General features: G+C 66.9%; 272 protein-coding genes, 7 tRNA genes, 1 other RNA gene and 4 pseudogenes. 123 read left to right on the top strand and 161 right to left on the bottom strand.

Annotated elements, in window-relative coordinates; genetic code table 11:
- The 3 genes from G7B67_RS03155 to G7B67_RS03145 form a co-directional block, all read right to left on the bottom strand.
- The coding region (locus G7B67_RS03155; RefSeq protein WP_166207664.1) for a pseudouridine synthase at positions 1-1,606 on the bottom strand (1,606 nt) is incomplete at its 3' end.
- A complete protein-coding gene (scpB, locus tag G7B67_RS03150) occupies positions 1,603-2,487 on the bottom strand; it encodes an SMC-Scp complex subunit ScpB (RefSeq protein ID WP_166207661.1) in 885 nt (294 codons plus the stop codon). The genes scpB and G7B67_RS03155, both read right to left, overlap by 4 nt.
- Before the next feature lie 201 nt (positions 2,488-2,688).
- Positions 2,689-3,618, bottom strand: a complete 930-nt coding sequence (locus G7B67_RS03145; RefSeq protein ID WP_166207658.1) for a segregation and condensation protein A — start codon at positions 3,616-3,618, stop codon at positions 2,689-2,691.
- Between the two features lie 405 nt (positions 3,619-4,023).
- Here G7B67_RS03145 and G7B67_RS03140 point away from each other — a divergent pair, with 405 nt between their 5' ends.
- Both G7B67_RS03140 and G7B67_RS03135 read left to right on the top strand, forming a co-directional pair.
- The gene (locus G7B67_RS03140; RefSeq protein ID WP_166207724.1) at positions 4,024-4,323 is read left to right on the top strand and encodes a YciI family protein; all 300 of its coding nucleotides are present in this window, start codon (positions 4,024-4,026) and stop codon (positions 4,321-4,323) included.
- A 49-nt stretch (positions 4,324-4,372) separates the two neighbouring features.
- Entirely contained in the window at positions 4,373-4,630 is a 258-nt protein-coding gene (locus tag G7B67_RS03135) for a BolA family protein (RefSeq protein ID WP_243412224.1), read from the top strand.
- A gap of 7 nt (positions 4,631-4,637) precedes the next feature.
- Here G7B67_RS03135 and pgl read toward each other — a convergent pair whose 3' ends face one another.
- Positions 4,638-5,366, bottom strand: a complete 729-nt coding sequence (pgl, locus tag G7B67_RS03130; RefSeq protein ID WP_166207652.1) for a 6-phosphogluconolactonase — start codon at positions 5,364-5,366, stop codon at positions 4,638-4,640.
- Entirely contained in the window at positions 5,363-6,370 is a 1,008-nt protein-coding gene (gene glk / locus G7B67_RS03125) for a glucokinase (RefSeq protein WP_243412220.1), read from the bottom strand. The genes pgl and glk overlap by 4 nt, the downstream gene beginning before the upstream one ends.
- Positions 6,371-6,780: 410 nt before the next feature.
- Between glk and smc the strand changes: the two genes are divergently transcribed.
- The 7 genes from smc (at position 6,781) to gyrA (ending at position 18,942) form a co-directional block, all read left to right on the top strand.
- Entirely contained in the window at positions 6,781-10,284 is a 3,504-nt protein-coding gene (gene smc, locus G7B67_RS03120) for a chromosome segregation protein SMC (RefSeq protein ID WP_166207646.1), read from the top strand.
- Between the two features lie 24 nt (positions 10,285-10,308).
- Positions 10,309-11,046, top strand: a complete 738-nt coding sequence (gene zipA, locus G7B67_RS03115) for a cell division protein ZipA (protein ID WP_166207643.1) — start codon at positions 10,309-10,311, stop codon at positions 11,044-11,046.
- A gap of 36 nt (positions 11,047-11,082) precedes the next feature.
- The gene (locus tag G7B67_RS03110; protein ID WP_166207640.1) at positions 11,083-11,829 is read left to right on the top strand and encodes an SDR family NAD(P)-dependent oxidoreductase; all 747 of its coding nucleotides are present in this window, start codon (positions 11,083-11,085) and stop codon (positions 11,827-11,829) included.
- Positions 11,830-11,871: 42 nt separating this feature from the next.
- Positions 11,872-14,001, top strand: coding sequence for an NAD-dependent DNA ligase LigA (gene ligA, locus G7B67_RS03105; RefSeq protein WP_166207637.1), 2,130 nt, complete (start codon positions 11,872-11,874; stop codon positions 13,999-14,001).
- Between the two features lie 105 nt (positions 14,002-14,106).
- On the top strand, positions 14,107-15,078 hold the full coding sequence (epmA, locus tag G7B67_RS03100) for an EF-P lysine aminoacylase EpmA (protein WP_166207634.1): 972 nt from the start codon (positions 14,107-14,109) through the stop codon (positions 15,076-15,078).
- 34 nt (positions 15,079-15,112) lie between these two features.
- Positions 15,113-16,171, top strand: a complete 1,059-nt coding sequence (gene mtnA / locus G7B67_RS03095) for an S-methyl-5-thioribose-1-phosphate isomerase (protein ID WP_166207631.1) — start codon at positions 15,113-15,115, stop codon at positions 16,169-16,171.
- 185 nt (positions 16,172-16,356) lie between these two features.
- Positions 16,357-18,942 (top strand): DNA gyrase subunit A, encoded by a 2,586-nt coding sequence (gyrA, locus tag G7B67_RS03090; RefSeq protein WP_166207628.1) that lies wholly within the window; start codon positions 16,357-16,359, stop codon positions 18,940-18,942.
- 178 nt (positions 18,943-19,120) lie between these two features.
- On the opposite strand, the gene G7B67_RS03085 is transcribed toward gyrA, so the two are convergent.
- From G7B67_RS03085 to G7B67_RS03075, 3 genes are all read right to left on the bottom strand, one after another.
- Positions 19,121-19,504 (bottom strand): DUF302 domain-containing protein, encoded by a 384-nt coding sequence (locus tag G7B67_RS03085; RefSeq protein ID WP_166207625.1) that lies wholly within the window; start codon positions 19,502-19,504, stop codon positions 19,121-19,123.
- 101 nt (positions 19,505-19,605) lie between these two features.
- The gene (locus G7B67_RS03080; protein WP_166207622.1) at positions 19,606-20,232 is read right to left on the bottom strand and encodes a ferritin-like domain-containing protein; all 627 of its coding nucleotides are present in this window, start codon (positions 20,230-20,232) and stop codon (positions 19,606-19,608) included.
- Positions 20,233-20,355: 123 nt separating this feature from the next.
- Positions 20,356-20,835 (bottom strand): peroxiredoxin, encoded by a 480-nt coding sequence (locus G7B67_RS03075; protein WP_166207619.1) that lies wholly within the window; start codon positions 20,833-20,835, stop codon positions 20,356-20,358.
- A 161-nt stretch (positions 20,836-20,996) separates the two neighbouring features.
- On the opposite strand from G7B67_RS03075, the pseudogene G7B67_RS03070 reads away from it, so the two are divergent.
- Positions 20,997-21,473 (top strand): annotated as a pseudogene (locus tag G7B67_RS03070) (Hsp20/alpha crystallin family protein); the annotation flags it as partial.
- A 173-nt stretch (positions 21,474-21,646) separates the two neighbouring features.
- Complete coding sequence (locus G7B67_RS03065) at positions 21,647-22,558, top strand: DnaJ C-terminal domain-containing protein (RefSeq protein WP_166207614.1); 912 nt, start codon at positions 21,647-21,649, stop codon at positions 22,556-22,558.
- A gap of 226 nt (positions 22,559-22,784) precedes the next feature.
- Here G7B67_RS03065 and G7B67_RS03060 read toward each other — a convergent pair whose 3' ends face one another.
- The 11 genes from G7B67_RS03060 to purB all read right to left on the bottom strand — a co-directional run bounded on the left by G7B67_RS03060 (position 22,785) and on the right by purB (position 35,316).
- On the bottom strand, positions 22,785-23,156 hold the full coding sequence (locus G7B67_RS03060) for a response regulator (RefSeq protein ID WP_166207610.1): 372 nt from the start codon (positions 23,154-23,156) through the stop codon (positions 22,785-22,787).
- 73 nt (positions 23,157-23,229) lie between these two features.
- Positions 23,230-24,222, bottom strand: a complete 993-nt coding sequence (locus G7B67_RS03055) for a YhdH/YhfP family quinone oxidoreductase (RefSeq protein WP_166207607.1) — start codon at positions 24,220-24,222, stop codon at positions 23,230-23,232.
- An 84-nt stretch (positions 24,223-24,306) separates the two neighbouring features.
- Positions 24,307-24,897, bottom strand: coding sequence for an LOG family protein (locus G7B67_RS03050; RefSeq protein ID WP_166207604.1), 591 nt, complete (start codon positions 24,895-24,897; stop codon positions 24,307-24,309).
- On the bottom strand, positions 24,894-25,241 hold the full coding sequence (locus G7B67_RS03045; RefSeq protein ID WP_166207601.1) for a DUF3147 family protein: 348 nt from the start codon (positions 25,239-25,241) through the stop codon (positions 24,894-24,896). Before G7B67_RS03045 ends, G7B67_RS03050 begins: the two co-directional genes overlap by 4 nt.
- Positions 25,238-26,104, bottom strand: a complete 867-nt coding sequence (locus G7B67_RS03040) for a class I SAM-dependent methyltransferase (protein ID WP_166207598.1) — start codon at positions 26,102-26,104, stop codon at positions 25,238-25,240. Before G7B67_RS03040 ends, G7B67_RS03045 begins: the two co-directional genes overlap by 4 nt.
- A gap of 302 nt (positions 26,105-26,406) precedes the next feature.
- The gene (gene lpdA / locus G7B67_RS03035) at positions 26,407-27,837 is read right to left on the bottom strand and encodes a dihydrolipoyl dehydrogenase (RefSeq protein WP_166207593.1); all 1,431 of its coding nucleotides are present in this window, start codon (positions 27,835-27,837) and stop codon (positions 26,407-26,409) included.
- A 160-nt stretch (positions 27,838-27,997) separates the two neighbouring features.
- Positions 27,998-29,188 (bottom strand): dihydrolipoyllysine-residue succinyltransferase, encoded by a 1,191-nt coding sequence (gene sucB, locus G7B67_RS03030; protein ID WP_166207590.1) that lies wholly within the window; start codon positions 29,186-29,188, stop codon positions 27,998-28,000.
- A gap of 46 nt (positions 29,189-29,234) precedes the next feature.
- The gene (locus G7B67_RS03025; protein WP_166207587.1) at positions 29,235-32,066 is read right to left on the bottom strand and encodes a 2-oxoglutarate dehydrogenase E1 component; all 2,832 of its coding nucleotides are present in this window, start codon (positions 32,064-32,066) and stop codon (positions 29,235-29,237) included.
- 186 nt (positions 32,067-32,252) lie between these two features.
- Positions 32,253-32,741, bottom strand: a complete 489-nt coding sequence (locus G7B67_RS03020) for a DUF7931 domain-containing protein (protein WP_166207584.1) — start codon at positions 32,739-32,741, stop codon at positions 32,253-32,255.
- On the bottom strand, positions 32,738-33,946 hold the full coding sequence (locus tag G7B67_RS03015) for a ribosomal protein uL16 3-hydroxylase (RefSeq protein ID WP_341480457.1): 1,209 nt from the start codon (positions 33,944-33,946) through the stop codon (positions 32,738-32,740). The genes G7B67_RS03020 and G7B67_RS03015 overlap by 4 nt, the downstream gene beginning before the upstream one ends.
- 2 nt (positions 33,947-33,948) lie before the next feature.
- A complete protein-coding gene (purB, locus tag G7B67_RS03010; protein WP_166207581.1) occupies positions 33,949-35,316 on the bottom strand; it encodes an adenylosuccinate lyase in 1,368 nt (455 codons plus the stop codon).
- Positions 35,317-35,494: 178 nt separating this feature from the next.
- Here purB and G7B67_RS03005 point away from each other — a divergent pair, with 178 nt between their 5' ends.
- Positions 35,495-36,904 carry a class II fumarate hydratase gene (locus G7B67_RS03005; protein WP_166207577.1) on the top strand — a complete coding sequence of 470 codons (1,410 nt, stop codon included), beginning with the start codon at positions 35,495-35,497 and terminating at the stop codon, positions 36,902-36,904.
- 35 nt (positions 36,905-36,939) lie between these two features.
- Here the strand turns inward: G7B67_RS03005 and G7B67_RS03000 are convergent, their stop codons facing one another.
- The 5 genes from G7B67_RS03000 to G7B67_RS02980 form a co-directional block, all read right to left on the bottom strand.
- Positions 36,940-37,758 (bottom strand): YggN family protein, encoded by an 819-nt coding sequence (locus G7B67_RS03000; RefSeq protein ID WP_166207573.1) that lies wholly within the window; start codon positions 37,756-37,758, stop codon positions 36,940-36,942.
- An 86-nt stretch (positions 37,759-37,844) separates the two neighbouring features.
- Entirely contained in the window at positions 37,845-38,822 is a 978-nt protein-coding gene (locus tag G7B67_RS02995) for an ABC-2 transporter permease (RefSeq protein WP_166207718.1), read from the bottom strand.
- A gap of 77 nt (positions 38,823-38,899) precedes the next feature.
- Positions 38,900-39,781, bottom strand: coding sequence for an ABC transporter ATP-binding protein (locus tag G7B67_RS02990; protein ID WP_166207570.1), 882 nt, complete (start codon positions 39,779-39,781; stop codon positions 38,900-38,902).
- Complete coding sequence (locus tag G7B67_RS02985; protein ID WP_166207567.1) at positions 39,778-40,140, bottom strand: GntR family transcriptional regulator; 363 nt, start codon at positions 40,138-40,140, stop codon at positions 39,778-39,780. The genes G7B67_RS02990 and G7B67_RS02985 overlap by 4 nt, the downstream gene beginning before the upstream one ends.
- 3 nt (positions 40,141-40,143) lie before the next feature.
- Positions 40,144-40,413 carry a hypothetical protein gene (locus G7B67_RS02980; protein ID WP_166207564.1) on the bottom strand — a complete coding sequence of 90 codons (270 nt, stop codon included), beginning with the start codon at positions 40,411-40,413 and terminating at the stop codon, positions 40,144-40,146.
- Positions 40,414-40,644: 231 nt separating this feature from the next.
- Here G7B67_RS02980 and G7B67_RS02975 point away from each other — a divergent pair, with 231 nt between their 5' ends.
- From G7B67_RS02975 to G7B67_RS02955, 5 genes are all read left to right on the top strand, one after another.
- Positions 40,645-41,586 (top strand): FKBP-type peptidyl-prolyl cis-trans isomerase, encoded by a 942-nt coding sequence (locus G7B67_RS02975; RefSeq protein ID WP_166207562.1) that lies wholly within the window; start codon positions 40,645-40,647, stop codon positions 41,584-41,586.
- 79 nt (positions 41,587-41,665) lie between these two features.
- On the top strand, positions 41,666-42,451 hold the full coding sequence (locus G7B67_RS02970; protein ID WP_207780856.1) for an FKBP-type peptidyl-prolyl cis-trans isomerase: 786 nt from the start codon (positions 41,666-41,668) through the stop codon (positions 42,449-42,451).
- Between the two features lie 73 nt (positions 42,452-42,524).
- Positions 42,525-43,877 carry a UDP-glucose dehydrogenase family protein gene (locus G7B67_RS02965; protein ID WP_166207559.1) on the top strand — a complete coding sequence of 451 codons (1,353 nt, stop codon included), beginning with the start codon at positions 42,525-42,527 and terminating at the stop codon, positions 43,875-43,877.
- Complete coding sequence (locus tag G7B67_RS02960; protein ID WP_166207556.1) at positions 43,877-44,107, top strand: SlyX family protein; 231 nt, start codon at positions 43,877-43,879, stop codon at positions 44,105-44,107. The genes G7B67_RS02965 and G7B67_RS02960 overlap by 1 nt, the downstream gene beginning before the upstream one ends.
- Positions 44,108-44,141: 34 nt before the next feature.
- Positions 44,142-44,816, top strand: a complete 675-nt coding sequence (locus G7B67_RS02955; RefSeq protein ID WP_166207553.1) for a DUF2058 family protein — start codon at positions 44,142-44,144, stop codon at positions 44,814-44,816.
- A 99-nt stretch (positions 44,817-44,915) separates the two neighbouring features.
- Here G7B67_RS02955 and metH read toward each other — a convergent pair whose 3' ends face one another.
- The 3 genes from metH to G7B67_RS02940 are packed head-to-tail and all read right to left on the bottom strand — an operon-like array spanning position 44,916 to position 49,691.
- A complete protein-coding gene (metH, locus tag G7B67_RS02950; RefSeq protein ID WP_166207550.1) occupies positions 44,916-47,624 on the bottom strand; it encodes a methionine synthase in 2,709 nt (902 codons plus the stop codon).
- Between the two features lie 10 nt (positions 47,625-47,634).
- Positions 47,635-48,765, bottom strand: coding sequence for a homocysteine S-methyltransferase family protein (locus tag G7B67_RS02945; RefSeq protein ID WP_166207547.1), 1,131 nt, complete (start codon positions 48,763-48,765; stop codon positions 47,635-47,637).
- Positions 48,762-49,691 carry an ArsR/SmtB family transcription factor gene (locus G7B67_RS02940; RefSeq protein ID WP_166207544.1) on the bottom strand — a complete coding sequence of 310 codons (930 nt, stop codon included), beginning with the start codon at positions 49,689-49,691 and terminating at the stop codon, positions 48,762-48,764. Before G7B67_RS02940 ends, G7B67_RS02945 begins: the two co-directional genes overlap by 4 nt.
- Before the next feature lie 339 nt (positions 49,692-50,030).
- Between G7B67_RS02940 and G7B67_RS02935 the strand changes: the two genes are divergently transcribed.
- From G7B67_RS02935 to G7B67_RS02910, 8 genes and pseudogenes are all read left to right on the top strand, one after another.
- Positions 50,031-51,200, top strand: coding sequence for an acyl-CoA dehydrogenase family protein (locus G7B67_RS02935; protein ID WP_425482404.1), 1,170 nt, complete (start codon positions 50,031-50,033; stop codon positions 51,198-51,200).
- Between the two features lie 66 nt (positions 51,201-51,266).
- On the top strand, positions 51,267-56,219 hold the full coding sequence (locus tag G7B67_RS02930; RefSeq protein WP_166207538.1) for an NAD-glutamate dehydrogenase: 4,953 nt from the start codon (positions 51,267-51,269) through the stop codon (positions 56,217-56,219).
- 153 nt (positions 56,220-56,372) lie between these two features.
- Entirely contained in the window at positions 56,373-57,176 is an 804-nt protein-coding gene (locus G7B67_RS02925) for an NAD kinase (protein WP_166207535.1), read from the top strand.
- A pseudogene (locus tag G7B67_RS13405) lies at positions 57,176-58,576 on the top strand (GAF domain-containing protein); the annotation flags it as partial. The gene G7B67_RS02925 and the pseudogene G7B67_RS13405, both read left to right, overlap by 1 nt.
- Positions 58,556-58,975 (top strand): annotated as a pseudogene (locus G7B67_RS13400) (PAS domain-containing protein); the annotation flags it as partial. The pseudogenes G7B67_RS13405 and G7B67_RS13400, both read left to right, overlap by 21 nt.
- A gap of 9 nt (positions 58,976-58,984) precedes the next feature.
- Positions 58,985-60,520, top strand: coding sequence for a sensor histidine kinase (locus G7B67_RS13395; RefSeq protein WP_279303947.1), 1,536 nt, complete (start codon positions 58,985-58,987; stop codon positions 60,518-60,520).
- Between the two features lie 82 nt (positions 60,521-60,602).
- Positions 60,603-61,547: a 5'-nucleotidase gene (locus G7B67_RS02915; protein ID WP_166207711.1), complete on the top strand. Its 945-nt coding sequence runs from the start codon at positions 60,603-60,605 to the stop codon at positions 61,545-61,547.
- A gap of 129 nt (positions 61,548-61,676) precedes the next feature.
- Complete coding sequence (locus G7B67_RS02910; protein ID WP_166207529.1) at positions 61,677-61,961, top strand: hypothetical protein; 285 nt, start codon at positions 61,677-61,679, stop codon at positions 61,959-61,961.
- Positions 61,962-62,027: 66 nt separating this feature from the next.
- On the opposite strand, the gene G7B67_RS02905 is transcribed toward G7B67_RS02910, so the two are convergent.
- The 7 genes from G7B67_RS02905 to G7B67_RS02875 all read right to left on the bottom strand — a co-directional run bounded on the left by G7B67_RS02905 (position 62,028) and on the right by G7B67_RS02875 (position 71,414).
- Positions 62,028-64,148, bottom strand: a complete 2,121-nt coding sequence (locus G7B67_RS02905) for an amylo-alpha-1,6-glucosidase (RefSeq protein WP_166207708.1) — start codon at positions 64,146-64,148, stop codon at positions 62,028-62,030.
- Between the two features lie 15 nt (positions 64,149-64,163).
- Positions 64,164-65,222 carry a glycosyltransferase family 4 protein gene (locus G7B67_RS02900; RefSeq protein WP_166207526.1) on the bottom strand — a complete coding sequence of 353 codons (1,059 nt, stop codon included), beginning with the start codon at positions 65,220-65,222 and terminating at the stop codon, positions 64,164-64,166.
- 88 nt (positions 65,223-65,310) lie between these two features.
- Positions 65,311-65,997 (bottom strand): DUF2461 domain-containing protein, encoded by a 687-nt coding sequence (locus tag G7B67_RS02895; protein WP_166207522.1) that lies wholly within the window; start codon positions 65,995-65,997, stop codon positions 65,311-65,313.
- Complete coding sequence (gene sbcB / locus G7B67_RS02890; protein WP_166207519.1) at positions 65,994-67,448, bottom strand: exodeoxyribonuclease I; 1,455 nt, start codon at positions 67,446-67,448, stop codon at positions 65,994-65,996. The genes G7B67_RS02895 and sbcB overlap by 4 nt, the downstream gene beginning before the upstream one ends.
- Before the next feature lie 232 nt (positions 67,449-67,680).
- Positions 67,681-69,054 carry an FAD-dependent oxidoreductase gene (locus G7B67_RS02885; RefSeq protein ID WP_166207516.1) on the bottom strand — a complete coding sequence of 458 codons (1,374 nt, stop codon included), beginning with the start codon at positions 69,052-69,054 and terminating at the stop codon, positions 67,681-67,683.
- Between the two features lie 72 nt (positions 69,055-69,126).
- Positions 69,127-70,407, bottom strand: a complete 1,281-nt coding sequence (kynU, locus tag G7B67_RS02880) for a kynureninase (protein WP_166207512.1) — start codon at positions 70,405-70,407, stop codon at positions 69,127-69,129.
- Entirely contained in the window at positions 70,404-71,414 is a 1,011-nt protein-coding gene (locus G7B67_RS02875) for an amidohydrolase family protein (protein ID WP_166207509.1), read from the bottom strand. The genes kynU and G7B67_RS02875 overlap by 4 nt, the downstream gene beginning before the upstream one ends.
- A 256-nt stretch (positions 71,415-71,670) precedes the next feature.
- On the opposite strand from G7B67_RS02875, the gene G7B67_RS02870 reads away from it, so the two are divergent.
- Positions 71,671-72,012: a hypothetical protein gene (locus G7B67_RS02870; protein ID WP_166207506.1), complete on the top strand. Its 342-nt coding sequence runs from the start codon at positions 71,671-71,673 to the stop codon at positions 72,010-72,012.
- Between the two features lie 7 nt (positions 72,013-72,019).
- On the opposite strand, the gene G7B67_RS02865 is transcribed toward G7B67_RS02870, so the two are convergent.
- The 10 genes from G7B67_RS02865 to asnS all read right to left on the bottom strand — a co-directional run bounded on the left by G7B67_RS02865 (position 72,020) and on the right by asnS (position 80,936).
- Positions 72,020-74,146, bottom strand: a complete 2,127-nt coding sequence (locus G7B67_RS02865) for an FUSC family protein (protein WP_166207503.1) — start codon at positions 74,144-74,146, stop codon at positions 72,020-72,022.
- 12 nt (positions 74,147-74,158) lie between these two features.
- The gene (locus G7B67_RS02860; RefSeq protein ID WP_166207500.1) at positions 74,159-74,689 is read right to left on the bottom strand and encodes a 3-hydroxyanthranilate 3,4-dioxygenase; all 531 of its coding nucleotides are present in this window, start codon (positions 74,687-74,689) and stop codon (positions 74,159-74,161) included.
- Position 74,690: 1 nt separating this feature from the next.
- Positions 74,691-75,398 (bottom strand): hypothetical protein, encoded by a 708-nt coding sequence (locus tag G7B67_RS02855; protein WP_166207497.1) that lies wholly within the window; start codon positions 75,396-75,398, stop codon positions 74,691-74,693.
- Positions 75,395-75,826 carry a RidA family protein gene (locus G7B67_RS02850; protein WP_166207494.1) on the bottom strand — a complete coding sequence of 144 codons (432 nt, stop codon included), beginning with the start codon at positions 75,824-75,826 and terminating at the stop codon, positions 75,395-75,397. The genes G7B67_RS02855 and G7B67_RS02850 overlap by 4 nt, the downstream gene beginning before the upstream one ends.
- Positions 75,823-76,482 carry a carbonate dehydratase gene (can, locus tag G7B67_RS02845; protein WP_166207491.1) on the bottom strand — a complete coding sequence of 220 codons (660 nt, stop codon included), beginning with the start codon at positions 76,480-76,482 and terminating at the stop codon, positions 75,823-75,825. The genes G7B67_RS02850 and can overlap by 4 nt, the downstream gene beginning before the upstream one ends.
- Before the next feature lie 34 nt (positions 76,483-76,516).
- Entirely contained in the window at positions 76,517-77,947 is a 1,431-nt protein-coding gene (locus G7B67_RS02840) for an aldehyde dehydrogenase (protein ID WP_166207482.1), read from the bottom strand.
- A gap of 46 nt (positions 77,948-77,993) precedes the next feature.
- Entirely contained in the window at positions 77,994-78,779 is a 786-nt protein-coding gene (locus G7B67_RS02835; protein WP_166207479.1) for an SDR family oxidoreductase, read from the bottom strand.
- Positions 78,779-79,120 (bottom strand): hypothetical protein, encoded by a 342-nt coding sequence (locus G7B67_RS02830; protein WP_166207476.1) that lies wholly within the window; start codon positions 79,118-79,120, stop codon positions 78,779-78,781. The genes G7B67_RS02835 and G7B67_RS02830 overlap by 1 nt, the downstream gene beginning before the upstream one ends.
- Positions 79,121-79,211: 91 nt before the next feature.
- Complete coding sequence (locus G7B67_RS02825; RefSeq protein ID WP_166207473.1) at positions 79,212-79,532, bottom strand: hypothetical protein; 321 nt, start codon at positions 79,530-79,532, stop codon at positions 79,212-79,214.
- A 3-nt stretch (positions 79,533-79,535) separates the two neighbouring features.
- Positions 79,536-80,936, bottom strand: a complete 1,401-nt coding sequence (asnS, locus tag G7B67_RS02820) for an asparagine--tRNA ligase (RefSeq protein WP_166207470.1) — start codon at positions 80,934-80,936, stop codon at positions 79,536-79,538.
- A gap of 183 nt (positions 80,937-81,119) precedes the next feature.
- Here asnS and G7B67_RS02815 point away from each other — a divergent pair, with 183 nt between their 5' ends.
- From G7B67_RS02815 to G7B67_RS02790, 6 genes are all read left to right on the top strand, one after another.
- A complete protein-coding gene (locus G7B67_RS02815; RefSeq protein ID WP_166207467.1) occupies positions 81,120-81,458 on the top strand; it encodes a HesB/IscA family protein in 339 nt (112 codons plus the stop codon).
- Between the two features lie 258 nt (positions 81,459-81,716).
- The gene (locus G7B67_RS02810; RefSeq protein WP_166207464.1) at positions 81,717-83,486 is read left to right on the top strand and encodes a DUF885 domain-containing protein; all 1,770 of its coding nucleotides are present in this window, start codon (positions 81,717-81,719) and stop codon (positions 83,484-83,486) included.
- A 326-nt stretch (positions 83,487-83,812) separates the two neighbouring features.
- Positions 83,813-84,238 carry a 30S ribosomal protein S6 gene (rpsF, locus tag G7B67_RS02805; RefSeq protein WP_166207461.1) on the top strand — a complete coding sequence of 142 codons (426 nt, stop codon included), beginning with the start codon at positions 83,813-83,815 and terminating at the stop codon, positions 84,236-84,238.
- 28 nt (positions 84,239-84,266) lie between these two features.
- The gene (rpsR, locus tag G7B67_RS02800; protein ID WP_166207458.1) at positions 84,267-84,497 is read left to right on the top strand and encodes a 30S ribosomal protein S18; all 231 of its coding nucleotides are present in this window, start codon (positions 84,267-84,269) and stop codon (positions 84,495-84,497) included.
- Positions 84,498-84,639: 142 nt separating this feature from the next.
- Positions 84,640-85,092 (top strand): 50S ribosomal protein L9, encoded by a 453-nt coding sequence (gene rplI / locus G7B67_RS02795; protein ID WP_166207455.1) that lies wholly within the window; start codon positions 84,640-84,642, stop codon positions 85,090-85,092.
- A gap of 229 nt (positions 85,093-85,321) precedes the next feature.
- A complete protein-coding gene (locus G7B67_RS02790) occupies positions 85,322-86,734 on the top strand; it encodes a replicative DNA helicase (RefSeq protein ID WP_166207705.1) in 1,413 nt (470 codons plus the stop codon).
- Between the two features lie 62 nt (positions 86,735-86,796).
- Here the strand turns inward: G7B67_RS02790 and G7B67_RS02785 are convergent, their stop codons facing one another.
- Positions 86,797-88,389, bottom strand: a complete 1,593-nt coding sequence (locus G7B67_RS02785; protein ID WP_166207452.1) for a T6SS phospholipase effector Tle1-like catalytic domain-containing protein — start codon at positions 88,387-88,389, stop codon at positions 86,797-86,799.
- Positions 88,390-88,406: 17 nt separating this feature from the next.
- Positions 88,407-88,889, bottom strand: coding sequence for a hypothetical protein (locus G7B67_RS02780; RefSeq protein WP_243412219.1), 483 nt, complete (start codon positions 88,887-88,889; stop codon positions 88,407-88,409).
- 375 nt (positions 88,890-89,264) lie between these two features.
- Here G7B67_RS02780 and alr point away from each other — a divergent pair, with 375 nt between their 5' ends.
- The 9 genes from alr (at position 89,265) to G7B67_RS02735 (ending at position 101,695) form a co-directional block, all read left to right on the top strand.
- Positions 89,265-90,356, top strand: a complete 1,092-nt coding sequence (gene alr, locus G7B67_RS02775; protein WP_166207450.1) for an alanine racemase — start codon at positions 89,265-89,267, stop codon at positions 90,354-90,356.
- An 82-nt stretch (positions 90,357-90,438) separates the two neighbouring features.
- Positions 90,439-93,459, top strand: coding sequence for a bifunctional diguanylate cyclase/phosphodiesterase (locus G7B67_RS02770; protein ID WP_166207447.1), 3,021 nt, complete (start codon positions 90,439-90,441; stop codon positions 93,457-93,459).
- 100 nt (positions 93,460-93,559) lie between these two features.
- Positions 93,560-94,237 (top strand): YiaD family glycine zipper/OmpA-like lipoprotein, encoded by a 678-nt coding sequence (locus tag G7B67_RS02765; RefSeq protein WP_166207444.1) that lies wholly within the window; start codon positions 93,560-93,562, stop codon positions 94,235-94,237.
- Positions 94,238-94,443: 206 nt separating this feature from the next.
- A complete protein-coding gene (zwf, locus tag G7B67_RS02760; RefSeq protein WP_166207442.1) occupies positions 94,444-95,841 on the top strand; it encodes a glucose-6-phosphate dehydrogenase in 1,398 nt (465 codons plus the stop codon).
- A complete protein-coding gene (locus G7B67_RS02755; protein ID WP_166207439.1) occupies positions 95,835-96,539 on the top strand; it encodes an HAD family hydrolase in 705 nt (234 codons plus the stop codon). Before zwf ends, G7B67_RS02755 begins: the two co-directional genes overlap by 7 nt.
- A gap of 50 nt (positions 96,540-96,589) precedes the next feature.
- Positions 96,590-97,696 carry a transaldolase gene (gene tal / locus G7B67_RS02750; RefSeq protein WP_166207436.1) on the top strand — a complete coding sequence of 369 codons (1,107 nt, stop codon included), beginning with the start codon at positions 96,590-96,592 and terminating at the stop codon, positions 97,694-97,696.
- The gene (gene pgi, locus G7B67_RS02745) at positions 97,696-99,360 is read left to right on the top strand and encodes a glucose-6-phosphate isomerase (RefSeq protein ID WP_166207433.1); all 1,665 of its coding nucleotides are present in this window, start codon (positions 97,696-97,698) and stop codon (positions 99,358-99,360) included. The genes tal and pgi overlap by 1 nt, the downstream gene beginning before the upstream one ends.
- A 44-nt stretch (positions 99,361-99,404) precedes the next feature.
- Entirely contained in the window at positions 99,405-101,471 is a 2,067-nt protein-coding gene (gene tkt / locus G7B67_RS02740) for a transketolase (protein WP_166207430.1), read from the top strand.
- The gene (locus G7B67_RS02735; RefSeq protein WP_166207427.1) at positions 101,468-101,695 is read left to right on the top strand and encodes a hypervirulence associated TUDOR domain-containing protein; all 228 of its coding nucleotides are present in this window, start codon (positions 101,468-101,470) and stop codon (positions 101,693-101,695) included. Before tkt ends, G7B67_RS02735 begins: the two co-directional genes overlap by 4 nt.
- 84 nt (positions 101,696-101,779) lie before the next feature.
- Here the strand turns inward: G7B67_RS02735 and G7B67_RS02730 are convergent, their stop codons facing one another.
- From G7B67_RS02730 to G7B67_RS02700, 7 genes are all read right to left on the bottom strand, one after another.
- Positions 101,780-103,045 (bottom strand): SLC13 family permease, encoded by a 1,266-nt coding sequence (locus G7B67_RS02730; RefSeq protein WP_166207424.1) that lies wholly within the window; start codon positions 103,043-103,045, stop codon positions 101,780-101,782.
- A 211-nt stretch (positions 103,046-103,256) separates the two neighbouring features.
- Entirely contained in the window at positions 103,257-104,162 is a 906-nt protein-coding gene (gene gnd, locus G7B67_RS02725) for a phosphogluconate dehydrogenase (NAD(+)-dependent, decarboxylating) (RefSeq protein ID WP_166207421.1), read from the bottom strand.
- A 134-nt stretch (positions 104,163-104,296) separates the two neighbouring features.
- The gene (locus G7B67_RS02720; RefSeq protein ID WP_166207418.1) at positions 104,297-104,482 is read right to left on the bottom strand and encodes a hypothetical protein; all 186 of its coding nucleotides are present in this window, start codon (positions 104,480-104,482) and stop codon (positions 104,297-104,299) included.
- Positions 104,479-105,036 (bottom strand): hypothetical protein, encoded by a 558-nt coding sequence (locus tag G7B67_RS02715; protein ID WP_166207415.1) that lies wholly within the window; start codon positions 105,034-105,036, stop codon positions 104,479-104,481. The genes G7B67_RS02720 and G7B67_RS02715 overlap by 4 nt, the downstream gene beginning before the upstream one ends.
- Positions 105,037-105,061: 25 nt before the next feature.
- A complete protein-coding gene (locus tag G7B67_RS02710) occupies positions 105,062-106,087 on the bottom strand; it encodes a cation diffusion facilitator family transporter (RefSeq protein ID WP_166207412.1) in 1,026 nt (341 codons plus the stop codon).
- Positions 106,015-106,230, bottom strand: coding sequence for a hypothetical protein (locus tag G7B67_RS02705; protein ID WP_166206912.1), 216 nt, complete (start codon positions 106,228-106,230; stop codon positions 106,015-106,017). Before G7B67_RS02705 ends, G7B67_RS02710 begins: the two co-directional genes overlap by 73 nt.
- Positions 106,227-106,580 carry a thioredoxin family protein gene (locus G7B67_RS02700; protein ID WP_166207409.1) on the bottom strand — a complete coding sequence of 118 codons (354 nt, stop codon included), beginning with the start codon at positions 106,578-106,580 and terminating at the stop codon, positions 106,227-106,229. The genes G7B67_RS02705 and G7B67_RS02700 overlap by 4 nt, the downstream gene beginning before the upstream one ends.
- A gap of 461 nt (positions 106,581-107,041) precedes the next feature.
- On the opposite strand from G7B67_RS02700, the gene G7B67_RS02695 reads away from it, so the two are divergent.
- The 6 genes from G7B67_RS02695 (at position 107,042) to G7B67_RS02670 (ending at position 119,689) form a co-directional block, all read left to right on the top strand.
- Complete coding sequence (locus tag G7B67_RS02695; protein ID WP_166207406.1) at positions 107,042-109,045, top strand: TOL_0244 family TonB-dependent receptor; 2,004 nt, start codon at positions 107,042-107,044, stop codon at positions 109,043-109,045.
- A 38-nt stretch (positions 109,046-109,083) separates the two neighbouring features.
- Positions 109,084-109,629, top strand: coding sequence for a TOL_0243 family YfiR-like periplasmic protein (locus G7B67_RS02690; RefSeq protein WP_166207403.1), 546 nt, complete (start codon positions 109,084-109,086; stop codon positions 109,627-109,629).
- A complete protein-coding gene (locus G7B67_RS02685) occupies positions 109,626-112,433 on the top strand; it encodes a sensor histidine kinase, YfiR-like protein-associated (RefSeq protein ID WP_166207400.1) in 2,808 nt (935 codons plus the stop codon). Before G7B67_RS02690 ends, G7B67_RS02685 begins: the two co-directional genes overlap by 4 nt.
- Complete coding sequence (locus G7B67_RS02680) at positions 112,420-113,637, top strand: EAL domain-containing response regulator (protein WP_166207397.1); 1,218 nt, start codon at positions 112,420-112,422, stop codon at positions 113,635-113,637. The genes G7B67_RS02685 and G7B67_RS02680 overlap by 14 nt, the downstream gene beginning before the upstream one ends.
- A 1,501-nt stretch (positions 113,638-115,138) precedes the next feature.
- Positions 115,139-115,663 carry a hypothetical protein gene (locus G7B67_RS02675; protein ID WP_166207394.1) on the top strand — a complete coding sequence of 175 codons (525 nt, stop codon included), beginning with the start codon at positions 115,139-115,141 and terminating at the stop codon, positions 115,661-115,663.
- Positions 115,664-116,083: 420 nt separating this feature from the next.
- Positions 116,084-119,689 carry an SIR2 family NAD-dependent protein deacylase gene (locus G7B67_RS02670; RefSeq protein WP_166207392.1) on the top strand — a complete coding sequence of 1,202 codons (3,606 nt, stop codon included), beginning with the start codon at positions 116,084-116,086 and terminating at the stop codon, positions 119,687-119,689.
- Between the two features lie 311 nt (positions 119,690-120,000).
- On the opposite strand, the gene G7B67_RS02665 is transcribed toward G7B67_RS02670, so the two are convergent.
- Both G7B67_RS02665 and G7B67_RS02660 read right to left on the bottom strand, forming a co-directional pair.
- Positions 120,001-125,199: an ATP-binding protein gene (locus tag G7B67_RS02665; RefSeq protein WP_166207389.1), complete on the bottom strand. Its 5,199-nt coding sequence runs from the start codon at positions 125,197-125,199 to the stop codon at positions 120,001-120,003.
- A 29-nt stretch (positions 125,200-125,228) separates the two neighbouring features.
- Complete coding sequence (locus G7B67_RS02660) at positions 125,229-126,044, bottom strand: hypothetical protein (RefSeq protein ID WP_166207387.1); 816 nt, start codon at positions 126,042-126,044, stop codon at positions 125,229-125,231.
- 489 nt (positions 126,045-126,533) lie between these two features.
- Here G7B67_RS02660 and G7B67_RS13600 point away from each other — a divergent pair.
- A pseudogene (locus G7B67_RS13600) lies at positions 126,534-126,749 on the top strand (transposase); the annotation flags it as partial.
- A 320-nt stretch (positions 126,750-127,069) separates the two neighbouring features.
- Here the strand turns inward: G7B67_RS13600 and G7B67_RS02650 are convergent.
- Positions 127,070-132,415, bottom strand: a complete 5,346-nt coding sequence (locus G7B67_RS02650; protein ID WP_166207381.1) for an RHS repeat-associated core domain-containing protein — start codon at positions 132,413-132,415, stop codon at positions 127,070-127,072.
- Between the two features lie 219 nt (positions 132,416-132,634).
- On the opposite strand from G7B67_RS02650, the gene G7B67_RS13495 reads away from it, so the two are divergent.
- Both G7B67_RS13495 and G7B67_RS02640 read left to right on the top strand, forming a co-directional pair.
- Entirely contained in the window at positions 132,635-132,985 is a 351-nt protein-coding gene (locus G7B67_RS13495) for a helix-turn-helix domain-containing protein (protein ID WP_279303946.1), read from the top strand.
- A 112-nt stretch (positions 132,986-133,097) separates the two neighbouring features.
- Positions 133,098-133,556, top strand: coding sequence for a hypothetical protein (locus G7B67_RS02640; protein WP_166207375.1), 459 nt, complete (start codon positions 133,098-133,100; stop codon positions 133,554-133,556).
- 207 nt (positions 133,557-133,763) lie between these two features.
- On the opposite strand, the gene G7B67_RS02635 is transcribed toward G7B67_RS02640, so the two are convergent.
- Positions 133,764-134,051, bottom strand: coding sequence for a helix-turn-helix domain-containing protein (locus G7B67_RS02635; RefSeq protein ID WP_166207372.1), 288 nt, complete (start codon positions 134,049-134,051; stop codon positions 133,764-133,766).
- 66 nt (positions 134,052-134,117) lie between these two features.
- Here G7B67_RS02635 and G7B67_RS02630 point away from each other — a divergent pair, with 66 nt between their 5' ends.
- Together G7B67_RS02630 and G7B67_RS02625 are read left to right on the top strand one after the other, a co-directional pair.
- Entirely contained in the window at positions 134,118-134,834 is a 717-nt protein-coding gene (locus tag G7B67_RS02630; RefSeq protein ID WP_166207369.1) for a hypothetical protein, read from the top strand.
- A 1,135-nt stretch (positions 134,835-135,969) separates the two neighbouring features.
- Positions 135,970-136,137 (top strand): hypothetical protein, encoded by a 168-nt coding sequence (locus G7B67_RS02625; protein ID WP_166207366.1) that lies wholly within the window; start codon positions 135,970-135,972, stop codon positions 136,135-136,137.
- A 403-nt stretch (positions 136,138-136,540) separates the two neighbouring features.
- On the opposite strand, the gene G7B67_RS02620 is transcribed toward G7B67_RS02625, so the two are convergent.
- From G7B67_RS02620 to ssrA, 3 genes are all read right to left on the bottom strand, one after another.
- Complete coding sequence (locus G7B67_RS02620; RefSeq protein WP_166207363.1) at positions 136,541-137,149, bottom strand: hypothetical protein; 609 nt, start codon at positions 137,147-137,149, stop codon at positions 136,541-136,543.
- Complete coding sequence (locus G7B67_RS02615; RefSeq protein ID WP_166207360.1) at positions 137,146-138,447, bottom strand: tyrosine-type recombinase/integrase; 1,302 nt, start codon at positions 138,445-138,447, stop codon at positions 137,146-137,148. Before G7B67_RS02615 ends, G7B67_RS02620 begins: the two co-directional genes overlap by 4 nt.
- 185 nt (positions 138,448-138,632) lie before the next feature.
- Positions 138,633-138,988: a transfer-messenger RNA gene (gene ssrA, locus G7B67_RS02610) on the bottom strand.
- Between the two features lie 116 nt (positions 138,989-139,104).
- Between ssrA and G7B67_RS02605 the strand changes: the two genes are divergently transcribed.
- Entirely contained in the window at positions 139,105-141,267 is a 2,163-nt protein-coding gene (locus G7B67_RS02605; protein WP_166207357.1) for a CHASE domain-containing protein, read from the top strand.
- Positions 141,268-141,387: 120 nt separating this feature from the next.
- Here G7B67_RS02605 and smpB read toward each other — a convergent pair whose 3' ends face one another.
- Positions 141,388-141,885 (bottom strand): SsrA-binding protein SmpB, encoded by a 498-nt coding sequence (smpB, locus tag G7B67_RS02600; RefSeq protein WP_166207354.1) that lies wholly within the window; start codon positions 141,883-141,885, stop codon positions 141,388-141,390.
- 53 nt (positions 141,886-141,938) lie between these two features.
- Between smpB and G7B67_RS02595 the strand changes: the two genes are divergently transcribed.
- The gene (locus G7B67_RS02595) at positions 141,939-142,379 is read left to right on the top strand and encodes a type II toxin-antitoxin system RatA family toxin (protein ID WP_166207351.1); all 441 of its coding nucleotides are present in this window, start codon (positions 141,939-141,941) and stop codon (positions 142,377-142,379) included.
- The gene (locus G7B67_RS02590) at positions 142,379-142,633 is read left to right on the top strand and encodes an RnfH family protein (RefSeq protein ID WP_166207348.1); all 255 of its coding nucleotides are present in this window, start codon (positions 142,379-142,381) and stop codon (positions 142,631-142,633) included. Before G7B67_RS02595 ends, G7B67_RS02590 begins: the two co-directional genes overlap by 1 nt.
- A 55-nt stretch (positions 142,634-142,688) precedes the next feature.
- Here the strand turns inward: G7B67_RS02590 and G7B67_RS02585 are convergent, their stop codons facing one another.
- On the bottom strand, positions 142,689-143,075 hold the full coding sequence (locus G7B67_RS02585; RefSeq protein ID WP_166207345.1) for an outer membrane protein assembly factor BamE: 387 nt from the start codon (positions 143,073-143,075) through the stop codon (positions 142,689-142,691).
- Between the two features lie 108 nt (positions 143,076-143,183).
- Here G7B67_RS02585 and fur point away from each other — a divergent pair, with 108 nt between their 5' ends.
- Positions 143,184-143,585 carry a ferric iron uptake transcriptional regulator gene (gene fur, locus G7B67_RS02580; RefSeq protein WP_166207342.1) on the top strand — a complete coding sequence of 134 codons (402 nt, stop codon included), beginning with the start codon at positions 143,184-143,186 and terminating at the stop codon, positions 143,583-143,585.
- Positions 143,586-143,687: 102 nt separating this feature from the next.
- On the opposite strand, the gene recN is transcribed toward fur, so the two are convergent.
- Positions 143,688-145,355: a DNA repair protein RecN gene (recN, locus tag G7B67_RS02575; RefSeq protein WP_166207339.1), complete on the bottom strand. Its 1,668-nt coding sequence runs from the start codon at positions 145,353-145,355 to the stop codon at positions 143,688-143,690.
- 174 nt (positions 145,356-145,529) lie between these two features.
- Between recN and hrcA the strand changes: the two genes are divergently transcribed.
- From hrcA to dnaJ, 5 genes are all read left to right on the top strand, one after another.
- The gene (hrcA, locus tag G7B67_RS02570; protein WP_166207336.1) at positions 145,530-146,600 is read left to right on the top strand and encodes a heat-inducible transcriptional repressor HrcA; all 1,071 of its coding nucleotides are present in this window, start codon (positions 145,530-145,532) and stop codon (positions 146,598-146,600) included.
- Positions 146,601-146,716: 116 nt separating this feature from the next.
- Positions 146,717-147,223 (top strand): nucleotide exchange factor GrpE, encoded by a 507-nt coding sequence (gene grpE, locus G7B67_RS02565; protein ID WP_166207333.1) that lies wholly within the window; start codon positions 146,717-146,719, stop codon positions 147,221-147,223.
- Positions 147,224-147,379: 156 nt separating this feature from the next.
- Positions 147,380-149,311 (top strand): molecular chaperone DnaK, encoded by a 1,932-nt coding sequence (gene dnaK, locus G7B67_RS02560; protein WP_166207331.1) that lies wholly within the window; start codon positions 147,380-147,382, stop codon positions 149,309-149,311.
- Positions 149,312-149,377: 66 nt separating this feature from the next.
- Positions 149,378-149,995 (top strand): TMEM175 family protein, encoded by a 618-nt coding sequence (locus G7B67_RS02555; RefSeq protein WP_166207328.1) that lies wholly within the window; start codon positions 149,378-149,380, stop codon positions 149,993-149,995.
- Entirely contained in the window at positions 149,992-151,125 is a 1,134-nt protein-coding gene (gene dnaJ, locus G7B67_RS02550; protein WP_166207325.1) for a molecular chaperone DnaJ, read from the top strand. The genes G7B67_RS02555 and dnaJ overlap by 4 nt, the downstream gene beginning before the upstream one ends.
- A gap of 128 nt (positions 151,126-151,253) precedes the next feature.
- Here dnaJ and G7B67_RS02545 read toward each other — a convergent pair whose 3' ends face one another.
- Both G7B67_RS02545 and G7B67_RS02540 read right to left on the bottom strand, forming a co-directional pair.
- Entirely contained in the window at positions 151,254-152,711 is a 1,458-nt protein-coding gene (locus G7B67_RS02545; RefSeq protein ID WP_166207322.1) for a tyrosinase family protein, read from the bottom strand.
- A 330-nt stretch (positions 152,712-153,041) separates the two neighbouring features.
- Entirely contained in the window at positions 153,042-154,547 is a 1,506-nt protein-coding gene (locus G7B67_RS02540; protein ID WP_166207319.1) for a tyrosinase family protein, read from the bottom strand.
- A 381-nt stretch (positions 154,548-154,928) separates the two neighbouring features.
- On the opposite strand from G7B67_RS02540, the gene dapB reads away from it, so the two are divergent.
- From dapB to G7B67_RS02485, 11 genes are all read left to right on the top strand, one after another.
- Positions 154,929-155,657, top strand: coding sequence for a 4-hydroxy-tetrahydrodipicolinate reductase (gene dapB, locus G7B67_RS02535; protein ID WP_166207316.1), 729 nt, complete (start codon positions 154,929-154,931; stop codon positions 155,655-155,657).
- Between the two features lie 206 nt (positions 155,658-155,863).
- The gene (gene carA / locus G7B67_RS02530; RefSeq protein WP_166207313.1) at positions 155,864-156,988 is read left to right on the top strand and encodes a glutamine-hydrolyzing carbamoyl-phosphate synthase small subunit; all 1,125 of its coding nucleotides are present in this window, start codon (positions 155,864-155,866) and stop codon (positions 156,986-156,988) included.
- Between the two features lie 46 nt (positions 156,989-157,034).
- A complete protein-coding gene (locus tag G7B67_RS02525) occupies positions 157,035-158,909 on the top strand; it encodes a S9 family peptidase (RefSeq protein WP_166207310.1) in 1,875 nt (624 codons plus the stop codon).
- A 37-nt stretch (positions 158,910-158,946) separates the two neighbouring features.
- The gene (gene carB, locus G7B67_RS02520) at positions 158,947-162,189 is read left to right on the top strand and encodes a carbamoyl-phosphate synthase large subunit (protein WP_166207307.1); all 3,243 of its coding nucleotides are present in this window, start codon (positions 158,947-158,949) and stop codon (positions 162,187-162,189) included.
- 8 nt (positions 162,190-162,197) lie between these two features.
- Positions 162,198-162,662, top strand: coding sequence for a transcription elongation factor GreA (gene greA / locus G7B67_RS02515; protein ID WP_484482025.1), 465 nt, complete (start codon positions 162,198-162,200; stop codon positions 162,660-162,662).
- Positions 162,663-162,671: 9 nt separating this feature from the next.
- A complete protein-coding gene (locus tag G7B67_RS02510; RefSeq protein ID WP_166207301.1) occupies positions 162,672-163,637 on the top strand; it encodes a phosphoglycerate mutase in 966 nt (321 codons plus the stop codon).
- Positions 163,634-165,352: a single-stranded-DNA-specific exonuclease RecJ gene (gene recJ / locus G7B67_RS02505; RefSeq protein WP_166207298.1), complete on the top strand. Its 1,719-nt coding sequence runs from the start codon at positions 163,634-163,636 to the stop codon at positions 165,350-165,352. Before G7B67_RS02510 ends, recJ begins: the two co-directional genes overlap by 4 nt.
- A gap of 161 nt (positions 165,353-165,513) precedes the next feature.
- A protein-coding gene (gene prfB, locus G7B67_RS02500; protein WP_166207295.1) for a peptide chain release factor 2 occupies positions 165,514-166,642 on the top strand; the annotation gives its coding sequence in 2 pieces (ribosomal slippage) (positions 165,514-165,588 and positions 165,590-166,642; 1,128 coding nt in all).
- A 112-nt stretch (positions 166,643-166,754) separates the two neighbouring features.
- A complete protein-coding gene (gene lysS, locus G7B67_RS02495; RefSeq protein ID WP_166207292.1) occupies positions 166,755-168,272 on the top strand; it encodes a lysine--tRNA ligase in 1,518 nt (505 codons plus the stop codon).
- A gap of 153 nt (positions 168,273-168,425) precedes the next feature.
- A complete protein-coding gene (locus G7B67_RS02490; protein WP_166207289.1) occupies positions 168,426-169,529 on the top strand; it encodes a response regulator in 1,104 nt (367 codons plus the stop codon).
- A 3-nt stretch (positions 169,530-169,532) separates the two neighbouring features.
- The gene (locus G7B67_RS02485; protein ID WP_166207286.1) at positions 169,533-171,722 is read left to right on the top strand and encodes an ATP-binding protein; all 2,190 of its coding nucleotides are present in this window, start codon (positions 169,533-169,535) and stop codon (positions 171,720-171,722) included.
- A gap of 6 nt (positions 171,723-171,728) precedes the next feature.
- On the opposite strand, the gene G7B67_RS02480 is transcribed toward G7B67_RS02485, so the two are convergent.
- Both G7B67_RS02480 and G7B67_RS02475 read right to left on the bottom strand, forming a co-directional pair.
- A complete protein-coding gene (locus tag G7B67_RS02480) occupies positions 171,729-172,598 on the bottom strand; it encodes a crotonase/enoyl-CoA hydratase family protein (protein ID WP_166207283.1) in 870 nt (289 codons plus the stop codon).
- Between the two features lie 175 nt (positions 172,599-172,773).
- Entirely contained in the window at positions 172,774-174,450 is a 1,677-nt protein-coding gene (locus G7B67_RS02475) for a long-chain fatty acid--CoA ligase (RefSeq protein WP_166207280.1), read from the bottom strand.
- 147 nt (positions 174,451-174,597) lie between these two features.
- On the opposite strand from G7B67_RS02475, the gene G7B67_RS02470 reads away from it, so the two are divergent.
- Positions 174,598-175,050 carry a nuclear transport factor 2 family protein gene (locus tag G7B67_RS02470; RefSeq protein ID WP_166207277.1) on the top strand — a complete coding sequence of 151 codons (453 nt, stop codon included), beginning with the start codon at positions 174,598-174,600 and terminating at the stop codon, positions 175,048-175,050.
- A gap of 194 nt (positions 175,051-175,244) precedes the next feature.
- On the opposite strand, the gene acnA is transcribed toward G7B67_RS02470, so the two are convergent.
- The 4 genes from acnA to G7B67_RS02450 form a co-directional block, all read right to left on the bottom strand.
- The gene (gene acnA / locus G7B67_RS02465; protein ID WP_166207274.1) at positions 175,245-178,007 is read right to left on the bottom strand and encodes an aconitate hydratase AcnA; all 2,763 of its coding nucleotides are present in this window, start codon (positions 178,005-178,007) and stop codon (positions 175,245-175,247) included.
- Positions 178,008-178,473: 466 nt separating this feature from the next.
- Complete coding sequence (locus G7B67_RS02460) at positions 178,474-179,109, bottom strand: lysogenization protein HflD (RefSeq protein WP_166207271.1); 636 nt, start codon at positions 179,107-179,109, stop codon at positions 178,474-178,476.
- Positions 179,106-180,224, bottom strand: a complete 1,119-nt coding sequence (gene mnmA / locus G7B67_RS02455; RefSeq protein ID WP_166207268.1) for a tRNA 2-thiouridine(34) synthase MnmA — start codon at positions 180,222-180,224, stop codon at positions 179,106-179,108. Before mnmA ends, G7B67_RS02460 begins: the two co-directional genes overlap by 4 nt.
- Complete coding sequence (locus G7B67_RS02450; protein ID WP_166207265.1) at positions 180,221-180,700, bottom strand: NUDIX hydrolase; 480 nt, start codon at positions 180,698-180,700, stop codon at positions 180,221-180,223. Before G7B67_RS02450 ends, mnmA begins: the two co-directional genes overlap by 4 nt.
- 82 nt (positions 180,701-180,782) lie before the next feature.
- Here G7B67_RS02450 and clpS point away from each other — a divergent pair, with 82 nt between their 5' ends.
- Together clpS and clpA are read left to right on the top strand one after the other, a co-directional pair.
- Entirely contained in the window at positions 180,783-181,103 is a 321-nt protein-coding gene (clpS, locus tag G7B67_RS02445) for an ATP-dependent Clp protease adapter ClpS (protein ID WP_166207262.1), read from the top strand.
- A gap of 93 nt (positions 181,104-181,196) precedes the next feature.
- Positions 181,197-183,473 carry an ATP-dependent Clp protease ATP-binding subunit ClpA gene (gene clpA, locus G7B67_RS02440; RefSeq protein ID WP_166207259.1) on the top strand — a complete coding sequence of 759 codons (2,277 nt, stop codon included), beginning with the start codon at positions 181,197-181,199 and terminating at the stop codon, positions 183,471-183,473.
- A gap of 104 nt (positions 183,474-183,577) precedes the next feature.
- Here the strand turns inward: clpA and infA are convergent, their stop codons facing one another.
- The 4 genes from infA to trxB form a co-directional block, all read right to left on the bottom strand.
- Positions 183,578-183,796, bottom strand: coding sequence for a translation initiation factor IF-1 (gene infA, locus G7B67_RS02435; RefSeq protein ID WP_159015819.1), 219 nt, complete (start codon positions 183,794-183,796; stop codon positions 183,578-183,580).
- A gap of 114 nt (positions 183,797-183,910) precedes the next feature.
- The gene (gene aat, locus G7B67_RS02430; RefSeq protein WP_166207256.1) at positions 183,911-184,645 is read right to left on the bottom strand and encodes a leucyl/phenylalanyl-tRNA--protein transferase; all 735 of its coding nucleotides are present in this window, start codon (positions 184,643-184,645) and stop codon (positions 183,911-183,913) included.
- A gap of 77 nt (positions 184,646-184,722) precedes the next feature.
- Positions 184,723-185,847: a GNAT family N-acetyltransferase gene (locus G7B67_RS02425; RefSeq protein WP_166207253.1), complete on the bottom strand. Its 1,125-nt coding sequence runs from the start codon at positions 185,845-185,847 to the stop codon at positions 184,723-184,725.
- 12 nt (positions 185,848-185,859) lie between these two features.
- On the bottom strand, positions 185,860-186,813 hold the full coding sequence (gene trxB, locus G7B67_RS02420; RefSeq protein ID WP_166207250.1) for a thioredoxin-disulfide reductase: 954 nt from the start codon (positions 186,811-186,813) through the stop codon (positions 185,860-185,862).
- Between the two features lie 235 nt (positions 186,814-187,048).
- On the opposite strand from trxB, the gene ald reads away from it, so the two are divergent.
- From ald to G7B67_RS02380, 8 genes are all read left to right on the top strand, one after another.
- On the top strand, positions 187,049-188,116 hold the full coding sequence (gene ald / locus G7B67_RS02415; protein WP_166207247.1) for an alanine dehydrogenase: 1,068 nt from the start codon (positions 187,049-187,051) through the stop codon (positions 188,114-188,116).
- 160 nt (positions 188,117-188,276) lie between these two features.
- On the top strand, positions 188,277-190,571 hold the full coding sequence (locus tag G7B67_RS02410; protein WP_425482399.1) for a DNA translocase FtsK: 2,295 nt from the start codon (positions 188,277-188,279) through the stop codon (positions 190,569-190,571).
- A gap of 72 nt (positions 190,572-190,643) precedes the next feature.
- Positions 190,644-191,270 (top strand): outer membrane lipoprotein periplasmic chaperone LolA, encoded by a 627-nt coding sequence (gene lolA, locus G7B67_RS02405; protein ID WP_166207241.1) that lies wholly within the window; start codon positions 190,644-190,646, stop codon positions 191,268-191,270.
- 168 nt (positions 191,271-191,438) lie between these two features.
- Positions 191,439-192,143, top strand: coding sequence for a hypothetical protein (locus G7B67_RS02400; protein WP_166207238.1), 705 nt, complete (start codon positions 191,439-191,441; stop codon positions 192,141-192,143).
- 109 nt (positions 192,144-192,252) lie between these two features.
- On the top strand, positions 192,253-193,608 hold the full coding sequence (locus G7B67_RS02395) for a replication-associated recombination protein A (protein ID WP_425482403.1): 1,356 nt from the start codon (positions 192,253-192,255) through the stop codon (positions 193,606-193,608).
- Positions 193,609-193,772: 164 nt separating this feature from the next.
- On the top strand, positions 193,773-194,156 hold the full coding sequence (crcB, locus tag G7B67_RS02390; RefSeq protein WP_166207232.1) for a fluoride efflux transporter CrcB: 384 nt from the start codon (positions 193,773-193,775) through the stop codon (positions 194,154-194,156).
- Between the two features lie 2 nt (positions 194,157-194,158).
- Positions 194,159-194,482, top strand: a complete 324-nt coding sequence (locus G7B67_RS02385) for a DUF190 domain-containing protein (RefSeq protein ID WP_166207229.1) — start codon at positions 194,159-194,161, stop codon at positions 194,480-194,482.
- Positions 194,483-194,586: 104 nt separating this feature from the next.
- On the top strand, positions 194,587-195,060 hold the full coding sequence (locus G7B67_RS02380) for a hypothetical protein (protein WP_166207226.1): 474 nt from the start codon (positions 194,587-194,589) through the stop codon (positions 195,058-195,060).
- 227 nt (positions 195,061-195,287) lie between these two features.
- Here the strand turns inward: G7B67_RS02380 and G7B67_RS02375 are convergent, their stop codons facing one another.
- Positions 195,288-197,231 (bottom strand): LTA synthase family protein, encoded by a 1,944-nt coding sequence (locus G7B67_RS02375; protein WP_166207223.1) that lies wholly within the window; start codon positions 197,229-197,231, stop codon positions 195,288-195,290.
- 200 nt (positions 197,232-197,431) lie between these two features.
- On the opposite strand from G7B67_RS02375, the gene G7B67_RS02370 reads away from it, so the two are divergent.
- A tRNA-Ala gene (locus G7B67_RS02370) sits at positions 197,432-197,507 on the top strand.
- Between the two features lie 31 nt (positions 197,508-197,538).
- A tRNA-Glu gene (locus G7B67_RS02365) sits at positions 197,539-197,614 on the top strand.
- 260 nt (positions 197,615-197,874) lie between these two features.
- Here the strand turns inward: G7B67_RS02365 and G7B67_RS02360 are convergent.
- From G7B67_RS02360 to ppsR, 12 genes are all read right to left on the bottom strand, one after another.
- The gene (locus G7B67_RS02360) at positions 197,875-198,600 is read right to left on the bottom strand and encodes a DUF3800 domain-containing protein (protein WP_166207220.1); all 726 of its coding nucleotides are present in this window, start codon (positions 198,598-198,600) and stop codon (positions 197,875-197,877) included.
- Between the two features lie 130 nt (positions 198,601-198,730).
- Positions 198,731-198,901 (bottom strand): carbon storage regulator, encoded by a 171-nt coding sequence (locus tag G7B67_RS02355; protein WP_166207217.1) that lies wholly within the window; start codon positions 198,899-198,901, stop codon positions 198,731-198,733.
- A gap of 29 nt (positions 198,902-198,930) precedes the next feature.
- Complete coding sequence (locus tag G7B67_RS02350) at positions 198,931-199,176, bottom strand: hypothetical protein (protein WP_166207214.1); 246 nt, start codon at positions 199,174-199,176, stop codon at positions 198,931-198,933.
- 52 nt (positions 199,177-199,228) lie between these two features.
- Positions 199,229-201,772: a phage tail tape measure protein gene (locus G7B67_RS02345; RefSeq protein ID WP_166207211.1), complete on the bottom strand. Its 2,544-nt coding sequence runs from the start codon at positions 201,770-201,772 to the stop codon at positions 199,229-199,231.
- A gap of 190 nt (positions 201,773-201,962) precedes the next feature.
- On the bottom strand, positions 201,963-203,354 hold the full coding sequence (locus G7B67_RS02340) for a phage major capsid protein (protein ID WP_166207208.1): 1,392 nt from the start codon (positions 203,352-203,354) through the stop codon (positions 201,963-201,965).
- A 475-nt stretch (positions 203,355-203,829) separates the two neighbouring features.
- Positions 203,830-204,531, bottom strand: coding sequence for a helix-turn-helix domain-containing protein (locus G7B67_RS02335; protein ID WP_166207205.1), 702 nt, complete (start codon positions 204,529-204,531; stop codon positions 203,830-203,832).
- Positions 204,532-204,753: 222 nt separating this feature from the next.
- Positions 204,754-204,954 carry a helix-turn-helix domain-containing protein gene (locus tag G7B67_RS02330; RefSeq protein ID WP_166207202.1) on the bottom strand — a complete coding sequence of 67 codons (201 nt, stop codon included), beginning with the start codon at positions 204,952-204,954 and terminating at the stop codon, positions 204,754-204,756.
- 97 nt (positions 204,955-205,051) lie between these two features.
- Positions 205,052-205,747: a hypothetical protein gene (locus G7B67_RS02325; protein WP_166207199.1), complete on the bottom strand. Its 696-nt coding sequence runs from the start codon at positions 205,745-205,747 to the stop codon at positions 205,052-205,054.
- Positions 205,748-206,077: 330 nt separating this feature from the next.
- The gene (locus tag G7B67_RS02320) at positions 206,078-206,329 is read right to left on the bottom strand and encodes a hypothetical protein (RefSeq protein ID WP_166207196.1); all 252 of its coding nucleotides are present in this window, start codon (positions 206,327-206,329) and stop codon (positions 206,078-206,080) included.
- Between the two features lie 48 nt (positions 206,330-206,377).
- Positions 206,378-207,505, bottom strand: a complete 1,128-nt coding sequence (locus G7B67_RS02315) for a tyrosine-type recombinase/integrase (RefSeq protein WP_166207193.1) — start codon at positions 207,503-207,505, stop codon at positions 206,378-206,380.
- A gap of 415 nt (positions 207,506-207,920) precedes the next feature.
- The gene (locus G7B67_RS02310) at positions 207,921-208,397 is read right to left on the bottom strand and encodes a DUF1249 domain-containing protein (RefSeq protein WP_166207190.1); all 477 of its coding nucleotides are present in this window, start codon (positions 208,395-208,397) and stop codon (positions 207,921-207,923) included.
- Between the two features lie 187 nt (positions 208,398-208,584).
- On the bottom strand, positions 208,585-209,406 hold the full coding sequence (gene ppsR / locus G7B67_RS02305; RefSeq protein ID WP_166207187.1) for a posphoenolpyruvate synthetase regulatory kinase/phosphorylase PpsR: 822 nt from the start codon (positions 209,404-209,406) through the stop codon (positions 208,585-208,587).
- Positions 209,407-209,523: 117 nt separating this feature from the next.
- Between ppsR and ppsA the strand changes: the two genes are divergently transcribed.
- Positions 209,524-211,896, top strand: coding sequence for a phosphoenolpyruvate synthase (gene ppsA, locus G7B67_RS02300; protein ID WP_166207184.1), 2,373 nt, complete (start codon positions 209,524-209,526; stop codon positions 211,894-211,896).
- A gap of 89 nt (positions 211,897-211,985) precedes the next feature.
- Here the strand turns inward: ppsA and orn are convergent, their stop codons facing one another.
- The 5 genes from orn to folD all read right to left on the bottom strand — a co-directional run bounded on the left by orn (position 211,986) and on the right by folD (position 217,319).
- Positions 211,986-212,546, bottom strand: coding sequence for an oligoribonuclease (gene orn, locus G7B67_RS02295; protein ID WP_166207181.1), 561 nt, complete (start codon positions 212,544-212,546; stop codon positions 211,986-211,988).
- Positions 212,547-212,599: 53 nt separating this feature from the next.
- The gene (tadA, locus tag G7B67_RS02290) at positions 212,600-213,088 is read right to left on the bottom strand and encodes a tRNA adenosine(34) deaminase TadA (RefSeq protein WP_166207178.1); all 489 of its coding nucleotides are present in this window, start codon (positions 213,086-213,088) and stop codon (positions 212,600-212,602) included.
- Entirely contained in the window at positions 213,085-214,668 is a 1,584-nt protein-coding gene (gene guaA, locus G7B67_RS02285) for a glutamine-hydrolyzing GMP synthase (RefSeq protein WP_166207175.1), read from the bottom strand. The genes tadA and guaA overlap by 4 nt, the downstream gene beginning before the upstream one ends.
- A gap of 166 nt (positions 214,669-214,834) precedes the next feature.
- Entirely contained in the window at positions 214,835-216,295 is a 1,461-nt protein-coding gene (gene guaB / locus G7B67_RS02280; RefSeq protein ID WP_166207172.1) for an IMP dehydrogenase, read from the bottom strand.
- Between the two features lie 133 nt (positions 216,296-216,428).
- Positions 216,429-217,319: a bifunctional methylenetetrahydrofolate dehydrogenase/methenyltetrahydrofolate cyclohydrolase FolD gene (gene folD / locus G7B67_RS02275; protein ID WP_166207169.1), complete on the bottom strand. Its 891-nt coding sequence runs from the start codon at positions 217,317-217,319 to the stop codon at positions 216,429-216,431.
- A 67-nt stretch (positions 217,320-217,386) separates the two neighbouring features.
- Between folD and G7B67_RS02270 the strand changes: the two genes are divergently transcribed.
- Positions 217,387-217,701, top strand: a complete 315-nt coding sequence (locus G7B67_RS02270) for a DUF1244 domain-containing protein (RefSeq protein WP_166207166.1) — start codon at positions 217,387-217,389, stop codon at positions 217,699-217,701.
- Positions 217,702-217,707: 6 nt separating this feature from the next.
- Here G7B67_RS02270 and moeB read toward each other — a convergent pair whose 3' ends face one another.
- From moeB to ndk, 10 genes are all read right to left on the bottom strand, one after another.
- Complete coding sequence (gene moeB, locus G7B67_RS02265) at positions 217,708-218,835, bottom strand: molybdopterin-synthase adenylyltransferase MoeB (RefSeq protein ID WP_166207163.1); 1,128 nt, start codon at positions 218,833-218,835, stop codon at positions 217,708-217,710.
- A gap of 89 nt (positions 218,836-218,924) precedes the next feature.
- Complete coding sequence (locus G7B67_RS02260) at positions 218,925-220,160, bottom strand: molybdopterin molybdotransferase MoeA (RefSeq protein WP_166207160.1); 1,236 nt, start codon at positions 220,158-220,160, stop codon at positions 218,925-218,927.
- A complete protein-coding gene (mobA, locus tag G7B67_RS02255) occupies positions 220,157-220,744 on the bottom strand; it encodes a molybdenum cofactor guanylyltransferase (RefSeq protein WP_166207157.1) in 588 nt (195 codons plus the stop codon). The genes G7B67_RS02260 and mobA overlap by 4 nt, the downstream gene beginning before the upstream one ends.
- A gap of 133 nt (positions 220,745-220,877) precedes the next feature.
- Positions 220,878-222,278 (bottom strand): ribosome biogenesis GTPase Der, encoded by a 1,401-nt coding sequence (der, locus tag G7B67_RS02250; protein WP_166207154.1) that lies wholly within the window; start codon positions 222,276-222,278, stop codon positions 220,878-220,880.
- A 117-nt stretch (positions 222,279-222,395) separates the two neighbouring features.
- Complete coding sequence (bamB, locus tag G7B67_RS02245) at positions 222,396-223,592, bottom strand: outer membrane protein assembly factor BamB (protein ID WP_166207151.1); 1,197 nt, start codon at positions 223,590-223,592, stop codon at positions 222,396-222,398.
- Complete coding sequence (locus G7B67_RS02240; protein WP_166207148.1) at positions 223,592-224,227, bottom strand: YfgM family protein; 636 nt, start codon at positions 224,225-224,227, stop codon at positions 223,592-223,594. Before G7B67_RS02240 ends, bamB begins: the two co-directional genes overlap by 1 nt.
- Positions 224,228-224,304: 77 nt before the next feature.
- Positions 224,305-225,144 (bottom strand): helix-turn-helix domain-containing protein, encoded by an 840-nt coding sequence (locus G7B67_RS02235; RefSeq protein WP_166207145.1) that lies wholly within the window; start codon positions 225,142-225,144, stop codon positions 224,305-224,307.
- A complete protein-coding gene (gene pilW / locus G7B67_RS02230; protein WP_166207142.1) occupies positions 225,145-225,963 on the bottom strand; it encodes a type IV pilus biogenesis/stability protein PilW in 819 nt (272 codons plus the stop codon).
- Positions 225,950-227,188 (bottom strand): dual-specificity RNA methyltransferase RlmN, encoded by a 1,239-nt coding sequence (gene rlmN / locus G7B67_RS02225; RefSeq protein ID WP_166207139.1) that lies wholly within the window; start codon positions 227,186-227,188, stop codon positions 225,950-225,952. The genes pilW and rlmN overlap by 14 nt, the downstream gene beginning before the upstream one ends.
- Positions 227,189-227,194: 6 nt before the next feature.
- A complete protein-coding gene (gene ndk, locus G7B67_RS02220) occupies positions 227,195-227,620 on the bottom strand; it encodes a nucleoside-diphosphate kinase (RefSeq protein ID WP_166207136.1) in 426 nt (141 codons plus the stop codon).
- 223 nt (positions 227,621-227,843) lie between these two features.
- On the opposite strand from ndk, the gene G7B67_RS02215 reads away from it, so the two are divergent.
- From G7B67_RS02215 to G7B67_RS02205, 3 genes are all read left to right on the top strand, one after another.
- The gene (locus G7B67_RS02215; protein ID WP_166207134.1) at positions 227,844-228,461 is read left to right on the top strand and encodes a TetR/AcrR family transcriptional regulator; all 618 of its coding nucleotides are present in this window, start codon (positions 227,844-227,846) and stop codon (positions 228,459-228,461) included.
- A gap of 19 nt (positions 228,462-228,480) precedes the next feature.
- The gene (locus G7B67_RS02210) at positions 228,481-230,865 is read left to right on the top strand and encodes a 3-hydroxyacyl-CoA dehydrogenase/enoyl-CoA hydratase family protein (protein WP_166207131.1); all 2,385 of its coding nucleotides are present in this window, start codon (positions 228,481-228,483) and stop codon (positions 230,863-230,865) included.
- 149 nt (positions 230,866-231,014) lie between these two features.
- A complete protein-coding gene (locus G7B67_RS02205) occupies positions 231,015-232,220 on the top strand; it encodes an acetyl-CoA C-acyltransferase (RefSeq protein ID WP_166207128.1) in 1,206 nt (401 codons plus the stop codon).
- A 43-nt stretch (positions 232,221-232,263) separates the two neighbouring features.
- Here G7B67_RS02205 and galU read toward each other — a convergent pair whose 3' ends face one another.
- The 8 genes from galU to cmk form a co-directional block, all read right to left on the bottom strand.
- Positions 232,264-233,196, bottom strand: coding sequence for a UTP--glucose-1-phosphate uridylyltransferase GalU (gene galU / locus G7B67_RS02200; RefSeq protein WP_166207125.1), 933 nt, complete (start codon positions 233,194-233,196; stop codon positions 232,264-232,266).
- Positions 233,196-235,100 carry a polysaccharide biosynthesis protein gene (locus G7B67_RS02195; protein ID WP_166207122.1) on the bottom strand — a complete coding sequence of 635 codons (1,905 nt, stop codon included), beginning with the start codon at positions 235,098-235,100 and terminating at the stop codon, positions 233,196-233,198. The genes galU and G7B67_RS02195 overlap by 1 nt, the downstream gene beginning before the upstream one ends.
- Complete coding sequence (locus G7B67_RS02190) at positions 235,097-236,113, bottom strand: MraY family glycosyltransferase (protein WP_166207119.1); 1,017 nt, start codon at positions 236,111-236,113, stop codon at positions 235,097-235,099. Before G7B67_RS02190 ends, G7B67_RS02195 begins: the two co-directional genes overlap by 4 nt.
- On the bottom strand, positions 236,110-237,288 hold the full coding sequence (gene lapB, locus G7B67_RS02185; RefSeq protein WP_166207699.1) for a lipopolysaccharide assembly protein LapB: 1,179 nt from the start codon (positions 237,286-237,288) through the stop codon (positions 236,110-236,112). Before lapB ends, G7B67_RS02190 begins: the two co-directional genes overlap by 4 nt.
- Positions 237,288-237,551: a lipopolysaccharide assembly protein LapA domain-containing protein gene (locus tag G7B67_RS02180; protein WP_166207116.1), complete on the bottom strand. Its 264-nt coding sequence runs from the start codon at positions 237,549-237,551 to the stop codon at positions 237,288-237,290. The genes lapB and G7B67_RS02180 overlap by 1 nt, the downstream gene beginning before the upstream one ends.
- 183 nt (positions 237,552-237,734) lie before the next feature.
- Entirely contained in the window at positions 237,735-238,037 is a 303-nt protein-coding gene (locus tag G7B67_RS02175) for an integration host factor subunit beta (RefSeq protein WP_166207113.1), read from the bottom strand.
- Between the two features lie 76 nt (positions 238,038-238,113).
- Entirely contained in the window at positions 238,114-239,802 is a 1,689-nt protein-coding gene (gene rpsA, locus G7B67_RS02170) for a 30S ribosomal protein S1 (RefSeq protein WP_166207110.1), read from the bottom strand.
- A 166-nt stretch (positions 239,803-239,968) separates the two neighbouring features.
- Entirely contained in the window at positions 239,969-240,646 is a 678-nt protein-coding gene (gene cmk / locus G7B67_RS02165) for a (d)CMP kinase (RefSeq protein ID WP_166207696.1), read from the bottom strand.
- Between the two features lie 156 nt (positions 240,647-240,802).
- On the opposite strand from cmk, the gene ykgO reads away from it, so the two are divergent.
- The 5 genes from ykgO (at position 240,803) to G7B67_RS02140 (ending at position 245,015) form a co-directional block, all read left to right on the top strand.
- Entirely contained in the window at positions 240,803-240,928 is a 126-nt protein-coding gene (gene ykgO, locus G7B67_RS02160) for a type B 50S ribosomal protein L36 (RefSeq protein ID WP_166207107.1), read from the top strand.
- Between the two features lie 211 nt (positions 240,929-241,139).
- The gene (locus tag G7B67_RS02155) at positions 241,140-241,469 is read left to right on the top strand and encodes a hypothetical protein (protein WP_166207104.1); all 330 of its coding nucleotides are present in this window, start codon (positions 241,140-241,142) and stop codon (positions 241,467-241,469) included.
- Positions 241,470-241,485: 16 nt separating this feature from the next.
- Positions 241,486-242,523, top strand: coding sequence for an agmatine deiminase family protein (locus G7B67_RS02150; RefSeq protein WP_166207101.1), 1,038 nt, complete (start codon positions 241,486-241,488; stop codon positions 242,521-242,523).
- A gap of 192 nt (positions 242,524-242,715) precedes the next feature.
- Entirely contained in the window at positions 242,716-243,600 is an 885-nt protein-coding gene (locus tag G7B67_RS02145; RefSeq protein WP_166207098.1) for a carbon-nitrogen hydrolase, read from the top strand.
- A 191-nt stretch (positions 243,601-243,791) separates the two neighbouring features.
- Positions 243,792-245,015: a TraB/GumN family protein gene (locus G7B67_RS02140; RefSeq protein ID WP_166207095.1), complete on the top strand. Its 1,224-nt coding sequence runs from the start codon at positions 243,792-243,794 to the stop codon at positions 245,013-245,015.
- 84 nt (positions 245,016-245,099) lie between these two features.
- On the opposite strand, the gene G7B67_RS02135 is transcribed toward G7B67_RS02140, so the two are convergent.
- The 3 genes from G7B67_RS02135 to G7B67_RS02125 all read right to left on the bottom strand — a co-directional run bounded on the left by G7B67_RS02135 (position 245,100) and on the right by G7B67_RS02125 (position 252,919).
- Positions 245,100-248,210 (bottom strand): efflux RND transporter permease subunit, encoded by a 3,111-nt coding sequence (locus tag G7B67_RS02135; protein ID WP_166207092.1) that lies wholly within the window; start codon positions 248,208-248,210, stop codon positions 245,100-245,102.
- A 31-nt stretch (positions 248,211-248,241) separates the two neighbouring features.
- Positions 248,242-251,667: an efflux RND transporter permease subunit gene (locus G7B67_RS02130; RefSeq protein WP_166207693.1), complete on the bottom strand. Its 3,426-nt coding sequence runs from the start codon at positions 251,665-251,667 to the stop codon at positions 248,242-248,244.
- Positions 251,668-251,752: 85 nt separating this feature from the next.
- Entirely contained in the window at positions 251,753-252,919 is a 1,167-nt protein-coding gene (locus G7B67_RS02125; RefSeq protein WP_166207089.1) for an efflux RND transporter periplasmic adaptor subunit, read from the bottom strand.
- Between the two features lie 297 nt (positions 252,920-253,216).
- Here G7B67_RS02125 and G7B67_RS02120 point away from each other — a divergent pair, with 297 nt between their 5' ends.
- The 3 genes from G7B67_RS02120 (at position 253,217) to G7B67_RS02110 (ending at position 254,636) form a co-directional block, all read left to right on the top strand.
- Entirely contained in the window at positions 253,217-253,597 is a 381-nt protein-coding gene (locus G7B67_RS02120; protein ID WP_425482402.1) for a c-type cytochrome, read from the top strand.
- Positions 253,598-253,608: 11 nt separating this feature from the next.
- Complete coding sequence (locus tag G7B67_RS02115; RefSeq protein WP_166207083.1) at positions 253,609-254,049, top strand: c-type cytochrome; 441 nt, start codon at positions 253,609-253,611, stop codon at positions 254,047-254,049.
- A gap of 140 nt (positions 254,050-254,189) precedes the next feature.
- Positions 254,190-254,636, top strand: a complete 447-nt coding sequence (locus tag G7B67_RS02110; protein WP_166207080.1) for a hypothetical protein — start codon at positions 254,190-254,192, stop codon at positions 254,634-254,636.
- A 57-nt stretch (positions 254,637-254,693) separates the two neighbouring features.
- On the opposite strand, the gene G7B67_RS02105 is transcribed toward G7B67_RS02110, so the two are convergent.
- Together G7B67_RS02105 and G7B67_RS02100 are read right to left on the bottom strand one after the other, a co-directional pair.
- Positions 254,694-256,379, bottom strand: coding sequence for a hypothetical protein (locus tag G7B67_RS02105; protein WP_166207077.1), 1,686 nt, complete (start codon positions 256,377-256,379; stop codon positions 254,694-254,696).
- Positions 256,380-256,407: 28 nt separating this feature from the next.
- Positions 256,408-257,001: an NfuA family Fe-S biogenesis protein gene (locus G7B67_RS02100; RefSeq protein WP_166207074.1), complete on the bottom strand. Its 594-nt coding sequence runs from the start codon at positions 256,999-257,001 to the stop codon at positions 256,408-256,410.
- A gap of 101 nt (positions 257,002-257,102) precedes the next feature.
- Between G7B67_RS02100 and G7B67_RS02095 the strand changes: the two genes are divergently transcribed.
- On the top strand, positions 257,103-257,444 hold the full coding sequence (locus G7B67_RS02095; RefSeq protein WP_166207071.1) for a 4a-hydroxytetrahydrobiopterin dehydratase: 342 nt from the start codon (positions 257,103-257,105) through the stop codon (positions 257,442-257,444).
- Positions 257,445-257,704: 260 nt separating this feature from the next.
- Complete coding sequence (locus G7B67_RS02090; protein WP_166207068.1) at positions 257,705-262,108, top strand: bifunctional diguanylate cyclase/phosphodiesterase; 4,404 nt, start codon at positions 257,705-257,707, stop codon at positions 262,106-262,108.
- A gap of 83 nt (positions 262,109-262,191) precedes the next feature.
- Here the strand turns inward: G7B67_RS02090 and G7B67_RS02085 are convergent, their stop codons facing one another.
- Positions 262,192-263,133 (bottom strand): RluA family pseudouridine synthase, encoded by a 942-nt coding sequence (locus G7B67_RS02085; protein WP_166207065.1) that lies wholly within the window; start codon positions 263,131-263,133, stop codon positions 262,192-262,194.
- Between the two features lie 523 nt (positions 263,134-263,656).
- Between G7B67_RS02085 and G7B67_RS02080 the strand changes: the two genes are divergently transcribed.
- Positions 263,657-266,944 carry an Rne/Rng family ribonuclease gene (locus tag G7B67_RS02080; RefSeq protein ID WP_207780855.1) on the top strand — a complete coding sequence of 1,096 codons (3,288 nt, stop codon included), beginning with the start codon at positions 263,657-263,659 and terminating at the stop codon, positions 266,942-266,944.
- A 217-nt stretch (positions 266,945-267,161) separates the two neighbouring features.
- Here G7B67_RS02080 and G7B67_RS02075 read toward each other — a convergent pair whose 3' ends face one another.
- Positions 267,162-267,809 carry a response regulator gene (locus G7B67_RS02075; protein ID WP_166207062.1) on the bottom strand — a complete coding sequence of 216 codons (648 nt, stop codon included), beginning with the start codon at positions 267,807-267,809 and terminating at the stop codon, positions 267,162-267,164.
- Positions 267,810-267,911: 102 nt separating this feature from the next.
- Between G7B67_RS02075 and G7B67_RS02070 the strand changes: the two genes are divergently transcribed.
- From G7B67_RS02070 to G7B67_RS02055, 4 genes are all read left to right on the top strand, one after another.
- Positions 267,912-268,001: transfer RNA gene (locus G7B67_RS02070), tRNA-Ser, on the top strand.
- 211 nt (positions 268,002-268,212) lie between these two features.
- Positions 268,213-269,364 (top strand): DUF819 family protein, encoded by a 1,152-nt coding sequence (locus G7B67_RS02065; protein ID WP_166207059.1) that lies wholly within the window; start codon positions 268,213-268,215, stop codon positions 269,362-269,364.
- Positions 269,365-269,390: 26 nt separating this feature from the next.
- Positions 269,391-270,812, top strand: a complete 1,422-nt coding sequence (locus tag G7B67_RS02060) for a C40 family peptidase (RefSeq protein ID WP_166207687.1) — start codon at positions 269,391-269,393, stop codon at positions 270,810-270,812.
- Positions 270,809-271,600: a L,D-transpeptidase family protein gene (locus G7B67_RS02055; RefSeq protein WP_166207056.1), complete on the top strand. Its 792-nt coding sequence runs from the start codon at positions 270,809-270,811 to the stop codon at positions 271,598-271,600. Before G7B67_RS02060 ends, G7B67_RS02055 begins: the two co-directional genes overlap by 4 nt.
- 9 nt (positions 271,601-271,609) lie before the next feature.
- Here G7B67_RS02055 and G7B67_RS02050 read toward each other — a convergent pair whose 3' ends face one another.
- Genes G7B67_RS02050 through G7B67_RS02040 form a run of 3 tightly spaced genes read right to left on the bottom strand, consistent with a single transcriptional unit; the run spans position 271,610 to position 274,343 of the window.
- On the bottom strand, positions 271,610-272,422 hold the full coding sequence (locus G7B67_RS02050; RefSeq protein ID WP_166207053.1) for a metallophosphoesterase family protein: 813 nt from the start codon (positions 272,420-272,422) through the stop codon (positions 271,610-271,612).
- The gene (locus G7B67_RS02045) at positions 272,422-273,357 is read right to left on the bottom strand and encodes a diacylglycerol/lipid kinase family protein (protein ID WP_166207050.1); all 936 of its coding nucleotides are present in this window, start codon (positions 273,355-273,357) and stop codon (positions 272,422-272,424) included. The genes G7B67_RS02050 and G7B67_RS02045 overlap by 1 nt, the downstream gene beginning before the upstream one ends.
- Positions 273,357-274,343 (bottom strand): LysR substrate-binding domain-containing protein, encoded by a 987-nt coding sequence (locus G7B67_RS02040; RefSeq protein ID WP_166207047.1) that lies wholly within the window; start codon positions 274,341-274,343, stop codon positions 273,357-273,359. The genes G7B67_RS02045 and G7B67_RS02040 overlap by 1 nt, the downstream gene beginning before the upstream one ends.
- 125 nt (positions 274,344-274,468) lie before the next feature.
- Here G7B67_RS02040 and G7B67_RS02035 point away from each other — a divergent pair, with 125 nt between their 5' ends.
- Entirely contained in the window at positions 274,469-275,047 is a 579-nt protein-coding gene (locus G7B67_RS02035; RefSeq protein ID WP_166207044.1) for an FMN-dependent NADH-azoreductase, read from the top strand.
- 13 nt (positions 275,048-275,060) lie between these two features.
- Here the strand turns inward: G7B67_RS02035 and serS are convergent, their stop codons facing one another.
- Positions 275,061-276,374, bottom strand: a complete 1,314-nt coding sequence (gene serS, locus G7B67_RS02030; protein ID WP_166207041.1) for a serine--tRNA ligase — start codon at positions 276,372-276,374, stop codon at positions 275,061-275,063.
- A gap of 58 nt (positions 276,375-276,432) precedes the next feature.
- On the opposite strand from serS, the gene G7B67_RS02025 reads away from it, so the two are divergent.
- Both G7B67_RS02025 and G7B67_RS02020 read left to right on the top strand, forming a co-directional pair.
- Positions 276,433-277,128 (top strand): energy transducer TonB, encoded by a 696-nt coding sequence (locus G7B67_RS02025; RefSeq protein WP_243412213.1) that lies wholly within the window; start codon positions 276,433-276,435, stop codon positions 277,126-277,128.
- A gap of 69 nt (positions 277,129-277,197) precedes the next feature.
- Positions 277,198-277,404 (top strand): hypothetical protein, encoded by a 207-nt coding sequence (locus G7B67_RS02020; protein WP_166207038.1) that lies wholly within the window; start codon positions 277,198-277,200, stop codon positions 277,402-277,404.
- 98 nt (positions 277,405-277,502) lie between these two features.
- On the opposite strand, the gene aroA is transcribed toward G7B67_RS02020, so the two are convergent.
- The 4 genes from aroA to G7B67_RS02000 all read right to left on the bottom strand — a co-directional run bounded on the left by aroA (position 277,503) and on the right by G7B67_RS02000 (position 282,132).
- Positions 277,503-278,822 carry a 3-phosphoshikimate 1-carboxyvinyltransferase gene (aroA, locus tag G7B67_RS02015; protein WP_243412212.1) on the bottom strand — a complete coding sequence of 440 codons (1,320 nt, stop codon included), beginning with the start codon at positions 278,820-278,822 and terminating at the stop codon, positions 277,503-277,505.
- Positions 278,819-279,949, bottom strand: a complete 1,131-nt coding sequence (gene hisC, locus G7B67_RS02010) for a histidinol-phosphate transaminase (RefSeq protein WP_166207035.1) — start codon at positions 279,947-279,949, stop codon at positions 278,819-278,821. The genes aroA and hisC overlap by 4 nt, the downstream gene beginning before the upstream one ends.
- A gap of 92 nt (positions 279,950-280,041) precedes the next feature.
- A complete protein-coding gene (gene serC, locus G7B67_RS02005; protein WP_166207032.1) occupies positions 280,042-281,142 on the bottom strand; it encodes a 3-phosphoserine/phosphohydroxythreonine transaminase in 1,101 nt (366 codons plus the stop codon).
- A 189-nt stretch (positions 281,143-281,331) separates the two neighbouring features.
- Positions 281,332-282,132, bottom strand: coding sequence for an FHA domain-containing protein (locus G7B67_RS02000; RefSeq protein ID WP_243412211.1), 801 nt, complete (start codon positions 282,130-282,132; stop codon positions 281,332-281,334).
- 126 nt (positions 282,133-282,258) lie between these two features.
- On the opposite strand from G7B67_RS02000, the gene G7B67_RS01995 reads away from it, so the two are divergent.
- The 3 genes from G7B67_RS01995 (at position 282,259) to G7B67_RS01985 (ending at position 283,867) form a co-directional block, all read left to right on the top strand.
- Complete coding sequence (locus tag G7B67_RS01995; RefSeq protein ID WP_166207027.1) at positions 282,259-282,534, top strand: polyhydroxyalkanoic acid system family protein; 276 nt, start codon at positions 282,259-282,261, stop codon at positions 282,532-282,534.
- Between the two features lie 114 nt (positions 282,535-282,648).
- Positions 282,649-283,674, top strand: coding sequence for a restriction endonuclease (locus G7B67_RS01990; RefSeq protein ID WP_166207024.1), 1,026 nt, complete (start codon positions 282,649-282,651; stop codon positions 283,672-283,674).
- A gap of 118 nt (positions 283,675-283,792) precedes the next feature.
- Positions 283,793-283,867: transfer RNA gene (locus G7B67_RS01985), tRNA-Val, on the top strand.
- Between the two features lie 91 nt (positions 283,868-283,958).
- Here the strand turns inward: G7B67_RS01985 and G7B67_RS01980 are convergent.
- The 6 genes from G7B67_RS01980 to G7B67_RS01955 all read right to left on the bottom strand — a co-directional run bounded on the left by G7B67_RS01980 (position 283,959) and on the right by G7B67_RS01955 (position 290,411).
- On the bottom strand, positions 283,959-284,399 hold the full coding sequence (locus G7B67_RS01980) for a type IV pilin protein (RefSeq protein WP_166207021.1): 441 nt from the start codon (positions 284,397-284,399) through the stop codon (positions 283,959-283,961).
- 1 nt (position 284,400) lies between these two features.
- Positions 284,401-287,595: a pilus assembly protein gene (locus tag G7B67_RS01975; RefSeq protein WP_243412210.1), complete on the bottom strand. Its 3,195-nt coding sequence runs from the start codon at positions 287,593-287,595 to the stop codon at positions 284,401-284,403.
- Positions 287,596-287,771: 176 nt separating this feature from the next.
- Complete coding sequence (locus tag G7B67_RS01970; protein ID WP_166207018.1) at positions 287,772-288,320, bottom strand: pilus assembly PilX family protein; 549 nt, start codon at positions 288,318-288,320, stop codon at positions 287,772-287,774.
- Positions 288,317-289,375, bottom strand: a complete 1,059-nt coding sequence (locus G7B67_RS01965) for a prepilin-type N-terminal cleavage/methylation domain-containing protein (RefSeq protein ID WP_243412209.1) — start codon at positions 289,373-289,375, stop codon at positions 288,317-288,319. The genes G7B67_RS01970 and G7B67_RS01965 overlap by 4 nt, the downstream gene beginning before the upstream one ends.
- On the bottom strand, positions 289,372-289,845 hold the full coding sequence (gene pilV / locus G7B67_RS01960; RefSeq protein WP_166207015.1) for a type IV pilus modification protein PilV: 474 nt from the start codon (positions 289,843-289,845) through the stop codon (positions 289,372-289,374). Before pilV ends, G7B67_RS01965 begins: the two co-directional genes overlap by 4 nt.
- Positions 289,842-290,411, bottom strand: coding sequence for a GspH/FimT family pseudopilin (locus tag G7B67_RS01955; RefSeq protein ID WP_279303944.1), 570 nt, complete (start codon positions 290,409-290,411; stop codon positions 289,842-289,844). Before G7B67_RS01955 ends, pilV begins: the two co-directional genes overlap by 4 nt.
- Before the next feature lie 312 nt (positions 290,412-290,723).
- Here G7B67_RS01955 and arsC point away from each other — a divergent pair, with 312 nt between their 5' ends.
- Positions 290,724-291,074 carry an arsenate reductase (glutaredoxin) gene (gene arsC / locus G7B67_RS01950; protein WP_166207010.1) on the top strand — a complete coding sequence of 117 codons (351 nt, stop codon included), beginning with the start codon at positions 290,724-290,726 and terminating at the stop codon, positions 291,072-291,074.
- Between the two features lie 91 nt (positions 291,075-291,165).
- On the opposite strand, the gene G7B67_RS01945 is transcribed toward arsC, so the two are convergent.
- Positions 291,166-292,464 (bottom strand): nucleotide sugar dehydrogenase, encoded by a 1,299-nt coding sequence (locus G7B67_RS01945; protein WP_166207007.1) that lies wholly within the window; start codon positions 292,462-292,464, stop codon positions 291,166-291,168.
- A 321-nt stretch (positions 292,465-292,785) separates the two neighbouring features.
- Between G7B67_RS01945 and G7B67_RS01940 the strand changes: the two genes are divergently transcribed.
- Together G7B67_RS01940 and G7B67_RS01935 are read left to right on the top strand one after the other, a co-directional pair.
- A complete protein-coding gene (locus G7B67_RS01940; protein ID WP_166207004.1) occupies positions 292,786-292,950 on the top strand; it encodes a GYF domain-containing protein in 165 nt (54 codons plus the stop codon).
- A gap of 68 nt (positions 292,951-293,018) precedes the next feature.
- Positions 293,019-296,006: a VIT domain-containing protein gene (locus G7B67_RS01935; protein ID WP_166207001.1), complete on the top strand. Its 2,988-nt coding sequence runs from the start codon at positions 293,019-293,021 to the stop codon at positions 296,004-296,006.
- A gap of 260 nt (positions 296,007-296,266) precedes the next feature.
- Here G7B67_RS01935 and G7B67_RS01930 read toward each other — a convergent pair.
- From G7B67_RS01930 to G7B67_RS13385, 22 genes are all read right to left on the bottom strand, one after another.
- Positions 296,267-296,353, bottom strand: a tRNA-Leu gene (locus tag G7B67_RS01930).
- 76 nt (positions 296,354-296,429) lie between these two features.
- Positions 296,430-296,503 (bottom strand) — tRNA-Cys (locus G7B67_RS01925).
- Positions 296,504-296,681: 178 nt separating this feature from the next.
- A tRNA-Gly gene (locus G7B67_RS01920) sits at positions 296,682-296,757 on the bottom strand.
- Entirely contained in the window at positions 296,748-297,392 is a 645-nt protein-coding gene (gene pgsA, locus G7B67_RS01915; protein WP_166206998.1) for a CDP-diacylglycerol--glycerol-3-phosphate 3-phosphatidyltransferase, read from the bottom strand. Before pgsA ends, G7B67_RS01920 begins: the two co-directional genes overlap by 10 nt.
- Entirely contained in the window at positions 297,389-299,380 is a 1,992-nt protein-coding gene (uvrC, locus tag G7B67_RS01910) for an excinuclease ABC subunit UvrC (RefSeq protein ID WP_166206995.1), read from the bottom strand. Before uvrC ends, pgsA begins: the two co-directional genes overlap by 4 nt.
- A gap of 7 nt (positions 299,381-299,387) precedes the next feature.
- A complete protein-coding gene (locus tag G7B67_RS01905; protein ID WP_166206992.1) occupies positions 299,388-300,842 on the bottom strand; it encodes a redoxin domain-containing protein in 1,455 nt (484 codons plus the stop codon).
- A gap of 51 nt (positions 300,843-300,893) precedes the next feature.
- Complete coding sequence (gene kdsB / locus G7B67_RS01900) at positions 300,894-301,676, bottom strand: 3-deoxy-manno-octulosonate cytidylyltransferase (protein ID WP_166206989.1); 783 nt, start codon at positions 301,674-301,676, stop codon at positions 300,894-300,896.
- Positions 301,666-302,691, bottom strand: coding sequence for a tetraacyldisaccharide 4'-kinase (gene lpxK, locus G7B67_RS01895; RefSeq protein WP_166206986.1), 1,026 nt, complete (start codon positions 302,689-302,691; stop codon positions 301,666-301,668). The genes kdsB and lpxK overlap by 11 nt, the downstream gene beginning before the upstream one ends.
- Complete coding sequence (gene msbA / locus G7B67_RS01890; protein WP_166206983.1) at positions 302,688-304,469, bottom strand: lipid A export permease/ATP-binding protein MsbA; 1,782 nt, start codon at positions 304,467-304,469, stop codon at positions 302,688-302,690. The genes lpxK and msbA overlap by 4 nt, the downstream gene beginning before the upstream one ends.
- Positions 304,466-304,888 carry an ExbD/TolR family protein gene (locus tag G7B67_RS01885; RefSeq protein ID WP_166206980.1) on the bottom strand — a complete coding sequence of 141 codons (423 nt, stop codon included), beginning with the start codon at positions 304,886-304,888 and terminating at the stop codon, positions 304,466-304,468. The genes msbA and G7B67_RS01885 overlap by 4 nt, the downstream gene beginning before the upstream one ends.
- A 3-nt stretch (positions 304,889-304,891) precedes the next feature.
- Positions 304,892-305,569, bottom strand: coding sequence for a MotA/TolQ/ExbB proton channel family protein (locus tag G7B67_RS01880; protein WP_166206977.1), 678 nt, complete (start codon positions 305,567-305,569; stop codon positions 304,892-304,894).
- A gap of 209 nt (positions 305,570-305,778) precedes the next feature.
- The gene (locus tag G7B67_RS01875; RefSeq protein ID WP_207780854.1) at positions 305,779-308,142 is read right to left on the bottom strand and encodes a DNA internalization-related competence protein ComEC/Rec2; all 2,364 of its coding nucleotides are present in this window, start codon (positions 308,140-308,142) and stop codon (positions 305,779-305,781) included.
- Positions 308,143-308,164: 22 nt separating this feature from the next.
- Positions 308,165-308,863, bottom strand: coding sequence for a lipoprotein-releasing ABC transporter ATP-binding protein LolD (gene lolD / locus G7B67_RS01870; RefSeq protein WP_207780853.1), 699 nt, complete (start codon positions 308,861-308,863; stop codon positions 308,165-308,167).
- Between the two features lie 46 nt (positions 308,864-308,909).
- Positions 308,910-310,151, bottom strand: coding sequence for a lipoprotein-releasing ABC transporter permease subunit (locus G7B67_RS01865; protein WP_166206971.1), 1,242 nt, complete (start codon positions 310,149-310,151; stop codon positions 308,910-308,912).
- A 35-nt stretch (positions 310,152-310,186) separates the two neighbouring features.
- On the bottom strand, positions 310,187-310,537 hold the full coding sequence (locus tag G7B67_RS01860) for a hypothetical protein (RefSeq protein WP_243412208.1): 351 nt from the start codon (positions 310,535-310,537) through the stop codon (positions 310,187-310,189).
- Positions 310,538-310,607: 70 nt separating this feature from the next.
- Positions 310,608-310,862, bottom strand: coding sequence for an FAD assembly factor SdhE (locus G7B67_RS01855; protein WP_425482398.1), 255 nt, complete (start codon positions 310,860-310,862; stop codon positions 310,608-310,610).
- On the bottom strand, positions 310,859-311,281 hold the full coding sequence (locus tag G7B67_RS01850; protein WP_166206965.1) for an MAPEG family protein: 423 nt from the start codon (positions 311,279-311,281) through the stop codon (positions 310,859-310,861). Before G7B67_RS01850 ends, G7B67_RS01855 begins: the two co-directional genes overlap by 4 nt.
- 127 nt (positions 311,282-311,408) lie before the next feature.
- Complete coding sequence (locus tag G7B67_RS01845) at positions 311,409-312,197, bottom strand: succinate dehydrogenase iron-sulfur subunit (protein ID WP_166206962.1); 789 nt, start codon at positions 312,195-312,197, stop codon at positions 311,409-311,411.
- 94 nt (positions 312,198-312,291) lie between these two features.
- On the bottom strand, positions 312,292-314,100 hold the full coding sequence (sdhA, locus tag G7B67_RS01840) for a succinate dehydrogenase flavoprotein subunit (protein ID WP_166206959.1): 1,809 nt from the start codon (positions 314,098-314,100) through the stop codon (positions 312,292-312,294).
- A gap of 16 nt (positions 314,101-314,116) precedes the next feature.
- Positions 314,117-314,554 (bottom strand): succinate dehydrogenase, hydrophobic membrane anchor protein, encoded by a 438-nt coding sequence (sdhD, locus tag G7B67_RS01835; protein WP_166206956.1) that lies wholly within the window; start codon positions 314,552-314,554, stop codon positions 314,117-314,119.
- Positions 314,551-314,937: a succinate dehydrogenase, cytochrome b556 subunit gene (gene sdhC / locus G7B67_RS01830; RefSeq protein ID WP_166206953.1), complete on the bottom strand. Its 387-nt coding sequence runs from the start codon at positions 314,935-314,937 to the stop codon at positions 314,551-314,553. The genes sdhD and sdhC overlap by 4 nt, the downstream gene beginning before the upstream one ends.
- Positions 314,938-315,040: 103 nt before the next feature.
- Complete coding sequence (locus tag G7B67_RS13385) at positions 315,041-315,217, bottom strand: DUF1674 domain-containing protein (protein ID WP_243412207.1); 177 nt, start codon at positions 315,215-315,217, stop codon at positions 315,041-315,043.
- A gap of 39 nt (positions 315,218-315,256) precedes the next feature.
- On the opposite strand from G7B67_RS13385, the gene ygfZ reads away from it, so the two are divergent.
- Positions 315,257-316,126, top strand: a complete 870-nt coding sequence (gene ygfZ / locus G7B67_RS01820) for a CAF17-like 4Fe-4S cluster assembly/insertion protein YgfZ (protein ID WP_166206950.1) — start codon at positions 315,257-315,259, stop codon at positions 316,124-316,126.
- Between the two features lie 139 nt (positions 316,127-316,265).
- Here the strand turns inward: ygfZ and G7B67_RS01815 are convergent, their stop codons facing one another.
- The 5 genes from G7B67_RS01815 to G7B67_RS01795 all read right to left on the bottom strand — a co-directional run bounded on the left by G7B67_RS01815 (position 316,266) and on the right by G7B67_RS01795 (position 322,111).
- Positions 316,266-318,560: a thiamine pyrophosphate-dependent enzyme gene (locus tag G7B67_RS01815; RefSeq protein ID WP_166206947.1), complete on the bottom strand. Its 2,295-nt coding sequence runs from the start codon at positions 318,558-318,560 to the stop codon at positions 316,266-316,268.
- 104 nt (positions 318,561-318,664) lie between these two features.
- Positions 318,665-319,303, bottom strand: a complete 639-nt coding sequence (locus tag G7B67_RS01810; RefSeq protein WP_425482401.1) for a glutathione S-transferase family protein — start codon at positions 319,301-319,303, stop codon at positions 318,665-318,667.
- Positions 319,303-319,863, bottom strand: a complete 561-nt coding sequence (locus tag G7B67_RS01805; RefSeq protein ID WP_166206941.1) for a GNAT family N-acetyltransferase — start codon at positions 319,861-319,863, stop codon at positions 319,303-319,305. Before G7B67_RS01805 ends, G7B67_RS01810 begins: the two co-directional genes overlap by 1 nt.
- 138 nt (positions 319,864-320,001) lie before the next feature.
- The gene (locus G7B67_RS01800; protein WP_166206938.1) at positions 320,002-321,165 is read right to left on the bottom strand and encodes an acyl-CoA dehydrogenase family protein; all 1,164 of its coding nucleotides are present in this window, start codon (positions 321,163-321,165) and stop codon (positions 320,002-320,004) included.
- A gap of 127 nt (positions 321,166-321,292) precedes the next feature.
- On the bottom strand, positions 321,293-322,111 hold the full coding sequence (locus G7B67_RS01795) for a glycine zipper 2TM domain-containing protein (protein WP_166206936.1): 819 nt from the start codon (positions 322,109-322,111) through the stop codon (positions 321,293-321,295).
- Positions 322,112-322,273: 162 nt separating this feature from the next.
- On the opposite strand from G7B67_RS01795, the gene G7B67_RS01790 reads away from it, so the two are divergent.
- Both G7B67_RS01790 and G7B67_RS01785 read left to right on the top strand, forming a co-directional pair.
- Positions 322,274-322,495, top strand: a complete 222-nt coding sequence (locus G7B67_RS01790) for a DUF6116 family protein (RefSeq protein WP_166206933.1) — start codon at positions 322,274-322,276, stop codon at positions 322,493-322,495.
- A 13-nt stretch (positions 322,496-322,508) separates the two neighbouring features.
- The gene (locus G7B67_RS01785; RefSeq protein WP_166206930.1) at positions 322,509-323,294 is read left to right on the top strand and encodes a TatD family hydrolase; all 786 of its coding nucleotides are present in this window, start codon (positions 322,509-322,511) and stop codon (positions 323,292-323,294) included.
- 83 nt (positions 323,295-323,377) lie between these two features.
- Here G7B67_RS01785 and G7B67_RS01780 read toward each other — a convergent pair whose 3' ends face one another.
- Positions 323,378-324,178: a tRNA threonylcarbamoyladenosine dehydratase gene (locus tag G7B67_RS01780; RefSeq protein ID WP_166206927.1), complete on the bottom strand. Its 801-nt coding sequence runs from the start codon at positions 324,176-324,178 to the stop codon at positions 323,378-323,380.
- A gap of 86 nt (positions 324,179-324,264) precedes the next feature.
- On the opposite strand from G7B67_RS01780, the gene G7B67_RS01775 reads away from it, so the two are divergent.
- The 6 genes from G7B67_RS01775 to G7B67_RS01750 all read left to right on the top strand — a co-directional run.
- Complete coding sequence (locus G7B67_RS01775) at positions 324,265-324,681, top strand: hypothetical protein (RefSeq protein ID WP_166206924.1); 417 nt, start codon at positions 324,265-324,267, stop codon at positions 324,679-324,681.
- Positions 324,682-324,989: 308 nt separating this feature from the next.
- On the top strand, positions 324,990-325,469 hold the full coding sequence (locus tag G7B67_RS01770) for a glycine zipper 2TM domain-containing protein (RefSeq protein WP_166206921.1): 480 nt from the start codon (positions 324,990-324,992) through the stop codon (positions 325,467-325,469).
- A gap of 150 nt (positions 325,470-325,619) precedes the next feature.
- Positions 325,620-326,696, top strand: coding sequence for a M35 family metalloendopeptidase (locus G7B67_RS01765; protein WP_425482400.1), 1,077 nt, complete (start codon positions 325,620-325,622; stop codon positions 326,694-326,696).
- A gap of 100 nt (positions 326,697-326,796) precedes the next feature.
- Complete coding sequence (locus G7B67_RS01760) at positions 326,797-327,297, top strand: DUF456 domain-containing protein (RefSeq protein WP_166206918.1); 501 nt, start codon at positions 326,797-326,799, stop codon at positions 327,295-327,297.
- Between the two features lie 134 nt (positions 327,298-327,431).
- Complete coding sequence (gene cls / locus G7B67_RS01755) at positions 327,432-328,697, top strand: cardiolipin synthase (RefSeq protein WP_166206915.1); 1,266 nt, start codon at positions 327,432-327,434, stop codon at positions 328,695-328,697.
- Positions 328,698-328,740: 43 nt separating this feature from the next.
- Positions 328,741-328,967: hypothetical protein (locus G7B67_RS01750; RefSeq protein WP_207780852.1), on the top strand; the 227-nt coding region annotated here is incomplete at its 3' end.

Genomic DNA, 328,967 nt, shown 5'->3' with positions numbered 1-328,967 from the left:
GTGGCCCACCGGCCGGACGCGGCCCACCGGGCCGATTGCCCGGTCGCGGTGCGCGCGGCTTGTCCGCGTACGGATTGAAGCTGCCCGGATTGGCGTGGTCGGAGGGGAAGCTCGGCGCGTTGCCAGGATGGCCGTACGGACGCGGCGCACGCTGGCCCTGGCCGCCGCCTGGACCGCGTGGGCCGCGCGACTCGTTGAAGCCGCCTTCGCGACGCGGACCGCGCTCGCCCGGGCCATTGGCGAAACCGCCCGGACCGCGCTCGCCGCGGCCCTGGTAGCCACCGGGGCCACCGGCCGGGCGCGGACCCGGACGCGGTCCACCGGGCGGGCGTCCGGCACCGGCCGGCTTGTTGCCATAGGGCTTGCGTGGGCCGCGTGCGCCGTCGGGATTGCGATGGCCGGACGGGCCGGTCTCGACGCCTTCGGGCACGTACCAGGTGCGGAACGCGGCCGGATTGCCGGCATCGTGCCCGGCGCCCGGCTGGCGGTCGCCGCGCGGCGCGCGCTGCCCCGGCTGGCGCGGACCTTTGGGCTTGAATGCCTTGTTGACCTGCTTGGCCGCCGCTTCGCCGCTGACGGTGAGCGCGCCGTTCTTGCGCGGGCCGCCGCGTCCGCGACCGCGGTCTTCACGGACGTTGTCGAAGCGGCGCAGTTCGCGCCCTTCGTCCGCGGTGCTGTGCCCGCCGACGTAGCCGTGCGAACGATGCTGGCCGCCGACATGCACGGTCGCCTTGGCCGCCTTGCGCTGGCCGATCACCGGCTGCAGCGTCAGTGCCGACGGCGTGCCGTCTTCGAGATTCAATTCCTTGCGCAATGCCTCGACCTTGTCGGCCGCGAGCTCCTGCGACTGCCCGCGCAGCAGCGGCTGCGGCAGCTCGACCTGGCCGTAGCGGATGCGCTTGAGGCGGCTGACCTGGCAGCCCTGCGATTCCCACAGCCGGCGCACTTCGCGATTGCGGCCTTCCTTGAGCAGCACGCGGAACCAGTCGTGCGAGTCGGTGCCGCCGATGCGTTCGACGTCGTCGAACTTCGCCGGGCCGTCCTCCAGCGCCACGCCGCGGCGCAGGCGGTCGACCAGGTTGTCGGGCACCTTGTCCTGGCCCTCGGGTGCACGCACGCGGCAGACGTATTCGCGTTCGACCTCGTGCGAGGGATGCATCATCGCGTTGGCCAGCTCGCCATCGGTGGTGAGCAGCAGCAGGCCGGTGGTGTTGATGTCCAGGCGGCCGATCGCGATCCAGCGCGCGCCCTTCAATGCGGGCAGTGCTTCGAAGATGGTCGGGCGGCCTTCGGGATCCTCGCGCGTGGTGACTTCGCCTTCGGGCTTGTTGTACATCAGCACGCGGCTGGGTTCGGTCAGCGCGCTGGCGACGAAGGTGCGCCCGTCGATCTCGATCCTGTCGCCGCCCTTGACGCTCATGCCCACGGTGGCAACTTCGCCATTGACCTTGACCAGGCCGTCGGCGATGCGCTGCTCCAGCGCGCGGCGCGAGCCCAGGCCCGCCTGCGCAAGCACCTTGTGCAGGCGCTCTTCCAGGCGGGGGACTTCGGGGGTGGCGTCGCTGTCGCGCTTGAGGGTCAGCGGGCGACGTGGTTTCTCAGTCATGCATTGCTCCGGTCGCTGTCGCCGTCTTCGGCGAGGGCGGTGTCATTGGATTCGTCTTGCCAGTGGGCTGGCGATTCGTCTTCGGTGGAAGGGATGTCGGTGTGGACGTCGTCGCCCGCGTCGCTGGTTGCGTCGTCGCCGACTTCGTCGTGGTTTGGCGACTCGGTGGAAGCGTGTTCGGGATCCGTGCTTTCGGATCCGGGGTCTTCGAAACCTCCGGCATCCACGTCATCCGATCCGGCGTCTGCGTCGGCACCGTCCGCCTCGCCGCCGGCACCCGCGCTGGCCAGGTCGCCCACCGCCATGCCGCTGGACGCATCGGCGCCATCGAACTGCAGTTGCGGCTCGAGCTCGCCGATGTCCTTGAGTTCGGACAGCGGCGGCAGGTCGTCCAGCCGCTTGAGGCCGAAGTAATCGAGGAAGGCTTTCGTCGTCGCCAGGAGCTCCGGCTTGCCGGGCACGTCGCGATGGCCGACGACGCGGATCCATTCGCGCTCTTCCAGCGCCTTGATGATGTTGCTGTTGACCGCCACGCCGCGCACCTGTTCGATCTCGCCGCGGGTGATCGGCTGGCGATAGGCGATCAGCGCCAGCGTCTCCAGCGTCGCGCGGGTGTAGCGCGTCTGCCGCTCGCTCCACAGGCGCGCCACCCACGGGTGCACGTCGGCCTGGACCTGGTAACGGAAGCCCGACGCGAGTTCGACCAGCTCGACGCCGCGATCCGCGCAGCCGGCCTGCAGCGTTTCCAGCGCCAGCTCGACGCTGCCGTCGGGGGCGGGATCGTCCAGCGAGAACAGCCCGCGCAGCTGCGCCAGCGTCAGCGGCTGGTTGGCCGCGAGCAGGGCGGCCTCGACGATTCGGGTAATGAGGGTTTGATCCATCGTTTTTTTCGGACTCTGTTTGGGCCACGTCACTGGCCCGTCTCCTTGGCCGTCATTCCCGCGCGGGCGGGAATCCCGGGACGTCGTGGATTGCGTTGTTGCAGGTGATGACGGCCGGTCGGACGGTGGCGGACGAACGCCCATGGATGGCCAGGCATTCGCCGGTGAAGCCCCGCCTTTGCGGATGGGCGTTCGACAGGTTCACCGCCGCGGATCGTTCGCCGCCTCCGGCTCTTCATCGAATTCGCTCGACAGCTCCAACGCCGCCGGATGGCCTTCGCCCACCGCCAGCGACTTGACGTAGATCGGCGCCAGCGGCACTTCCTGGACGATGTCCAGCAGGTGTTCCTTGGCCAGTTCCAGCATCGCCAGGAAGGTGACCACGACGCCCAGCCGGCCCTCGCGCACTTCGAACAACGACTCGAAGCGATGGAACGCGCCGTCCTCCAGCCGCGTCAGCAGCTCGCCCATGCGCTGGCGCACGCTCAGCGCGTCACGCTTGATCGCATGCTGCGTGTACAGCTCGGCGCGCTTGAGCACGTCGTGCAGCGCCAGCAGCATCTCGCGCAGGTCCACCGGTGGCGGCAGCTTGACCGACGCGCGATCCGGGACGAACGCGCTTGCCGGGGTGGTATCGCGATCCTGGCGGGGCAGAGCGTCGATATCCTCGGCGGCCTGCTTGAAGCGCTCGTACTCCTGCAACCGGCGCACCAGCTCCGCGCGCGGGTCGCCTTCCTCGCCCTCGTCCAGGGTCGCGCGCGGCAGCAGCATCCGCGACTTGATCTCGGCCAGGATCGCGGCCATCACGAGGTATTCGGCCGCCAGTTCGAAGCGCATCGTGTGCATCGCCTGGATGTAGTCGACGTACTGGCGCGTGATCTCGGCGACCGGGATGTCGAGGATGTCCAGGTTCTGGCGGCGGATCAGGTACAGCAGCAGGTCCAACGGGCCTTCGAACGCGTCGAGGATGATCTCCAGCGCATCCGGCGGGATGTACAGGTCCTGCGGGATCTGCAGCACCGGCTGGCCGAGCACCATCGCCAGCGGCATCTCGCATTGGCGAGGCGCCTGCTGGGGCGTGGCTTCGTTGCTCTGGTCCGGGATCGCGTCGGGCGCGGTTTCGACTGTCATGCGTCAGTGGTCGTGGAACGGGTTGGCCGAAGGCCAGGCGATGGCGCTGGGAGCGCACGCGGGTGGGCGTGGCCGTGGTCTCACATGCAATCCTGCGGCGATACCGCGATTCCGACTCGTCGCGTGGCGTCCTGATCCATGCACGACGTGCGCCGCATGCGGCGGCGGACAGCTTGAAAGGTATGCAGGGGCCTGTCGCCGGTGCTGGCAGCGGATACGTCCGACGGCGGACCGGCCGGAGCGTTGCGGTGGGAAGCATGGCCGCTGCGGCCGGCTTCGAGCAATGGAGCCAAGGGTACGGGCAGCGCGCATGGGTTGTCCAGCGGGGGCTGAACGGACCGGCCTTGCGGCGGGCGGCGCCTGCGTCGACGCTACAATCCCTGCCCCTGATTGAGGCAGTCGTCCATGTGGTATGCGATCGAAGGCTTCGACGGCGACGATGTCCTGGCCCAGCGCCGCGGGGCGCGCGCCGCTCACCTGGCGCGGCTGGTGGCGCTGCGCGATGCCGGGCGGCTGCTGCTGGCCGGCCCCTGTCCGACCATCGACGCCGAGGACCCGGGTCCGGCCGGCTTCAGCGGCAGCATCGTGATCGCCGAGTTCGCGTCGCTGGCCGAGGCCCGGGTCTGGGCCGATGCGGATCCCTACATCGAGGCGGGCGTGTACCGGCGCGTCGACGTGCGGCCGTTCGTGCGCGTGCTGCCGTGAGCGTGCCGCCGTGAGCGTGCCTGCCGCCAACGCCGAGCGCGTGCTGCGCATGCGTGGACTGCTCGAAGCGGCGTTCGCGCCGGCGTCGCTGGACGTGGTCGACGACAGCCATCGCCACATCGGCCATGCCGGTGCCCGCGATGGTCTCGGGCATTTCACCATCGACATCGTCAGCGAAGCCTTCGCCGGCCAGCCACCGCTGGCCCGCCATCGCGCGGTCTATGCGGCGCTCGGCGGGATGATGGCGACCGACATCCATGCGCTCGCGATCCGCGCGCACACGCCGGCCGAACGCAGCGCCGGATGAGCCCGGGTCACGCGCACCAGTAGACGTCGAGCGGCGCACCCGGCGTGGTGAACGCGATGCGCACGGGCATCTCGCGCGGATCGGTGCCGGCCAGGGCGCGCTCGAACACCTGTCGTTTGTCCACGCCATGCAGCAGCAGAATCCGTGTTGCCGCCGGCGCCAGCCCGGCGGGCGTCAGGCTGATCCGCCGCTGCCACGGCCCGGCCCCCGGACAACCCGTGGCATCGACGGCGACGTAGGGGGTGGGACTGGCGAGCGCCTGCTGCAGCCCGTGCATGCGCGGGAACAGCGAGGCGGTGTGGCCGTCGCCGCCCATGCCAAGCACCACCACGTCCGCCGGCTGGTGGGCGCGCAGGTTGGCATCGGCGACCGCCGCCTCGATTGGCCGGCCCGCCCGCGTTAGCGTTTCGAAGCGCGCGGCCGCCGCGTAGTTGCGCAGCAGGTGGGTCTGCACCAGGTGGGCGTTGCTCTCGCTGTCGCTGGGCAGCAGCCAGCGCTCGTCGACCAGGCCGATGTCGACGCGTTCCCAGTCCAGGGGTGCCTGCGACAGCGCCCGGAACACCGGTGCCGGCGTGGTGCCGCCGGACAAAAGCAGGCGGGCGCGAAGCGGCCGATCGCCCCCCTCGGCCAGCCTGCGGCGCAATGCGCCGGCAATGCCGACGGCTGCGGTCCAGGTCCACTCGTCGTCGTTGCGGCAGGCATGGAAACGGACGTTGCGGTCGCTCGGCCGGCTCATCGGTCGGCCCGCCCCTTGGCAAGGTCGCAGGCCAGCGCGGCCGCGCCGAGCAACCCGGGTTGCTCGTGCACGATGGCAAGCGTGGGTACGCCCGCCATGGCATCCGCGTAGCGGCCCTTGGCCTCGAAGCGCCTGCGGAAACCCGACGCCTGCAACCGCCCCAGCAGCCGCGGCACCAGCCCGCCGCTCAGATAGACCCCATTCCAGGCCCCCAGCGCCAGCGCCATGTCGCCGGCGACGCTGCCGAAGATTTCGCAGAACAGGTCGATGGCTTCACGGCAGCGCGAATCGCCGGCCTCCGCGCCCGCGGTGACGTCGGCCGGTTGCATGCGCTCATCGGGACTGTCGCCTTCGATCAGGGTCAGTGCGCGATGCAGGTTGACCAGGCCGCCGCCGCTGACGAGGCGCTCGTTGGACACATGGCCGTACTGCGCGATCAGTTGTTGCAGCACCGCCACTTCGCCCGCGTTGCCGGGGGCGAACCCGACATGGCCGCCTTCGGTGGCCAGCGCCATGTAGCGGCCTTCGCGCAGCAGCAGCGCACCCACGCCCAGGCCGGTGCCCGGCCCGAGCACGGCAAAGGTACGCGAGGTGGCGTCGGCATCGGCGGCGAAGCCGACCGCGGCCGGTGCGGTTCCCACCGCCTGTACGTCCGCGTCGCGAAGCAGCCGCACCGCCATGGCCTGGGCGACGAAATCGTTGACCAGCTGCAGCGTCTTCAGGCCCAGCACCTTCTCCAGGTGCGGTCGCGACACCTCCCAGGCGTGGTTGGTCATCTGCGCCCGGTCCTGCTCGATGCGCCCGGCGATGGCGAAAACGCCGTGCTCGGCGTGGACGGCCGATTCGCGCAGGTAGCGCGCCGCGGCGTCGGCCAGCGAAGGGAAATCCGCCACCGCGTAGGGACGGATGCTGTCGGCCAGCAGCGGCTGCGCCGCGCCGGTGTCGGCCAGCGCGAAACGCACATTGGTGCCGCCGACATCGGCGAGCAGTGCATGCCGGCTCAAGAATCGCCTCGCGATGGCGCCCAACGATGGAGCATCCTTTCCCCTTGCACGGGCGCCTGTCGGCTGCGTGCGCGACCGATCCACGGCCGAACCCGGTACGCGCATCAGACGGGTGCGCGCCGCCTGCGAAGATACCAAAGCCCGGGTGAGCGGCATCTTGCCGATGGCGAATGCGCGCCGCAGGCGGTTGGCGCCCGGCGTTGCTGCCTGCGCGGGCCGGGGCGCCGCTATACTCGCCCGGGGATGTGCTGCAGTTTCCGCCGACCCTGTATGAAAAACAACGAGTTGGCGCTAGTTTTGCAAGTTGTTCCTTACCCGCGATAACCCGTTCCGCGCCATCCTTCCGAGCGCGATCCTTTCGAACACGCAGCCCGCGCCCGCCGCGCGCTGCCGGGGCCGACCACCGCCGCATGCGCCTGTCCACGATCAAGCTGTCCGGTTTCAAATCCTTCGTCGATCCGACCACGCTGCACCTGCCGACCAACATGACCGGCGTGGTGGGGCCCAACGGCTGCGGCAAGTCGAACATCATCGACGCCATACGCTGGGTGATGGGCGAGAGCGCGGCCAGCCGCCTGCGCGGCGACTCGCTGACCGACGTGATCTTCTCCGGCAGCTCGGCGCGCAAGCCGGTGTCGCAGGCCACGGTAGAACTGGTCTTCGACAATTCCGACCACACGATCACCGGCGAGTACGCCGCGTTCAACGAGATTTCGGTCAAGCGCACGGTCAGCCGCGACGGCCAGAGCAACTACTACCTCAACGGAACCCGCTGCCGCCGGCGCGACATCACCGACCTGTTCCTGGGCACGGGCCTGGGCCCGCGCAGCTACTCGATCATCGAGCAGGGGATGATCAGCCAGATCATCGAGGCGCGGCCGGAAGACCTGCGCGTGTACCTGGAGGAGGCCGCCGGCATCTCCAAGTACAAGGAGCGCCGCAAGGAGACCGAAACCCGCATCCGCCACACCCGCGAGAACCTCGAGCGCCTGACCGACCTGCGCGAGGAAGTCGGCAAGCAGCTCGAGCACCTCAAGCGCCAGGCCCGCCAGGCCGAGCAGTACCAGGTGCTGCAGGGCGAACGCAGGGTCCGCGACGCCGAGTGGAAGGCACTGGAATTCCGCGGCCTCGACGCGCGGCTGCAATCGCTGCGCGAGAAGCTGTCCCACGAGGAAACCCGGCTGCAGCAGCTCATCGCCGAGCAGCGCGAAGCCGAGCGCGAACTCGAGACCGGCCGCGTGCGCCGCGAGGACGCCGCGCAGGCGCTGAACAAGGCGCAGGCCGAAGGCTATGAAGTCGGCGGCACGCTCGCCCGCATCGAACAACAGATCGCGCACCAGCGCGAGATGGGCCAGCGCCTGCAGCGCGCGCGCGACGAAGCGCAGAGCGCGCTGGCGGAAATCGCCCAGCACATCCAGGCCGACGAGGCGCGCCTGGGCACGCTGCGCGCCGCCATCGCCGACGCCGAGCCGCAACTGGCGACGCTGCAGGCCGACGACCAGGCGCGCCAGGACGCGCTGCGCGATGCCGAGGCGAAACTCGCCGACTGGCAGCAGCGCTGGGACGCGCACGTGCGCGCGCAATCCGAAGCGGCGCGTGCTGGCGATGTCGAACGCACCCGGGTCGATTACCTCGACCGCCAGGGGCTGGACGCCGAGCGCCGGCGCGAGAAGCTGGCCGAGGAGCGTGCCGGGCTGGATCTCACGGCGCTGGCGGATGCCTTCGCCCAGGTGCAAACGCAGCACGACGCGCAGAAGCAGTCGCTCGACGCGCTGAACGCCGAAGTCGAAACCCGCAAGCAGGCTCTCGCCGCATTGCAGGACCAGCAGCGTGTCGCGCAGGCCGAGCTGGCCGACGTCCGCAAGCAGGCGCAGGCCGGCCGCGGGCGGCTGTCATCGCTGGAGACGCTGCAGCACGCGGCGCTCGGGCAGGAGCAGGGCGCCGCCACGGCGTGGTTGCAGGCGCGCGGGCTGGATTCGGCGGCGCGCGTGGGCGAGAAGCTGGTGGTCGAGCCGGGCTGGGAAAACGCCGTCGAAGGCGCCCTCGGGCAACTGATCGAAGGCGTGCTGGTGGACGCGCCCGAAGCGCTGGTCGATGCGCTGGGCGAGCTCGGCGAAGGCCGCCTGACGCTGGTGTCGCCGGACGCCGACGACGCGGCCTATGCACCGACGTCACTGGCGGCGAAGGTGCAGGGTCCGGCGGCGATCCGTCGCATCCTGTCCAAGTTGCATGCGGCCGAGACCCTGGCCGATGCGCGCGCGATGCTGCCGCAGCTGGGCGACGGCGAATCGGTGATCACCCGCCACGGCGAGCGCCTCGGCGCCGGCTGGGTGCGCGTACTGCGTTCGGGCGCCGCCAAGCAGGGCGCACTGCTGCGCGCACGCGAGATCCAGTCGCTGCACGCGGAAATCGAAGGACTGCAGCAACGCGAACACGCGCTCAACGACGCGCTGACATCGCTGCGCGATCGCCTGCTTGCCGCCGAGCAGCAGCGCGAGGATGCGCAGCGCGCGTCTTACCACGGCCATCGCAGCGTGTCGGAACTCGCGGGCCAGCTGCAGAGCCAGCAGGGTCGGCTGGATTCGGCGCGCAACCGCATCGAGCGCATCGACGCTGAAGTCGAGCAGCTGGTCGCCACCCTCGACGCCAGCCGCGAGCAGGCGCGCGAGGCGCGCTCGAAGCTGGAAGACGCCGTCGCGCGCATGGGTGAGCTGGAATCCGCGCGCCGGGCGCTCGACGAAGAACGCCGCGCGCTCGGCGACGCCCGCGACGCCGCACGCGCCAGCGCGCGCGAATCGCGCGATGCCGCGCATGCACTGGCATTGACCCTGGAGTCGCAGCGCGCGCAGGTCGTGGCGCTGGCGCAGTCGCTCGAGCGCATGGGCGGCCAGCGCGGCCAGCTTGACACGCGACTGACCGAGCTCGCATCGCAGCTGTCCGAGGGCGACGCACCGGTGGGCGCGCTGGAGCAGCAGCGCCAGGCGGCCCTGGAGGAACGCGTGCGCACCGAGAAGGCACTGTCCGCCGCCCGCGCGACACTCGACGGCATCGACAACGAACTGCGCGGGTTCGAGCAGACCCGCCACCAGCGCGACGAGCAGTCGCTCGCCCAGCGCGAGAAGATTTCCCAGCGCAAGCTCGACCAGCAGGCGCTGGCGCTGCATGCCGAGCAGCTTTCCGCGGCCGTGACCGGCGCCGGCTTCGTGCTCGACGAAGTGGTGTCGACGCTGCCCGACGACGCCGAGCTGGCCGCCTGGGAAAAGACCGTCGCCGACCTCGACGCGAAGCTGCGCCGACTCGAACCGGTCAACCTGGCCGCGATCGCCGAACACGCCGAGGCCGCGCAGCGCAAGGAATACCTCGATGCGCAGGACGCCGACCTCACCGCCGCGCTGACCACGCTCGAGGATGCGATCCGCAAGATCGACCGCGAGACGCGCGGCCGCTTCAAGGACACCTTCGACCGAGTCAACTCGGGCGTGCAGGAGCTCTATCCGCGCCTGTTCGGCGGTGGCCACGCCTACCTGGAGCTGACTGGCGAGGACCTGCTGGATACCGGCGTCGCGATCATGGCGCGCCCGCCAGGCAAGCGGGTGTCCAACATCTCGCTGCTGTCCGGAGGCGAGAAGGCGATGACGGCGGTGGCGCTGGTGTTCGCGATCTTCCAGCTCAATCCGGCGCCGTTCTGCCTGCTCGACGAGGTCGACGCACCGCTGGACGAAGCCAACGTCGGTCGCTTCACCGCGATGGTGAGCGAGATGAGCGAGCACGTGCAGTTCCTGTTCGTCACCCACAACAAGTCGACGATGGAAGCGGCGCAGCAGTTGAGCGGCGTTACCATGCGCGAGCCCGGTGTCAGCCGCCTGGTTTCAGTGGACCTCGCCGAAGCGGCGCGCCTGGCGGGCGCGGCCTGACGAACCACTCCGAAGGAGACAACGATGTCGGATGTGTTGATGTTGCGTACCGGGATACTGATCGCGGGCGTGTTGCTGATCATCGCGATCTATGTCTTCGGCCGGCCGCGCAAGCCCGGGCAGGGCCGGCGCCTGGATGGCCGCCGTGAAGGCCGCGTCGAACCGCGCCTGGACGGCAGCGACGCGGCAGCCACGCCTGGTTTCGCCGACGGCGGCGCCTATGGCGACGACGATGCCGTGGTCCAGGGCGAGATCGAACTGGAGGATGCGGGCGCACCGGGCAGCGAGCTCGGTCGCCGCGCCAGCGAGGACTTCGAGAAGATCGTGACCCTCTACATCGCCGCGCGCGCCGGCGCCAAACTCAAGGGCCCGGACATCGTGGTCGCCGCCGAGAAGGCCGGCCTCGTCTATGGCCACATGAACGTCTTCCACCGCCTGGTCGAAGGCCACCCGGAGCGCGGACCGGTGTTCAGCGTGGCCAACATCATGAAGCCAGGCAGCTTCGACATGGCGTCGATCCAGTCGCTGGAGACGCCGGCGATCGCCTTCTTCCTGACGCTGCCGGCGCCGATTGCCGCACTGGATGCCTGGGACACCATGCTGCCGACCGCCGAGCGCATGGCCGAGCTGCTCGATGGCGTGCTGCTGGACGAATCGCGCAATGCCATCGGCCGCCAGCGGATCGCGCACCTGCGCGACGAACTGCGCGCCTACGACCGCCAGCACGAGGTCGCGCCCGTCACGCGCAGTCCGCGCTGGTAGTCGTCCAATCGTTGCTTTGACGAACCGGGGCGACACATGAAACGACTCGATGGACGCATCGCGCTGGTGACCGGCGCGTCTTCCGGCATCGGCGAGGCAACGGCCATCGCGCTGGCGCAGGCCGGTGCCCGGGTTGCGATCGCCGCACGCCGCGTCGATCGCCTGCAGGCGCTGGCCGAACGCCTGCGATCGCTGGGCGCCGAGCCGCTGGTGCTCGAGGCCGACCTGCTTGACGAGCACGTCGCGCAGCAGATCGTCCGCGACACCGAGAGCCATTTCGGGCAACTCGACATCCTGGTCAACAACGCCGGCGTGATGTACCTGGAGCCGGTCGCCGAAGCCGACCTCGGCCGCTGGCGGCGGATGCTCGAGCTCAACGTGCTGAGCCTGATCGCCTCGACGCAGGCCGCCCTGGCGGGCATGAAGTCGCGTCGCGATGGCCACATCGTCAACATCGCCTCCACCGCCGGCCGCATCGCCAATCCGAACGCGGCCGCGTATTCGGCCACCAAGTTCGGCGTGGTTGCGTTTTCCGAGGCGCTGCGGCGCGAGGTGTACGCCGACAACATCCGCGTCAGCGTGATCGAGCCTGGCGTGGTGCAGACCGAATTGCGCGACCACATCGGCCATGCCGCCACCCAGGCCAACCTCAACGCCTGGGCCGGCGCGATGCGCCAGCTGCAATCCGAAGACGTCGCCGATGCGATCGTGTTCTGCGTCACCCGGCCGCCGCACGTCAACGTCAACGAAATCCTGATGCGACCAACCGACCAGGAGCGCTGACCGGCGACGGAAGCCGACGGCCGGCGCCGGTAGAATCCACGCATGACCCAAGCGTCCGCTCCCGCCGCCCGCGCCGCCGAACTGCGTCGCCGCATCGACGACGCCAACCATCGTTATTACGTGCTCGACGACCCGGACCTGCCGGATGCCGAGTACGACCGCCTGCTGCGCGAACTGGAGGCGATCGAGACCGAACATCCGGAACTGCGCACGCCGGATTCGCCGACGACCCGGGTGGGCAGCGCGCCGTCCGGTCGCTTTGCCCAGGTCCAGCACGCCGCGCCGATGCTGTCGCTGGGCAACGCCTTCAGCGACGACGAGGTGCGGGAATTCGCCGCCCGCATCGAAAAGGAAACCGGCGACGGGGACCCGGCGTTTTCGCTCGAGCCCAAGCTTGATGGGCTGGCGATCAGCCTGCGCTACGAGGGCGGCGCGTTCGTGCGCGGCGCCACCCGCGGCGACGGCACCACCGGCGAGGATGTCACCGCCAACCTGCGCACGGTGCGTTCGATCCCACTGCGCTTGCGTGGCGACGTGCCACCGGTGATCGAGGTGCGGGGCGAGGTCTACATGCCGCGCGCCGGCTTCGAGCGCTACAACGCCTGGGCACTGGAACATGGCGAGAAGACCATGGCCAATCCGCGCAACGGCGCGGCCGGCTCGCTGCGCCAGCTCGATCCGCGCATCACTGCGCAACGCCCGCTGGCGTTCTATGCCTATGCGCTGGGAGAGGTCGAACTTGGCGATGCGATGCCGAGTCTGCCTCCGACGCATTCGCAGACCCTGGCGTGGCTGCGCACACTCGGCTTCCCGGTCAGTCCGGAAGTCGATTGCGGGCGCGGCGCCGAGGCCCTGCTCGCCTATTACCGCCGCATCGGCGAGCTGCGCGATACGCTGCCTTACGACATCGACGGTGTCGTCTACAAACTCGACCGCTACGACCAGCAGCGCGCGATGGGCTTCGTGTCGCGCGCGCCGCGCTGGGCGCTGGCGCACAAATTCCCGGCGCAGGAAGAGATGACGGTCGTCGAGTCGATCGAAGTCAACGTCGGGCGCACTGGCGCGGTGACGCCGTGGGTGCTGATGCAGCCGGTGCAGGTCGGCGGCGTGACGGTGACGCGGGCGACGCTGCACAACGCCGACCAGGTCGCGCGGCTGGACGTGCGCAACGGCGACACGGTGATCGTGCGCCGCGCCGGCGACGTGATCCCGGAAGTCGTGCGCGTGGTCGAGGAGCGCCGACCACTCGACAAGCGCGGGCGGCCCTTGCATCCGCCGTACCAGTTGCCGACACAGTGCCCGGTCTGCGGCTCCGCCGTGGAACGCGAGGACGGCGAAGTCGTCGCGCGTTGCAGTGGTGGGCTGTTCTGCCCGGCGCAGCGCGTGCAGGCGCTGTTCCACTTTGCTTCGCGGCGCGCGATGGACATCGACGGCCTGGGCGAGCGCCTGATCGCCGCGCTGGTGGAATTCGACTGCGTACGCAGCGTCGCCGACCTGTACCGGTTGGGTGTCGACGACTTCGTGGCGATGAAGCAGCGCGCCGACGCGCTGGCCGAGGGCGAGGTGGATGTTTCCGAACCGGGCCAGGGCAAGGCGAAGCCGAGATCGGGGAAGATCGCGACCCGCTGGGCCGAAAACCTGGTGGCGGGCATCGATGCCAGCCGCAACAGTTCGCTCGAGCGCGTGCTGTATGCGTTGGGGATTCCCGATGTCGGCGAGAGCACGGCGAAAACGCTCGCGCGCCATTTCGGCGCGCTGGATCCGATCATGGCCGCCGACGAGGAGACTTTGCGGCAGGTGCCGGACATCGGCCCGGTGGTGGCGGCGCACATCGCGAATTTCTTCGCCGAGGCGCACAACCGCGAAGTGATCGCGGCCCTGCGCGCGGCCGGCGTGCATTGGACGGAGGGCGCGCCGCAACGTGCCGCCGATGGGCCGCTGGCGGGCCAGACCGTGGTGCTGACCGGCGGCCTGGCTTCGATGTCGCGCGACGAGGCCGGCGCCCGGCTCGAAGCCCTCGGTGCGAAGGTGTCTGGCAGCGTGTCGAAGAAGACCAGCTTCGTCGTCGCCGGCGAGGCGGCCGGGAGCAAGCTTGCCAAGGCGCAGGAGCTCGGCGTCGAGGTCTGGGACGAGGACAAGCTGCTGGACTACCTCGCGGCCGCCGCGCAGTGAACCTTCCGCCCTCGGTAGGAGCGGCTTCAGCCGCGAGCGTTTCCCCTGGTTGCCAGCACCCTCGGGAGACCGCGGCTGAAGCCGCTCCTGCGAAAGGCCTGCGGCGTGAATGACTGGCGTCCCACTGCGACGTTCCAGGCGCTGCAATTGCGCGCCAGGCTCAACGCGGGCATCCGCGACTTCTTCTCCAACCGCGGCGTGCTCGAGGTCGAGACCCCGGTGTTGTCGCGCGCGGGCAATACCGATCCCAACATCGCGTCGTTCGCGTTGGAATTTTCCGGGCGCACCGATGGCGCGCCGCGTACGCGCTGGTTGCGGACCTCGCCGGAATTCGCACTCAAGCGCATGCTCGCCGCGGGCATCGGCGACTGTTACGAGCTCGGCCGCGTCTTCCGCGATGGCGAAGCCGGCGGGCGCCACAATCCCGAGTTCACGATGCTCGAGTGGTACCGGCTCGGCTGGGATCACCAGCAGCTGATCGACGAAACCGGCGAACTGATCAACGCGGCGCTGGCGCTGGTCGATCGTCGCGCGCCACTCGTGCGGATCGCCTGGCGCGACCTCTATCGCCAGCGCCTCGCGCTGGATCCGATCACTGCCAGCGACGCCGAATTGCAGCAGGCGCTGGGCGCCGTGCGCATCGACCCGGAAGGCCTCACGCGCGACGATTGGCTGGACCTGCTGCTCACCCATCGGCTGCAGCCGCACTTTCCTGCCGACGGGCTGCTCGCGGTGTTCGACTATCCCGCCTCGCAGGCGGCGCTCGCGCGCGTGCGTCCCGGCGACCCGCCGCTGGCCGAGCGTTTCGAGCTCTACCTGGGGCCGCTCGAAGTGGCCAACGGCTACCACGAGTTGCTCGACGCCGACGAGCAACGCACGCGCTTCGAACGCGACCTGGCCGTGCGTGAAGGCCGGGGCGCGCCACGACCGCCGATCGATGAGCGGCTGCTCGGCGCCATGCAGTCCGGGCTTCCGGCCTGTGCCGGCGTCGCCCTGGGCGTCGACCGCCTGCTGATGGCCATGCTGGGCACATCGCGCATCGCCGATGTGCTGGCATTCGCCTTCGATCGCGCCTGAAGCGCGCGCCCGGCTGCGTCGATAAACTAGCCCGATGAGCGACGACTTCGACTACGCCCGCTACGACCGCATCCGCCCGCTGCGCTGGACCGGCGGCGCGCTCGACGTGCTGGACCAGCGCAAGCTGCCGTTCGCCACCGAATACCTGACCTGCCGCAGCAGCGATGAAGTCGCCGAAGCCATCCACTCGCTCGCCGTGCGTGGCGCGCCGGCGATCGGCATTGCCGCGGCGTGGGGCGTGGTGCTCGCCGGGCGCGCGCTCCCGGCGGGCGATGTGGACGAGGCCGCGGCGAAACTGGAGCCGGCGCTGAAGCGCCTCAACGCGGCGCGTCCGACGGCGGTCAACCTGGCGTGGGCGTTGGCGCGCATGCGTGGCGCACTGGCGCGGGCCGACGGCGACTGGCGCCGCATGCTGGAGGACGAGGCGCATGCGATCGATCGCGAGGACCTGGCCGCCAACCGCCGCATGGGCGCGCTGGGCGCCGCGCTCATCGCGCCCGGCAGCGGCGTGCTCACGCACTGCAATACCGGCTCGCTGGCGACGGCAGGTTTCGGCACAGCGCTGGGCGTGATCCGCGCCGGTGTCGCGCAGGGGCGCATTGCGAATGTGTTCGCCGGCGAGACCAGGCCCTGGCTGCAGGGCGCGCGGCTGACCGTGTGGGAGCTGCAGCAGGACGGCATCGATGCCACGCTGATCGCCGATTCGGCCGCCTCGCACCTGATGAAGACCGGGCAGGTGCAGTGGGTCATCGTCGGCGCGGATCGCATCTGCGCCAACGGCGATGTCGCCAACAAGATCGGCACCTACCAGCTGGCGATCGCCGCGCGCTTCCATGGCGTGAAATTCATGGTCGTCGCGCCGGCATCCACGGTCGACATGGCCACCGCCAGCGGCGAGCTGATCCACATCGAGGAACGCGAGGCCGGCGAGCTGCACGGCATCGCTGGCACCCGCACGGTGGCCGAAGGCATCCACGCCTGGAACCCGGTTTTCGACGTGACGCCGCACGATCTGATCGATGCGATCGTCACCGAAAAAGGCGTGATCGGGCATCCGGACGAGGTCTCCATGCGGGCCGCTTTCGGGGCCTGAGCGCGCGGCGTCCCCAAGGCCTCCAAAAAGGCTCGCAAGTCCTTGTTTCCAGTCGGGAAAAGGGCGGCTGAATTGCGGCGTTTCGTGCTACAATTCCGGCTTCGCTGAATCCACCGCCGAAGCAAGCCCACGGAGCCGATCCGCAGGCTGCCGGCGGGCCGTGTATTGGCTCCTACGGAACCCCGATGGCAGAGCTCGCCAGAGAAATCATCCCGGTCAACCTCGAAGACGAGATGCGCCGCAGTTACCTCGATTACGCGATGAGCGTGATCGTCGGACGCGCGCTTCCCGATGTGCGCGACGGCCTCAAGCCGGTGCATCGCCGCGTGCTGTACGCGATGAACGAGCTCGGCGCGCACAGCAACAAGCCGTACTACAAGTCCGCGCGCATCGTCGGTGACGTGATCGGTAAATACCACCCGCACGGCGACCAGTCGGTCTACGACACGCTGGTGCGCATGGCGCAGCCGTTCTCGCTGCGCTACCTGCTGGTGGACGGGCAGGGCAACTTCGGCTCGGTCGACGGCGACTCCGCGGCGGCGATGCGATACACCGAGGCGCGCATGTCGCGCCTGACGCACGAGTTGATGGCGGACATCGAGAAGGACACCGTCGACTTCCAGCCCAACTACGACGAGAAGGAACTGGAGCCGACGGTGATGCCGTCGCGCTTCCCCAACCTGCTGGTGAACGGCTCGGCCGGCATCGCGGTCGGCATGGCGACCAACATCCCGCCGCACAACCTGTCGGAAGTCATCGACGCGACCATCGCCCTGATCGACGATCCGGCGATCGACGTCGAGGGACTGATGCAGCACATCCCGGGCCCGGACTTCCCGACCGCGGGCATCATCAACGGCGTGGGCGGCATCCACCTGGCCTACCGCACCGGCCGCGGGCGCGTGCGCATGCGCGCGAAGGCCGACATCGAAGTCGCCGACAACGGCCGCGAGGCGATCGCGGTCACCGAGATCCCCTACCAGGTCAACAAGGCGCGGCTGATCGAGAAGATCGCCGAGCTGGTGAAGGAAAAGAAGCTCGAAGGCATCAGCGAGCTGCGCGACGAGTCCGACAAGGACGGCATGCGCATCTACATCGAGATCAAGCGCGGCGAGTCGGCCGAGGTCGTGCTCAACAACCTCTACGCGCAGACGCCGATGGAGTCGGTGTTCGGCATCAACATGGTCGCGCTGGTCGACGGTCGCCCGCAGCTGCTCAACCTCAAGCAGATGCTGGAAGCCTTCGTCCGCCACCGCCGCGAAGTCGTCACCCGTCGCACGATCTTCGAGCTGCGCAAGGCGCGCGCCCGCGCGCACATCCTCGAAGGCCTGACCGTCGCGCTGGCCAACATCGACGAGATGATCGAGCTGATCAAGACCTCGGCCAACCCCAACGAGGCGCGCGAGCGGATGCTGGAGCGCACCTGGGAAGCTGGGCTCGTTGGCGCATTGCTGGGCGCCGCCGGCGCCGAAGCTTCGCAGCCGGAAGACCTGCCCAAGGGCGTTGGCCTGATCGATGGCCGCTACCAGCTCACCGAAACCCAGGCGCAGCAGATCCTCGAGATGCGCCTGCACCGCCTGACCGGGCTGGAGCAGGAAAAACTCACCGACGAATACAAGCTGCTGCTGGAAACCATCGCCGGGCTGATCCGCATCCTCGAAAACCCGGATGTATTGCTGGATGTGATCCGCACCGAGCTGCGCAACCTCAAGGAAGAATTCGGCGACGCGCGCCGCAGCGAAATCCGGGCCAGCGAAGAGGATCTGGACATCCTCGACCTGATCGCGCCCGAGGACGTGGTGGTCACGCTTTCGCATGCGGGTTACGCCAAGCGCCAGCCGGCCAGCAGCTACCGGGCGCAAAAGCGCGGCGGCAAGGGGCGCAATGCGGCCGCGACCAAGGACGAGGATTTCATCGACCAGCTGTGGCTCGTGAACACCCACGACACGCTGCTGACCTTCACCAGCGCCGGGCGTGTGTTCTGGCTGCCGGTGCACCAGCTGCCCGATGCCGGACCGCATGCCCGCGGGCGTCCGATCGTGAACTGGATCCCGCTGGTCGCCGGGGAGCAGGTGCAGGCCGTGCTGCCGGTGCGCGATTATCGCGACGACTGCTTCGTGTTCTTCGCGACCCGCAACGGCACGGTGAAGAAGACACCGCTGACCGAATACGCCTATCGCCTGCAGCGCGGCAAGATCGCGATCAACCTGGACGAGGGCGATGCGCTGATCGGCGTTGCCCTGTCCGACGGCACCCGCGACATCATGCTGTTCGCCAGCAACGGCAAGGCCGTGCGTTTCGCCGGCAACACCGTGCGCCCGATGGGCCGCACCGCGACCGGCGTGCGCGGCATGCGCCTGGCCGAGGGCGAGGAGGTCCGCAGCCTGGTGGTCATCGAGGGCGACGGCGACATCCTGACGGCCAGCGAGCGTGGTTTCGGCAAGCGCACCCCGGTGGAGGACTACCCGCGCAAGGGTCGCGGCACGCAGGGCGTGATCGCGCTGCAGACCACCGCGCGCAATGGCCAGCTGGTCGGTGCGATCCAGTTGTCGGACCACCACGAGGTGCTGCTGATTTCCGACGGCGGCACGCTGGTACGCACCCGCGCGGCCGAAATCGCGCAGGTCGGTCGCAACACCCAGGGCGTGACCCTGATGCGGATGGCGGACGACGAGAAGCTGCAGGCGATCGAGCGCGTGGATGCGTCGCTGGACGAGGGGCTCGAAGCCGAGCCTGGGCTTGCGGCCGGGTTGGAAGCCACCGCGCCGTAAGCGACACCGGCGCGAAGGAGGAAGGGCGGCCTGCGGGCCGCCTTTTTTCATCCGACCCTGGAGTGCAAGGGCCAGTCCGAGTGCGGCGGGCTTCGGCCCGCAGCAGGCGCCGATGGATGGCCATGCCGACTGGAATGATGCAGGCGCTACCGGCACCGGGCGCCGTGCGATCGACGGGCTATCTGGCTTCGTCGATCATGCGCATCGTCTTTTCCTCCACCTCGCTGGCCACCCTGCCCAGCGCGGGATCGGTGGAGAGCGTGGAGAGCATTTCCGCGGGCTTGATGAGCCCGATCCTCGTCCTGCCCTTGTCGGTAAACACCGAGATGCGGCAGGGGAGCGCCATGTTCAGGCGCATGTCGACCGACAGCACCTTGGCCGCCTGCGCCGGGTTGCATACCTCGAAGATCCGGCACTGCTCATCGAATGCGACGCCCTTGCTGCGCAGCGTGGCTCCCAGGTCGTGGACATGCAGCACGCCGAAGCCATGGTGTCGTACCGCCAGGTCGAGCGCTGTCGATGCCTGGTCGAACGACTTGTCGGTATCGACGATGTAATACATGGCTCACCTCGGGCGATGTGTCCGGCGCAGCGCGTGGAAATGATCCACCGGCAGCCGCCACCCTCGACCGCGCGCGTGGCGGGCAGGGGGCGCGGGCCGGGTCAGCCGACCCAGCCGTCGAGCAGGTCCGCCATGTCGTCGGCATGTTCCTCCTCGTCGGCCAGCACGGCCTCGAGGATGCGCTTGGTGGTGGTGTCGCGGTCGCCGATGTAGAGGATCATCTCACGATAGCTGTCGATCGCGATGCGCTCGGCGATGAGGTTTTCCTTGACCATGTCGCGCAGGTCGCTGCCGGGCTTGTACTCGGCGTGCGAGCGCGAAGTCAGCGTCTCCGGATCGAGATCCGGCTCGCCGCCCAGCTGCACGATGCGTTCGGCGATGCGGTTGGCGTGGGAGAGCTCCTGTTGCGCATGCTCGAGGAACTCGGATTTGACCGAATCGGCGAGCATGCCCGCGGCCATGAAGTAGTGGCGGTAATAGCGCAGCACGCACACCCATTCGGTCGCCAGCGCTTCGTTGAGCAGGCGCACGACTTCCTTGCGGTCGGCCGTGTAGCTGTCGGTGATCGCGCCCTTGTCGATGTCGCGCCTGGCGCGTTCGCGCAGGGTCTTGACATCGGTCAGCGCCGTGCCGGGCGCGCGCGCGGACGGGATCGAAACGGCCGTCGGCAGCAGCGGCGGGGAGGCTTGCTTGCCGCCCTTGGATTCCTTTTTCTCAGACTTGCTCATCGGGACTCCTTCCAGTCAGGGCAATGAAACCGCACAACGCATTCCAGCGGAACGGACCGGGTCATTCGCGGATCCCGATCCCGGGAAACGCGACTGCGACGGGCCGATCCCGGAAGACCAAACTCATGGCAACTGCGACAACACATGCTCGGCCGATGACACCCGGAATTCGCCCGGCGCCTCGACGAAGATCTGCTTGACGACGCCGTCCTCGGCATACAGGGCGAAACGCTTCGAGCGCGTGCCCATGCCGTAGGCGCTCGCGTCCATCTCCAGGCCGAGCGCGCGGGTGAACTGGCCGTTGCCATCGGCGAGCATCATCAGGTCGTCGGGCACGTGCTGGCTCTGGCCCCAGGCCTGCATGACGAACGGATCGTTGACCGACATGCAGGCCACCTCGACGCCCTTGGCGCGGAACTGGTCGAAGTGCGCGACGAACCCCGGAAGGTGTTTTTCCGAGCAGGTCGGCGTGAACGCGCCGGGGACGGCGAACAGGACGACCTTGCGGTCCTCGAACAGCGCGCCGGTGTCGACGGTTTCCACGCCATTGCGGATGCGTTGCAGCGGGACTTCCGGCAGGCGGTCGCCGGCTTGGATGGTCATGGGGGCGGCCTCCGGTGGGATGAAGGCAGTGTATGCGTGGCGCCGTGAAGGCCTCGCGCTTGAAATCCCCGGCACGGATACCGATATGAGCCCCGGCGGCAATTGCCGTCGCGGCGGATTCCCGCCCGGAACAACAGGAAAACCAGCAGGAGCAAACACAGATGAGCATCATCCGTTATCGCCAGTGGCCCGCCGCGGGCCGCGTGCAGAACGAGTTCCGGCAGGCTTTCGAACGCCTGTTCGAGGGCAACCCGTTCGACCAGGACGGTTCGGACGACAGTTCCGTGGTCACCAGCCAATGGATGCCGCGGGTGGATGTCAAGGAAGAGCCCGGACGCTTCGTCCTCTATGCCGACCTGCCGGGCATCGACCCGGACGACATCGATGTGTCGATGGACAAGGGCATCCTCACCATCAAGGGCGAACGGCGCAGCGAAGCGACCGACCAGACCGATCGCTTCTCGCGCATCGAGCGCGACTACGGCAGCTTCTATCGTCGTTTTTCGCTGCCCGACAGCGCCGATGCCGAAGGCATCCAGGCGCACGGTCGCAACGGCGTGCTGGAGATCGTGATCCCCAAGCGCTCCGAAGCGGCGCCGCGCCGCATCCAGGTCGGGCGCAAGGAGCAGGCGGCCGGCGATCGGGCCGGTCGCGAGCCAGCGGGCGATCGCCCGCAGCGCCAGACGCTCGACGCACCGCAGACGCAGCAGTAACCGTCACGGCGGTGCGATAACCTTCCGGCCTGCGGCAGTGCGCCGCGGGCCGGCGGGTTTCGGGTCGCCGGCACGTCCCAGCGAGGCACGGATCGCGTATGCAGTTCAAGGATTACTACGACATCCTCGGCGTCGAGCCGAGCGCGGGCGAGGCGGAGATCAAGACCGCGTATCGCCGGCTGGCGCGCAAATACCATCCGGACGTCAGCAAGGAAGCCGGGGCGGAAGAGAAATTCAAGGCCGTCAACGAGGCCTACGAAGCATTGCGCGATCCGCAGAAGCGCGCCGCCTACGACCAGTTGCGCACCCGCGGCTATCGGCCGGGCGAGGAAATGCATCCGCCGCCGGGCGGCTTCGGGCAGGGTGCGCCGGAAGGCTTCGACTTCGATGAGATCTTCGCCGGCGGCGGTGCCGGCGGTGGCTTCAGCGATTTCTTCGAGGAACTGTTCGGGCGCCGGCGCGCCGAGCAGGGCTTCGGCCAGGGGCAGGGCGGACGTCGCGCACCACCCCGCGGCGACACCCGGGCCAAGCTCGCGGTGCCGCTGGAAGCGGTCTACAACGGCAGCAGCGTGCGCATCGGCGTCAACGGCAAGACGCTCGACGTGCGCATTCCCAAGGGCATCAAGCCCGGGCAGGCGATCCGCCTGGGCGGGCAGGGCAACCACGGCGACCTTCTGCTGGAAGTCGAGTACGCCGCGCACCCGCAGTTCGAGGTCGACGGCCGCAACATCATCCACGTCATGGCGGTCGCGCCGTGGGAAGCGGCGCTGGGCGCAACGGTCAGCGTGCCGACGCTCGGCGGCCCGGTGGAGCTCAAGATCCCGGCCGATTCGGAAGCCGGTCGCAAGCTGCGGCTGCGCGGGCGGGGCCTGCCGGGGACGGGTTCAGTGCCGGCCGGCGACCAGATCGTCGAGCTGGAAGTGCTCGCGCCAAAGGCGCACGACGAGGCCCAGCGCGACGCCTATCGCGGGTTGCGCGATGCCTTCGGGGACGATTGGCGACGGGGCTAGCGGGCGCGGGGTCGGCTCCGGCGAAGAATCGCGTCTGGCCAGGATGGACGCTTGTCGCGGAATGGATCGCGGGGGCAGGCGCGAAGCAGGCGCGCGGGGGGGGGGGGGAGGGATGCCAGCGGCGCCTTGCCTCTGCGGGCAGGCCTTCCGTCCAGGCGTCCGGGTCAGAAAGACGAACGGCCCGCAAAGCGGGCCGTCGGATTCATTCTTCCCACCTGTTGACCGATCAGCTCGCGCCGCCGACGTGACCGGTGATCACGGTGGCCAGCTCTTCCTCGCTGAAGGGCTTGGTGAGGTAAGCGCGGGCGCCCTGGCGCATGCCCCAGACGCGGTCGGTGTCCTGGTCCTTGGTGGTCACCAGGATCACCGGGATGTGCTTGGTGGTCGGCTCGCGGGTGATGGCGCGGGTGGCCTGGAACCCGTTGAGGTTGGGCATCACCACGTCCATCAGGATCAGGTCGGGGATCTCGCGCTTGGCGACCGCCACGCCTTCGGCGCCGTCTTCGGCGGTGAACGCTTCGTGCCCGAGTTTCTCGACGATGCGGCGGATTCCCATCAACTGCGAGGGAGAGTCGTCAACGATCAGGATGCGCGCCATAAGGGTTCCCCGGGGACTGGCTCGATTGTAGCGGGCCAATGGGCCAATGTTCCATGCGCCGCGCGCGAAAGCGCTACAGCCGTACCAGCGTGCGCCCCAGCGAGCCGCCGGCAAGCATGGTGGCGAACACGTCGGGAAGTTCGGCCATCGCGACCTCGCGGGTGCAGATACGGTCCAGGTGCGCCGGCTTCCAGTCGCTGGCCAGGTGCTGCCAGATCGCCTCGCGGATGTCGCGCGCCGTGCCGGCCGATGCCACGCCCAGCAGGGACACGCCGCGGATGATGAACGGCATGACGGTCGCGCTGAGCTCCGGCGAGGCGGCGAGCCCCGCGCTGGCGACATTGCCATACGGGGCCGTCTGCGCGAGCAGGCTGGCGAGCATCGGTCCGCCGACGTTGTCCAGCCCGCCGCCGAAGCGCGCCGATTCCAGGGGGCGCGCGGTGGCCAGAACGTCGCGGCCGTGGACCTGCGCGGCACCGATCGCGCGCAGGTAGTCCGCATGCGCCGGCTTGCCGCTGACCGCATGCACCTCGAAGCCGGCGCGGCTGAAGATGTCGACCGCCAGCGAGCCGACCCCGCCGGTCGCGCCGGTGACGCACAGCGGGCCCAGCGCCGGCGCCTGCCGGTTGTCGAGCATCCGGTATAGCGCCAGCGCGGCAGTGAACCCGGCGGTGCCGAGGATCATGCTTTCCCGCAACGACAGCCCCCGCGGCAGCGGGACCACCCACTGCGCCTGGAGGCGCGCGTACTGCGCATAGCCGCCATCGCGCGTTTCCGACAGCCCGCACCCGGTGACCAGCACCTCGTCGCCTTCGCGGATCGCCGGATCCGTCGAGGCAACCACGTGGCCGGCCACGTCGATCCCACCCACCAGCGGGAACCGCCGCAGGATCCTGCCTTCGCCGGTGCCGGCGAGCGCGTCCTTGTAATTGACCGACGAGTACGCAGTGCGGATGACGACTTCCCCCGGCGAGAGGTCGTCCAGCGACAGCGGCTCGATGCCACTGCGATGCGCCGTGCCGTCCTGGTGGATGCGGAAGGCGGGGAAGCTGGAAGGAATGGTCATTTCGTCGCCGCGGTCCCGGCGCACGCCGGGACTCCAGTTGGGTTCATGGAAGCTGCCATGGAGGCAGCCAGTGCTGAACGGAGGTCATCGAAGATCGGTGTGCGGCTGATTCGGATGCTTGCTCGCCGGACGCCCGGAAGACCGACGCATCCATTCCAGCATCGGGTCGATCCGTTCCCCATGCCAGAGCTCGTCGCGATGCTCCGCGCGCAGGAAACCTTCGTCGGCCATCCGCTCGATCATCGCCATCAGCGGCGCATAGAAGCCGTCGACGTCAAGGAACGCGCAGGGCTTGCTGCCCAGGCCGAGCTGCCGCCACGTCAGCATCTCGAACATTTCATCGAGCGTACCGAAACCGCCTGGCAACGCCACGAACGCGTCGCTGAGATCGAACATGCGCGCCTTGCGCTCATGCATGTTCGACACGACGTCCAGGCGCGTCAGCCCGCGATGCGCGACTTCCCAGCCGACCAGTTGCTCCGGAATCACGCCGATCACCTCGCCGCCGGCGGCGAGCGCGGCATCGGCGACCACGCCCATCAATCCAACGTCACCACCGCCATAGACGACCACCAGCCCTTCGCGCGCGAGCCGGGTGCCGAGCGCGGCGGCGCGTTCGGCGTAGATGGCTTTCACGCCGATGCTGGAACCGCAGTAGACGCAGACCGACTTCATGTGGCGACGCGTCCCAGCAGCCATTGCACGAGCGTCACGCCGGCGAAGCCGACGACGATCGCGGCGATCGCCGCCAACCCCACGTTCCAGCCATGGCGCAGGCCGAACGCCAGGACGAGGAACAGCGGCAGGCTTCCGAGCACGAACCAGAAGATGCCCATCGACAGGTCGGCGACCTGGCGCGCGTCGCGGGTGTCGGCGTACAGCCACGCCAGCACCAGCAGCGAGGTCAGCGGCAGCGAGGCCACCAGTGCGCCCAGCCAGCCGCTGCGGCGCGCGAGTGCGGACGCGACCAGGACGATGGCGACGGTGATCGCGAACTTCGACAGCAGTTGCGGATTCATGGCGAAGCCTCTGCCTCCAGCAGCACGATACCCGACATCCGGCGACCGGCCTCGCGCTTACGGGCCGGTTGCAACCGGGACAGCAGCTTCCACAGCCAGCCGCCGGGCATGGTGCGATGCAGTCGGAAGGATTCGTCCCAGGTCGAGCGGAACTCCGCTTCGCGCCAGCCGAAAGGAGCGAAGAAACCGGTGCCCTCGGCCGGAGCGAAGCGGAAGGGTGCGTTGCCCTGGCTCAGCCTGGGTTGCCAGCGCTTCTCGAGCAGCTTGAGCAGCATCGGCGACCCGAGATCCATGAGCCACCAGCGCGCATTGGCGATGTCGTGCAATGCCGCGGCGAGGTCCGCGACCTGTGCTGGTTCCAGGTAGACGAGCAGCCCCTCGGTGATCACCAGCACCGGTCCGTGCGCGGACGCGCGGGTGAACACGTCGCGGCGCGCGTCCGCGTCGCGCATGTCGGCCGCGATGAATTCGAGTTCGCAATGCGGGGTTTCGTCGCGCATGCGCTCGCTGAAGTACTCGACCATGTCGGGCAGGTCGACATGCAGCCATCGCAGCGCGCGTGGCAAGGGCAGCCGGTAGGGACGCGCGTCGAGACCGGCGGCGAGGTTGAGCACCGTGCGCGCGCCCTGCTGCACGCAGCGCATCACGATCTCGTCCATGACCGCGGTGCGCACCACCATCGGCCAGCTCATCGACTTGCCGCGCGGCATCGCATCGACGATCGCCTGTCCGCGTTCGCCCGCCAGCCGGCGCGCGAAGGGATCGCGGAAAAGCGCATCACTGCGCTCGGTTTCCATTGCCCGGTAGACCGCGACCCACAGCGCGGTGTCGGAGACGTTGCGGATCGGATTCGGATCAGCCATGAGGCGCGCTCGAGATGCTCTCCGACAAGTATCGACCACATCGCGGCATGATGCTTTTGACACTGGGCCGCAAGTTCACGGATCGGTTTGCGCCGCGGCGTCGAATGCAGCTTGGGTCAGCTTTTCCGTGCCCCTGAGTCCGGGGGCACAGCCGCAGAAGTGCCGTGGCGCCGCTCAGCTTGTGGCCCTAGCCCCCTGAGTCAGGGGGCGGTTCGCGCCGCAGGCGCGAAAGGGCGGGGTCTGGCCTGCAATGATGGGGCCCAAAGTTCGCCAAGCGAACTTTGGGATTCACAAGGGCAACCTCAGTTGCCCTTGTGAATCGCCCGCTTGTCCACCGCCATCGCCGCTTCGTGCACGGCTTCGGACAGCGTCGGATGCGCGAAGCAGATCCGCGCGAGGTCATCGGCGGCGCCGTTGAACTCCATCGCGATCACGCCTTCGTGCACCAGTTCGGAGACGTTGACGCCGCACAGGTGCATGCCGAGGATGCGGTCGGTTTCGGCGTGTGCGATCACCTTCACCAGGCCCGCGGGTTCGGCCATCGCCACCGCACGGCCGATCGCCGCGAACGGGAAGCTGCCGGTCTTGTACGGGATGCCTTCATCCTTGCACTGCTTCTCGGTCTTGCCGACCCACGCGATTTCCGGCTCGGTGTAGATCACCCACGGCACCGTGTCGAGGTTGACGTGGCCCGGCAGGCCGGCGATCAGCTCGGCGACGGCGATGCCTTCTTCCGATGCCTTGTGCGCCAGCATCGGGCCGCGCACGCAGTCGCCGATCGCCCACACGCCGTCGACGCCGGTGTGGTTGTGCGCGTCGACCTCGATCATGCCGCGCGGGTCGAGCTTGACGCCGGTGCCATCGGCCAGCAGGCCCTTGGTCGCGGCGCGCCGGCCGACCGACACCAGCAGCTTGTCGAAGATGAGGGCGTCTTCCTTGCCGTCGGCGCCGGTGTAGGTGACATGCACGCCGTCCTTCTTGGCCTCGGCCTTGCTGACCTTGGCGCCGAGGCGGATGTCGAGCCCCTGCTTCTTGAACTCCTTCGCGGCCGCCTTGGCGATGTCGGCATCGGCGGCGGCCAGGAATTCCGGCATCGCTTCGAGGATCACGACCTCACTGCCCAGGCGCTTCCACACGCTGCCGAGTTCGAGGCCGATCACGCCGGCACCGATCACGCCCAGGCGCTTGGGCACCTTGTCGAAATCCAGCGCACCGACGTTGTCGACGATGTCGTTGCCGAACTTCGCGAACGGCAGTTCGATCGAGTCCGAACCGGCGGCGAGGATGACGTTGGTCGCCTTGAGCTCGACCTCGCTGCCGTCGTGCTGCTTGACCTTGACCACGTTGCCCGGCTGCAGCTGGGCGAAGCCGTAGATCGGCGTCACCTTGCTGCCCTTGAACAGCATCGCGATGCCGCCGGTGAACTGCTTCACGATCGCGTCCTTGCGGCCGATCATGGTGCCGACGTCGATCTTCGGGTTGTCGGCGCTGATTCCGTGCACCGAGAACAGGTGCGTCAGATTGTGGAACTGGCGCGAGCTGTCCAGCAGCGCCTTGGACGGAATGCAGCCCACGCGCAGGCAGGTGCCGCCGAGCGCCGGCTTGCCATTCTTGCCCAGCGCCGCATCGACGCAGGCGGTCTTCAGGCCAAGCTGTGCGGCGCGGATCGCGGCGACGTAGCCGCCGGGGCCGGCGCCGATGACGACGACATCGAAGGATTGCTGTTCGCTCATGGTTCTTGTGTCCTTGCCGTTCCCTTCTCCCCTCGGGAGAAGGTGGCGCGAAGCGCCGGATGAGGAGGCGGAGGGATGAGTTCTGGGTTGCGACGGGCGGAAGTCGCTTCGCCACCCTCACCCCGACCCCCCTCGCGGTGGGAGAGGGGCTTGGATGCAATTACATCCCCAGCAGCATCCGGTGCGGGTTCTCGAGCTGGTTCTTGATGTCGACCAGGAACAGCACCGCGTCTTTGCCGTCGATGATGCGGTGGTCGTAGCTCAGCGCGATGTACATCATCGGCGCCGCGATGACCTGGCCGTTCTCCACGATCGCGCGCTCCTTGATCGTGTGCATGCCCAGGATCGCCGACTGCGGCGGGTTGACGATCGGCGTCGACATCAGCGAGCCGAAGGTGCCGCCGTTGGTGATGGTGAAGGTGCCGCCCTGCAGGTCCTCGAGTTTCAACCCGCCCTCGCGCGCGGCCTTCGCGTAGCCGGCGATGGCCTGCTCGATCTCGGCGAAGCCCATGCGCTCGGCATTGCGCAGCACCGGTGTCACCAGGCCGCGGTCGGTCGAGACCGCGATCGAGATATCGGCATAGCCGTGGTAGATCACGTCGCTGCCGTCGACCGAGGCATTGACCACCGGGTATTTCTGCAGCGCGTTCGCCGCGGCCTTGGCGAAGAAGCTCATGAAGCCGAGCTTGATGCCGTTGGCCTTCTCGAACTGCTCGCCGAGCTCCTTGCGCATCGCCATGACCTTGCCGAGGTTCACCTCGTTGAAGGACGTGAGCATCGCGATCGAATTCTTCGACTGCATCAGCCGCTCGGCGATGCGCGCGCGCATGCGCGTCATCGGCACGCGCTCTTCCGGACGTGCGCCGCCAGAGACGCCACCGGTCTTGCCGCTGGCGTAGTTGACGATGTCTTCCTTGGTCACCGCGCCCTTGCGGCCGGTGCCTTCGACCTGCGAGGCGTCGACGCCTTCCTTGTTGGCAGTGAAGCGCGCGCCTGGGGGCAGGTCGGCGGACTTCGCGGCAGGCGCTGCCGGCTTCGCGGCCTCGGCCTTGGCAGGCGCGCTCGGCGCCGCGGCCTTCGCGGGTTCGGCGGCCTTCGCCGGTGTTGCCGCCGCGCCTTCCTCGATGATCGCCAGCACCTGCTGGCTGGTCACCGTGGCGCCGGTCTCGAAGCGGATTTCCTTCAGCACGCCGTCGACGGGCGAGGGCACTTCCAGCACGACCTTGTCGGTCTCCAGGTCGACGAGGTTCTCGTCGCGCGCGACCGCGTCGCCCGCCTTCTTGTTCCAGGTGGCGATGGTGGCGTCGGAAACCGATTCGGGCAGAACCGGGACTTTGACTTCAATGGCCATGGCAGGCGTCCTGGAAAGAGCGTGGAAGGTGTGGGTGGGGCAAGGCTTATTCGACCGTCGCGTCGCCGCGCAACGGATTGACCAGCGCATCGGCGACCAGCTTCACCTGCTCGGCGACGTGCTCGGCGAGGTGTCCGGCGGCCGGCGAGGGCGAGCGCGCGCGCCCGGCGTAGTGCAGCGCCTGTTTCGGCTGCAGGCAGGCGACGAGGTGGTGGCGGATCTGGTACCACGCGCCCTGGTTCTGCGGCTCTTCCTGGCACCAGACGACCTCGGTCGCGGAGGCATGGCGCTTGAGTTCGGCCACCAGTTGCTGGCGCGGGAACGGATACAGCTGCTCCACGCGGACCAGCGCGACGTCGGTGATCTTCTGCTTCTGCGCTTCCTCGACCAGGTCGTAATAGACCTTGCCGGCGCACAGCACGACCCGCTTGGCCTTCTTCGCGGTCGCGGTGGAGTCGGGGATCAGCCACTGGAACTCGCCGTTGGCCAGCTCGTCCAGGCTCGACACCGCGAGCTTGTGCCGCAACAGCGACTTGGGCGTCATCACCACCAGCGGCTTGCGCGTGGCCATCAGCATCTGGCGGCGGATCATGTGGAAGTCCTGCGCCGGCGTCGTCGGCGCGCACACGATCATGTTGTCCAGCGCGCACAGCTGAAGGAAGCGCTCCAGGCGCGCGGAGCTGTGCTCGGGGCCCTGGCCTTCGTAGCCATGCGGCAAAAACAGCGCCAGCCCGCACAGGCGATCCCACTTGGCTTCGCCCGACGACAGGAACTGGTCGATGACGACCTGGGCGCCGTTGGCGAAGTCGCCAAACTGCGCCTCCCAGATGTCCAGCGTCATCGGATCGGCGGTCGAATAGCCGTACTCGAAACCCATCACCGCTTCCTCGCTGAGCAGCGAGTCGATGATGGTGACCGATTCGGGGTTATCCACCAGTTGCCGCAGCGGCAGGTAGTACTCGTCGGTCTTCTGGTCGTGCAGGATTGCGTGGCGGTGGAAGAAAGTGCCGCGGCCCGAGTCCTGGCCGACCAGGCGCAGCTTGTACTTCTGGTCGAGCAACGTGGCGTAGGCGAGGTTCTCGGCGAAGCCCCAGTCGGCCGGGACCTCACCGGCCGCCATCTTGCGGCGGTCGTCGTAGATCTTGGCCACGCGCGGATGCAGGACGATGTTCGCCGGCACGTTGGTGATCTGGTTGGACAGCACGTCCAGGCGCTTGCGGTCAAAGCGGGTGTCGACCGCGTCGGTGACCTTGCCCTGCAGGAATTTCGACCAGTCGATCGAGAATTGGTCGGGGGACACGTCCGCGACTTCCGCCGTCACCTTGCCGCTGTCGAGCTTGTCGCGGTAGACATCCATCATCGCCTTGACCGCGCCCGCATCCAGAACGCCTTCGGCGACGAGCTGCTCGCCATAGAGCTCGCGCACGGTCTTGTGGGCGCGGATCGTCTGGTACATGAGCGGCTGGGTCGCGGCCGGCTCGTCGGCTTCGTTGTGGCCGTGGCGGCGGTAGCAGACGAGGTCGATGACCACGTCCTTGCCGAAGCGCTGGCGGAAGTCGAACGCAAGCTCGGTGCAGAACACCACGGCTTCCGGATCGTCCCCGTTCACGTGCAGCACCGGCGCGCCGACCATCTTGGCCACGTCGGTGCAGTACAGCGTCGAGCGCGCATCGTCGGCGGCGCTGGTGGTGAAGCCGATCTGGTTGTTGATGACGACGTGCACGGTGCCGCCGACCGCGAAGCCGCGCGCCTGCGACATCTGCAGCAGTTCCATCACCACGCCCTGGCCGGCGAACGCCGCATCGCCGTGCAGCAGCACCGGCAGCACCCGGGTGCGCTGTCTGTCGCCACGGCGGTTCTGGCGCGAACGCACGCTGCCGACCACGACCGGATCGACGATTTCCAGGTGCGATGGATTGAACGCCAGCGCGACATGCACCGGCCCGCCGTCGGTCGCCAGGTCCGCGCTGAAACCCATGTGGTACTTGACGTCGCCGGTATGCGCGCGGTTGCCGCTGGCATGTTCGAACTTGCCTTCGAACTCGTCGAAGAGCTTGCGCGGCGGCTTGCCGAGCGTGTTGATCAGCACGTTGAGGCGGCCGCGATGGGCCATGCCGAGCACGACGTCCTTGACGCCATCCTTGCCGGCGCGGCGGATCATCACGTCGAGCATCGGGATCAGCGCGTCGCCGCCTTCCAGCGAAAAGCGCTTCTGGCCGACGTATTTCGTGTGCAGGTAGCGTTCCAGGCCCTCGGCAGCGGTCAGGCGTTCGAGGATCCGCAGCTTCGCGTCCTTCGACTGGCCGTAACGGCCGGCGGCGGCTTCCAGGCGCTCGTACACCCAACGCCGCTGCTCGGCGTCGGTGATGTGCATGAACTCGGCGCCGATCGAGCCGGTGTAGGTCGCCTTGAGCAGGGCGACCAGCTCACGCAGCGGCATGCGCTCGCGACCAGCGACGCCACCCGTGGAGAAACTGCCGTCCAGGTCGGGCTCGGACAACTTGTGGAAACCCAGGGTCAGGTCCGGCGCCTCCGGCTTGGCGGCCATGCCCAGCGGATCGAGGTTGGCGGCCAGGTGCCCGCGCGAGCGGTAGGCGGTGAGCAGCTTGCCGACGCCGCGTTCGCGATCGTCGCCACTGGCGGCTGCATTGCCCCCCTCGCCGCGCGCGGCGCGCTTTCCGGCCAGCGCAATCTCATGGACGACCGCCGAATGCGGCACGTCGCCCGCTTCGCGGCCCTTGAAGCCGTCGAAATACGCCTTCCATTTCGCCGATACGCTGTCGGGGTCGACCAGGTACTGCTCGTAGAGCTCCTCGATGTAACCGGCGTTGGCGCCGAGCTGGGAGGACTGGGCAAACTGCTTCAGGAGACTGTCCACTATGGCGTCGGGAAGCTCGAAAGGGAGGGTGGAGACGGCTCAAGCGACTGATTTTTACGGGCTTTGCGCAGGCCCGCGGCCCCCCGGCGAGAGGGCCGTGAATTATAGCCGCAGGGATTGCCGCACTGCACCAGCGGGAGTCGCCGGGTTACGGGGCGGTAGCGCATCCGCGGTGCCGGGCGTGGCCTAGATGCCCAGGCTGCGGAATTCCGTCACGGGGCGCGAGCGTTCCCACACACGCTCGAAACCGGCACGGAGTTGCCGGGCCCTGCCGGCGGCGTCGAGGTCGGCTTCGCCATCGAAGCGATGGCCCAGGCCACGGAAATAGAAGCCGCCGCCGTCATTGGCGAGGAAGGCCGACGGATAGGCGCGATCGACCGGGTCGATCACCTCGCGAAAGGCGAACACGCTGGGAAGGCGCTGCGCCAGGGCGATCAGCGGCGCGTGCGCCCGCTGCGGCGTGGCGGCGTCCTGCAGCAGCACCCGCGCTTCATTGCCACGCCCGGCGGTGGCGAAGCGCCGAAGCGCGTCCAGCACCTCGGGTGCATCGAACAGGCCCGGATCGAGCTCGCGACTGTAGATCCACAGCCCGCGGCGGGCCGCCAGGATGATCGCCACCGCGACCGCGACGGCATCGTCGCGATGCTCGACGGCGCTGAAGGCCAGCGTGTTCATGCGTCCTCCTCCGGCGTGGCCAGCTGGAAGTGTCCTGCGCCGAGCAGCTCGAAGACCGCGTCGCGCGCGCGCTGCGAAAGCGCGGCGTACGTCCTGCCATCGATCGTGTCGGCGGCGGCCAGCTTCCGCGCATCGCGTGCGGACAGGGTGAAATCCAGGCCGGCCACGTACAGCCGTGCGCCCTTGCCGGCGCGGCGCCAGGCGGTGCGGGTCCAGGGATGGCGCAGCAGGCGCGCGCCATGCGCCAGCGCCCATTCGAACTCGATTCGCGGCGGCAGCTCGGACGCGGCAGCTTCGCCAGCGCTGCGATACAGGGTGATGAAACGCCCGAACCAGTCGCCCAGGCGCTCGGGATCGTTCATCCGCAACACGTTCAGCGCTTCAATCACGCGTTGCATCGCCGCGGCATCGATTTCGTTGGCGTCGCTCGCCGGCGCCAGGTCCGGATCGTGATAGCGCTGGGTGTCGTCGGCATCGGCGATCAACGTGTCGACGAAGTCGCCGATCAGTTCGGACGCCGCCGGCGCGCGCATGCCGATCGAGAAGGTCAGGCAGGCATCTTCCGCCACGCCATGGTGCGGCACGCCCGGCGGCAGGTAGAGCATGTCGCCGGGTTCGAGGATCCAGTCGTGCGTGGGCGTGAATCGCTGCAGCAGCTTCAGTTCGCTGTCCAGACGGAAGTGCACCGGCGGTTCGCCCTTTCCCAGCGCGGCCGAGGCATCGATCTGCCAGCGTCGGCGCCCCTGTCCCTGCAGCAGGAAGACGTCGTACTGGTCCACGTGCGCGCCGACCGAACCGCCGGGCGCGGCGAAGGACACCATCACGTCGTCGATCCGCCAGCGCGGCAGGAAGTCGAAGGCCGGCAGCAGCGCGGCGACATCAGCGTCCCATTTGTCGACGTCCTGCACCAGCAGGGTCCAGTCGTGCTGCGGCAGGGTCGGGAACATCGCCTCCGGAAACGGCCCGTGGCGCAGCAGCCAGCGATCCTCGCCGCGATCGTGGGCGACGATGCGCGACAACGCGGCGTCTTCGCAGGCGAGGCCTGCGAGGTCTTCGGGCGAGATCGGCGAAACGAATCCGGCGAAGGCATTGCGGACCAGCAGCGGACGCTTCTGCCAGTAGTCGCGCAGGAACAGCGCCGGCGGCATGCCCAGCGGCGGCAAGGACGCCGCGTCGACCTCGAACGGCGGTGCGCGCCGGGCCACGGTCAGCTGTCCCGGGCGAGCGACTCAGCCAGGCCGGTATAGCTGGCGGGCGTCATCGCCAGCAGGCGCTGCCTGTCGGCCGCGGGCAGGTCCAGGGTGGCGATGAAGTCGCGCATCGACTGCTCGCTGATGCCCTGGCCGCGGGTGAGCGCCTTGAGCTGTTCGTAGGGGTTGGGCAGTCCATGGCGGCGCATCACCGTCTGCACGGCCTCGGCGAGCACTTCCCAGGCCGCATCGAGGTCGGCGGACAGGCGCTCGGGGTTGACGCTCAACTTGCCCAGGCCGCGCGACAGCGCCTCGAATCCAACCAGTGCGTGGCCAAAGGCGGTGCCCAGCGCGCGCAGCACGGTGGAGTCGGTCAAATCGCGCTGCCAGCGGCTGATGGGCAGCTTGGCGGCGAAGTGTTCGAACAGCGCATTGGCGATGCCGAAGTTGCCTTCGGCATTCTCGAAGTCGATCGGATTGACCTTGTGCGGCATGGTCGAGCTGCCGACTTCGCCGGCCTTGACCGCCTGCTTGAAGTAACCCAGCGAGATGTAACCCCAGATATCGCGGCACAGGTCCACGCAGATGGTATCGATGCGCTTGCTGGCGTCGCACAGCTCGGCGATCCCGTCGTGCGGCTCGATCTGGGTGGTGTAGGGCTGCCAGTCCAGGCCCAGCGAGGTCACGAAGCGCTGCGAGAATGCCGCCCAGTCGATGTCGGGATAGGCCGCCACGTGCGCGTTGTAGTTACCGACCGCGCCGTTGATCTTGCCGGGCATCGGCAACGCCGCCAGCACGTCGCGCTGGCGCGCGAGGCGCGCGACGACGTTGGCCAGTTCCTTACCGACCGTGGTCGGCGAGGCGGTCTGGCCGTGGGTGCGCGAGAGCATCGGCAGCGCCGCATGCGCATGCGCCATCGAACGCAGCCTGTCGATCAGGCCATCCAGCGTCGGCAGCAGCACGGCGCCGCGCGCTTCATTGAGCATCAGCGCGTAACTGAGGTTATTGATGTCCTCGCTCGTGCAGGCGAAATGCACGAATTCCAGCGCCGGCCCGAGCTCCGTATCGCCCGACAGGCGCTCCTTGATCAGGTATTCGACCGCCTTGACGTCGTGGTTGGTGGTGCGTTCGATCTCCTTCACCCGCGCGGCATCGGCGGTGGAGAAATCCTTCGCGAGCGCCCGCAGCCGGTCGCTGCCGGCCGCCGAAAATGGTGCGAGCTCGACGATGCCGGGTTCGTCGCCCAGCGCCAGCAGCCATTCCACCTCGACCCGGACCCGGGCCCGGATCAGGCCGAATTCGGAGAAGATCGGCCGCAGCGCGTCGACCTTGCCGGCGTAGCGGCCGTCTAGCGGGGACAGGGCAAGCAGCTGGGCGTCGGACATGGGGGCAGGGCGAGCGGGAAGATCGCCGATTCTAAACTGTCGGGGGACTATGCTCTTGCTCGTCATTCCCGCGCAGGCGGGATCCAGGGCCGTCCGGGCGGCGTTACGCGACGTCCATGGATTCCTGCCCATGGGGGAATGACGAAGACATGGACCGCGTCATTTCCGGGAACCCATCATGGCCACAGCTGCGCGCAAGACCTTCCGCACCGAGCACGACAGCATGGGCGAGTTGCAGGTGCCGGCGGATGCACTCTGGGGCGCACAGACCCAGCGCGCGGTCGACAACTTCCCGATTTCCGGGCGCCCGCTGCCGCGCGGCTTCATTCGTGCGCTGGGCCTGATCAAGGCCGCGGCGGCCGAGGTCAATGCAGGTTTCGGATTGCTGCCGCAGGCGCAGGCGGCCGCGATCGGCAAGGCGGCGCTGGCGGTCGCTGTCGGCGAACACGACGCGCAGTTTCCGATCGACGTGTTCCAGACCGGATCGGGCACCTCAAGCAACATGAACGCCAACGAGGTGATCGCGACACTGGCGTCCCGCGCGCGGAGCAAGGTGCACCCCAATGACGATGTCAACCTCGGGCAGAGCTCCAACGATGTGATTCCAACCGCCATCCGCGTCTCCGCGCAGCTGGCGGCGGTGGAGCAGTTGCTGCCGGCGCTGAAGCACCTGCGCACGACCATCGAGCGTCGCGCCCGCTCGCTGCAGCGGATCACCAAGACTGGCCGCACCCACCTGATGGATGCGATGCCGTTGACCTTCGCGCAGGAGTTCGGTGCGTGGGCCGCGCAGCTGCAGTCGGCGCAGGCGCGCATCGAGGACAGCCTCAAGCGCCTGCGGCGACTGCCGATCGGCGGCACCGCGATCGGCACCGGCATCAACGCCGACCCGCGCTTCGGGAAGGCGATGGCGAAGGCCTTGTCGTCGTTGTCGGGGACGAAGTTCGAATCGGCCGACAACAAGTTCGAGGGCCTGGCGACGCAGGATGATGCGGTCGAGTTGTCGGGCCAACTCAATGCGCTGGCCGTGGCGCTGATGAAGATCGGCAACGACCTTCGATGGATGAATTCGGGCCCGCTGGCCGGACTGGGCGAAATCGAGTTGCCCGCGTTGCAACCCGGCAGCTCGATCATGCCCGGCAAGGTGAACCCCGTGATTCCTGAAGCGCTGTGCATGGTCTGTGCGCAGGTGATGGGCCACCACACGGCGATTACCGTTGCCGGCGCCAGCGGCAACTTCCAGCTCAACGTGATGCTGCCGTTGATCGCCAGCAATCTGCTGGATTCGATCGGGCTGCTGTCCAATGCGATGCGCTTGCTGGCCGACAAGGCGATTGCCGGATTGAAGGTCCGCCAGGATCGGGTCGCCGCGGCGCTGGATCGCAATCCGATCCTGGTGACGGCACTCAATCCACTCATCGGTTACGAGAAAGCGGCGGCGATCGCCAAGCGCGCCTATGCCGAACGACGGCCGATCCTGGAAGTCGCGAGGGAGATGAGCGGGCTTCCGGACAACGACTTGCGCAGACTGCTGGACCCTGTGGCGTTGACGGGGGAGGCGTCTCCAGTGCCTGGATCCGGTGACTGACGATGAATCCGGCGCGGAGTAGCCCGGCGGTGGCGTCAGTGCGCGGGTGTCGCCGCCGGGTCTCTGGTGGCGGTGTCGTCTGCGGTGGTTTCATCGCCGGATCGATGGCGCAGGACATCCCGGATGGTGCCGCGGACGTTCTCACGCACCTGCTGGCGGACCTCGTCGCGGATCTTGCCGCGCTCGGCCGTCGTCACCGAGGCGCCGTCCTTCCTGCAGTCGTCGATGTCCTCCTGGGTCATGTTGGCAAACGGCTTGAATGCCGGCAGCGACGCGGCCAGCCGCTGCTGGGTCGCGAGCATGGCGGGTAACTGGGTGCAGATCTGCATGGCCTGGGCTTCGATGCGATCGCCTTCAGCGTCGAAGCGGTCGCCGGTCTCGTCCGCATCGCCATGCAGCAGCCCTGAAATCGTGCCGAGCACGGCCTTGCCCGCGAGATCCGCACCCTGGACGCCGATGGCCATTCCGGTTTCCGCCACGCCGATCACCTCGCGGCGATAGTCGAGCAGCAAGGCCCGCTGCTCCTGCGTCACCGGGACCGGCTTGTCGTTCACGATCAGGTCGCCCCGGGGCGTGAGTTTCGCCCTGCTGCCGTCGCTGGAACTGCCGATGCGGAAGTGGTGGCCGGCCCCGAGCCTGACATCCGAGCCACCGCCCAGATCCAGGTCGCTTGTCTCCAACTCATGCCGGGCCTTGGTCATCGCGGACTCGACCGCGCGACCGAGCATCGTCTCGGGATGGGTGCCGCCGGTTGTCGCCGCGGCCGGCGTCGCTGTCGGCGCCCGTGCGCGATCGCAGGCGCCCAGCACGGCAACGAAGGACAGTGCCAGGAGCAGGGTGGAGGTCTTGGTCATGGGGTCCTCGTGACACTTGGGTTGAGGTTGGAGTCGGGATTGGCGTGCGTACTGCCCGGAGCATGGCCCGGGCGGACCAGGGCCGCTCAGCCTTCGTCGCGCCAGCGCCGCAGGCGGATCGCGGCGAAGATCATCAATGCGCCTGCCGCGACGCCGATCCACAGCTGCGGGGTCAGCAACACCGAGTACATCGACTGCAGGTTCAGCGCCTGGGTGATCGCCTGCGGACCATCGGTGTCGATCTTCCCGAAATGGGCGACGTTGAACCAGCTGCCGGGCACCGTGCTGAACAGCATGCGGGCGACGATGTTCTTCCAGAACCAGGAGGACTCCAGGTTGAAGACATTCATGATGTCGAACCAGCTGACGATGATGCCGGCGAACGCGGGGATCATCAGCGCCCACAGGAACGGCTTGCTGCGCGCCCAGGCCGAGCACAGCAGCAGCCAGCCCACGGTCGGCAGCGACCACAGGGCGTAGACCGGGACCGCGGCGATGAATTGCGCGGCGAGCGACAGCGGACTGCCCGGGCTCCAGAGCAACTGGACCGGATTGCCGCCATGCACCAGCACGATCACGCTGGACAGCAGTAGGAAGCCGAACATCGTCAGCAGCGCCGCGATCGAGGCGATCGCCGGGGCCACGACCGCGGCGCTCACCACCTTGGACAGGACGGTGTCGCGGTCGGACAGCGGCAGCGACTTCCAGAACAACACGCTGCGGTCCTTGCGCTCGTCGTAGAGCGCGCCAAGGCAGTAGAAGAACACCACGAACATCATCGCGATGAAGGGCCACAGCGAACTGACCAAGAGGCTGGCATCCACCGCACCACCGATCTGGCGCATGTCCTCGGGGCTCATCTTCGAGGTCAGCATGCCCAGGTCCAGCCCGTTGATCGACATGTGGCTGTTGCCGACATTGACGTCGCCCAGGTTGTGCGCGCGGCGGAGCATCACCTCGCCGGTGATGGCGGCCATTGCCGTCAGCATCAGCGAAATCCCGCCGGCCCAGATCGGAGCCCAGAAAAACCCGCCCTTGTGCTCCCAGAACTCGCGCCTGAGCATCAGTGCGAACTTGTGGGTGGCGTGCGGCGGGGCGACCGACGCCTGCGATCGGTTCTCTGAGGTGGAGGCGATTGCGTTCATGCGTAGGTTCCTTTCATCGTGGCGACGAACAGGTCGGCCAGGCCCGGAGTGCGGGTTTCACCCAATGCGGCCAGCTGAGCTTGGGGTACGCCGTCGAACAGCATCACCGTCTTGCCGAACGGCAGGGCGCGTTCGTCGACCGGTTGCAGCGCGCGGGCGGCATTGAGCTGCTCGGCGTTGACCAGCACTTCGACGTAGCGATCGCCGAGGTCCTCCATCGGCGCATCGAGCACGATCCGGCCGTCGCGGATGAACATCACGTCGGTGAGGATGTGTTCGATCTCCTCGACCTGGTGGGTGGTGACGATGATCGTCTTCTGCTCGTCGAAATAGTCTTCCAGCAGGCGCTGGTAGAACTGCTTGCGATAGAGGATGTCCAGGCCCAGGGTCGGCTCGTCGAGCACCAGCAGGCGGGCGTCGATCGCCATCACCAACGCCAGGTGCAATTGCACGATCATGCCCTTGGACATTTCGCGCACCCGCATCTGCGGCTTGAGCTGGGTGCCGTGCAGGAAGCGCTCGCAGCGACCGCGATCGAAGCGCGGATGGACGCCGGAGACGAACTCGATGGCCTCGCGCACCCGCATCCAGCGCGGCAGCACGGCCACGTCGGCGATGAAGCAGACATCGTTCATGAGCTCGTCGCGCTCTGTGCGCGGGTCGCGGCCAAGCACGCTCAGCTGGCCCTCGAACGGGATCAACCCCAGGATCGCCTTGAGCGCGGTGGTCTTGCCAGCGCCGTTGGGACCGATCAGGCCCAGGATGCGACCGGGCGCGACCTCGAAGCTGGTGCCGTCGAGGGCGAGCTTGTTCTTGTAAGCCTTGCGCAGGCCCCGGGCGCGGATCACCGGCGCCGTCGCTTGGTTGGCGGCATTCACTTCTCACCCCCGGTCTTGAGCAGGTCGGTTGCCGACAGCCCAAGGCGCTGGATGCGCTCCAGGACCAGCGGCCATTCCTCGCGCAGGAAGCGCTCCCGCTCGCTGGCGAGCAGCTTCCTTGATGCCTCTTCGGTGACGTACATCCCCAGTCCTCTGCGTTTTTCGACAAGTGCTTCGTCAGCGAGCTCCTGGTAGGCGCGCGAGACGGTGATCGGGTTGAGCTGGTATTCGGCGGCGACCTGGCGCACGGAGGGCAGGGCGTCGCCGGGCTTGAGGACGCCATCGAGCATCATCGCGATGACGCGCTCCTTGAGCTGGCGGTAGATGGGAGCGCCGTCGCTCCACGTGACTGCGGTCATCGGTCAGCTCCGGTTGCCGCGCAGTCCCTGCGCAAATGAGAAGTAGGGCAGCGCGAGCAGCGCGCGCGAGCGCCTCAGGTGATGGCGCTGGCCCGGACCGGGCGCAGGGTCGGCGACCAGGGGCGGCGTGCCGATCACGGCGTCATCGGCGGACAGCGCCTGGTGGCTCGCCTGCGACAGTGTCGTCGTCGGGCCACCCGCCAGCAGCAGCACGGCGAACACGGCGGAGGTGGTCGACAAGGCCAGCATGGAGTGTTGGAGCTTGCGGTTCATGGCGAGTGTCCTGCCCGGGGTAACTGGTGTTGTATGCAACTATAACACCACCACACGTAAGGTCAAGCGTCCCGACCCCAACTGATGGCAGGGGTGAGAAGGGCCCGCGGGGCAGCACGCAGACACCGCCTTGATCGGGGGGCATTCAAGGTTCCGGCGTTGCTCGACCCGGCGAGGATGGCGACAATGCGTGGTTTGGCGCCGGCAGGGCGCGACCACTGGAGTGTCACGATGAAGTTTTCCGCGCGCGGCCTGGCCGCGGTGTTGTGCCTTGCCGCTTTTTCGACAGTCCTGGCCCAGGAGAAGACCGTGCTCGACAGCGATCGCGACAAAGTCAGTTATGCGATCGGTCTCGACGTGGGCCACTCGATCAAGCCGGTCGGGCAGGACATGGACATCGCCACCTTCGAACAGGCGATCCGGGGCGCGTTCGCCGGTAACCCACCGCCGCTGACCGAAGCGCAGGCCAAGGCCACCGACGCCGCGTTGCGCGCGCGCGTCGCCGCACGCGACGGCAAGGCGGCTCCCGGCAGTGCTCCGGGGACGCCTCCACCCGTGGTCGACGAGGCGAAGGTCGGCCAGCTCGTCGGCGGATTGATGGTCGGACCCTCGCTGGTACCGATCAAGGGCGAGATCGAACTGCCGGTGCTGATCCAGGCCGTTCGCACTGTCCTGGCGGATGGCCAGCCGCTGCTTGCCGATGCCGATGCCAAGGCGGTGCTGGAGGCTTTCAGCCAGCGCATGCAGGGCAAGCTGCAGGCCAGGGCGGCCGCCGAGGGCCAGAAGAACCAGGCCGAAGGCGCTGCCTTCCTGGCGAAGAACAAGCTGGTCAAGGGTGTCTTCACCACGCCTTCGGGCCTGCAGTACATGGTCCTGAGGCAGGGATCGGGTCCGCGCCCGGCGGTCACCGACCATGTACGCGTCAACTACCGGGGCTCCCTGCTGGACGGCACCGTGTTCGACAGTTCCTACGACCGCGGCCAGCCGGTCGATTTCGGGCTCGACCAGGTGATTCCCGGCTGGACGGAGGGCGTTGCGCTGATGCCGGTGGGCTCGAAGTATCGTTTCTGGATCCCCGGGGCCCTCGCTTACGGCGCCAAGGGAACCCCGGGTGGCCCCATCGGTCCCAATGCCACCCTGGTGTTCGATGTCGAGTTGCTGGATATCCAGTAATCCCGTTCGCGGAACCACCATCCCCTTGCCCGCGCGCACTGCGCGGGCAGCCCCACCGAACCATGGAGTCTCCCCAGCAATGAAGCCTTTCCTGCGCATCCCCGCCATGGTCCTCACCGCCGCCGCACTGACGGTCCTGGCGGCCGGGTGCAAACCTGGCGACAAATCGGCCGACAAGGACACCGCCGTAACCGCTGCCGGCAAGACCACCGATGCCAAGGCGATCCCCGGCCTGCCCACCGAAAAGGACCAGGTCAGCTACATGATCGGCATGGCCATGGGCAAGCAGCTGGACATGGCCAAGGACGAGATCGACGTCGACGTGCTGACCAAGGCGATCCGTGCCTCGCTCGCCGGCCAGAAGCTGTTGCTCACCGACCAGCAGGCCGCGCAGATCGCGCAGGATTTCTCGCAGAAGATGCAGGCCAAGCAGATCGCCAAGATGGCGGCCGACGCCAAGACCAACCTGGCGGCCGGCGAGGCGTTCCTGGCCAAGAATGCCAAGGCGCCGGGGGTGCATACCACCGCGTCGGGCCTGCAGTACCAGGTGATCACCGAAGGCAAGGGTCCCAAGCCCACCGCGGCCGATACCGTCAGCGTCAACTACAAGGGCACGCTGCTCGATGGCAAGACCTTCGACAGCTCCTACGATCGCGGCGAGCCGGCCACCTTCCCGCTGCAGCAGGTCGTTCCGGGCTGGCAGGAAGGCATCGCGCTGATGCCGGTCGGCAGCAAGTACAAGTTCTGGATCCCGGCCAGCTTGGGCTACGGCGACAAGGGCACGCCGGGCGGCCCGATCCCGCCCAACGCCACGCTGGTGTTCGAAGTCGAGCTTCTTGACATCGCTAAACAGGGCGGCAAATAAACTCTCTGGCCTGTGACGCCGGCGGCAGTCGTCGCCGGCGTCTTCGTTTCCAGGCTATCAACGAGGAGAGTGCATGCGCGTCACCATTTTCGGGACCGGTTATGTCGGCCTGGTCACCGGTACCTGCCTGGCCGAAGTCGGCCATGACGTGGTCTGCGTGGATATCGATGCGGCCAAGGTCGCGGGACTCGATCGCGGCATCATCCCGATCTTCGAACCCGGGCTCGAACCCATGGTCAAGGAGAACCATGCCGCGGGCCGGCTGCAGTTCACCACCGACGCGAAGGCGGCGATCGGCCATGGCGAGATCGTCTTCATCGCGGTCGGCACGCCGCCGGACGAGGACGGCAGCGCCGACTTGCAGTACGTGCTGAAGGTCGCACGGACCATCGGTGAACACCTGGAGCGTCCGGCGGTGGTGGTCGACAAGTCGACCGTGCCGGTGGGCACCGCCGACAAGGTGCGCGCGACGATCGCCAAGGCACTGGCGGCGCGTGGCGCGGACATCGCCTTCGATGTCGTCTCCAATCCTGAGTTCCTCAAGGAAGGCGCCGCCGTCGAGGACTGCATGCGCCCGGACCGGATCGTGATCGGCGCCGACAACCCCGCGGTGATCGAAAAGCTCAAGCGCCTGTACGCGCCGTTCAACCGCAACCATGACCGCATCGTCACCATGGACGTGCGCGCCGCCGAACTGACCAAGTACGCCGCCAATGCGATGCTGGCGACCAAGATCAGTTTCATGAACGAGATCGCCAACATCGCCGAGCGCGTCGGGGCCGACATCGAGATGGTGCGACAGGGCATCGGCTCGGACCCGCGCATCGGCTGGCACTTCATCTATCCGGGCGCCGGTTACGGCGGTTCGTGCTTCCCGAAGGACGTGCAGGCGCTGGCGCGCACCGCGCAGCAGATGGGCTACGAATCGCGGCTGCTCAACGCGGTCGAAGCGGTCAACGACGCGCAGAAGGGGCACCTGTTCGAACTCATCCAGCGCCACTACGGCGACAAGGGCATCCGCGGCAGGACCTTCGCGGTCTGGGGCCTGGCGTTCAAGCCCAATACCGACGACATGCGCGAGGCCTCCAGCCGGCGATTGCTGCCGCAACTGTGGGAAGCCGGCGCGACCGTGCGCGCCTACGACCCTGAAGCACGCAAGGAGGCGGAGCGGATCTTCGGCCAGCGTGACGACCTGGTGCTGTGCGACAGCGCCAGCGACGCGCTCGACGGCGCGGACGCGCTGGTCGTGGTGACCGAATGGAAGCAGTTCCGCAGCCCGGACTTCGGCAGGCTGCGCGGACGCCTGCGCGACGCGGTGGTTTTCGACGGCCGCAACCTCTACGCACCGGCGGACGTGGAAGCGGCCGACATCGCGTATTACGGCATCGGTCGCGGTCGCTCGATCGCCATCGGCGCGGACGCCTGATGGATCGCGCAGCGCCCGTGATGTCGTTGGAGCAGCGACTGACGGAACTGGAAACCAGGCTTGCGTTCCAGGAACATGCCCTGGCCGAGATGAGCGACGCGCTGGCCGCGTCGCGCATCGAGGCCGCGCGCAATGCCGAGCTGCTGCGCCGGGCGCTGGACGACATGAAGCAATCGCGCGGCGAGTTCTTCGCCGATCCCGCCGCCGAGCCCCCGCCACCGCATTACTGACCAGAATGAACGACCGGAACCCGTCGCCGCCCGCATGACCGACTCCCTTCGCGACCAGTTGCTCGGTCTTGGCTTCAAGCCCGCACCGAAACCCGAACGCAAGCCGCAACCGCGTCCCGCGCCTTCCGCCCGCGCGCCGGACAACCGTTCGCCAGCGCGCCCGGCCGGGCGTCCGTCGTCCGGCGCCAGGCCCGCGCAGGGCAACCCGCGTGGCGCCGCGAAGTCGCCCGGCAAGGCGCCCAATCCCGCCAACCGGCATCCGCACGGCCAGCCGCGCAGTCGCGAGGACATCGACCTTGCCAAGGCGTACGCGATCCGCGCCCAGCGGGAGAAGGACGAACGCATCGAAGCGGAGCGACTGAAGCAGGAACAGGCCCGGCAGCGGCGCGAAGCCAAGGCCAGGCTCGGCGACTTCATCAAGGACAAGGCCCTCAACGATCCCACGGCCGAGATCGCCAGGCATTTCGATTACGGCGGCAAGATCAAGCGCATCCACGTCACCGAAGCCCAGCTCAAGGCGCTCAATGCCGGGGAGCTCGGCGTGGTGCAGGTCGACGGCCGTTACCTGCTGGTCGCTGCGGCCGTGCTCGCAGAAGCCGAGACGATCTTCCCCGCTGCAATCGCGCTGAAGGTCGACCCGGATGCGCCCGCGGCGGACGATCCCTATGCCGATCCGCGATACCAGGTGCCGGACGATCTGGTCTGGTAGGACTTCGCAGCGGCGCGCCATGCGCGCGGGCACTGATGGCAGCGATGTTGGCGCGCAACGTCGCCAGCGCTGGCAAGCGAAGAGCGGGTTCGGGGTGCGCTACTCCGGGTCGTAATCCAAGTTCGATGCCAGCCAGCGTTCGGCCTGGGCCAGGCTGGCGTCCTTGCGCTGCGCATAGTCGGCGGCCTGTTCCTTCGAGACCCGGCCGACGACGAAATACTGGCTCTGCGGATGGCTGAAGTAATAGCCGCACACCGCCGCCGCGGGCAGCATGGCGAAGCTTTCCGTCAGCTCCATCGATGCGTTGGTCTCGGCATCGAGCATCCGGAACAGCGTCGCCTTCTCGCTGTGTTCCGGACACGCCGGATAGCCCGGAGCGGGGCGGATGCCACGATAGGCCTCGCCGATCAACTGCCCGGCATCCAGCGCCTCATCGGCCGCGTAGCCCCAGAGCTCCTTGCGCACCCGCTGGTGGATCCGTTCGGCGAGCGTCTCGGCGAGGCGATCGGCCAGTGCCTTGAGCAGGATCGCGTTGTAATCGTCGTGATCGGCCTGGAAACGCGCGATGTGCGGCTCGATGCCCAGCCCGGCGGTGACGGCGAAGGCGCCGATCCAGTCCTGCTTCCCGGATTCCTTCGGTGCGATGAAATCGGCCAGGCAGAAATCCGGTCGTTCGGCGGGCTTGTCCACCTGCTGGCGCAGGAAGTGCAGCGTTGTCGTGGCACGCGCTTCACCGGCGGGGAAGGCGACCTCGACATCGTCGCCGCTGCTGTTCGCCGGCCAGATGCCGACGACCGCCTTGGCGGTCAGCCACTTTTCATCGACGATCCGCCGCAGCATCGCCCGCGCATCGCCGAACAGCTCGCGTGCCTGGGCGCCGACGATCGCGTCGTCGAGGATGGCTGGATAGCGCCCGGCCAGTTCCCAGGCATTGAAGAACGGGGTCCAGTCGATCAGCTCGACCAGGTCGCCCAGCGGGTAATCGTCGAAGACCGTGATCCCGGGTTGCCGGGGCACGGGCGGCGTGTAATCGGCCCAGCCGCCATCGAAACGCTGCCCGCGCGCATGCGCCAGCGACACCAGCCGCTTGGCGTCGCCGCGGTTGCGATGGCGGGTACGGATCTCGGCGAAGTCGGCATCGTTGGCGGCGACGAAGGCACCCTTCAGGTCCGCGCTGATCAGCGACTGCGCCACGCCCACCGCGCGCGAGGCGTCCTTCACCCAGACCGTCGGCGACTTGTAGTGCGGGTCGATCTTCAGCGCCGTGTGCGCACGCGAGGTGGTCGCGCCGCCGATCAGCAGCGGGATCGTGAATCCCTGGCGCTGCATTTCCCGGGCGACGTGGCCCATCTCCTCCAGCGACGGCGTGATCAGGCCCGACACGCCGATGAGATCGGCGTTCTCGGCGCGCGCGCGATCGAGGATGGTCTGTGCCGGCACCATCACGCCCAGGTCGACGACCTCGAAGTTGTTGCAGGCCAGAACCACCCCGACGATGTTCTTGCCGATGTCGTGGACGTCACCCTTGACCGTCGCCATGACGATCTTGCCGTTGGACTTGCCGGTGTCGCCGGTACGCAGTTTCTCGGCTTCGATGTAGGGCAGCAGGTAGGCCACGGCCTTCTTCATCACGCGCGCGGACTTCACCACCTGCGGCAGGAACATCTTGCCAGCGCCGAACAGGTCGCCGACGACGTTCATGCCGTCCATCAGCGGGCCTTCGATGACATCCAGCGGCCGCGGCGACAACTGCCGCGCCTCCTCGGTGTCGACCTCGATCCACTGGTCGATGCCGTGCACCAGCGAATGGCTCAGTCGCGCACGCACCGGGCGTTCGCGCCAGCCCAGGTCCTCGACCTTCTTCTCGCCCTTCTTTCCCTTGTAGCGGTCGGCGATCTCGAGCAGGCGCTCGGTCGCGTCGCGGCGGCGGTTGAGCACCACGTCCTCGACCCGCTGGCGCAGGTCCACGTCGAGGTCGTCGTACAGGGGCAGGGCGCCGGCATTGACGATCCCCATGTCCATGCCGGCCCGAATCGCGTGGTACAGGAACACGACGTGGATGGCCTGGCGCACCGGCTCGTTGCCGCGGAACGAGAACGAGACGTTGGAGACGCCACCGGAAATATGGCTGAACGGAAATCGCCGCCGCAGCTCGCGCGCCGCTTCGATGAAGTCGACCGCGTAGTTGTCGTGCTCCTCGATGCCGGTGGCGATGGCGAAGATGTTCGGGTCGAAGATGATGTCTTCCGGCGGGAACCCGATGTCGTCGGTCAACAGCCGGTACGCGCGCGAACAGATCTCGACCTTGCGCTGCGCGGTATCGGCCTGGCCGTCCTCGTCGAACGCCATCACCACCACCGCCGCGCCATACCGGCGCACCAGCCGCGCCTGCCGCAGGAATTCCGCTTCGCCTTCCTTCATCGAGATCGAATTGACGATGCCCTTGCCCTGCAGGCACTTCAGCCCGGCTTCGATCACCGTCCACTTCGAGCTGTCGACCATCACCGGCACGCGCGCGATGTCCGGTTCGGCGGCGATCAGGTGCAGGAACTCCACCATCGCCTTCTCCGAGTCGAGCATGCCCTCGTCCATGTTGACGTCGATCACCTGCGCCCCGCTTTCGACCTGCTGGCGCGCGACGGCAACGGCTTCGTCGTAGCGGTTCTCCAGGATCAACTTTTTGAACTGCGCCGAGCCGGTGACGTTGGAGCGCTCGCCGATGTTGATGAAGTTGCTTTGCGCGGTGATCTGCAGCGGCTCCAGGCCGCTGAGCCGGGTCTGGCGGGGAAGGGTGGCGTCGCGGTTCATGTGCTGCTCGTCAGGCGGCCGCGCCCAGCGCGGGTGCTTCCAGGGCGGGAATCCGTCGCGGCGGCAATCCACGCACGGCTCCCGCGATCGCGGCGATGTGCCCGGGGGTGGTGCCGCAACAGCCGCCGACGAGGTTCAACAGTCCTGCTTGGGCGAACTCACGCAGCATTCCGGCCATGTCTTCCGGTGTTTCGTCGTAGCCACCGAAGGCATTGGGCAGCCCCGCATTCGGGTGGGCGCTGACATGGACATCGGCCACCTGCGACAGGATGTCGACATGCGCACGCAGGTCTTTCGCGCCGAGCGCGCAGTTCAGGCCGATCGACAGCGGCTGCGCATGCCGCAACGAATACCAGAAGGCTTCGGCCGTCTGTCCCGACAGCGTGCGGCCGGAAGCATCGGTGATCGTGCCGGAAATCATCACCGGCAAGCGGCCCCCACGCGCTTCGAACTCGTCCTCGATCGCGAACAACGCCGCCTTGGCGTTCAGGGTGTCGAAGATGGTTTCCACCATCAACACGTCGCTGCCGCCATCGATCAATCCGCTGGCGGCTTCGCGATAGGCGGCCGCCAGCTCGTCGAAGCTGATCGCGCGGAAGCCGGGGCGATTGACGTCCGGACTCAGCGAGGCCGTGCGGCTGGTCGGGCCGAGCACGCCGATGGTGAACCGCGGCTTCGACGGATCGCGCGCCTCGGCGACGTCGCAGGCCTGGCGTGCCAGCCGGGCGGCTTCGACGTTCAACTCCCGCACCAGGTGTTGCAGGTGGTAGTCCGACAGCGAGATCGCCGTCGAATTGAAGGTGTTGGTCTCGATCAGATCCGCGCCGGCATCCAGGTAAGCGGCGTGGATGCCACGGATCAGCGTCGGTTGCGTCAAGGTCAGCAGGTCGTTGTTGCCGCGTTGGTCGTGGGCGTCGGTGGCGTGTGCCGCGCAGTCGCAGCCGGCCGCGTGCGTCGCGCCCTGCCGGGCGAAGAGCGTGTCGTAACCGTTGGCGAAACGCTCGCCGCGATAGTCCGCCTCCTGCAGCTCGTGGCGCTGGATCATGGTGCCCATCGCGCCGTCGATGACGAGGATGCGCTCGCCCAGGGCCGCCTGCAGTAGCGCGACGCGGGTTGGATGCAGCCACGGAAGCGTGTTCATGGCTTGCTCCCGATCAGCGAGATCACCTCGAAGTGCGGTGGCCGCCGCTCGCGCGTGACGGTTTCGCAGGTGGCGATCCTCAATCCGGATTTCTCGGCAAAGCGCCGCAGCTCCTTGTCGCTGAAGCCAAGGTTGACGTGGCCAAACGCCTCCACCACGGCGCGATGCTCGTGATGGGCCAGGCTGCTGAGCAGCAACCGGCCGCCCCGGCGTAGCACGCGTGCGGCTTCGGCCACGGCCTGTGCCGGCTTGCTGGCATAGGTGAGCGCATGCATCAGCACCACCAGGTCGAAACTGCCGTCGTCGAAGGGCAGGGCATGCATGTCGCCTTCGCGCACTTCGACATTGGCGAAGCGGCGCAGGCGTTCGGCGGCCGCGGCAACCACGCGCGCACTGGTGTCGATGCAGACATAGCGGCGCGAATGCGGCGCCAGCAGTTCTGCGAGCACGCCGTCGCCGGACGCAATGTCGAGCACGTCGCCCGGTTCGAGCAGCGGCAGCGCGGTGCGTGCCAGGGCTTCCCAGGTGCGCCCGGGTGAGTAATGCCGCTCCATGTCGCCGGCGACCGAGTCGGCCCAGTTCTGGTCGGCAGCGCGCATCGCCAGCACCCCGGGCACGCGCTCGGCATCCTGGCGCAGCAGCGGATCGTCGCTGCCGCTGCTGATCGAATGCCACAGGGCCCGCTGCGCGGGATCCAGCGCGCTTTCTTCGAAGCGGTAATAGGCCGACACGCCGGAGCGGCGATCGCGCACCAGGCCGGCTTCCTTCAGCTTGGCCAGGTGGGTGGACACGCGTGGCTGCGCCAGCTGGGTGATCGCGGACAGCTCGGCGACGGTGAGTTCCTCACCGGTCAACAGGCTCAGCAGGCGGACCCGGGTGGCATCGGCAAACACCCGCAGCCGATTGGACCAGCCTTCGAGATCCATGAATATCTTTCCATCGCGATTCAGCGATAGAAAGTACGCCGGGCAGGGGGCCTGCGTCAAGGAGGCCCGTGGGGGAAGGCCGGGGCAGCACCGCGCATCGGCTGCCCAGGTGTGGCCGAATCATCCACGGCGTCGGCGTGCGCCCGCTTCCGCCGGCGCGCGTTTCCGGCGGCAAGGGTACGGGAGAAGCCGCGCGCGCCGGAAGCGGCAAAGGGGAATCTTTCCCTCGCTCTGCACGAAAGCCTGCGGCAAGCGAGGCTTTGCGCACCAGAAGGCGACGGCCCCGCCCTGGCGACGCGCGGTCCAGGGTCTGCACAGCCGCTACAATGCCGGGCTCCGATTTCCTCTCGAGGTGCCGGCGTGGATTTTCGTTTCACCGAAGAACAGCTGCTGATCCAGGACGTGGCCCGGCGCATCGCGCAGGAAAAGATCGCGCCGACCGCGGAGCACTTCGACCGCAGCGGCGAATTCCCGCTGGAAAACATCCGGCTGCTCGGTGAAAACGGGCTCATGGGCATCGAGGTGCCGGCCGAATACGGCGGCGCCGGCATGGATCCGATCGCCTACGTGCTGGCGATGGTGGAAATCGCGGCCGCCGATGCGGCGCATTCGACCATCATGTCGGTCAACAATTCGCTCTTCTGCAACGGCATCCTCACCCACGGCACCGAAGCCCAGAAGCAGAAGTACGTGCGCGAGATCGCCGAGGGCAAGGAAATCGGCGCCTTCGCGCTGACCGAGCCGCAATCCGGCTCCGATGCGACCGCGATGCGTTGCCGCGCGGTGAAGCAGGCCGACGGCAGCTTCGTCATCAACGGCAAGAAGAGCTGGATCACCTCCGGGCCGGTCGCCAAATACATCGTCCTGTTCGCGATGACCGATCCGGACAAGGGCGCGCGCGGCATCACCGCGTTCCTCATCGACACCACGCGCCCGGGCTTCCATCGCGGCAAAACCGAACCCAAGCTCGGCATCCGCGCCTCGGCCACCTGCGAGATCGAATTCGAGGATTACGTCGCGCCTGCCGAAGACGTCCTCGGTGTCGAAGGGCAGGGCTTCAAGATCGCGATGGGCGTGCTCGACGCCGGCCGCATCGGCATCGCCTCGCAGGCCATCGGCATCGCGCGCGCCGCCTACGAGGCGACGCTGGCCTACGTCAAGGAGCGCAAGGCCTTCGGCCAGCCGATCGGCGCGTTCCAGATGACGCAGGCCAAGATCGCCGACATGAAGTGCAAGCTCGACGCATCGTTGCTGCTGACGCTGCGCGCGGCCTGGCTCAAGGGCCAGGGCGAGCGTTTCACCACCGAGGCCGCGGTCGCCAAGCTCACCGCGTCCGAAGCCGCGATGTGGATCGCCCACCAGGCCGTGCAGATCCACGCCGGCATGGGCTATTCCAAGGAAATGCCGATCGAGCGCTATTTCCGCGACGCCAAGATCACCGAGATCTACGAAGGCACCAGCGAGATCCAGCGCCTGGTGATCGCGCGACAAGAAACCGGGCTGCGCTGACGCAGCGGCCCGCACTCGCGGGCCTTGGACCGGAACCCCCACATCCGCAATGGACCGACCCTTTCCATGAGCGCAACCAAGAAAACGATCCGCGTCGCCACCCCCGGCGACGGCGACGGCGTGTCCCTCGTCCAGGTCTTCGCCGCGCTGCGCAAGCGCGTGCCGAAGGAGCAGCAGGCGCAGGCGGAAGCCTTCGCCAAGATCTTCTACCGGCGGATGAGCGCCGAGGAGTTCGCCCATCACTCGCCCGATGCGTGGGCGGCGCTGGCCGCGGATTTCCTGGATCTTGCGCGCGTGCGCAAGCCGGGCACGGCGAAAGTGCGTGTGTTCAACGCCAACCTGAAGCAGCACGGTCTCGAGTCGCCGCACACGATGGTGCAGATCGTCAACGACGACATGCCGTTCCTGGTCGATTCGGTGACCATGGCGCTGGCCGAACACGGCATCGGTGTCCACGTGCTCGGACATCCGGTGCTGAAGTTCACGCGCGACAGGGCCGGGCGCCTGCTCGAAGTCGGGGAAGGCACACCGGAGTCGCTGATCCACCTGGAGATCGACCGCCAGCCGGCCGAAGCCATGGCGGGGATCATCGACACCATCCAGCAGCGGCTGGACGACGTGCGCGCGATCGTCGCCGACTGGGATTGCATGCGCGCGCGGATGCTCGAAGTCGCCGACGAACTGGCGACGCGCAAGATGCCGGTGTCCGACGCCGGTCGCGCCGAGGCGCAGGAATTCCTGCGCTGGGCGGCCGACGACCACTTCACCTTCCTGGGCTATCGCGAATACGAAGTCACCGGGAAGGGCAGCGACGAGGTGCTGTGCCCGCTCGAATCCTCCGGGATGGGCCTGCTGCGCGGCAAGGACACCCGCAAGCCCCGCACGCTGAAGTCGCTGGCCGCGCATTACATGCCGCAGTCGGGATCGGTCGATGCGCTGATCCTGACCAAGACCAACGCGCGCGCCACCGTGCATCGCCCGGGGTACATGGATTACATCGGCGTGCTGAAGTTCGACGCCAAGGGCAAGCCTGTCGCCGAGCAGCGTTTCATCGGCCTGTACACGTCCAGCGCCTACAACCGCCGGCCCTGGGAAATCCCGCTGGTGCGCGGCCGCCACGAATACGTGATGGAGCAGTCGGGCCTCAACCCGTCCGGCCACAGCGGCAAGGCGCTGCGCCACATCCTCGAGACGCTGCCGCGCGACGAGCTGTTCCAGTCCAACGAGGCGGAACTGCTGCGCACCGCCAGCGGCATCCTCGGCCTGCAGGAGCGCGTGCGCAGCAAGCTGTTCCTGCGCCGCGACCGCTACGGCCGGTTCTTCTCGGCGCTGGCCTACATCCCCCGCGATCGCTTCAACACCGAAATCCGGACCCGCATCGAGGTGATGCTCAAGCGCGAGCTGCATGGCGAAAGCGTCGACACCACCGTGCAGGTGGGTGAGTCGCCGCTGGCGCAGCTGCACATGATCGTGCGCCCGCGCAGCGGCGAGGTCGTCGACATCGACACCACCGAGCTCGAAGCCGAACTGGCGGAGATCGTCCGCAACCGCCACGACGACCTGCGCGAGCAGCTGCTCGCCCGCCATGGCGAGGAGCAGGGCCTGAAGCTGGCCAACCTCTACGGCCGCGCCTTGCCCGCCGGCTACCTGGAGCAGGTCACCCCTGCCGCGGCCGCCGACGATGTCGAATCGCTCGCCGCGCTTTCCGGGGCGGACGACCTTCGCATCAGCCTGTACCGGCGCGAGGACGACAGCCTGCGGCTGAAGTTCTATCGGCTTGGCGACGACATCCCGCTGTCCGACATCCTGCCGATGATGGAGAACATGGGCTTGCGGGTGATGGCCGAGCATCCCTACCGGCTCGAGATCGGCGAGCGCATCGCCTACCTGCAGGATTTCGAGGTCGAATCCCTGCGCGGCAATCTCGACGTCACCCGCGTCGACGAGAATTTCGAGGAAGCCTTCGCCCAGTTGTGGCGCGGCCAGGCCGAGAACGACGGCTTCAATCGCCTGATCCTCGGCGCCGGCTTGTCATGGCGCCAGGTCGCGATGCTGCGCGCGTACTGCAAGTACCTGCAGCAGGTCGGCGTGCCGTTCTCGCAGGCCTATGTCGAGCAGACGCTGTCGCATTACCCGGTGCTGGCGCGATTGCTGGTGGAACTGTTCGAGGCGCGCTTCGATCCGGCCACGGGGAGCGAGGGCAAGGCCGTCATCCAGGACGGGATGCAGCGCCTGCAGCGGCAGTTCGAGGCGCTGACCGGTGGCGATGCCGCCATGCTCGCCGCGCTCAAGCCGGTGGTCGAGGCGCGCGCCGCCACCCGCGAGCGCCAGGTCGAAGCCACCCGCGCCGCATTGCTGGGCATGCTGGACCGCGTATCGAGCCTGGACGAAGACCGCATCCTGCGCAGCTTCATCGGCGTGATCGACGCGACCCTGCGCACCAGCTATTACCTCAACGTGCTCGGCATCGCGCGCGCCGATGGCGGGCCGCGCGACTACGTCAGCTACAAGCTCGATTCGGCACTGGTGCCGGACCTGCCCAAGCCGCGTCCCTATCGCGAGATCTGGGTCTATGGTCCGCGCGTGGAAGGCGTGCACCTGCGCTTCGGCCCGGTCGCGCGCGGCGGCCTGCGCTGGTCGGATCGGCGCGAGGATTTCCGCACGGAAGTGCTGGGCCTGGTCAAGGCGCAGATGGTCAAGAACACGGTCATCGTGCCGGTCGGTTCCAAGGGCGGCTTCTTCTGCAAGCAGCTGCCGAGCCCGGCGGTGGATCGCGATGCGTGGCTGGCCGAAGGCATCGCCTGCTACCAGCGCTTCATCAACGGCCTGCTCGACATCACCGATAACCTGGTCGGTCGTGAGGTCGTGCATCCGCAGCATGTCCTGCGCCGCGACGGCGACGATCCGTACCTCGTGGTCGCCGCCGACAAGGGCACGGCGACCTTCTCCGACATCGCCAACGCGATCGCGCGGGCGCACGGCTATTGGCTCGACGACGCCTTCGCATCCGGCGGCTCGGTGGGCTACGACCACAAGGCCATGGGCATCACGGCCAAGGGCGCGTGGGAGTCGGTCATGCGCCACTTCCGCGCGATGGGCCGCGACACCCAGAAGGAAGACTTCACCTGCGTCGGCATCGGCGACATGTCCGGCGACGTGTTCGGCAACGGCATGCTGTTGTCCAAACACATCCGGCTGGTGGCGGCGTTCGACCACCGCCATGTGTTCCTGGATCCCGACCCGGATGCGGCGGCTTCGTTCAAGGAGCGCAGCCGGATGTTCAAGCTGCCGCGCTCGTCGTGGGAGGACTACAACAAGGCGCTGATCAGCAAGGGCGGCGGGGTTTACCCGCGTTCGGCCAAGTCGATCGCGCTCACGCCGGAAGCCAGGGCGGTGCTTGGCATCGACGCCGGCATCGCGGCGATGAGCCCGGCCGAACTGATGAACGCCATCCTCAAGGCGCCGGTCGACCTGTTCTGGAACGGCGGCATCGGCACCTACGTCAAGTCCAGCACGGAGACGAATGCCAACGTCGGCGACCGAGCGAACAACGCCCTGCGCGTCGACGGCCGCGAGCTGCGCTGCAAGGTCGTGGGCGAGGGCGGCAACCTCGGCTTCACCCAGCTCGGGCGCATCGAGGCGGCGCAGCACGGCGTGCTGCTCAACACCGACTTCATCGACAACTCCGCCGGCGTGGACACCTCCGACCATGAGGTGAACATCAAGATCCTGCTCAACGGCGAGGTGCAGAAGAAGAAGCTCACCTACGAGGCGCGCAACACGCTGCTGGCGTCGATGACCAACGAAGTCGCCGCGCTGGTGCTCAACGACAACTACCGCCAGAACCAGGCGCTGAGCCTGATGCAGCGGATGAGCCTGAGCCGGCTGGGTTCCAAGCAGCATTTCATCCGCACGCTGGAGTCGCAGGGGTTGCTGGACCGGCAGATCGAATTCCTGCCGTCCGACGCCGAGATCGCCGAGCGCAAGGCGCGCGGGCAGGGGCTGACGCGGCCGGAGCTCGCGGTGCTGCTGTCGTATTCCAAGCTCGTCGCCTTCCAGCAGCTGCTGGTGTCCGACGTGCCGGAGGACCCGTACCTGTCGAAGGAGCTGATCCGCTACTTCCCCGAGCCGCTGCAGGTGAAGTACGCCAAGGCGATGGAGCACCATCGCCTCAAGCGCGAGATCATCGCCACCGCGGTCACCAACTCCACCATCAACCGGATGGGCGCGACGTTCCTGCTGCGCATGCAGGAAGACACCGGCCGTACGCCCGGTGAAGTCGCCAAGGCCTACACCATCACCCGCGAAACGCTGGATGCCCGGCAGTTGTGGGCGCAGATCGACGCGCTCGACGGCAAGGTCGCCGAATCGGTGCAGATCGACGCCCTGCAGGTGATCTGGAACCTGCAGCGCTCGTTCACGCGCTGGCTGCTGTCGCGCCCGGGTGCGATCCCCGACATCTCCACTGCCGTGGATCGTTACCACGACGGTTTCCGCGAGATCCGCGCCGGCGAGAGCATCCTGCCGCCCGCGCAGCGCCCGGCCTACGAGGAGAGCATCCGCGAGTGGAAGCAGAAGGGCGTGCCGTCCGAACTCGGTGGCCAGCTGGCGGCGCTGCCGTACCTGGAGTCCTGCCCGGACATCATCGAGGTCGCGCGCGAGCGCAGGCTCAAGCCGATCGACGTGGCGCGCGTTCATTTCCGCCTCGGCGAAGCGCTCAACGTGCCGTGGCTGCTGGCGCAGATCGACGCGTTGCCGGTCGAGGGCCGCTGGCATGCGGTCGCCCGCGGCGTGCTGCGCGACGAACTGGCCGCGCAGCAGCGCGCGCTGGTGCAGCAGGTGCTGGCGATGCCGGGCACCACGCCCGATGCGAAAGTCCAAGGCTGGCTGCAGCGCGACGATGCGTCGCTGCGGTTCACGTTGTCGATGCTGGCCGAGCTGGCTGCGCAGAAGACGCTCGACTATCCGACCGCATCGGTTGCGGTGCAGCGGCTGTCGCAGCTGGCGTCGCGCGGCTAGGTCCTGCACCCCGGGCGTCGCCTGCGGGGCGCCCCCTTCGCGCTCGCCGCTCCTGCTGGTCTGCCCGTGCAGGAGCGGCTGAGTGAAAGCGGACCAGGACGACGGGCATCGCGTGGTTGCGGTTATCCTCGGCCGGACGACCCGGAGCCTGCGATGAGTCCACTTCCGAGCCAGCCGCGTATCGCCCTGCTCGCCAGTCCCACCGACGATGCCCAAGCGGCACTGGCGATGCTGGCCGGACAACTGGGGCAGCACGCGCCCGCCGAGGCCGACGTGATCGTGGCGCTCGGGGGCGACGGATTCATGCTGCAGACGCTGCACCGCCACGGCGACACGCACAAGCCGGTCTATGGCATGAAGCTTGGCAGCGTCGGCTTCCTGATGAACTCCTGGCGTGCCGAGGAGCCTGCATCGAACTCCGGGCAGGCGCTGCTCGCGCGCATCGCGAGCGCAGAGCCGGCGGTCCTGCGGCCCTTGGAAATGCGGGTGAACACCGAGTCCGGCGCCAGCGTCGCATCGCTCGCCTACAACGAAGTGTCGCTGCTGCGGCAGACGCGCCAGGCCGCGCACGTGGCGATCGAACTCAACGGCAAGCCGCGGCTGGAAGAGCTCATCTGCGATGGCGTGATGGTGGCCACGCCGGCCGGGAGCACCGCCTACAACTATTCGGCCGGCGGCCCGATCCTGCCGCTGGGTTCCAGCGTGGTCGCGCTGACGCCGATCGCTGCCTTCCGACCACGCCGCTGGCGTGGCGCGCTGCTGAAGTCGTCCACGGAAGTCCGCTTCCGGGTACTCGATCCCTACAAGCGGCCGGTCAGCGCCACCGCCGATTCGCACGAAGTCCGCGACGTGGTGGATGTCACCATCCGTGAAGCCAAGGACCACACCGTCACGCTGCTGTTCGACCCCGAGCACAATCTCGAGGAGCGCATCCTCAGCGAGCAGTTCATCGTCTGATGGGTGGTCCTCACACGCTGCTAACAGCTGGATTGCTGTGGTTGCAGGTCATCACGGCAACAAGTGATCGCCAAGGGGGCGGCGTGGTTCGATCCAGCAACAGAGCCCCGGGCCCTCCCGACCCTGAAGCGCCGGAACCGACTGGCGCCGATGCGGCGCTGGGCAACCTGCTGGCGTCGATGCCGCTGGCGATGGTCGTCATCGACCCGGCGACCGTCGTCCAAATCTGGAATCCGGCGGCCGAGGCCTTGTTCGGCTGGTGCCGGGACGACGTCGTGGGCAGGCCGGTGCCGTACCTGCCCGAAGGCGGCCAGCCCGAGCGGGATGCCTGGCTGGCGACGGTGCTGCAGGGCCAGACCCGCATGCTCGAATGCCAGCGCCGGCACCGGGACGGCTTCCTGCTGGACGTTCGGCTGACCGCCGTGCCGGTGCGCGATTGCGATGGTGGAGTCGACCGGATCGTACTCACCTTCGAGGACGTCACCGAGCGCAATCGATCGCGGCATGTCCGTGCTGGCGTACGCGAAGTGCTTGAACTGCTTGCTGCGGACACGCCGCTGGAAACGCTGCTCGTTACCCTGATCCGGATCGTGGAAGGCCATTCGCGCAATGGCATGCTCGGCTCGATCCTGCTGATGGATCCGTCCGGCCGGCACCTGCGCCATGGGGCTGCGCCCAGCCTGCCGCAGCCCTACAACGACGCGATCGACGGCATCGAAATCGGCCCTGAAGTCGGCGCCTGCGGCAAGGCGGCCTTTACCGGTTTGCCTGCGCACTCGGAGGACATCGCCCATGACCCGCACTGGGGGCCGTTCCGCGAGCTCGCATTGCGGCATGGGCTGGCTGCGTGCTGGTCGACGCCGATCCTGTCGCGCGCCGGCGAGGTGCTTGGCACGTTTGCGATGTACTACCGCCAGCCTCGCACGCCCGACGCGGCGGACACCGCGCTGGTCGACGTGGTGACGCGCACTGCGATGCTGGCGATCGAACGCCGTCGCGCGGAGCTGGCGCTGCAGCACCGCACGACCCAGTTCCAGTCGCTGCTGGAGCAGTCGCCGGTCGGCACCTACCTGGTCGATTCCAGGCTCCATTTCCGCCAGATCAATCCCACCGCGCTGCGTTACCTGGGCAATGTCGGCAGCGCCGAGGCGCTGGTCGGACGCAGTTTCCGCGATCTCGTTCGCGCCTTGTGGCCCGGTCGGCTCGCCGAGGAAGTGATCGCCCGCTTCGAGCACACGCTGGCCACCGGCGAGCCGTTCACGGTGCCGCAGTTCATCGACAAGCGCCCCAGCATCGGCGGCACCGCGTACTACCACTGGCAGATCAACAGGATCGTGCTGCCTGACGGCAGCCACGGCGTGATGTGCCATTTCCACGACATTTCCGAAGCCGTACGCAGCCGGCAGGCGCTGGCGCTGCTCAACGAGCAGGCCGAGCGCAGGCGCCGGTTCTTCGACACCATCCTCAGCCACACGCCGGACCTGGTGTGCGTGTTCGATCGTGAGCACCGCTTTACCTACGCCAACCAGGCGTTGCTGGCGACCTGGGGGCGCACGACGGACGAGGCGATCGGCAAGACCTGCCTTGAGCTGGGCTACGAGCCCTGGCATGCCGCGAGGCATGACAGCGAGATCGACCAGGTGGTCGCGACCCGCCTTCCGATCCGTGGCGAGGCTCCTTTCCATGGCACCAACGGTTGCAGGATCTACGACTACATCTTCGTGCCGATCCTGGGCGACGACGGGGAAGTCGAGGCGATCGCAGGCACCACCCGCGATGTCACCGATCGCAAGCGGGCCGAGGATGCATTGCGCGAAAGCGAACGGCTGCTCGGCCAGGTCTTCGATGCCGCGCCCGCGTTCATGGCCGCCCTGCGCGGTCCCGACCTCGTCCTGGAAAAAGTCAACTCCGCCTACCAAGTCCTGGTCGGGGCCCATCGATCGATCATCGGTCGACCGTTGACCGAGGCGTTGCCCGAGCTTGCAGCCTCGCCATTCCCCGCGATCCTGCGCCGGGTCATGGAGACTGGCGAAGCATTTTCCGGAAGCGATGTATCGGTGCCGCTGGTGCGCAGCCCCGACGGCACGGCCGAGGATCGGATCGTCGACTTCCTCTACGAGCCGCTGCGCGACCCGGACGGCACGATCTCCGGCGTGCTGGTGCATGGGATCGACCAGACCGACCGCGTCCGTGCCGAGGATGTCCTGCGCAAGGGCGAGCAGCGTATCCGCTTCGTCATGGACTCGATGCCGCAGAAGATATTCACCGCTGATGCGGGCGGGCAGGTCGATTACTTCAATCCGGCCTGGGCGGAGTTCGCCGGACTTCGACCCGACACGCTGCTGGACTGGTCCGGGTTCGTGCACCCGGACGACCTGGCCGACAGCATGCGGGCCTGGGAAGGCGCGGTCGCGAGCGGCGAGCCCTTCCAGTGCGAACAGCGCTTCCGCCGTGCCGACGGTGAATACCGCTGGCATCTGAGCCGCGCCACCGCGATGAAGGACGAGGCAGGTGGCGTGCTGCTGTGGATCGGTTCCAACACCGACATCCACGAGCAGCGTGAATCTGCGAACGAGCTGCGACGCCTCGCCGACGAGCTTGCCTTCGCCGACCGCCGCAAGGATGAATTCATCGCATTGCTTGCGCACGAACTCCGCAACCCGTTGGCGCCCATTTCGAACGCGCTGCAGATCGTGCGGCTCTCGGATGGCAAGAGGAACAGCGTGCAGTTCGCCACCGCGGTGATGGAGCGCCAGCTGAGCCAGCTGGTACGACTGGTCGACGACCTGCTCGATGTCAGCCGCATCAGTCGCGGAAAGATCGAACTGCGTCGCGAGCCGGTGCTGCTGTCCGCGGCTGTCGGGCATGCGGTCGAAGCCGCGCGTCCGCTCGCACGCGCGATGGACCAGGCGCTGACCGTGACGCTGCCTGCGGAGCCGTTGTCGCTGAGCGCCGATCCGATCCGGTTGGCGCAGATCATCGGCAACCTGCTCACCAACGCCAGCAAGTTCACCCCTCGCGGAGGCTGCATCCGGCTGCATGTCGAGCGGGAGGGTGGCGAGGCGGTGATCCGCGTGAGCGATACCGGCATCGGCATCGCGGCCGACCAGCTGGCGCGTATCTTCGAGATGTTCACCCAGCTGGACACCTCGCTCCAGCGCGCGGTGGGCGGACTGGGCATCGGCCTGTCGCTGGTCAGGACGCTGGTCGAGATGCACGGCGGCACGGTCTGCGTGCATAGCGATGGCCCCGGCACCGGCAGCGAGTTCACCGTGCGGCTGCCATTGCTGGCGGCGCCAACGGCTACCGCGACGGAGGCCCGGCCGGCGCCCGCCGGCTGTTGAAGCCGGAACGCCCCGCCCCGAGCCATCCCTCCCCAGGGCGTCTCACACCTCGATACCGGTGTGGCCGATACTGCGCGACATGATGCCATCCGACGCTGTCATCCGAATCCCCGACCCGCTTATCGTCGCGATTTCGTCGCGCGCGCTGTTCGACCTGGAAGACAGCCATGCGCTGTTCGAGCGCGACGGCCTGGAGGCCTATGCGGCTTTCCAGCGCGCCCACGAGGACGAGCTGTTGCAGCCTGGGGTCGCGTTTCCGCTGGTGCGCAAGCTGCTGGCGCTCAACCGACAGGCACCGCCGGATGCGCCGCGGGTCGAAGTGATCCTGCTGTCGCGCAATTCCTCCGACACCGGGCTGCGCATCTTCAACTCGATCGAACACCACGGCCTGGCGATCGCGCGAGCCGCCTTCAGCAATGGCGCACCGCCGTATCCGTACATCCGCCCCTTCGGCGCCGACCTGTTCCTGTCGACGCACGGGGAGGATGTCCGCAATGCATTGGCCGCCGGCGTGGCGGCAGCCACCATCCTGCCGGCGGCTTACCACGCGGCATCGCCGCCGCATCGCAGCGACCAGCTCCGGATCGCGTTCGATGGCGATGCGGTGATCTTCAGCGATGAATCCGAACGGGTGTCCCGCACCGAGGGCCTGGCGGCGTTCGCCGAGAACGAACGCGTGCATGCAGGCGAACCGCTGTCGGGTGGTCCATTCCGCGGCTTTTTGGATGCGCTGCATCGACTGCAGGACGCCTTCCCGGCGGGCGAGGCATCGCCCATCCGCACTGCCTTGGTGACGGCGCGTTCTGCGCCCGCGCACAAACGCGTGATCCTGACGCTGCGTGAATGGGGCGTGCGCCTGGATGAGGCGCTGTTCCTGGGTGGCCGGGACAAGGGGCCATTCCTGGATGCCTTCGGTGCCGACATCTTCTTCGACGACTCCGAGCACAACATTGCCTCCGCCCGCGACCACGTCGCGGCCGGCCACGTCCCCCACGGGGTGGCCAACGAGCCGCCGCGCCAAGGATGAATGCGGCGATTTCACGGTACGTTTACGCGGACGTCTTATGGTCGTCCTTCTTTTCCACCTTACTGCGTAGCGGCTGATGCGTGGGATTGCGGCAGTCGTGCTCGCCGCGAGGCCATGGGGAGAAGTCGAATGGGTGCAGTACGCAGGGATCCCGGACACGATGCGTTGCGCGTCGGCAGTGACGAGCGCCGCCACCGCGAGCGGCTCGATGCCGCTCCGGGATGGATCGGCCAACGGGTTGGAACCACCGACGAGGTTGCCCGACTCAAGGACCTGCTGGCGTTCACTGCCCGGCAGATGGCTGAGCTGCGTCGTCGCAACGAGGAACTGATGACGATGAACAGCGACCTGCGTTGCCGGCTTGGTGAAATGACCCTGCGCTGGGTGGATGCGCGCAATCGGCTGAAACGCTGAGGGGCGGCCGGCAGCCGCGGCTCAAGCGACGCGGAATGCAGGCTGGCGGAGTTGCCGCCATGGCTCTCACCCACCCGACAGCCGCAGCGGCACCGAGGTGGCGTCGGCGCCCTCGGTGAAGGCGACCACTCGGCCGCCCATGCGCCGGAACACGAGGTCCACGTTGCGTCCCGCGACCACCAGGCCACGCAGTGCGACCTGTTCGATCCCGGGCGGCAGGCGGGGTGATGTCACCCGGATTTCGCCGTTCCAGCCATCGACGTCGACCCCCAGGCAGGCCTGCAGCATCATGAAGCCGGCGCCGGCCGCCCATGCCTGCGGAAGGCAGGCGACGGGGTAGGACACCGGCGTCGCGCCATGGGCGCGCGCGAACCCGCAGAATAGTTCCGGCAGTCGCATGTCGAAATGGGTCGCGGTTTCGAACATCGAGCGCAGCAGCCGCACGGCGCCATCGCGATCGCCGGTGCGCGCGATGCCTGCCGCGCACAGCGCGGTGTCGTGCGGCCACACCGAGCCATTGTGGTAGGACATCGGGTTGTAACGCGCCTGGCCTTCGGCCAGGGTGCGGATGCCCCAGCCGGTCGCGAACGCCGGCATCAGCAGCTGTGCCGACACCAGCGCCGCGCGTTGCGGCGTCGGCAACCCGACGTAGAGGAGGTGGCCGGGATTGCTGGCGCGCACCCGGCACAGTTCGCCATCGCCATCGATCGCGATTCCGTAGAAGTTGCGTTCGGGCATCCAGAAATGCTGCTCCACTGCCGCTTGCAGGCGATCGGCGCGCATCGTCCAATGCTCGGCCAGCGGCAATTCGCCGCGACGGCGCGCGAGGGAGGCCATCGCGCGCAGCGCGGCGTAGACATAGCCCTGCACTTCGACCAATGCGATCGGACCAGGCGGGATGCGGCCGTCGGCATGGAACACCGAATCCTCGCTGTCCTTCCATCCCTGGTTGGCAAGTCCGCTGGTCTCGCCGCGGGCATAGTCGAGGAAGCCATGCGGGTTGGCGTCGCAGACGCGTTCGATCCAGGCCATCGCCGCCCGCAGCGCCGGCCACAGGGAATGGATGAAGGTCAGGTCGCCCGTGCGCCGCGCATAGGCGCCGGCCAGCATCACGAACAGCGGCGTGGTGTCGACGCCACCGTAGTACAGCCCGAACGGCAGTTCGCGCAGCGTGGCCATTTCCCCTTTGCGGGTCTCGTGCATGATCTTGCCCGGCGCCGAATCCAGGAACGCCGAACTGTCGTGCGCCTGGTGCGCGGCCAGGAACGAAAGCACGCCGCGCGCCAGCCGCGGATTGATCCACAGCATCTGCAGCGACGTCACCACCGCATCGCGGCCGAACGGCGTCGAGAACCAGGGAATGCCGGCATACGGATAGGGCCCGGTCGGCAGGTCGCTGGTCAGCAGGGCCAGGTCCGCGCGCGAGCGATCCATCCAAGCGGTGAACAGCGGTCCTTCGCTGCGCACGCTCGCGCCGCGGCGCTGCCGCGCGCGCATGCGATGGCGCGCACGTGCGGCGGCATTGCGATAGCGCTCGCGTCCCGGCGTGTCTTCGCGCTCGAGGCCGACTTCCAGGTAGAGCTCGTCGCGCCCCCCGACCGGAAGCTGCAGCACGAATTCCATGCCATCCGTCGCGACGGCCTCGGGTTGCCGCGAACAGGTGACCGCCGACGTCCGCAGGCGGCCATCCAGGCCCTGGTAGCGGAACACGATGCCCTCCGGTCCGGCCTCCACCGGCTGCAACTCGCCGCGCGCCAGGCGCACCGAGCCGCGCACCTCGAACATGTCGCGGAAGTCCGCAGCGACCTGCAGCCGCAAGGGCAGGGCCACCGCATCCTGGCCGTAATTGCGGCAACTCACGCGCTCGTACAGGCGGTTGTCGCAGAGGAAGCGCGTGCGTGCGATGTGGATCAGGCCCGAACCCGCATCCGCCGCGCCCAGCACCGGAAGCGGGCGGTTGGTCAGGTGGGCGATGAAGAACACGTTGTCGCGCGTGACCGCCGCGCTCAGCGGCTCGGGTTGCAGGCCGGCGATGGCCAGCCGCCAGGTCGACAACAGGCGGGTGTCGTCATGGAAGAAACCATCGCTGCCGCCATGGATGTCGCCGTAGGCATTGGCGACGATGAAACTGTCGCCGTCCTTGAGGACGTGGGTGGTGAAGGAGGCAGCCGTCGCTGCCGGTTGCATCTCGACCACGGCGGCTCAGGCCAGGCGCAGTGATTCGTGGTCGCGTGCCGGCAGCGCACGGCGATACAGCGCTTCGTAGTTCAGCGCCATCGTGCGCGCGGTGAAGCGCCGGTCGAAGGTGGCCCGGATGGCCGCCCGGTCGTAGCTGGCGATGTCCGCCACCGCGGCGACGGCTTCGTCCACCGACTCGACGATGCGCCCGGTCACGCCGTCGGTGACGACCTCGGGCACGGAGCCGCGATTCCATGCGATCACCGGCGTGCCGCAGGCCATGGCCTCGATCATCACCAGGCCGAAGGGCTCGGGCCAGTCGATCGGGAACAGCAACGCCGCCGCGTCGCCGAGGAAGGCCGACTTCTCGGTGTCGCCGATCTCGCCGATGAATTCGATCGCCGGATCATCGAGCAGCGGTTCGATCTCGTCGCGGAAGTAGGCCGCGTCGGCCTGGTCGACCTTGGCCGCGATCTTCAGCGTCAGGCCCGCCGCCTTGGCGATCGCGATCGCGCGGTCCGGGCGTTTTTCCGGCGAGATGCGGCCCAGGAACGCCAGGTAACCGCCGCGGGCGCGCGGCGAGAATGCGTAGCCCGCCGAGGGGAGGCCGTGATGCACCGTGCCGGCCCAGTTGCCGAAACGCAGCGGTCGCCGCTGGTGGTCGGAGATCGATACCAGCGGGAAGCCAGGCCAGCAGCGGTAGGCTTCGGGCAGGTCCTTCAGGTCCAGGCGGCCATGCAGGGTGGTCAGCGTGCGCGCGGCCATGTCGGCGAACAGCGGGAACTGCAGCAGGTCGACGTGGAAGTGGATGACGTCGAACTCGGCGCTGCGCCGGTGCACTTCGTGCAGCATCGACAGGTGCGCCGCGAGGTCGGACTTCAACGGCTCCGGGTCCAGCCGGATCGCCTGGTCGCGCATCGGCGCCAGGGTCGCGCTGGTTTCCGAATCGCCCGACGCGAACAGGGTGACGTCATGGCCCAGGTCGACGAGGGCGTCGGCGAGGAATGCGACGATCCGCTCGGTGCCACCGTAGAGCTTGGGCGGGACGGCTTCGTACAACGGCGCAACCTGCGCGATCCGCATGGGAGTGATACCCGGCTGGAAAGCGCAAAGCCTAGGCAGCGGGGGATGAATGAGGCGTCGTTGCCGGCCGCCTTCCGCAATGGCGGCCTCAGAACTCCAGGTCCAGCGCCGCGCACAGGTAATCGACGAACGGGGCGAGGGCGCGCAGGTCCTTCTGGAGTTCCTGGCGCAGCCTGGGCCCGGTGAACACGGCATCGTCCAGCGCACGCACGGCGACGAAGTTGCGGTGCTTGAGATCCTCGATGAACTCGAAATCGGCCGGAAATCCCCGGGGTGGCCGCACCAGCTTCTGCTCGCTCTCCAGGTCGTAGCGACGCCGGAACGCGGGCGCATGCGCCGCGGCCTTCCAGCTGCCGGGATTGTCGAAGATGAATTGGCGCAGCGCGCGCTGGGTGACCGGCTCGGGATGCCAGAGCCCGGCGCCGACGAAGCATTCCCCCGGCTCAAGGTGAATGTAGAACGACGGCGCCTCCACCTGCCGCCCGCGGGCATGGAACAGCCGCGCACCTTGCCAGCGCTTGTACGGCGTCTTGTCGTTGGCGAAGCGGGTATCGCGATGCAGGCGGAACAGCGAACCGCCGACCGGCTTGGGATCGGCACGGTAGTGCTCGCTCACCTCCCGCAGCGCCGGTTGCAGGTCGGTGACCAGTTGCAGGAACGGGCCGCGGACGTGGGTGTCGTAGTCGTGCTTGTGCGCCTGGAACCAGGCACGCGTGTTGTTGCGCGCCAGCGCGCGCAGGAAGCGGAAACTCTTGTCGCTGAAATAGGCGGTCATTGCAGGCTGGATTCGAGCTCGCGGCTCCAGGCGTCGATCTGGTCGAGCAGCGCCAGCCGCGCGCCATCGCCGGCGTGGGACTGGCGCAACTGGGCGAGCTCGGCGCGGAATCCGCGCAGGCTCGATTCGCCGGACCTGCCGCCGGCCGCTGGCTCGGCGAACAGCCGCTGGCGGCGGACATCGTCCCAGCGCGCGCGTTCTTCATGCGTCAAGGTCGCCGGCCAGTTGCGCGCGCGATAGCGGAACAGCAACTCCGGCAGGCGCACGTCGTTGAAGCCGAAGTCGCGCCCGGCCAGCATCTGCGGTGGCGTCGCGCGCACCTCCTGGCAGCGACGCTTGTCGCCATCGCCGACGAAGCCGTCGTACAGCGAGGCATCGACGTCGGATCTGTCGCGTGCCCGCTCGACGCCGTAGACACGACGTACTTTCTCCGCCAGTGCCGGACCGGCCTCGCGCAGGCGCGCCGCGCGCTGTTCCACCAGCGGGCGATCGATCTGCAGGCGGGCGAAGTCTTCCTCGCGCAGGTGCGGCCACGCCACGAGGGCCGGACAGCGGTTGAGGTGCACTTCCTTGAGCGGGATGCGCGCCTCGCCTTCGGGCAGGTCCGCCGCGGGCGTGTAAAGGCGGTCAGCGATCTCCTCCGGAGCGAGCGTCAGCAGCGGCTGCGGATCGGCATCCAGGTCGACCACGATCACCCGGCTGTCGATCGACGGGTGCCGTGCCAGCGGCAGCACTGCGGCCGCGCACAGGCGTGCGGCCGGGTAGCGTTGCGACACGTGCAGCACTGGCGCCATGGCCACGGTGTCCAGCAGTTGCGCGGCATGGCGCTTGTCGCGCAGGCGCAGCGCGTATTCCCACAACTTCGGCTGCGCCTGCCGCAGTCTGCGCGCCAGCCCGATCAGCGCACGCACGTCGGACAGGGCTTCGTGCGCATCGCCGCTGCGGACGTCGTTGGCCGTCGCCAGGTGCTCCAGGCGGAACGACGTCGCGCCGTCCTCGCGCCTGGGCCACTGCAGGCCATCGGGCCGTAGCGCGTGCGCCAGCCGCAGCACGTCGAGCAGGTCCCAGCGGCAGTTACCGCTACGCCACTCGCGCTCGTACGGATCGTGGAAGTTTCGGAACAGGCCATGGCGCACGAATTCGTCGTCGAAGCGCAACGAGTTGTAGCCGAGCGTGCAGGTCTGCGGCCGCGCCATTTCCTCGAAGATCCGCGCGAACGCCTCGGCCTCGCAGACGCCGTCGCGCAGCGCCTGCTGCGGCGTGATCCCGGTGATGAGGGTGGCGGCCGGCGAGGGCAGCAGGTCATCGGCGGGCTGCACGAAGAAGCTGATCGGCTCCTCGACCTGGTTCAGCGCCTCGTCGGTGCGGATCGCCGCGAACTGCGCGATCCGCGACGTGCGCGGATCGGCGCCGAAGGTTTCCAGGTCGTAGAACAGGAAGCTGGCGGGCATGGGTAAGCCGGTAGCGTTGAAGGGTTCCCGCGCCAGCGGGACGCGCTTTTGGCGTTCGCAGGAGCGGTTTCAGCCGCGGGCGGTTTGCGGGCGTCCCGCCAGGCGGTTCGCGGCTCTTTTCATTTTTTCGGTCGGGCGGAGCCCCGGCGTAGCGCGCCAGCGGCGGGGTCTGCCGCCGCGAGTGACGCACAGGATGGTAACGATCGATCGTCTCCGCTGCTGAGATCGCGGATCACGCCTGCGCCGCAAGCAGCGGCAGCCGTCGCGCGACCTCGGCGTCCAGCCACGCCCAGTCGATCCCCTCCAGCGAGGTGCGCCCGCGCGTGGCCTCGACCAGCAGCTCGCGCTGGACCTGTCCGCGTTCGAATGCCGTCGCGTAAGGCATGCAGCTGAACGTCACCATCGCGTAACGCGGCACGAAGCGCTCCGGATGCCGCTCCGCCAGCGCGCGCTCCAGCGCACGCTGCAGCAGGAAGTCGGCGTCGTCGACGCGTTCGCGCATCTCCAGGTAGTTCTCCAGCGCCATCTGCTGGATCGCGCGGGCATTGGGCAGGCGTTCGGACGCGAACGCCGCGAAGGCATCGCCGCGGTCGCGATGGCCCTGCAGATGCTCCGCCAGCGCGACGCAGTCCTCGAATGCGCAGTTCATGCCCTGGCCGTGGAACGGCACCATCGCATGCGCGGCATCGCCGAGCAGCACCGCCTTGTCGCCCAGCGACCAGCGCTCCAGGCTGAGCGTGGACAGGGTGCCGGTCGGATGGGTTTCGAAGTCTTCCACCAGGTCCGGGATCAGCGGCAATGCATCGGCGAAGTCGCGTGCGAACAATGCACGTGCATCCTCGCCGGTCAGAACGGTTTCGAAACTGGGATCGCCGGGCTTGCCGTCGTCGCGGCTGGGCAGGAACAGCGTCACCGTGAACGTGCGCTCGTCGTTGGGCAGCGCAATGCACATGTAGCGACCACGCGGCCAGATGTGCAGGGCGTTGGGCTCCATGCGGAAGCCACCGTCGGCGGCAGGGGGGATTTCCAGTTCCTTGTAGCCATGGCCGAGCGGGTCGATGCGTTCGCCCAGTGGCGTCGCGCGATTCATCTCGCGGCGCAGGGTCGAGCCCGCGCCATCGGCACCGATCAGCGCCTGGAACCGGTGTGCGTGCGCGCCGTCGCCGAGGAAGGTGGCGACGCTGGCGTCGAAGTCGACCGTTTCCAGCCGCCGGTCGAAATGCAGCTTCGCGCCGGCGGTTTCGGCCGCATCGAGCAGGGTGATGTTGAGTTCGCCGCGGCTGACCGACCAGATCACCTCGGAGTCGTCGCGCCCATAGCGCTGCAACTGCTGGCTGCCGTCGGCGAAATGCACCATGCGCCCGCGCATCATCACCGCCTGGTCCAGCACCGCGTCGGCGATGCCGGCGATGCGCAGCGCGTTCAACCCGCGCTCGGCCAACGCGAGGTTGATCGACCGCCCGCCGGCATAGCCTTCGACCCGCGGGTCGCCGCGGCGCTCGAAGACGTCGATGTCCCAGCCGCGACGTGCGAGCAGGGTCGCGAGGAGCGCACCGGCGAGGCCCGCGCCGACGATGGTGAGGTGTCTGGAAGCGGTCTGGGTCATGTCAGCGCCATTGGTATGAGCGGAAGCGCGGCTGTTCGGCGCAGGCTGTCGGCAGAAAAATGGCGATGGAGATCAGGCGCTGCGCCATCGCTCGACCGTACGCACGAAGCGCAGCACATCGGCATGCGTGTTGTAGAGCGGCGCCGGCGAAATGCGGATCACATCGGGCTCGCGCCAGTCGCCCAGCACGCCGTGTTGCGAGAGGTACTCGAACAGCGCGCGCCCCTGCGTGCGCCCGCCCGCCACCCGCAGCGACAACTGCGCGCCTCGGCGCGGCGGTTCCTTGGGCGTCACCACCTGCAGGGTGTCGGCAAGGCGGGTGTCGATGAGCGTGGCGAGATAACCCGTCAACCGCACCGACTTCTCGCGCAGTGCGCCCATGCCGGCGCGCTCGAACAGCTCGAGCGATGCGCGCAGCGGCGCCAGCCCCAGGATCGGCGGGTTGCTCAACTGCCAGCCGTCGGCGCCGTGGCTGGGTGCGAACGCCGGCCCCATCTGGAAGCGCGTCTTCTGGTCGTGTCCCCACCAGCCGGCGAAGCGCGGCCGTGCGCTGTCGCCATGGCGTGCATGCACGAAGCAGCCGCCGACCGCGCCAGGGCCGGCGTTCATGTACTTGTAATGGCACCACACGGCGAAGTCGGCATCGACGTCGTGCAGGCGCAGTGGCAGGTTGCCGACCGCGTGTGCGAGGTCGAAGCCGATGATCGCACCGGCGCCATGCGCGAGGCGGGCGATCGCTTCCAGGTCGAAGGCCTGCCCGGTGCGGTACTGCACGCCCGGCCACAGCACCAGCGCCAGGCGCGCGCCGTGGAGCGCGATCGCGCGCTCGATCGCCGCCATCGAGATGGTGCCGTCGGCCTCGTCCGGCTCGACTTCGATCAGGTCGCTGGCCGGATCGAAGCCATGGAAGCGCAGCTGCGATTCCAGCGCATGACGGTCGGACGGAAACGCGCCGGCTTCCATCAGGATCGCCGGTCGCCCGGCGGTCGGCCGGTAGAAGCTGACCAGCATCAGGTGCAGGTTGGTGGTGAGCGAGTTCATCGCCACCACTTCCGAGGGCTCGGCGCCGACGACGCCGGCCAGGCCGTTGCGCACCAGCTCGTGGTACGGCATCCACGGCGCGGGCTCGCGGAAGTGGCCTTCGACGGCGTCGCGCGCCCACTTGTCGAGGACTTCCTCGACCATCGCGCGCGCACCGCGCGGTTGCAGGCCCAGCGAGTTGCCGCAGAAGTAGGCCTGCTCGCCGCCTTCGTGGAGCGGAATATGGAACTGCGAGCGCAGGTCGCGCAGGGGATCGGCCTGGTCCTGCGCGCGCGCGTAGTCGTCGCTGTAGACCTCGTGCTGGTGGCTCATGCGAAGCGGGACTCCGAAAGGCCCATCCACTCCAGCGCGGTGCCGTGGTACAGGCGATCCTGCTCCGGGCCCGACAAGCCGAGTGCCTCGATCCCGGCGCCGGGCGCCTGCTCGCCGAGCGGGAAGGGATAGTCGGTGCCGAGCATCACCCGCGACACGCCGCAGGTGTCGAGCAGGTAGCGCAGCGCGCGGTCGTCGGCGACCCAGGAATCGAAGTACATGCGCGCCAGGTAATCGCGCGGGTTGCGGAAGTTATCGGTCGCGACGAGGTCCGGCCGCATGTTGAAGCCATGCTCGATGCGGCCGATGGTGTACGGGAAGCTGCCGCCACCGTGCGCCAGGCAGATCTTCAACTTCGGCAACCGCTCGAGCACGCCGCCGAAGACCAGGCAGCAGGCCGCGCGCGACTGCTCGGCCGGCATGCCCACCAGCCACGGCAGCCAGTACTTGGGCATCGAATCGGTGCCCATCATGTCCCACGGATGCACCAGGATCGCGGCGCCCAGGTCGCTGGCGGCTTCGAAGAATTCGAACAGCTCCCGCGCGTCGAGGTTCCAGTCGTTGACGTGCGAGCCGATCTGCACGCCCTGCAGGCCGAGCTGGTCCATGCAGCGCTCGAGCTCCTGCACCGCCAGGCGCGGCGACTGCAGCGGCACGGTGCCGACGCCCGCGTAGTGGCGCGGATGGTCCCGGCAGGTGCGCGCCATGTGGTCGTTGAGCGCCTGGTGGAGTTCCAGCGCGTGGTGCGCCTTGGCCCAGTAGCTGAACATCACCGGCACCGTGCTGATCACCTGCACCTGCACGCCGAAACGCGCGTAGTCGGCGATGCGCTCCACCGGATCCCAGGTCTTGGGCAGGATCTCGCGGAAGAACTTGCCGTCCTTGTAGATGCGATGGCGCCCGTCCTCGCCGTGGTGGATCACCGGGAAGCGGTTGTCGCCGTACTTGGCCGCGAGGTCGGGCCAGTCGCGCGGCAGGTAATGGGCGTGGGTATCGATCTTGAGCATGCGGTCCTGCGACGCTGGGCCGGCGATCGCGCGTCGGCCGTCGCGGCCGCGGGATCGGCGGTGTGGCGCGGCCCCGCAGTGCGCGGCCACGACGGGGAAAGATGCCTACGATACCGGACCTTGCCTGCGGCTGGCCCGTCCCGGCCCGCGGAGCGCCTGCCGGCCGCATCGGCTGGCGGCTTGCGCAAGCCTCTTCGCGCGCCGTCACGGCCCAAATCGTTAGCCTTTCGTCCCCGACATGACGAGGAGATGCGGTTTGGAAGCCGTCCTCTACGCGGCTCCCGGCGGGAGCTTCATCCTGATGCCGGACAGCATCCTGCCCGGCGGAAGGCTCACGCAGGCACACGGACCGTTCGTCCCCTGCGGCCGCATCGCGCTGGGGGACATCGACACCATGCCGCTGGGGCGCCGCGTCCGCGCTGATTTCGATCGCTATGGGCACGCGCTGCTGGCCGCGCACGAGGCCGACCGCCTGTTCGGCGCGGACGCGTTGTGGGGCTTCAGCGACCGCCGCAACGCACCACGCCAGCACCATCCGGCCCAGCCCGCGCTCGCGTGGCGACGGCTCGGCGGCAACGCGCTGGGCACGGGGGCCTGAGCCGCTGCTACGAGGCGCTCACCGCGGCAGGTTGGACGCGTTCGCGCGCTTGGCGGCGCGCGGCGGGACGCAGCAGGTGGGCGAGGGTGTCGATGCTGTCGGCGATGCGGTCGCAGGCATCGGCGGCCGCGATCGCGGCGGCGTCGCCCGCGTCGACTGCTGCCGACATCGCCGTGCTCAGGCGGCGTTCGCAGGGGCGCAGCAGCGGCGCATCGACCTCCCGATCTTCGCGCAGGGCGGTAACCAGCAACACCAGGATGCGGTCCGCTTCGGCGGCAAACGCGGCGAGCTGCTCGCGCTGCGGCAACGGCGCGCCATCGCGCAGCAGCGCCTCGAGCATCACCGTCGCGCGGATCAGGCGGCTGGCGTTGGCAAGCACCGATTCGGCCCATTTCAACGCCGCGGCCGACGTGCGACGGCGGGGCTCGGCGCGCAGCCGATCCAGCGAAGCCTGCGCGTTGGTCCGTGCGCGGCGCGCCGCCGCGCGGCTGTCGACGAGCTCGCCGATGCGCGCACCGAGCACCGCCGCCAGGTGCCTGCGGTAGGCGTCCACGAGTGCTGCCAGCAACGGCTTGACACGCCGGCCTTCCCAGGTCGGCCACAGCGCATAGGCCACGAGCGCCAGGCTGCTGCCGAGCACCGTGCCGAGCAGGCGTGCATGCACCGCATCGGCCGGCGCCATGCCCTTGAACGACAACAGCAGCACGACCATGCCGGTCAGCAGCGCAATGCCGAGGCCGTAATTGACCTGGGCCAGCAGCCGGAAGCCCATGCACAAGGCCGCCATCAGCAGCAGCCGCGGCGCAACGCCCTGCATGGCGTAATGCGCCAGCAGCGTGGTCAGCAGCAGGCCGGCAAAGGTGCCGGCCATGCGCAGCAGGCCAAAGCGCAGGGTGCCGCCGAAATCGGGCTTGATCACCACTGCCGCGGTCATCGGGATCCACGCCCCGTGGGGGACCTGCAACGCGCGTTCGCAGCCGGCGGCCAGCGCGACGCAGATCGCGCAACGCAGCGCATGCCGGAAGGCGACCGACGACAAGGTCAGGTTGGCCCGCAGCGTCGGCCATGGTGCACCGGTACGCAGCGCCGCGGGCAACCTGGCTTCGCTTTTCTGTGCCTGCAGCTCGCCGCGGCTGCTGGCGGTGGCGGCATTGCGGGCAAGCGAGCGCAACTGGCCGGCGAGGCTGTCGGCGCGCACGTGGGCGATCCGCCACAGGCGCGCGTCGCGGCGATCGGCGGGCCGGGCGTCGTCGGCTGCCATGGCCTTGACGCTGGCCTGGAGCGCATCCAGGCGGGCGGGTGCACTGGATGGCGGACGCGCATCGTGGACGGCGTCGGCAAGCGCATCCAGGCAATCGGCAGCGTGCCCGAACACCGGCTCCAGCCGTTGCCGGGCCGCGGTGTCGGTGAGCCGCGCATGCAGGTCGCTGAGCGAGAGCAGGTCGATGCGCGCCCGCTCGCAGACTTCGGCCAGCACCCGGAACGACTGCATCGCCGGCCCCCGCGCGCGATGCTCGCCATGCAGCAGCACCAGCGCGTCCAGCGCCGCCTGCGACACCGGAGGCGCCTGCGCGGCATCCGGCCGCAGGCGTGCGGTGCGTGCGAGCTGGCGCAGCACATCGGCCAGGGCAAACCGCTCGGGCCGATAGCGCTGCAACGGCCAGGCAGCGACCGCCAGCGCCATCTGCAGCAGGCCACCGGCGAAGATCAACGCCGCGACGGCGGGTGCATGCGGCGGCGACAGGCCCATGCCAGCGGTCACCAGCATCACGATCGTGCTGGTCAGGCCCACGCGCGCCGCGATCGGCCCGAGCGCGACCACGATCCCGCCGCAGAAGGCCACCACCAGCACCGCGGCGACGAACGCGACATCGTGCGCGCCGATCAGGATGCCGAGCAGCGCCGCCAGGCCAGCCGCCGCCGCGGCCATGAGCATGCGCTGCATGCGTGCCCGGTAGGGCCCGGGCTGGTCGGTGAACATCGTGTTGAGCGCGCCGGTCGCGATCGCGAGCCCGGCGCTGGCCTGGCCGAGCGCCAGGCCCACGGCCAGCGGCGCCACGACCGCGATCGTGTTGCGCAGCGCCACCCGGATCGGGACATCGCGCGGCTTGAGTGCGAGCAGCGAGCGCAGCATGCCGCGCGCCGCTCAGGTATCCGGCATCACGTACTTCGACGGTGCCGGGTTCAGCAGCCCGCAGTGCGGGCAGGTACGCCGCTCGCGCGAGGAATAGAAGTGATCGAACACCGGCGGGAAATCGGTCTCGATGTCGTGCAGGTGGAAGAATTCCTCGTACAGCTTGTGGTTGCACTGCACGCAGAACCACATTAGGCCGTCCTGCTCGTTCGCCCGGCGGCGGCGCTCGATGACCAGCCCGACGGAATCGGGGAAGCGCTGCGGCGAGTGGGGCGTGCGCGGGGGCAGCAGGAAGATCTCCCCGGCCCGCAGCGGGATGTCGCGCACGGCGCCGTCTTCCTGGATCCGCAACACCATCTCGCCCTCGAGCTGGTAGAACCACTCGGGGCCTTCCTCGAAGTGGTAGTCGGTGCGCGCGTTTGGCCCACCGACCACCATGACGATGAAGTCGCCGTCGTAGATGCATTTGTTGCCCACCGGCGGCTTGAGCAGGTGCCGATGCTCGTCGATCCATGCCTGAAGGTTGAGCGGTGCGGGCAGCATGTCAGTGGTCCTTGCCGGCGGTGGCCGACTCCCGGCGCAGCTCTTCGAGGGTCGGCGGCGGCGTGCGCACCGGCATGTTCATTTCCTTCGCGGCCACGGCGACGTGATCGCGCGATTCCTGCAGCGTGTGGCCGACCATGGCCTTGCGCTGTGCGTCGGTGACGGCATCCTCCGCGACCGGATACAGATAAAGGCCGCGGGTGGCGTCGCCCTTGTACTGGGTGCCGTACCACTGCGCTTGTCCCTGCCGCATCAACAGCCGGTCCCAGCTGGCGCCCGCCAGCCAGCGATAATGCGCATCGCCCGGGGCCTGGGCGACCGCGATCGTCGCCAGTGCATTGGCCAGCCGGAAGTCGTCCAGGGTTTGGCCGTGCTGCAGGACCATCGCCGCGTGGTAATGGTCGGCCGCGGAGCGGATTTCACCGCGGTCGAGCAGCGTCCCGACCTGGGCCCGGCGCGCGGCATCCCTGGCCGCGAGTGCCTGCCAGTCGATGGCTGCGGCGTCGCGATCGGCCTGGTCCTGCCGGAACAAGGAGTCCAGCGTCGGATTGTCCGCCGGGTTGGTGATGGCGTTGGTGCCTGGGCTGGTGCCAGCGTTGGGGCTGGTGCCGACGCCAGTGCTGACACGCGCGTTGGTATTGGCGCTCGCGTCGGCGATGACGCCAATGCCGACGAGCGCGGGCAGCAATGCAAGCGCCAGCGCCTTCATCGATCGCTTCCCAGCACCGCGGTGCACTTGAGCTCGATCGCGATCGGCGTCGGCAATGCGGTGATGCCGACGGTGGTGCGGCAGGGCGCGGTTTCGGGGTCGGGGAAGTACTCGGCCCAGACGGCGTTGTAGATGCGGAAGTCGCGCAGCATGTCGGTCAGGTACACGGTCACGTCCACGAGGTCTTCCCAGCGCGCGCCGCTGGCTTCGAGCACCGCGCGCACGTTGGCGAATACGGCGCGGGTCTGCGCCTCGATGTCGTAGCGGCGCACGCGACCGTCGGCATAGAGCTCGTTGCCCGGGATCGCATTGCTATGGCGATCGCGTGGACCGATGCCCGACAGGAACAACAGGTTCCCTACGCGGCGCGCATGCGGATAGACGCCGACCGGCCTGGGCGCGGCTTCCGCATGGACGGCGCCGCTCATGCGGCCGTCCCGCGTCGCTGCACCTGCGCCAGCGCATTGGCATAGGACACGGGCAGCGTTTCCAGCGACTCGACGTCCATGCCGAGCTCGCGCACCTGACCGTCGTGCAGGCTGTACACCCATCCGTGCACCGACAGCGACTGGCCGCGCGACCAGGCGTCCTGGACCACGGTGCTCAGGCAGACGTTCTCGGCCTGCTCGATGGCGTTGAGTTCGCACAGGCGCTCGCTGCGTTGCGCGGCCGGCACCGACTCCAGCAGCGCGGCGTGCTTCTGGGCGACGTCGCCCACATGCCGGATCCAGTTGTCGGCCAGCCCGACGCGGGTGCCCTGCAATGCCGCCAGCACGCCGCCGCAGCCGTAATGGCCGACCACCAGGATGTGCTCGACCTTGAGCACGTCGACCGCGAACTGGATGACCGACATGCAGTTGAGGTCGGTATGCACCATCACGTTGGCGATGTTGCGATGGACGAACACCTCGCCCGGCGCCAGGCCCATGATCTGGTTGGCCGGAACGCGCGAATCCGAACAGCCGATCCACAGGAACTTCGGGGCCTGCTGCTGCGACAGCTGCTCGAAAAACGTCGGATCCTCGCGCCGCACGGCATCGGCCCAGTCGCGGTTGTTGCGCAGCAGTTCGGTCAGTTCCGTCATTCGTGGTCCCCGGGTGCGTGTTCGTCGTGGGTCGTCACCGGCGCTGGAGCGCGATGCCGACATTCTTGGGTTCGGTGAAAAAGCGCATCGCTTCCATCCCGCCTTCGCTGCCCAGGCCGGATTGGCCGCGCCCGCCAAAGGGCGTGCGCAGGTCGCGCATCATCCAGGTGTTGATCCAGACGATACCGGCGTGGATGTCGGCGGCCAGTCGATGCGCGCGGTCCAGGTTGCCGGTCCAGATCGATGCCGACAGGCCGTAATCGACCGCGTTGGCCAGTGCCAGCGCGTCGTCCTCGCTGTCGAACGGCTGCAGGGTGGCGACGGGTCCGAAGATTTCCTCGCGGTTGCTGGCGCAATCCGGGCCCAACCCATCGATGACCGTCGGCGCGACAAACCAGCCCGGCCGCCGCAGGGCTTCGCCGCCGCACCAGATCCGGCCGCCTTCGTCGCGCGCCCGTGCGATCGCCGCGATGACCTTGTCGAAGTGCGCCTGGGAGACCAGCGGGCCCAGCTCGGTCGCGGGGTCGGCGGGCTCGCCGATGCGCAGCGCATTGGCACGCTCGACCAGCGCGTCGCGGAAGGCGTCGTAGATCGGCCGTTCGACTAGGATGCGCGATCCGCACAGGCAGATCTGCCCGGAATTCTGGAATGCCGAGCGCACGATCGTCGGCAGGTGTTCGCGCCAGCGGCTGTCGGCGAACACGAGCGTTGGATTCTTGCCGCCCAGTTCGAGCGAGACCTTTTTCAGTTGCGGTGCGGCGAGCGTGGCGATGCGCCGGCCGACCTGGGTGCTGCCGGTGAAGGAAACCGCCTTGACGTCGCTGTCGGCGACTAGCACTTCGCCGACCTCGGGACCGACGCCATGCACGATGTTGAGCACGCCCGGCGGCATGCCGATCGCGGCGGCGATCTCGCCGAGCATCGAGGCCGTCCGCGGCGTGACCTCCGAGGGCTTGGCGACGACCGTATTGCCTGCGGCCAGTGCCGGCGCGATCTTCCAGGTGAACAGGTAGAGCGGCAGGTTCCACGGCGAAATCGTGCCGACCACGCCCAGCGGCTGGCGCAGCGTGTAGTTCAGGCCGGCCTGGCCATGGTGCGATTCGCTGGCGAACTGGGTGGCCGCGTGGGCGAAGAAACGCAGGTTGCTGATCGCGCGTGGGATCTCGATATCGCGCGCCAGCGTGATCGGTTTGCCGCCGTCCAGCGATTCGGCCTGCGCGAAGGCGTCCAGTCGGGCCTCGATGGCGTCCGCCAGTCGCTCGAGCCAGCGGGCGCGCTCGAAGCTGGGCAGTGCGGACCAGCCCGGGAATGCGCGGCCGGCGGCCTCGACCGCCAACCGGGCATCGCCGGCCGTGCCCCGGGCGACCTGGGCGTAGGCGCGTCCGGTGGCGGGGTCATGGACATTGAGCCATTGGCCATCGCCCGCGTCGCGGGCCTGGCCGTCGATCCAGTGCGTAAGGCGCATCCGACAAGCTTAACGCGCGCGGCATCCGCCGGGCACGTCGGCGGATTCAGAGCGACTGCATGCGCCCGCCATCGACGGCGAGATTCACGCCATTCACGTACGCCGCCGCGGGGGAGCAGAGGAATGCGATCACGCCGCCGATTTCCGCCGGCTGCGCAAAGCGGCCTGCCGGGACGTTGTCGCGCATCGACTGCAGTATCTGCTGCTCCGGCTTCCCGGTGGCCTGGATCCGTCCCTGCACGATCTGCGCGATCCGCGCGGTGTCGGTGTAGCCCGGCAGCACGTTGTTGACGGTGATGCCCATCGGCGCCAGTTCGCGCGAAAGCGTCTTGGCCCAGCTGGCCACCGCGCCGCGGATCGTGTTGGACACGCCGAGCCCGGGGATGGGTTCCTTCACTGAGGTGGAGATGACGTTGACGATGCGGCCCCAGCTGGCGGCGCGCATGCCCGGCAGCACCGCCTGCACAAGCGTCTGGTTGGCGACCAGGTGCTTGTTGAAGGCGTCCAGGAAGGCCGCGGTGTCCGCCGTGTGCGCCGGGCCGCCCGGCGGGCCGGCGGTGTTGTTGACGAGGATATGGACAGGACTCCCCGCGGCCAACGCCGCGACCTGCTGCTGGAAGGTCGCCGTCTGCGACATGTCGGCGGAGATCCAGCCGTGCTGCTGGGCACCACGCCGCGGCAGCGCCGCAACGACGTCCCGCAGCACGTCCGCGCGGCGCGCCAGCACGGTCACGTCGGCGCCGAGCAGCGCAAGTTCGTGCGCCGTGGCGCGGCCGATGCCTTCGGAGGCGCCACAGACGAGCGCGTGCCTGCCGCTGAGATCAAGGTCCATCAATCCTCCGGATCGCGGTCGGACGACGTCCAGCGGCGCCGATCCAGCGACTGGAACATCTGGGGCCGCAAGGCATCGTCACTGCCTCCACGCGGAGGACTCACTTCTTCCAGGGAGAATCCGCGCGCATTGGCGTCTGCCTCGTCGAGCCCGTCCCAGGCGACGAATTCGGCATCCATCAGCGACGCGCGCGCGGTGTCCTCGCTGTCATAGCTGAGCGTGTTGCCGTCACTGTCGAACACCTCGGCAGTGCCGGCTTCGCGAACCCGCAGTCGCGCCCACACCAGGTTGTGGCCGACCGTGGCCAACCACCATTGCCCGGAATTCGCTGAGTCGTTCATCCGCTGATCTCCGAGCGCTTACGCACCGCAACGCAAACCGGCCCCGGTACGTGGAGACGGCCATCCGTGGCGCCATGGAGCATGCGAAGGCTCATGCGCCGGCGACCAGCGACAGCAGCCACAGCAATCCGGCAAGCGACAGGCCCAGGAAGATCACCAGCAGCGAGATCCGTGCCGGCGTTGCCAGCCCGCTGAGCGCCGGGTCGCGGACGCTCCGGTATCCGCCGCGCAACAGCCACCACAGCGCCGACGGCTTGAGGAAGTTGCCGGTGCCCAGTTCTGCGCCGATTCCTGGCTGGCGGTCGCGCACATGCACCAGCGTCAATGGCCAGAAGATCACGAACGCGGTCGCGCCGGCGATTGCGATGGCGACGAACAACAAGGCGAAGAACAGGATGGTATCGGCGCTCATCGATCAGAACTCCGCCTGGCCGGGCGCGCGCGGGTAGGGCAGCGCATCACGGATGTTCGACAACCCGCAGACGTAGACCACGAGGCGCTCGAAGCCCAGGCCGAAGCCGGCATGCGGCACCGAACCGTAACGGCGGAAATCGCGATACCAGCCGTAGTGTTCCGCATCCAGCCCGAACTGCGCCATGCGCTGGTCCAGCACGTCCAGCCGCTCCTCGCGCTGGCTGCCGCCGATGATCTCGCCGATGCCCGGCGCCAGCACGTCCATCGCGGCGACGGTTTTGCCATCATCGTTCAGGCGCATGTAGAACGCCTTGATGTGCTCGGGGTAGTTGGTCACCACAACCGGGCGGCCGACATGCTGCTCGGTCAGCCAGCGCTCGTGCTCGGTCTGCAGGTCCAGGCCCCATTCGACGGGGAATTCGAACTTCTGCCCGGACTTCTGCAGCAGCGCGATCGCGTCGGTGTAGTCGATGCGCTCGAAGGGCGCGTTGACGAAGGCCTCCAGGCGCGTGATCGCATCCTTCTGCACGCGCTCGGCGATGAAGGCCAGGTCGTCCATGCGCTCGTGCAGGACCGCGCGGAAGAGGTATTTGAGGAAGTCCTCGGCAAGCTCGGCGTTGGCGGCGAGGTCGGCGAACGCAACCTCCGGCTCGATCATCCAGAACTCGGCGAGGTGGCGCGTGGTGTTGCTGTTCTCGGCGCGGAACGTCGGCCCGAAGGTGTACACCTTGCTCAGCGCCAGGCAGTAGGCCTCGACATTGAGCTGGCCGGAGACGGTGAGGAAGGTTTCCTTGCCGAAGAAGTCGCGCGAGAAGTCCACCGCGCCGTCCTTGCCGCGCGGCAGGTTGGCCAGGTCCAGGGTCGAGACGCGGAACATCTGTCCGGCGCCTTCGGCGTCGGAGGTGGTGATGATCGGCGTGCTGATCCAGCAGAAGCCGTTGTGGTGGAAGAACCGATGCACCGCCTGCGCCAGGCAGTTGCGGATGCGGGTCACCGCGCCGAACAGGTTGGTGCGCGGGCGCAGGTGCGCGACCTCGCGCAGGAATTCCAGCGAATGCGCCTTGGGCTGGATCGGATAGGTTTCCGGATCCTCGACCCAGCCCACGACCTCGATCCGGTCGGCCTGGATCTCGAAACTCTGGCCCTGGCCCTGCGACGGCGCCAGGGTGCCGCTGGCGATCACCGAGCAGCCGGCAGTGAGACGCTTCACTTCGCTTTCGTAATTGGGCAGCGTGGCCGGGACCACGACCTGGATCGGGGCGAAGCACGAGCCGTCGCTGACATTGACGAACGACAGCCCCGCCTTGGAGTCGCGGCGGGTGCGGACCCAGCCGCGGACGGTGATTTCGCCGCCGATCGGCAGTTTGCCCGCGAGCGCGTGGTCGACGCTGACCGTTGTCATGCTGATCCTGTGGCCTGTGTGTGCCGGCGGCGACCGCCGGCGGACGTGTCGGATGAAGCGCTCAGTTTAGCGCGACGTGCCCCCGGGCTTCGTTGCGTTGCCCGGGGCGGGCGGCGCGACAGGCCCGGAGGCCGGACAGGCGACATCCAGAATACGGCTCCGGTAGCCGCCTATAATCGCCGGATGATCACGCTCGCCCCCGCCGCACTCGAACGCATCCGTGGCTTCCTCGCCGAAACACCGGCGGCGATTGGTTTGCGCTTCGGCGTCCGTCGCACCGGGTGCTCCGGGTGGGGTTATGCCGTCGATCTGGCCCGCGACGAACGGGAAGGCGACACCGTGTTCGAACAGGACGGCGTGCGCATCCGGGTCGACGCCGACAGCCTGGCGCTGGTCGATGGCACGCAGATCGACTTCATCAAGGATGGTCTGAACGAGCAGTTCGTGTTCCGCAATCCCAATGTCGCCGCCGAATGCGGCTGCGGGGAAAGCTTCACCACGGACGCCGAACGCGCGGCCTGATCCGTCATTCCCGCGAAGGCGGGGATCCAGCGACTTCCGTTCACTCCGTCAGGCGGATGGTTGATCGTCCGCGGCACGCCTGTTCGATGGCCACCGTGGCGTAGGGCGGGTTTCAACCCGCCGTCTGCGTCTTCCGGCGCGCCGTCGGCTGCCTTCCGGTTCGACGCAACGCCTATGGCGCGAACTGTGACCATCGAGCGATGACGGCGGGTTGAAACCCGCCCTACACTCGGGCGTCCACCACGGGGAGAGGCGTCGATGATCCGTTCGTTCCTGATGGCCCTTGGCGCGGCGGCGGTGTTGACCGCCGCACCGGTCCGCGCGCAGTCGTCCGATCCGGCGGCCACCCTGCACAAGCTGTTCGCCGACGAATGGGAACGCGGTCTGGTCGAGTCGCCCGAAAACGCCAGCAACAATGGCGACAACCGCTTCAACGACCGCTGGACCGACATGAGCCTGGCCGCCATCGCCAAGCGCGAAGGCGAGGACCGCGCTGCGCTGGCGAAGCTCAAGGCGATCGATCGCAAGGCGTTGTCGGCCGCCGACCAGCTCAATTACGACACCTTCCAGTGGCAACTCGAGCGCGCCGTCGAGCGCCAGCAGTTCCACGAATACCTCCAGCCGGTCAGCCACCAGGGCGGTGTGCAGACGGCCGACGGACTGGCCGAGGTGCTGCCATTCGCCAGCACCAAGGACTATCGGGACTGGCTCAAGCGCATGCAGGCGATTCCGACGCTGGTGGATCAGTCGATCGCGCTGATGCGCGAAGGCGTCAAGGCCGGCAACGTGCCGCCAAAGGTGCTGATGCAGCGCGTGCCGGCGCAGATCGCCGCGCAGATCGTCGACGACCCCACGAAGAGCCCGTTCTACCGGCCGTTCCTGCATTTCAGTGACGCGATCCCGCAGGCCGATCGCGCCGCGCTGCAGGCGGGTGCCCAGCGGACCATCCGCGAGCAGCTGATCCCGGCGTACCAGAAGCTGGCGGCGTATTTCAACGGCGAGTACCTGCCGAAGGCGCGCGATTCGATCGCCGCGTCGGATCTCCCCAACGGCAAGGCTTATTACGACTTCCTCGCGCGCTACTACACGACCACCGACCTCAGTGCCGCGCAGATCCACGCGATCGGCCTGAAGGAAGTCGCGCGCATCCGCGCCGAGATGGAGAAGGTCAAGGACGAGACCGGCTTCAAGGGCACGATGCCGGAGTTCTTCACCTATCTGCGCAGCGATCCGAAGTTCTTCGAGAAGACGCCTGAGGCGCTGCTCACGCACTACCGCGCATTGGCCAAGCGCATCGATCCGGAACTGGTGAAGGTCTTCAAGACCATCCCGCGCCTGCCGTACGGCGTGCGCCCGATCCCGGACAACATCGCCCCCGACACCACCACCGCCTACTACCAGCCGGGCGCGAGCGACGGCAGCCGGCCGGGCTATTACTACGTCAACCTGTACAAGCCGGAAGTGCGGCCGACCTGGGAAATGATGCCGCTGACGCTGCATGAGTCGGTGCCGGGCCACCACTTCCAGTTCGCTCGCGGGCTGGAACTGCCGGATGCGCCGATGTTCCGCCGCACGGCGTACTTCGTCGCCTATGGCGAAGGCTGGGGCCTGTACGCCGAGCAGCTGGGCTACCCGATGGGCCTGTACGACGATCCCTACGACCATTTCGGCCAGCTGACCTACGAGATGTGGCGGGCGGTGCGGCTGGTCGTGGACACCGGCATGCATTCGATGGGCTGGAGCCGGGAGAAGGCGATCGCCTACTTCAAGGACAACGCGCCCAAGACCGACCAGGACATCGTCAACGAGGTCGACCGCTACATTGGCACGCCGGCGCAGGCGCTGGCCTACAAGATCGGGCAGATGAAGATTTCGCAGCTGCGCGACAAGGCCAAGGCCGAGCTTGGGCCGAAGTTCGACCTGCGCGAGTACGACGACGCCGTGCTGGAGACCGGCTCGGTGCCGCTGGATGCGCTGGAGCGGCACATCGACGCCTGGATCGCCGCCAGGAAGGCGGGGAAGGCGTAAGACCCTAGTCCCGTGAGCCCGGGTGAGCGACCGTAGCCCGGGTAAGGCCGAAGGCCGCACCCGGGGACCATGGTCATCCTGCCCCCTACGGCCTCGGGGTTCCCGCCCGCGCGACGCGCGCCCCGGGTGCGCTTCGCTTACGCGGGCTACGGATAGCTGATTCCTGGCGCAATTGCGCCTAACCCATTGACCTGCCAAAATTACCGGCTTCCTGCGGCCCTGCTGCAGGAACCTTGCTCCACCGCGGCTGGCATCCAGGCGACGGGGGGCTGTCCGGCCTGATCGCATCCATGCGAGCTGGCCCCATCCAGAAGGAACAAAGACCCATGCGTCATTACGAAATCGTGTTCCTGGTCCACCCGGACCAGAGTGAGCAGGTGCCGGCCATGATCGAGCGCTACAAGGGCTTGATCGAGAACGGCGGCGGCAAGATCCACCGCCTGGAAGACTGGGGCCGCCGCCAGACGGCGTACCCGATCGACAACCTGGTCAAGGCCCACTACGTGCTGTTCAACATCGAGGCCGACCAGGTCGTGCTGAACGAGTTGGTCGACAGCTTCCGCTTCAACGACGCCGTGCTTCGCCACCTGGTGATGCGCCGCGACGACGCGGTGACCGAGCAGTCGCTGATCATGAAGAACAAGGACGAGAAGGGCGACAAGCCCGAGCGTGGCGAGCGCCGCCGCCGTGACGAGAACGAAGGTGCGATCGGCACCGCCGAGTCCGCCAACGACACCGCCGAAGCCGCCTGAGCCTCTCGCCTAATCTAGGAGCATTCCAATGTCCAAGTTCTTCCGCCGCCGCAAGTTCTGCAAGTTCACCGCCGAGGGCGTGAAAGAGATCGACTACAAGGATCTCAACACCCTGCGCCAGAACCTGACCGAGACCGGCAAGATCGTCCCCAGCCGCATCACCGGCACCAAGTCCCGCTACCAGCGCCAACTGGCCGACGCCGTCAAGCGCGCGCGGTTCCTGGCCCTGCTGCCGTACACCGACAACCACAACGCCTGAGCACGCGTCCTCGCGCAGCGAGGACACTGCATCCCCTCGACCGCGCGCGGGAGAGGGCAGGTGTGAGGGCAAGCCACCCGTCCATTCGGACAGCACCCGTTGCGGCGCCGATGCGCGCCGCTAACGAATACGGAGCAACACCATGGAACTGATCCTGCTGCAGAAAGTCACCAACCTCGGCAACCTTGGCGACAAGGTCAACGTCAAGCCGGGTTATGGCCGCAACTTCCTCGTCCCCAAGGGCAAGGCCGTGCCGGCGACCCCGGCCAACCTGGCCGAGTTCGAGGCCAAGCGCGCCGACTACGAAGCCAAGGCACAGGCGAGCCTGGGCGAGGCCGAATCGCGTCGCGCCAAGCTCGCGGACGCGACCGTCACGATCTACGCCAATGCATCGACCGAAGGCAAGCTGTACGGCTCGGTCGGCCCGCGCGACATCGCCGAGGCGCTGACCAAGCTCGGCACGCCGGTCGAGAAGTCGGAAGTGGTGATGGGCGAAGGCGCGATCCGCCACATCGGCGAAACCGAAGTCATCGTGCACCTGCACGCGGACGTCGAGATCCCGGTCAAGGTGGTCGTGCAGGCCGAAGCGGCCTGATCGCACGCTGCAATCGCTGCAACGAACGGGCGCCGGAAGGCGCCCGTTTTTGTTTTGGCCCACAGCAGGCATGGAATAGCAAGCGCCATCGCTGTCGCACTTCCTGCGATGCCCACCGGTTATCCACAGTCTTATCTGCAACACCCCAACGGCGTGGACGACTAGCATGCCCCTTCGATTGCAGCACACCGATCGCATCGACGATCCGGCACGGGGAGAGACAGCAGGGATGAGCGCGCGCCAGGGGCTTCGTGCCGATCAGGCTTTCCAGAGCCGCGCCGACCACCGCATCGAGCAGTTGCGCGTACCACCGCAGTCGGTCGAGGCCGAGCAGGCGGTGCTCGGCGGGCTGATGCTCGCACCCGACGCCTACGATCGCATCGCCGACCTGCTGGTCGATTCGGACTTCTATCGCCGCGACCACCAGCTGATCTTCCGCGCCATCCGCGAACTGGCCGAAAAGAACCGGCCCTACGACGCCGTCACCCTCGGCGAATGGTTCGAGTCGCAGAACCTCGGCGAGCAGGTCGCCGGTGGCGCCTACCTGGTCGAACTGGCCAGCACCACGCCCTCGGCCGCCAACATCACCGCCTATGCCGACATCGTCCGCGACAAGGCGGTACTGCGGCAGCTGATCGAAGTCGGTACAGGCATCGTCAACGACGGCTTCCAGCCCGATGGCCGCGAGAGCGGCGAGATCCTCGCCAGCGCCGAGCAGCAGGTGTTCGCGATCGCCGAAGCCGGCGCGCGCGGGCGCAGCGACTTCGTGCCGGTCACCAAGGCGCTGATCGAGGCCTTCGACGTCCTGCAGACGCGCCACGCCAGCGGCGGCTCGATCACCGGGCTTCCGACCGGCTACACCGAGTTCGACGAGATGACGGCCGGCCTGCAGCCGACCGACCTGATCATCCTCGCGGCGCGCCCGGCGATGGGCAAGACGACCCTGGCGCTGAACATGGCCGAGTACTCGGCGATCAAGACCAAGAAAGCGGTCGCCGTGTTCTCGATGGAAATGTCCTCGTCGCAGCTGGCGCTGCGCCTGATCTCCTCCAATGGCCGCGTCAATGCCACCCGCCTGCGCACCGGCCAGCTCGAGGACGAGGACTGGAGCCGCGTCACCAGCGCGATCCGGATGCTGCGCGAGTCCAAGATCTTCATCGACGATACCCCGGCGCTGTCGCCCGAAGTGCTGCGCGCCAAGGCGCGCCGCCTCAAGCGCGAGCACGACCTGGGCCTGATCGTCATTGACTACCTGCAGCTGATGGCGGTGCCGGGCAACAGCGAGAACCGCGCGACCGAGATCTCCGAGATCTCACGCTCGCTCAAGGCGCTGGCCAAGGAACTCAACGTGCCGGTGATCGCGCTGTCGCAGCTGAACCGCTCGCTGGAAACCCGGACCGACAAGCGCCCTGTGATGGCCGACCTGCGCGAGTCCGGCGCCATCGAGCAGGACGCCGACGTGATCGTCTTCATCTACCGCGACGATTACTACAACAAGGACAATTCGCCCGACAAGGGCTTGGCCGAAATCATCATCGGCAAGCAGCGTAACGGCCCCACAGGATCGATCAAGCTGAAGTTCTTCGGCGAATACACCCGCTTCGACAACCTCGCCCACGACTCGGTGGGCAGCTTCGAATAAGCAGGAGCAGGCGACAGCGCGATTGGGAAAGCAAGCATTTCGGCGAGCGACGCACACCGTCCTCATCGCGCCATCGCTGGCGCCCTGGCTTCATCCATGGGCAAGCCGGTCGCGACCGCAGTGGCGCCGTGCTGGCGCGATGGCGTACGCAAGCGCTCGAGTTGCGCGAGGCTGTCGCCGACGGGCGTCGTGACCGCCGATTGGGTCCCGATCCGGATCGACTGCCGGAACGGGGAATCCAACCCTCCCTGGACGACGAACGCACGCATGCCGGTGTCGTCGAGCAGAACGTGATCGACGCGCTCGAACCCCGCCTCCCGCGCGGACACCGATACAGCGGCGGCGAGGCGATCGCTGGACAGGTCGGGAACGCGGCCAAGCCTGGATTCGAGCTGGTGCACCGCCCTTATGCTTTGCCGCAGCAGCGCATGATCGGGACTTCCCGGTTGCGGAAGCGCTGCCGCGAGCCGGCTTGCAACCGGGGGCGATGGTTCCGGGAGATCGCCGATTGGCACCGCCCTGAACTCGAACCGCGAAGCCAGCAATGGGTCGCGCGGCTCGGCGTTCCGACAATCCGGGACCACCCGGCAGACGGCAGGCGGCGCGAGGGTTTCGACGACACCCGACGGCAGGCGCCGGTCGATTTTTGGCCACAGGCGGTACAGCAGCATCCCTTCGTCGGAACGGTGGACGACATTCATGGCGGTCCCGCCGGGCTCGGCCTGCTTGGCCAGGAAGGGCGTATCGCTCAAGGCGTTGATGTAATCGATCATCAGGTTGCCCGAGCGGATCGACAGCCCATCGTGTGTGTCGCCGCCGCCGACATCGGTGTGGGCGCCGGCCGTCATTACTCCCAGGAAGCGGCCGTCGCTGCTGACGCCCTGGTCAATTTCGCTGGTCGATTTGAACAGCCCGCGGTGTTCGTCTTCCGCCGTCACCTGGAATCCCGAAAGAACCGAAGGCGGCAGGCGCCGATCGTGGAGTCGTGGGACGCCGGTGCCGACGGGATCGAAGAGGGCGACGGCCTGGGCTATTTCACCAGGTGGGACCAGAGGTGGCTTTTTCGGCGCCGTCATCAACCGGCGGCTTTGGTCGAGATCGTTGCCGTCGTTTCCTGTCCAATCCTCGATACCGCGCTCATCGACCATCCGCGCAAAGCCGGCCGCCTGTTCCGCGCCACGACTAAAGCCGATGTCCAGGACTCGGATTCGAGCCTCGGGATCTTCAGCCAACCACATTGCCGCCTGACGCATGAGCTTCGCGTACACGGCTGCCACGCGCTGGTCATATGTGTATCCAAGGGCTCCATCAAGGGCACGCGAAACCGGCGAATGCTCCGTGCCGGGGCCGGCGATGTATGCAATGGCGATCGCATCGTCGCCGGAACGCTTCAGATCATTGACCTGTTCGCTGATCAAGCCGATGTTGGTCTTGTGAAGTTTGTCTCGGCTAGCATCGTCGCCTGTGCCGTCGAATGCTGCGATGAATAGCCGTTCGTGGGCATTTCGATGGTCAATGAGCAGCGGTACGCGCAACTGTTCCAGTCGAAGTCGCGCTTCACGGTATGTCGCCAGATCGTGGGCATCGGCGGCGTAGTAGGCAACTTCACCGTTGCTTTGCTTTCCGTCGCTCCCAGCCAGCCAATCCTTGGCCATGTTGGGTTCCTTGGGCGCTAGTAGGTGTGGGTCCAGGCGAGATTGAGCTCGTTCACGAAAGCGCTCCTTCGCGTTGGCAAATCCTTGAGTGCGATCGTCGATTGCATATAGACGCTGATCGTCCGGTCATTCACTTCCAGAAAAATGCCAGGACCCCCGGGGGTTGCCGCAGTGCGTTTAGGAATCTCATCGAGCGGAACATGGTGTAACACCAACTCGTCCTTGAAGATCGCGCCGATGTCGATATGCGCTTCGTGAGGCACGCCGTCCAGTGACTTCCATTCGACGAATGCCGGCGGCGGGAAATTTCGAATGCCGACATGGCTCGCGAACCCCCAGTGCTTTCGGTAGTCTGCCGATAACGGTGGAGGCGACACGACGTCGGGCGGCTCGTTGACTTCAATGGTGCCGGCATATGACACACGGCATCCGATGGTGTTGTAACAAAGTGCATCGAAATCGTGGTCATTGAAGCGTAGAGGGAATTCATTGGCATTCACGCGATCGCCTCCAGATACAGGCTGGTTGGCTCTGGGCATGGCGTGCGCACATCCGCCGATGGACAAGGAGATCGACGCGATCAGCAGTACCCGTAGGAGCGTCGCGCGGGCAGCGGCGGGATGCGGGACCAGGCGTCGGCCTGCATGCAGGCCTCGGCGCCGAACGTGATCGCCTGAACGACGCGAGCGAAAGACCCGTGGCCTTGCGCCCGGCAAATCCATTGCCATTGAAGTCCCCTCCCTGGAAACACTGGCGAGACTAGGGTCATTGCCGCACGGATGCAATTGGACGAGCGTGGGTGGCCGTCAGGATTCGCCGTGCCGGGAGGCCGTGGACAGCGCGCCGGAAGTCGGCGACGCCCGTAAACTAGCCACATGGCCCGACCGACTTCCGCCACCGTCCATACCGATGCGCTGCGCCACAACCTGTCGCAGGTGCGGCGCCGGGCCCCCAACAGCCGGGTGATGGCGGTGGTGAAGGCCGACGGTTATGGCCACGGCCTGGAGCGCGTGGCGCGTGCGCTGTCCGGCGCCGATGCGTTCGGGGTGGCCGCGTTGAGCGACGCGGAGCGGCTGCGCGCGGCGGGATTGTCGCAGCCGGTGGTGCTGCTGTCCGGGTTCAACGACGCCGAGGACATCGGCCAGTTGCGACGGCTCAACGTCGAAACCGTCGTCCACCACGCCTCGCAGCTGCAGATGCTCGAGCAGGCGGCGCCGGGAACGCCGATCCGCTGCTGGCTCAAGCTCGATACCGGCATGCATCGTCTGGGCTTCGCGCCCGAAGACGTGCGCGAGGCCCATGCGCGCCTGCAGGCGGCGCCTGCGGTGGATGCCGACATCGTCCTGATGAACCACTTCGCCAGCTCCGACGAATTCATCGGCAGCGCGTCCCACGGCCGGCAGACGCGCGAGCAATTGCGCGTCTTCGCCGAAGCCACCGCGGGCCTGCCCGGCGCGCGGTCGCTGGCCAATTCGGCGGCGGTGCTGGGCTGGCCGGATGCGCATTTCGACTGGGTGCGCCCCGGCGGCGCGCTGTACGGGATCTCCGTCGTCGAGGGCACCACCGGCGCGGACTTCGACCTGCGCCCGGCGATGACGCTGGCGACGCGGCTGATCGCGGTCAACCGGATCCGCCGTGGCGAGCGCATCGGCTATTCAGCCACCTGGGAGTGCCCGGAGGACATGCCGGTGGGGGTCGCGGCGATCGGCTACGGCGACGGTTATCCGCGCCGGGTGCCCGCCGGCACGCCGGTGCTGGTCAATGGCGCGCGTGCCGCGATCGTCGGCCGGGTGTCGATGGACCTGATGACGATCGACCTGCGGACGCAGCCCGACGCGCGACCGGGCGATCCGGTGGTGCTGTGGGGCGATCCGCTGCCGGTCGAAACCATCGCCGCCGCCGCGGGCACGATCGGCTACGAGCCGGTGTGCTCGATCACGCGCCGCGTGCGCTTCGTGGAGGACTGAGCCCCGTCGTTGCCGACCTCCCGCGGCCGGGGCGCATACTGCCCGCAGGTCGCCCGCAGGAACCGACAGGGCCATCGCGGACATGCAGACGCGCGCGCCATCTCCTTACGCGCCATTGCGGGGCGAGTTCGCCGCCGCGGCCTGGTCCGCGCTGGCATTCTTCGCCATCAGCCTGGGCACCGCCTTGCTGGTGTGGCAGCCCCGCAGCGGAGCTGGCCTTCGTCTCGGCGGGGCACTGCTGCTCGGGGTGATGGTGCGGCGCCAGGTGGGCGCCGCCGCTGCGGGCCTGTACCTGGTGCTTGGCTACCTGGCGATGATGCTGGCCTCGACGCTGGCAGGCAGGCCACTGTTCGCGGCGATGGCGATCGCTGCCCCGCGCCTGCTGGAACTGGCGCTGGCCTATGCATTGCTGCGCCGGCTGCGGGTCGGACCGGACACGTTGCAGGCGTTCTCGCGGATCGCCTGGCTGGTGCTGGTGACGGTGCTGGTCGCGCCGGCGGCAGGCGCCGGCATCGGGGCCTGGGTCAGCCATCTGGCGCTCGGGGTGCGCTACATCGATGCCCTGGTCGCCTGGTGGGTCGGCAACGCATTCGGGATGATCGTCCTGCTGCCGCTGGTGCTGGCCGCTTCGCCCGAGCGCATCAAGGCGCTGTTCCAGCGCGAGCAGCGCGGCAGGCTGGCGATGATCACCCTGCTGACGCTGGCCGTGAGCGTCGTCGCCGTGTTGACCAGCACGCAGCCTTTCGTGCTGCTGATGCTGCCGCTGCTGTACGCCGCCTTCCGGGTCGGCATCCTCGGGACCGCGATCGAGTGCCTGCTGGCGAACCTCACCGTCGTCCTGATGCATCGCTACCTGGAGGCGCACGAGGCAGGGCGGTTCACCGCTGTGGCCGGGATCGGCTTTTTCGAGTTCGCCTTCTACAGCAGCCTGGCGGTCATCCCGCCGATGCTGGTGAGCGTGCTGCAGGAAAAACGGGCGGCCGCGCGTACGGCGCTGCTACGGGCCCGCGAGCGCCTTCAGCAACTGGTCGACAACGTGCCTGCATTGATCGGGCAGCTCGACATCGACCGCCGCTATACCTTGGTCAACAGCCAGTTCCAGGCGTGGTTTGGACGCCCCGCATCCGATTTCATCGGCCAAACCACCGCGCAGATGCTGGGTGCAGCCGATGCCGAGCGCCTGTCGGGCCCGGTGCAACGCGCGCTCGCGGGGGAAACCGTGCGTTTCGAACTCACGATCGCCGGCCGCGACGCATCGGTGGAATACGTGCCGCAGTTCCGCGATGGCGCGGTCTGCGGTTACTTCGTGCTGGCCCACGACATCAGCGAGCGCAAGGCCGCCGAGCGCGCGCTCTTCGAGGAAAAGGAACGCATCCAGGTCACCCTCGACTCGATTGGCGACGCGGTCCTGGTCTGCGATCGCGACCTGCGCGTCACCCTGCTCAACCCGGTGGCCGAGGCGATGACCGGCTGGACCGAGGCCGAAGCCACCGGCAGGCCGATCGACGAAGTCCTGCGACTGATCGACCTGGCCCGCGGCGACGCGCCGCTGTCGCCGCTGCGGATCGCGATCCGCGACGATCGCACCGTGGCGCTGCAGAGCGACATCGCGCTGCGCCGGCGCGACGGCGCCGAGACGCCGATCGAGGATTCGGCGGCGCCGATCCACGACAGTTCCGGCCAGGTGGTTGGCGGCGTGATGGTGTTCCGCGACATCAGCGAGCTGCGCATGATGGCGGTGAAGATGTCGCACCTGGCGCAGCACGACTACCTGACCGACCTGCCCAACCGGGTGCTGCTGCACGATCGCCTGTCGCATGCGCTGGCGGCGATCGCCGGTGGCTTCGGCGGCAACGCCGGTGCGGTGCTGTTCATCGACCTGGACCACTTCAAGACCATCAACGACTCGCTTGGCCACCAGGTCGGCGACCTGGTGCTGCAGGAGGTCTCGCGCCGGCTGGTGGCCTGCGTGCGCGACGACGACACGGTCAGCCGCCAGGGCGGCGACGAGTTCGTGGTGCTGCTCGACCGCCTGGGCGACCCGCGCGACGCCGCGCGCGTGGCCGACAAGATGTTGCGCGCGATGCGCGAGCCGGTGGTCGCGGACGGGCAGCGGCTGCACGTGTCGCTGAGCATCGGCATCGCCTTGTTCCCGCAGGATGCCAGCGATGCACGCTCGCTGCTGATGCAGGCCGACACCGCGCTGTACCACGCCAAGCGTTCCGGGCGCGACCAGTACAGCTATTTCTCCAACGCCATGAGCGACCAGGCCGGAAGCCGGCTCGAACTCGAAAGCCAACTGCGGCACGCACTCGAGCACGACGAGTTGTTCCTCGCCTACCAGCCCAAGGTGCGTTACCCGGAGGGGCGCATCACCGGCATGGAAGCGCTGGTGCGCTGGCGCCGTCCCGACGGCAGCATGGCGATGCCGGCCGAGTTCATCCCGGTGGCGGAAGAGAGCGGCTTGATCACCGCGCTCGACGAATGGGTGATGCGCGCGGCCTGCCGGCAGAACCGCGATTGGCAGCTGATGGGGCTGCCGCCAATGCCGGTGTCGGTGAACGTGTCGCTCGCGCGCTTCGATGCCGAACGCCTGCTGGCCCACGTCCGCGGAACGCTCGATGCCACCGCACTGGCGCCGGAATACCTGCAGATCGAATTCACCGAAAGCCAGATGTTCGCCGACGAGGTCCGCGCGCAGCTGTTGATCCAGGGACTGGACGCACTGGGCGTCCAGATCGCGCTGGACGACTTCGGCACCGGCTACTCGAGCCTGCGCTACCTGCTGCAGTACCGCTTCCAGATGCTGAAGATCGATCAATCCTTCGTCAGCCGGCTGCCCGGTGACGCCCGCCAGGACGCGGTGGTGCAGGCCATCATCGCGATGGCGCGCGCGCTGGATGCGCAGGTGGTCGCCGAAGGGGTCGAAACCACGGCCCAGGCCCGTGCGCTGCAGGCGCACGGCTGCCACGAGATCCAGGGCTATTACTACAGCTTCCCGCTCGAGGCCGAGGCGTTCGCGACCCTGCTGGTGGAGGGCGTGGTCGCCCCGCGCGTGGACCCGGGTCCCGCCGGCGCCCGGGTCACGCAGACCGGAGGCTGAACGGTCGACGCCACCGTCACTGCCCGGAGACAGGCGGGGCACTACCTTGCGTCGCGTATTCAGGTCTTCGGGCCGCCCACGCAACATAGAGGAAGTCCCCATGCGCAAGCTCGCCACCACCGCCCTCGTTGCCTCCCTGGCCGGCGCCATCGCGCTGTCCAGTTGCGCCACCTACACCGGCCAGACCAGCGACCCCAATGATCCCAACCACACCCGCACAGGCGCGCTGATTGGTGCCGGCATCGGCGCCGTCGCCGGGCTGCTCAGCGGTCACGACGCGGTCGAGCGCCGCCAGCGCGCACTGGTCGGGGCCGGTATCGGCGGCCTGGCCGGTGGCGGCATCGGCGCCTACCAGGATCGCCAGGAAGCCGCGCTGCGGCGCGACCTGCAGGGCACCGGCGTGGGCGTGGTGCGCAACGGCGACAACATCACCCTCAACATGCCGGGCAACATCACCTTCGCTTTCGATTCGAGCAACCTGCAGCCGCAGTTCTATCCGGTGCTCGACAACGTCGCCGGCACGCTCAACCAGTACAACCAGACGGTGATCGAAGTCGCCGGCCACACCGACAACGTCGGCACCGATGCCTACAACCAGCAACTGTCGATGGAACGCGCGAACGCCGTCGCCGCCTACCTGGGCAGCAAGGGCATCCTCCAGCAGCGGATGATGGTGGTCGGTGCGGGCGAGACGCGCCCGATCGCCAGCAACGACACCGAAGCCGGGCGCGCGCAGAACCGCCGGGTCGAAATCACCATCGTTCCGGTCCAGGGCTGACCGATCCGCGGGTGGCGAGGGGCGCGATCGTCGCGTGCCCTCGCCAGTTGCCGGCAGCGAGCAATCGCGCCTTCCTGCATGCGGCAGGGACCAGTGGCCGCGCGGTCGCTGGCGCCCAGCACTGTTCGACCGCCGCTTAACCGTTCATCCTGTAGGAAGGACGCCAACGGCGCGGATGCCCGGCGCCCGACCGACAGGAGCGACCGTTGAACGCGCCAGACCAGCCTTCCGATGCACTCGTGTTTTTTGGCGCCACCGGCGACCTGGCCTACAAGAAGATCTTCCCCGCGCTGCAGGCGTTGTTCCGCGACTACAAGATGGAACTGCCGATCATCGGTGTCGCGCGCGGCTCAGGCGGGATCGATTCGCTGCGCGAGCGCATGCGCGACAGCCTGGAGCATGCCGGTGGCGTGGACCAGCCGGTGTTCGAGAAGCTGTGCGCCAACCTGCAGTACATCAACGGCGACTACAACGACCCGGCCACCTTCGACCGCCTGCGCGATGCGCTCAAGGGCAAGCGATGCCCGCTGCATTACCTCGCGATTCCGCCGTCGCTGTTCGGCGAGGTGGTCCAGCAACTGGCGCGCTCGGGCTGCGCGGATGGCGCGCGGGTGGTGGTGGAGAAACCTTTCGGCCGCGACCTGGCCTCGGCGCAGGCGCTCAACGCAACGCTGCACGAGGTCTTCCCCGAAAGCGCGGTGTTCCGCATCGACCACTTCCTGGGCAAGGAACCGGTGCGCAACCTGCTGTACTACCGCTTCGCCAATGCGTTCCTGGAACCGGTGTGGAACCGCAACTACATCGACAACGTCCAGATCACGATGGCCGAGGATTTCGGCATCCAGGGGCGGGGCAGCTTCTACGACAGCGTCGGCGCGATCCGCGACGTGGTGCAAAACCACCTGCTGCAGGTCGTGGCGCTGCTGGCGATGGACGCGCCGATCGACGACGACGCCCAGGCGGTCCACGCCGAGAAGCTGCGCCTGTTCCGCGCGATGCGGCCGCTGCGCCCCGAGGATGTCGTGCGCGGGCAGTTCGAAGGCTATCGCGAGCAGGCCGGCGTCAAACCCGGGTCCAACGTCGAGACCTACGTCGCGTTGAAGCTCTTCATCGACACCTGGCGCTGGGCCGATGTTCCGTTCTACGTGCGCGCGGGCAAATGCCTGCCGCTGACCACCACCGAGGTTATGGTCAACCTGCGTTGCCCGCCGATGGCGATCTTCGACGAGGCAAAGCCGGCGCGGGCCAATTACTTCCGCTTCCGGCTCGGCCCGCAGATGGTCATCGCGACCGGCGCGCAGGTGAAACAGCCCGGCGAGGCGATGCGCGGCGAAGGCGTCGAGCTGGTCGCGCGCCACCTGTCGTTGCGCGGCGCGCCGCCGTACGAACGCCTGCTGGGCGACGCGCTGCGTGGCGACTCGTCGTTGTTCACCCGCGATGCCGCGGTCGAGGCGGCCTGGCGCGTGGTCGATCCGGTGCTGGACCTGCCGGGCGACGTGCCCGTGTATCCCAAGGGCAGCTGGGGTCCGCCCGCGGCGCGCGGCATCCTCGCCGGCGACGATGACTGGCACGACCCGGTCGCAGAAGTCGCGCCGCCGTGCTGACGGACGCAGGCGCAGGCGTGGTGTGCCTGCTCGATGTCGACAACACGCTGCTCGACAACGACGCGTTTTCCGCCGCCCTCGACGGGCGGCTCACGCAGGCGCTCGGCGACCGCGGGCGCGCGCGCTACCGGGCGTTGTACGAAGCCGTCCGCGCCGAGCGTGGTTACGCCGACTACCTTGAACCGCTGCAGCGGATGCGTCGCGATTTCGAGCACGATCCGGACCTGCTGCGGATGTCGACATTCCTGCTCGATTTCCCGTTCGACCAGCTTGTCTACCCGGGCGCGCTCCAGGCGATGAAGTCGCTGGCGGGGCAGGGTTGCACGAGCGTGATCCTGTCCGACGGCGACATCGTCTTCCAGCCGCACAAGATCCAGCGTTCCGGACTGTGGGACGCAGTGCAGGGAAGGGTTTTGGTGACCGTGCACAAGGAACGCATGCTCGATGCGGTAAAAGAGGCTTGGCCCGCGCGGCACTACATCCTGGTCGACGACAAGCCGCGGCTGCTGGCAGCGGTGAAAGCGGCCTGGGGCGGTGCGGTGACGACGGTGTTCGTGCGCCAGGGGCACTACGCGCGGGGGGCGGAAGGCACACTGGTGCAGCCGGCGCCGGACAGGGTCATCGACCGCATCGCCGAGCTTGCGCGACTCGACCTTGGCGAGACCGGAACGCCGGCGCCGCTCGCCACCCGCGTTTAGCAGCGCACGCACGCATCCATGAACCATGCATCCATGAACAAGGAGACGTCATGAACCCGCGCCTGAAACAGCTGCGCGACCTCGGCCAGAGCCTGTGGCTGGACAACATCACCCGCGACCTGCTCGACAGCGGCACGTTGGCGCGTTACATCGGCGACTACGGCCTCACCGGGCTGACGTCCAACCCGACGATCTTCGACGAGGCGCTCGGCCACGGCAGCGCCTACGACGCCGGCATCCGCGACAAGCACGCCGCGGGCCTGGATGCCGAAGCACTGTTCCTGGAGCTGGCGCTGGAAGACCTGCGTCGCGCCGCGGATCTCTTCCAGCCTGCGCACCAGGCCAGCGGCGGCGTCGACGGTTGGGTGTCCATGGAGTTGTCGCCCCTGCTGGCCAGCGATACCGCAAAGAGCATCGAGGCGGCCGCGCGCATCCACCGACAGGGCGCGCGCGACAATCTCTTCATCAAGATCCCGGGCACGCCCGAAGGCGTTCCGGCGATCGAGGAATCGATTTTCAACGGGGTGCCGATCAACGTGACGCTGCTGTTCTCGGCCGAGCAGTACACTGCGGTCGCCGAGGCCTACATGCGCGGCATCGAGCGCCGGCTCCAGGCCGGGCGCGACCCGGTGGTGACGTCGGTCGCTTCGTTGTTCGTCAGCCGCTGGGACAAGGCCGTCGCCGGCAAGGTGCCGGACGAACTCAACGACCGGCTCGGCATCGCGGTCGGCCAGCGCGCCTATCGCGCCTATCGGCAGTTGCTGGCGTCCGAACGCTGGCAACGCCTGGCCGCCGCCGGGGCGCGCGTGCAGCGCCTGCTCTGGGCCAGCACCAGCACCAAGAATCCCGCCGCGCCCGACACGCTCTACGTCAGCGCGCTGGCCGCGCCGGACACGATCGATACCGTTCCGGAAAAAACCCTGGCCGCCTTCGCCGACCATGGCGAAGCTGCCGGGGCGATGGCCATGGATGGCGGCGACTGCGACGCGGTGCTCGAGCAGTTCGCCAAGGCAGGCATCGACGTCGACGCGCTGGCCGCGCGCCTGCAGGTGGAGGGCGCGCAGTCCTTCGTCAAGTCCTGGAAGCAGTTGATGCAGCGCATCGAAGGCAAGATGGCCGCCGCAGGCGGCGAGTCATCCAGGGAGCGGCCGGCGTGATGGATGCGAAGGCACCGGCGACGAATGGCCCGGCGACGGGCGGCCCATTGACGCAGCGCCCGCAATGGCAGGCGCTGCTGCAGCATGCGCAGGCGACGCGGGATCGGACGTTGCGCGACTGGTTCGCCGATGATCCCAAGCGTGGCACCCGCCTGGTCGCCGAGGGCGCGGGACTCTACCTGGATTACTCGCGCCAGCGCGTGGGCGACGACACGCTGGCGCTGTTGTTCGACCTGGCCCATGCCTGCGCGCTGCCGGCGCGGATCCAGGCGATGTTCACCGGCCAGCACGTCAATGTCACCGAGGATCGCGCGGCGCTGCACGTGGCGTTGCGGATGCCGGCCGGGACGCGGCTGGAGGTCGACGGCACCGACGTGGTGTCCGAAGTGCAGGCCGTGCTGTCGCGCATGTCCGGGTTCGCCGATCGCGTGCGCGACGGCCGCTGGACCGGCGCCACCGGCCAGCGCATCCGCAACGTGATCAACATCGGCATCGGTGGTTCCGACCTCGGGCCGGTGATGGCCTACGAGGCATTGCGCCATTACAGCCAGCGCGACCTGACGCTGCGTTTCGTCTCCAATGTCGATCCCACCGATTTCATCGAAGCCACGCGCGACCTGGATCCGGCGCAGACGCTGTTCATCGTCTGCTCCAAGACGTTCACCACCCAGGAAACGCTGACCAACGCGCGTGCCGCGCGCGACTGGTGCACGGCCGCGCTGGGCGAAGGCGCGATCGCTAGGCATTTCGTCGCGGTCTCGACCAACGCCGAGGGCGTGCGCGATTTCGGCATCGACACCGACAACATGTTCGGGTTCTGGGACTGGGTGGGCGGGCGCTATTCGATGGACTCCGCGATCGGGCTGTCGACGATGGTCGCGATCGGGCCGGCGCACTTCGGCGACATGCTCGCCGGGTTCCACGCGATGGACGTGCATTTCCGCGGCACGCCGCTCGAGCGCAACCTGCCGGTGTTGATGGGCCTGCTCGGCGTCTGGAACAACGACTTCCTCGGCGCGGCCACCGTGGCGGTGTTGCCGTACGCGCAGTACCTCAAGCGCTTCCCCGCCTACCTGCAGCAGCTGACGATGGAGAGCAATGGCAAGCACGTCACGCGCGACGGCAGCCGCTGCGATTACCAGACGGGGCCGATCTACTGGGGCGAGCCCGGCACCAACGGCCAGCATTCGTTCTACCAGTTGATCCACCAGGGGACGCGGATCGTGCCCTGCGATTTCATCGGCTTCTGCCAGCCGCTCAATCCGCTGGACCGGCAGCATGACCTGCTGATGGCGAACCTCTTCGCCCAGGGCGAGGCACTGGCCTTCGGAAAGTCACTGCAGCAGGTGCAGGATGAAGGCACGCCCGAGCGTCTCGCGCCGCATCGCGTGTTCGACGGCAACCGCCCCAGCAGCACGATCCTCGTCGACCGCCTGACGCCGCATGCCCTGGGCGCACTGGTCGCCTTGTACGAACACAGCGTGTACGTGCAGGGCGCGATCTGGGACATCGACAGTTTCGACCAGTGGGGCGTGGAACTGGGCAAGCAACTGGCCAGACGCACCGAAGCCGAAATCGCGTCCGCCCAAGCGCCGTCGCTGCAGCACGACAGTTCCACCAATGCCCTGATCACGCGCTACCGCGCGCACCGCCGGCGGAAGTGACGCCTGCGACGCGCCAGCCATACAACCAATCGCCGGGAGGCTCCATGTCCGCACAACTCGACCAGCGCTGCATCGACACGATGCGCTTTCTCGCGGTGGACGCGGTGCAGAAGGCCAACAGCGGCCATCCGGGCCTGCCGCTGGGCGCGATGCCGATGGCGTACGTGCTGTGGGATCGCTTCCTGCGGCACAGTCCAAGCAACCCCGGCTGGACCAACCGCGACCGTTTCGTGCTGTCGGCCGGACACGGCTCGATGCTGCTCTACGCGCTGCTGTACATGACCGGCTACGACCTGTCGCTGGACGACATCAAGCAGTTCCGCCAATGGGGCAGCCGGACGCCGGGACATCCGGAGCGTGGCCATACGCCCGGCGTCGAGGTCACCACCGGGCCGCTGGGGCAGGGCGTCGGCAATGCCGTCGGCATGGCCATCGCCGAGGCGCAACTGGCGGCGCGTTACAACACGCCGAACCACACCGTCATCGACCATCGCACGTGGGTGCTGGCCAGCGATGGCGACCTGATGGAAGGCGTGGCGTCCGAGGCGGCGTCGCTGGCCGGCCATCTCAAGCTCGGCAAGTTGAACGTGCTGTACGACGACAATTACGTGACGCTGGCGGCGGGCACGGACATCACCTTCACCGAGGATCGCGCCGCGCGTTTCGCCGCCTATGGCTGGCACATCGTGCATGTCGACGACGGCAACGACCTGGAGGCGATCGACGCCGCGCTGCAGGCCGCACAGGACGAGACCACGCGTCCTTCGCTCATCCTGGTGCGCACGCATATCGGGTACGGCTCGCCGGAACAGGACAGTTTCGAAGCCCACGGCTCACCGCTGGGCGTGGACAACGTGCGCAGGACCAAGCAGCACTACGGCTGGCCAGTGGAACCGGACTTCATCGTGCCGGACGATGCGCTGGCGCACATGCGCAAGGCCGTGGACCGCGGCATCGCGCTCGAGCAGCAGTGGAACGACCGCTTCTCGGGATATGCGCAGGCCAACCGATCGCTGGCGGCCGAACTCGAGCGGAGCCTGCATGGCGCGCTCCCCGAAGGCTGGGACGGCGATATCCCGGTGTTCCCGGCCGATGCCAAGGGCATGGCGACGCGCGAGGCGTCCGGCAAGGTGATGAATGCGATCGCGCCCAACCTGCCGACGCTCACAGGCGGCTCGGCCGACCTCGACACATCGACCAAGACCGCGCTCAAGGGCTTCGGCGATTTCAATCCCCCGTTGCAGGCAGGACAGGATCCACAGGGATCGGATGCGGGGGGCTGGAGCCACGCCGGGCGCAACATCCATTTCGGCGTCCGCGAGCATGCGATGGGCGCGATCGCCAATGGCATGGCGGCGCACGCCGGCTGCATCCCCTATACCGCGACGTTCCTGATCTTCTCCGACTACATGCGCCCGCCGATGCGGCTGGCGGCGTTGTCGAAACTGCACGTCATCAACGTGTTCACCCACGACAGCATCGCGGTCGGGGAGGACGGGCCCACGCACGAACCGATCGAGCAGCTGGCCGGGTTGCGTGCGATACCCAACCTGGTCGTGATCCGCCCGGGCGACGCCAACGAAACGGCGGTCGCCTGGCGCGTGGCACTGGAGACGCGCGGGACGCCGGTGACGCTGGTGTTGTCGCGGCAGGCGATGCCGACGCTGGATCGCGGCACGTTCGCCGCCGCCGACGGCCTGCGTCACGGTGCCTACGTCCTCGACGACGGCGACGCGGATCCGGCGGTGATCCTGATCGCGTCCGGGTCAGAGGTGCACCTGGTGGTGGATGCGGCCGCGCGCCTGCGCGAAACCGGCTTGGCGGTGCGCTGCGTATCGATGCCCAGCTGGGAGTTGTTCGACGCCCAGCCGCAGGACTACCGCGACAGCGTGCTGCCGCCCACGATCCGTGCGCGCCTGGCGGTGGAAGCCGGTGCCACCCAGGGCTGGTGGCGCTACGTCGGCGACAGTGGCGATGTGCTCGGCATCGATCATTTCGGCGCATCGGCCCCAGGCGGGACCAACCTGCGCGAATTCGGATTCACCGTCGACGAGGTCTGCCGCCGCGCACAGGCGGTGCTGTCCTCGGCCACGGCATCGGCGCGGCGATGAGCACGCGGTCGGGCGATTCGCAATTCAAGGTCGGCGACCACGTCCGCTGGAATTCGGAAGCCGGCCATGTCAGCGGCCACATCATCAAGGTCCATACGCGCGACTTCGACTACAAGGGCCACACCCATCGCGCGAGCAAGGACGACCCGCAGTACGAGATCAAGAGCGACAAGAGCGACCATATCGCCGCCCACAAGGGATCGGCGCTGCGGCTTGTTGATTGAGGCCGGAGCTTGCCGCTGCAGCCGCTCCTACAGGAGCTTGCTCTTCGTGGGAACGCCTCCAGGCCCGCGCGCTCCGACGCCAGATCAACCCGCCTGCAGCCACAATCCAGCCAGCGCCGCCAGCAGCGCCAACGGCATCACCAGCGCGCCGCGACGCAGGAACTGCCATGCCGTGACGTCCTCGCCTTCGCGACGGATGGCCGTGAGCCAGAGGATGGTTGCCAGTGAGCCGGTGACCGACAGGTTCGGCCCGAGATCGATCGCGATGGCGATCGCGCCGCGCACCACGGGGTCGACCTGCGTTGCGTTGACCGCCGTGCCCGCGACCAGCCCCATCGGCAGGTTGTTGACCAGGTTGCACGCGAGCGCCAAGCCGATGCCGGCACCCCAGGCCGCCGCGGCCGTGGAGGCGTCGGCCGCGGACTGCAACAGCCGGGCAAGCCCGCTGACGGCGCCTGTCTGCTGCAATCCCTGCACGAGGACGAACAATCCAGCGACCAGGGGCAGCACCCCCCAGGACACATGGCGCAGCGTGGCCCAGGGCGCCTCGCGCTTGGCGAACAGCACGACCGCCGCGACGACGGAGGTGGCGAGCAGCGTGGGCGGGCCGAGCGCCACGCCATGGAAGGACGCGAGGAGCAACGCGATGGCGACCAGCGCGATGCCGTAGCCGGTGAGCGCGCCGCTACGGGACAGCGTGGGGATCTCGATCCCGGAATCGATCGGGCGGCACAGGTGGCCGTGCTCCAGTCGACGGTGCATCGCGAACGTCGCCACCACCGCCAGCAGCGAGGGCAACGTGAATTGGCCCAGCCACTGCAGCAGCGGCGGCATGTGCGTGCCGAAAATGACCAGGTTGGCGGGGTTGGAAATCGGCAGCACGAAGCTGGCGGCGTTGGCGATGAAGGCGCAGGCGAACAGGTAGGGCAGGGCATCGGCCTTCGCCCTGCGCGCCACGGCGTACACGGCCGGCGTGAGCACCACGGCGGTGGCGTCGTTGGACATGAACACCGTCACCAGCGTGCCGATCGCGTAGGTCAGCAGGAACAACCGCCGCGGCGAGCCCGCGGCAAGCTCCACCGCGTGCGCGGCGAGGAAATCGAACAGGCCTTCGCGTCGCGCAAGTTCCGACAGCAGCATCATCCCGGCCAGGAACAGATACACGTCCAGGCCCCTGCCAACCGCGATGCCCGCATTGCGCCATGACACCAGCCCCGCCAGCACCAACGCCGCGGCCCCTGCCACCGCCCAGACCGCCTCATGCATCCGCCAGGGGCGCAGGATCACGCCCGTCACCGCGGACGCGGCGACAGTCCACGTCGCGAGATGGGCAGCGTGGAAGGCAGTCATCCGGGTGTGGGTGCGCGAGGCATCGCGCAAGCATGTCATGCCGGCGAAAGAGAGTCGCTGCCCTGCGTGGCCGCGACTGTCTTTCGCAGGCGCGGCTTCAGCCACGAGCTCCCGGCCCGGTCGCGGCAACAAGGACCGAAAGCTCGCGGCTGGATGCGCTCCTACGAAGGGGCGGTCATCGAAGATGAACCGGTCGTTCGATGACTACCGGTCATTCCTTGCGGATGGGATGCCCGCCGAACTCGTTGCGCATCGCCGCCAGCAGCTTGTCGGCGAACGAATCGTTGTCGCGCGAGCGCAGCCGCGCCATCAGCGACAGCGCGATCACCGGCGCGGGCACGTCCAGATCGATGGCTTCCTGCAGCGTCCAGCGGCCTTCGCCCGAATCGGCCACCCAGGGCGCGATGCCGTCCATGGTCGGATTCTTTCCCAGGGCATCGGCCGTCAGGTCCAGCAGCCACGAGCGCACGACGCTGCCGGTGCGCCAGATCTCCGCGACCTGGTGCAGGTCGAGCTGGAAGTTCTGCTTGTGCTGCAGGATCGAGAATCCTTCGGCATAGGCCTGCATCAGCCCGTATTCGATGCCGTTGTGGACCATCTTGGTGAAATGTCCCGAACCGACCGGGCCGACCCGGCCCCAGCCGGCGTCCGGCGCCGGCGCCAGGGTTTCGAAGATCGGCCGCAGTCGTGCGACGACGGCTTCGTCGCCACCAACCATCAGGCTGTAGCCTTCCTCCAGCCCCCAGACGCCGCCGCTGGTGCCGGCGTCGACGTAGGCGATGCCCTTGGGCGCAAGCTGCGCCGCGCGACGCAGCGTGTCCTTGTAGTTGGAATTGCCGCCGTCGATCAGCGTGTCGCCGGACGCCAGCAGCCCGGACAGGCTCTCGACCGTGCTGTCGGTGATCGCGCCGGCCGGGACCATCATCCACACCGCACGCGGTGCCGGCAGCGCGGCGACCAGCGCCTGCAGCGAGTCGGCAGAGCCGCCGCCATCGTCTTCGAGCGCCTTGCGCGGTTCGGGTTTGGGATCGAAACCCACGACCGTATGCCCGCCCCGCAGCAGCCTGCGCGCCATGTTGGCGCCCATCCGGCCCAAGCCCACCATGCCAAGTTCCATGCTGCCTCCGTCGTGATGCTCCAGTGCGCATGATGCACCCCTGGCCATGACGTGGCAGTGACCCGCCGCCTCGCTGGAAGCGCCGCAAAAAAGCCCCGGACGGATCCGGGGCAAGGAGGGAAGGGAGCCTGGCTTCAATACGTCAGCAGGTAGAACTTGAACGCGCAGGGCTTGGCCTTGATCACCGAAGCCCCGTTGTTGAGTGCGTCGAGGTTGTTCTTCACCGTCTCCTGGTCGGTGCGCAGCTGCCTTGACGCGGTGGTGTTGCAGGTCGTGCCGCAGACGCCGTTGGACAGCAGCGTGTTGGCGGTGGTGATCATCTGGCGATCGTGCCGCCGAACGGCTTGTAGAAGTTGTTCGGATTGACGCAACCGGCTTCGACATCCATGCGCATGGCCGCCAGTTGCGCCGACAGCATGTACGCCATGTTGGTCGCGGTGGCTCCCAGCAGCCAGTTGCGGAACGTCGTGTAGTTGGTGTCCTGCGCGTTGGCCAGGTTGAGGTAGAAGTTTCCACCGTTGGCGGTGCGCAGGTTGAGCGCGTCGAGGATCCCGAACTCGTAGTTCATCCCGGTGGCGCCATCGGCGAGCTTGAGTTTTCCGTTCGGGTTGCTCCAGAGCCCGAGTGTCCGGCCGCCGCTGCCGCAAGTGCAGTAATTACCGAAGTCGACTTCGGTGGTCTGGTTGGCGTCGAGAACCAGCCCGGTCACCGGATTCTCCGGCGCGTTGAGGGTGGACACGCCATTGATGATGGATGCCGACTGGTGCCACGTGCCGCCTGCCGTGCCCTCGGTGACGGCGTACGGATTGCCGGCAACGTCCAACCCATGCCAGGCGCCAGGCGCCAGGCTGAAATCAATGAATGGCCGCTGCAAACCCACGGGTCCCCTGCGATCGCCTTCAGGCGTCCCTCGCGTCCGCCGTCCGCTTGTTCCAGACCTCGCGTGTCTGCGGCTTCACGAACAGGATCGACACGCTGGGATGCCGCTGCTTGATCGCGCATTCGATCCGGTTGATGCACGCCTCGATCTGCGTGGTGTCCAGTGCATCGTGGAATTCGGCGCTGAGTGCGGCGACGACTTCATCCGGGCCCATGTGGACGGTCAATACGCCGTTGGCCGAGCGTATCGCGGGATCCTCGCCGGCGATCTGCAGGATGTCGTCGCGCACACGCGGGTTGGCCGACTCGCCGATGAGCAGGCCCTTGGTCTCGCGCGCCAGCAGCAGCGATGAGACCGCAAGCACGACGCCGATGGCGATCGACGCCACGCCATCGAGCCGGGGCATCGCGAACCACTGCGCCGCGCCGATGCCGACCAGCGCGATCATCAGCCCGATCAGCGCAGCGCTGTCTTCGAACAGCACGGTGAACGTGGTGGGGTCCTTGCTGCGGCGGAAAGCCTGGAAGTAGCCCAGCTCGCCCTTGTTGCTGCGGAACTCGCGCAGCGCGATCACCCACGACACGCCCTCGAACACCAGCGACGCCCCCAGCACGATGTAGTTGACCAGCGGTCGCTCCATCGGATGCGGGTGCCGCACATGCAGCACGCCCTCGTAGATCGACACGCCGGCGCCGAGCGCGAACACCAGCAAGGCCACGATGAAAGCCCAGAAATACAGCTCGCGCCCATAACCGAACGGGTGGGTGCGGTCGGCCGGCTTGCCGGCCCGCGACATCCCGTGGAGCAGCAGCAGTTCGTTGGCGGTGTCCACCAGCGAGTGCACGCCTTCGCTGAGCATCGCCGAGCTGCCGGTGATCGCCGCGGCGGCGAGCTTGGTGGCGGCGATGGCGAGGTTGCCGCCAAGCGCGGCGTAGACGACCAGCCTGGCCTTGGACTTGCCGCCCTGGCGGGTCACGGCCGCCGGCTCACGCGCGTATCGACGCTGAGCCGCTGCCGTGGAAGCACACGTGCCTGGAGGTTGCATTGTGCCGTGGTCGATCCGCGGCCGTCCGACGGCACCCGCATATCGAAGTCGCGCAGGTGGGCATCGGCGGCGGCGCCCGGGACGTCGAGCGCATCGATGCCGTCCGCGACCAGCAATACACGTCTGCAGGCGCGACGCGTCATGGTGGCGTGTCGGTGGGTCGTGGCGCGGCATCGATGCCTGCGATGGCTGCCCGGATCGAGGCGGTGCCATCGGGCCGGACCAGGCGCGTGTGCTCGACGCCATCACGCAGGAACACCAGCGTCGGCCATAGTTTCACGTGGTAGGAGCGGCCCAATGGCTGCCCGCGTCCATCTTCGATCCGCAGATGGCGCACGTTGGGATGTTCGGCCAGCACGGTATCGATCGCGATGCGCGCGCCGGCGCAGAAGCCGCACCACGAGGCGCCGAATTCGAGGACGGCCGGGCCTTCGAATGCATCGACCTGCGCTCGCGTCGGGACATCGATGGCAGTTTGACCAGTGACGGGCATCGGGCTCTCCTGGCTGCTGCCGGAACATAACGGCTCCGGAGTGACGACGGGATGCGCAGCTGGGGCGGCAGGTGGAATCGCTCGCCATATCGGTCTTGCCGACGACGGAAGGCGGGCGCCGTCACGACTTGGATGCGACCCATCGCGCAACCTCGCGATCGGCACGCCACCGGAGCCCGCTGGCGTGACTTTTGACAGTGGTTTGGAGGTCGACCACCCGGGACCATTGACAGGTTTCGGGTGCCGCGGCGCCCGGGCCGACATGTGACGAAAGCATTGGCTGGACAAGCGGCGGATGCGGAGTTAAAAGAGATGAAGGGGGGGCAGGACGCCCGGGTTGCGGATGCCGTCTCGACGACATCGCAAGGCGATCGGTCGCAGACAGCAAGCCTCGACCGGCCCAGCAATGCCCGGGTTTCCGCAGGACGCTCGCGATCGAAGATCGCAGCGGAGGGAAACGAATGGATACGGACATCACGTTGCCCACGTCGGTGTTTTCGCCCCGCCGCCCGCAGTCGCGTGGCCAGCGGGTCGCCGGTCTCGCGCCACCGCTCGCCGGCGCCCTCGCGCTCGCAACCCTCCTCACCGCAGCCCCGGCGCATGCCGTCTCCATCGACGACCTGGGCCAGCTGTCGCTGGAGGAGCTCGGCAACATCCGCATCACATCGGTATCGAAGAAGCCCGAGCGGCTCGCCGATGCGGCCGCCTCCGTTTTCGTGATCACTGCCGATGACATCCGGCGCTCCGGCGCGCGCAGCCTGCCTGAAGTCCTGCGCCTGGCGCCGAACCTGCAGGTCGCGCAATCCAGCGGCTACGGCTACGCGATCTCCGCCCGCGGCATGAACGGCAACAACAACAGCGCGCCCAACAAGCTGCTGGTGCTCATCGATGGGCGCTCGGTCTATACGCCGTTGTTCGCGGGGGTGTTCTGGGATGCCCAGGACGTCGTGCTCGAGGACGTCGAACGCATCGAGGTGATCAGCGGTCCGGGCGGCACGCTCTGGGGCGTCAACGCCGTCAATGGCGTGATCAACATCATCACCCGGTCCGCGGCCGATACCCAGGGCTCGCTGCTGGCCGCATCGGCGGGCAGCCGACAGGCCGACGCCACGCTGCGGCACGGTGGCGCGTTGGGTGCAGGCGGCCATTACCGGGTCTACGGCAGGTATCTGGACCGAAGCAGCACTTCGAATGAAGCCGGCGACGGGATCGACGACGCCGGCACCCGCTCGCAGGCAGGCTTCCGCGCGGACTGGAGCCACGATGGCGATCAGCTGCGCCTGTCGGGGAACATCTACGACGCGCACGAAGAGCAACCCGCGCCTGGCCTGCTCAGCACCACGATCTCGGCGCCGCCGCTCGGCGATCTCGCGCTGTCCGGCGCCAACCTCACCAGCCGCTGGGATCGCCAGCTGGACCAGGGCGCCAGCCTGTCGCTGCAGGCGTACTACGACCGTACGCGTCGCGTCGCGCCGCCGTGGTTCAACGAGTCGCTGGATATCCTCGACCTGCAGTTCCAGCACGCGCTGCAGCCGCTGGGCGCGCATTCGCTGGTCTGGGGAGTGAACCTGCGCTACTCGCACGACCGGATCGACAACAGTCCCTATGTCGCGTTCCTGCCGCCCGACCTCCACCAGAAGTGGAACAGCCTGTTCGCGCAGGATGAAATGGCGCTGGGCAGCCGCGTGCGCGTCACCCTGGGCGCCCGGCTCGAGCACAACGACTACACGGGGTCGGAATTCCTGCCCAACGCGCGGATCGCCTGGACGCTGGCCGACAACCATCTGCTGTGGGCGGCGGCGTCGCGGACGGTGCGGGCACCGTCGCGCCTGGATGAAGACCTCTACGTTCCCGGTGCGCCGCCTTACCTGCTCGACGCCAGTTTCCACACGAGGTCGGAAGTCGCCAAGGTCTATGAACTGGGCTACCGGGGCCAGCCCACGCGGCGGTTGTCCGTGTCGACGACGGTGTTCCATACCGACTACGACGACCTGCATACGCAGGAAATCGATCCCAGCTTCACTTTCCTGACGTTCGGCAATGGCATGCGGGGACGCGCCAACGGGTTCGAAGCCTGGGGCGTGTTCCAGGCCACGGAGCGTTGGCGCCTGAGCGCCGGCTATACCGCGCTGCACGAGCGGTTGTGGTTGAAGCCTGGCAGCAACGACGTCGCCGCACCGCTGGCGGCAGGCGTGGATCCGTCGAATACCTGGCAGCTACGCTCGTCCTGGAACCTCGCGGCGACCAACCTCGACCTTGCCTTGCGGCACGTCGCTGCACTGCGGCGCGACGACGTGCCCGCCTACACGACGCTGGATGCGCGCGTGGGCTGGCAGTTGCAGCCGCAGGTCGAACTCTCCCTGGCCGCCACCAATCTCCTCGGCCGGCATGCGGAATATGGTGGCATGGCCACGCGTGTCGACATCGGTCCGGCCGTCAACGCCTCACTCGCATGGACTTTCTGACAACCACTGTCAATCGCGACGCAACGAGGGCCGGCTGGATGCTGGCCCTCGTCCTGCTGGTCGGGTTGCTCACGCTGCCGGCCGGGACGACGGCCGCGCACGCCGGATCCGCGCAGGGTTCCGAAGCGATCAAGGCGGCGTATCTCTACAAGTTCACCAACTACGTGCAATGGCCGGACGGTGCGTTCGCTGCCGCCGACAGTCCGATCGTCATCGGCGTGGCCGGCGATGACGACTTGGTGGGCGTGCTTGAGCGCATGACCGCGGGGAAGATGGTCAACGGCCGCAGCTTCCAGGTGCGCCAGGTCAACCCCGGCCTTCCGCTGTCCGGGGTGCACGTGCTGTACCTGGGCAACTTGGGCCGCAACGACCTGCGATCGGCCCTCGGGCAGGCGCAGGGCAAGCCGGTGCTGCTGGTGTCGGGGTCGCGGCGCGCCTGTGGCCCGGACTGCATGATCAACTTCGTGGTCGTCGATTCGCGCCTGCGGTTCCAGGTGGCATTGCAGCCGGCGGCCCGCAGCGGCCTGCATTTCAGCGCCCTGATGCTCACCGCGGCCTATTCCGTCGCGCGGGAGGGCCCATGAACCTGCGTCTGGGTTCGATCCGGGACAAGCTCCAGGCGATCGTGGTGTCCACCACGGTGGTGGCGCTGACGTTTGCGCTGGCCGGCAACATCGTCGGCAATGTCTGGTCGTTCCATCGCCAGCAGGTCGCCGACCTGCAGACGCAGGCGCAGCTGCTCGGCGGGATGACCGCGCCGGCGCTGATGTTCGACGATCCATCGCTTGCGCGCGGAAACCTCGAACTGTTCCGCGCCCGCCCGAACGTGCACGCGGCGGCGATCTACAACGCGCAGGGCAAGCTGTTCGCAACCTATGTCGCGCAGGGCCAGCCGGGCGCGTTCCCGATGTTGCCTGGCCGCGACCAGGCGCATGTACAGGGCACCGATATCGTCGTGTTCAAGCGGATCGTCCGCAACGGGGCTGCGATCGGCACGGTGTACCTGCGGCAGGGCAACGGCCTGATGACCACGGTGCTGGCCGACCTTGGCGTGGCCGTGCTGGTCGGGCTGTTCGCGCTGCTGATTGCCTTCCTGATGGTCCGTCGGATGGGCCGCTTCGTCACCAGCCCGATCGCGGCCGTGGCCGGCGCCGCGCGCAGGGTGATGGAGGAGGGCGACTATTCACGGCGGGTCGCAAAGACCAGCGAGGACGAAGTCGGGGAACTGGTCGAATCGTTCAACAACATGCTCGAGCAGATCCAGCGTCGCACGCACGAACTCGAGGCGTCCTACCAGGAGGTCAGCCGCGAGGCGCGGGAGCGCGAAGTCGCGCAGCAGGAAATCATGCGGCTCAACGAGAGCCTCGAGCACCGCGTGCAGTCGCGCACCGCGGAGCTGGAAGAATCCAATCGAGCGCTGAGCATCGCCAAGGCCGCGGCCGACGATGCCAACCGGGCCAAGTCGGCCTTCCTGGCGACGATGAGCCATGAGATCCGCACGCCCATGAACGGCGTGATCGGGATGATGGACGTCCTGCACCAGACGAGCCTGAGCGGCCAGCAGGTCGAGATGGTCGACCTGATCCGCGAGTCCGCGTTCTCGCTGCTCACCATCATCGACGACATCCTGGATTTCTCCAAGATCGAAGCCGGACGCCTGGACCTGGAGTCCGCGCCGATGCCGATCGCGGACGTCATCGAACACACCTGCAGCATGTTCGACCACCTGGCGCTGAAGAAGGACGTGGAGCTGACCGCATTCGTGGACCCGGCGCTGCCGAAGGTCGTGATCGGCGATGCGCTGCGCCTGCGACAGGTGCTGGCCAACCTGCTCAGCAATGCGATCAAGTTTTCCAGTGGCCGCGCGCTCCCGGGACGGGTGTCGCTGCGCGCGAACCTGCTCGAAGGCGGCGACGACCATGCCGTGCTCGGGATCTCGGTGGCCGACAACGGCATCGGCATCGACGAGGAAACACGCGGGCGCTTGTTCCACGCCTTCAGCCAGGCCGATAGTTCGACGACCCGCCGGTTCGGCGGCACCGGGCTCGGGCTGGCCATCTCGCGCCACCTCGTCGACCTGATGGGCGGCGAGATCCGGTTGCGGAGTACGCCCGACCAAGGCGCCACCTTCATGATCCGCCTGCCGCTGACGCTCACTGGCCACCGCGAGCCCGTCGCAGGCCCCGAAGCGGAGATCGCCGGCTTGCGCTGCCTGGTTGTCGGTGGCACCGCGGGCCTGGGACCAGATATCGCCACCTACCTGACGGCGGCCGGCGCGCAGGTCGAGCGGGTGGAAGACCCGAAAGCGTTGCCGCAGGTTGCCGCCGCCCTGGACTCCGGCCCCTGGGTCTGGATCCTGGATTCGGCGGCATCGACAACGTCCGTGGCTGAGCTCCGCGCGCTGGCGCATGGATTGCGGCGACTCGAAATACGGTTCCTCGACATCGGCCGTGGCCGCACGCGCGAACCCCAGCACATGGATGCCGACCTGGTGTCGATCGATGGCAACGTCATGACGCGTCGTCGCCTGCTGCGCGCGGTCGCCACCGCGGCGGGCAGGGTGCAGGAGGAAGTAAGGACGCCGGCGTCGCGCAGTCGCCTGGGTCACATCGATCCACCCAGCCACGATGAGGCCAGGCGCACCGGGCGCCTGATCCTGGTGGCCGAGGACAACGAGACCAACCGCGACGTGGTCCGACGGCAGCTGGCGCTGCTCGGGTATGCCGCCGACATCGAGGACAACGGCGTATCGGCGCTGGAGCGCTGGCAGGACGATGATTACGCCCTGCTGCTTACCGACCTGCACATGCCGCGCATGGATGGCTACGAACTGACGGCGGCGATCCGCGCCAGCGAGCGCCATGGGCGCCGCATGCCGATCATCGCCTTCACCGCCAACGCGCTGAAAGGCGAAGCCGAGCGCTGCCAGGCGGCGGGCATGGACGGTTACCTGACCAAGCCCCTGCAACTGGCCGAACTCAAGCGCGCGCTCGATCGTTGGCTGCTGACACGTACCAGCGGCCGGGCCGTCGACATCCAGGTCCTCGCCGGCCTCGTCGGCAACGATGCCGGCGTGCTGCGTGGCTTCCTGCTGGATTTCCAGCACGGCGCCGAGCGGATCGCGACTGCCCTGCGCGCGGCCTGCGTGCAGGGCGACGCGCACGAAGCCAGCGCGCAAGCCCACCAGCTCAAGTCCTCGGCCCGCACCATCGGTGCGCTGGCGCTGGGCGAGTTGTGTTCGCAGATCGAAGCCGCGGGTCGCGCGGAGAATTTCGACACCTTGGCGCTGCTGTTGCCGGCATTCGACCAGGAGTTCTCCGTCGTCAATGCATTCCTCGACGCCGCATGCGCGTCGGACGCATCGATCGCCGAGCATGTTGCTGGATAGGTCGTCCATCCGGGTGCTGGTACTGGACGACGAGCCCTTCATGCTCAAGCTGCTGGCGCACCTGCTGATCGAGCTGGGTTTTGCTCCGCCCCTCATCAGCGACAACGGCGACGACGCGCTGCGGCTGGCCGCGACGCCTGGCGCCGAGCCCGACCTGATCCTGCTGGATCTCAACATGCCGGGGATGGATGGCGTGGAGTTCGTGCGCAAGCTCGTCGAGCAGGGGTTCGGTGGCGAACTGATCCTGGTCAGCGGCGAGGACGAACGCATGCTGCACATGGCCGAGAAGCTGATCCGTGCGCACCGGGTGCCGCTGCTGGGCCATTTGAGGAAACCGTTCTCGCTGGCCGGCCTGTCGACCCTGCTGGAAAGATCCAGTCGCGGCGCGACGGTCGCCACGCCCGCGCGCAAGCGTTATCCGCCCGAACGCCTGCGCGAGGCGATCGAACGCGGCGAACTGGTCAACTACTACCAGCCCAAGGTGCAGGTCGACACCGGTGCGGTGTCCGGCGTGGAGACGCTCGTGCGCTGGCAACACCCTGTGGATGGCCTGGTGTTTCCCGATCAGTTCATCGGCCTGGCCGAAGAGCACGGCTTGATCGATGCGCTGACCCGCGCTGTCCTGCGCGCCGCCTTCGAGCAGTCGGCGGCATGGCGCGCGCAGGGGATCAACCTGCGCCTGGCCATCAACGTATCGATGGACAACCTGGCCTCGGTCGAATTCGTGGACTTCATCACCGACGCATCGGAAGCGACCGGCGTGGCGCCGTCGGACGTCGTGCTGGAAATCACCGAGAGCCGGCTGTTGCTCGACCAGCGCGCGCCACTGGAGGTCCTGGCGCGATTGCGGATGAAGCGCTATGGCTTGTCGATCGACGACTTTGGCACCGGCCATTCGTCGCTGAAGCTGCTGCGCGACATTCCGTTCGACGAGCTCAAGATCGACCGCAGTTTCGTCCACGACGCCTGGCACGATCCGACGGCGCGCGCGATCTACGACGCCAGCCTCGCGCTCGGCCAGCAGCTGAATATGGTCGTGGTCGCCGAAGGCGTCGAGGACCGCGACGACTGGGAACTGGTCAGGCGCAGCCGCTGCGACAAGGCGCAGGGCTACTTCATCGCGCGTCCCATGCCCGCCGCCGAGCTACCGGCCTGGATGGCCTCCTGGCGCGCGCGACTGCAGCGCTGGTCGAAAACCTCCTAGCGCAACGGCGCACAAACACAAAAAAAGCCGGACCTCGCGGGCCGGCTTCTTCTGTTGCATTGGTGGAGGTGGGCTCCCTCGCATGGTGCGCTGCAACGTCGTATTGGCGGGGCTTCTTTCTCTGCTCGCTAGTGCACCTACCGTCAGAGTTACCGTCGCTAGAGCGCATCTTGGTGGGGTCAGGCTGCGAGTCGATCGTTTTTGGGGTCAGGACTACGAGCGGAACCTTCTGCTAAACCTCGGTGAGCAGACTTACGACCTGTTCGCGTTGAGTTTCAAGAAGCGGATCGGCCAATTCTCGATCGTGAACGCCGAGGATGATCACACTATTGGCGCGATCGCAGCGAGGGCGTCGACTACGCCTCAGAAAAATATTACAGGCCATCGTGATAAGACCCGACTGTCATCGCTTTGGCATAGCGGCAATCTGCCCATCCGGAGCCTAGGCCACCACACCCGGCAGGGAGTCAGGTCGCATGGAGTCGAAGCAACGGCGCCCCGGCCCTCTTAGGAGCAAGTGATGGTTAGGACGATCATTTCGGTGGCCTCGGCATACGGAGGAAATGCATCAGGCACTATCGACGGCCTGGAATTTCGCTCGCAACTTTCACTGTACCCACTGGCCATGCTACGGCCGTTAGGGTGAGCGTTGGATGTGGGGCCGGGATCATCATGGGGTATCACGGCTAACACGCGAGCGAGATTCCATGAGCGATCACGCGCGAGGTCTATCACTATGAGCCTGGAAGCTCGTATTGCCATTAGCCAAATGGACTTCAACGATGCCCTTTGGTGCGCAGCCACAGCACAGGCGCATACGCAATCGACTATGGCTGATTGCGTAATTTTCCGTGCGTTGCTTACTTCCGCGATCGTGGCATACGCAAGGCCGTTCGTCAGTAACAGAGGTACAGAGCCGGTGAAGTGTTTGGAGTTCGCCGACTTGCCTGCATTGCGGCTCACGGATGCTGATAGGCAGCTACACGAGTATGTCGTCAAAACTCTGCGTCATAAGGTCATTGCGCACAGCGACAATGATGTGCGCCGCGCTACTAGGGTAGACGGGAAAGGATTCGGTGGCGAGCCGTGGCACACGTATCGGCAGGTCAACGTCTGGCGGCTTGTGACCCAAGTGGACTTGGGGTGTTTGGCAAATCTATGTGGAAAATTATTGATGGCATGTGCCGGGCTTACGTTCGAACCGTCTTGCGCGGAGTCGGCCGCCGAATTGCTGGCGCCTCGATCGATAGCCGTGCTGCCAGGTCTACCGGGGGACGTTCGAGACCTCTAGGCTTGGGTCCAATGACTATAAGTTCGAGGGTATCTACCCCCAGAAGAGCTCGAAAGATAAGAGGAAAGGCCGCTGTTGCTTACCCTCTTGATTGGTCACCTCCCCACTGAGTCGAGTTCTGCCTGCAGTTGTGAATGGGCGTACGCGCGCTCCCTAGAATCGATGTACCGCGGGATAGTTCAATTCGTTTGCATTTGGACCGCCATAGCCGTGACCTACGACATTGCCGCGCTCACCAGAATGCATCGAGCTTGCCTCGATGGCATGGCGAAGCACTTTAAGAAATTCTTTCTAGAGATTAGCTACGACACAAAGCTGCCAACTCAAGTGCGCCTGCAAGTCATCCGATCGCCTAGCGACCTCTCCAGCATTCTTGCAGGACCTGGCTTCTACTGCATTGCCACAACCTTGCCAATCTCCTACAACAGATGCACCCTGAGGCTAGGAGCACAGCAAGCACCGGTTGTGTACCGAGGTCACTCCCACACCGTGCGAGAGCGAATCGAAAGCCATCTCTTTTGCGATGCCTACAAAAAAAGGGACTCGGGCAGGCGGTTCACTGTGTGTATGAAACTAGATGGGAAGAACATCAATATCGACTCCATTGATTTCTCAAAGTACGAATGGTTGGTGGCGACACACAGCATGCCTAAGAGCAAGGTGCTGATACGCGAGGCAGCTGAGCTTGGATTCGACGCAGTCTTCGAGAGGCCAATTGGAAGCAATAGAGAGTGACAGTGGGCAATTTAGCTCAGTCAAGGGGCGGGTAGAGCACATATTAGTGCTGGTCCCAAGCCTGGTGAGGGTGACCGGGCACTGTTTGCCTACAACCTTCGGTCGGCAAGCTAGCGCCAGGGCAATCGCTGCCATGTGCATTTGGTCGCGCTCTAGTTGTGGAGCTTCATCGACAAAAATCTAGCCTTTGAGCGAGTGGCATGCGCGCCATCTGCAATTTGTTGGCAACTGTCGAAAAAGATTCGCCTCGATGTGGTCTTGAGATTAGTCACCTATCAACGTTGCTGTGAAGCATCGCTTGAACAACAAATTATCCTGCGGCCTGACCATATTTGGCATGTAGCGCCAGCGGCAAGGCGGATGGTTGGACAATCACGAGCCAGCTGACATCCTTTTTAGCTAACAGGAGTGGATTGCGACATGCCAACGACGGTGGCGTTACACGAAACAAAGACGATAACTGCGCTTCCAGATTATCCAGCTTTGGAAAAGCTCGCAGCTGCGCTTTGGCGAGACGACAATGCTTTCCACGGCGCCGCGGTGATGGTTGGGGCCGGATTTAGCAGAGGTGCGGCTACGACCGGTGATAGCAATAGCAGGCTTCCACTGTGGAGTGACCTGTCAGGCGCTTTGGCAAAGGATTTAGGCGCAGATAGCAGGGCTGATCCACTGCGTCTTGCTGAGGAGTACTGCGCATATTTTGGCAGGCCGGCCCTCTACGACCTCATCAAGAAGGAAATGAACGACGTTGCTTGGTCGCCAGGTACGCTGCACAAAACCCTTCTTGAGTTGCCTTGGTCTGATGTGCTGACCACAAACTGGGACACCTTGCTGGAACGTGCTTCAAATGACGTGAACAAGCCCGTCTACAACATCGTTACCAGGCAAGAGGACCTTTCCAGCGCGTGTTCGCCGCGCATCGTCAAGCTTCACGGCACCGTTAACCTGACCGAGGAGTTGGTATTCACCCAAGAGGACTATAGAAAGTATCGGCAAAAACAGGCTGCATTCGTCAACTTTGCTCGCCAAGTGTTCATTGAAAATGAATTATGCCTGGTAGGGTTTTCCGGAGATGATCCAAACTTTCTGCAGTGGGCAGGTTGGGTGCGCGATCAATTGGACGCGAGTGCTCGGCGCATCTATCTCGTTGGCGCGCTCAAGCTGACAGCAGCGAAGCGAAAATACTTAGATTCCATCAACGTTGTACCTATCGACCTAGGTGAGCTAGTAGATGAGTTTGACGAAGATACAAAGCATACCCGGGCATTGGAGTTCTTCCTAAGTGCCTTAAAGAGCTTAAAGCCAAGGCGATCGTGGGAGTGGTGTCCCAGTGACCTTCATAGATCGATCTTGACTACTAAGGAACTAGATTCGCGCTCAGCGGATCCTGGCCACGCGGCAGCGAGGCTTGAAGACAAGTTGCCTGCACTTGAAGCAGATCGTATGTCCTACCCAGGCTGGCTGGTCTGCCCTGTTGAATTGCGTTGGAAGCTGCAAAATCAAATCAGTGATCCTTTCCCGGCCGCGGCATATCTCTCCGCAATGTCGCGGGATAGCCGAGCGAAAATGCTTTATGAAATCGCTTGGCGGCAGAAGGTGACTTATCAGGCCACCCCAATGTGGCTTGCTGAGGAGCTTTTAACGTTGTGTGATCCTTCCAAAGCTTGCATCCTCTCAATCAAACAGCAGCTTGAGCTTGCGTTGCTATTGTTGAAGAACGAGCGTTGGTCTGACGATCCCAGGTCGATACTTATCGCAGACACTGCCAAGGAGATATTGAAAGCAAATGTCAAGCATTGGCCGAACAGCTCCAACGAAGTCGCATACCACATGGCCATCCTTGCTCGAGACAGTCTCGATTACGCAGGTTTGGGTTCTTTGGCCGAAAAAATTGCGGAACCAGATCCCGTCTGGAAGTTACGGAAGGGGGCGCTTCTGGCGGAACTTGGAAGATTCCAAGAAGGGCAAGACCTGATAACTGCGGCTTATCGGCAGCTGTTGGGTCAGCACCGGAATGATCGAAATTCCATTTTTGTTCTTTCTCGTCTTGCTTGGGCGCATTGGTTGGTACGGGGCGTTGACGCGCTGACGCCGGGGAATGGCCTCGAACCGTTCCCATCAATCTACAACGATCAAAAATGCAACCCGTTCGACCAAATCGACCACCTCCGTAGACGAATCTCAGAGGCGTTAGATAAACAGCAAAAGCGTAATGAAATTGAGCCGCTGTTTGAGCCTGGGCATTACAAGGACAACTCGAACGCAGTGACGTTTAGTAACGAGTTGCATCCACTATTGTTGCTCGATGGCATATCTAACGACGTCGGAATCCCATTGCGTTGGCACCATTTGAGCCTGCTTGTCGAACCAGCCTGCCAGCTGGTGGAAATAGATGACCTCGATAACACTTCTCGAATTGCACTCGCCGTTCGCGCGGCAAACAGCGACGATTCAAGTGTTCTTCGAAGGATGTTTGCTAGGACAAAGATGGCGTCTCTCACTGAATTCGAATCTGACAGCTTGCTAAATCAGTGCCTCAGTGCAGTTAATTATTGGGCTACGGAATGCACGAAGGGAAAGGGAGAGGCAAGAGGTTTTGCAATTGAAAGGCTGCGAGTATGTCTTGAAGTACTAGCGCGCGCCTCAGTTCGTGCAACGCCAGAAAAATCTAAGGAGCTGTTCAGATCGGCGGTAAACCTCGGCAAAAATCCCGCTCTGCATCACTTCTGGCTGTTCGATGCGCTAGGTCATCTGCTTAAGTACGCACTTGAAGGTGTTCCGCAAGACCAACAGCAGGAGCTACTTACGGATTCTTTGTCGTTTCCTCTTCAGTCTGAATTGGGGCTGGACGACCATGACAGATGGCCTAATCCGGTTATCAGATTTCCAGGCGAAAGAATGACAAGTACAAAGTTGAGCCGCCGAATTGGCGAAATTATCGATCAAACCACCACTCGCTCCTCAAAACGAGGCGCTGCGTTAATGCGACTTTTACCCTTGCATGAAAGCGAATTTCTATCCGGTGACGAACAACGTGATATTGCGGTCAACCTGTGGGGTCATCAGCCAGACTATAGAGAGGTGCCAGCAACTGGGCTGTTTGCCAATGCGCTGCTAGCTCTGCCATCGCAGGATGTAGCAGCTGTAAAGGAAACTGTTAGTAGATATTTGTTCGACATTCCTGATCAAACCCTATTTTCTCGCGATCGGCTAGCAGAAATAGCAAATGCGGCGCAGATGCAGAAGTCAGTAACGCGCCCCGATGGCAGCCAAGCAATAAATTATTTCGACCGACTTGTTGCATGGCGAGCCAAGGAAGATAGAGACCCGTTTGGCTTTGTTGAGCGGGAGCAAAGAGAAAGAAGTCAATTGATTGAACAAGTGCTCGCATGGTCCGTTGTTCCAGCACTACCTATTTCTTGCTTTACGGAAGAGAATTTTCAAAAACTGCAGTCCTTTTGCAATCATGCCAATTCAGGGGAATGCGTAGAGGCATTCGTTTACTTTGCGGTTGCACATGAACACTTTTCCAAGAGAGTCGAGGCGATAGTTAGGCGAGGGCTACTTAGGCATAACGCAAATCAAGTCGCTTCATCATCCCATGCGCTGTTGAAGTGGAGCGAGCTGGCGGCATCGCCAACAACTGCTCGATTGATTTCGAGAATGATTTACCTGCTTGGATCAGCCACGGCGGCTGGTCTGCCAGCGTTGCTTTGGACAGCCAATGAAATGTTAAAAAAAGGGTTTCTGTCTTCGGATGATGTCAGCTCGCTCATCGAGACCGTACCCATAATTTTCGACAGCTCAGATTATGGAAACGTCGCTCCAGGCAGCAAAAAAGCAATCAGTGTCTCTCTCTTGCGCTCAGCATGTGCCAAGCTTGCTGGAGGGCTTCTTAGGGCAAGCAGCGACAGCAACGACAGCAGGGACAGGGATGCGCTTACCCGAATCTTAGAAGAGGCGCGCAAAGACCCACTTCCGGAAGTAAGATTTGCCACGAGGCTCTCTGGAGCTAAAACCCGCTAGCCGGAATTGCCCCTGGAATTCTCTTGCGGGGGGAGTCGGAGACCTACAGCAGCTCCGCGCAAGAAAATCGGCTCGGCTTCGGCGTATTCCTGACCTGCCCCGCGACATGCCTGCGTTGATTTGCGCCAGGTGGCCGAGCCGTGTGGTTCATTGGAGACCGGCTCCGCCGGCGAAGACCTGCCACGGGCGGTTCAGGTGCGTCACGCTGTGGCTCAAACACTAGCCGATTTCGGCCGTGCACCCAGTGCGGTGGCGTTAGCGTCTCCCGTGCGATTTGGTTGACGTCCGACGGAGGCAGCCCACAGCCGCCGCTAGCCCGTAAATGCCGCGCGTAAGCGATCTTGGATGGCAAGCGCGTCCTGGCGGCCTGTGGAAGCCAGCGCGGCGGCAATGTCTAGCAGCGCGGCGTGCTCATCGATCCGTTTGCGGAGGGCGTCCATATCGTTCTGCAGCATGGTGACGATCAAATCGATGAGTGCGTCCCCGCAGGCATGGCGATGGAATCCTATGGACCTATTGGGCGCGTTGAGCGCGGCATCGATCCACAACAGGCCGTCAAACCGAAGCGGGGCACCAAAGGGTGAGGCCAGGAAAAGGCAGAAAGAAGCGAGGTTGTCTTCCCGCCCAAGGTGAGTTTTCGCCCAGTCGCCATAGGTCGCCTGCATTTGAAGGGCTGCCCCCGGCGGCAGCTTGTCGAGTGCCCATTCACTGCCGAACCCGAGGATGGACCGTCGCATTTGCTCGCCGTAGAACCACAACCTAGGCGAATTCCAGTCTGTGTCGAGGGAATATTTGGCCAGCGCATGCCAAACCAATTCGAACCGCTGCGGATCCGCCCCTTTTGACAATCCCAGGAACAGCGCCCTAACAAAATGCTGGATGGCGTAATGGGCAGCGGGTCCGAGCTCGAGCACCTGTAGCCAGACGCGCTTGGCGCCGATCTCCGGTTCGGTAAGCGCGAGACCAGCCAGTTTTTCCAGAACGTGGTAAGCGAACTGTCCCGGCAAGTGAAGCTCGTCATCGTCTGCACTGACGCGATCGCGCGCCCGCGCAACCTCTAGTGCCCAGAACCGGGACACCAAGACCAGCTCCACGTCTGAGTTCCACGAGCCTGGGCCTTGCAACAACCACTGAAACAAGTCATCAAGGACCTGCGTGTCCAGGTTCGCTCCGGCGAGTTGATCCGGATGCCGTCGCGACGAGTCGACCAGGAAGGCTCGCATCTGACGGCGGAACATGAGCCGCTTGCATCCGGCGTCGACTCGCGCGAGGTCTAGGGCCTCCGGGGTGCAAGGCATGCGGAGGGACACTTTGTGTAACCGCTTCCACCAGTTCGCCCAAATGCGCCAAACGGCATCGACGTCTCCGTAACGCGGCGCCAGCATGGTGAGGCCGGACCAAAGCACCCCGACGTACAACAAGCGCCACCAGCGATTACCGAGGATGTCCCGGTAGTGGTAGGCAGCGGCCACGGCGCCCTTGGCCGCCAAGCTATCGCCGCTCGTCAGTAGCCGGACCACGCGCTGGTCCGCCTCGGTGGATGCCTCTAGGGTCCACTTCCGCGTTAGAGCCACCGCAACGAAATCCATTCCAGAGTGCGTAGTGGGGAATCGTGCCTTGCTTAATTCCTCAGCGGTCTTTGGCAGCGACGTGAGTGCGGATTCGAAAATCGACTCTACGTTGGCCTTGGCCTTGGCATTACATGAAAGCCAGTCCGGCGCCAGTACCGTGAGAACCGCCGCGATGGCGCACTCGCAACGCTGTTGCACCCAGTCTTCTTCTTGAGGCGGCAAGGCCATGATTTCCCAAAGCGCCGTGGCCGTTTCATCATCGATCAGCTGATTCGCCTCCAGCAGCTTTTGACACTGCGACGGCGCCGTGAGTTGCCTCTGTGCCGGCGCATGGGTTTGCTGCCACGCTTGTACCTCTTGAGCCAATTCAACGGGAAGAACGAAGACCACTGTCTCAACGTCGGTGGTCCGGTAGTTCTCTCGGTTGAGCCGAGCCGCGGTGAAGCGTTGTTCGATCGACCCCTTCGGGTTTTCGGGGTTTGACCAGCGCGTTGTCCAGCCTCGGACCTCATCTGCAACGATCGAATTGGACAGGACCAACCCGATGGCAACGTCCACCAGTTCGCGACGACGGTGAGGAGCCAGAACCCAACTCTTGGCAAGCTCAAACATCTCGTCGCCTGCCAAAGCAAAATTGGCCCCCAAATTAGATTCGATGTGCTCGACCCTAAGCGCGTCCCAGGCGTAAAGCTTGGGGTTCGCTAACAACGGCAACAAAGGCCCTTCGAACAGTGCCGGCTGGTGCTTACCCACATTGATTAGCAGGCCAACGATGGCCATCGAGTTCGAGCTGGACAGCAACCGGCGAACGGTAGGTGATACGTCCACAGCGGCGTCAATCCTCAACACGAGCCACCGCTCGAGGCTGTCGAGGGCACATTGCAGGTTTCCCGTTTGCAGAGAGGTGACCTGCGACCAAACGAGTACGTCCGGATCGCCGACGAAGGTTCGATCGGTATCTGCCACAGCAAGTACGATGCCTGGCGCACGTGAGCTTTCGACGCCTTCAGCCCAGCGGTCGGTGCAGAATTCGACCAAGTGCAGCAACGTCTCGATGGCGTGATCGGGATCAATCTTGAGAAATGGCCAGAACGGACTTTTCCAAAAGATCGAGGGGTACACATCAATCGGATAATCCAGACCGAGACGTTCCCGGGATGGATAAGGGCCGACATTAGACTCTCGCTCGGGCTTGTCCTCGACGATCAGCGCAAGCAATACTTCCGCCGCGACGGCGGGGGCACCACGCATCAGCGGCTCCAATATGCCGTTCTTGAAGCAGGCTTTTCGAAAGTCCTGATCCACCTCGTAGCTTGCGCCGATTGGCCAAGGCGGTAGTTTTTTTCGCTCCAGGCCGCCCACCATCCCCATCGTTCGGACCGCTTCGTAGCGTGCGCGGAGATCGGGATCGGCCGCCAAGCGTTGTTCATGTTGGGCTCGGCGCTCGGAGACGATTGCCTGAATCCGTGAGGCGGTCTCAGTGGTGATCGCCTTTCGTCCGCTCAGCTCAAGGGCCAACGCTGTGACCTCGGTGGGTCGATCCGTTAGTCCGGCGAGCATCGCGGCATAAAAGTCAGGCTCCAAGTCGGTCAGGATGTCTCCGGAGCCTTTGTGCACCTGTATCGTGCGAACCACCGCCAAAGCCAGGTCGGTGAGTTCGTGTCGGAAGGGGGTCGGCCGGTTCTCGCCCAGTGTGGCGGGGGTTTGCGTTAGCCACGTGCGCGTGAGTCGGGCGAGTGGGGGGGAGAGCAATCCCTCCAGTCTGCTCTGTTGCGCCAGAACAAAGCGCAGCACGGGCAGCCAGCGCCCAATCACGATCGCGCGGCGGTACGTTTCGGCGTACAGCTCGAACCAGCCGCTCGATGGCTGGATGGGCTGCGCGGGCACCGTGGCAATGTGGAGAAACCGGGTGAGCAGCTGGCCGAGCCGCCGGCCGCGCTCTTCGAGGAACCAATCCGCTCGCTCGGTCAGAAAATGATGGGCCTGGGGATCCAGACAGATCGCGTCGAACAATATGCCTTGAACCAGTCCTGCGTGTGAACTGTCGACTTGGAACGCCTCGTCCCAGGCGGTGACACCGTTCGCGGGGCGTCTAAGCAGGTGCTGTCCGAGCAGGCGTAGCGCATTGGTCCACAATGGGTTCGACGCGAGTGCCGTCCAGGCTTGCGGCTCATTCGACAGCTCCTTGAGCCGCTGAAAGCGCGCCCAATCGGCCGCCAGGTCGTGTTCGAATCGCAGGTGATTGGTGTCGGGATCCAGACGCAATGGCAGGGATGCTCGGCTTGCTTGAAACGCCTGCTGTTGTCCCGGGTCCAGAGTGGAAATTGGGAAGCTGCGTTCCGAGCCCGCTTCGCGCTCGCTCAGCCGCATGAGCAGCGCCTGCGTCGGGACATCTTCTTGAGTCCAGTACCGCCACAGCGCGTCCACGACAGCGATATGGGAAGCGAAGGTTACCGCAGGCGTCACCACTCCCGCGCCCAAGACCCAAGCCAGCGCCTTCAGGGTCGTCAATGCCTCGATCGTCGATTCGTGGCTTGTCAGCCACCTTAGAGCGGGCGATGCCTCTACGGCCTCTTTCACTTCCTGCGTAGACAACGGACCCAGTTCAACTAGGCGACTTGCATAGCCGGAAAATGTCGTGATCAGCTGAGGCAGTCCCCGCGGCTGCACGGTAATCACTAGTCGCCAGTGCGGTGGGTGGTCGGCCGCGGCTCCCGCCGCCAAGCCAGACAGCGACGTCATCAAAGCGGATAGGGCAGCTGCATCGAGGCGCTCAGCGCCGTCGAGCACGAGCGCGTTTTCGCGGGCGCTGGTCCCGCGCAACAGTTCACGTAGGCCGTGCCGAAGATTGGCGGCTCCTCGCCGAGCGGCAGACAGAACAATCGCCGTCACGTCCGGATTCAGCCAAAGCTGTGCGGCCGTGGGCAGTTCCCGGTCCAGCAACCGTTTGGCCAGCGCCGATTTCCCGCTACCCGACTCGCCGGTGATGATGGTAACCACGTCCGCGCGCAAGGCTTCGAGCAACTTAGCGGATTCCGCGGGTCGCTCCAGACAATGGCCGTTCGGCAACGCCGTGTCGATGCTGTCGCGCTGGTCGGCCGAATACGCCTGCAGAATCGTCCAGTCGGATCGGTAATCTGGATGTTCCCGCAGCGCGAACGAAGCACGCAGTTGTTCCCAGGCGGCGAGCAACGTGACGGTACCGTGCTCAAGCCGGGCCTTTTTTGCGATGTGCAGCAGGCGTTCCCACAGCTGCTCGGCCTCTGTGAGATCGCCAGTCACCAAAAGCTGGCGACATCGGCCGATTGCCTCGCTCTCGCGTAGGGCATCTGCGGAGTGCATCTCGATCGGCAAAACCTCGAGGCGTCGAATTAGCTCGACCGTCTCAGCCTCGGACGCCAGTTCCGTGGCGGCCTTCTTTCGCACGCTATCGAACAGTAGAGATTGATTCGGATTGCCGCGAATGCGGCCCAGACCCAGCGCCACGTCGGCGCTTGCGCAAGCATTCTTCACTTCGTACCAAGTCGCATCGAACTTGGCATTCCGAGCCGCGGTGACCAGCGCCAGGTGATCATGGGAGGTTGAAAGCGGCAAATCGGGGTGGTTCCACTGTGCCCATGCGGCTTGCACGAAGCTGGAGGGAAGCGCGGTCCCTGACACTTGCACATTGCCCTTGCAGGACATCGCCAGTTTTTGAACGGCCCCATCGTTCTGAACGCTGGTGACTAGCAAATCATCGATCTTCCAGCCCAGGGCGTTCACCTGCGCCTGGATGGCTGTACCTCGGCCGCCAATGGCAGGTACGGGCTCACCCAAGAGCATCTTGACGAGAAGCCACGCGCTAACGCGGTCCTCGAAGTCGAAGCCCGCCCCACTCGTGGCGCGGAGCGGGGGTGAGGCGGAATCCGTGTCAGGCTCTTTCGACATCGACGGGGCCATGCGAGGACATTTGAGTGCGGGGTCTCATTCTAGAGTGGCCATCGCCTCCATTGGAGTTGATCGGGTCGGACCGATTTGCCCACCCACGCGTCGGTCTCGGCAAATGCGGCGATGGCGGATGGCGGAACATTGGAAGGAATCGCCACGCACTCGGGCCCTGAGGCCATGCGAAAGCGACGACGGTCCAGGCGCGTGACGATGAGGCTGGCCGTCAGTGCGTGCTGCGCGATCGCCCACTGGGTGTCGTCCGAGCACTGGTGCCAAGGAATATCGAGGGCAAACAGGTAACCGATGGTGGGTGCAGGGTCGACATCGGCGCCTAGGCCGGCAGCCACTGTCCGTAGCCATTCGCCGCCCGCCGACGAAAAGGCCGGCACGCGACCGGCAGGAGCATCATCGTCATGGGCTTGCAGCGCGATGCTCAAGGCGGAGAAGGTATACACGTGGTCCGCTCGCACGTGCGGTTGGGCATGCGCGATCGCGTTCTCGAGCGCAGCGGGGTCGGCGAACGGCCCAAACCGCTCACGCGCCAATCGCACCAGCGACGCTGCATCCCACGCAACGAAGCCACTCTGGGAGATGTCCTGCAGCGATCGAAGCCGGGTGCCGTGGAATACGCGAATGCCGGCGAATTGAGCCAGCAGCGTTCGATGGATGTCCTCAACGAGGTGGCTAGCGTGGCCCGTGACCCGTGTAGTTTCGGCATCGAGCCATTCGATCCAGCCGGGTTCGACCTGGTCAGAGAACTGCGCGAGCACTACTGCGGGAACCTGGGCTTCAACGATTTGGTATAGCGATGGCGACCACTCCTGCCACGCATCACGGTCGAAAAAAGGCTTGGCCATCGCGCGTCTCAGCCGAGGCGATACTTAGGCGCCCATACCCGATGGCCCGTGAGGTTCCCGGAGCGCGGATCATCGAACAGGTTGACGTCAATCACCTTGGACGGGTCGGTCACACCGCACACTCTAATCGAAGCACGACGCGGGCTCGATGTGCGATCGGCGGGAGTACGGCGTTCGACAAAGAGTTCCACGTACGAAGTCTTTCCTAGAGCGTATGCGGTTGGGCAAATCCCCAAAGGCGAGAAGAGCCTCAAGTTCAAGCTCCCGGCGATCAATGCGCGCGATTGACGGTAGGTTTGACGGTAGCTTGATCCAAGAACTTAAAATAGGCCGCAAGGGTAGCCATTTTTCACGCGTCTTCGAGAGTTCGCCTGTCCACTGAATCAGGCACCCTCGGCTCTGGAGCGGCCCGGGTTTTAGGACACCTGATAACGGGGACAATCGTCCCGGAGGTATTCGATGCTCAAGCGTCAGTAATTCACGGCGGACTTCAAACGTGAGGCAGTGCGGCAGATGCGTAGCGGCGATAAGTCAATCGCTCAGCTCTCGCGCGAACTCGGAGTGCCGCGCAATCGGCTGTACAAGTGGAATCAGACCATGCAGTCACATGGCGAGAAGGGAGCGTTTCCGGGGTCTGGCCGACGCTCACTCGAGCAAGCCGAACTGATGCGGTTGCGCCGAGCACTGGCGCGGTCCGCCAGGTAGGGGCGTCCGTCGCGGTCGGCACACCCGGAACGCAATCGGTGCTCTTCCACGCATCGTCGCTCGTGCAGCTAAATGCTCGGATTTAGCCATTTTGGAAAAATGGATCTGACCCGATAGTTGGATTAACCATCATGTCTTCTTTTGCTTATTCGTTCGATGAAAACTGAGACATGTAAGTAAAATCCGACAAATACAGTGCAGACGCCAGCGATGATTACTAGGATACCGATCGGCCGAATTATGTAGCCCACCAAATATCCAGCAAAACAGACGATAACGCCTGCTATTCCGATGAGAAGTCCGCGGAACATATTAAACTCCTACCAGCAAACCATGCGCGTTTCGCAAGTTGACTTACCAATGAAGCCGCCTTGGCCGACGCCAATAAGCCCGCGGCCAATACTCACTGCACCTGAACCTTGGTCAACCTCCACACCCCCACCTGCGGTAATCCATTCTCCACCCTCCAAAACATACTGGGTTGTGCGCGACAAGCCGCGCGATAAACCGCCAGTTCCTGCTGAGCAGGCAACGCCGCCTCCGGCGTAGGCTCCGATATTGTCGCCAATGTTAGACGTGCAAACCTTCCGATAGCCACAAGCCCGACCGTTGGTGTCAATGCCGACGCCGAACTCGCCGTTTATTGACATGATTCCGGTTCCTGTAACTCCGAGACCTACTTGAACATTTACCGGAATATACGTCTGTTGCGGAACTCCACCATCGCCCGCATAGATCGCTGTATATGCCACGCCCTGCTCTAATCCGAGCGGATCGACATTTCCGATCGGATCCCCCCCGACATAGGAATAGCTATTAATTCCCCCCGCCAACCCAATCGGATCGCTCTCCAGATAGCGTCCATCCGCCGGGTCATAGTCGCGGTGGTAGTTGTACTGCAGCCCGCTCTCAGCGTCGTAATACTGCCCCGGAAACCGCAGGTTCAGCGTCTGGTGAACCCCATTGCCGTCGGGGTCTTCATCCACCGTCGCCCTTCCAAACGGATCGTAGCTCGCCTCCCAGACCACGGTGCCGGTCTTGTCCGTGACGCGTAGCGGCGTTCCAAGCGCATCGGTATGCACATACTTGTAATCGCGGTCGGTCAGGTCCCTGTGGACTAGCACGTAGCGAATCGCGTCCATGTTGATGGCTGAGGTGTGCAAGGACGATTCGATGCCCGGTTCGGTCAACCCTGCGCCGATGTGATGCCGGCCCAAAGACAACCAACTGCCCGCCGGCATCCCGGCAGTGGTGCAGAACCGGCCATCGAGACTGAAGGTGTAGCACTGCTGCGTCGAGGTCCAGGCGGCCATGACCGAAACGTCGTAGTCGCCGCTGACCGGCGGCTCCCACGGCCATGACAGGAAGTACCAATGAGTCCCGACCGCACATTGCAGGTAGCTGCCATTGACGGCGAGGCTGGCCTTCTTGCTGGCGCAATTGGGATCGCTCGCCGGGTTGTCGATGATCTGGTCCGCAAGGAAGGGGGCGTCCGTCGCGGTCGGCACACCCAGCAAGGCGATCGGCGCGCCGTCCAGGTAGACATACTCCTGGGTCACGCTGCCTTCGGCCGTCAGCTCGGCGAGCAACTCCCCGGACAACCCATAGATGAAACGCGTGTCGCCATAGGGGGTGCCTTTGACGGTGCGTTGTCCGAGGGCGTTGTACCGGTATCCGCCCAGTACCATGGCCGGATTCTGCAAGTCGGTGATACCGAGCAACCGGTTGTTTGCGGTGCTCGTCAAGTCCCAACCATGCCCATCCGGCGCCTTGCGTTCGGTTTCATTGCCGTTGGCGTCGCGTAGGTAGGTCCATTGACCGTCGGCCAGCAGTCGGTTGGATTGTGGCTCGTAGCTGGACAGGGTGGTCTGTCCGTCAGCAGTCAGGCTGGTGCGATTGCCCGCGGGGTCATAGCCGTAGCTGCGCTCACCAAACGCACCGGAGGCGGCAGCCAGCCGGTCCATGGCATCGTAGGTGAAGCTCTGCGCATCGCCGTATACATTGCGCTGAAGTAGATTGCTGTTGCCGTCGTAACGGCTGTAATCGATCGTGGTGGCGCCGCTGATGGTGAAACGCAGGGGCCGATATTGCTTGTCGTACTGCCGGACTTCCGTCAGGCCGTTGCCGTCGCTCCAACCGCTGGCTGGGCCAAATGGAAGATGCTGGATGTGGCGTGCCAGCACATACGTGTTGGCACCATCGGTCACCGATACGTCCGTCGTCTGCCCCGCTGCGTCATGCAGGAAGTGGACGACGCGCAGCGAGGGATAGGTCACATCCGTGACCGCACCCGACGCATCACGTTGATAGGACACCGTCCCCGCATTGGTCGTTTGCCTTGTAATGCGGCCCAGCGGATCGTACTCGTAGCGAACGAAGTCGCCGATCCCGTTGCTGACACTGCAAAGCTTGCCCGCACCGTTGGCGCAACTGTCGTACGCGTACGTTTCATCATCGGCCGTACCGGCCCGGTCCACAGTCTTGACACGGTTCAACGCATCGAACGTGGAAGTCGTGGTCTGCGACAGTGCGTCGGTGGCGCGGGTGGGATTGCCGGCAGCGTCGTAATCGAAGGTCGCGATGCCGGTATCGGGACTGCTCAGCCCCAGCCGGTTTCCGAGGTCGTCGTAGGTCTGCAGTGTCGTGGCCTGGTTGGCATCGGTCACGCTGGTCAGGCGGTCCTGGACGTCGTAGCCAAATTGCGTCGGCAGTTGGCCTGGTTGCACCACCTGGATCAGGCGCTTGAAATCGTCGTACTGGTATGTGGTGTCCTTGCCGCGCCCGTCGATTGCGTGCGTCAACGTGCCTTCCGGATGGAAGTACGTGAATGACGTGTTGTCCGGATTGATGAGTTGGCGTACGCGGCCATACTCGTCGAACATGCGCTGCACCCAGCGATACTCGCTGCCGCCGATGAACGTGTTGCTATCGCGCAGGCGGTTACCGGCATGATCGTAGCTGTAGGTGATCTGCGCGACCCCTGGGGATGCCACGCTCGCGAGATCGCCGGCAGCGGTATAGGCAAAAATCGTCGCCAGGTCTGGATGCGCTCCGTCGCTGAAGGTGATGGATTGGACGAACCGGCGGTCGGTATACGTCCAGGTTGCCGAGCGGACCATGCCGGTCGCGGTCTCCGTCACCGACTTCAGCAAATCGTTCCCGGCGTAATAGCTGTAGGCCACGTGCACGCCGTTCGGCCGGTCTTCCGAAGCGACGTTGCCCGTTGGCGTATAGGTGATGTTGCTTCTTTCAACGACACCATTGGCTGCAGTGACGCGCAACAAACGCTTGGTCGTCGAGTCATAGTCGAAATAGGTGATGTCGGCGACATCTGTGCGCGGTCCGTCGATTTGCGAGACCTGGCCGTACGGGCCGTTGTATTGAACAGCGACGCTACGCGAGACAGGCGTTCCATCCGGTTGGAACCCCGAAACTTCCGTTGCGGCAAGGTGGCCGGCCGCATCGTACGTCAGCCGGGTCGCTTTTACCTTGCCCGGTGCGACCGAAGACTCTGTGATCACCGTGGGCTTGCCGATGAAGCGGGCATCGTACGTGTATTCGGTGCGCCTGGCGTCCGGCTTTCCAGCCGCTTCGATCTTGACCGCGTACTGGCCTTTCGCGTCGTAGCCCCCGAACTGAGTTACGCGACCAAACGCGGTGGCGCTGGTCACATTCATCAGGTCGTCGCGAACGACTTCAGAATCAGCCACTCCGCAGCTCGAAAAGCCCGGCCCAACCACTCCGTCGACGAAACCGCGCCCGTTGATAAGCTGCGTCTTGTAGAGACTTTGATTGCCCACACCGTCCGTAACCAGACGGGTACCGTCAGCATCGTTGTAAGCGATGTCAAAACGCCTCTGGTTGGTGCCGTTATCAACGTTGCCGAAGTAATTGACTGTCGCTCGGCCGGCGGAGTCAAACTCCCATGTGACATAACGCTGGGCCTGGGACGCTGTCGGAGTCGTTCCGATGCTTTCGCCGGTGATCAGGAACGGGCTGGCCGATGACTCGTAGTGGTAAGTCTTGTAAACGCCGTCGGGCTGCCTGACCTGGGTGAGGTTGGAATATCCGTCGTACGTATACGTCCAGACGCGATTGGCCTGGTCGGTCGCCGTCGCCAGCTGGTTGTAGGTGTTGTACGTGAAGATCAGGAACTCGCCAGTATTGGCCGCAACCTTGGTGAGCAGCCCTTTGGTGTACGTTGCTGTGAGCATCCTTCCGTCAGCGTCGCTGATGGTTGTCCAGTGGCCCTGGGCGTCATAGTTTTCGGTGACGTTGTCCTCGTCCACGTACTGCCAGCCACTTCCAACTGCACGCAGGACACCGTGCCAGTACGGGCGGGTGACGTAGCCGCCATTGACGAGAAAATAAGGGATGACCCGGCCATCTGGGCGACGGATCCGGACGGGCGCGCCCGCGATTGCGGGAGGCGTCACTGAGCGATCGAAGGTTGTCGTCCAGTAATTCAGCATCAACGTCGAACGCGAACCCAGTGCGTTGTACGAGCGCACGAACTCGAGCGGGGACAAGCCGGTGCGGACATAGTCGGCTTCCTGCTGGAAACTGTTGCCAATGCCCACGGCAATCGGGTCGCCAACCATCGAGGAGCAGGTCTCGTTTCCGTTTCCTTCCGCGTTGTCGCCGTGGTCGTTTGGCGTCAGCCGGGTGGCCGCATTGAACGTAAACGGGCTGGCCAGCTTGGCTCCGGTCAAAGTGGCGTTGACGGTGTACGTTCCAGTCTTGCTCCCCAGCGTTACGTTGAGCTGCTGGCTGGTGCCGTGATCCGGATAGGCGGGACTGATTGCCGAGCCGCCTGCCCTGGCCGGGCCAGCGATCGTGAATGACACATTGGTTGGCTGGCCATGGCTGCTTTGAGCAGCATCGACCAGGGCGCCGTCGTAATGCCGAAGACTGTAGACAGGCGGGAACTGGAGCGGCTGGGAGATCAATCCAGTCTGGTCGTCGCCGGAGTCCTTGTGGATTTCTCCCTCCTTCAGGGAAGCGAAGGCTGTCCACTTCACTGCCCCGTCCTCGAGGAGTTCAATTTTCCAGTTGCCGGCTTTGCGATACGGCGGGTGGCCTTGGTAGACACCGCCGTCGTAGCACGTCTTCCATATCGAGGTGCCGTCAACAAAGACGTTGTAGTAGGCGCCTGGGCAGGATGCAAAAGAGTCGGGTTCTAGCGTCCACTTGTAGTCGGAAACGACGCCATCCGGGGCGGTGAACCGGAAGTCATACTCTTGAACAACATGGTCGAAGACGACGCCGCCCCCGATCAAGCTGTCGAACGCTGATGCATTAAATTGCTGGGCAAGCGACGGTTCGACACAGGAATTGTCGTCGAACTGCTGATGCATGCGACAGTCAAAGACGTGTAGTTCGTCTCCGCCAATCAATGCTGCAGCCAGCGTTCGACTTGGAGCTGGCTTGGTCATTGGGCGGGTGCTGGGCGATGGCGAACCCGCAGCCCATGAAGTGACTGGCGTCGATGCCAGCAGACACCATGCCAGCGCCTTCAAAATGCAATCCATTGTCACTTGCCCCTGTTTGAGATTTACAAACGCCAATTCGTGCGCATCGGCAGCGGTACTGGTGCACGCTGCCGACGCTCTGTTGGTTGAAGCGAAAGCCCGCGCGCGGGCGGCAGCCGCGACTTGTTGTTTCACGGCCTGCAGTACTACCCAGTTCCCCAATACCTCGCGTGTTTAATGCCCGGCTATTGGCGATAAGGCAAACGCGTGGGGAGTTAGCCCGGCTCACCTGAGCGAAAGCCATTCCGTTTTTCACGAAGGATTTTCGACAAGGTTAGTGATTCTTGGCAATGTTGTGTTAGAAATGCTAACCGGCGAAATGTCCTCCCATAGACGCAGGCGCTTAATGTCCTTATGCCAGCCAGACTCCGGCGCGCGCGATGCGACGCGAAGTTGTCCCAAGTCGACATCGCAGAACGATTGGGGATTAGTCGCAGTGCGGTCGCGCAGTGGGAGCAGTCAGCAGGAACATCACCCAGCACCGCCAACCTCGCCCAGGTTGCGACGATGACCGGAGTTCGATTCGAGTGGTTGGCGACTGGTCGTGGCCATATACGTCCGACTGGAGACGAATTTGAAGTGGCCGTGACGCTGGCCGACTTCGCCCAGGATCATGTCGAGACCCGCGTGCTGGAGTTGCTGCGCAGACTTCCGGCAAAAAGGAGGGCAGTGGCGTGCCGGCTGCTCGAGGCGTTGATAGATTGACGCGAGCCAAGACGACCGTAACGAAAGACTAGCGGCGTGAGCCATTGTCTATTCGAGAATCCTCGCTGGGGATTTGTCGTACGCCATTGCAAGGATGCGTTGGCCCCACCCATTGGACTCGCTCAAGTACAAGATCAGCCAGCTCGACGAGGCTCCGCCGCCATGGCGGAGGGTGCGCGGCGACGAGCTTTCGGTTGCGGCACGGTATCCAGCAACTGACTCGGTGTCGGAGTGGGGCGACGAGATCCTGGCGCTGGACCAACTGCTGGTCGAAGGGTTCGTGCAAAAGCCCCTGCAAAAGGTTGCTACCGATGCCGGGCGGATAATCGACAAGCTGTGGCAATCCCTGCGCCTGTTGCGGGCCTTCTTCGAGGCTCAAGGAAGCAGGCTACACAACCTGCGCAGCGTTCTGAAGGGCCATGGGCCCCCGTCTGAGCGCGCGGTGGCCTCCAAGCAAGCGCGCACCGTGCACGGCACACTCCGCGCGCATTTCACGGCTTTGGCAGGGGAATGGGACGCAGCCTTTGTAAGGATCCTCAGGGCCTTGGGGATGGCGATCCATCCTGACTAAATTGCGCCGCCGCTTGCTCGGGCTGGATGTCCGCAATTGGCCGATAGCGGACATTCAGTGATTCTGCGTTATCCGAAAACTCTTGCAAGGCTGCCTGAGCGCAGCAGTCGGAGCATCCGCCGCGCTTGAATTTCTTACGGCAAAGCAGTGCTGCATATGTTCCAAGGTTCTGGCGCATTTGCTGGGCGCTCAAACGCTGGATCATTCTTAAGCGCGCGATCGATGTCGGATTATCAATTTCTCCCTCATCGTCCGCTGCTCACCCTCTGCTTGGTCGGCTAGGGCGCGAGCTTGGATAAATATCACTTCCAAAGAAACGCCCAGTGCATTGGCGACCCGTTGCAACGACTTTACGGATGGGTTCCGCCGACCCCGCTCGATTCCGCTTACGTATGTGCGGTCCAATTCGGCCCGCCCGGCGAGCTCCTCCTGCGAAACGAGCGCCTTCTCGCGTAGCAAGCGAATGGCGGGTCCTACATAGCTCGAGATGTCCACTCGGCAACGTTGGCCGGGTGTAGACTTTCAGACCACGGACTATAAGTCACTTCGTACGGAGGGGGCATGCCGGGGATCAAGAGCTTTATCGCGGCATTAATCGCGATCCTTATCGCAATGTGGCGTTTCGACTCCTGGTCCGGCCGCATCGTTGTATGTGCCGGCCTTCTAGGGGCGGTCGCTATTCCAGCGACGCTTCGAGACGTGCGAGGGGCACAAAAGGCAGGAAACGCTGTAGACGGCAGTACGAAGCTTGCAGTGATCCTCACCGCTCTGGTCTGGGGATGGCTGCCTTTTACTTTGGGTTGGAGGGTGGAAGGACGCTTCGATTCGCCTGACACGTTACCGGCTATTGCAGTGTGGGTAGGCTCTTGGATAGCAGCGCGTGGGATAGCCCACGCCTCGCTAGATCAATCGGCTGAAGACCCACACTGGGGGCCGGTTCTGGGGTACCTCTTCGCTGTGGCCGGCGCATCTGTCTTCGGTATTTTTTATTCCAAGCCCGAATCGAATCCAATTTCCCTGCTGCTGCTTTCTCATGGCTCGCCCGACGGAGGGGCGCTTTGGGGCATGAGACTGGTCGGCATGGTTGTCGGCGCGCTGCTGTGTGCCGCTGGAATAATGGGAGCCCTTGTTTGCTCTGGCGCTGTTGCCAGTGTCGCTATCCTAGGCATCGCGCGCGGGCTCGATTATCCAGCACCGAGATTTCGACTGACGGCTTTAGTGGTCGGCTGGGCTCTCATTCCGGCTCTGAAGATGCTCATGTTGGTTGTCGGCGGCTAATGGGAGCGCAATTGGAAACGTTCGATCTGCAACGTCTAAAGGCCGAGGGGGAAGGCCATTGGCATCAGCACCTCCCGGCGCTATACGCCTCCCTGCTGGTGACCGGTCAGCTGGAGGGGGCGCTTACGGACGCTGCAATACGAACCCGACGGCAGATGGACATGCTCAAACGCACAGGCCTAACTGATGCTGAGGCTTGGCCTGAAGTGCGAGGGGAATGGCTAATTCTTGCGCCGCCGCGCTAAGCGGGTGTGATCCAGCCTCGCGCGCGCGTGCGGGGTTGCAGAAAGAACGTGGTCCTACAAACGGAGTAATTTCGGCTCCGGCAGACTCCAGCTGGCGTCAGAACTGGCAGTTGGTCTCTGAGCGACAACGAGTCCGCAAGGCGCGTCGCTGCTTTCTGTTAGCCACATCCCGGTGAAAGATGTTGAGCACGCTTTACTGGCAGTGCCAGACGGAGAGTTTGAGGGTCGTTTTACAACAACATCCATGGTGACGCTCTTTTTTAGCTAATTGTTGGGGCCATATGGTAAGCCAGGAGACCGGAAGCGAGCTCGCAAGCAATGGTGCTTGGTAAATCTAAAAAGATGTACTCATACGGACTAGCAGCGACACTGGAATGACTCGGACTAATACGTATTCGGACTAGTGCTCAGGGCAAGCGACCGTAGGTCGCACAGTTAATACGCATACGGACTAAGTTGATACTCATACGGACTGGTTTTTTTTCCAAAGGTTGAGAGGGGTGCTCCCAGGAGGCTCGTCATGCTTCCCATTGCAGTCGTCGACGGGCCAAAAAGTTAGAGCGTAGAGGGTGCAGCGATTTTTCCCGCCCTGCCGAGTGACAACGGCAAATCCGCTCTCCACCAATACCTTTTTAGCCCTGTCTAACGTTCCGGGGCTGTTCCAGCCGCGTTTCTGGAGAGGAATCCATGCCGCGGACAAATCGCCATTGTTTTTCCCCTTGAATTGCCGAGCAAGTTCCATGAGCAACTTCGTTGCTTGGGGAGTTAGCACACCGAATTCGGGTGAATTGAGCACACGGTGAGACATAGCGACGAAAGAGTTTTGGCTCGCTCTTCCTTTTATCTTTTTCCTCTTCGACTCACGTACGACTTTGCAACGGTCATGAGCCATGGCCCTCACCTTCTCGGATCAGGGCGGCTTGGAAGCGCAGCACGGCCCTGAGCGCGCCATCCAGGTTAACGGCAAGATCTTCGGCGCCCTCCTGCGTGGGAGTGGTACTGAGCTCGCAGAGTTGCCTGTGCAAGGCCTCGGCAACGTCAGGGAAGGCTCGAGCTAGTTCGTGAGCAGTAAGGCCGTTGTCGGTAGGAGGCACTGCGTCTGTGTCAGCCACGGCTGCTCTCCGGTGCTGTGGTCTCTATTAGCCGGCGAATGTCTTCCACGCGCCATGCGGTGATCCGCAGGCCTAAAGCTTTGGTTGGGCGCGGATACCGTCCGGAACTAACGCCAGCCCACCACGTGGACTTGGACACCGGGATGATGGCGGGGATGGGCGGCCGAGCTCCGCGGTCACCAATGATTTGAGCGAGACGGAGATATCCGGTTTCGGGGAGCTGTATTGCCATGTCGACTTCCTGGGCCACTATTGGCCTTTGCTGAACATGACAAGGCATTCTCAGGATAATTTCGCGCTTGAATAGTTGGTACATCCTCCGATTTTTCAGCTGGGTCTCAAAAGTCGGTCAATAAGGCCCTGCTCTTAGGAGGCGGATGCCTTCATCGATATCCAGGCCAAGGTCAAACTTTTCTATTCCCGCGAGCACAAACGTCTCATTCAAGACGCGCGCATAAGCAGCGCCTCCTCTCGGATGGTTGGTCTGGCCATCCCGCTCCCTGGTAGACGTCGGCTGCTTCCCGAGGACCTCAACAAATACGAGGGCGACGTCATATGCCAGGAGCTGCCTGGGAATATCCCCTGTCTTATTCGGCATCGTTCTGGCTAGCTTGTGGGCCTCTGCGGCAGCTTCCCGCGCTATCCGAAGCTGCTCACTGAACCGGCCTCGGGGAAATTTGTAAGCCCGACAAAAGAACGGAATTGCTTCCAAGGGCATTTCCTTAACGGCGTTGAGAGCCTTTCCAATGGACTTCTCTAAATCAGCGAGCGCCTTCCGGGTGTGGCTAATAGACCCTGCATGCCGGGTTCCGTTTTCATCAAGGTGTGGCTTATGCGACAGATAGGTTTCGATGGCATCTTGAATACGATCCAGCGCCTCTGACGTCGCCTCATCGCTCGGACTGATTTGCTCGAGCACCTCAAGAAGGAGCGCAGGCGAGGCAATCTTCCGTTTCATCCGCGCTTCTCTTGGCTGGCCTTTGTACCGGCCTGCCCGACAACGACGATCCGGGGCTGCGCCGCAAACTCGCTGGCGAACCCCTCCGACTGCATCAAACTGCAAGCGTCAGACTTCAACGAGTCGAGGTAGTCCGCCCACCCCTGCATCATTTCGCGACGTTCGGCTAAGTGGGCAGTACGGTTGTAAGCCCGTCCGTTGGGGTCACGCACCGCATGCGCAAGCTGGTGTTCGATGAAGTCCGGACGGTAATGCAGCGTTTCGTCCAAGATAGTGCGCGCCATCGCCCGAAAGCCATGTCCGCTCATTTCATTCTTGGCGAATCCCATGCGCCGCAAGGCAGCGAGCACCGCGTTATTGCTCATAGGCCGCCGGGGGCTACGCGCGCTGGGGAAGACGTAGCGGCCGTCGCCAGTGAGCGGCTCAATCTCGCGCAATACTGCGACGGCTTGGGTCGATAGAGGTACAAGATGCGGCTCGCCCATTTTCATCTTAGAACCAGGGATGTTCCATTGCGCTGCATCGAGATCGATCTCGCCCCACTCAGCTTGGCGAAGCTCGCCCGGCCGCACGAAAAGTAAGGGAGCAAGCCGCAAAGCGCACCTGGTCACTAGCGCCCCCGCGTAGGTATCGATCGCGCGTAGAAGCCCGCCGATAGCATTGGGCTCGGTCATGGCGGCATGGTGAGAGGGCTTCACCGGGGGCAGGGCCCCGCGCAGGTCGGCGGCGGGGTTTCGGTCGGCCCGCCCAGTCGCGATTGCATAGCGGAACACCTGGCCGCAGTTCTGCAGCGTGCGGTGCGCTGACTCGACTGCGCCCCGGTCGACCATGCGATTAATCGTCGTCAGCAACTCCCGCGCTGAGACCTCAGCGATGGGTCGCTTGCCGATCCATGGGAATATGTCGTTCTGGAGGCGGAGCAAGATCTTGTCGGAGTGACTCTTGACCCACGTCTTTTCCTGCTTGGCGAACCATTCGCGCGCGACGACTTCGAAGCTGTTGGCCGCGCGGTCTTCGCTGGCCGTGCGCGTTGCCTTACGGTGCTCCCCCGGATCAATGTCGCTGGCGAGCAGTTTGCGTGCTTCGTCGCGCCTAGCCCGCGCGTCAGCTAGGCCGGTGTCCGGGTAGGTGCCGAAGCTAAGGGTGTTCCGCTGCTTGGTCACGGGGCGACGGTAGTCAAACCGCCACCAGCGCGAGCCGTTCGGGTTCAGCAGTAGGTATAGGCCGTCGCCATCCGTGAGCTTGATTGGCTTGGCGACAGGCTTTGCCTTTCGGATCGTCGTATCGGACAGGGGCATGGACGGGCTCCTAACGGTAACACCCGGGGCAGGGTGCCCCTGTACCGTCAAAGCTACCGACCCTTACCGTCGGATTGCAATGGCCATCGTTGGTCGTACTACGCCGCTAAAAGACACAAAAAAGGCCGAAACCCATGATTTATTTCAGGATTCCGGCCTTCGTTGGACTTGCTTGGATCGTGTATTGGTGGAGGTGGGCGGAATCGAACCGCCGTCCGAAGGCACTCCATGCCCGGCACTACATGCTTAGCTCGCCGTTAGGTCTCGTCCCGCGGCAACACGACGTGCGAGGCACACCGTGGGACATACCCGCTTTGTGTTGAGCCAGGGTTGACGGGTCGCCGCCATGGCCGATCCTGTGATAATGACCCTACATCCACGAGCACAGGCACAAGTGGGTTCGGGGCTTACGCCTTAAGCGGCGAGAGCGTAGACGTCGTCGTTGGCGTCTGGAGTTTTGCAGCTGGATTAACGAGGAAAGCTACCCCCTCGGCATGCGCCAGACGATTTCGCAACCCCCGTCGAAGCCAGGTGCACCCCCGGGAATGTCGATGTCGCCGACCGGGGAAGTATAGGGGCGCAGGGGGGACGCGCAAGGCCGATCCGCGAGCGGCCCAGCATCCATTCATCAGGCTGGCCAGCGGCTATGCTTTGCCGATGTCCCCTCCGACGCCGAACGACAATGCCGTGCCGCGCAGCGCAAGCAGCGGTTATGTGCTGTCCGCGCTGGTGCTGGTGGCGTCGCTGCTGGTCGTGTTCGTGTACTGGCGCGGCGCCCGTGAGCGGGAAATGGCCGTCGTTCATGACGACTTCATCGCCCAGGCGGAGGAAACCACGGCCCTGCTTAAGCAACGCCTGGGGCTGTACGAACTGGTGACGCGCGGGGGAATGTCGCTGTTCGCGACTGTCTCCCGTCCTACCCGGGTGCAATGGCAGGACTATGTCGACGGACTGGACCTGGGGGTTCGCTTTCCAGCGCTGGTCGGACTCGGGTATGCGGCCTACGCCTCCTCGGGCCAGATGTCGGACCTGCAACGGTCCATGCGCGAAGCCGGGGAAGGGCTGTTCGAGATCCGCCCCCATGGCATCAGGGAGCACTACGGCCCGATCCTGCTGCTGGAGCCGCGAACGCCGGAAAACGTCGATGCGATGGGATTCGACATGTATTCCGACCCGGTGCGCCATGAAGCGATGGAGCAGTCAATGGACAGCGGACAGGCGCGCCTGTCCGGGCTGGTCCACCTGGTGCAGGATGGGGGGCAGCCGATTCCGGCCATCCTGCTGTTCCAGCCCGTGTACCGTTCCGGCAGTCGCCCATTGAGCCTGGCGGCCAGGCACGAGGCATTGCAGGGTTGGGTTTACGTTCCATTCCGGGTTGCACCTTTCGTCCAGGCCGCCCTGCGGACCATGCCGCGACATCCGGCATTCCGCCTGTTCGATGTCACCGACGGCAAGGACACGCTGGTGTTCGACACCGGCGCGGATCCGTCGGGGGCGGCGTTCCAGGCGTCGACGACGCTGGATCGCTTCGGACGCCAGTGGCGACTGGATTTCGCTTCCGAACCCGAACGCACCATCGAGGGCCGGATCGTCGGCCTGAGACCCACCCTTGCGGTCGGACTGGTGGCTTCGCTGCTGTTGTTCCTGAGCACGCTGGTGCTCGTGCGTACCCAATCGCGCGCCGAAGCGCTCGCCGCGCGGATGAGCGAATCCTACCGGCGCAGCGAAATGCGCTTTCGCAGTGCGATGCAGTATTCAGCGATCGGCAAGGGCCTGCTCGACGCACAGGGGCGCATCGTCGAGGCCAATCCGGCGCTGGCCTTGATCCTGGGGAATACGCGCGATGCGCTGGTCGGCACTGCGTTCGACGCGCACTTCGTCGATGGCATGGACCAGAAGGTGCCGGGGCGTGAACGCGATTCACAGGAAGGCGTCGTCAGGATGACCCGTGCCCTGTTCCGTGGCGACGGGGTGCGCCAGGTCCACCTCACGTTCTCCGCGGTGCCAGGTGAAATCGGCCAGGACATCGTCCGCCTGGTGCAGGTGGAGGACGTGACGGAGCGCGTGCGCGCCGAGGCACAGATCCTGGCACTCAATCGCACCCTCGAGGCGCGCGTGGCGATGCGCACGCGCGAGCTGACCCAGGCCAACCGGGAACTGGAAGTGTTTGCCTACAGCGTCTCGCACGACCTTCGGGCGCCATTGCGTTCGATCGATGGCTTCAGTCGGTTGCTGGCCGAGCGGTACGCCGACAGCATCGACCAGACGGGTCGCGATTACCTGGCCCGGGTGCGCAATGCCGCGGCCCGGATGGGCGAGCTGATCGATTCGTTGCTGAAGATGTCGCGGGTCGGGCGCGGCGGCATGAATCCGTCCCCGCTCGAGCTCGATCGGGTGGCCTGGGAAGTCCTTGGCGAGCTCCGGGCAGCCGAACCCGAGCGGCGGCTGGACGCTGTCGTGCAATCGCCGCTGCCCGCGTTCGGCGACCACGGGCTGGTGCGCAGCCTGATGCAGAACCTGCTTGGCAACGCATGGAAGTTCACCCGCGATTGCGAGGAAGCGCGCATCGAAGTCGGCCGCAATGCGTCCGGGGAGTTCTACGTCCAAGACAATGGCGTCGGCTTCGCGCAGGAATATGCCGACAAGCTGTTCCGGCCCTTCCAGCGCCTGCACAGCCAGGATCAGTTCGGTGGCCACGGCATCGGCCTGGCTTCCGTGAAGCGCATCGTCGAGCGTCATGGCGGCAGCGTGCGTGCGGAAGGGGTGCCCGGGGACGGCGCGACCATCTACTTCACCTTGCCCGAACCGCCTCCGGAATGAAGGGGTCGCGAGCCGGGCTCCGGCATTGGCGATGCTCCCGGTCAGGAGGCTGCTTCATCCCCCGCTTCGTCCGGAGCAGCCATTCGCGGGATTCGGTTGCCCCGTCGACGGACAGGGATCCTAGGCGTTCTTGTTGTGTCTTCTCATCAGGCGCTGCTTGTCGCGGGCCCAGTCGCGCTCCTTGCTGGCCTCGCGCTTGTCGTGGGTCTGCTTGCCCTTGGCCAGCGCCAGTTCCGCCTTGACCTTGTTCGCCTTCCAGTACAGCGCTGTGGGTACCAGCGTGTAGCCTTCGCGTTGCACGCGGCCGATCAGTTCGTCGATCTCGCGCTTGTGCAGCAGAAGCTTGCGGGTGCGGTGCGCATCGGCGATGACGTGCGTGGATGCGGAGATCAGCGGCGTCATCTGCGCCCCGACGAGGAATAGCTCCCCGGAGAGGATGACCGCATACGCTTCGGTGATGTTCGCGCGCCCCGCGCGGATCGACTTCAGCTCCCAGCCCTGCAATGCCAGTCCGGCCTCGAAGCGCTGCTCCAGGTGGTAATCGTGGCGAGCGCGCTTGTTCAGCGCGATGGTGGCGCTGGCGTTTGCCTTATCCTTGCCTGATGCCTTCTTGTTCATCGTGGGCATTGTCCCTGAAAACCACTGCGAACAGGCCAGCAAGCGAGCCATCGATGCCGAAAATCCAACGCAGCGCCCTGGTGGGACACTCCGCCGCGCGGATGTTCGCGCTGGTGAACGACATCCCCGCCTATCCGCGCCGCTTCGACTGGTGCGAGCAGGCGCGGGTCCTCGAATCCAGCGCGACGCGCATGGTGGCCAGGCTCGACTTGGGGCTGGGGGCGCTGCGGACGTGGTTCACCACCGAAAACACGCTGTCGCCGCCGCACCACATCGACATGCAGCTTCGCGACGGACCATTTCGCAAGCTTTCCGGGCGCTGGGAATTCCACGCGCTGGATGAATCGGCCTGCAAGGTCACCCTGACGCTCGACTTCGAGCCGCGCAGCCGCCTGCTGCTTCCGGCGCTGACGCTGGGCTTCCAATCGCTGGCCGACCGCATGGTGCGCGACTTCGTCCGGGTCGCCGACGGCGGTGGCGGGGGCGCCGGCTGATGCGGGTGGAAGTCGTGCGCGCCTGGCCGCGACGCCTGGAATCGTTGGCGCTGGAACTGCCCGCAACGGCCACTGTGGCCGATGCGGTCGCCGCCTGTGGCTGGTCGATGGATGGCATCGCCGCGATCGCCATTTTCGGACGGCCGGTCGCGGGCGCAGCCCGCTTGCACGAGGGCGACCGCATCGAGCTGCTGCGGCCGTTGCTGGCCGATCCCAAGGACGCGCGCCGCCGCCGCGCGTCGCGCCTGCGGTAAAGCAGAAGCCCCGCGGGAGCGGGGCTTCGGGTCACGCGTCGCGCGCAGGCGGGGCTTAGTGCCGCTTCTTACCCTTCTCCTTGGGCAGGTTGCCGAACTTGCGCATGCGCTTGACGAGCGCCTCGTCCTGTTCCGGGAAATAGTCGCCCTCCCATTTCGCCAGCGCATCGCCTTCGAACCATAGCGTCAGGTCCTTCACCGCGGTGCGCCCGAGGCGGTTGGAACGTTCGCTGGCGACGTAGTCCCAGCGATCATGATGGAACGGATCCGCCACCGACGGGGTGCCGAGCAGCGCCTGGACCTGTTGCCTGCTCATGCCGACCTGGAGCTGGTCCGCAGCGGCCTTGTCGATGAGGTTGCCCTGGTAGATCGGTTGCTTGTAGAGGATGCCGCAACCGGACGTGGCGGCGGCCAGGACAACGAGGAGCAGGAGCTTGCGCATTCGGAGTGGTGCCTTCGAGCCGGGCGGGGGAAACCGGGCCGATGATACACTGAAGGTTCGTCCACCCGACGCCGCGCGGGTCCAGCGCCGGCATGCACCGGAGCCCCGATGGAATCCCAAGACCTCCGCAAGGCCGGGTTGAAGGTCACCCACCCGCGAATGCGGATCCTCGAACTGCTCGAGCGGATCAAGCCGCGACACATGACCGCCGAGGACATCTATCGGCAACTGCTCGAACAGGGCAATGAGATCGGCCTGGCGACCGTCTACCGGGTGTTGACCCAGTTCGAAGCCGCGGGCCTTGTCCTGAAGCACAATTTCGAGGGTGGCCACGCCGTCTATGAACTCGACCGTGGCGAGCACCACGACCACATGGTCGATACCGAAACCGGCAAGGTCATCGAATTCCAGAGTGACGAGATCGAGCGCCTGCAGGCGCGGATCGCCGCCGAGCACGGCTATCAGATCGAGGACCACGCCCTGGTGTTGTACGTGCGCCGCAAACGCTGAACGGACCGGACAGGCGCGGCTTCTGGCGCACGGGCTATCCGCGCCCCGGGCGACACCACGGCATCGGCAGCCTCGCGCCGGGCACCCCGTTCGAAGCGGTGGTCACGTCACGTCCTGCAGCAGCTTGCGCGCCGCGGCGCGGGCTTGCTTGCTGACTTCGACGCCGCCGAGCATGCGCGCGAGTTCTTCCTCGCGTTGTTTCGCATCCAGCACCTGCACCGCGCTCTGGGTCATGCCCGAACGCTCGGCCTTGCTCACGCGGTAGTGGGCATGGCCCTGGGCCGCGACCTGCGGCAGGTGGGTGACGCACAACGCCTGGCGCGCCGCGCCCAGCGCACGCAGCTTGCGACCGACGATGTCGGCGACCGCGCCGCCGATGCCGGAATCGACCTCGTCGAACACCATCGTCGGCACCGCATCCAGCCCCAGCGCCGCGACTTCGATCGCCAGCGAAATGCGCGACAGTTCACCGCCGGAAGCGACTTTCCGCAGCGGCCTCGGCGGCTGCCCGGCATTGGCCGCCACCAGGAATTCCACCCGCTCGCCGCCGGCCGGATCCGGTCGCCCCGCGTCGATGGGCTCCAGGGCCACCTCGAAGCGCCCCCCACCCATGCCCAGCTCGGCGATCAGGCCGGTGGTCGCCCGCGACAGCGCGCCGCCGGCACTGCGCCGGCGTGCGCCCAGCGCATCGGCTGCCGTGCGCCAGAGCAGGGCGGCGGCGGTGATTTCGCCGTCCAGCGCGCGCACGCGGTCGCCGGCGCCGCGCAGGGCTTCGAGTTCGGCCATCAGCGCATCGCGCTGCGCAGCCAGGGTTTCCGGCAGCGTGCGGTGCTTGCGCGCCAAGTCGTGCAGCCGCGCCAGGCGGCGGTCGAGGTCGTCGAAGGCGGCCGGGTCCAGGTCGAGGTCCGCGCGCACCTGCTCGAGCAGGGCGAGCGCCTCGTCCAGCTGGATCGCGGCCGAGTCGAGCATGGCATCGACATCGCCCAGCCGCGGCTCGTGGTCGCGTTGTCGCGACAGGTCGGCCCGCAGTTGCTGCAACTGCCGCGACAACGCCGGGCCCTCGTCGCCGCCCAGGCGCGCAAGCGCGCTTTCGCAACTGGCGATCAGCGCCGCGGCGTGGGCGTGCCGGCGGTGGGCGGCGACCAGTTCGGCGATGGATTCAGGCTCCAGCGACTCGCGCTGGAGTTCGCCCAGCTGGTGTTCGAGCCAGGCGATGCGTTCGGAGACGTCGCCCTGGCGCGACAGCAGTTCGCGTTCGCGCAGCAGCGTCGACCACCCCAGCGCCGCAGCACGGACGGCCGACACCTCCGCCTCGTGGCCGCCGAAGGCATCCAGCAAGGCCAGCTGGCTCGCCCTGGACAGCAATGCCTGGTGCTCGTGCTGGCCGTGGATCTCCACCAGCCGCTCGGCCAGTTCTCCCAGCTGCGCGACGGTGGCCGGCCGCCCGTTGATCCAGGCGCGCGAGCCGCCATCGGCGCGCAGCGTGCGCCGCAGCAGGCAGTCGGCGCCATCGTCGAATTCGGCATCGCGCAACCACGCCCGCGCGCCCGGTGCATCGGCCAGGTCGAACATCGCCACCAGTTCGGCGCGCTCGGCGCCATGACGCACCATCGCGCTGTCCGCGCGCAGGCCGGAGAGGAAACCCAGCGCATCGACCAGCAGCGACTTGCCCGCGCCGGTTTCACCGGAAATGACGGTCAGGCCCGGACCGAACTGCAGTTCGGCGGCAGCGACGACGGCGAAATCCTTGATCGCGAGGTGGGTGAGCATCGCGCAATTGTGCGGGCAGGCCGGGCAGCGGCCAAGCGGCGGATGCCTGGCCTTCTGTCGGCCGAATCCGATGGCGCCGGCCACTCCGCTCTCCGGACGTTCCACGCGGCTCGGACTGCCACGATGTGCAAATGCCAGCTTGCGCGAACCGGGAACCGGGCTTATATCGAAGCCATGCCACGCAAGCGCGACGACAACCGGCTCGACCCCCGTGCACGCCACCTGCTGCGCTCGTTGATCGGGCGCTACATCCGCGACGGCGAGCCGGTCGGATCGCAGACGCTCGCCCGTCACGCCGGCCTGGACGTGAGCCCGGCCACCATTCGCAACATCCTGGCGGACCTGGAAGACGCGGGCCTGCTCGCCTCCCCGCATACCTCCGCGGGGCGCGTGCCGACGCCACAGGGTTACCGGGTGTTCGTCGATTCGCTGCTGCAGTTGCGGCCGCTGCCCGACAGCGAGCTGGCGCGCTTGCGGCATGAACTCCCGGTGGGCTCGGGTACCCGGGCGCTGCTGGGCAATGCATCGGAGCTGCTGTCGGCGATGAGCCATTTCGTCGGCGTGGTCAGCGTGCCGCGGCGCGAGCAGTTCGCCTTCCGCCACATCGACTTCGTCCCGCTCGACGCCCAGCGCGTGCTCGCGATCCTGGTCTTCGCCGACAACGACGTGCAGAACCGGATCATCCAGACCCGCCGTCCGTACGACGGCGGCGAACTCGAGCGCGTCGCCAACTACCTCAACCACCACTTCGCCGGCCGGCCGCTGGCCGACATCCGCACCACCCTGCTGCGTGAGCTGCGCGCGGCGCGCAGCGAGATGGAGACACGGCTGGCCAGCACGGTCGAGCTGGCCGAGCAGGCGCTCGCCGGCGATGGCCAGAGCGCGCACAGCGATGGCGTGCTGCTCGCCGGCCAGACCCGGCTGATGAGCGTGCAGGACCTGTCGGACCTGGACCGGCTGCGCGAGCTGTTCGAAACCTTCGCCCGCAAGCGCGAGATCCTGCAGCTGCTCGAGCGCACCCTGCGCGCGCCGGGCGTGCGCATCTTCATCGGTGAGGAAACCGGCCTGGCGCCGCTGGAAGGCATGTCGCTGGTGACCGCTCCCTACCGCAGCGGGGGCACCGCCGATGGCCAGGTCCTGGGCGTGCTGGGCGTGATCGGCCCCACGCGGATGGCCTACGAACGGGTGATCCCGGTGGTGCAGGCGGCGGCCGAGGTGCTGGGCGCGGCCATCGACGCGCCGTGAAGGTCGGAATGCCGAATCGCGGATGAATCCGCCGTCCCCGCCTTGAAAGGGCATCGGCAGGCCGCATTACCGGGGTTCAGGGGCGGCACGGGCGCCGCCGAAATGGATTCCGACGCATGACCACCGAACCAATGGACGCCGAAGTGGCGCAATCCGGCGCCGATGAGGCGCCGATCGACGAGCTCGAGGCCCTCAAGGCCGAAGTCGAGCAGCTGCGGGCGCAGTCGCTGCGTGAACACGCGGACCTGGAAAACCAGCGCAAGCGCCTGGCGCGCGATGTCGAGATGGCGCGCAAGTTCGCCAACGAACGGCTCCTGAGCGAGCTGCTGCCGCTGTTCGACAGCATCGAGGCCGGGTTGCTGGTCGCCCCGCAGGCCGACCCGCTGCGCGAGGGCATGGAACTCACGCTGCGCCAGTTGCACCGGATCGCCGAGAACAACGGCCTGCACGAAGTCGCTCCGGCGCCGGGCGACACCTTCGACCCCGACCGCCACCAGGCCATGAGCATGGTCGACGCCGAGGGCGTGCCGCCGGGCGCGGTCGCGCAGTTGTTCCAGAAGGGTTACGTGCTCAACGACCGGCTGCTGCGCCCCGCGCTGGTCGTGGTCGCCAGGCACGACTGACGGCAGGCGCCTTCCGTGAGGGAGGCGCGAAGACCGCTCAAGCCAGGGCGCGGTTCCCAACCCCTTGAAGGGCGGAACCCGGACCCCAGATAGCAGCCATCGGGCCAGCGGCGCATCCGCGGCCCCAATTTCAAGCATCAGCAAGGGAGCAGGCACATGGGCAAGATCATCGGCATCGACCTCGGCACGACCAATTCGTGCGTGGCGATCATGGAAGGCGGCAAGGCGCGAGTCATCGAGAATTCCGAGGGCGATCGCACCACGCCTTCGATCGTCGCCTGGACGAAGGACGGCGAAGTCCTGGTCGGCGCCTCGGCCAAGCGCCAGGCGGTCACCAATCCGAAGAACACGTTCTACGCGGTCAAGCGCCTGATCGGCCGCAAGTTCACCGACGCCGAAGTCCAGAAGGACCTTGGCCTGGTTCCGTATGCGATCACGCAGCACGAGAACGGCGACGCCTGGGTCGCGACCAGCGACGGCCGCAAGCTCGCGCCGCAGGAAGTCTCGGCCAAGGTGCTGGAGAAGATGAAGAAGACCGCCGAGGCCTATCTCGGCGAGACCGTGACCGAAGCGGTGATCACGGTGCCGGCGTACTTCAACGATTCCCAGCGCCAGGCGACCAAGGACGCCGGCCGCATTGCCGGCCTGGACGTCAAGCGCATCATCAACGAGCCCACCGCCGCGGCGCTGGCCTACGGCATGGACAAGAAGGGCGGCGACCGCAAGATCGCGGTGTACGACCTGGGCGGCGGGACGTTCGACGTGTCGATCATCGAGATCGCCTCGGTCGACGGCGAGATGCAGGTCGAGGTGCTCGCCACCAACGGCGATACCTTCCTCGGCGGCGAGGACTTCGACAAGCGCGTCATCGACTTCCTGGTCGACGAGTTCCAGAAGGAGCAGGGCATCGACCTGCGCAAGGACCATCTCGCGCTGCAGCGCCTGAAGGATGCGGCCGAGCGCGCGAAGATCGAGCTGTCGTCCTCGCAGCAGACCGAGGTCAACCTGCCGTACGTGACGGCCGATGCCTCGGGTCCGAAGCACCTGAACATCAAGCTCACCCGCTCCAAGCTGGAGTCGCTGGTCGAGGACCTGATCAAGAAGACGATCGAGCCCTGCCGCGTGGCGATGAAGGATGCGGGCGTGAGCCCGTCCGACATCGGCGAAGTGATCCTCGTCGGTGGCCAGACGCGCATGCCGAAGGTGCAGCAGGCGGTCGCGGATTTCTTCGGCAAGGAGCCGCGCAAGGACGTCAACCCCGATGAAGCCGTGGCCGTCGGCGCCGCGATCCAGGGCGGCGTGCTGCAGGGTGACGTCAAGGACGTGCTGCTGCTCGACGTGACCCCGCTGTCGCTGGGCATCGAGACCCTGGGCGGCGTCTTCACCAAGATCATCGAGAAGAACACCACGGTGCCGACCAAGGCCTCGCAGACCTTCTCCACCGCCGAGGACAACCAGACCGCCGTCACCGTGCACGTGCTGCAGGGCGAGCGCGAGCAGGCGCGCTACAACAAGTCGCTGGCGAAGTTCGACCTGACCGGGATCGAGCCGGCGATGCGCGGCATGCCGCAGGTCGAGGTGTCGTTCGACATCGACGCCAACGGCATCGTCCACGTCACCGCCAAGGACAAGAAGACCGGCAAGGAGCAGAAGGTCGAGATCAAGGCCGGCTCGGGCCTGTCGGACGACGAGATCCAGCGCATGGTGCAGGACGCCGAAGCGCACCGCGAGGAGGACAAGAAATTCCACGAGCTGGTGCAGGCGCGCAACCAGGCCGATGCGCTGATCCACGCCACCCGCAGCGCGATCAAGGACAACGGCGACAAGATCGGCGGCGACATCATCGGCCGCGCGGAAGGCGCGATCGCGGAACTCGAAACCGCGATGAAGGGCGACGACAAGGGCCAGATCGAAGCCAAGTCGAAGGCGCTGGAAGAGGCCGGCCAGGCGCTGTTCGCGGCGGCATCGGCGGGCCAGCAGGCCGGCGGCGAATCGGCCGGTGCGCAGCCCGGTGGCGCGCCACGCAATGACGACGTCGTGGACGCGGAGTTCACTGAAGTGCACGATAACGACAGCAAGCAGGCCTGATCGACGGACAGGCAAGCCAGCGGGCGTCCGGTCACGGGCGCCCGTTTGTCGTAGGGGACCGGTGGAATGGGAAAGACGCGGCTCGAGGCATTCAGCGACGGCGTCATCGCGATCATCATCACGATCATGGTGCTGGAGCTGCGTGCGCCGGTCGGCACCACCCTGGCGTCGCTGCAGCCGCTGCTGCCGGTGTTCCTGAGCTACGTGCTCAGCTTCGTCTACGTCGGCATCTACTGGAACAACCACCACCACTTCCTGCATGCCGCGCAGCACGTCGATGGCCGGGTACTGTGGGCGAACCTGTTCCTGCTGTTCTGCCTGTCGCTGTTTCCCTTCGCGACGGCGTGGATGGGCGAGAATCACTTCGCGCCGGTGCCGGTGGCGGTGTACGGCGCGGTCCAGTTGCTGGCGGCGCTGGCGTGGCATCCGTTCCAGGCCGCGATCATCCGCGCCAACGGCGGCAGCGAATCCGAACTTGCAAAAGCCGTCCAGGGCCACGATTTCAAGGGCCTGGCATCGCCGGTGGTGTACGCCATGGCAATTGGACTGGCCTTCATCCATCCCGCCATCTCGGGCCTGCTCTACGTCGCGGTGGCGGCGATGTGGCTGGTCCCGGATCGCCGCATCGAAGCGCGCCTCACGCAGGCGCGCAGCAAACCAGCACGGATCAACCGACAGGCATGAGCAAGCGCGATTACTACGAAACCCTTGGTGTCTCCCGCGATGTGTCCGACGAGGACCTGAAGAAGGCCTATCGCCGCTGCGCGATGAAGCACCACCCGGATCGCAATCCCGGCGACACGGTCGCGCTGGAAGCGTTCAAGGAGTGCAAGGAAGCCTATGAAGTCCTGTCCGACCCGTCCAAGCGGCGCCGGTACGACGCGCAGGGACACGCCGCGTTCGAGCACGGCATGGGCGGTGGTGGCGGCCCGGGCGCCGGCTACGCCGACATGGGCGACATCTTCGGCGACATCTTCGGCAATATCTTCGGCGGTGGCGCGGCGCCCGGACGTGGCGCGCGACGCGGGGCCGACATCGGTTACGTGATGGAACTCGACCTCGAGGACGCCGTCGGTGGTACCGAGAAGCAGATCGAGATCCCGACCCTGGTGCCATGCGCGCCCTGTGCATCCACCGGATCGGAAGACGGCAGGATCGATACCTGCGCGACCTGCCATGGCCGAGGCCAGGTGCGCATGCAGCGTGGCATCTTCGCCATGACCCAGCCTTGCCCGCACTGCGGCGGCCGCGGCCAGACGATCGCGCACCCGTGCAAGGTCTGCCATGGGGCAGGGCGGGTGGAGGAGGAAAAGAAGCTGTCGGTGAAGATTCCGGCCGGTGTCGACAATGGCGATCGCATCCGGCTTGCCGGAGAAGGCGAAGCCGGACCCGCCGGCACGCCGCCGGGCGACCTTTACGTCGAGGTGCGCGTGCGGCCGCACGCGATCTTCCAGCGCGACGGCGACGACCTGCATTGCGACGTGCCCATCCGCATTGCGCAGGCGGCGCTGGGCGACAGCGTGCGCGTGCCGACGCTCGCTGGCGAAACCGAAATCCGCATCCCCGCCGAGACCCAGACCGGCAAGGTGTTCCGCCTGCGCGACAAGGGCGTCAAGTCGGTGCGCAGCCGCAAACCCGGCGACCTGTACTGCAAGGTGGTGGTGGAAACCCCGGTCAACCTGACCCCGGAACAGCGCACGCTGCTGGAGCAGTTCGAGGCGACGTTCACGGGCGAAAACGCACGCCGGCATTCGCCCAGGTCATCGACCTTCCTCGACGGCGTCAAGGGATTCTGGGGGCGCATGGTGTCCTGACGCCGGTGGAGCGAAGGCCTACGCGTGCCTCGCCCGCTTCGCTGCATCAGAAGGTCATTGCAGCACCAGTTCGATCGTCGCCACCAGCGGATCGGCGCCCGGGGTGGGGCGCCCGCCAGGGACCAGCGTCACCAGCAGGCTGTCGCTCGAGCGGCGGCCCGCATTGGCGAGGCGTCGCAGCTGCGGCGTGACATCGAAACTGTAGAAATTCTCGCCCAGTGCTTCGTCCATCGTGCCACCGCCGTGGTCGTGGAATTCGGCATCGAAGAAATTGATGTCGCCGACATAGGTGTCTTGGCCCAGCGCGCCGGAGCCATCGCCGGGCCGCAGGTAGACGTAGTACAGCACTCCGGTTGCCCCCACGCGTGCAGGTCCTTGAGCACCAGGTAGGCGTGGCGCTGCGGATGCGCCGGATCCAGGCCGAGGACGGCGGCGCGCGGCGCGCCGGCCAGGCGCGCCAGTTGCACGCTGACCGGGCCTGCGCCGAGGGTCGCACCGGCGGCCGCCCGCGCGAGCGTCTGCCTGCGGTCCGCAGCCGTGGTCGACAGGCCCGACGCCAGCGCCGGAGCCGAAGTGGCCGTGAGGTAACTGGATGACGTCGGCGGTATGTAGCTGTCGTACGCGTAACCCAGGCTGGAGGCGCTGAACGCGCTGTTGAGCTTGCGCGTGGCACCCGACCCATTGGTGTCGGCGAACACGAACGCCTTGGTCGCCCACGTGGCAGTCGTTGGATTCTGGCCGCCGTTGCGGTTCCAGCTGGTCCACATGCGGTCGATGTTGCTGTGGTGCACCCAGAACAGCGGGTCGCGCGCCGCGTAGGGGACCGAACCCATGCCTTTGCTGGTCCCGACCAGGACATGGATGCGGCCATGGATGCCAGAGTCGATGGCCCGGCAGAACCCCTGCACGCTGCCGATGGTGCTGTAGTTGGCTTTCGCCATCGCCGCGCTGATATCCATCGGATCGCCCGGCTGGTACTTCTGGATCGGCAGCCCGTTGTTGGCAAGCGACGTGCGCTCCGGCCGGTAGAGGCTGTGGAACACCGGATCCGTCGGCATGAGGAACTGCGGCGGCAGGACCCCGCGCTTGGCCGGATCGCTCGACGTGTAGTCCCAATAGGGCAGCGTGAAATCCGCACGGCCGCTGACCTGCCGGACAATGCGCTCGAAGTACCACACGAACAGGCGATGCCATGGCAGGAAGTTGTTCGCGTTCTGTCCGGAGTGCGACTGGCATGTATCCCAGGTCTGACCGGCGAGCGTGCGCGCGGCCGACGGGGCGCTGCCGAAGATGCGGGTGATCTCGGCCGACTTGGATGTCGTACCGTCGACGAAGTGCTCGTACCACTGCCACAACCAGCCCATCGGATTGTTGTCGCCGAGCGCTTGCATGCGCGTGACCGCATCGGCATAGATCGCCAGCATCTCGCGCCCTGCCGCGCTGGCTGCGTCGTAGCGCACGAGCGGCGTACTGGCGCTCGCGACCATGGGCAGGCCGCAGGCGAGCGGCGCTGCGACAAGTGCCTTGATGAGGTTGCGTCGATCGATCGACGCTGGACCGTTCCGGTTGTCGGGATGGAGTTTCATTGATGAGCGCCTCGTGGATCAACGATGTGAAGGCGACTGGCCGGGCGCACGCCCCGATGCCGGGACCGAGTCTGCCGACACGCCGGGTCATCGAATTGATGCAGGTCAAGCAACTGGCATTCCAGCGCGTGCGAACCAGCGCCGCGCCACCGACGGTTGCAACGGCGATCCACAGGCGCGCCGATGACGGCATCGCAACGGCTGCTGCGTGTCCTGCTCGCATCGTGGGCATGCGGCCATGCTGGACGCCATCCCGTGACGCCCGCGCACGAAAAAAGAGGGCCGCACTCTGGCGGCCCTCATGGATGCGGCGGAACGAGGCTTGCAGTGCTACTGGCGCACCAACTCGATCGTCGCCACCAGCGGCTTGGCGCTGGCGTTGGCCTTGCCCCCCGGGACGAAGCTCAGTTGCAGGGCGCCAGCCGCGCTTGGATCCCCGCTGCGCGCGATCGCCTGCAGCACCCTGGTCACGTCGAAGCTGAAGAAGTTCTCCCCCAGCGCGGTATCCATCTTCATGTTGCCATGGTCGTGGAACTCGGCGTCGAAGAAATTGATCGCGCCGACGTAGACGGCCGGGCTGAGCCCCATCTTGCCGCTGGGCGGCGTCAGGTACAGGTGGTACAGCACTTCCGGCTGCGACCAGGTGTGCAGGTCCTTGACCACCAGGTAAGTATGCCGCCCGTCGCTGGGATCCAGGCCGAGTACACGGGTGGACCGGGTGCCCGCAACCGGCAGCAGGCGCGCCTTGACGGTTGTCGTGCCGAGGTGGGCCGCGCCGCCCGACTTGGCCACCAGGGTCGACCGCGCGCTGCTGCCAGCAGCGGCTGCGGCCATCATGGTCATCGTGGACGTGGACGTGGTCTCAGGTGCCGCGGGCTTGGGGATCTTGACGTCGTAGTCGTAGCCCATGCCCAGAATGCTGAAGCCCGTGGACAGCTTGCGCGACGCGCGCGCGCCATTGACGTCGGCGAAGACGAAGCTGCGCTGGGTCCAGGTTTCGGTGGTCGATGGGTTCCTGCCGCCGTTCTTGTTCCAGCTCGCCCACATGCGATCGATATTGGCGTGGTGGACGAAGAACAACGGGTCCTGGCCGGCGTACGGGACCGCGCCCATGTCCTTGCTGGTGCCGGTCAGGACGTGGATGCGTCCGTGGATGCCACTGTCGACCGCGCGGCAGAAGCCCTGCACGCTGCCGACCGTGCTGTAGCTGGTCTTGAGCATCGGGTCGGTGATGTCCATCGGGTCGCCAGGCTGGCTGGTCTGGATCGGCTGGCCGCTGTTGGCCAGCGAACCGCGCGTGTCGACGTACAAGCTGGAATACAACGGATCGTCAGGCATGCGGAACTGGATCGGCAAGACGCCGCGCTGCGCGGGATCGGACGAGGTGTAGTTCCAGTACGGCAGGGTGAATTCCGGATGGCCGCAGATCTCGCGCACGATCCGCTCGAAGTAGTAGATGTAGAGGCGGTGCCAGGGCAGGAAGTTGTTGGAGTTCTGCCCCGAGTGGGATTGGCACGTATTCCAGGTTTCATCCGCCAGCGAGCGGCCGGTGGGATTCGTGGTGCCGAAGACACGATCCATCTCGGCTGTCTTGCTCGTGGTGCCGTTGACGAAATGGGTATACCACTGCCACATCCAGCTCATCGGATTGTCCGGCCCCATGGTCTTCATCCGGGCAACGGCGTCGGCATACAGGGCCATCATCTGCGCGCCCTCCGGACTGGCGATGTCGTATCGGATGCGCAGCGTGGCCCCCATCGCCCGACGTGGAATGCTCATCGCCAGCGGCAATGCGGCGAGGCCCTTGACGAAACTGCGGCGGCTGATGGAACTCATGTTGCGTTCTCCCTGTTGACGCCGGCAGCACTGCCGGCGGCGACGGCGACCGTGTGGCTGGCCAGCGTCGTATTGCATTGATCAGGCGAAGCGGCGTAGGCAACGGCGCTGGATCGCGGCACCCTGTCGGCCGGATCGCGAGGGCATCGCCCTGCGGTTCGGGCCACGTGGTGATTTCGTTACGCAGCTATGAAAACGCGTGTGGGGTGAGAGCAAGGTCAATCTTCGCCCGGAAGCGCGCGGCTTCCGCGTCCGGTGGCCGTCGGGCCATTCAGGAGGCTGACTCCGCGTTGGCGGGGAAAATGCGAGGGCATCTGCACGCGCAATGGCCAGGACCGTGCACCGCTTGTGGGCGCGGCACCCGACCGCTAGCCTGACAAGATGAACGACGACAGAACCAATGCACTCCCATGCCGGATCCTGATCCACGGCGCCAACGGACGCATGGGGCAGGCGCTGCTTCGATTGGCGGCCGCGCGCACGGATATGGATGTGGTCGCTGCGGTTTCCCGGACGGTGGGGCAGCGGGTCTTCGAGGGCGTGCCGCGTTACGGGGGCGATGAACTCGGCACCGTACCCGCCTTCGATGTCGCGATCGATTTCAGCCTTCCCCAGGCCTTCGATGGGGTGCTGGCCGTTTGCCTCGAGCGCAATGCATCACTGGTTTCGGGGACAACGGGCCTCGACGACGCGCAACGCGGCGCGCTGGAAGTGGCGGCCCGGCGGATCCCGATCCTGTGGGCATCCAACTTCAGCCTGGGTGTCGCCGTGCTGCGCGACCTGGTTGCCCGAGCCGCGCATGCGCTACCGGACTGGGACTGCGACATCGTCGAGTCCCACCATGCCGGTAAGCGCGACGCGCCCTCAGGCACCGCATTGACCCTCGGGGACGCCGTCCAGGCTCAGGGAGGCCGCCCGCGGTATGCCTCGCTTCGCGCCGGCGACATCGTCGGCGAGCACCTGGTGCAGTTCACCGGGCACGGGGAACGCCTTGAACTGGTCCACCGCGCCAGCACCCGCGACGTGTTCGCCAGCGGCGCATTGCATGCGGCCGTGCGGCTCGCGGGACGCGCGCCGGGCCGCTATTCGCTTGCCGACGTGATCGGTTGACCCCTGTCGCCGGGGTGGGCCGATCCGGTGCCGGCGTCGCCGCGCTGGCGTCGGCGTCCATGCGCCGGTAGAATTCCCGCTCGCCCTGATTCCCCGATCTGGCACCTTCCGCCAGCACGGACCGGTCCACACCGCGTCCGTGCCTTGCTGCAGCCTGCGCAATGCGCGGCACAGCCGAAGGATCACCGCAGCCCGAGGCGATGCCCGTGACCCAACCCGCCATCCTTGCGCTCGAAGACGGCACCCTCTTCGAGGGCGAATCCGTGGGCGCACCAGGACTGGCGGTCGGTGAAGTCGTGTTCAACACGGCGATGACCGGCTACCAGGAAATCCTCACCGATCCTTCCTATGCCCGTCAGATCGTCACCCTGACGTACCCGCACATCGGCAACACCGGCTGCACCGCGGCGGACGACGAATCCACCCGTGCCTGGGCCGCTGGGCTGATCGTCCGCGACGTGCCGCGGCGGCCATCGAGCTGGCGCAACGAGGTCGCACTGCCGCAATGGCTCGCGCAGCGCGGCGTGGTGGCGATCTCCGGCATCGACACCCGCAAGCTCACGCGACTGCTGCGCGATCGCGGCGCCCAGAACGGCGCGTTGATGGCCGGCGATTCCATCGATGTCGATGCCGCGATCGAGGCGGCGCGCAAGTTCCCGGGGCTCAAAGGCATGGACCTGGCGAAGGATGTCTGTGCCAGGGAGTCCTATCCATGGCAAGCGGGCACGCTGGACCTGGACCGCAATGTTTTCAATCGCACCGACGGTCGTTATCGCGTGGTGGCCTACGATTTCGGCACCAAGCTCAACATCCTGCGCATGCTGGCCGACCGCGGCTGCGACATCACCGTCGTCCCGGCGCGAACGCCTGCGTCGGAGGTGCTCGCGCTCAAGCCCGATGGCGTGCTGTTGTCCAACGGCCCCGGCGACCCGGCACCGTGCGACTACGCCATCGCCGCGACCCGCGAGTTCATCGCGCGGAAGATCCCGCTGTACGGCATCTGCCTGGGCCACCAGTTGCTTGGCCTTGCATTGGGCGCGAGCACGCTGAAGATGAAGTTCGGCCACCATGGCGCCAACCATCCGGTCATCGACCTGGACACGGGCCGGGTCCTGATCACCAGCCAGAACCATGGCTTCGCCGTCGACGAGGCCACGCTGCCCGCGAACGCCCGCGTCACCCATCGCTCGCTGTTCGACGGCAGCAACCAGGGGATCGCGTTGACCGACGCGCCGGCGTTTTCCTTCCAGGGGCATCCCGAAGCGTCGCCGGGCCCGCGCGACGTCGCGTACCTGTTCGATCGTTTCGTGTCACTGATGCACACCCGTTGATTTGCGTTCGACTCCAAAAGGGGGATTTGTGAAGTTCTTGAAATGGATGTTGTTGGGGTTGGTCGCCGTCTCCTCGCTCGCCGCGGCCAAGGAAATCCCCATCGGTGACTTCTTCCGCGAAGCCGCCTTCGAAGGCGTGACGCTGTCCCCGGACGGCAAGCACATCGCGGTGGTCGTCCCGCAGTCGGACCGCAGCGTCCTGGCGGTTTTGCGGATCGCCGACATGAAGCTGATCGGCAAGTGGGACTACGGCGTGAATCGCCACTTCAACGGCGTCGCCTGGGCCAACGACCACCGATTGCTGTTCCACGTCAGCATCAAGCTCGGCAGCCTCGACCAGCGGGTGCAGAAGGGCGACATGTACGCGTCCAACATCGACGGGACCGGACGCATCGACATTCCCAACGGCGCCTACTACAACATCGTCAGCCTGACCCGCGAAGACCCCGACACCATCCTGGTCGAGCGATCGATCGACAACGCCTTCCTTTTCAAGCTCAACGTCAATAACGGACGGACCGTGACCGTGGCGACGGCGCCGATCGATTACGGCGACTTCGTGCTGGACCACAACCACAACGTGCGCTACGCCGTCGGGCAGATGCGCGATGGCTCCTCGGTGGTCTACCGGCGCGACGGCGACAGCTGGACGCTGGTGCACGAGGTCGCCAAGGGCCAGGCGGGCGTCTATAGCCCGGTGGCGATGGCCTCCGACGACAAGCACGTGATCATGCTGCGCGACGAGAATGGCGGCCCCGCGAAGGTCGTGAGCGTCGATCCGGAGAGCGGCGCGGAAACCGCGCTGTCTTCGGATCCGGTGGTCGATCCGTTCGACTACCTGTTTTCCAGCGATGGCAAGACGCTGCTTGCGGTGCAGTACCAGGATGGCTTGCCGCGCTGGGACTTCGTCGACAAGACCAATCCAGAATCGAAGGTCTATGCGGGATTGATCAATGCGTTTCCGAACAAGTCGCTTGCCTTCAACGGCATCTCGGACGACGGACGCTTCGTCTCGTTCAGCACCTACAGCGACCGTGCGCCGCCGGAGTCGTACCTCTACGACACCCAGGCCGGCAAGGCGACCTACCTGCTGTCGTCGCGCGAGTGGATCGATCCGGCGGCGATGTCCGCCATGCAGCCGGTGAACATCAAGACCCGCGACGGGGCCACCATCCACGGCTACCTGACGATCCCGAAAGGAAGCAGCGGCAAGAACCTTCCGCTGATCGTGCACCCGCATGGCGGTCCGCATGGCGTTCGCGACGTCTGGGCCTACGAGCCCCAGGTTCAGCTCTTCGCCAATCGCGGCTACGCGGTCCTGCAGATCAACTACCGCGGCTCCGGTGGCTATGGAGATGCCTACCAGCGTGCCGGATACCGGAAGTGGGGCACCCTCATGCAGGACGACCTGACCGACTCGGTCCGCTACCTGGTCGCCAACGGAATCGTCGACAAGGACCGTGTCTGCATCTACGGCGGATCGTATGGCGGCTATGCCGCGCTGATGAGCGTCGAGCGCGAGCCCGACCTGTACAAATGCACCGTTGGCTACGCGGGCGTTTACGACTTCGAGATCCAGCGCACCTCCAGCGACACCGCGGAGTCCGACTTCGGCAAGAACTACCTCGATGAGGTCCTTCCCGCGACGCTCACCGAACGCCACCAGCAGTCTCCCGCGTTCAACGTCGAGAAGATCAAGGTGCCGGTCATGCTGGCCCACGGCGGCAAGGATGTGCGGGTGCCGATCCAGAACCTCCATGAGCTGGTCGACCGCATGGAAAAGGTTGGCAAGAAGCCGGAGATCGTCATGATCGAGCCGAAGGAACCGCACGGCTTCCAGCTGCCGGAGCACAACATCAGCCTGTACGAGACGATGCTCGGATTCTTCGACAAGTACATCGGTCCCGGCGCGAAGCACTGACCGCCAGCCCAGCAGGAAACACGGACCCAGCCCGACCATGCCCAAGCGCACCGACATCAAGACCGTCCTGATCATCGGCGCAGGGCCGATCGTGATCGGCCAGGCCTGCGAGTTCGATTATTCGGGCGCGCAGGCCTGCAAGGCGCTGCGCGACGAGGGCTATCGCGTGGTGCTCGTCAACAGCAACCCCGCGACGATCATGACCGACCCGGAAATGGCCGACGCGGTCTACATCGAGCCGATCAACTGGAAGACGGTCGAGAAGATCATCGCCAAGGAAAAGCCCGATGCCTTGTTGCCGACGATGGGCGGGCAGACGGCGCTGAACTGCGCGCTGGATCTCGCCGACCACGGCGTGCTGGAACAGTACGGCGTCGAGCTGATCGGTGCCTCGCGCGATGCCATCCGCATGGCCGAGGACCGCGAGCTGTTCCGGGTGGCGATGGGCGAGATCGGGCTGGAGTGCCCGAAGGCGGAAGTCGCGCGCTCGCTGGAGCAGGCGCTCGACATCCAGTCGCGCGTCGGCTATCCGACGATCATCCGCCCCAGCTTCACCCTGGGCGGCACCGGCGGCGGCATCGCCTACAACCGCGAGGAACTGGTCGAGATCGTCAACCGCGGCCTGGAACTGTCGCCGACCAGCGAGGTGCTGGTCGAGGAATCGGTGCTGGGCTGGAAGGAGTTCGAGATGGAGGTGGTTCGCGATACCGCGGACAACTGCATCATCGTCTGCTCGATCGAAAACCTCGATCCGATGGGCGTGCACACCGGCGACTCGATCACCGTCGCACCGGCGCAGACGCTCACCGACAAGGAATACCAGCGCCTGCGCGATGCATCGATCGCGGTGCTGCGCAAGATCGGCGTCGATACCGGCGGCAGCAACGTGCAGTTCGGCATCAACGCCCAGACCGGGCGGGTGGTGGTGATCGAGATGAACCCGCGCGTGTCGCGTTCCTCGGCGCTGGCGTCGAAGGCGACCGGGTTCCCCATCGCCAAGGTCGCCGCCAAGCTCGCGGTCGGCTACACGCTGGACGAGCTCAAGAACGAAATCACCGGCGGCCTGACGCCGGCCTCGTTCGAGCCGAGCATCGATTACGTCGTCACCAAGATCCCGCGCTTCGCCTTCGAGAAGTTCCCGGCGGCCGATGCGCGCCTGACCACGCAGATGAAGTCGGTGGGCGAGGTGATGGCCATCGGGCGCACGTTCCAGGAATCGCTGCAGAAGGCGCTGCGCGGGCTGGAAACCGGCAAGGTCGGGCTCGATCCGACCGGCCTGGACCTGAGCGATGAAACCGGACTGGCCGAGCTGCGCCGCGAGGTCAAGGAAGCCGGTCCCGAGCGCGTGTTCTTCCTCGGCGATGCCTTCCGGGCCGGGATGAGCGTGGAGGACGTGCATGCGCTGTCGTTCGTCGACCCCTGGTTCCTCGACCAGATCGAGGAACTGATCGCGATCGAGCGCGAAGTCGCCACCGGCGGCCTCGACACACTGGACGCGCGCCGCCTGCGCGCGCTCAAGCGCAAGGGCTTCTCCGACGCGCGCCTGGCGCAGTTGACCGGCACCAGCGAGTCGGCGGTGCGCGCGCTGCGCAAGGCCTTCGGCGTGCGTCCGGTGTACAAGCGGGTGGACTCGTGTGCGGCGGAATTCGCCACCACCACCGCCTACATGTATTCGACCTACGAGGACGAATGCGAGGCGAACCCGACCACGCGCGACAAGATCATGGTGCTGGGCGGCGGGCCGAACCGGATCGGGCAGGGCATCGAATTCGACTACTGCTGCGTGCATGCCGCGCTCGCGCTGCGCGAGGACGGCTATGAAACGATCATGGTCAACTGCAATCCGGAAACCGTGTCCACCGACTACGACACCTCCGATCGCCTGTACTTCGAGCCGCTGACGCTCGAGGACGTGCTCGAGATCGTCGAGGTCGAGCAGCCCAAGGGCGTCATCGTCCAGTACGGCGGGCAGACGCCACTGAAACTCGCGAAGGCACTGGAAGCCAACGGCGTGCCGATCATCGGCACCTCGCCCGAGTCCATCGATTTGGCCGAGGACCGCGAACGCTTCCAGCAACTGGTCGAGAAGCTCGGCCTGTTGCAGCCGCCGAACCGCACCGCGCGCAACCCCGACGAGGCGATCGCACTGGCGCGCGAGATCGGCTATCCGCTGGTGGTGCGTCCGAGCTACGTGCTCGGCGGGCGCGCGATGGAAGTGGTGCATTCGGACGCCGACCTGTCGCGCTACATCCGCGACGCGGTCAAGGTGTCCAACGACTCGCCGGTCCTGCTGGACCGCTTCCTCGACAACGCGGTCGAAGTCGACATCGACGTCATCGCCGACAAGAACGGCAATGTCCTGATCGGCGGCGTCATGGAGCACATCGAGGAAGCCGGCGTGCATTCGGGCGATTCGTCGTGTTCGCTGCCGCCGTATTCGCTGTCGCCGAAAACGCAGGCGGCGCTGCGCGAGCAGGTCGTGGCACTGGCCAAGGCGCTGGACGTCATCGGCCTGATGAACACCCAGTTCGCGGTGCAGACCGACGCCAACGGCGACGACCGCATCTTCCTGCTCGAGGTCAATCCCCGCGCCTCGCGCACCGTCCCCTTCGTCTCGAAGGCCACCGGGCGCCCGCTGGCGAAGATCGCCGCGCGCTGCATGGCAGGCAAGACGCTGGCCGAGCAGGGCGCCGACAGGGAAATCATCCCGGATTATTTTTCGGTCAAGGAAGCCATCTTCCCGTTCGCCAAGTTCCAGGGGGTCGACCCCATCCTCGGACCGGAAATGCGTTCGACTGGCGAGGTGATGGGCGTGGGCCGCAGCTTCGGGGCGGCGTTCGCGCGCGCCGAGGAGGCGGCGAGCATCAAGCCGCCGGCGCCGGGGAAGGCCTTCATCTCCGTCCGCGACCCGGACAAGACGCGGGTCATCCCCGTGGCCCACGACCTCGTCAGCCGTGGCTACACGCTGGTCGCCACCCGCGGCACCGCCAACTTCCTGCGCGGGCAGGGTCTGGCCTGCGAGCAGATCAACAAGGTGATCGAAGGCCGCCCGCACATCGTCGACCTGATCAAGAACGGCGACATCACCTACATCGTCAACACCACCGAGGGCCGGCAGGCGATCGCCGACTCGTTTTCGATCCGCCGCGAAGCACTGCAGCAACGGGTGACTTATTCGACGACGATTGCCGGAGCCAAGGCGCTGCTGCATTCGCTGGATTACCGTGACAGCGGCCCCGTGTGGTCGCTGCAGGAACTGCACGAGGAACTGGAGCCATGAGAGCCCCATTGACGGTCAAGGGCGCCCAGCGCCTGCGCGCCGAACTGGAAGAACTGAAGTCGGTGAAGCGTCCGGCCGTGATCGCCGCGATCGCCGAAGCGCGCGCGCACGGCGACCTCAAGGAAAACGCCGAATACCACGCCGCGCGCGACCAGCAAAGCTTCATCGAAGGCCGCATCAAGCAGCTCGAATCCGAGTTGTCCAACGCCCAGCTGATCGACGTCGCCACCCTCAACGCCGGTTCGAAGGTCGTATTCGGCGCCACGGTGGACTTGGCCGATACCGAGACCGACGAGCAGAAGACCTACCAGATCGTCGGCGACCTGGAGGCGGACATCAAGCAGGGCATGATCGCGATCTCGTCGCCAGTGGCGCGCGCGCTGATCGGCAAGTTCGAGGGCGATGCGGTGACGATCGATGCGCCGGCGGGGCAACGCGAGTACGAGATCGTCGGCGTCCGCTACCTCGGCTGATCGCGCCGGATGCCGACGCTGACGCTGCTGTTGCCGGCCAGCGAACGGCTTCCCGGTTCCCTGCCGCCGACGCTCGGCAAGGCGCTGGGGCGGGCGGACTGGCATGCGCATGGCGAAACCGGCGAACGGGCACAACTGCAGCGCAGCTTCGATATCATCCCGCGAGGCTGGCCAGTGGCGGCGATGACGCGCGCACTGGACGTCGGCGACGTCGCCGGCGCGACCTGGCTGCGCGCCGATCCGGCCTGGGTCCGACCTGACATCAATGGCGCGCGCCTGATGGCCTGCGGCGGGCGCCTGCAGCCCACGCAGGCGGATGTCGATGCGCTCCTGCCTGCCTTGCGCCCGGTGTTCGGTGATGCCGGCTTCGCGCTCGACGCGCCGGATCCGTCGCGCTGGTACCTGCGGATGCCAACTGGTTCCACGTTGCCCGACTTCGCGGATCCCGAGGATGCCCTGGGAGCGGACCTGTTCGACTTCATGCCGCGCGAGAGCGATGCCGTTGCCAGGCGCTGGCGCGCGCTGGACAGCGACATCCAGGTGACGTTGCACAACCATCCATGGAATGCGCGGCGCATTGCGGCCGGAAAGCCGCCAATCAATGCATTGTGGTTCTGGGGCGCCGGCGCCTCGCCCGATGCCGTGCGTTGCGCCGGGCGGATGGTGCTGTCGGACGACGCCATGCTCGTGGCTCTCGCGCGCGCCGCCGGAGTCGGGCATGCGCCCAGGGCGGGCTTTGCCGATCCAGTACTCGACACCCTGCTCGACCTTCGCGACGCGCGGGATCTCGACTGCATCGCAGGCGACTGGCTGCTACCGGCATTGCGGTGCAACCGACGGGGCATCGTGTCACGGCTTGTGCTGGATTTCGCCGATGGCAGTGTCTGCCTGGTCGAGCGGTCGCAGCGCTGGCGCATTTGGCGAAAGCCGCTGGCCGGTCTTTCGCGGCAGCCTGCACGTGGAGACGCGGCATGACGGTGTCCAGGCGCATCCGGCGTCGCGACTCCGTGGTCCCCGGCGCATGGCCCGAGCACGTGCCTGCGCTGTTGCGCCGCGTGCATGCGATGCGCGGCGCATTGGACATCGAACAGGCGCAACCCAGGCTGGCGCAGTTGCTGCCGCCGGACTTGCTGTCGGGCATCGATGCGGCGATCGCCCTGCTGGTCGATGCGATCGATCGCGACCAGCACATCGTCGTCGTTGGCGACTTCGATTGCGATGGCGCCACCGCCTGCGCCGTTGGCGTGCGGGGCCTGCGCATGCTCGGCGCGCGGCGGGTCTCGCACGCTGTGCCCAACCGCATGGTCCACGGCTACGGGCTGACGGTGGGGCTGGTCGACGACCTTGCAGCGCTGCAGCCAGACCTGCTGGTCACGGTCGACCACGGCATCGCTTGCCATGCCGGCATCGCGGCGGCAAAAGCGCGCGGATGGCGGGTTCTGGTCACCGACCACCACCTGGCGGGGGATGCCCTGCCGCCGGCGGATGCGATCGTCGATCCCAACCAGCCCGGCGACGCCTTCCCCAGCAAGATGCTGGCGGGCGTCGGGGTGATCTTCTACGTGCTGCTGGCCCTGCGCGCGCGCCTGCGCCAACTCGGGCGCTTCGATGGCACGCCCGCGCCAGACCTGTCCACGCTGCTCGACCTGGTCGCGATCGGCACCGTCGCCGACCTGGTGCCGCTGGACACCAACAACCGCGCACTGGTCGCGGCCGGATTGCGCCGGCTGCGCGCCGGCCAGGGGTGCGCGGGCCTGAACGCGCTGGCGGAAGTGGCCGGTCGCGACGTGCGCCGGCTGTGCGCCAGCGACATCGGCTTCGGCCTGGCGCCGCGCATCAACGCCGCCGGCCGGCTCGAGGACATGGCGGTCGGCATCGCCTGCCTGCTCAGCGACGACGCCGGCCATGCGCGCGAACTGGCGGCCACGCTCCACCGCATCAATGGCGAGCGGCGCGCGGTGCAGCAGCAGATGACCGACGACGCGGAGATCGCCGTGGGCGACATCGCCCCCGCGGGGGGCGAGGTGCCGCCGGTGCTGTGCCTCTACGACGCGCGCTGGCATCCCGGGGTCGTTGGCTTGGTGGCGTCGAAGCTCAAGGAGCGGCATCACCGCCCGGCCGTCGCGTTCGCGCCCGCCGAGCCCGGCAGCACGCGGCTGCGAGGCTCCGCGCGCTCGATCCCCGGCCTGCACATCCGCGATGTGCTCGCGGCGGTCGACACCGCGCACCCGGGTCTGATCGAGCGGTTCGGTGGCCACGCCATGGCGGCGGGGCTGAGCCTGGCGGTGGAGGCGCTGCCGCGCTTCCAGGCGGCGCTGGGCGACGCCGTGCAGCGCCTGCTCGACCCGGTGCTGCTGCGCGACGAGATCGCCAGCGACGGCCCGCTCGAAGCGCACGAATTCACCCGCGCCAGCGCCGACGCCCTGCGCGACGGCGGCCCCTGGGGGCAGGGTTATCCGGAGCCGCTGTTCGACGGCGAATTCGAGTTGGCCGGCTGGCGCATCGTCGGGGAGCGCCACCTCAAGCTCGAATTGCTGCAGCAGGGCCGGCGCCTCAACGCGATCGAATTCGGCGGCTGGTCCGGCGTGGCACCGCCCGATCGCCTGCGGCTCGCGTTCCGGCTCGAGGCGGACGAGTATCGCGGCGGCGATGCGGTGCAACTGGTGGTCGTCCACCGCGAGCGCGCGTAGCACCGTCCTGGGAGTCGGCGCCACGCTACATTCCATCGCGCCAGCGTGACTTGCCGTGCAGCCGCGTGGTCGGGCTACAGGCACGGTCGCGGCCTGCCGGCAGGCGGCGCGCGATGCCGGCCTGCTAGAATCTGCAGCCTTTCGCGCCAACTTCGTCGCCCATGATCGAACTCAATCCCGTCCGCCAGCGCATCGCCGACCTTCGCAGCCGATTGCATGCGTTACGGGGGTTTCTTTGACTACGACGCCAAGGTCGAGCGGCTGGAGGAAGTCAGCCGCGAACTCGAGAATCCCGACATCTGGAATGATTCGGAGCGCGCGCAGGCCCTGGGCCGCGAGCGTTCGCTGCTCGACAAGACCGTCAACGGCATCCGCGAACTGAGCGAAGGCCTGGCCGGGGCGAACGAACTGCTCGACCTGGTCGAGCTCGAGGACGACCAGGACACCGCGAACGCGATCGTCGAGGACGTCGAGCGCTACGCCCGTGGCGTGGATGCGCTGGAATTCCAGCGCATGTTCTCCGGCAAGATGGATTCGCATTCGGCCTTCGTCGACATCCAGGCCGGCGCCGGCGGCACCGAAGCACAGGACTGGGCCGAGATGCTGCTGCGCATGTACCTGCGCTGGGCCGAATCGCGCGGCTGGAAAACCGAGCTGATGGAAGTCAGCGGCGGCGATGTCGCCGGCATCAAGTCCGCGACCTTCCGCGTCGACGGCGACTACGCCTACGGCTGGCTCAAGACCGAAATCGGCGTGCACCGGCTGGTGCGCAAGTCGCCGTTCGATTCCGACAACCGCCGCCATACCAGTTTCACCTCGGTGTTCGTGTCGCCCGAAGTCGAGGACGACATCGACATCGACATCAACCCGGCGGACCTGCGCACCGACGTCTACCGCTCCTCCGGCGCCGGCGGCCAGCACGTCAACAAGACCGAATCCGCGGTGCGCATCACCCACATCCCGACCAATACCGTCGTGGCCTGCCAGACCGGCCGCAGCCAGCACCAGAACCGCGACACCGCGATGAAGATGCTCGCCGCCAAGCTGTACGAACTGGAAGTGCAGAAGCGCAACGCCGAAAAGGACGCGCTGGAAGCCACCAAGTCCGACATTGGCTGGGGCAGCCAGATCCGCAACTACGTGCTGGACCAGTCGCGGATCAAGGACCTGCGCACCGGCGTGGAGCGCAGCGACACGCAGAAGGTGCTCGACGGGGACCTGGACGAATTCGTCGAGGCGAGCCTGAAGTCGGGGCTCGAGGCCGGATCCAAGCGCAGCGACGCGACCTGACAACCGATATCGTCATTCCCGCCTGCGGGATGATTCAAGACCGACGCTCGTCCTCGGATGCCGGGACAGTCGTCGGACGACCAGCTTCCTGCGCGGCAACGACGAGCAGACCATGACCGACCAAGCGCCAGAACCAGCCCTCGACGAAAACCACCTGGTCGCCGAGCGCCGCGGCAAGCTCGCCGCGCTGCGTGCGCAGGGCGTGGCATTCCCGAACGATTTCCGCCGCGCCGATTACGCGCAGGACCTGCAGGACGCCTACGCCGATGCCGATCGCTGGACCGGCGAAGCGCTGGAAGGCGAGGGCAGGCGCGTCGCATTGGCCGGGCGTCTGCTCGCCAAACGGGTGATGGGCAAGGCGGCGTTCGCGCAGGTCCAGGACGTGTCCGGTCGCATCCAGCTGTTCCTGCAGGCGACGACGCTGGGCCAGGCTTATGACGCATTCAAGGGGTGGGACGTCGGCGACATCGTCGCGGCGACCGGCACGCTCATGCGCACCAAGACCGGCGAACTCTCGGTCAAGGCCGACACCCTGCGCCTGCTGACCAAGTCGCTGCGACCGCTGCCGGACAAGTGGCATGGGCTGAGCGATGTCGAGCAACGCTATCGGCAGCGCTACGTCGACCTGATCGTCAATCCCGAGGCGCGCGAGGTGTTCGTGCTTCGCTCGCGGATCATCGCCGCACTGCGTCGCTGGCTCGACGCGCGGCGCTTCCTCGAAGTCGAGACGCCGATGATGCATTACCTTGCCGGCGGCGCAACGGCCAAGCCCTTCACCACCCATCACAACGCGCTCGACCTGGACCTGTACCTGCGCGTGGCGCCGGAGCTTTACCTCAAGCGGCTGGTGGTCGGCGGCTTCGAGCGCGTGTACGAAATCAACCGAAATTTCCGCAATGAAGGCGTCAGCACCCGGCACAATCCCGAGTTCACCATGCTCGAACTGTACGAGGCTTACGCCACGTATGACGAAGTGATGGATCTGACGGAACGGATGATCCGCGAGGTCGCCAGCGAAGTGCTGGGACGCACCGCCGTGCAATGGGAAGGTGATGCCATCGACCTGGGCCCGGCGTTCCGGCGCTGGAGGATGGACGACGCCGTCCGCCAACTGAACCCCGGCATCTCCGCCGCCGACTGCCGCGACCGTGAGGCGCTCGCGCGCCATTGCCAGCGCCTGCAGATCCACGTCAAGCCGTCTTACGGCTGGGGCAAGCTGCTGCTGGAGATCTTCGAGAAGACGGTCGAGGGCGGGCTGGTCCAGCCGACCTTCATCACCCATTACCCGGTGGAGGTTTCGCCGCTGGCCCGCGAGTCGGACACCGAGCCCGGCATCACCGACCGCTTCGAACTATTCGTCGGCCGCCGTGAACTGGCCAATGGCTTTTCCGAGCTCAACGATCCGGAGGACCAGGCGGCGCGATTCCGCGCCCAGGTCGAAGCCAAGGCCGGCGGCGACGAGGAAGCCATGCACTACGACGAGGACTACATCCGCGCACTGGAGGTGGGGCTGCCGCCGACCGGGGGCCTCGGCGTGGGGATCGACCGGCTGGTGATGCTGCTGACCGACTCCGCCTCGATCCGCGACGTGCTCCTGTTCCCCTACATGCGGCCGGTCGCCACCCCGTGACGGCGGGTTGCGGCAAGGTTCGCCGCAATAGGGCATCATCTGACCGCCGCGGGGAGTGACTGACGTTGACCAAGGGCAGCGCAGTCGCTATTTCGTGGCACCTTTCTTGCTCCGGCTGGTGTGGGTTGCCACCGTCACCGTGAGGATTCCGCCATGGCCTTGCAAGCAGTCCGCGCGCCGGTGCAATGGGACCATTCGGTGAACATCGTCATCGTCGACGACCAGACGTCCGCGCGCACCATGCTGCGGCACATCCTGGAGGACATCAGCCCGGAACTGCAGGTGCTGGATTTCAGCGACCCGCAGGCGGCGCTGGACTGGTGCGAAGCCAACCGCCCGGACCTGCTGCTGCTGGATTACCGGATGCCCGGCATGGACGGGCTCGAGTTCGCGCGCCGCTTCCGGCGCCCGCTGATGCATCGCGACGTGCCGATCGTGCTGGTCACCGTCGTCGGCGACGAGCCGATCCGCCAGGCGGCGCTCGACGCCGGCGTCATCGACTTCCTGGTCAAACCGGTGCGCCCACGCGAGCTGCGCGCGCGCTGCCGAAACCTGCTGCAGTTGCGCCAGCAGTCCGAATCGGTGAAGCAGCGGGCGATGTCGCTGGAGCAGCGGCTGCTGTCGAGCATGCACGAGGTCGAGGAGCGCGAGCGCGAGACGCTCTCGCGGCTGGCGCGGGCGATCGAATACCGCGACGCCGGCACCAGCGCCTACCTGGAGCGGATGTCACATGTCGCCGGCCTGATCGCCGAGGAACTCGGCATGTTCGAGGACGAGGTTCGGCTGATCGAACTGGCAGCGCCCTTGCACGACATGGGCAAGATCGCCATCCCCGATGCCGTGCTGCTCAAGCCCGGTCCGCTGGACGATGGCGAGGTCGGCACCATGCGCCGGCATCCGCAGATCGGCCACCACCTGCTCAGCGGCAGCCAGAACCGCTTCATCCAGGTCGGCGCGGTCATCGCCCTGCGCCACCACGAACGCTACGATGGCAGCGGCTATCCCGATGGCCTGGTCGGGGAGGAGATCCCGATCGAGGCGCGCATCGTCGCCGTGGCCGATGTACTCGATGCGCTGCTGTCGCCGCGCCCCTACAAACCGGCATGGACGCTGGATGATGCCCTGGACTACCTGCGCCAACAAAGCGGAATCCTTTTCGATCCACGCTGTGTCGAGGCACTGCTGCGTAGCCGTGACCGGCTCGCGGAAATCTGCGCCCGGTATTCGTCGGTCTCCAAGCGCCCTGGCGTGGAGTAGGCGATGAACGCGCTGCTTGCGCGGGCCAGGAAGCGCCTGTCCAACCGCCCGGACAGCGAACATGCGCAGGTCCTGGTGCGCATGGCGATCACGGCGCTGTTTGCGACCTACCTCGGGTGGCAGTACCTGCACGGTGCCGACACCGGAAGCCTGCTGGCGGCATGGTTGATCCTGATCGGCGAGTTCGCCGTCGCCACCGGCCTGCTGCTGGCCATCCTCGAGCAGCCCGGGGTCTCGCACGTACGGCGCTGGATCGGGATGCTCAGCGACTATGCCGCCATCGGCGCGATCATGTGCCTGGAAGGCGCGGTCGCCTCGCCGCTGTTCGCGGTGTTCCTGTGGGTGACGATCGGCAACGGCATGCGCTACGGCAACCGCTACCTGCGGTTCGCGACCGCGATGGCCGTGCTCTCCTTCGGCACGGTGATCGCGCTGTCGCCGTACTGGCGCGCCAACCCCTATCTCGGCTGGGGCCTGCTGGTCGGGCTGGCCGCCGTGCCGTTGTATTTCGACTCACTGCTCAAGGCACTCAACCGGGCCATCGACGACGCACGGCGCGCCAACCAGGCCAAGAGCCAGTTCCTGGCCAACATGAGCCATGAGTTCCGCACCCCGCTCAACGGATTGGCGGGCATGTCCGAACTGCTGGCGACCACCCGCCTGGATCCCGAGCAGCGCGAGTGCCTGAACACCATCCAGGCCTCGACCCGAACGCTGCTGGCATTGGTCGAGGACGTACTGGACATCTCGGCGATCGAAGCCGGCAAGCTCAAGCTCAATCCCTCGGAGTTCGCCCCGCGCGAACTGGTGCAGAGCGTTGCGCTGATCCTGCAGCCACAGGCACGCGCCAAGCAGTTGCATTACGAGGATGCCGTCGACGACGACGTCCCGCGCTTGCTGCGGGGCGATGTCGCCCACGTGCAGCAGGTGCTGATCAACCTCGCAGGCAATGCGGTGAAGTTCACCGACGAGGGATCGGTTCGGCTCGAAGTCGCCCTCGCTGGTGGTGATGCGGCCAATCCCCGCGTGCGCTTCACCGTCACTGACACCGGCATCGGCATCCCCATGGCCGCGAGCAAGCGCTTGTTCGAGGCGTTCGAGCAGGCCGATGCGGGGCTTGCGCGGCGCCATGCCGGCACGGGCCTGGGGACGACGATCGCCAAGGGCCTGACCGAGGCCATGGGCGGCACCATCGGGTTCGAAAGCGCGGAGCGCCAGGGCACCCGTTTCTGGGTGGAATTGCCCTTCGCCAGCGTGCCCGAGGCCACTCCCAGGGCGCATCACGCACCTGCCGTCGACCAGGCGTCCGCGGCGCAGGCGCACGAAGACCCGTCGGCGGAAAACGTCATCGCCTTCGCCAATCCGTTCCTGCGCCATCGCGCGCGCGTCCGCAGCCTGTCGGTGCTGATCGCCGACGACAACGGCGCGAACCGGATGGTCGTGCAGCGCCTGTTGCAGAAGGCCGGGCATCGCCCCGTCTGCGTGGATGGCGGGGAAAAGGTCCTGGACCTGGTTTCTTCCGCCGATTACGACGCGGTCATCGTCGACCTGCACATGCCCGGGCTCAGTGGCCTGGACCTGCTGAAGCAACTGCGCGTGATGGAGGCCGGCGGAGGTCGGCGGACCCCGGTCATCGTCCTGAGCGCCGATGTCACCCCCGACGCGATCCAGGCCTGCGAGCGGGCAGGAGCCCGTGCCTTTCTCGCCAAGCCGGTTTCCACCGCTCGGCTGCTCGATACGCTGGCGGACATCGCCACCAATGGTTTGATCAGCCGCTCGTTCGCCGACGTTCGTGGCGCTGCAGCGGCCGGGGGTGAGGTGTTCGACCCCACCGTGCTCGATGAACTGGGCGCGCTGGCGCTGGGCAGCAACTTCGAACTCGAATTCGTTTCGCAGTGCCTGCGCGATGCCGACGCCTGCATCGAAGCCCTGGCCGATGCCGGAAAGAGCGCCGATTGGGACCACGTCCGCGAGCAGGCCCACGCCCTCAAGGGCGTGGCTGGCAACTTGGGCCTGGTCAAGCTCGCTGCGGTCGCCGGGGAACTGATGCGCCTGGCCGAGAACCAGGTCGCCGATGAGTGGCCGACCCGGCTGCGCGGCCTGGCCGAGCGACTGGAGGAAGGCAGGAAGATACTGGAGGCGCGGCAGCGTTCGCGCACCACCGCTTCCGACGGCGGCGAACGCTCCCCCTGACGCCCATCAAGCGGCCTCGGTGCCCGCTCGCCGGACCTGCGCCCGCACCAGTCGCTCCATCGTGCGCAGCGATTTCTCGCCCAGCTGCAATGCGGTATCCACCCAGATTTCGGTGATCCGCATCATTTCCTCCAGCGTCACCGACTGGGACTCCATCCGCACGCGGTGCATGGCGGCGCGCGCGTGCGAAATCCGGCCGTTGGCGCGGATCACATCCTCGACCGCTTGCACGCCCTGGCCACGTGGCACGAGAACGTCGACCAGTCCCATCGCATGCAGTTGCGCGGCATCGAAAACGTTGCCTTCCAGCATCAACTTCTCGGCCGCATGCGGGGCAATGCGCTGGCACAGGAACGAATACGCTCCCATCCCCGGGAACAGGTCGAACAGCACTTCGGGAAGGCCCATCAGCGCGCCTTCTTCGGCGACGATGGTATGGCAGCTCAATGCCGCCTCGAAGCCGCCCCCAAGGGCGTCACCCTGGACCAGCGCAATGGTGTGCGCGCCGACGCCCAGGCCGGCGTGGAAGGCGTGCACGCCGCGCACGCAGCGGCGGGCGTAATCGAGCAGCCGCTCGCGGTCGCCAAGCTTGATCAGGCGGCAGAACAGGTCCAGGTCCCCGCCGAGATTGAAGGCGGCATTGTCGGACGCCAGCACGACGTGCGGCAGCCGGGTGCCGCCGTGCACGGCCTGGAGACGGCCGGCAAGGTCGCGCTGGTAGGCGATGATGTCGTCGACCAGCTGGGTCGAGAAACAGGCGCGGCCGACGGCAAGGTCCGCGTGCATGTTGCACCAGTACACCCCGCGTCCGGCGTCTTCCACGACGCGCAAGGTCTTCCCGGGATCGGTGCGAAGAAAAGGTTGGGCCACAGACATGGGAACTCTCCGAGGGATGAGCCGCCCGATCGGTCGCGTGGCGAGGCGGCTAGGGCAACCAGTAGCTGCGTCCGACCCGGAATCTATGCGCCCAAAGCATCGCCGCCGCAAGGGATTTCTGTCGGCGGGGGTGGCGTGAAGGCAGCGCCGGCAGGCGCCGCGGAGACCGGCGGAGTCAGCCCGCGGCGGGCGCGTCGCGCAGTTCGCGGCGGAGGATCTTGCCGACGTTGGTCTTCGGAAGTTCGCTGCGGAACTCCACGTAGTGCGGCCGCTTGTAGCCGGTCAGGTATTCGCGCGCATAGGCCTTTACCTGCTCGGTGGTGAGCGCCGGATCGCTGCGGACGATGACGACCTTGACCGCCTCGCCGGACTTCTCGTCCGGCACGCCGACCGCCGCGACTTCGCGAACGCCCGGCATTCCCGACAACACATCCTCGATCTCGTTCGGGTACACGTTGAATCCCGAGACCAGGATCATGTCCTTCTTGCGGTCCACGATGTAGAAGAACCCACGCTCGTCCATCCGCGCCATGTCGCCCGTATGCAGCCAGCCTTCGGCATCGATGACCTGGGCGGTCTCTTCCGGGCGCTGCCAGTAGCCGCGCATCACCTGCGGGCCCTTGATGCACAGTTCGCCGACTTCGCCGACGGGCAGGTGGTTGCCGACCTCGTCCTTGACGCAGGCGTCGGTGGAGGGCACCGGCAGCCCGATTGCGCCGTTGTACTCGGCGATGTCCATCGGATTGATGCATGCAGCCGGCGAGGTCTCGGTCAGGCCGTAGGCTTCGACCAGCGTGCAGCCGGTGACCTGCTTCCAACGCTCGGCGACGGAGCGCTGCACCGCCATGCCGCCGCCCAGGGTCATCCGCAGCCGGGAGAAATCCAGGCGGTCGAATCCGGGCGTATTGAGCAGGCCGTTGAACAGCGTGTTGACGCCGGTGATCGCGGTGAACGGAATCTTCGACAGCTCCTTGACGAAGCCGGGCATGTCGCGCGGGTTGGTGATCAGGTGGTTGAAGCCCCCGAGCTTCATGAAGACCAGCCCGTTCGCCGTCAACGCGAAGATGTGGTACAGCGGCAGCGCGGTGACGATCACTTCCTCGCCAGCGCGCACGTTGTTGACGATCCATGCCGCGGACTGCTGCATGTTCGCCACCAGGTTGCGGTGGGTGAGCATCGCTCCCTTGGCCACGCCGGTGGTGCCGCCGGTGTACTGCAGGAAGGCGATGTCGTCTGAGCGGATCTCCACCCGCGGCACCGGATGCCTGCTTCCGGCCTCGAGCGCATCGCGGAAGCGCGTCGCGCCTGACAGGTGGTAGGACGGCACCATCCGCTTGACGTACTTCAGGACGAAATTCACGATGCCGCGCTTCGGGAAGTCAAGCATGTCGCCCAGGCCGCTGGTCACGACATGTCGCACAGAGGTATCGGCGATGACTTCGGCGACCGTGTGGGCGAAATTGTCGAGCACGACGATCGCGCTTGCGCCCGAGTCCACCAGTTGATGTCGCAGTTCGCGCGCTGTGTAGAGCGGGTTGACGTTCACCACCGTCATCCCGGCGCGCAGGATGCCGAACGTCGCGACCGGATACTGCAGGCAGTTGGGCATCATGATCGCAACGCGGTCGCCGCTCTTGAGCTGCAACTCCTCGAGCAGGAATGCCGCGAAACGCGCGCTCAGTGCATCTACTTCCGAGTACAGGAGCGTCTTGCCCATGTTGGCGAAGGCCGGGCGGTCGCGATAGCGGTCGATCGCCCGCTCCAGAACCGAGACGACGGAGGGAAATTCATCGACATCGATTTCCGCCGGCACGCCGGGCGGGTAGTGCGCGAGCCACGGACGCGAATCCATCGAATTCCCCTGTCATGCTGCAGCGCGGCAATGCACAAAGCACGACCGTACACCCGTCAAACGATTTGATCACACGCTCGCCGCGGGTGACAAGCCGAGCCAAAGGCGATGCACAATCATGCAGACGCAGGCCACGGGAGCCCCGGCATGGGCTTTGCAGATTCCTTCCGCTTCGCCTCGTTGGCGTTCTTCTTCGCCTTGTCGCTGGGCGCATGCACGCGGACGACGCCGGAGCAGCACCTGCGCGATGCACTGGGCCGATTCCAGGCAGGCATCGAATCGCGGGATGCGGGGGCGGTGAAAAAGACCCTCGCTGACGACTTCATCGGCCCCGGCGGGCTGGACCGGACCAGCGCCGTCCGGCTGGCGCAAATGACCTTCATGCAACACCCGGACATCGGCGCGACGCTTGGCCCGCTGCAGATCAGGTGGTTCCCGTCGGCAGCCAATCCCGATCATGCCGCCGTGGAATTCAGTGCCGTGCTGACCGGCGGCTCCGGCGCGATGTTGCCCGACCAGGCACAGGTCTACCAGGTCAAGACCGGGTGGCGGCGCGAAGGCGACACCTGGCGGCTCACCAGCGCCACGTGGACCCCATGACGATCCCGTCGCGCCGGCCCCCGATGCGGCTTCGCCTTGTCCGGGCTACGAATCATCGCAGCGTCACGTCCGTCAACCCCATCAGGCTCGACCGAACGCGCCCGCCGCAGCCCGGGTAAGCGCAGCGCACCCGGGGTGGCGAACCCGGATGCGGCAACACCTTGTCCGGGCCACGAATCCCAGGCGCCGCCCCCTCAGGCCGCCTTGCGTGCCGCCAGCTGGCGCAGCACGTAGTGCAGGATGCCGCCGTTGCGGAAGTACTCGACTTCCTTGGGCGTCAGCAGCAGCACGCGCACCTGGAAGGTGATCGCGGTGCCGTCGGTGCGGGTCGCCACGACCGTCGCCGTCTTCGACGCACCATCGGCCAGGCCGGTGATGCTGATCGTCTCGCTGCCATCCAGGCCCAGCGTGCGTGCGTTCTGGCCTTCCATGAACTGCAGCGGCAGGACGCCCATGCCGACCAGGTTGGAGCGGTGGATGCGCTCGAAGCTCTCGGCCACGACCGCCTTGATGCCCAGCAGGATCGTGCCCTTGGCCGCCCAGTCGCGCGACGAGCCGGTGCCGTATTCCTTGCCGGCGAACACCACCAGCGGCACGCGGTCCGCCTTGTACTTCATTGCCGCGTCGTAGATCGCGAGTTTCTCGGGTTGGGCGCCCTGCTTGGCGAAGTACAAGGTGTTGCCGCCTTCCTCGCCACCGAGCATCAGGTTCTTGATGCGGATGTTGGCGAAGGTACCGCGCACCATCACGTCGTCATTGCCGCGGCGCGAACCGTAACTGTTGAAATCCGCCGGCTGCACGCCGCGCGACTGCAGGAAGCGGCCTGCCGGCGAATCCTTCTTGATGTTGCCGGCGGGGGAGATGTGGTCGGTGGTGATCGAATCGCCGAACAGGCCGAGCACGCGCGCGCCATGCAGGTCGTCGATGCTTCCGACGTGCATGGTCATGCCTTCGAAGTAGGGCGGATTCTTTATGTAGGTCGACGCCTCGTCCCAGGCGTAGCTCTCGCCGTCCGGGGACGCGATCTGGTTCCAGCGGCTGTCGCCCTTGAACACGTCCGCGTAGTTCTGCGCGAAGAGCTCCGGCCCGACCGTCGCGGCGATCATGTCGCCGATCTCCTGGTTGGTCGGCCAGATATCGCGCAGGAAGACGTCCTTGCCCTCGGGTGTCTGCCCCAGCGGCTGCGTGGTCAGGTCGATGTCGACCGTGCCCGCCAGCGCGTAGGCCACCACCAGCGGCGGCGAAGCGAGGTAGTTCATCTTCACCTCGGGATGCACGCGGCCTTCGAAGTTTCGGTTGCCCGACAACACCGAAGCGACGACGAGGTCGTTCTGCGCGATGCCCTGCGAGACTTCCTCCGGCAGCGGACCCGAATTGCCGATGCACGTCGTGCAGCCGTAGCCGACGACGTAGAAGCCGATCTGCTCGAGGTCGGCGAGCACGCCGGCCTTGCGTAGGTAATCGGTGACCACCAGCGAGCCGGGACCGATCGACGGCTTCACCCACGGCTTGGGCTTGAGCCCCAGGCGCGCGGCCTTGCGCGCGAGCAGGCCCGCACCGAGCATCACCGCCGGGTTGGACGTGTTGGTGCACGAGGTGATCGCGGCGATGACGACCGAGCCATCGGTCAGTTCGCAATCCTGGTCGCGGATGCGGATCTTCGATTTCGGGCTGGCCGCCAGGTGCTCGGCCTGCGGCTGGTCGCCGCCTTCGTCGTCGAAGCGCTTGAGCTCGGACTTCTTCGCCTTGCGGTCCGCGGTCAGCAGGCCATCGAGGTTGACGCGGAAGTTGTCCTGCATCTTTTCCAGCAGCACGCGGTCCTGCGGGCGCTTGGGACCGGCGAGCGAGGGACGCACGTCGGCGAGGTCCAGCTCGAGCGTCGCGCTGTAGCTGGCGTGCGGGGAGTCGGGCGTGTGCCACAGCCCTTGCGCCTTGGCGTAGGCCTCGACGAGCGCGATCTGTTCCTCGCTGCGGCCGGACAGGCGCAGGTACTTCACCGCCTCGGCGTCGATCGGGAAGATGCCGCAGGTCGCGCCGTATTCCGGCGCCATGTTGGCGATCGTGGCGCGGTCGGCCAGCGGCAGGTGCTGCAGGCCGTCACCGAAGAATTCGACGAACTTCCCCACCACCCCGAGCGCGCGCAGCATCTGCGTCACGGTCAGCACCAGGTCGGTGCCGGTCGCGCCTTCGGGCAGCCTGCCGGTCAGGCGGAAGCCCACGACCTGCGGGATCAGCATCGACGAGGGCTGGCCAAGCATCGCGGCTTCGGCCTCGATGCCGCCCACGCCCCAGCCGAGCACGCCGATGCCGTTGATCATCGTGGTGTGCGAGTCGGTGCCGAACACCGTGTCCGGGAACGCCAGCAGCTCGCCGTCGACGACGCGCTCCATCACCACCCGCGCGAGGTTCTCCAGGTTCACCTGGTGGACGATGCCGGTGTTGGGCGGCACCACCTTGAAGTTCTGCAGTGCCTTCTGGCCCCAGCGCAGGAAGCTGTAGCGCTCCTTGTTGCGTGCGAATTCGATTTCGCCGTTGAGTTCCAGCGCATCGGCGCGGCCGAACACATCGACCTGCACCGAGTGGTCGATCACCAGCTCCGACGGAATCAGCGGATTGATCTGCGACGGGTTGCCGCCCAGCTTGGTCACCGCGTCGCGCATCGCCGCCAGGTCGACCACGCAGGGCACGCCGGTGAAGTCCTGCAGCAGCACGCGCGCCGGCATGAAGGCGATTTCCGTTTCGGATTCCGCCTTCGGATCCCATTTCGCCACCGCCTCGATGTGCGCCGGGAGCACCGTCACGCCGTCCTCGTGGCGCAGCAGGTTCTCCAACAGGATCTTCATCGAGTAGGGAAGGTGCGCCAGGTTGAAGCGCTCCCCCAGCCTGGGCAGGCTCGGGTAGGCGTACGACTTGCCATTGACGGACAGATGGGCGCGGGTGGCGAAGGAGTCGGCCATGGAAGGGCTCCGGGCAGTCAAAGGGGGAGGCGGGGGAAAACACCGCGTTCAGCCGCCTAATTATGCCGCAAAGCGGGGGCCCCTGGCCGTGTACCGTCCGCGGCTGGTGACTTGGCAGCGGCGATCCCCGATGAGAGGCGCGCGCTGGCGCCAGCACGGTACGGCGAAAGCTGCATGGCAGCGCTCTGCCGCCGACCGCGGGCGGCGCTGCCTGTGGTTGCGGGAAAACGCACGCATGCTTCCATCCTGCCGACGACATGGAGGAAGCCGGGTCGCCAACGCCGGCGACACTCTTGCCCCCCGGCCAACGCCCGCAGCCGGCCATGTCCTTATGATTGCGGGCACGCCGCGTTGGACGGCCGATGTCCGACCCCTGCGGTCCATCCGCAAGCAGAAGGGGAAACTTGGGGAAGCCGCTGCGTTCGAGGTGGCCGGCCAGCACTGACTGGCCGAACGCGCATGAAGCTCAGGGCGCCAGCCAACGATCGATCGCCGCAACCAGCTCCCGCCGCCGCAGCAGGAAATCCCACATGCTGCCGCCCAATTGGCGCCACAGTACAGCCGATCGCAATGCGGCCAGCAGGACGGCGCGGATCTCGGCGACGACGGCCGCCTGGCCCAGATAGTGCGGATTCCCCTTGACCAGCACCCGTGGCCGCAACTGGCTGACGGTTTGCGCGTAGAGGGTGCCCAGGGAAGCGAGCACGTCAGGGTGCGTCGCGCCCAGGCGCCCGGCAGTCGGCGCCAGTTCGAGGATGCCGTCATGGACGCGACCGGCCACGGCGTCGCGACTGAAGCGCTGCTCCAGCTGCAGCACCGACAGCACCAGCCGGGGCAGCAGCTCATCGCGCGCTTCATTGCGGAAGTAGCGTTGCAGCAGTACCAGTCCAGGACGCAGCGCGGCTTCTCCGCCGTAAACCGCGGCCGGCGTGTCGGCATCGATCCGGAACACGCTTTCCAGCGCAGTCTGCAGGATCGCGCCGTCGCCCTGTCCTGTCTCGGCGATGCCACGCACCTGCTGCAACGCCTGGGCCAGGCCAGCGAGCGCAAGAACGCGGGGGTCGCGACGGCCAGGCTGTCGTCGGTCGATTGCCGGGATCATGCGGCCTGTCCGCGCATCGCCGACTCCATGGGCGCATCCGTGGCCTGGATCACGGCTCCGCCCAGGCAGGTATCGCCCAGGTAGAGCACCAGTGACTGTCCGGGCGTCACCGCGCGCTGCGGGCGTGCGAAGCGCACGTCGACGCCGCCATCGTCCCGGACTTCCACCTCGCAGGACTCCGGTGGCTGCCGGTAGCGTGTCTGCGCCAGGCAGCTGAACCGGGTCGCCGGCGGCTCTCCAGCGATCCAGTGCGCCGGTTCGGACTGCAGGGCGCGCGACTGCAGCCAGCTGCTGTTGCTGCCCTGATCGACATAGAGGATGTTGCGCGCGACATCCTTGCCGACCACGAACCACGGCGCCGCGGGCCGTCCCCGCACGCCGCCCAGCTGCAGCCCTTCGCGCTGGCCGAGGGTGAAATAGAACACGCCCGGGTGCTGGCCGAGCACGCGCCCCTGCGGATCGCGGATCTCGCCCGCTCTCGCCGGCAGGTAGCGCGACAGGAAACTGCGGAAGTCGCGCTCGCCGATGAAGCAGATGCCGGTGGAATCGCGCTTGGCCGCGGTCGGCAGGCCGGCATCGGCGGCGATGCGCCGCACCTGATCCTTGTGCAATTCGCCCAGCGGGAAGCGCGTTGCCGCCAGTTGCTCCTGGCCCAGCTGGTGCAGGAAGTAGCTCTGGTCCTTGGATGCATCGAGCGCGCGCAGCAATTGCCAGCGCCCCTCGTGGCGGACGATGCGCGCGTAGTGGCCTGTCGCGATCCGGCCTGCGCCTAGCTCACGGGCGGCATCGAGGAAATGCTTGAACTTGATCTCCCGATTGCAGAGCACGTCCGGGTTGGGCGTGCGCCCGGAGGCGTACTCGTCGAGGAATGTCGCGAACACGCCTTCCAGGTATTCGCGGGAGAAGTCCCTGAAATGGATCGGGATGCCGATCCTGCCGCAGACGGCGACGGCATCGCGACGATCCTCCCCGGAACGGCAGTCGCCGGTGCCGTCGTCGGCCCAGTTGTGCATGAAAAGGCCGGAAATGTTTTCGCCCGATTCGTGCAGCAACAACGCGGCGACCGACGAGTCGACGCCACCGGACATTCCGACGATCGTTTCCGGGGCGGTCATGGCACCTGTTGCAGCAACGACAGCGGCTGGCGGCGCCCGGCCAGGTAATCGGCAACGGCCTGCCAAACCAGCGGGCTGCGGTGACGGTCGGAAGCGTCGGTCAACTCCGCCGGCGTCATCCAGGTCGCGCAGACGATGCCTTCGTCCAGCTTGCGCGTCGGATCCAGCCGCACCGGGTCGGCGGCGAAGGCGAAGCGCAGGTAGTGGCGCCCCCCGCTGCCATCGGGCTGTGTCGGGGCCTTCCACTGGTAGGCGCCGATGAACGCCGTCAGGCGCACGTCCCAGCCGGTCTCCTCGCGGGTTTCACGCAAGGCGGCATCCGCCAGGCTCTCGTCCGGTTCCAGGTGGCCGGCCGGCTGGTTGATGACGATGCGTCCATTGACGCGCTCCTCCACGCACAGCAGCCGGCCGTCGCGGACGACGACGGTGGCCACGGTGACGTCTGGCTGCCAGAACCGGCCTTCGCGATAGCTCATGCGGGCATTGTCCGCCGCCGGGCGTCGTCGCGTCCATGCCGCGCCGCAGCGGGGGGCCGCCCGGCATTCGTATAATCCGGCCATGCCCAACAAACCCGGAAACGAACGCGACCACGGCGTGCTGGTCGAAACCTCGAAGCCGGAAGTGGCACGGCCGCCGCTGTATTCCGTGCTGCTGCTGAACGACGATTACACGCCGATGGAATTCGTCGTCGAGGTGCTCGTGCGCTTTTTTGCGATGAACATCGAAAAAGCCACCCAGATCATGCTCCACGTGCACACCCGGGGCCGGGGTGTGTGCGGCGTCTACACGCGCGAGGTGGCAGAGTCGAAGGTGGCGCAGGTGAACGAATACTCACGGCTGAACCAGCACCCGCTGTTGTGCACCATGGAGAAGGCGTAAACATCGGCTCCAGGAGCGGCCGGCGGGGGCTTGTACCCGGCAGGCAACCGCCCCACATCCTCGGCAGTGGATCTACCGGAGGGCGAAGGCCCCATGTTCAGCAAAGACCTCGAATACAGCATCGGCCAGTGCTACAAGCGCGCCCGCGAAGCGCGCCATGAGTACATGACGGTCGAGCACCTGCTGCTGGCGCTGCTCGACAACCCGTCGGCCGAACTGGTCCTCAAGGCCAGCGGCACCGATTTCCCGCGCCTGCGAACCGAATTGGAACAGGCGATCGACAAGTCGGTCGTCAAGCTCGACGCCGAGGACGGCCGCGACACCCAGCCGACGCTCGGTTTCCAGCGCGTGCTGCAGCGCGCCGTCTACCACGTGCAGTCCTCGGGCAAGAAGGAGGTGACGGGCGCCAACGTGCTGGTCGCGATCTTCGGCGAAAAGGACTCCCATGCCGTCTACTACCTGAACCAGCAGGACGTGACGCGACTGGATGTCGTCAATTATCTGTCCCATGGCATCGCCAAGCAGGGCGGCGGCGAGGAGTCCCATGGCCACGAGGAAGGCACCCGCGCCGAGGGCGCCGAAGGCGAGGGCAAGGGCGACGCGCTCGCTGACTATGCCAACAACCTCAACGAGCAGGCGCTCGCGGGCAAGATCGATCCGCTGGTCGGCCGTGGAGAAGAGGTCGAGCGCACCATCCAGGTGCTGTGCCGCCGCCGCAAGAACAACCCGCTTTACGTCGGCGAAGCCGGCGTGGGCAAGACCGCGCTGGCGGAAGGGCTGGCCAAGCGCATCGTCGATGGCGACGTGCCGGACGTGCTCGCCGACGCGGTGATCTACGCACTGGACCTGGGCGCGCTGGTCGCGGGCACCAAGTACCGCGGCGACTTCGAGAAGCGGCTCAAGGCCGTGCTCGCGGCGATGAAGAAGATCCCCGGCGCGGTGCTGTTCATCGACGAGATCCACACCATCATCGGCGCCGGATCGGCCAGCGGCGGCACCATGGATGCGTCCAACCTGATCAAGCCGGCGTTGGCGTCGGGCGACCTGCGCTGCATCGGGTCGACCACGTTCCAGGAATACCGGGGCATCTTCGAGAAGGACCGCGCCCTGGCCCGGCGCTTCCAGAAGATCGACATCGTCGAGCCTACCGTTGGCGAAACCGTCGAGATCCTGCACGGCCTGCGCCCCAAGTACGAGGCGCACCACGGCGTCAGCTACGCCGACGAGGCGTTGCAGGCGGCGGTGGACCTGTCGGTCAAGCACATCGGTGACCGCTTGCTGCCGGACAAGGCGATCGACGTCATCGACGAAGCCGGCGCTCGCCAGCGCCTGCTGCCGCTGGAACAGCGCAAGTCGCTTATCGACGTCGAGGAAGTCGAGACGATCGTGGCGAAAATGGCGCGGATCCCCGCCAAGCAGGTGAGTGCGTCCGACAAGGACGTGCTGCAGCACCTGGAGCGCAACCTGAAGATGGTGATCTTCGGCCAGGATCCGGCGATCGGCACGCTGACGTCGGCGATCAAGCTGGCGCGCTCGGGCCTGGCGAACCCGGAAAAGCCGATCGGCAATTTCCTGTTCGCCGGCCCGACCGGCGTCGGCAAGACCGAGGTCACCAAACAACTGGCGTTGCAGCTGGGCATCGAACTGGTGCGCTTCGACATGTCCGAGTACATGGAGCCGCATTCGGTGTCGCGCCTGATCGGTGCGCCCCCGGGCTACGTCGGCTTCGACCAGGGCGGCCTGCTGACCGAGAAGATCGTCAAGACGCCGCACTGCGTGCTGCTGCTCGACGAGGTCGAGAAGGCGCATCCGGACATCTTCAACATCCTGCTGCAGGTCATGGATCGCGGCGTGCTGACCGATACCAACGGCCGCGAGGCGAACTTCAAGAACGTGATCCTGGTGATGACCACCAATGCAGGCGCCGCGCAGGCGGCACGCCGCACGATCGGCTTCACCAAGCAGGACCACAGCACCGATGCGATGGAGATCCTGCGCAAGAGCTTCACGCCGGAATTCCGCAACCGGCTCGATGCGGTGGTGCAGTTCCAGCCACTGGGGCTGGAGCACATCCTGCGCGTCGTCGACAAGTTCCTGATCGAGCTGGAGGCCCAGCTGCACGAGAAGAGCGTCAGCCTGTCGGCAACCCCGGCCGCGCGGGAATGGCTGGCCCAGCACGGATTCGACCCGCTCATGGGGGCGCGGCCGATGGCGCGCGTGATCCAGGAACGGATCAAGCGGCCGCTCGCCGACGAGTTGCTGTTCGGAAAGCTCGTGCGGGGCGGTCGGGTCAGCATCGATGTGGCCGAGGGCGAATTGACGGTCGATTCGCAGCCTGAGCCCGAGAAGCTGTTGCCCGTCACGGTCTGAGGGCGCGGCAAGCGACTGCTGCGGACAACGCGCAGGGTCCCGGGTCCACGAAAAAGGCGGCCAATGGCCGCCTTTTCATGTCGTCCGGTTTATGCCGCGACGCGTTATTTCATGCGATAGGTGATCCGGCCCTTGCTCAGGTCGTAAGGCGTCATCTCGACCTTGACCTTGTCGCCGGTGAGGATGCGGATGTAGTTCTTGCGCATCCGGCCCGAGATGTGGGCGATGATTTCGTGGCCGTTCTCCAGCTTCACCCGGAACATGGTGTTCGGGAGGGTTTCGGAGACCGTGCCTTCGAATTCGATGACGTCGTCTTTCGCCATGTGGTTCCTGGTATGCGGTGCGGCAGGCAGCACGCCCGCGGGGTCTGGCGGAAAGTCGCCGGGAAAGTCGGGCATTCTGGCATGCCGGGCAGGGCGGACGCAAAAACACGCCCTTCAGGCGGCGAGCTCACGGGCCGGGAATTCCCCGAAACGCCCGCTCCAGCCGGTTGTCGAGTCGGCGTCGCCGACGAGCACGCCGATCCGGGCCAGGAACGCCTCGCGTGCCAATGGCCGCGCACCCATGCGCAGGAGATGCGGATTCTCGACCTGGGCGTCAATCAACGGCCAACCCCACTGGTCCAAGCGCCGGGCCAGCGCGGCCAGGGCAACCCTGGATCCACCGGAGCGGGCGCTGAACATGCTTTCCCCGAAAAACATCCTGCCGATCGCAACGCCATAGATGCCGCCGACGAGATCATCACGGTCGAAGACTTCCACCGAGTGCGCGTGCCCGAGCCGATGCAGCCGGCCGTACGCCGCGCGCATGTCGTCGCTGATCCACGTCCCACGCTGTCCGGCCCGCGGAGCCTGCGCGCATGCCGCGACCACAGTGTCGAACGCCGTATCGGCGCGCGCGATCCAGGTGGACTGGCGCAGGCTGCGACGGAACCGGCGCGACAGGTGCACCGCGTCGGTCGCGAACACCAGGCGCGGGTCAGGCGACCACCAAAGGATCGGCTGTCCTTCGGAGAACCACGGGAAGATGCCCGCCCGGTAGGCATGCAACAGGCGTTCTGGCGACAGGTCGCCACCGGCCGCGAGCAGGCCATCGGGTTCACGCAGGGCCTGCGCCACCGGTGGGAACGGGGCTTGGGGATCATGGCCCAGCCAGGGCAGCGCGAACGACATGCGCCCATTGTAGGAGCGGGTCTGGAAGCGATGCGCCAAGGCCGCGGACCAGACTGCAAGTCACGTCCAGCCCGGCATCACATCGCGCGGAACGGCGTATGGGTCTCCAGCAGCGCCTTGTAGCGCAGCACCGATTCGGCTTCCTGCGCACACCACGGCGCGAGCGCCTGGGCGAACGCCTGATCGGCAATCCAGTGCCGGCTGTGCACCAATGCGGGCAGGAATCCGCGCGCCAGCTTGTGCTCACCCTGCGCGCCCGGCTCGAACCGCTGCAGGCCTTCGCGCAGGCAGTAGTCGATGCCCTGGTAGTAGCAGGTCTCGAAATGCAGTCCCGCGACCGTTTCGACCGCACCCCAGTAGCGTCCGTAGAGCGTATCGCCGCCACGCAGGCACAACGCGCCGGCGACCGGCATGCCGCCGCGATCGGCAAGGAACAGCACCACCTGGCGCGGCATCGTCCGTGCCAGGTGCTGGAAAAACGCCCGCGTCAACGTCGGCGTGTTGCCATAGTCGGCGAAGGTCTGCAGGTAGAAGCCATGCATCGCGGCAAGGTCGGCGTCGCTGGCCTCGTCCCCATGGAGGACCCGGAAAGAAACACCGGCACGCGCGACCTTCGCCCGTTCCTGCCGGATGTTCTTCCGATGCTTGTGGTCCATCGCAGCGAGGAAGGCGTCGAAGTCGGCCCAGCCGGCGGTATTGCGCCAGTGGTATTGCACATCGACGCGCGACAGCCAGCAATCGCCCAACGCCGCCGAGTCGGATGCCTGGAGGAAATTCACGTGTGCCGACGACAGCCCGCCCTGCCGGGCCATGGCTTCGATCGCATCGACCAGCCGCGAGCGCGCGTCTTCATCGCGCGCCAGCAGCCGCGGACCCGAGACAGGCGTGTAGGGCACCGCGCACAGCCACTTCGGGAAATAGTCCTGGCCGTGGCGCGCATAGGCGTGCGCCCAGGCATGGTCGAAGACGAACTCGCCGTGGGAGTTGGTCTTCAGGTAACCCGGCGCCGCGGCGACCAGGCAGCCGTCGTCCCACAGCGCCAGGTGGCACGCCGTCCAGCCGTTGCGTGGCTGCAGCGCGCCGGTGGATTCCAGGCCGGACAGGAAGGCGTGCGCGACGAACGGGTTGCGCCCGTCATGCAGCACGTCCCAATCCGCCGCAGCGACCTCCGACAGGCTTCCGACGATGCGCGCCACGCTCATCGGGCAGCCGCGTCAGGCGTCCTTGTCGAGGAACTTCTCCGCGTCCAGCGCGGCCATGCAGCCGAAGCCAGCGGAGGTGATCGCCTGGCGGTAATGCTGGTCGGCGACGTCGCCGGCGGCGAAGACGCCCTTGACCGAAGTCTCGGTCGCGCCGCCGGCCAGGCCCGAGCGGATCTCCAGGTAGCCGTTGTTCATCGCCAGCTGGCCTTCGAACAGCGACGTGTTGGGGGTATGCCCGATGGCGACGAACAGGCCATGGATGGACAGGTCGCGGGTGGCGTTGTCCAGCGTCGAGCGCACGCGCAGCCCGGTGACGCCCGCCTCGTTGCCCAGCACTTCGTCGACCACGTGGTGCCAGACCGGTTCGATCTTCCCGGACTGGATCTTCGCCTGCAGCTTGTCCTGCATGATCTTTTCCGCCCGCAGGGTGTCGCGGCGATGCACCAGGTAGACCTTCCGCGCGATGTTGGCCAGGTACAGCGCTTCCTCCACCGCGGTGTTGCCGCCGCCGACGACCGCGACATCCTGGTCCTTGAAGAAGAATCCGTCGCAGGTCGCGCAGGCCGAGACGCCACGGCCCTTGAATTTCTCCTCCGATTCCAGGCCCAGGTACTTCGCGGTCGCGCCCGTGGCGATGATCAGCGCATCGGCGGTGTACTCGCCGTTGTCGCCCTTGAGCCGGAACGGGCGCTGCGACAGGTCGGCGCTGTGCACGTGGTCGAAAATGACCTCGGTGTCGAAGCGCTCGGCGTGCGCCTGCATCCGCGTCATCAGATCCGGCCCCATCAGCCCGTGCGCATCGCCGGGCCAGTTGTCGACCTCGGTGGTCGTCATCAGTTGCCCGCCCATCTGCAGCCCGGTGACCAGCACCGGCTTCAGGTTGGCGCGGGCGGCATAGACGGCGGCGGTCCAGCCGGCAGGGCCGGAACCGAGGATGAGCAGGCGGGAATGCTTGGAGGGGGTCATATATAATCGCGGGTTATGCGGGGCGTCGATCAACGACGCGTTCGCGGACGATGGAAACGGGCCTCACGCGCGCCGTGACCGGATGCGACATAGCTTGGAGGCGTCGTCGCGGCAACACAAGGCGCTGACTGGGGACGTCGGTTTCCATCCGCGGGTTCCATCCTGTTTTTCCAACCACATTCCTGTCCGGCGGTGCCGCGCATGCGGCAGCCCGCGGACGCAACGGAGATCGGCAATGCGTATCGGCGTCCCCAAGGAAACCAAGACCCTAGAAGGGCGCGTTGCGCTCGTTCCCGCCGCCGCCGGCGACCTGGTCAAGCGCGGCCACGAGGTCTGGATCGAAAAGGACGCCGGCGTCAAGTCAGGTTTCAGCGATGAGCAGTACAGCCGGCTGGGCGTCAACATCGCGACCGACGCCGCGGCGCTGTATGCGAAGGGCGAATTGATCGTCAAGGTCAAGGAGCCGATCGCCGGCGACCTCGCGCTGCTGCGCAAGGACCACCTGCTGTTCTGCTACCTGCACCTGGCTGCGGAACCGGAACTGACCAAGCGCCTGCTCGACATCGGCCTGACCGGCGTCGCCTTCGAGACCGTCGAGCTGCCCAACGGCGACCTGCCGCTGCTGGCGCCGATGTCGGTGATCGCAGGCAAGATCGGCGTGCAGGTCGGCACGCACCTGTTGCACCAGCCGATGGGCGGCAAGGGCAAGCTGCTCGGCGGCCTGCCGTCGACCGAGCGCGGCAAGGTCGTGGTGTTCGGCGCCGGCAAGGCCGGTGGCGCGTCCGCCGCGCTGGCCGCCGCCTCGGGCGCCAACGTCACGGTGTTCGAGATGCGCAGCGACCGCATGGACGAGATGATGCAGCTGGGCAACAACGTCACCGCGCTGTATCCCTACCACGACGTCGTGGCGCGCGAAGTCGCCTCCGCCGACCTCGTCATCGGCGCGGTGCTGGTCACCGGCGCCAAGGCACCGCACGTGCTGACCCGCGACATGCTCAAGGCGATGGAGCCGGGCAGCGTGGTCGTCGACATCGCGATCGACCAGGGCGGCTGCTTCGAGACCTCGCGGCCGACGACCTGGAAGGATCCGACCTACGTGGAGGAAGGCGTCACCCATTTCTGCGTGACCAACATGCCCGGCGCCGTGCCGCAGACCTCCTCGCAGGCGATCTGCGCGGCAATCCTGCCGTGGGTGAACAAGCTGGCGTCCGGCGACTGGCGCGGCAACGAGGCACTGGTGCGCGGCATCAACGTCGAGGGCGGCAGGATCGTCCACCCGGCGCTGCGGGACATGGCGCTCTGAGCCTCCGTGACCCCTCCCGTTCGAGGCTGGCGAGCACCCCGGATGGCTTGTACTATCAAGCCATTAGGGGATTGTCTTAAGGCCTGACCGCACGGTGGCACGTACCCTCCAGGAACCGCTTCGCAACAAGCGCGCCAGCGCCGCCAAAAAGGCGCCGGCCGTGGCGAACCCACGTCGCCAGCGCCTGTGGCGCGACATCGCGTTGATCCTGATCGCGCCGCTGTTGTTCTACCTGCTGGCGAGCGTGGCGACGTTTTCGCCGGTGGACCCCGGCTGGTCGCATTCGGGCAGCGTGACCGCGCCGCTGCACAACGTCGGCGGCCGCGTCGGCGCCTGGCTGGCCGACGTGCTGCTGTATCTCACCGGCTATGTCGCCTACCTGCTGCCGTTCGTCCTCGGCGGCGTGGCCTGGATCGCGCTGTTCGGCATGGATTCCGACGGTGACGGTGAAGCCGACCTGGGGCCGGCGCTGCGGCTGATCGGGATCGTCGGCTTCCTGGTTTCGGCGACTGGCCTGCTGCAATTGCGGGTTGGCGGCGCGCCCGACTTTTCCGCCGGCAGCGGCGGCATCCTGGGGCAACTGGTTGGTCGCTCCTTGTATCGCGGCTTCGGCCCGGTCGGCGGCAACCTGTTCCTGCTGGCGCTGCTGCTGGTGTCGGTGACGCTGGCGACGGGCCTCTCATGGCTGGCGGTGATGGATCGCATCGGCCAGGCGGTGTTGGCACTGGGCCCGTTGTTCCGCCGCAGCAGCCAGCAGGCGGGGCAGTGGCAGCAGGCGCGCGCGATGCGCGAGGAGCGCGAGGAAGTCCGCAAGTTCGACAGCGAACTGCGCGCCAAGCGGGCCCCGGTCAGGATCGAGCCGCCGGCGCCGACGCAGGTGGAGAAGAGCGATCGCGCCAAGCGCGAGCAGCAGATCCCGCTGTTCCATGTCGGCGACGGCAGCGGCATCCCGCCGCTCGCATTGCTGGACGATCCCAAGCCGCAGCAGAAGGGTTACAGCGAGGAAACGCTGGAAACCGTCTCGCGCCAGATCGAATTCAAGCTCAAGGATTTCCGCATCGATGCGCAGGTCGTCGGCGCTTATCCGGGTCCCGTGATCACGCGCTTCGAGATCGAACCGGCACCCGGGGTCAAGGTCAGCCAGATCTCTTCGCTGGACAAGGACATCGCGCGCGGCCTGTCGGTGAAGTCGGTACGCGTCGTCGACGTCATTCCGGGCAAGTCGGTGGTCGGCCTGGAGATCCCCAACTCGCACCGCGAGATGATCTTCCTCAGCGAACTGCTGCGTTCGAAGGAATACGACAAGTCCGGCAGCCCGCTCACGCTTGCGCTGGGCAAGGACATCGCCGGCCGTCCGACGGTCGCGGACCTTGCGCGCATGCCGCATCTGCTGGTCGCCGGTACCACCGGCTCGGGCAAATCAGTCGCGGTCAATGCGATGGTGCTGTCGCTGCTGTACAAGGCCTCGGCCAAAGACGTGCGGATGCTGATGATCGACCCGAAGATGCTGGAGCTCAGCGTCTACCAGGGCATCCCGCACCTGCTGGCTCCGGTCGTCACCGACATGAAGGAGGCCGCCAACGGCCTGCGCTGGTGCGTGGCGGAAATGGAGCGGCGCTACAAGCTGATGTCGGCGGTCGGCGTGCGCAACCTCGGCGGCTTCAACAAGAAGGTCAAGGACGCGCAGGACGCGGGGCAGCCGTTGATGGATCCGCTGTTCAAGCCCAATGCGGAACTGGGCGAAGCGCCGCGGCCACTGGAAACGCTGCCGTTCATCGTCATCTTCATCGACGAATTCGCCGACATGATGATGATCGTCGGCAAGAAGGTCGAAGAACTCATCGCGCGCCTGGCGCAGAAATCGCGCGCCGCGGGAATGCACCTGATCCTCGCCACCCAGCGCCCGTCGGTGGACGTCATCACCGGCCTGATCAAGGCGAACATCCCGACGCGGATCGCGTTCCAGGTCTCGAGCAAGATCGACTCGCGCACCATCCTCGACCAGTCCGGCGCCGAGACCCTGCTCGGCCACGGCGACATGCTTTACCTCCCGCCGGGCACCGCGATGCCCGAGCGCATCCACGGCGCCTTCGTCAGCGACGAGGAAGTGCACCGCGTCGTCGAACACCTCAAGCAGAGCGGCGGCGGCCCGGACTACATCGAAGGCGTGCTGGAGGAAGTGCAGTCGCTCGGCGATGGCATCGTCGTCGGTGCCACCGGCCTGCCGGAAAGCGGCGGCGGGGCAGGGGACGAGTCCGATCCCCTCTACGACGAGGCCGTGCGCATCGTCACCGAAACCCGGCGCGGCTCGATCTCCGGAGTGCAACGCCGGCTGAAGATCGGCTACAACCGCGCCGCGCGCCTGATCGAGGCGATGGAAGCGGCGGGCATCGTCAGCCCGCAGGAACACAACGGCGATCGCACCGTGCTCGCGCCGCCACCGCCGCGCCCCTGATCCGGCGCACGTCGAAACCGCATTCAGGTCGACGGGGGCAGACTGCCTGCCATTCGCATTCCGGAGACAGCCATGCGCACCTTCTTCCGCGTTGCAGGCCTCGCCATCGCCTTCTGCGCCACCACTAGCGCCTTCGCCGGCGCGCGCGACGACCTGACGGCATTCACGAAAGGCCTGAAGGGCCTCGACGGCCACTTCAGCCAGCAGGTCTTCGACGCCAACGGCAAGCTGAAGGAAACCTCCAGCGGCCGCGTCGCGCTGTCCACGCCACGCCTGTTCCGCTGGGAATACACCAAGCCTTACGAGCAGCTGATCGTCGCCGACGGCAGCCGGGTGTGGGTCTATGACCCCGACCTGCAGCAGGTCACGCGCAGGGCGCAGGGTCCGGCGGAGCAGAACAGCCCGCTGGCGGCGCTGGTCGATCCCGCGCGGCTGGACAAGGATTACCGGATCACGGACGCCGGCAGCGAAGGCGGCCTGGACTGGCTGCAACTCGCCCCAAAGCAGGCCAGCGACACCGGCTTCAAATCCGCGCGCCTCGGGTTCAACGCGCAGGGCCTGGCAACGATGCAGGTGATCGATGCGCTGGGGCAGAAGACCCAGATCGATTTCAGCCAGTGGAAGCGCAATCCCACCTTTGCCGCGGGCACCTTCCGATACGTCCCGGCCAAGGGTGTAGACGTGGTGGGAGAGGGTTGAGCGTTCGCAGGAGCCGCAATCCGCCCGTGCCCTGGGCCGAAGTTCCATGGGTGGCGTCCAGTGCACCCGGGGCAAAACTGACGCCGAGGAGCAATCCATCGCGGCGTCACGGGCCGTCCACAGCCGTGGACGCAAGGTCGAGCCGGACCTTCCCTCCATGAGTGACCAATGCTGCGCGTCCTGTTCACCACCGCCTTGATCCTGGGCACGGCCGCCGTTCTGCAGTTGCCGGTCGTCGCCCAGGCCGGGCTGCCACACCTCTCGACCGGGCAGGCCGCCATCGCGCCGCAATCGCACGCAGAGGGCAGGCAGGCGGTTGACGACGCCACCGCAGCCTCCTTGATCGGCGCGATCACTTCGCAGCTCGGCTCCCGCACGATCACCGTGCGGCTGGGACCGCTGGATGTCGAACCCGCCGGTTTGTCCCAGCGCGACATCAGCGGCCGCGGCCAGTTGCGTATCGACGACGACAGGGCCTGGATTCCGTTCCGCTTCCGCGCGTTGTATGACATGCGAAAGGCGACGACAGGGGCGACCCAGCTGGTGCTGGGCGATGACCGCCCTGCGTTGCTGCTGGCGAGGGATTCGCCACTGGCCGGCCGGTTCCACACGGCACTGTCGCAACGCCTGCAGGGCGAGTTCTCCCAGCAGCATGTCGGCATCACGCTCGACGCCGTGCATTCGGCGCCTGTCGGTGGGCACTACCTCGCAGTGCATGCGCGGGGCAGGGCGGTATTCGGCAGCGACGGCCAGGCCGGCACCGAAGTACACGCGCTCTACGACACCCACAGCGGGCAGTGGCTGCAGCTGGAATACCGGCTGGGCGACGAGGCGAATGGCGACGCCATCGACGAGGCGGTCGCCCTGCGTTGACGGGTCGCAGGGCCGCCCCGCGCGCCTGCTGTGCGGCCTCGCGCCACTTGCTAAGGTGGCGCCCCATCGCGCACCGCCCGCTGGATCGCCTACCGTGGCCCGTCGCAATATTTCTACCCCCACCGATGCACCGGACCTGCTGAGCGTCGACGCATCAGCGCTGCGCCCGCTGGCCGAACGGATGCGGCCGCGAACGCTCGACGATATGGTCGGGCAGCGCCGGCTGCTCGCACCGGGATCGGCATTGCGACGCGCCATCGAAGCCGGCCACGTGCATTCGATGATCCTGTGGGGCCCGCCTGGCTGCGGCAAGACCACGCTGGCCTTGCTACTGGCACATTACTGCGATGCGGATTTCCGGGCGATTTCGGCCGTGCTGTCGGGCCTTCCCGAAGTACGCCAGGTCCTGGCCGAAGCCGCGCAGCGATTCGCCGAAGGCCGGCGCACGGTCCTGTTCGTGGACGAGGTCCATCGCTTCAACAAGACCCAGCAGGATGCTTTCCTGCCGCACATCGAGCGCGGCACGATCCTGTTCGTCGGCGCGACCACCGAGAATCCGTCGTTCGAATTGAATTCGGCGCTGCTGTCGCGGTGCCGCGTGCATGTCATGGACGCCGTCTCGGTCGACGATATCGTGCAGGCGTTGCAACGTGCGCTGGAGGACGAGGAGCGCGGCCTGGGTGGCCGCGGGCTGCGTATCTCCGACGCCGCATTGCGCGACATCGGCGGCGCCGCCGATGGCGACGTCCGGCGTGGATTGACGCTGCTGGAAATCGCCGCGGAGCTGGCTGAAGGCGAGGGTGGCGACATCAGCGAGGCGACGCTCGCACAGGTCCTGGCCGACCGCACGCGCCGCTTCGACAGGGGCGGCGAGCAGTTCTACGACCAGATCTCGGCCCTGCACAAGTCGATGCGCAGCTCCAATCCCGATGCGGCGCTGTACTGGCTCACCCGGATGCTCGATGGCGGCGCCGATCCCAATTACCTGGCGCGGCGGCTGACGCGGATGGCGATCGAAGACGTTGGCCTGGCTGACCCGCGCGCCTTGCAGATGGCCATCGACGTCTGGGAAACCTATGACCGGCTCGGCAGTCCGGAAGGCGACCTCGCGCTCGCGCAACTGGTGATCTACCTGGCCAGCACCGCCAAGTCCAATGCCGCCTACATGGCATTCAACGCCGCCAAGCGCGACGTGCGCGAGTACGGCACCCAGGAGGTTCCGCTGCACATCCGCAATGCACCCACGAAATTGATGAAGGACCTGGGCTACGGCAAGGGATATCAGTACGACCACGACGCCGAAGGCGGCATCGCGCTCGGACAAAGGGGGTTCCCCGATGCCATGGGTGAGCGCATCTACTACCAGCCTGTACCGCGCGGCCTCGAACTCAAGCTCAAGGAAAAGCTCGACGACCTGCGCGCGGCGCGGGCGCGGGCGCTTGGCGAGCCTGATGCCGATGCTTGAACCGTTGCGCCAGACCTGCGCCGCCGGGCTGCGTTATCCCACTGGAAACCGGGACCAGCCCCATTGCAGTTTTGCTGCACATCCTGGCCAGGAGCGTGCGCGGCCAGGATCGACGATGTGCCCATGGACTGGCCTGTCTGCAGCGCCGATGCAATGATCGCGTCATGAACTGGGGCGGATTCCTGGCGGTTGGCATGGGCGCGGCGCTCGGCGCCTGGGCGCGTTGGGGCCTGGGTCTGTGCTTGAACGCGATGCTGCCGCAGCTACCCCTTGGCACCTTGGCCGCCAACGTCATCGGCGGCTACCTGATCGGACTGTCGCTGGCGTGGTTCGCCATCACCGATGGCCTGCCGCCGGAAATCCGCCTGCTCGTCATCACTGGCTTCCTGGGTGGACTGACCACGTTCTCGACGTTCTCGGCCGAGGCCGTCGGGCTGCTGGCGCGCCAGCAATACGGCTGGGCGGCGACCCACATCGGACTGCACCTGGCCGGGTCGCTGGCGGCGACCGCGCTCGGATTCGCCAGCTTGCGCCTGCTCAGGGGCTGACCATGCACGACTGCGTGTACCTGCAATTCTTCGTCATCGAGTCGCAACGCCACGATGGCCAGCCGCTGTACCAATGGCTGCTGCGCGAAGCGTCGGCGCTCGGGTTGCCCGGCGGCTCCGCGTTTCGCGCAATTGCCGGATTCGGCCGCCACCATGTGCTCCACGAAGCGCACTTCTATGAACTCGCCGGTGAGTTGCCGATGGAAGTCGCCTTCGTCGCCAGCCGCGGGGAAACCGATCGCCTAATCGCCCACGTCGCCCAGGCCGGGCTGTCGCTCCGCCATTACCGGATGGCGGTCGAGGCGGGCACCACGGGCGGAGGCTGAGCGTCCCGTCCGGACCGCCGGCTAGGATTTCGCCTACGCAGCGACGGGAGCGAGGGCCTGCGCGTTCTGGACTATCGTGCGCCTTCACAAGGAAGGAGTGGCTCATGCGAAGGATCGCAATGGCCGCCTGCATCCTCGTTGCCGCCTGCGGCACGGGTGCATTGCAGGCGCAGGCGCTGTACATCTGTGCGACGTCGACCGGGAACAGCTATCAACAAATTCCCTGCAGTGCCCCGGCGCGCCTCGTCGGGACGCTTCTCACATCGCCAGAGCCGCAGCCAACCGCCGAGATGCTGGCCCGACGCATGAAGCAGGCCGAACAGGATCGCGCGGAGTCGGCGTTCCTTGCCCATCAGGCCGGAACCGATGGGACGGGCCTGCGACCAGTTCGTGGTGCCCATCGATCGAGCGCCGCACGTTCACGCTGGTACGCGGCCAGGGCTGGATCTCGGGTCGCCGATGCCTGCGGGACGGCCAGGAACGACCGCAAGCGTGTGCTGCAGGAGGTGGGCCTGGGGCGCACGCTGGAACTGATGCGCCGCCTGGACGCGGCGGTCTGGGCGGCATGCGCCCACTGATGGAGTCAGGAAGCAGTGCGCCTAGCTTCTGCCGGTTCGGGTGCCTAACCCGGCCCTGTCGTACTTCGCATAATGCATATTATGTAAACGAAGGGCGTACCAGGAGGAATCCCCACACCACAGCCTTGCCGCGTTCCGCGGCTGGCTGCCGCCTCCACGGGGACTCACCCCGCCTAAGCCCACCAGGAAGCCGGCGAGCCGATCAAATCGGCGCCAACCCCATCGACTCATCGCTCAGCGCGTTGCTGCCCGGGCAAATCACCCATCAGTCCATGCGTGAACCGGTAACTCGCGGTCTGGTAATAGCGCACGGCCTGATCGACCAGGTCGGGTTCAATCGGGATCGGCGGCTGCGGCTGGTCGTTGGTGAACGCCGGCCGCACTTCCTCGACGCTGCGCTTGGGACCCAGCTGGACGAGCCGATCGCCCTTGAGATACCCAAGTTGCTGGTAGTTGCCGATGAAGGCGCGTTCGCGTCCTGGCTCGAGTGCGAACAGGTCCTGGCCGTAGAAGCGGCTCGTATAGCTGATCCCGAGCAGGCCGAGAATCGTCGGCGGAATATCGATCTGGCTGAGCCTGCGTTCCACCCGGCCGGCAGGAATGTGCGCAGGCGAATAGATCCACAACGGGATCCGGTAGCGGAACGTGGGCAGCGCGGCGATGCCGCCGCTGGAAGCGCAGTGATCGGCGGTGATCACGAACACGGTGTCCTTGAACCAGGACTTGCCGCTGGCGCGGCGTATGAAATCGCCGATCGCCCAGTCGGTGTATGCCACCGCGCTGTTTCGCTGCCCCTGCGGCATGTCCACCCTGCCCTTGGGAAACGTATACGGGCGGTGGTTGGAAGTCGTCATGATATGGGCGAAGAACGGCTTTCCGCTGCGGTGCACGCGATCGAATTCGCCCATGGCCATCGTGTAGAGGTCTTCGTCCGCCACGCCCCAGACGTTCTCCGCGTGGATCGTGCCGTCGGCGATCGCTTCGCGATCCTTCACCAGATATCCATTATGGGCGAAGAAATAATTCATGTTGTCGAAGGCGCCATAGCCTCCGTACAGGAATTCTGAAACGTAACCTTCGCGGTTGAAGACGCTGGCCAGGCTGAAAAGATTTTCGTTGTGCGGCCGCTTGACGATCGATTCGCCCGGTGTCGGCGGCACCGACAATGACAGCGCTTCCAGGCCGCGGACCGTGCGCGTACCGGTGGCGTACAGATCGCCGAAGACCAGGCTTTGCGCGCTGAGCTTGTCCAGCTCCGGCGTCAATCCAAGCTTGCTGCCGTAAGTTCCCGAATAACCCGCCGACAGGCTCTCGACGCTGATCAGCACGACGTTCAGCCGCCGCCTTGGCCGATGCGCCGTGATCGTGCGCGTGATGTCGGAGGGATCGTCGTTGACGAAACGTGCATCGGGCGTCTTCAAAAGCGGCCGCAACCCGACGAAAGCCTCATGAATCGGCTCGCTGCGATAGAACCGGTCGTAATCGAGTCCGGCGCTGCGGTACGCGGCGAAGAACTGGTACATGCCATTGCCCGAAAGCTCATTGACGTAAGCGTTGTCGGAGCGATCCTTCATGTCGCCAGTGACCAGCCATGTACCGAGCACAGACACTGCGAGCCAGCACACCGTGACCAGCGTGCGCCGCAGGAAGTGCGTATCGGCAACGCCTGCGCGCGGCAGCAACCAGCGCCGCCCGAGCCAGCACAGCACGGTGGTGGCCACGAACAACACCGACAGGATTGCCGGCACCGGATAGGACTCGCGGATGTTGCCGATGACTTCCGTCGTATAGACGAGATAGTCGACCGCGATGAAGTTGAAGCGCGTCTGGAACTCTTCCCAGAACGTCCACTCGGATACGGCGACGAACAAGGCGATCGCAACCAGCAACCAACCCAGGGCCAGCAGCGACCACCGCCCTAGCCTTGCGCTGAACCAGCGATGCGGCAATAGCCACAACAGCAACACCAGCGGCCAGGCGAAATAGACGAACGTCAACAGGTCGTAACCCAGGCCGATGCCGAATACCCGCGCCCAGTTGCCCGCGCCGGCGGGAACGCCGCTGCCGGCCGCGACCAGCAGCACCACCCGCGTTGCGGTGTTGACCAGCAGCCAGACACCCAGCAGCCAGGCCAATGGACGATAGCGATCCGGGATCTGACGCAGTGGCATCGGGGATTCCTCTGGAAGTTGCACGGCACCGAGGCGCGCCCGGACCTGCCGACGCTGCATCTGACTGGATAAAGACGCGAACCCTACGCGGCGCGGCGAGGCTCGCCAAGGGCCGCGTCGCGCCGGACATACATCAAACGGTCATGATCCCTTGACGGCTGTGGACGGTGCCCGCTAGACTTTCCCGCTTTCCAGCGCGTGGGGCCATAGCTCAGCTGGGAGAGCGCTACAATGGCATTGTAGAGGTCGCCGGTTCGATCCCGGCTGGCTCCACCAATCGACTACCGTCGAACGCTGCATGCAACACGTCCCCATCGTCTAGAGGCCCAGGACATTACCCTTTCACGGTAGCGACGGGGGTTCGAATCCCCCTGGGGACGCCAATCGCGTCAATGACTTAGGCTCGCTTCGGCGGGCCTTTTTCATTTCTTCCGGAGCGCTTCCGTAATTGATTCTTCATGACAATTAATCCTCGCTTTTCAGCGTTGCAACAGCACTTGCAGTAGCGGCACATATGAGGCCAAATGCGCGCACCGAGCCCCTCCGGACCGAACCGTCTCCGTAGGGTGTGCTTGCTAGGCAACCGCCTAGCTAGGCCGGGGGAGCGGATAGAGGGGCGACTTGTTCGCCCCTTTTTCTTTGCTCAGCGAAAAGTCCAGAGATCGCCGATTCGTCCGGCCCGCTGCAGCATTCGCAGCCACCGCACATCTTGTGCATCGTCGCTGCGCTTCGCGCGCTGTATTGCGCCGGCGCACATGTCGGCAAGCTGCACGAGCGAGTCTCCGCAGGAGTCCTTGAACTTCAGATCCTTGATCTGCCCCGAACGCAACTGGCGACGGAGATAGGCTCCTAATTCGCGGCGAAATTCGCGACTTCCGCTGCCATCAATTTTTACGATTGCGTTCCTGAGAGCGCCGTTATCGTTTTGCAGCAGCTTCTGAACGAAGAAGTTATAGAACTTCTTTGGCTCACCTCGAAGATGATCGCTGTAAAGGTCGCACTTCGCTACAACAAGCGCCCTCACAACAAAACCCATCGGGCAGACCGTCTCAAAGAAATCGTCTCGCACCTTATCGCGGCATTTCGAGAATTTAAACTCCGGCTTGACCCCTAGACGGTCCCTGGCCTTGGCGATTGCTTTACCGGCCCTCTCTGCTTCGGAGAAGTCGTCAAAGATCACCATCGCAATTACGAAGTGAGAGGAAGATTTGCGGACGACCTTAAAGCCCGGGTCTCCACTTTCATCTATCAGTACGAGCACTGGATGGCCAAGGGTTAAGTGATTGATGCCTATTTCAGGATCTATTTGGAAGGCAAAAACTCCGGTTAGCAAGGCTTGACAGCGGTAACGACGAAAATGGCTTGCCATTTGCTAAGCCAGCTAAGCGATAAGCGCTTGCATAGCCAAGCATCTGCAGCCTACCCCCACATCTAGTAGGGGTGTTGCAGATAAGACTGTGGATAGTTATTTGCCGTCGCAGGTTTTGCGACGGAACTAGCTAGGGAGCGTCTTCCCGTTGCCGCTCTAGCACTTCCTCGCGCAGCACTACCACGTCACGGGGCGCAGCGATGCCCAGGCGAACCCCGTGCGGGTCGGCCAGCATTACCTGGATCAGGATGTCGTCGCCAATGGCGATAACCTCGCCTTCCTTGCGCGTGATGATCAGCATTTCACTTTCCTTGTGATTGGCGTTGCCTGCTACAGACGCGCGGCGGCCCGAAGTCTATTCATCAGCTCGATGTAAGCCTTCTGTGCTATTTCACCGCGGCCCGTTTGATCGAAAGAGGTGTCTTCCGTCCAGGTGAAGCCCATATCCTCCGCAGCGCGGAAGGCCGTCCTTAGCGCTTCCTTGTCAGGATGGGATGCCAGCAACGCGGTAATCGCGACTTCAAGACCGATGATCTGGCCAAAGACTGAGCTTGATTCGATGTCATGCCGATCCATTGCGCGCCCCCTTCAATCGGACGCTTAGCTTATCCAGCGGGGCATCGATAGCCTAGCGGTTCCGATTGATCCAGCGCCTTTGCTCCCGGCCTGAAGCTTGGGCGATCTGTCCAGGGGTTTTGCTGTCCATCAATCCCTGCACGACAACCGTTTGATTGACGACAGTCGATCTTCCTTGGCCTCCATCCGTTGCTCGCTCCATCCGCACACCCAACTTGCCGTCCGGCCCCTTGTGCAGCGGGAGGATCGCTTCAGGGCCGGCCTCGCCATAGACGCCAAGACGGCCGCCGCTGGTGAACATCGTGGCGCGGTCCACAACGCCACCATTGGCGAATGCGGTCACGCCGTCAGGGAATGCAGCACCCTTCGCAATGCCGCCCCAGCCGCCGCCACTACCGCTGACCAGGCCGGCAATCGCCGACAGCCAGCCTCCGCCTGACGTGCCGGATCCGTTGGTGCCCTGCTGCCCGAACAGTTGATCGATCCACTTGTCCGCAATGGCGCGGGTGATCTGCTGCGCCAGCTCGTTGAAGAAGTCCTTGAGTGCATCCTTCGCGGACTTCGCGCCGGTGACGAAATCCGTCAACGCATCGGATGCACCCCGGCGGAAGTCGTCCATCAAGTCGATGGCCTTCTGCCGAGATTCGGCCTCGGTCTGGTTCGCCCGCGCCTGCGCGAGTGCCGCTTGGGCATCGGCGCTGCGCAGGTCCGTCCCTGCGGCGATCAGTGCGTTCATCACCGCGCGCTCGGCATTGGTCTTGCCGATCATGCGGATTTCAGCCTCTTGCGCGGCTAGCACCTGGCCCACTGGGTCGAGCTGCTTCTTGATTTCTTCGGTGGTGTGCGCGTAAGCCGCTGCCTCCTTCGCCTTCGCCTGCACAAGTCCTGCGGCTGCCGTAGGAGACTGCTTGGCCAGCGCCTCCAGTTCCGCAAGCCGCTTCTGGTGCTCTCGTTCGGCCTGTGCCAGCGGGCCATCCAGCGCCGCCACCATGTCCAGGAAGGACTGCGTGGCTCGATCCTCCGTAGCAACCTGCCTCGCGAGGTCGTCCGCCGCGCCCTTGGTCAGGTCGATCGGCGCCGCACGCCCTGCGGTTGCAGTTCGCGTGCGGGTTCCTGTCTTACCGCCCCCACCCGACGCCGCCGCCGCGGCACGGGCGGCGGCAACCTGTTCTTCGATTTCGGACTGCTTTATCCCAGCCTTGCGCCCAACGTCTCGAATGTGCGCGATCTCGGTTTCCAGTTGCTTGGCTTTCGACAGATGGCTTTCGCGGATCTTGCCGAACTCGTCTTCAGCGGCCTGACGAGCGCGATAGGCCGGCGTGTCGACGTAATCCTCGCCGGTGATGATGTTGAACTTCGGCTTCGCCTGCTGCGCGTTCGCCGGCGTGGCTGCGAGGATGGCGGCTGCCGTGCCCTGCCCGCCAGGAATCGCAGCGAGGATCTGAGCGGCGATCTTGGCGGCTCCTGCCTGGCGCCGGAAGCCGTCCACCACCTTGTCGAAAGCCTGGCCCGCGGCATGTGACACGTCGCGCCATGCGGCCGATAGCACGCTAATGTTTGCGACCACTTCAGGCGTTCGCGTGTTGATCGCGCTGGAATACAACTTGAAGGCAAGTGCGACAGCATCGGCTTCCCGCCCCTGCTCCTTCAGCGCTTCGATTTGCCTGAGGGTTTCGCCAGTCAGGAAGTGGGTGACGTTGGTGCCGTCACCAATCGCGTCATTGAGCTTGACGATCGCATCGAGTGGCTTGTCAGCGAGAGAGGCAAACTCTGCGATGGTCTGCTGAATCGATCGCCCCGTTGCATCGTGAAGATTGATCGCAGCCTTGGCGACCTCTTCGAACTGTGCCGTGGTGAATTTGCCGGTTGCGGCTACCGCCGCCAATGCACTACTCGCGCCATGCGCCGTGGCGTTGGTGCTGGCGTCCAGGTCCCGCACCATCGTAGAGAGGCGACCCGAGGTTAGTTCGGCCGCGTTGCCGGTGAGTATCAGCGCCTTGCTGAGGTCGGCCGCTTCGTCGGCGGCTTCCTTCCATGCGAGCAACAGGCCGAACGTCGCCGCGGCGGCGAGCGTGTAGGGGTTCACCAGACCCAGCACCGCGCCACCCAACGCGCGCGCCGCCGGCACAATGCCGCCGAACATGTCCTTCAGTTGGCCGCCCTGCTGCAGGAAGACAGTCAGCGGGCGCTGGCCGCCCTGCAATGCGACCGCGATGTCGGTGATCTGCGCGGGCACACCGCGCAAAGCTGCGGCTGTCTGCTTTGCACTCTGGCCGTAGGCGTTCATCGCCTTCCCGCCGGTGATGAGTTTCGCTGTCGCCGCGTCGTGCGCTGCCAGCAGGCGCTTCTGCGTCTCGCCGGCGGTCTGCGTCTCGATGCGCCAGCGGATGATCTCTTCCCGGGACTTGCCCAGGGTGGCGATCTGCTTCTCCAGCGATGCGACCTGGCGCTTGGAGTTCTGCTCCATGGAGTCGGCGGCCCTCTTCGCCGACTTCGCCATGTCCTCCGTCGATCGCTTGGCCTTGGAGACCCCCGCGTCGAAGTTCGACGTGTCCACCACGAGGTCAAGGCGGGCAGTGCCGATGCTCTCGGTCATGCAGTACCTCCTAAGTCAGGAAACGCGAGGTGAGCCAATGGGAGGCATCCGGGCCCGAAGGCCCGGCGCCTACCGAGGCGCGGCGTGTTGCTTTCAATCCCATCAACGATGGTTCACGCCACTCGGCTGCCGGTGTTGTTGCGGGCACCGCCGGCTGGCCCGTTTAGGCCCGCGTAACCGGGCCAGCTGCTTACGCCGTGATGCCGGTGATGACTGCGAAGGCCTTGGCGTACATCGCCGCGACGTCGACCCGGGTATGGCAGACGAATCCGACCTGGCCCGTCTCGGCATAGAGCTCGTTCAGCAGCTGGACGCTGACCCCTTCGCGGATGAAGTAGGTGAAGAGCCCGAAGTTGCCGACGTAGGCCTCGCTGCAGTCGCTGGACGCCCCGACCGTGAGATTGATGGGGATCTGGGAGCTGGTGATGAACTTCCAGTCCGAGAGCGCTTCAGGACGCCGCAGGGGCTGGCCAGTGGTGTCCGCGAAGAGCGCGATCGTTTCATCCTCACGAGTCGAAACAATGGCCGCAGTGGGCGCCGGCGCATCTGCGTCCTTGATCAGCCTGGTGGCGTTGATGAACTTGTTGTAGTTCGTCATCGCCGCGCCATCCGGAAGGGCCATGTCGACCGCATTGACGCCAGTGATGTTCAGCAGACCGCGGATCTCCGGAGCGGTGCCGCTGCCTCGCAGGCCGGCGCGATCCAACTCCTTGCCGAAGGCCTGCGCGATTGCCGTACGGAGCGCCGTGTCCAACCCCGGCGAGTCCTGCAGCAGCTCCCGGGAAACCTTGAACCGGAAGGCCAGGCTGCGCGGGGTGATGGTGATCGAGCGGAACGCCGGATCACTTTCCGCGACGCTGCCGTTTTCGGATCGCCAGGCCGCGGTCGGGATGGTGTCCGTGGCCGCGATCTTGAAGGACGAGGCCTGCTGGTTGATGACCGCGACGTTGGCACCTGCCTGCAGCAGCGCCGATGCCGGCACTAGGGCATTGAGGATCCCGGGAAGCAGGATGCTCGGCACCGTGTAGCCGCCGGCGCTGTTCGTGCCCTCGCTGAGGCTGGCCCTGACCGCTTCGTTGGTCCGCATGCCGGCGACCCCGCGGAAGAAGTCCCCCAGGCTCATGTCGCCGCCCGTGGAGTTGCTGTGGGCGCCCAGCTTGGCGGCGATCCGGCCTGCGTCGCGGAGGTCGGCGTTGGCCAGCATCGTGCCGATCTTTTGGCCGCTGTGGTCACGCAGCTCGCTCTCGGCCGCGCCGCTGCCGCTGCCTAAGCGCGCGTTCGCGGAGTCTTCGAGGTCGAGTCCGATCGAGATGAGGTTGATCTCGGCGTGCACGTATTCCAGGGCCGTCACCAAGTTGTCGGTCAGGTTCTCGTGCTTTTCCCGGCCGTGGCTGCTGAGGGCGTTGGATGCTCGCCGCAGCTCTGCACGACGCTCCAATGCCTCGGATCGCTCGAGGCAGTTGGCCGGAACGTCGCGCTGTTCCTTGAGGACGATGCCCAGCTTGCCGAGTTCGGCCTTCGCGGTGAGTGCTTTAGTCCGGTTGCCGATGACGGTCCGGAGATCGTGGATGGTGTTGTCCATTGGTGGGTCCTTGGTTGCGACCCGGGCAACAAAAAGCGCGCCCGGATCAAGTGGTCTTGATCTCAGAGCGCGCTTCGGCGTGGCCTTGGCCGCAACTTCGGACCGGTGTCGGGTTCGCCCGTGAGGCGATCCGTCCTGGACGCCGCCAGACTAGCGCGCGCGCACTCCGCGTCAATAGGTTTCGTCACACTTGGATGCGACTTCATCGCGAGCCGGATCCGCCAGGCGCCAGTTCGGCAGGCAGCGCTGCAGTAGATCGGCGGTCGACCGCCTTCGCCACGGTCAAAGCTGCGATTGCAATGGAGGCAGTTCAATCAAACGGTCCCAGCGAAAAGACGTTTTTTGGCCGAAAACTGCATTCGGTTCGAATTTCTCCCCCAGTAAAAAAACCCATGCATGAGGGAACAGGTGGTCTAGGAACCGGCCCCCGATAGACATTGACCCTCCCCCTCCCTGCGTTAGCCCGCATGGCGCCTCAGGCCTCCAGTGGTGGTAGGCGGCCGTTGTCTGGCATCAGGTCGGCAAGGTGCTGTGGAAATGTCCTCAGCATCAGTGCCGCGTGCTTGGGATAGCTCTCCCGGATTTCCAGGTATTCGGCACGGATCATCTCTCGCTGCAACTGCCGACGCTTTTCCCCTTCCTCAGCGGTCTCATGTTCAGGCTCTTGCTTGATCCACTCATCGAAAGATGGCGCCGCAGGCGGCTGAGTTCTTTTTTCTGAGTTAGAAGAGCTGAGTTCAAAAGCTGAGTTCGGGTAGCGTGGGCGCGACGGGTCCCGTAGCGTGGGCGCTACTGGTCGGGTAGCGTCGGCGCTACTAGTCGTGTGCGTGGGCGCTACTGGTGCACCTGCCTCACTAGTAGCGTGGGTGCTACTGGTACTAGTAGCGTCGGCGCTACTAGCTAGGGCCATCTGGTAACGGTTGGCCAGCCCTCGTTTGCGTGATACCTGGACGTATCCGCGGGCCTCCAGGTTGTCGACCGAGCGAATCACCGTGGACCGATGGATGCCTGCCTTTGCAGCGATGCGATCGACACCCGGCCAGGACGTGCCTGTCTTGCCGGCGTGCGTTCCGATCATGGCCAGCACCTGGCAATCGCCCTTGCTGAGCTCCGGGTCGCAGAGGGCCTGCACGAGCAGCAGGTGGCGCTGCAACAGGCTCCCGCGGTCATCGGCCATTGCCCCCGTTCCCTTCGCTCAGCATTGCTGCGCGCATCGTGCGAACGTGGATAGCGGCGCCTTCGAGGTTGGCCAGGATCCGATCGCAGCGGTCCAGGTGCGGCGACCGCTGGAGCTCGGCTAGCTGCGTCGCCAAGCCTTCCCCGAGCTCACCACACATGCGCCGGAGCACCTCAGCGTCGGGCTTGAACTGAGCGGCGTAGAGCCTGGCAGGGTCCGCGCTCACTTCGCACCGCCCGGCTTCAGCCGATCGGAAACGATCCGCTGCAGGTCCTCCTCGGGGATTAGCGTGCGACCGGCGATCTTAATGGCGCGGATCTCGCCGGACTTGATCAGGCCGTAGATCGAACTCCGGCCCACCCCGATGCGCCGGCAGGCGTCGGGGATGTTGTGCGCCAGTGGCGCCTGGTCACTCTGCTGCATGTTTGCTCCTTCGTCCGTAGGTATCGATACGGGTTCAGAAGCAGATTGCAGTACCGCTAGATGCTATTGGTCATGGAGCTAGCTCGATGACATCCAGCTAGCCTAATGACATCTCTTTGCGCCATTTTGAGATGGCGTTTTTTATTGATCCTTCGCTAGTGATGATCGAATACTTCTTTGCCATCCTTCGCGCAAACTCGGCATCTCTCAAAAAAACAGACTTCTCATTTGCCATGCTGAGCCATTCCTCTTTGATACGGAGCATGGCAGCAACCTTTGGATTGTTCTGCACAGCCTGCTTGGCTGCAAAAGCGGCCTGGGCCCGCCTCGCCTGCTTCAAAGCATCATCCGTAGACGGCACACCTACCGCGCCCGCGTACATCCCGCATCGGAGCGCCGTTTCTTTGCTTGGATCTGGAAGTTTCAAAAGGTTGAATGCTTCGGCCAAAGCCATCGCGGCATAGAACTTTCTCGACGAAATTGAAAATGGAGTTGTTTCTAAGTCGCCATCCCTTAGAACGAATGACACCGGTTCCGGAACGTCAAACCACCCAGCTATAAAACGTACTATTGAGCTGCGCTCAATGCGATCAAGGTCAGCGATAGTCGCGCAAACATAGCCGCCGCCTTCAGGAATCAGAATGTAATTGTCGCCTATGGCCTCGGCAACGATCATGTCTGCTACGCCAAGCACCATCTGTGGTGATGGATCGCCAGTAAATTGCAAGCGACATGCTTCAACGATAGGCTTCAACTCGTCGCCCCAGTCGCTGTTTGGCACGTCAAATCGCATCAAATCAGCGTTAGCCGGCAACTTGTTGAAGAAAAATACAGGCGTTAGCGATGCATACCCTGCTGCCTTGGCCTCCTGCGCAGTCGCGTGAGGCACTCTCGGCGCGGGCTTCCCCGCGCCTTTCTTCGCTCCCGCGCTTCTTTGGGGCCGCTTAATCACTTCGCTTCGCCGGTGCAGCGATGATTGCGTCAGCAAGGCGCTGAGCTAGCGCATCAGAGAGCCGCTTACCTCCGAACCTCTTGGCGAAGACCGCTTTGGCGGCTGCGATTACGGCGTCGCGTTCCGTAAGCGGCCCGTGCATCGGCCCGGGGAATCGAACGACTTTTGCAGTCATGCGACTACTCCAGCAGCCTCTCTCAGCGCATAGGCTGTCTGCATCGCAAAGTTGCAAAGCCATGCAACAGACGGATCCATTCCATCATCCATGGCTTCTTGCAGCAGCTGCCTAACGGCGTCGTCCAGGCAGTCGGCATCACCAATCGCAAAACTCGCATTGACTCCCTCTTGAACACTCAAGAGCTTCATGTCTACAACTGGGATCAAACGAAAATCAACCCGCTTGGTTACACTTTGCGTCGCCATGATCGTTCTCCTATTGAACGGTTGTGGAAGACGGGCCGGCTGCCTCAATCAGCCGGCCCGTCGCTTTTTCCCGTCGATGCGGGAAACCTTCTCGCCGACCATCACGCCCAAGCGCGGCATTTTCGCCACCGCCTTCGCGACTTCGTTCGGCAAATACTGTGCGTAGTGCTTACGTGTCACGCGGCTGTCACTGTGACCGAGCGCCTTGGCGACCATCTCCAGGTCCTTCGTCGCGAGCAGCAGCAGCTTCCCGTACGTCGCCCGGGTGGTCTTGAAGCTGACGTCGTCCAGTCTCGCCGCCTCTACCGCGGCGCGCACGGGCTTGTTCGCATCGGACTGCCCCCATGGCTCGCCGTCGGCCTTGGTGAAGATGGGCGCGGTTGGCGCCTTGCCGGCGGTGACGCGATCGAAGAACGCCACGCCTTCGGCCGTGAGCGGCTGCAGGAGCGTCTTCCCGGTCTTCGACTGGTAGATGCGAACCGTGGAATGGTCCGGGCTGTAGTCGCGCACCTGGAGGCGCCGGATCTCGCTGTAGCGCCCGCCCGTCATCAGGGCCGCCGTCAGCAGGTCGCGAAGGTCCACGGGCGCCGCGTTCAGCAGGCGCGTGATCTCGCCCCGCTCGAGCATCCGCGGCGGCGGGTCGTCGCCGAGTTCGAACGGTTCGACCTTCTGCCAGAAGGTCGGCAGCTCCGCCGGCAGCGTCTCGTTGCGCCAGGCGAAGTTGAGCCCGGCTTTGACGATCGACAGCACCCGGTTGGCGGTCGCCTTGCGCGCCCTCGCCTGTTCCGGATCCGCGGGATCGAATGGCATGACCTTGCCGCGGTTGGTCGGGGCGCGGCTGGCGATCGCGCGATGCCACTTCCGCAGGGTGTCGGCGGATAGCGCCGTGATCAGTTTCGGACCGAGCGCGCCGGCATGCAGCCGATAGGACTGCCGGGAAATGGTCTCGGAGCCCTTCCCCGCCAGGTGGGAGTCGAAATAGTCGGCCATGACCGCGTCCAGGGTCTGGCCGTCGCCGTAGTGCTTCGGACGCGCCGTGCGCGCCTCCAGCTGCGTCGTGGTCGCCAGGCGCACGGCCTGCGCGTAGGAGAGCACCACGGCGCCGTCAGCGGCCGCCTGGTCGTCTGGCGTGCCCAGGCGCTGCGCGCGGTAGCCGTCGCCCTCGCGCTGCCGCACAAGCCATGCCGAGCCGCGCGCGCCCCGGTAGTAGCCCAGGAAGGTGCCCGGGACGATCTGGCGCCAATAGGGTTCCTTCCGCGGCGCCAGTCGCGTGCGCGCTTCGCGGGTCTCCAGGCGATGGTCTCGGGGTTGCCGTGCCACGGTAGCGACCGACCTTTTTCCGGAGTTTTCCGGAATAGACCGGCGCAATCACCGGCGAACGCTACCGTACGCCTGCGGCCATGGAAGTCAAGCAGGACGCCACTCTTGCAAGAACGGTGGCGGTCATCCGGAACCGCTGGCGGACGCTGAACCGTGCGCTTTCACGGTAGCGACGGGGGTTCGAATCCCCCTGGGGACGCCATCATGGATCCGGCAAAAGACTCGCTTCGGCGGGTCTTTTGTTTTTCCGGGGTCGGATGGATCGCAGGGATCAGGCAGCGACGTCGCTGGTTTCGTGCAGGGTCGCGACACCATGCCCGCGCTCGGCCAGGTATTGCAGCCATTTTCCGAGGAAGGTGTTCATCCGCATGCGATGGTCCAGCACCGCCGCGGGCGGGGGATACATGCCGATGACGTCCTGCCAGCGTCGCCCGACGTAGCAGTGGGTGGCTTCGACCTGGCGCGCGTCGCTGTACAGGCGCAGGAACGCCGATGGATCCGGCTCCCCGGTCTGCGGATCGGCGAATGCGTACGTCATCCGCAACTCGGTCGTGTACGGATGCTGCACGATCACGTCCACGCGCACGTCCAGGCCGTCGTCCACGCTGGACAGGTAGGAACCCTGGCCCAGGTCGGCGGGCTCGAACAGGCGTGTCAGCCGCGTGTAGTTTTCGGCATACAGCCCCATCAGCCACCCGAATCGACTGAGGCTGGGAACGCGGGCAAAACGTGTCAGGACCTGCGACATGGGTCGATCCTACACGGCAAAAACGTCGCTGCGCAGCATTGACGGAATTTCCGGGCGGGCCTACTGTGGCGGTTGGCGGCAAGTGTTCGTGGACGGTGATTTCCCGGTGTTTTTCCCGTCGTCCGGGCCGCCCGCGCTGACTGGTTCAGCGTCCGGCGCCAGCGTCCCGTCGCACCCCAACGCCAGTTCAGAACATCTCGCGATTGATGTCCAGATGCTCCAGGACGCGGCTTGAGATTTCCTCGATCGAGGCATGCGTCGTGCTGAGCATCGGTATGCCCTCGCTGCGCAGCAGCGCTTCGGCCACGGCGACCTCCCGCTTGCAGGTTTCCATCTGGGCATAGCGCGAGTTCGGGCGGCGCTCCTGCCGGATCTGGTGCAGGCGCGCCGGTTCGATCGTCAATCCGAACAACTTGCCGCGGAACGGCCGCAGCTTCGGCGGCAGGCGCTCCAGTTCCAGGTCCTCCTCGGTCAGCGGGTAATTGGCCGCGCGCACGCCGTGATGCAGGGCCAGGTAGACGCAGGTCGGCGTCTTTCCGGCCCGCGACACGCCGATCAGGATCAGGTCCGCATCGCTGTAGTCGGTGCTCACGCCGTCGTCGTGCGCCAAGGCGTAGTTCATCGCATTGATGCGCCGGTGGTAGGTTTCGAAATCCACCATGCCGTGGGCCTGCCCGACGCGGGAATCGCGGTGCATGCCCAGCTCGCGCTCCAGCGGGTCGATGAAGGGTGCGAACACGTCCAGCATCAGCGCGCCACTGGCGGCCAGGATGGCGTTGAGCTCCGGATCGATGCTGGAATTCACCACGATCGGGCGGGTGCCATGCTCCAGCCCTGCCCGGCGGATTTCCTCGGCCGCGCCGCGCGCCTTGTCCGCGTCGTCCACGAACGGGATGCGATCGGTCACGAAGCGCATCCCCGGGAACTGCGTCAGCAAGCTGTGGCCAATGGTCTCGGCGGTGATTCCGGTGCCGTCGGAGACGTAAAACACCGGGCGTATCGCGGTCATCGGGCATGCTCCAGGGGGTGGCCTTCGCGCGAAGGCGCCGCGACAGGCGGGGTTGCTAAAATAATCGCTTCGACGGCGCCCTGCCCGGCCCGTCCCGAATCTCCCGGAGTATCCGCCTTGAGCGACAACATCCTGTGGCTGCACGACCTGCGATTGAGCGACCTGGCACAGGTCGGCGGCAAGAATTCGTCGCTGGGCGAAATGATCGGCCAACTCGCCGGCCTGGGTGTCTCGGTGCCCGGTGGCTTTGCCACCACGGCCGACGCCTTCCGCGCCTTCATCGCCCATAACAACCTGGAGCAGCGGATTTTCGACCGCCTCGCCGGGCTCGATGTCGAGGATGTCGATGCGTTGACGCGCGCCGGCGGGGAGATCCGCGGCTGGGTGATCGACGCGCCGCTGCAACCGGAGCTGGACCGGGACATCCGCGCCGGCTACCGCAAGCTCTCCGATGGCAATGGCGGCGGCGACGTTGCGGTCGCCGTGCGCTCGTCGGCCACGGCCGAAGACCTTCCGGACGCCAGCTTCGCCGGCCAGCAGGAAACCTTCCTCAACGTGACCGGTGCCGACGACGTGGTGACCAAGGTCAAGGAAGTCTTCGCCAGCCTCTACAACGATCGTGCGATCGCCTACCGCGTGCACCATGGCTTCAAGCACGAGGACGTCTTCCTGTCGGCCGGCGTGCAGCTGATGGTGCGGTCGGATGTCGGCTCGTCGGGGGTGCTGTTCACCTTGGACACCGAATCCGGGTTTCGCGACGTGGTGTTCATCACCGCAAGCTACGGCCTGGGCGAGAACGTGGTGCAGGGTGCGGTCAATCCGGACGAGTTCTACGTGTACAAGCCGACCCTGCGTGCGGGCAAGGCGGCGATCCTGCGGCGCTCGCTCGGATCCAAGCAGATCCGCATGGTCTATTCCGACCGGCCGGGTGAGCGCGTGCGCAACGAGGACACGCCCGCCGAGCTGCGCAACCGCTTCTCGGTGTCCGATGCCGATGTGCAGGAACTGGCGAAGCAGGCGCTCGTGATCGAGGAGCACTACGGCCGCCCGATGGACATCGAGTGGGCCAAGGACGGCGTCAGCGGCAAGCTCTTCATCGTGCAGGCGCGGCCGGAGACGGTGAAGTCGCGCGGCCACGCCACCCAGATCGAACGCTACACGCTGCAGCAGCGCGGTGAAGTCATTGCCGAAGGTCGCGCGATCGGCCAGAAGATCGGCAGTGGCATCGCGCGCGTGGTGCGCAAGCTGTCCGACATGAACCAGGTGCAGCCCGGCGACGTGCTGGTCGCGGACATGACCGACCCGGATTGGGAGCCGGTGATGAAGCGCGCCTCGGCGATCGTCACCAATCGCGGCGGACGTACCTGCCATGCCGCGATCATCGCGCGCGAGCTGGGCGTGCCGGCCGTGGTCGGCACCGGCGATGGGTTGGACCGCATTGCCGACGGCAGCACGGTCACGGTGAGTTGCGCCGAGGGCGATACCGGCTTCATCTACTCTGGCGCCCTGCCCTTCGAGCGCACGACGACGGACCTGGACAACATGCCGCCGGCGCCGCTGAAGATCATGATGAACGTCGCCAACCCCGACCGCGCGTTCGACTTCGGCATGCTACCCAACGCCGGAATCGGCCTGGCACGGCTGGAAATGATCATCGCCAGCCACATCGGCGTGCATCCGAAGGCGCTGCTGGAATACGCGCAGCAGGATGCCGCCACCAAGGCGAAAATCGATGCGCGCATCGCCGGTTATGCCAGCCCGGTGGAGTTCTACGTGGACCGCCTGGCGGAGGGGATCGCGACGATCACCGCGTCGGTCGCGCCCAACCCGGTGATCGTGCGGCTCTCGGATTTCAAGTCCAACGAATACGCCAACCTGATCGGCGGCAGCCGTTATGAGCCGCATGAAGAGAATCCGATGATCGGCTTCCGCGGCGCAAGCCGCTATGTCGATCCGTCGTTCAAGGATGCCTTCGCGCTGGAATGCCGTGCGGTGAAGAAGGTGCGCGAGCAGATGGGCCTGACCAACCTGTGGGTGATGATTCCGTTCGTCCGCACGCTGGGCGAAGGCCGCAAGGTGCTCGACGTGCTGGCCGAGAATGGCCTGGAAAAAGGCGTCGACGGCCTGAAGGTGATCATGATGTGCGAGGTGCCGTCCAATGCGCTGCTGGCCGATGAATTCCTCGACCTGTTCGACGGTTTCTCGATCGGATCCAACGACCTCACGCAGCTGACGCTCGGGCTGGACCGCGATTCGAGCATCGTCGCCAACCTCTTCGACGAGCGCGATCCGGCGGTGAAGAAGCTGCTGTCGATGGCGATCGGCGCCGCGCGCGCCAAGGGCAAGTACATCGGCATCTGCGGGCAAGGACCGTCGGACCACCCGGACCTGGCGGAATGGCTGATGCAGCAGGGGATAGAATCGGTGTCGCTCAACCCCGACACGGTCGTCGACACCTGGCTGAGCCTGGCCAAATCCAAGGCCGGTTGACCCGGGACTGCTTGCGCAGGAGCGGCTTCAGCCGCGACCTTCTTCAGATCGGCCCCACGCGTGCTTTGCAGGCGCGCGAAACATCGACGTTATTGCGCCGCGAACGCGCCGATATGCCGCCGGTAATGCCGCAACTCCTCGATCGAGTCTCGCACATCGCTCAGCGCGGTGTGCGCGGCTTCCTTGCGCATGCCGGCGAGGACCTGCGGCGCCCAGCGCCTGGCCAGCTCCTTGAGCGTGCTGACATCCAGGTTGCGGTAATGGAAATGCTGCTCCAGCCGCGGCATCAACCGGTGCAGGAAGCGCCGGTCCTGGCAGATCGAGTTGCCGCACATCGGTGAACTGTTGGGGGCGGTCCATTCGGCCACGAACGCCAGCGTGCGCGCTTCGGCGTCCGCCATGCCGACGCCCTCCTCCAGCACCCGCCGCCACAGGCCGGATTTACCATGCTGGTTGCGGTTCCACTCGTCCATGGATTCGAGCGTGCCGAGCGAGTGCGCGATCGCCAGCTCAGGCCCTTCGGCAAGGATATTCAGCTGCGAATCGGTGACGATCGTGGCGATCTCGATGATCGAGTCATGGTCGGTATCCAGGCCGGTCATTTCCAGGTCGATCCAGATCAACCGGCCTTCGCTGCTGTGCTGCGTCATGTCGTTCTTCCCGGGAATGCCCGGCATGATATCGCGCCAGCCGCGCAGCGGCTTTACACGGCCTTGCCGCGTTTGCGGCGGAAGTATCGCGTCAGGCGGTCGCCGGCCTCGTCGGCGAGCACGCCGCCGGCGACTTCGATGCGATGGTTGTGGCGCGGATCGGCCAGCAGGTCGAACACGCTGCCGGCGGCACCGGTCTTGGGATCGCTCGCGCCGTACACGACGCGGCCGATGCGCGCATGCACCATGGCCATCGCGCACATCGCGCACGGCTCCAGGGTCACGTAGAGCGTGCAGCCGACGAGACGGTGGTTGCCGATGGCGGTGCCGGCGCGCCGCATGGCCACGATTTCCGCGTGGGCGGACGGGTCGCAGTCGCTGATGTTGCGGTTCCAGCCCTCGGCGACCAGCGCGCCGCGGGCGTCGATCACCACCGCCGCGACCGGAACCTCATCGTCTTCGCGCTCGGCGCGTCCGGCCAGGTCGAGCGCATGTCGCATCCAGCGTTCGTCATCCTCGTGCGATGGCACGACCTCGTTCATTCCCACTCGATCGTCGCGGGAGGCTTGCCGCTGATGTCGTAGACCACGCGCGAGACGCCGCGCAGCTCATTGATGATGCGGTTGGACACCTTGCCGAGGAATTCGTACGGCAGGTGCGCCCAGTGCGCGGTCATGAAGTCGATGGTTTCCACGGCGCGCAGCGCGATCACCCATTCGTAGGCGCGCGCGTCGCCGACAACGCCGACCGACTTGACCGGGAGGAAGACGGCGAAGGCCTGGCTGGTCTTGTCGTACAGGTCAGCCCGGCGCAGCTCCTCGATGAAGATGTCGTCGGCGCGCGCCAGCAACTCGGCGTACTCGCGCTTGACCTCACCCAGGATGCGCACGCCCAGCCCCGGCCCGGGGAACGGATGGCGGTACACCATCTGCGGCGGGAGGCCGAGCTCGACGCCGATCCGGCGGACTTCATCCTTGAACAGCTCGCGCAGCGGTTCGACCAGGCCCAGCTTCATGTCGGCCGGCAGGCCGCCCACGTTGTGGTGGCTCTTGATGACATGGGCCTTGCCGGTCTTGCTGCCTGCCGATTCGATCACGTCGGGATAGATCGTCCCCTGCGCCAGCCACTTCGCGTTGGCGAGCCTGCCCGATTCCTCGTCGAAGATTTCGACGAAAAGGTTGCCGATGATCTTTCGCTTGGCTTCCGGATCGCTGACGCCCTCGAGCGCCTTGAAATAGCGATCCGCTGCGTTGACGCGGATGACTTTCACCCCGAGGTGCTCGGCGAACGTCGCCATCACCTGGTCGCCTTCGTTCCAGCGCAGCAGGCCGGTATCGACGAACACGCAGGTGAGCTGGTCGCCGATCGCCTTGTGCAGCAGCGCGGCGACCACCGACGAGTCCACGCCACCGGACAGGCCGAGGATCACTTCGTCGCTGCCGACCTTCTGCCGCACGCGCGCGATCTGGTCTTCGATGATGTGTTCGGGCGTCCACAGCGTGCGGCACCCGCAGATGTCGACCACGAAGCGGCGCAGCAAGGCCTGCCCGGACTTGGTGTGCGTCACCTCCGGATGGAATTGCACGCCATACCAGCGCTTGTCGTCGTCGGCCATCGCGGCGACCGGGATGCGGTCGGTGCGCGCGGTCACGATGAAGCCGGGCGGCGCTTCGGCGACGTGGTCGCCGTGGCTCATCCAGACATCCAGTCGCGGCGGCGAGCCGGGGTGGTCCTTCAGTCCATCGAGCAGGCGGTCCTGCGCGACCAGTTCGACTTCGGCGTGGCCGAATTCGCGCGCATCGGCGGCTTCGGTCGCGCCACCGAGCTGCGCGGCGAGCGTCTGCATGCCGTAGCAGATGCCAAGGATCGGCAGCCCGGCATCGAAGACCTGCTGCGGCGCACGCGGCGCGCCCGCCTCGGTGGTCGACTCGGGGCCGCCGGACAGGATGATGCCCTTGGCACGGTAGGCGGCGATCTGCGACGGATCGTGGTCCCACGCCCAGATCTCGCAGTACACGCCGAGTTCGCGGATGCGGCGGGCGATCAGCTGCGTGTACTGCGCGCCGAAATCCAGGATGAGGATCTTGTCGGAATGGATGCCGTCGGAATGAAGGTCGGTCATGTGTTTGTGCCGTCATCCCGCGAAGGCGGGAATCCTTGGACGTTGCGATGGGTGGTGCCAGGCGCGGACGCCCGGACCACGCGAGGATTCTTGCGGCTTCAAATCAAGTTGCGACGACAGCAGCATCGGCATCGACGTCCCTGGATTCGCCGGACGGGCAGCAAACTCACCCGGCGCGGTAGTTCGGCGGTTCCTTGGTGATCTGTACGTCGTGCACGTGGCTCTCGCGCTGGCCCGCCCCGGTCACCTGCACGAACGACGGCCTGGTGCGCATGTCCTCGATGGTCGCGCAACCGACATAGCCCATCGTCGCGCGCAGGCCGCCGGCAAGCTGATGGACGACGCCGCTCAAGGGGCCGCGATACGGGACCCGTCCCTCGATGCCTTCCGGCACGAGCTTGTCGGCGTCCGACGCGTCCTGGAAGTAGCGGTCTTTCGACCCTTTCTCCATCGCACCGAGCGAACCCATGCCGCGATAGCTCTTGTAGCTGCGGCCCTGGAACAGTTCGGTTTCGCCCGGCGACTCCTCGGTACCGGCGAACAGGCCGCCGACCATCACCGTCGATGCGCCCGCGACGATCGCCTTGCCGATATCGCCGGAGTAGCGGATGCCGCCATCAGCGATCAGCGGAATGCGGTCCTGCAGCGCCTCGGCCACCATCGATACCGCCGTGATCTGCGGGACGCCGACGCCTGCGACGATGCGCGTGGTGCAGATCGAACCCGGACCGACGCCGACCTTGACCGCATCGGCGCCGGCGTCCATCAATGCGAGTGCGGCGTCGCCGGTGACGATGTTGCCGCCGACGACCTGCAGCTTGGGAAAGCGCTGCTTGGCCCAGCGCACGCGATCGATCACGCCCTGCGAATGGCCGTGCGCGGTGTCGACGATGACGACGTCGACGCCTGCCGCCACCAGCGCCTCGATGCGCTGCTCGGTATCTCCGCCGACGCCAACCGCGGCGCCGACCAGCAGGCGCTCGCTGCTGTCGTAGGCCGCGTTTGGGTTGTCGGATTTCTTCTGGATGTCCTTGACCGTGATCAGTCCGCGCAGCGCGAATTCGTCGTTGACGACCAGCACCTTCTCGATGCGGTGCCTGTGCAGCAGCTGGATGACTTCATCGTCTGAGGCGCCCTCCTTCACCGTGACCAGCCGTTCCTTCTTGGTCATGATGTGGCGCACCGGATCGTCGAGCTTCTTCTCGAAGCGCATGTCGCGGCCGGTAACGATGCCGACGAGATGTCCGTCGCCATCGACCACCGGCACGCCGGAGATATTTCGCGCGCGGGTGAGCTTGAGCACCTCGCCGATGGTCGTTTCCGGGCCGACGGTGAACGGCTCCCTGATCACTCCGGCTTCGAACGACTTGACCCGCGCCACTTCCGCCGCCTGGCGGTCGACCGACATGTTCTTGTGGATGATGCCGATGCCGCCCAGCTGCGCCATCGCAATGGCCAGGCGCGCTTCGGTCACGGTGTCCATCGCCGCGGCCAGGAGCGGCAGGTTCAGGCGCAGGTCGCGGGTCAGGCGGGTGGCGAGCACGACGTCCTTGGGCAGGACGGTCGAATGCGCGGGGACGAGGGAAACGTCGTCGTAAGTGAGCGCTTCAGCCTGGATGCGCAGCATGGGCGGGTCCGGGGGGAATGAAGCGCGTCATTGTACCGCGTCGGCCGGGTTCGGCGCGCGCGGCCTGTAGGAGCGGGCTCCAGCCGCGAGCCCTGGTTGCCGGCCAGCGTGACGAGCTCGCGGCACACCGCTCCTACGCAGGCGAATCGGTGGCTTCGGCTGCTTCCAGGGTGTTCTGCATCAGCGTCGCGACCGTCATCGGCCCCACCCCACCGGGCACGGGGGTGATCCAGCTGGCGCGCTGCGCGGCGGCCGCGAAGCCGACGTCGCCAACCAGGCGTCCGTCGTCGAGCCGGTTGATGCCGACATCGATGACGACCGCGCCCGGCTTGACCCACTCGCCGGGGATCAGCGCCGGCCTGCCCACCGCGACGACAAGGATGTCGGCGTTGCGCACGCTGGCTTCCAGCACCTGAGGCGGGGTGAACTTGTGGCAGCTGGTGACGGTGCAGCCGGCGATCAGCAATTCCAACGCCATCGGCCGGCCGACGTGGTTGCTGACGCCGACGATGGTGGCGCTGGCGCCGCGCACCGGCCGGTCGGTCCAGGCCAGCAGCGTGGTGATGCCGCGCGGCGTGCAGGGGCGCAGGCCGAACTGGCGCAGCGCCAGGTGGCCGACGTTCTCCGGATGGAAGCCGTCGACATCCTTGCGCGGATCGATGCGGTGGATCAGCGCGGTGGCGTCGCGGCGATCGGGCAGCGGCAGTTGCACCAGGATCCCGTGCACCTCGGGATCGGCGTTGAGGCGATCGATCAGCGCCAGCAGTTCGGCATCGCCGGTGTCCTCGGGCAGGTCGTAATCCAGCGCGCGGATACCGACCTTTTCGGCGGCGCGGCGCTTGTTGCGCACGTAGACGCTCGACGCCGGATCGCGGCCGACCAGCACCACCGCCAGCCCGGGACGCGGCTTGCCGGCGGCGACGCGGGCGTCGACGCGGGCCTTGAGGCCGCACAGGAGTTCTTCGGCGATGCGCTTGCCGTCGAGGATCCGTGCAACGGGGGAATTTGGCTCCGGAGCCGTCATGGGTGCGGACCGATCTGCGCTAGAGTCGGCGCGCATTATCGCCGATCGCATCGCGGACGACTTCGCCATGACCCAAGCCACCGATCCGCGGACGACCTCCATCGAGGCTGCGGTCCTGCGTCGCCTGTTGCAGCACCTGATGGACGAGCGGCCGGACGTGCAGAACATCGACCTGATGATCCTCGCCGGCTTCTGCCGCAATTGCCTGTCCGACTGGTATCGCGAGGCCGCCGAGACGCAGGGAATTGCGATGAGCCGGGACGAAGCGCGCGAAGCCATCTACGGCAGGCCCTTCGCGCAGTGGAAGGCCGCCCACCAGCGCGAGGCCACGCCCGAGCAGCTGGCCGCCTTCGCCGCGGCACGGCAGCCACCGAACCAATAGCTGGCGTCAGCCGCCGGCGCAGAAGCGCTGGTAGTCGATGTAGCCGGTAAATTCGCGCCCCGGCGCGCAGACGGCGCAGTCCGGATCCGGCACCAGGCGGGTCTCGCGGAAGCCCATCGCCAGCGCGTCGAAGTGCAGCAGGCGGCCGGCCAGCGGCTGGCCGATGCCGAGCAGCAGCTTGATCGCCTCGGTCGCCTGCAGCAGGCCGATCACACCAGGCAGCACGCCCAGCACGCCGGCCTCGGAGCAGTTGGGCGCCGCCTCCGGCGGTGGCGGCTCCGGGAACAGGCAGCGATAGCACGGCGCGAGGCCGCGCTGCCGACCCGCGTCGAAGACGGCAAGCTGCCCTTCGAATCGATGCACCGCGCCATGGACCAGCGGCTTGCCCAGGTGCACGCAGGCATCGTTGAGCAGATAGCGGGCCGGAAAATTGTCGGCGCCATCGACGACCACGTCGACGCCTTCGAGCATGCGCTCGACGTTGTCGCCAGTGATGCGCTCGTGCACCGCCTCGATCCGGGTGCGCGGATTGAGCGCCGACAGCGCGATCGCGGCCGACGCGACCTTCGACATGCCGATGCGCTCGTCGGCATGCAGGATCTGGCGCTGCAGGTTGCTGCGATCGACCACGTCGTCGTCGACCAGCCGCAGGCTGCCCACGCCCGCGGCGGCGAGGTAGACACCGGCCGGCGACCCGAGCCCACCGGCGCCGACCACCAGCACCCGGGCGGCCTGCAACCGCTGCTGCCCGGCAAGTCCCACCTCGGGCAGCCGCAGGTGGCGCGAGTAGCGTTCGGCGAAGTCCTCGTCCATGTCCGGGCGCGCCATCGGCAGGCCGGCAGCGGCCCAGGCCGATGTGCCTCCGGCGACGGAGGCGACATTGCGGTAGCCCGACTGCACCAGCGTCCGCGCTGCGGCCAGTGAACGCGTGCCGCCCTGGCAGATCAGCAGCACCTCTGAGTCAGGCGACGGCAAGTGCTGCTCCGGCGCAGCCTCCAGGCGCACGCGTTCGACACCGCTGGCGCCCGCCGCCATGCCGAGCGCGCGTTCGTGGGCTTCGCGCACGTCGACGAGCAATGCACCGGCGAGCCATCTCGCGTGCGCCTGGGCGGGAGTCAGTTCGCGGATGTCCATGGCGGGATTATCCCCCGCCCTCGCCTGCCCCGGCCGCATCCGTGTACGTACAGCGTGCCGCGGACACCGGGCATATCAGGGGAGCCGGCTCAATACGGCAGCACTTCGACGATGTCGCCGATCGCGAACGTCCGCTCGCCTTCCGGCAGCACGATCAGCACGTCCGAATCGGCGGCGGCCGCCAGCCGGTGCGAGCCATCGGCAGGATTGGGTCGCACGGCGAAAACGCCATCGGCACCGGGAAGGCCGCGGCCGCGCAGGAATTCCCGTCGCGTGTTGTGCTTGTCGAAGCCCGCCGCCAGACGCGCATGCCAGCATGGACGCCGCTCCACGCTCCCCTGCAGGCCGTCGAGCAACGGCCGGCCCAGCGCCAGCCATGTCGCCAGCACCGACACCGGGTTGCCGGGCAAGGCCAGCAACCGGGCGCGCCCGAGGCGGCCGAACAGCAGCGGCATGCCCGGCTTCATCCGCACTTTCCAGAAGTGCACGGCGCCTTCGGCCTGCACCAGCGCCGGCAGGTAATCCTTTTCGCCCGCGGAGACGCCGCCGCAGGTGATGACCAGATCGAAGCTCGAGGCCGCGTCCAGCAACATCGAGCGCAACCGCGCGGGCTTATCGGGAAGCGTCGGCCATGCCGTGGGCTCCAGGCCATCGGCGCGCAGCAGGCCCATCAGCAGTTCGCGGTTGGAGTTGTAGACCTGGCCAGGCGCCAACGCGATGCCGGGTTCGACCAGTTCATCGCCGGTGGTGAACACCGCGACCGTGGGCCGCTGCGCGACATCCAGCTGCGCGTATCCGAGCGATGCCGCCAATGCGACGCGCGAGGGCGACAGGCGCATGCCCGGCCCAAGCACGCGATCGCCGAGGCGCACGTCCTCGCCGGCGTGGCGCACGTGTGCTCCTGGCCGCGGCGCATCGTTGATGAAGACGCGCGCCTCGACAACCCGGGTGGACTCCTTCATCACCACCGTGTCGGCGCCGTCCGGGATCGCTGCGCCGGTGGTGACCCGGACGCATTGGCCAGGCGCGATCCGGCAGTCCTGCGCCCCCCCGGCGAAGTGGTCGCCGATCCAGTGCAATCCGGAGATCGTGGCCAGCGGCAGGTCGTCGCTGCGGAAGGCGAAGCCGTCCATCGCGCTGTTGGTGAACGGCGGCAACGGCACCTGCGCGACGACGCCCTGGGCGAGGATGCGGCCGTGCGCCCGCGCCAATGCCAGGCGCTCGGGCGGCATCGCCTCGGCGCGGGCGATGCGATCGACGATCGTGCACGCCTGGTCGAACGTCACGCCGACTGGGAAACCGGCCGCGGACGTCGATGCGCTCATGCCGACAGCGTCATGCCCGCCGCGACGAGGTCGGCCGGCGTGTTGAGGTTGCCGAAACGCACGCCATCGAACCGCACCGGCGCCATGCGCAGATGCCGTTGCAGGCCCTGCACCGCGTAGGCGCCGTCGGCGAGTGCCGCCGGCAGCGCATCGCGAAGAAGATCGACCCGCCACAACGCGACCAACGGCTGGATGCCCTGCTGGTCTTCGGCGAAGGCGCCTCGCGGGCCGCTCGCCTGCAGCGTCCGCAGCAGGCATTCATTGACGCCGAGCAGGTCGACCGGGAGGGTCATCAACCACGGCGTGCGCGCCGCCGTGGCAAGCGCTGCCAGGCCTCCGATCGGGCCGAGTCCGGCCGGGGCATCGGCGACGACGCGCAAACCGTGGGGGGCGTAGCGCGCGGGGTCGCGATTGGCGCTGACGAGGATCGCGGCCACCTCGGCGGTGAACCGTCGCGACAGGCGCAGGACCTGTGCCACGCCGTCGCGCTCGAGCCACGCCTTGTCTGCGCCGCCGAGGCGTGTGGCGCGACCGCCGGCGAGGATGCCGAGGGTGACGGCGTTGTCGGGTGGTGGCGACGTCATTTCGATCGTGGCTCTTGGCTGTCGTTCGTGCGGAAGCGACACTCCCGCGAGCGCGCCGATGGAAGACGGCGCTGGATTCCGCATCCAGGGCATGACGCGTTGGCAAAGCCGCGCTGAAGCGCGGGCCAGTGCGTCACTTGCCGCGCTTGACGTGGCGGATCAGGCGACGCTTCTTGGCCACCTGTTTATCCGTCAGCACGTTCTTCTTGTCCTTGTAGGGATTCTCGCCTTCCTTGAACACGAAGCGCACCGGCGTACCGACGAGCTTGAAGCGCTTGCGGAAGAAATTCTCGAGATAACGGCGATAGGTCTCGGACAGGGTGCGCAGGCGCGTCCCGTGCACGATGAACGTCGGCGGGTTCTCGCCGCCGGGATGCGCGAAGCGCAGCTTGGCGACGTGGCCGCGCACCACCGGCGGTGGATTGGTCTCGTAGGCGATCTCCAGCGCCTTGGTGGTTTCGGCGGTGGAGAATTTATGGGTTGCCGACGCATGCGCGCGGTGGATCGCCTTGAACAGCTCGCGCAGCCCGGACCCGTGCAATGCGGAGATGTGGACCGACTCGGCCCAGTCGACGAAGCCGAGCTTGCGCGCGACCAGCGTATCGGTCTGCTTGCGCTGGTAGTCGCTCTGCCCGTCCCACTTGTTGACGGCCACCACCAGCGCGCGCCCGGCGTCGAGCACGGCGCCCAGCACGGTCGCATCCTGGTCGGTGACGCCTTCGCCGGCATCGAGCATGATCACGGCGACCTGGCAGTGTTCGATCGCCTGCAGCGTCTTGACCACCGAGAATTTCTCGACGGCTTCCTCGACCCGGCCGCGGCGGCGCAGGCCGGCCGTGTCGACGAGGCGGTACTTGCGGCCATCGCGATCCAGGTCGACCGCGATCGAGTCCCGTGTCGTGCCCGGCACGTCGGAGGCGATCATCCGCTCCTCGCCGAGGATGCGATTGACCAGCGTCGACTTGCCGACATTGGGGCGGCCGACGAAGGCGATGCGCACGCGCTCGGGATCGTTGTCGAGGATCTCGGCGTCGCCGTCCTTGGGTAGCGTTGCGAGTACGCGCGACAGCAGCAGGTCGAGCCCCTGCCGGTGCGCCGAGGAGACCGGCAGCACGTCCTTGATGCCATAGCGCGCGAACTCGCCCAGCGCGGACGGCACGTCGATGCCGTCGGTCTTGTTGACCACCAGGAAGGTCGGCGTGGACACCTTGCGCAGCCACGCCAGGATGTCGTCGTCCAGCGTCGACGCGCCTTCGCGGCCGTCGACGACAAACAGGATCAGGTCGGCTTCTTCCGCCGCCGCGCGCGACTGCCGCGCGGTCGCGCCGGCGAGCCCTTCCTCGCTGCCGGCGATGCCGCCGGTGTCGACGAGGACGAACGGATGCGCGGGATCGAGCCGGCACACACCGTAATTGCGATCGCGGGTGACACCCGGCTCGTCGTGCACGAGGGCATCACGCGAGCGCGTCAACGCATTGAACAGCGTCGATTTACCGACGTTGGGGCGTCCGACCAGGGCGACGAGGGGAAGCATGAGGGGAGCCGGGAGTCCGGGAATGGGAAGCGGAAGCCGTCATCGGCAGGAAGCCACCGCGCAGCGCGATCTGGCTGCGCGCTGCCGACGGCTTGCCGCGGGTGTCCCCTTCCGTCCTCAGGGCGACAGGCGATAGGCGCTGATGGAGCCGTCGGTATCTTCAGCGACCAGGATGCCGTCGGACGAGACCACCGGTGCGGCACGCAGCGGATCACGACCAGCGCGCATGCGCGCCGCGAAGGCACCGTCGGAGAGATTCATCCAGTGCAGGTAACCGTCGTAATCACCGACCACGGCGTAATCGCCCTGGATCGCAACACCGGTGACGTTGCGGCGGGCGAGCGCTGCCTGCTGCCAAAGCCCGTTGCCGGTGGACCTGTCCATCGCCCAGACGGTACCCGACGGGCCCGAAACAACGACCTGCGCTGCGGAAACGCCGGCCTTGCCGGGGCCGCCAGTGTCATGCGACCAGAGCGGGCGGCCGCTCGGAGCATCGATCGCCATCGTCTGGCCGCCATAACTTGTCGCGAACAATGTCGTCTGCTCGAGCACCGGGGTGCCGTCGACGTCGGCCATCCGCTCCAGTTCGGTCCGTCCCCTGGCTTCGGCGACAGGCAGCTCCCACACCAGGTGGCCATCTGCCATCGCCAGTGCACTGAGGGTGCCGTCATCGTTACCGACGAACACATACCCCGGCCCCAGTACCGGCGCGGAGTTTCCACGCACCGTCAGCGCGGGCAGGTCATGGTTCCAGAACCAGCGACGCTCGCCACTGGTTTCATCGAACGCCGTGATCCGGCCATCGTTGGAATGGACCAGCACCAGCCCCTGCCCGATGGCTGGCGCCGCGATGATTTCGTTGCCGACCTTGGCTCGCCATTTTTCCGCACCCGTGGAGGCATCGAGCGCGACCACGTCGCCCTCCAGGCTGCCGGCAACGACAAGACCATCGCCAACGCCGGGCCCGCCAGAAAGGGGAAGCTTGGATTCGTATTGCCAGACTGGCGCCCCCGACTGGAGGTCGAAGGCATGGATGCCGCCGCGCACCGCGGCCGCATACACCCGGCCATCGGCGATCGCGGGCGCCTGCAGGGCCCCGATCCGCCCTTCGCCCTTGCCCGCATCGACATGCCACAGGCGTGAAACATTGGCTGTCGGCGAGAATTCGACCAGTTCGGCGGGCTTGCTCGACTTGCTCTTCTTCGATCCAAAAAAATTCTTGAGGCTGCTGCAGCCGCCCAGCACAAGCGCACAGGACGCCAGCACAACGAAAGCGGCCCTGCGATGCGCGGGCGTGAACAGAGCGGGCTTCATCAAGACTTCGCCTTGGGCTTGGGGGGAGTGCCGCCGACTTCGGAAAGCTTCAGTTCCACGAGCCGACGCTCCGGCGCGTCGGCCTTGAGGTTGGCCAACGCCTGTGCGTACGCTTCGCCGGCCTTGTCGCGTTGCCCGAGCGCGTAATGGGCATCGCCACGGACCTGGAGGATGGCGGCATCGGTGCTGTTGGCCGGCAACATCTTGAGCGCCTGGTCAGCCTTGCCGGCGTCGACAAGCAGTCGCGCCAGGCGCCGGGCCTGGATTGCACCCAGGGCCGGATCCGCCGCCGGATTGGATTGCAGCGTCGCGATGGCATCGTCGCGTTTGCCGGCAGCCAGTTGTGCCTTCGCCAGCCCCATCGCGGCGAGCGCGGCATAAGCGCCGCGATCGAGCGTCGACAGCCGCGATTGCGCAGGCTTCAATTTCCCGGCCTGGATAGCGTCGACGGTGGCCTGATAAACCTCGCCGGCATGGATGCGTGCACCTTGCTGTTGCTGCTGCCACCACTGCCAGCCGGCGATGAGCGCGAGCCCAAGGACGACGCCGCCGATCAGGCCGAGCGCGTTTTCCTGCAGCCAGGTACGGACTTTTTCGCTTTGTTCGTGCTCATCGAGCAGGTCGTCGATTGCCATGCGGGGGTCGTGCTACCGGTAGCCGGCGCGAATGGCCGGAGGGTGGACTGCCTTGCGGCCAGCAGGCCGATCCGGGATCAGTCTGCGGCAGGCGCGAGGGAACCGGCAGAGGATACCGTAAAGCGCGCGACATTCGAACGCGAGAAGGGAGCCAGGTCGATGGCGCGTCCATCCTGCCGGACCTTGACGGCATTTGCATCGCCGAGTACGACACCCGATACCTCACCCGCCGCGTATCGACGGACCGCGCCTGCGTGCAGGAGCGCCTGTTCGAGCATGTGGCCGTCTGGCGCGGTGATCTGGACCCAGCTGTCGCCCGTCACTTGAAGCGACAGCGCTGGAGCCGCCTGGGCCTGGCTTGGGAGGGGCGCCAGCGACGCCACCAGGGGGCTCGGGTCGTCCGATGCCGCTGCGTCCAGCGGAACCGAAGGTTCACTGCCAAGGCTGGCCGGGACGTCCAGGGGAGCGGCGTCGTGGGCGACCATGCCCAGGTGCGGGCGCGTGGCGAGCCAGATCGGCACGGCGATGGCGGCGGTCAGGACGATATAGACAAGGCGACGGGCGACCTGCTCGAACAATCGCTGCATCGGTGGGGTGTAGGTCCGCGGTACGAGCTTCGGGGGCTCGATCGGAGCGACGCCAGAGGCCGCCACCATGGGCGCCGTCGTCAGGCCCAGCAACCGGGAATAGCTGCGCAACTGGCCACGGACGAATACGGGCGCGCCCAGTCGGTTCCAGTCTTCCGCCTCCAGCGAGCGAACCACGCGCACGGGCATCTTCAGCCGCTCGGCGACGTCGGCCTCCGTCAATCCCGCGGCTTCGCGCGCCTTGCGCAGCCGCGCGCCGCACCCCCGACTTCCGTCAGGAATGCCGTCCGGCCGCGGCTCGTCCGCCGCGCTGGAATTGGCCTGGATCATCTAGTGACTCGCATCCCCGGTCGGGACGGCCCGCTGCTGCTGCGGAAATTCCGTCGCGATACGCTGAACATAACGGGCAGCCGCGGCGGTGTCGCCAAGTTTCTGTTCGATCTGTGACGCAAGTTGTAACACTTTGACGCTGGGCGGCGCCACGGCAAGCCTGCGTTCGGAAAAAGCACGCGCCTCCATGTATTGCCCCGCCCGGTAGCGGCTTTCGGCCATGGCCTCCAGCCCGACCGGGTTCTGCGGATCCAGTTGCAGCGCCTGGGCGAGATAAGCCGCCGCTAGCGCGTCCTGGCCGAGTTTCAATTCGCAGGAACCGGCATTGGCCACTGCCGCCGCCGGCGTCGAATAACCGGGATCGGCGACAGCGCGCTTGAACAGCGGGATCGATTCCGCCGCCCGCCCATTGCTGCACAACCACGCACCGTAGTTGTTCAGGGCAACTCCACGGGTCGGCGCGAACGCAAGCGCCTTCGCATAAAGCTCGCCGGCTTCAGCGGTACGGCCGGAATGATCCCGGATCATCGCCAGCAGCGTGTAGGCGTCGGAGGACTTCGGGTCGGCCTTGAGGGCGGCGCGCGCATGCACCTCGGCCTCGTCCAGCCGGCCGGCCTGCATCGCCTGCTGGGCAACGGCGACCTGGTCGATGGCCATGATCCGCTGCGCGTCCCTGGGGTCGTCGCGCACCGCGTAATCCGGCGCTGTGCTGTGGAAGTCGCTCTTGAACCGGGGTTTGACGAACGTCAGCCGGGAACAGCCAACGATGGCGACCATCGCAAGCAGGCCAACCACAACGAGCGTCCTACGCAGCGGCATCGCTTTCCCCTTGGGCCTGGAGCTTGCGGCGATGGTCCGCCTGGCGGCGCGTGCGATCCATCACCTGCCCCTTGAGCTGGCCGCAGGCGGCGTCGATGTCGTCTCCGCGCGTGCGTCGCACGGGCGCGATCATGCCGGCCTCGTTCAGCAGTTTCTGGAAAGCGCGGATGGCGGTTTCGTCCGGCCGCTCGAAGCGCGTCCCGGGGAACGGATTGAACGGGATCAGGTTGACCTTGGCCGCATCCTTCATCTGTACGGCCTTGTCGAACTCGCGCATCAGGCGCACCAGTTGGCGGGCATGCGCCGGCTGGTCGTTGACGCTTTTCATCAACGTGTATTCGAAGGTCACCGAGCTGCCGCGCTTGCGCAAGGCATAACGCACGCAGGCTTCCATCAGGACGGCAATCGGGTACTTGCGATTGAGCGGGACGAGTTCGCTGCGCAGCTCGTCGTTCGGCGCATGCAGGGAGACCGCCAGCGACACGTCGCTCTGCTCGCCGAGCTTGTCGATCATCGGCACCACGCCCGCGGTGGACAGGGTGACGCGCTTGTTGGCCAGTCCGTAGCCAAGGTCGTCGCGCATGATGCTCATCGCGCGCACGACGTTGTCGAAATTCATCAAGGGCTCGCCCATGCCCATCATCACCACGTTGGTCAGGCGTCGCTGCTGGTGGGGGACGTTGCCCAGGTGGCGCGCCGCCACCCAGACCTGGCCGATGATCTCGGCGGTCGACAGGTTGCGGTTGAAGCCCTGGGTCGCGGTCGAGCAGAACTGGCAGTTGAGCGCGCAGCCGACCTGCGATGAGACGCACAGCGTGCCGCGCCCCTTGTCGGGGATGTAGACGGCCTCGATGGCGTTCTTCGGGTCCATGCCGAGCAGCCACTTGTGGGTGCCGTCGGTGGATGCCTTGTTCAGCAGCACCATCGGCGCGTGAACGACGGCGTGCGCCTCGAGCTTGGCGCGCAGCGCCTTGCCCAGGTCGGTCATCGCCTCGAAGTCGGTGACGTGGCGGTGGTGGATCCACTTCATCACCTGGTGGGCGCGGTAGCGCTTCTCACCGAGCGACTGCTCGAAGAAATCCTCCAGCCGGACGCGGTCGAGGTCGAAGAGGTTGGTCTTCGACCCCGTCGCGCTTGCATCCGGCAGCACTGGCGCACGCGCAGCGGTCGCCGTCGCCTCATCGGCGAAGGCGATCTCGATGCTCCTGTCGCGTGCGTCGGTCATCGCGGGTCAGCGTGCGAAGACGTCGGTGGCCGGGAAGAAATACGCGATCTCGATCGCGGCGTTCTCCAGCGAGTCCGAACCGTGCACGGCGTTGGCGTCGATGCTGTCGGCGAAATCCGCGCGGATGGAGCCGGCGGCCGCATCCTTGGGATTGGTCGCGCCCATCAGGTCACGGTTCTTCAGCACCGCGCCCTCGCCTTCCAGCACCTGGATCATCACCGGGCCGGAGCTCATGAAGTTGACCAGCGCATTGAAGAAGGGACGCTCGCGGTGGACGGCGTAGAAGCCTTCGGCCTCCTGCCGCGACAGTTGCTTCATGCGTGCGGCGACGACTTTCAGGCCGGCTTTTTCAAAACGCGAATAGATCTCGCCGATGACGTTCTTGGCGACGGCGTCGGGCTTGACGATCGAAAGGGTGCGCTCCAGCGCCATGGGATTTTTCTCCGGCAGGCGGGCCGCAGGCGTCGCGTGGACGTCGATGGCGGCCCGAGGATAACAGAAAAACCCGCGTACAAACGCGGGTTTAGCCGATATGGCTGCGGTAATTCTAACGGATCGCAGCGCGCGCTTGCACGCGACCAGCCATCGTCGATTGACGGGGTTCAGTCGTGGGCGTACGCTCAAACAAGCGTTTGATTCAGTCCCTTGGATGCCCATGGCCGTCGCAGCCCACTTTTCCACCAAGGACCGCATCCTCGGCGCCGCCGAAGAGCTGTTCGCACAATTCGGTTTCGCCGGCACCTCGCTGCGGCAGGTCACCAGCCGCGCCGACGTCAACATCGCCGCGGTCAATTACCACTTCGGCAGCAAGGAAAACCTCGTCAACGAGGTCTTCCGCCGGCGCATGGACGAGATGAGCGCGCAGCGGCTGTCGCGGCTGCGCGCGGCGCCCTGCGAGCTGGAAGCGGTCCTGGCCGCCTTTGTCGCGCCAGCACTGGCACTGGCGCAGGACCGCCACGGCGGCGGCGCCTTCATCCGCGTCATCGCCCGCGCCTACGCCGAGAAGAATGACAGCCTGCGCCGCTTCCTGTCCGACCAGTACGGGCATGTGCTGCGCGAATTCGCCAAGGCGATCGCCGGCTGCGTGCCGGCGCTGAGCAAGGAAGAGCTGTACTGGCGGCTGGACTTCCTGTCCGGCGCGCTGACCTATGCGATGGCGGACTTCGGGATGATCAAGCGCCCCTCGGGCGTGTCCGAAGCCGCCCATCGCGAACGCGCCGCGCGCGAACTGATCCGCTTCGCCGCTGCCGGCCTTCGCGCCGATTCGAAGTAATTTCAAGGGGTTGGAACTCATGTTTGAGAAACTGCTGGTGCGGCGAGCCGCCGTTCTCGGGGCGGGTGTCATGGGCGCGCAGATCGCGGCGCAGCTGACCAATGCCGGCATCGACACCGTCCTGTTCGACCTGCCGGTGGCCGACGCCGGCACGGTCGAGGCCCGGAATGGCGTTGCCGCCAAGGCCATCGCCCACCTGGGCAAGCTCTCGCCTGCCCCGCTCGCCAGCCGTGCGCTGGCCGAGGCCATCACGCCGGCCAACTACGACGACGGCCTGGAGCTCCTGCGCGACTGCGACCTGGTGATCGAGGCCATCGCCGAACGCATGGACTGGAAACAGGACCTCTACCGGAAGATCGCCCCCTACGTCAGCGACCACGCGATCCTCGCCAGCAACACCTCGGGCCTGGGCATCAACGCGCTGGCCGACGTGCTGCCCGGGCAGCTGCGCCACCGCTTCTGCGGCGTGCACTTCTTCAACCCGCCGCGCTACATGCACCTGGCCGAACTGATCCCGGCGCGCACCACCGACCCGGCGGTGCTCGATGCATTGGAAACCTTCCTCACTACCGCGCTCGGCAAGGGCGTCGTGCGCGCCAAGGACACGCCCAACTTCATCGGCAACCGCATCGGGGTGTTCTCGATCCTGGCGACGATGCACCACACGGCCGAAATGGAACTTGGCTTCGACGTGGTCGATGGCCTGACCGGACCCGCGATCGGGCGGCCGAAGTCGGCCACCTATCGCACCGCCGATGTCGTTGGCCTGGACACCATGGCGCATGTCATCAGGACCATGGCCGATACCCTGCCCGACGATCCCTGGCACCGCCACTTCGTGGCGCCCAAGTGGCTGCAGGCGCTCGTAGCCAAGGGCGCGCTCGGGCAGAAGACCGGCGCCGGCATCTACACCAAGCGCAGCAAGGACATCCTCGTGCTGGATCTCCAGGCGCAGGACTACCGGCCCAGCGCCGCCGAGATCGCGCCCGAGGTGGCGGCGATCCTCAAGGAACGCGACCCAGCGAAGAAGTTCGCCGCGCTGCGCGCCAGCGAACACCCGCAAGCGCGCTTTCTGTGGGCGGTCTTCCGCGACCTGTTCCATTACAGCGCCTACCACCTGGGCGACATCGCCGAGACCGCGCGCGATGTGGATCTTGCGATCCGCTGGGGCTACGGCTGGTCGATGGGTCCGTTCGAAACCTGGCAGGCCGCCGGCTGGAAGCCGGTCGCCGACTGGATCGCCGAGGACATCGTCGCCGGCAAGGCGATGAGCAACGCGCCGCTGCCGGACTGGGTCTTCGATGGGCGCGACGGCGTGCATGGGGTCGAGGGCAGCTACAGCCCGGCGAAGAACGCCAAGCTGCCCCGCTCGGCGCTACCGGTGTACAAGCGCCAGCGGTTCCCGGACCCGATGCTCGGCGAGCGCTTCGATGCCGGCGAGACGGCTTTCGAAAACGACGGCGTCCGCGCCTGGCATGACGGCGATGGCGTTCTGGTGGCCTCGTTCAAGACCAAGCTGCACACGGTCAACGACCAGGTGATGGAAGGCCTGCAGCAGGCGATCGCAATCGCCGAGAGCGACTTCCGCGGCATGGTGATCTGGCAACCGAAGGAACCGTTCTCCGCCGGCGCGGACCTCGCGGGCGCGCTTGGCCTGCTCCAGACCGGCAACGTCGCGGCGTTCGAAGCGATGGTCGCCAATTTCCAGGCCACCAGCCAGCGCATCAAGTACGCGCTGGTGCCGGTCGTGGCGGCGGTACGCGGGCTTGCGCTCGGCGGCGGCTGCGAGTTCCAGATGCATTCGGCGCGCGCGGTTGCGCAACTGGAAAGCTACATCGGGCTGGTCGAGGCCGGCGTCGGCCTGCTTCCGGCCGGTGGCGGCCTGAAGGAATTCGCGGTGCGCGCATCGCAGGCCGCAGGCCCAGGCGGCGATGTCTTTGCGCACATCAAGCCGGCGTTCGAAGCGGTGGCGATGGCGAAAGCGTCGACCTCGGCGCTCGAAGCCAAGGAGTTTGGCCTGCTTCTGCCGGGCGATCTGGTCACCTTCAACACGCATGAACTACTGCACGTGGCCAAGCAGCAGGCGCTCGCGATGGCCGACAGCGGCTACCGCCCGCCGTTGCCGGCGCGACGCATCACCGTCGCCGGCGACGTCGGCATCGCGACCTTCCGCATGCTGCTGGTGAACATGCTCGAAGGACGATTCATCTCGCCCCATGACTTCGAAATCGCCACCCGCATTGCCACGGTGCTGTGCGGCGGCGAGATCGACCGCGGCGCGATCGTCGACGAGGACTGGCTGCTGGAACTCGAGCGCGAGCACTTCGTCGCGCTGGCGCAGATGCCGAAAACCCAGGAACGCATCGCGCACATGCTGAAGACCGGAAAGCCGCTGAGAAACTGACCCGCCGTCGCCATTTCCGCGGCAGCGGGAACCCAGCGCCCTTCGCTTCCCGATCGCCAGCCGATCGTCGAACGGCCAAGGATCCCCTCGCTGGAATGGCAATCGAACCCACCGGGTTCCCGCTTCACGGGAACGACGAGCACATGCACATGACCAGACAGATCCAGGACGCCTACATCGTCGCCGCCACCCGCACCCCGGTCGGCAAGGCGCCGCGCGGCGTGTTCCGCAACACCCGCCCCGACGAGATGCTCGCGCACGTGCTGCGCAGCGTGGTCGCGCAGGCGCCGGGCATCGACGTCAGCCGCATCGACGACGCCATCATCGGTTGCGCCATGCCCGAGGGCGAGCAGGGAATGAACGTCGCCCGCATCGGGCTGCTGTTGTCCGGCCTTCCCGATACGATCGCGGCGCAGACGATCAACCGCTTCTGCTCCTCCGGTCTGCAGGCGGTGGCGCTGGCGGCGGACCAGATCCGCCTGGGCCATGCCGACCTGATGCTCGCCGGTGGCACCGAATCAATGTCGATGGTGCCGATGATGGGCAACAAGGTCGCGCTGTCGCCGGCGGTCTTCCGCGACGACCATGTCGCGATCGCCTACGGCATGGGGATCACAGCGGAAAAGGTCGCCGAGGAATGGAAGGTTTCGCGCGAGGACCAGGATGCGTTCGCGCTGGCTTCGCACCAGAAAGCGATTGCGGCGATCAAGGCCGGTGCGTTCAACGACGAAATCAGCCCGGTGGACGTCATCGCCCGCCTGCCCGACCTGGCCGGCAATGCAATCCGACTGAAGAAGACACGGGTCGACACCGATGAAGGCCCGCGCCCGGATACTTCGCTCGAGGGACTGGCCAGGCTCAAGCCGGTGTTCCGCAATGGCCAGTTCGGCGGCACCGTCACGGCGGGCAACAGTTCGCAGATGAGCGACGGCGCCGGCGCCGTGCTGCTGGCGTCGGAACAGGCGATCAAGGATTACGGGCTGACGCCGCTGGCGCGGTTCGTGAGTTTCTCGGTGGCGGGCGTTCGGCCTGAAGTGATGGGCATCGGGCCGATCGCCGCGATTCCAAAGGCCCTTCGCCAAGCGGGGTTGAGCAAGGACCAGCTCGACTGGATCGAACTCAACGAGGCATTCGCCGCCCAGGCGCTGGCCGTGATCCGCGACAGCGAACTGGATCCGGACAAGGTCAATCCGCTCGGCGGCGCGATCGCCCTGGGACATCCCCTGGGGGCGACTGGCGCGGTCCGCACGGCGACCATCGTCCATGGCATGCGTCGCCGCCAGCAGAAATACGGCCTGGTGACGATGTGCATCGGCACCGGCATGGGCGCGGCCGGGGTGTTTGAAGCCGTCTAGGCTTCAGGAACGTAGATCCAGCGGCTCGGGGAATCCCGTCCTGCTAGAGGTCGGTCACGCCCAGTTCGTCCAGGGCGTTCTGCATCACCCGGCGGGCGGCATCGCTGAGCACTTCATGGTCGAGCGCATAGCGGATGGTTGCTTCGATCAGGCCGATGTGGGCCCCGCAATCGAAGCGGGTGCCTCGGAAGCGATAGGCGAACACCGGATCTTCGCGGAGCAATTGCGAAATCGCATCGGTCAGCTGGATTTCGCCGCCGGCGCCAGGTGGCGTCGTCTCCAGCAGGTCGAAGATCCGGGGCGAGAGGATGTAGCGTCCGACGACGGCGCGGGTGCTCGGCGCGACCTCGGGAGCCGGTTTTTCGACGATCGCCGTGATCCGTCCTTCGCGGCCGCTGAAATCCTCGGTGGCGACGATGCCGTAGCTGCCGGTCTGGCTGCGCTGCACGTCCTGGATGGCGATCACGCTGGCCTGTTGGGCCTGCGCGAGGTCGGCCATCTGCGACAGCGCGCCCGGCCCGCCACGGGTCCAGATCAGGTCGTCCGGCAGCAATACGGCGAAGGGCTCGTCGCCGATGACGGGCCGGGCGCACAGGACGGCGTGACCGAGCCCCAGGGCTTCGGCCTGGGTGACGAAAATGGCACGCACGCCCGGCGGCAGCACGTTGCGCACCAGCTCAAGCTGCTCGGTCTTGCCTGCGCGCTCGAGCTTCTGCTCAAGCTCGTAGGCCTTGTCGAAGTAGTCCGCAACCGCGTGCTTGTAGCGATTGGTGACGAATACCAACGTGTCGCAGCCTGCCTCGATCGCCTCGTCGACGGCGTACTGGATCAGCGGCTTGTCGATGATCGGCAGCATCTCCTTGGGGACCGTCTTGGTCGCCGGAAGGAAACGGGTCCCGAGTCCCGCCACTGGAAATACTGCCTTGCGAATGCGGCGATTGCCGCGCCGAGCGTCGGTGACCGAGCCTGACGTCATCAAGTCTTCCTGGCGTTGCGTGCGGGGAAAGCGACCACCGTCGCCGACGATGTCGCGGGTGCGGCATTGAGCGGCGCGAATTCCGGGACCGCATCGCACAGGATCAATGCCAGCTCGTCGAGATCGTAGCGTCCCACCGCGTCACGCAGGCGTGAGGTCGCCTCCCCGATCTTCTCCGCGACGATGCTGCGCGCCTCCGCCTGCAGGATTTTCGGGTGGGCCGTTGGCCGATATCGCTCATCGGCATGGAACAGCGTTTCGTGCATCTTCTCGCCCGCCCGCAGGCCGGTGTAGACGATGGCGACGTCCCGCTCGGGATGCTTGCCGGCAAGCCGGATCATCTGTTCCGCCAACAGCCGGATCGACACCGGCTCACCCATGTCCAGCGTGTAGACCGCATGGGTGGAACCGATCGCCGCCGCCTGCAGGATCAGCTGGCAGGCCTCGGGGATGGTCATGAAATAGCGGGTGACATCGGGATGGGTAACGGTGACCACCCCGCTGCGGATCTGTTCCCGGAACAGCGGCACGACGCTGCCGGCCGAATCGAGCACGTTGCCGAAGCGCACCGTCACCGAGCGCGTCGTGCGCGGACTCGCCATCGCCTGGCACACCATTTCCGCCAGGCGCTTGGTCGCGCCAAGCACGTTGACCGGATCGACCGCCTTGTCGGTGGAGATCAGCACGAAGGTGCCGACGCCAGCCTCCTGGCTGGCGCGAGCGACGGTTTCGGTCGCCAGTACGTTGTTGCGGATCGCCTCGCGCAACTGGCTTTCCAGCAGCGGCACCTGCTTGTAGGCGGCGGCATGGAAGACGGCTTCGGGCGTCGATTGCGCCAGGGCATAGCGGATCACCGCCGGATCGCCGCAGTCGCCGAGGATCGGCACGCAGGCGATCTGCGGGAAGTCACGGCGAAGTTCGGCCTCCATCCGCGTCAGCGCAAGCTCGTCGATCTCCAGCAGCGCGATCTGGCGTGCGCCATGGCGTGCGCACTGACGGCACAGCTCGGAACCGATCGAACCGCCGGCGCCGGTGACAAGCACGCTGCGGCCACCAAGCCAGCCGCGGATCGCCTTCCAGTCCGGTGTCACCGGTTGGCGCCCCAGCAGGTCCTCGATCGCGACTTCCTTCAACTCACCCGGCAGCGACCGTCCTTCGAGCAGGTCTTCCAGGTGCGGCACCGTGCGGAATGGCAGGCTGGTGCGCTCGCAGGCAGCGACGATCCGGCGCATGGCGGGCGCGCCGAGCGAGGGCATGGCGATCACCAGCAATTGCGCTGCGGTTTCCGGGGCAATGCGTTCGACTTCATCGATCCTGCCCAGGATCGGCAATCCCTGGAGGTGGCTGCCGCGGAGCTTCGCGGCATCGTCCAGGAAACCGACCGGCTGGTAGGCACCAGCGCGGCGCAGGTCGCGCACGAGGGCTTCACCGGCCTGGCCGGCCCCGAGGATCAACACCCGCAGTACCGCCTTGTCCGACCCCGACTGGCGGTAGTCCTTCCAGGCCCGGTACAGCAGCCGCGGCATGCCCAACAGGGCCGTCAGCACGATCGGATACAACACCAATACCGTGCGCGGGATCTGGTTGAGGCGGTTGTAGAGGAACAATCCGACGACGATCGCCAGCAGGCCGAAGATGCTGGCCTTGAGGATGTTGAACAGGTCCGGGACGCTGGCAAAGCGCCAGATGCCGCGGTAGAGGCCGACCCGCCAGAACACCAGTGCCTGCGCCAGCAGCACCAGGGCGATTTCCGCCCCCCAAAGGGTGACGCTCGGCGGCAACGGCAGGATCGCGTAGCGCAGCTGGTGCAGCCCCGTCCACGCCAGCCAGACCATGAAAAGATCGTGGAATACCACGGCCGCACGCGGAATACCGACGCTGACGCGCTCCTTCAGGCCCATCATTCCCTCGCGTCCTCGCCCGCCCTGCGGACCGTGCGTCTCAGATAAGCCCAGACGCCTGCCCCCAGCAGGCCCGCCACGGGCAGCCCGACCATGATAAACGCTGGCGGGGCCCCTCTTCCGGCCAGCATCGCCAGGCAGGCGAGCAGCGTCCATGCGGCATAGGACCAAGTTACCCGCCCATGGCGGCCGCAGCGACGCACCCAGTACTGGTAAGCGTGCCCGGCGTGGGGCATCCACCAGCGTTCCCCACCGAGCACGCGCAGGGCCAGGGTCAGCGTGGCATCGATCAGGAAGGCCGATAACGGCAGCAACAGCAGCGGGCCGCGTGGACCGGCGTCGACCAGCAGCCATGCGGCCAGTGCGGCAAGCCCGTATCCCAACGCACCGCTACCCACGTCACCAAGGAAGATCCGGGCCCTGGGCAGGTTGAACGGCAGGAAACCGAGGCACGCCGCCGCCAGTGCCAGTGCGAACCAGGCCCCGACCCCCACGCCGGCCCACAAGCCATACGCCGTCGCGACCAGCAGCGCCTGGGACGCCGCCAGGGCGTCGATGCCGTCCATGAAGTTCCAGACATTGACCAGCACCAGGGCGGCCACGAAACCCGCACCGGCGACGGCAATCCCGGCACCTTCCAGTTGCAGGCCCCAGGCCAGCAGGAGCGCCGCCACCGCCTGGACCAGCAGCCGCGGCCAGGGTGGCAGGGGGTGGTGGTCGTCGACCCATCCGATCCCGGCCACCAGCGCGGTGCCCGCCGCGGTCGCCAGCATCAGCGTGGCGTGGCCAGGAAAACACCAGGCCAGGCCGCACAGCGCCACCAGCATCGACGCCACGATCGAAATCCCGCCGCCACGCGGCGTCGGCGTGTCGTGGCTGCGGCGTTCGCCAGGTTGGTCGACCAGTTGCCGGTGCAGCGCATAGCGGCGCGCCAGCCAGGTGCCGACGATGCCGATCGACAGGTGCAGCGCGACCCAGCCCACCCAGCCGCCCGCGACCGCTTCAACCACGGTCACACCACGGCATAGTTGAGCAGCGGCTTGATCGTCCCCCACTCCTTGCAACTGGGGCATTGCCAGTGGTGGCTGCGCGCGCCGAAGCCGCAGCGACTGCAGCGGTAGCTGGGATTGCGCACCAGCAGCTGGTCGGTGATGTGGCGCAGGTCGCGCAGGGTGGCGACGGCATCGGCGCCTTCGGCCAACGTCAGGTCGATCAGCGCCGCTTCACCGCGGACGGACGGACGATCCTTGAGCTGCTGGGCGAGATAGCCACGTGCCGCCGCCACGCCCTCCTCGTTCTCCACCAGGCGCGTGAGTGCCAGCACCGGCGAGATACCGCGGTAGTGTTCGCTCATTTCCCCCAGGAAGGCGCGGGCACCCGGACTGTCACCGACACGCTCGTAGCAAGGCAGCAGTTGGGGGAGGATTTCAGGCAGGTAATCCGGATCGTGGCGGGCCGCGCGCTCGAAGGCCCGGATCGCCGCCGGGTCGTTGCCGGCTTCGACGTCGATGCGTCCCTCCAGCATGCCCGCGCGTACGGACGTCGAATCAGCCGCATAGGCCCGCGCGATCGATGCGCGCGCCGCGGACATGTCGCCGGCCGCGCGCTGGCGTTCGGCCAGCTCGCACTCGAACTGCGCGGTCAGCTTGCCCATCGGCTCGCCGGTGGCGGCTTCGAATCGGGTGGCGTTCTCGATCGCCTTCGGCCAGTCGCGCTCGGCCTGGTAAATGCCGATCAGGTGCTTGAGCGCCTGCGGTGCGCGCTGGTCGATCCGCGCCAGGTCGGAGAACACGGTTTCGGCGCGGTCCAGCAGGCCCGAGCGCATGTAGTCCTCGCCCAGCGCCAGCAGTGCCTGCACTTTCTGCGGATCGCTCAGGTCGCGCCGCTCGACCAACGCCTGGTGGAGGCGGATCGCGCGATCGACTTCGCCGCGGCGGCGGAACAGGTGTCCGAGTGCGACCTGGGTTTCAAAGGTTTCCTTGTCGAGTTCGGCGATGTGCAGGAACAGCTCGATCGCCTTGTCCGGCTGCTCGTTGAGCAGGTAGTTCAGGCCGCGGAAGTACGTCGTCGACAGCTTGCTGACCTGGCTGTCGCTATGGCGCTCGCCGCCACGGCGGCCGATCACCCAGCCGCTGAGCGCCGCCACCGGAAGCAGCAGGAAAAACCAGAACCATTGGTCGAGGATGGCCATCATGCGGCGGCTCCATCGCCTCGCGCGGGCGGTCGCTGGCTGGCGTGCCGCAGTCGCTGGCGCAGCGGCAGCACCACGCTGGCGGAAATCGCGAGGCCGCCGAGCACCACCCCCAGCAGCAGCGCCGCGAGCAGGCACACGCCCAGGGTGGAATGCAGGACGGCCATGCCGAGGTCGAGCGACACCGGCTGCGCGTTGAGCGCGCCGACGATCACTCCACAGCCCAGGAACACCAGGGCGACCAGCACTCGGATCAGGCGCATGCGATGGACTCCAGGATCGGCGGCTAGCTTAGCCGACGGCCTACGCATTGTTCAGCGGGTCGGGGGTACGCGCGTAACTTGCAGCTCGGGGCGTCTGCGATGCGCGTTGGGTGGCTGCCCTGATACGGAAGAGCTCGCGCCTGAAGGCGCTCCTACCGAAACGCGATGGCGGCGGCTTTGCGCTCAGTCCTCGCTGGCGACCGGGATCGCGTCGCTGACGCGCTCGCGCAGGTCCTTGCCGGGTTTGAAATGCGGCACATGCTTGCCGGGCAACGGCACCGCATCGCCGGTCTTGGGGTTGCGTCCGGTGCGTGGCGGACGGAAATGCAGGGAAAAACTGCCGAAGCCGCGGATCTCGATCCGCTCGCCATGCGCGAGCGCGCCGCCCATCATTTCGAGCAGCGACTTCACCGCAAGATCGACGTCCTCAGACTTCAGGTGGCCCTGGCGCTGGGTGAGGATCTCGATCAGTTCGGACTTGGTCATTCGGACTTTGCCGGGGACATCATTCGATGGTCATGGAAAACGGCCCGGGATCAACCGGGCCGTTTTCGCCAACCGCTTACTCGGACTTGCTGTTGAGCTGCTCGCGCAGCAACGCGCCGAGCTTGGTCGTGCCGCTGGACGCGTCGGCCGCCGACCGGTTGTACTCGGACAGCGCTTCCTGCGTCTCGGCTTCGTCCTTGGCCTTGATCGACAGCTGCATCAGGCGGCTCTTGCGATCGGTGCCGACGATCTTGGCTTCGATCTCGTCGCCAACCTTCAGGCGCTGGCTGGCGTCCTCGACGCGCTCGTGGGCGATGTCTCGCGCAGCGATATAGCCTTCCACGCCGCCTTCGAGTTCAACCGTCGCACCCTTGGCGTCGACTTCCTTCACCGTGCCCTTGACGATCGAGCCGCGGGTGTTGGTCGCGACGAACTGGCCCATCGGGTCCTGTTCCATCTGCTTGACGCCCAGGCTGATGCGCTCGCGCTCCGGGTCCACCGCCAGCACGACGGCTTCCAGCGTGTCGCCCTTCTTGTAGTTGCGCGCGATGTCTTCGCCGGTCGAATTCCAGCTGATATCCGACAGGTGGATCAGGCCATCGATGCCGCCGTCCAGGCCGATGAAGATGCCGAAGTCGGTGATCGACTTGATCTGGCCTTCGACCTTGTCGCCCTTCTTGTGGATCGCGGCGAAGGTCTCCCACGGATTGCTGGTGACCTGCTTGATGCCCAGCGAAATGCGGCGACGCTCTTCATCGACGTCCAGCACCATGACCTGCAGCTCGTCACCGACCTGCACGACCTTGGACGGGTTGACGTTCTTGTTGGTCCAGTCCATCTCGGACACGTGCACCAGGCCTTCGACGCCCGGCTCGATCTCGACGAACGCGCCGTAATCGGTGACGTTGGAGACCTTGCCGAACACGCGGGTGTTCGCCGGGTAACGGCGCGCGATGTTGTCCCACGGATCCTCGCCCAGCTGCTTGAGGCCGAGGCTGACGCGGTTGCGCTCCTTGTCGTACTTGAGCACGCGGACGTCGAGCTCCTGGCCGACTTCCACGACTTCCGACGGATGGCGCACGCGCTTCCAGGCCATGTCGGTGATGTGCAGCAGGCCGTCGATGCCGCCGAGGTCGACGAACGCGCCGTAGTCGGTGAGGTTCTTGACCACGCCCTTCAGCACCGCGCCCTCGACGAGCTTCTCGAGCAGCTGCTCGCGCTCTTCCGAATGTTCGCTCTCGACCACCGCGCGACGCGAAACCACCACGTTGTTGCGCTTGCGGTCGAGCTTGATGAGCTTGAACTCGAGTTCCTTGCCTTCCAGGTACACGGGATCGCGCACCGGACGCACGTCGACCAGCGAACCCGGCAGGAATGCGCGGACGTCCTTGATGTCGACGGTGAAGCCGCCCTTGACCTTGCCGCTGATGCGGCCGGTGATGGTTTCGTTCTTCTCGAGGGCTTCCTCGAGCTCGTCCCACACCATCGAGCGCTTGGCCTTCTCGCGCGACAGCACGGTCTCGCCGAAGCCGTTCTCGAGGCTGTCCAGCGCGACCTTGACGACATCACCCACTCCAACGTCGATTTCGCCGGCGTCATTGCGGAACTGTTCGATCGGCACGATGCCTTCGGACTTCAGGCCGGCGTTGATCACCACCACGTCGGTACGGACCTCGACGACGGTGCCGGTGACGATGGAACCCGGCTTGAGCTTGGCGATGTGCGACTGGCTCTGCTCGAACAGTTCGGCGAAGGATTCGGTCATTGCAGCATTCATGTATGGAATATCTCTGTGGATACACAGGCCGGACACGCCGGATTGGCGATGCTTCCGACCCACCCTGGGTCTGGCGTGGCTTCGACGAAGCCTGCGCCATGTGTGGTTGATCACCGGCTGCGGGATTGCAGACGGCTGGGTCTGTTGCGGCGGATTACGCCCCCCGCGCCGGAAGCAGCTCCAGCACGCGTTCGACGACCGCATCGATGCCAAGGCCGGTGGTGTCGATGCAGACGGCGTCTTGGGCCGGGCGCAACGGAGCCACCGCGCGATTGGCATCGCGGGCGTCGCGGGCCAGAATCTCCCGCAGCAGACCGTCCAATGTAACGGAAACCCCTTTTTCCTTCAACTGCTTATAGCGTCTTTGGGCCCGTTCATCGGCGCTGGCGGTCAGGAAGACCTTGTGGCTGGCGTCGGGGAAAATGACCGTCCCCATGTCGCGGCCGTCGGCGACCAGGCCCGGCGGCTGGCGGAAGGCCCGCTGGCGGTCGCGCAGGGCCGAGCGGACCTCCGGAATGGCCGCGATGGCGGAGGCGGCCGCACCGGCGGTTTCGGTGCGCAGTTCGTCCGTGGCGTCGACCCCGTTGACCAGGATGCGTGGCTCCTCCGGGCCATCGCCGACGAAGCCGACCTGGGTATCGAAGGCGCAACGGACCAGCGCCGACGCGTCCGACAGGTCGATGTCCGACCAGCCCGCGGCCAGGCCCACGGCCCGGTACAGGGCCCCGGAATCGAGGTAATGCCAACCCAGGCGGGCGGCGACCAGGCGGCTGATCGTGCCCTTGCCCGAGCCCGAGGGACCGTCGATGGTGAGGACCGGCGCGCCGGCCATGGAGGTGTCGTCGGACATCGGATCTCCTGCGTTGACCGGCAAGTGTAGCCCGCGGCCCGCGCCAGGCTCCGCAAGCAGTTGAATGCAGGGGGAAATGCAGGCAGAATGTCCGGCTTCGTTGTCCCACCATCCATTCTTTCGCCATCCGAGGTTGTCATGAAGGTCCTGTCCTCCCTGAAGTCCGCGAAGAACCGCCACCGCGACTGCAAGGTGGTCCGCCGCCGCGGCAAGATCTTCGTGATCTGCAAGTCGAACCCGCGTTTCAAGGCGCGCCAGCGCTGAAACAAGCGTGTACCTGCGGCGCCCGGCGCCGCAGGCATGCGAACGGCGAAAACCGAAGCGGCGCCTCGCGGCGTCCATCGGCAAGGGTTCCGGAAAGGCCGCAGCGATGCGGCCTTTCCTGTTTCCACGCCGGGTGGCGCTCGACGGCCTACGGCCCGGCGCTGCGATCTGCTAAAACGCTGTCCTACCCATCGCCCCGAGGAGTCGCGCCATGAATGTCCGCTTCCGCGTCGTGCCGCTGGTCGCCCTGCTCGCCTTCGCCGGCACCGCCGCGGCCGAGACCCTGCTGGTCGAGCGCGTGCAGCAGGAACCCACGATGGCCATGCCTTCGCGCGGCATGTCGATGGACCAGGTCCAGGCCCGCTTCGGCGCCCCGGCCAGCAAACTCGAACCGCGTGGTGGACAGAAGCACCAATGGCCGACGATCTACCGCTGGAGCTACCCGGCCTTCACCGTGTACTTCGAAAAGAGCAAGGTCGTGGACGCGGTCGCCAACAAGACCGGCGACGATGAAATCGGGCCCAAGCCCGCTGTCCGCTGACCGGCCCGAATCGACGATGCCCGAGGCACCACGCTTCCCCGCCGAGTGGGAGCCCCAGTCAGCGATCCTGATCGCCTGGCCCCATGCCGGGACCGACTGGGCGCCACGACTGGCGGCTGTCGAGGAGACCTACATCGCGCTGGTCGCGGCGATCGCCCGCTTCGAACCGGTGGTGGTCTGCGTGGCCGACGACGACGTGCAGGCGTACGCCCGCGCGCGCCTGGCCTCGGCGCGGATCGACATGGCGCAGGTTCGCTTCGTCGAGGTCGCTTACGACGACACCTGGCTGCGCGACTCCGGCCCGATCACGCTTGCGGGGGCGGACGGATTCCGGCTGCTGGATTTCCGCTTCACCGGCTGGGGTGGCAAATTCGACGCCAGCCAGGACGACCGCCTGATCGAGCACCTCGATGAAGCTGGAACATTTCTCAACAGTACTCGCCAACCAATTGAGTTTGCTCTAGAAGGCGGCGCGATTGAGACGGACGGCGCCGGCACGTTGCTGACCACCTGGCGCTGCCTGCATGAGCGCCACCCGCAGCTGGACCGGGTCACCCTCGCCGACCGGTTGGCCGATGCGCTGCAGCAGCAGCGCGTGGTCTGGCTCGATCACGGATATCTGGAAGGGGACGACACCGACGCCCATGTCGATACCCTCGCCCGCTTCGCGCCCGGCGACGCGATCGTGTTCCAGGACTGCGACGACGCCTCGGATCCGCATTACCGCGAACTGCAGGCAATGGCCGCCGAACTGGCCGCCATGCGCACCACGGACGGCCGGTCCTACCGCCTGTTCGCACTGCCATGGCCGCAACCAATCATCGACGAAAATCGAAGGCTGGCAGCAAGTTATGCCAACTTCCTCATCGTCAATGGAGCCGTGCTGATGCCGGTTTACGGCGACGCGGCCGATGGACGCGCACAGGCGGTCCTGGCCGAAGCCTTCCCCGGCCGTGAGATCGTGCCCGTCCCCTGCCGGCCGCTGATCTGGCAGAACGGCAGCCTGCACTGCATCACCATGCAACTGCCGGCAGGCGTCATTCCGGCGGGGTAGCAGACTGCCCGCCAGCGTGGGCGATCCTGCCGCATTCCAGGAACTCACGACGGGAGGTTCGCCTGTCGGGACTTGCAGCGCGCCGCGCGCGGCTTCGGCCACAGGCCTTCCGGCGCACGGGTGCGGCGCCGGGACGCGTCCGGCCCACCGGCCAGGACGCGACCTTGTTGACACCCGCCATACAATCATCCGATGACCAAGATCCTTCCCGTCGCGCTGATCCAGGAGCGCAACCACGGCGATGCCGAGGCCAATCTCGCCGTCATCGAACAACGCGTCGCCGAAGCCGCGAAGCACGGCGCAAAGCTGGTGCTGCTTCAGGAACTGCACAACGGCGCCTACTTCTGCCAGCACCAGAATGTGTGCGAATTCGAACTGGCCGAAGCGATCCCCGGACCCAGTACCGAGCGCTTGGGCCGACTGGCGAAGCAGCATGGCGTGGTGCTGGTCGGATCGCTGTTCGAGCGCCGTGGCGCCGGGCTCTACCACAACACCGCGGTTGTCCTGGACCGCGACGGCTCGTTGGCGGGCAAGTACCGCAAGATGCACATCCCGGACGATCCGGGCTTCAACGAGAAGTTCTACTTCACTCCGGGCGACCTGGGTTTCCACCCGATCGATACCTCGGTGGGCCGCCTGGGCGTGCTGGTGTGCTGGGACCAGTGGTATCCGGAAGGCGCGCGCCTGATGGCGCTGGCCGGGGCCGAGCTGCTGCTCTATCCGACCGCGATCGGCTGGGATCCCGACGACGACCAGGCCGAGAAGGATCGTCAACGCAACGCCTGGCTGCTCAGCCACCGAGGGCACGCCGTCGCCAACGGCCTGGCCGTCCTGAGCTGCAACCGCGTTGGCCACGAACCCTCACCGGTGCAGGCCTCGGGCATCGACTTCTGGGGGTCCAGCCACGTGCTCGGCCCGCAGGGCGAAATCCTGGCCGAGGCCAGCATCGACGCTCCCGAACTGCTGATGGCCGAGGTCGACCTGCAGCGCAGCGAGCATGTGCGGCGGATCTGGCCTTTCCTGCGCGATCGCCGGATCGATGCCTATGGCGACCTGTTGAAGCGCTACCGCGACTGAGCCGCCTCACGTACCCGGGTAAGCGCAGCGCACCCGGGGCCACCAGCGACGACTGCTAACCTGCCGCACACCAGTTCAGGCCTCTGCGACGCACTGCCCTGGCGGCGTGTCCCGGCGTCTGCATGTTCCTCCCGGGTGCGCTGCGCTTACCCGGGCTACACAGACCAGATTTTCCATTCCTATTGGCGACGATGACCGACATCCCGACACCGCTGGACCCCGCCCTGGCTTCGACCAGGCAACCGACGGCGATCGTCGAGCGTGATGGCGTGCACTACACCCTGCTCGGCACCGCGCATGTTTCCAGGGCGAGCGTCGATGCCGTCCGCGCCGCGATCGCCAGCGGCACCTTCGACGAGATCGCGGTCGAGCTCGATCCGCAGCGCCTGCAGGGGCTGACGGATCCGGATTCGCTGGCCAACCTCGATCTGATCAAGGTGCTGCGCGAAGGCAAGACCGCGGTGTTCGCCGCCAACCTGGCGCTGGCGGGTTACCAGCGGCGGTTGGCGGAAAAGCTCGGCATCGAGCCCGGTGCGGAACTGAAAGTCGCGGCCGCCGAAGCCAGGTCGCTCGGACTGCCACTGCACTTGATCGACCGCGATGTCGGCCTGACCTTCCGCCGCGCGATGCGGCGCCTGGGCTGGTGGGGCCGGGCGAAGATCGCATCGGGCCTCGTGGCCGGCATGGTCGTGAACGACGAGGTCGACGAGGACCAGATCGAAAAGCTCAAGGAAGGCGACATGCTCGAGTCGGCCTTCAGCGAGTTCGCGGCGCAGACCCCGGCGCTGTACGACACCATCATCGCCGAGCGCGACCGCTACATGGCCGCGCGCCTGCGGGAATCGGCCACCACCGCGGGAGCCCGTGTGCTGGCTGTGGTTGGCGCAGGCCACCTGCAGGGCCTGGCCCGCCACCTGCGGGAGGACACCGACCCGCCCGCGCAAGTGCGCGAACAGCTCGAATTCGTGCCGAAGAAGTCATCCGTCCCCTGGTTCACGCTGGCGATCACGGCGCTGGTCCTGGGGAGCTTCGCCTACGGCTTCTGGCGTGGCGGCTTCGACGTCGGCGCCGACCTTGTCGCGCAATGGGTGGCGTACACCTCCGGCCTGGCCGCGCTGGGTTGCCTGCTGGCCGGCGGGCATCTGCTGAGCATCGTCACCGCCGCGATCGCCGCCCCGCTCAAGCCGTTCCATCCAGGGGTGCCATCCGGCACGTTCAGCGCGATGGTCGAAGCGTGGATCCGCAAACCCACCTATGCCGACTTCCTTGCCCTGCGCACGGACGTCCAGTCGGCCCGCGGCTGGTATCGCAACCGCGTCGCGCGGGTGCTGGTCAACTTCACGCTGACCAACCTGGGCACCGCGATCGGCGTCTGGATTGCCGGCGCCCGCATCCTGGGCAAGCTCTTCGGCTGATTTCCCAGCCGGTGGCGCGGCTTTCGGCCCCGGGCCGTTTCCGATCACTCGGCAGCGCCCGGCGCGCCACCAGGCGAAGGGCGCCTACTCCACGCTGATGGCAGCCACGGAAGCGACGGGCCCTTGCGCGTCCCCACGCCGGCGTCGGGCACGTTCGATGATGCGGGTCGTGCCATGGCTGAGGTCGTCGAGGATCGCGTAGATCGTCGGCAGGAACAGCAGGCTGACGACGGTCGAGAACGCCAGGCCGCCGGCGATCGCTCGCGCCATCGGGTAATACGCCGGCATGTTGTTGCCGGTATCGCTGGTCGACAACGCAATTGGAACCATGGCCAGGATCGCGGTACCCATTGTCATCATGATCGGGCGCAGGCGCTCGCGGCTGCCTTCCACGAGCGCGTCGGTGCGTGACATGCCGCGCCGGCGCAGGTTGTTGATGTGCTCGATCATGACAATGCCGTTGTTCACCACCACGCCCATCAGCACCAGGATGCCGATGAAGGCCATGACGCTGAACTCGGTCCCCGTCAGCCAGAACAGCCAGAAAACCCCGAAGACGGAGAACACCACGCCGCTCATGATCGCCACCGGGAACAACAGCGACTCGAACACCGCCGCCATCACGATGTAGATCATCAGCAGGGCGATGCCGAGGTTGAAGAACATCTGCCTCATGGCATCGTCGTCGTCGCCGAACGCGCTACCCTCGAACGTGTAGCTGTAACCGGCAGGGAAAGCGACCGCCTTGAGGGTTTCTTCCAGCGCCTTGCGCGCGTCCGGCATCGTGACCTTGTCCGGGAGGTCGGCCACGATCTTCAGCGCGGTCTGCCGGTTGACGCGCCTGATCTCGCTGGCGGCGGGGATGACGTTGACGTCGACCATGCTCAACAGGGGCACACTCCGGCCGTCCGGCGCCCGCACGGTGAACGAGGAGATGTCCTTGACACCGAAATCCTGCGCGCCGGCAAACCGGACCCACACGGGCACTTCGTTCTCCCCGCGACGGAACTCACGCAGCGGCGCGCCGCGCAGGGCGAGCCCGACGAATCTCGAGACCTCCTCGGCACTGAAGCCGAAGGCCGCCGCGCGTTCGCGGTCCACGCGCACCTGGAGTTCGCTGTTGCGGTCGCCGGCATCGATGCGGACGTCCCGCAATTCCTTGCGTTGCGCGAGGATGGGAACGATGTCGTTGGCAAGGTCGGTCAGCGTCTGGGTGGAATCGCCGACCAGCTGGAATTCGACATTCTGGCCCGGGCCGCCGTCATCACCGCCATGGCCGACCGTGATCGTCGCACGCGCTGACTTGGGCAGGTCCTTGCTGATCTGGTCGACGATCGGCTTGGTGACCTCGGGATCCTTGTTGTCGAAGGTCACCACCGTGTCGGCATCGCCCTGCTCGCTGTAATACGAGTACAGCTGCTTGATGTGGTACTTGGCGCGATTGGCGTCCAGGAAGTTTTCGACCCTGAGTATCTCGTCTGAAATCTGTTCCTTCGTGTAGCTGCCCTTCCATTGGTAGTTGACGTCGACCTGCTCGCCGCCACCACCGCCGAACATGTTGATCTTGGTCATCTTCGCCGGCACCAAGCTGACCGCGATGATCATCAGGATGCCCAGCACCGACTTGCCGCGATGCTCGAGCGTCCAGCGCAGGAAGGTGGCATAGCGTCGCTGCAATCGCGGGATGAGGCCGGAGGCCGCTCCTGGCCCGAGTGTCGGCGGCGTTTTCAGCTTGGCTGAAATCATCGGGATCAGGCTGACGGCCACGAGCCACGACGCCAGGAGCGAGACCGAGATCGTGATCGCGATCTGCGAGAGGAAAATCGCGGTTACGTTACGCTCGCCGAACAGGTTGGGCACGAACACGATGCAGTGGCACAACGTGCCGGCGGTCAACGCGATCGCCACATGGCGGGTGCCGAGGATCGACGCCAGGCGGGGGTTGCCGGGATTCTTCTCGCGTTCCTGGTAGATGCTCTCCACGACAACGACGGCATTGTCGACCAGCATGCCGACGGCCAGCAACAGCCCCATCATCGACAGGATGTTGAGCGTCACACCGGCAAAGTACATAAACCCCAGCGTCAGCACGAAACAGATCGGGATTGCCAGCGTCACCATCATCGTCGAGGGCCAGTGGCGCAGGAAGAAGAACAGTACCGCGATCGACAACACCAGTCCGATCGCACCGGCTTCAGCCAGGCTGCGCAGTGAACTGGTGACGTCGGTTCCCTGGTTGTCGATGACCTTGATCTGGATCCCGCTCAGCGCCGGGGACTTGCTGATCGCCTCGACCTCGCGCAACGCGCTGGAAGAGACTTCCACCAGGTTGGCGTCGCGCTCCTTGAAAATGTCCAGGCCGACCGCGGGACGACCATCGAGGCGGCGGCCATAGTCCATGCGGGCAGGCTTGAGCCGGACCTGGGCGATATCCCCGAGCCGCACGCCATTGCTGCCGATCACCAGGTCGGTGAATTGCGACAGGCTGGTGATTTCCCCCACCGGCTGCACGCGCAGGCGACGGCCGCCATCGTCGACTTCACCTGCCGAAACGGAGAAATTCAACGCCTGCAGCGAACGGGTCAGGTCGTTGAGGCTGATGTTGTGCGCGACCAGGCTGTCGGGGGAGATCGCAATCTCCACTTCGTTGGGCGGCGCGCCCGAAACCTCGACCTTGGCAACGCCCGGCAGCCGTTCGAGCCGGCGCTTGAATTCACGATCGATCAGGTCGTAAGCACCGGTGAGGTTGCGCGTCTGGCTGGCCAGGCGCACGCGCAGCACCGGCATGTCGCTGGTGTTGAACTTCTGGACGAAGTAGCGCTGCATCTCCTCCGGCAACTGGTCGCGGATCGCGTCGATGTGCTCGCGCGCTTCCGAGGCGGCCACGGCCACGTCCCGACTCCAGTCGCTGAACACCACCTGCAAGCCGGCCCCGTCCGAGCGCGCCGAGCCTTCGATCTGCTTGATGCCGGACATGGTCGACATCGCCTCTTCCACAGGCCGCAGCAGCGTGCGTTCAACCTCTTCCGGGGTCGAACCGGTGTAGGGAAGGCTGATGAAGATGAATGGTGGCGACACCGACGGCAGCGCCTCCAGTGGCAAGCGCACCGCCGCGATCAATCCGATCACGAGCAGCGAAACGAACAACATCACCGTTGTCACCGGCCGACGGATGCTCAGTTCGGCGATGCTCATGCGCGACCTCCGTCCATGGCTGCCGCGGCGCTCATGCCTGGCCGCCTTCGGTCAACTCACCCTGCTCCCCGGCAATGCCGGCGGCGACTTCGGACCTGTCGCGCCGCATGCGCCGGCCGCGCTCGCGGTAATACGCATCGGCGCGTCCATCCAGCAGGTCGTACACCACCGGGATCACCACCAGCGTAAGCAGCGTCGATACCAGCAGGCCCCCGATTACCGTGATCGCCATCGGCGAGCGCACCTCGGCGCCTTCGCCGGTCGCGATCGCCAGCGGCAGGAAGCCGAACAGCGTGCACAACGTCGTCATCGCGATCGGCCGCAGCCGCGACCGCGCGCCTTCCACCAGCGCTTCGCGCTTGGGCATGCCCTCCTCGCGCAACTGGTTGACCTTGTCGATGAGGATGATCGCGTTCTTCACGACAAGGCCCACCAGCAGGATCAGGCCGATGAACACCACCACCGACACGGTCGAGTTGGTGAGCAGCAAGGCGAGCACCGCGCCCACCAGCGCCAGCGGTATGGTGAACAGGATGACGAAGGGATGCAGCAGCGATTCGAACTGCGATGCCATCACCAGGTAGACCAGGAAGATCGCCAGGCCAAAGGCGAACAGCAGCGAGCGGACAGAATCAGAGAGTTCCTCGCCCTGCCCACCCATGTGCATGCCGATGTCCGGACCCAGCGGGTGCGAGGCGACCATGTCGCGGACTTCAGCGACCGCGCCGCCGAGGTCGATGTCACGCAGGTTTGCGGACACGACCGCGACCCGCACCTGGTCGGCCCGATGGATCTCGCTCGGCCCGGTGGTCGAAACGACATCCGCGACTGATTCCAGAGTCACCGGCCGGCTGTTGCCGGGGTTTACGATCAGGTTGCGGATGCTGTCGACCGAAGCGCGATCAGACTCCTGCGCACGCACCAGCACGTCGATCTTCCTGTCGCGGAAGCTGTACTGGGTGGCGACGTCGCCGCGCACCTTGCTCACCACGACGTCGGCGATCTGGCGTGTGGTCATGCCCAACGCCGCCGCCCGCTCCTGGTCGAAGCGGATCTGTATCTCAGGAAAGCCCTGCTCGACCGTCGACTTGACATCGGCGTAGTGCGCGTTGCCGCGCAGCAGCGCCGCCATCTGTCGTCCGGCATGTTCGATCGCACCGAGGTCCTGGCCGGTGATTTCGATCTCGAGCGGGGTGGAAAAGCTGAAGAGCTCGGGGCGGCTGAAATCGACCAGCGCACCTGGATGCTGTTGCATCGATGCGCGCAGGCGCTCGGTCTCCTGCTTCTCGACTTGCTTGCTGCCGCCATTGGCCATCACCACCGTCAGCTTTCCGATGTTCTCGCCGCTTTCGGTCGGATTGGCGTCCAGCCGCGTGCCGGTGCCGCTGACGCCGTAAAGCACGCGGATGCCGTCATCCTTGGCATGCGCGCCCTGCAGTTCGCGGATCACCGCATCGGTGTCGCGCAGTGGCGTCCCCGGGGGTAGCTTCACGGTCATCTCGAAGCGGTCCTGCGCCAACTGCGGGATCAGGTCCGAGCCCAGCAGCGGGACCACCGCCAGGGTCAACGCGAATGCGATCGCTGCCGCGCCGAGCACCAGCCATCGGCGCTCGAGTGCCGCGGGCAGCAGCTTGAGATAGCCCTTCTCGGCACGACCGTACGGTGCCATCGCCAGGTCGCTCGCCTTGCGCATGACCGGCCCGACGATGGCGACGAGACCGCGCCACAGGCGCACAACCAACCAGGCGATCCCGAAGAAACCGCCACGGGCGCCGGCGCCCAGCCCGTGCTCGACGGCAGCCAGCGGCTTATGCAACGGCGAGGTCGGCTTCCATCGCGGGTGCGGGGCTTCCTCCGGAAACGCCAGCGGCGGGCGCCCCTTCAGTGAGCTGAGCATCGGGATCAACGTCATCGCGACAACCAGCGAAATCCCGATCGCCAGCGCGACCGTCAATGCCTGGTCGCGGAACAGCTGGCCGGCAATGCCCTGCACGAACACCAACGGCAGGAACACCGCGATCGTCGTCAGGGTCGAGGCCACGACCGCCATGCTGACTTCGCTGGTGCCGGCGACGGCCGCATCGAGGATCCCGAGGCCGCGATCGCGCGCCTTCGCGATGGACTCCAGCACCACGATCGAGTCGTCGACGACCAGGCCGGTCGCCAACGCAAGGCCGCCCAGCGACATCACGTTCAAGCTCAGGCCGAAGCGCCCCATGAAGAAGAACGTGGCGATGATCGACACCGGCAGCGAGAGCCCCACGACGAGCGTGCTCCAGCCGTCGCGCAGGAACAGGAAGATGATCAGGATCGCAAGCAGGCCGCCGATAACTGCATCCATCTTCACGTCATGGATGGCATTGCGGATGAACGTCGACTGGTCGTCGATGGTCGTCAGTTCCACATCGGGCGGGATCTGGTCCTTGATCCGCTCCAGTCGTTTCTGGATCGCGTCGGCGGTCGCCACCGTGTTGGCATCGCCTTCCTTGTAGATCGCGAGCTCGACGGCTTCCCGCCCGCCAAGGCGGATGATCGCTTCGCGGTCCTTGTGGCCCTGGCGGACATCGGCGATGTCCTTCAGGCGTACCGGCACGCCGCCGGCAATGGCGCCCTGTCCCGACGACGATGCGCTTTGCACCGAAGCGGCGGCGGCCATCGCGCTGGCATCACCGGTGGCGGCGGCAACGCGCGCCATCTGTTCGGCCGCCGACGCCGCAGCGCCGCCACCGGCGGATTGCGTGGTGACCAGCATGTTGGCGATTTCGTCGACGCTGGCGAACTGGTTCACCGTGCGCACGAGGTAGCGCTGGGTGCCCTCCTCCAGCCGGCCGCCGGACACGTTGATGTTCTCCGCCTTCAGCCGGGCGATGACCGTTTCGATCGGCAGGTTCAGCTGCGCAAGCTTCTGCTGGTCGATGTCGACCTGGATCTCGTCCTCCAGGCCACCGCCCACCTTGACCGCCGCGACACCGTCGACGGGTTCGAGCTTCTTCTTCAGGTCATCGTCGGCGTACCGGCGCAATTGCGCCAACGCGCGCAACGACTCGGCATCGCTGGCGCCCGGCGCCTGCTTGGCCGTCAATGCCAGGCGCAGGATCGGCTGGGTCGAGGGGTTGAAGCGCAGCAGCACCGGCGCCTTGGCTTCCAGCGGCAACTGCACCACTTCCATCTTGTCGCGCACCTCCAGGCTGGCCTGGTCCATGTCGGTGCCCCAGGCGAACTCGAGCACGACATCGCTCTGCCCGGTGCGCGATACCGACTTCAACTTGCGCAGTCCCTTGACGACGCCGACGGCTTCCTCGATCGGCTGGCTGATCAGCGTCTCGACTTCGGTCGGCGCCGCGCCGGTGTACTCGGTGCGCACCGTGAGCGTGGGATAGCTCAGGTCCGGCAACAGGTTGACCTTGAGGCTGCCCAGCGCAATAACGCCGAACAGGACCAGGGTGATCGTCATCATCGCGATCGTCACGCGGCGGCGCGTGGCGAATTCAACGACGCTGAAGCGCGACGCGTTCGGGGACTGGCTCACCTGGCGCCCCCGGTTACTGCTTGCCGGCCCGGGTGGCTTTCGCTTTCGCCTTCGCCACCTGCGGCCTGGCTTCGCCGCCGAGGATCTGCACGACGCTTCCGTCGCGCAATGCGGTCTTGCCGGCGACGACGACCTGGTCGCCTGGTTGCAGGCCCTGGCGGACCTCGGCCCACGAGCCATCGAGATAGCCGACCTTGATCGGCACGCGCACGGCCTTGCCGGCGCGGATCGCGAATACCGCCGGATCGCTCTCGTCGTCCAGCAGCGCGATGCGCGGCACGACGAGTGCGTTCGCACGCTGGTCGTAATCGATCTTCATGCGACCGAACATGCCCGGCTGCAGCAGGCCGCCGCCGGCGAACGCGCAGATCACGCGGAACGTGCCACTGCCGGAATCGACCACCGGCGCGACGCGATCGACGGTGCCGTCGAAGGTCTTGCCCGGCAAGGCATCCACCTGCAACTGCACCGGAAGGCCGGCCTTGAGCGTTTCCACCTCGCGCTCCGGGACGTTGAGCGTGGCTTCGAGCTTCGACGTATCGACGATACGGAAGATCGGCGTATTGATCTGGACGAAGTTGCCCGGCTTGATCGAGCGTTGCGCAATCACGCCGGAAATCGGCGCCACGACGTTCGCATACGACAACTCGAGATTGGCGAGGCGATTGGTGGCGCGCGCGTTTTCCAGGTCGTACTTGATCTGGTCGATGTCGTTGGCGCTGATGAGCTTCTGCGCGGCCAGTTGCCTCGAGCGGGCGTAATTGGCTTCGAGCTTGCGCATCTGCGTGGCGGACTGCGCGGCCTGCAGGGCGGCGCGTGCCGAGTCCAGACGCACCAGTACCTGGCCCGCGCGCACCACCTGGCCTTCCTCGGCCATCACCGCCAGGGCGACGCCAGAGGTCTTCGCGACCACCTGCGACTCTCCGCTCGCCTCCAGCGGCGCGGTGCCGCTGTAGCTGGCGGCGATCGGGCGACGGGTGACCTTGGCCACTTCGACCGGCACGGCAGCCGGGCCCTTGGCTGCTTCCTTGGCATCTGCGCTCCCCTCCCCCCCGCGCTTGCAGCCGCCGGCAAGCAGCGCCACGGCGGCCAGGGCGACCAGCAGGAACAGGGCAAACCCGCGTCGCCTACCCCGGCTGCGGGGGGGATGGCTCGAGGAAGCAAGGGGGAAAGAGGGCATTGCGGCGACCTGTTGTCTGGTGTTGTACATAGGTATATCACCCACGCATCCTTGGCAAATCGGCCATAGGTCATGGTGGGACCGGTGGGATGTGGTTCGGAGGGCGATGGTCCATGCCCGATATGGATGGACCATCACGCGCGCGTTCGGTTCGATGGCGATGCCAACCCGCGATCCTGGCAGGCGATTGGGCAAAAACCGCCGCCTCGCTATACTGATGCGCTTTCACATCGCGCGGTTGCGATCTCGGAATCCATCCGTGGCCTCTTCGTCTTCCGACCGGGAAAACGCCCCATGATCCGACCGTTGTTGCTTGCCTCGTGCCTGACCCTGGCCACCACCGCATTGGCGCAGACGCCGGCGCCATCTTCCGAAACCGCCACCGCCGCGACCGCCACCCAGGCACCCGCCGCCGCTTCCACGCCCGTCGGCGATGCGGCCCGCGGCAAGCAACTCACCTACACGTGCCAGGGTTGCCACGGTGTCACCGGCTACAAGAACGCCTATCCGAACTACCACGTGCCGATGATCGGCGGGCAGTCGCAGCAATACCTGGTCAACGCGCTGACCGAGTACCAGCAAGGCACGCGCAAGCACCCGACCATGCAGGCGCAGGCGTCGAGTTTCTCGGCGCAGGACATCGCCGACATCGCCGCCTTCATCTCCAGCCTGAAGTGAGCAGACACCCCATGACGAAGACGCCACTCGCCATCGCCCTGCTCGCCGCCAGCCTGGCGCTCGCCGCCTGCACGCCGGCGGACGAAACCCCGGCCGGGCATTCCTCGACCGACCGCACTGAAGGCCATTCCTCGTCCTCGGCCGGATTGCCGCCGGGCAATGTCGAAGCCGGTGAGAAGATCGCGACCACCAAGAACTTCGAAACCGGCCAGGCCTGCGTCGATTGCCATGGCCCCTCGGGCAATGCGCCGATCGACCCGACCTATCCGAAGCTCGGTGGGCAGTACCACGATTACATCGCCCACTCGCTGCAGATGTACCGCGACGGCGACCGCCAGAATCCACTGATGGCCTCGCAGGCCAGGAAGCTCACGGACCAGCAGATCGCCAACGTCGCCGCGTACTTCCACTCGCAACCGACGAAGCTGCGCGACCTTCACGGGCTGGATTGATTCGTCGGGGATCGGGATATGAAAAGGGGCCGGTGGCCCCTTTTCGTTCCTGGACGATTTTTATCTGATCATTGCCCCCCCCGCTTGAATAGCCGTAGGATCGGGAAGCCGAGACGGCATGGACTCAGGGAGAGAGATCAATGAAATCGATTTTCGTATCGATGATGGCTGTGCTGCTGGGGTTTGCGTTCGCCGTGGCACCGCCACCAGCAAAGGCAGTGACGCCTGTCGATTGCTCCAATACCTCCTGCAAAGTCACCACTTGCGATTCAAAAGTATGCACGGTCTACCTTTGCGAAAACCGCGTGTGCTCAATCGTCGGCTCTTATCCAAACCCAGACCCGCATCCGACCAAGCATGCAAGCATCGTTACCAACCAAGGCCCACTTCCACCCAGTGGCGAATGCGACGTTTCGGGTAATGAACCATGCGCAATCAAGTTTTGTGCGAATGGCACATGTACCATTTCGCTTTATGACAAGAAATCCAGGTCTTTCGTTCCAATCGGTGAAGTAGAAGACGCGGGCAAGGCGATCGACAAGATGATCAACAACGCCAATTCGACTTTGAATCCCCATAATCGATAATTCCGAACGCGAACAGGAAAAGGGCCTACGGCCCTTTTCTTGCATCTGCGCCAACGATTAGCGGGGTTCGCGCAGGCTGTCCTGGTCTTCCTGCAGGTCGGGCTTGAACGGAATGTCCGGCGGCGGGCGCGCGGCCGCTTCCTGGTCGTTGAGGTTGGGGTCGCTGACCCCGCAGGCACCGCCGAACTGCAGCAGCGAGACCACGCACTGGATCTTCTTGTTCGTGCCGGGGATCGGAATGGCGATTTCGCGGATCCCCTTGCGGACCCACTCCTCCAGCAACGTGCCGGAGGGAACCCAGTACTGGTCGAATCGCGTCGGCGTGTAGTCGTTGGGCGGGCGCTTGAGCCAGGAACCGGCACGGTCGAGCTGGTCGCGCGTCCAGTGATCGCTGCCTGGCGGGAAGCCATCGCCTGCGGAGTCGGTCCCGGCACCCAGGCGCGGCGAACCGTCGCTGTTGAACAATCCCGGGCCCGCGCCCGGGGTCCCGCCCGGACGATTGCGGGCGGCGGCGCCCCAGTCGTCGCCGCGCTTCGGGCTGGGCCAGGCCCCCGGCGTGGCCGTCACCGGACCGCTGCCCGGAACGGTCGCTGGTCGAGTGCCAGGCGGTGCCACCGCGGTCGCCCCCTCAGGCGTCTTGCCAGGCGCCCGCGAGGGAGCCGGCGTTCCCTGCGTCGGTGTTTGGGCGATGGCCGGGGACGTGCTGGTGCTCGCCGGCGCATTGGCGATTTCCGTTGGCGCGGCCTGGGCGGTGTCGGCTTCCCGTAGCGGCACGTCGGCCACGGCCTGCCGGATGCGGGGTACGACCGCCGGCACCGTGACCGGTCTGGATTGCTCGAGCCTGGGCAAGGGTTCGACGATCTCGATCTGCGCCGGCGCGGTTTCAAGCCGCGGCACGGCAATCCCCTGTTGGGGAATCGTGGCGTCCAGCGGGCGAACGGGTGGCGGTGCCTGGACGAGTTCGATCGCCTGCAATGGAGCCTGCAGGGTGGGCGGCACGACGGGCCGGGGCGTGATCTCCACCTGCGGGGGCGTCGGCGGCGGCAGCACGAACGTGGCCTCCGGCGTCGTCCGCTGGGTAACCTGCAAGGGTTGTTCCGCGGTCGGTGCCGGCGGCTGCGGCGGAGCCGGCGTGGCCGCGGGCGCGGGAATGGCGGCCGGCGTCGCCGATGCAGCCGCAGTGGGCCGCTTCGACGGGTTCGTTGACGCCGGCCTTGCCGAGGCCGCGCGTCGCGCGACCGTTTCGGCTGCGGTTGGCGGCGGCGAGGATGCCTGGGATGTCGGCGCGCCACCGCCGCCATCCTGCGGGGTGCCTTCACCGATGAACTGGACTTCCACGACGTCCTCGCCCGCGGTAGCCGGGATGAGCGACACGTGCACATAGGCCAGCCACAACAGCACCAGCAGCAACAGCACGTGGATTCCGAAGGTGAGGGCCAGCGCCAGCAGTCGAACGCGGCGCTCCTCCAGCTCGGGGGCCTGCCATTGCTGTCGCCACAGCGTGGCAAAGGCGCGCCAGCGATCGAGTTCGTCGGCGTGGCGCGGTGGCAACGCCGGCTCGCGCTGCAGGAAGATCGCCACGACGGCGTCGGCGCTGGCGCCAGTGATGCGTCCGGCGCGCTCGGCCATTGCCTGGAACCAGCGGGCCCAGCCTTCCGGGAATTCGCCGGGGGGAAGCTCCGGCCGCAAGGAGCGGCGTCCGCGCCTGCGCAGCGCTTCGATCAGGTCCGTGGCGGAAAACATTCCGTGCGGCCCCCACTCGGCCGCGCGGTCAGGCCGCGTCGCGCGGCATGTATGGCGCCTGGCCGCTGTCGTGGTCGGTGGCGTCGCGGACGGCCGTGACTCCGGGGACCTTGCCCAGCAGGGTTTTCTCGATCCCCTGCTTGAGGGTCACGTCCGCCATGCCGCAGCCGTGGCATCCGCCACCGAAGCGCAGCACCACGACGCCATCGCCGGTCACTTCCTGGACTTCGACATGGCCACGGTGCTGCGCCAGTTGCGGGTTGACCTCATGCTCGACGGTCCAGCGCACGCGCTCGACCAACGATGCCGATTCGGCAGGGGGATGGCCCTTGATGCCAGGCGCACGGATCTGCAACTGGCCCCCGGTCGCCTGCTGGGCGAAGTCGATCTCGGCGCCATCCAGGAAGGGAACGCTGGCCGCGTCGACCCACAACGTGAATCCCGCGCAATCGATCGCCCACTCGTCACCGCGCAGGTCCGCCGGTTCGGCGAATTCGAGCCGTACATCCGCGCGAGGCGTTCCCGGCTCGACCGCGGCCAGCCGCACACCCATGCCGGGCAGGTCCTCGCGCTCGATCAACCTGCGGAAGTGCGCCTGGGCCGACTCGGAGATCTGGATCATCCGGCTATTCTAACGGCCATGCCGTCGCACGCGTCCGCACCCATGCGCAGGATGCGGATCGTGATGCGGCGGGCATTCATCCGCAGACCGGAGCATCGACCATGAACGACCTGATCCCGCTGGCGCAGGCGCATTGCCTGCCACGCAAAGGCCGCGAGCACCAGCTCAGCCAGGCCCGCATCCGTGAACTGCTCCCCGAGGTCGCAGGCTGGGATCTGGTGGAGGACGGGCATGCCCTCGCGCGCACATTCCATTTTCCCGACTACCACCGGACGATCGCCTTCGTGAACGCACTGGCGTGGATGGCCAATCGCGAGGACCACCACCCCGACCTGGGGGTGCATTACGACCGCTGCGCCGTGCGCTATTCCACCCATGATGTCGGTGGCCTGAGCGAGAACGATTTCATCTGCGCGGCCAGGACCAACGCACTGGTCGAGTGACCGTCCGAGCCGGGCGCGGCAGCCCTCCATCGGCTCGTGACATCGCCCCGCCCGGCATTGCGTGCGCGCACCCGAGGCAATCGCAGCCTGCCCGGACTGGCAGTGGGAACCACGGCCGCGGCGACGGTGGACGCGGTGTCCGCCCCCGACCGATCGAGTCGACCTGGCTACCGGGCGGCGCGCACGTCCCGATCAACGGCTGGCAGCCCCGTCCGGGTCGCAACCAAACCCGTCCCGGCCGGGCTATGCTCGAGGTCGCCATGAGCGCGATCACCAATGACGGCGGGCCCGAGCAGTCGCTCCGCATCAGCCAGTTGTATGCGGCCCTGGGCCAGATCAACCAGGCCGTCGTGCGCGTGGACAATCGCGAGCGGCTGTTCCGCGATGTCTGCAAGGCGCTGGTGGTCTCCGGCGGCTTCAAGATGGCCTGGATCGGCTGGCGCGATGGCAACCAGCCCATCGTGAGCGTCGCAGGCCAGTTTGGCGATACGGACGAGTACCTGGCGGACATCTCGGTTCGCCATGACGATACGCCGGAGGGACGCGGTCCCGTGGGCGTCGCGATCCGCGATGGCGTGCCATCGGTCATCAACGACTTCACCGCCGCTGCCCACCTGCACCCCTGGCATGCGGCCGCGCTGCGTTGCGGTTTCAATTCCATCGGCGCCTTCCCGATCCGCATGGCCGGCGAAGTCTGCGGCGCACTCGCCAGCTATTCCTCCGAACGCGGCTTCTTCGGTCCGGCTGAAATCGAGCTGCTGTCGAAGGCCGCCGACGACATCTCGTTCGCGCTGGACTACCGGCGCATGGACCAGGTGCTGGAGGAACGCGAAACGACGTTGCGCGCGTTCTACAACGGCTCGCCGATGATGATGGGCGTGGCGGAGCTCACGCCTGACGGCGAGATCATCGCCGTTTCAGTCAACGAAGCCACCGCACGTCGCTACCATCGCAGTGCCGAAGAAGTCTCATTGCTTACCGCGCGCCAGGCGGGAATGGGCGAAGAAGAACATGCGATCTGGCTGGCGAAATATCGCGAGGCCGAGGCGACGGGCCAACCGGTGCGCTTCGACCTCGCTGGCGACTGGCTCGGACGGCGCACCTGCCTCTCGGTCGTGGTCTCGCTGATCGGGCGAACGCCGCAAGGCAATCCACGGCTGTGTTTCATCAGCCACGACGTCACCGAACGCGTCGACGCCGAGGAAACCATCCGTCGCCAGAACGAGCTCTACCGGCTGGTCCAGCGTGCGACCAACGACGCGATCTGGGATTGGGACCTGGTCACGGGGGCACTGAGCTGGAACGACGCGATCCACACCCTGTTCGGCTATCGCCCGGGCGACGTCCGCAGTGCGGTCGACTGGTGGCAGGACAACATCCATCCCGACGACGTCGCGGAGGTACTGGCGGGCATTGAGCGCCTGCGCGCCGAGGGCCGCACCTTCTGGTCGCATGAATACCGGTTCCGCCGGCACGACGGCAGCTATGCCTACGTGCTCAACCGCGGGCACGTCGTGCACGACGAGTTTGGCCGGGCCGTGCGCATGATCGGTGCGATGGTCGACCTGAGCGGGCGCAAGCGCGCCGAACAGGTCCAGGTGGCGTTGCGGCAGATTTCCGATGCCGCGCAACTGGCGCCCACGCTCCCGGAGCTGTTCAGCCGCATCCACGAGATCGTCGGCCAGCTGCTGCCGGCGAGGAACCTGTTCGTCGCTCTCTACGACGCGCGCCGCGACGAGCTGAGTTTTCCCTACTACGTCGATGAATTCGACGCGGCACCGGCGCCGCGCGCGCTGGATAGCGGCACCCTTGCCGGCCGCGTTATCCGGCTCGGGCAGGCGTTGCTGTTCACCCCGGACACGCCGCAGGTCGGCGATTACGAAAAGGCGACCATCGTCGGGACCGATTCACTCGACTGGCTGGGCGTGCCGCTGAAATCGCAGGCAGGCACGATCGGCGCGCTGGTGGTGCAGAGCTACTCGGGCGACGTGCGCTACACCGAGGAACACAAGACGCTGCTCGAATTCGTCTCGGGCCAGGTCGCGACGGCGATCGTGCGACGACAATCGGAAGACGCGTTGCGGGTTTCCGAGGCTCGGTTCCGGCTGCTGTTCGAGCAGAACCTCGCGGGCGTGTTCCGTTCGCTCCCGGACGGCCGCATCCTCGAATGCAACGATGCGTTCGCACGCATGCTGGGCTACGAGTCGCGCGCGGAAATCCTCCCGGTCAACAGCAATGCGTTCTATTTCGATCCCGGGGATCGGGCGCAATACCTGGACAGCCTGCGCGCCACCGGATCGCGGAGCAATTACCTCACCCGGTTGCGACGCCGCGACGGCGCTGAAGTCTGGTGCATGGAAAACGTCAGCCTGGTACGCGACGAACTCGACGCACCTGAAATCATCCAGGGAACGCTTGTCGATTTCAGCGAGCGCCGGCGCTTCGAGGAGGCGCTGCACCTGAGCGAATCCCGGCTGGAGGAAGCGCAACGGCTGGCGCACCTGGGAAGCTGGAATTGGGACCTGGCGACCCAGGTCCTGAGCTGGTCCGACGAGTTGTGCCGGATCTATGGGGTGGACCCGGAACACCATGTTCCCGGATTCGAGGATTTCCTTGCCCGCGTTCACGACGACGACCGCGAGCGCGTGCGCGGGATCGTGTCGCAGGCGCTCCAGGATCGGAAATCGCCGAGTTTCGAATTGCGGATCGTGCGGCCCGATGGCGAGGTACGCACGATCTTCGACCAGAGCGAGGTCCTGCTGGATGCCACCGGCAGGCCCATCGGCATGACCGGCGCCTGCCTGGACATCACCGCACGCAAGCTCGAGGAGCAGCTGGAACACGATCGCAGCGTGGTGCTCGAACAGGTGGCGCAGAACCAGCCGCTGCCGGAGGTCCTCGCCAACATCTGCCGCATGCTGGAAACGCAGATCGCGCACAGCCGCTGTTCGGTCCTGCTGCTCAAGGACGGGCACCTGCAGACCGGCGCCGCTCCGGGGCTGCCGGCCGGCTACATGCAACGCATCGAGGGGCTGAAGACCGGGCCCAACGCAGGCGCCTGCGGCACGACTTGCCATACCGGCCTACCGACCATCACCGAGGACATCGCCCGCGACCCCTCTTGGGACGCCTATCGCGACCTTGCCGCGGAATACGACCTGCGCGCGTGCTGGTCGCTGCCGATTCCCTCCAACGACGACGGCGTCCTGGGCGCCTTCGCGCTCTATCCCGACCAAGCGGGGCCTCCGACGCCGCGTGCACTGGACCTGCTCGGCATGGCCGCGAAACTGGCGGCGGTGGCGATCGAACATCACGACCTCACCGACAAACTCTCGCACCAGGCCCAGCACGACGGTCTTACCGGGCTTCCAAACCGACTGTTGTTCCAGGACCGGCTTGCCCAGGCGCTGGCGCAGGCGCAGCGCAACGGGCGCCAGGTCGCCGTGCTGTACATGGACCTGGACCGGTTCAAGCACATCAACGACACGCTCGGCCATTCCTCCGGTGACGCGCTGCTGCGCCAGGTCGGCAACCGGCTCGCGGAATGCATCCGCCAGAGCGACACCCTCGCCCGCCTGGGCGGCGACGAGTTCACCGTCGTGCTGACCGACCTGGCCGACGCCAAGGACGCGATGATCGTGGCGCGCAAACTGCTGGAAACGATGCGTGATCCTTTCCTGGTCGAGGGGCGCGAATTGTTCACCAGCATTTCCCTGGGGATCAGCATCTTCCCCACCGATGGCGCCGATGCCGAGACACTGATGGTCAACGCCGACATCGCCATGTACCGCGCCAAGGATGTCGGCCGCGACAATTTCCAATGGTTCGCGGCGGAGATGAATGCCCGCGCCAAGGACCGCATGGACCTGGAGAGCCAGTTGCGCCACGCGCTGGCCCTGGGACAGCTGAGCCTCAACTACCAGCCGCAATGCGGTGCACAGGGGCATATCCGCGGTTTCGAGGCGTTGATGCGCTGGCACCACCCGGTGCTGGGGCAGGTGCCGCCGGGCCGCTTCATTCCACTGGCCGAAGACAGCGGCCTGATCGTGCAGATGGGCGAATGGGCGCTACGCGAAGCCTGCGCCCAGACGCGGCTGTGGCGCGATGCCGGTCACGGCGACATCCGAATCGCGGTCAACGTCTCGGCAGCGCAGTTCAAGCGCGCCGACTGGGTCGACACCGTGCGCCGTGCCCTGCGCGACACCGGCCTGGCGCCGGACGCCCTCGAACTGGAGATCACCGAAAGCCTGCTGCTGCAGGGCGTATCCGAGACTTCGGCCAACCTGATCGAGCTTCGCAACCTCGGCGTCGGCGTGGCCATCGACGATTTCGGTACCGGCTATTCCTCGTTGAGCTACCTGCACAAGCTGCCGGTGACCACGCTCAAGATCGACCAGTCGTTCGTGCGCGACATCGGCGCCAAATCCATTCCCGGCCAGGAAGACGCACCGATCATCCGCACGATCATCGCGCTGGCGCGGAACTTCGGCATGAGCGTCGTCGCCGAAGGGGTGGAAACCCCGGCACAGCGCGAACTGCTGCTACGGCTGGGTTGCGACGGGTTGCAGGGCTACCTGCTGCACGAGCCGTTGACGGTGCGCGATGCGACCGAACTGCTGGAGGGCCGCACCCGGGCGGCCCAGGAGCAACGCGAACCCGCCTGACGGCCATTCCGGGGCGCACCCGGGTCGCCGCAACAGGCAGGCGCCCGGACGGCCCTTGGGTCGCTTGCGCGATCGCGTCGGGCTCAGGCAAGCCGATCGAGGACGTCCACCAGTTCCGGCGACAGCGGCGCATTGAGCAGGTAAGGCGATGCACCACCGTCGAGCGCGAACTCCAGCGTCGAGGCGTGCAGGAACATCCGCCTGAGCCCCATCTGGTCGCGCAGGCGCTTGTTGGCGGTCTCGTCCCCGTACTTGTCGTCGCCGGCCACCGGATGGCCGATGTGGCGGGCGTGTACCCGGATCTGGTGGGTGCGGCCGGTTTCGATCCGCACTTCGCAATAGGACTGGCCGCCACGCCGCTCCAGCACCTTGAAATGGCTGAGCGAGCGTTTGCCTGAAGGATTCACCTGCACATGGCGCTCCCCGCCCTGGCGCAGGCCAACGTGCAGCGACGCATCGACCGACATCACCCCGTCGGGCATGCGGCCGGCCAGCAGCGCCAGGTAGCGCTTGCGGATGCCGCCGGCGCGTCCGCCGTCCTCGCGCATGAGCGCCTGCAGTTCGGTCAGGGCCGAGCGCTTGCGGGCGATCAGGAGCAGGCCGGACGTGTCGCGGTCGAGCCGGTGCACCAGCTCCAGCGACTCGCGCGGGCGCAGCGCGCGCAGGGTCTCGATCGCGCCGAAGGCGATCCCGCTGCCGCCGTGGCTGGCGACCCCGGCCGGCTTGTTGATGGCCAGCAGCCGCGCGTCCTCGAACACGATGCTCGCTTCCAGCGCCTCCATCAGCCCCCGCGCCGGGGTGCCGCGGTCAGCCGCCTCCTCCAGCCGGACCGGCGGGATCCGCACCTGGTCGCCGGCTTCGAGCTTGCGTTCGGCCTTGACCCGGCCGCCATTGAGGCGCACCTGGCCGGAGCGCAGCAGCTTGTAGACCAGGCTGCGGGGGGCCCCCTTGAGGTAGCCGAGCAGGAAATTGTCGATGCGCTGGCCGTCGCGATCTTCGGCGATCGTCACCGTCCGGGCACCCATGTGGGAGGCGGGCGGTGAGGACGGGGCCTGCGGTGGACGGTCGGGGTCTGAATGGGTCATCCGGGAGCCTGATCTGCTACACTCGCCGGGCGAGGTAAGGGTTTGATTTCGCAGGGAGTCCTTCGACGGGCTCAGGATGAGCGGGCCGTAACGACCTGTTCGCTGATGTGTCGAGAGCCGGGCCGAAAGCCCACCTCCCCCGCGATTTCCGACAGCGCGCGACCACCGTCCACGGGGCGGCCATGTTAGCGGCTGGCGGACAGATCCGGGCATCGCCCGATGCGTCAGACATCGGCGCTGAACACGACCCGCGCGACGCACCGGCAAGGAGCATGGCTCCAGCAGGCGCGACGCCGGCCCGGCAACACTTGAAAAGAGACAAGCGCTCCCGCGGCCCGCCGTGGTGTCGAAGCGCTGGAACACTTGAAGCCGCGCCGCGCGTATTCGCGCAGCGCAGGCTCGCGGTATCCAGAGGCGAACGCCCCCGGCGTCGTCGCGCGCAGAAGCGCGTGAGGACGCAACAATGAAACGCATGCTGATCAATGCGACGCAGGCCGAAGAACTGCGCGTCGCGATCGTCGATGGCCAGACCCTGTACGACATCGACATCGAGCAACCCTCGAAAGAACAGAAAAAGTCCAACATCTACAAGGGCCGCATCACCCGGCTCGAGCCTTCGCTGGAAGCGGCCTTCGTCGAATACGGCGGCGAGCGCCATGGCTTCCTGCCGCTGAAGGAAATCTCCCGCGACTATTTCCAGGCCGGCGTCGACCCCAACAAGGCGACGATCCGCGAACTCCTGCGCGAAGGCCAGGAAGTCGTCGTCCAGGTCGACAAGGACGAGCGCGGCAACAAGGGCGCGGCGCTGACGACGTTCATCTCGCTGGCCGGTCGCTACATGGTGCTGATGCCCAACTCGCCCACCGCCGGCGGCGTCTCGCGCCGGATCGAGGGCGACGACCGCGCGGCGCTGAAGGAGGCGATGGACAAGCTCGCCATCCCCGACGACATGGGCGTGATCATCCGCACCGCCGGCGTCGGCCGCGACGCCGAAGAGCTGCAGTGGGACCTGGATTACCTGCTGAGCGTCTGGAAGGCGATCGCCGAGGCCGCGCTGACCAAGCCGGCGCCGTTCCTGATCTACCAGGAATCGCGGCTGATCATCCGCGCGCTGCGTGACTACATGCGCGCGGACGTCGGCGAGATCCTGGTCGACACGCCGGAGATGTACGAGGAGGCCCTGGAGTTCGTGCAGCAGGTGATGCCGCACAACCTGCGCAAGCTCAAGCACTACACCGACGATACCCCGCTGTTCAACCGCTTCCAGATCGAGTCCCAGATCGAGAACGCGTACGAGCGCAACGTGCGCCTGCCGTCCGGTGGCGCGCTGGTGATCGACCAGACCGAGGCCCTGACCGCGATCGACGTCAACTCCGCGCGCGCCACCAAGGGCGGCGACATCGAGGAAACCGCGTTCAACACCAACCTGGAAGCGGCCGAGGAAGTCGCCCGCCAGATGCGCCTGCGCGACCTCGGCGGCCTGGTGGTGATCGACTTCATCGACATGTCGTCCAACCGCCACCAGCGCGACGTCGAGAACAAGCTGCAGCACGCGCTGCGCTTCGACCGCGCGCGGGTGCAGCTGGGCCGGATCTCCAAGTTCGGCCTGCTGGAGATGTCGCGCCAGCGCCTGCGCCCGTCGCTGGGCGAATCCAGCCAGCTGGTCTGCCCGCGCTGCGAAGGCCACGGCCGCATGCGCAGCATCGAGTCGCTGTCGCTGTCGATCCTGCGCGTGGCCGAAGAGCACGCGATGAAGGAGAACACCGGGCAGGTGCTGGTGCAGGTGCCGGTGGAGATCGGCAATTACCTGCTCAACGAGAAGCGCCGCGCGCTGAGCGAAATCGAACAGCGCCATGACGCGCCGATCGTGATCGTCGCCGACGACCAGCTCGAGACCCCGCATTACGAGGTCACCCGCCTGCGCGAGAACGAGCTGGGCGAGGAGTCCTCGCGTCCGAGCTACCAGCGCGGCACGCCGCGCAAGCTGGCGACGATCGCGCTGACCAAGGCCAACCTCAACGTGCCGGCGACGCCCGCTGTCACCAACGTCAGGCCCGCGCAGCCGGCGCCGATCCGCGAGCCGCGGGAGGAAGCGCCCGTCGCGGCGCCGATGCCGGCCGCAATGGCGGCGCCGACGCATTCGGTCGGCATGGTCGAGCGGATCCTGCGGTTCTTCCGCGGCACCCAGGCGGCCACCGCGGCCCCGGCCGCGCCCGCCCGCCCGCAGGAATCGCGCGGTCGCAATGAACGCAACGATCGTGGCGGCCAGCGCCGCGACGGCCGCGGCAAGACCGGTGCGCGCAATGAACCGCGTCGTGACGAGTCGCGCCGTGACGAGCCGCGCGGCAATCGCCAGCAGCAAGCCGCGCAGCCGCGCCAGCAGGACGGCAAGCCGCGCAACGAAGGGCAGCCGAAGCAGCAGAAGCAGCAGAAGCAGGCCGATTCGCGCCAGGCCGATTCGCAGCGGCAGCCGGCTCCGGCCACGGCGAAGGCCTCGCCCGAGGACAACCGGCAGCCCCAGGCACCCCGTCCGCCGCGCCTGCCGCGCGCAGACACCGCCCAGGCCGCCGTCATCCAGCCGGCTTCGACCGATGAAGCCGCCAAGCCGCAGACGCCGATCTCAATCGCCTCGGCCAGCCTGCCGGAAACCATGCCGTCCAGCGTCCAGGCCACGGCCGATGCGCCCGTCGGCGACGCGGAATCCACGCAAGGCAGCGCTGGCGAAGGTGGACGCCGTCGCCGCGGCCGTCGTGGCGGGCGTCGCCGCCGTCGTGGCGGCGCCGAAGGTGGCACCGCCGGCGAGGGCGCGTCGCAGGACCAGGATGATTTCCTGCCCGAGGACGTGTCGGCCGCGCAGCGCTCGCAGCCGGAGTTCGACTTCGAGGAGGAGGACGCGGCGCCCGCCGCCAGCACCGCGCTGCCGATGACCCAGGCTGCCGCACGCGAAACACAACCGCCGGTCGCCGACCGCGATGCCCGCGAGGATGTCGCCGACAGCGACAAGCCGGCGATGGCTGAAGGCAACCAGGATTCGGTCGTGGTATCGCGCCCGTCACCCGCGCCGGTCGCGGGCGCCTCTCCGGTGAGGATGGAAACCGCGCGAGCTTCCGAGGTGTCCGCGCCGGAAACAGCCACGCCGGCGGCATCGGTCGCTTCGGTGCCCGCTGCGATTGCGTCGGCGGCGCCCGCTCCGGGCGCATTCCCGGCCTCCGCCGCGGCGGCTCCAACGGGGCCGGTTCCCGCGGCGCCGGCTCCCGTCGCATTGCCTGTTGCAGCATCCACGCCAGGGGAGATGACGACGGCACCGGCTGCCGCAGCGCCCATCGAGCGTTCCGAAGCTGCGCCGCCGTTGATCGTGGCGGCTCCGGTGACGCCTGCGCCGATGCCACCCGCGCACGCGTCCCATGCGCCGGTTGGGCCGGCGAACGACACGGCGATCGGCAACCCGATGCGGCAGCAGACCGACGATCGGTTCAGCGCCGGGGAGCACGCGTCTGTCACCGAGCGCGCAGCGCCCCCGCCTGTGCCCTTCGCGCTCGAACCCGCGGAATTGGCCCCTGCCCCGACGGCGGCCGTCGGCACACCGGAAAACGGCGGCATGGCATCCCTGCCAAGGACGGCAGGCCTGTTCGATGCACCGCCTGTGGCAGCGCTCGAAGCCGACCCGGCGGAAGCCGCGGCCATCGCCGTCGCCCAGCAGGACGATGTCCCGCACGGCGAATCCAGCGACAGACGGGAAGACAACGCCTGATCCACCCTGAAGCCCCGGCACCGCCGGGGCTTCGCACATCAGGCGCCAGCGACCGCGGCCCCCGCTCAGGACGACCGCCCCGGTAGGAGCGGCGGCTTCAGCCGCGAGCCCTTTGCCGACGAAGCCGCACCCACGCATCCCGGATGCGCTTGGCTTGCCCGGGCGACGGTTCCCGCGGTTCAGGCCCCACCGCACCGGCGATGCGGCATCCGCCGCGCTACAGCGCTGTCGCGGGATTCGCGAGTCCGTACTGCCCGGCCATCCTCGCCAACGCGATGTTGTCCTGGACGCCCAGCTTTTCGAACAACCGCGTCTTGTGCGTGTTGACGGTCTTCGCGCTCAGGCTCAGGCGCTTGGCGATGTCTTCCTGGCGCAGTCCCTGGGTGAGCAGCATCGCGACCTCCAGTTCGCGCGCCGACAGGGAATCGAACGGAGAGCCATCGCCATCGACGCCATACAGGGCCAGGTTCTGCGCCACGCTGCTGGCCAGGTAGCGCTTGCCGCGGGCGACGTCGCGCACGGCGCGCAGCAGTTCGCTGGCATCGCCGCCCTTGCCCACGTAGCCCGAGGCGCCCACCTCGAGCAGGCGCTTGGGCATCGGTCCGTCCTCCAGCACCGACACCACGATCACGCGCGTGCCGTGGTTGCCCTTGAGGATGCGTTCGGTCAGTTCCAGGCCGCTGACGCCCGGCAGGTGCAGGTCGCACAGCACCACGTCAGGCGCGAGCTTGCGGATCTGCGGCAATGCGTCCTCACCGCAGTCGGCTTCGCCGACCACTTCGATGTCGGTTTCACCCGACAGGATCATGCGCATCCCTGCGCGTACCAACGCGTGGTCATCTACCACGTAAACGCGGATGGTCATCCTTGTCACCTCTCCTGTTCGATCCCCCCGCCGCGAGCCTAGTGGCGCTGCCGGCCGCCCGCAAGTCGAGGTCGGCGGGCTCCGCTAGAATGCGCGTTTCCAGGAGAGATGGCCGAGTGGTTTAAGGCAGCGGTCTTGAAAACCGCCGTGGTAGCGATACCACCGTGGGTTCGAATCCCACTCTCTCCGCCATGAATGCGCCCGCGTGCGAACGTGCGCCGGCCCGGGTGCGCACCGCACGGGGCGGTGCGACTGCAGGTGCACCTGCCGCGCCGCCCCAAGCGGTGCCGCCGCACGCGAATTTCGACGCGATGGCAGCCAGCACGGTTCGCGAACTTGCCGCCGCGTTCCCTGCCTGTAATCTCCACCCAGCCGTCGCGACAGGCGACGCCCGGGGAATGCGTTGATCCAGTCGGTCTGGCCCTATCTCGCGGTGATGCTGCTGTGCGCGGGCATCTTCCCGACGCTGGAACGCGCACTTGGCTGGCGGCTGTTCACGATCATGCCGCCGATCGTGCTGACCTACCTGCTGGTCACCACGCTCGCGGTCTGCGGGTTGTGGACGGTCAATGGCGACATCCGCTCCGCCCAGAAGCTGCTGGTCGACACCCTCGTCCCGGCCCTGCTGTTCCTGCTGATGGTCAACTGCGACCTGCGCGCGATCTTCGCGCTGGGGCCGCGCGTGCTGGCGGTGTTCGCATGCACCAGCGCCAGCCTGTTCATCGCCTTCATCGCCACCTTCCTGGCGTTCCGTGGCCTGTTGCCGCGTGCTGGCGGCTGGCAACCGCTGGCCGCATTGAGCGGCAGCTGGGTCGGCGGCACCGCCAACATGATCGCGGTCAAGCAGGCGATCGGGATGCCCGACTCGCTGCTCGCGCTGTCGCTGCTCACCGATGCGGTGTGTTACTCGCTGTGGGTCGCCGTGCTGTTCTCGGTGGCGCGACTGGCGCCTGCATTCAACCGCTGGACGCGTGCGCGCTCCAGTGCCGAACTCCCCTTCGCGGCATCTGCGCCCGGCGCACCAACCTCGCCCGATCGGGTCCTGGTGTGGCTGGGGCTTGCGTTGCTGGTGGCCACCGCAAGCACCGGGATCGCCGCGCGCCTGCCGACATCGCCGATGCTGACCGCGACCACCTGGCGGATCCTGCTCGCGACGGCCGCCGGGCTGGTCGCCGCGCACACGCCACTGGCGCGGTTCGCCGGCGCCGGCGCGGTCTCCAGCGCGCTGCTGGTGGCGGTCGTGGCGGTGCTTGCATCGCAAAGCAATTTCGAAGGCATCGCGGCCGCGCCTATCTACCTGGCCTGCGGATTGAGCATCATCGCCATCCATGCGCTGCTGCTGGCATTGGCCGCGCGGCTGTTCCACTTCGACCTCTACCTGTGCGGCATCTCATCGCTTGCCCACATCGGCGGCGTCGCGGCGACGCCGGTGCTTGCCGCCAGTTACGCACCGGTCCTGGTGCCGGTGGGGGTGCTGCTGGCATTGCTTGGGTACATTCTTGGCACCGGATTCGGCCTGGTGATGGCATCGGTGCTGTCGGGGATGGCGGGATGAGGGCGCAGCAAATCCAGGTGGTGGCGATGAGGTCGGCGGAACATCCACGGCGGACGCGGTTCCCGCGACGCGCAGCCAGGGGCGCGAACATAGTGCTGCTGGGCGTGCTGTGCATCGCATCCAACGCAATGGCAACGGGCACGCAGGCGACGGCGCTTGTGCCTGGGATCCGCGAGGCATACCTCACGCCGGCTTACTGGATCGCGCGCCTGCACCACCCGGATGCGGCACTGCTCGACCGAGCCGCCATCGCCCGCCAGAACGCCCGCCTGACGCGCCTGGATCCGACCATGCATGACCTGCGCACGCTACCCGCGCAGTTGCCGCGCGCTCAGGTCGCGGAATGGATCACGACGCTGTCCACGCCGCCCGTCGTGCCGATGTTCGATGCCAGCGGTGCGCCGGTCGCACCGTCCATGCTCGACGCCATCGTTGCCAATCGCGCGCTGGACACGATCCCCGAAGTCCAGCCCATCCGCTATGGGCTGGTGGTGCGTCGCGCGGCGTTGCGTGGTTTTCCTTCGGCCGCGCGGATGTTCTCCACGCCGGGCGACACCGACATCGATCGCTTCCAGGAGAGCGCGCTGTTTCCCGGCACGCCGGTGGCGATCATCCACCAGAGCCGCGACCGGCAGTGGTTGTTCATCGTCAGTCTCCGCTACGCGGCGTGGGTGGCGCGCGAGGCCATCGCCGAAGGCAGCCGGCAACAGGTCTTCGATTACGTCGATCGCGCGCCCGCGCGCTGGATCACCGGTGCCCGCGTGCGCACGGTGTTCACCCCGGAAGCGCCGTCCGTGTCCGAAATCGACGTCGACATGGGCGTACGCCTTCCATTGGCCACCGGCGCGGCCGATGTCGTCAACGGCCAGAACGCCTACACCGCGTGGCCGGTGCTGTTGCCGGTGCGGGCCGACGACGGCAGCCTTCGATTCGCAGCGGCACTGATCCCGAAAATCGCCAGCACGTCCGCGACGCCGCTGCCGCTGACCCGACGCAACGTGCTGCGCCAGGCGTTCCGGTTCCTCGGCGAGCGTTACGGCTGGGGACACGATTACGGCAGCCGCGACTGCAGCGGCTTCGTGTCCGAGGTCTATCGCAGCATGGGGGTGCAGTTGCCGCGGAACACCGGCGACCAGGCGCGCAGCCCGGCGCTGGCTCGCCTGCATCCGGCCACCGCCGCGGAACGGCAGGCGGCGCTGCGCAGCCTGCGCGTCGGCGACCTGGTGTACCTGCCCGGGCACGTGATGCTGGTAATCGGCCGCATCGGCCAGGAGCCCTACGTGATCCACGACATCCATCGCGGTAACGTGCGCGACGCGAACGGCGCCCTGCGGCCACTGCATCTCAATGCGGTCTCGGTGACACCGTTGACGCCACTGCGCTTCGACGACGGCACCCGCTTCGTCGATCGCGTCACCGACATCGTCCGCATCCGGGCCGCACCATGAATTCCCCAGCCATGCCATGGCGGCGTTTTATTGCGCCGCTCGTCCTGACCGCACTGCTGGCGGGCTGCGTCCATCGGCCGCCAGCCGCCACCGAAGCCATCCGCTGGCAGCAGGCGATGCAACTGGTGCTGGTGACGACCGCCGACTGGGATGCCGACCACGGCATCCAGCGCCGCTACGAACGCAGCGCCGGCGACTGGCGCCAGGTCGGCGACGCGCAACCGGTGATGATCGGCCGCAACGGCGCCGCCTGGGGCCTGGGCCTGCATTCGGACGGCCACCCCGGCCCGAAGAAACGCGAAGGCGATGGCCGCAGCCCGGCGGGGGTGTTCCCGATCGGCGAAGCCTTCGGCTATGCACCCGCCGCGGCCACGGCGTTGCACTACGCGCCCATGCGCGCATCGGATTACTGCGTCGACGTCAGCGGTTCGCCCTACTACAACCGCATCGTCGACGCTGATCTGGTCGGCCAGGCCGCGGTCGCGCAGGCGACCGAACCGATGCGCCGCGACCTGCATGCCGATGGCGACCAGCGTTACCGGCTCGGCTTCGTCATCGGGCACAACCGGCAGGCACAGGCCATGGGGGGCAGTTGCATCTTCGCGCACCTGTGGAAATCACCGGCCGATCCCACCACCGGATGTACCGCCATGGCGCCGTCGACGATGGAGGCACTGCTGGGGTGGCTGCGCCCGGAGCGAATTCCTGTCTTCGTGCTGCTGCCGATGGCCGAGTACCGGCGCCTGCGCGCGGCCTGGCGGTTGCCGCGGATCGATCCGTCGACCTGATGCCGACGCTTACGGCGCGGGCGCCCAGATCCCGTCGTTGCGCGTGAACACGCTGCGGCTGGAGGCCGCGAACGCGCCGAGCCCAGGCTGCCAGGAATGCGTTTCCACCTCGATCCGCGCGGACGCGGTGCGGATCACGTTGAACGAGTTCGCCTCGCCACGGCCGCGGGTCGAAGTCGCCGTCCCTGCCTGCACCACGAGCGCGGCAAACCCCGGAATCGCGTAACGACCGGCCGTACCGGCCGCGTGAGACACATGCAGGTGGCCGGAGAGGAACAGGTCGATTCCGCAATGGGCGAACGTGCGCATCGCCATGTGCGCCCGGCCGACGATGTCGTCTTCGTCGCCATGCGCCGGCAGGTCGAACGGATGGTGGGTGACGACCACGCGCACGATGTCCTCGTCCAGCGGCGCCAAGCGTTCCCGGGCCAGCGCCAGTTGTTCTTCGTTGAGTCGGCCGCCCTTGAAGGTGAGCGAGCGCGCCGTGTTCAGGCCGAGCACGGCGATCGCGTCGTCGCGGTGGAACGGCGCCAGGTCCGGGGTGATGATCCGTCGATAACGGCGCAATGGCGCGGCGAACCGGCGCAGCACGTCGTACAGCGGCACGTCGTGGTTTCCCGGCACGACGATGCACGGCTGCGGCAGGCGCTGCAGGAAGGCGTCCGCCTGTTCGAACTGCCAGGCCTTGGCGCGCTGGGTGAGATCGCCCGAAATCGCCACCACGTCCGGCGCCGCCGCCGTCACCGCCGCGACCAGCGGATCGAGCAGCACCGGGTCGACACGCCCGAAGTGCAGGTCCGACAGATGGGCGATGGTGCGCATCACCCCGCAGCCTCGTCCGTGGAGGCAGGCGCGGGCGCAAGGACCCGCAACGCCTTGGGGCGGATGCGATAGCACACCGGCGAGGTCATCGAATTGACTTCGCCGTCGGTCGAAACCTTGACGTCATGCCGGCACAGGTGCACCTGCGCCTCGGTCGTGGCGTAGGCATCGAAGTCGTCGCGATGCGAACCGATGCCCAGCAGCGACCGCAGCGCCATCCACAGGAACCCGAAAGCCGATTTCCCGCGCAGGATGCATAGCGACAACATGCCGCCATCCAGCCGACGGCGGCGCCCGAGCGCGAAGCCTTCGAATTCATAGGCATTGTTGCCGACGAACACGAACGGCGTCTGGTGATGGACGGTGTCGCCATCGACGAAGACGGCGACGTCACTGCTGTGGGGATGCCGGAGGCTGTCCCAGGTCGCACGCAGCATCGCGGGCCATTTGCCGGCGCCGAGGCGTCGCTGCACGCGCTCGCGCTCGGCGACGATGCGCGGGTACATCCCGATCCCCGAGTTGTTGAGGAAGATGCGGCCGTTGACCTCGCCCACGTCGCAGGCGATGCAGTGGCCGGCGGCAAGCACGGCGACGGCATCGTCGATCGACGACGCAATGCCGATGTCGCGCGCGAAATGGTTGAGCGTCCCCATCGGCAGCACGCCGAGGGCGACATCGCTGTCGAGCAGCCGCGCCGCGACGGCGTTGATGGTGCCGTCGCCGCCGGCGGCGACGATGCATCTCTCGCCCTGAGCGAGCAGCGCATCGACGGTGTCCGCGATCGACTGCCCGTGCGTGAGCGTCATCACCCGCGCCTGCAGGCCATGCCGCTCGAATGCAGCGCGCAGGCTGTCGCCGGCATCCTCCGCGTCCCCACCGCCCGCATGCGCGTTGACGATGACCGGAATGCCGTGCGCATCCGACCGCGTGCGCATCAGCTCGTGGCCATCGCCTTCGCGTGCGGGGAAGTGACAGCTGCTTTTCGGTGCTGCTTGCATTCGCGGCAATCCAATCGCGCGGCATCGAGCAGCGGGGGCATTTTCTCCGCGAGGAAATCGATGAATACGCGCACTGCCGGCAACAATCCGCGCCTGGATGCGAAGACCGCGTGGAAGATGCCCTGCGGCAGGCGCCATTGCGGCAGCACCACTTCCAGGGTGCCGTTGCGCACCTGCCGCGCGCACAGTGTCTCGGGCAGCAGGGTGACACCCAGGCCCTGCTCGGCCAGCGACAGCAGCATCGGGAAGTCCGAACCCGACACCCGCGGCTTGAGCTCCACCCGCCGCACGTCGCCATCGGGCCCGTGCAGTTCCCAGCGCTGGCGGACCTCGTCCTCGCTGATGCTCAGCGTGACATGGCTGGCAAGATCATCGGGATCCTGCGGGCGGCCCATGCCGTCCAGGTACTTCGGACTGGCCACCAGCAATTCCTGGATCTCGCCGAAACGTCGCAGGACGAGCTCGCCATCGTCGTCGAGCCGCGAACGCACGCGCAGGGCGACATCGATGCCTTCATTGATGACGTCGACCTTGCGGTTGCTGACCTGCAGCTGGACCCGGACCTGCGGGTAGCGGGCGAGGAATTCCGGCAACAGCTGGGGCATCTGCTGTTGCGCCAGGCTCACCGGGACGCTGACGCGCACCGCCCCGCGCGGCTCGGCGCTGAGCCGGTCGACGACCTCGCGCGCGGCATTGGCTTCGGCCAGCATCGTCTGCGCATGCCGGTAGACGCCGTTGCCGACGTCGGTCACGGCGAAGCGGCGCGTGGAGCGTTGCAGCAGGCGCACACCGAGGTCGCTTTCCAATTGCGTGATCCGGCGGCTCAGGCGTGATTTCGGGATTCCCAGCGCACGTTCGGCGGCGGCGAATCCACCGTGGTCCACGACCATCGCGAAGTAATACAGATCGTTGAGGTCCTGCATGGCCGTGTCCGGGTGGTTCCATTATTGGAACGATGCGTGATATTCGACCATCTTTATCCCGCTGTTGCAACGGCCTACCTTGCACGAGTCGCGGCGCAATGCCGCCCTGCAACGGGACCACCGCCATGAAACTCCTGCACCTGGACTCCAGCATCCTCGGCCAGAACTCCGCCAGCCGCCCGCTCAGTGCCGCGATCGTCGCCCGCTGGCAGAACGCCGTGCCGGGACTGCAGGTCCGCCATCGCGATCTCGCCGCGCAGCCGTTGCCCCACCTGGGGGCCGGTTCGCTGGCGGGCTCCGATCCGGCGGAAGCCGCCGAGGCCGAGCGGGTGATGCAGGAGTTCCTCGAAGCCGATGTCGTGGTGATCGGGGCACCGATGTACAACTTCAGCGTGCCCTCGACGCTCAAGGCCTGGATCGACCGGGTCGCGGTGGCGGGCCGCACCTTCCGCTACACCGAGCACGGTCCCCAGGGCCTGGCTGGCGGCAAGCTGGTGATCATCGCCAGCACCCGGGGCGGGTTCCACCAGGGTGGTACGACGGATTTCCAGGAGCCCTACCTGCGGCAGGTGTTCGGATTCCTTGGCATCACGGACATCGAATTCGTCCGCGCCGAAGGCCTGGCGATGTCGCCGCAGCAACGCCAAGACGCCATGGCCGCGGCGCACGCGTCGATCCGCACGCCGCTGGCGCGGGCGGCGTGACCGGGAGATCGCGTCAGGCGATCCGCTCGGCGCCGCCCATGTACGGCCGCAGGACGTCCGGAACGATGATCGAGCCGTCGGCCTGCTGGTAGTTTTCCATCACCGCGATCAGCGCACGGCCAACAGCGACGCCGGAGCCATTGAGCGTGTGCACCAGCTCGGGCTTGCCCGTGGCCGGATTGCGCCAGCGCGCCTGCATGCGGCGTGCCTGGAAGTCGCCGTCGTTGGAGCAGGAGGAAATCTCGCGGTAGCTGTCCTGCGACGGCAGCCAGACTTCCAGGTCGAAGGTCTTGATCGCGGCGAACCCCATGTCGCCGGTGCACAGCAGCACGCGACGGTAAGGCAGTCCCAGGCGTTCGAGCACGACTTCGGCATTGCGCGTCATGCGCTCATGCTCGGCGTCGCTGGCGTCGGGCCGGGTGATCGAAACCAGCTCGACCTTCTCGAACTGGTGCTGGCGGATCATGCCGCGGGTGTCGCGTCCGTGGCTGCCGGCTTCGGCGCGGAAGCACAGCGAGTGCGCCGTCATGCGCAGCGGCAGCCGCGCCTCGTCGACGATCTCGTCGCGGACGATGTTGGCCAGCGGCACTTCCGAGGTCGGGATCAGGTAGCGCTTGTTCGCAGCGGACGCGGAATCCTGGTCGCCCGCGCCCTCCCCGACCATCGTCGAGAACAGGTCGTCCTCGAACTTCGGCAGCTGCCCGGTGCCGCGCATCGAGTCGGCGTTCACGAGCAACGGGACGTTGGTTTCCTCGTAACCGTGTTCGCCGGTGTGGAGGTCGAGCATGAACTGCGCCAGCGCCCGATGCAGCCGGGCCAGCTGCCCGCGCAGGACGGTGAAACGCGCGCCGGAAAGCTTCGCCGCGACATCCCCGTCCAGCCAGCCGTGGCGGGCGCCGAGTTCGACGTGGTCCTTGACCGGGAAATCGAATTGCCGCGGCGCGCCCCAGCGGTGCTGCTCGACATTGCCGGTTTCATCGCGCCCTTCCGGCACCGAGGCGTCAGGCAGGTTGGGAATGCCGAGCGCGATCGCCTCGATCCGCGCGCGGATGTCGTCCAGCCGCGCTTCGCTGGCCTTGAGTTCGTCGCCGAAACCGGCCACCTCGGCCATCAATGCCGACACGTCCTCGCCCCTGCCCTTGGCCTGGCCAATCGCCTTGCTGCGCGTATTGCGCAGGTTCTGCAGTTCCTGCGTGCGCACCTGCAGCTGCTTGCGCTCGCTTTCCAGGTCCGTGAGGGCGGCGACATCGAGCTCGAAACCGCGCGCCTGGCGCAGGCGGCCAGCGAGGTCGGAAGACTGGGTGCGGAGCAATGCAGGATCGAGCATGGATCGAACCGGAGTGGCTGGGCCCCGGATTATCCGTGTTTTGGCAGGCTCCATGCGCATGCAAGAATGGACCGACGCCGTCACCGAGCCTCCGATGCCCGCCCAGCCGCCGCGCAATGCCGTCCGATCCACTCCCGCCCGCGCATGGCGCGCGTGGCGGCCCGCCGTGCGCACCTGGCTGTGGGTCGCCGCCGCGTTCGCGATCGGACTGGTGCTGTTCATGGCGTATTGGTGGCGCGACCGCGGCAACGACTTCTACCGTGCGCAGGCGTTGCCCGACGCCGCCCAGGGCCAGCAGTTCGAACCGCTGCCGGCGCCGCTTCCGGCCAGTGAGGCGGCAGGCAACGCCAGCGGGCTGGCGGAGCCATCGGACGAAGCACCGTCCGCGACGCCCGCGCCGCAGCCGCACATCGTTCCAGCCCCCGCCGCGCCGCGGGCGCCGACGCCGGCAGGCCCGGCAGCACCCGCTCCGGCCGCCGCCTTCACCCCACCAGTGCCGATCCGCGCACCCGCGCCAGGCTACCCGCCCGCCGCGTATCGCAACGGCGACTCCGGCACGGTGCTGCTGCGCGTGCACGTGGACCCGCTGGGCATGCCCTATGCGATCGACCTGGTGCAAAGCAGCCGCTCGCGCGAGCTTGACCGCGCCGCCAGCGACGCGGTCAAGCGCTGGCGGTTCCAGCCGGCGCAGCGCAATGGGCAGCCGGTGGCTGGCGAGGTGCAGGTGCCGATCACGTTCAACGCCGACCGTTGAGCCACGGCGGCGCGCACGCGCACGCAACAACCGTCGTGGCAGGCTTGGACGCTCCCGATGGGTCCTGCCATGTCGCTCGATGATTCCCGTGGCGACGATCCGCTCCGCCGCAACCCGGCGGACGATCGCCCGACCAAGCGCACGCACCCGCTGTTCTGGCTGCTGATCCTGCTGGCGCTGTTCGCGCTGGGCTGGGCGTTCTACAACCACTACGCAGGCCACACCGCGCCGATGCCGTTGCCGGTCCCGCCTGCCGCGGCTTCTCCGCGCTCCTGAGACCGCACTGCCGCATCGGCATGCGTTTGCCGCCAGCGACCATCAGGCCATTTTGTTGCGAGTGGCTCGGCTTCCCCGCGAAGCTGCCGGATGGAACGCTACAGCCCCGCGGTACGAAGCCCGAAGCCGACGTCGGCGGCGAGCGCATCGAAACCCGGGAACGACGTCGCCACGTTGGCCACGTCGGCAATGCGTACATCACCGTCCGCGCGCTGCCCGGCGACCGCGAACGCCATCGCGACGCGGTGGTCGCCATGCGAGTCCACCCGTCCGCCCCGCAAACGTCCGCCGTGGATCGTTGCGCCATCGGCGGATTCCTCGCAGGCGATGCCGAGCGCGCGCAGCCCCGCCACCATGGTGGCGATGCGATCGGATTCCTTGACCCGCAACTCGGCAGCCCCCCGCACAACCGTCGTGCCCGTCGCGCAGGCGGCCGCCACGAACAATGCCGGGAACTCATCGATCATGTCGGGAACGATCTCGACGGGAAGATCGATCCCATGCAGGGGTGCATGCCGTACCACCAGGTCGGCGACAGCGTCGTCGCGATCGCTGCCATCGACGGCATGCGCTTCGATATCCGCGCCCATGGCACGCAGCGCCTGCAGCAGGCCGGTACGACGCGGATTCATGCCCACGCGCTCGATCCGCAGCGCCGATCCCGGCACCAGCGTCGCCGCCACGATGAAGAAGGCCGCCGAGGAAAAATCGGTTGGCACCCGCAGCTCGCAGGCGCGCAGCCGCTGTCCGCCGCGCAGGTGCGCGGTACCGGGCGCGTAGTCGATCGCGACGCCAAAGGCGCGCAGCATGCGTTCGGTGTAGTCGCGGGTGGGATGCGGCTCATGCACGCAGGTGTCGCCATCGGCCCACAGGCCGGCCAGCAGCAGCGCCGATTTCACCTGTGCGCTGGCCACCGGCAATCGGTAATCGATGCCGTGCAAGCGCGCACCGTGGATCCGTAGCGGCGGCAGGCCATCGCTGGACGCGATCCGCGCACCCATCTGCTGCAGCGGATCGATCACCCGCCGCATCGGCCGCCGCGACAGGGACGCGTCGCCGACCAGCACGCTGTCGAACGCCTGTGCGCTCAACACCCCGGCGAGAAGGCGCATCGCGGTGCCGGCATTGCCGCAGTCCAGTGGCCCATCCGGCGCCCGCAGGCCATCGACGCCCACGCCGTGCACGATGCGGACGCCTGCAGCGGGCGCTTCGAAACGCACACCCATCCGCGCGAATACCGAGGCCGTGGCGCGGGTGTCTTCGCCCTCGAGGAAGCCCTCGATCCGCGAGATCCCGTCCGCCAGTGCGGCGAGCATCACCGCGCGATGCGACACCGATTTGTCGCCCGGCACGCGGAGGGTGCCGGTCAGCGGGCCGCGCCTGCCGGCGACCCAGTCCTGGCGGGCGGCGCCGCTCACAATGCGTCCAGCGCCGCGAGCAGGCGCCGGTTCTCGCCCGCCTCGCCGACGGTGATGCGCAGGCAGTCCGGCAGGCCATAACCGGCCATCGGCCGCACCACCACGCCGTGGGCCAACAGCCCGGCTTCCACCCGCGCGGTGCCTGCGCCAAATTCGACCAGCAGGAAGTTCGTCAGCGAGCGATGCACGAACCACCCACGCTGGCGCAAGGCCTTGGCCAGTGCTTCGCGCGCTTCGACATTGCGCGCCAGCGCCCACTGCAGGTGTGGCTGGTCGTCCAGCACCGCCTGCGCGGCAGCCAGGCCGGGCAGGTTGACGTTGAAGCTTTCGCGCACGCGCTCCATCACGGCGATGAGGCCCGCGTTGGCGATCGCGTAGCCGACGCGCAATCCCGCCAGTGCGTACGCCTTGCTGAAGGTGCGGGTCACGACCAGGTTGCGATGCGCGGCCTGCAGGACCTGCGCCGATGCGTAGTCGGGTGCATCGGCATATTCGTGATAGGCCTCGTCCACGACGACCAGCACGGTGTCTGGCACCCGCGCCATGAACGCGGCGAAGGCCTCGGCGCCGTACCAGGTGCCGGTGGGATTGTTGGGGTTGGCGAGGTAGGCGATCTTCGTGCGCGGGCCGATCCGCGCCGCGATCGCCTCCAGGTCGTGTCCGCGCGCCATCGGGTGGTCGCGCGCGAATGCCGGCGCCTGCCACAGCGTGGCCCCTGCCGCCTGCGCGGCCAGCGCGTAGACCGCGAACCCGTACTGCGAGGCGACGATCTCGTCGCCGGGTCCCGAAAACACCTGCGCGAACTGCATCAGCAATTCGTGCGAACCATTGCCCAGCAGCAGTTGCGCAGGCGCGACATCCAGGCGTTGCGCCAGCGCCCGCTTGAGCGCGCCACCGAGCGGATCGGGATAACGGTGCAGCTGGTGAAGCGCATCCAGCACGGCAGCCCGCGCCGCGGGCGACGCACCCTGCGGATTTTCGTTGGAGCCCAGTTCGACCAGCGGATCGGGCGCGCGCCGTGCGCGCAGCGCGACCAGGTCGTGGCCGGGATCGTAGGCGCGCAGGCCCCGGATGCCGGGTTGCGCCCGCTGCGCGAAGAAGGTTTCGTCGGCGCCTGCGTCCGTCACCGTGCCACCGCCCGATGGCCTGGAAACGCTTGCCCTGGCGCCTGGCACATCGGTCCCTTCCTCATCGACGCATGGCGCAGCGGCAACGGCAGTCAGCCGTGCCGCTGCTGGAAATCGCGCATGAACGCCACCAGCGCCACCACGCCCGCTTCGGGCATGGCGTTGTAGAGCGACGCGCGCATGCCGCCGAGGGCGCGATGGCCCTTGAGCGAAATCAGCCCGGCCGCTTTCGCCTGCTCCAGGAACCCCTTGTCGAGCGTGGCGTCGTGGAGGAAGAACGGCACGTTCATGCGCGAGCGCACCGCCGCATCCACCTCGTTGCGATAGAAGCCGCCGGAGCCATCGATCGCCGCGTACAGCAGCGCCGCCTTGCGCGCGTTGCGGCGCGCGAACTCCTCCACGCCGCCTTCGTCCAGCATCCATTTTACGGTCAGCCCGAGCAGGTACCAGTTCCAGCTCGGCGGGGTGTTGAGCATCGACTCCTTCGCCAGGTGCGAGCGGTAGTCGAAGATGTCCGCGCGCGGCTGGCCGGCGCGCTCGAACAGGTCGCGCCGGACGATCGCGACGCTGATGCCGACCGGGCCGAGGTTCTTCTGCGCGCCGCCGTAGACCATGCCGAAGCGCGCGATGTCCAGCGGCTCCGAAGCGATGCTCGAGCTGAAGTCGGCGAACAGCGGCACGCCGCCGGTGTCGCCGATCGCGTCCAGGTGCGCATCGCGGAATTCGACGCCGTGGATGGTTTCGTTCGCGGTGATGTGCAGGTATGCGGCATCCGGGGACAGCTGCCAGTCCGGGCGCGGCGGGATGCTGCGGAAGCCATCGGCCTCGCTGCTCGCGGCGACGTTGGCCTGGACGTAGGGCTTGACCTGCTTGAGCGCGGTCTTGCCCCAATGGCCGGTGATTACGTAGTCCGCCGCCTGGCCCGGCGCGGCGAAGTTCAGCGCCAGCAGGGCCTGCTGGGTGGTGGCGCCGCCGGACAGGAAGAGCACGGCGTAGTCGTCGGGAATGGACAGCAGCGTGCGCAGGTCGCTTTCCGTCTGCGCGGCGACCTGCATGAATTCCGGTCCGCGATGGCTCAGTTCGACGATCGAGGCGCCGACCCCGCGCCAGTCGAGCATCTCGTCGCGTGCCTGTTCGAGGACGGCCAGCGGCAAGGTCGCCGGCCCGGCGCTGAAGTTGTGGACACGCGACATCGGCACGACTCGTCGGAAGGGAGCGGCGAGTATGCCGCAGCGCAGCAGGGCTTGGGCCCGGCCCGGGGCGCCTGCCTGCAAATGCAGGCTCCCGGCATCCGCCCCGGCGGGGGATGGCCGCCACCGCCGGCATGGCCGGTCGGCGGATCCGGCCCGGACGCCCGGCCGATGCCGCAGGCACGCAAATCGCTAGGCCTGGACCCCGAACAGCAGCAACGCGCTCAATGCCATCGCGATCAGCAGCGCCGCGAGCAGCAGCCACGGCAGGCGGCGCCCGGAACGACCCGAGCCTTGCGGAGACGGCAGTTCCCGATTCTCGTCGTCGGACAACTCCGGGGCTCCGGCCTGCCCCATGGCGCGCGCAGGCGCTTCGACCACGAAGCGGTGGTGCGCATCGAAGACGATCTGGTCGCCCGGGCGCAGCACGGCGTCGCGCACCTGCTCGCCGTTGACGATGCTGCCCTCGGCCGAACCCAGGTCGCGCAGCACGATCACGTCCTGGCTCATGTCGATCCGCGCATGGCGATCGGCGAACGCGCCATCGTCGATGCGGATGTCGGCGTCGGCGGCGCGGCCCACCAGGCGCGGCCGTTCGAGGGTGAAGCTTCGGCCGTGGTATCGCCCACCGACGCCGCGCAAGACGACCCGCGGATCGATGCCGGCTTCCACCGGCGTGTTGCCCAGCTTCGCCGGCATGTCCAGCGCCGGCGTGCCGATCAGCATGACTTCGGCGCCGTCGACATGGACCGTGTCGCCGACGCGCAACATGGCCATCCGGCGCACCGGGCGGCCGTTGACGTGCACGCCACGCGCGGCGTCGTCGACCGTCATCCACACGCCACGCCGGTCCACGCAGAATCGCAGCAACGCATCGCGGCCGTCGCCGACAACACCGATGGTGCCACGGGCATCGCGGCCGATGGCATGCACGCCCGCGCCCAGCGCGGTCTCGCCATCCGCACCGGCAATCCTGAGCTTGATCTCTTCCACCGGCGGCAATTTAGCAGAAGCTCCAACTCGCGCGCGCAGGCCGCGAGGCAGCGTCCATGGCGATTTGGCCCAACCGCGCCGCCATCGCACAATGACGCTTCGCCGGCCACTGCCCAGGACCGATCCATGTCGACCATCCAGATCCGCCATCCCCATTCGTTGCCGCCGGCACAGGCGCGCCAGGCGGTCGAGGATTTCGCGATCAAGCTCGGCCAGCGATTCGGGCTGGACTATCGCTGGGAAGGCGACGTGCTGCATTTCAAGCGCAGCGGCGTCGATGGCCAGGTCGCGCTGGTGCCGGGCGCGCTGCTGGTGGATGCCCGGCTGGGGATGTTGTTCGCGGCGATGAAGGGCCCGATCGAACAGGAAATGCGCCGGGTGCTGGCCGAGCGCCTGGGCTGACGACCGGCTCGCATCGCGGCTGCCCCGCAGCCGCCCGCATCGCGCCCGGCCAACACACAGGCCCGCGGACGTTTCGACTATCCTTCCGCCTCGGTTCCGGGCGGTGAGGTTGGCGTGGGCGATTGGGCGCAATGGGTGTTTCCGGTGATGAGCGTGCTGGTCGTCGGCATTCCGGCGACGCTGTACCTGCACCGCGTCCGCCTGCCACGTGAGGAAGCCGCGGCCGGCGTCGCGGCGCTGGCCGGCATGCGTTGGCGCGACTTCATCCACCTGGTGCTCGATGCCCTGATCCGCCGCGGCTACGAGCGCACCTTCGAGCCCAACTCGCCCGGCGAGGAAGGCGACTACGTCCTGGAGCGGAACGGCCAGCGGTTCCTGCTTTCGTCCAAGCACGGCGCCGCCTACGTACTTGGATCGACCGCCATTGCTGAATTCGCCAATGCCATCCGCATGCACAACCTTGCGGGGGGCCTGCTGGTCACGCCGGGGCAGTTCGCGCCCGAAGCGCGGCCGCTGGCCCGCGCGCAGCGGATCGAACTGATGGACGGCCCAACCTTGTGGCCCGAGCTGCGGCCGTTGTTGCCCGAAGAACAACGCGACGCGATCTCGGCACCATCCAAGGCCCGATCGCGCCAGCAGGTACTGATGGCGTGGCTGCTCGGACTGGTGCTGGGGCTGGTGCTGTTCATGCTGATGCGGCGCGAACAACCGGACACGTCCCCCGATGTGTCCGATCTGCCGGCTGCCGCGGCGAGCGTGCCCACGACCCGGCCGGAAACCCACGTGGCGACCGGGACCACGACCCCGGCATCCGCCCCGGTCGCAACGCCCGCGTCGCCATTGCCGTCACCCGCGACGACCAGCCCGACGGCGCTTGCCAAAGACGATGCTCCGGCCGAACTCATGCGCCGGCGCAAGGCTGTCGCAGCAGCGATCGCGAGCCTGCCACTAGTCGATCGCGCCGTCTGGGAAACCCAGTCGACGCTGCTGGTGCAACTGGTCGATGACACCAGCGATCCCCTGCCCTCGATCTGCCCGCTGCTGGAACAGGACGATGAACTCGGCGCCACCCGGCTCCAGTTGCAGCCCCCGGCAGGCAGCCGCAAGCCGGTGCGTTTCGTGCAGTGCCGGGCGTACTAGCAGCGGAAGCTGCCTGCGCCCGTCGCCACGGGCAGGGCTGGCATCAACGACCGGAGCGATTTTTCTGCAGACAACCCGTTGGCCTCTGCCGGGCGCGCCGCTATACTGCGCACCCTTCGGGCGGTTAGCTCAGCGGTAGAGCATTGCCTTCACACGGCAAGGGTCGCAGGTTCGAACCCTGCACCGCCCACCAGACGGATCCGGATCGCCTGCCTGCATCCGACACCCTGCAGGCCACCAGCCTGCGATCGCGACGCACATGGCGCACGCAGGCCGCGAGGCGCCTACCAGCAATCCGCCACGCTGCCGGTCCCAGACTCGGTCCGGTGGCCGACCTGGTTGATCGAAAGGGTTCCGCACAGGGAGTCGCCCCTGGCCTGCCCGGCCAGTGGAACCGCCTGCACGACGTAGCTGCTGCCATCCGGCGTACCGGAAAATTCCACTCGATAATAAGGTTTTACGTCCGACGAACAAGCCGGCAGGGCCGCGCCGGCGTAGGTGAAATTGGACGTGTAATAGCGCTCCATGAACTGCGCGCCTTCGGTCAGGCAGCCCTTGGCGGCCGCCCGGCGGCTCTTGACCGTCGCATAGCCGTAGCTTGCCAGCGCCGCGGCGGCGAGGATGGCGACGATCGCGACCGTGATCATCAATTCAAGCAGTGTGAAGCCACGCGGACGCACTGTGAGTTGCGCACGCGGGGCATTGCCGCTGGAGATGTCGGCCATGTCAGTCCCTGAGGATCTCGCGCCAGGAAATACGGCGCGGCGACCCGCCCTGCGGATTCACCGCGATCGAACCCAGCGTCCCCTTCGATCCGCCCACCACCAGCAACTGCTCGATCAGCGTCGGCAACGTCGGCATGCCGACGCCGACATCGACCGACCCCACCGGCACCACGGTGCCGTCAGAGGTGACCTCGTCGCTGCCGTCGTATTTGCCATCGCCGTTGATGTCGAAGTACGGCGCCGCGAGGCTGGTCCCGGTGAACGCGTCCATTGCATTGATGTAGCCCGAGCCGCCGGCCGCGCAGGTATTGCCGGTCGGCGGGATCAGGCTGGCCGCGAGCAGCACGCTGCCGTGCACGCGCGGATCGCTCACCACGCGCTCGCCTGCGGTCGGATTGTCCAGGTCGATATACCAGCCTGGCTTGCCCGCGGGCAGGCTCGATGCGGCTTCGAATCCGCGCACGAGGCGGTTGTCGAGCGTGGTGGACACCAGTATCTTGCGCTCGGCAAGCGCGCTCCGGCCGCTGATCGTGGTCGAGTTGTCGACCAGGCCGTAGATCGACTGCACGCTGGCGTCCGCCGCATCGCCGGTGGTCATGAAGCTGCCGGTGCCGACGAACACCCAGATCTTGTTGGTGGATGGATCGCGCGCGATCGCCAGCCCGGCCGTGATCGGCTGCGCGTTGCCGGCGTCGTCGGTGGCGGTGAACATCGCCGCGCCGGCATTGGCGACGGCCCAGTCCGACGAAGTCGTTGAATGCAGGTCGAACTTCCAGACGTTCCCCTTCAGATCGCCCGCATACACATAATCGACCTTGCCATCGCCGTTGACGTCGGCGCCACGGGGCGCGGACAGGCCGTTGTCGCTGCCAGCGCCGGTATCGAGCCGGCGCAGAACCGTGCCGGTCGCCAGGTCGATCACGAACAGCACCGCATCGCCGTTGACGCTGTTGATGCCATTGGACACGATCACGCCGGTGCTGCCGTCGTTGAGCTTGGCGATCAGCGGCGCGCCAAGGACGTCACCCATGTCGCCGCCGAGCGCGCTGCCTGTGCCATCCCACAACACATTGCTGGTGCCAAACGCGGTCGGATCGCTGACGTCGAGTGCGAACACGCCCCTGCCCCCGCGCCCGAGCGCGCCGACCAGGTAGTTCTTCGCCGGTGTCTGGGTGTGGGTGGAGACCGCGATCGGTCCATCCACGAAGTAGCGATGCACGTATTGCGGATCGCTCAGGCTGGCCAGGTTCGCCAGGTCCAGGCCGGCCGGGACGTAGGCGAACCTCTCGGCGCCGCTGCTCGCGTTGATGGCGTGCAGCATGCCGTCGTTGGCGCCTACGAAGATCGTCTCGCTGTCCTTGACGTAGATCGGCGAGGAGTCGGCGATGTCGCCCAGCAGGCTGTCGCGGTCGCGCAGCTTGCCGTTGTTACGACGCTCCTTCGATCGATTGCCGGCGATGTATGCCGCGTTGTCCGCGCCCGAGACCGGCGACAGCGCACGGCTGGTCTGATCCAGTGCCGTGGTCTGCGCCGCGGTCGGAAACGTCGCACCGGCCGTATCCCAGGTGAAGATGCTGCGGCCCGTCGCCGGAATGCCCTTGGACGCCTGCCACACGGCATCGGGCAGCCCATCACCATCGGCGTCCACGCTCGACACGCCAGCCTTGCTGACTTCGTACGCCGCCAGTTCGCCAGTCCATTTGCCGGACACGTAACTGGCCTGGTACACGCGCGTGTCGGTCTGGAACGATGTGCTGTTGGCCGTCACGTTGGATGCCGAACCCAGGCGCGCCGCGACCGTGGTCAGGGCATCGATCAGGCCCTGTGCGAACTGGGTCGGATTGGCGGCGGCGACGAAATTGCCATGCCCGTTGACCGAGGCGTGCCAGAGGTCGTCGATGCGATCGAGGTCCTCGGTGTCGGTCGGGTCGCCCCAGTGCTTGCTGCCGTTGGTGATCGAAGGCAGGTCTGACTTCGGATCCAGCCGCCCCTGCAGGCCGATGGACACGCCAAAGGTGACCATGTGCTGCCAGAAGGCCGGATCGGCGGTCGATGTCGGCACGTCGTTGTCGAGCGTGCTGACCAGGTCGCGGTTCCAGTAATGCATCGCGACATCGGCGAGCGTGTCGGCTGCCGAATACAGGCTGCCCCTGTTGCCCTTGAAGTTGTCGCTGTAGGGGCTCGCGGGCGTGTACTTGTAATTCGAGGCGGCCGGATTTTTTGGGTCCTTCGGTACCTTCGGGCTGATCGTGGTGCCATCGACACCGTCGACATCGCCCACGGCGGTGTATCCGCTGTTGTTGTTCCAGTAGCCGTCTGTGGTCAGGATGGCGAAATTCTGGCGGCAGCTGATCTGGTTGGCCCCGGTCTCCGGGCCCCACGGTCCGGTGGCGTCGGTGTTTTCGAAATACATCCCCGCCCGCTGCAGCGCACCTTTCAACGGCGTTCCGGAATTGCCGTTCGCCGCCTGCAGGTGGTCGAACCAGTTGCTGCGGTTGCTGCCCTTGAACAGCCCGCCATCGCTGGACACCGGAATCGCGTAGGGGCTGCGGTTCCAGATGGAGTCGTAACCGACGCGGATGTTGGAGCCGAGCTGGCCGAAGGCTTCGCTCGCGCCCGCCTTGGCGACCTTGATGCGGGTGCGATGGTAGGAGTACCAGGTCGCGAAGTTGGCCATCTCCAGTGCTTCGGTGCGTCCGGTCGGGGTGGCGAAGGCGCAATGGCGCCAGTTGCGCCCGCTGGAGGAGGAACATCCCGCATTGTCGACGCCTTCGACCCGGGCCTTGCTCCATTCGCTGCGCACCACGCGCAACGTGCCCCCCACGTTTCGGATCTGGTAGCGGTAATAGTCGCTGGTCGCATCGGGATCCGAGTCCGATGCCTTCGGGACGAAGAACGTCTGCGTCCTGGCCGATAGATTGGTCGACCCGCTGAGCAGGCTGTCGTGGCTGTAGGCAGCGGTGTAGTCCGTGCCACCTGAAAAACGGCTGCCGTCGGCCTTCATCCACGTCGCGTAGTCGATCGAGGGGTTGTAGTAGATCGTGTTGTGGACGTAGGACTTGTCGTCGATGTCATCGCCCAGGTCGTCGTCGCTGCTGACATCCTTGGGCATCGCCACGCCTTCCATCGAGCCGGAATCGTCGAGGATGAACATGATGTTCGCCGGCGGATAGGCGCTGCCGGTCTGCAATGGCATGTCAGGAATGGTGACCGCGGTGGCGGGCCCACCGAGCAGCGTTGCGACGAGCGCAAGGAGGGCCGGCGCCAAGCGTTGCATGGGCGCCGCACGGCACGCGCGGTCGGTGGCGCGGCGAGCGGTGGCGCGTCTGTTCGTAGCGGAGCTGTTCATGGCGGGCTGCTCGGAAGTCGCGATCAGGGCACGGCGTAGATGGACTGCAGGATGACTTCGGCGCGATTGGCCGCCTGGCTGCGCGCGGTGATGCGGAAGCGACGCTCGGTGCCCGAGCACGACGATTCGGGCGAGACATCGATGCTGGTCGTGCAGCTGCCCTTGGCCGGGATCGAGTCGTCGAGCAACTCGACGATGAAGCGCGGCTTGGCCGTCAACGAACCGACATCCACCGTCGTCTCGCGCCAGTTGCCGGAATTGTCTGCCCAGAAGCCCGAGGATTCCCAGCGCGGTGGATCGCTGGCGACGGGTTTCGCGCACAGGCCGTGCAGGCACCCGCTCGCGGGCAACATGGCCACCGTGGTCGCCGCGGCGACCGATTCGCCCTCGCGCAGCGCCGCTTCGGTCGCCTGGAAGGCCAGGCTGCGGTCGCGCATGTTGGTGCTGAGTTTTTCCTTCAGCAGCGTGCCGCGGATGCTCGCCAGCGACAGCAGCATCATGACCGTCAGGAGCATCAGCACCACGATCAGGGCGCTGCCACGCTGGGAGTGTCTTCCGCCTTGCCGGTTCATTGCGCGCGACTCCTGAGGGCCACCACGTGCGCGATCGTCCGCCGCAGCGGCGTGCCATGGGTGCCCAGCGTCATGTCCACCGACATCGCCAGCTGCACCTTGACCGCAACGACTTTCGACCAGTCGGTGACCGATGCCGCCGCGACATAACTTCCCGCATCGCGCACCAGGTATTGGAGTGTCATGCCACTGACGTTTTCGGCGACTTCGTCGTTGTCCACCACAAGGCTGCCGGCGTTGTTGCGCACGACCGACTGGTACAGCGACGTGCCACCGCGCGCGTTATGGCCGACGTACCAGCGCGTCGCATGCACCTTGGCGATCGTCGCCGTCCACCGGTTGTCGGCGAGCGTGCAGTCGATCAACGGGTCCTGCCCGCCAAACTTGCATCCGAATTCGTAGCTGGTGCCGGTGGTCGTGCACAGCAGTGGCGAGCCCAGGCCCTTGCTGCAGTTGCCCGGCGACGTCGACCCACCCGTGTTGTGCACGATGGTGGTGTTGATGCCGGGCTGGGCGTTGGTCACCTGGAAGATCGCGGCATGGTTGAAATCGCAGGCCATCGCGATGTCGCCCGGGTGCAGGTCGTGGCTCTTGACGTTGACCGTGAACGTCGCCGAAGCCGGCACGTGGTTGACGATATTGACGCCGTCGGCCGCCAATTTCAGTTCGATCGCATCAGTTCCGCTGACGCGTTGCCCGGCCGCCGTGCCGATCGCCAGCCCGGACATCGCCTGGGTGCCGCCATAACCACGGATGCCGTCGCCAAAGTCGGTGTACCAGGCGGCCGTGGGCGTCTTGAGCACGTTGACGACGTCGTCGCTGGCGTCACAGGGATTGCCTGCTGCCTCGCGGACGTCGCGCGCCATCAGCTCGAAGGCGGTAGCCCCGTTGTCCTGCAGGCGGCCGAGGCTTTCCGTGGCCAGGTAGGTCTGCCGGTTGGCGATGAACAGCGACAGCGCCGCGCCCGAGACGATCAGCCCCAGCACCAGCGCGACCATCAGCTCGATCAGGGTGGCGCCACGCTGGCTGCGATGCGGAGCAGGCCTGCGGCTCACAGCCTTGTCTCCGTGACCATCGTGATCGGGGCGGTGTCGGCCGTGGCGTGGGTGCCGCGCGAGTCGTCCCACTGCACCGTGATCCTGCAACTGGTGCTGCCGCAGGCGATCTGCCCACACGAACTTTCGCCCAGCGTGGCTTGGAGGCCGAGGATCCAGTCGTGCAGGTCGGTCGCGGCCAACGCTGTGCCGCCACTGCCGGTGCCCGCGTTGGGAGCGGTGCAGGTCATGGTGGAGAGGTTGTAGCCATTGATCCGCGCGACATCCAGGTTGGCGCGCATCGCGTCAAGGATGGCGTAGCTCTGCACCACCGCCTCGCTGCGCTCCAGCGCGCTCTGGCTATTGCGCAGCGAGGTCGCCTGCAGCGCCGCCATGCCGAGCATCCCGAACGACAGCACCACGATCGCGACCAGCACCTCGATCAGGCCCGCGCCGGTCACCTGCCGGCGATTGCGCAAGCATCCGTTCATGCCGGATCCGCCGGATTGGTGCAGGTGCCGCCGCCGTCCTGCCGGCTGGTCGACACCCGGCTGCCCGTACCGATCTCGACATCGTGCATGTTGTCCACCGGCCGACGGGTCTCCATGCACAGGCGCGCCACGCCCTTGAGCAAGGCACCGCTGGCATCGCGCGCGCGGCCATCGGCGTGGAAGACGACCCTGGCGTTGAGCAGGGGGCTGCCGGCGAGCTGCACGCTCGGGGGCAGGGTCGATGCCGCCAGCAACGTATCGCCGGCGCCGAAGCTGTCGTTGCCATCGGCATCGACGAACGTGATCCAGCCATCGGCACCCGCGGCGCTGCAGGTCGGCGCCGCGCTCTCCGCGCTGGCGCTGAAGCAGACGGCGGTGTGCTGGCTGCGTCGAATGGCCTCCATGCGCGCGGTCTGCACCGCATTCACGAATTCATTCGCGCTGCTGGTCAGGCGACTGGAATTGATGGTCGCTTCAAACGACGGAACGGCAATCGTCAACAGGACCGCCGTGATCGCGATCGCGACCATGAGCTCGATAAGCGTGAATCCCCGTTTCCCGGACATCGGAACCAAACCCCACCTGAACGCCCCACTCGATACTGTCATGTAAGTGACAGCCGGTTACAAGTCCCAGACGGATGGCATTGACAAATCACTTTTCCGAGATGACAAAGATCGGCTGGATGTGACCATCCGCGTCATTTTCAGGTGCTGTCGGTCACGTTTCCTGGGCCGTGCGACATCCAGTCCTGGCCGCGCAGGTGCGGTCCTGACCGATGGCCTACACTTCCGCCGCCCTCAAGCCGCCGCCCAGAACGTGGGCGGGTCGCGGTGCCGTCACGTGGGGGTCGCAGCCCAGCTCCAGCGGAATCGCCCATGGAAACGCGCCTGTTTCACAATCCGCAATGCTCGAAATCACGTGGGGCGCTTGATCTGCTTCGTGAGCGCGGAATCGAGCCCGGCGTCGTTGACTATCTGGACAAGGCCCCCGCCGTCGAGGAATTGCGGCAACTGGCGGAGATGCTCGGCACCGGCGTGCGCTCGCTGCTGCGCTCCGGCGAACCGGAATACGCCGCGCTGGGCCTTGGCGATCCGACGCTCGACGACGACGCCCTGCTCGCCGCCATGCACGCGCATCCGCGGCTCATCGAGCGCCCGGTCTTCGTGCACGCCGGGCGCGCCGTCATCGGTCGCCCGCCGGAACGCGTGCTGGAACTGCTGGGCTGATCCACCGCGCACCCGCGACGGCATCGCTTCCAATGCACAGGCTTGCACGGGCGCTGGCGTACGGCGCGCAACCGCCGCACCACCGGCCAGGTCACAACCGGGCGTCGACCGCGTCCTTCGGGAAGATCCCCTTGATGTCGTAGACCACCGCGCGGCCGTTGGCCAGCCGGCGCAGACCGTCGATGCCCATCGCACGGAACTCATCGTGCGCAACCGCCACCACGATGGCGTCGTAGGCGCCCGCCTGCGGTGCGTCAGCCAGCAGTTCGACGCCGTATTCGTGCGCCGCCTGCGCGCGATCGGCCCAGGGATCATGGATGTCGACCAATGCCCCGTATTCGCCGAACTCGCGCGCCAGGTCGATCACCCGCGTATTGCGCAGGTCCGGGCAGTTTTCCTTGAAGGTGATTCCCAGCAGCAGGATCCGCGCCCCGGCGACGGCGATCCCGCGCTGGATCATCAGCTTGATCACTTCCGAGGCGATGTGCGCGCCCATGCCATCGTTGATCCGCCGGCAGGCCAGCAGGATGTCGGGGTAATAGCCCGCCGATTGCGCCTTCTGGATCAGGTAATAGGGATCCACGCCGATGCAGTGACCGCCCACCAGCCCTGGCCGGAACGGCAGGAAGTTCCACTTGGTGCCGGCCGCTTCGAGCACCTCGCCGGTATCGATGCCAAGCCGGTGGAAGATCAGAGCGAACTCGTTGATCAGCGCGATGTTGGCGTCGCGCTGGGTGTTCTCGATGACCTTCGCCGCTTCGGCCACGCGCAGGCTCGAGGCCTTGTGGGTGCCGGCCCTGATGATGCTGCGATAAAGCGCATCGACGAAGTCCGCCGTGGCGGGTGTCGATCCCGACGTCACCTTTGGGATGTCCGCCAGGCGCCGCTGCAGGTCGCCCGGATTGATCCGCTCGGGACTGTAACCGACGAAGAAATCGATGTTGAACCGCAGGCCCGACGTGCGTTCGAGTTCGGGGACGCAGATTTCCTCGGTGGCACCCGGGTAGACCGTGGATTCGTAGACCACCACGTTCCCTCGCTTGAGCACGCCACCGATGCTCTGGCTGGCCAGGATCAGCGGGGTGAAGTCCGGATGCTTGTGCTCGTTGATCGGGGTCGGCACGGTGACGACATAGACATTGCAGTCGCGCAGATCTTCCAGCGACGCCGTCAGCGCCAGACGCGCCGACGACGACAACTCATCTGACTCGACTTCGCGGTTGCGATCCCCTGCCCCGTCGCGCAGCGCCTGGATGCGGCTGGTATCGATGTCGAAGCCTACCGTGTCGTAGGCCCGGCCAAATGCGACCGCCAGCGGCAGGCCAACGTAGCCCAGCCCCACCACGCCGATGCGGACGTCCTCCAATCCGGGAAACCCGTGGTCCTGCATGCGACATCCCCTTGGTCCGGCTGCCATGGTGCACCACGCGCGGCGGCTGTCAAAGCGCATTGCTACCGCCCCCCGATCGCAGTGCCGCGACTGGCGTCGCCCGGCCTGGCACCCATCGAATACGGGCATGCGTCGACTCATTGGCCGCAAGAACCCCATTCGATCCGCACGGACCTGGCCCAACCGGCGTTGCGTTATCGAATCCGCCCTTGGTGGCTGCGACGAAGTCCGCGACACTGGCCACGCGCCATCTGCGCACGGTCCGGGCATCGGGGGATGCATCGGACGCGACGGGGACGTCCGATCACACAGGGGAAGGAAATGCCGGGGATCCAGTGGTTCTATCTCGACGCCAGCGGCGCCCAGCGCGGTCCGGTGGACGAAGCATTCGTGCATGGCGCGCTGGCGTCCCGGCAGCTGCGCGGCGACAGCGATGTGTGGCGCGATGGTTTTGCCGACCGGCTGCCGGCCGACTGCCGCGATTGATGCAGCCGTAACCCCATCGTTGCCCACGCTCCGTTCCTAGCCGCCACTTGCCTGCCGGACGATCACCCATGCGCTTGATCCTCGTGACCATTGCCGCCCTGCTCGCCGGCCTGCTGCCGGGCGCGGTGCCGCTGCATGCGCAGGACATCAAGCCGCGACCGCGGCCCGTGCTCGTCGCGGTCGCTGCCGGTGCGCGCCCGGTGGCGCTTGAAGCCGCCGCGGTGCGGATCGACATTGGCGCAGGACAGGCGCAGACCACCCTGCGGATGACGTTCGCCAATCCCAACTCGCGCGTGCTCGAAGGCAACCTGCAATTCCCGCTGCGACCCGGACAGCAGGTCGTCGGCTTCGCACTCGATGTCGACGGCCGGATGCGCGACGCGGTGCCGGTGGAAAAAACCCGCGGCCGGCAGGTGTTCGAAGCGATCGAGCGTCGCGGCGCCGATCCCGGCCTGTTGGAACAGACGGCCGGCGACGCCTTCCGCCTGCGCATCTATCCCTTCGCGCCTGGCGGGACCCGGCGTGTCGCGATGACGCTGGCCGAGAGCCTTCCCGGCGGTCGTGCGCCGACGATGACGCTGCCGCTGCAGTTCGCCGCCACCTTGCCAACGCTCGCCATCGAGATCCATTCCGCGACCGCGCCGGTCGTTCAGGGACTGCTGCGGCCGGTGGCACTGCGCCCAAGCGGCGATGGCGCGTGGACGCTGTCGCTGTCGCGCGGCGACTTCGAGCCAGCGCGCGGCCTCACGCTGGTGCTTCCGGCGACGGCCCGACCCGCGGTGCAGGCGCAGTCGCTCCAGGGCGTGCGCTACTTCGTCGCCGACGTGCCCATCGCGACCGAAGCCAGCGCAGGTACGCCGGTCACGTCCTTGCTGCGGCAGCGCCACCTGCCCGCCCGCATCGGCCTGCTCTGGGACAGTTCGCTGTCCGGCGCCCGCCGCGCACACGACCTGGAATTCGCGCTGCTCGGCGCTTACTTCCGCGCCGCCGGCACAGTCGACGTCAGCCTTCTGCGCCTGCGCGACGTTGTCGAACCCCCGCGCCACTTCCATGTCCGGGACGGCGACTGGAGCGCGCTGCGCCGCGAGCTTGCCTCCACGCAATACGACGGCGCGACCACGGCCGGCGGCTGGACGCCAGATCGCGAGATCGGCGACTACCTGCTGTTTGGAGATGGCCTGTTCGATTACGGCGACGCACCGTTCCCGACGTTCGCTCCGCGCCAGCGGCTGTACACCATCCGCGCCGGCGTCGCCGGCGACGGAGTGCGCCTGTACGGCCTCGCCATCGCACGCGGCGGGCGTGCGCTGACGCTGGATGACAGCGGGGATCTACCCGCCGCCACGGCCGCATTGCTCAGTGACGGCCCGCGCCTGCGCACGCTCGATGGCGTTGGCGCCAGCGACCTGCTGGTCGAAACGCCGGATCCGGCCGACGGCATGCTGCGCATCACCGGCCGCCTGCGCGAAGCCAATGCGCACCTGCAACTGACGCTCGACACGCCGACGGGCGCGCGCGAGATCACCGTCGACCTGTCCCACGCCGTCGAAAGCGATCTTGCCGCGCGCACCTGGGCGCGCTACCGACTTGCCCAACTGCAGCAGGAGCCAGATGCCAACCGCGCCGCCATCAGCGCGCTGGGCCACGACTTCCACATGGTCACGCCGCAGAGCTCGCTGATCGTGCTCGAGCGCGTCGAGGATTACCTGCATTACCACATCGCGCCGCCGCCTGAACTCGCCGCCGCCCATGCCCTGCTCGTGCGCGCCGATGCCGACGCCGACGCGCTCGCCCGTCGCGAGCAGTTGGCGTCGGTGCGCGGGCAATGGCAGGCGCGCGTGGCGTGGTGGTCGCAGGCTTTCCCGAAGGGCGCGCCGCCGGCGCCCAAGCCCGCCAAAACCGACGCCGCGGCGGCCACACGAGCCGACGCGGAACATGCACGGGCGCAAGCCACGGATGCAGGGGTCGATGCCGCCTCCGCGGAGGCGCCGGTCGTGCGGGAAGCGCCCGCACCGATGACGACGATGCCGACGCCGCCGCCCCCGCCCGCGCCAGCGCGCCAGGCCAGCGCGAACACCAGCCTGGACAGCATCATGGTCACCGGAGCCAGGGTCCAGCGGTCCGAGGCCGAACCGGCGGAAGGCGCCAACACGCAGATTGCACTGACACCGTGGCGCCCGGATTCGAAGCAGGCCCGCCGGTTGCGCCTTGCCGACAGCACCCACGCATACGCCGTGTACCTCGACGAGCGTGCGCATGCGCCGGCCGGCAGTGCGTTCTATCTCGATGCCGCGCAGGTGCTGTTCGACAAGGGACAACCCGCGCTCGCGCTGCGGGTGCTGTCCAACCTCGCCGAGCTCGACCTCGACAACCGCCAGGTGCTGCGCGTGCTCGCCTACCGACTGTTGCAGTCGGGCAAGACCGCGCTTGCCATCCCGGTGCTGGAACAGGTGCTGGCGATGGCGCCGGAAGAGCCGCAAAGCTACCGCGACCTCGGGCTCGCCCATGCCGCGCTCGGGCACCGGCAACGCGCGATCGAGCTGCTGTATGAAGTGGCGACCGGAACCTGGGACGGCCGCTTCCCCGGCATCGAGGTCACCGCGCTGGCCGAGCTGAACGCCATCGTCGATACCGCACCCAAAGCATTGGACACGCGCGCGATCGATCCGGCGCTGCTCACCCACTTGCCGCTGGGCCTGCGAGCGGTCCTGAGCTGGGATGCCGACGACACCGACATCGACCTGTGGGTCACCGACCCCAACGGTGAGCGCGCGTACTACGGCCACCGCGACACCTACCAGGGCGGGCACATGTCGCCCGACTTCACCGGCGGCTACGGCCCAGAGGAATTCGTGCTGCGCCATCCCAAGCCCGGGATCTACAAGGTGGAAGCCAATTATTTCGGCGACCGCCAGCAGGTCCTCACTGACGCCACCACCCTGCAACTGTGGTTGAGCAGTGGTTTCGGCACGCGCTCGCAACAGGAAAAGACCGTGGTCCTGCGGCTGAAGGACAAGAAGGAAACCATCTTCGTCGGGGAGTTCGAGGTGAAGTAGCACAGCGGTGCCGTCGAACCACCAGGTCTGCCCGATGCAGCCAGCGAGCCCTCGTCTTGGCTACCGCCAACGCCAACGCCCACGCCATCGCCATCCCCATCGCCTGCCGGACCTCATTCGCGTGGCGCGCCAGCCAGACCAGGCAAGCGAAGCAGCACGGATGGCATTGGTGACTGGAGTCGGTAGCGAACCGCTCCGCCACAGCCGCAGCGATCCACAGCGCGCCGCCCGCGAAGGAACCACGGCTGCGCCGACGGCTCTGGTGCCCGGAGTGGGGATCGAACCCACATACCCTTTCAGGTGAGGGATTTTAAGTCCCTTGCGTCTACCAGTTTCGCCATCCGGGCGGCGCGGCACATGGTGCACCAGCGTGGCGGCAAACAAAAATCCCGGCGCAGGCCGGGATTCGAGCGAAGTGCTGATTGGAGGCCGAGGTCGGAATTGAACCGGCGTACGCGGATTTGCAGTCCGCTGCATAACCACTCTGCCACCCGGCCGGTGACTGACAACAAGGCTGGCGCAAGGCGCCGGCTTTTTCAACCGCAAATACGACAAAGCCCCGGCGAGCCGAGGCTTTGCGCTCCGGCATGGAGCGTGCCGCCGACGCGCCGCGAAGCGGCGGGTCGAGGGCGGAGCGCGGCTGTTATCGCGATCTGCCCTGTGCAACATGAAACCTGGAGCGGGAAACGAGACTCGAACTCGCGACCCCGACCTTGGCAAGGTCGTGCTCTACCAACTGAGCTATTCCCGCATCGAGCCGGCAATTTTACTGTCTGCGGCGGAAGTGTCAACCGCCACCCGCTCCCCCGACTGCAGGACCGGCCAGGCGGCCCGCAGGTACTCGAAGCCGGACCACAGCGTCAGCAGCGCGGCGATCGCCAGCAGCCAGTCGCCGACGTGGAAGACATAGCTGCCCAGCCAGGGCATCGGGTGCGGCGGCCGGGCCGGGTTGATCGAATACAGCAGGCACAGCAGCGCCACCATCTGCGCGATCGTCTTGATCTTGCCGACCGTCGCCACCGCCACCCGCGCCCGCTGGCCGAGCTCGGCCATCCATTCGCGCAGGGCGGAGACGGCGATCTCGCGCCCGACGATCACCGCCGCCCACAGCGCCATCCAGGCCGTCGGATGCCCCTGCACGATCAGGAACAGCGCCGTCGCCACCATCAGCTTGTCGGCCACCGGGTCGAGGAAGGCGCCGAAGGCCGAGTACTGCTCGTAGCGGCGCGCGATCCAGCCATCGAGCCAATCGGTGATTGCCGCCAGGCCGAAGACCGCCGCCGCCGCAAAACTGGTCCAGCCATAAGGCAGGTAAAACACGACCACGAGCACCGGGATCATCAGGATCCGCAGCAGCGTCAACATGGTCGGGACTGTCAATTTCACTGTGTACTGCTCCCGCTCGTTGCCTGGCGCGACTCCGGACTGCCGCCTGCCTCCGCCACCGGCAGCCCATGCAGGCTGGCATAGATGCGTTCGGCCAATGCGGCGTTGATGCCCTCGACGCGGGCGATTTCCTCGGCGCCCGCGGCCTTGAGCCCACCGAGTCCGCCGAAATGTCGCAATAGGTTAGCGCGTCGGCGCGGGCCGATGCCGGGGATGTCTTCCAGGCGGCTGGTGTTGCGCACCTTCTGCCGGCGTCCGCGATGGCCGGTGATGGCGAAGCGATGTGCTTCGTCGCGGACCTGCTGCACCAGTTGCAGGCCTTGCGACTCGGGGCCGGGGCGGATTTCGCGCCCGTCCGGCAACAGCAACGCCTCATGCCCGGCGCGCCGGCCTTCGCCCTTGGCCACGCCGACCAGCACCACGCTGTCGATGCCCAATCCGGTGAGCACGTCGCGCGCCTGCGCCACCTGCCCAGCGCCACCGTCGATCAGCAGGATGTCCGGCAGCACCGCATCGCTGCGTGAGCCGCGCGCGCTTTCCGCACGCGCGCCGGCATCGCCTCCCGCCAGTGCGCCCGCCTCGACCGCGCGCCGGAACCGCCGCTCCAGCGCCTGGTGCATCGCCGCGTAGTCGTCGCCGGGCTCGATGCCGGCGATGTTGTAGCGGCGGTACTGCCCGCGCGCCGGGCCGTTGGCATCGAAGACGACGCAGGAGGCGACGGTCGCCTCGCCCATGGTGTGGCTGATGTCGAAGCACTCGATCCGCGATGGCAGTTCGATCAGCCCTAGCAGCTCGCGCAGCGATTCCAGCCGCGCCTGCTGCGAGGCCTGGCTGCCGAGCTCGGTGGCGAGCGCGATCTCCGCATTGCGCGTGGCCAGATCGAGATAACCCGCGCGCTCGCCGCGCACGCTGCATTTGATCGCCACGCGCTTGCCGGCGGCGGTGGAGAAGACTTCCTGCAGCAGCTCGCGATCTTCGATGTCCCGATCCAGCACGATCTCCCCCGGCGCCGGTTGCTCGGCGTAGTACTGCGACACGAATGCCGACAGTACTTCCGCCGCGTTGTCGACACCGTTGGTTTTCGGGAAGAACGCACGCGTGCCCAGGTTGCGTCCGTCGCGGAACGCGAGCAGCAGCACGCAGGCGTGGCTGCCACTCATCGCGCAGGCGAGCACATCGAGGTCGGCGGCGCGGCCGTCGACATACTGCCGCGCCTGCAGCTTGCGGATCGCAGCAATCAGGTCGCGGATGCGCGCGGCCTCTTCGAAGTCCAGCCGCTCGCTCGACGCCGCCATCGCCTGGTCGAGCTCTCGCGTGAGTTCGTCGCTGCGGCCGTCCAGGAACAGGCCGACGCGACGCACCGATTCGGCGTACTCGCGCGCGGGCACCAGCCCCACGCACGGCGCGCTGCAACGCCCGATCTGGTATTGCAGGCACGGCCGCGAGCGGTTGCGGAACACGCTGTCCTCGCAACTGCGCAGCTTGAACAGCCGGTGCATCAGGTTGAGCGTCTCACGCACCGCACCGACGCCCGGGTACGGCCCGAAGTAGCGCCCGGGGACCGCGCGCGCGCCGCGATGCATGGCCAGCCGCGGCCACGGTTCCTGCGTGAGCAGCACGTAGGGATAGCTCTTGTCGTCGCGCAGCAGCACGTTGTAACGCGGGTGCGTGGACTTGATCAGCTGGTTTTCCAGCAGCAGCGCCTCGGCCTCGCTGCGGGTGACGACAACTTCCATGCGCGCGACCTGCGACAGCATCGCCGCGGTGCGCGCGGCCTTGGGCGTGGCATTGAAATAGCTCGCCACGCGCTTGCGCAGCGCGCCCGCCTTGCCGACGTAAAGCGCACCGCCGTCGGCCGCGAACATCCGGTACACGCCCGGCGCATTGCTCAGGGCGCGGACGAACGCCTTGCCGTCGAAGGGCGCCGCGGGGGCCGGTGCGGTGGCGGGCGAGGCGTCGGAGGCCGGCCCGGAGGCTTCATCGGTCATGCGCGGCTCACTCGCCGACCGGAACGCGATGCAAGGCGCCGCTGGCGATCTCGAGCCTCAGGATCGCATGTGCATGGGTGTCCGCGATCCAGGCGATGCCGTCGGCCACCGCCAACCCACAGGGACCGTGCAGCGGCTGCGACAGCGCGACCGTGTCCAGTTGCCCGCCACCCAGGCGCAGCGTGCGAAGCAGGTTGTTGCCGGTGTCCGCGATCCACAGCAACGGCGCGCCGGGATCCAGCGCGATCGCATGCGGATGCTGCAGCAGCGCGTGGCTGCGCAGGCCATCGGTGCGTCCGTGTTCCCAGGGGCCCTGCCCCAGCAATGTGACCGCCTGGCGGTTGCGGACATTGAAGCTGCGGATCGCCGATCCGGCGGCATCGCACACGTAGAGCAGCTGCTGCACGGACGCCAGGGCCATCGGCTCGGCGAAGGCCGCCTCGCCGCCGGCGCCATCGATCACGTCGAGCAGGCCCGAGCCGGCCGCAAGCTGCAGCTCGCGGGTGCCCAGCTGGTATTGCCACAGCCTGTTGTCGCCGCTGCAGGCGACGAACAGCATGTCGTCGACCAGCGCGATCGCCTGCGGATGGTCCAGCGCGACCGCATCCGCCGTGGCCACCTGGCCTTTGCGTGGCGCTCCCGCGCGGCCGGCGCCCAGCAGCGTCAGCACCTCGCCGCTGCGCAGGTCGATGCGGCGTACGGCATGGTTGCCGGTATCGGCCACATACAACGCGCCGTGCCCCAGTGCCAGACCCTGCGGGCGGGAAAAGGAGGCGCTCTCGGTTGAACCATCATGGAAACCCAGGCGCCCGGTGCCGAATTGCCGCAACACGCGTCCGGCATGGTCGCATTCGAGCACGCGGTGGTGGCCGCTGTCGGCGACGTACAGATACTTGCCTGCGACCGCCAGGCCCATCGGAAAACGCAGCGGCATGTCGGGCTCGGCGAGCGGCCGCAGTTCGACCGCAGGCGTACCGGCGAGCAGGTGCGCCTGCTCGGCCAGCAGCTGCCCGACCGTGCCTTCCAGTGCGCGGCTGGAACCTCGCCCCTCGCCGCGGCCGACGATGCGACCGCGCTCGTTGCCTTCGGCATCGACCAGCAGCAGCGTCGGCCAGGCATCGATCCCGTACTGCTGCCAGGCGACCCAGTCGCGATCATGCGCGATCGGAAACCCGAACTCGTATCGCGCGGCTCGCTGCGCCATCCGCCGGCGGTCGCGTTCATGGTCGAACCGCGGAACGTCGATCGCCAGCACCTGCAGCGACAACCGGTACCGCTTCTGCAGCCACGCGAGGGTCTCCAGGCACTGCAGCGACCAGGTCGAGCCGGAATTGACGAAGGCCAGCACGCACACGCGCCCGCGCAGCTCCGACAATCTTGCCGGTTGCGCCAGGTTCAACCATTCGAGTGCCTGCGGCAGTTCGCGGACCGGGCCGCCCGACTGGATGGTGGCCGTGGCCATGGCGGCTCCAGGATGCGCGCGCGAGGGACCGATTATGCCATCGCCGCGCGTCTAGCCCGGATGCTGGCGCAGATGGCGCTCGGCACGCGCGAGGTCCTCTTGGGTATCCACGCCGGGCGGAAACGGCTCCGGGCTGAGTTCGACGCGGATGTCGAATCCCGCTTCGAGCACCCGCAGCTGCTCCAGCGATTCGGCCTGCTCCAGCCGGCCCGGCGGCATCGCGGCGACATACTGCAGGAAGCCCGCGCGGTAGGCATACAGGCCGATGTGGCGCAGCCAGGCGATGCCAGGTGGCAGCGTGGCGCGATCGGCGGCGAAGGCGTCGCGCGCCCACGGAATCGGCGCGCGGCTGAAATACAGCGCGTTGCCGTTGCCTGCCCGCACCAGCTTGACGACGTTGGGATCGAACAACTGGCGCGCATCCTCGATCGGCGTGGCCAGGGTGCTCATCGGCGCGGTGCACGCATGCAGCGCCGAGGCCGCGGCACGGATGCCGGCCGCCGGCGCAAAGGGTTCGTCGCCCTGCAGGTTGACCACGATGGTGTCGTCGCTCCAGCCGGCGCAGCGCGCGCATTCGGCAAGGCGATCGCTGCCCGAGGCGTGGTCCGACGAAGTCATCGCGACCCGCACGCCACTGCCGGCGAGCGCAGCGGCAATGCGCTCGTCGTCGGCAGCGACCCAGACGTCACGCGCGCCGGCCGCGAGCGCGCGCCGGGCGACATGCAGCACCAGCGGCTCGCCGCCGAGCAGGCGCAGCGGCTTGCCCGGCAATCGGGTCGCGGCAAAGCGCGCGGGAATCGCGACCACGAAGTCGAGCGCGGCGTCAGTGGACATCGGGTGACCCCCGCAGGACGGACAGGCGATCGAGCAGCGCGATCCAGAACGCCTCGGGCAATTGCGCGTCGATCGGGACAGCATAGTGCCGCGGGCCGGCGAAGCCGACGCACTTGACCGCGTCCTTCTCGGTCATCAGCACCGGCAGGTCGCTGCCGAATTCGAAATCCGCAGCGGTGTAACGATGGTGGTCGCCGAAGGCATGCGGGACGACCGCGATGCCATGGGCGCGCAGCATGGCGAAGAAGCGTTCGGGATCGCCGATGCCGGCCACCGCCTGCACGCGCTGCCCTGCGAATTCCGACAGTACCCGCGGCCTGCCGCCGAGCAGCGGCAGCACGCGGCCGGCGGACAGCTGCATCGGCCATTCGCCGAAACCAGGAGTCGCACGCCCGCTGTCGCTCGGCGGCACGTTGAGCACGCGGAAGTCGCATAGCGCGCCGCGTGCGACCGGCTCGCGCAGGGGGCCCGCGGGCAGCAGCAGGCCGTTGCCATGGCGCCGCCGGCCGTCGATGACCTCGATTTCGATATCGCGATGCAGCCGGTAATGCTGCAGGCCGTCGTCGCACAGCACGATGTCGCAACCGGCCGCGGCCAGTGCGCGCGCGGCGGCGGCGCGATCGCGGTCGGCGCGGACCTTCGCTCCGGTGCGGCGTGCGATCAGGACGGGCTCGTCGCCGCCGATGGCGGGATTCGTTTCGGCATCGACCCACTGGGCGCGCTCGGGCTGGGTGCGACCGTAGCCGCGCGTCGCCACGCCGGGCGTCCAGCCCGCCGCGCGCAGGCGCTCGACGGTCGCAATCGTGAGTGGCGTCTTGCCGCTGCCACCGGCGATCAGGTTGCCGATCACGACCACCGGCACGCCGGCGCGCCGACGCCGCAGCAGGCCGACGCGATACAGCGCCAGCCGCACGTCGATCGCAGCGCGATACAGGCCCGACAGCAGGCGCGCGCCCACGGGCGGCGTGCCGTCGTCGTACCACCACGCCGGCGGCTTGCGGTTGCGGGTGCTCATCCCTCGCCCGGCTCGCGGAACTGCATGCGGTGCAGGTGGGCGTACAGGCCGCCGCGCGCGAGCAGCTCGGCATGCGTGCCCTGCTCCACCAGCCGGCCCTGGTCGAGCACCAGCACCTGGTCGGCGTGTTCGATCGTCGACAGGCGGTGTGCGATCACCAGCGTGGTGCGGTCGGGCATCAGCCGCGCAAGCGCGTCCTGCACCAGGCGCTCGGATTCGGTGTCGAGCGCGGCGGTGGCTTCGTCGAGGATCAGGATCGGCGCGTCCTTGAGCATCGCCCGCGCGATCGCCAGGCGCTGGCGCTGGCCGCCGGACAGGCGTCCGCCGCGGGCACCGACCGACGACTGCATGCCTTCGGGCAGGCGTTCGACGAATTCCATCGCATTGGCGCCGGCGACGGCACGCTGCAGTTGCTCGGCCGTGGCGCCCTCGAGTTCGCCATAGGCGACGTTCGCCGCGATCGAGCCATCGAGCAGCATTACCTGCTGGCCGACCAGGGCGACCTGTCGGCGCAGGTCGGCGAGGCGGTAGTCGCGCAACGGATGGCCGTCGAGCAGGACCTGCCCGGACGCGGGTTCATAGAAGCGCGGGATCAGCTTCACCAGCGTCGACTTGCCGCTGCCCGAGCGCCCGACGATCGCGGTGACGGTGCCGGGCCGCGCGCTGAAACTGATGTGCTGCAGCGCTGGCGCCGCCTGCCCGTGGTACTGCGCGCTGACATCGCGGAATTCGATGAGGCCGCGTGCGCGCGACAACGGCCGGTCCCCGGAATCGACCTCATCCTCGGCATCGAGGACCGAAAACAGCCGCTCGGAGGACGCCACGCCCCGCTGCAGCATGCCCTGCACGTTGGTCAGCTGCTTGAGCGCGGGAATGATCGCCAGCATCGACAGCATGATCTTGACGAAACCGCCGGCCGTCAGCCGCCCGGCCATGGCCTCATGGCCAGCGAAGAACAGCAGCATCGCCAGGCCCACCGCGCCCATCAGCTGCACCACCGCCGAGGAGATGCTGCGAGTGGATTCGACCTTCAGCGCGAGCTTGAAGTTGTGGTCGGCCAGGCCGCGATAACGCGCCTGCTCGACCTGCTGCGCGCCGTAGACCTTCACTTCCTGGTGGCCGCTCAGGGTCTGGTCGGCGTGCTGCATCAGCTGCGCGCCGCTTTCCTGGATTCGGTGGCCGAGCCGGCGATAGCGACGCCCGACCTGGTCCATCATCCACGCCAGCAGCGGCCCGAGCAGCAGCATCGCCAGCGTCACCCGCCAACTGGCCCACAGCATCACGCCGAGCATGACCAGCACCTGCAGCGACTGCTGCACCATCACCTTCATGGCGTCGATCGCGGCCTGCGCCACCTGGTCGCTGTCCGAACCCAGGCGCACCAGCATCGAGCCGACCGCTTCGTTGTCGAAGCGTTGCCCCGGCATGCGCAGGTACTTGGCGAACACCTGCACGCGCAGGTCGCGCGCGACGCCGCGACCGGACTTGGCCATGTAGATGTCGGTCCCGTAACCGGCGATGCCGCGCACCAGGAAGATCGCCACGATCACCAGCGGCAGCAGCAGGCTGACGTGCGCGTTGCGGGCGATGAAGGTCTCGTCCACCACCGGTTTCATCATCGAGGTGAACGCGCCGGCGGCGGCGGCTTCGACCAGCATCGCCACGGCCGCGAAGACCAGCAGGCCGCGATAAGGCTTCGCGAATCCAAGCAGTCGCCGATACAACCGCCAGGAGGACGGCGCCCGTGCCGCGGCCGCAGCATCCGCCGCGTCGGTCACCGCTTGGGCTCCGGCGCGGTGCCGATCGCGATCCGGCGGAAGCCGAGCTGCCCGAGCGCGTCCAGCGCCGTCACCACCGCCTGGTGCGGCGTCCGCGCGTCGGCGCGCAGCAGCACGTTGCGATCGTGGTCGTCGCCGGCGACTTCACTGATCGTGCGCTTGAGCGAGTCGATGTCGGTGCGCAGCACCTCGCGGTCGCCGATGAAATAGCGGCCGTCGGCATTGACCAGCACGCTCAGGGACTTGGCCTGCGCCTCGGCGGGCTGGCCGTCGGCGCGCGGCAGCTGCAGCTTCAGCACCGAGCGCGCATCGAAGGTGGTGGTGATCACGAAGAAGATGATCAGGCACAGGACGACGTCGATCAGCGGGACCAGGTTGATCTCCGGCTCGTCGTCCTTGCGATGGTCGCGGATCCGCATGCGTCAGCCGGCCGCGACCGGCGGGACGATCCCATGGCCACCGGCGGCGGTGCGCGCCGAGGCCGGCGGCAGCCCGGGACCGCTGGCGTCGAGGGTGTCCAGCAACTGGATCGCCTCGTGCTCCATGTCGACGATGTAGCCGGCGATCAGGCCGCGGAAATAGCGATGGAACATCAGCGCCGGGATCGCGACGATCATGCCGGTGGCGGTGCACACCAGCGCCTTGCCGATGCCGCCGGCGAGCTGGCTGACGTCGCCCAGGCCGTGGTCGAGGATGCCGAGGAACATCTGGATCATGCCGACGACGGTGCCGAACAGGCCCAGCAGCGGGCCGGCGGCGGCGATCGTGCCCAGGGTGTTGAGGTAGCGCTCCATGCGGTGCACCAGGTGGCGACCGACGTCCTCGATGCGCTCGCGGACCTGGTCGCGCGGGCGGTTGCGCACGTCCAGCGCGGCGGCCAGCAGCGCGCCCAGCGGCGAGGTATTGCGCAGGGATTCGATGTGGGCCGGGTCGAGCTTGCCGCGCGCGGCCCAGGCGCGGACTTCCTCGCCCAGCCGCGGCGGCATCACGGTGCGGCGGCGCAGCGTCCAGAAGCGCTCGACGATGATCGCCAGGCCGACGGCCGAGAGCAACAGCAGCGGGATCATCGGCCATCCGCCAGCCTTGACCAGTTCGAGCACGCGCAACCTCCAGCATCCGGATGGCGACGGGGGCGCGCCATTGGGCCGATAGGATAGCCGGGCGGGCGTCGGGCGGCTTGGCGGGTGGTCCGTTCCGGGACGCCGGATGGGTTTGCCGGCGCTTGATGGCGTGCCGTGGTGGGCTGGTCGCCGCCGAAGGGCGCGCGGCTGAAGCCGCTCCTGCAAAGACAGCGTGCCGCCCGCGGGCGTCACGGCTTGCGACGGGTGGCGTCCCAGAGCCTGGGGTGCTGGCGGCGGCGCTGCTGCACCACAATCCCGTCGGATTGCAGGCGCACGTCCTGCGCGCCGGTGTCGAAAGTGACGTAGACCTGCGCGCCGGCATCGCGCCAACGCTGCACGGTTTCCGGCCGCGGGTGGTGGAAGCGGTTGCCGTAGCCGGCGGAGATCAGCGCGACTCTGGCGCCGGTGGCGGCGACGAAGGCGGGATCCGACGATCCGTTGCTGCCGTGGTGGGCGACGACGACCACGTCGGCGCGCAGCGACCCGGCATCGCGGCGCACGAGCTCGCGTTCGACCACGGCGTCGATGTCGGCGGTGAGCAGCGCCGCGCCATGCGCCGACTCGATGCGAAGGACGCAACCGGCGTTGTTGCCCAGATAGGGAAACCAGCGCGGCGGGTGCAGGAAGCGGAAGCGCACGCCATCCCATTGCCAGGCCTGCCCCGCCAGGCAGGCGCGCCCGTGGGGCAGCGGCGGCGCGCCGTCGGGCGTCAGCGCGAGCCTGGGCGGGAACGCGCGGGCCACGGCAGGAAAGCCACCGGCATGGTCGTTGTCGCCATGGCTGACGACAGCCACGTCGATCATGCGCACGCCCAGTGCGTGCAATGCAGGCACGTCGACCCGTTCGCCGGCATCGAAGCCATCGGGAATCGCCGGACCCATGTCGTAGAGCAGCGTGTGGTGCGCGGTGCGGACCAGCACCGACAAGCCCTGGCCGACATCGATCACGGTCAGCGCGGCCTCGCCCGGCGCGGGCGGCGCGGTGTCCGGCCACAGCAACGGCAACCACAGCAGCAGCGCCAGCGGCTTGCCCGGGACGCCCCGCGGCAACAGCAGCCAGAAGCCGCCGAGCAGCGCCAGCGGCAGCGCGAACCATCCGACCTCCGGCAACCACCACAGCGACAGCGGGCTTGCGGCCAGATGGGTGAACATGGGCCACGCCAGGTCGAACAACCACGCCGACAGCCGCCAGCTCCACGCACCCAGGCCGGCATGCAACGCTTCCAGCCCGGTACCGAGCAGGGCCAGCGGCACCACGACCAGGCTCCACCAGGGGATGGCGACAAGGTTGGCGATCGGCCCCGCCAGCGAAGCCTGTCCGAACAACACCACGCCCAGCGGCAGCAATCCGATCGTCGCCACCGCCTGCGCGCTGACGAAGGCGCGCAGCACGCCGCGCCAGGAGCGGTCGGTCTCGCGCGGCAGGCACCACAGCAACCACGCAACGCCGGCGAAACTGAGCCAGAAGCCCGCGGCCAGCAGCGACAGCGGATCGACCAGCAGGATCATGAGTGCCGACAATGCCAGCACGTCGACCGTGCGTTGCGCGCGCCGCAGGAGCCTGACCGCGACCACCACCGCGATCATCAGCACCGTGCGCACCGTCGGCAGCGCGAACCCGGCCACCGCGGCGTAGCCGATCGCGCCCGCCAACGCCGCGGTCGCCGCCGCATGCTGGCGGGGAATGCGGCGGCCGAGCGCCGGCAGCAGCCGCCATGGCAGCGAAGCCAGCAATGCGAAGAAGCCGGCGACGATGCCGACGTGGAATCCGGAGATGGCGATCAGGTGGGTGACGCCGACCGCGCGCAGGATTTCCCAGTCGACATCGTCGATGGCGCGCGTGTCCCCCAGCGCGAGTGCGCGGATGAACCTCGACGTTGGCGTCGGAATGGCCGCCGCGATGCGCGCGGACATGCGCTCGCGCCAGGCGTCGATTCCCTGCGCCGCGGCCAGCTCCCGCGCGCCCTGCCCGTCGACGAGATATCCACTGGCCGCGATGCGGTCGGCCAGTGCCTGTTTTTCGCCATCGAAGCCACCGGGATTGCGCAGCCCACGCGGCGCGCGCAGCTTGACCGTCATCCGCCAGCGGCTGCCGGCGTGCAGGCGCAGACGCGGCGATGGCGCGCCGGGGACCTGCTTGAAGTCGTCGTACCAAGCCAGCTGCAGGCGTTTGCCACGCAGCGATGCCGGCTGCACCGGTGTGTCGTCCACGCGCAGCACGAAGCGCGTGCGCCGCGGCTCGTCCTGCGGCAGGTCCAGCACGCGCCCGGTGAGCAGGAAGGCCTGCTGCTCCTGCGCGACCGGCAGTTGGCGGCCGAGCGCGATGCCCGCATGCAGGCCGGCGAGGCCAAAGCCGCACGCCAGCGCGCCGAGCAGCATGGCCCGCCCCCGGCGTATCCAGACCGCGAGGCCGACGCCCAGCGCCAGCACCATCCATGGCCATGCCGGCAACTGCGGTAACAGCAGGCATGCGCCCACGCCCGCCATCACGGCCAGCGCCTGCGCGGGCAGTCCCGCGGTGGGCAACTCCCCGATGGGCCCTCGCAGCGGCATCCTTGCCGCGTCTCGCATCGTCCTACACCTCGTCGGTTCGCAGTTCCCGCAACTTGCCCTGGTGCAGTTCGAGCACCCGGTCCAGGCGCCGCGCGAGGCGGCGATCGTGGGTGACCAGCACCAGGCTGGTGCGCTTGGCGCGGTTGAGCTCGAGCATCAGCTCGAACACCGTCGCCGCGGTCTTTTCATCCAGGTTGCCGGTGGGCTCGTCGCCGAGCACGCAGGCCGGGGCATTGACCAGCGCGCGCGCGACTGCCGCACGCTGGCGCTCACCGCCGGACAACTCGCCGGGCTTGTGTTCCAGCCGATGGCCCAGGCCCACCGACTCCAGCAACGCGCGCGCCCGCTGCTCCGCGTCCGGTACCGCCGTGCCGCCGAGCAGCACCGGCAGCATGACGTTCTCCAGCGCGGTGAATTCAGGCAACAGGTGGTGGAACTGGTAGACGAAGCCGAGCGCGCGGTTGCGCAGCTGCCCGCGATGCGCATCCGACAGCGCGCTCATCTTCTGGCCGGCCACGAAGACTTCGCCCGCCGTCGGCGTGTCCAGGCCGCCGAGCAGGTGCAGCAGCGTGCTCTTGCCGGCGCCGGAGACGCCGAGGATGGCCACCGTCTCGCCCGCATGCACCGACAGCTCCAGGCCGTCGAACACCGGGGTATGCAGCTTGCCCTCGGCGTAGGTCTTGCCCAGCGCTTCGGCGCGGATCACTTCACCGTCGTGCATGGGTCGCGGTCCGTTCGAAGATCCGATCCCGGCATTGGAGTGGATTTCATTCATAGCGCAGCGCCTCCGCCGGCGCCGTGCGCGCGGCGCGCCACGCGGGATACAGCGTGGCCAGGAAGGCCATCGCCAGCGCCACCAGGGCGATGATCGTCACGTCGCTGGGCTCGAGCTGGGTCGGCAGGCCGGTGATGTAATAGACGTCCTCGGGCATCAGCTGCACGCCGAGGATCGATTCGATCACCCGCAGGATGCGATCGAGGTTGAGCGTCAACACCACGCCCCCGGCCACGCCGAGCACGGTGCCGATCACGCCGATCATCGAGCCCTGCACCATGAACACCTGCATCACCCCGCGCGGCGTGAGCCCCAGCGTGCGCAGGATGGCGATGTCGGCCTGCTTGTCGGTCACCAGCATCACCTGCGAGGACACCAGGTTGAAGGCGCCCATGGCGATGATCAGCGACAGCAGGATCGCCATCATCGTTTTCTCAAGTTTCAATGCGCGGAACATGTTGGCGTTGTCGCTGGTCCAGTCGCTGACGCGATAGCCGCCGCCAAGCCGCAGCGCCAGATCGCGCGCGACGTCGAAGGCCAGGTCCATGTCGTGCAGGCGCAGGCGCACGCCGGTCACGCCGTCGCCCATGCGCAGCAGGCGCTGCGCATCGCCCAGGTTCACCACCGCCAGGCCCTTGTCGTACTCCTGGTAGCCGGCTTCGAAAATGCCGCTGACATGGAAGCGCTTGAGCTGCGGGATCGCGCCGACCGGCGTGGTCTGGAAGTCGGTGGTGACGATCACGCTGTCGCCGACGTCGACGCCCAGCCACAGGGCGAGCTCCTGCCCGAGCACGATGTTGAAGCTGCCGGGCGTGAGCTGGTCGAGCCGGCCGCGCACCATCTTCTGTGCGATCACCGACACCTTGCCCTCCTCGTCGGGCATGACGCCGCGGACGATCGCCGGTTGCCGGCGCGGCCCGCTGATCAGCGCCTGGGTTTCGATGTAGGGCGCGGCACCGGCGACGCGCGGATCGCGGTAGGCCTGGGTGACGGCCTGGCGCCAGTGCTCCATCGCTTCGCCGTCGGCACTGACGGTCGCGTGCGCTGCCATCTGCAGCATGCGGTCGCGGATCTCGCGCTGGAACCCGCTCATCACCGCCAGCGTGGTGATCAGCGCGGCCACGCCGATGGCGATGCCGAGAATCGAGGCCATCGAGATGAAGGAGATGAATCCATTGCGGCGTTTGGCGCGCAGGTAGCGCAGGCCGATGGCGACGGGGATGGGCTTGAACATTCGGTCGGGCAATCCTGCGTCGCGCGAAACAGCGGCTATGGTGCCATCGATGCGATGGTGGCCGGTGTCGGCGCGCTGGCGGCGGCCAGCCTGAGTTCACGCCGCTGCCTGCCCGGCAGGGTGTCCGGCCACCAGGCCAGCCGATGATCCCGGCCCGCGGCATCGCGATAGCACAGGAAGGCCAGCGGACCGCGCCAGTGCAGCCGGACGCCTTCCATCCGCGCGCCATCGATGGTCGGATCGCCGTCCATCGGCCAGGCGACGGCACGCACCGGCACACGAAGATGGCCACGCGCCAGCCATGGACCCTGCAGGGCCGACAACAGCGCCAGCGGGATCGCGATCCAGCGCGGCATCCCGCACGCCAGCACGGCGCACGTGCCCAAGGCCCCCAGTCCGGCCAGTGCCACCGCCAGCCAGCGCGAAGGCCGCCACGCCAGGCGCACCACCGGTGCGTCAGGCGGGAGGTTTGCGGATGTGCTGGACGAGCGAATCAAGTGCGGCATCGGGCGCGGTCTCATGGCCGAGGAACCAGCGCCAGAGCCTATCGTCCTCGCAATCCAGCAGGCGTAGGAAAACCGCGCGCTCGTCGTCGGAAGCCCCCGCCCAGTCGCGCTCGAGCCAGCGCACGAGCAGCTGGTCCAGCTCGCGCATGCCGCGGCGGCAGCGCCAGCGCAGGCGCTTGAGCTGGGTGGCGTCGTCCGCGCTCACCCGCGCAACAGGCCCACGCCCAGCATCGCCCACAGCGTCCACAACGCCAGCCCGCCGGCGACGTAGGCGCGGAAACGATGCATGACCTTGTTGTAGCTGCACTGGATCGCGCTGTGCACCACGCGCGTGGCCACGAAAAACCAGGCCAGTGCGAGGGTCAGCGCCGTCACCTGGGCGGTAATCGCCGCGACCACCAGTGCCAGGTAGAACAGCACCGGCAGTTCGAACAGATTGCGGAAGTTGTCCGCCGCCCGGCTGTCGGTGAGTCGCGCTGCCGCCTGCGCCGACGTCGCCACGGCCTGCGGGTGGATGCGCTCGCGCTTCATCTGGCCGATGCGACTGAAGAACATCCGCCACCAGACCACGAACGTCAGCGCGGCCATCGCCAGAGCGGGAAGGAAGATGCTGCGATCGGCCATGTTTCATCCCTTGGTTCGGTGGCCGGTGAAGCGTCGACACGCCGCCGCCTTGTCCACGCTCGAAGGCGCTGGATATCTGCTTTCGGGGGAACGACGGACCGGGGTCAGGGCCTGCGTTCGCTGCGGATCAACCGCGCCGGGCCAGCATCAGCTGCTTGATTTCCGCGATCGCGCGCGCGGGGTTGAGGCCCTTCGGGCAGGTGCGCGTGCAGTTCATGATCGTGTGGCAGCGATAGAGCTTGAACGGATCCTCGAGGTCATCCAGGCGCGCGCCGGTGTCCTCGTCGCGGCTGTCCATGATCCAGCGATGCGCCTGCAGCAGGATGGCGGGCCCCAGGTAACGGTCGCCGTTCCACCAGTAGCTTGGGCAGGCGGTGCTGCAGCAGGCGCACAGGATGCATTCGTACAGGCCGTCGAGCTTGGCGCGGTCGGCCTTGGACTGCAGGCGCTCCTTGTCCGGCGGCGGCGCGCTCTGGGTGCGGATCCACGGCTTGATCGACGCGTACTGGGCGTAGAAGTGCGTGAGATCCGGCACCAGGTCCTTGACCACCGGCATGTGCGGCAACGGGTAGATCGGAACCTCGCCTTTGCCCGAGCAATCCTCGATGGCACGCGTGCACGCCAGCGTATTGGTGCCGTCGATGTTCATCGCGCACGAACCGCAGATGCCCTCGCGGCAGGAACGGCGGAACGTCAGCGTCGGGTCGATCTCGTTCTTGATCTTGATCAGCGCGTCGAGAACCATCGGGCCGCAGGCGTCCAGGTCGACTTCATAGGTGTCGACGGTGGGATTGCGGCCATCCTCCGGGTTCCAGCGGTACACCTTGAACGCACGCACGCGCTTGCTGCCGGCCGGCGCGGGAAACCTGCGGCCCGGCTGGACCTTGGAGTTCTTGGGAAGGGTGAATTCGGCCATTGGGGATCCGTGATTCGTGGTTCGTCATCGGTGATCGGCGGGCGCGTCGCGACGGTTGTTGCGGTCGCGGATCGCCGATCGCCAATCCCAGCTGTCAGTACACCCGCGGCTTCGGCGGCACCACGCCGACATCGTCGTCCAGCGTGTACAGGTGCACCGGGCGATAGTCGATGTGGGTCCTGCCGGTTTCGCCGTCGACCCAGCACAGACTGTGCTTCATCCAGTTGGCGTCGTCGCGGTCCGGGAAATCCTCGCGCGCGTGCGCGCCGCGCGATTCCTGGCGGTTTTCCGCCGAAACAATCGTCGCCAGCGCCTGGCCCAGCAGGTTCTGCAGTTCCAGCGTCTCCACCAGGTCGGAGTTCCAGACCAGCGAGCGGTCGGACACCTTGACGTCGGCGAAGGAGGCGTGGATGTCGCGGATCTTGCCGACGCCTTCGGCCAGCGTTTCCCCGGTGCGGAAGACCGCGGCGTCGAGCTGCATGGTGCGCTGCATCTTGTCGCGGATGACCGCCGTCGGCGTGCCGCCGTTGGCATTGCGCACGCGGTCGAGGTTGGCCAGCGCGGCGTCGCAGGCGCTTGCGGGCAGCGTCTTGTGCGATTGCCCGGGCCGGATGGTCTCGGCGCAGCGGTTGGCGACCGCGCGGCCGAACACGACCAGGTCGAGCAGTGAATTCGAACCCAGGCGGTTGGCGCCGTGCACCGACACGCAGGCGGCCTCGCCGATCGCATACAGGCCGGGGACCACTTCGTCCGGGTTGCCGTTCTTCAGCTGCACGACTTCGCCGTGGTAGTTGGTCGGGATGCCACCCATGTTGTAGTGCACGGTCGGCAGCACCGGGATCGGCTGGCGGGTGACATCGACGTTGGCGAAGATGCGCGCGCTCTCGGCGATGCCGGGCAGTTTTTCGTGGATGTCCTTCGGGTCCAGGTGGGTCAGGTCGAGGTGGATGTGGTCCTTGTGCGGGCCCACGCCGCGACCTTCGCGGATTTCGATCGTCATCGACCGCGACACGACGTCGCGCGAGGCCAGGTCCTTGGCGTTGGGGGCGTAGCGCTCCATGAAGCGCTCGCCCGAGGCGTTGCGCAGGATGCCGCCTTCACCGCGCACGCCTTCGGTGATCAGCACCCCGGCGCCATACACGCCGGTGGGATGGAACTGGACGAATTCCATGTCCTGCAGGCCCAGCCCGGCGCGCAGCGCCATGCCGCCGCCGTCGCCGGTGCAGGTATGGGCGGAGGTGGCGGAGAAATACGCGCGACCGTAACCGCCGGTCGCCAGCACCGTGCCCTGGGCGCGGAACAGGTGCAGCGTGCCTTCGGCCATGTCGAGCGCGAGCACGCCGCGGCAGGTGCCGTCCGCGTCCATGATCAGGTCCAGCGCGAAGTATTCGATGAAGAAGCGCGCGTCGTGCTTGAGCGACTGCTGGTAGAGCGTGTGCAGGATCGCGTGTCCGGTGCGGTCGGCCGCGGCGCAGGTGCGCTGCGCGGTGCCCTTGCCGTACTCGGTGGTCATGCCGCCGAACGGGCGCTGGTAGATCGTGCCCTGCTCGGTGCGCGAGAACGGCACGCCCTGGTGCTCGAGTTCGATCACCGCGGGGATCGCCTCGCGGCACATGTATTCGATCGCGTCCTGGTCGCCCAGCCAGTCCGAACCCTTGATGGTGTCGTAGAAATGGTAGCGCCAGTCGTCCGGGCCCATGTTGCCGAGCGCGGCGGAGATGCCGCCCTGCGCCGCGACCGTGTGCGACCGGGTCGGGAACACCTTGGTGATGCACGCGGTATTGAGGCCCTTGTGCGCCAGGCCGAAGGTCGCGCGCAATCCGGCACCGCCGGCGCCGACGACGACCATGTCGTATTTGTGTTCGACGATCTTGTATGAAGCTGGTTTGTATGCGCTGGTCATGTCGGCCGGTCGAAGGTCAGGGGGTCGCCGCAAGGCTCAGCGCGATGTGCCCGAGCGCGTACAGCGAGGCCAGCGCCGCGATCGCGCAGGCGAAGGTCACCAGCAACTGCAGGGTCACTTCGAGCCAGCGCGTGTGCACGTAGTCCTCGATCACCACCTGCATGCCGAGCTTGGCATGCCAGAAGGCGGCGACGACGAAGGCGGCCAGTGGGATCGCGTTCCACGGCCTGGCGATCGCGGCGCGCGCGGCATGCAGGTCGGCGCCCACCAGCGAGACCAGCACGCCGACCAGCCACGGCACCAGCAGCGCCAGCAGCACGGCGGTCACGCGTTGTGCCCACCAGTGCCCGGTGCCGGTCTTCCCCGAGCCCAGCCCGCGGGCGACCTTGAGCGGCGTGCGGTAGGGGTCGTGCGGATCGCGCCGCGGCGCCCCGCTGGTGCCGATGTTGCTCATGGATGCACCCGCAGTGCGGCGAACCAGATCGCCGCGGTGAACACGACCGTCAGCACCACCACGGTCCAGCCTGAGCGGTAGAACTCGGGAATCTCGAAGCCCCAGCCCATGTCCCAGAACAGGTGGCGGATGCCATTGAGCAGGTGGTAGACCAGCGACATCGAGAAGCCGAACAGCGCCAGCCTGCCCAGCGGCGAGGCCAGGCAGGCGGCTACGTGCGCGTAGTGCGCGCCGCCGGCGGCCAGCGCCAGCAACCATGCGGCCAGCGCGAAGGCGCCTAAGGTGATCACCACACCGGTCACGCGGTGCAGGATCGACATCGTCATCGTGATCTGCCAGCGATAGACCTGCAGGTGCGGTGACAGGGGACGCTCGGTCGCCATCGTCGGAACTCGTCCTTGCGGTTGGCGCGGCGCGAAGCCGCAGACAGCAATCAAACCGGTCGTCGAAGGCTGGGCTACCGACAACCGACCCTCAGAAATCCCCTCAGAAATCGATGCAGCGTCCGTTCTTTTCCCAATCGCCGTAGCGCGTCGGTTCCGGGCCGTCGCGCCCGCCGATTTCCACCGGCAAGGGCGCCGCTGGCGCCGTGGCCGGCACGGTGCCGACAACGTCGGCCGGTGCCTCGGCGGGAGCAGGATCGGAGCCGGTTTGACCTATCATTTCGATTCCCTTAGCCGTGCAAGTGTAAATCCGGGGCCCATGGACGACAACCTGCTGCCTGCGCAAGCCACCGCGTTCGCCCTGCCAGCGGCGTCGGTGCTGGCCCTGCACGGCGCCGACGCGGTGAAGTTCGCCCAGGCGCAATTCATGAGCGACGTGGCGTCGCTGGCCGATGGCCAGTGGCAGTGGAGCGGCTGGCTGACGCCGAAGGGACGGCTGGTGGCGTTCTTCGCTCTGCTGCGGTTCGACGCGCAGACGCTGTGGTTGCTGCTTCCGGATGCCGACGCCGATGGTTTGCGCGAAGCGCTGCAGCGCTACGTCTTCCGCAGCAAGGTGGTGCTGGAGGCACGTCGCGATCTGCGCGTGTCGGGCGCGGTTTCCCCGCCCGCCATCGCGCGCGCGGCGCAGCTGTCCGCGGCCGGCGACGGCACGGTCGAAGTGGACCTGGGGACGCCGGAGACCGCGCGGGTCGTGCATATCGGTGCGCGCAGCATGCCGGCCGATGCGGGCAAGGCGGCGGAGTGGATGGCATTCGACCTTCTGCACGGCCTGCCGCGCCTGGATGTCGCGCAGTCCGGGCACTGGACGCCACAGCAGTTGTCGCTGGATCGGCTGCGTGCCTACAGCGTGAAAAAGGGCTGCTACCCGGGGCAGGAAATCGTCGCCCGCACGCATTTCCTCGGGCAGGCGAAGCGCGGGCTGCGATTGTTCGACAGTGACGCCAGTGTCGATACCGGCAGCGACGTGCTCGATGGCGAACAGGTGGTTGGCACGATCGTCAGCCGGGTCGCAGTGGACACCGGCAGCGTGTTGCTGGCGGTGCTGCCCCTGGAGCATTCAATGCACGGATTGACGGCAGCCGGCGCGCCGTTGCGGGCGCAGCCGCTGCAGGAAGGCCTGGCGCGGTAGGGCGCGCGCTCTGCGCCGCATCGCCCGGGGCGCGCTCTTTTTGTAGGAGCGGCTTCAGCCGCGAGCTCCGATCGATTGCCGTCGAAAAAGCGAGAGCTCGCCGCTGAAGCCACTCCTGCCAGGGGGCTTTCGGCGTTGCCTAGCTGCGCTTGGCCAGCATGCCAGCGGCCGCGACGATTTCCTCGTCGGATGGGATCACCAGGAACGCCGCGCCGGCAAGCGGGGTGAAGGTGTCCGCGCCGACCACGCGTTGCAGCGGCTTGCCGCCGTGGCCGGCTTCGGTGATCGCGGTGATCACGCCCTCGCCCACCCCGGCACTGTGGCGGCCTTCATCGACGACAAGGATCCGCTTGCATTGCGCGGCATGCTTCGCGATCGCGGCGTCGTTGAGCGGCACCAGCCAGCGTAGGTCGACCACGCGCACCTTCCAACCGTATTGCGCCTCGATCGCACGCGCCGCCCGCAGGCTCATCGGGATGCCGTTGCCGAAGCTGAAAATCACGCAATCGGTGGCTTCGGGCGCATAGACACGTTCTTCGCCCAGCACCAGCGCCTGGTCGGGCGGCGGGTAGGAGGTGAGCCAGCCGCCATCGCCGGCCTCGTACAGGTCCTTGGCCATGTACAGCGCGATCGGCTCGAGGAAGGCGCATACCCGGCCATCCACCTTCGCCAGCGCCGCGAGCGTGCGCAGCATCATCGCCGCATCGTCGCCGCGCGAGGGACAACCGACCACCAGCCCCGGAATGTCACGTAGCGCGGTGATCGAATTGTCGTTGTGGAAATGCCCGCCGAAGCCGCGCTGGTAACCCAGGCCGGCGATGCGCACCACCATCGGGTTGCGGTACTGGTCGTTGCTGAAGAACTGCAGGCTCGCCGCCTCGCCGCGGATCTGGTCGATGGCGTTGTGCAGGTAGGCCAGGTACTGGATTTCCGGGACCGGCAACATGCCCAAGTTGGCGTAGCCCTGTGCCAACCCGAGGATGACGGTTTCGTCGAGCAGCGTGTTGAACACCCGGCGGTTGCCGAAGGCCTTGTGCAGGCCCTTGGTGACGGTATAGACGCCGCCCTTCTGTGCCACGTCCTCGCCGAAGAGCAGAGTTTCCGGGTATTTGGCGAACAGCTCGTGCAGCGCATTGTTGATCTGGATCGCCAGGTGCCTTGGCGCCTGCCTTTCCGGCAGTTTGGCCTCGCCACCGAACACGGCCGCGCGCTTGTCGGCGTAATCGGCGCGGGTGGCCTCGGCCTGCACCGCCGCCGGCGTAAAGGGCGCCAGCGGCGCCATCACGTCTTCCAGCGTGGTCAACCGCGGACGCCTGTCGGCATCCTCCGCGGCGGCGAAGCACTTCCTGCGCGTGTCTTCATACAACGCCAGGATCTCGTCCTTCGACATCAGTCCCGATTCGAGCGCGATCGCGGCACTGCGCAGCAGCGGGTCGCTGGCTTCCACCGCGCAGAGCTCCTCGATCGAGCGCCACTCGATCTCGAAGTCGGTGCCGGCGTGACCCATGATCCGCGTCGTGCGCAGGTGCAGGAAGGTCGGGCGGCGCGTGCGCCGGCAATGCTCGACCGCCGCCTGCACGTCGCCGTAGCCTGCGGACAGGTCCAGGCCGTCGGCGAAGAAATAATCCAGGTCCGCACGGTCGCGGAAGTTGCGCGAAATCCAGTCGGTCGGCGTCTTGACCGAAATCCCGATGCCGTTGTCCTCGCACACGAACAACACCGGCGCCGGGAGCTTCTGGTAGGCCGTCCACGCCGCGGCATTGAACGCGGTCTGCGCGGTGGCATGGTTGCTCGATGCGTCGCCGAACGAGCAGATCGCGATGCTGTCGTTGGGGATCGGCAGCGCGTGGCCGATGCGCCGGCCCTGCTCGATCGCCACCGCCGTGCCGAAGGCCTTGGGCAGGTGCGAGGCGATGGTCGACGTCTGCGGCAACACCCACAACGGCTTGCTGCCCCAAACCTTGTGGCGGCCGCCGGAGGCGGGATCGTCCTTGCTCGCGGCGAACGACAGCGCCGAATCCATGATCGGATCGAGCTTCCTGCCGTCGGTGCCCGGCAACTTGCGGAAACGCTCGGCCATGAACGCGCCGCTGCGGTAGTGCAGGAAGGCAGGGTCCGTGTGCCGCGTGGCGCGCGCGACCATCGCGTTGCCTTCGTGGCCGCTGGAACCGATGGTGTAGAAGACCTTGTTCTGCACTCGCAGCACGCGCGCCATCAGGTCGAGGTGGCGGCTGATCAGCTGCGACTCGAACAGCTCGCGGAAGCCCTGCGCATCGAGCGCGCTGCCGTCCAGGATCGCTTCGTGGGGCGACGGCTTCGCATCGACCCCACCGTTCCAGTCGCGCACGAATTCCTGGAAGTTGACGTCGCAGATCTCGGCGCGGTTGACGCCCTTCATGCGTGCGGGGATGGGCTTTGCGGTCGTGGCTGTCATTTCGTTGTTTGCCGTCGTTCCCGCGAAAGCAGGAATCAAATGTATTGGGGGATGTAGCGGGTCGCGGCGCCTTCAGCGCCGGCCAGGAACAGGTGGAAACATGCTCATGTCGATGCCTCGATGCGCGCAGCCGCCTGCGCGTCGAGCGCCGGCATCGGCACGAATCCCGGCGTCGCGCGCACGCGTGCCAGCCAGTCGCGGATCCCGGGGTACGGCGACAGGTCGAAGCCACCGTCGCTGGCGACATCGGTGTAGGCGAACAGGGCGATGTCGGCGATGCCGTATGCGTTGCCGGTGAACCAGGGCGCCGTGAGCAGGTGCCGCTCCATCACCGCCAACGCCTGCAGGCCGCGCTCGCGCAGCTTCGGCAGCTCGGCGCGACGTGGCGAATCCAGCGCCGTCCAGCCGCAGATGAAACGCGCGACGGCAACATACGGCTCGTGGCTGTACTGCTCGAAGAACATCCAGCTCAAGGCCTGCGCACGCTGCCAGCCATCGGCGGGGAAAAATGCGCTGCCTTCGGCGAGCCAGAACAGCATCGCGTTGGATTCGACCAGGATGCGGCCGTCCGCCGTCTCCAGCATCGGCACCTTGCCGTTGGGGTTTTTGGCCAGGAACTCCGGCGTGCGGGTGCCGCCATTGGCGATGTCGACTTCGACCCAGCGGTAGTCGCACCCCAACTGCTCCAGCAGCAGTCGCACCTTCTGGCAATTTCCGGACGGCGAGAAGCCGTGGAGCGTGATCACGCCGTCGCCTCGCGTGCCTGTCGCGACGCCATCCATTGCGCGCGGGTCTGTCCCCAGACCCCGATCTCGACATCCTCGTAAGGCGGCGGCAGGTTTTCCACGCCGCGGTACACCGAGCCCAGGCGCTCGGCGAGCGCGATCGACGCCTTGTTCGGCAGCTGGATGCTGTGGATCACCTCGCTCCAGCCCAGGGCGTCGAAGACCCAGTCAATGGCGGCGGTCGCCGCTTCGCGGGCATATCCCTTGCCGGTGAATTCACGGCGCAGGCTCCAGCCGACCTCGGTGCCGGGCCAGCCTTCGGGCTTCCATGGTCCCGCCTGTCCGATCCACTGCCCGCTCGCCTTCTCGACCAGCGAGAACATGGCGAAGCCCTGGATCGCCCATGCGCCCGGCATCTGCAGGAACTTGCGCCACGCGGCGGCGCGGCCGACGTGGCCGCCGATCCAGCGCGCGGTGTCCTCGTCGCCCATCATTTCCGCGTAGGCGTCGAAGTCCTCGCGCTCTGGCAGGCGAAGGATCAGTCGCTCGGTTTCGATACGGACGTGTGGGAGTTGCATTGCCCGCGGATCCTTTTAACCGTCATTCCCGAGAAAGCGGGGGTTCCCAGCAGCCGAATGGCTGATCAACAGTGACTTTTCGTCCAATGCAACAGCGACGTCGCCGGATTCCCGCTTTCGCGGGAATGACGACGCCCATCAGAACGCGTTGATGCCCGTCAGCTCCCGCCCGATCACCAGCTGGTGCACGGTTTCGGTGCCTTCGTAGGTGATGACCGATTCCAGGTTCAATGCGTGCCGGATCGCGCAGTGTTCGGTCGTGATCCCGGCGCCGCCGAGCAGGTCGCGGCACTGGCGCGCGATGTCGATCGCCATGCGGCAGTTGTTCCACTTGGCCAGCGACACCTGCGCCGGCGCCATCCTGCCGGCATCCTTCAGGCGGCCCAGTTGCAGCACCAGCAGCTGCGCCAGCGTGATCCGGCGCGCCATGTCGGCAAGCTTCAGTTGCGCGGATTGCGTGGCCGCCACCGGGCGGTCGAACAGGATGCGCTCCTTCGAATAATTCAGCGCCTCGTCCAGGCACGCGATCGCCGCGCCGATCGGGCCCCAGGTGATGCCGTAGCGCGCCTGGGTCAGGCAGCCCAGCGGGCCCTTGAGACCCTTGACGTTGGGCAGGCGGTTGGCCTCGGGCACGCGCACGTTGTCGAAGAACAGCGACGACGTCACCGACGCGCGCAGGCTCATCTTGTGCTTGATTTCCTGGGCGGCGAAGCCCGGCATGCCCTTCTCGACGATGAAGCCCTGGATGCCGTCGTCGGTCTGCGCCCAGACGATGGCGATGTCGGCGACGTTGCCGTTGGTGATCCACATCTTGGAGCCGTTGAGGATCCAGTCCGCGCCGTCCTTCTTCGCGTTGGTCTTCATGTTGGCCGGATCCGACCCACCATGCGGCTCGGTCAGGCCGAAGCAGCCGATGACCTTGCCCGCGGCCATGTCCGGCAGCCAGCGCATGCGCTGTTCTTCCGAGCCGTAGGCGAAGATCGGATACATGCACAGCGAGGACTGCACGCTGACGAAGCTGCGGATGCCGCTGTCGCCGCGCTCGAGCTCCTGGCAGATCAGGCCGTAGCTGACACCATTGAGGCCATGGCCGCCGTACTGCTCGGGCAGCGAGGAGCCCAGCAACCCGAGATCGGCGATCTCCGGGATCAGTTCCTTCGGGAACCGGCCCTGGTCGAAGCAGTCGCCGATGATCGGCAACACGCGCTCATCGGTGAATCGGGCGACCGTGTCCTGGATCGCCTGCTCCTCTTCGGTGAGCAGCGAGCGGACATCGAACAGGTCGTAGGGAGGCAGGGCCATGGCGGGCTTCGCTCGACGGGAAACCGCCATTGTATCGGCCCATGCTGCAGCGCGGCACCCCGGCCGCGGACACGGAAAAGGGCCGGATCGCTCCGGCCCCTTCGGGAAACCCCCTGCAATCCAGGCGTCAGCCGTGGTCGCTGCCGCCGGCCGAGGCCACCTGGGTCACGACCTGGCCGTCGACCACCGGCAAGCGGTCGCCCGGCTTGTGGTCCATGCGCACGGTGTTTTCCTGGCCGTCGTAACGGTAGGTCACCTTGTAGGCGACGGTATGGTCTTCGCTGCCCAGCGCGATGCGACTACCTGGCTTGCTGCCCAGGCGCATGGTGCCGGTGGTGCCGTCCGGATTGCGGTAGGTCACGTTGTAAGCGACCACGCGCGAGGACTGCGAGGTCGACGTCACCGTGTGGCACTGGCGCTCGGTGCGGCTGATCATCTTGTTCTCGGCGTGGTGCTGCTCGATCGCGCGGCCGGCAAATGCGCCACCCACGGCGCCACCGACCGTCGCCAGCTTCTTGCCGGTGCCGCCACCGACCTGGTTGCCGACGAGGCCGCCGATGACGGCGCCCGCGACGGTGCCACCGATGTTGCGCGGGTCACGACGCGGCGCCTGCTCCTGAACCACGACGTCGTTGCACTCTTCGTGCGGGGTGGAAACGCTCGACGTCTCGCGCACCGGATCGGTGCCGATGACCTGCGCGTAGAGCTTCTGCTTTTCGGTGACCGGCACCACGTTGACGACGTCGGCGTACTCGAGTTGGCCAGCGGGCGGGATCGACGCGTCGGCGGCGGCGTCTGCCGTCGCCAGGCCTTCCGGCGCGGCAGCGGTGACGGCGGCGTTGGTCGCCGGATCGGAGGCGTGGCCACGCGTGCTCTCGAATGCGGCCACGGCGACGCCGCCGACCAGCAGCGAAGCCAGTGCGATTGCGAGGGTGTTGCTTTTCATGGTGGCTCCTGTTGGCGGGCAGGCCCGCATCGATTGACGCGGCGATTCCACCACCGGAAACCTGAACAAGGGCCGATCACGCGCCGTGGACGGGCCCGCGCTACGCCGGGACCGTGACAGCCGTCGTGCTAGCGTCGCCGCCACCGCTTCGGACGAGCACTGATGGCCAACCTCCTGCTGGGCCCGTTGTTGCGCTGGTTCGGGCGCCTGGGTTTCCCGCGGCTGTTCCTGGTGACCGCGGCCCTGTTCGTGGTGGATCTCGTCATCCCCGACGTCATTCCCTTCGCCGACGAGCTGTTGCTGGGCCTGGGCACGCTGCTGCTTGCGAACTGGAAATCGCGCGACGGCGTCCGCAACCCCGGCCCCGGCCCGCGACGGGATTGATCGACCCACCGTCATGCCTTCCGACGGTCCGCGCCTGTTCGACAGCCACTGCCACCTGGACGTGGCCGAATTCGATTCCGACCGCGCCGCCGTGGTCGAGCGCGCGCGCGCCGCCGGCGTCACGCGCCAGCTGGTGCCGGCGATCGAGGCGGCCGGATGGCCTGGCCTGCGCGACGTCTGCCGTAAATTCGACGGCCTGTATCCGGCCTACGGCCTGCATCCAATGTTCCTGGCCGCGCACCAGCCGCGGCACCTGGACGACCTGCGCGAATGGATCGAGCGCGAACGCCCGCCGGCGATCGGCGAATGCGGCCTGGATTTCCATGTCGATGGCCTCGATGTCGAAACCCAGCAGTTCTACTTCCGCGGCCAGCTGGCGATCGCGCGCGAACATGGACTGCCGCTGGTGATCCACGCCCGGCGCGCGGTCGAAGCCGTGATCATCGCCATCAAGGCGACGGGCGGCGTGCGCGGCGTGGTGCACAGCTTCGCCGGCAGCGCAGAGCAGGCGCGGCAACTCCACGATCTCGGCTTCCTGGTCGGACTCGGCGGCCCGGTGACCTATGGGCGCGCCAATCGGCTGCGCAAACTGGCCGCCGCGATTCCCCTCGATCAGTTGCTGCTGGAAACCGATTCACCGGACCAGCCCGACTCGCAGCATCGGGGCCAGCGCAACGAACCCGCGCGCATCGTCGACGTCCTGCAGGTGATCGCAGATCTGCGCTCGGAGGACCCGGCGCTGATCGCAAAAGCGACGACCGGCAATGCCGAGCGATTGTTTGGGTTGGCTCCCGCGTAGGCGCCGGGCCTGGTCGTTCGCTGGCCGACCGGGCGCTTCTTTTTTCGCGGGATTCCTTCGCAGCCCGCGGCTCCAGCCGCAAACTACGCAGCGACGCGGCGATGCTTGAGCAGCGTTTCCAGCGCCTTGCCGACGGCGGCGAATGCGAACGCGCCGGTGATGTGGGTCGCCGCACCCAGGCCGGCACCACAATCGAGCTTCAATGCAGCGTCCGGATCAAGCCTGGGGCGCAACCCGCACACGCTGCCATCGGCCTGCGGATAGCGCACGTTTTCCAGCGAGTAGATCGCCGGCACGCCGAAATAACGGTCGGCGTTGCGCGGAAAATTGAAATCCGCGCGCAACTTCTTGCGGATCAGCGACAACATCGCATCGTGCTCGGTGCGCGACAGGTCGCGGACGCGCACCTGGGTGGGATCGGTGCGCCCGCCGGCGGAGCCCACGGTGATGATCGGCTGCTTGCGGCGACGGCACCAGGCAATCGCCTCGAGCTTGGCGCGGAAACTGTCGCAGGCATCGAGCACCAGGTCGAAGCCCCCGCCCAGCAGCGACTCCAGGTTCGAAGGCGTCAGGAAGGAGGCGACGGCATCGGCCTGGATCGCCGGATTGATCGCACGGCATCGCTCGGCCATCGCCTCGGCCTTGCCGCGGCCGTATTGGCCCGCAAGCGCCGGCAATTGCCGGTTGGTGTTGGACAGGCACAGGTCGTCGGCGTCGATCAGCGCCAGCCGGCCGATGCCGCTGCGGGCGAAGGCTTCGGCTGCCCACGAACCCACGCCGCCCAGTCCGACCACCGCGATCCCCGACGCACGGAAACAGGCCAGCGCGCCACGCCCGTACAGGCGGTCGATGCCGGCGAAACGATCGGTCCAGTCGCGTTCCATGCGCACAGTCTAGCGGCCGCCCAACGCAGCCTGGCCCCGCGGGGACGCATGGTATGGTCGCCGCCACACCGCCCGAGGAGTGACCGATGGCCAGCAACGCGTCCCGTTACCTGTTCCTGTTCCTGATCGGCCTGGCCATGGGAATCATCGGCACGGTGATGGCGATGCGCGCGATCGACGCGCGCCAGGACCATTTTCCCTCCAGCGTGATGGAGGTCCAGGGCTGGCACGTGCACCAGCTCAAGGCCGCCACCGAGCAGAACCGCTGCGCCGCGACCGACACCCTGCCCCACCTGCAGGCATTGCGGACGATGGCCAACGACATCGAGCCGGCCTTCCCGGACCTGCGCGACGACCAGCGCTTCGCCAAGCATGCGAGCGACCTGCGTGCGACGCTGGACAGCGCGCTGGCCAACCCGCCGCTCAACTGTGCCGGCGTGGGTACCACCCTGGCGAGCATCAGCGACAACTGCAGCGCCTGCCACAAGGAATTCCGCAACTGAGGCGCGGCGCGAGGGGTGGGTGAATCCACCCCGTCGCCAGCAAGCTGCGCACGCGTCCCGCCCTTCGCGACCTGGCCCGGCGGCCGCTGGGCGGGCAACACATGGCGCCACGGATTGGGTCCCCCGATCCTCCCCTTCGCGTGCCAGCCGGCCTTGGCATCGAGGGCCGCCCGCCGGCGCGATGAATCCCCGCTGACGGTTACCCGCGCCGACGGCACGCTTGACCGGCCATTCACCAAGCCGCTCCTAAGGTGGGCCACGGTCCGGAGCAACGGCTCCCGCCTCCCTCGGCCCCCCAGGAGATCCGCATGAACATCCGTCTGATCGGCACCACCGCGCTGCTCGCTTCGCTGGCCGCGGCGGGCTGCGCCACGACAAGTCCCGGCTCCGGCTACGGCTACGGCAACGCCGCTCCCGTCTCCAGCAGCGCGGCCTGCTACGACTGCGGCACCGTGACCCGCATCGAGGTCGCCTCCACCTCCAACAGCAACGTTCCCAACGCCACCGGCGCGGTCCTGGGCGGTATCGTCGGCGCCGTGGCGGGTCGCGAGATTTCCGACAAGACCGGCGGCAGCGCCGGCAACAAGAACGTCGCCACCGCCGCCGGCGCGGTCGCCGGTGCGGTTGCGGGCAACGCGATCCAGAACCACGCCCAGGCACAGGGCGTCTACAACGTCTACGTGCGCATGAACGATGGCCGCACCACGGTCGTGACCCAGAGCGACCTCGGGGGCATCCGCGAAGGCTCCTACGTGCGGGTGAGCAACGGCCGCGCCTACCTCCAGTAGGCTCGGACCGGCAACGAAGGCCCGCTCCGGCGGGCCTTTTTTTATGCATACGCCGGCGACTTGCTGCAGCGCAAGGTGCCTGCCCGCTCAGCGTTGGTTAACGTGCGTCACGTCCATTCCGTGACGCCCACCCCGATCCTGGAGATACCCCTGATGAGTGTCCCCGTCGCACGCATTGCCGCCGTCACCGCCATCCTCTGCGGCGGCATCGCCGTCGCCCTGGCTGCTCCACGCAACGCTCCGGTCAACCCCCTGCGGGTCGGCATGTTCGCCGGCGACGGCGCGGTCGAAGTGATCGTCACCAACACCAGCAACAAGGTCGCGCGCGTGCCGAAGTGGCAGCTGCCCAGCGGCGAGCTGCAGGCCAACCTGTTCCGCGTCAGCCGCGACGGGCAGCCGGTGGCCTACGAAGGCATGCTCGCCAAGCGCGGCCTGCCGGGTCCGTCGGACTTCGCCATCCTGCGTCCGGGACAGAGCTACCGCACGGTGGTGGACCTGGGCGAGTTCTACGCGCTGGACAAGGCCGGGCAGTACACCGTCACGCTGTCCTCGCCGCTGCAGCACGCGTCGATGTCCGACGGCCGCATGCTCAGGACCAGCCGCGGATTGCCAATGCTGCTGCAGAGTGCGCCATTGCAGGTCTGGAACAGCGCCGCCAGGGCCGGCCACAAGAAGCCCGGCAGCGGCGGCGGCGGCAGTACGACGGTCGTCAACGGCGTGACCTTCGCCAGCTGCTCGTCGACCCAGATCAACCAGAGCGGCCAGGCCGTGGTCGATGCCCGCGGCTACACACAGAACGCGCGCAACTACCTCGCCGGCGGCACCGTGGGCGCGCGCTACACGACGTGGTTCGGCAGCTATACGTCCAGCCGCTACAACACCGCCTCCAGCCACTTCGTCGCGATCGACAACGCGATGGACCAGTCCGGCGGCCAGGTGAAGATCAACTGCGGCTGCAACGGCAGCGAGTACGCCCACGTCTACGCCAACCGCCCGTACGAGATCTTCGTCTGCCGTGCGTTCTGGCCGGCACCGGCGAAGGGCACCGACTCCAAGGCCGGCACCCTGATCCACGAGATGAGCCACTTCGATGTCGTCGCCGGCACCAACGACTGGGTGTACGGCCAGTCCGCGGCGAAGAACCTCGCCGCGACCAATCCGACCAATGCGCTGGACAACGCCGACAACCACGAGTACTTCGCCGAGAACAATCCGTCGCAGAACTGAGCCGCGGCACCATCACCAGGCGACCCGCTTCGGCGGGTCGTTTTTTTTGCCTTGACGGCACTCACGACGACACCCGCGAAAGAACGCGATCCTTGCCGCCATGACGCCAGACACCCTGCTCTACGCAATCGCCGCCGTACTGGTCATGGTCGGGCTGGTCGGCATCGTGCTGCCGGCACTGCCCGGCATTCCCCTGGTCTTCATCGGCATGCTGCTGGCCGCCTGGGTCGGTGGCTTCCAGCAGATCGGCGCGGTGACGCTGGTCGTGCTCGGCCTGCTGACGCTGTTGTCGCTGGCGGTGGACTTCTGGGCAGCGGCGATCGGCGCGCGGCGGGTGGGCGCCAGCCGGATGGCCTTGGCGGGCGCGGTGATCGGCACGCTTGCCGGGGTGTTCTTCGCCCCGATCGGACTGTTCGTCGGGCCGTTTGCCGGCGCGCTTGCCGGTGAACTGCTTCATGGCCGCTCCGTCAGTGCTTCCCGCCTCGGCCACGCCACGCGGGTGGGCATCGGCACCTGGCTCGGGATCGCCTTCGGGGTCGCGCTGAAGCTGATGCTGGCGATCGCCATGCTGGGCCTGTTCGCGTGGGCCTGGTACCACTAGCCACACGCGACTTTCACGGCTTGCTGAACCCGCTGCCTCCACTGTTGAGCTTTCGGTCGCCGGCACAGCGTGCGCCAGCCCATGCGCCGATGCCCTGAACCGGAGTCGTGGCCTTGCCGTGGAGTCGTCGTCGAATGGTCTGGACCATCCTGATCACCGTGCTCGTCACCGGTCTCGTCGTGGTGGTTGCACTCAACCTCGCGACCCCGGAAAAAAAGCTCGAGCGCAAGATCGAACATCGTTATGCCGTGGCCGACCCGCAGTTCCGCCGCGAGATGGGCGTGCTGCTCGGGCCGGCGATCCTGCACGGCAACCACGTCACCGACCTTGAAAACGGCGACGAGATCTTCCCGGCCATGCTCCAGGGCATCCGCTCGGCGAAGAAGACCATCACCTTCGAGACCTACATCTACTGGTCGGGGGAGATCGGCAGGGAATTCGCCGATGCCCTGAGCGAACGCGCGCGCGCGGGCGTCAACGTCAACGTCACCATCGACTGGGCCGGCAGCGTGAGCATGGACGAAAGCCTGCTGACGCAGATGAAGGAGGCCGGCGTCCACGTCGAGCGCTACCGGCCGCTGCACTGGTACAACCTGACGCGGATGAACAACCGCACCCACCGCAAGCTGCTGGTGATCGACGGCAAGGTGGGTTTCACCGGCGGCGTCGGCATCGGCGACCCATGGAAGGGCCACGCGCAGGATCCGGACCACTGGCGCGACATCCACTTCCGCATCGAGGGCCCGGTGGTCGCGCAGATGCAGGCGGCCTTCAACGACAACTGGATCAAGACCAGCGGCGAGGTGCTCAACGGCGTGGACTTCTTCCCGCCGCTGCAGCCGGCCGGCGACATGGACGCTAACATGTTCGTCAGCTCGCCATCCAGCGGCAGCGAAAGCATGCACCTGATGTACCTGATGGTGCTCGCTGCGGCCGAGAAGTCCATCGACCTGGAGGCCGCGTATTTCATCCCCGACGACCTGATCACCAATGCGCTGGTCGCGGCACGCCATCGCGGCGTGCGGGTCCGCATCGTCATGCCGGGCAAGAACACCGATTCGGATGCGGCGCGGATGGCCTCCAAGGCCGGCTGGGGACCGCTGCTGCTGGCAGGCGTGGAGATGTACGAATACGAGCCGACGATGTTCCACGACAAGATGCTGATCGTGGACGGACAGATGGTGTCGGTCGGCTCGACCAACTTCGACCTGCGCTCGTTCGAGCTCAACGACGAGGCCAGCCTCAACGTCTACGACGAGGCGTTCGCGCAGCGGATGACGCGGGTGTTCGAGAACGACCTCAAGCCGACCAAGCAGTACACCTACCAGCAGTGGAAGCATCGGCCGCTGAAGGAGAAGTTCGCCGAGCGCTTCATCCAGCCGCTGCGGTCCCAGCTCTGAGGCAACCACGCACGGGCCACGCCGGCTGGGTCATCATGTGCCGATGACCCTGCCCTCCCCGCTCCGCACCGGCCTGCTCGCCTGCCTGCTGCTCGCCGCTGGCGCCGTCGCCCTCCCCACCGCACAGGCCAAGGCACCGAGCCCGGAACGGGCGATGGCGCCGGCCATGCCCCCCGAACTGCCGCTGCGCGCGCAGCCCGGCGCGGATGCCGCCGCCACGCCGAACGCCGCGCGCGTGGCCGCCGAAGTGCGCGGCGAGACCGGAAGAGC

This window comes from Cognatiluteimonas telluris, assembly GCF_011320095.1.
GTDB classification, from domain to species: domain Bacteria; phylum Pseudomonadota; class Gammaproteobacteria; order Xanthomonadales; family Xanthomonadaceae; genus Cognatiluteimonas; species Cognatiluteimonas telluris.
Note: the sequence above shows the minus strand (reverse complement) of the source record. Positions and strands in the feature narration are given on the sequence as shown.

Coding starts and splice junctions, on each gene's coding strand:
- scpB (WP_166207661.1), bottom strand. CDS start 2,487: ATGGATCAAACCCTCATTACCCGAATCGTCGAGGCCGCCCTGCTCGCG.
- G7B67_RS03145 (WP_166207658.1), bottom strand. CDS start 3,618: ATGACAGTCGAAACCGCGCCCGACGCGATCCCGGACCAGAGCAACGAA.
- G7B67_RS03140 (WP_166207724.1), top strand. CDS start 4,024: ATGTGGTATGCGATCGAAGGCTTCGACGGCGACGATGTCCTGGCCCAG.
- G7B67_RS03135 (WP_243412224.1), top strand. CDS start 4,373: ATGCGTGGACTGCTCGAAGCGGCGTTCGCGCCGGCGTCGCTGGACGTG.
- pgl (WP_166207652.1), bottom strand. CDS start 5,366: ATGAGCCGGCCGAGCGACCGCAACGTCCGTTTCCATGCCTGCCGCAAC.
- smc (WP_166207646.1), top strand. CDS start 6,781: ATGCGCCTGTCCACGATCAAGCTGTCCGGTTTCAAATCCTTCGTCGAT.
- zipA (WP_166207643.1), top strand. CDS start 10,309: ATGTCGGATGTGTTGATGTTGCGTACCGGGATACTGATCGCGGGCGTG.
- G7B67_RS03110 (WP_166207640.1), top strand. CDS start 11,083: ATGAAACGACTCGATGGACGCATCGCGCTGGTGACCGGCGCGTCTTCC.
- ligA (WP_166207637.1), top strand. CDS start 11,872: ATGACCCAAGCGTCCGCTCCCGCCGCCCGCGCCGCCGAACTGCGTCGC.
- mtnA (WP_166207631.1), top strand. CDS start 15,113: ATGAGCGACGACTTCGACTACGCCCGCTACGACCGCATCCGCCCGCTG.
- gyrA (WP_166207628.1), top strand. CDS start 16,357: ATGGCAGAGCTCGCCAGAGAAATCATCCCGGTCAACCTCGAAGACGAG.
- G7B67_RS03085 (WP_166207625.1), bottom strand. CDS start 19,504: ATGTATTACATCGTCGATACCGACAAGTCGTTCGACCAGGCATCGACA.
- G7B67_RS03080 (WP_166207622.1), bottom strand. CDS start 20,232: ATGAGCAAGTCTGAGAAAAAGGAATCCAAGGGCGGCAAGCAAGCCTCC.
- G7B67_RS03075 (WP_166207619.1), bottom strand. CDS start 20,835: ATGACCATCCAAGCCGGCGACCGCCTGCCGGAAGTCCCGCTGCAACGC.
- G7B67_RS03065 (WP_166207614.1), top strand. CDS start 21,647: ATGCAGTTCAAGGATTACTACGACATCCTCGGCGTCGAGCCGAGCGCG.
- G7B67_RS03060 (WP_166207610.1), bottom strand. CDS start 23,156: ATGGCGCGCATCCTGATCGTTGACGACTCTCCCTCGCAGTTGATGGGA.
- G7B67_RS03055 (WP_166207607.1), bottom strand. CDS start 24,222: ATGACCATTCCTTCCAGCTTCCCCGCCTTCCGCATCCACCAGGACGGC.
- G7B67_RS03050 (WP_166207604.1), bottom strand. CDS start 24,897: ATGAAGTCGGTCTGCGTCTACTGCGGTTCCAGCATCGGCGTGAAAGCC.
- G7B67_RS03045 (WP_166207601.1), bottom strand. CDS start 25,241: ATGAATCCGCAACTGCTGTCGAAGTTCGCGATCACCGTCGCCATCGTC.
- G7B67_RS03040 (WP_166207598.1), bottom strand. CDS start 26,104: ATGGCTGATCCGAATCCGATCCGCAACGTCTCCGACACCGCGCTGTGG.
- lpdA (WP_166207593.1), bottom strand. CDS start 27,837: ATGAGCGAACAGCAATCCTTCGATGTCGTCGTCATCGGCGCCGGCCCC.
- sucB (WP_166207590.1), bottom strand. CDS start 29,188: ATGGCCATTGAAGTCAAAGTCCCGGTTCTGCCCGAATCGGTTTCCGAC.
- G7B67_RS03020 (WP_166207584.1), bottom strand. CDS start 32,741: ATGAACACGCTGGCCTTCAGCGCCGTCGAGCATCGCGACGATGCCGTC.
- purB (WP_166207581.1), bottom strand. CDS start 35,316: ATGTCCGACGCCCAGCTGCTTGCCCTGTCCCCGCTAGACGGCCGCTAC.
- G7B67_RS03005 (WP_166207577.1), top strand. CDS start 35,495: ATGGCCACAGCTGCGCGCAAGACCTTCCGCACCGAGCACGACAGCATG.
- G7B67_RS03000 (WP_166207573.1), bottom strand. CDS start 37,758: ATGACCAAGACCTCCACCCTGCTCCTGGCACTGTCCTTCGTTGCCGTG.
- G7B67_RS02995 (WP_166207718.1), bottom strand. CDS start 38,822: ATGCTCAGGCGCGAGTTCTGGGAGCACAAGGGCGGGTTTTTCTGGGCT.
- G7B67_RS02985 (WP_166207567.1), bottom strand. CDS start 40,140: ATGACCGCAGTCACGTGGAGCGACGGCGCTCCCATCTACCGCCAGCTC.
- G7B67_RS02980 (WP_166207564.1), bottom strand. CDS start 40,413: ATGAACCGCAAGCTCCAACACTCCATGCTGGCCTTGTCGACCACCTCC.
- G7B67_RS02975 (WP_166207562.1), top strand. CDS start 40,645: ATGAAGTTTTCCGCGCGCGGCCTGGCCGCGGTGTTGTGCCTTGCCGCT.
- G7B67_RS02970 (WP_207780856.1), top strand. CDS start 41,666: ATGAAGCCTTTCCTGCGCATCCCCGCCATGGTCCTCACCGCCGCCGCA.
- G7B67_RS02965 (WP_166207559.1), top strand. CDS start 42,525: ATGCGCGTCACCATTTTCGGGACCGGTTATGTCGGCCTGGTCACCGGT.
- G7B67_RS02960 (WP_166207556.1), top strand. CDS start 43,877: ATGGATCGCGCAGCGCCCGTGATGTCGTTGGAGCAGCGACTGACGGAA.
- G7B67_RS02955 (WP_166207553.1), top strand. CDS start 44,142: ATGACCGACTCCCTTCGCGACCAGTTGCTCGGTCTTGGCTTCAAGCCC.
- metH (WP_166207550.1), bottom strand. CDS start 47,624: ATGAACCGCGACGCCACCCTTCCCCGCCAGACCCGGCTCAGCGGCCTG.
- G7B67_RS02945 (WP_166207547.1), bottom strand. CDS start 48,765: ATGAACACGCTTCCGTGGCTGCATCCAACCCGCGTCGCGCTACTGCAG.
- G7B67_RS02940 (WP_166207544.1), bottom strand. CDS start 49,691: ATGGATCTCGAAGGCTGGTCCAATCGGCTGCGGGTGTTTGCCGATGCC.
- G7B67_RS02930 (WP_166207538.1), top strand. CDS start 51,267: ATGAGCGCAACCAAGAAAACGATCCGCGTCGCCACCCCCGGCGACGGC.
- G7B67_RS02925 (WP_166207535.1), top strand. CDS start 56,373: ATGAGTCCACTTCCGAGCCAGCCGCGTATCGCCCTGCTCGCCAGTCCC.
- G7B67_RS02915 (WP_166207711.1), top strand. CDS start 60,603: ATGCCATCCGACGCTGTCATCCGAATCCCCGACCCGCTTATCGTCGCG.
- G7B67_RS02910 (WP_166207529.1), top strand. CDS start 61,677: ATGGGTGCAGTACGCAGGGATCCCGGACACGATGCGTTGCGCGTCGGC.
- G7B67_RS02905 (WP_166207708.1), bottom strand. CDS start 64,148: ATGCAACCGGCAGCGACGGCTGCCTCCTTCACCACCCACGTCCTCAAG.
- G7B67_RS02900 (WP_166207526.1), bottom strand. CDS start 65,222: ATGCGGATCGCGCAGGTTGCGCCGTTGTACGAAGCCGTCCCGCCCAAG.
- G7B67_RS02895 (WP_166207522.1), bottom strand. CDS start 65,997: ATGACCGCCTATTTCAGCGACAAGAGTTTCCGCTTCCTGCGCGCGCTG.
- sbcB (WP_166207519.1), bottom strand. CDS start 67,448: ATGCCCGCCAGCTTCCTGTTCTACGACCTGGAAACCTTCGGCGCCGAT.
- G7B67_RS02885 (WP_166207516.1), bottom strand. CDS start 69,054: ATGACCCAGACCGCTTCCAGACACCTCACCATCGTCGGCGCGGGCCTC.
- kynU (WP_166207512.1), bottom strand. CDS start 70,407: ATGAGCCACCAGCACGAGGTCTACAGCGACGACTACGCGCGCGCGCAG.
- G7B67_RS02875 (WP_166207509.1), bottom strand. CDS start 71,414: ATGCTCAAGATCGATACCCACGCCCATTACCTGCCGCGCGACTGGCCC.
- G7B67_RS02865 (WP_166207503.1), bottom strand. CDS start 74,146: ATGCTGCGCTCGCTGCTCGCACTCAAGCCGCGCGATGTCCCGATCCGG.
- G7B67_RS02860 (WP_166207500.1), bottom strand. CDS start 74,689: ATGCTGCCCGCACCGCTCAACCTTCAGGCATGGATCGACGAGCATCGG.
- G7B67_RS02855 (WP_166207497.1), bottom strand. CDS start 75,398: ATGAAGGCGCTGGCGCTTGCATTGCTGCCCGCGCTCGTCGGCATTGGC.
- G7B67_RS02850 (WP_166207494.1), bottom strand. CDS start 75,826: ATGAGCGGCGCCGTCCATGCGGAAGCCGCGCCCAGGCCGGTCGGCGTC.
- can (WP_166207491.1), bottom strand. CDS start 76,482: ATGACGGAACTGACCGAACTGCTGCGCAACAACCGCGACTGGGCCGAT.
- G7B67_RS02840 (WP_166207482.1), bottom strand. CDS start 77,947: ATGCGCCTTACGCACTGGATCGACGGCCAGGCCCGCGACGCGGGCGAT.
- G7B67_RS02835 (WP_166207479.1), bottom strand. CDS start 78,779: ATGGACCTTGATCTCAGCGGCAGGCACGCGCTCGTCTGTGGCGCCTCC.
- G7B67_RS02830 (WP_166207476.1), bottom strand. CDS start 79,120: ATGAACGACTCAGCGAATTCCGGGCAATGGTGGTTGGCCACGGTCGGC.
- G7B67_RS02825 (WP_166207473.1), bottom strand. CDS start 79,532: ATGAGCGCCGATACCATCCTGTTCTTCGCCTTGTTGTTCGTCGCCATC.
- asnS (WP_166207470.1), bottom strand. CDS start 80,936: ATGACAACGGTCAGCGTCGACCACGCGCTCGCGGGCAAACTGCCGATC.
- G7B67_RS02815 (WP_166207467.1), top strand. CDS start 81,120: ATGATCACGCTCGCCCCCGCCGCACTCGAACGCATCCGTGGCTTCCTC.
- G7B67_RS02810 (WP_166207464.1), top strand. CDS start 81,717: ATGATCCGTTCGTTCCTGATGGCCCTTGGCGCGGCGGCGGTGTTGACC.
- rpsF (WP_166207461.1), top strand. CDS start 83,813: ATGCGTCATTACGAAATCGTGTTCCTGGTCCACCCGGACCAGAGTGAG.
- rpsR (WP_166207458.1), top strand. CDS start 84,267: ATGTCCAAGTTCTTCCGCCGCCGCAAGTTCTGCAAGTTCACCGCCGAG.
- rplI (WP_166207455.1), top strand. CDS start 84,640: ATGGAACTGATCCTGCTGCAGAAAGTCACCAACCTCGGCAACCTTGGC.
- G7B67_RS02790 (WP_166207705.1), top strand. CDS start 85,322: ATGAGCGCGCGCCAGGGGCTTCGTGCCGATCAGGCTTTCCAGAGCCGC.
- G7B67_RS02785 (WP_166207452.1), bottom strand. CDS start 88,389: ATGGCCAAGGATTGGCTGGCTGGGAGCGACGGAAAGCAAAGCAACGGT.
- alr (WP_166207450.1), top strand. CDS start 89,265: ATGGCCCGACCGACTTCCGCCACCGTCCATACCGATGCGCTGCGCCAC.
- G7B67_RS02770 (WP_166207447.1), top strand. CDS start 90,439: ATGCAGACGCGCGCGCCATCTCCTTACGCGCCATTGCGGGGCGAGTTC.
- G7B67_RS02765 (WP_166207444.1), top strand. CDS start 93,560: ATGCGCAAGCTCGCCACCACCGCCCTCGTTGCCTCCCTGGCCGGCGCC.
- tal (WP_166207436.1), top strand. CDS start 96,590: ATGAACCCGCGCCTGAAACAGCTGCGCGACCTCGGCCAGAGCCTGTGG.
- pgi (WP_166207433.1), top strand. CDS start 97,696: ATGGATGCGAAGGCACCGGCGACGAATGGCCCGGCGACGGGCGGCCCA.
- tkt (WP_166207430.1), top strand. CDS start 99,405: ATGTCCGCACAACTCGACCAGCGCTGCATCGACACGATGCGCTTTCTC.
- G7B67_RS02735 (WP_166207427.1), top strand. CDS start 101,468: ATGAGCACGCGGTCGGGCGATTCGCAATTCAAGGTCGGCGACCACGTC.
- G7B67_RS02730 (WP_166207424.1), bottom strand. CDS start 103,045: ATGACTGCCTTCCACGCTGCCCATCTCGCGACGTGGACTGTCGCCGCG.
- gnd (WP_166207421.1), bottom strand. CDS start 104,162: ATGGAACTTGGCATGGTGGGCTTGGGCCGGATGGGCGCCAACATGGCG.
- G7B67_RS02720 (WP_166207418.1), bottom strand. CDS start 104,482: ATGATCACCACCGCCAACACGCTGCTGTCCAACGGCGTCTGCGGCACG.
- G7B67_RS02710 (WP_166207412.1), bottom strand. CDS start 106,087: ATGCAACCTCCAGGCACGTGTGCTTCCACGGCAGCGGCTCAGCGTCGA.
- G7B67_RS02705 (WP_166206912.1), bottom strand. CDS start 106,230: ATGACGCGTCGCGCCTGCAGACGTGTATTGCTGGTCGCGGACGGCATC.
- G7B67_RS02700 (WP_166207409.1), bottom strand. CDS start 106,580: ATGCCCGTCACTGGTCAAACTGCCATCGATGTCCCGACGCGAGCGCAG.
- G7B67_RS02695 (WP_166207406.1), top strand. CDS start 107,042: ATGGATACGGACATCACGTTGCCCACGTCGGTGTTTTCGCCCCGCCGC.
- G7B67_RS02690 (WP_166207403.1), top strand. CDS start 109,084: ATGCTGGCCCTCGTCCTGCTGGTCGGGTTGCTCACGCTGCCGGCCGGG.
- G7B67_RS02685 (WP_166207400.1), top strand. CDS start 109,626: ATGAACCTGCGTCTGGGTTCGATCCGGGACAAGCTCCAGGCGATCGTG.
- G7B67_RS02680 (WP_166207397.1), top strand. CDS start 112,420: ATGTTGCTGGATAGGTCGTCCATCCGGGTGCTGGTACTGGACGACGAG.
- G7B67_RS02670 (WP_166207392.1), top strand. CDS start 116,084: ATGCCAACGACGGTGGCGTTACACGAAACAAAGACGATAACTGCGCTT.
- G7B67_RS02665 (WP_166207389.1), bottom strand. CDS start 125,199: ATGGCCCCGTCGATGTCGAAAGAGCCTGACACGGATTCCGCCTCACCC.
- G7B67_RS02660 (WP_166207387.1), bottom strand. CDS start 126,044: ATGGCCAAGCCTTTTTTCGACCGTGATGCGTGGCAGGAGTGGTCGCCA.
- G7B67_RS13495 (WP_279303946.1), top strand. CDS start 132,635: ATGCCAGCCAGACTCCGGCGCGCGCGATGCGACGCGAAGTTGTCCCAA.
- G7B67_RS02630 (WP_166207369.1), top strand. CDS start 134,118: ATGCCGGGGATCAAGAGCTTTATCGCGGCATTAATCGCGATCCTTATC.
- G7B67_RS02625 (WP_166207366.1), top strand. CDS start 135,970: ATGGCCCTCACCTTCTCGGATCAGGGCGGCTTGGAAGCGCAGCACGGC.
- G7B67_RS02620 (WP_166207363.1), bottom strand. CDS start 137,149: ATGAAACGGAAGATTGCCTCGCCTGCGCTCCTTCTTGAGGTGCTCGAG.
- G7B67_RS02615 (WP_166207360.1), bottom strand. CDS start 138,447: ATGCCCCTGTCCGATACGACGATCCGAAAGGCAAAGCCTGTCGCCAAG.
- G7B67_RS02605 (WP_166207357.1), top strand. CDS start 139,105: ATGTCCCCTCCGACGCCGAACGACAATGCCGTGCCGCGCAGCGCAAGC.
- smpB (WP_166207354.1), bottom strand. CDS start 141,885: ATGAACAAGAAGGCATCAGGCAAGGATAAGGCAAACGCCAGCGCCACC.
- G7B67_RS02595 (WP_166207351.1), top strand. CDS start 141,939: ATGCCGAAAATCCAACGCAGCGCCCTGGTGGGACACTCCGCCGCGCGG.
- G7B67_RS02590 (WP_166207348.1), top strand. CDS start 142,379: ATGCGGGTGGAAGTCGTGCGCGCCTGGCCGCGACGCCTGGAATCGTTG.
- G7B67_RS02585 (WP_166207345.1), bottom strand. CDS start 143,075: ATGCGCAAGCTCCTGCTCCTCGTTGTCCTGGCCGCCGCCACGTCCGGT.
- fur (WP_166207342.1), top strand. CDS start 143,184: ATGGAATCCCAAGACCTCCGCAAGGCCGGGTTGAAGGTCACCCACCCG.
- recN (WP_166207339.1), bottom strand. CDS start 145,355: ATGCTCACCCACCTCGCGATCAAGGATTTCGCCGTCGTCGCTGCCGCC.
- hrcA (WP_166207336.1), top strand. CDS start 145,530: ATGCCACGCAAGCGCGACGACAACCGGCTCGACCCCCGTGCACGCCAC.
- grpE (WP_166207333.1), top strand. CDS start 146,717: ATGACCACCGAACCAATGGACGCCGAAGTGGCGCAATCCGGCGCCGAT.
- dnaK (WP_166207331.1), top strand. CDS start 147,380: ATGGGCAAGATCATCGGCATCGACCTCGGCACGACCAATTCGTGCGTG.
- G7B67_RS02555 (WP_166207328.1), top strand. CDS start 149,378: ATGGGAAAGACGCGGCTCGAGGCATTCAGCGACGGCGTCATCGCGATC.
- dnaJ (WP_166207325.1), top strand. CDS start 149,992: ATGAGCAAGCGCGATTACTACGAAACCCTTGGTGTCTCCCGCGATGTG.
- G7B67_RS02545 (WP_166207322.1), bottom strand. CDS start 152,711: ATGAAACTCCATCCCGACAACCGGAACGGTCCAGCGTCGATCGATCGA.
- G7B67_RS02540 (WP_166207319.1), bottom strand. CDS start 154,547: ATGAGTTCCATCAGCCGCCGCAGTTTCGTCAAGGGCCTCGCCGCATTG.
- dapB (WP_166207316.1), top strand. CDS start 154,929: ATGAACGACGACAGAACCAATGCACTCCCATGCCGGATCCTGATCCAC.
- G7B67_RS02525 (WP_166207310.1), top strand. CDS start 157,035: ATGTTGTTGGGGTTGGTCGCCGTCTCCTCGCTCGCCGCGGCCAAGGAA.
- carB (WP_166207307.1), top strand. CDS start 158,947: ATGCCCAAGCGCACCGACATCAAGACCGTCCTGATCATCGGCGCAGGG.
- G7B67_RS02510 (WP_166207301.1), top strand. CDS start 162,672: ATGCCGACGCTGACGCTGCTGTTGCCGGCCAGCGAACGGCTTCCCGGT.
- recJ (WP_166207298.1), top strand. CDS start 163,634: ATGACGGTGTCCAGGCGCATCCGGCGTCGCGACTCCGTGGTCCCCGGC.
- lysS (WP_166207292.1), top strand. CDS start 166,755: ATGACCGACCAAGCGCCAGAACCAGCCCTCGACGAAAACCACCTGGTC.
- G7B67_RS02490 (WP_166207289.1), top strand. CDS start 168,426: ATGGCCTTGCAAGCAGTCCGCGCGCCGGTGCAATGGGACCATTCGGTG.
- G7B67_RS02485 (WP_166207286.1), top strand. CDS start 169,533: ATGAACGCGCTGCTTGCGCGGGCCAGGAAGCGCCTGTCCAACCGCCCG.
- G7B67_RS02480 (WP_166207283.1), bottom strand. CDS start 172,598: ATGTCTGTGGCCCAACCTTTTCTTCGCACCGATCCCGGGAAGACCTTG.
- G7B67_RS02475 (WP_166207280.1), bottom strand. CDS start 174,450: ATGGATTCGCGTCCGTGGCTCGCGCACTACCCGCCCGGCGTGCCGGCG.
- G7B67_RS02470 (WP_166207277.1), top strand. CDS start 174,598: ATGGGCTTTGCAGATTCCTTCCGCTTCGCCTCGTTGGCGTTCTTCTTC.
- acnA (WP_166207274.1), bottom strand. CDS start 178,007: ATGGCCGACTCCTTCGCCACCCGCGCCCATCTGTCCGTCAATGGCAAG.
- G7B67_RS02460 (WP_166207271.1), bottom strand. CDS start 179,109: ATGATCCCGGCAATCGACCGACGACAGCCTGGCCGTCGCGACCCCCGC.
- mnmA (WP_166207268.1), bottom strand. CDS start 180,224: ATGACCGCCCCGGAAACGATCGTCGGAATGTCCGGTGGCGTCGACTCG.
- G7B67_RS02450 (WP_166207265.1), bottom strand. CDS start 180,700: ATGAGCTATCGCGAAGGCCGGTTCTGGCAGCCAGACGTCACCGTGGCC.
- clpS (WP_166207262.1), top strand. CDS start 180,783: ATGCCCAACAAACCCGGAAACGAACGCGACCACGGCGTGCTGGTCGAA.
- clpA (WP_166207259.1), top strand. CDS start 181,197: ATGTTCAGCAAAGACCTCGAATACAGCATCGGCCAGTGCTACAAGCGC.
- infA (WP_159015819.1), bottom strand. CDS start 183,796: ATGGCGAAAGACGACGTCATCGAATTCGAAGGCACGGTCTCCGAAACC.
- aat (WP_166207256.1), bottom strand. CDS start 184,645: ATGTCGTTCGCGCTGCCCTGGCTGGGCCATGATCCCCAAGCCCCGTTC.
- G7B67_RS02425 (WP_166207253.1), bottom strand. CDS start 185,847: ATGAGCGTGGCGCGCATCGTCGGAAGCCTGTCGGAGGTCGCTGCGGCG.
- trxB (WP_166207250.1), bottom strand. CDS start 186,813: ATGACCCCCTCCAAGCATTCCCGCCTGCTCATCCTCGGTTCCGGCCCT.
- ald (WP_166207247.1), top strand. CDS start 187,049: ATGCGTATCGGCGTCCCCAAGGAAACCAAGACCCTAGAAGGGCGCGTT.
- lolA (WP_166207241.1), top strand. CDS start 190,644: ATGCGCACCTTCTTCCGCGTTGCAGGCCTCGCCATCGCCTTCTGCGCC.
- G7B67_RS02400 (WP_166207238.1), top strand. CDS start 191,439: ATGCTGCGCGTCCTGTTCACCACCGCCTTGATCCTGGGCACGGCCGCC.
- crcB (WP_166207232.1), top strand. CDS start 193,773: ATGAACTGGGGCGGATTCCTGGCGGTTGGCATGGGCGCGGCGCTCGGC.
- G7B67_RS02385 (WP_166207229.1), top strand. CDS start 194,159: ATGCACGACTGCGTGTACCTGCAATTCTTCGTCATCGAGTCGCAACGC.
- G7B67_RS02380 (WP_166207226.1), top strand. CDS start 194,587: ATGCGAAGGATCGCAATGGCCGCCTGCATCCTCGTTGCCGCCTGCGGC.
- G7B67_RS02375 (WP_166207223.1), bottom strand. CDS start 197,231: ATGCCACTGCGTCAGATCCCGGATCGCTATCGTCCATTGGCCTGGCTG.
- G7B67_RS02360 (WP_166207220.1), bottom strand. CDS start 198,600: ATGGCAAGCCATTTTCGTCGTTACCGCTGTCAAGCCTTGCTAACCGGA.
- G7B67_RS02355 (WP_166207217.1), bottom strand. CDS start 198,901: ATGCTGATCATCACGCGCAAGGAAGGCGAGGTTATCGCCATTGGCGAC.
- G7B67_RS02350 (WP_166207214.1), bottom strand. CDS start 199,176: ATGGATCGGCATGACATCGAATCAAGCTCAGTCTTTGGCCAGATCATC.
- G7B67_RS02345 (WP_166207211.1), bottom strand. CDS start 201,772: ATGACCGAGAGCATCGGCACTGCCCGCCTTGACCTCGTGGTGGACACG.
- G7B67_RS02340 (WP_166207208.1), bottom strand. CDS start 203,354: ATGGACAACACCATCCACGATCTCCGGACCGTCATCGGCAACCGGACT.
- G7B67_RS02335 (WP_166207205.1), bottom strand. CDS start 204,531: ATGGCCGATGACCGCGGGAGCCTGTTGCAGCGCCACCTGCTGCTCGTG.
- G7B67_RS02330 (WP_166207202.1), bottom strand. CDS start 204,954: ATGCAGCAGAGTGACCAGGCGCCACTGGCGCACAACATCCCCGACGCC.
- G7B67_RS02325 (WP_166207199.1), bottom strand. CDS start 205,747: ATGCGATTTGACGTGCCAAACAGCGACTGGGGCGACGAGTTGAAGCCT.
- G7B67_RS02320 (WP_166207196.1), bottom strand. CDS start 206,329: ATGGCGACGCAAAGTGTAACCAAGCGGGTTGATTTTCGTTTGATCCCA.
- G7B67_RS02310 (WP_166207190.1), bottom strand. CDS start 208,397: ATGTCGCAGGTCCTGACACGTTTTGCCCGCGTTCCCAGCCTCAGTCGA.
- ppsR (WP_166207187.1), bottom strand. CDS start 209,406: ATGACCGCGATACGCCCGGTGTTTTACGTCTCCGACGGCACCGGAATC.
- orn (WP_166207181.1), bottom strand. CDS start 212,546: ATGACGCAGCACAGCAGCGAAGGCCGGTTGATCTGGATCGACCTGGAA.
- tadA (WP_166207178.1), bottom strand. CDS start 213,088: ATGAACGAGGTCGTGCCATCGCACGAGGATGACGAACGCTGGATGCGA.
- guaA (WP_166207175.1), bottom strand. CDS start 214,668: ATGACCGACCTTCATTCCGACGGCATCCATTCCGACAAGATCCTCATC.
- guaB (WP_166207172.1), bottom strand. CDS start 216,295: ATGCTGCGCATCCAGGCTGAAGCGCTCACTTACGACGACGTTTCCCTC.
- folD (WP_166207169.1), bottom strand. CDS start 217,319: ATGACGGCTCCGGAGCCAAATTCCCCCGTTGCACGGATCCTCGACGGC.
- G7B67_RS02270 (WP_166207166.1), top strand. CDS start 217,387: ATGACCCAAGCCACCGATCCGCGGACGACCTCCATCGAGGCTGCGGTC.
- moeB (WP_166207163.1), bottom strand. CDS start 218,835: ATGGACATCCGCGAACTGACTCCCGCCCAGGCGCACGCGAGATGGCTC.
- G7B67_RS02260 (WP_166207160.1), bottom strand. CDS start 220,160: ATGAGCGCATCGACGTCCGCGGCCGGTTTCCCAGTCGGCGTGACGTTC.
- mobA (WP_166207157.1), bottom strand. CDS start 220,744: ATGACGTCGCCACCACCCGACAACGCCGTCACCCTCGGCATCCTCGCC.
- der (WP_166207154.1), bottom strand. CDS start 222,278: ATGCTTCCCCTCGTCGCCCTGGTCGGACGCCCCAACGTCGGTAAATCG.
- bamB (WP_166207151.1), bottom strand. CDS start 223,592: ATGAAGCCCGCTCTGTTCACGCCCGCGCATCGCAGGGCCGCTTTCGTT.
- G7B67_RS02240 (WP_166207148.1), bottom strand. CDS start 224,227: ATGGCAATCGACGACCTGCTCGATGAGCACGAACAAAGCGAAAAAGTC.
- G7B67_RS02235 (WP_166207145.1), bottom strand. CDS start 225,144: ATGATCCAGGCCAATTCCAGCGCGGCGGACGAGCCGCGGCCGGACGGC.
- pilW (WP_166207142.1), bottom strand. CDS start 225,963: ATGCCGCTGCGTAGGACGCTCGTTGTGGTTGGCCTGCTTGCGATGGTC.
- rlmN (WP_166207139.1), bottom strand. CDS start 227,188: ATGACCGACGCACGCGACAGGAGCATCGAGATCGCCTTCGCCGATGAG.
- ndk (WP_166207136.1), bottom strand. CDS start 227,620: ATGGCGCTGGAGCGCACCCTTTCGATCGTCAAGCCCGACGCCGTCGCC.
- G7B67_RS02215 (WP_166207134.1), top strand. CDS start 227,844: ATGGCCGTCGCAGCCCACTTTTCCACCAAGGACCGCATCCTCGGCGCC.
- G7B67_RS02210 (WP_166207131.1), top strand. CDS start 228,481: ATGTTTGAGAAACTGCTGGTGCGGCGAGCCGCCGTTCTCGGGGCGGGT.
- G7B67_RS02205 (WP_166207128.1), top strand. CDS start 231,015: ATGACCAGACAGATCCAGGACGCCTACATCGTCGCCGCCACCCGCACC.
- galU (WP_166207125.1), bottom strand. CDS start 233,196: ATGACGTCAGGCTCGGTCACCGACGCTCGGCGCGGCAATCGCCGCATT.
- G7B67_RS02195 (WP_166207122.1), bottom strand. CDS start 235,100: ATGATGGGCCTGAAGGAGCGCGTCAGCGTCGGTATTCCGCGTGCGGCC.
- lapB (WP_166207699.1), bottom strand. CDS start 237,288: ATGGCCATCCTCGACCAATGGTTCTGGTTTTTCCTGCTGCTTCCGGTG.
- G7B67_RS02180 (WP_166207116.1), bottom strand. CDS start 237,551: ATGCGCCTGATCCGAGTGCTGGTCGCCCTGGTGTTCCTGGGCTGTGGA.
- G7B67_RS02175 (WP_166207113.1), bottom strand. CDS start 238,037: ATGACCAAGTCCGAACTGATCGAGATCCTCACCCAGCGCCAGGGCCAC.
- rpsA (WP_166207110.1), bottom strand. CDS start 239,802: ATGACCGAATCCTTCGCCGAACTGTTCGAGCAGAGCCAGTCGCACATC.
- cmk (WP_166207696.1), bottom strand. CDS start 240,646: ATGGCCGGCGCGCCGGTCCTCACCATCGACGGTCCCTCGGGCTCGGGC.
- ykgO (WP_166207107.1), top strand. CDS start 240,803: ATGAAGGTCCTGTCCTCCCTGAAGTCCGCGAAGAACCGCCACCGCGAC.
- G7B67_RS02155 (WP_166207104.1), top strand. CDS start 241,140: ATGAATGTCCGCTTCCGCGTCGTGCCGCTGGTCGCCCTGCTCGCCTTC.
- G7B67_RS02150 (WP_166207101.1), top strand. CDS start 241,486: ATGCCCGAGGCACCACGCTTCCCCGCCGAGTGGGAGCCCCAGTCAGCG.
- G7B67_RS02145 (WP_166207098.1), top strand. CDS start 242,716: ATGACCAAGATCCTTCCCGTCGCGCTGATCCAGGAGCGCAACCACGGC.
- G7B67_RS02140 (WP_166207095.1), top strand. CDS start 243,792: ATGACCGACATCCCGACACCGCTGGACCCCGCCCTGGCTTCGACCAGG.
- G7B67_RS02135 (WP_166207092.1), bottom strand. CDS start 248,210: ATGAGCATCGCCGAACTGAGCATCCGTCGGCCGGTGACAACGGTGATG.
- G7B67_RS02130 (WP_166207693.1), bottom strand. CDS start 251,667: ATGATGACGATCACCCTGGTCCTGTTCGGCGTTATTGCGCTGGGCAGC.
- G7B67_RS02125 (WP_166207089.1), bottom strand. CDS start 252,919: ATGCCCTCTTTCCCCCTTGCTTCCTCGAGCCATCCCCCCCGCAGCCGG.
- G7B67_RS02115 (WP_166207083.1), top strand. CDS start 253,609: ATGACGAAGACGCCACTCGCCATCGCCCTGCTCGCCGCCAGCCTGGCG.
- G7B67_RS02110 (WP_166207080.1), top strand. CDS start 254,190: ATGAAATCGATTTTCGTATCGATGATGGCTGTGCTGCTGGGGTTTGCG.
- G7B67_RS02105 (WP_166207077.1), bottom strand. CDS start 256,379: ATGTTTTCCGCCACGGACCTGATCGAAGCGCTGCGCAGGCGCGGACGC.
- G7B67_RS02100 (WP_166207074.1), bottom strand. CDS start 257,001: ATGATCCAGATCTCCGAGTCGGCCCAGGCGCACTTCCGCAGGTTGATC.
- G7B67_RS02095 (WP_166207071.1), top strand. CDS start 257,103: ATGAACGACCTGATCCCGCTGGCGCAGGCGCATTGCCTGCCACGCAAA.
- G7B67_RS02090 (WP_166207068.1), top strand. CDS start 257,705: ATGAGCGCGATCACCAATGACGGCGGGCCCGAGCAGTCGCTCCGCATC.
- G7B67_RS02085 (WP_166207065.1), bottom strand. CDS start 263,133: ATGGGTGCCCGGACGGTGACGATCGCCGAAGATCGCGACGGCCAGCGC.
- G7B67_RS02080 (WP_207780855.1), top strand. CDS start 263,657: ATGAAACGCATGCTGATCAATGCGACGCAGGCCGAAGAACTGCGCGTC.
- G7B67_RS02075 (WP_166207062.1), bottom strand. CDS start 267,809: ATGACCATCCGCGTTTACGTGGTAGATGACCACGCGTTGGTACGCGCA.
- G7B67_RS02060 (WP_166207687.1), top strand. CDS start 269,391: ATGAGGTCGGCGGAACATCCACGGCGGACGCGGTTCCCGCGACGCGCA.
- G7B67_RS02055 (WP_166207056.1), top strand. CDS start 270,809: ATGAATTCCCCAGCCATGCCATGGCGGCGTTTTATTGCGCCGCTCGTC.
- G7B67_RS02050 (WP_166207053.1), bottom strand. CDS start 272,422: ATGCGCACCATCGCCCATCTGTCGGACCTGCACTTCGGGCGTGTCGAC.
- G7B67_RS02045 (WP_166207050.1), bottom strand. CDS start 273,357: ATGCGCACGCGGTCGGATGCGCACGGCATTCCGGTCATCGTCAACGCG.
- G7B67_RS02040 (WP_166207047.1), bottom strand. CDS start 274,343: ATGCAGGACCTCAACGATCTGTATTACTTCGCGATGGTCGTGGACCAC.
- G7B67_RS02035 (WP_166207044.1), top strand. CDS start 274,469: ATGAAACTCCTGCACCTGGACTCCAGCATCCTCGGCCAGAACTCCGCC.
- serS (WP_166207041.1), bottom strand. CDS start 276,374: ATGCTCGATCCTGCATTGCTCCGCACCCAGTCTTCCGACCTCGCTGGC.
- G7B67_RS02025 (WP_243412213.1), top strand. CDS start 276,433: ATGCAAGAATGGACCGACGCCGTCACCGAGCCTCCGATGCCCGCCCAG.
- G7B67_RS02020 (WP_166207038.1), top strand. CDS start 277,198: ATGTCGCTCGATGATTCCCGTGGCGACGATCCGCTCCGCCGCAACCCG.
- serC (WP_166207032.1), bottom strand. CDS start 281,142: ATGTCGCGTGTCCACAACTTCAGCGCCGGGCCGGCGACCTTGCCGCTG.
- G7B67_RS01995 (WP_166207027.1), top strand. CDS start 282,259: ATGTCGACCATCCAGATCCGCCATCCCCATTCGTTGCCGCCGGCACAG.
- G7B67_RS01980 (WP_166207021.1), bottom strand. CDS start 284,399: ATGGCCGACATCTCCAGCGGCAATGCCCCGCGTGCGCAACTCACAGTG.
- G7B67_RS01975 (WP_243412210.1), bottom strand. CDS start 287,595: ATGCCATTGCAGACCGGCAGCGCCTATCCGCCGGCGAACATCATGTTC.
- G7B67_RS01970 (WP_166207018.1), bottom strand. CDS start 288,320: ATGAACCGGCAAGGCGGAAGACACTCCCAGCGTGGCAGCGCCCTGATC.
- pilV (WP_166207015.1), bottom strand. CDS start 289,845: ATGAACGGATGCTTGCGCAATCGCCGGCAGGTGACCGGCGCGGGCCTG.
- G7B67_RS01955 (WP_279303944.1), bottom strand. CDS start 290,411: ATGTCCGGGAAACGGGGATTCACGCTTATCGAGCTCATGGTCGCGATC.
- arsC (WP_166207010.1), top strand. CDS start 290,724: ATGGAAACGCGCCTGTTTCACAATCCGCAATGCTCGAAATCACGTGGG.
- G7B67_RS01945 (WP_166207007.1), bottom strand. CDS start 292,464: ATGCAGGACCACGGGTTTCCCGGATTGGAGGACGTCCGCATCGGCGTG.
- G7B67_RS01940 (WP_166207004.1), top strand. CDS start 292,786: ATGCCGGGGATCCAGTGGTTCTATCTCGACGCCAGCGGCGCCCAGCGC.
- G7B67_RS01935 (WP_166207001.1), top strand. CDS start 293,019: ATGCGCTTGATCCTCGTGACCATTGCCGCCCTGCTCGCCGGCCTGCTG.
- uvrC (WP_166206995.1), bottom strand. CDS start 299,380: ATGACCGATGAAGCCTCCGGGCCGGCCTCCGACGCCTCGCCCGCCACC.
- G7B67_RS01905 (WP_166206992.1), bottom strand. CDS start 300,842: ATGGCCACGGCCACCATCCAGTCGGGCGGCCCGGTCCGCGAACTGCCG.
- kdsB (WP_166206989.1), bottom strand. CDS start 301,676: ATGTCCACTGACGCCGCGCTCGACTTCGTGGTCGCGATTCCCGCGCGC.
- lpxK (WP_166206986.1), bottom strand. CDS start 302,691: ATGAGCACCCGCAACCGCAAGCCGCCGGCGTGGTGGTACGACGACGGC.
- G7B67_RS01885 (WP_166206980.1), bottom strand. CDS start 304,888: ATGCGGATCCGCGACCATCGCAAGGACGACGAGCCGGAGATCAACCTG.
- G7B67_RS01875 (WP_207780854.1), bottom strand. CDS start 308,142: ATGCCGCTGCGAGGGCCCATCGGGGAGTTGCCCACCGCGGGACTGCCC.
- lolD (WP_207780853.1), bottom strand. CDS start 308,863: ATGCACGACGGTGAAGTGATCCGCGCCGAAGCGCTGGGCAAGACCTAC.
- G7B67_RS01865 (WP_166206971.1), bottom strand. CDS start 310,151: ATGTTCAAGCCCATCCCCGTCGCCATCGGCCTGCGCTACCTGCGCGCC.
- G7B67_RS01850 (WP_166206965.1), bottom strand. CDS start 311,281: ATGGCCGATCGCAGCATCTTCCTTCCCGCTCTGGCGATGGCCGCGCTG.
- G7B67_RS01845 (WP_166206962.1), bottom strand. CDS start 312,197: ATGGCCGAATTCACCCTTCCCAAGAACTCCAAGGTCCAGCCGGGCCGC.
- sdhA (WP_166206959.1), bottom strand. CDS start 314,100: ATGACCAGCGCATACAAACCAGCTTCATACAAGATCGTCGAACACAAA.
- sdhD (WP_166206956.1), bottom strand. CDS start 314,554: ATGAGCAACATCGGCACCAGCGGGGCGCCGCGGCGCGATCCGCACGAC.
- sdhC (WP_166206953.1), bottom strand. CDS start 314,937: ATGGCGACCGAGCGTCCCCTGTCACCGCACCTGCAGGTCTATCGCTGG.
- G7B67_RS13385 (WP_243412207.1), bottom strand. CDS start 315,217: ATGATAGGTCAAACCGGCTCCGATCCTGCTCCCGCCGAGGCACCGGCC.
- ygfZ (WP_166206950.1), top strand. CDS start 315,257: ATGGACGACAACCTGCTGCCTGCGCAAGCCACCGCGTTCGCCCTGCCA.
- G7B67_RS01815 (WP_166206947.1), bottom strand. CDS start 318,560: ATGACAGCCACGACCGCAAAGCCCATCCCCGCACGCATGAAGGGCGTC.
- G7B67_RS01805 (WP_166206941.1), bottom strand. CDS start 319,863: ATGCAACTCCCACACGTCCGTATCGAAACCGAGCGACTGATCCTTCGC.
- G7B67_RS01800 (WP_166206938.1), bottom strand. CDS start 321,165: ATGGCCCTGCCTCCCTACGACCTGTTCGATGTCCGCTCGCTGCTCACC.
- G7B67_RS01795 (WP_166206936.1), bottom strand. CDS start 322,111: ATGAAAAGCAACACCCTCGCAATCGCACTGGCTTCGCTGCTGGTCGGC.
- G7B67_RS01790 (WP_166206933.1), top strand. CDS start 322,274: ATGGCCAACCTCCTGCTGGGCCCGTTGTTGCGCTGGTTCGGGCGCCTG.
- G7B67_RS01785 (WP_166206930.1), top strand. CDS start 322,509: ATGCCTTCCGACGGTCCGCGCCTGTTCGACAGCCACTGCCACCTGGAC.
- G7B67_RS01780 (WP_166206927.1), bottom strand. CDS start 324,178: ATGGAACGCGACTGGACCGATCGTTTCGCCGGCATCGACCGCCTGTAC.
- G7B67_RS01775 (WP_166206924.1), top strand. CDS start 324,265: ATGGCCAGCAACGCGTCCCGTTACCTGTTCCTGTTCCTGATCGGCCTG.
- G7B67_RS01770 (WP_166206921.1), top strand. CDS start 324,990: ATGAACATCCGTCTGATCGGCACCACCGCGCTGCTCGCTTCGCTGGCC.
- G7B67_RS01760 (WP_166206918.1), top strand. CDS start 326,797: ATGACGCCAGACACCCTGCTCTACGCAATCGCCGCCGTACTGGTCATG.
- cls (WP_166206915.1), top strand. CDS start 327,432: ATGGTCTGGACCATCCTGATCACCGTGCTCGTCACCGGTCTCGTCGTG.